The 443,694-nt window shown below is 71.7% G+C and carries 481 protein-coding genes, 2 tRNA genes, 9 pseudogenes and 1 riboswitch (2 of these 493 running past the window's edge); of the genes and pseudogenes, 229 read left to right on the forward strand and 263 right to left on the reverse strand.

Translation table 11 applies throughout. The features are described 5' to 3' along the window. Positions 1–12: the 3' end of a PPOX class F420-dependent oxidoreductase gene (locus OG352_RS03765; RefSeq protein ID WP_329214288.1), read on the forward strand. It extends 417 nt beyond the left edge of the window; only the last 12 of its 429 coding nucleotides appear in the window; its start codon lies beyond the left edge, outside the window; the stop codon is at positions 10–12. A gap of 21 nt (positions 13–33) precedes the next feature. Here OG352_RS03765 and OG352_RS03770 read toward each other — a convergent pair whose 3' ends face one another. From OG352_RS03770 to OG352_RS03790, 5 genes are all read right to left on the reverse strand, one after another. Beyond that, positions 34–639, reverse strand: a complete 606-nt coding sequence (locus OG352_RS03770; RefSeq protein WP_329214290.1) for a GTP-binding protein — start codon at positions 637–639, stop codon at positions 34–36. 144 nt (positions 640–783) lie between these two features. Continuing rightward, on the reverse strand, positions 784–1,194 hold the full coding sequence (locus OG352_RS03775) for a DUF742 domain-containing protein (RefSeq protein ID WP_329223700.1): 411 nt from the start codon (positions 1,192–1,194) through the stop codon (positions 784–786). 33 nt (positions 1,195–1,227) lie between these two features. After that, positions 1,228–1,665, reverse strand: a complete 438-nt coding sequence (locus OG352_RS03780) for a roadblock/LC7 domain-containing protein (RefSeq protein ID WP_329214292.1) — start codon at positions 1,663–1,665, stop codon at positions 1,228–1,230. Further along, positions 1,662–4,247 carry a sensor histidine kinase gene (locus OG352_RS03785; RefSeq protein ID WP_329214294.1) on the reverse strand — a complete coding sequence of 862 codons (2,586 nt, stop codon included), beginning with the start codon at positions 4,245–4,247 and terminating at the stop codon, positions 1,662–1,664. Before OG352_RS03785 ends, OG352_RS03780 begins: the two co-directional genes overlap by 4 nt. A gap of 48 nt (positions 4,248–4,295) precedes the next feature. Continuing rightward, on the reverse strand, positions 4,296–5,090 hold the full coding sequence (locus OG352_RS03790; RefSeq protein ID WP_329214296.1) for an MHYT domain-containing protein: 795 nt from the start codon (positions 5,088–5,090) through the stop codon (positions 4,296–4,298). Positions 5,091–5,242: 152 nt separating this feature from the next. Between OG352_RS03790 and OG352_RS03795 the strand changes: the two genes are divergently transcribed. Continuing rightward, positions 5,243–5,842: a class I SAM-dependent methyltransferase gene (locus OG352_RS03795; protein ID WP_329214298.1), complete on the forward strand. Its 600-nt coding sequence runs from the start codon at positions 5,243–5,245 to the stop codon at positions 5,840–5,842. A gap of 99 nt (positions 5,843–5,941) precedes the next feature. On the opposite strand, the gene OG352_RS03800 is transcribed toward OG352_RS03795, so the two are convergent. Next, on the reverse strand, positions 5,942–6,838 hold the full coding sequence (locus OG352_RS03800) for an oxygenase MpaB family protein (RefSeq protein WP_329214299.1): 897 nt from the start codon (positions 6,836–6,838) through the stop codon (positions 5,942–5,944). A 98-nt stretch (positions 6,839–6,936) separates the two neighbouring features. On the opposite strand from OG352_RS03800, the gene OG352_RS03805 reads away from it, so the two are divergent. Further along, a complete protein-coding gene (locus OG352_RS03805) occupies positions 6,937–7,275 on the forward strand; it encodes a hypothetical protein (RefSeq protein WP_329214302.1) in 339 nt (112 codons plus the stop codon). A gap of 137 nt (positions 7,276–7,412) precedes the next feature. Next, positions 7,413–8,387, forward strand: coding sequence for a hypothetical protein (locus tag OG352_RS03810; protein WP_329214304.1), 975 nt, complete (start codon positions 7,413–7,415; stop codon positions 8,385–8,387). A 148-nt stretch (positions 8,388–8,535) separates the two neighbouring features. Here OG352_RS03810 and OG352_RS03815 read toward each other — a convergent pair whose 3' ends face one another. Continuing rightward, a complete protein-coding gene (locus OG352_RS03815) occupies positions 8,536–8,718 on the reverse strand; it encodes a hypothetical protein (RefSeq protein WP_329214306.1) in 183 nt (60 codons plus the stop codon). A 265-nt stretch (positions 8,719–8,983) separates the two neighbouring features. Here OG352_RS03815 and OG352_RS03820 point away from each other — a divergent pair, with 265 nt between their 5' ends. Both OG352_RS03820 and OG352_RS03825 read left to right on the forward strand, forming a co-directional pair. Further along, the gene (locus OG352_RS03820) at positions 8,984–11,896 is read left to right on the forward strand and encodes a DEAD/DEAH box helicase (protein WP_329214308.1); all 2,913 of its coding nucleotides are present in this window, start codon (positions 8,984–8,986) and stop codon (positions 11,894–11,896) included. Next, entirely contained in the window at positions 11,893–13,227 is a 1,335-nt protein-coding gene (locus OG352_RS03825; RefSeq protein WP_329214310.1) for an SWF or SNF family helicase, read from the forward strand. Before OG352_RS03820 ends, OG352_RS03825 begins: the two co-directional genes overlap by 4 nt. Positions 13,228–13,434: 207 nt before the next feature. On the opposite strand, the gene OG352_RS03830 is transcribed toward OG352_RS03825, so the two are convergent. Beyond that, a complete protein-coding gene (locus OG352_RS03830) occupies positions 13,435–13,896 on the reverse strand; it encodes a hypothetical protein (protein ID WP_329214312.1) in 462 nt (153 codons plus the stop codon). A 277-nt stretch (positions 13,897–14,173) separates the two neighbouring features. Beyond that, positions 14,174–15,340 (reverse strand): xylose isomerase, encoded by a 1,167-nt coding sequence (gene xylA / locus OG352_RS03835; RefSeq protein ID WP_329214314.1) that lies wholly within the window; start codon positions 15,338–15,340, stop codon positions 14,174–14,176. Positions 15,341–15,479: 139 nt separating this feature from the next. On the opposite strand from xylA, the gene xylB reads away from it, so the two are divergent. The 4 genes from xylB (at position 15,480) to exaC (ending at position 21,777) form a co-directional block, all read left to right on the forward strand. Next, positions 15,480–16,925: a xylulokinase gene (xylB, locus tag OG352_RS03840; RefSeq protein ID WP_329214316.1), complete on the forward strand. Its 1,446-nt coding sequence runs from the start codon at positions 15,480–15,482 to the stop codon at positions 16,923–16,925. A gap of 22 nt (positions 16,926–16,947) precedes the next feature. Further along, positions 16,948–18,156 (forward strand): ROK family transcriptional regulator, encoded by a 1,209-nt coding sequence (locus tag OG352_RS03845; protein WP_329214318.1) that lies wholly within the window; start codon positions 16,948–16,950, stop codon positions 18,154–18,156. Between the two features lie 472 nt (positions 18,157–18,628). Beyond that, on the forward strand, positions 18,629–19,897 hold the full coding sequence (locus OG352_RS03850; protein ID WP_329223701.1) for a GAF domain-containing protein: 1,269 nt from the start codon (positions 18,629–18,631) through the stop codon (positions 19,895–19,897). A 356-nt stretch (positions 19,898–20,253) separates the two neighbouring features. After that, positions 20,254–21,777 (forward strand): acetaldehyde dehydrogenase ExaC, encoded by a 1,524-nt coding sequence (exaC, locus tag OG352_RS03855; protein WP_329214320.1) that lies wholly within the window; start codon positions 20,254–20,256, stop codon positions 21,775–21,777. Between the two features lie 172 nt (positions 21,778–21,949). Here exaC and OG352_RS03860 read toward each other — a convergent pair whose 3' ends face one another. The 3 genes from OG352_RS03860 to OG352_RS03870 form a co-directional block, all read right to left on the reverse strand. Next, the gene (locus OG352_RS03860) at positions 21,950–22,465 is read right to left on the reverse strand and encodes a putative immunity protein (protein WP_329214322.1); all 516 of its coding nucleotides are present in this window, start codon (positions 22,463–22,465) and stop codon (positions 21,950–21,952) included. A 581-nt stretch (positions 22,466–23,046) separates the two neighbouring features. Beyond that, entirely contained in the window at positions 23,047–23,238 is a 192-nt protein-coding gene (locus tag OG352_RS03865) for a hypothetical protein (RefSeq protein ID WP_329214324.1), read from the reverse strand. A gap of 89 nt (positions 23,239–23,327) precedes the next feature. After that, positions 23,328–28,283 carry a LamG-like jellyroll fold domain-containing protein gene (locus OG352_RS03870; protein ID WP_329214326.1) on the reverse strand — a complete coding sequence of 1,652 codons (4,956 nt, stop codon included), beginning with the start codon at positions 28,281–28,283 and terminating at the stop codon, positions 23,328–23,330. 264 nt (positions 28,284–28,547) lie between these two features. Between OG352_RS03870 and OG352_RS03875 the strand changes: the two genes are divergently transcribed. From OG352_RS03875 to OG352_RS39905, 4 genes are all read left to right on the forward strand, one after another. Continuing rightward, complete coding sequence (locus OG352_RS03875) at positions 28,548–35,030, forward strand: RHS repeat domain-containing protein (RefSeq protein WP_329214328.1); 6,483 nt, start codon at positions 28,548–28,550, stop codon at positions 35,028–35,030. 122 nt (positions 35,031–35,152) lie between these two features. Then, positions 35,153–35,809: a hypothetical protein gene (locus OG352_RS03880; RefSeq protein WP_329214330.1), complete on the forward strand. Its 657-nt coding sequence runs from the start codon at positions 35,153–35,155 to the stop codon at positions 35,807–35,809. Between the two features lie 133 nt (positions 35,810–35,942). Continuing rightward, entirely contained in the window at positions 35,943–36,524 is a 582-nt protein-coding gene (locus OG352_RS03885) for a condensation domain-containing protein (RefSeq protein WP_329214333.1), read from the forward strand. After that, entirely contained in the window at positions 36,521–36,826 is a 306-nt protein-coding gene (locus tag OG352_RS39905; RefSeq protein WP_443072149.1) for a Rieske 2Fe-2S domain-containing protein, read from the forward strand. Before OG352_RS03885 ends, OG352_RS39905 begins: the two co-directional genes overlap by 4 nt. 474 nt (positions 36,827–37,300) lie before the next feature. Here the strand turns inward: OG352_RS39905 and OG352_RS03890 are convergent, their stop codons facing one another. Both OG352_RS03890 and OG352_RS03895 read right to left on the reverse strand, forming a co-directional pair. After that, the gene (locus tag OG352_RS03890) at positions 37,301–37,816 is read right to left on the reverse strand and encodes a putative immunity protein (RefSeq protein ID WP_329214322.1); all 516 of its coding nucleotides are present in this window, start codon (positions 37,814–37,816) and stop codon (positions 37,301–37,303) included. Then, entirely contained in the window at positions 37,813–38,433 is a 621-nt protein-coding gene (locus OG352_RS03895; RefSeq protein ID WP_329214335.1) for a putative immunity protein, read from the reverse strand. The genes OG352_RS03890 and OG352_RS03895 overlap by 4 nt, the downstream gene beginning before the upstream one ends. Positions 38,434–38,461: 28 nt before the next feature. Here OG352_RS03895 and OG352_RS03900 point away from each other — a divergent pair, with 28 nt between their 5' ends. Continuing rightward, positions 38,462–38,842 carry a hypothetical protein gene (locus tag OG352_RS03900; protein WP_329214337.1) on the forward strand — a complete coding sequence of 127 codons (381 nt, stop codon included), beginning with the start codon at positions 38,462–38,464 and terminating at the stop codon, positions 38,840–38,842. Positions 38,843–38,854: 12 nt separating this feature from the next. On the opposite strand, the gene OG352_RS03905 is transcribed toward OG352_RS03900, so the two are convergent. After that, positions 38,855–39,412: a TetR/AcrR family transcriptional regulator gene (locus OG352_RS03905; RefSeq protein ID WP_329214339.1), complete on the reverse strand. Its 558-nt coding sequence runs from the start codon at positions 39,410–39,412 to the stop codon at positions 38,855–38,857. On the opposite strand from OG352_RS03905, the gene OG352_RS03910 reads away from it, so the two are divergent. Continuing rightward, positions 39,387–39,608, forward strand: a complete 222-nt coding sequence (locus OG352_RS03910; RefSeq protein ID WP_329214342.1) for an alpha/beta fold hydrolase — start codon at positions 39,387–39,389, stop codon at positions 39,606–39,608. The two genes, OG352_RS03905 and OG352_RS03910, sit on opposite strands and share 26 nt — an antisense overlap. A gap of 835 nt (positions 39,609–40,443) precedes the next feature. On the opposite strand, the gene OG352_RS03915 is transcribed toward OG352_RS03910, so the two are convergent. After that, positions 40,444–40,665, reverse strand: coding sequence for a helix-turn-helix domain-containing protein (locus OG352_RS03915; RefSeq protein WP_329214344.1), 222 nt, complete (start codon positions 40,663–40,665; stop codon positions 40,444–40,446). Further along, positions 40,665–41,156: a DUF2975 domain-containing protein gene (locus tag OG352_RS03920; RefSeq protein ID WP_329214346.1), complete on the reverse strand. Its 492-nt coding sequence runs from the start codon at positions 41,154–41,156 to the stop codon at positions 40,665–40,667. The genes OG352_RS03915 and OG352_RS03920 overlap by 1 nt, the downstream gene beginning before the upstream one ends. Positions 41,157–41,687: 531 nt before the next feature. Between OG352_RS03920 and OG352_RS03925 the strand changes: the two genes are divergently transcribed. Both OG352_RS03925 and OG352_RS03930 read left to right on the forward strand, forming a co-directional pair. Then, positions 41,688–42,518: an MFS transporter gene (locus tag OG352_RS03925; protein WP_329214349.1), complete on the forward strand. Its 831-nt coding sequence runs from the start codon at positions 41,688–41,690 to the stop codon at positions 42,516–42,518. Between the two features lie 137 nt (positions 42,519–42,655). Continuing rightward, the gene (locus OG352_RS03930) at positions 42,656–42,880 is read left to right on the forward strand and encodes a hypothetical protein (RefSeq protein ID WP_329214351.1); all 225 of its coding nucleotides are present in this window, start codon (positions 42,656–42,658) and stop codon (positions 42,878–42,880) included. A 96-nt stretch (positions 42,881–42,976) separates the two neighbouring features. Here the strand turns inward: OG352_RS03930 and OG352_RS03935 are convergent, their stop codons facing one another. Together OG352_RS03935 and OG352_RS03940 are read right to left on the reverse strand one after the other, a co-directional pair. Further along, the gene (locus tag OG352_RS03935) at positions 42,977–43,489 is read right to left on the reverse strand and encodes a hypothetical protein (protein ID WP_329214353.1); all 513 of its coding nucleotides are present in this window, start codon (positions 43,487–43,489) and stop codon (positions 42,977–42,979) included. Between the two features lie 230 nt (positions 43,490–43,719). Next, entirely contained in the window at positions 43,720–44,736 is a 1,017-nt protein-coding gene (locus OG352_RS03940) for a helix-turn-helix transcriptional regulator (protein WP_329214355.1), read from the reverse strand. Positions 44,737–45,008: 272 nt separating this feature from the next. Here OG352_RS03940 and OG352_RS03945 point away from each other — a divergent pair, with 272 nt between their 5' ends. Then, positions 45,009–45,242 (forward strand): response regulator transcription factor, encoded by a 234-nt coding sequence (locus tag OG352_RS03945; protein ID WP_329214357.1) that lies wholly within the window; start codon positions 45,009–45,011, stop codon positions 45,240–45,242. Here OG352_RS03945 and OG352_RS03950 read toward each other — a convergent pair. The 12 genes from OG352_RS03950 to OG352_RS04005 form a co-directional block, all read right to left on the reverse strand. Next, complete coding sequence (locus tag OG352_RS03950; protein ID WP_329214359.1) at positions 45,236–46,543, reverse strand: MFS transporter; 1,308 nt, start codon at positions 46,541–46,543, stop codon at positions 45,236–45,238. The genes OG352_RS03945 and OG352_RS03950 overlap by 7 nt on opposite strands. Positions 46,544–46,642: 99 nt before the next feature. Next, positions 46,643–48,214, reverse strand: a complete 1,572-nt coding sequence (locus OG352_RS03955; protein WP_329214361.1) for an amino acid adenylation domain-containing protein — start codon at positions 48,212–48,214, stop codon at positions 46,643–46,645. Between the two features lie 37 nt (positions 48,215–48,251). Then, positions 48,252–51,524, reverse strand: a complete 3,273-nt coding sequence (locus tag OG352_RS03960; protein WP_329214363.1) for a non-ribosomal peptide synthetase — start codon at positions 51,522–51,524, stop codon at positions 48,252–48,254. A gap of 37 nt (positions 51,525–51,561) precedes the next feature. Further along, on the reverse strand, positions 51,562–54,777 hold the full coding sequence (locus OG352_RS03965) for a non-ribosomal peptide synthetase (RefSeq protein WP_329214365.1): 3,216 nt from the start codon (positions 54,775–54,777) through the stop codon (positions 51,562–51,564). Beyond that, complete coding sequence (locus OG352_RS03970) at positions 54,774–56,603, reverse strand: condensation domain-containing protein (protein ID WP_329214367.1); 1,830 nt, start codon at positions 56,601–56,603, stop codon at positions 54,774–54,776. The genes OG352_RS03965 and OG352_RS03970 overlap by 4 nt, the downstream gene beginning before the upstream one ends. Continuing rightward, a complete protein-coding gene (locus tag OG352_RS03975; RefSeq protein WP_329214369.1) occupies positions 56,596–56,820 on the reverse strand; it encodes an MbtH family protein in 225 nt (74 codons plus the stop codon). The genes OG352_RS03970 and OG352_RS03975 overlap by 8 nt, the downstream gene beginning before the upstream one ends. A gap of 93 nt (positions 56,821–56,913) precedes the next feature. After that, positions 56,914–59,187: a pyridoxal-phosphate dependent enzyme gene (locus tag OG352_RS03980; protein WP_329214371.1), complete on the reverse strand. Its 2,274-nt coding sequence runs from the start codon at positions 59,185–59,187 to the stop codon at positions 56,914–56,916. A 2-nt stretch (positions 59,188–59,189) separates the two neighbouring features. After that, positions 59,190–60,176 carry a GHMP family kinase ATP-binding protein gene (locus OG352_RS03985; RefSeq protein WP_329214373.1) on the reverse strand — a complete coding sequence of 329 codons (987 nt, stop codon included), beginning with the start codon at positions 60,174–60,176 and terminating at the stop codon, positions 59,190–59,192. Further along, positions 60,176–61,735: an argininosuccinate lyase gene (locus tag OG352_RS03990; RefSeq protein WP_329214375.1), complete on the reverse strand. Its 1,560-nt coding sequence runs from the start codon at positions 61,733–61,735 to the stop codon at positions 60,176–60,178. Before OG352_RS03990 ends, OG352_RS03985 begins: the two co-directional genes overlap by 1 nt. Before the next feature lie 73 nt (positions 61,736–61,808). Next, positions 61,809–69,239: a non-ribosomal peptide synthetase gene (locus tag OG352_RS03995; protein ID WP_329214377.1), complete on the reverse strand. Its 7,431-nt coding sequence runs from the start codon at positions 69,237–69,239 to the stop codon at positions 61,809–61,811. A 441-nt stretch (positions 69,240–69,680) separates the two neighbouring features. Further along, positions 69,681–71,138: an NADP-dependent phosphogluconate dehydrogenase gene (gene gndA, locus OG352_RS04000; protein ID WP_329214379.1), complete on the reverse strand. Its 1,458-nt coding sequence runs from the start codon at positions 71,136–71,138 to the stop codon at positions 69,681–69,683. A 79-nt stretch (positions 71,139–71,217) separates the two neighbouring features. Next, complete coding sequence (locus OG352_RS04005) at positions 71,218–71,700, reverse strand: zinc-binding dehydrogenase (protein WP_329223703.1); 483 nt, start codon at positions 71,698–71,700, stop codon at positions 71,218–71,220. Between the two features lie 185 nt (positions 71,701–71,885). On the opposite strand from OG352_RS04005, the gene OG352_RS04010 reads away from it, so the two are divergent. The 3 genes from OG352_RS04010 to OG352_RS04020 all read left to right on the forward strand — a co-directional run bounded on the left by OG352_RS04010 (position 71,886) and on the right by OG352_RS04020 (position 75,498). Continuing rightward, the gene (locus tag OG352_RS04010; protein WP_329214381.1) at positions 71,886–72,212 is read left to right on the forward strand and encodes a carboxymuconolactone decarboxylase family protein; all 327 of its coding nucleotides are present in this window, start codon (positions 71,886–71,888) and stop codon (positions 72,210–72,212) included. 125 nt (positions 72,213–72,337) lie between these two features. After that, positions 72,338–73,774: a DUF2252 domain-containing protein gene (locus OG352_RS04015; RefSeq protein ID WP_329214383.1), complete on the forward strand. Its 1,437-nt coding sequence runs from the start codon at positions 72,338–72,340 to the stop codon at positions 73,772–73,774. A gap of 92 nt (positions 73,775–73,866) precedes the next feature. Beyond that, the gene (locus OG352_RS04020) at positions 73,867–75,498 is read left to right on the forward strand and encodes an MFS transporter (RefSeq protein WP_329214385.1); all 1,632 of its coding nucleotides are present in this window, start codon (positions 73,867–73,869) and stop codon (positions 75,496–75,498) included. A 35-nt stretch (positions 75,499–75,533) separates the two neighbouring features. Here the strand turns inward: OG352_RS04020 and OG352_RS04025 are convergent, their stop codons facing one another. Continuing rightward, positions 75,534–75,788, reverse strand: a complete 255-nt coding sequence (locus OG352_RS04025) for a leucine-rich repeat domain-containing protein (protein ID WP_329223704.1) — start codon at positions 75,786–75,788, stop codon at positions 75,534–75,536. A 33-nt stretch (positions 75,789–75,821) separates the two neighbouring features. Next, the gene (locus OG352_RS04030; RefSeq protein ID WP_329214387.1) at positions 75,822–76,604 is read right to left on the reverse strand and encodes an AfsR/SARP family transcriptional regulator; all 783 of its coding nucleotides are present in this window, start codon (positions 76,602–76,604) and stop codon (positions 75,822–75,824) included. Between the two features lie 251 nt (positions 76,605–76,855). On the opposite strand from OG352_RS04030, the gene OG352_RS04035 reads away from it, so the two are divergent. The 18 genes from OG352_RS04035 (at position 76,856) to OG352_RS04120 (ending at position 101,125) form a co-directional block, all read left to right on the forward strand. Continuing rightward, positions 76,856–78,406 (forward strand): alpha/beta fold hydrolase, encoded by a 1,551-nt coding sequence (locus tag OG352_RS04035; protein WP_329214389.1) that lies wholly within the window; start codon positions 76,856–76,858, stop codon positions 78,404–78,406. Between the two features lie 143 nt (positions 78,407–78,549). Then, positions 78,550–80,616 carry a SpoIIE family protein phosphatase gene (locus OG352_RS04040; protein ID WP_329214391.1) on the forward strand — a complete coding sequence of 689 codons (2,067 nt, stop codon included), beginning with the start codon at positions 78,550–78,552 and terminating at the stop codon, positions 80,614–80,616. 6 nt (positions 80,617–80,622) lie between these two features. Further along, on the forward strand, positions 80,623–80,907 hold the full coding sequence (locus OG352_RS04045; RefSeq protein ID WP_329224181.1) for a hypothetical protein: 285 nt from the start codon (positions 80,623–80,625) through the stop codon (positions 80,905–80,907). Between the two features lie 200 nt (positions 80,908–81,107). Next, the gene (locus tag OG352_RS04050; RefSeq protein ID WP_329214393.1) at positions 81,108–82,979 is read left to right on the forward strand and encodes a phage tail sheath family protein; all 1,872 of its coding nucleotides are present in this window, start codon (positions 81,108–81,110) and stop codon (positions 82,977–82,979) included. A 14-nt stretch (positions 82,980–82,993) separates the two neighbouring features. After that, on the forward strand, positions 82,994–83,515 hold the full coding sequence (locus tag OG352_RS04055) for a phage tail protein (protein WP_329214396.1): 522 nt from the start codon (positions 82,994–82,996) through the stop codon (positions 83,513–83,515). A gap of 4 nt (positions 83,516–83,519) precedes the next feature. Further along, entirely contained in the window at positions 83,520–84,284 is a 765-nt protein-coding gene (locus OG352_RS04060; RefSeq protein ID WP_329214398.1) for a hypothetical protein, read from the forward strand. Between the two features lie 2,236 nt (positions 84,285–86,520). After that, positions 86,521–87,771 (forward strand): DUF4255 domain-containing protein, encoded by a 1,251-nt coding sequence (locus tag OG352_RS04065; RefSeq protein ID WP_329214400.1) that lies wholly within the window; start codon positions 86,521–86,523, stop codon positions 87,769–87,771. Then, complete coding sequence (locus tag OG352_RS04070; RefSeq protein ID WP_329214402.1) at positions 87,768–88,046, forward strand: hypothetical protein; 279 nt, start codon at positions 87,768–87,770, stop codon at positions 88,044–88,046. Before OG352_RS04065 ends, OG352_RS04070 begins: the two co-directional genes overlap by 4 nt. Then, positions 88,043–88,684 (forward strand): hypothetical protein, encoded by a 642-nt coding sequence (locus OG352_RS04075; RefSeq protein WP_329214403.1) that lies wholly within the window; start codon positions 88,043–88,045, stop codon positions 88,682–88,684. The genes OG352_RS04070 and OG352_RS04075 overlap by 4 nt, the downstream gene beginning before the upstream one ends. Before the next feature lie 64 nt (positions 88,685–88,748). Continuing rightward, on the forward strand, positions 88,749–89,075 hold the full coding sequence (locus OG352_RS04080; RefSeq protein ID WP_329214405.1) for a LysM peptidoglycan-binding domain-containing protein: 327 nt from the start codon (positions 88,749–88,751) through the stop codon (positions 89,073–89,075). 11 nt (positions 89,076–89,086) lie between these two features. Further along, positions 89,087–90,205: a hypothetical protein gene (locus OG352_RS04085; protein WP_329214407.1), complete on the forward strand. Its 1,119-nt coding sequence runs from the start codon at positions 89,087–89,089 to the stop codon at positions 90,203–90,205. A 47-nt stretch (positions 90,206–90,252) separates the two neighbouring features. Then, positions 90,253–90,804: a phage baseplate assembly protein V gene (locus tag OG352_RS04090; protein WP_329214409.1), complete on the forward strand. Its 552-nt coding sequence runs from the start codon at positions 90,253–90,255 to the stop codon at positions 90,802–90,804. A 7-nt stretch (positions 90,805–90,811) separates the two neighbouring features. Beyond that, positions 90,812–91,162 (forward strand): hypothetical protein, encoded by a 351-nt coding sequence (locus OG352_RS04095; protein WP_329214411.1) that lies wholly within the window; start codon positions 90,812–90,814, stop codon positions 91,160–91,162. Positions 91,163–91,167: 5 nt separating this feature from the next. Beyond that, the gene (locus tag OG352_RS04100; protein WP_329214413.1) at positions 91,168–91,533 is read left to right on the forward strand and encodes a GPW/gp25 family protein; all 366 of its coding nucleotides are present in this window, start codon (positions 91,168–91,170) and stop codon (positions 91,531–91,533) included. Then, positions 91,530–94,382, forward strand: coding sequence for a putative baseplate assembly protein (locus OG352_RS04105; RefSeq protein WP_329214415.1), 2,853 nt, complete (start codon positions 91,530–91,532; stop codon positions 94,380–94,382). The genes OG352_RS04100 and OG352_RS04105 overlap by 4 nt, the downstream gene beginning before the upstream one ends. Further along, complete coding sequence (locus OG352_RS04110; RefSeq protein WP_329214417.1) at positions 94,379–97,561, forward strand: putative baseplate assembly protein; 3,183 nt, start codon at positions 94,379–94,381, stop codon at positions 97,559–97,561. The genes OG352_RS04105 and OG352_RS04110 overlap by 4 nt, the downstream gene beginning before the upstream one ends. Continuing rightward, positions 97,558–99,687: a hypothetical protein gene (locus tag OG352_RS04115; protein WP_329214419.1), complete on the forward strand. Its 2,130-nt coding sequence runs from the start codon at positions 97,558–97,560 to the stop codon at positions 99,685–99,687. Before OG352_RS04110 ends, OG352_RS04115 begins: the two co-directional genes overlap by 4 nt. A 49-nt stretch (positions 99,688–99,736) precedes the next feature. Next, entirely contained in the window at positions 99,737–101,125 is a 1,389-nt protein-coding gene (locus OG352_RS04120) for a DUF6519 domain-containing protein (RefSeq protein ID WP_329214421.1), read from the forward strand. Between the two features lie 21 nt (positions 101,126–101,146). On the opposite strand, the gene OG352_RS04125 is transcribed toward OG352_RS04120, so the two are convergent. After that, positions 101,147–101,794, reverse strand: coding sequence for a hypothetical protein (locus OG352_RS04125; RefSeq protein WP_329214423.1), 648 nt, complete (start codon positions 101,792–101,794; stop codon positions 101,147–101,149). A gap of 203 nt (positions 101,795–101,997) precedes the next feature. On the opposite strand from OG352_RS04125, the gene OG352_RS04130 reads away from it, so the two are divergent. Next, a complete protein-coding gene (locus tag OG352_RS04130; RefSeq protein WP_329214426.1) occupies positions 101,998–102,519 on the forward strand; it encodes a peptidoglycan DD-metalloendopeptidase family protein in 522 nt (173 codons plus the stop codon). Here OG352_RS04130 and OG352_RS04135 read toward each other — a convergent pair. Together OG352_RS04135 and OG352_RS04140 are read right to left on the reverse strand one after the other, a co-directional pair. Next, positions 102,488–103,114: a TetR/AcrR family transcriptional regulator gene (locus tag OG352_RS04135; RefSeq protein ID WP_329214428.1), complete on the reverse strand. Its 627-nt coding sequence runs from the start codon at positions 103,112–103,114 to the stop codon at positions 102,488–102,490. The genes OG352_RS04130 and OG352_RS04135 overlap by 32 nt on opposite strands. 34 nt (positions 103,115–103,148) lie before the next feature. Then, entirely contained in the window at positions 103,149–105,203 is a 2,055-nt protein-coding gene (locus tag OG352_RS04140) for a galactose-binding domain-containing protein (RefSeq protein WP_329214430.1), read from the reverse strand. A 292-nt stretch (positions 105,204–105,495) separates the two neighbouring features. On the opposite strand from OG352_RS04140, the gene OG352_RS04145 reads away from it, so the two are divergent. Beyond that, positions 105,496–107,535 (forward strand): flavin monoamine oxidase family protein, encoded by a 2,040-nt coding sequence (locus tag OG352_RS04145; protein ID WP_443072150.1) that lies wholly within the window; start codon positions 105,496–105,498, stop codon positions 107,533–107,535. Between the two features lie 110 nt (positions 107,536–107,645). Continuing rightward, positions 107,646–107,855: pseudogene (locus OG352_RS04150) on the forward strand (NAD-dependent epimerase/dehydratase family protein); the annotation flags it as partial. An 87-nt stretch (positions 107,856–107,942) separates the two neighbouring features. On the opposite strand, the gene OG352_RS04155 reads toward OG352_RS04150, so the two are convergent. Beyond that, entirely contained in the window at positions 107,943–108,113 is a 171-nt protein-coding gene (locus tag OG352_RS04155; RefSeq protein WP_329214433.1) for a hypothetical protein, read from the reverse strand. 36 nt (positions 108,114–108,149) lie between these two features. Between OG352_RS04155 and OG352_RS04160 the strand changes: the two genes are divergently transcribed. Further along, positions 108,150–108,755 (forward strand): alpha/beta hydrolase, encoded by a 606-nt coding sequence (locus OG352_RS04160; protein WP_329214435.1) that lies wholly within the window; start codon positions 108,150–108,152, stop codon positions 108,753–108,755. A 124-nt stretch (positions 108,756–108,879) separates the two neighbouring features. Here the strand turns inward: OG352_RS04160 and OG352_RS04165 are convergent, their stop codons facing one another. Then, positions 108,880–109,173, reverse strand: coding sequence for a DUF6355 family natural product biosynthesis protein (locus tag OG352_RS04165; protein ID WP_329214437.1), 294 nt, complete (start codon positions 109,171–109,173; stop codon positions 108,880–108,882). A gap of 301 nt (positions 109,174–109,474) precedes the next feature. On the opposite strand from OG352_RS04165, the gene OG352_RS04170 reads away from it, so the two are divergent. The 3 genes from OG352_RS04170 (at position 109,475) to dacB (ending at position 113,348) form a co-directional block, all read left to right on the forward strand. Continuing rightward, positions 109,475–110,074: a hypothetical protein gene (locus tag OG352_RS04170; protein ID WP_329214438.1), complete on the forward strand. Its 600-nt coding sequence runs from the start codon at positions 109,475–109,477 to the stop codon at positions 110,072–110,074. 154 nt (positions 110,075–110,228) lie between these two features. Further along, a complete protein-coding gene (locus tag OG352_RS04175) occupies positions 110,229–111,827 on the forward strand; it encodes a hypothetical protein (protein WP_329214440.1) in 1,599 nt (532 codons plus the stop codon). 147 nt (positions 111,828–111,974) lie between these two features. Then, positions 111,975–113,348, forward strand: coding sequence for a D-alanyl-D-alanine carboxypeptidase/D-alanyl-D-alanine endopeptidase (gene dacB, locus OG352_RS04180; protein WP_329214442.1), 1,374 nt, complete (start codon positions 111,975–111,977; stop codon positions 113,346–113,348). Between the two features lie 76 nt (positions 113,349–113,424). Here the strand turns inward: dacB and OG352_RS04185 are convergent, their stop codons facing one another. Then, complete coding sequence (locus OG352_RS04185; RefSeq protein WP_329214444.1) at positions 113,425–114,459, reverse strand: LacI family DNA-binding transcriptional regulator; 1,035 nt, start codon at positions 114,457–114,459, stop codon at positions 113,425–113,427. A 275-nt stretch (positions 114,460–114,734) separates the two neighbouring features. Here OG352_RS04185 and OG352_RS04190 point away from each other — a divergent pair, with 275 nt between their 5' ends. From OG352_RS04190 to OG352_RS04240, 11 genes are all read left to right on the forward strand, one after another. Further along, positions 114,735–115,754: a sugar ABC transporter substrate-binding protein gene (locus OG352_RS04190; RefSeq protein ID WP_329214446.1), complete on the forward strand. Its 1,020-nt coding sequence runs from the start codon at positions 114,735–114,737 to the stop codon at positions 115,752–115,754. Further along, positions 115,754–116,830 carry an ABC transporter permease gene (locus OG352_RS04195; protein ID WP_329214448.1) on the forward strand — a complete coding sequence of 359 codons (1,077 nt, stop codon included), beginning with the start codon at positions 115,754–115,756 and terminating at the stop codon, positions 116,828–116,830. Before OG352_RS04190 ends, OG352_RS04195 begins: the two co-directional genes overlap by 1 nt. A gap of 8 nt (positions 116,831–116,838) precedes the next feature. After that, positions 116,839–117,705: an ATP-binding cassette domain-containing protein gene (locus OG352_RS04200; RefSeq protein ID WP_329214450.1), complete on the forward strand. Its 867-nt coding sequence runs from the start codon at positions 116,839–116,841 to the stop codon at positions 117,703–117,705. Positions 117,706–117,731: 26 nt separating this feature from the next. Beyond that, on the forward strand, positions 117,732–118,589 hold the full coding sequence (locus OG352_RS04205; protein WP_329214452.1) for a sugar phosphate isomerase/epimerase family protein: 858 nt from the start codon (positions 117,732–117,734) through the stop codon (positions 118,587–118,589). A gap of 107 nt (positions 118,590–118,696) precedes the next feature. Then, positions 118,697–119,665 carry a 5-dehydro-2-deoxygluconokinase gene (iolC, locus tag OG352_RS04210; RefSeq protein WP_329214454.1) on the forward strand — a complete coding sequence of 323 codons (969 nt, stop codon included), beginning with the start codon at positions 118,697–118,699 and terminating at the stop codon, positions 119,663–119,665. Between the two features lie 4 nt (positions 119,666–119,669). Further along, the gene (locus tag OG352_RS04215; protein ID WP_329214456.1) at positions 119,670–120,542 is read left to right on the forward strand and encodes a Cgl0159 family (beta/alpha)8-fold protein; all 873 of its coding nucleotides are present in this window, start codon (positions 119,670–119,672) and stop codon (positions 120,540–120,542) included. Next, positions 120,539–121,417 (forward strand): 5-deoxy-glucuronate isomerase, encoded by an 879-nt coding sequence (gene iolB, locus OG352_RS04220; protein WP_329214458.1) that lies wholly within the window; start codon positions 120,539–120,541, stop codon positions 121,415–121,417. The genes OG352_RS04215 and iolB overlap by 4 nt, the downstream gene beginning before the upstream one ends. Next, complete coding sequence (gene iolD, locus OG352_RS04225; RefSeq protein WP_329214460.1) at positions 121,414–123,291, forward strand: 3D-(3,5/4)-trihydroxycyclohexane-1,2-dione acylhydrolase (decyclizing); 1,878 nt, start codon at positions 121,414–121,416, stop codon at positions 123,289–123,291. Before iolB ends, iolD begins: the two co-directional genes overlap by 4 nt. Before the next feature lie 13 nt (positions 123,292–123,304). Next, positions 123,305–124,795 carry a CoA-acylating methylmalonate-semialdehyde dehydrogenase gene (locus OG352_RS04230; protein WP_329214462.1) on the forward strand — a complete coding sequence of 497 codons (1,491 nt, stop codon included), beginning with the start codon at positions 123,305–123,307 and terminating at the stop codon, positions 124,793–124,795. Positions 124,796–124,829: 34 nt separating this feature from the next. Next, on the forward strand, positions 124,830–126,026 hold the full coding sequence (locus OG352_RS04235; RefSeq protein ID WP_329214464.1) for a Gfo/Idh/MocA family protein: 1,197 nt from the start codon (positions 124,830–124,832) through the stop codon (positions 126,024–126,026). Between the two features lie 29 nt (positions 126,027–126,055). Further along, a complete protein-coding gene (locus tag OG352_RS04240) occupies positions 126,056–127,054 on the forward strand; it encodes a sugar phosphate isomerase/epimerase family protein (RefSeq protein WP_329214466.1) in 999 nt (332 codons plus the stop codon). A gap of 85 nt (positions 127,055–127,139) precedes the next feature. Here OG352_RS04240 and OG352_RS04245 read toward each other — a convergent pair whose 3' ends face one another. Then, positions 127,140–128,129: an SMP-30/gluconolactonase/LRE family protein gene (locus tag OG352_RS04245; RefSeq protein WP_329214468.1), complete on the reverse strand. Its 990-nt coding sequence runs from the start codon at positions 128,127–128,129 to the stop codon at positions 127,140–127,142. A gap of 214 nt (positions 128,130–128,343) precedes the next feature. Here OG352_RS04245 and OG352_RS04250 point away from each other — a divergent pair, with 214 nt between their 5' ends. Then, on the forward strand, positions 128,344–128,634 hold the full coding sequence (locus tag OG352_RS04250; RefSeq protein WP_329214470.1) for a zinc-ribbon domain-containing protein: 291 nt from the start codon (positions 128,344–128,346) through the stop codon (positions 128,632–128,634). A gap of 28 nt (positions 128,635–128,662) precedes the next feature. Here OG352_RS04250 and OG352_RS04255 read toward each other — a convergent pair whose 3' ends face one another. Both OG352_RS04255 and OG352_RS04260 read right to left on the reverse strand, forming a co-directional pair. After that, on the reverse strand, positions 128,663–129,745 hold the full coding sequence (locus OG352_RS04255; RefSeq protein WP_329214472.1) for a sugar ABC transporter substrate-binding protein: 1,083 nt from the start codon (positions 129,743–129,745) through the stop codon (positions 128,663–128,665). Beyond that, positions 129,742–132,108 (reverse strand): SpoIIE family protein phosphatase, encoded by a 2,367-nt coding sequence (locus OG352_RS04260; RefSeq protein ID WP_329214474.1) that lies wholly within the window; start codon positions 132,106–132,108, stop codon positions 129,742–129,744. Before OG352_RS04260 ends, OG352_RS04255 begins: the two co-directional genes overlap by 4 nt. Positions 132,109–132,240: 132 nt before the next feature. Here OG352_RS04260 and OG352_RS04265 point away from each other — a divergent pair, with 132 nt between their 5' ends. From OG352_RS04265 to OG352_RS04290, 6 genes are all read left to right on the forward strand, one after another. Continuing rightward, entirely contained in the window at positions 132,241–133,344 is a 1,104-nt protein-coding gene (locus OG352_RS04265; protein WP_329214475.1) for a sugar ABC transporter substrate-binding protein, read from the forward strand. 20 nt (positions 133,345–133,364) lie between these two features. After that, entirely contained in the window at positions 133,365–134,138 is a 774-nt protein-coding gene (locus OG352_RS04270; protein ID WP_329214477.1) for an ATP-binding cassette domain-containing protein, read from the forward strand. Next, the gene (locus OG352_RS04275; RefSeq protein ID WP_329214479.1) at positions 134,132–135,343 is read left to right on the forward strand and encodes a sugar ABC transporter permease; all 1,212 of its coding nucleotides are present in this window, start codon (positions 134,132–134,134) and stop codon (positions 135,341–135,343) included. Before OG352_RS04270 ends, OG352_RS04275 begins: the two co-directional genes overlap by 7 nt. Before the next feature lie 240 nt (positions 135,344–135,583). After that, the gene (locus OG352_RS04280; RefSeq protein ID WP_329214481.1) at positions 135,584–137,818 is read left to right on the forward strand and encodes a sensor histidine kinase; all 2,235 of its coding nucleotides are present in this window, start codon (positions 135,584–135,586) and stop codon (positions 137,816–137,818) included. Positions 137,819–137,891: 73 nt separating this feature from the next. Continuing rightward, positions 137,892–138,968 (forward strand): right-handed parallel beta-helix repeat-containing protein, encoded by a 1,077-nt coding sequence (locus OG352_RS04285; protein WP_329214483.1) that lies wholly within the window; start codon positions 137,892–137,894, stop codon positions 138,966–138,968. A gap of 35 nt (positions 138,969–139,003) precedes the next feature. Further along, on the forward strand, positions 139,004–140,050 hold the full coding sequence (locus OG352_RS04290) for a methyltransferase (RefSeq protein WP_329214485.1): 1,047 nt from the start codon (positions 139,004–139,006) through the stop codon (positions 140,048–140,050). An 88-nt stretch (positions 140,051–140,138) separates the two neighbouring features. On the opposite strand, the gene OG352_RS04295 is transcribed toward OG352_RS04290, so the two are convergent. The 9 genes from OG352_RS04295 to OG352_RS04335 form a co-directional block, all read right to left on the reverse strand. Further along, a complete protein-coding gene (locus OG352_RS04295; RefSeq protein WP_329214487.1) occupies positions 140,139–140,471 on the reverse strand; it encodes a TcmI family type II polyketide cyclase in 333 nt (110 codons plus the stop codon). Between the two features lie 21 nt (positions 140,472–140,492). Next, complete coding sequence (locus OG352_RS04300; RefSeq protein ID WP_329214489.1) at positions 140,493–140,972, reverse strand: SRPBCC family protein; 480 nt, start codon at positions 140,970–140,972, stop codon at positions 140,493–140,495. A gap of 1 nt (position 140,973) precedes the next feature. After that, positions 140,974–141,231 (reverse strand): acyl carrier protein, encoded by a 258-nt coding sequence (locus tag OG352_RS04305; protein WP_329214491.1) that lies wholly within the window; start codon positions 141,229–141,231, stop codon positions 140,974–140,976. A 57-nt stretch (positions 141,232–141,288) separates the two neighbouring features. Beyond that, positions 141,289–142,527: a ketosynthase chain-length factor gene (locus OG352_RS04310; protein WP_329214493.1), complete on the reverse strand. Its 1,239-nt coding sequence runs from the start codon at positions 142,525–142,527 to the stop codon at positions 141,289–141,291. Then, positions 142,524–143,792, reverse strand: a complete 1,269-nt coding sequence (locus OG352_RS04315; protein ID WP_329214495.1) for a beta-ketoacyl-[acyl-carrier-protein] synthase family protein — start codon at positions 143,790–143,792, stop codon at positions 142,524–142,526. Before OG352_RS04315 ends, OG352_RS04310 begins: the two co-directional genes overlap by 4 nt. Further along, positions 143,789–144,232, reverse strand: coding sequence for a cupin domain-containing protein (locus OG352_RS04320; protein WP_329214497.1), 444 nt, complete (start codon positions 144,230–144,232; stop codon positions 143,789–143,791). The genes OG352_RS04315 and OG352_RS04320 overlap by 4 nt, the downstream gene beginning before the upstream one ends. A gap of 72 nt (positions 144,233–144,304) precedes the next feature. Further along, positions 144,305–145,459 carry a SchA/CurD-like domain-containing protein gene (locus OG352_RS04325; protein ID WP_329214499.1) on the reverse strand — a complete coding sequence of 385 codons (1,155 nt, stop codon included), beginning with the start codon at positions 145,457–145,459 and terminating at the stop codon, positions 144,305–144,307. Between the two features lie 137 nt (positions 145,460–145,596). Beyond that, on the reverse strand, positions 145,597–146,310 hold the full coding sequence (locus OG352_RS04330) for a class F sortase (protein ID WP_329214501.1): 714 nt from the start codon (positions 146,308–146,310) through the stop codon (positions 145,597–145,599). Between the two features lie 303 nt (positions 146,311–146,613). Then, the gene (locus OG352_RS04335) at positions 146,614–148,299 is read right to left on the reverse strand and encodes an FAD-dependent oxidoreductase (RefSeq protein WP_329223707.1); all 1,686 of its coding nucleotides are present in this window, start codon (positions 148,297–148,299) and stop codon (positions 146,614–146,616) included. Between the two features lie 321 nt (positions 148,300–148,620). On the opposite strand from OG352_RS04335, the gene OG352_RS04340 reads away from it, so the two are divergent. Continuing rightward, complete coding sequence (locus OG352_RS04340) at positions 148,621–150,420, forward strand: serine/threonine-protein kinase (protein ID WP_329214503.1); 1,800 nt, start codon at positions 148,621–148,623, stop codon at positions 150,418–150,420. A 73-nt stretch (positions 150,421–150,493) separates the two neighbouring features. Here the strand turns inward: OG352_RS04340 and OG352_RS04345 are convergent, their stop codons facing one another. Then, positions 150,494–151,423, reverse strand: a complete 930-nt coding sequence (locus OG352_RS04345; RefSeq protein WP_329214505.1) for an anti-sigma factor RsbA family regulatory protein — start codon at positions 151,421–151,423, stop codon at positions 150,494–150,496. Next, the gene (locus tag OG352_RS04350; RefSeq protein WP_329214507.1) at positions 151,420–151,776 is read right to left on the reverse strand and encodes an STAS domain-containing protein; all 357 of its coding nucleotides are present in this window, start codon (positions 151,774–151,776) and stop codon (positions 151,420–151,422) included. The genes OG352_RS04345 and OG352_RS04350 overlap by 4 nt, the downstream gene beginning before the upstream one ends. Positions 151,777–151,870: 94 nt before the next feature. Between OG352_RS04350 and OG352_RS04355 the strand changes: the two genes are divergently transcribed. Continuing rightward, complete coding sequence (locus OG352_RS04355; protein ID WP_329214509.1) at positions 151,871–151,993, forward strand: hypothetical protein; 123 nt, start codon at positions 151,871–151,873, stop codon at positions 151,991–151,993. Here OG352_RS04355 and argJ read toward each other — a convergent pair. Next, on the reverse strand, positions 151,981–153,135 hold the full coding sequence (gene argJ / locus OG352_RS04360) for a bifunctional glutamate N-acetyltransferase/amino-acid acetyltransferase ArgJ (protein ID WP_329214511.1): 1,155 nt from the start codon (positions 153,133–153,135) through the stop codon (positions 151,981–151,983). The two genes, OG352_RS04355 and argJ, sit on opposite strands and share 13 nt — an antisense overlap. 135 nt (positions 153,136–153,270) lie before the next feature. After that, a pseudogene (locus tag OG352_RS04365) lies at positions 153,271–153,426 on the reverse strand (TauD/TfdA family dioxygenase); the annotation flags it as partial. A 146-nt stretch (positions 153,427–153,572) separates the two neighbouring features. Here OG352_RS04365 and OG352_RS04370 point away from each other — a divergent pair. Next, positions 153,573–155,096 (forward strand): sigma factor, encoded by a 1,524-nt coding sequence (locus OG352_RS04370; RefSeq protein WP_329214513.1) that lies wholly within the window; start codon positions 153,573–153,575, stop codon positions 155,094–155,096. A 134-nt stretch (positions 155,097–155,230) separates the two neighbouring features. Here OG352_RS04370 and OG352_RS04375 read toward each other — a convergent pair whose 3' ends face one another. Beyond that, a complete protein-coding gene (locus OG352_RS04375) occupies positions 155,231–156,478 on the reverse strand; it encodes an MFS transporter (protein ID WP_329214515.1) in 1,248 nt (415 codons plus the stop codon). A gap of 349 nt (positions 156,479–156,827) precedes the next feature. Here OG352_RS04375 and OG352_RS04380 point away from each other — a divergent pair, with 349 nt between their 5' ends. Continuing rightward, positions 156,828–158,105 (forward strand): acyltransferase family protein, encoded by a 1,278-nt coding sequence (locus tag OG352_RS04380; RefSeq protein ID WP_329214517.1) that lies wholly within the window; start codon positions 156,828–156,830, stop codon positions 158,103–158,105. Positions 158,106–158,184: 79 nt separating this feature from the next. Here OG352_RS04380 and OG352_RS04385 read toward each other — a convergent pair whose 3' ends face one another. The 4 genes from OG352_RS04385 to OG352_RS04400 all read right to left on the reverse strand — a co-directional run bounded on the left by OG352_RS04385 (position 158,185) and on the right by OG352_RS04400 (position 162,083). Beyond that, complete coding sequence (locus OG352_RS04385) at positions 158,185–158,838, reverse strand: NADPH-dependent F420 reductase (protein WP_329214519.1); 654 nt, start codon at positions 158,836–158,838, stop codon at positions 158,185–158,187. 55 nt (positions 158,839–158,893) lie between these two features. Next, positions 158,894–159,937: a beta-ketoacyl-ACP synthase III gene (locus tag OG352_RS04390; RefSeq protein WP_329214521.1), complete on the reverse strand. Its 1,044-nt coding sequence runs from the start codon at positions 159,935–159,937 to the stop codon at positions 158,894–158,896. A 377-nt stretch (positions 159,938–160,314) separates the two neighbouring features. Beyond that, complete coding sequence (locus OG352_RS04395; protein ID WP_329214523.1) at positions 160,315–161,133, reverse strand: helix-turn-helix transcriptional regulator; 819 nt, start codon at positions 161,131–161,133, stop codon at positions 160,315–160,317. A 155-nt stretch (positions 161,134–161,288) separates the two neighbouring features. After that, the gene (locus tag OG352_RS04400) at positions 161,289–162,083 is read right to left on the reverse strand and encodes a thioesterase II family protein (protein WP_329214525.1); all 795 of its coding nucleotides are present in this window, start codon (positions 162,081–162,083) and stop codon (positions 161,289–161,291) included. A 266-nt stretch (positions 162,084–162,349) separates the two neighbouring features. Here OG352_RS04400 and OG352_RS04405 point away from each other — a divergent pair, with 266 nt between their 5' ends. From OG352_RS04405 to OG352_RS04490, 18 genes are all read left to right on the forward strand, one after another. Next, positions 162,350–163,207: a helix-turn-helix transcriptional regulator gene (locus OG352_RS04405; RefSeq protein ID WP_329223709.1), complete on the forward strand. Its 858-nt coding sequence runs from the start codon at positions 162,350–162,352 to the stop codon at positions 163,205–163,207. A gap of 324 nt (positions 163,208–163,531) precedes the next feature. Beyond that, positions 163,532–163,774 (forward strand): acyl carrier protein, encoded by a 243-nt coding sequence (locus OG352_RS04410; RefSeq protein ID WP_093771457.1) that lies wholly within the window; start codon positions 163,532–163,534, stop codon positions 163,772–163,774. 245 nt (positions 163,775–164,019) lie between these two features. Continuing rightward, a complete protein-coding gene (locus tag OG352_RS04415; RefSeq protein ID WP_329214527.1) occupies positions 164,020–164,640 on the forward strand; it encodes a hypothetical protein in 621 nt (206 codons plus the stop codon). After that, positions 164,633–165,532: a hypothetical protein gene (locus OG352_RS04420; protein WP_329214529.1), complete on the forward strand. Its 900-nt coding sequence runs from the start codon at positions 164,633–164,635 to the stop codon at positions 165,530–165,532. The genes OG352_RS04415 and OG352_RS04420 overlap by 8 nt, the downstream gene beginning before the upstream one ends. Before the next feature lie 82 nt (positions 165,533–165,614). Further along, positions 165,615–165,833 (forward strand): tautomerase family protein, encoded by a 219-nt coding sequence (locus tag OG352_RS04425; RefSeq protein WP_093771453.1) that lies wholly within the window; start codon positions 165,615–165,617, stop codon positions 165,831–165,833. A 56-nt stretch (positions 165,834–165,889) separates the two neighbouring features. Beyond that, complete coding sequence (locus OG352_RS04430; RefSeq protein ID WP_329214532.1) at positions 165,890–166,714, forward strand: AfsA-related hotdog domain-containing protein; 825 nt, start codon at positions 165,890–165,892, stop codon at positions 166,712–166,714. Positions 166,715–166,791: 77 nt separating this feature from the next. Then, the gene (locus tag OG352_RS04435) at positions 166,792–167,472 is read left to right on the forward strand and encodes an HAD family hydrolase (protein ID WP_329214534.1); all 681 of its coding nucleotides are present in this window, start codon (positions 166,792–166,794) and stop codon (positions 167,470–167,472) included. After that, positions 167,469–168,098, forward strand: a complete 630-nt coding sequence (locus OG352_RS04440) for a hypothetical protein (RefSeq protein ID WP_329214536.1) — start codon at positions 167,469–167,471, stop codon at positions 168,096–168,098. Before OG352_RS04435 ends, OG352_RS04440 begins: the two co-directional genes overlap by 4 nt. A gap of 128 nt (positions 168,099–168,226) precedes the next feature. Then, the gene (locus OG352_RS04445) at positions 168,227–169,855 is read left to right on the forward strand and encodes a GH3 family domain-containing protein (RefSeq protein ID WP_329223710.1); all 1,629 of its coding nucleotides are present in this window, start codon (positions 168,227–168,229) and stop codon (positions 169,853–169,855) included. A gap of 96 nt (positions 169,856–169,951) precedes the next feature. Continuing rightward, positions 169,952–170,806 carry a class I SAM-dependent methyltransferase gene (locus OG352_RS04450; protein ID WP_329214538.1) on the forward strand — a complete coding sequence of 285 codons (855 nt, stop codon included), beginning with the start codon at positions 169,952–169,954 and terminating at the stop codon, positions 170,804–170,806. A gap of 2 nt (positions 170,807–170,808) precedes the next feature. Next, positions 170,809–172,269, forward strand: coding sequence for an NAD(P)/FAD-dependent oxidoreductase (locus OG352_RS04455; protein ID WP_329214540.1), 1,461 nt, complete (start codon positions 170,809–170,811; stop codon positions 172,267–172,269). Further along, on the forward strand, positions 172,266–173,438 hold the full coding sequence (locus OG352_RS04460; protein ID WP_443072152.1) for a hypothetical protein: 1,173 nt from the start codon (positions 172,266–172,268) through the stop codon (positions 173,436–173,438). The genes OG352_RS04455 and OG352_RS04460 overlap by 4 nt, the downstream gene beginning before the upstream one ends. Then, positions 173,435–174,244 (forward strand): DUF6182 family protein, encoded by an 810-nt coding sequence (locus tag OG352_RS04465; protein ID WP_329214544.1) that lies wholly within the window; start codon positions 173,435–173,437, stop codon positions 174,242–174,244. Before OG352_RS04460 ends, OG352_RS04465 begins: the two co-directional genes overlap by 4 nt. Before the next feature lies 1 nt (position 174,245). Then, a complete protein-coding gene (locus tag OG352_RS04470) occupies positions 174,246–174,896 on the forward strand; it encodes a LysR substrate-binding domain-containing protein (RefSeq protein ID WP_329214546.1) in 651 nt (216 codons plus the stop codon). Then, the gene (locus OG352_RS04475) at positions 174,893–175,678 is read left to right on the forward strand and encodes an alpha/beta fold hydrolase (RefSeq protein WP_329214548.1); all 786 of its coding nucleotides are present in this window, start codon (positions 174,893–174,895) and stop codon (positions 175,676–175,678) included. The genes OG352_RS04470 and OG352_RS04475 overlap by 4 nt, the downstream gene beginning before the upstream one ends. Next, positions 175,672–176,577 (forward strand): methyltransferase domain-containing protein, encoded by a 906-nt coding sequence (locus OG352_RS04480; RefSeq protein WP_329214549.1) that lies wholly within the window; start codon positions 175,672–175,674, stop codon positions 176,575–176,577. Before OG352_RS04475 ends, OG352_RS04480 begins: the two co-directional genes overlap by 7 nt. A 70-nt stretch (positions 176,578–176,647) precedes the next feature. Then, positions 176,648–177,544, forward strand: coding sequence for a carboxymuconolactone decarboxylase family protein (locus tag OG352_RS04485; RefSeq protein ID WP_329214551.1), 897 nt, complete (start codon positions 176,648–176,650; stop codon positions 177,542–177,544). A 17-nt stretch (positions 177,545–177,561) separates the two neighbouring features. Next, positions 177,562–178,770 carry a cytochrome P450 family protein gene (locus OG352_RS04490; RefSeq protein ID WP_329223712.1) on the forward strand — a complete coding sequence of 403 codons (1,209 nt, stop codon included), beginning with the start codon at positions 177,562–177,564 and terminating at the stop codon, positions 178,768–178,770. A 31-nt stretch (positions 178,771–178,801) separates the two neighbouring features. Here OG352_RS04490 and OG352_RS04495 read toward each other — a convergent pair whose 3' ends face one another. Beyond that, entirely contained in the window at positions 178,802–179,461 is a 660-nt protein-coding gene (locus OG352_RS04495) for a polysaccharide lyase family 7 protein (protein WP_329214553.1), read from the reverse strand. Positions 179,462–180,003: 542 nt separating this feature from the next. Between OG352_RS04495 and OG352_RS04500 the strand changes: the two genes are divergently transcribed. From OG352_RS04500 to OG352_RS04510, 3 genes are all read left to right on the forward strand, one after another. Further along, the gene (locus OG352_RS04500; protein ID WP_329214555.1) at positions 180,004–180,453 is read left to right on the forward strand and encodes a carboxymuconolactone decarboxylase family protein; all 450 of its coding nucleotides are present in this window, start codon (positions 180,004–180,006) and stop codon (positions 180,451–180,453) included. A 52-nt stretch (positions 180,454–180,505) separates the two neighbouring features. Next, positions 180,506–181,729 (forward strand): bifunctional class I SAM-dependent methyltransferase/NUDIX hydrolase, encoded by a 1,224-nt coding sequence (locus OG352_RS04505; RefSeq protein WP_443072153.1) that lies wholly within the window; start codon positions 180,506–180,508, stop codon positions 181,727–181,729. 235 nt (positions 181,730–181,964) lie between these two features. Further along, positions 181,965–183,167 carry a phosphodiester glycosidase family protein gene (locus tag OG352_RS04510; protein ID WP_329214557.1) on the forward strand — a complete coding sequence of 401 codons (1,203 nt, stop codon included), beginning with the start codon at positions 181,965–181,967 and terminating at the stop codon, positions 183,165–183,167. Positions 183,168–183,284: 117 nt separating this feature from the next. On the opposite strand, the gene OG352_RS04515 is transcribed toward OG352_RS04510, so the two are convergent. From OG352_RS04515 to OG352_RS04535, 5 genes are all read right to left on the reverse strand, one after another. Further along, positions 183,285–184,145, reverse strand: coding sequence for a phosphatidylinositol-specific phospholipase C/glycerophosphodiester phosphodiesterase family protein (locus OG352_RS04515; RefSeq protein ID WP_329214559.1), 861 nt, complete (start codon positions 184,143–184,145; stop codon positions 183,285–183,287). A gap of 191 nt (positions 184,146–184,336) precedes the next feature. Further along, positions 184,337–185,419, reverse strand: a complete 1,083-nt coding sequence (locus tag OG352_RS04520) for an acyl-CoA dehydrogenase family protein (protein WP_329214561.1) — start codon at positions 185,417–185,419, stop codon at positions 184,337–184,339. Next, positions 185,416–186,600 carry an acyl-CoA dehydrogenase family protein gene (locus tag OG352_RS04525; RefSeq protein WP_329214563.1) on the reverse strand — a complete coding sequence of 395 codons (1,185 nt, stop codon included), beginning with the start codon at positions 186,598–186,600 and terminating at the stop codon, positions 185,416–185,418. Before OG352_RS04525 ends, OG352_RS04520 begins: the two co-directional genes overlap by 4 nt. Beyond that, positions 186,597–187,574 (reverse strand): NADPH:quinone oxidoreductase family protein, encoded by a 978-nt coding sequence (locus tag OG352_RS04530; RefSeq protein ID WP_329214565.1) that lies wholly within the window; start codon positions 187,572–187,574, stop codon positions 186,597–186,599. The genes OG352_RS04525 and OG352_RS04530 overlap by 4 nt, the downstream gene beginning before the upstream one ends. 147 nt (positions 187,575–187,721) lie before the next feature. Beyond that, positions 187,722–188,294, reverse strand: coding sequence for a helix-turn-helix domain-containing protein (locus OG352_RS04535; RefSeq protein WP_329214567.1), 573 nt, complete (start codon positions 188,292–188,294; stop codon positions 187,722–187,724). Positions 188,295–188,472: 178 nt separating this feature from the next. Here OG352_RS04535 and OG352_RS04540 point away from each other — a divergent pair, with 178 nt between their 5' ends. The 4 genes from OG352_RS04540 to OG352_RS04555 all read left to right on the forward strand — a co-directional run bounded on the left by OG352_RS04540 (position 188,473) and on the right by OG352_RS04555 (position 192,205). Next, entirely contained in the window at positions 188,473–190,011 is a 1,539-nt protein-coding gene (locus tag OG352_RS04540; protein ID WP_329214569.1) for an ATP-dependent DNA ligase, read from the forward strand. Further along, on the forward strand, positions 190,008–190,481 hold the full coding sequence (locus OG352_RS04545) for an NUDIX domain-containing protein (protein WP_329214571.1): 474 nt from the start codon (positions 190,008–190,010) through the stop codon (positions 190,479–190,481). Before OG352_RS04540 ends, OG352_RS04545 begins: the two co-directional genes overlap by 4 nt. A 76-nt stretch (positions 190,482–190,557) precedes the next feature. After that, positions 190,558–191,943 (forward strand): NADP-dependent succinic semialdehyde dehydrogenase, encoded by a 1,386-nt coding sequence (locus tag OG352_RS04550; RefSeq protein ID WP_329214573.1) that lies wholly within the window; start codon positions 190,558–190,560, stop codon positions 191,941–191,943. A 25-nt stretch (positions 191,944–191,968) separates the two neighbouring features. Continuing rightward, complete coding sequence (locus OG352_RS04555; RefSeq protein ID WP_329214575.1) at positions 191,969–192,205, forward strand: DUF6213 family protein; 237 nt, start codon at positions 191,969–191,971, stop codon at positions 192,203–192,205. A gap of 79 nt (positions 192,206–192,284) precedes the next feature. On the opposite strand, the gene OG352_RS04560 is transcribed toward OG352_RS04555, so the two are convergent. Continuing rightward, positions 192,285–192,974: a hypothetical protein gene (locus OG352_RS04560; protein ID WP_329214577.1), complete on the reverse strand. Its 690-nt coding sequence runs from the start codon at positions 192,972–192,974 to the stop codon at positions 192,285–192,287. An 85-nt stretch (positions 192,975–193,059) separates the two neighbouring features. After that, a complete protein-coding gene (locus OG352_RS04565) occupies positions 193,060–194,289 on the reverse strand; it encodes an acyl-CoA dehydrogenase family protein (protein ID WP_329214579.1) in 1,230 nt (409 codons plus the stop codon). A gap of 178 nt (positions 194,290–194,467) precedes the next feature. On the opposite strand from OG352_RS04565, the gene OG352_RS04570 reads away from it, so the two are divergent. Beyond that, positions 194,468–195,109, forward strand: a complete 642-nt coding sequence (locus OG352_RS04570; protein ID WP_329214581.1) for a TetR family transcriptional regulator — start codon at positions 194,468–194,470, stop codon at positions 195,107–195,109. A 95-nt stretch (positions 195,110–195,204) separates the two neighbouring features. Here the strand turns inward: OG352_RS04570 and def are convergent, their stop codons facing one another. After that, positions 195,205–195,744: a peptide deformylase gene (gene def / locus OG352_RS04575; RefSeq protein ID WP_329214583.1), complete on the reverse strand. Its 540-nt coding sequence runs from the start codon at positions 195,742–195,744 to the stop codon at positions 195,205–195,207. Between the two features lie 158 nt (positions 195,745–195,902). On the opposite strand from def, the gene OG352_RS04580 reads away from it, so the two are divergent. From OG352_RS04580 to OG352_RS04595, 4 genes are all read left to right on the forward strand, one after another. After that, positions 195,903–197,141 (forward strand): MurT ligase domain-containing protein, encoded by a 1,239-nt coding sequence (locus tag OG352_RS04580; RefSeq protein WP_329214585.1) that lies wholly within the window; start codon positions 195,903–195,905, stop codon positions 197,139–197,141. Positions 197,142–197,158: 17 nt separating this feature from the next. After that, positions 197,159–197,887, forward strand: a complete 729-nt coding sequence (locus tag OG352_RS04585) for a type 1 glutamine amidotransferase (RefSeq protein WP_329214587.1) — start codon at positions 197,159–197,161, stop codon at positions 197,885–197,887. A 190-nt stretch (positions 197,888–198,077) separates the two neighbouring features. Then, complete coding sequence (locus tag OG352_RS04590; protein WP_329214589.1) at positions 198,078–199,103, forward strand: 6-phosphofructokinase; 1,026 nt, start codon at positions 198,078–198,080, stop codon at positions 199,101–199,103. A gap of 190 nt (positions 199,104–199,293) precedes the next feature. After that, positions 199,294–200,727, forward strand: a complete 1,434-nt coding sequence (locus OG352_RS04595; RefSeq protein ID WP_329214591.1) for a hypothetical protein — start codon at positions 199,294–199,296, stop codon at positions 200,725–200,727. Positions 200,728–200,754: 27 nt separating this feature from the next. Here OG352_RS04595 and OG352_RS04600 read toward each other — a convergent pair whose 3' ends face one another. Then, complete coding sequence (locus OG352_RS04600) at positions 200,755–200,925, reverse strand: hypothetical protein (RefSeq protein ID WP_329214593.1); 171 nt, start codon at positions 200,923–200,925, stop codon at positions 200,755–200,757. A 79-nt stretch (positions 200,926–201,004) separates the two neighbouring features. Beyond that, a complete protein-coding gene (locus tag OG352_RS04605) occupies positions 201,005–201,643 on the reverse strand; it encodes an HAD family hydrolase (protein ID WP_329214594.1) in 639 nt (212 codons plus the stop codon). A 202-nt stretch (positions 201,644–201,845) separates the two neighbouring features. Here OG352_RS04605 and OG352_RS04610 point away from each other — a divergent pair, with 202 nt between their 5' ends. Beyond that, positions 201,846–202,796, forward strand: a complete 951-nt coding sequence (locus tag OG352_RS04610) for a cytochrome c oxidase assembly protein (protein ID WP_329214596.1) — start codon at positions 201,846–201,848, stop codon at positions 202,794–202,796. Between the two features lie 61 nt (positions 202,797–202,857). Further along, positions 202,858–203,028, forward strand: coding sequence for a hypothetical protein (locus tag OG352_RS04615; RefSeq protein ID WP_107487630.1), 171 nt, complete (start codon positions 202,858–202,860; stop codon positions 203,026–203,028). A gap of 42 nt (positions 203,029–203,070) precedes the next feature. Here the strand turns inward: OG352_RS04615 and OG352_RS04620 are convergent, their stop codons facing one another. Genes OG352_RS04620 through OG352_RS04635 form a run of 4 tightly spaced genes read right to left on the reverse strand, consistent with a single transcriptional unit; the run spans position 203,071 to position 207,182 of the window. Beyond that, positions 203,071–204,276: a sensor histidine kinase gene (locus OG352_RS04620; protein WP_329214601.1), complete on the reverse strand. Its 1,206-nt coding sequence runs from the start codon at positions 204,274–204,276 to the stop codon at positions 203,071–203,073. Beyond that, complete coding sequence (locus OG352_RS04625) at positions 204,273–206,057, reverse strand: sodium/solute symporter (protein WP_329214603.1); 1,785 nt, start codon at positions 206,055–206,057, stop codon at positions 204,273–204,275. Before OG352_RS04625 ends, OG352_RS04620 begins: the two co-directional genes overlap by 4 nt. A 13-nt stretch (positions 206,058–206,070) precedes the next feature. Then, complete coding sequence (locus OG352_RS04630) at positions 206,071–206,430, reverse strand: hypothetical protein (RefSeq protein WP_329214605.1); 360 nt, start codon at positions 206,428–206,430, stop codon at positions 206,071–206,073. A 2-nt stretch (positions 206,431–206,432) separates the two neighbouring features. Further along, complete coding sequence (locus OG352_RS04635; protein WP_329214607.1) at positions 206,433–207,182, reverse strand: LytR/AlgR family response regulator transcription factor; 750 nt, start codon at positions 207,180–207,182, stop codon at positions 206,433–206,435. A gap of 78 nt (positions 207,183–207,260) precedes the next feature. Between OG352_RS04635 and OG352_RS04640 the strand changes: the two genes are divergently transcribed. The 6 genes from OG352_RS04640 to OG352_RS04665 all read left to right on the forward strand — a co-directional run bounded on the left by OG352_RS04640 (position 207,261) and on the right by OG352_RS04665 (position 214,852). Further along, positions 207,261–207,746: an Lrp/AsnC family transcriptional regulator gene (locus OG352_RS04640; protein ID WP_329214609.1), complete on the forward strand. Its 486-nt coding sequence runs from the start codon at positions 207,261–207,263 to the stop codon at positions 207,744–207,746. Positions 207,747–207,943: 197 nt separating this feature from the next. Next, positions 207,944–208,756: a dimethylargininase gene (ddaH, locus tag OG352_RS04645; protein ID WP_329223714.1), complete on the forward strand. Its 813-nt coding sequence runs from the start codon at positions 207,944–207,946 to the stop codon at positions 208,754–208,756. Then, positions 208,753–210,003, forward strand: coding sequence for an ornithine--oxo-acid transaminase (gene rocD / locus OG352_RS04650; RefSeq protein ID WP_329214611.1), 1,251 nt, complete (start codon positions 208,753–208,755; stop codon positions 210,001–210,003). The genes ddaH and rocD overlap by 4 nt, the downstream gene beginning before the upstream one ends. Before the next feature lie 144 nt (positions 210,004–210,147). Beyond that, entirely contained in the window at positions 210,148–212,592 is a 2,445-nt protein-coding gene (locus OG352_RS04655) for a SpoIIE family protein phosphatase (protein WP_329214613.1), read from the forward strand. An 80-nt stretch (positions 212,593–212,672) separates the two neighbouring features. Next, a complete protein-coding gene (locus tag OG352_RS04660; RefSeq protein WP_329214615.1) occupies positions 212,673–213,977 on the forward strand; it encodes a PP2C family protein-serine/threonine phosphatase in 1,305 nt (434 codons plus the stop codon). 140 nt (positions 213,978–214,117) lie between these two features. Beyond that, complete coding sequence (locus tag OG352_RS04665; RefSeq protein WP_329223715.1) at positions 214,118–214,852, forward strand: lysophospholipid acyltransferase family protein; 735 nt, start codon at positions 214,118–214,120, stop codon at positions 214,850–214,852. A gap of 90 nt (positions 214,853–214,942) precedes the next feature. Here OG352_RS04665 and OG352_RS04670 read toward each other — a convergent pair whose 3' ends face one another. From OG352_RS04670 to OG352_RS04705, 8 genes are all read right to left on the reverse strand, one after another. Continuing rightward, positions 214,943–216,544, reverse strand: a complete 1,602-nt coding sequence (locus OG352_RS04670) for an alpha/beta hydrolase (RefSeq protein WP_329214618.1) — start codon at positions 216,542–216,544, stop codon at positions 214,943–214,945. A 120-nt stretch (positions 216,545–216,664) separates the two neighbouring features. Next, positions 216,665–217,423, reverse strand: coding sequence for an urease accessory protein UreD (locus OG352_RS04675; RefSeq protein WP_329214620.1), 759 nt, complete (start codon positions 217,421–217,423; stop codon positions 216,665–216,667). Between the two features lies 1 nt (position 217,424). Next, positions 217,425–218,102 carry an urease accessory protein UreG gene (ureG, locus tag OG352_RS04680; RefSeq protein ID WP_329214622.1) on the reverse strand — a complete coding sequence of 226 codons (678 nt, stop codon included), beginning with the start codon at positions 218,100–218,102 and terminating at the stop codon, positions 217,425–217,427. Positions 218,103–218,162: 60 nt separating this feature from the next. Beyond that, positions 218,163–218,837, reverse strand: a complete 675-nt coding sequence (locus OG352_RS04685; RefSeq protein ID WP_329214624.1) for an urease accessory protein UreF — start codon at positions 218,835–218,837, stop codon at positions 218,163–218,165. Between the two features lie 43 nt (positions 218,838–218,880). After that, positions 218,881–220,602 (reverse strand): urease subunit alpha, encoded by a 1,722-nt coding sequence (locus tag OG352_RS04690; protein WP_329214626.1) that lies wholly within the window; start codon positions 220,600–220,602, stop codon positions 218,881–218,883. After that, positions 220,595–220,906 (reverse strand): urease subunit beta, encoded by a 312-nt coding sequence (locus OG352_RS04695; RefSeq protein ID WP_329214628.1) that lies wholly within the window; start codon positions 220,904–220,906, stop codon positions 220,595–220,597. Before OG352_RS04695 ends, OG352_RS04690 begins: the two co-directional genes overlap by 8 nt. A 10-nt stretch (positions 220,907–220,916) precedes the next feature. Further along, positions 220,917–221,219, reverse strand: a complete 303-nt coding sequence (locus tag OG352_RS04700; protein WP_010988499.1) for an urease subunit gamma — start codon at positions 221,217–221,219, stop codon at positions 220,917–220,919. A 601-nt stretch (positions 221,220–221,820) separates the two neighbouring features. After that, positions 221,821–222,099: a type II toxin-antitoxin system Phd/YefM family antitoxin gene (locus tag OG352_RS04705; protein ID WP_329214630.1), complete on the reverse strand. Its 279-nt coding sequence runs from the start codon at positions 222,097–222,099 to the stop codon at positions 221,821–221,823. Between the two features lie 81 nt (positions 222,100–222,180). Between OG352_RS04705 and OG352_RS04710 the strand changes: the two genes are divergently transcribed. The 3 genes from OG352_RS04710 to OG352_RS04720 all read left to right on the forward strand — a co-directional run bounded on the left by OG352_RS04710 (position 222,181) and on the right by OG352_RS04720 (position 224,170). Beyond that, positions 222,181–222,819 carry an ATP-dependent Clp protease proteolytic subunit gene (locus OG352_RS04710; protein WP_329214632.1) on the forward strand — a complete coding sequence of 213 codons (639 nt, stop codon included), beginning with the start codon at positions 222,181–222,183 and terminating at the stop codon, positions 222,817–222,819. Between the two features lie 7 nt (positions 222,820–222,826). After that, positions 222,827–223,132: a hypothetical protein gene (locus OG352_RS04715; RefSeq protein WP_329214634.1), complete on the forward strand. Its 306-nt coding sequence runs from the start codon at positions 222,827–222,829 to the stop codon at positions 223,130–223,132. Between the two features lie 390 nt (positions 223,133–223,522). Then, positions 223,523–223,693: riboswitch (cyclic di-AMP (ydaO/yuaA leader) on the forward strand. 3 nt (positions 223,694–223,696) lie between these two features. Continuing rightward, the gene (locus OG352_RS04720) at positions 223,697–224,170 is read left to right on the forward strand and encodes a C40 family peptidase (RefSeq protein ID WP_329214636.1); all 474 of its coding nucleotides are present in this window, start codon (positions 223,697–223,699) and stop codon (positions 224,168–224,170) included. Positions 224,171–224,215: 45 nt separating this feature from the next. Here OG352_RS04720 and OG352_RS04725 read toward each other — a convergent pair whose 3' ends face one another. Next, entirely contained in the window at positions 224,216–224,731 is a 516-nt protein-coding gene (locus tag OG352_RS04725; RefSeq protein ID WP_329214638.1) for an ATP-binding protein, read from the reverse strand. Positions 224,732–224,945: 214 nt separating this feature from the next. Here OG352_RS04725 and OG352_RS04730 point away from each other — a divergent pair, with 214 nt between their 5' ends. After that, complete coding sequence (locus tag OG352_RS04730) at positions 224,946–225,806, forward strand: helix-turn-helix domain-containing protein (protein ID WP_329214640.1); 861 nt, start codon at positions 224,946–224,948, stop codon at positions 225,804–225,806. A 9-nt stretch (positions 225,807–225,815) separates the two neighbouring features. Next, the gene (locus tag OG352_RS04735) at positions 225,816–226,049 is read left to right on the forward strand and encodes a DUF397 domain-containing protein (protein WP_329214642.1); all 234 of its coding nucleotides are present in this window, start codon (positions 225,816–225,818) and stop codon (positions 226,047–226,049) included. A gap of 77 nt (positions 226,050–226,126) precedes the next feature. Here the strand turns inward: OG352_RS04735 and OG352_RS04740 are convergent, their stop codons facing one another. Further along, entirely contained in the window at positions 226,127–227,254 is a 1,128-nt protein-coding gene (locus tag OG352_RS04740; protein ID WP_329214644.1) for an 8-amino-7-oxononanoate synthase, read from the reverse strand. A gap of 154 nt (positions 227,255–227,408) precedes the next feature. On the opposite strand from OG352_RS04740, the gene bioB reads away from it, so the two are divergent. The 3 genes from bioB to bioD are packed head-to-tail and all read left to right on the forward strand — an operon-like array spanning position 227,409 to position 230,708. Next, the gene (bioB, locus tag OG352_RS04745) at positions 227,409–228,704 is read left to right on the forward strand and encodes a biotin synthase BioB (RefSeq protein ID WP_329214646.1); all 1,296 of its coding nucleotides are present in this window, start codon (positions 227,409–227,411) and stop codon (positions 228,702–228,704) included. Then, a complete protein-coding gene (locus OG352_RS04750; protein ID WP_329214648.1) occupies positions 228,697–229,983 on the forward strand; it encodes an adenosylmethionine--8-amino-7-oxononanoate transaminase in 1,287 nt (428 codons plus the stop codon). Before bioB ends, OG352_RS04750 begins: the two co-directional genes overlap by 8 nt. 2 nt (positions 229,984–229,985) lie before the next feature. After that, on the forward strand, positions 229,986–230,708 hold the full coding sequence (gene bioD / locus OG352_RS04755; RefSeq protein ID WP_329223717.1) for a dethiobiotin synthase: 723 nt from the start codon (positions 229,986–229,988) through the stop codon (positions 230,706–230,708). Here the strand turns inward: bioD and OG352_RS04760 are convergent. Next, a complete protein-coding gene (locus tag OG352_RS04760) occupies positions 230,705–232,930 on the reverse strand; it encodes a helix-turn-helix transcriptional regulator (RefSeq protein WP_443072156.1) in 2,226 nt (741 codons plus the stop codon). The two genes, bioD and OG352_RS04760, sit on opposite strands and share 4 nt — an antisense overlap. Positions 232,931–233,146: 216 nt before the next feature. Here OG352_RS04760 and OG352_RS04765 point away from each other — a divergent pair, with 216 nt between their 5' ends. Further along, positions 233,147–233,833, forward strand: a complete 687-nt coding sequence (locus OG352_RS04765) for an esterase/lipase family protein (RefSeq protein ID WP_329214652.1) — start codon at positions 233,147–233,149, stop codon at positions 233,831–233,833. Between the two features lie 119 nt (positions 233,834–233,952). Here the strand turns inward: OG352_RS04765 and OG352_RS04770 are convergent, their stop codons facing one another. Further along, the gene (locus tag OG352_RS04770) at positions 233,953–234,327 is read right to left on the reverse strand and encodes a fic family toxin-antitoxin system, toxin component (RefSeq protein ID WP_329214654.1); all 375 of its coding nucleotides are present in this window, start codon (positions 234,325–234,327) and stop codon (positions 233,953–233,955) included. 4 nt (positions 234,328–234,331) lie between these two features. Next, positions 234,332–234,634 carry an antitoxin gene (locus OG352_RS04775; RefSeq protein WP_329214656.1) on the reverse strand — a complete coding sequence of 101 codons (303 nt, stop codon included), beginning with the start codon at positions 234,632–234,634 and terminating at the stop codon, positions 234,332–234,334. 170 nt (positions 234,635–234,804) lie between these two features. Between OG352_RS04775 and OG352_RS04780 the strand changes: the two genes are divergently transcribed. The 10 genes from OG352_RS04780 to OG352_RS04825 all read left to right on the forward strand — a co-directional run bounded on the left by OG352_RS04780 (position 234,805) and on the right by OG352_RS04825 (position 245,593). Further along, complete coding sequence (locus OG352_RS04780; RefSeq protein ID WP_329214658.1) at positions 234,805–235,650, forward strand: ABC transporter ATP-binding protein; 846 nt, start codon at positions 234,805–234,807, stop codon at positions 235,648–235,650. 4 nt (positions 235,651–235,654) lie between these two features. Further along, positions 235,655–238,222 (forward strand): ABC transporter permease, encoded by a 2,568-nt coding sequence (locus OG352_RS04785; RefSeq protein ID WP_329214661.1) that lies wholly within the window; start codon positions 235,655–235,657, stop codon positions 238,220–238,222. A gap of 159 nt (positions 238,223–238,381) precedes the next feature. Beyond that, on the forward strand, positions 238,382–238,807 hold the full coding sequence (locus OG352_RS04790) for a GNAT family N-acetyltransferase (protein ID WP_329214663.1): 426 nt from the start codon (positions 238,382–238,384) through the stop codon (positions 238,805–238,807). A gap of 250 nt (positions 238,808–239,057) precedes the next feature. Continuing rightward, positions 239,058–240,401, forward strand: coding sequence for a hemolysin family protein (locus OG352_RS04795; protein ID WP_329214665.1), 1,344 nt, complete (start codon positions 239,058–239,060; stop codon positions 240,399–240,401). Next, a complete protein-coding gene (locus OG352_RS04800) occupies positions 240,398–241,411 on the forward strand; it encodes a hemolysin family protein (protein ID WP_329214667.1) in 1,014 nt (337 codons plus the stop codon). Before OG352_RS04795 ends, OG352_RS04800 begins: the two co-directional genes overlap by 4 nt. A gap of 128 nt (positions 241,412–241,539) precedes the next feature. Continuing rightward, positions 241,540–242,394 (forward strand): SGNH/GDSL hydrolase family protein, encoded by an 855-nt coding sequence (locus OG352_RS04805; RefSeq protein WP_329214669.1) that lies wholly within the window; start codon positions 241,540–241,542, stop codon positions 242,392–242,394. A 96-nt stretch (positions 242,395–242,490) separates the two neighbouring features. Beyond that, positions 242,491–242,715, forward strand: a complete 225-nt coding sequence (locus tag OG352_RS04810) for a hypothetical protein (protein WP_329214671.1) — start codon at positions 242,491–242,493, stop codon at positions 242,713–242,715. Continuing rightward, positions 242,712–243,107, forward strand: coding sequence for a DUF5958 family protein (locus OG352_RS04815; RefSeq protein ID WP_329214673.1), 396 nt, complete (start codon positions 242,712–242,714; stop codon positions 243,105–243,107). The genes OG352_RS04810 and OG352_RS04815 overlap by 4 nt, the downstream gene beginning before the upstream one ends. 132 nt (positions 243,108–243,239) lie before the next feature. Further along, entirely contained in the window at positions 243,240–244,580 is a 1,341-nt protein-coding gene (locus tag OG352_RS04820) for a radical SAM protein (RefSeq protein WP_329214675.1), read from the forward strand. Further along, positions 244,577–245,593 (forward strand): aminotransferase class I/II-fold pyridoxal phosphate-dependent enzyme, encoded by a 1,017-nt coding sequence (locus OG352_RS04825; RefSeq protein WP_329214677.1) that lies wholly within the window; start codon positions 244,577–244,579, stop codon positions 245,591–245,593. Before OG352_RS04820 ends, OG352_RS04825 begins: the two co-directional genes overlap by 4 nt. Before the next feature lie 24 nt (positions 245,594–245,617). Here OG352_RS04825 and OG352_RS39910 read toward each other — a convergent pair. Together OG352_RS39910 and OG352_RS04835 are read right to left on the reverse strand one after the other, a co-directional pair. Next, positions 245,618–245,719: pseudogene (locus tag OG352_RS39910) on the reverse strand (helix-turn-helix domain-containing protein); the annotation flags it as partial. Positions 245,720–246,723: 1,004 nt separating this feature from the next. After that, complete coding sequence (locus OG352_RS04835; protein ID WP_329214679.1) at positions 246,724–246,870, reverse strand: hypothetical protein; 147 nt, start codon at positions 246,868–246,870, stop codon at positions 246,724–246,726. 197 nt (positions 246,871–247,067) lie between these two features. Between OG352_RS04835 and OG352_RS04840 the strand changes: the two genes are divergently transcribed. The 4 genes from OG352_RS04840 to mug all read left to right on the forward strand — a co-directional run bounded on the left by OG352_RS04840 (position 247,068) and on the right by mug (position 250,251). Then, a complete protein-coding gene (locus OG352_RS04840) occupies positions 247,068–247,481 on the forward strand; it encodes an excalibur calcium-binding protein (protein ID WP_329214681.1) in 414 nt (137 codons plus the stop codon). 31 nt (positions 247,482–247,512) lie between these two features. Then, positions 247,513–247,662, forward strand: coding sequence for a transposase (locus OG352_RS04845; RefSeq protein WP_443072158.1), 150 nt, complete (start codon positions 247,513–247,515; stop codon positions 247,660–247,662). Between the two features lie 598 nt (positions 247,663–248,260). Further along, entirely contained in the window at positions 248,261–249,703 is a 1,443-nt protein-coding gene (gene purB, locus OG352_RS04850; protein ID WP_329214683.1) for an adenylosuccinate lyase, read from the forward strand. Continuing rightward, complete coding sequence (mug, locus tag OG352_RS04855) at positions 249,700–250,251, forward strand: G/U mismatch-specific DNA glycosylase (protein ID WP_329223719.1); 552 nt, start codon at positions 249,700–249,702, stop codon at positions 250,249–250,251. The genes purB and mug overlap by 4 nt, the downstream gene beginning before the upstream one ends. Positions 250,252–250,309: 58 nt before the next feature. On the opposite strand, the gene OG352_RS04860 is transcribed toward mug, so the two are convergent. Genes OG352_RS04860 through OG352_RS04870 form a run of 3 tightly spaced genes read right to left on the reverse strand, consistent with a single transcriptional unit; the run spans position 250,310 to position 252,421 of the window. Continuing rightward, on the reverse strand, positions 250,310–250,684 hold the full coding sequence (locus OG352_RS04860; protein WP_329214685.1) for a hypothetical protein: 375 nt from the start codon (positions 250,682–250,684) through the stop codon (positions 250,310–250,312). A gap of 58 nt (positions 250,685–250,742) precedes the next feature. Then, positions 250,743–251,495: an ABC transporter permease gene (locus tag OG352_RS04865; RefSeq protein ID WP_329214687.1), complete on the reverse strand. Its 753-nt coding sequence runs from the start codon at positions 251,493–251,495 to the stop codon at positions 250,743–250,745. Between the two features lie 2 nt (positions 251,496–251,497). Then, positions 251,498–252,421, reverse strand: a complete 924-nt coding sequence (locus OG352_RS04870; RefSeq protein WP_329214689.1) for an ABC transporter ATP-binding protein — start codon at positions 252,419–252,421, stop codon at positions 251,498–251,500. Between the two features lie 109 nt (positions 252,422–252,530). On the opposite strand from OG352_RS04870, the gene OG352_RS04875 reads away from it, so the two are divergent. The 3 genes from OG352_RS04875 to OG352_RS04885 all read left to right on the forward strand — a co-directional run bounded on the left by OG352_RS04875 (position 252,531) and on the right by OG352_RS04885 (position 255,656). Next, on the forward strand, positions 252,531–253,697 hold the full coding sequence (locus OG352_RS04875) for a sensor histidine kinase (protein ID WP_329223721.1): 1,167 nt from the start codon (positions 252,531–252,533) through the stop codon (positions 253,695–253,697). Between the two features lie 14 nt (positions 253,698–253,711). Continuing rightward, positions 253,712–254,374: a response regulator transcription factor gene (locus OG352_RS04880; RefSeq protein ID WP_329214691.1), complete on the forward strand. Its 663-nt coding sequence runs from the start codon at positions 253,712–253,714 to the stop codon at positions 254,372–254,374. Positions 254,375–254,498: 124 nt separating this feature from the next. Then, entirely contained in the window at positions 254,499–255,656 is a 1,158-nt protein-coding gene (locus tag OG352_RS04885) for an ROK family transcriptional regulator (protein WP_329214693.1), read from the forward strand. Between the two features lie 176 nt (positions 255,657–255,832). Here the strand turns inward: OG352_RS04885 and OG352_RS04890 are convergent, their stop codons facing one another. Further along, positions 255,833–256,594 (reverse strand): GntR family transcriptional regulator, encoded by a 762-nt coding sequence (locus OG352_RS04890; protein ID WP_329214695.1) that lies wholly within the window; start codon positions 256,592–256,594, stop codon positions 255,833–255,835. A 284-nt stretch (positions 256,595–256,878) separates the two neighbouring features. Here OG352_RS04890 and OG352_RS04895 point away from each other — a divergent pair, with 284 nt between their 5' ends. The 4 genes from OG352_RS04895 (at position 256,879) to OG352_RS04910 (ending at position 262,215) form a co-directional block, all read left to right on the forward strand. Beyond that, positions 256,879–257,532 (forward strand): NADPH-dependent F420 reductase, encoded by a 654-nt coding sequence (locus OG352_RS04895; protein WP_329214697.1) that lies wholly within the window; start codon positions 256,879–256,881, stop codon positions 257,530–257,532. Positions 257,533–257,699: 167 nt separating this feature from the next. Then, the gene (locus OG352_RS04900; protein WP_329214699.1) at positions 257,700–258,530 is read left to right on the forward strand and encodes an alpha/beta fold hydrolase; all 831 of its coding nucleotides are present in this window, start codon (positions 257,700–257,702) and stop codon (positions 258,528–258,530) included. Between the two features lie 430 nt (positions 258,531–258,960). Continuing rightward, on the forward strand, positions 258,961–260,547 hold the full coding sequence (locus OG352_RS04905; RefSeq protein ID WP_329214701.1) for an alkaline phosphatase D family protein: 1,587 nt from the start codon (positions 258,961–258,963) through the stop codon (positions 260,545–260,547). 297 nt (positions 260,548–260,844) lie between these two features. Beyond that, a complete protein-coding gene (locus OG352_RS04910) occupies positions 260,845–262,215 on the forward strand; it encodes a GNAT family N-acetyltransferase (RefSeq protein WP_329223722.1) in 1,371 nt (456 codons plus the stop codon). A 95-nt stretch (positions 262,216–262,310) separates the two neighbouring features. Here OG352_RS04910 and OG352_RS04915 read toward each other — a convergent pair whose 3' ends face one another. After that, a complete protein-coding gene (locus OG352_RS04915) occupies positions 262,311–263,540 on the reverse strand; it encodes a trans-sulfuration enzyme family protein (RefSeq protein WP_329214703.1) in 1,230 nt (409 codons plus the stop codon). Positions 263,541–263,600: 60 nt separating this feature from the next. Here OG352_RS04915 and OG352_RS04920 point away from each other — a divergent pair, with 60 nt between their 5' ends. The 4 genes and pseudogenes from OG352_RS04920 to OG352_RS04935 form a co-directional block, all read left to right on the forward strand. Further along, the gene (locus OG352_RS04920; protein ID WP_329214705.1) at positions 263,601–264,092 is read left to right on the forward strand and encodes an Lrp/AsnC family transcriptional regulator; all 492 of its coding nucleotides are present in this window, start codon (positions 263,601–263,603) and stop codon (positions 264,090–264,092) included. Between the two features lie 33 nt (positions 264,093–264,125). After that, positions 264,126–265,841: a DUF885 domain-containing protein gene (locus OG352_RS04925; RefSeq protein ID WP_329214707.1), complete on the forward strand. Its 1,716-nt coding sequence runs from the start codon at positions 264,126–264,128 to the stop codon at positions 265,839–265,841. A 113-nt stretch (positions 265,842–265,954) separates the two neighbouring features. Further along, complete coding sequence (locus OG352_RS04930; protein WP_329214709.1) at positions 265,955–266,749, forward strand: ATP-grasp domain-containing protein; 795 nt, start codon at positions 265,955–265,957, stop codon at positions 266,747–266,749. 26 nt (positions 266,750–266,775) lie between these two features. After that, positions 266,776–266,856 (forward strand): annotated as a pseudogene (locus OG352_RS04935) (Lrp/AsnC family transcriptional regulator); the annotation flags it as partial. Between the two features lie 31 nt (positions 266,857–266,887). Here the strand turns inward: OG352_RS04935 and OG352_RS04940 are convergent. The 3 genes from OG352_RS04940 to OG352_RS04950 form a co-directional block, all read right to left on the reverse strand. After that, on the reverse strand, positions 266,888–269,878 hold the full coding sequence (locus OG352_RS04940; protein WP_329214711.1) for an SMC family ATPase: 2,991 nt from the start codon (positions 269,876–269,878) through the stop codon (positions 266,888–266,890). Next, positions 269,875–271,038: an exonuclease SbcCD subunit D gene (locus OG352_RS04945; RefSeq protein WP_329214713.1), complete on the reverse strand. Its 1,164-nt coding sequence runs from the start codon at positions 271,036–271,038 to the stop codon at positions 269,875–269,877. The genes OG352_RS04940 and OG352_RS04945 overlap by 4 nt, the downstream gene beginning before the upstream one ends. A 128-nt stretch (positions 271,039–271,166) precedes the next feature. Then, on the reverse strand, positions 271,167–271,793 hold the full coding sequence (locus OG352_RS04950) for a YigZ family protein (RefSeq protein WP_329214715.1): 627 nt from the start codon (positions 271,791–271,793) through the stop codon (positions 271,167–271,169). 54 nt (positions 271,794–271,847) lie between these two features. On the opposite strand from OG352_RS04950, the gene OG352_RS04955 reads away from it, so the two are divergent. Beyond that, positions 271,848–273,800, forward strand: coding sequence for an amino acid transporter (locus OG352_RS04955; protein ID WP_329214717.1), 1,953 nt, complete (start codon positions 271,848–271,850; stop codon positions 273,798–273,800). Between the two features lie 7 nt (positions 273,801–273,807). Here the strand turns inward: OG352_RS04955 and OG352_RS04960 are convergent, their stop codons facing one another. Together OG352_RS04960 and OG352_RS04965 are read right to left on the reverse strand one after the other, a co-directional pair. Continuing rightward, on the reverse strand, positions 273,808–274,365 hold the full coding sequence (locus tag OG352_RS04960) for a SixA phosphatase family protein (protein WP_329214719.1): 558 nt from the start codon (positions 274,363–274,365) through the stop codon (positions 273,808–273,810). After that, positions 274,362–275,114, reverse strand: coding sequence for a hypothetical protein (locus tag OG352_RS04965; protein ID WP_329214721.1), 753 nt, complete (start codon positions 275,112–275,114; stop codon positions 274,362–274,364). Before OG352_RS04965 ends, OG352_RS04960 begins: the two co-directional genes overlap by 4 nt. A 184-nt stretch (positions 275,115–275,298) precedes the next feature. On the opposite strand from OG352_RS04965, the gene OG352_RS04970 reads away from it, so the two are divergent. Then, the gene (locus OG352_RS04970; RefSeq protein ID WP_329214723.1) at positions 275,299–275,715 is read left to right on the forward strand and encodes a CoA-binding protein; all 417 of its coding nucleotides are present in this window, start codon (positions 275,299–275,301) and stop codon (positions 275,713–275,715) included. Positions 275,716–275,760: 45 nt separating this feature from the next. Continuing rightward, positions 275,761–276,972: a 4-hydroxybenzoate 3-monooxygenase gene (locus OG352_RS04975; RefSeq protein ID WP_329214725.1), complete on the forward strand. Its 1,212-nt coding sequence runs from the start codon at positions 275,761–275,763 to the stop codon at positions 276,970–276,972. A gap of 44 nt (positions 276,973–277,016) precedes the next feature. On the opposite strand, the gene OG352_RS04980 is transcribed toward OG352_RS04975, so the two are convergent. Beyond that, positions 277,017–277,376, reverse strand: coding sequence for an ArsR/SmtB family transcription factor (locus OG352_RS04980; RefSeq protein ID WP_329214727.1), 360 nt, complete (start codon positions 277,374–277,376; stop codon positions 277,017–277,019). Between the two features lie 61 nt (positions 277,377–277,437). Here OG352_RS04980 and OG352_RS04985 point away from each other — a divergent pair, with 61 nt between their 5' ends. Continuing rightward, positions 277,438–278,535, forward strand: coding sequence for a cation diffusion facilitator family transporter (locus OG352_RS04985; RefSeq protein WP_329214729.1), 1,098 nt, complete (start codon positions 277,438–277,440; stop codon positions 278,533–278,535). 49 nt (positions 278,536–278,584) lie between these two features. On the opposite strand, the gene OG352_RS04990 is transcribed toward OG352_RS04985, so the two are convergent. Then, positions 278,585–279,160 (reverse strand): XRE family transcriptional regulator, encoded by a 576-nt coding sequence (locus tag OG352_RS04990; RefSeq protein WP_329214731.1) that lies wholly within the window; start codon positions 279,158–279,160, stop codon positions 278,585–278,587. A 149-nt stretch (positions 279,161–279,309) separates the two neighbouring features. Here OG352_RS04990 and OG352_RS04995 point away from each other — a divergent pair, with 149 nt between their 5' ends. Then, positions 279,310–280,167 carry a DMT family transporter gene (locus OG352_RS04995; RefSeq protein ID WP_329214733.1) on the forward strand — a complete coding sequence of 286 codons (858 nt, stop codon included), beginning with the start codon at positions 279,310–279,312 and terminating at the stop codon, positions 280,165–280,167. A gap of 71 nt (positions 280,168–280,238) precedes the next feature. On the opposite strand, the gene OG352_RS05000 is transcribed toward OG352_RS04995, so the two are convergent. Continuing rightward, the gene (locus OG352_RS05000) at positions 280,239–281,003 is read right to left on the reverse strand and encodes an acyltransferase (RefSeq protein ID WP_329223724.1); all 765 of its coding nucleotides are present in this window, start codon (positions 281,001–281,003) and stop codon (positions 280,239–280,241) included. A 145-nt stretch (positions 281,004–281,148) separates the two neighbouring features. Here OG352_RS05000 and OG352_RS05005 point away from each other — a divergent pair, with 145 nt between their 5' ends. Then, entirely contained in the window at positions 281,149–281,682 is a 534-nt protein-coding gene (locus tag OG352_RS05005; protein WP_329223725.1) for a gamma carbonic anhydrase family protein, read from the forward strand. Between the two features lie 37 nt (positions 281,683–281,719). Here the strand turns inward: OG352_RS05005 and OG352_RS05010 are convergent, their stop codons facing one another. Then, positions 281,720–282,376, reverse strand: coding sequence for a DedA family protein (locus OG352_RS05010; protein ID WP_329214735.1), 657 nt, complete (start codon positions 282,374–282,376; stop codon positions 281,720–281,722). A gap of 198 nt (positions 282,377–282,574) precedes the next feature. Beyond that, positions 282,575–284,512 (reverse strand): RICIN domain-containing protein, encoded by a 1,938-nt coding sequence (locus tag OG352_RS05015; protein WP_329214737.1) that lies wholly within the window; start codon positions 284,510–284,512, stop codon positions 282,575–282,577. A gap of 457 nt (positions 284,513–284,969) precedes the next feature. Between OG352_RS05015 and galU the strand changes: the two genes are divergently transcribed. Further along, a complete protein-coding gene (gene galU, locus OG352_RS05020; protein ID WP_329214739.1) occupies positions 284,970–285,902 on the forward strand; it encodes a UTP--glucose-1-phosphate uridylyltransferase GalU in 933 nt (310 codons plus the stop codon). A gap of 47 nt (positions 285,903–285,949) precedes the next feature. Here galU and OG352_RS05025 read toward each other — a convergent pair. Further along, positions 285,950–286,051, reverse strand: a pseudogene (locus OG352_RS05025) (DUF4442 domain-containing protein); the annotation flags it as partial. Positions 286,052–286,134: 83 nt separating this feature from the next. On the opposite strand from OG352_RS05025, the gene OG352_RS05030 reads away from it, so the two are divergent. The 6 genes and pseudogenes from OG352_RS05030 to OG352_RS05050 all read left to right on the forward strand — a co-directional run. Continuing rightward, a complete protein-coding gene (locus tag OG352_RS05030; protein ID WP_329214741.1) occupies positions 286,135–287,220 on the forward strand; it encodes a hypothetical protein in 1,086 nt (361 codons plus the stop codon). Between the two features lie 203 nt (positions 287,221–287,423). Continuing rightward, positions 287,424–287,732, forward strand: a complete 309-nt coding sequence (locus tag OG352_RS39915) for a hypothetical protein (RefSeq protein ID WP_443072159.1) — start codon at positions 287,424–287,426, stop codon at positions 287,730–287,732. A 273-nt stretch (positions 287,733–288,005) separates the two neighbouring features. After that, positions 288,006–288,269: a helix-turn-helix domain-containing protein gene (locus tag OG352_RS39920; protein WP_443072161.1), complete on the forward strand. Its 264-nt coding sequence runs from the start codon at positions 288,006–288,008 to the stop codon at positions 288,267–288,269. Between the two features lie 9 nt (positions 288,270–288,278). Next, the gene (locus tag OG352_RS05040; protein WP_329214744.1) at positions 288,279–288,872 is read left to right on the forward strand and encodes a hypothetical protein; all 594 of its coding nucleotides are present in this window, start codon (positions 288,279–288,281) and stop codon (positions 288,870–288,872) included. A gap of 34 nt (positions 288,873–288,906) precedes the next feature. Continuing rightward, positions 288,907–289,581, forward strand: a complete 675-nt coding sequence (locus tag OG352_RS05045; RefSeq protein WP_329214746.1) for a hypothetical protein — start codon at positions 288,907–288,909, stop codon at positions 289,579–289,581. A gap of 218 nt (positions 289,582–289,799) precedes the next feature. Then, a pseudogene (locus OG352_RS05050) lies at positions 289,800–290,081 on the forward strand (MFS transporter); the annotation flags it as partial. A gap of 39 nt (positions 290,082–290,120) precedes the next feature. On the opposite strand, the gene OG352_RS05055 reads toward OG352_RS05050, so the two are convergent. Further along, on the reverse strand, positions 290,121–290,912 hold the full coding sequence (locus OG352_RS05055) for a spermidine synthase (RefSeq protein WP_329223727.1): 792 nt from the start codon (positions 290,910–290,912) through the stop codon (positions 290,121–290,123). A 98-nt stretch (positions 290,913–291,010) separates the two neighbouring features. After that, positions 291,011–292,180: an elongation factor Tu gene (tuf, locus tag OG352_RS05060; protein ID WP_329214748.1), complete on the reverse strand. Its 1,170-nt coding sequence runs from the start codon at positions 292,178–292,180 to the stop codon at positions 291,011–291,013. A gap of 807 nt (positions 292,181–292,987) precedes the next feature. On the opposite strand from tuf, the gene OG352_RS05065 reads away from it, so the two are divergent. Next, the gene (locus OG352_RS05065; protein ID WP_329214750.1) at positions 292,988–293,239 is read left to right on the forward strand and encodes a helix-turn-helix domain-containing protein; all 252 of its coding nucleotides are present in this window, start codon (positions 292,988–292,990) and stop codon (positions 293,237–293,239) included. Positions 293,240–293,294: 55 nt separating this feature from the next. Here the strand turns inward: OG352_RS05065 and OG352_RS05070 are convergent, their stop codons facing one another. From OG352_RS05070 to OG352_RS05100, 7 genes are all read right to left on the reverse strand, one after another. Next, a complete protein-coding gene (locus OG352_RS05070) occupies positions 293,295–293,513 on the reverse strand; it encodes a hypothetical protein (RefSeq protein ID WP_329214752.1) in 219 nt (72 codons plus the stop codon). A 71-nt stretch (positions 293,514–293,584) separates the two neighbouring features. Next, the gene (locus OG352_RS05075; protein ID WP_329214754.1) at positions 293,585–294,070 is read right to left on the reverse strand and encodes a glycine-rich domain-containing protein; all 486 of its coding nucleotides are present in this window, start codon (positions 294,068–294,070) and stop codon (positions 293,585–293,587) included. Positions 294,071–294,181: 111 nt separating this feature from the next. After that, positions 294,182–294,487 (reverse strand): hypothetical protein, encoded by a 306-nt coding sequence (locus OG352_RS05080; RefSeq protein ID WP_329214756.1) that lies wholly within the window; start codon positions 294,485–294,487, stop codon positions 294,182–294,184. A 228-nt stretch (positions 294,488–294,715) separates the two neighbouring features. Beyond that, positions 294,716–294,898 carry a hypothetical protein gene (locus OG352_RS05085; protein WP_329214758.1) on the reverse strand — a complete coding sequence of 61 codons (183 nt, stop codon included), beginning with the start codon at positions 294,896–294,898 and terminating at the stop codon, positions 294,716–294,718. Further along, the gene (locus OG352_RS05090; protein WP_329214760.1) at positions 294,895–295,287 is read right to left on the reverse strand and encodes a DUF6415 family natural product biosynthesis protein; all 393 of its coding nucleotides are present in this window, start codon (positions 295,285–295,287) and stop codon (positions 294,895–294,897) included. Before OG352_RS05090 ends, OG352_RS05085 begins: the two co-directional genes overlap by 4 nt. 141 nt (positions 295,288–295,428) lie before the next feature. Continuing rightward, positions 295,429–296,613 carry a helix-turn-helix domain-containing protein gene (locus tag OG352_RS05095; RefSeq protein ID WP_329214762.1) on the reverse strand — a complete coding sequence of 395 codons (1,185 nt, stop codon included), beginning with the start codon at positions 296,611–296,613 and terminating at the stop codon, positions 295,429–295,431. Between the two features lie 79 nt (positions 296,614–296,692). Then, a complete protein-coding gene (locus OG352_RS05100; RefSeq protein WP_329214764.1) occupies positions 296,693–296,908 on the reverse strand; it encodes a hypothetical protein in 216 nt (71 codons plus the stop codon). A 154-nt stretch (positions 296,909–297,062) separates the two neighbouring features. Here OG352_RS05100 and OG352_RS05105 point away from each other — a divergent pair, with 154 nt between their 5' ends. Next, entirely contained in the window at positions 297,063–297,278 is a 216-nt protein-coding gene (locus OG352_RS05105) for a hypothetical protein (protein ID WP_329214766.1), read from the forward strand. A 53-nt stretch (positions 297,279–297,331) separates the two neighbouring features. Here OG352_RS05105 and OG352_RS05110 read toward each other — a convergent pair whose 3' ends face one another. The 17 genes from OG352_RS05110 to OG352_RS05190 all read right to left on the reverse strand — a co-directional run bounded on the left by OG352_RS05110 (position 297,332) and on the right by OG352_RS05190 (position 311,802). After that, positions 297,332–297,976, reverse strand: a complete 645-nt coding sequence (locus tag OG352_RS05110) for a collagen-like protein (protein ID WP_329214768.1) — start codon at positions 297,974–297,976, stop codon at positions 297,332–297,334. After that, positions 297,973–298,266: a hypothetical protein gene (locus OG352_RS05115; RefSeq protein WP_329214770.1), complete on the reverse strand. Its 294-nt coding sequence runs from the start codon at positions 298,264–298,266 to the stop codon at positions 297,973–297,975. The genes OG352_RS05110 and OG352_RS05115 overlap by 4 nt, the downstream gene beginning before the upstream one ends. A 60-nt stretch (positions 298,267–298,326) precedes the next feature. Continuing rightward, the gene (locus tag OG352_RS05120) at positions 298,327–298,629 is read right to left on the reverse strand and encodes a hypothetical protein (RefSeq protein ID WP_329214772.1); all 303 of its coding nucleotides are present in this window, start codon (positions 298,627–298,629) and stop codon (positions 298,327–298,329) included. Beyond that, the gene (locus OG352_RS05125) at positions 298,626–299,663 is read right to left on the reverse strand and encodes a hypothetical protein (protein WP_329214774.1); all 1,038 of its coding nucleotides are present in this window, start codon (positions 299,661–299,663) and stop codon (positions 298,626–298,628) included. The genes OG352_RS05120 and OG352_RS05125 overlap by 4 nt, the downstream gene beginning before the upstream one ends. Beyond that, entirely contained in the window at positions 299,660–299,860 is a 201-nt protein-coding gene (locus tag OG352_RS05130; RefSeq protein WP_329214776.1) for a hypothetical protein, read from the reverse strand. Before OG352_RS05130 ends, OG352_RS05125 begins: the two co-directional genes overlap by 4 nt. Next, positions 299,860–300,132: a hypothetical protein gene (locus OG352_RS05135; protein WP_329214778.1), complete on the reverse strand. Its 273-nt coding sequence runs from the start codon at positions 300,130–300,132 to the stop codon at positions 299,860–299,862. Before OG352_RS05135 ends, OG352_RS05130 begins: the two co-directional genes overlap by 1 nt. A gap of 1 nt (position 300,133) precedes the next feature. Next, complete coding sequence (locus OG352_RS05140) at positions 300,134–300,550, reverse strand: hypothetical protein (protein ID WP_329214780.1); 417 nt, start codon at positions 300,548–300,550, stop codon at positions 300,134–300,136. 1 nt (position 300,551) lies between these two features. After that, positions 300,552–301,313 carry a glycine-rich domain-containing protein gene (locus tag OG352_RS05145; protein ID WP_329214782.1) on the reverse strand — a complete coding sequence of 254 codons (762 nt, stop codon included), beginning with the start codon at positions 301,311–301,313 and terminating at the stop codon, positions 300,552–300,554. Next, positions 301,310–302,122: a hypothetical protein gene (locus OG352_RS05150; protein WP_329214784.1), complete on the reverse strand. Its 813-nt coding sequence runs from the start codon at positions 302,120–302,122 to the stop codon at positions 301,310–301,312. The genes OG352_RS05145 and OG352_RS05150 overlap by 4 nt, the downstream gene beginning before the upstream one ends. Positions 302,123–302,124: 2 nt before the next feature. Further along, positions 302,125–303,201 (reverse strand): DUF5047 domain-containing protein, encoded by a 1,077-nt coding sequence (locus OG352_RS05155; protein WP_329214786.1) that lies wholly within the window; start codon positions 303,199–303,201, stop codon positions 302,125–302,127. Next, the gene (locus tag OG352_RS05160; RefSeq protein ID WP_329214788.1) at positions 303,201–304,658 is read right to left on the reverse strand and encodes a hypothetical protein; all 1,458 of its coding nucleotides are present in this window, start codon (positions 304,656–304,658) and stop codon (positions 303,201–303,203) included. Before OG352_RS05160 ends, OG352_RS05155 begins: the two co-directional genes overlap by 1 nt. Then, positions 304,655–309,451 carry a phage tail tape measure protein gene (locus OG352_RS05165; protein WP_329214789.1) on the reverse strand — a complete coding sequence of 1,599 codons (4,797 nt, stop codon included), beginning with the start codon at positions 309,449–309,451 and terminating at the stop codon, positions 304,655–304,657. Before OG352_RS05165 ends, OG352_RS05160 begins: the two co-directional genes overlap by 4 nt. Positions 309,452–309,633: 182 nt before the next feature. Beyond that, entirely contained in the window at positions 309,634–310,077 is a 444-nt protein-coding gene (locus OG352_RS05170; protein ID WP_329214791.1) for a hypothetical protein, read from the reverse strand. Positions 310,078–310,189: 112 nt separating this feature from the next. Beyond that, the gene (locus OG352_RS05175) at positions 310,190–310,666 is read right to left on the reverse strand and encodes a hypothetical protein (protein ID WP_329214793.1); all 477 of its coding nucleotides are present in this window, start codon (positions 310,664–310,666) and stop codon (positions 310,190–310,192) included. A 9-nt stretch (positions 310,667–310,675) separates the two neighbouring features. Beyond that, positions 310,676–311,158, reverse strand: a complete 483-nt coding sequence (locus OG352_RS05180; protein ID WP_329214795.1) for a phage tail tube protein — start codon at positions 311,156–311,158, stop codon at positions 310,676–310,678. 3 nt (positions 311,159–311,161) lie between these two features. Continuing rightward, complete coding sequence (locus OG352_RS05185; RefSeq protein ID WP_329214797.1) at positions 311,162–311,467, reverse strand: hypothetical protein; 306 nt, start codon at positions 311,465–311,467, stop codon at positions 311,162–311,164. Then, positions 311,467–311,802: a hypothetical protein gene (locus OG352_RS05190; protein ID WP_329214798.1), complete on the reverse strand. Its 336-nt coding sequence runs from the start codon at positions 311,800–311,802 to the stop codon at positions 311,467–311,469. Before OG352_RS05190 ends, OG352_RS05185 begins: the two co-directional genes overlap by 1 nt. A 56-nt stretch (positions 311,803–311,858) precedes the next feature. On the opposite strand from OG352_RS05190, the gene OG352_RS05195 reads away from it, so the two are divergent. Then, positions 311,859–312,059 (forward strand): hypothetical protein, encoded by a 201-nt coding sequence (locus OG352_RS05195; RefSeq protein ID WP_329214799.1) that lies wholly within the window; start codon positions 311,859–311,861, stop codon positions 312,057–312,059. On the opposite strand, the gene OG352_RS05200 is transcribed toward OG352_RS05195, so the two are convergent. The 12 genes from OG352_RS05200 to OG352_RS05255 form a co-directional block, all read right to left on the reverse strand. Then, complete coding sequence (locus OG352_RS05200) at positions 312,046–312,489, reverse strand: hypothetical protein (protein ID WP_329214800.1); 444 nt, start codon at positions 312,487–312,489, stop codon at positions 312,046–312,048. The genes OG352_RS05195 and OG352_RS05200 overlap by 14 nt on opposite strands. A gap of 18 nt (positions 312,490–312,507) precedes the next feature. Next, positions 312,508–313,317 carry a hypothetical protein gene (locus OG352_RS05205; RefSeq protein WP_329214802.1) on the reverse strand — a complete coding sequence of 270 codons (810 nt, stop codon included), beginning with the start codon at positions 313,315–313,317 and terminating at the stop codon, positions 312,508–312,510. Positions 313,318–313,321: 4 nt separating this feature from the next. Further along, positions 313,322–313,636, reverse strand: coding sequence for a hypothetical protein (locus OG352_RS05210; RefSeq protein WP_329214804.1), 315 nt, complete (start codon positions 313,634–313,636; stop codon positions 313,322–313,324). Then, entirely contained in the window at positions 313,633–314,328 is a 696-nt protein-coding gene (locus OG352_RS05215; protein ID WP_329214806.1) for a hypothetical protein, read from the reverse strand. The genes OG352_RS05210 and OG352_RS05215 overlap by 4 nt, the downstream gene beginning before the upstream one ends. Continuing rightward, positions 314,319–315,023 carry a hypothetical protein gene (locus tag OG352_RS05220; RefSeq protein ID WP_329214808.1) on the reverse strand — a complete coding sequence of 235 codons (705 nt, stop codon included), beginning with the start codon at positions 315,021–315,023 and terminating at the stop codon, positions 314,319–314,321. Before OG352_RS05220 ends, OG352_RS05215 begins: the two co-directional genes overlap by 10 nt. A 105-nt stretch (positions 315,024–315,128) precedes the next feature. Next, positions 315,129–316,523, reverse strand: a complete 1,395-nt coding sequence (locus tag OG352_RS05225; RefSeq protein ID WP_329214810.1) for a phage major capsid protein — start codon at positions 316,521–316,523, stop codon at positions 315,129–315,131. Between the two features lie 139 nt (positions 316,524–316,662). Beyond that, positions 316,663–317,706, reverse strand: a complete 1,044-nt coding sequence (locus OG352_RS05230) for an HK97 family phage prohead protease (protein ID WP_329214812.1) — start codon at positions 317,704–317,706, stop codon at positions 316,663–316,665. After that, a complete protein-coding gene (locus OG352_RS05235) occupies positions 317,699–318,979 on the reverse strand; it encodes a phage portal protein (protein ID WP_329214814.1) in 1,281 nt (426 codons plus the stop codon). The genes OG352_RS05230 and OG352_RS05235 overlap by 8 nt, the downstream gene beginning before the upstream one ends. 48 nt (positions 318,980–319,027) lie before the next feature. Further along, the gene (locus OG352_RS05240) at positions 319,028–320,563 is read right to left on the reverse strand and encodes a hypothetical protein (protein ID WP_329214816.1); all 1,536 of its coding nucleotides are present in this window, start codon (positions 320,561–320,563) and stop codon (positions 319,028–319,030) included. Positions 320,564–321,162: 599 nt separating this feature from the next. Then, positions 321,163–321,492, reverse strand: coding sequence for an HNH endonuclease (locus OG352_RS05245; RefSeq protein WP_329214818.1), 330 nt, complete (start codon positions 321,490–321,492; stop codon positions 321,163–321,165). Positions 321,493–321,651: 159 nt separating this feature from the next. Continuing rightward, entirely contained in the window at positions 321,652–321,870 is a 219-nt protein-coding gene (locus tag OG352_RS05250) for a hypothetical protein (RefSeq protein WP_329214820.1), read from the reverse strand. A 104-nt stretch (positions 321,871–321,974) separates the two neighbouring features. Continuing rightward, complete coding sequence (locus tag OG352_RS05255; RefSeq protein ID WP_329223728.1) at positions 321,975–323,021, reverse strand: YaaC family protein; 1,047 nt, start codon at positions 323,019–323,021, stop codon at positions 321,975–321,977. 173 nt (positions 323,022–323,194) lie between these two features. Between OG352_RS05255 and OG352_RS05260 the strand changes: the two genes are divergently transcribed. After that, entirely contained in the window at positions 323,195–323,749 is a 555-nt protein-coding gene (locus OG352_RS05260; RefSeq protein ID WP_329214822.1) for a hypothetical protein, read from the forward strand. A gap of 43 nt (positions 323,750–323,792) precedes the next feature. On the opposite strand, the gene OG352_RS05265 is transcribed toward OG352_RS05260, so the two are convergent. The 77 genes from OG352_RS05265 to OG352_RS05645 all read right to left on the reverse strand — a co-directional run bounded on the left by OG352_RS05265 (position 323,793) and on the right by OG352_RS05645 (position 359,582). Further along, a complete protein-coding gene (locus OG352_RS05265) occupies positions 323,793–324,134 on the reverse strand; it encodes a hypothetical protein (protein WP_329214824.1) in 342 nt (113 codons plus the stop codon). A gap of 194 nt (positions 324,135–324,328) precedes the next feature. Continuing rightward, positions 324,329–324,754: a hypothetical protein gene (locus OG352_RS05270; protein WP_329214825.1), complete on the reverse strand. Its 426-nt coding sequence runs from the start codon at positions 324,752–324,754 to the stop codon at positions 324,329–324,331. 40 nt (positions 324,755–324,794) lie between these two features. Next, on the reverse strand, positions 324,795–325,232 hold the full coding sequence (locus OG352_RS05275; RefSeq protein ID WP_329214827.1) for a hypothetical protein: 438 nt from the start codon (positions 325,230–325,232) through the stop codon (positions 324,795–324,797). Next, positions 325,229–325,546, reverse strand: a complete 318-nt coding sequence (locus OG352_RS05280; RefSeq protein WP_329214829.1) for a hypothetical protein — start codon at positions 325,544–325,546, stop codon at positions 325,229–325,231. The genes OG352_RS05275 and OG352_RS05280 overlap by 4 nt, the downstream gene beginning before the upstream one ends. A 31-nt stretch (positions 325,547–325,577) precedes the next feature. After that, on the reverse strand, positions 325,578–326,894 hold the full coding sequence (locus tag OG352_RS05285; protein ID WP_329214831.1) for a hypothetical protein: 1,317 nt from the start codon (positions 326,892–326,894) through the stop codon (positions 325,578–325,580). Then, positions 326,891–327,598: a nucleotidyltransferase domain-containing protein gene (locus OG352_RS05290; protein ID WP_329214833.1), complete on the reverse strand. Its 708-nt coding sequence runs from the start codon at positions 327,596–327,598 to the stop codon at positions 326,891–326,893. The genes OG352_RS05285 and OG352_RS05290 overlap by 4 nt, the downstream gene beginning before the upstream one ends. Next, positions 327,595–327,816, reverse strand: coding sequence for a hypothetical protein (locus OG352_RS05295; RefSeq protein WP_329214835.1), 222 nt, complete (start codon positions 327,814–327,816; stop codon positions 327,595–327,597). The genes OG352_RS05290 and OG352_RS05295 overlap by 4 nt, the downstream gene beginning before the upstream one ends. Next, on the reverse strand, positions 327,816–328,292 hold the full coding sequence (locus OG352_RS05300; RefSeq protein ID WP_329214837.1) for a hypothetical protein: 477 nt from the start codon (positions 328,290–328,292) through the stop codon (positions 327,816–327,818). The genes OG352_RS05295 and OG352_RS05300 overlap by 1 nt, the downstream gene beginning before the upstream one ends. Before the next feature lie 17 nt (positions 328,293–328,309). After that, positions 328,310–328,864: a DUF6248 family natural product biosynthesis protein gene (locus OG352_RS05305; RefSeq protein WP_329214839.1), complete on the reverse strand. Its 555-nt coding sequence runs from the start codon at positions 328,862–328,864 to the stop codon at positions 328,310–328,312. Beyond that, positions 328,861–329,040, reverse strand: coding sequence for a hypothetical protein (locus OG352_RS05310; RefSeq protein WP_329214841.1), 180 nt, complete (start codon positions 329,038–329,040; stop codon positions 328,861–328,863). Before OG352_RS05310 ends, OG352_RS05305 begins: the two co-directional genes overlap by 4 nt. Further along, on the reverse strand, positions 329,037–329,513 hold the full coding sequence (locus OG352_RS05315) for a hypothetical protein (protein ID WP_329214842.1): 477 nt from the start codon (positions 329,511–329,513) through the stop codon (positions 329,037–329,039). Before OG352_RS05315 ends, OG352_RS05310 begins: the two co-directional genes overlap by 4 nt. Then, entirely contained in the window at positions 329,510–330,148 is a 639-nt protein-coding gene (locus OG352_RS05320; RefSeq protein WP_329214844.1) for a hypothetical protein, read from the reverse strand. The genes OG352_RS05315 and OG352_RS05320 overlap by 4 nt, the downstream gene beginning before the upstream one ends. Before the next feature lies 1 nt (position 330,149). Further along, complete coding sequence (locus tag OG352_RS05325; RefSeq protein WP_329214846.1) at positions 330,150–330,500, reverse strand: DUF6085 family protein; 351 nt, start codon at positions 330,498–330,500, stop codon at positions 330,150–330,152. Beyond that, on the reverse strand, positions 330,497–330,844 hold the full coding sequence (locus OG352_RS05330) for a hypothetical protein (protein ID WP_329214848.1): 348 nt from the start codon (positions 330,842–330,844) through the stop codon (positions 330,497–330,499). The genes OG352_RS05325 and OG352_RS05330 overlap by 4 nt, the downstream gene beginning before the upstream one ends. Continuing rightward, positions 330,841–331,665, reverse strand: a complete 825-nt coding sequence (locus tag OG352_RS05335) for a hypothetical protein (protein WP_329214850.1) — start codon at positions 331,663–331,665, stop codon at positions 330,841–330,843. The genes OG352_RS05330 and OG352_RS05335 overlap by 4 nt, the downstream gene beginning before the upstream one ends. Continuing rightward, positions 331,662–332,123 carry a helix-turn-helix domain-containing protein gene (locus tag OG352_RS05340; protein ID WP_329214852.1) on the reverse strand — a complete coding sequence of 154 codons (462 nt, stop codon included), beginning with the start codon at positions 332,121–332,123 and terminating at the stop codon, positions 331,662–331,664. The genes OG352_RS05335 and OG352_RS05340 overlap by 4 nt, the downstream gene beginning before the upstream one ends. After that, positions 332,120–332,539, reverse strand: coding sequence for an HTH domain-containing protein (locus OG352_RS05345; RefSeq protein WP_329214854.1), 420 nt, complete (start codon positions 332,537–332,539; stop codon positions 332,120–332,122). Before OG352_RS05345 ends, OG352_RS05340 begins: the two co-directional genes overlap by 4 nt. Before the next feature lie 2 nt (positions 332,540–332,541). After that, positions 332,542–333,246, reverse strand: a complete 705-nt coding sequence (locus OG352_RS05350) for a hypothetical protein (RefSeq protein WP_329214856.1) — start codon at positions 333,244–333,246, stop codon at positions 332,542–332,544. After that, positions 333,243–333,863: a hypothetical protein gene (locus OG352_RS05355; protein ID WP_329214858.1), complete on the reverse strand. Its 621-nt coding sequence runs from the start codon at positions 333,861–333,863 to the stop codon at positions 333,243–333,245. Before OG352_RS05355 ends, OG352_RS05350 begins: the two co-directional genes overlap by 4 nt. Beyond that, the gene (locus OG352_RS05360) at positions 333,860–334,195 is read right to left on the reverse strand and encodes a hypothetical protein (RefSeq protein ID WP_329214860.1); all 336 of its coding nucleotides are present in this window, start codon (positions 334,193–334,195) and stop codon (positions 333,860–333,862) included. Before OG352_RS05360 ends, OG352_RS05355 begins: the two co-directional genes overlap by 4 nt. Positions 334,196–334,227: 32 nt before the next feature. Continuing rightward, entirely contained in the window at positions 334,228–334,518 is a 291-nt protein-coding gene (locus OG352_RS05365; protein ID WP_329214862.1) for a hypothetical protein, read from the reverse strand. Beyond that, the gene (locus OG352_RS05370; RefSeq protein WP_329214864.1) at positions 334,518–335,078 is read right to left on the reverse strand and encodes a hypothetical protein; all 561 of its coding nucleotides are present in this window, start codon (positions 335,076–335,078) and stop codon (positions 334,518–334,520) included. Before OG352_RS05370 ends, OG352_RS05365 begins: the two co-directional genes overlap by 1 nt. Beyond that, positions 335,075–335,308: a hypothetical protein gene (locus OG352_RS05375; protein WP_329214866.1), complete on the reverse strand. Its 234-nt coding sequence runs from the start codon at positions 335,306–335,308 to the stop codon at positions 335,075–335,077. Before OG352_RS05375 ends, OG352_RS05370 begins: the two co-directional genes overlap by 4 nt. Positions 335,309–335,310: 2 nt before the next feature. Beyond that, on the reverse strand, positions 335,311–335,685 hold the full coding sequence (locus OG352_RS05380; RefSeq protein WP_329214868.1) for a hypothetical protein: 375 nt from the start codon (positions 335,683–335,685) through the stop codon (positions 335,311–335,313). Positions 335,686–335,765: 80 nt separating this feature from the next. Next, the gene (locus OG352_RS05385; protein ID WP_329214869.1) at positions 335,766–336,197 is read right to left on the reverse strand and encodes a hypothetical protein; all 432 of its coding nucleotides are present in this window, start codon (positions 336,195–336,197) and stop codon (positions 335,766–335,768) included. 32 nt (positions 336,198–336,229) lie between these two features. Beyond that, positions 336,230–336,303: transfer RNA gene (locus OG352_RS05390), tRNA-OTHER, on the reverse strand. A 110-nt stretch (positions 336,304–336,413) separates the two neighbouring features. Then, positions 336,414–336,668 carry a hypothetical protein gene (locus OG352_RS05395; RefSeq protein WP_329214871.1) on the reverse strand — a complete coding sequence of 85 codons (255 nt, stop codon included), beginning with the start codon at positions 336,666–336,668 and terminating at the stop codon, positions 336,414–336,416. A 35-nt stretch (positions 336,669–336,703) separates the two neighbouring features. Next, positions 336,704–336,779, reverse strand: a tRNA-Tyr gene (locus OG352_RS05400). Positions 336,780–336,823: 44 nt separating this feature from the next. Beyond that, a complete protein-coding gene (locus OG352_RS05405) occupies positions 336,824–337,942 on the reverse strand; it encodes a DUF932 domain-containing protein (protein WP_329214873.1) in 1,119 nt (372 codons plus the stop codon). A 31-nt stretch (positions 337,943–337,973) separates the two neighbouring features. Then, positions 337,974–338,219 carry a hypothetical protein gene (locus OG352_RS05410; RefSeq protein ID WP_329214875.1) on the reverse strand — a complete coding sequence of 82 codons (246 nt, stop codon included), beginning with the start codon at positions 338,217–338,219 and terminating at the stop codon, positions 337,974–337,976. A 32-nt stretch (positions 338,220–338,251) separates the two neighbouring features. Beyond that, positions 338,252–338,611 carry a hypothetical protein gene (locus OG352_RS05415; RefSeq protein WP_329214877.1) on the reverse strand — a complete coding sequence of 120 codons (360 nt, stop codon included), beginning with the start codon at positions 338,609–338,611 and terminating at the stop codon, positions 338,252–338,254. A 154-nt stretch (positions 338,612–338,765) separates the two neighbouring features. Then, positions 338,766–339,332 carry a hypothetical protein gene (locus tag OG352_RS05420; RefSeq protein ID WP_329214879.1) on the reverse strand — a complete coding sequence of 189 codons (567 nt, stop codon included), beginning with the start codon at positions 339,330–339,332 and terminating at the stop codon, positions 338,766–338,768. Between the two features lie 407 nt (positions 339,333–339,739). After that, complete coding sequence (locus tag OG352_RS05425) at positions 339,740–340,210, reverse strand: hypothetical protein (protein WP_329214880.1); 471 nt, start codon at positions 340,208–340,210, stop codon at positions 339,740–339,742. Then, on the reverse strand, positions 340,200–340,514 hold the full coding sequence (locus OG352_RS05430; RefSeq protein ID WP_329214882.1) for a hypothetical protein: 315 nt from the start codon (positions 340,512–340,514) through the stop codon (positions 340,200–340,202). Before OG352_RS05430 ends, OG352_RS05425 begins: the two co-directional genes overlap by 11 nt. Beyond that, the gene (locus OG352_RS05435) at positions 340,507–340,671 is read right to left on the reverse strand and encodes a hypothetical protein (RefSeq protein WP_329214884.1); all 165 of its coding nucleotides are present in this window, start codon (positions 340,669–340,671) and stop codon (positions 340,507–340,509) included. The genes OG352_RS05430 and OG352_RS05435 overlap by 8 nt, the downstream gene beginning before the upstream one ends. Next, positions 340,664–340,930, reverse strand: coding sequence for a hypothetical protein (locus OG352_RS05440; RefSeq protein ID WP_329214887.1), 267 nt, complete (start codon positions 340,928–340,930; stop codon positions 340,664–340,666). The genes OG352_RS05435 and OG352_RS05440 overlap by 8 nt, the downstream gene beginning before the upstream one ends. Then, positions 340,920–341,231, reverse strand: coding sequence for a hypothetical protein (locus OG352_RS05445; protein WP_329214889.1), 312 nt, complete (start codon positions 341,229–341,231; stop codon positions 340,920–340,922). Before OG352_RS05445 ends, OG352_RS05440 begins: the two co-directional genes overlap by 11 nt. Next, positions 341,228–341,608: a hypothetical protein gene (locus OG352_RS05450; protein ID WP_329214891.1), complete on the reverse strand. Its 381-nt coding sequence runs from the start codon at positions 341,606–341,608 to the stop codon at positions 341,228–341,230. Before OG352_RS05450 ends, OG352_RS05445 begins: the two co-directional genes overlap by 4 nt. A gap of 23 nt (positions 341,609–341,631) precedes the next feature. Continuing rightward, the gene (locus OG352_RS05455) at positions 341,632–341,841 is read right to left on the reverse strand and encodes a hypothetical protein (protein ID WP_329214894.1); all 210 of its coding nucleotides are present in this window, start codon (positions 341,839–341,841) and stop codon (positions 341,632–341,634) included. Beyond that, positions 341,838–342,206 (reverse strand): hypothetical protein, encoded by a 369-nt coding sequence (locus OG352_RS05460; RefSeq protein WP_329214896.1) that lies wholly within the window; start codon positions 342,204–342,206, stop codon positions 341,838–341,840. The genes OG352_RS05455 and OG352_RS05460 overlap by 4 nt, the downstream gene beginning before the upstream one ends. Then, positions 342,190–342,504 carry a hypothetical protein gene (locus OG352_RS05465; protein WP_329214898.1) on the reverse strand — a complete coding sequence of 105 codons (315 nt, stop codon included), beginning with the start codon at positions 342,502–342,504 and terminating at the stop codon, positions 342,190–342,192. Before OG352_RS05465 ends, OG352_RS05460 begins: the two co-directional genes overlap by 17 nt. An 11-nt stretch (positions 342,505–342,515) precedes the next feature. After that, a complete protein-coding gene (locus OG352_RS05470) occupies positions 342,516–342,770 on the reverse strand; it encodes a hypothetical protein (RefSeq protein WP_329214900.1) in 255 nt (84 codons plus the stop codon). Continuing rightward, the gene (locus OG352_RS05475) at positions 342,767–343,033 is read right to left on the reverse strand and encodes a hypothetical protein (protein ID WP_329214902.1); all 267 of its coding nucleotides are present in this window, start codon (positions 343,031–343,033) and stop codon (positions 342,767–342,769) included. The genes OG352_RS05470 and OG352_RS05475 overlap by 4 nt, the downstream gene beginning before the upstream one ends. Before the next feature lie 2 nt (positions 343,034–343,035). Next, a complete protein-coding gene (locus tag OG352_RS05480; protein ID WP_329214904.1) occupies positions 343,036–343,284 on the reverse strand; it encodes a hypothetical protein in 249 nt (82 codons plus the stop codon). 3 nt (positions 343,285–343,287) lie between these two features. After that, on the reverse strand, positions 343,288–343,641 hold the full coding sequence (locus OG352_RS05485; RefSeq protein WP_329214906.1) for a hypothetical protein: 354 nt from the start codon (positions 343,639–343,641) through the stop codon (positions 343,288–343,290). Between the two features lie 6 nt (positions 343,642–343,647). After that, positions 343,648–343,896: a hypothetical protein gene (locus tag OG352_RS05490; protein WP_329214908.1), complete on the reverse strand. Its 249-nt coding sequence runs from the start codon at positions 343,894–343,896 to the stop codon at positions 343,648–343,650. Continuing rightward, positions 343,893–344,264, reverse strand: a complete 372-nt coding sequence (locus OG352_RS05495) for a hypothetical protein (protein WP_329214910.1) — start codon at positions 344,262–344,264, stop codon at positions 343,893–343,895. Before OG352_RS05495 ends, OG352_RS05490 begins: the two co-directional genes overlap by 4 nt. Further along, positions 344,257–344,619 carry a hypothetical protein gene (locus tag OG352_RS05500; RefSeq protein ID WP_329214912.1) on the reverse strand — a complete coding sequence of 121 codons (363 nt, stop codon included), beginning with the start codon at positions 344,617–344,619 and terminating at the stop codon, positions 344,257–344,259. The genes OG352_RS05495 and OG352_RS05500 overlap by 8 nt, the downstream gene beginning before the upstream one ends. A gap of 2 nt (positions 344,620–344,621) precedes the next feature. Continuing rightward, complete coding sequence (locus tag OG352_RS05505) at positions 344,622–346,346, reverse strand: hypothetical protein (RefSeq protein WP_329214914.1); 1,725 nt, start codon at positions 346,344–346,346, stop codon at positions 344,622–344,624. Beyond that, on the reverse strand, positions 346,343–346,702 hold the full coding sequence (locus OG352_RS05510; RefSeq protein ID WP_329214916.1) for a hypothetical protein: 360 nt from the start codon (positions 346,700–346,702) through the stop codon (positions 346,343–346,345). Before OG352_RS05510 ends, OG352_RS05505 begins: the two co-directional genes overlap by 4 nt. After that, positions 346,699–348,198, reverse strand: a complete 1,500-nt coding sequence (locus tag OG352_RS05515; RefSeq protein ID WP_329214918.1) for a glycosyltransferase family 2 protein — start codon at positions 348,196–348,198, stop codon at positions 346,699–346,701. Before OG352_RS05515 ends, OG352_RS05510 begins: the two co-directional genes overlap by 4 nt. Then, positions 348,195–348,362 carry a hypothetical protein gene (locus OG352_RS05520; RefSeq protein WP_329214919.1) on the reverse strand — a complete coding sequence of 56 codons (168 nt, stop codon included), beginning with the start codon at positions 348,360–348,362 and terminating at the stop codon, positions 348,195–348,197. The genes OG352_RS05515 and OG352_RS05520 overlap by 4 nt, the downstream gene beginning before the upstream one ends. Before the next feature lie 3 nt (positions 348,363–348,365). Next, positions 348,366–348,593, reverse strand: coding sequence for a hypothetical protein (locus OG352_RS05525; RefSeq protein WP_329214920.1), 228 nt, complete (start codon positions 348,591–348,593; stop codon positions 348,366–348,368). Next, complete coding sequence (locus OG352_RS05530; protein WP_329214922.1) at positions 348,590–348,835, reverse strand: hypothetical protein; 246 nt, start codon at positions 348,833–348,835, stop codon at positions 348,590–348,592. Before OG352_RS05530 ends, OG352_RS05525 begins: the two co-directional genes overlap by 4 nt. Then, complete coding sequence (locus OG352_RS05535) at positions 348,835–349,038, reverse strand: hypothetical protein (RefSeq protein WP_329214924.1); 204 nt, start codon at positions 349,036–349,038, stop codon at positions 348,835–348,837. Before OG352_RS05535 ends, OG352_RS05530 begins: the two co-directional genes overlap by 1 nt. Next, positions 349,035–349,454 carry a hypothetical protein gene (locus tag OG352_RS05540; protein WP_329214926.1) on the reverse strand — a complete coding sequence of 140 codons (420 nt, stop codon included), beginning with the start codon at positions 349,452–349,454 and terminating at the stop codon, positions 349,035–349,037. Before OG352_RS05540 ends, OG352_RS05535 begins: the two co-directional genes overlap by 4 nt. Beyond that, positions 349,451–350,116: a WhiB family transcriptional regulator gene (locus OG352_RS05545; RefSeq protein WP_329214928.1), complete on the reverse strand. Its 666-nt coding sequence runs from the start codon at positions 350,114–350,116 to the stop codon at positions 349,451–349,453. Before OG352_RS05545 ends, OG352_RS05540 begins: the two co-directional genes overlap by 4 nt. Positions 350,117–350,137: 21 nt before the next feature. Then, positions 350,138–350,503 carry an HU family DNA-binding protein gene (locus OG352_RS05550; protein ID WP_329214930.1) on the reverse strand — a complete coding sequence of 122 codons (366 nt, stop codon included), beginning with the start codon at positions 350,501–350,503 and terminating at the stop codon, positions 350,138–350,140. Between the two features lie 52 nt (positions 350,504–350,555). Then, complete coding sequence (locus OG352_RS05555; protein ID WP_329214932.1) at positions 350,556–350,831, reverse strand: hypothetical protein; 276 nt, start codon at positions 350,829–350,831, stop codon at positions 350,556–350,558. After that, the gene (locus tag OG352_RS05560) at positions 350,828–351,571 is read right to left on the reverse strand and encodes a VWA domain-containing protein (RefSeq protein ID WP_329214934.1); all 744 of its coding nucleotides are present in this window, start codon (positions 351,569–351,571) and stop codon (positions 350,828–350,830) included. The genes OG352_RS05555 and OG352_RS05560 overlap by 4 nt, the downstream gene beginning before the upstream one ends. Positions 351,572–351,647: 76 nt before the next feature. Further along, positions 351,648–352,097: a hypothetical protein gene (locus OG352_RS05565; RefSeq protein ID WP_329214936.1), complete on the reverse strand. Its 450-nt coding sequence runs from the start codon at positions 352,095–352,097 to the stop codon at positions 351,648–351,650. Continuing rightward, a complete protein-coding gene (locus OG352_RS05570; protein ID WP_329214938.1) occupies positions 352,094–352,333 on the reverse strand; it encodes a hypothetical protein in 240 nt (79 codons plus the stop codon). Before OG352_RS05570 ends, OG352_RS05565 begins: the two co-directional genes overlap by 4 nt. Continuing rightward, a complete protein-coding gene (locus tag OG352_RS05575) occupies positions 352,330–352,695 on the reverse strand; it encodes a VVA0879 family protein (protein WP_329214940.1) in 366 nt (121 codons plus the stop codon). The genes OG352_RS05570 and OG352_RS05575 overlap by 4 nt, the downstream gene beginning before the upstream one ends. Before the next feature lies 1 nt (position 352,696). Next, positions 352,697–353,038 carry a hypothetical protein gene (locus OG352_RS05580; protein WP_329214942.1) on the reverse strand — a complete coding sequence of 114 codons (342 nt, stop codon included), beginning with the start codon at positions 353,036–353,038 and terminating at the stop codon, positions 352,697–352,699. After that, complete coding sequence (locus OG352_RS05585; protein ID WP_329214944.1) at positions 353,035–353,370, reverse strand: hypothetical protein; 336 nt, start codon at positions 353,368–353,370, stop codon at positions 353,035–353,037. The genes OG352_RS05580 and OG352_RS05585 overlap by 4 nt, the downstream gene beginning before the upstream one ends. Beyond that, positions 353,367–353,786, reverse strand: a complete 420-nt coding sequence (locus OG352_RS05590) for a hypothetical protein (RefSeq protein WP_329214946.1) — start codon at positions 353,784–353,786, stop codon at positions 353,367–353,369. The genes OG352_RS05585 and OG352_RS05590 overlap by 4 nt, the downstream gene beginning before the upstream one ends. 22 nt (positions 353,787–353,808) lie before the next feature. Continuing rightward, the gene (locus tag OG352_RS05595; RefSeq protein WP_329214948.1) at positions 353,809–354,120 is read right to left on the reverse strand and encodes a hypothetical protein; all 312 of its coding nucleotides are present in this window, start codon (positions 354,118–354,120) and stop codon (positions 353,809–353,811) included. Next, on the reverse strand, positions 354,117–355,400 hold the full coding sequence (locus OG352_RS05600) for a hypothetical protein (RefSeq protein WP_329214950.1): 1,284 nt from the start codon (positions 355,398–355,400) through the stop codon (positions 354,117–354,119). The genes OG352_RS05595 and OG352_RS05600 overlap by 4 nt, the downstream gene beginning before the upstream one ends. 57 nt (positions 355,401–355,457) lie before the next feature. Continuing rightward, entirely contained in the window at positions 355,458–355,973 is a 516-nt protein-coding gene (locus tag OG352_RS05605) for a hypothetical protein (protein WP_329214952.1), read from the reverse strand. Beyond that, positions 355,961–356,455, reverse strand: a complete 495-nt coding sequence (locus OG352_RS05610; protein WP_329214953.1) for a RusA family crossover junction endodeoxyribonuclease — start codon at positions 356,453–356,455, stop codon at positions 355,961–355,963. The genes OG352_RS05605 and OG352_RS05610 overlap by 13 nt, the downstream gene beginning before the upstream one ends. Continuing rightward, entirely contained in the window at positions 356,452–356,652 is a 201-nt protein-coding gene (locus tag OG352_RS05615; RefSeq protein ID WP_329214955.1) for a hypothetical protein, read from the reverse strand. The genes OG352_RS05610 and OG352_RS05615 overlap by 4 nt, the downstream gene beginning before the upstream one ends. Further along, a complete protein-coding gene (locus OG352_RS05620; protein WP_329214957.1) occupies positions 356,649–357,011 on the reverse strand; it encodes a hypothetical protein in 363 nt (120 codons plus the stop codon). The genes OG352_RS05615 and OG352_RS05620 overlap by 4 nt, the downstream gene beginning before the upstream one ends. A gap of 298 nt (positions 357,012–357,309) precedes the next feature. Beyond that, positions 357,310–357,777, reverse strand: coding sequence for a hypothetical protein (locus tag OG352_RS05625; protein WP_329214959.1), 468 nt, complete (start codon positions 357,775–357,777; stop codon positions 357,310–357,312). Further along, positions 357,774–358,454, reverse strand: coding sequence for a response regulator transcription factor (locus OG352_RS05630; RefSeq protein WP_329214961.1), 681 nt, complete (start codon positions 358,452–358,454; stop codon positions 357,774–357,776). The genes OG352_RS05625 and OG352_RS05630 overlap by 4 nt, the downstream gene beginning before the upstream one ends. Beyond that, positions 358,444–358,746 (reverse strand): hypothetical protein, encoded by a 303-nt coding sequence (locus OG352_RS05635; protein ID WP_329214963.1) that lies wholly within the window; start codon positions 358,744–358,746, stop codon positions 358,444–358,446. The genes OG352_RS05630 and OG352_RS05635 overlap by 11 nt, the downstream gene beginning before the upstream one ends. Beyond that, positions 358,739–358,966, reverse strand: a complete 228-nt coding sequence (locus OG352_RS05640) for a hypothetical protein (protein WP_329214965.1) — start codon at positions 358,964–358,966, stop codon at positions 358,739–358,741. The genes OG352_RS05635 and OG352_RS05640 overlap by 8 nt, the downstream gene beginning before the upstream one ends. Before the next feature lie 370 nt (positions 358,967–359,336). Next, positions 359,337–359,582 (reverse strand): helix-turn-helix transcriptional regulator, encoded by a 246-nt coding sequence (locus OG352_RS05645; protein ID WP_329214967.1) that lies wholly within the window; start codon positions 359,580–359,582, stop codon positions 359,337–359,339. Positions 359,583–359,783: 201 nt separating this feature from the next. On the opposite strand from OG352_RS05645, the gene OG352_RS05650 reads away from it, so the two are divergent. Continuing rightward, positions 359,784–360,290: a helix-turn-helix domain-containing protein gene (locus tag OG352_RS05650; RefSeq protein WP_329214969.1), complete on the forward strand. Its 507-nt coding sequence runs from the start codon at positions 359,784–359,786 to the stop codon at positions 360,288–360,290. An 838-nt stretch (positions 360,291–361,128) separates the two neighbouring features. Here OG352_RS05650 and OG352_RS05655 read toward each other — a convergent pair. Further along, the gene (locus OG352_RS05655) at positions 361,129–362,706 is read right to left on the reverse strand and encodes a recombinase family protein (protein WP_329214972.1); all 1,578 of its coding nucleotides are present in this window, start codon (positions 362,704–362,706) and stop codon (positions 361,129–361,131) included. A gap of 61 nt (positions 362,707–362,767) precedes the next feature. On the opposite strand from OG352_RS05655, the gene OG352_RS05660 reads away from it, so the two are divergent. Next, positions 362,768–363,565, forward strand: coding sequence for a TVP38/TMEM64 family protein (locus tag OG352_RS05660; protein WP_329214974.1), 798 nt, complete (start codon positions 362,768–362,770; stop codon positions 363,563–363,565). 63 nt (positions 363,566–363,628) lie between these two features. Here OG352_RS05660 and OG352_RS05665 read toward each other — a convergent pair whose 3' ends face one another. Next, entirely contained in the window at positions 363,629–364,798 is a 1,170-nt protein-coding gene (locus OG352_RS05665) for a thiolase family protein (protein ID WP_329214976.1), read from the reverse strand. Between the two features lie 122 nt (positions 364,799–364,920). Here OG352_RS05665 and OG352_RS05670 point away from each other — a divergent pair, with 122 nt between their 5' ends. Continuing rightward, positions 364,921–365,403 (forward strand): winged helix-turn-helix transcriptional regulator, encoded by a 483-nt coding sequence (locus tag OG352_RS05670; RefSeq protein ID WP_329214977.1) that lies wholly within the window; start codon positions 364,921–364,923, stop codon positions 365,401–365,403. A gap of 29 nt (positions 365,404–365,432) precedes the next feature. Here the strand turns inward: OG352_RS05670 and OG352_RS05675 are convergent, their stop codons facing one another. From OG352_RS05675 to OG352_RS05695, 5 genes and pseudogenes are all read right to left on the reverse strand, one after another. Then, a complete protein-coding gene (locus OG352_RS05675; protein ID WP_329214979.1) occupies positions 365,433–366,020 on the reverse strand; it encodes a hypothetical protein in 588 nt (195 codons plus the stop codon). 247 nt (positions 366,021–366,267) lie between these two features. Continuing rightward, complete coding sequence (locus OG352_RS05680; protein ID WP_443072163.1) at positions 366,268–366,987, reverse strand: cupin domain-containing protein; 720 nt, start codon at positions 366,985–366,987, stop codon at positions 366,268–366,270. Continuing rightward, positions 366,984–367,913: a PmoA family protein gene (locus tag OG352_RS05685; protein ID WP_329214983.1), complete on the reverse strand. Its 930-nt coding sequence runs from the start codon at positions 367,911–367,913 to the stop codon at positions 366,984–366,986. Before OG352_RS05685 ends, OG352_RS05680 begins: the two co-directional genes overlap by 4 nt. After that, complete coding sequence (locus tag OG352_RS05690; RefSeq protein WP_329214985.1) at positions 367,910–369,121, reverse strand: Gfo/Idh/MocA family protein; 1,212 nt, start codon at positions 369,119–369,121, stop codon at positions 367,910–367,912. The genes OG352_RS05685 and OG352_RS05690 overlap by 4 nt, the downstream gene beginning before the upstream one ends. Positions 369,122–369,314: 193 nt before the next feature. Beyond that, a pseudogene (locus OG352_RS05695) lies at positions 369,315–370,241 on the reverse strand (IS200/IS605 family accessory protein TnpB-related protein); the annotation flags it as partial. Between the two features lie 328 nt (positions 370,242–370,569). Between OG352_RS05695 and OG352_RS05700 the strand changes: the two are divergent. Beyond that, the gene (locus OG352_RS05700) at positions 370,570–371,445 is read left to right on the forward strand and encodes an undecaprenyl-diphosphate phosphatase (RefSeq protein WP_329214987.1); all 876 of its coding nucleotides are present in this window, start codon (positions 370,570–370,572) and stop codon (positions 371,443–371,445) included. 602 nt (positions 371,446–372,047) lie between these two features. Here the strand turns inward: OG352_RS05700 and OG352_RS05705 are convergent. Together OG352_RS05705 and OG352_RS05710 are read right to left on the reverse strand one after the other, a co-directional pair. Then, entirely contained in the window at positions 372,048–372,338 is a 291-nt protein-coding gene (locus OG352_RS05705) for a hypothetical protein (RefSeq protein ID WP_329214988.1), read from the reverse strand. Between the two features lie 95 nt (positions 372,339–372,433). Further along, entirely contained in the window at positions 372,434–373,684 is a 1,251-nt protein-coding gene (locus OG352_RS05710) for a helix-turn-helix domain-containing protein (protein ID WP_329214990.1), read from the reverse strand. 729 nt (positions 373,685–374,413) lie between these two features. Here OG352_RS05710 and OG352_RS05715 point away from each other — a divergent pair. The 4 genes from OG352_RS05715 (at position 374,414) to OG352_RS05730 (ending at position 378,938) form a co-directional block, all read left to right on the forward strand. Beyond that, positions 374,414–376,519, forward strand: a complete 2,106-nt coding sequence (locus OG352_RS05715) for a zinc ribbon domain-containing protein (protein ID WP_329214992.1) — start codon at positions 374,414–374,416, stop codon at positions 376,517–376,519. Positions 376,520–376,532: 13 nt separating this feature from the next. Next, positions 376,533–376,712: a hypothetical protein gene (locus OG352_RS05720; protein ID WP_329214994.1), complete on the forward strand. Its 180-nt coding sequence runs from the start codon at positions 376,533–376,535 to the stop codon at positions 376,710–376,712. A gap of 370 nt (positions 376,713–377,082) precedes the next feature. After that, positions 377,083–377,925: a YhjD/YihY/BrkB family envelope integrity protein gene (locus OG352_RS05725; RefSeq protein ID WP_329214996.1), complete on the forward strand. Its 843-nt coding sequence runs from the start codon at positions 377,083–377,085 to the stop codon at positions 377,923–377,925. A 182-nt stretch (positions 377,926–378,107) separates the two neighbouring features. After that, on the forward strand, positions 378,108–378,938 hold the full coding sequence (locus OG352_RS05730) for a DUF6585 family protein (RefSeq protein WP_329214998.1): 831 nt from the start codon (positions 378,108–378,110) through the stop codon (positions 378,936–378,938). A gap of 58 nt (positions 378,939–378,996) precedes the next feature. Here the strand turns inward: OG352_RS05730 and OG352_RS05735 are convergent, their stop codons facing one another. Continuing rightward, positions 378,997–379,626, reverse strand: a complete 630-nt coding sequence (locus OG352_RS05735) for a DUF4291 domain-containing protein (RefSeq protein ID WP_329215000.1) — start codon at positions 379,624–379,626, stop codon at positions 378,997–378,999. A gap of 184 nt (positions 379,627–379,810) precedes the next feature. On the opposite strand from OG352_RS05735, the gene OG352_RS05740 reads away from it, so the two are divergent. Together OG352_RS05740 and lnt are read left to right on the forward strand one after the other, a co-directional pair. Further along, positions 379,811–380,311, forward strand: coding sequence for a nuclear transport factor 2 family protein (locus tag OG352_RS05740; protein WP_329215001.1), 501 nt, complete (start codon positions 379,811–379,813; stop codon positions 380,309–380,311). Positions 380,312–380,385: 74 nt separating this feature from the next. After that, entirely contained in the window at positions 380,386–381,996 is a 1,611-nt protein-coding gene (lnt, locus tag OG352_RS05745; RefSeq protein WP_329215003.1) for an apolipoprotein N-acyltransferase, read from the forward strand. On the opposite strand, the gene OG352_RS05750 is transcribed toward lnt, so the two are convergent. Then, positions 381,914–382,825, reverse strand: a complete 912-nt coding sequence (locus OG352_RS05750; RefSeq protein ID WP_329215005.1) for a Gfo/Idh/MocA family protein — start codon at positions 382,823–382,825, stop codon at positions 381,914–381,916. The two genes, lnt and OG352_RS05750, sit on opposite strands and share 83 nt — an antisense overlap. A gap of 374 nt (positions 382,826–383,199) precedes the next feature. Between OG352_RS05750 and OG352_RS05755 the strand changes: the two genes are divergently transcribed. Further along, positions 383,200–383,544, forward strand: coding sequence for a hypothetical protein (locus tag OG352_RS05755; protein WP_329215007.1), 345 nt, complete (start codon positions 383,200–383,202; stop codon positions 383,542–383,544). Positions 383,545–383,578: 34 nt separating this feature from the next. Here the strand turns inward: OG352_RS05755 and OG352_RS05760 are convergent, their stop codons facing one another. From OG352_RS05760 to OG352_RS05790, 7 genes are all read right to left on the reverse strand, one after another. Further along, positions 383,579–384,046, reverse strand: coding sequence for a hypothetical protein (locus OG352_RS05760; RefSeq protein ID WP_329215009.1), 468 nt, complete (start codon positions 384,044–384,046; stop codon positions 383,579–383,581). A gap of 161 nt (positions 384,047–384,207) precedes the next feature. Continuing rightward, entirely contained in the window at positions 384,208–384,891 is a 684-nt protein-coding gene (gene ung / locus OG352_RS05765) for a uracil-DNA glycosylase (RefSeq protein WP_329215011.1), read from the reverse strand. 79 nt (positions 384,892–384,970) lie between these two features. After that, positions 384,971–386,521, reverse strand: coding sequence for an ABC transporter substrate-binding protein (locus OG352_RS05770; RefSeq protein WP_329215013.1), 1,551 nt, complete (start codon positions 386,519–386,521; stop codon positions 384,971–384,973). A 249-nt stretch (positions 386,522–386,770) separates the two neighbouring features. Further along, positions 386,771–387,532 carry an SDR family oxidoreductase gene (locus OG352_RS05775; protein WP_329215015.1) on the reverse strand — a complete coding sequence of 254 codons (762 nt, stop codon included), beginning with the start codon at positions 387,530–387,532 and terminating at the stop codon, positions 386,771–386,773. A gap of 50 nt (positions 387,533–387,582) precedes the next feature. Beyond that, complete coding sequence (gene fabG, locus OG352_RS05780; protein ID WP_329215017.1) at positions 387,583–388,344, reverse strand: 3-oxoacyl-ACP reductase FabG; 762 nt, start codon at positions 388,342–388,344, stop codon at positions 387,583–387,585. 155 nt (positions 388,345–388,499) lie between these two features. Further along, complete coding sequence (locus OG352_RS05785; protein WP_329215018.1) at positions 388,500–388,916, reverse strand: DUF3037 domain-containing protein; 417 nt, start codon at positions 388,914–388,916, stop codon at positions 388,500–388,502. Then, on the reverse strand, positions 388,913–389,668 hold the full coding sequence (locus OG352_RS05790; RefSeq protein ID WP_329215020.1) for a HipA family kinase: 756 nt from the start codon (positions 389,666–389,668) through the stop codon (positions 388,913–388,915). Before OG352_RS05790 ends, OG352_RS05785 begins: the two co-directional genes overlap by 4 nt. Positions 389,669–389,860: 192 nt before the next feature. Between OG352_RS05790 and OG352_RS05795 the strand changes: the two genes are divergently transcribed. Then, positions 389,861–390,370 carry a Rieske (2Fe-2S) protein gene (locus OG352_RS05795; RefSeq protein WP_329215022.1) on the forward strand — a complete coding sequence of 170 codons (510 nt, stop codon included), beginning with the start codon at positions 389,861–389,863 and terminating at the stop codon, positions 390,368–390,370. 21 nt (positions 390,371–390,391) lie between these two features. On the opposite strand, the gene OG352_RS05800 is transcribed toward OG352_RS05795, so the two are convergent. Continuing rightward, positions 390,392–391,036 carry a cysteine hydrolase gene (locus tag OG352_RS05800; protein ID WP_329215024.1) on the reverse strand — a complete coding sequence of 215 codons (645 nt, stop codon included), beginning with the start codon at positions 391,034–391,036 and terminating at the stop codon, positions 390,392–390,394. A gap of 135 nt (positions 391,037–391,171) precedes the next feature. Here OG352_RS05800 and OG352_RS05805 point away from each other — a divergent pair, with 135 nt between their 5' ends. Beyond that, entirely contained in the window at positions 391,172–391,639 is a 468-nt protein-coding gene (locus tag OG352_RS05805; RefSeq protein WP_329215026.1) for a pyridoxamine 5'-phosphate oxidase family protein, read from the forward strand. 60 nt (positions 391,640–391,699) lie between these two features. On the opposite strand, the gene OG352_RS05810 is transcribed toward OG352_RS05805, so the two are convergent. Continuing rightward, positions 391,700–393,031 (reverse strand): aminotransferase class I/II-fold pyridoxal phosphate-dependent enzyme, encoded by a 1,332-nt coding sequence (locus tag OG352_RS05810; protein ID WP_329215028.1) that lies wholly within the window; start codon positions 393,029–393,031, stop codon positions 391,700–391,702. A 35-nt stretch (positions 393,032–393,066) separates the two neighbouring features. Here OG352_RS05810 and OG352_RS05815 point away from each other — a divergent pair, with 35 nt between their 5' ends. Then, positions 393,067–393,750, forward strand: a complete 684-nt coding sequence (locus OG352_RS05815) for a pyridoxamine 5'-phosphate oxidase family protein (RefSeq protein ID WP_329215030.1) — start codon at positions 393,067–393,069, stop codon at positions 393,748–393,750. 119 nt (positions 393,751–393,869) lie between these two features. Here OG352_RS05815 and OG352_RS05820 read toward each other — a convergent pair whose 3' ends face one another. The 3 genes from OG352_RS05820 to OG352_RS05830 form a co-directional block, all read right to left on the reverse strand. Further along, positions 393,870–394,064, reverse strand: a complete 195-nt coding sequence (locus OG352_RS05820; protein ID WP_329215032.1) for a hypothetical protein — start codon at positions 394,062–394,064, stop codon at positions 393,870–393,872. Positions 394,065–394,129: 65 nt separating this feature from the next. Then, the gene (locus tag OG352_RS05825) at positions 394,130–395,134 is read right to left on the reverse strand and encodes an EamA family transporter (protein ID WP_329215034.1); all 1,005 of its coding nucleotides are present in this window, start codon (positions 395,132–395,134) and stop codon (positions 394,130–394,132) included. A gap of 86 nt (positions 395,135–395,220) precedes the next feature. Beyond that, entirely contained in the window at positions 395,221–395,784 is a 564-nt protein-coding gene (locus OG352_RS05830) for a Clp protease N-terminal domain-containing protein (RefSeq protein WP_329215036.1), read from the reverse strand. 211 nt (positions 395,785–395,995) lie between these two features. Between OG352_RS05830 and OG352_RS05835 the strand changes: the two genes are divergently transcribed. Further along, a complete protein-coding gene (locus tag OG352_RS05835) occupies positions 395,996–396,184 on the forward strand; it encodes a hypothetical protein (protein ID WP_329215038.1) in 189 nt (62 codons plus the stop codon). 123 nt (positions 396,185–396,307) lie between these two features. Continuing rightward, on the forward strand, positions 396,308–396,736 hold the full coding sequence (locus OG352_RS05840; RefSeq protein ID WP_329215040.1) for a type II toxin-antitoxin system Rv0910 family toxin: 429 nt from the start codon (positions 396,308–396,310) through the stop codon (positions 396,734–396,736). Between the two features lie 124 nt (positions 396,737–396,860). Here OG352_RS05840 and OG352_RS05845 read toward each other — a convergent pair whose 3' ends face one another. Then, the gene (locus OG352_RS05845; protein ID WP_329215041.1) at positions 396,861–397,457 is read right to left on the reverse strand and encodes a PadR family transcriptional regulator; all 597 of its coding nucleotides are present in this window, start codon (positions 397,455–397,457) and stop codon (positions 396,861–396,863) included. A gap of 103 nt (positions 397,458–397,560) precedes the next feature. On the opposite strand from OG352_RS05845, the gene OG352_RS05850 reads away from it, so the two are divergent. Then, positions 397,561–398,352, forward strand: a complete 792-nt coding sequence (locus OG352_RS05850) for an SDR family NAD(P)-dependent oxidoreductase (RefSeq protein WP_329215043.1) — start codon at positions 397,561–397,563, stop codon at positions 398,350–398,352. 41 nt (positions 398,353–398,393) lie between these two features. On the opposite strand, the gene OG352_RS05855 is transcribed toward OG352_RS05850, so the two are convergent. The 7 genes from OG352_RS05855 to OG352_RS05885 all read right to left on the reverse strand — a co-directional run bounded on the left by OG352_RS05855 (position 398,394) and on the right by OG352_RS05885 (position 404,916). Beyond that, positions 398,394–399,227: a class II glutamine amidotransferase gene (locus OG352_RS05855; RefSeq protein WP_329215045.1), complete on the reverse strand. Its 834-nt coding sequence runs from the start codon at positions 399,225–399,227 to the stop codon at positions 398,394–398,396. A gap of 63 nt (positions 399,228–399,290) precedes the next feature. Continuing rightward, complete coding sequence (locus OG352_RS05860) at positions 399,291–399,725, reverse strand: DUF7144 family membrane protein (RefSeq protein ID WP_329215048.1); 435 nt, start codon at positions 399,723–399,725, stop codon at positions 399,291–399,293. Positions 399,726–399,814: 89 nt separating this feature from the next. Beyond that, entirely contained in the window at positions 399,815–400,252 is a 438-nt protein-coding gene (locus tag OG352_RS05865; RefSeq protein WP_329215050.1) for an SHOCT domain-containing protein, read from the reverse strand. Between the two features lie 192 nt (positions 400,253–400,444). Beyond that, positions 400,445–401,149 (reverse strand): HdeD family acid-resistance protein, encoded by a 705-nt coding sequence (locus tag OG352_RS05870; protein WP_329215052.1) that lies wholly within the window; start codon positions 401,147–401,149, stop codon positions 400,445–400,447. Between the two features lie 107 nt (positions 401,150–401,256). Then, entirely contained in the window at positions 401,257–401,454 is a 198-nt protein-coding gene (locus tag OG352_RS05875) for a hypothetical protein (protein ID WP_329215054.1), read from the reverse strand. 175 nt (positions 401,455–401,629) lie between these two features. Beyond that, entirely contained in the window at positions 401,630–402,061 is a 432-nt protein-coding gene (locus tag OG352_RS05880; RefSeq protein ID WP_443072165.1) for a hypothetical protein, read from the reverse strand. A 107-nt stretch (positions 402,062–402,168) separates the two neighbouring features. After that, positions 402,169–404,916: a LuxR C-terminal-related transcriptional regulator gene (locus OG352_RS05885; protein WP_329215056.1), complete on the reverse strand. Its 2,748-nt coding sequence runs from the start codon at positions 404,914–404,916 to the stop codon at positions 402,169–402,171. A 241-nt stretch (positions 404,917–405,157) separates the two neighbouring features. On the opposite strand from OG352_RS05885, the gene OG352_RS05890 reads away from it, so the two are divergent. Next, positions 405,158–405,967 carry a PhzF family phenazine biosynthesis protein gene (locus OG352_RS05890; RefSeq protein WP_329215057.1) on the forward strand — a complete coding sequence of 270 codons (810 nt, stop codon included), beginning with the start codon at positions 405,158–405,160 and terminating at the stop codon, positions 405,965–405,967. A 64-nt stretch (positions 405,968–406,031) separates the two neighbouring features. On the opposite strand, the gene OG352_RS05895 is transcribed toward OG352_RS05890, so the two are convergent. Then, positions 406,032–406,832, reverse strand: a complete 801-nt coding sequence (locus OG352_RS05895) for a CPBP family intramembrane glutamic endopeptidase (RefSeq protein ID WP_329215059.1) — start codon at positions 406,830–406,832, stop codon at positions 406,032–406,034. Positions 406,833–407,469: 637 nt separating this feature from the next. Next, positions 407,470–408,987, reverse strand: a complete 1,518-nt coding sequence (locus OG352_RS05900; protein ID WP_329215061.1) for a glutamate--cysteine ligase — start codon at positions 408,985–408,987, stop codon at positions 407,470–407,472. A gap of 630 nt (positions 408,988–409,617) precedes the next feature. On the opposite strand from OG352_RS05900, the gene OG352_RS05905 reads away from it, so the two are divergent. The 3 genes from OG352_RS05905 (at position 409,618) to OG352_RS05915 (ending at position 412,051) form a co-directional block, all read left to right on the forward strand. After that, positions 409,618–410,208 carry a hypothetical protein gene (locus OG352_RS05905; protein WP_329215063.1) on the forward strand — a complete coding sequence of 197 codons (591 nt, stop codon included), beginning with the start codon at positions 409,618–409,620 and terminating at the stop codon, positions 410,206–410,208. A 366-nt stretch (positions 410,209–410,574) separates the two neighbouring features. Continuing rightward, the gene (locus OG352_RS05910; RefSeq protein WP_329215065.1) at positions 410,575–410,763 is read left to right on the forward strand and encodes a DUF5999 family protein; all 189 of its coding nucleotides are present in this window, start codon (positions 410,575–410,577) and stop codon (positions 410,761–410,763) included. Between the two features lie 235 nt (positions 410,764–410,998). Next, positions 410,999–412,051, forward strand: a complete 1,053-nt coding sequence (locus tag OG352_RS05915) for a LacI family DNA-binding transcriptional regulator (protein WP_329215067.1) — start codon at positions 410,999–411,001, stop codon at positions 412,049–412,051. 4 nt (positions 412,052–412,055) lie between these two features. Here OG352_RS05915 and OG352_RS05920 read toward each other — a convergent pair. Continuing rightward, positions 412,056–412,184, reverse strand: a pseudogene (locus OG352_RS05920) (endo-1,4-beta-xylanase); the annotation flags it as partial. A gap of 38 nt (positions 412,185–412,222) precedes the next feature. Between OG352_RS05920 and OG352_RS05925 the strand changes: the two are divergent. Continuing rightward, positions 412,223–413,863: a recombinase family protein gene (locus OG352_RS05925; protein WP_329215069.1), complete on the forward strand. Its 1,641-nt coding sequence runs from the start codon at positions 412,223–412,225 to the stop codon at positions 413,861–413,863. Here the strand turns inward: OG352_RS05925 and OG352_RS05930 are convergent. Together OG352_RS05930 and OG352_RS05935 are read right to left on the reverse strand one after the other, a co-directional pair. Beyond that, positions 413,790–414,335, reverse strand: coding sequence for a hypothetical protein (locus OG352_RS05930; RefSeq protein WP_329215071.1), 546 nt, complete (start codon positions 414,333–414,335; stop codon positions 413,790–413,792). The two genes, OG352_RS05925 and OG352_RS05930, sit on opposite strands and share 74 nt — an antisense overlap. A 13-nt stretch (positions 414,336–414,348) precedes the next feature. After that, on the reverse strand, positions 414,349–414,798 hold the full coding sequence (locus tag OG352_RS05935) for a helix-turn-helix domain-containing protein (protein ID WP_329215073.1): 450 nt from the start codon (positions 414,796–414,798) through the stop codon (positions 414,349–414,351). Positions 414,799–414,990: 192 nt separating this feature from the next. Between OG352_RS05935 and OG352_RS05940 the strand changes: the two genes are divergently transcribed. From OG352_RS05940 to OG352_RS06065, 26 genes and pseudogenes are all read left to right on the forward strand, one after another. After that, positions 414,991–415,281 carry a helix-turn-helix domain-containing protein gene (locus OG352_RS05940; protein ID WP_329215075.1) on the forward strand — a complete coding sequence of 97 codons (291 nt, stop codon included), beginning with the start codon at positions 414,991–414,993 and terminating at the stop codon, positions 415,279–415,281. Further along, positions 415,278–415,454 (forward strand): hypothetical protein, encoded by a 177-nt coding sequence (locus OG352_RS05945; protein ID WP_329215077.1) that lies wholly within the window; start codon positions 415,278–415,280, stop codon positions 415,452–415,454. Before OG352_RS05940 ends, OG352_RS05945 begins: the two co-directional genes overlap by 4 nt. 91 nt (positions 415,455–415,545) lie before the next feature. After that, entirely contained in the window at positions 415,546–415,908 is a 363-nt protein-coding gene (locus OG352_RS05950; protein ID WP_329215079.1) for a hypothetical protein, read from the forward strand. Further along, entirely contained in the window at positions 415,905–416,411 is a 507-nt protein-coding gene (locus OG352_RS05955; RefSeq protein ID WP_329215081.1) for a hypothetical protein, read from the forward strand. The genes OG352_RS05950 and OG352_RS05955 overlap by 4 nt, the downstream gene beginning before the upstream one ends. Next, the gene (locus OG352_RS05960) at positions 416,408–416,929 is read left to right on the forward strand and encodes a hypothetical protein (protein ID WP_329215083.1); all 522 of its coding nucleotides are present in this window, start codon (positions 416,408–416,410) and stop codon (positions 416,927–416,929) included. The genes OG352_RS05955 and OG352_RS05960 overlap by 4 nt, the downstream gene beginning before the upstream one ends. After that, positions 416,929–417,228, forward strand: a complete 300-nt coding sequence (locus OG352_RS05965) for a hypothetical protein (RefSeq protein WP_329215085.1) — start codon at positions 416,929–416,931, stop codon at positions 417,226–417,228. Before OG352_RS05960 ends, OG352_RS05965 begins: the two co-directional genes overlap by 1 nt. Then, positions 417,225–417,596 (forward strand): hypothetical protein, encoded by a 372-nt coding sequence (locus tag OG352_RS05970; protein WP_329215087.1) that lies wholly within the window; start codon positions 417,225–417,227, stop codon positions 417,594–417,596. Before OG352_RS05965 ends, OG352_RS05970 begins: the two co-directional genes overlap by 4 nt. Beyond that, complete coding sequence (locus OG352_RS05975; RefSeq protein WP_329215089.1) at positions 417,593–418,054, forward strand: hypothetical protein; 462 nt, start codon at positions 417,593–417,595, stop codon at positions 418,052–418,054. The genes OG352_RS05970 and OG352_RS05975 overlap by 4 nt, the downstream gene beginning before the upstream one ends. Next, positions 418,051–418,515 (forward strand): hypothetical protein, encoded by a 465-nt coding sequence (locus OG352_RS05980; RefSeq protein ID WP_329215091.1) that lies wholly within the window; start codon positions 418,051–418,053, stop codon positions 418,513–418,515. The genes OG352_RS05975 and OG352_RS05980 overlap by 4 nt, the downstream gene beginning before the upstream one ends. Next, positions 418,512–418,754, forward strand: a complete 243-nt coding sequence (locus OG352_RS05985) for a hypothetical protein (RefSeq protein ID WP_329215093.1) — start codon at positions 418,512–418,514, stop codon at positions 418,752–418,754. The genes OG352_RS05980 and OG352_RS05985 overlap by 4 nt, the downstream gene beginning before the upstream one ends. Then, entirely contained in the window at positions 418,751–418,957 is a 207-nt protein-coding gene (locus OG352_RS05990) for a hypothetical protein (RefSeq protein ID WP_329215095.1), read from the forward strand. The genes OG352_RS05985 and OG352_RS05990 overlap by 4 nt, the downstream gene beginning before the upstream one ends. After that, complete coding sequence (locus OG352_RS05995) at positions 418,954–419,796, forward strand: hypothetical protein (protein ID WP_329215096.1); 843 nt, start codon at positions 418,954–418,956, stop codon at positions 419,794–419,796. The genes OG352_RS05990 and OG352_RS05995 overlap by 4 nt, the downstream gene beginning before the upstream one ends. 2 nt (positions 419,797–419,798) lie before the next feature. Then, positions 419,799–420,839 carry a recombination directionality factor gene (locus OG352_RS06000; protein WP_329215097.1) on the forward strand — a complete coding sequence of 347 codons (1,041 nt, stop codon included), beginning with the start codon at positions 419,799–419,801 and terminating at the stop codon, positions 420,837–420,839. An 86-nt stretch (positions 420,840–420,925) separates the two neighbouring features. Continuing rightward, positions 420,926–421,642, forward strand: coding sequence for a 3'-5' exonuclease (locus tag OG352_RS06005; RefSeq protein WP_329215099.1), 717 nt, complete (start codon positions 420,926–420,928; stop codon positions 421,640–421,642). Next, on the forward strand, positions 421,639–422,049 hold the full coding sequence (locus OG352_RS06010; RefSeq protein ID WP_329215101.1) for a hypothetical protein: 411 nt from the start codon (positions 421,639–421,641) through the stop codon (positions 422,047–422,049). Before OG352_RS06005 ends, OG352_RS06010 begins: the two co-directional genes overlap by 4 nt. After that, entirely contained in the window at positions 422,046–422,357 is a 312-nt protein-coding gene (locus OG352_RS06015) for a hypothetical protein (RefSeq protein WP_329215103.1), read from the forward strand. The genes OG352_RS06010 and OG352_RS06015 overlap by 4 nt, the downstream gene beginning before the upstream one ends. Beyond that, complete coding sequence (locus tag OG352_RS06020) at positions 422,354–423,628, forward strand: DNA cytosine methyltransferase (RefSeq protein WP_329215105.1); 1,275 nt, start codon at positions 422,354–422,356, stop codon at positions 423,626–423,628. Before OG352_RS06015 ends, OG352_RS06020 begins: the two co-directional genes overlap by 4 nt. Next, positions 423,625–424,497 (forward strand): hypothetical protein, encoded by an 873-nt coding sequence (locus OG352_RS06025; RefSeq protein WP_329215107.1) that lies wholly within the window; start codon positions 423,625–423,627, stop codon positions 424,495–424,497. The genes OG352_RS06020 and OG352_RS06025 overlap by 4 nt, the downstream gene beginning before the upstream one ends. A gap of 29 nt (positions 424,498–424,526) precedes the next feature. Then, positions 424,527–424,748: pseudogene (locus tag OG352_RS06030) on the forward strand (WhiB family transcriptional regulator); the annotation flags it as partial. A 595-nt stretch (positions 424,749–425,343) separates the two neighbouring features. Continuing rightward, entirely contained in the window at positions 425,344–425,520 is a 177-nt protein-coding gene (locus OG352_RS06035) for a helix-turn-helix domain-containing protein (RefSeq protein WP_329215108.1), read from the forward strand. Between the two features lie 71 nt (positions 425,521–425,591). Next, on the forward strand, positions 425,592–425,858 hold the full coding sequence (locus OG352_RS06040; RefSeq protein WP_329215110.1) for a hypothetical protein: 267 nt from the start codon (positions 425,592–425,594) through the stop codon (positions 425,856–425,858). After that, a complete protein-coding gene (locus tag OG352_RS06045) occupies positions 425,858–426,187 on the forward strand; it encodes a hypothetical protein (RefSeq protein WP_329215112.1) in 330 nt (109 codons plus the stop codon). Before OG352_RS06040 ends, OG352_RS06045 begins: the two co-directional genes overlap by 1 nt. Before the next feature lie 104 nt (positions 426,188–426,291). Then, a complete protein-coding gene (locus OG352_RS06050) occupies positions 426,292–426,981 on the forward strand; it encodes a BRO-N domain-containing protein (protein ID WP_329215114.1) in 690 nt (229 codons plus the stop codon). Continuing rightward, positions 426,981–427,229 (forward strand): hypothetical protein, encoded by a 249-nt coding sequence (locus OG352_RS06055; protein WP_329215116.1) that lies wholly within the window; start codon positions 426,981–426,983, stop codon positions 427,227–427,229. The genes OG352_RS06050 and OG352_RS06055 overlap by 1 nt, the downstream gene beginning before the upstream one ends. Before the next feature lie 107 nt (positions 427,230–427,336). Continuing rightward, positions 427,337–427,885, forward strand: a complete 549-nt coding sequence (locus tag OG352_RS06060; RefSeq protein ID WP_329215118.1) for a hypothetical protein — start codon at positions 427,337–427,339, stop codon at positions 427,883–427,885. A 695-nt stretch (positions 427,886–428,580) separates the two neighbouring features. Next, positions 428,581–429,252 carry a hypothetical protein gene (locus OG352_RS06065; RefSeq protein WP_329215120.1) on the forward strand — a complete coding sequence of 224 codons (672 nt, stop codon included), beginning with the start codon at positions 428,581–428,583 and terminating at the stop codon, positions 429,250–429,252. 67 nt (positions 429,253–429,319) lie between these two features. Here the strand turns inward: OG352_RS06065 and OG352_RS06070 are convergent, their stop codons facing one another. Further along, positions 429,320–429,535 carry a hypothetical protein gene (locus tag OG352_RS06070; RefSeq protein ID WP_329215122.1) on the reverse strand — a complete coding sequence of 72 codons (216 nt, stop codon included), beginning with the start codon at positions 429,533–429,535 and terminating at the stop codon, positions 429,320–429,322. A gap of 81 nt (positions 429,536–429,616) precedes the next feature. Here OG352_RS06070 and OG352_RS06075 point away from each other — a divergent pair, with 81 nt between their 5' ends. The 23 genes from OG352_RS06075 to OG352_RS06185 all read left to right on the forward strand — a co-directional run bounded on the left by OG352_RS06075 (position 429,617) and on the right by OG352_RS06185 (position 441,832). Beyond that, positions 429,617–430,198: a GIY-YIG nuclease family protein gene (locus OG352_RS06075; protein ID WP_329215124.1), complete on the forward strand. Its 582-nt coding sequence runs from the start codon at positions 429,617–429,619 to the stop codon at positions 430,196–430,198. 60 nt (positions 430,199–430,258) lie between these two features. Continuing rightward, entirely contained in the window at positions 430,259–431,188 is a 930-nt protein-coding gene (locus tag OG352_RS06080; RefSeq protein ID WP_329215126.1) for a hypothetical protein, read from the forward strand. Between the two features lie 10 nt (positions 431,189–431,198). Further along, entirely contained in the window at positions 431,199–431,936 is a 738-nt protein-coding gene (locus OG352_RS06085) for an ATP-binding protein (RefSeq protein ID WP_329215128.1), read from the forward strand. Beyond that, the gene (locus OG352_RS06090) at positions 431,933–432,349 is read left to right on the forward strand and encodes a hypothetical protein (RefSeq protein ID WP_329215130.1); all 417 of its coding nucleotides are present in this window, start codon (positions 431,933–431,935) and stop codon (positions 432,347–432,349) included. The genes OG352_RS06085 and OG352_RS06090 overlap by 4 nt, the downstream gene beginning before the upstream one ends. Continuing rightward, positions 432,330–432,623: a zinc finger domain-containing protein gene (locus OG352_RS39925; protein ID WP_443072473.1), complete on the forward strand. Its 294-nt coding sequence runs from the start codon at positions 432,330–432,332 to the stop codon at positions 432,621–432,623. Before OG352_RS06090 ends, OG352_RS39925 begins: the two co-directional genes overlap by 20 nt. Positions 432,624–432,687: 64 nt before the next feature. Next, positions 432,688–433,143: a hypothetical protein gene (locus OG352_RS06100; protein ID WP_329215132.1), complete on the forward strand. Its 456-nt coding sequence runs from the start codon at positions 432,688–432,690 to the stop codon at positions 433,141–433,143. Between the two features lie 214 nt (positions 433,144–433,357). Then, the gene (locus OG352_RS06105; protein WP_329215134.1) at positions 433,358–433,759 is read left to right on the forward strand and encodes a DUF4326 domain-containing protein; all 402 of its coding nucleotides are present in this window, start codon (positions 433,358–433,360) and stop codon (positions 433,757–433,759) included. After that, positions 433,756–433,971 (forward strand): hypothetical protein, encoded by a 216-nt coding sequence (locus OG352_RS06110; RefSeq protein WP_329215136.1) that lies wholly within the window; start codon positions 433,756–433,758, stop codon positions 433,969–433,971. The genes OG352_RS06105 and OG352_RS06110 overlap by 4 nt, the downstream gene beginning before the upstream one ends. A 10-nt stretch (positions 433,972–433,981) precedes the next feature. Further along, the gene (locus tag OG352_RS06115) at positions 433,982–434,281 is read left to right on the forward strand and encodes a hypothetical protein (protein WP_329215138.1); all 300 of its coding nucleotides are present in this window, start codon (positions 433,982–433,984) and stop codon (positions 434,279–434,281) included. 32 nt (positions 434,282–434,313) lie between these two features. Continuing rightward, positions 434,314–434,874 carry a hypothetical protein gene (locus OG352_RS06120; protein ID WP_329215140.1) on the forward strand — a complete coding sequence of 187 codons (561 nt, stop codon included), beginning with the start codon at positions 434,314–434,316 and terminating at the stop codon, positions 434,872–434,874. Then, positions 434,871–435,848 carry a DNA-methyltransferase gene (locus OG352_RS06125; RefSeq protein WP_329215142.1) on the forward strand — a complete coding sequence of 326 codons (978 nt, stop codon included), beginning with the start codon at positions 434,871–434,873 and terminating at the stop codon, positions 435,846–435,848. Before OG352_RS06120 ends, OG352_RS06125 begins: the two co-directional genes overlap by 4 nt. A 126-nt stretch (positions 435,849–435,974) precedes the next feature. Continuing rightward, positions 435,975–436,859 (forward strand): hypothetical protein, encoded by an 885-nt coding sequence (locus OG352_RS06130; protein ID WP_329215144.1) that lies wholly within the window; start codon positions 435,975–435,977, stop codon positions 436,857–436,859. Next, complete coding sequence (locus OG352_RS06135) at positions 436,852–437,052, forward strand: hypothetical protein (RefSeq protein WP_329215146.1); 201 nt, start codon at positions 436,852–436,854, stop codon at positions 437,050–437,052. Before OG352_RS06130 ends, OG352_RS06135 begins: the two co-directional genes overlap by 8 nt. A 287-nt stretch (positions 437,053–437,339) precedes the next feature. Beyond that, positions 437,340–437,771 carry a hypothetical protein gene (locus OG352_RS06140; protein WP_329215148.1) on the forward strand — a complete coding sequence of 144 codons (432 nt, stop codon included), beginning with the start codon at positions 437,340–437,342 and terminating at the stop codon, positions 437,769–437,771. Positions 437,772–437,844: 73 nt separating this feature from the next. After that, positions 437,845–438,072, forward strand: a complete 228-nt coding sequence (locus OG352_RS06145) for a hypothetical protein (RefSeq protein ID WP_329215150.1) — start codon at positions 437,845–437,847, stop codon at positions 438,070–438,072. Between the two features lie 59 nt (positions 438,073–438,131). Next, the gene (locus tag OG352_RS06150; protein WP_329215152.1) at positions 438,132–438,371 is read left to right on the forward strand and encodes a hypothetical protein; all 240 of its coding nucleotides are present in this window, start codon (positions 438,132–438,134) and stop codon (positions 438,369–438,371) included. Beyond that, positions 438,368–438,790: a hypothetical protein gene (locus OG352_RS06155; protein WP_329215154.1), complete on the forward strand. Its 423-nt coding sequence runs from the start codon at positions 438,368–438,370 to the stop codon at positions 438,788–438,790. Before OG352_RS06150 ends, OG352_RS06155 begins: the two co-directional genes overlap by 4 nt. Further along, a complete protein-coding gene (locus tag OG352_RS06160; RefSeq protein ID WP_329215156.1) occupies positions 438,787–438,993 on the forward strand; it encodes a hypothetical protein in 207 nt (68 codons plus the stop codon). The genes OG352_RS06155 and OG352_RS06160 overlap by 4 nt, the downstream gene beginning before the upstream one ends. Beyond that, a complete protein-coding gene (locus tag OG352_RS06165) occupies positions 438,990–439,283 on the forward strand; it encodes a hypothetical protein (RefSeq protein WP_329215158.1) in 294 nt (97 codons plus the stop codon). Before OG352_RS06160 ends, OG352_RS06165 begins: the two co-directional genes overlap by 4 nt. After that, positions 439,280–439,495, forward strand: a complete 216-nt coding sequence (locus OG352_RS06170) for a hypothetical protein (RefSeq protein WP_329215159.1) — start codon at positions 439,280–439,282, stop codon at positions 439,493–439,495. Before OG352_RS06165 ends, OG352_RS06170 begins: the two co-directional genes overlap by 4 nt. Next, complete coding sequence (locus OG352_RS06175; RefSeq protein WP_329215161.1) at positions 439,492–440,037, forward strand: hypothetical protein; 546 nt, start codon at positions 439,492–439,494, stop codon at positions 440,035–440,037. Before OG352_RS06170 ends, OG352_RS06175 begins: the two co-directional genes overlap by 4 nt. Next, positions 440,034–440,966 carry a hypothetical protein gene (locus OG352_RS06180; RefSeq protein ID WP_329215163.1) on the forward strand — a complete coding sequence of 311 codons (933 nt, stop codon included), beginning with the start codon at positions 440,034–440,036 and terminating at the stop codon, positions 440,964–440,966. The genes OG352_RS06175 and OG352_RS06180 overlap by 4 nt, the downstream gene beginning before the upstream one ends. A 311-nt stretch (positions 440,967–441,277) precedes the next feature. Further along, positions 441,278–441,832 carry a hypothetical protein gene (locus OG352_RS06185; protein WP_329215165.1) on the forward strand — a complete coding sequence of 185 codons (555 nt, stop codon included), beginning with the start codon at positions 441,278–441,280 and terminating at the stop codon, positions 441,830–441,832. Between the two features lie 147 nt (positions 441,833–441,979). Here the strand turns inward: OG352_RS06185 and OG352_RS06190 are convergent, their stop codons facing one another. The 5 genes from OG352_RS06190 to OG352_RS06210 form a co-directional block, all read right to left on the reverse strand. Next, the gene (locus tag OG352_RS06190; RefSeq protein WP_329215167.1) at positions 441,980–442,420 is read right to left on the reverse strand and encodes a DUF6221 family protein; all 441 of its coding nucleotides are present in this window, start codon (positions 442,418–442,420) and stop codon (positions 441,980–441,982) included. Next, positions 442,413–442,673, reverse strand: a complete 261-nt coding sequence (locus OG352_RS06195) for a hypothetical protein (RefSeq protein WP_329215169.1) — start codon at positions 442,671–442,673, stop codon at positions 442,413–442,415. The genes OG352_RS06190 and OG352_RS06195 overlap by 8 nt, the downstream gene beginning before the upstream one ends. Further along, the gene (locus tag OG352_RS06200; RefSeq protein ID WP_329215171.1) at positions 442,670–442,894 is read right to left on the reverse strand and encodes a hypothetical protein; all 225 of its coding nucleotides are present in this window, start codon (positions 442,892–442,894) and stop codon (positions 442,670–442,672) included. The genes OG352_RS06195 and OG352_RS06200 overlap by 4 nt, the downstream gene beginning before the upstream one ends. Positions 442,895–442,999: 105 nt before the next feature. Further along, positions 443,000–443,551 (reverse strand): GIY-YIG nuclease family protein, encoded by a 552-nt coding sequence (locus OG352_RS06205; RefSeq protein WP_329215173.1) that lies wholly within the window; start codon positions 443,549–443,551, stop codon positions 443,000–443,002. A 70-nt stretch (positions 443,552–443,621) separates the two neighbouring features. After that, positions 443,622–443,694, reverse strand: partial view of a hypothetical protein gene (locus tag OG352_RS06210; protein WP_329215175.1) — the end only. Its footprint extends 245 nt past the window's final position; only the last 73 of its 318 coding nucleotides appear in the window; its start codon lies off the right edge, out of view; the stop codon is at positions 443,622–443,624.

Raw genomic sequence — 443,694 nt, forward strand, 5'->3', positions numbered from 1 at the left:
ATCGCCAACTGACCTGGGCCTACGGCGGCGCGGTCAGCCCACGGAGTCGAGCAGCCGGGCGGTGTGCATCCGCCCGGCATACTCGACCAGCCGGATCAGCACCTCCTTCCCCGAGTCGCGGTCACGGGCGTCGCACAGGACGACGGGGGTGCCCGGGTCGAGGTCGAGGGCGCGCGAGACGTCCTGGGCGCCGTATGTCCGCGTGCCCGTGAAGCAGTTGACGGCCACCACGAACGGGATGTGCCGGTGCTCGAAGTAGTCGACGGCGGGAAAGCAGTCCTCCAGGCGCCGGGTGTCGGCCAGGACCACCGCGCCGAGAGCCCCCTGCGACAGTTCGTCCCACAGGAACCAGAAGCGGTCCTGGCCCGGCGTCCCGAACAGGTAGAGGGAGAGGCCGGAACGGATGGTGATCCGGCCGAAGTCCATGGCGACGGTCGTCGTGACCTTCTGGTCCACGCCGTCGGTGTCGTCCACCAACTGGCCGGCTTCGCTCAGCAGTTCCTCGGTGCGCAGCGGCTTGATCTCGCTGACCGCGCCCACCATCGTGGTCTTGCCCACGCCGAACCCGCCGGCGACCAGAATCTTCAACGCCAGCGGGGCCGTCTCGCCGTCCGTGGCGTCGGAGTGCTCGGAGACCATGGATCACTTCTCTCGGGAGAGTTACGGGAGCGTACGGCTTCGGCATGTGCGCGAAGCCGGCAACATGACAACGGGGGCCGTCTTCCGCCGGATTCGACCGATTTCAGCCGGGTTCGATCACGATCTGACCGATGGAGCGTTCGTCTACAGCGCTCGCAGCCCCTCGATCACCTCGCGCAGAATCCGTTCGTCGGGCAACTGCGCGGGCGGGACCGGACGGCTTACGGTGACGCAGCCGAGTTCCAGCAGGTCGCCGAGGAGCACCCTGACGACGCCCACGGGAAGGTCCGCGCCCGCCGCGAGTTCGGCGACGGACTGGGTCTCGGTACGGCAGAGATCGATGAGGGTGCGGTGTTCCGGTCCGAGCGCCATGCCGTCCGTGCCGGGCGCACCCGGGTCCAGGGTGACCAGGGCGATCAGGTCGAAGCGCACTCCGGTGGGGCCCGGCCTCGTGCGTCCGCCCGTCATGGCGTAGGGGCGGACGAGCGGGCCGGCCTCGTTGTCGTACCACTGGCTGCCGAGCCCGCGCGGGGCGCCGGTTCTGTCCTCGATCATGTCCTCGGTCATCTGCGCGGGTCGCTCCTCGGCTCATCCGGCGGTGGGCGGCCGCGCGGCGAGGCGGGTCGGCGTGTAGAGGTGCTCGCCGACCCGCTTGACCAGCCGCGCCATCTCGTAGGCGACCAGGCCGATGTCGGCGGTCACGGCGGTGAGGACGGCCAGGCAGGAGCCGTCGCCCGCGGCGGCCACGAACAGGAAGCCGTCGTCCATCTCCACCATGGTCTGGCGCACACCGCCGGCGCCGAAGTGCCTGCCGGCGCCCTTGGCGAGGCTGTGGAAGCCGGAGGCGACGGCGGCGAGGTGCTCGGCGTCCTCACGCCTGAGGTCGCTCGAGGCGCCGACGGCGAGGCCGTCGTTGGACAGCACCACGGCGTGCCGTACCTCGCTCACGCGCATCACCAAGTCGTCCAGCAGCCAGTCGAGTTCGCCGGACCGCTGGGCCGACCTCGTGCTCGGGTCCTGGATCATGCGGGGTCTCCTTCACTGCTGTCGCTGCCCGGTGGATCCGGGGCGGCTGCGCGGCCGGGTTCCCTGCCGCCGCCTCGGGTCCAGCCAGCCCGGTACGCGGCCATCCGGTCCCGTACGACTTCGGGGGTACGTCCTTCGTCGCCGCGCGGACCGGGTGCCCGGGCCGGTTCTTCCTGGAGCGGGCGGCGCAGTTGCGGGGCGAGACTGGCCTGCCGCACCCGGCGCGGGAGGCCGTCCGAGCCTTCGGAGTCGTCCGGGAGGCGGTGCAGGCGCAAGGTGGTGACTCCGGGAGGCGGGGGGTCGGCTGCCGCCGGTTCGGCGGCGGCCCGTACGGGGGCCACCAGCGCGGGGCGGGCGGCGGGCGCGGGGACGGCTTCCTGCTGCCGGTCGGGGGCCGGGCGTTCGGGCCGGTCGGGGCGGTTTGGGCGGTCGGAGGCATGCCGGTCGGCTGCTGCCACGCGCGCGTACTCGCGTTCCGCGGACTGCTGCGCCTGAGCCTGTGCCTGAGCCACCTCGCGGGCGGAACGTTCCGGCTTGCCGCTGTGCAGGAGGGGCGTCGGCAGCAGGACGACCGCCGTGGTGCCGCCGTAGGGCGAGGTCCGCAGGTGCACCTTGATGCCGTGCCGGGCGGCGAGCCTGCTGACCACGAACAGACCGAGCCGGTCGCTGTCGAAGAGGTCGAGCGCCTCGGACTGCGCGATGCGCCGGTTGGCCTCGGTGAGGGTCTCCTTGCCCATGCCGAGGCCCCGGTCCTCGACCTCGACGGCGTATCCGTTGCCGACGGGTTCGCCGGTGACGCGCACACGCGTGTGCGGGGGCGAGAACTGGGCGGCGTTCTCGACGAGTTCGGCCAGCAGGTGGGTGAGGTCGGCGACGGCGGTGCCGATGACGCCCGCTTCCGGGAGCTGACGTACCTCCACGCGCGCGTAGTCCTCGACTTCGGAGACGGCCGCGCGGACCACGTTGGTGAGGGACACCGGCATGCGCCAGGCCCGGCCCGGCGCCGCCCCGGAGAGGATGATCAGGCTCTCCGCGTGGCGCCGCATACGGGTGGTGAGGTGGTCGAGCCGGAAGAGGTCGCTCAGCTCGTTCGGGTCGTCGGAGCGGCGCTCCATGCTGTCCAGGAGGCTCAACTGACGGTGTACGAGGACCTGGCTGCGGCGCGCGAGGTTGACGAACACCCCGGAGATGCCGCTGGCGAGTTCGGCGCGCTCCACGGCGGCGCGCAGCGCGGCGCGGTGCACGGTGCCCAGCGCCTCGGCGACCTGGCCGGTCTCGTCCTCGGCGGGAGGTCCGGGCGGGGCCTCCGCGCGGACGTCGATCTCCTCCCCGGCGCGCAGCTTCCGCATGGCGTCCGGGAGGCTGCGCCGGGCGATCTCCAGGGCGCTGTTGCGCAGGCTGACCAACTCGATGACGAGTCCGCGGCCGATGCGCACGGAGATGACGAGCGAGGCGACGACGGCGGCGAGGCCCAGCAGGACCGCGGCGCCGGCCGCGGTGAGCAGACCGCGGGTGAACGGGTCGGCGCGGTCGGCGACACCGCGTCCGGCGTCCGCCTCGATGGTCCGCATCGCGTTCTGCACGCGCGCGTGGGCCTTGTCCCAGGTGCCGGCCGAAGCAGCGGCGATCGCCTTCGCGCCGGGCCCGTCGGCCAGCACCCTGTCCTCCGCGGCGACCAGGGCGGCGTAGGCGCTGCCGGCGGCGAGGCGCTGCCAGGCGGTGCGTTCGGGGCCGCGCAGGTCCGCGACGGCCGATTCCGTCAGGGTGCGGCGCGTGGCGACGGCGCCGGTGAACCGGCGCAGTCGCTCTGCGTCGAGTCCCCCGGCCTGGCGCGCGCCGGCGAGCACGACGTCCTCCTGGGACAGGGCCTCTCCCGCGCGGGAGAACTCGAGCAGCACGCGCGCGTCGGAGCCGAGTTCGGCGTCCTGGATGCCGGAGAGGGCGCCGCCGACCGAGAAGGCCGCGGAGATCGTGCTCGTGTACCGGCCGTAGGCGTCCTCCCAGCCGGTCTTGCCGTCGAGCACTGCGGTCCGCAGCGAGGTGAGTCCCTCGGCCCCGGAGACGAAGGTCTCGAGCCGCTGGGCCACTCCTGTGGGCAGTTCCTGGCCGTCGGCGACGGTGCTGTGGTCGCCGAGCCGCAGCTTGGCCACCGCGAGGTCCGTGCGTTCCGCGAGCTCCTTCAGGTCACCGTCCTGCCCGGGGGCGGGGGCGGTCGCGTACCGTACGGCGGCCGCCCGTTCGGTCTGCAGGGCGGCCACCGCGGCTGCGACGGGGGCGCGGACCTGGGAGTCCACGCGCTGCAACTGGCGCAGTCCGGAGACGTCCTGGGCGGTGCTGACGGTGGCGTACGCCCACAGCGCCAGCAGGGAGACGACCGGCACCATCAGCAGGCAGACGATCTTGGCGCGCACGGTGCGCGGCCGGATGCGCCAGCCTTCCGCGCGCGGGGGTATCGCGTCCGCCGGTCTGTCCGTGTGTTCGTCCGGCCCTTCGTCGGCCGGGGGTCCGGCGTGGGCGCGTCGCCCGCGCGCGGGGGGCGGCGCGTCGGCGCCTGCCGTGGGGGTCCTACGGGGTGTACGCATGGCCTCCTCGCTCGGAAGCAGGTCGGGGCGTGCCGTGTGCCGGTCGCGTCAGACGGTCCGGGTCTGCTGTCGGCCTACGAGGTTCTCCACCGGTTGTTGTGCCGAGGCGGAGGCCGCGCGCTCCCCCGTGGTGGGTGACAGCGCTACGAAGGCCGAGGTCAGGAAGAGGTAGGACCCGAGGCCGACGGCGAGGGGGAAGATGAACTGCATCGCCGTGGCCCCGGGCAGTGCCTCCCCGGAGGGCGTGACGTGGACGCTCACCGCGAACATCGCGGTGTAGTGCATGCTGCTCACCGCCGCGCCCATGACGAGGGAGGCGACGGCGACCGCGATCGGCGACTTGATGTTGAGTCCCGCCCAGAGGGCCGCGGTGGCCGCGACGACGGCGATCAGGACGGAGACGCCGACGCGCACCGGGTCGTAGGTCACGTCGCCGTGCAGCCGGACCGCGGCCATGCCCAGGTAGTGCATGCTCGCCACACCCAGGCCGGTGGTGAGCCCACCGATCAGCAACGCGCGCGTGCGGTCGCGGCTGTAGCCGACGGCGAAGACGCCGGCGCAGACGACGACCATGGCAACGAGGAGGCTGAACACGGTCAGCGGAACGTCGTAGCGGATGTCGGTGCCGCTGACGCCGAAGCCGAGCATGGCCACGAAGTGCATGGTCCAGATGCCGGTGCCGATCGCCGACGCCGCGGTGATCAGCCAGTTGCGGCGCGAGCGTCCGGTGGCGCCGAGGGCACGCACGGTGCAGCGCAGCCCGAGGGCGGCGCCGATGCAGGCCATCACGTACGACAGCACGGGGGTCAGCCAGCCGAAGGCGGCGTGGTCCAGGTGTCCCATGGCCACGGGACGCTAGCCGGGGCACGGGAGCACAAAGGGGGCGCATTTCGAAAGGTGTTGGAATATGACGCGGAAGTGCGCCGGATCGATCGGGTCACGCTCGAACATGTGCACCGAGGCGTCGTCCATGTCAGTGAGGGATCATGCGGAACATGAGCGACGACCACACACACGTTCAGGAGTTCTTCACCGCCCGCGCCGCGGACTGGGACCGCAAGTTCCCCGACGACGGTCCCGCCTACGCGGCCGCGGTCGGCGAACTCGGTCTGCGCGAGGGGAACCACGTGCTGGACGCGGGCTGCGGCACCGGGCGGGCCCTGACGCCGCTGCGTGCGGCCGTGGGGCCCTCGGGAGTGGTCGTCGGGGCCGATCTGACCCCGGCCATGCTGGAGGCCGCCGTACGGGCCGGACGCGACCGCGACGGGCGACTGCTGCTCGCCGACGTCGCCGCGCTCCCCCTGCGCTCCGAGTCCCTGGACGCCGTGTTCGGAGCGGGCCTCATCGCCCACCTGCCCCGTCCGCAGGAGAACCTGCGGGAGTTGGCACGGGTGGTGCGCCCCGGCGGCACGCTGGCGCTGTTCCACCCGATCGGCAGGGCGGCGCTCGCGGCCCGGCAGGGCCGGCAGATCACCCCGGAGGACCTGCGCGCGGAGCCCAACCTCCGCCCGCTGCTGACCGGTTCGGGGTGGCGCATGACGTCGTACGTCGACGAGGACGACCGTTTCCTGGCCCTGGCCGTCCGCGAGGCCTGAGGGCTCACACGCCTCTGGCGACCGCCTGCGGTGCGGTGCAGGGGGCGGGTCGGGGCCATGTCCCGGGCCGAGCCCAGTTGGCTGCGCGACACGCTCGGCTCACTGGGTGGCTGATCCGTCCGCGTGCCGTACGGGGCAGCCGCCTGCGCCGGGCACGGGGCGGGTGCCCAGGTCGCCCAGCAGGAAGCCGTTCGGGTAGCCCTTGATCTCCCAGTTCTGTCGCGCGTAGTGGGGTGCGCGGCGCGGCGGCAGCAGCCGCACCGCGCGTCCACGCGCGCGTACCCCTCCGCGTACCAGGGCGCGGGTGACGGGGCCCGGAGCGGCGTAGCGGAAGGCCTTCAGGAGCGGTTCGTCGAGGAGGGCGAGCGTGACGCGGCGCAGGACGGGGGCCAGCGGCCTCGGATACCAGGAGGCCATCAGGGTGAGCGTGGCGTCCGAGACCCTTCGCGCACCCTCGTCCCATGCGAAGTGGGCTTCTTCGTAGGCGTCGAGGCAGGCCTCGAACTCCTCGTAGGTCTCGGGGATGTCCTTGATGCCCATGCGGTGCCCCAGGGTTCGGTAGTGCACCGTGCAGGCGACGATCTCGTGGCGGGACAGCCTGCGCCATCCGTAGGCGTCGATCCATCGCTTGGGCATCACGACGAACGTGCAGAGCACGTACCGCATGTCGTCGTTGCTGATGTCGTAGCTGCGATGCATCTGGTTGATGCGACGGACGGCCGTACGCCCCTTCTCGCTGTCGAAGCCGTGCTCGACGACGGCGTCGAGCAGGAGGGAGGTGTCGTCGTAGCGCTTCTGGGAGCGATCGGTGAGTTCCGCCGTTTCCGCGAGCAGTCGCCCGATGCTCGGCACCGCGTAGGTGCGGTACAGGGCCAGTTCCAGGGCGCGGGTGATGTCCCAGGGGAACTCGTAGGCCGCAGTGAGTCGGTAGATCTCGAACGCGTCCTCGTACGGGTCCATCCGCCGGATCTGTTCGAGCCGTTCGAAGCGCTGCACGGTTTCGCTCCCCCTCTGTCGCGGAAACTCCAACTCTAGGTTGAACAGCAGGAGACCCACGATCAGTTGGGGCAACCAGCAGGGGGAAGGCGGCCAGCATGTCAGGCAGGTTCCGCAGAACCTACGAGAGATTCCTCGACGCGACGCGCGCACGGTCGCGTCCGGACGGGGAGGGACGTCCGGACGGGGCACCGCCGCGTGCGGGCGGGAGCGGGAAACGCCCGCACAATCTGTTCGAGGCTGCCGCGGTGTACGTCTCGGCCTGCGCGGAGGACGATCAGGACGGGATCGACGAGGCGGCGGGATGGGTGTCGCCGGAAGCGTTGTCCTTCGGGGTCAACGAACTGGCCTGTCGCGCCGTCATCGCACTCGCCCGAGAGCGCGACGAGTCGCCACAGACCGTGGCCCGCGCGCTCCTCGGACTGCCCACGGCATGACGCATCCCATGGTCGGAAGTGGTCGATTCGCCCCGTCCGGCCGGAAAGCTGCAGCTCCGGGTGTCGGGGAGTCGTGACAAGCGCCTTCCCGCCGCACTAGGGTGCGCGCCGATGGACAAACCGATGGGGAGGCTGGGATGGCCGGGACGGACGAGGACGCCGTCGCCGACGGGGACGACGCGCTCTATGTGCTCACGGCGGTGCTGCTGACGCCGGCGAAGTTCCCGAGCGCGCTGGGCGACGACTACCCGGAGGCCTGTGCGACGCTCGGCCTCCCGCCGCTCGCCGACGGGTACGGGCTGGTGCTGGGGCAGGACGGCCAGGGCGCGCGGTGGACCGTCGTCATCGACGACGTGTCACTGGTGGCCGTCGCCATCGCGTCGTGGGACTGCGGCATGGAGTACGACCTGTCGCCCAGCGAGCGGACGGTCGTCGCCGCGCTGCCCGGCTGGCCGCTGGCGGTCGCCGTCGCGGCTCCGGGCGTACCCGCGCCGCACGACCCCGCCCCCGAGATCGCGGACAGCCCTGCGCTGTCCCCTCCGGACACGGCTACCTGGGGTCCGGCCCAGCGACGGCTCGGGGCCGACGAGATCGCGCTCCGGTGGGCCCTGTGGCGCGAGCAGATCGACGACACCGAGTTCGCACCTCCGCGGGACGGCACCGGGGCGGACTCGGGCACCGAGGTGGGAGACCGAGCCGAAGGGGCCGACGAGGCCGGCGGGTCCGACAAGGCCGACGTGACCGAAGTGGCCCACGGAGCCGACCGGGCCGATGAAGCCGACACGGCCGACAGGTCCGAGGGGGCGGACAGGTCGGGCAGGTCCGAGAAGGACGCACCGAAGGGAAACAGCGGTATCCGGCGTGTCCTGGCCGAGGTGCGCGCCTACGTGGATACCCCGCCTCCCCTCGGCCGCGTGCGCTCTTCGTTCGCTCCCGGTGACGCGCGCACCCTGCGCGCCGACGGCCCGGGCTGGTCGCTGGTGGCCAGGACCGACGACATCGCCTTCGTGCTGCTCGACGAACAACCCGGCGAGGTGGTGCCCGTCGGCCGTGGACCCGAACTGCCCGGCCTCCTGGAGGCGCTCGACAAGATGGCCGTACGACCTCTCTGACCTCCCGGGGCGGTATGGCTCCTCTCTGGCTCCTCTCTCGGGCGGTATGGAGCCTTCAGGTCACGTGACGTCCGCGTGCCCGACGGCTTGGATGCGCCCAACGGCTGGGTGTGCCGGACGACGGGGACCGCGGCGCGGTCCCCGTCACTCAGCGGCCGAGCTCTTTGCGTGTGACACGGCGCAGCCTGCGCCGTTGTGCGGGATCCAGGGTGAGGTAGGCCGCCGCCGGAACTCCCAGCATGATCAACAGCGCCGCCCACCAGGGCAGCCAGATCAGCAAGAGGAGCCCAACCGCCACACCTCCTGCGGCGATCTTCGCGTTCCTCGACATGTGCGTCGCCTCCTTCGCGGCCACTGCCGCTCTCTGCCATGAAAACGGGTCCGCGCCGCCCGCGGTTCCGGACGCGACCCTGAGACCTCCCTGAGGTACACCCCCGAGACGCCCCTGAGACGCCCCCGAGGCCACCGCCCCAGGTTCGCAGACAACCGGATCCGATGACGGCGCGCGTTCCCCGCCAGAGTGCTGTACCCTCGGCGACTCCGCCCCCCAGTAGTCAAATTTGAGGAGTAGGCTCATCGCCGTACAGAGGGTTCCCGTGGAAGCTTTGCCCGAGATCTCCGAACTGGCCCGTTGCTGCGCCGTGTTCGTGCCCGGCAGCCCGGCCCGTACCGGCAGCGTCGCCTTCTGGCGCCCCGACGGGGACGCACCTCCCGTCGTCGTGTCGAGGGCCGTGCAGGATCTGCCCGTCGTCCTGCCTGCCGGCGCCGGTGTGGCACTCGCGCGCGTGCCCGCCGTGCTGCTGCCCGTGCGGGACGCCCTGCCCGTGCTCGCACACGCGCGCGTCACGCCCGACGCGCACCGGGCCGCCGCTTTCTGGGATGCGGCCGCCCTGCTGGCCCTGCACTGCGTGGCACGTGGACTGCTGTTGCCCGGCCTGTCCCCGCAAGACCACGACGCCTGGCGGATCGGCCCCCTGAGTCCGGAGGACGTCGAGCAGGTGCGCCGCCTGGCCGCCTCGATGCCGCCCGAGGCGCACGCCGTACCGGTGGACGAAACGCTGCCCCTGCGGCTCCCCGCCTCCGAACGACTGCTGCGCGCCTTCCTGGACGCCGTCGCGGACACCCTCCCCCGCACCCCCGCAGCGCCCCTCGTGACGGGCGGGCCGGCCTACGCGGTACCGCAGCCCCGGCACGTCCCCGAGCTGCGCGCGTGGGCGACCGACGTCGCCGCGGGCCACGACGCCGGCGTACGGATCTCGCTGCGGATCGAGGTGTCGGGGATCGACGACGTGTCAGGGCCCGATGGGTACGGGGCGGACGTCCACGGCCCCGATGCCGTCAGGAGCACCGGCTCTCCGGGCGGCCGAACGGAGCCACGGTTCCGGGCCGTCCCGCAGGTGCACAGTGTGAGCGATCCCGCGCTCCTCGCGGACGCCGCCGAGATCTGGGGAGACTCCGGTGCCGCGCGCGGGGCGTTCGGCCCGCGCGCGCGGATGGACGCGCTGCTCGCCCTGCGCCGTGCGGCCCGGGCCTGGCCCGCGCTCACCCCCCTGTTGTCGGCGACCGTCCCGGACGCCGTCGATCTCCTGGACGAGGAGGTCACCGAGCTGCTGGGCGAGGGTTCGCGAGCGCTCGCGAGTGCGGGGGTCGAGGTGCACTGGCCGAGGGAGCTGGCCCGCACCCTGACCGCCCGCGCGGTCGTGGGGCCGCCGGAGGAGGGAACGGGACCGGACCGCACCGGCTCGGACACGCCGTCGTTCCTGTCCGCGGACGCGCTCCTGACGTTCACCTGGTGGTTCGGGTTGGGCGACCGGCAGCTCACGCGCGAGGAGCTGGATCGTCTGGCCGAGTCCAACCGGCCGCTGGTGCGGCTGCGCGACCAGTGGGTCCTGATCGACCCACGAGAACTGCGCCGTGCGCGTGCTCAGCAGGACCGCAAGATGACACCCGTGGACGCGCTGGGCGCCGCTCTGACGGGCTCCGCGGAGGTGAACGGCCGCAGGGTCGACGTGCGGCCCACCGGGTGGCTGGCGGGCCTGCGGGAGCGGCTGACGCGGCCCGAGGAGCAGGAGCCGGTGGAGCAGCCTGCCGCGCTCGACGCCACGCTGCGCGACTACCAGCGGCGCGGCTTGGACTGGCTGGCCCGGACCACGTCCCTGGGGCTGGGCTGTTGCCTGGCGGACGACATGGGGCTCGGCAAGACCGTCACGCTGATCGCCCTGCACCTGCACCGCCAGACGGACGCCTCGGCGGCCGGTCCGACTCTCGTGGTCTGTCCGACGTCTCTGATGGGCAACTGGCAGCGGGAGGTCGAGCGGTTCGCGCCGGGCACCCCGGTGCGCCGCTTCCACGGGCCGCGTCGTGACCTGGACGCGCTGGCCGACGGGGAGTTCGTGCTCACCACCTATGGCACGCTGCGGCTCGACCCGGGCCGGCTCCGCGAGGCGCCGTGGGGCCTGGTCGTGGCGGACGAGGCGCAGCACGTGAAGAACCCGTACTCGGCGACCGCGCGGGCGCTGCGCACCGTCGGCGCACGCGCGCGTGTGGCGCTCACCGGTACCCCGGTGGAGAACAACCTGTCGGAGCTGTGGGCGATCCTCGACTGGACGACGCCGGGCCTGCTGGGCTCGCTCGGCGCCTTCCGCAGGCGGTACGCGCGCGCCATCGAAGGCGGCGGGGATCCGGCCGCGGCGGAGCGGCTCGCGCGGCTTGCGGGACCGTTCCTGCTCCGCCGCCGCAAGTCGGACCCGGGGATTGCCCCCGAACTGCCGCCCAAGACCGAGACCGATCACCCCGTGTCCCTCACCAAGGAGCAGGCGGGCCTGTACGAGGCCGTGGTGCGCGAGACGCTCGCGGCGATCGCCGAGGCGGACGACATGGCGCGGCGCGGGCTGATCGTGAAGCTCCTGACCGGCCTCAAACAGATCTGCAACCATCCGGCGCAGTACCTCAAGGAGGAACGGCCGGAGACCGCCGGGCGCTCCGGGAAACTGGAGCTTCTGGACGAGCTGCTCGACGCCCTCCTCGCCGAGGGGGCGAGCGTGCTGATCTTCACGCAGTACGTGCGCTTGGCGCGTCTCCTGGAACAGCATCTGGCTGTGCGTGGGGTGCCCACGCAGTTCCTGCACGGCGGCACGCCCGTCGCCGGGCGCGAGGCCATGGTCCGGCGCTTCCAGGACGGTGAGGTGCCCGTGTTCCTGCTGTCGCTCAGGGCGGCCGGCACCGGCCTCAACCTCACGCGCGCGGAGCACGTCGTGCACTACGACCGCTGGTGGAACCCGGCCGTCGAGGCGCAGGCCACCGACCGCGCGTACCGCATCGGCCAGACCCGGCCCGTGCAGGTGCACCGGCTGATCGCCGAAGGCACGATCGAGGATCGCATCGCGGACATGCTGCGCCGCAAACGAGACCTCGCCGACGCCGTTCTCGGGGGCGGCGAGGCGGCGCTCACGGAGCTGACGGACGCCGAGTTGGCCGACCTGGTGGAGCTGCGAGGGGGCACGCGATGAACCGGTACGACTACGACAGCGTCGAGGAACGTCAGGAACGAACCTTTGGCGCGTTGCCTCCCGCGCGCGGGAAGGGGTTCGCGCTGACGTGGTGGGGCCGGGCGTGGCTGGCAGCGCTGGAGGACGGAGCGCTGGACAGGGAGCAGGTGCGGTCGGGCCGCCGGCTCGCGCGCGCGGGCGCCGTGGGCACGGTGTCGGTGCGGCCGGGGCGCATCACGGCCGTCGTCGAGGACCTCGATCGCACGCCGCACCGGGCCGACGTGCTGCTCGAGCGGCTTTCGGACGCGCAGTGGGACCGTTTCCTGGACCTGGCGGTCGAGCGGGCCGGACACGTCGCCGCGCTGCTCGACCGCGAGATGCCGCCGCATCTGGTCGAGGACGCCGAGACGGCCGGCATCGACCTGTTGCCCGGTCTCGGAGACCTGGAGGCGGAGTGCGACTGCGGTGCCTGGGACCACTGTGGTCACACGGCGGCGGTCTGCTACCAGGTGGCGAGTCTGCTCGACCAGGATCCGTTCGTCCTGCTGCTGCTTCGGGGACGCGCCGAACAGACCCTGCTGGACGACCTCCAGGCGCGTGCCACCGCCCCTGAGGCCGGATCGGAACCGCCCCGGGCCGAAGGCGTGGACGCGGCGGAGGCGTACGCGGCCGGGAGCATCCTGCCTCCGTTGCCCGCCGCGCCCGGACTCCCGGAGGAACCAGGTGTTCCGCCCTCGTTGGACGCGGAGGCCCCTCCCCCGCCCGGAGTGGATCCGGCAGCTCTGGAGATCCTGGCCGCCCGAACGGCCGCCATGGCGCACCTGCTGCTCGCGGAGGCGCTCCACGAGTGGTCCGGACGGCGAGCGCCCATGGCCGAGTTGACGGTCGGCCGGGAGTTGACGGTCGGCCAGGACGCGGCACGGCTGGCGGCAGGCGTTCTCGAAGGCCCTCAGGCAGCGGATGGACCCGCCACGGCCGTCGCCGGCCGACTCGCCGCCGGGTCGGGGCGCGGCCGGGAGCAACTGGCGTCGGCCGCACGTGCCTGGCGACACGGAGGAGCGGCCTCCCTGTCGGTGTGCGAGGAGGAGTGGACCGTGGCGGGCGGGGCGCTCGCACGCGCGCGTGCCGCGCTGGACGCGGCCTGGGAGGAGGACGAGCGGCCGGTGCTGCGGGCGCGGGGGAACCGCTGGACGGTCGTCGGAGCGGGCTGCCAACTGCGGTTGGGGCGGGATGGTCGCTGGTGGCCGTACCGCAAGGAGGGTGACCGTTGGATGCCGGCCGGGGACGCGGCCCACGACCCGGCGACGGCACTGGCCGTTGCCCGACCCGAGGGCGAGGAAACGCTTCCTTAGACGCGAGTTCGCTTTCCGTGGCACGGGGCGTCGGCCTGTCGGGCTGCCGCCGCCCCGTGTTCACCCTGGGGTCGTGCGGCGTTCGGCGCGTGCCCAACTCTGATCGAGACGACGGTCACGTACGTACGGCTGCCGCGGGACGTTTGAGGGACACGGTGCCGCGGGCACGCGCGCGTGGCTGTGGTGGTGCCCACGCGCGCGTACCGGCTAGGGCAGCAGCTCGCTCAAGGACGGCAGCAGTGACTCGAGGCCGCTCGGAATCTCGGTCGGGATCTCGGTCGGCAGCTCAGTGGGGAACTGGGACGGCAGCTCGGTCGGCAGGCCGCTGGGCAGTTCCACCGGAAGGCTGAAGGACGGGGCCGGGGTGGAGCCGCTTCCGGTGCTGCTCCCGGCGGTCGGCTCGCCGTCCGGTGAATCGCCGTCTCCGGAGGCCATCAGCACGACGGCGAGGACGGCTCCGGCGACGACGAGCAGCGCGAGGACGACGTAGAGAGGGTTCCTGCGCCTTCCGGAGCCGCCTGGCGGCTGCGGGGGCGGAGGCGGCGACCAGCCGCCCCCTCCCGTCCCGTCATCGGGTCCGAAGCCGGTGTGGGGCGGTCCGAAGCCGCCCGGAGGCGGCGTGTCACCCGGCGGTCCGGGCGGGTGGGGCGGTACGGGCGGCATGGCCATACGGTCCAGCGTCGCGGCGGAACGCCCACAGCGCGACCCTCGCAGGGAAGTTGATACGGACCCATGTCATGGACCGCATCATTCCGGCGTACTCCGTACGGAGACCGCGCGAACATCGACCGTTCGGCGGCACGCGTGTGTGCACCGCGTGTGTGCAACGCGCGTGTGCAACGCGCGTGTGCAACGCGCGTGTGCAACGCGCGTGTGCAACGCGCGTGTGCAACGCGCGTGTGCAACGCGCGTGTGCACGCTCATCGGTGCACACGCGCGTGCGGCTTCAGCCCCGGGCGCCCAGCAGGTGGTCCATGGCGAGCTGGTCGAGCTGCTCGAAGGCCATACCGCGGGCGGCGGCCGCCTCGGCGTCGAAGTCCTCGAACGCGGTGCGGTCGGCGAGCAGGCTCTGCAGGCCGTCGGCGGCGGTGGCCTGGGCGAGCTCGTCCAGGCGGGAGGCGCGCAGGGCCTCCTGGACCTCCGGGTCGCCCCGGAACGCGGCCGCACGCTCCTTGAGGATGAGGTAGTTGCGCATGCAGCCCGCGGCCGACGCCCACACACCGTCGAGGTCCTCGGTGCGCGGCGGCTTGAAGTCGAAGTGCTTCGGACCCGCGTAGCCGGCGCTCTCCAGCAGGTCGACCAGCCAGAAGGCGGAGCGCAGGTCGCCGGCGCCGAAGCGCAGGTCCTGGTCGTACTTGATGCCGGACTGACCGTTGAGGTCGATATGGAAGAGCTTGCCCGCCCACAGCGCCTGCGCGATGCCGTGCGGGAAGTTCAGCCCGGCCATCTGCTCGTGGCCGACCTCGGGGTTCACGCCGTACAGCTCCGGGCGCTCCAGGCGCTCGATGAAGGCCAGGGCGTGGCCGACGGTGGGCAGCAGGATGTCGCCGCGCGGCTCGTTCGGCTTGGGCTCGATGGCGAACTTCAGGTCGTAGCCCTGGGAGGTCACGTACTCGCCGAGGAGGTCGAAGGCCTCCTTCATGCGGTCGAGGGCCACGCGTACGTCCTTGGCGGCGCCGGACTCCGCGCCCTCGCGCCCGCCCCAGGCGACGTAGATCTTCGCGCCGAGCTCGACGGCCAGGTCGATGTTGCGGATCGTCTTGCGCAGGGCGTAACGGCGCACGTCGCGGTCGTTCGCGGTGAAAGCGCCGTCCTTGAAGACGGGGTGCGTGAAGAGGTTGGTGGTGGCCATCGGCACGGTCATGCCGGTGGTGTCCAGGGCCTGGCGGAAGCGCTTGATGTGCGACTCGCGCTCGCTGTCGGAGGACCCGAAGGGGATCAGGTCGTCATCGTGGAAGGTCACGCCGTAGGCGCCCAGCTCGGCCAGGCGCTGCACCGTCTCGACCGGGTCCAGGGCACGCCGCGTGGCGTCGCCGAACGGGTCCCTTCCCTGCCAGCCGACGGTCCACAGGCCGAAGGTGAACCTGTCATCGGGGGTGGGCTGGTAGCTCATGCCGCGGCTCCTTGCTTTGCAGACTGTTGTGCGGGCGGTGGCGAACTATTTCGTCATGGCCGTTTACAAATTAGTATGCGAACGCATCTCTGGGAAGACAGATCCCGCAGAGCCGCGGAAAAACTTGAGGGAGAACCCGATGTCAGCAGCCGAGGGTCCGCTCGTCGTCGGCGTGGACACGTCCACCCAGTCCACCAAGGCGCTGGTCGTCGACGCGGCCACCGGCGAGGTCGTCGCGAGCGGCCAGGCGCCGCACACCGTGTCCTCCGGGGCCGGCCGCGAGAGCGACCCGCGCCAGTGGTGGGACGCCCTGCGTGAGGCGTTGCACCAGTGCGGTGACGCGGCGCGCGAGGCCGCCGCGGTATCGATCGGTGGGCAGCAGCACGGGCTCGTCACGCTGGACGAGCGCGGGGAGCCGGTGCGCCCGGCGCTGCTGTGGAACGACGTGCGTTCGGCTCCGCAGGCCCGTCGGCTGACCGAGGAACTGGGCGGCGCGAAGTTCTGGGCCGAGCGCACCGGGTCCGTCCCGGCCGCGTCCTTCACCGTCACGAAGTGGGCGTGGCTGGCCGAGCACGAGCCGGAGGCCCTGCGCGCCACGAAGGCCGTGCGTCTGCCCCACGACTACCTCACCGAGCGCCTCACGGGCGAGGGCACCACCGACCGCGGCGACGTCTCCGGCACCGGCTGGTGGGCGTCCGGGACGGAGACGTACGACGAGGAGATCCTCGCCCACGTCGGGCTCGACCCCGCGCTGCTGCCCCGTGTGGTGCGGCCCGGGGAAGTGGCGGGCACCGTGCGCGACAGCCATGACCTGCCGTTCGCCAAGGGCACCCTGGTCGCCCCCGGCACCGGTGACAACGCCGCGGCAGCACTGGGGCTCGGGCTGCGCCCCGGCACGCCCGTGCTGAGCCTCGGCACTTCGGGGACGGTGTACGCGGTGGCGAAGCGCCGCCCCACCGACCCCACCGGCACCGTGGCCGGCTTCGCCGACGCCCATGGCGACTGGCTGCCGCTGGCCTGCACCCTGAACTGCACGCTCGCCGTCGACCGCATCGCCGCCCTGCTGGGTCTGGACCGCGAGGCCGTGGAGCCCACCACGGAGCTGACGCTCCTGCCCTACCTGGACGGCGAGCGCACCCCGAACCTGCCGAACGCCTCGGGCCTGCTGCACGGCCTGCGCCACGACACGACCGCCGGTCAGCTGCTGCAGGCCGCCTACGACGGTGCCGTGCACTCGCTGCTCGGCGCACTCGACCTGGTCCTCGACGAGGACGCGGACCGCTCGGCTCCGCTGCTGCTGATCGGCGGCGGCGCCCGGGGCACGGCCTGGCAGCAGACCGTGCGCCGGCTGTCCGGGCGGCCGGTGCAGGTGCCCGAGGCCAAGGAACTCGTCGCGCTGGGCGCCGCGGCACAGGCGGCGGGCCTGCTGACCGGGGAGGACCCGGCCGCCGTCGCCCGCCGCTGGAACACCACGCGGGGTCCCGTGCTCGACGCCGTCGAGCGGGACGACAGGACGCTGACCAGGATCGCCGGGGTACTCTCCGACGCGGCCCCGCTGCTCGAACGGAGCACGGACGCCCACTGAGCATCGACGAATCGACGGAGGCATGACCGCACCGCTGCACGAGGCCCGGCCGACCGGCCCGGGGCGTGCGCTGCCCGACACCCAGCAGGGCATGCGCCGCCGCAACCTGGCCCGGGTGATGCACGCCGTCAGCGCCGAGGGACCGCTCTCGCGGGCGGCGGTCGCCTCACGTATCGGCCTGACCCGGGCAGCGGTGTCGACCCTCGTCGACGAACTCATACGCACCGGCCTGCTCGAGGAGCTGGGCCCCGAGCGGCCCGGCCGGGTGGGCCGGCCCGGTTCGGCGCTCGCGGTCAGCGGGCGCGGCCCGGCCGGGATAGGCGCCGAGATCGGCGTCGACCACCTCGCGGCCTGCGCCGTCGACCTGCGCGGCGAGGTACGCGCGCGTGCCGTGCGGCACGGCACGAACCGGGGCCGCTCCCCCGGGCCGGTGGTCGAGGAGCTGACCGGGCTCGTGCGCCAGGTCGTCGCCGAGGCGGAGCGCGAGGGGCTGTGGCCGGCCGGGCTCGCCGTGGCCGTCCCCGGTCTGGTCGCCCGGGACGCCCGTACGGTCGTCCGCGCGCCGAACCTCGACTGGCAGGACGTCGACCTCGGCGCGCTGCTGCCCGGGGAGTTCCCGCTGACCGTCGACAACGAGGCCAACTTCGGCGGACTGGCGGAACTCTGGCTCGGCGCGGACACCCCGGGGGACTTCCTGCACGTGTCTGCCGAGATCGGCATCGGCGCCGCGCTGGTCGTGGACGGCAGCCTGCTGCGCGGCACCCGCGGCTTCGCGGGCGAGCTGGGCCATGTGCCGGTCCACCCCGACGGGCCGGAGTGCGTGTGCGGCGGACGCGGATGTCTGGAGCAGTACGCCGGTGAGGAGGCGGTACTGCGAGCGGCCGGGCTGGAGCCGGGCGAGGACCGCGTCGGACTCCTCGCGGGACGCGCCGCGGACGGCGATCCGGACGTACGGCGCGCTCTGCACGAGGCGGGAACGGCCCTCGGTATCGCCCTGACCGGGGCGCTCAATCTGCTGGACCCCGAGGGCGTGGTGCTCGGTGGCGCCCTGGCCGGGCTCGCGCCGTGGCTGCTGCCGTCTCTCGAGTCCGAACTCTCCCGGCGTACGGCGGGCCCGGCCTGCCCTGTGTCCGTCTCTCGGCTGGGTCCCGAGGGGCCGTTGCTCGGGGCCGCGCATTCGGTGGTGCGGGCCGTGCTGGACGATCCGGCGGCGGTGGCGGAACGCGCCTGAACGGCCACCCCGCACAGCCTGATCGAGCCGGAACTCCCCGTTCGGGTGAGCGAGTTATCCACATTCCCCTACTCGTCCACCGAACCCCGGCATGCCCTCCTGCCGGACCGGCCTGCGCCGTAACGTAGTGCGTGCGGGGTGCAACCGTCGAGGTCGTGACGGCTGACGCATCGACACGTGAGAGGGGATCCGAACCGTCGACTATCCGCTCGCCGAGTGGCGGCCCGCGACCCCTGCCAACTACACGGCGTCATGTGGCGCAGTGCGTGCCCGAGTCCGACGTCGCCGGGCACGCGGGGAACTGGGACGGGGAGCCGTTACCTGCGGCTCGTCGACTTCGCCTGGCCGGTGGCGGACCGAAAGGGGATGGCCGGCTGTCGGGGCACCGCCGTCCAAATGGTTGTCGGTCCGCGCACCCGGCGTGACGATGTCCCCAGCCGTACCGAGCCGTATCGCCTTCCGGGAGGACGAGTTGACCGATCCATGGGTGGCCCTGGAACCAGGAGCCGACCCTGCCGAGCGGGTACGGATCCTGCGACGGGCGCACGAGACGTTCACGGAGGCGGGCACCGTGCCGCGGCCGGTGCGTGCCGTCGTGGCCGACTCGTGGCGGCGTTCCGCGCGGGCCGGCGTCGGTCCCGACGGCACTGCGAGCGTGGAATTGACCGACGGCGAGCTCGGCGTTTACCGGTCCGAGCATCCGCTGGCGCGGGTGATGCCGCTGATCCGCGAGCTGATGGGCACGTTCGCCGCCGACGGGGAGCATCTGCTGGCGGTGTGCGACGCGCGCGGCAGGCTGCTGTGGGTCGAGGGCCACGCGGCAACACGGCGGCAGGCGGGGCGGATGAACTTCGTGCCGGGTGCGCACTGGGCGGAGAGCGCGGTCGGCACGAACGCGCCGGGCACGGCGGTCGCCCTGGACCGGCCGGTGCAGGTGTTCGCGGCCGAGCACTTCATACGTCGGGTGCAGCCGTGGACGTGCGCGGCAGCCCCCGTGCACGATCCGCGGACCGGTCAGGTGCTGGGTGCCGTCGACATCACGGGCGGGGACGGACTGGCGCATCCGCACAGCCTGGGCTTCGTACAGGCGGTCGCACGGGCGGCCGAGGCCCATCTGGCGCTGCTCGCCCCCGCGCAGCCTGCCGCCGAGACGCCTCGGCTGACGGTGCTGGGCCGGGACGAGGCACGTCTGGTCGTCGGCGGCCGGGCGATCAGGCTGAGCCGTCGGCACAGCGAGATACTGGTGTTACTGGCCCGTCACCCCGAGGGCCTGACGGGCGACGAGTTGCTGTGCGCGCTGTACAGGGACGAGTCGGTGACGCCGGTGACGCTGCGGGCCGAACTCGCCCGGCTGCGCGGGGTACTCGGCCCCGGGCTGCTGGTCTCGCGCCCCTACCGGCTCACCGTTTCCTTCGAGTCGGACGTGGCGGTCGTCGAACGGCGGCTGGCGGCCGGCGCGGTCACGGCGGCCGTGACCGCGTACGCCGGGCCGCCGTTGCCGGCGTCTCAGGCACCGGCCGTGGTGCTGCTCCGGCGCCGTCTCGCCGACGGCCTGCGCGCCGCGCTGATCGCCTGCGGCGACCCGGACCTGCTGGCGGACTGGGCGCACGCGCCGTGGGGCGAGGACGACCTCGACGTGTGGCGAGCGCTCGCGGCAGCCCAGCCGACGGCCGCGATACGAGCACGCCTCACCTCACTGGAAACGGAACTGACGGCACCGGCCGGGTGGCCCCACGCATAGCCCCTCCCCATAGGGGGTCTTCGAGGTTGAGCGGTGCGCGGGTGGCGGTGGGCGTTCGGGGACGGGGGTGGACGTGGCGCGAGAATGTGACACTCCGGAGCAGAAGTGTCACGTTTCTACGGGGAAGCCCCTGGTCTCTGCGGCACGTCGAAGGGTGCGCCGCTCAACTTCGAAGACCCCGATAGACCGTTGGCACCGGAACGCGCCCATGGCCGGAGCAGCACGACGAACCTGCCGACCCGGAGAGGGTCACATCCCCCGACCAGCACCGCAACGTGACTGCAACGTCCGGTTGCCTAGCGTTTCGCGGAGAGCTGTCCAATGGCGGGCAGTGCTGCTGAGGGAGGCAGAACAGGATGACCCGTTACGCGGCGCCCGGAACCGAGGGCGCGATCGTCTCCTACCAGACGCGCTACGACCACTTCATCGGCGGCGAGTACGTGCCCCCGGCTCAGGGGCGGTACTTCGAGAACCGGTCGCCGGTGAACGGGGAGACGTTCACCGAGGTGGCGCGCGGCACGGCGGAGGACGTGGAGCGGGCGCTGGACGCGGCGCACGCGGCCGCGCCGAGTTGGGGCCGCACCTCGGCGACCGAGCGCTCCGACATCCTGCTGAAGATCGCCGACCGCATGGAGGCGTACCTGGAGCCCCTCGCCGTCGCGGAGAGCTGGGAGAACGGCAAGCCGGTCCGCGAGACGCTGGCGGCGGACATCCCGCTGGCCATCGACCACTTCCGTTACTTCGCCGGCGCGGTCCGCGCCCAGGAGGGTTCGCTCAGCGAGATCGACGACGACACGGTGGCGTACCACTTCCACGAGCCGCTCGGTGTCGTCGCGCAGATCATCCCGTGGAACTTCCCGATCCTGATGGCCACTTGGAAGCTCGCGCCGGCCCTCGCCGCGGGCAACACGGTGGTCATCAAGCCCGCCGAGCAGACCCCGGTCTCGCTGCACTACTGGATGAGCCTGGTCTCGGACCTGCTGCCGCCGGGTGTGCTGAACATCGTCAACGGCTTCGGCGAGGAGGCGGGCAAGCCGCTGGCGTCCAGTCCGCGGGTGGCGAAGGTGGCGTTCACCGGCGAGACGGCGACCGGGCGGCTGATCATGCAGTACGCCGCGGAGAACCTGAAGCCGGTCACCCTCGAACTGGGCGGCAAGTCGCCGAACCTCTTCTTCGACGACGTGTGGGACAAGGACGACGAGCTGCGCGACAAGGCCCTCGAGGGCTTCACCATGTTCGCACTGAACCAGGGCGAGGTGTGCACCTGCCCGTCGCGCGGTCTGATCCAGCGCGGCAACTACGGCGAGTTCCTCGAGGCGGCCGTCGCCCGCACCGAGCTCATCAAGCCCGGCCACCCCCTCGACACGGAAACGATGATCGGCGCGCAGGCGTCCGGCGAGCAGCTCGCGAAGATCCTCTCCTACATCGACATCGGCCGGAAGGAGGGCGCCAAGATCCTCACGGGTGGCGAACGTGCCGAGTACGACGGCGAGTTGAAGGGCGGTTACTACGTCCGGCCGACGATCTTCGAGGGTGACAACCGTATGCGGATCTTCCAGGAGGAGATCTTCGGTCCGGTCGTCTCGGTGGCCTCGTTCGACGACTTCGATGACGCCATCAAGATCGCCAACGACACGTCGTACGGTCTCGGGGCTGGGGTGTGGACACGGGACATCAACACGGCGTACCGCGCGGGGCGGGCGATCCAGGCGGGCCGTGTCTGGACGAACTGCTACCACGCGTACCCGGCACACGCCGCCTTCGGCGGCTACAAGCAGTCCGGGATCGGGCGCGAGACGCACAAGATGATGCTGGAGCACTACCAGCAGACCAAGAACATTCTTTGTTCCTACAGCCCGAAGAAACTTGGGTTCTTCTAGAACCCGAAGTCGGTTGCCTGGAGATTTCGTCGCGCTCCAGGCAACCCGACCCAGGAGCTACCTACTCTCCGTGATCAGCGTGGTGCCTCCATCGGCCACATCCTGCGCCGCGCAGGAGGGCGGGGAACTCTGACCGATTGGTCAACCATGAGGGGCCGTGCACGGTTCGGTTTCAGCAGTCGAACACCGACCAGCAGATGTCGTTGCGCAGCCGCTGGTCATCAATTACGAGTTCGCGAATCGCGTCCGGGAGCTGATCGCGCTGCCACTGGCACTCGCGTCGTCCAGCGGTCTCGCTCTCGCCTTCCGGCGCTGCCGCACGTGCGGCCTTGATCGCGTAGGCGGCCGCGCCGAGCTCGTGCGCGGCGACGTGGGCGACGGCTCCGGCCTGGCCGGCGGCGTACGCGGCATGCCGTGCTGCCCCGCGCAGGTCCCTGGCTGCCCCCATCGCATGGCCGCCCGCCGCGCGCGCCTGCATCATCTTGACCTCGCCACGCACCCACGCCCGGGCATGCTCGATCGCCTGGCGCGGTCTCGGGTCCCCGGGCTGGGCCGACTCGAAGAGGCCAAGAACGTGCTCCGCACAGGCGGCAGCCCATAGAGCCAGGAGACGGTGATCCGCATCCGTGAGAGTCCCACCACGGCGGCTCGTCACGAAGCGAGGGTCACGCACCATCGGAAGGATCATGACGTGCGCTCCCTCCCGCGCACATCGGCGCCATTCGCTGCGGTGGGCCCTGGCGGCCCGTCAGCCACCCGGCGCAGGGAATGTGAGCGGAGAACTGGATACGGAGAAAGCAGAAACGGATCCTCCCCGCTTGTCCACCTCAGCCTTGCCGAGATCAGACGCCCGACCACCCGCCTCGCCAACCGCCGCCCCACCCGATCGACCACATCCTGCACTGGTCGGCATGGCACCGCAGAAGACAACGCCGAACCCGCGTCAACCACTACACACGACGAGGCGGCCACAGCCCCTGAAAACCGCCCAGCAATCAGAAGAAGGGCGGCCCATCGCGGCTGGCCGACAGCGGCAGCAGCCGGGAGCCGACGTCGAACAAGTCGTCCACAGCGGCTAGTGACCGCGGGTCTCGGCCGGGTGCCGCGGTCCCGAGGAGCCACGCGGGCAGGCCACCGGGGCCCGACTCGAGGCAGATGTAGGGCCGGGCCGGACGATGACGTCGAGCCCCAACTCGCCCGCCAGGCGAACCGGACCACGTTGCGGTCGCAGCCGAAGCGGTACCCGCCTGGGCGCGACTCGTGGAAATCTCAGGTGACGTAGGTCTCGGCGGTGTTCACGCTCATCGCCCACAGGCGGGTGAGGCGGTCGGACCGCAGGTCGGGGTGGACCCGGAAGTAGTGGATGGCCGCGGAGGCGATCCAGTGGGCCGTCCGTCCCGCAGGAAGCCGTGGGCGCCGACGGACAGGAGGAGGGGTGGCTCCGAAGTGCGCAGAGCTCATGGCCCTTGACGCCTCCGCTGTCACCCTCAAGGTCACGGGGCGGCCCGCATGCGCGGACCGCCCCCAGCGGTGCTGTCAGGCCGTCAGGTTCAGGGGATGCTCTGGTACGACGCGGCGATCTGATTGGCCGTCAGGGCATAGTCGTACGCCTGGACGCCGCTCACGGAACCGTTCACCCAGTCGTCCTGGCTGCCGTTGTACAACCCCCGGCCGAGGACCAGGTTTCCGGTGGCCGCCCACGGGGTGACGCCGGTGGCGGTGCCGGCCAGGGCACCGTTCACGTACAGCTGGGCGGTCCTGGTGGCGGCGTTGTAGACGCCGACCAGGTGGGTCCAGGAGTTGGCCGAGGCGCCCGCGGCGTAGGCGTAGGAGAAGGCCGGGTTCGACGTATCGGCGCTGGTGAAGCCCAGGGCCCAGCCGGGGCTGCCGGTGTGGGAGTGGTTGTATTGCAGGTAGAAGGGACTGTTCTGGGTTCCTTCCTCCGCGAGGACGGTCTGGTTGACGGCGCCGACGACGTTGAGCTTCACCCATGCGGAGAGGGTGAAACTGCCGGTGCTGTCCACCACTTGGGGGGTGGGGCTGACGGCGTAGCCGGTGCTGCCGTTCAGGCTCAGCACGGGGCCCCGGGTCGCGTCGGTGGCCCAGGTCGCGCCGCCGGTCAGGGTGAGCGGGCTGTTGCCGAGGTTCGGGTTGGCGCCCGCCGCCGCGTTGAGGGTGTTGAGGGTGTCGGTCGCGGCGGTGTCGGTGGCCACCGGCATGTCGTCGCCGTCGTCCAGGTTCCAGGTGTCGATGGGGGAGAGCAGGGCCGTGGTGAGCGCGCCGAAGGCGGGGTTGGACAGGTTGACGTGGTCGCCGCTGTCGGCTGCCGCCGCCAGCTTCTCCTCGCCGGTGGTCGAGTCCGTCACGGCCACGGCCGCGTCGAGGTCCGCGAAGTAGACGGCGGGGGTGGCCCAGGGGTTGCCCAGGTTCATGCCGCCGAGGAAGGCGTTGACGTCCGTTCGGTTGGTGTCCGTGGTGCTGGTGCAGGGGTCGTTGGGCGTGGCGCCGTCGCCGGTGAAGCCTTCGCAGGGTGTCAGCGAGGTGAGCACCACGTTGATGCCCCAGCCCTGGAGCTGCTCCACGAGCGCGGTGTAGCCGTTGGCGTCCACGTCGTCGCTGGTGGCCCCGGCCAGCAGGTCTTCGAGGCCGTCGTCCACGATGACGGTGGAGATGCCGGGCTGGTCGAGGATGTCGCGGTCGAGGCGGGAGAGCACCGAAGGCCCTCCGATGGCACTGCCGTTGTAGGTCTCCGGGTTGTCGGTCATGAGCTGGTTGGATTCGATGCCCTCGGCGATGACGCCGTAGGGGGTGGGCGTCGAGGGTTCGGCGGCGGTCAGCCCGTCGGCCACCCGGTATCCGTTCGAGTTGGGCAGCGTGGTGCCGGGCTGGAACGGGTCGACCAGGTGGTCGCCCAGCACGGCCTCGGTGGGCACACTCGCCGACTGCACGTCCAGGTCGGTGACCAGATCGGTGAAGTTGCCGTAGGCGGCCGCGTTGGTGGTGAACGGTGTGGCGCTGGTGCTGGTGGTCAGGTCACCGGTGCCGCTCGCTGTGATGTATTCGTAGGAGCCGCCCGCGTAGGAGTGCTGCACCAAGTAGGGGACCGCGTTGCTGAGTTGGTAGGAGACCAGCAGGTACTGGCCCGCGGTGACGGTGAACGCCAGCGGGTCGCTGTAGACCATTCCGCCGACGGGGACGGTGACCGACTGGCTGCCGCCGAACTTGAGCGTCGTCGGGGTGCCGGCCGGGACCGAGCCGATCGCGCTCGGGGTGGAGCTGAGGGCGACGGTGGCGTGGCCGATGGCGAGCTTGTTGGTCCCGAGCGCGTTGTCGAGCTTGACGCGGACGGTGCCGCCGGACACCGAGGGCTTCAGGGCCAGGCGGATGGTCTGGTTGGAGAAGGTGCCGCCGCCCGGCAGCCCGTAGCTGCCCTCGGTGGCACTGGACCAGGCGCCGGTCCAGGACTGCCCGGCCGGAGCGGAGGCGTAGCTGCCGTTGGCCTCGGTGGTGCCCGCGGTGGTGTTACGGGTACCCAGGGCGAAGATGTGCAGGGTCGACTCGCTCGGTCCGGCCGTGCCGGTCAGGTCGGGCAGGGTGACCGAGGCGATGGTGCGGGTGGGGTCGACCGGCACCGAGAAGGCGTAGAGCTGGCGGTTGGCCGTGCTCTGGGTGGCGCCGTTGGCGTGCGGGAAGACCGCGGCGGCGATGGAGCTGTCCGTGTTGGACCAGTCGGGCACGGTCAGCATGTAGCCGGCGCTGGTGCCGTCGGTGTAGGTGATCTCGCCGGTGGCCGGGCAGAAGGCGTCGGCGTTCTCGCCGGAGAAGCAGTACGTGGCGCTGACTCGGGTGCCGGCCGGCACGTAGGGGGCGGTGGTGTCACCGGCGATGGCGCCGGGGGAGGCCAGGTTGGTGAAGGTGGAGGAGGTCAGAAAGACCAGCGCGCTGCCGTGGCCGGAGTAACTGACGGTCTGGTTGGCCGCCAGCAGGTTGTCCTTCTGGCCGGAGCCGAAGGCGGGCAGGGTCATGGGGGCGCCGTCGACGGTCACCTTGCCGCCGCTGGTCCAGCCGGCGTTGGCCCAGTCGGTGGCGGAGAAGCTGTGTCCGTTGCCGTCGAAGTCGGCCGCGGTCATGTTGTTGTCGGCGCTGACGCCCACGTTGTCGAAACAGGCGGCCAGGCTGGCGCAGGCGGTGCCCGGGTGGCCCGCGGCCAGGAACGGGTAGGCGGAGGTGCCGGAGACGTCGCCGGCCCCGTCCACGGCGTAGACGTAGAGCGTGTGCGGGCCGGGCGAGGGCGGGGCGACGGTGACCGTCGCCTTGTTGCTGCTCGCGGTCACGGTTTCGCTCGCCGGCGGGTTGCTGGTCGGCGGCGGAACGTCGAGGTGGTACACGAACTTGGCCGCGGTGGTGCCGGAGCCGGTGATGTCGAACTTGCCCGCGGTGCCGGCGGCCGCGCCGACGGCACCGTCGGTGACGTCCGTGTTCGGGAAGAGGTTGCTCTCGGAAGTGAGTGACGGCTCGTCAGGAGCGCTGGGCTCGGCGGTGAAGTGGCAGGTGGGCGACTGGCTGTAGCTGGTGGACGCCATGCCGTCGGTGACCGTGACGTCCCAGTCGACGGTCTTGCCGTCGGTCAGCCCGGAGACGAAGGACGCCGGAAGCGAGGTCGTGGCGTAGGTGCCGCTGGAGAGGTTGTCGCCGCTCTTGAGCGTGGACTTGGTGGTGGTGCCGTCGATCCAGTACTGGAAGGTGGCTTGAAGCTTGTCGCCGTTCGGGTCGTTGACCTTGGCGCGCAGCACCGGCGGGGTGGAGGCGATGGTCTTGCCCATGTACGGGTACGGCGAGGTGGTGTCGCAGGCCGCGTCGGCGGCGCCGGACACGGCGGCCATGGTGGCGGCGGTGGGCGCGTTCGGGGGGTTGTCGTAGAAGATCTGCAGCGGCGGGTTGTGCGAGAACCGCTTGAACCCGAGGTCGTTGCGGCTGGACTCCATGGAGTCCTCGCTCAGGGTGGCGGTGAAGCTGGTGGCGTGCCCGCTGGCCGCGGTCTTGATCGGGCTCAGCACGTTGAAGCCGTTGGTCGTGCTGCCGTTGCCCGAACAGAGGGTGGGGTTGTACGCCGGCCCGAAGCTCGCCGAGGTCGAGTAGCTGTTGTAGCCGGGGCGGTTGCTCCAGTCCGTGCCGGAGCCGATGCCCTTGGACCAGTGCAGGTTGACCGTCGCGGTGGTGGAGCAGGAGGCCGAGTAGACGTCGGTCGCGTCGACCTCGGCGCTGTGGATGACGGCGCCGAAGATGGTCTTGGACAGGGTCCACTGGTAGACGGCGTGCTCGTCGCCGGTGTTGCAGGAGCCTTCGGGCCAGCCGTTGTAGCCGACGCCGAGGTAGCCGTTGTCGGCCAGTGAGCCGGTCTTGTTGTAGAAGGAGGTGCCCGGGCAGCCCTGCTTGACCTCGTCGAAGGCCGGGTTGGTGTAGTCGACCGGGTGCCAGTTGACCGAGGGGTCGACGAAGACCGGGAAGACGGTCGAGGCGCGGGTGAGCATCGCCCGGTCCGGGACGAGCGACAGCGCACCGGAGCCGACTCGCGCTCGGACCTTGGCGACGTGTGCGGCCAGACCCGGGTGCGCGGCGTCGGAGGCGTCGGCCGCCACCTTGACCCCGGGGGGCTGCCCGCCGGCGGGCAGGGTCTGGTTGGAGTCCCACTGCAGCGGTGTGGGTGCGTCCGCCAGGACCGCTCCGTGCGCGTTCGTGACGGCGAGCCCGCCGTCGGCGGCGGTGGTCAGGTGCCCGCCGCTCACCTGAGTGCCCAGGCGCAGCGAGGCCAGCGCGGGGTTCCGCGCCGCCGCGGCGTCGTGGACGACCAGGGTCTCGCTGGGGCCGCCGGCCGCGGTGGCGGAGACCTGGAGATCCACGCCGGGAAGCACGGAGGGGTAGGTCGCGGTGGAGCCCGAGACATGAGGGGCCGGCAGGGTGGTGGGCCAGGTGAGGGTGAGCGAGGTGTTCCCGGAGCGGGTGACCGCGAGGGGGGCGGTGCCGCCGCCGGAGAAGGACACGGTGCCGTAGGCGGTGGCCTTCGGAGCCCAACTGCCGTCGGCCCGGTGCACCAGCATCAGATCCACCGGCACCCAGCGGCCGCTCTGCCGGGTGCGCACCGGCAGCGGGTTGGAGACCGAGCGGAATCCGCCGCCGGGCTCCGCCTCCACCTGTACGGTCGGGCTGGTCAGCGAGGAGACCGCCACCGGCTTGCCGGTGGCGTACGCCTGCGTGGCGGCGGCCCGCATGGCGTCGGCGTCGGCGGCGGTGGGTCCGAAGCCGTTCGGCAGGACCGGCGAACCACCGGACCCCGCAGGGGACTTGGCGACGGCAGCACTCTTGCCGGTGATCTGGAGGCCCGCCGTCGGCTGCGCCGCGGCCGCCGGTGCCCAGGCCAGTCCGGCAGCGCTGACCGCCAGCACCGCGGCGGCCGCCAGCACCGCTCGCGGTCTGTCGTTCCGCGCGCGGGCGCGAGGTATGTGCATCGGATTCCTGTCTGTCGATCTCGATCGAAGATCCGACCCGGAGCGAACACAAGTGGTCGTCCGGGACCCCGCAAAGATCAACCGCGCAGGTGAGAGCCGTACGTGTCCGCATCAAGAATCAGGCAAGAGGTTCTCGTCCGACGGTGCGCGTCGACTCTGCGGACGCGTAGCCTCCGTTGCGTCTCCAAGATCGACTTCATCGCGGTGCGAAGGAGCAAGTCCGTGCCAAGGACGACAGGTTCACGCGAGCGGGAGGGCGGACGCGTGAGACCCAAGGGCCGCCTGATACGCGCACTGACCGCCCTGACTGCGGCGATCTCCGTGATCGCGGGCGTCACCGGTACGGCCGAAGCGGCCCCGAGTCGCCCGCAACCCGGCTTCACCCAGGTCAAGCCGATCCCGGTGACCGCCGTGCGCTCGCACTACGGCGCCGTCCGGCATCTGGCCAACTCGCCCTCGCCCAAGGTGACGTGGCCCAGCGGCACCGCCGCCTTCGCCGCCCTCGCGACGAACGGTGCGGCCCCGAAGGCAGCGGGCCGCACTGGCGCGCAGACGCCCGCGGCATCCGGCGCCCGGCTCCGAGCGGGCAGCCTCCCGGTCTGGCTGGCCCCCTCCTCCGGCCTCGCCCTCGACCACTCCGCGGTGCGCGTCCTGCCGCAGCGGACTGGACAGTCGGCCGGAGTCGACGGAGTGCTGCTCCAGTTGTCCGGGCTGCCGAGCGGCAGCCACGGCAAGGTCCGAGTCGGCCTGGACTACCGGGACTTCACCGCGGCGTTCGGCGCCGACTGGGGCTCGCGGCTGCGGCTCGTGCAGCTGCCCGACTGTGCCCTGACCACGCCGCGACTCGGCTCCTGCCGCACCCAGACCTCCGTGGCCTCCGCCAACAGCACCACGGCGCAGACCCTTTCGGCCCCGCTCGCCCTCGCGAAGAACAGCGTGGTCCTGGCGGCCACCGCCGCGCCGAGCGGAGGCGGCGGGGACTTCACCGCCACCTCGCTCAAACCCTCCGGATCCTGGCAGGCCGGCGGCAGCACCGACGCGTTCACCTGGTCCTACCCGATCACCGGGCCCAGCGTCCCCGGCGGGCTGACGCCCAACCTCTCGCTGGGCTACGACTCGCAGAGCGTGGACGGCCTGACCTCGTCCACCAACAACCAGGCCTCGGTCGTCGGCGACGGCTTCTCGCTGCCGAGCAACTACATCGAGCGTTCCTACGCCTCCTGCCACGACAATCCCAGTGGCACCACCAAGACCTGGGACACCTGCTGGTCGGCCGACAACCAGCTCACCGTCTCGCTCAACGGCACCACCACCACCCTGATCAAGAACGACACCACAGGGGTCTACCGGGCCCAGGGCGACTCCGACGAGCGCGTCGAGCGGCTGACCGGCGCGACCAACGGCGCCCAGAGCGGCGAGTACTTCCGGGTGACGACGTCGAACGGCACCCAGTACACGTTCGGCCTGAACAAGCTGCCAGGGTGGGCGTCGGGGAACGCGACCACCAACTCGGTGCTCACCGAGCCCGTCTACGCCACCGCCTCGGGCCAACCCTGCTACAACGCCACCTGGGCCAACTCCTGGTGCCAGCAGGGCTACCGCTGGATGCTCGACTACGTCAAGGACACCCACGGCGACGTGATGTCCTACTTCTACACGCCTACCACCGCCTACTACGCGCGCAACCTCGGCAAGACCGCCGACACCTCCTACGTGCGCGACGCGGTGCTCGCCAAGATCCAGTACGGCCAGCGCGACGGCTCGGTGTACTCCACCAGCCCCGCCGCCCAGGTCGCCTTCACCTACAACGGCCGCTGCAACACCTCCGCCACCGGGTGCACCACCTCCACGCTGACCAGTTCCACCGCGTCCAAGTGGCCAGACGTGCCGTTCGACCTGAACTGCGCCAGCGGCGCCTCCTGCTCATCCAACTCCCCGACGTTCTGGAGCGAGAACGAGCTGACGGGCATCCAGACCCAGGCGCTGGTCGGCTCCACCGAGACGAACGTCGACTCCTGGGCGTTCACCTACTCCTTCCCCACCACCGGAGACGCCACCACGCCCTCGCTGTGGCTGAACTCCGTGACCCGCACCGGCCAGGACACCTCCGCCGGCGGCTCCACCTCGGCGCTGACCATGCCCCAGGTGACCTTCTCCGGCACGCCGCTGTCGAACCGGGTGAACCTGACCGACGGCTACCCGCCGATCACCCGCTACCGGCTCAACACCATCACCACCGAGTCCGGCGGCATCATCAGCGTCGGCTACTCGGCCCCTGCCTGCGGCGGCGGCACCCCGAGCGACGCCGGCCAGAACACCTCCCTGTGCTACCCCGGTTACTGGACTCCCACCGGGCAGACCAGCCCGATGCTGGACTGGTTCAACAAGTACATCGTCACCACCGTCACCCAGCAGGACCCGACCGGCGGCGGCGTCAACGACACCATCGTCACGCGCTACGTCCCGGTGGGCACCCCCGCCTGGCACCACGACGACAGCCCGCTGGCCCCCACCGCCCAACGCACGTGGGACCAGTGGCGCGGCTACGGCGGCATGAAGGTCACCACGGGCACCGCGCCCGACCCGGCCACCGAGACCGACTACACCTACTTCCGCGGCATGGACGGGGACACCCTGCCCGGCGGCGGCACCCGCTCGGTGACCGTCACCGACTCCCGCGGCGATCCGCCGGTGACCGACTCTGCCCAGTACGCCGGCCTGACCTACGAGGCGATCCTCTACAACGGGCTGAACAGCGGAAAGGCCGTCAACGACACGATCACCGCCCCCTGGAGCAGCAGCGCCACCGCCGTCCACGCGCTGTCCGGCGGGCTGCCGGCGCAGAAGGCGTTCCTGAGCGGCCAGAGCGGAGTCAAGGTCTTCACGCCGCTGGCTTCCGGGGCCACCCGGGAGACCGAGACCGACTACACCCACGACTCCTACGGCCGGGTCACCAGGGTCGACGACAAGGGCGACGTCTCCACCGCGAGCGACGACCTGTGCACCACGGCGAGCTACGCGGACAACACCTCCGCATGGATCCTCGGCCTGGTGGACGAGACGAAGACGGTGTCCGTCAACTGCTCGGCCACACCGGTGCTTCCGGCCGACGCCGTCAGCGACAAGCGGGTCTTCTACGACGCCTCCGGCACCCTGGGCGCCGCACCCGCCGTCGGTGACCCCACCTCGACCCAGCAGGCCACCTCGTACACCGGGTCCACCCCGGTCTACTCGACCATGTCGTCGCTCACGACGGACGTCTACGGCCGTCCGCTGACCAGCACCGACGCCGACCAGCGGACCACCACGACCGCCTACACCCCGACCACCGGCGCCGCACCCACCGCCATCGTCTCCACCGACCCGCTGGGCCAGACGCTCGGTCAGACCTACGACGCACTGCGCGGGTCGATGCTGACGCAGACCACCGCGGCCGGCTACGTCACCAAGGCGCAGTACGACGCGCTGGGGCGGATCACCGCCGTCTTCCGGCCCGGTATCACCGCGGCCACGACCAAGTACAGCTACGCGCTCGCCGCCGACAAGCCGAGCACCGTCACCACCCAGACCCTCAACGACGACGGCAGCTACCGCAGCAGCGAACTGCTGATGGACGCGCTGCTGCGGCCCCGCGAGACGCAGATCGCCACCGTCGACGGCGGCCGGGACGTCACCGACACCGTCTACGACACCAACGGATGGGTCGCCAAGACCACCGCCCCCTACTACGCGGGCGGCACCCCCACCGCAACCCTGGTGCAGGCCCAGGACGGTGACATCCCGTCGGAGACGGGCTTCACCTACGACGGCGCCGGACGCAAGACCGTGTCCACCGCCTACGCGCTGGGCACCGCCACCTGGAACACCACGACGGTCTTCGGCGGCAACTTCACCACCACGATCCCCCCGAACGGCGGAGTGGCCGAGACCACGCTCACCGACGCCCGGGGACGCGACACCGACCTGTACCAGTACCACGCGGGCGCACAGGCCGACCCGGTCCACGACGCCGCCTCGGACTACTCCGATACGCACTACACGTACTACCCGGACGGCCACCAGGCGGGCCAGACCGACCCGGCCGGCAACACCTGGACCTGGAACTACAACCTCCTGGGCGATCAGGTCGCGGCGACCGACCCCGACGCCGGCGGCTCCTCCGCGACCTATGACAACGCCGGCCAGCTGCTGACCACGACCGACGCCCGGGGCGACCAGGCCGGCTACAACTACGACAAGGACGGCCGCAGGACGGCGGTCTACGACACCACCGGCAACGCCACCCCGTCCACCGCCAACCAGGTCGCGGCCTGGACGTACGACACGCTGAAGAAGGGGTACCTCACCTCTTCCACCTCGTACGTGCTGGGCACCGGCAGCGCCTCGGTCACCAACGCGGTGCTCGCCTACACCAACATGGGCGAGGTCGCCGCCTCGAAGACCACGCTGGCCAACCTGCCGAGCAACCTGGCGCCGCTGGCACCGTCCGCCGGCTACACGGAGTCCTACACGTACAAGACCACCGGAACGCTGGCGAGCCGGCAGGACCCGGCGGGCGGCGGACTGCCCGTGGAAACCGTCGACTACGGCTACGACCAGTACGGTCAGGCCACCAGCGTCGCCAGCACCGGCACCACCGCCTGGGCGTACGTCTCCGCCATCGGCTACGACGAATACGGCGACCCTCTCCAGTACTCCATGGGCCCGACCACCAACTGGGTCGACCTGACCCTGAAGTACGATCCGCAGACCGGCCAGCCCACCGACGCCAAGACCACCGACTCCACCAGCGGCACGGTCGTCGACGACACCAGCTACACCTGGGGGAACTCGGCCGTCTCCAAAGGCGCCGGACTGCTCACCTCGACCGCCGACAGCCAGAACGGCGGCTCGGTCGTGGACACCCAGTGCTTCGGCCACGACTGGGCAGCCCGCCTGACCGCGGCCTGGACCGCCACCGACAACTGCGCTGCCACGCCCACCACCGGCAGCAGCGCTGCCGTCGGCGGCGCCAACCCCTACTGGCAGACGTGGACCTACGCCGCCGACGGCCAGCGCCAGACGCAGACCGATCACGACACCACTGGTAACAGCACCAACGACACCACCACGACCTACCACTACCCGACCGCGGGCTCCGCGACCGACCAGCCGCACACGCTCGGCAGCACCACCGCCACCGGCCCGGCGGCCACCGCGAACACGGCGTCCTACGGCTACGACGCCTCCGGCAACACCACCTCGATCCAGGGCGGAGCACCGGGCGACCAGACCCTGACCTGGAACCACGAGAACCGGGTGGACACCGACACCACGGCGGCCGGCTCCACCAGCTACCTCTACGGCCTCGACGGCGGCCTGGTGCTGCGCACCGACCCGACCCAGGCCACGCTCTACCTGGGCGACGAGGAACTGGTGGAGAACACCGCCACCAAGGCGGTGACCAGCACCCGCTACTACTCCGTCAACGGCACCACCGTGGCCGCCCGCTCCAGCAGCGGCGACATCCAGTACTTGATCCCCAACCGGCAGGGCACCGACTACCTGTCCGTCGACTACCAGACCCAGGCGGTGACACGGCGTCAGTACCTGCCCTTCGGCGGTACCCGCGGCGCGGCCCCGGCCTCCTGGCTCGGCGACAAGGGCTACGTCGGCGGCACCACCGACACCGCCACCAGCCTGGTCAATCTGGGCATGCGCGAGTACGACGCGCAGACCGGCCGCTTCATGAACCGCGACCCGGAACTGGAGGCCGCCGACCCCTCGCAGCTGACGGGCTACGACTATGCCGCCAACAATCCGGTGACCGGCAGCGACCCGACCGGGCAGAGCTGGTTCAGCTCCTTGTCCAACGCGGTCTCCAGCCTGGCGGACACCGCCCAGCAGGTCATCGACCGCACCAACGCCCCCATGGCCGCACTCGGCTTCGGGCAGCTGCTGCTCGGCGCAGCCGCGGACGGCCTGGGCGGCGCACTCATGGCGACCGGCATCGGGGCACTCGGGCCGGGCGAGGCGCTGATCGTCGCGGGCTCCGCGCTCGCCGTCTCCGGCACCGCAACGGTGGCGTCGTCGGTCGCCGCGCCGAATATCGCGTATGCCGTGCAGAACGGTGATGGCGGCGGGGGCGGCGACGACGGGGGTGGGTCCGACAACTCGTCCTCCGAGGATTCGAGTCGGGACAAGGACGCGCAGTCTCTGGTCAAGGAGCACGGGGATGGCAAGGGCGGTCCGCAGCTCACTCTGGACAATGCCTACCGCGCGTTGGACGGCGCTCCGGAGGGGACTCGTGCCCGGGTGATGCCCAAGGAGAACGAGCTCACGAGCAAGCCAGGAGCCAAGGGGAAAGACAGGGTCAAGAACGCTGACCTCGAATACCTCGACCAGCAGGGTGACATCGTCGGCTACGGCGAGGTCAAGACCATCGGAGAGGCCGACGAGGGGAGGTTCACCGGGCAACTTGACAGTGCCGTCAAGCAGTTGCGCTGGCGGCAGGACTGGAAGGGCGGCACGGACGTCAACGAGATCTTCATCCAGGTCCCCGACCTGGCCGATCCTCCGGCGGTCAAGCAGTGGGTTCACAGCTATCAGGACGCCCGCAGGGGCGGAGTGAAGTCGATCAGCGGGTTCCGTCTGCGGGTCTTCAGCGAAAGCGGCAACAGTCTGGGGACCTTCGACTTGGGCGCCAATGCCGACGAAGGCTATGTCGAGGACCACACCTACCATTCGTCGAACGGGTACTCCTACTGAACCGCCCGGCGCTGAATGACCTCAGACCGTAATCCGGGGCAGGGGCGGACGCATACCGTAAAGGCGCGTCCGCCCCTGGCCCTGTCCGAAAGGCACGTTCCTTGTCCTCGACGCTCTACCGAGTGCGCGAATCCTTTCTCGACGCCCCGAGTGCCCTGACGCGGGCGCGGGCGATCATGCACGACCTGGCTGACTGGACCGCCCTCCCCTGGCCCCAACTGAAGCCGGTCACCACGGCCGAGCAGTACGCACACGCCCTCCAAGCTTTCGACACGGCCCGCATCTACGGGAACCAGGGACGGCCCGGCGTTGGTGCTGCCCTGGACGAACTGCGGCGCCAAAGCGTCATCACGTTCGACAACGAAGAGCCGAATTCCTCGTTCGCGGGGTACCTAAGGCTCCGCCCCGACTTGGCCGAACTCTGGCCGCTGCCAGAGGGGCTGACCCTCACGCTGGACTCGGCCCTGCCCTTCGGCGATCCCTACAGCGAGCCCGACGAGAACTGCACCGAGGAGGAACTGGACCAGATGATCTCGGTGCTCGGGCCGTTGACCCTGAACGCCAGATGGGACTGTGGCTGGCGCGGCCTCCCCGAGTTCAAGGACTGCGGCGTGCAACTCTGCCTGAACAGCGTCTGGCTGGAGCAGATCGCCAAGCCGTCCCCCGGCGAGTTCGGCGTCTGGATCTCCCTCGGCCCCCGCGTCGCCTGGACACCCGAGGGCCAAACCTGGCTCCGCGACTCGGGACTCTCGCTGGGTGAACCCCAGCAGGGCTGGTGACCTGGACGCCCAGCGCCCCTGCTCCCCGGGGGAGGCGAGGCGTGGGCGGCGCGGAACCCGCGGGCGAAGCCATTTGGGGTCGGGTAGGCCGCCCGGCGGTCGACCTCGGCGACGGCAGACCCGGCAGCTGCTGGTGCGCACGGGACCCGAGTCGTTCTGCTGGATGCAGGGCTACCACCACATCGTCACCGACGGCGTGAGCGGCACCCTCATCGCCCGCCGGGTCGCGGCGCACTACTCCGCGCTGGTGGCCGGCGGCACCGTGCCGCCGTCCGACGCGGCGCCGTGGCGGGAGATCGTGGCGGAGGAGGAGGCGTACCTCGGCTCCGGGGCGCGGGAGGCCGACCGGGCGTTCTGGCGGGACGTACTGGCGGACGCACCCGAGCCCGTCGGGTTCGCGGGAAGGCCCGCCGGGAACGGTCCCGCCGCGCCGAAGAGCACGGTCGTACGGGTCAGGGGCGAGGTGCCCGCCGACGACGCGCTGCTGCTGCGCGAGGCCGCCCGGGCGTACGGGACCCGCTGGCCGGCCATGGTCACCGCGGCGGCCCCGGCCTGGGCGAGGCCATGTCGTGGGACAACCTCGGTAACGCCGTGCGGGAGGCGGGCCGCGCGACGGAGGCGGTCGGCAACCTCGGTAATTCGCTCGGTGAGTTCACCGACCGGGCTGGGCGGGCTGAATGCAGTGTGTTTCCCTGTGTTTGGCTGCCGATCATGACGACGAGGGACGAACTGCCCAGGTCTCGTAGTCCCCACCCCGCTGGCGACGAGCCGGGGCAGCAGGTGCCCTACCCCCATGCCAGGTTCCGCCTGGCGCGTTCACGAGAACTGGCTCCCGGCAACGCCCTGACCCGCCGTTTCATGGACGAGGACATCGTCATCTACCGCACCCTCGACGGCCGGCCCCGCGCGGTGCATCCCTGCTGCCCGCGCCTGGGCGCTCATCTGGGGGCGGGCGGCACCATGGAGGGCCAGAACCTGGTATGCCCCTTTCGACGCCGCCCATCCTCTACGCCCTGACCTGGACTTTCGTGGACCCGCGTGCTCTCACTGGATCGGCATGGACGGCGTTTCCAACCTGTGCCATGTGGTACCGCACACGCGGGCGACTCCCGTGGCGTCGCCCTTGCGGCTGCCCGCAGTCACCTCCGCGCACACGAAGCCACGGGACAGGCAAGATCCGGACCATGCGCGGACCAACCGAGCCGCGAAGGCCACCTATTGCACCATCGCCGCGGTTCAGGGGCTCGCAAGCCCTGTACCACCAGCAGACCAAGAACATTCTTTGTTCCTACAGCCCGAAGAAACTTGGGTTCTTCTAGAACCCGAAGTCGGTTGCCTGGAGATTTCGTCGCGCTCCAGGCAACCCGACCCAGGAGCTACCTACTCTCCGTGATCAGCGTGGTGCCTCCATCGGCCACATCCTGCGCCGCGCAGGAGGGCGGGGAACTCTGACCGATTGGTCAACCATGAGGGGCCGTGCACGGTTCGGTTTCAGCAGTCGAACACCGACCAGCAGATGTCGTTGCGCAGCCGCTGGTCATCAATTACGAGTTCGCGAATCGCGTCCGGGAGCTGATCTCGCTGCCACTGGCACTCGCGTCGTCCAGCGGTCTCGCTCTCGCCTTCCGGCGCTGCCGCACGTGCGGCCTTGATCGCGTAGGCGGCCGCGCCGAGCTCGTGCGCGGCGACGTGGGCGACGGCCCCGGCCTGGCCGGCGGCGTACGCGGCATGCCGTGCTGCCCCGCGCAGGTCCCTGGCTGCCCCCATCGCATGGCCGCCCGCCGCGCGCGCCTGCATCATCTTGACCTCGCCACGCACCCACGCCCGGGCATGCTCGATCGCCTGGCGCGGTCTCGGGTCCCCGGGCTGGGCCGACTCGAAGAGGCCAAGAACGTGCTCCGCACAGGCGGCAGCCCATAGAGCCAGGAGACGGTGATCCGCATCCGTGAGAGTCCCACCACGGCGGCTCGTCACGAAGCGAGGGTCACGCACCATCGGAAGGATCATGACGTGCGCTCCCTCCCGCACACATCGGCGCCATTCGCTGCGGTGGGCCCTGGCGGCCCGTCAGCCGCCGGGCGCAGGGAATGATCCAGAGTGCTCATCAGCCGGGCGACACGACTGCTGCCGCCTGTCGCTGTCGCGAGCGGGTAGCGGCAGAGCACGTCGATGAGCACCGGCGTCGCACGCCGCCGTGACCGTTCCAGCAGGGCATCCCCGATCGCGGGATCACCGCCTGCCTCCAGCTCCCCGATGCGCGCAGCGCTCGCACAGGCCCGCAGGACGTGGCCGACCTGGCCGGCTTGGGCGATGGGGTGCAGGTATGCGGCCGATGCGGCGTCACCGGCGGACCGCGCGGCCAGCCGCGCGGCTTCGGAAGGCGCGGACCGGGCGGCTCGATGAGCGTCGAGGGAAGTGACGCGCTGCAATTTCGTCCTCTTGGCACCGTTGATGAACGCCCAGGCCGCGTCGATCGCCGCACGGGGGCGCGGATCATCGGGAACAGCCTGCTCAAAGACCGACAGGACGTCCTCTGCGTGCCGAACCACGTAACGCGCCACGACGCGCAGTTCGTCCATCGTCAGGTCGAAGTCTCCGGACACGGTGTGCGTGCTCTGTGTCATGTCCCTGAATCCTATCCTTGAACGCTCGGTGGAGACTCTGCGACGAATCCTGCGCTCATCCGCGCTCGTCCCGGCCACCCTGCGCTCCAGGGAACACGCTGGAGTCCTCGCCCCACAACGTGGCCCGCGCGGGCACCGCCAGTACCTCGCGCAGGACGTGCGCGACGCCGAACTGGCGCACCTGCTGCGCCGGGGAGACCAGCTCCTGGGCACCATCGCCACTGTCCTCGGGGAACTCCGCAACGCCGGCAGCCTCGAAGCGCTGGCCAAGACCCTGGAAGAGTGGCGGCGCGACCTCAGGTGCCGCGGAATGGCCCAGCCGCACGCCGCCGGGCAGTTCTCCACCTACCTCGACGCGTTGGACCGATCCGAGAGAACCGGCCGAGCTCCAAAGCACGAACCCCACTGACATTTGGGTGCATCAGCGGCTGGGCAGGTGTTCGAGTGCGTCGAGGAAGTCGCGGAAGGCCTGGTCGGTGCGGGTGGTGTCGCCGGTGGCGTCGAGGTCCATGAGGAGGCCACGGATGACGGCGAGAACAAGCGTCGCGAGATCCGGCCGGCCGATGCTGCGCAGACCGTCCTCGAGCGGCCCGAGCCAGTCGGTCGTCGCGGTGCGCCGAAAGTCCGGCCACAGCTGTTGCCCTGCGCTCTCGCGCAGCTGACCGAACATCTGCAGGTACGGCCGCCCGTCCGCGCCGGTGATCGAGGTCCAGGCGCGATCCAGGGTGGCGGTGTAGTGCTCGTCGGGTCGCGCCCGCAGGAGGTCGCCGAATGTGTCGAGCTGACGTTGCCGCGCGTGCCCGAGGACGGCCCGCAGCAGGACGTCGCGGGTACCGAAGTGATAGATGAGCATGCGGGCCGAGGTGCCGGTGGCGGTGGCCAGCGGCTCGAGCCGGTCGGGGAGGCCGTGCGCGAGAGCGTGATCAGCGCACGCGTCGAGCAGCCTCTCCTTGATGTGCGGTTGCGGTCGTCTGCCCACGCCGACATCTTTTCGCGTAACAGCGGTTACGTCTACCGTTGATCGAAAGGCAGTCTGCGCCCAGGACCGGGGCACTCCGCCGCGGCTGCAGCGCGAGTTCGCCCGCCGGGCCGGCAGCGTCGTCGAACTCGACGCCGGCCACCACCCGTTCCTGTCCCGGCCCGCCGTGGTCCGGGACCTGCTGCTGAGCCTGTGACGGCAGCCGCGCACGAGCCGGGCCGGGCCGGCGATCCGCCGAGTCGGTCGCCCCGGCCGATCCAGCCACCCCGTCAGCGGGTGGCGCCTGGTGGACGCGGACCTCACCGGAGGCGACTTCAGGGAGTGCTGACCTTGCCGGTCTTGCGGTCCACTCGGTGGCGCTCGACCTGGACGGCCTGGCGGGCGCCGGGAAAGAGCAGGCTGTTCACCGTGCACACCCTGATGCGGCGGATCTCGCCGCGGCCGTGGCCGGTGTCGCGGGTGCGGCCCTGCAGCGGGATCTGCAGCGGGATCTGCAGCGGGATCTGCAGCGGGATCTGCTTCCAGGGAAGGGACTTGAGCTGCTTGTGGAGCTTCCTCTGGTTTCCTTCACGGTCACGACGCAGTGCGCGCCTCGGCCGGGCAGGTAGCGGGCGTGCTCGCGCCGGGTGTGCATGGCGTCGCTGGTCACGACCACGCCCGCCAGTTCGGCGAGGGGCTCCGGCAGAGGCTGGAAGCAGGTGATCTCGTTGGTCTTCTCGCCTGCGTCGAGTGGGGCGAGGCGGGGCGTCGGTGATCCCTCACCCACCGCCGGCAGGGAGGCCGATCCGGCCAGAACCGCGTACGCGGTCAGCGCGGGCACGACGGCCAGAGCGTGCCGTACGCCGCGCGGATCGCGAGGGCCGGGAACCTCGGCCGGTCGCTCCGGCAGGCCCGGGATCTCCTCGGGCACGGCCCCGGGATGCTCGCGGAGTCGGTCCAAGGCAGGCGGGATCGGCGATGACGCGTCGGCAGGCACGGTCTTCCACCAGGATCACGGGGCGTCGAGAACTCCATGATCCTGGAAGGGCACGTCAGTCGGCTGCGGCGTCCTCGGCCTCCCAGCGCAGCAGGTCGCCCGGCTGGCACGTGAGCACCTCGCAGAGCGCGGCGAGCGTCGCGAAGCGCACCGCTTTGGCGCGGCCGTTCTTGAGTACCGCCAGGTTGGCGGGAGTGATCCCCACGCGGTCCGCGAGCTCGCCCACGGACATCTTCCGCCTGGCCAGCATCACGTCGATGTCGACGGTGATCGGCATCAGATCACCTCGTCCAGCTCGGCCTGCATCTGCGCCGCTTCGACGTCGCGCGCGACGGCCTGGGCGAGCAGCGTCCGCAGCACGAGCACGATGAGCGCGACCCCCAGGATGGCCACGCCGACCCCGCCCATGATGACGGTGACGCCCGGGTCGTCCCGCTGGCCCGGCGCGTTGACGGCCGTGACCGCGAACCACACGAGGGCAGCCGCCACGATCGCGCCGATCACGCCGTCCACGTACCGGAAGGCGGCGTGGGAGAACACGGTTCCGCGTCGCACCATCGTCACCAGCCGCCATACGCAGACCAGGGCGACCTGGACCGACACCATGCCCGAGATCGTGATCACGCGCAGCGCGGTCAGCGGGAGCGACCCGTCCTCCGGGTCGCTCCCGCTGACCAGTGTCCACACCATCAATGCCTGCACGAACACGGTGCCGGCGAGCACCACCACGAGCAGGGCGCGCAGCGCACGCACCGTCAGCTTTCCCACGACCCATCCTTCCATCGAATCACGATGGGAATCTATCGAGATTCGATAGGTGAAGCAAGGGGTCGGGACGGAGGGCGGTCGGCAGCGTCGCACGGTGGCAGTACGTCGCCGCCTCCCATGGCATGGCGGTTGCGCGAACCGTCTTGATCTTGTCGAAGTCGGCCTCACCTGAACACAGACCTGAACCAGTCCACGCCCGGGGCGACCTACAAGGGAATCGCCGCTGACCTCGGGTAGGCCGCCCGGCGGTCGACCTCGCCGACGGTACGGCCGTTACGGCGGTGGACCACGGTCGTCAGGCGACTCGGCGTCATCCGATGCTGTCGGCGACCTGGCGCGGCGAGCGCGGCTCGGCGAAGCGCCGCTCGATCACCTCGAAGACCTCGGCGAGCGACGGTTCGTCGCCGCCCATACCGGCCGCCGTGACTTCCCCCGCAGCGGCTTCCGGCTCCGCGCGGCGCCGTTGTCCTTCCCAGGCGGCTGCGCGGTGGCGGGCGAGGCCTGCGTGCCTGCGCGCGCCGGATCGGTCTGATGGCCGGGGCGCCGCTGGCGGGTCTGCTCATCGCCGCCGTCGGGCCGGTGCGCACCCTGTGCGCGGATGTGGGCGCGGCCCTGCTGTGCTGTCTGCTGGTGGCGGCGCTGGTGCCGCCCGCACCCCGGTCGCCCGACCCCGGCGGGGCGGGGGCGTCGTACCTGGCGGACCTGCGGGCGGGCTGGGCGTACCTGAGCGGCGACCCGCCGGTGCGGGCGGTGACGGCCGTGCTGCTGGTGACCAACGCGCTGGACGGCGCGCTCAACGGGGTCCTGTACCCGGCGTACGGCACGCGGGTGCTGGACAGCAGCGCGCTGTTCGGGGCCATGGTCACCGCGATCGGGGCAGGTGCCCTGCTGGGGGCGGCCCTGTACGTCCGGGTCGGGCGCCGGCTGCCGCGCCGGGCCCTGTTCGTCGGCGCGTTCCTCCTGGTCGGCGCGGTGCGGTGCGCGACGCTCGCCGCCGGGCCGCCGCCCTGGGCGCTGCTGTCGCTGCTGGCCCTGTCGGGTCTGGGGTCGGGGGCGCTCGCTCCGCTGATGATGTCCGTCGCCTACGAGCGGGTGCCCGAGGCGGTGCGCGGCCGGGTCTTCGGCATGCTCACCGCCTGCGCTCTGGCGGCCACGCCGCTGGGCATGCTGGGTGCGGGACCGGTGCTGGACGGCTGGGGTCTGACGCCCGCGCTGCTGGCGACCGGGGTGGTCTATCTCGGGGTCACTCTGACGCCCCTGGTGTTCCGTGTGTGGCGGGAGTTGGACGTGCCGCCGCCTCGAAACGCCCCGACCGCCGACCGTTCCGCGCCGAATGCGGAGGTTCGTCACCCCTCACTTTAGAGTCAGGCAGCTTGATGAGCGGCAGGTCGGACCGCTACGGGGTGATCTTGGCGGCAGGGTTGGTCCCGCACGACACCGACCGAACGGCCCGGGACGACCATCTCCGGGCCGGCCCATCGCCCTGCTGGGGGAACAACATGACGAAGCGTCTCGTACTGGCCGTGTGCACCGTGGCCGCAGCGTTGACCGCCGTTCTGACGGGGACCGCGGCGACCGCGCCGTCCGACGGGGCCACCACCCGGATCATGGCGGACGACCCGCCCGTCGTCCGGCCCGTGGTGCACCCCCCGACGACGGGCGGCACGAGGCCGGGCGGCTCGGGCCGCCCGAAGCCCCCGACCGACACCTCCTGGGGCGGCTGACCGGTGCGCGGAGCCCGGTGAACGAACGGAAGGAGGCGCCCCCCTGGGGCGCCTCCTTCCGTTCGTTCGAGTCCGGGATCCCTGCCCGTCAGCCCGTCACGGCCGATCCGGCCCGTCCGGGGCGAGGACGACGACCGTCCAGCGGGCGTCGGCGGCGGGTTCGGCGGTACGCGACCAGCCGTCGGGGACGTACAGCACCTCGCCCACGCGCAGGCGGTAGCGGAGCGAGGCGCCCTGCCCGTCGGCGCCGGCGCCGGCGATGTTCCAGGTGGCCGCGCCCGCGATCTGATGGACCAGCAGATGGCCGGGCGGGACGCCGACGGGGGCGGGCCGGGCCGGGAGACGGGTCGCGGCGGCGATCTGGGCGGCGAGTGCGTCCAGATCGGGCGTCGCCGCCGGGTCCTCGCCGTCGTCGGCGCCGTCGCCGTCGCCGAGCAGCGGATGGTCGTGTTCCGGCCACAGGACGCCCGGGGCGCGGCCCAGGTGGAGCGCCACGAAGAGGGCGACCTCCCGCAGGTACGCCTCGGCCGGGTCTGCGGGTCGGTGGACGGCCCGGACCTGCGGACGGCCCTCCGGAGATCCCGCCGTCCCGTCGAACGGCATGTTCATCGTGCGCCCCTCAGTCTGTGCATGGCTCGCCTGCGCACCGCGTCCGCCGTGCGCGACGGGGCCGCGTGCCGCGACCCCGTCGGGGAAGCATCGTCCATCGCTCAGGGTGCGTACCAGCCACGAGAACGCGTTCCCCGAATCCCGTGACACGCGGTCCGCTCCGCCACATGACGGGGCGACGGGCGGCGGAGGGGGAAGCCGGTTCCGGGCGGCGGGGCGGGGCGACGGGGTCAGTCCGCAGCGGCCTCCGGGGCCGGCTGTGCGGCCTCCGGGTCGTCCAGCAGGCCTCGGGCCGCGGCGGCGGCTCCCGCCTGGAAGCGGCTCCCGGCGCCGAGTTCCTCCATGATGTCGGCGATGTGCCGGCGCGCGGTGCGCAGGGACATGCCGAGCCGTCGGGCGATGGCCTCGTCCTTCAGTCCGGCCGCGAGAAGCCGGATGATCGTTTCGTGGATCTCGCGGGCGACCTCCTCCAGCCCCTGGCCGACGGCGTTGGAGAAGGGGGTGGCGTGGTCCCAGGTCTGGTCGAAGATGTCACAGAGGTACGCGACGGTGGCGGGCTCCCGGATCACCACGGCGCCCCAACTGCCGTCCGGCACGGGGATGAACGCCAGCTCGCGGTCGAAGGCGATGAGCCGGCCGAAGAGTTCGTGCGCGGTGCGGTACTGCGCGCCGAGCGCCGAGGCGGCGGCCACGTAGGCCTGGCTGGGGCCGTTGAACCGGGCGGTGTGGTGGTAGAGGCTGCGCATGGAGATGCCCCTGCGCAGCATGTCCTCGTCCCGCCTGAGCGCCTCCTGCATCGCCTCGGGCACCCGGCTGCCGCCGCCGGGCTGACTGGTGAGGACCTCGCGCCGGCACCGGTCCGAGGCGAGGTTCAGCGCGCCGCGCACGTCCTCGACGTTCTCCAGCACCTCCAGCGCCTCGCCCCCGGAACGGCGCTGGAGGTAGTGGGGCAGGAAGCGCCCGAGATCCTCGCGTATCCCGCCTATCTCCCGCTGACGTGCGCGTATCTCCTCCTCCAGCGGCGCGGAGAGGCGGGAGACGGCGGTGTCCGGCGCCACCGCGAAGGCCACGGAGTCGCCCTCCGGGCTGCGATGCAGCAGCTGGGCGCCGAGCAGCCGCTCCACGCTGAGCCGGACCTCCTGCGGAGCGTGTCCGGTGCCCGCGGCGACGGTGTCCACCCCGATCGTGCGGTGCTCGAGCACCCAGCCGTAGACGTCGAGGTCCACGTCATTGAGATCCGATGACACCCTTGCCCCATTTTGCATGCCTTCACCCCGGGTCGCTTTGCTGCCAGGCACCTTGGTGAGGTGCCTGCCCCCTGGCGTCAGCATAAGCAAGCGGAAAGGCTGCTCATGAGCAGCTTCGGCGGCGAGTCGGCTTGCGCGACGCCGCTGTGGATACCTGAAGGAGCAGAGTGAACACCGGCACTTCCGCGAAGAAAATCCCGTTGAGAGCGATTTCAGCCGCAACAGTTCCCGTCGCCGCTCGGGAGCCCGTCCCCACCCCACTGGAGTCCGCCATGTCCGAGACCGCCCCGCCGGCACTCCGTCCCGCCGCGCTCTCGCCCCGCGAGGAGGAGGTCCTGGCGCATCTCGCGCAGGGGTGCACCTACCGGATCATCGCCCGCCGCATGGGGCTCAGCCCGCACACGGTCGACACCTACGTGCGCCGGCTGCGCGGCAAGACCGGCTCGGTCAACCGCATCCAACTGGCCCACCTGGCCTTCCAGTTGGGGTACGGCCCCGGCTACTGAGCCGGGGCCTCGTCGAAGTCGCGCATCCGCCGCAGCGGCGAGCACAGCAGGATCAGCGGGGTGAGCGTCAGCCCAACCGTCAGGATCCACAACGCGCCGCGCACACCCGCCAGTTCACCGAGGGCACCGGCCAGCAGACCGCTCACCGGCAGCACTCCCCACACCAGGAACCGCATGGTGGCCGTCATCCGGCCGAGCAGGTGCGGCGGGCAGACGGTCTGCCGGTAGGCGACCTGGCAGATGTTGTACGTGGTCACGCCCGCCGACTGCACCAGCGCGCCCAGGACGAACAGGCCCGTCCGCCAGCCCTCCCCGGCCAGCGGGAGCAGCAGGCCGAAGGGCATGGCGGCCAGCAGGGACAGCCACGTCAGCCGGGCCGCGCCCAGCCGGCGGGAGAGCCGCTGCGTGACGAGCGCGGCGAGGACCGAGCCGAGCGCGGCCGTGGCGAGCACCCAGCCGACCGCCGCGGGCGGCAGGCCGACGGTGCGGGTCAGGAACAGTGTCTCCAGGGCGAAGATGCCGCTGAGGAAGAGGTTCACCGATGCCGTGCTGAGCGCGATCAGGCGCAGCACGCGGTGGCCCAGGACGTGGTGGAGTCCTTCCCTGATCTCCGGCCAGAGGCCGCCGCGCCCGGACGGTGCCGGGGCGGGCCGTTCCTCCCTCGCCTCGATGCGGCCCAGCAGGACCGCGGAGATGAGGGAGGTGACGGCCTGCCCGGCCAGGGTGCCGGCCGGTCCGAGGAGTTGGACGAGGAAGCCCGCCGCGCCGGGGCCGGCCAGTTCGGCGCCCGAACGCACGGTCTCCAGACGCGAGTTGCCCTCGATCAGCGTCGACTTGCCGACCAGGGCGGGCAGATAGCTCTGGTCGGCCACGTCGCCGAACAGCCGCGCGCAGCCCAGCAGCAGGGCGACGTTGTACAGCAGCGGCATGGAGTGGGCGTCCAGCAGCCAGGCCACCGGCACCGCGGTGAGCAGCACGGCCCGCGCCAGGTCGGCGGCGATCATGACGTCGCGGCGCCGCATCCGGTCGACCCAGGCGCCGGCCGGCAGTCCGAGCAGCAGGAACGCGGCGTTCTCGGCGGCGGCGAGCAGACCGGCCTGCCACGCGGAGGCGTGCAGCGTGAGCACGGCGGTGAGCGGCAGGGCCACGTACGTGACGCTGTTGCCGAGTTCGTTGCACACGTGCGAGGCCATGAACCGGCGGAAGTCGCGCCGCTGCCGCGGGGAGGGCTCGGGGCCGTCCGGCCCGGAGGCGGAGTCCGCGCCGACGGTGGGATCGGGGGCGGCGGTGGGCTGGGACACGGGGTTCCTTGTCTGGTGGGCGGGGAGGGGTCCGGGGCCGGACCCGTCCGGGCGGTCAGGCGGTCGGGCGGTCGGGCGGTCGGGCGGTCGGGCGGTGGTTCAGACGAGCTCGGGGAGCGGCGGTTCCACGGCCGCCGCCTCCGGGGGGAACGGGTCCGGCAGGGCGCGCACGTCGAGCTTGCCGCCCGGGGTGCGCGGGAGCCGGGGCAGGACGCACACCCGGGCCGGGACGAGATGGCCCGGCACCCGCGCGGCCACGTGCCGCCGCAACTCGGCGGCGTCCAGCGGCCGTCCGGGGGCGGCGGCGACGTAGGCCGCCACCTGGGGCTCGCCCCCGTGCCGTACGGCGCGGGCGACGACGTCCACCACGTCCGGGTGAGCGGCGACGGCGGTCTCGACCTCCTTGAGCTCCACCCGGTGACCGCGGATCTTGACCTGGTCGTCGGCGCGGCCCAGGAAGCGCAGCGTGCCGTCCGGGGCGCGCGTGACCCGGTCCCCCGTCCGGTACATCCGCTCCCCCGGCCCGGCGGCGAACGGGTCGGCGACGAACCGCTCGGCGGTCAGGGCGGGCCGGTCGTGGTAGCCGCGGGCCAGACAGGACCCCGCGAGGTACAGTTCGCCGGCCTCGCCGTCCGCCGTGCGCTGCAGCGCCTCGTCCAGGACGTAGGCGCGCACCCCGGGCAGCGGCACCCCGAGCGGGATGACCTCGTCGGCGGTGCCTGCGAGCGCCCCGGCGTGCGCCTCGTGGCAGGTGGCGGTGATCGTCGACTCGGTGAGGCCGTAGGCGCTGGTGACGGGCGGCCCGCCGGCCGCGTACCAGCGGACCAGGTCGGCGGTGCGGCCCGCGTCGCTGCCGATGACCACGTGGCGCAGGGCGGCCGGCAGCGGCCGGGGCCGGCGTTCGACGTCCTTGGCCCACTGCGTCCAGTACGGGGTGGGCAGGTTGACGAGGGTGACGGCCCGTTCGGTGAGGAAGGGCTCCAGTTCGGCGGGCGAGACCACGTTGTCGTCGACGAACACGGCCGTGCCGCCCGTGCACCAGGTGGGCAGGGCCTCCTCCAGTGACACGTCGAAGGCGGGCGCGGCGAACTGGAGCACCCGGTCGGCGGCGGTCAGGCCGTAGCGCTCGGCGAGCACGCCGGTCTGCCGGGCCAGGCCCGCGTGGCCGACGGCGACCGGCTTGGGCCTGCCGGTCGAGCCGGAGGTGAACAGGACGTAGGCGAGCGACCCGGGGGCGACGGCGGCCGGTTCGGGTCCGGCGCCATGGGCGTCGCCCCGGGTCCCCGCCCAGAACAGTTCCTCGCCGCACCGGCGTTGGAGTCCGGCCGCGGTCGCGTGGCCGGTGACGACCGCGTGCCGGGTGCCGGTGGCGGCCAGCAGGGCGCGCAGCCGTTCTTCGGGGGCGGCGGGGTCGACGAGCAGCGGCGCGGCGCCGGCGTACCAGACGCCCAGGACGGCGACGGCCCAGTCGCCGCCCCGGCCCACCCCGACGAGCACGGTGTCCTCGGGGCCCGCGCCGGCGGCGCGCAGCTCCCCGGCGACGGCACGGGCCCGCCGGTCGAGCCGGCGGTAGGTCAGCTCGCCCTCGGGTGCGCTCACGGCCGTCGCGTCGGGCGTCCGGCCCGCCTGCCGCGCGATGCGCAGGGGGACGGGGATGTCGTCGGGGTTCATCAGGGTCTGTCTCCTGGTCGGTGCTGCCGGGCGGGCGTCAGGCACGGTCGCGGGCGCGTGGGCGCAGCGCCGGGCGGGCCGGGGCGGGGGCGGCCGTCAGACGGGCCGCGATGCCGGCCGGGGTGGGGGTCTCGAAGAGGTCGCGGATGGTCAGGTGCGCGCCGAGTTCGGTGCGCAGCCGTCCGGTCAGCCGGGCGGCGAGGAGGGAGTGGCCGCCGTGGGCGAAGAAGTCGTCGTCGGGTCCGGCGGCGGCGAGGCCGAGTACGGCTCCGAAGTGGGCGCAGACCGTCTGTTCGACGGCGTTCGCCGGGGCGCGTCCGGCTGGCCGGGCGAGGTCCGCCGGGTCGGGCAGGGCCTTGCGGTCGATCTTGCCGTTGGTGGTCAGCGGCAGGGCGGGCAGCGGCAGCAGCAGCGAGGGCACCATGTAGTTCGGCAGACTCCGCGACAGCGCCGCGCGGATGCCGTCGGCGTCCGCCTCTCCGGTGAACCAGCCGACGAGCCGCTGCTGTCCGGCGCCGTCCCGGTCCACGGTCACCACCGCGTCCCCCACGCCCGGCACGGCCCGCAACGCGGTCTCCACCTCGCCGAGTTCGATGCGGTTGCCGCGGACCTTGACCTGGTGGTCCTGGCGTCCGAGGAAGTCCAGCTGGCCGTCGGCGCGCAGCCGGGCCAGGTCGCCGGTGCGGTACATGCGGGCGCCGGGCTCGCCGGCGAACGGGTCGGGGACGTAGCGCTCGCTGCTGCGGCGGGGCTCGCCCAGGTAGCCGGGCCCGACGCCGGTGCCCGCGATGAAGAGCTCGCCGGGGACGCCGGGCGGCACGGGCGCGAGCGACGGATCGAGGATGTAGAGCCGGTTGTTGCGCAGCGGCCTGCCGACCGGCAGCCGGCCCTGTTCGAGCAGGCCGGTCACGTCCCGGCCGATGACGGCGTGCGTGTTGTCGTCCGAGCACTCGGTGAGCCCGTAGGCGTTGACGATCGCCGCTTCGGGGTGGCGGTCGTACCAGCGGGTGCACAGTTCCGGCGGCAGGACCTCGCCGTTGACGACGAACCAGCGCAGCGCCGGGAGCGCGGGCTCGGGCACGCCTGAGTCCCACAGGTCGAGGGCGGCGCGCACGAAGGAGGGGACGGTCTCCATGACGGTGACGCCGTGGTGGGCGACGGCGGCGAACAGGGCGTCCGGGTCGCGGGCGGTGTCACGGGAGACCAGGTGGACCCGGCCGCCGGTGATCAGCGGGGCGAGCATCTGCCACACGGAGATGTCGAAGGTGAGGGGCGCGTTCATCACCACCCGGTCGTCGGGGGTGAGGCGCAGGTCGTCGAGCTTGGCGAGCAGGTGGTTGTTCATGCCCCGCCGGTGCACCATGGCGCCCTTGGGGCGGCCGGTGGATCCGGAGGTGAAGCAGACGTAGGCCAGTGCGTCGCGCCCGCCGCCGTCCCGGGACGGCTGCCCGGACGGACGGCCGGCACCGTCGTCGAGGACCAGCACCCGTACGGGATGCCCGGCGGCCGCCGCGATCTCCTCGGCGCGCGCCCGCTGTTCGGGCGCGGTGAGCAGCCACGGCACTCCCCCGGCGGTCAGCAGAGCGGCGGTGCGCGCGACCGGGCCGACGGGGTCGAGGGGGACGTAGGCGGCCCCGGCGCCGAGGACGGCGAGGAAGGCGACGGGCACCCGGGCGGTCGGCTCGCCGAGGACCGCGACGAGGGCGCCGTCGTCCACCCCTTCCGCGCGCAGCCGCCCGGCGAGGGCGTCGGCGCGGGCGACGAGTTCGGCGTAGGTGAGTTCGCGGCCCGCGTCGTCGGTCACCGCGACGGCGTCCGGCCGCAGCTCGGCCTGGCGCCGCACCCGGTCCGTCACCTCGGCGTACTCCTCGTCGCGGACGGTGTCGTTGAACTCCACGAGCACGCGCCGCCGTTCGGCCTCCGACAGCAGGTCCACCGCGCCGGCCGGGCGGGCCGGGTCGTCGGCGACGGCTTCGAGGAGGCGGACGAGACAGTCCAGCAGGGCCTGCGCGTCGGCGGTGTCGAAGGCGTCCGGCCGGTGGTCGATCTGCAGGCGCAGCCGCTCGCCGGGGATCGCGGTCAGGGTGAGCGGATAGTGCGCCGCGTCGTGCGGGTCGACGGCGCTCACGCGCAGCTCGCCCGTGGACAGCGCGGCGAGGCCGGCGGCGTCCACCGGATAGTTCTGGTAGGCCACACAGGAGTCGAACAGCTCACCGGCCCCGGCGGTGCGCTGGATCTCGGGAAGGCCGAGGTGGTGGTGTTCGATCAGCCGTGCCTGCTCGTCCTGGAGCCGGGTGAACAGGCCGACGAGCGGCTCGGTGCGGTCGACGCGGACCCGGACCGGCACCGTGTTGATGCACAGACCCACGATGTCGGCGACGCCGGGCAGTTCGGCGGGGCGTCCGCTGACGACGGCGCCGAAGACCACGTCGTCGGAGCGGAGCCGGTTCGCGAGCAGCAGCGCCCAGGAGCCCTGGAGCAGGGTGCCCGGGGTGATCCGGTGGGCGCGGGCGACGGCGGTGAGCCGCTCGGTGAGGTCGGGCGTGAGGACGGTCTCGACGCGGTGCGGCAGCAGCGCGGAGGGGCCGGTCGAGACGGGCGCGGTGCGACTGCCGCCGGCCAGCCCGGCCAGGGCCCGGCCCCAGGCGTCGCGGGCCGCGCCGGTGTCGCGGGTGCCGAGCCAGTCCAGGAACGACGCGTACGGCGTGACCGGGGGCAGCGGCGCGCCGTCCGGCCCTGCGTCGTGCAGGGCCAGCAGATCGCGGACCAGCACGGGCCAGGACCAGCCGTCCAGCAGTATGTGGTGGTAGGTCAGCAGCAGCCGGTGGCTCAGCGGTCCGGTGCGCAGGAGGGTGAGGCGGAGCAGCGGCGGCCGTGCCAGGTCGAAGCGCCGGGCCCGGTCCTGCGCCAGCAGCGTCCGCACGGCGGCGGCCTGTCCGTCCTCGTCCAGCGCGGAGAGGTCCCGTTCCTCCCACGGCACCCGCGCGTCGCGCCGTACGACCTGCGCGGGCTCGCCGGAGGCGCGGCGCAGGAACCCGGCGCGGAGGTTGGCGTGCCGCGCCAGCACGGCGTCGGCGGCCACGCGCAGTCGTACGGCGTCCAGCGGCCCCGACAGGTCGAGCAGGAGCTGCGCCACGTAGACGTCACGCTCCCGCTCGTCGAACGACGCGTGGAAGAGGATGCCCTCTTGCAGCGGCGAGAGCGGCAGCACGTCCTCGACCTTGGACACGGCCGGGGGGACGGGCGCGGCGGAGTGGGCGGGCGGCGCGGCGGCGGGCTCGCAGGAGGCGGCGGAAGGGGTACGGCTCACGGTGGTTCCCTGTGGTCGGTGGGCTGGGTGGTGGTCGTCAGGCGAGGCTGGGGCGGCGGGCCCGGCGGGCGACCGGGGGCTCGTCGGCGGGGGTGGTCGCGGCGGCCGTCGCCGCGGCCTCGGCGAGCTGGGCCACCGTGGGTCCCGCGAAGAACCGGCGGACGGTGACGGCGGCACCGAGCAGGGACCGCACCTCCGCGAGGAGGCGGGTCGCGAGCAGGGAGTGCCCGCCCAGGGCGAAGAAGTCGTCGTGGACGCCGACCCGTTCCGCACCGAGCATCCGCTCCCACAGGGCGGTGAGCGCCCGCTCGGCGTCGTTCCTCGGTGCCTGGTGGAGCCGCTCCCCGGCGGCGGGGCCCGGGGCGGGCAGTGCGGCCAGGTCGGTCTTGCCGTTGGCAGTCACCGGGAAGCGGTCGAGCACGGTGACCGTCAGGGGGACCATCCAGTCCGGCAGCTCGGTCCGCAGGTGCTCGCGCAGGGCCACCGGGTCGGGCCGCCTCCCGCCGGCGGGCACCGCGTAGCCGGCGAGGACGGGTCCGGCGGGGGTCGGGACGACGGTGACCGCGGCCCGGCCCACGTCCGGGTGGCCCGCGAGGACGTTCTCGATCTCGGCCGGTTCGATGCGCAGGCCGCGGATCTTGATCTGCCGGTCGGCGCGGCCGAGGTACTCGATCTGGCCGTCCGCCGTCCAGCGGGCCAGGTCGCCGGTGCGGTACATCCGGGTGCCGGGCGGGCCGGACGGGCAGGCGGTGAAGCGTTCGGCGGTGAGTCCGGGGCGTCCCAGGTAGCCCTGGGCGAGACCGGCCCCGGCGATGTACAGCTCGCCGGTGACGCCGGGTGGGACGGGGGCGAGACGGTCGTCGAGGACGTGCAGGCGGGTGCCGTCCAGGGGGCGTCCGATCGGCACCTGTCCGGCCGGGGCCTCGCGCCCGGGGGCGAGGGGGAAGACCGCGGCGAACGTGGTGGTCTCCGTCGGCCCGTACGCGTTGGTCACGGTGGTGCCCGGGCAGTGCTCCCGGACCCGGCGGACGGCGGCGGGGGAGGCGGCCTCGCCGCCGGTCATCACCTCGCGCAGCGTGCCGAGCCGCTGCGGGCAGCGGTCGGCCAGTTCGTTGAAGAGCGTGGCCGTCAGGAAGGTGCCGGTGACCCGCTGTTCGCCGATGAGCCGGGCGAGGCCGGGCACGTCCAGGTCGCCGGGCGGAGCGACGACCACGAGCCCGCCGTTCAGCAGCGGGACCCACAGCTCGTAGGTGGAGGCGTCGAAGGCGTGCGGGGAGCGGAACAGGACACGGTCGTGGGCGCCGTCGCGCCAGTGCCGGTCCAGGGCGAGGGCGACGACCTCGCGGTGGGCGACGGCGACGCCCTTGGGCGTGCCGGTCGAGCCGGAGGTGTACAGCACGTAGGCGAGGTCGTCGGGACGCCCGTCGGCGCGGGCCGGCCGCACGGTGCCCGTCGGCACGACACCGCCGTCCCCGTCGTGCCCGCCGTCGCCGGCTCCGAGGCGGAGGGTGTGGCGGACGCCGAGGCCGTCGGTGTCCGTACCCGGGTCGGTGACGAGGACCGATGCCCCGGCGCCGGAGACGACCGCCGCCGAACGGGCGCGCGGCGCACGGGCGTCCAGCGGCAGGTACGCCGCCCCGGCCTTCAGCACGCCCAGGCAGGCGGCGATCAGCTCCACGGACCGGTCCATGAGGACGGCCACCCTCTCGCCGGGGCGCACCCCGAGCGCGCCGAGCCGGGCCGCCACCCGGTCGGAGAGGGCGTCGAGTGCGCCGTAGCTCGCCTCCCGGTCGCCGCAGACGGCCGCGGTCCGGTCCGGGTGGGCGGCGGCCCGTTCGGCGAAGAGGGCGTGCACGGTGGTGTCGTGGGGGACGGCCGGCGGGCCCTGCCAGCCGTCCGTGACGGCGGCGCGCTCCTCGGGCGTCAGCAGGTCGTGGGCGGCGATCGGGGCGGCGGGGGCGGCGGCGACCGCGTCGAGGAGGAGGGCCAGCCGGTCCAGGAGCCGCTGGGCGGTGGCGGCGTCGAACAGGTCGGCGGCGTATTCGAGGGCGAGGCCGATCCCGGCCGGCCGGCCGCCGTCGGTGTCGTGGCGCTCTTCGACCTCCAGGGTCAGGTCGAACTTGGCCGTGGCGGTGCGCACGGGTTCCGTCCGGGCCCGCAGGCCCGGGAGGACCGGTGCGCCGCCCGTGTCCCGGCGGCCGGCGACCGCGATCTGGAACAGGGGGTGACGGCCGGGCGAGCGGAGCGGGTTGAGCCGTTCCACCAGGGCGTCGAAGGGCACGTCCCGGCAGGCGTGGGCGTCCAGGGCTGCGTCGCGGACCCGGTCGAGGACGTCGGTGAACGCGGGGTCGCCCGAGGTGTCGGCCCGCACCACGACGGTGTCGACGAAGAGGCCCACGAGGTGTTCCAGCGCCTCGTCCTCGCGGCCGTCGACGGGGCAGCCCAGGGCGAGGTCGGTGCCCGCGCCCAGGCGGGTGAGCAGGGTGGCGAACGCCGCCTGGACGGCCATGAAGACGGTGGCGCGCCGGTCGCGGGCGAGGCCGGCGAGACCGGCGTGCGCGGCGGCGCCGGCCTCGGCGGTGACGACCGCGCCGCGGTGGGAGGCGACGGCGGGGCGGGGCCGGTCGGTGGGGAGGGTGTGCTCCTCGGGCAGACCGGCGAGCGCGCGGGCCCGGTGGTCGAGCTGTCGGGAGTGCTCGGAGTCCGGGTCGTCCGGATCGCCGAGGACGTCGTGCCGCCACAGGGCGTAGTCCGGGTACTGGACGGGGAGTTCGGGCCAGTCCGGCTCTCCGCCGAGGAGCCGGGCGGTGTAGGCGGCGGACAGGTCGCGCAGGAGGACGTCGAGGGAGGCGCCGTCGCCCGCGATGTGATGCAGGACGAGCAGCAGGTAGTGGTCCTGCGCGCGGTCGGTGAACAGGTGGGCGCGCAGCGGCGGTTCGGTGGCCGGATCAAAGGAGGGCACCGCGGCCTCCCGCGCACGGCGCGGGTGCTCGTCGGCCGGGGCGGCCGTGACCGCGCAGGGCGGGGCGGTGCCCGGGTCGAGGACGCGCTGGTGGGGGACGCCGTCCTCGTGGGGGAAGACCGTGCGCAGGGCTTCGTGCCGGTCGGTCACGTCCGCGAGGGCGGCCGTGAGGGCGGCGCGGTCGAGATCCCCGCGCAGGCGCAGCCCCACCGGGATGTTGTGCAGGCCTCCGGAGTCGCCGTCGCGGGACAGGAACCACAGGCGGCGCTGGGCATGGGACAGGGGGATCACAGCAGTTCTCCGAACTGGGCTTCGAAGGCGTCGAGGTCGGCCTGGCCGAGGCCGGGCAGGGACACGTCGGACGGGGTCAGTCCGGCGGCGCCGGGCGCGGACGCGTGCCGGACGAGAGCGCGCAGCACGGCGAACCACTCGTGGGCCAGGGCGTGCGCCCGGTCGGCCGGACAGGCGTTGCCCGCCCAGGTCCAGGTGGCGCTCAGGGTGGGGCCGTCGGGGCCCTCGTGGGCGGCGGCGTTGACCTCCACGGCGTGGGCCATGGCCAGGCCGTCGTCGGCCTCGTCCAGGGCGAAGTCGTGCCCGGGGGCTGCGGCCCAGTCGGCGGTGTCGCCCATGGGGAAGCGGCCGAGGTAGTTGAAGCCGATCTCGGGGACGCCGCGGGCCGCGAGGACGGGGCGGGTGCGGCTGTTGCCGTGGCGCAGCAGGCCGTGGCCGATGCCGTGGTCGGGGACCGCCCGCAGGGTCTCCTTGACCGTGCGCAGGACCGACCCGGCGGCGGGGCCGCCCGCGCGGGCGTCGTCGAGGTCGGGCCGGCCGAGGTCGAAGCGGACCGGGTACACGGTGGTGAACCAGCCGACGGTCCGGGACAGGTCGGGGGCGCCCGCGACGTCCTCGCGGCCGTGTCCCTCGACGTCGACCAGGACCGTGCCGCCGTCCGCCGGGCCCGTCACCGGGCGCCGCCAGGCGAGGATCGCGAGGGCCAGCCCGGTGAGCAGGACGTCGTTGACGGTGCCGTTGACGACCCCGGGCACGACGGTGAGCAGCGGCCCGGCCACCTCCGGGGGCAGGGTGAGGGTGAGGCGGTGGTCCGCGGTCTCGGCGTCGAGCCGGTCCAGCGGGCAGACGCCGCCCAGGGGCTCGGGGGCGGGGCGGAGGGTCTCGGTCCAGCGCGCCGCCTCGCCCATGCGGCGGCCGGAGGTGGCGTCGGCGCGCAGCAGGTCCGCCCAGTGCGCGAACGGTGTCGGCGCGGGTTCGAGGACGGGGTCCTCGCCCACGGCGAGCCGCGCCCAGCAGGTGCGCAGGTCGTCCTGGAGGATGCGCCAGGACACGCCGTCGACGGCCAGGTGGTGCACGACCAGAGCGAGCCGGCCCTGACGGCCGGGGCCGCGGTCGACGAGTACGGCGCGCAGCATGACGCCGTCCGCCGGGGACAGCAGCCGCCGGGCGGCCCGGATCCGGTCGGTGGTGAGGGCGGGCAGCTCGGTGTCGGCGGCGTCGGGCGCGCGGACGTGCTCGACCAGGGCGCGCGCGTCGACGGTGTCCGGCGGCGGCACGGAGCACCCGGCGGCGGCGTCGCCCGCCCCGCCGGGCACCGTGAGCCGCAGGACGTCGTGCGTGTCGAGCAGGGCCCGCACCACGCGTACGGCGTGCTCGGCGGTGAACCCGGCGGGGGTGCGGACCACGAGCGACTGGTGGTAGGTGTCGACGGGGCCGGCGAGGCCGCCGAGCCACGCCATGATCGGGGTCGCGGCCAACGGGCCGGTGCGGCGCGGGGGTTCGGTGGGTCCCTCGCCCGCTCCGGGGCCGTCCGTCGCGCGGGCGGCGGCGGCGAGCGCGGCGACGCTCTCACTGCGCAGGACGTCGCGGGTGGTGAGCAGCAGCCCGGCCGCCCGGGCACGGCTGACGACCTGGATGGCCTGAATGCTGTCGCCGCCGAGTTCGGTGAAGCCGTGGCCCGGGCCGACGGCGTCGGCGGCCAGCCCCAGCACCTGGGCGACCAGGCGCCGCAGGGTGTCCACGGGGCCGTTCGCGGCCGGGGCCGCCCCGGCCGGCGGCGGGGGCGGCGGGCCGGGGTCGGGCAGGGGGCGTACGGGCTCAGGCACGGGCCGTGTCCTGGGCGAGGGCCGCGACCAGGGACGCGGGCCGCATGTCCGTCCAGTGCCGCTCGACGTAGTCGAGGCAGTCCTGCCGGGCGTCCGGGCCGTGGACCGTGGCCCAGCCGGCCGGGACGGGGAGGTCGGCCGGCCACAGCGAGTGCTGGAGTTCGTCGTTGCGGACGACGAGGTGGACGGTGTCGTCGTTCTCGAAGGGGTTGCTCATGGCGGGTCTCCTGGAGGGGTGGGTGGGGTCGCCGTACGGGTCCGTACGGGTCCGTACGGCGCACGGTGGGAAGGGGTCCGGGGTCGGGGTCGTTCAGCGGGCGGGGCGGTGGTCGTCGACGGTGAGCCGGATCAGGGCCCGTGCCTCGTCCAGCGCCGCCGTCACCTCCTCGGGGCCCGGACGGCACGCGATGACGTGCCCGATCCGGTCGCCCGCGCTGCGCGCGCGCCGGATCACGGCGCCGGGCGCGGCGGTGACGGTGACCGCCTCGACGCCGTCCACGGCCGCCGCCTGCGGTACGCCGTCCACGGCGTCGAGGACCCCGTCGGCGTCGGCGAGCAGGAACTGGATGCCCGCGTGGGCCCCGTGGAGGGGTTTGAGGTCGGGCGCCAGGCCGATCGCGGCCTTGAGCTGCTGTTCGAGCAGGTCGACGCCGCAGGCCAGCCGGACGAGTTCGGGGATCATGCCGCCCGCGGGGCGCGGGTTGATCTCGACCACGGCCGGTCCCCCGGCGGTCAGCTTCACCTCGGTGTGGGTGGCGCCGAGCCGGATGCCGGCCGCGTCCAGGGCGGCCGTCACCGTCTCGGTGACGTGCTGCGCCGTACCGGCCGGGAGCGGTGCGGGGAAGAGGTGGCGGTGCTCCACGAAGTGGGGTGAGCCGGTCACGGACTTGGCGGTGATGCCGACGCATTCCACCTGGTCGTCCCGGCTGAACATCTCCACGCTGTACTCGGGGCCGTCCAGGTACTCCTCGACGAGGACGGTCCGCGCGGTCGGCATCCCCCGGGCGTTGGTGGTGACGGCGAGGATCCGCTCGGTCTGGGCGACGGCCTCCGCCTCGTCGGCGCAGAGCAGGACGTTGACCGAGCCCGAGTCGTCGGCGGGCTTGACCACGCACGGCAGCCCGGTCCGGGCGACGGCCGCGGCGACCTCGCCGGGCGCGCGCACCACCGCGTACCGGGGCTGGGGCACGCCGGCGCGGTCCAGCAGCGCGCGCAGGGCCGCCTTGTCGCGGCAGGCGGTCACCGCCTCGGGCGGGTTGCCGGGCAGGCCGAGCCAGCGGGCCAGCCTTGCGGCGGCGGGGACGTAGAAGTCGCTGGTGGTGGTGATCCCGGCGATCTCCTCGCGGCGGAAGCGGTCCTGGACCGCGGCCCGCAGCGCGGCGTCGGAGTTGGTGTCGCAGCGGATCACCTCGGCTCCGGTGGCCTCCAGTCCCCGGTAGCGGCCGGGGTCGCCGGTCAGCAGGACGGGCGCGGCCCCGAGCCGGTCTCGCGCGAGGTCGAGGGCGAGCATGCCGGTGCCGGTGGTGTTGGACTCGACGAAGACGAGGTGGCGGCGCAGGTCGGCGGGGGTGCGGTAGGACTGCCGGGACCAGGTCGCGACGGCGGTCCCGGCGGGTACGACGGCCGGCCGGCCGGCGGCCGGCAGCGCGCGCAGGCCGTGGTCGTCCCAGTGCTCGTCGCTGTAGACGGTGTCGGCGTAGCGGTCGCCCCGGTCGGGCAGGATGCCGACGATGCGGGAGCCGCGCTCGGCCCGCCGGGCCAGGTCGCCGAGGACGCGGTACACGGAGCCGGAGGTGTTGCCGCCGAAGATCTGCTGTTCGCGGGCGAGTTCGCGGGTGGCGGCGAACGCCTCGTGGTCGTTGAGCCAGTGGACCTCGTCCACGAGGGAGCGGTCGAGGTTCTTCGGCAGCAGGCTGTTGCCGAGGCCGCTCTGCAGCCGCTGCGGCACGTCGGGCTGACCGAACAGGGCGCTGCCGACGCAGTCGACGCCGACGACGCGCACGGCGGGCAGGGTCTCGCGCAGCGCCCGGCCGGTCCCGCACAGCGAGCCGCCGCTGCCGACGGCGCCGACGAGGGCGTCGATGTGGCCGAGGTCGTCGAGGAGTTCACGCGCGAGGTCGCGGTAGGCGCCGGGGTTGTCGGGGTTGGTGTACTGCTGGGGCCAGAAGGCGCCGGGCAGTTCTTCCATCAGTTCCGCGAGGCGTTCCAGCCGGGCGGACTGCCAGCCGTGGCTGGTCATCGCGTCGACGACGTGCACACGGCAGCCCAGGGCGCGCAGTTTGGCCAGTGTGACGGGGTCGATGCGCGGGTCGGTGACGATGTGCACCTCGTGACCGAGGGAGCGGCCGACGAGGGCGACGCCGAGCGCCATGGTGCCGGAGGAGCTCTCCACCACGGGGGCGTCGGGGCGCAGGATGCCGAGCCGTCTGGCCTCCAGGACGATGTTGCGGGCGACCCGGTCCTTCATCGCGAACAGGTTCTGGAGCTCCAGCTTGGCGTAGACCTCCACCCCGCGTTCCGCGCCGAGGCGCAGCCGGACGAGCGGCGTGCGGCCGATCGCGTCGGTCAGCGTGTCGAACAGCATGCTCAGATCTCCAGTCGGTGGGTGGTGGGGGCGGCGGCCTGTGTCGCCGGGTGCGGGCCGGGGGCCCAGTCGTCCCCGGCGCCCAGGGCGCGGTGGACGGACACCTCGCCGCCGAGCGGGGCGCAGCCGGCCCGGATGTGCTCCGCCTTGCCGTCGAGTTCGGGGTCCTGGGCGTCGAGGAGGACGCCGAGCAGGGTGCCGCTGTGGGCGAGGACCAGGCCGTGGCCGTCGACCTCGCGGCACAGCGCGCGCAGTTCGGCGAACCCGGCGCGGGCGCGCCTGCGGCCGTTGAGTTCCGCGCTGCGGGTGGCGGCCTCGCCGACGGCGGGCAGGTCGCCCGTGGCGACGGCGCCGGTCAGCCGGTCCAGGAGCCGGGCGTACTCGTGCCGTTCGGCGGTCCCGATGGCCTTCGCGGTCCGGTTGTGGGCGACGGTGTCGACCTGTCCGCCCTCGTCGTGGGCCACGAGGGCGAGCGGGGGCAGCGTGCCGAGTCTGCGGCGGAGCCGTACGGCCCGGTGGTGGAAGCAGACGATCTCGTCGTACATCACGCCGTCGGCCGGTTCGACGCCGCGCAGGAACGCCTCGGTCTGCGCCGGGGTGAACGTCCGCCCGAAGGCGGCGCCGACGGCCCGCACGGTGGCGACGAGGTCGGCGGAGGAGCTGGCCATGCCTTTGCCCTCGGGCAGGTCGCCGCCGAGTTCCAGCAGTCCGCCGCCGGTCTCGCCGAGCGCGGCCAGGACGGCTTCGGCGACGCGCCGGGACTTGCCCTTGTGCCCGGGCACGACCCGCACCGCCCTCTCCTCGGGGGCGGGACGGAAGACGGCGGTGGCCCAGCGGGCGAGCGGGAAGGTGACCAGGAAGTCGCTGTCGGGGGCGGGCAGGGCGCCCTGGAGCAGCTCGCCGAAGGTGCCGAAGGCGTGCCCGGTCCCGGTGCGCGGCGCCACGGCGGGGGCGGGGGCGGCCAGGCCGCTCAGCGAGGCCGGAGGCATCAGCGCTCCCCCGCCCGCGGCCGGCGGCCGGATCCCGCGCCGACCGGTTCCCGGGGTGCCGGTTCCAGTGCGCGGGCCGTCTCGGCCGTACCCGCGCGAACGGCCTCGGACCGCCGCTCCCAGGCGGCGCGCAGCTCCTCGTGGGCGTCCCGCTGGGCGCGCAGCGCCTCCCGTACGGCGTCGGGGCGGGCCGAGCCGTCGGAGACCAGGCGGTCGAGGCCGCGGTCCACGTCGAAGGCGTCGGCGAGCAGTCCCGCCGGGTCGGCGAGGGTCAGCGCGTGCTCGGCGGCGGCCCGGGTCAGCAGGTCCGGCTCGCCGGGGTGGGGCGGCGCCCCGGCCCCGGCGGCGCTCACGATGTACTTCCCGGCGACGACCTGCGCGGTCCGCCACGGCACGCCCTCGGTGAGGGTGAGGGCGTTGGCGAGGCTGAAGCCGCCCAGGTACTCGCGCTCGCACACCGCGCGCATGCGGTCGGCGCGGAAGCCGACGCGGCGCATCACCTCGGTGAGCAGCCGGACCGTGCCGTGCGCCGAGTCGAACGCGGCCAGGACGTGCGTGCCGGCCTCCTTGGAGACCTCCACCAGGTTGCAGAAGGGGGTGTTGCGCTGGCCGAGCAGGACGTCGGCGTGGAAGGCGGTCAGGTGGGCGGTGCGGCCCCGGATCCGTTCCAGGACGGGGTAGTTCTTCTTCTGCGGCATCGCCGAGGAGATGCCGGACAGCTCGTCGGGCAGTTCGATGAAGCCGTACTCGCTGCCGCCCCAGGTGAGCAGGTCGGTGGCGAAGCGGCTCAGGGCGGCGCCGAGCAGGCTGAGTTCGGCGGTGGCCTCGGCGCTCCAGCGGCGGGAGGCGACCGCGGTGAGGGCGTTGGGCTGCGGGCGGTCGAAGCCCAGCATGCGGGCCATCCGGGTGCGGTTCCAGGGCAGTTCCTGTCCGGCCATCGCCCCGGCGCCGAGCGGGCAGGCGTTCATCCCGTCGTAGGTGTGCAGCAGCCGCCGCTGGGTGTGCAGCAACTGCTCGGCGAGGGCGGCGAGGTGGAAGCCGGGGGTGATGATCTGCGCGGCCTGGAAGTGCGTGTAGCCGGGCATGGGCAGCTCGCGGTTCTCCTCGGCGCGTTCGAGGACGACGGAGCACAGGTCCAGCAGGGCGGTGGCGAGCCGTGCGACCTGGTCGCGGCCGAACATCGCCTGCGCGCAGGCCTGGAGGTCGTTGCGGCTGCGGTCGACGTGCCAGCGCGCGACCGGTGCCGGCAGCCCGGCCTCGACGTGGCGTTCGAGGGCGAAGGCTATGTCCGACATGTTGGCGTCGGGCCGGGCGGTGAGGGTCTCGGGGCCCGCCTCGTCCAGGAGGTCGGCGACGGAGCGGGCCTCGGCCGCGCTGAGCAGGCCCATGCGGGCGTACTCGGCCGCCAGGGTCTTCTCGATGGCGAGGTAGTGGCCCAGCAGGTGGCGGACCTCGAACCGGAACTGCGGGGCGAGCACTTCGTCGTGCAGCAGGTCGCTCGGCCCGCCGCGGATGCGGCCGCTGAGTTCGGCGGCGGGCGCCGGGGGCTGGCTCGTCACTGTGATGGTGTCCGTTCCGTGGTGTGGGGTGGTCGTGGTGCGCGGGAAGGGGCGGCCGGTGCGGCGTCCGGGATCACCGAGGGCGGTTCCCGGACACCGGGGCGGCCGGGTCGAGGGCGGCGTCGAGGGCGGCGGCGACGGCCGTCACCCGGGGGGCCCGCACCAGTGCGTAGTGATCGGCGTCGCTGTCGTGCCGCACGAGGCCGTCCGGCACCCGGCGGGCCCACCGGTCGGCGGCGTGCAGGACGGCGCCGGTGGTGCTCTGGTGGAAGTGCACGGGGCCGGTGGCCACGGGCGGCCGGTATCGGGCGGCGGCCAGCAGTCCGGTGCGGAAGACGGCGTAGTGGCGGGCCAGTTCGCTGTCCTCGAAGGCCGGTGCGGAGCCGTCCGCGGCGAGCCCGGCGGCGACGGCCCGCAGCCGGGCGGGGGTGTCAGCGGCCACGAGCAGCGCGGCGCGCAGGGCGCCTCGCGCGATGTCGTCGGGGTCCGCCCCGGCCGACCGGGCCAGGTCGTCGTGGAACCACTCCAGCAGGGCGGTCTCGTCGGCGGGCACGTCCGTGGTTCCGGGGTAGGCGCTGTCGAGCAGGGTGAGGGTCGCCACCTCCTCGCCGTCGGCCCGCAGTTGGTGGGCCATCTCGTAGGCGAGCAGCCCGCCGAGGGACCAGCCGGCCAGGTGGTACGGGCCGTGGGGCCGGGCCCCGCGCAGGGCGGCGACGTGGGCGGCGGCGAGTTCCGGCACGGAAGCGGGGGCGGTGTCGTCCGGGGCTGTCATGCCCGCGGCCGTCAGACCCGGGGCTGTCAGACCGTAGACCGGCCGCCCCGGTCGCAGCGCCGTCGCGAGCGCGCGGTAGCAGAGGACGTTGCCGCCGACGGGGTGGACGAGGAAGAGCGGGTCCCGGTCGCCGTCCGGCCGGATGCGCACGACGGTGTCCGGCAGCTCGGGCCCTCGCCCGGCGTGCAGGGCCCGAGCCTGCCGGGCCACGGTGGGATGCTCCATCACGGTGGACACCGACAGGCGTTCGCCGAAGGCGTCGTTGATCCGGCCGATGAGGCGCAGGGCGTCGATCGAGTGCCCGCCCGCGGCGAAGAAGTCGTCGTGGGCGCCGACCGGTCCGGTGCCGAGGAGGCGCTCCCAGATGCGGGCGAGACGGGTCTCGGTCGCGCCGCGGGGCGGCCGGGACGGGTTCGGGCGGAGCGTGTGCGCCGGGTCCGGGGCGGGCAGCGCCGCCCGGTCGAGCTTGCCGTTGCGGGTGAGGGGCAGCGCGTCGAGCAGCACCCACGCCGAGGGCACCATGTGGCCCGGGAGCCGGGTACGGGCGTAGGTGTCCAGTTCCGCACCGGTCGCGGCCTCGTCCGCCGCGCCGTCGCCGGTGGCGACCAGGTAGGCGGTCAGGCGTTCGCCGCGCAGCAGGACCGCGCAGGCGCCGACCGAGGGGTGCTCGGCGAGGACGGCCTCGATCTCTCCGGGCTCGACCCTGAAGCCGCGGATCTTCATCTGGTGGTCGGTGCGCCCCGCGTACTCGAGGGCGCCGTCCGCCCGGTGCCGGGCGAGGTCGCCGGTGCGGTAGAGGCGGCGGGTGACGCCGTCGGGGCCGGTGTGCTCGACGAACCGCTCGGCGGTCAGGTCCGGGCGCCCGTGGTAGCCGAGGGCCAGTCCGACGCCTTCGAGGAACAGCTCGCCGGTGACGCCCGTCGGCACCTCGGACAGGCGCGTGTCCAGGACGTGGGTGCGCATGTTGGCGATGGGCCGGCCGATCGGCACGGTGTCCCCGGCGTCGGGCCGGCACCGCCACACGGTGACGTCGACGGCCGCCTCGGTCGGGCCGTACAGGTTGTGCAGTTCGACGTCCGGCAGCAGGTCGAAGAAGCGGGTCTGCACGTCGTGGGGCAGGGCCTCGCCGCTGCACACGACGCGGGTGAGACCGGCGGCGAGCCGTACCGCGAGGGGGTCGTCGAGGAAGACGCCGAGCATCGACGGCACGAAGTGCACGGTGCTGACGCCCTCCTCCTCGACGAGAGCGGCCAGGTAGGCGGGGTCGCGCTGGCCGCCGGGCCGGGCGAGGACGAGCGTGGCGCCGGTGAGCAGGGGCCAGAACAGCTCCCACACCGACACGTCGAACGTGTAGGGCGTCTTGTGCAGGACGCGTTCGCCGGGGGCGAGCCCGTAGGCGTCCTGCATCCACAGCAGCCGGTTGGCGATGGCGCGGTGGGAGACCACCACGCCCTTGGGCGTGCCCGTCGAGCCCGAGGTGAAGATCATGTAGGCGGGGTCGTCGGGACCGGCTACGGGGGCGGGGGCGGGGGCGGGGGCGGACTCGGCTCCCGTGTCCGGCCACGGCTCGTCCACGACGACGACGGTGACGCCGGGGGCGTCGGCGGCGTCGGCGGCGTCGGCGGGGCTGTCCGGTCCGGTCTCCCGCAGGGCTCCCGCCCGGTGGCCGTCCGCGACGACCAGGCGGATGCCGGCCTCCGCGAGCAGCCCCCGGGTGCGCGCCTCAGGGTGCTCGGGGTCCAGCGGCACGTACGCGGCACCGGACTTGAGCACCGCGAGCAGGACCACCGGCAGCATGAGGGACCGGTCCATCAGCAGGCCCACGAAGGTGCCCGGGCGTGCCCCGAGGGCCCGCAGACGGGCGGCGAGGCGTTCGGCCTTCTCGTCGAGCTGCCGGTAGCCGAGCCCCGCGCCGTCGAAGCGGACCGCCGTCGCGTCCGGCGTCCGGCGTATCTGACGGTCGATCAACTCGGTCAGCATGTGCGGTGCTTCGTAGTGCTTCGCGGTGTCGTTCCACGCGGCGTGGCGACGGCGGTCCTCCGGCGGGACCAGGTCGGACACGGAGCAGTCCTGGTCGGGCGCGTCGGCGAGGGCCCGCAGCGCCGCCGTGTAGGAGGCGTGCACCGCGGCGATCCGCTCGGCGGTGAACCGCGCCGCGTCGTAGCGCAGGCCGAGTTCGAGGAGGCGGCCGTCGGGGGTACGGGAGAACTCCGCGCCGAACGCGACGTCCGTGGCGGCCTCCCCGGTCTCCTCCAGGACGGTGAACGCCTCGCCGGACGGCCTGCCCCGCTCGACGTGGAAGTGGGTGTAGTTGAAGAAGGTCTCGAACGGCGGGGCCCCGCCGTTGCGGCGCACGACCTCGGCGAGCGGGTAGCGCCGGTGGTCGTGCACGCGCAGGTCGAGGTCGGCGACGCGGCGCACGAGGTCCCGCCAGCTCTCCCGGGTGAGGGCGAGGCGGAAGGGCAGGGTGTTGAGGAACGCGCCGACGACCTTGTCGCCGTCGGCCTCCTCCGTACGGCCGTTGAGCACCACGCCGGTGGTGATCTCGTCGCCGCCGCCCATCAGGGCCATGACCCGCGCGTGGGCGGCGAGCAGGACGATGCGCAACGGCACGCCGAGTTCGGCGGCGAGCGCGGACAGCCGCTGGTGGAGCCCGGCGGGCAGCGGTGCGTGGTGCCAGGTCATCCGGGGCGGTCCGCCGGCCGTGGCGCTGCGCGGCAGACGGGTCACGGGGGCGCCCTCGGTCACCGCGTTCCAGAAGTCCCGCTGGGCGGGGTCGGCGAGCGCGGCGCGCTCCAGTGCGACGAAGGAGGCGAAACGGGACCGGGGCGCGGGGGCGGGCGGCGTGGCGTCGTCCTCGCCGGCGCAGAGCCGGACGTAGCGGGAGGCGAGTTCGGTGAGGAGGGAGCGCTCGCTCCAGCCGTCCATGACCGCGTGGTGCTCGGCGACGAACAGCTGGAAGGCCGTGTCGGTGCGGCGCTGCACGTGGAAGCGGATCAGCGGCGCCTCGTCCCACGCGAACGGGCGGGCGCGCTCGGCCTCGTAGCGTGCGGCGACGGCCGCTTCCCGCGCGGTCTCGTCCAACCCGCGCAGGTCCTCGAAGGTGATGTGGGGGCGGGCGTCGCGGTGGACGAGCTGGAGGGGCTCGCCGAATCCGTGCGGGTCGAAGGAGGTGCGCAGCATCTCGTGCCGGGCCCCGGCCTCGGCGACCGTCCGCCGCCAGGCCCGCTCGGACCAGGGCGCCTCGACGTGGTAGGAGGCGACGTTGTGGTACGCCCGGCCGGCCCCCGCGGGCAGGTCGCTGTGGAAGAGCATCCCGGCCTGGAGCCGTGTCATCGGGTAGGCGTCCTCCAGACCGGCGGGCAGCGCCGCTCGGTCCGCGTCGCCCAGCAGCGAGAAGGGCCGGTACGACGGCGCGTCGGACGGCGTGTCCGCGTCCGTGTCCCGGACGACCGCCCCGGCGAGACCCCGGACGGTCTGGTGCCGCATCAGGTCGGCGACGGCGAAGCGCAGTCCGCGGTCGCGGGCGCGGGCGAGCACCTGGAGCGAGCGGATGGAGTCGCCGCCGAGGGCGAAGTAGTTGTCGAGCGCGCCGATCCGCTCGTGCCCGAGCACCTCCTGCCAGATCTCGGCGAGCGCCGTCTCGACCGGCCCGCACGCCGGCTCGTGGGCGGCGACGGACCCCAGGACCGCCGCCCCCTCGGCGCCGGGGGCCGGCAGGGCGCGCCGGTCGACCTTGCCGTTGGCGGTGAGGGGGAACGCCGGCAGGGTGACGAACGCGCCGGGGATCATGTAGCCGGGCAGCCGGGCGGCGAGGTGCGCGCGCAGCACGTCGACGGAGAGGGGGGCCGCGCCGTCCGGGGCGGCCTCCGCGGCCGGCACGACGTACCCGGTCAGGAGCGGGTTCCCGGCGGCGTCCGGGACCACGCGGGCGACGGCGGCGCCGATCCCGGCGTGGGCGGTGAGGGCCGCCTCGATCTCACCCAGCTCGATGCGGAAGCCCCGCAGTTTGACCTGGTCGTCGATGCGGCCGAGGTACTCTAATTCGCCGTCCGCGCGCAGCCGGGCGAGGTCGCCGGTCCGGTACAGCCGCTCCCCCGAGGCGAGCGTGGGGAAGCGTTCGGCGGTCAGCTCCGGGCGGTTGAGGTAGCCGCGCGCCAGACCGGCCCCGGCGACGTACAGCTCGCCCACGGCGCCCTGCGGCACCGCCCTGCCCCGGCCGTCCAGCAGGTGCAGCCGCAGGTCGGGGATGGGCACGCCGATGACGCTGCCGCGTCCTTCCTCGGCGTCGCGAGCGGTCAGCGGACGGTAGGTGACGTGCACGGTGGTCTCGGTGATGCCGTACATGTTCACCAGGCGGGGCGACGCGTCGCCGTGCCGCCGGAACCAGCCGCGCAGCGCGCCGACGTCCAGCGCCTCGCCGCCGAACACCACCTGGCGCAGAGCGAGTCCACCACGGTCGGGGAACTGTTCGTCCACGCGGTCGAGTTGGTGGAAGGCCGACGGCGTCTGGTTGAGAACGGTCACCCCCTCGTCGCGCAGCAGCCGGTGGAACTCCTCCGGGGACCGGCTGGTGGCGTACGGCACGACGACGAGCCTGCCGCCGTGCAGCAGGGCGCCCCACAGCTCCCACACGGAGAAGTCGAAGGCGATGGAGTGGAAGAGGGTCCAGACGTCGTCGGCGCCGAAGCCGAACCAGTGGTCCGTCGCGGAGAACAGCCGGGTGATGTTGCGGTGCGGCACCAGAGTGCCCTTGGGGCGTCCCGTGGAGCCGGAGGTGTAGATGGCGTAGGCGAGGTCGTCGGGGGTGACACCGCTGTCGGGGGCGGTGCCCGGCAGCCCGTCCAGCTCGGCCGCGTCGGCCTCCAGGTCGACGGCGCACAGGTCCGGGGCGTCCCACAGCGGGCGGGTCGCGGTGGTGCCGACGACGTGGCCGAGGCCGGCGTCGCCGACGATGTGGCGCAGGCGCTCCGGCGGGTTGTCGGGGTCGAGGGGCAGATACGCGCCGCCCGCCTTGAGGATGCCCAGCAGGCCGACGACCAGTTCGGCGGAGCGGGGGACGCACAGGCCGACGAGGGTGCCGGGACCGACACCGAGGACGCGCAGCCGGTGGGCGACCTGGTTGGCACGGCGGTCGAGCTCGCCGTAGCCGAGACGGCGCTCGCCGTCGGTGACGGCGACGGCGTCGGGTGTGCGGGCGGCGTGCTCGGCGAACACCTCGTGGGCGCAGGGCGCGGGGCCGGCGACGGCCGCGGCGGGCACGGGCGCGGACGTCAGGGGCAGTTGCTCGTCGTCCGAGAGCATCGGCAGCGCGGACAGCGGCAGGTGCGGCCCGCTGACGGCGGCGTCGAGCAGCCGCAGATAGTGCCGGGTGAACCGCTCGATCGTGGCGGCCTGGTAGAGGTCGGCCCGGTACTCCAGACGGAGGCGCACGCCACCCCCGGACTGCACGATGTCGAAGGTCAGGTCGAACTTGGCGGTGTCGGCGGGTCCTTCGAGCAGCCGGATGCGGGGGCCGGGCAGCTCCGTCGTGGTGGCGTCCTCGTCGTGGAAGCCGACGAGTACGTCGAAGAACGGGGCCCGCTCGGTGGTGCGCCCGGGGTTGAGGTGCTCGACGATCCGCTCGAACGGCAGGTCCTGGTGGTCCTGGGCGTCCGCGACGGTGTCCCGCACCCCGGTCACGTGTTCGCGGAACCGGGGGTCCGCGGCGAGGTCCGAACGGATCACGAGGGTGTTGACGAACAGGCCGACCGTGTCCGCGAACTCCTTGCGGTTCCGGCCGGCCACGGGGGTGCCGATGAGGACGTCCTCGCTGCCGGAGTAGCGGCCGAGCACGACCTGGAGGGCGGCGAGCATCGCCATGAAGCGGGTGCTGCCGGTGTCCCGGCAGACCTGGTCGAGCCGCCCGAGCACGGCGTCCGGCAGAGAGACCTCGTACGTGGCGGCAGCACGCGGCGCGGGGCCTGCGGGGGCTGCGGGTCCGGGCGTGGCCGCCGGCCGGTGGTCGGCGGGGATCGCGCAGGGGGGCAGCTCACCACCCAACTGCCGGGCCCAGTAGGCGAGCTGCCGCTCGGCGGCCGGACCGCGCAGCCATTCCTCCTGCCATTCGGAGAAATCGGCGTAATGGAATTCCGGTTCCTCGACGCGAACACGCTCCCCATCACCCGCTCCGGCGGCGTATTCACCGAGGAGTTCCCGCAGCAGAATCCCCGCGGACCATCCGTCGCCGACGATGTGATGCATCCCGAGCGCCAGCACGGCGCCTTGCGGGCGGCGCAGCAGGGCGGCCCGGAACAGGGGCCCGGCGGCGAGGTCGAAGGGCCGCCGGTACTGCGCGTCCATCCACCGCCGCACGCCCTCGGCGCCGTCGTCGTCCGCCGTCTCCGCCGTCTCCGCCGTCTTCACCGACCAGTCGAGCGGCGCGGAGGCGTCCACGTACTGCGTCAACTCCCCGTCAGCCAGGGCGAACCGGGTGCGCAGCGCCTCGTGCCGGTCGAGCAGTCGCTGCGCGCAGACCCGCATCAGGTCGGCGTCCACGTCGGCGTCGAACGCGCAGAAGACCGGCATGTGGTAGGTGGGCCTGCTCCCCTCCATCTCCTGGAGGAAATACATCCGCTGCTGCGCTCGCGAGGCCCGGAAAAGGGCGACGGCAGGCTCCGCGGACAATTCTGTGGACGGTTCTCCCGGAACGACCGGAACGTGAGTGGCCAAGACGACTCCCTCGACCGTCACGCCTTTTCTGACGCGCGGCTCCAATTCACCTGCTGGGTGAATCCCACGCTAGGCGCGCACCGCGTTTCGAATAAGTCCCGACCTGCCGGTCCCCGGAACCCGTGACACCGAGCCCCACCCCACCGCTGACGGACCAGCACCACGAAGATCAGGCCAGGCGCAGCAGGTTGGCGGTCGTCTCGACGACCGGGGTGTAGCGGCCGGTCTCGACCTCGCACCGGACGAGGCGGCCTCAGCGAGCTGAACCCAGAGAGTTCAGCGGCTCCCGGTCCGACAACAAGGGCCACCCGGAGTCTCCCCGGGTGGCCCTGGCGGTCGTGGTGTTCCTGGTGGCCCTGGTGTTCCTGGTTGCGGCGGGTCAGGCCTCGCGCAGTCGGCTGGAGGCCGACACTGCGAGGGGGCAGTGGCCGGTCTCTTCAGTCAGTGGCCGTTTCTCTTCGGTCAGTGGCTGGAGCCCTCCGTCTCGGTCTCGGTGCGGTCGCCGGACCACAGGGTGTGGAACGTGCCCTCCTTGTCCGTGCGCCGGTAGGTGTGGGCGCCGAAGAAGTCGCGTTGCCCCTGGATGAGCGCGGCGGGGAGCCGCTCGGCGGCCAGCGAGTCGTAGTAGCTCAGTGCGGAGCTGAAGCCCGGGACCGGCACCCCGGAGAGTGCGGCGGTGGCGACGATGCGACGCCAGGCGGCCTCTCCCTCGGCGACGGCCTGCGCGAAGTACGGGGCTTCGAGCAGCGTCGCGATGTCCGGATTCTCGGTGTACGCCTCCGCGATGCGGTTGAGGAAGCGGGCGCGGATGATGCAGCCGCCGCGCCAGATCTTGGCGATGGCGTCCTTGTGGATGTCCCAGCCGTACTTCTCGGCGCCGGCGATGATGGCGTCGAAGCCCTGCGCGTAGGCGACGACCTTCGAGGCGTAGAGGGCCTTGGCGACGTCCTCCGCGAAGCCGGAGGCGGAGTCCACCTTCTGTACGTCCGGGCGGGACGTGACCAGCCGTCGCACCGCCGCCCGCTGCGCCGGCTTCGAGGAGACGGCGCGGGCGAACACCGCTTCGGCGATGCCGCCCACCGGGATGCCGAGGTCGAGGGCGTTCTGCACGGTCCACACGCCGGTGCCCTTGGAGCCGGCCTGGTCCAGGACGACGTCCACGAACGGCTGTCCGGTCGTGGCGTCGACCTGGCGCAGGATCTCCGCGGTGATCTCGATGAGGTAGGACTCGAGCGGGCCCTTGTTCCACTCGGCGAAGGTGTCGGCGATGGCCTGCGGCTGGAGCCCGCCCACCGTCCGCAGCAGGTCGTAGGCCTCGCCGATCAACTGCATGTCGGCGTACTCGATGCCGTTGTGGATCATCTTGACGAAGTGGCCGGCGCCGTCGGTGCCCACGTGCGTGACGCAGGGCTCGCCCTCGGCGACCGCGGCGATCGACGCGAGGATCGGCCCGAGGGTCTCGTAGGACTCGGCGGAGCCGCCCGGCATGATCGACGGGCCGTTGAGCGCTCCCTCCTCGCCGCCGGAGATGCCGACGCCGGCGAAGTGGATGCCGGTGGGGGCCATCCGCTGCTCACGGGCGATGGTGTCCTGGAAGTTCGCGTTGCCGCCGTCGACGATGATGTCGCCGGGCTCGAAGCGCTCGGCGAGCTGGTCGATGACCGCGTCCGTGCCCGCTCCCGCCTGCACCATGATGATCGCGGTACGCGGCCTGGCCAGTGACGCGACGAACTCGTCGATCGACGCGGCGGCGACGAAGCCCGCCTCGGGGTGCCCGTCGACGAGTTCTTCGGTACGGGCGTGGGTGCGGTTGTAGACGGCGACGGTGTTGCCCTCGCGGGAGGCGAGGTTGCGCGCCAGGTTCGACCCCATCACCGCCAGCCCGACGACGCCGATGTTCGCCACTGCGCTGGTGTTCATCCAGGGACCTCTTTCGATCAGTTCAGTCGGTCGGTCAGTCGCTCAGTCTGTATCAGTGACTTGTATCAGTGACTCTGTATCAGAACGTGAGGAGTACTTTGCCCGAGACCGAGGCGTCGGCGGCGACGGTGAAGGCCTTCAGTGCGTCGTCGAGTTCGAAGGTGTGGGTGACGACCGGGCCGACGGCCAGGGTTCCGTCGGCCATGGCCGCGATGACGTGGTCGATCTCGTCGTTGAACCGGAACGAGCCGACCAGGCGCAGTTCCCGGGTGATGGCGTGCGCGATCGGCACGGGCTGGTCGCCGCCCGGCAGCAGTCCGACCATGACCACGGTTGCGCCCCGGGTGGCGCCGGCGATGGCGGAGGCGAGACCGCGGTGGTTGCCGGAGGACTCGATCACCACGTCGGCGTCCACGGCGGCGATGCCTTCGGCGTCACCGGCGTGCAGCGTGCGCGTCGCGCCGACGGCGGTGGCGATCTCGAGCGGCTTCGCGTGCAGGTCGACGGCCACGATCTCGGCGGCGCCGGCGCGCGCGGCCACCGCGACGGCGAGCGCGCCGATGGGCCCGGGCGGGCAGTCCGGCCCGGCCGTACGGCGCTCCGCCGGAGGGCACGGGCCTCGTACCTCACCCCTCGGCCTTGCTCCCCGTACCTCGCGCCTCGGGCCTCCTCATGCGCGAGGTACGGATGCGTTCTAGGGTTGAGGGACATCCCCGGGCCCGGAAACTCCCAGGGAAGGCACGCATCATGTCCACCGCATCGGAAACCCCTGTCCTGGACACCCTCGCCGCCATGACGGTCGACTCCGTCGAGCGCTGCGGGCTGGCCCCGGATCTGCTCATCCTCACGCGTATCGCGGCGCTCGCCGCCTCGGACGCCCCGCCCGTCTCCTACCTGGCGCATATCGACCCCGCGCTCAGGAGCGGCCTGACCGCCGAGCAGTTGCAGGACGTCCTGGTCGCCGTAGCGCCGATCGTGGGCACCGCCCGCGTCATGACGGCGGCGGGCAACATCGCCACGGCACTGGGCATCGCCATCGCCGTCGCCGATGCCGAGGTCCAGGCTCAGGGCTGACGGCAGCCACCCACCCGCCACGGAGCCGCCCTTCTGTCCGAGGCGCCCTGTGCCGGGCGTCCCCACGGCCGCCGGACCAGGCCGACCAGGCCCTATGGCCGCCGGACCAGGCAGGAGGGTCTTCGATGTCCCAGTCCCAGAACGCGACCACGGCGCTGCGCGCCGCGCCCCACACCACGCCCGAGGAACGCACGGCTCTCGGCAAGGCGGCGCGGCGCGCATCGCCGCGCTCGGGCCACGCCGTGTACCGGCCGGCTGCCGACCGGCCGGACCCGCTGGGGATCCTCGAGGCGCAGTCGGCGGCGCGGGTGCCCGAGCTCGTGCCGATCCGCTACGGCCGGATGATGGAGTCCCCGTTCCGTTTCTACCGGGGCGCCGCCGCGATCATGGCGTCCGACCTGGCCGGCACCCCGCGCTCGGGACTCACGGCCCAACTGTGCGGGGACGCGCACCTGCTGAACTTCCGGCTGCTCGCCTCGCCGGAGCGGCAGTTGATGTTCGACATCAACGACTTCGACGAGACGCTGCCGGGCCCCTGGGAGTGGGACGTCAAGCGGCTGACGACGAGTCTCGTGATCGCGGGCCGGGCGAACGGCTTCGACGACGCCGAGCGCGCCCGCATCGTCAGCGGCACGGGCCGCGCCTACCGCGAGGCGATGATCCGCTTCGCGGGGATGCGCAGCCTCGACGTCTGGTACGCGAAGATCGACGCGGATCTCCTGCAGTCCCTGGCCGAGGGCCGGCTGCACCACCGCGGTCAGAAGAACCTGGCCCGCACCATGGCCAAGGCCCGCACCCGCGACAGTCTGCAGGCCTTCGACAAGCTCACCGAGACGGTCGACGGCCAGCCCAGGATCGCGGCGGACCCCCCGCTGCTCGTCCCGGCCGGCGACCTGCTGCCGGACCTCGAACGCAGCGCCCTGGAGCGCCAGTTCCGCGGTCTCGTCGACCGGTACCGCACCACGCTCACCTCCGACCGGCGCACCCTCCTGGAGGACTACCGCCTGGCGGACGTCGCCCGCAAGGTGGTCGGCGTCGGCAGCGTCGGCACCCGGTGCTGGATCTTCCTCCTGCTCGGCCGGGACGACCAGGACCCCCTGTTCCTCCAGGCCAAGGAGGCCGACACCTCCGTACTCGCCGCACACGTCGGCGCGAGCCGCTACCGCAACCAGGGCGAGCGGGTGGTGTCGGGCCAGCGGCTGATGCAGGCCACGAGCGACATCTTCCTCGGCTGGGAGCGGGTGGACGGCTTCGACGGCAAGCAACGCGACTTCTACGTCCGCCAGTTGCGCGACTGGAAGGGCATCGCCGAGCCGGAGAACATGCGGCCTGTGGGCATGCGGGCCTTCGGTGAACTGTGCGGGGTCACGCTGGCCCGTGCGCACGCGCGGTCCGGCGACCGCATCGCGATCGCCTCGTACCTGGGCCGGGGCGACTCGTTCGACCGGGCGCTGGCCACCTTCGCCGAGGCGTACGCCGACCAGAACGAGCGTGACCACCAGGCCCTGGTCGACGCCGTACGCGCGGGCCGCCTGCCCGCGGAGGAACTGCCGGCGGACTGACCCGGAAACCTACGGCCTCGGTCCACCAACCGGTCGACCTCCGTGGCGGGTCGCGGATCGTACCGTCCCGGGCGGCTGGGACGATTCGCCGCATGACACCCAAAGCAGGCACCGGCGAGAGTTCGGCGACGACGCGCGTCGTGCTGCTGGCACTCGCGGCCGGTCAGTTCCTGATGGCGCTCGACAGCTCGGTCATGAACGTCTCGATCGCGACGGTGGCCGAGGACGTGGGCACGACCGTCACGGGCATCCAGGGCGCCATCACGGCCTACACCCTGGTGATGGCCATGTTCATGATCCCCGGCGGCAAGGTCGGGGCGCTGATCGGCCGCAGACGCGCGTTCATGATCGGCTGCGTCATCTACGGCTGCGGCTCCCTCACCACGGCGCTCGCGCCGAACCTCCCCGTGCTGCTGCTCGGCTGGGCGTTCCTCGAGGGCATCGGGGCGGCCCTCATCCTGCCCGCGATCGTGGCGCTCGTGGCGAGCAACTTCGCCACTGAACGCCGTCCCGCCGCCTACGGCCTCGTCGCGGCCGCGGGGGCCGTGGCGATCGCCGTCGGGCCGCTCATCGGGGGTGTCGCGACGACGTACTTCTCCTGGCGGTGGGTGTTCGCCGGTGAGGTCGTGATGGTGGCCGGCATCCTGGTGCTCGCCGGCCGCATCGCCGACGCGCCGATCGGGGCCCGCCCGCGCATCGATCTCGTCGGCGCCGCGCTGTCCGCGCTGGGGCTCGGGATCTTCGTCTACGGAGTGCTCCGCTCGGACGAATGGGGCTGGTTCAAGCCGAAGCCCGACGCGCCCTCGTGGCTCGGGATCTCGCTGGTCGTATGGCTGATGCTGGCCGGTCTGCTACTGGTCTGGCTCTTCCTGCGCTGGGAGGCCCGCATGGTGAAGCGGCGCGCGGAGCCGCTCGTCGACCCGGCCATGCTGCACAACAAGCAGCTCACCGGCGGACTGACGATGTTCTTCTTCCAGTACCTCGTCCAGATGGGCGTGTTCTTCGTCGTGCCGCTCTATCTGTCGGTGGCCCTGGGCCTGTCCGCGCTCAAGACGGGTGCCCGCATCCTGCCGCTCTCCGTGACGCTGCTGGCGGCCGCCGTCCTGATCCCCCGCTTCTTCCCGGACGTCTCGCCGCGGCGGGTGGTGCGGCTCGGTGTCCTCGCGCTGCTCGCGGGCGCGGTGGTCCTGATGGCCGCGCTCGACGCGGACGCCGGCGCGGAGATCGTCACGATCCCGCTCCTGCTGATCGGGCTCGGCATGGGCGCGCTGGCGTCCCAGCTCGGGTCGGTCACCGTGTCCGCGGTGCCGGAAGCACAGAGCGCGGAGGTCGGCGGCGTCCAGAACGCCGTGACCAACCTCGGGGCCTCGATCGGTACGGCACTCGCCGGGTCGATCATGATCGCCGCGCTGACGACGTCCTTCCTCACCGGCGTGGACCAGAACCCGGCGATCCCGGCCGAGGTCAAGAGCCGGGCGAGCGTCGAACTCCAAAGCGGCGTGCCGTTCTTGTCGGACGCCCAGCTCAAGTCCGCCCTCGCCGAAGCGGGCACGAGCGACGAGGTGACCGAGGCGGCGCTCGACGCGAACGCCGACGCCAGGATCGACGGTCTGCGCGCCGCACTCGCCATCCTCGCCTTCGCCGCCCTCCTCGCACTGTTCTTCACGAACCGGATCCCGAAGACCCAGCCCCGTTCGACAGAGCCGTATTCGACAGAGCCGTAGCCGCGTTGCACGTCTCAGGAAGGGTCGCGCAGATTCTACTCGCCCGGTTGCAGGTTCGACAGATCCAGTTCGCGCAGGGTGCTCAGCCGGGCGACGGCGTCGGGGAGGGCGCAGGACAGTCCGGCCGCGCGGAGGGTCTCCAGGCGGGGCAGGTCGCCGAGTTGCTCGGGCAGCGCCGTGAACTCGTTGCCGGAGATGTTCAGCACGCGCAGCTCGCGCAGCCGTCCGATGGCCTCCGGCAGGCCGGTCAGCCCCGTCCCGGAGAGGTCGAACTCTTCCAGGGCGGTCAGTTCGTCTCGGCGCGGATGGCGTGCCGGGGAGCGTCACCCCGGCCAGGCCCGGAGGTCGTCCCGGCCCGTGCCCCAGCCCGGTGGCGTCGTCCTTGCCGGTAGCCGCTCGGGGAGCATGCGGGCGAACCGGGGTGAGGGCTCGACGCCCAGTTCCTCGTTCAGCAACCGGCGGAACGCGTCGTAGTGGCGCACCGCTTCGCTGACGTTGCCCTCGGCGAGATGCGCCGCCACGACGGCCCGGTGCGCGCTCTCCCGCAGGGGCTCGGCGCGTACGCCCGCCCACGCCGCCTCCATCGCGAGAGCCGGTCGCCCCTGCCGGACCAGGGCCTCGGCCAGTGCGTCGAGCGCGTGCAGCCGCAGTTGCCGCAGGCGTTCACGCTCCATCAGGATCCAGTCCTCGTCCCAGCCCGGCAGCAGGTCCTCGCCGACCAGAAGTCCCAGCGGCGGCCTGGCGTGGAGCGGCGGGCCGCAGCCCTGGACTACGCCGAGCGCCGTCCGTGTGAGGGTGTGGACGTCCACCCGCAGGGCCGGAGCGACCAGCAGTGAGTCTCCGCAGGCCCCGATCAACGGCGTATCCCCGCGCGGCAGTTTCCACAGGGTGGTGCGCAGGCTGCCCCTGGCGTGCTCCTCGGTGACCTCGGGCCACAGCGTGCCGGCGAGGACCGTTCGGCACACCCGGCCGCGCAGTCCCAGGAACGCCAGGAGCCGCTGGCCGTTGCGGCACAGTTCGACGGTCTCGGTACCGATCTCCAGCCGGAACTGGCCGAGCAACCGCAACCGGGGAGGAGAGGACACCAACGCGATCGCCTCGCTCACAGTGTGGTGCTACGCCGGGGCGTGCCGTCCGTCGAGGAGGCCTCCCTCTTCCCTCAGTTTCGGCCCCCTGCGCACGCCCTGCAACTCCGTCGGCCCGGGGCCGGTGACGACGCGATGACGACGGAATGACGCCGCGCTGACGGCGGTTGCGTACCTTGGGCCGCGGCGACCACGACACCACGACTCCATCCCGTTCACCCCGTTCGCCTGGCTTCCGGACGTCGGTGAATGCTGACCCGGGCGGGACCCCCATGGCCAATTCCCCGAAACTCCCCATCATTTACGTCCGAGGATTCGCCGGTGGCCAGTCGGCCGTCAACAACGCCGTGTCGGATCCGTTCTACGGATTCAACGAGGGCTCCACGCACATCCGTGTCGGACCGGACGACGAACCGGACTTCTACCAGTTCGAAAGCCCGCTGCTGCGCCTGCACATGGACGAGGAATACCAGATCCTCGTCGAGGGCAGCCAGGAAGTCTACTTGGACACCCAGTCCAATATTCCGGCGAACACCATCTGGATACACCGTTTCTACGATCCGTCGGCGAGTACCTGGGGAGGAAATCCCAAGGAATTCCGTATGGAGGACGCCGCGGCCGACCTGCTCACGCTCATCGAAAAGGTCACGAAGAAGTCGGGGGCCGATCGCGTCTATCTGGTCGCTCATTCCATGGGTGGCCTGATCTGCCGTTGTCTGCTCCAGAAAATCCTTCCGGAGGCCGGGCGCAAGCCCACCGACGTCGTCGCCAAGCTCTTCACCTACGGCACCCCGCACGGGGGCATCACGTTCGACTTCGGCTTCGGCATGCTGGAGAGGCTGCGGGACGCGATCGGCATCAACGGCGCCGAGATCTTCGGCCAGGAGCGGATGTTCCAGTACCTGACGCCGGGCGCGACCGCCAAGCAGAAGCCGAAGAAGGACTGGGATCCACGCTCGATGACCTCCGGCGACCCGTCGTCCGCCTTCCCCCTCGACCAGGTGTTCTGCCTGGTCGGCACGGATCCGGCCGACTACGACGTGGCGTTCGGGCTCTCGTCCGCCGTGGTCGGGCCGCGCAGTGACGGCCTGGTGCAGATCGACAACGCGTACGTCCCCGGCGCCCATCGGGCCTATGTGCACCGCAGCCACAGCGGACGCTACGGGCTCGTCAACTCCGAGGAGGGCTACCAGAATCTGCGGCGCTTCCTGTTCGGCGACCTCGAGGTGGTGGCCGACCTCGTCGACCACCAGATTCCGCTGCGCAAGGACACGGCCTGGCAGGCGGAGGTCGGACTGTCGGTGCGCGGTCTGCAGATCGTGATGCATGAGCGCAAGAGCGCCCAGTGGTGTCCGATCCAACTGCAGAACGGGACCGAGCGCGTTCCCACGGAGAGCGTTTCCGGGGAGGACGGCGCGGACTCCGACGGGGCGGTCCCGCTGGCGCACACGTTCCTGTGCGAGAAACTGGCCAGTGCCAACGGCTCCGGCTCCATGCGGTACGCGCTTCATCTGCGGATCCTGTCCCTGCACAAACAGGACAACGGTTTCCTGGATTTCCACGACCACATCGAGCAGACGGCGGACTTCGACGACATTCTCGTCGTCGACGTCGGCAACGAGAACGGATCTCCCGCCCTCCGGGCCACCTGGAACTCCGCCATCAAGGGCCCCATCAGCGATTACGTGCAGACCGGCTCGGTCCTCGCCGACGAGGACCCCGAGGCCGGCACATGGGTCGCCGGCATCAGGCTGCCCGCCACCACCAAGAAGATCCTCGGTGACGACGCGCGGATCCGGCTCACCGTGACCGACTGGAACTGACGGGCGCGACCGAGCCCGTCGAGCGAGGCCGCTCCGGAGTCGGGGTCGAGCGCGGCCACCCGCAGCCACGGCCACCACGGCCTGCTCCGCTTCCGTGTGCGCCTGGGGGGAGGGAGCATGGAAGGGCAGGAGGAGGATCCGCGATGACAGCCGAACCCGTCCGGTCCGCCGGTGACGCGTACCAGCCCGAGGCGTCCGCACCCACCGGTCTGCTGGACGTGCTGAGCGTGTCCGCGATGGTCCTGGACGCCGACGGGCGCATCGTGTTCTGGACCCCGCAGGCGGAGGATCTGTTCGGGTACACCGCCGACGAGGCGCTCGGCAAGTACGCGGCGCGGCTCCTCATCCACTCCGAACACCTGAAAGCCGTGGTGCGGCTGTTCACCGAGGTGCTGGAGACGGGCCGGAGCTGGGCGGGCACCTTCCCCATCCGGCACCGGGACGGCAGCAGCCGGCTGATGGAGTTCCGCAACATGCGGCTCCAGGACGATCACGGGGACGTGTACGCGCTGGGCATCGCCGCCGACCACACCCTCCTCCAGCGCGTCGAGACCGATCTCGCCCTGTGCGAGCGGCTGATCACCCAGTCCCCGATCGGGCTCGCCCTCCTCGACCCCGACCTGCGCTACCTCCTGGTCAACCCGGCGCTGGAGCGCATCGACGGCATCCCCGCCGAGGACCATGTGGGCCGGCGGCTGCGGGAGACCCTGCCGCTGCCCGACGTCGACACCATCGAGTCCGCGCTGCGTCAGGTGCTCACCACCGGCACCCCGCTGCTCGACCAGTACCACGTGGGCAGGCCGCCCACCGACCCCGACCACGAGCACGCCTGGTCCCTCTCCTTCTACCGGCTGGAGGACCCCGGCGGGCGGGTCCTGGGCGCGGCCATCTCGGTCGTCGACGTCACCGAACGGCACCGCGCGGCCGCGGAGGCCGACCGGGCCCGGCGCCGCCTCGCCCTCATCGCCGAGGCCTCCACCCACGTCGGCACCACGCTGGAGGTGGACCAGACCGCCCGTGAGCTGGCCGAGATCGCCGTCCCGCAGCTCGCCGACGTGGTCGCCGTCGACGTCCTCGACTCCGCCCTGGCCTGCCGCCGCTCGCGCAGACCGGACGACGGCCCGGAGCTGTTCCGCGCCCTCGCGCTCAAGGCGGCCCACCCCACGGTGGCGCTGCGCGCCGCCGACCCGCCCGGCGACCTCGCGGCCTACGACGGCGACCGGCTGGTCACCCTGTGCGTGCACACCGGCCGGCCGGTGCTGGTGCGGCACGTCGGCGACGACGACCTGCCCCGCATCGCCCGGGACGCGGAGGGCGGTTCGCTGCTGGCCCGCGCCGGGGTCCACTCGTATCTCGCCGTGCCGCTGATCGCCCACGGCGAGGTGCTCGGCGCGCTCGACCTCAAGCGGACCCGCAACCCGCTGCCGTTCGACGAGGACGACGTCGTCCTCGCCGGCGAGCTGGCCGGCCGGGCGGCCGTGGCCATCGACAACGCCCGCTGGTTCCAGAGCGTGCGCAACACCGCCCTCACCCTCCAGCGGAGTCTGCTGCCCGACCACGCGCCGCATCAGACCGGCCTCGACCTCGCCTCCCGCTACCAGCCCGCGCAGGCCACCAGCGAGGTCGGCGGCGACTGGTACGACGTCATCCCGCTGACCGACGACAAGACCGCGCTGGTCGTCGGGGACGTCATGGGCAACGGCATCGACGCCGCCGCCACCATGGGCCGGCTGCGCACCGCCACCTGCGCCTACGCGGACCTGGACCTCGATCCCGGCGCCGTGCTCCAGCACCTGGACAAGATCACCTGCGATCTGGAGCACTACATCGTCACGTGCCTGTACGCCGTGTACGACCCCCGTACCCGGCGGTGCCGCATGGCCAACGCGGGGCACATGCCGCCCGCGCTGGCCGGCCCCGGCCACCCGCCCAGGCTGCTCGACCTGCCCTCGGGCGCCCCGCTCGGCGTCGGCGGCGTCCCCTTCGAGACCACCACCACCGACCTCGCCCCCGGCGACCTGCTGGTCCTCTACACGGACGGCCTCGTCGAGACCCGGCACCACTCCATCGACGACCGCCTGGACGTCCTCCTCAACTTCCTGGACGAACCCGAACGGCCCCTGGAGGAGATCTGCGACCTCCTGCTCTACGGGCTGCGCCACCCCGACGACCACGACGACGTCGCCCTGCTCGTAGCCCGCGCCCTGTAACCCCTCATGACCCTCGTCGTCAGCACCCCGTCCGACCTGAACGCCTTCTTCAAGGCGCTGGCGACGGGGAGGCTGCTGCCGGCCCAGCAGTGGCGGCAGATGCGCGAGACCGTCCCGTACGACGACCGGGCAATGCGGCGACTCACCCGCTGCCAGAAGCAGGGCCAGCGGGTCGAGGTGCCGCCGTACGTCAACGACTGGTGGGCCTACCTGCCGCTGTACGGCGGCTACATCACCAACATCTACGTCCGGTCGCCCGACAAACAACTGCCGGGCGTGCCTCTCTGCTGACAGGACAGGCAGAAGGTCGTCTCATCACCTGGTCGATGCAGCCCGTGCCCGCTCGGAGCGCCGTGTCACGACATGTGTGTATACGGTGATCGAGGATCACGACCAGCGTCCTCCCAGGTCGGCGCCCGCGGCCCCGGTCCGCCCGCACATTGCCCGGCCCGGCCGGGACAGGCGCGTCCAGGATGGAGAAAGGGGCCGGCATGCCGGTGAACGCCACCTACCCGGGCGTGTACATCGACGAGGTCAAGAGTTCCGTCAGGACGATCACGGGGGTGGCGACCTCGGTCGCCGCCTTCGTCGGCTACGCGCCGCGCGGCCCGGCCGACCGGCCCGTGCACATCACCGGCTGGGCCGACTACGAGGCCGTCTTCGGCGGGCTGCAGTCGAACTGCCCGATGAGCTACGCGGTCTACCAGTTCTATCTGAACGGTGGCAGCGAGGCGGAGATCGTCAGGGTGGTGAAGGACGCGGACGATCTGGTCCGCCTGCCACTCGGGACGAGTCCGTCCTCGAAGGAGCCCACCGCCCGACCGTCGCCTCCGACCGCTCCGGCGGCCGGCAGCGAGGGAGGCGAAGCCTCCGAGGGATCGGGGGAGGGCGCCGCCTCCGCCTCCGCCTCCGCCTCCGCCTCCGACGACAAGAAGAAGGCGTCACGGAGCGGACCCGAAGCGAGCGGCGGCGGCAAGGCGACTGCGGCCTCCACACCTTCGGGCGGGGCTGCCACCACCAGCGTCCCCAGCCTCGTCGCCGCATACCCGGGACGGTGGGGGCGGAACCTCCGTGCCCGGGTCGACTACGACACGCAGCCCATTCCGAAGGGTGAGGACCGCAAGCTGTTCAACCTGACGGTCCGTGACATGGAGACCGGCGCCGAGGAGAGATACCTCAACGTCAGCGTCGAGCACGAGAGCCCGCGCAGCCTGCAGCACGTCCTGGAGTCCTCGCGGCTCGTGCGTGTCGGCCCTGACTCGCCCATCACGGCGGTGCCGCCGACAAGCCTGACGCCGAAGGAGGAGGGTGCCGATCCGTTCACGGCCAAGTCGGAGGACGGGCAACCGTGCTGCTACGCCCCGGCCGAGGGCGGCAACCCTGGAACCGCTCAGGACGAACGTCCCACGGATCCGAACGCCTACCTGGGAGACCCGGCGGCCAAGACGGGCCTGCAGCAGTTGTTGAAGACGGACATCTTCAACATCCTGTGCCTGCCCGATACCCATTGGCTCGACGAGCAGTTGCAGGCCAAGGGCGGCAGCACGAAGCTGCTACGGGACGCGGCACTCAAACTGTGCGTCGAACGGCGGGCCATCCTCCTGGTCGACCCGCCCCCGACGTGGACCGGCCAGCAGCCGAACGGTGGCTCCAATGCCAACGCCGTCGGCACCGTTCTGGACCATCTGACGGACATCGACACAGGCGACTCCGGCAAGAACGCCGCCGTCTACTACCCCCGCGTCCTCTCGCCCGACCCCCTGCGCGAAGGCGCCGTCCGTGCCTTCCCCCCGTGCGGTGTCATGGCCGGTGTGCTGGCGCGGACCGACGTCCAGCGGGGGGTCTGGAAGGCGCCGGCCGGTACGGACGCCTCGTTGAGCGGGGTCAGTGATCTCGAAGTGCCGCTGACCGACCTGGAGATCGGACGGCTGAACCCGGTCGGGGTGAACTGCCTGCGGCGTCTGCCGGCCGCCGGACCGGTCGCCTGGGGAGCCCGCACCCTGCGCGGCTCCGACCGGCTCGCGGACGAGTGGAAGTACCTCCCGGTGCGCCGGCTGGCCCTCTTCATCGAGGAGAGCCTGTTCCGGGGCACGCAGTGGGTGGTGTTCGAGCCGAACGACGAACCGCTGTGGGCGTCGGTCCGGCTGAACGTCGGTGCCTTCATGAACTCGCTGTTTCGCGCGGGAGCGTTCCAGGGCCGGACTCCCCAGGAGGCCTACCTGGTCAAGTGCGACAAGGACACCAACCCGCAGAACGACATCGACCGCGGCATCGTGAACATCCACGTGGGCTTCGCCCCGCTGAAACCCGCGGAGTTCGTGATCGTGCACATCCAGCAACTCGCCGGACAGATCCAGGTCTAGGAGGAGGACGACCGATGCCGGAAGTCACGCGCCGGGACCCCTTCAAGAACTTCCGCTTCCGGGTGAAGTTCAGCGGGGAGACCGCCTATATCGCCGGAATCAGCAAGGTCAGCGGCCTCAAACGCACCACCGAGGTCATCCGGCACCGCGACGGCGGCGACCCGGGCACCAGCCGCAAGCTCCCCGGCCGCACCGAGTACGAGGCCATCACCCTGGAGCGCGGCTGCACCATCGACACCGCCTTCGAGGAGTGGGCCAACCGGGTCTGGAGCCTGAAGAACTCGGCGGGCGGCCTGGAGACCTCCCTGAAGGACTTCAGACGGGACCTCGTCATCGACGTCTTCGACGAGGGCGGCCAGCAGGTGCTGTCCTACTCCGTCCACGAGGCCTGGGTCTCCGAGTACCAGGGGCTTCCCGAACTCGACGCCGGGTCCAACGCCGTCGCCTTCGAGCACATCAAGGTGGAGCACCACGGCTGGGTGCGGGAGCACACCAACGCGCCGCAGGACTCGCAGTTCAGCGACACCGCCGGGTGACCGCGTGCCGCATCGACTGACGGAGGCGAACGTCCTCGAGGTGTGGGAGGGCGGGCTCGGCGGTACACCGGCGGCCCGCTCCCTCCTGCTCGCCTCGGTGGCGGCGCCGACCGGTCAGGACGTCGCGGACCTGCCGTTGAGCGCCGTCAACGCCCTTCTGCTGGAGCTGCGTTGCGGCGCGTTCGGCGACGCGCTGCCCTGCGCTGCGGACTGCCCGCAGTGCGGTGACAGTCTCGATGTCACCGTCGCCGCCGGGGAGTTGCGGCCCTGCGCGGTGAGCTCGGACGCCGATGCGGGTCCAAGTGCGGGTCCAAGTGCGGGTGCGGGCGGTCGCGTTCCCGCTACGGCGACGCTGACGACGGACGGCATGACGGTCACGTTCCGTGCCCTCACCGGCCGCGACGTGCGGGCCGTCGACGCCACCGCGCCCCGGGCGCGCCGCAGCCTGCTGCGCCGGTGCGTCGTGCACGTCAGTCCGCCGCCTGTCGACGACCTGCCCGACGAGGTTCTCGAGCAGGTGGCCCGGCTGCTCCCGGAACTCGACCCGGGGGCCGACACGGTCCTGGTCCTGAACTGCCCGCAGTGCGAGCACCGTTGGGAGGCCGCGCTCGACATCGGAGACCACCTGTGGACCGAAGTCTCCGGCTACGCACGCAAGTTGCTGCACGAGGTGCACTCCCTGGCGCGGGCCTACGGCTGGTCGGAGGCAGACGTCCTGTCGATCAGTCCGGCGCGGCGGCAGTTCTATCTGGAGGCGAGCGCCGGATGAACGACTTCGTGGACCGGGTACTGGGGGCACCGGGCCCCCGGCTCAGACCGCTCACCCCGAACATCTTCGACCCGGGCGCGCCACGCCTGCCGAACGGTGACGTGCTGATGGGGGAAGCGGGTACGGGTGGGGCGGGCGCGGGTGGGGCGGGCACGGGTGAGGTGAGCGCGGGCGGGTCGGACACCGGTGCGGCGGTGAGTATCGGCGGGGCGGGCATCGGTGCGGCCGGCATCAGTGCGGCGGGCATCAGTGCGGTTCAAGAGGTCGGTGTGGCCGGTGAGTTGGCTGCGCGGGCAGGCGGACCGTCCGCCGTGTCCTCGTCCGTGCACTCTTCCTCGCCGCTCCTTCCGGAACACCGGCCCCGGGCCGTCGACGGCGACACGGCATCGCCGCCTGGACCGCCTCCCGAACGGAAGCCTCGGACGCGGTCAGGTGCGGGCACGCCCCCGGCCTGTGCCCGTCCCGTTCCCACGGCCGACGAGAGCCCCACGCCCCGTCCGGACCCCCCGGGGCACACACCCCAGAGCGCAGAACGGACGCGGCCGACTCCCAGCGAAGCGGACACTCCCCGCGCCACCCCGGTGACACCGCACCGCGCGCCGGGCCGACGCGACGAGGCGATCCCCGAGAACTCCGCCGTCTCGCCACAGACACCGAGCCGGAGCCGGCACCCGAAGGCCAAGAGCACGCACCCACACGGCGCTCCGACGACGCCGTCCAAGACCGAGGCCCCCTCACCGCACGCCCCGGCCGAGTCCCCGTCCCCGTCCCAGCACGCCTCTCCCCGAGCCTCAGCGGCGTCCACCGGACCCCGGAACGCGTCAGCGCACAGCCCGGCCACGCCTCCGTCGGCCGAGGGCAGCACACCGCTCCCACCGCACGGCACGGCTCCGTCCCCCCAGCCCAAGGGCACCTCGCCGTCCGGCCCCACCGCGTCTCCCAAGGCCCTGCACACCTCACCGGGCGACCCGGCCACGCCTCGCACCACCGAGGCCACCGCACGCCGCAAGCCGAGCCCCTCCCCCCACGCCAAGGACGCCTCACCGCGTGACCCAGCCGCGTCCACCGGGCACCCGGCCACACCAGAGGCACCAGGCTCACCCCGCAAGGGCCGGAGCGCACCACCGCACGTCACAGTCGCAGCCTCGCCGCCCCACACCCCGGACGCGCCACCACTCAGCCCGAGCACCCGGCCCAAGCCCCCGGGCATGGCACCGCCCCACAGCCCGACAACCGGCGACAAACGCGTCGCAGGATTCGCCGAGCACCCCGTCCAGCCCAGCCCCGTGACGATCGCCGAGCGGGCACACGACAAGATGCCCTCGGTCGAGGCCGCCACGAGGCCGACGGCACCCGACTCGACGCCCGTCACCTCCGACCCACCACCGCCCAGGACCACCGCATCCCCGGCCCTCGCCGCACCGTCCCTGTCCGAGGCCACCTCATGTCCGCCCGCCTCCCAACCCATCCCGCCCGGGACCACCACACCCCCACCCCTCTCCGAACCGTCCCCGTCCCGGACCACCTCACCTCCAGCCCCCTCCCGACCGTCCCAGCCCGACGCCACCACGCCCCCGCACCTCCTCGAGCCATCCCGGTCGCAGGCCCCTTCACCTGTGGCCCCCTCCGGACAACCTCCGTCCCGGGCCCCTTCACCTGTGGCCCTCTCCGAACCACCCCCGCCCGAGGCCACCTCACCCCTGCACCTCTCCCCACCGTCCCCGTCCAGGACCACCACACCCCCGTCCGCCTCCCAACCATCCAGGTCCCACGCGGCTTCACCAATGCCCCGCTCCGCGCCACTCCCGTCCCTGACCGCCCCACCCCCGCACCTCCCCGAACCGTCCCCGTTCCCGCCCCGCGCCTCGTCCCCATCCGCGTCCGCCTCTCAAGCTGCCCCCGCCCCCATCCCGCTCACCCCCTCGGTCGAGGCCCCGTCGAGCCCCCCGCCGCACGCCCCGCACCCTCACCTCACCGTCCGCGCCACAAGGCCCACCTCCCCCACGCCACCAGAACACCCCACCCGCCCCACACCGCCCCGAACACCCCCCACCCCCAAAGCAGCACCCCCCGCAGCACCCCCCAGAGAACCCAGAGAACCCAGAGAAACCGTCCTGCACATCACCATCGATCGCCTCGTCGTCCACACTTCCCGGCGGTCTCAGCCGGTCGTCGACGCCCCGGCTCCCCCACGCCGGTCGCGGATGTCGCTCGAGGAGTATCTCGGGAGGCGGTCGTGAGTGACGCGCTGGCTGTTGCCGCGGTGACGGAGACTTTGCGGGCCGTGTTGCAGGAGGCTGTGCATCGCACGGTGCCCGACGCGAGGGTGACGGTGCGTCATCCCGGCCGTATGGACGACGACGTCGCCGACGAGGGCGACGGCGACGGACGGGCGCCGACGCTCAACCTCTTCCTCTACCGCACCGCCATCGACGCGGCCTGGCGCAACACCGACCCCCTGGGCACACACCCCGGTGAGACCCACCACCCCGCGCTGCCCCTCGTCCTGCACTACCTGTTCACCGGGTACGCGCCCCGGGACCAGGACTCCACCCTCCCCGAACGGCTGCTCGGCGCGGCGATGTCGGCGTTGCACGACCGGCCCGAGCTGCCCGCCGCAGCACTCAAGGCCGCTGCGGACTTCAGTGATCTGCATCTGCAGCCCGAGCCGGTGAAGGTCACCCCGGCGGTGCTGCCGGCCGACGAGATGTGGCGGCTGTGGGCGGCGCTCGGCCACGGCTACCGGCTGTCCGTGCCGTACGAGGCCCGGGTCGTGCTCATCGACAGTTCCGTGCCGGGCCGTACGCCTCTGCCGGTCCTGCGGCGCGGGGCCGCCGGGTCCGGTCCGGAGGCCGCGCCGACGGCGGCCGAACCGTGGCCGGTGCTGCACGCCGTACTGCCCGCGATCGCGCCGCCGGGCGCCGACGTCGTACTCAGCGGCAGCGGGTTCGGGGCGGGGGTGGGAGCGGGCGTGGGAGCGGCCAGCGTCCGCCTCACGCATCCGTTGCTCGGCGGCCCCGTCGTGCTGCCGGCCCGGTCCGACGGGGCCGCCGCCGTGCGGGTCACCCTGGACGAGGAACTCGGCGCGGGCCACTGGTCGGTGGTCGTCGTCCTCACCGCTCCCGACGGCAGCGAACGGACGACCGCGCCCCGCACCCTCCAGGTCGCGCCGCGCATCACCAGCGCCCTGCCGCTGACCGTCACGCGCACCGCGAAGGCCGCGAAGGACGCGAAGGGGGCGGTGGTGCTGTCCTTGGAGTGTGCTCCCGCCGTGCACCCCGGGCAGCGGGCCGAGCTGCTCGTGGCGGACTTGCCCGTGCTCGCCGAGCCCTTCGCGCGGGCCACGCGCAAGCTGCGGTTCCGGCTGGCCGCGGGCGGGCTGCCGGGGCGGTATCCGTTGCGGCTGCGCGTCGACGGCGTGGACAGCCCGCTGGCCGCCCCGGACGCGGGACGCTTCGACGCCGACACGGCGGTGGTGATCACATGACCGAGACCACGACCACGACCCGGGTCGAACTGCGCATCCGCCGGCTGGTGCTGGACTCGGCGGTCGGCGGCGTGTCACGAGCGGAGCTCTGCGCGGCCGTCGAGACGGAACTCGCCGTACTCCTCGGCCTCACCCCCGCCGCCGTGTCCGCCGTATCCGCCGTACCCGCACGCGTACCCGTGGATTCCGACGTAGCCGTCCTCGGCCGGCACATCGCCCGTGCCGTCCACCGGGCGATGGCCGCCGAAGAGCCGGAAGGTGAGGGAGCGTCATGACCGGAGCTGTGCCGCGGCGGGGCGGTTTCGTCTTCCTCGATCCCGAGCAGGGGCGGGTGCTGCGGGTCGTGCCCTTCCAGTACAACCCCGACAGCATCACCCGTACGCTCCAGCCGCGCGGCATCGGCGCCGACGCCGGTGACCGGCTGGAGGCGCTGCGGTTGCAGGGGCCGCCCCGGGAGACGTTCCGGATCGACGCGGAGTTCGACGCGACGGACCAGGTGGCCCCGGCGGGCGGTCCGGCGCCGCCCGCCGGGTCCGGGCTGTTCGGGATGCTGTCCGCGCTGGAGACGGCGGTCGCGCCCACGGCCGCGCAGTTGACCCGGCAGAACGACCTGGCCTCCCAGGGAATCCTGGAGATCGCCCCCGTCCAGGCCCCGCTGCCCGTGCTGGTGCTCGGGGCGCACCGGGTGCTGCCCGTGCGGATGCTGGACCTCGACGTGACGGAGGAGGCGTACGACGGGGAGCTGAGTCCGATCAGGGCGCGGGTGACGCTCACCGTGCGTGTCCTCACCGTCGACGACGTGGGCTTCGACCACAAGGCCGGCGGGCTGTACCTCCAGTACCAGCAGGGCAGGGAACGCTTCGCCGCACTCGTGGGCTACGGCCCGGGAACGGTCGGCTATACGAGCGGATGAGGGCGATGAGAGCGGATGAGCAGCGAAAAGAAGACTGACGCGTGCCGATGAGAGGAGAGCAGCCGTGTTCGAGCCCAGCAGCAGGTATCACGCGGTCCCCACGACGACCCGCACCCTCGCGGACGGCAGGACCGTCACCCATCTGCGACGCCGGTTCCTGCCGCAGCCGGAGGAACTGACGGGCGTCGGCGAACACGTCGTCGCGGCCGGTGACCGCCTCGACCGGATCGCGGCCCGGCGCTACGGCGATCCCGAGCAGTCGTGGCGGATCGCCGACGCCAACCGGGCGATGCGGCCTGACGAGTTGACGGCCGTGGCCGGCCGCCGGCTGCGGATCACCCTGCCGGCCGAGGCGTCGGCAGCGGCCGGCGGCGGCGCACCGGCCGCGTGATGACACACCGGATGACACACCACCTGCACCTCATGCTGCTCGTCGGGGACACCGTGCCCGCGCCGGCCCCGGCGGCGCTGGTCGACGCCCTGCACGGGGTGCGGATCACCTCGGCCAGCGGCCGGACCAACGGCTTCCAGCTCACGTTCGCCGTCAGCGCCCGCTCACCGCTGGCCGGGGCAGCCGGGCCGGGCGGGGCCCTCTACGCCAAGAAGCGGGTCGTGGTCGCCGTCGTTCTGGCGGGCCGGTGTCATGTGCTGATGGACGGCGTGGTGACCCATCAGGAGCTGCACGCGGGGCGGGCGCCGGGCGCGTCGTTCCTCGTCGTCACCGGCGAGGACCTGACCGTGCTGATGGACCTGCGGCACGTCCGGCGGGCGTACCCGGGGCTGCCGCCGCAGCTTCGGGCGACGGCCGTGTGCGCCGGGTACGCGCAGTACGGCATCACACCGCGGGCCGTGGCGCCGGTCCTCACCGACCAGCCGAACCCGGTGATCGACATTCCCGTGCAGTCGGCGACCGATCTGGCGTATCTGCGGGCGATGGCCGCGGACGTCGGGCACGTCTTCCATCTCGAACCGGGGCCCGCGCCGGGCGTCAGCACCGCCTACTGGGGGCCGCAGAACCGCGACGGAGCCCTCCAGCCGGCCCTCACCACGGGCTGCGGGGCGGCCGACAACGTCGAGGAACTCACCTTCTCCTTCGACGCGCTGGCCCCCTCCGGCTATGCCGTCGACCGGCTGGAGCCGCCGTCGACGACCGCCTCCGAGGTCACCGCGCCCGAGCCGGGCGTGCTGCGCAAGAGCCTGGCGGCGAGTCCGGCCGAGGTACTGCGCACGGGGGCGCTGACCGGGCAGACCGGCCGCTCCCTGACCCGGACCCTGCTGGCGGGGCTCGGCCGCGAGGTCGCCGCCGACGCCGTCACGGGCCGCGGCACCGTCGACGTCCTGCGCTACGGCCATGTCCTCGGCGCCCACGGTCTGGTGGGCGTGCGAGGGGCGGGACGGGCGTACGACGGGCGGTACTTCGTGGCCGCCGTGACCCACGACCTCACCCGGGACACGTACAGGCAGCACTTCACGCTGGTCCGCGACGGGCTCGGCGCCGACACCCAGGCGGTGACCGCATGACGACATCTCACCCGGCAACACACCCGACGGCACAGCCGGGAGCACACGTGACGGCACAAGCTGCTGCACACGCGACAGCACAGGTGAACCAGTGGCACGGGTTGTACGAGGGGGTCGTGGTGTCCGCCGTCGATCCGACCGGCGTCGGCAGGTTCCTGGTCCGGGTCCCCGAGGTGCTGGGCGACGACGCCCCGGTGTGGGCCGTGCCGCTCACCCCGCTGGCCGGCTCGGACTGCGGGATGTACGTGGTGCCGCCGCCGGACTCCGGGGTGTGGGTGCGGTTCCTGGACGGGGATCCCGAGCGGGCGGTGTGGGTCGGGTTCCGGCGGGGCGGTTCGGGGGACGTGCCGTCGGCCGCCAGGTCCGCCCCGCCGGGCGTCCCGCAGATCGTGCTGGCCACGCCGACCGGGAACGGCCTCGTCATCAGCGACGTGCCGGGGCCGACGGGCGGGATCAAGCTGCAACTCCACGGCGAGAACGGGCCGTTCATCAAGATCAACGAGGCGTCGATCGAGATCTCCTGCGGACCGGGACTCGCCACCATCCAACTCGTCGGACCCCAGGTCACCGTCAACAACGGCGCGCTGACGGTGTTGTGAGGAGACCATGCCCGGACTGCTGCTCCACTACGGCGCGATGATGATGTGCGCGCACCCGCCCGGCCTCGTGACCGTCCCCGCGCCGGTCCAGCAGCGTGTCCTGGTGGGAGCCCAGCCGGTCCTGACCGGCGCCGACATGTTCCTCGTGGCCGGCTGCAGTTTCCCCGCCGCCAGCATGGGGGCGCCGCCGTGCACGAGTGTCACCTGGCTGCAGACGTCCACCAGGGTGCTGGTGAACGGCCTGCCCGTGCTGTTGCAGCCGACGCCGGCCGGCGTCGCCCCGGCGATCGGCGTGGGCACCCCGCCGCCGAACCCTCCGATGGTGCTGGCCATGCAGTTCCGGGTCCAGGGGATGTGAGCGCGATGGACATCGACTTCCCGTACCGGGTGGACGCCCGTGGCCGCACGGCGGGCGCCGACCACGCCGGCCATGTCCGGGACATGGTGGAACTGGTCCTCTTCACCAGCCCGGGAGAGCGGGTGAACCGGCCCGACTTCGGCTGCAACCTGCTCGACCTGGTCTTCGCCGGGAACAGTCCCGAGCTCGCCGCGACCCTGGAGATGACCGCCCAGGCGGCCCTGCAGCGCTGGCTGGGCGACCTGCTCACGGTGGAGTCCGTCACGGTGACCTCGCAGGAGGCGACGCTGCGGGTGCACGTGGCGTACGTACTGACGGCGACCGGCGAGAGCCTCACCGCCACGGTCCTGGGCGGGGGGACCTCGTCATGAGCGTGTCGGCCGGGCCGTACGAGGGCCTGCGCGAGGACGGGCCGGCCGGTATCCGGGAGGTGCGGGCGCATCCGGACCGGCGCACGCTGACCGTCACCTTCTTCGGGGTGCTCCCGCCGGACGTGGACCGCACCCGGTTCGTCGTCGAGGGCGGCCGGCGGATCGTCGGCATCCGCGTCCTGCGCGTCCACCCCGGCCCGGGGCAGGAGGCGGGGGACGGCGCGGCGAACCGGCTGCGGCTGACCCTGGACCGGCCGGGCGACGACTCCACGTACCGGCTGCGGGCGCTGGGGCGGGGCTTCCACGGCGGCCACGACCACGCCGACTTCACCTTCCACCCGACCCTCCGCCACCCCCCGCGCCCCGCGCCGAAGGCTCCGCACCCGGTCGCGCCGCCCGCCGGTCCCGCCCCGGCGATCGACTACCTGGCCAAGGACTACGCGAGTTTCCGCCGGCTGCTCCTGGAGCGGCTCTCGCTCACCCTGCCGCGGTGGACCGAGCGGCACGCCCCCGATCTCTGGGTCACCCTGGTGGAGCTGCTGGCCCATGTCGGGGACCGGCTCAGCTACCAGCAGGACGCGGTGGCCACCGAGGCGTACCTGGACACGGCGCGGCTGCGTACCTCGGTGCGGCGGCACGCGCGGCTGGTCGGCTACCCGATGCACGACGGCTGCGCGGCCCGCACCGTCGTCTGCGTCGAGACGGCGACCGAACTGACCCTGGACACCGGCGACTTGGCGTTCACGGCGCTGCCGGAGGACGACCTCGCCCAGCCGTCGGACCGGCCGGACGGCCCGGTGATCTCCCCGGAGGCCCTGGTCTCGGCCCCGCATCCGGCCTACCAGCCGCTGGAGCGACGGCGGATGCGGCTGCTGCCCGCGCACAACGGCGTACCGCTGTGGGCCTGGGGGCAGGACGGCTTCGCGCTGCCCGCCGGCGCCACCCGGGCCGCCCTCCTCGACGACGACGGCAACGGCAACGGTGGCGGCAACGGCAGCGGCGGCGGACGCCGGGTGCTGGATCTGAAGATCGGCGACCTGCTCGTCCTGGAGGAGACGCACTCACCCGGCGGCGGACCGCCCGACCCCGGGCACCGGCAGGCCGTCCGGCTCACCCGCGCGACCCGGGACGTCGACGCGAACACCGGCACGGCGGTCGTGAAGATCGCCTGGGCCGACGAGGACGCCCTCGCCTTCCCGCTGTGCGTGCGCAACCCGCGTGGCCCCGACGGGCGGCCGGGCGCGACCGTCGTGGCCCGCGGCAACGCCCTGCTCGTCCAACACGGCCTGGACATCATCTGGTTCCCCGGCGGCGAGTCCGGCGAGCTGGTCCAGGTGCCGGGGCGGGCGACGGACGGGACGGTGGACGCCTCGCCGGCCCGGCCCCGGCCGGTGACGTTGCGCGGCGGGCCCGTCACCTGGTCGCCGCCGTATCCGCGCCCGGCCGATCTGGCCGCGGCGCAGGGGCGGCGGCTCCTGGGCCTCGCGGCCAGGGCACGGGACGGGCTGCGGGATCTGCACCACGGGGTGGCCGAGCTCCAGCCGGAGAGCCGTGAGCTGCTGACGGCCCTGTTCGGGGCGTCGTTCCTCGACGACTTCGCCGGGCTCGCCGACGACGCCGAACGGCGCGGCAGGGCAGCCCGTTTCCTCTCCGTCTTCGAGGACTTCTTCGAGCCGAGGCTGCGCCGCCTGGAGACGCTCGCCCTGCGCGCCCGGGCCGGTTACGTGCTCGACCACACCGACGCGGGCTGGGAGCTGGCGCAGACCTGGGGCGAGGGGGCCGCGGCCGGGCTGGATCCCGCCGACCCGGCCCTGCACGGCCCGGCGAGCAGTGCCCTGCGCCCCGATCCCCGCGAGGCGCTGCCCGCGCTGTACCTCACGGAGGATCCGAAGACGGGACCGGACTGGGCCCCGCGCCGGGACCTGCTGGCGAGCGGTCCCCGGGACCGGCACCTGGTGGCCGAGACCGACGACGAGGGGGTGCTCGCCCTCCGCTTCGGCGACGACCGGTGCGGCCGGGCGCCACGCCCGGGGGCCTGGATGCAGGCCTACTACCGGGTGGGCAACGGCCGTTCGGGCAACGCGGGCGGCGAGGCCGTCAACCGGATCGCCCACCGCACCGTCCAGCGGCTGGAGGGCATCACGCGGGTGCGCAACCCGGTGCCGGTGAGCGGCGGCACCGACCCGGAGCCGCTGGCGCAGGTGCGGCTGGCCGCCCCGCGCGCCCCGTTCCGTACGCTGCTGCGGGCCGTCACCGCCGAGGACTACGCCACCCTCGCCATGGGCCGTCCCGACGTGCAGCGCGCCGCCGCCTCCCTGCGCTGGACCGGCAGTTGGTACGAGGCGGACGTGGCGCTCGACCCGGCCGGCGCGGCCGTGCCCTCGCCGGCGCTGCTGGCGGAGGTACGGGCCGCGCTGCACCGCTACCGGCGCATCGGCCACGACGTCGTCACCCGGCCCGCGCTGCTGGTGCCGCTCGCCGTGGCCCTGAACGTGCTCGTCGACCCGCACTACGTCACCGCCGACGTGCGGGAGGCCCTGATGCGCCGCCTCCTGCCGGGACGCCGGACCGACGGTGAGCCGGGGTTCTTCGACCCGGCGGCGCTGACCTTCGGCACCCCGGTGCGGTCCAGTGCCCTGGTGGCGCTGTGCATGGGCGTGCCCGGCGTACGGCACGCCGAGGTCACCGTGCTGCGCCGGATCCACGGCCCCGGCCCGGAGCGGGAGGGGCCGGACGTGCCGCCGTCCGGGGAGTTGCGGCTGCGTCCGCTGGAGGTGCCGCGGCTCGACGGCGACGTCACCCGGCAGGAGAACGGGTGGCTGACGCTGCGACTGCGAGGTGGACGATGACCGACTGCCCCGCCGGCCGACCGGGTCCGGCACCCGTGTGGAACCGTCCCGGGCTGCCCGCGCTGTCCTACCGGGTGGGCGACCACCGGCAGTTCCTCGACGCGATGCTGGCCCGGCTGCCCGCCGCCGGCGACGACGAGCACGCGCCGCTGGCGGGGCTGACGACGCGGGAGCCGGACGACCCCTCGATCGCCCTGCTCGACGCCTGGGCCGTCGTCGCCGACGTGCTGACCTTCTATCAGGAGCGGATCGCCGACGAGGGGTTCCTGCGCACCGCGGCGGAGCCGGAGTCGCTGGTCCGGCTCGGGCGGCTGGTCGGGCACCGGCCGCGCCCCGCGCTCGCGGCCGCCGCCCACCTCGCCTACACGCTGGATCCGGGCACGTCCTGTGTCGTGCCGGCCGGGTCGCAGGTCAAGAGCGAGCCCGAGCCCGGCGCGCTGCCCGTGGTCTTCGAGACCGCCGGGGACCTCGCCGCGCGAGCGGAGTGGAACCGGCTGCCGGTGCGCGCCACCCGGCCGCCCGCCCTCACGGCCGACGTCGCGACCAGCGTCCGGTCCCTCGACGTCGAGGGGGTCCAGCCCGCCCTGCGCCCCGGTGACCGGCTGCTGTTCGCCTATCCCGACGCCCGGCTGAACCTGACGCGGGTGGTGGAGAGCGCGCAGCCCGATCCCGCGCGGGGGCGGACCACGGTGCTGCTGCGGGTGCCGGACGCGACCGGGCAGTTGGACAACGCGGTGGACGCGCTGCGGGAGGACCTGGAGGAGGCGGCGCGCCGCGCGTCGTCCGAGGGGCCGTTCGAGGAGCTGCTGACGTTGCTGCGCGAGGTCCGGCAGCGCGCCGAGGAGCTGCGCGACCCGGACACCTTCGCGGCCCGGCTCGACCGCAGGCTGCGGCGGCTGCACGACCGTCTCGCCGGGCTCGGCGGCGACCTGGACGTGGACGGGCTGGCCGAGCGGGCGGCCGTACGGCTGGCGACCGTCCAGGACGCCGTGCGGCGGCTGGCCGGGGCGCCGGAGCGGGCGGCGTCGGCGGGTGGGCGGGCGCTGCTGCGGGACCTCGCCGACCCGGCCGGGCGGGTGCAGCACGCGGTCGACCCCCTGCTGGACGCGCTCGGCCTGGGCAAGCCTCCGCGCCACACATCGCCCGCGGTCACCGACGCCCTCGGCGCCGGGTCCGACGCGCTGCCCCGGCTCCTCGCGGGCAACGGGCCCGGCGTGACCGCGTCCCTCTACGAGGCGCTGTCCGCCGTCGCGCCCCCGGTCACCGCGCCGGGCGTGCACCGGTTCCGGGTGGTCGCCGCCCCGCTGGGCGCCTCGATCCCGGACGACGCCCGGGTCCTGCGGCTGCTGCGCGGGGCGGCCGCGTCGCGGGCGGAGGGCGGGGGTCCGCTGCCGGGCGACGTGCTGCTCCTGGACGCGGTGCACGAGGAGATCCAGCCGGGGAGCTGGCTCGCGGTGCGGGTGGCGGGCCGCTCGCGCACCCGGGTCGTCCGGGTCGTCGAGGCCGGCCAGTTGTCCGTCGCCAACGACGTGGACGCCGTACGGGTGACGCGGCTGCGGCTGGCCGGGCCGTGGACCGAGGACTGCGAGGACGTGGCCGTGCGGCGGGCCACCACCGTGTGGGCGGCGGGCGAGCCGCTCACGCCGGCCGCCTCGCCGGATCCCGCCGACGTGGCGGGCGCGGCCGTCGCCCTGGACGGCACGTTCGAGGGGCTGGCCGCCGGGCGGCTGGTCGTCGTCTCCGGGGAGCGGACGGACGTCGTGCCCGGGGGCGGTGCGGGGGTTGCGGGCGCTGAGCTCGCCGTCCTGGCGGGCGTGCGCCATGCCTTCGACGGGACGTCCTTCGACGACCGGGTGCGCACCACGCTGCTGCTGACCGCCCCGCTCGCGCACCGCTACCGGCGGGGCAGCGTCGTCGTGCACGGCAACGTGGTCACGGCGACGGCGGGCGAGACCGTCACCGAGGTGCTGGGCAGCGGTGACGCCGGGCGGGCCGGGCAGGTGTTCGGGCTGCGGCGCGGCCCGCTGGTCTGGCTGCCGTCGGCGAGCGCCGACGGCGGCGAGGAGGAGCTCACCGTCCGGGTCGACGGCGTGGCGTGGCGGCGGACCGCGGACCTGGGCGAGGAGGGGCCGCTCGACCAGGCGTTCCGGCTGCGCGCGGGCATCGACGGGCGGGCGGCGGTGGAGTTCGGCGACGGCCGGCACGCCGCCCGCCCGCCGACCGGCACGGAGAACGTCACCGCCCGCTACCGGGTCGGCGGCGGGCGTGCGGGCAATGTCGCGGCCGGGCGGATCAACCAGGTCGTGAGCAGGCCGTTCGGCGTCAGCGGGGTCACCAACCCGCTGCCCGCGACGGGCGGGGCGGACGCCGACGGCCCGGCGCGCACCCGGCAGGCGATCCCGCTGCGGCTGGCCGCGTTCGACCGGCTGGTGTCGGTGAGCGACTACCAGTCCTTCGCCCGCGCCTTCGCGGGCGTCGGCCAGGCCGTGGCCCGCCGTTGCGTGGACGGCGGCCGGCCGGTCCTGCACCTCACCGTCGTCGCCGCCGACGACGCCCCGCTGGACACCGCCTCCCCGCTCCTGGCCGCCCTGCGCTCGGCGCTGCGCCGGTACGGCGACCCGGCGCTGCCGGTGCGGGTGGAGCCCTGCGAGCGGGTCCGGCTGGTGGTGGTGCTCGGCGTGCGCACGGCCGCCGGTCACCTCCCGGAGCAGGTCGAGCGGCGGGTGCGCGAGGCGCTCGCCGCCCGGCTGGGCTTCTGGGGCGCGTACCTGGGGCATCCCGTGTACCAGAGCGCGGTGATCGCCGCCGCGCAGGCGGTGCCCGGCGTCGACTTCGTGGACCTGGACGCCTTCGGCGGGGTGCCGGAGGGCGCCGCCGCGGCCGACGTCGTCCGGTTCGCCGAGCACCCGTCCGTCGCCGCCTTCGTCCCGGCCCTGCCGGCCGGCCCGCGCGCGGTGCGCGACCGCGCGCCGTCCGGCGCCGCCCCGGGAGGCGGGCCGCCGGACCCGGCCGCCGTCGTCGACGCCTCGCAGGCGCCCACGGTCCTGCTCCCCGTCGGGACCACCCCCGCCGAACCGGCGGCCCCGACCACCCTGCCCCGGCTGGTGCTGCGCCCGGCCCAACTGGTGCTGCTGGACCCGGCCGTGCCCGGAACGCTGATCCTGCGGAGGATTCCATGACCCCGGACGAGCTGTACGCGCTGCTGCCGGCCGTGCACCGCAGGCGCGACGCGGAACAGGGCGGCCCGCTGCGGGCGCTGCTGACGGTCGTCGCCGAACAGGCGGCGGTGGTGCAGGGGGACATCGAGCAGCTCTACGACAACTGGTTCATCGAGACCTGCGACGACTGGGTGGTGCCCTACCTCGGCGACCTCGTCGGCTACGAGCTCCTGCCCCGGATCGCCGCCGCCCTGTCCGACGACACCGCGCGGGCGAGCGGTCTGCCGGCCGCCGCCGTGCCGCGCCGGGACGTCGCCGACACCGTCGTCAACCGGCGCCGCAAGGGCACCCTGGCGCTGCTGGAGGATCTCGCGTCGGCGGTGGCCGGGTGGCCCGCCCGGGTGGTGGAGTACCGGCGCCTGCTGTCCGTCACCCAGCCCGTGCGCCGCTACACCTCCGACGGCGCCGACGCGCGCCGCAGACTGGCGCGCGGCACGCTGGTCGACGTGCGGGACGCGGGGGCGCTGGACCGGCTGGGCGGACCGTTCGACACCCTGGCCCGCACCATGGAGGTGCCGCGCGCCGGGTCGGCCCGCCGGGTCGGCCGGTACGGCGTCCAGTCCGTCGGCCTGCACCTGTGGCGGCTGCGCACCTACCCGGTGACCCGGGCCCCCGCGTACTGCCTGGACCGCGACCGGGCCTGCTACACGTTCAACGTGCTCGCCGTCGACACGCCCCTGTTCACCGCGCCGGTGCCCGAGCCGTCGAGCTTCCACATCGCGGACGAGACGAACGTCCCGGAGCCCATCGGCCGCCGGGCGCTGAAGGACCGGCTGTACGACCACTACGGGCCGGGCCGAAGCCTGTGCGTGTGGACCGGCCCCGACAAGGAGGACGACGTCGTACGGCTGGACCGGATCGTCGTCGCAGACCTCTCCGGCTGGCGGTTCCGGCTCGCCGCCGGGGAGGTCGCCGTCGACCCGGTGCTCGGCCGGCTCATGCTCGCGCCGGGCACGGCCCCCGCGCACGGAGTGCGGGTGACGTACCACCACGCGTTCTCCGGCGACCTCGGCGGCGGCGAGTACCCGCGCCCCGAGCCCGCGGCGGCCGGCGCGGCGGAGCGCTACCGGGTGGGTCCCGGCGAGGACCACCACAGCGTCGCCGACGCGATCGGCCGCTGGCGTGCGGAGAAGCGCTCGCACGAGCACAAGGCGGAGGCGATCGTGGAGATCACCGCCAACGAGGTGTACGAGGACCTGACCGAGCTGCGCCTCGACCCCGGGGACCGGCTCACGGTGCGCGCCGCGGACGGCGTCCGCCCGGTCGTCCGGCTGACCGGCCGGCGCGACGACGACCGCCCCCGCGCCCTGACGATCACCGGCAGCGGCGCCGATACGGCGGTGCTCGTCCTCGACGGGCTGCTGGTGACGGGCGGCGCTGTGCGGGTGCGGGGCGGCGTGGGCCGTCTCGTCGTCCGGCACTGCACGTTCGTGCCGGGCTGGGAACTGGAGTCCCGGGGCACACCCCTGGCGCCCGGGGCGCCGAGTCTGGAGATCGCCGGCGGCCCGGTCCGCACCGAGATCCACCGCAGCGTCCTCGGCCCCGTGACGGTCGCCGCGCGCGGCGACGGGCGCGAGCCCGCACGGCTGGAGGTGTACGACAGCGTGCTGGACGCGACCGTGGACGAGGCGACGGCGCTCGGCGACCCGGACGGCGGCCCCGCCCACGTCCTCCTCACCGCCCGCAGCTCCACGGTCATCGGCGCCGTGCGCGCCCGGGCCGTGGAGCTGCTGGAGAACTGCCTGCTGGCCGGCGAGGTGCGGATCGACCGGCACGACCAGGGCTCCGTACGGTTCTGCTGGCTGCCGTCCGAGGACAGCTCGACGCCGGCCCGCTTCCACTGCGAGCCCGACCACTCCGGCGCCCGGGCGCGCGAACTGCGCTTCGCCGGCACCCGGTACGGCTCCCCCGACTACGTCCGACTCGCCGACGACTGCGCCGAGGTGATCCGCCGCGGGGGCGACAACGGCTCGGAACCCGGCGCGCTGCACCACCTGTTCCAGCCGCAGCGGGAGGACAATCTCCGCACCCGGCTGGCCGAGTACACACCGGCCGGATGCGACCCGGGGCTGTTCTTCGTCACCTGAGGAGCCGCCCCGACACCGTCCGCCCCCGGCCCAGGCAGGAAGCACACGCATGCACGGCGACTTCTCCCGCGTCATCTTCGATCCCGCTCGGCGGTTCTCCGCCGTACTGTCCCAGCAGGGCCGGGTCCAGCTCGATGCCGAGATCAACGAGCAGACGGCGATCCTCCTGCACTACGTGCGCACGCTGGCCACCGACCTGATGGGGCCGGCCGCCTACCCGCCCGAGCCGGACGGCCTCGGCGGCTTCGGCGTCGACGCCTTCGACGGCGACACCTTCACCGTGGCCCCGGGCCGCATGTACGTCGACGGCATCCTCTGCGAGTGCGACGGCACCGACTACTGGGAGCAGCCCGACGGCCACCTCGACCCCGAGCACGAGGACGACCGGCTGCCTTCGGGGCCGTTCCTGGTGTACCTGCGGGTGTGGGAGCGGCTGGTCACGGCGTGGGAGGCGCCCTGGATCCGTGAGGTGGCGCTCGGCGCGAACGGCCCGGACACGACGGCGCGCAGCCGGGTGGTGTGGCAGGTGTGCGCGCTCCCGCTGGAGCGGGACGCGCCGGTGCCCGACATGCGCAGCGCCACGCGCTTCCTGCGGGACCGCGTCCGCGGCGCGTTCGAGCCGCGCGGCCTGCTCTCCGCGGCGACCGGCCGGCCGAAGCACGACGGGCCGGGCGGCGCCCCTGCCGCGTCCCCCGCGGCCCCTGTGTCATCGGGGTACCGGGGTCCCGAGAACCAGTTGTACCGGGTGGAGGTGCACCGGGGCGGCGGCGAGGGCTGGGCGACGTACAAGTGGTCCCGGGAGAACGGCTGCGTGGTCCTGCCGGTCCGGTCCGTCGACGGTGCGTCGGTGGAGCTGGAGACCCTGGGCCGGGACGACAAGCTCGGCGTGGACACGGGCGACGTGGTGGAGCTCCTGGACGACGCCTCGGTGTGCCGCGGCGCGTCGGACCGCTACGACGAGGGCTGCGGCCGCCTGTACACGGTCACGAAGGTCGACCACGCCGGGTTCCGGGTCGAACTGGACGGCGAGCCCCGCGAGGACCCGCGCCACCGGACCGTCGGTCAGGTCCCGCGCCGCCGCCCGTTCCTGCGCCGCTGGGACCACGGCACGAGCGGCCGGGACGACGGGTACACGGGCGACGAGATGGGCCTGCTCCTGCGGGAGGGCGAGTGGCTGACCCTGGAGGACGGCGTCCAGGTCCGGTTCCACCCCGGAGAGGACGAGCCCCGCAACTACCGCCACGGCGACTACTGGCTCGTCCCGGCCCGGGTCCTGACCGGCGACGTCGAATGGCCGCGCAGCCGCCAGGGCCAGCCCCTGCGCCGACGCCCCCACGGAGTCCCGTACCACTACGCCCCGCTCGCGTACATCGACCCCCGGGGCGGCGACGACTTCCGGCTGGTGGACCTGCGGGTGCCGTTGGCGCACCGACGGTAGAGGCCGTAGCGGTCGTAGGGGTCAGCGCCCGGTGATCGCGAAGATGACCACCAGCCACGCGACGAAGAGCAGGATGACGACGGCGACGACGATCGCGGGGGTGCTGCGGGCCGAGACCTCGGCGCCCGTCGTCAGGTTGCGCAGCCGCTTGACGTGCAGCGTGCCGTTCCTGGCCCGGCCCGTCGCCCGCACCCGGTCCCCGTCGTTGACGGCGCCCTCGAACAGGTCGCCGCGCATCTCGACGGGCACCAGCCCGACCGGACGGCCCGCGCGATCGCGCATCTCCAGGCTGAAGTTGCACACGACGGTCGTGCCGACGTCCCCGTCGCTGCCGCTCACCTCGGTCCGCATCCGCACGCTGCGCGCCACGCCGTAGACGGTGCCGCTGCCGTCCAGGGTTCCGTCCGGGACGGGGCGGTGACGGCTCTCGTCCCTGGGGTGCTCGCGCCGGGGTTCCTGGTAGCGGGGTTCCTCGTGCCGGACGGGGGTCGTGGGCCGGTGCACCTCCTGGGTCTGGAGGTGGATCCGTGGCCGCCACGGGCGTCGCGGCCGCGGATCCTCGTCCTCGCCGTACGCCGGGAGCCAGGCGCCGCAGTCACGGTTACGGCACCGCTGCGCGTCGGGCGGCGCCTCGGCACCGCACTTCTCGCACATCCAGGCGCCGTCCACGGTCTAGGTGTCCTCCCTGCGACACGACATCGGCCACTTCCATCGTGACGCCGATCCCGCGCCCACGCCACACGCGCATGGTGGTTTCGCATTCCACATTCGCCGTCCCCCAAAGGTAATTGCACGCCCCATCGACCCGGAAAAGTCGAATACTGGGACGAGAAGAAGAACGAAGAAGAGAGAAAAAAGGAAAGGGGAAAAAGATGTCCGCATTCACCATCGACGTGTCGAACCCGTTCCCCGCCGGGTTCACCAGCGCCATGGGCGGCCCCGGCGAGGGGGGCCACCAGTCCGAGAACTGGTACATCCAGTACGGCATGGACCTCGGCGCGGGCGCCGGCACCACGGTGCGCGCCGCATTCGACGCCCACATCACCAAGTACAGCCCGCACGACACCTCGGCCGACACCGCCAAGGTCTACGGCGCCCAGTTGTTCATGCGCGCCCCCAACGACGAGATGGGCGGCTTCTACACGCACGTCACGAACGTCCCGGCCGGGCTGACCGTCGGCTCTCAGGTGTCCCGCGGGGATGTGCTCGGCGAGGTGTACGAAATCGCCGGCACCGCGTCACATCTGCACCTGGCGCTGGTCGAGATCATCGGCGGCGCGCCCGGCGGCCAGTACCAGGGCGTGGACCTGTACCAGATGTTCCTGAACACGGTGAACTCCGAGGCGGTCACCCCGGTCACCTTCAACCAGGACGGCTCTCCTCCCGCCCTGTGACGTCGGTGACGACCAGGCCCGCGATGTGCGCGGTGACCGTGTCGAGGACGGCGGTCCAGACGGCGGCGTCGCCGAGCACGAGGTAGTTGAGGGTCAGGCCGTCGGTCATGGCGGCCAGATAGCGGGCCAGTACGGGGACGGGGACGCTGAGCCGGAAGTCCATGCTGTCGCCGAGCTGCTCGATGAGTTCGGTGTAGGCGTCGCCGTACATCTCGTACTGCCGTCGGGCCAGGTGCTCGAACCCCGGCTGGCGCAGGGCGTACTGGGTGAGTTCGTAGGTCAGCATGTGCGCGTCGGGGTGGGCGCGGACGTGCTCCCAGTACGCCTGGAAGCCGGCCCGGACGGTCTCCTCGAGAGTGGCCCGGGGCCGCAGGGCCTCCTTCACCACGGTCACGTAGTCGTCGGTGATGGTCGTGATGACCGACTCGACCAGTGCCTGCTTGGAGTCGAAGCAGTAGTGGAAGACGCTGAGGGACACGCCCGCCTCGGCGGCGATGGACCGGGTCGTCGTCCTTGCGACGCCGTCCCGGGCCATCGCCCTGATCGCCGCCGCCGTCAGCTGTCGGCGTCGCTCGGCCGACGGCATCCGTGTCATCTGCGTGTCCCTCGCGTTCGTCCCCCGGCGCCGGTCAACTGCTGTAGACGCCCACCTCGTACAGCGAGTATCCCCAGTCCGTGCCGCGGCCTTGGCCATGCACCCGGACATAGCGGGCGGGCGTGCCGGTGAAGGAGGCGGTGTCCAGGCCGCCGTCACCGGAGGTGGTGGACCAGGCGGTCTGCCAGTTCACGCCGTCCGTGGACAGCTCGACGCGGTACGACTTCCCGTACGCGCGCTCCCAGTCGAGCGTGACCCGCTTGACCAGGTTGGTGTCGCCCAGGTCGATGCTCAGCCACTGGTCGTCCTTCCAGTCGCTGGCCCAGCGGGTGTCGGTGTCGCCGTCCACGGCCCGGCCCGGCGCGTAGCTGGTCACCGGGTTCGTCTCCGAGAAACTGGCCGTGGCCGCCGCGCCCTTGGCGAGGTTGACGCCGGCCTGGTGCCGCTCGGCGGCGCCCCAGGTGTCGAGGTAGGACTCGGCGCCCCGGAACAGGTCGTCCACCACGTCCTGGCCGCCGACGAGCCGGATGTCCTCGATCCAGTCCGGGATCATGCCGACGTGCGCGGCGCCGTCGGTGTTGAAGTCGAACGTGCGCTGCCCGGTGGTCAGTCTGTCGATGACGGAGCCGCCGTCGACGCTCTTGAAGGGGTACGTGACCTTGTTGGCGGCGTTCGCGCCACGCGGGGCGGGGTGGTCGCCGATGCCGTTGAAGTCGGTGCCGTAGCCGTAGCCCACGCCGTACTTGTCCCGCAGCGCGTTCGTGCGCTTGGCCTCGGCGGCGAACGCCTCGGACCCGTGCATGTACTGGGCGACGAAACCGCCGAGGGCGTAGACCCGCTCGGTCCAGTTCAGGTCCATCCAGCTGTGCGAGGACAGGACGCCGGGGTAGTTCGCCGCCTCGAACATGTCGAGCACCCGGCCGGTGGCCTTGACGCTCATGTGGTCGATCTCCAGCATCATCTTGCGCTGCATCATGCCGCGCACGGCGTACTCACCGAGCGAGGTGAGCCCGCGCTTGTTGCACTGCGCGTTCGCGTCGTACGAGGGGACGTCCGTGCCGGCCGGCAGGTCGGCCTCCGCCTTGGAGGCGGCGCTGCCGATCGGGTTGTCGTGCTGCGGGCCGATGCACTTCTCGGTCTGCCAGAAGGTGCCCGTCGACAGGAACTGGCCGACGTTGATGGCCGTTCCGAGGCCGCCCTCGTCGAAGCGGACGCCGCACAGCGCGTTGTCGAACTTGTGGCACAGGAACATGCTGCGCACGCCCAGCCCGTACAGCTCGTCCAGGCCCTTGTCGATGTCGGACTTGCTGCACTGCGCGATGTCCAGGATCTGCTTGCAGCCGAACGGCTCGGAGGTCTCGACGCCGAGCACGACCGCGAGCTTGCCCTGCTTGACGACCTCACGCGCCTGCGAGCTGTCCAGGACGATCCGGAACCAGCCCTTGCCGGTGCCGCCGTACATCTTGTCGACGTAGGCCTGCAGGTCGTACGCCAGCTTCGCCTGGAGGCGGATCGACGTCATCTCGTCACAACTGCGGTCCTTGAACGGGTAGATCGAGCAGATCATGCCGTTGGTGACGAGGTCGTTGACGAGCACCCGCTGCCCGCCGCGCCAGGCCCGCTCCACCCACGCGTAGTAGTTCGCCTGGTGGGTCATCGAGTCGTAGGCCGGCCAGTCCTTGAACGTCGGCCAGCCGATCGGGTCGTGCTTCCCGTCGCCGCCGTGGGTGATGTAGTCGAAGAGCGCGAGCGATCCGTCCGGGTAGTGCTCGGGACAGTCCTTCAGCGCGTCGGCGACGCCCGCCTCGGAGAACACCTTGCCGCAGATCAGCCGCCCGCCGAACGCCTCGTTGGAGAGCAGGTGGTTGTGCGCGTCGACGAACCCGCGCACCTCGCCCGCCGAGTTGGTGCCGGTGAACGGCGCACCGGTCACGTCGATCTGCGAGTCGGGGTTGGGCCGGCCGGTCGGTGTCCACCACTCCGCGCCGGCCGCCGAACTCGGCGTGGGGCCGAGGATCGTGGCGAGCACAAGGAGAAGCAGCGAGACGACGGTGGTGTCTCTGCGTCTGCGGTACGGGCGTCCGGTCATGGTCACAGCCCAGGTCCCTAGGTCGACGGGAAGGCGCGGTCGACTAGGGCGTTTTGACTGCCCATGGGATTGTCATGACCGACGCAAGATTGGTGGGATGAGGATCGCGACAGACTCGGTCCGAGTCAATAGTCCGGGACGCTTGACCTGATAAGTGCGGGGCGCCCTGCCTAAACCACCTTGGCCCGCCTGCCGGTTGCACGGAGGCAGTCGATGCGCTTACACGTTCAGGTGATGTTCCGCCGGAGCGGCCCACCGCCCTCAACCAGGCCCGTATCCAGGGCATATGGACATGTCGCGCACATCTGTAGACCCGTCGTCCGTAGCCCCGGCATCCGGAGACCTCACGCCCGGCGCGCTCTCGCGTCGGCGGTTCACCGCGGCCACGGCGATGACCGCCTCCGCCGCCTCCGCCGCCGCCGCACTCACGGTCGCCGCCCCGGCCGCGGCACTCCCCCAACAGCCCGTCTGCCCGCCGAAGTCCACCGCCGACTGGGCGACCTGCCTGGCCGTCGCCCGAGCACTGCTGGTGGTCGACGAGGACGACCGGCCGCTCGTGCCGGGATACGAGAAGGTTCTCGCCGGCGGTCTGCCGCGGGCGAGGACGAAGACCGCGAAGAAGGTGCTCGTGGTCGGCGCCGGGCCTGCCGGACTGGTGGCCGCCTGGCTGCTGAAGCGGGCCGGACACCACGTCACCCTCGTGGAGGCCAACGGCAACCGGGTCGGCGGCCGCGTCAAGACGTTCCGCACCGGCGGCCACGAGCACGCGGCGCAGGCGTTCGCCGACGCGCGCCAGTACGCGGAGGCGGGCGCCATGCGGATCCCGGGCAGCCACCCGCTGGTGATGGGCCTGATCAGCCAACTCGGCGTCAAGAAGCGCCGGTTCTACCTCACGGACGTCGACGCGGACGGCAAGCCCGTCAACAACGCCTGGCTGCACGTCAACGGCGTCCGCGTGCGCCGCTCCGAGTACGCGAAGTCGCCGCGCAAGGTCAACCGGTCCTTCGGTGTGCCCCGAAAGTACTGGGACACGCCGTCCGGGACCATCCTGCGCGCGGCCCTGGATCCCGTACGCGACGAGTTCAGCACCGCCGGCTCCGACGGCAAGCGGGTCGACAAGCCACTGCCGGAGCGGGTGCGGGGGTGGGCGCGGGTGGTGCAGCGGTTCGGGGACTGGTCGATGTACCGGTTCCTGACCGAGGAGGCGGGCCTCGACGAACGGACCGTCGACCTGGTCGGCACGCTGGAGAACCTCACCTCCCGGCTGCCGCTGTCGTTCATCCACAGTTTCATCAGCGCCTCGCTGATCAGCGCGGACACCGAGTTCTGGGAGCTGGTCGGCGGTACGGCCACGCTCCCGGACGCGCTGCTCAAGGAGGTCGCCGACGTGCTGCGGCTCGACCGGCGCGCGACGCACATCGAGTACTGGTCGCCGGACCGGCAGGGGAACGACGACGCCGGTCACGTCCATGCCGACGGACCGCACGTGTGGATCGACACGGTCTCCGAAGGGCGCGGCGGAAAGGTGGTGCGCGAGGAGTTCACCGCCGACCTCGCGATCGTCACGGTGCCGTTCTCGGGGCTGCGGCAGGTGCAGGTCAGCCCGCTGATGTCGTACAAGAAGCGGCGCGCCGTGGCGGAGCTGCACTACGACAGCGCGACCAAGGTGCTGCTGGAGTTCGGGCGCCGCTGGTGGGAGTTCACCGAGGCGGACTGGAAGCGTGAACTGAACGCCGTACGACCGGGGTTGTACGAGGACTACCGGTCGGGGAAGGCGCCGGCCGACGGGAGTCTGCTGGGCGTGCACCCGTCGGTGCCGTCCGGCCACATCACGCCGGGGCAGCGGGTGCACTACGCCGCCAACCGGTGGGCCGCCCGTGACCAGCCCGAGGCGGCGCACATCGTCGGCGGGGGCTCGGTCTCCGACAACTCCAACCGGTTCATGATCAACCCGTCCCATCCGGTCGACGGCAGCCAGGGCGGTGTCGTCCTCGCCTCCTACAGCTGGGCCGACGACGCCTCCCGCTGGGACTCCCTGGACGACGACGCGCGCTATCCGCACGCCCTGCGCGGACTGCAGCAGGTCTACGGCCAGCGCGTCGAGGTGTTCTACACGGGCGCGGGCCGCACCCAGAGCTGGCTGCGCGACCCGTACGCCTACGGGGAGGCGTCCGTCCTGCTCCCCGGCCAGCACACGGAGCTGCTGACCGCCATCCGCACCCCCGAGGGACCGCTGCACTTCGCGGGCGACCACACCTCGGTCAAGCCGTCGTGGATCGAGGGCGCGCTGGAGTCGGGGGTGCGGGCCGCGCTGGAGGCGCACCTGAGCTGAGCGACCCCCGCCCCCGACCCCCACTAGATTCTGAACGCGTTCAAATCAAGGGTAGGGTCCTCTTCGGAAGATGATCGGACGACGGTCGGAAGACGAAGGGGGCCTTACCGATGAAGATCGTGCTGCCCGGCGGAACCGGGCAGGTGGGGACCGTGCTGCGCCGTGCGCTGACCGCCGCCGGACATGAGGTCGTGGTGCTGAGCAGGCGGCCCACCGGCCGGGGCGAGGTCCGGTGGGACGGCAGGACGCCCGGCCCCTGGACGGAGGTGATCGACGGCGGCGACGTCGTGGTCAACTTGGCCGGCCGCAGCGTCAGTTGCCATCCCGTGCGGGCGAGGCGTCCGTGATCCGGCAACCTTCCTCACGTAGCGCAGCGAAACCGCAGGAGATCGGAGGAGTGGCGTCGGTCACCAGGCGGTATCCACCCGCGCCCCACACCAGCCGGCCAGCCGGCCCTCCGCGCGGCCCGCGAAGCCTGGCTCCAGCAGCCGGCGCAGCGAACCGACGTGCCGCCGGACGACGTTGACCGCACCGCGCGGCCTGTCCCGCAGCCCGCTGGACGGCGCTGCCGACGGCACCGCCGACGCACCGCGCGCCGACGAAGAGGTACAGGTATGGAGCGACGACGCCCGCCGCCTGCTCGATCTGCTGACCCCGACGACGAGGCGGTCGTCCTCGGTTGCAGCTCCGGTGCCGTCGTCGCGGTCGATCTGCTGGCCCGGCACCCGGGACGGCTGCGTCGGGTGGTCGCGCACGAACCGCCGCTGCTGGAACTCCTGTCGGATCCCGCCCCGCATCGCGCACTGTTCGCCGAGGTGCGCGAGACCCTCCGCTCGGCGGGAGCCGACGCCGCCATGACCCTGCTCGGCGAGGGGCTGGCGGACGGAGCGGTGCGGCAGGCGCCCGCGCAGCCGACGCAACTGCCGCCCGACATCCAGGAGATGGCCGTCCGGATGCACGCCAACCTTCCCGTCTTCCTGGGGCACATGCTCGTCCCGTTCTCCTCGTCCGTGCCCGACCTCGCCGCGCTCCAGCCCGTGGCCGACAAACTGGTGCCCTCCGCCGGGCGCGACTCCCGCCGCCAACTCCCCCTGTACGGACCGGCCGCGCGCCTCGCGGAACTCCTCGGCTGCGCATTCGTCGAATTCCCCGGCGGCCACCTCGGAGCCGTCGAGTCCCCGAAGCAGTTCGCCGCCCACCTGCTGACCGTCCTGGAGTGAGCGGCCCCCCGAACACGCCGCCGGGGTCCGGGACGACTCCGCCCCGAACCCCGGCAACCACAGACCACAGACCACAGACCGCAGACCGCAGACCGCAGACCGCAGACCGCAGACCGACCGCCTGTCAGCAGGTGCGGCCGACGTAGTGGGCGCCCTGGATCTTGCCGGCCGAGCCCAGCCAGGTCGTGCCGGGTCCGACGCACCGCTCGTAGTCGGGCGCCAGGGCGACCTCGACCTTGATGACCACGCGCGAGCCGTCGGACGTGCAGTGGTTGTAGAAGGCGTCGGAACCGGTCTCGTAGAAGCCGCACGGGTCCGCGGCCGCGGGGCCCGCGGTGGCGGCGGTCACCGCGCCCAGCGAGGTGAGCACGAGAGCGACGGAAGCGAGGGTGCTGAGCACCGTACGACGAACACGCACAGCGGGACTCCTTTGATCGGATCTGCCGGATGCCTGGCTCAGGATCGTGGCGTTCGCCTCGGAGTTGACCGGGTGCCGCGCCCCTTCACCCCACGAATCGTTTTTCCGCTACGCCGTTGGAGTGAATCTTCCGGGAAGGACGCATCGACGGCGGAGATCTCGGGGCGGACGGGCCCGTTCACCCGGGTGAGCGCCCCGAGTGGTGGCGGACGGTCGGCTGGCTGACGGTGGATCACGTCGGGCCGGGTTCTGTCAGCTGACGAGGTGTCGGCTGCCCGGTCGGGACGGAAGGAACCATCAGATGCGTTCTGCTCGCATGATCCTGGCCACCGCGGCGGCTTCGGCCGCCCTCGCCATCGGCGCCCCGGGTGCCCACGCCGCCGACGGGGACTGGGAGCACGACTCCTCCTCCTACAGCAAGGAGGACGGCTCCTCCACCACGAAGGAGGAGGACTCCTCGCACGCCAAGGAGGAGGGCAAGGAGCACGGCAAGGAGGAGGACTCCTCGCACGGCAAGGAAGAAGGCAAGGAGCACGGCAAGGACGAGGGCCACGACTCCCCGCACGGCGGCGTGCACACCGGTGGCGGCGCGCTGGCCTCGGTGAACGACACCAGCGACCACGGTACGGCCGCCAAGGACCCCAAGTACGACCCGGAGACCTACAAGGACAAGGACACCGAGAAGGACAGCGAGCACGGCAAGAACGACTCCTGGAGCGGCGACAAGGAGGAGTCGGGCGGCTGGAGCGGTGAGCACGACAAGCCCAGCGGTGGCATGCACACCGGCGGCGGAGCCCTCGCCGCGCCCTCGATGACCGCTGCCGGACTCGGCGTCCTCGCGGTCGCCGGCACCGGCCTGTACGCCCTGCGCCGCAAGAAGACGGTGGGGGGTGTGGCGTGACCCATGCCTGACGCGATAGCAGCCGCGGCCGCCACCCCTGCCCCCGGTGGCGGCCCGGCCGGCTGCCCGTCGGCCACCCCTGTCGGCACCCCCGCCTCGCCCGTACACTGACAAATCGCAGATGTACGGGCGCAGTTGACCGGGGGGAGCCGCCATGTCGGGGGACCAGTACGGCAGATACGACGACACGGGCAGTCACGACAGCAGTTTCTACGCCCCGCCGCCCATGCCCGCGGCCCCGCCGCCGGCTCCACCGGCCCCTGCGGACGGTGTGCGGGCCGTCGCGGTGGCCGTGCTCAATCTCAGCGGTCTGGGCCTGGGTTACGCGCTGGTGCGCCGCTGGGCGCTCGTGGCGCTGTGCTGGATCGCGACCGCCGTCCTGCTGTTCGCGGCCCTGCCGGCGGACCCGGACGGCGTCCCGGGCCCGGCGCTCGGCCTGTACGTCGTGTTCCTCGTCGCGGCGGCCGCGCACGGTGCGCGTGTGGGCCTGCGCACCCCGCTGGCCGGACTCCGGCAGGCGCCGCTCGCGCTCGGGCTCGGACTGCTCCTGCTCGTCGCGCCCGCCGGGGGCGTCGTCCTGTACGACGGCGCCCGGGACGAGGCGACGCAGCAGATGCTGCTCGACCGCCTCGACAAGGCCGACCGGCTCGTGCAGGCCGCCGGTGAGCAGCCCTTCACCACGGCCCAGGCCGACTACCGCACGGCGCTGAAGGCCTACGCGGACCTGCGGGCCGACCACCCCGGCTCCCGGGCGGCGCAGCGGGTGCCCGCGCGGATGAAGACCTTCTACACGACGGTCGGCGTCACCTACGAGCAGGGCGACTACTGCCAGGCGGTAGCGCCGCTGACCTATCTGCGCACGGTCCCCAAGAGCCTGCCCGACACGGACCTCGGCGAGCTGAAGTCCTGGCCGGACGACCGCCTGGCCACGTCGCTCTACGAGTGCGCGTCGACGGCGCTCTCGGCCGGTGAGGCCACCTGGGCCACGCAGTTCGGCGAACTGCTGACCACCTTCCCCGAGTCGGACCAGGCCGCGAAGGCCGAACCGGCGGTGGCCGCCGCCGTCGTCCGGACGGAGAAGGACCTGCGCGGGGCCGAACCCTGCGCGGCGGTCGAGCGGCTGCGCACGCTCAGCTCCCAGATCGACGGTGTGCGGGCCGATCAGGCCGAGGTCGACGCCGCTCTCGACAAGGACTCGCTGCGGGCCACCGGCAGCGCCGACGCGGGCACGTACACCTGTGGCGTGGACCAGTACCGGGACGGCGACTTCGACTCGGCGCAGACGACCATGACCGACTACGCCTCCGCCCACAAGACCGCCAAGAACGCGGCCCTGGCGAAGAAGATCTCGATAGCGGCGGAGATCGCCCAGACGGTGCCGGCCGCCGGCAAGACCCTGCCGACGGCCCGAAAGGGCGGCAGCATCTCGGTCACGGTGCAGAACGACAGCCCCGACGAAATCACCGTCCTCTATACGGGGCCGGTCACCGGCAGCTTCGTCCTCAAGGGGTGCGGCAGTTGCAAGGCGTATTCCATGGTGAGCACCATCACGCCGGGTTTCGAACCGTGCAGCGACAGCGGCAGGAACTATCCGCAGCGCACCATCAGCCTGCCGGTCGGCACCACGTACTTCCTGCACAAGCCGATGAACGACAGCCTCGACACGCCCGCGTCGGACACGGCCAAGCTCGAGTCGGGCTACATCTACACCGAGTGCGCCTACACGACGCAGAGCCTGGGGACGATCTCCTGAACGGAAGGTGAAAAAGGGGTGTGAATTCCGCCCCTGAATAACCGACAGTCAGTCAATTCGTTACCTGTGGGTCGCATGTGACGGGTGATATGGTGCGCCCGAATTCTCTTGTTGCTGGGCCCCCACACGAAAGCCTTGAGACGATCCATGAACGACATAACGGCAGAAACCCCCGCAAGCGCCTTTGTCCCGGGCGGTCGACGCCGACACCGTAAGGCCAAGCAGAGCGGCATGGGCGTCCGGCGGGCGCTCGTCATCGCGCTGGCCCTTCCCGTCACATCGGCGGCCCTGGCCGGCCCCTCGGCGTTCGCCGCCGACAAGGGCATCGGCACGACGGCCAAGGACACCGCGCCGAGCCAGGGGCTCGACGCGGACGACCAGCAGATGGTCACGAACCTCGAGACCCGGGTGCTCGACCAGCGCCTGGGCAACGACGTCAGCGGCGTGGTCCTCGACTCCGAGTCGGACGCCACGCTGTGGGACCACAACGCGGCGACGGCGCTGATGCCGGCGTCCAACGTCAAGCTCGCCACGTCGACCGCGGCCCTCACGGTGCTCGGCCCCGACCACCGGTTCACCACGAAGGTCTCCTACGGCAACGGCACCCTCACCCTCATCGGGGGCGGCGACCGGACGCTGACCACCGCCGACCTCGCCGAGCTGGCGAAGGACGCGGTGGCCGGGCTGAAGGCCGCGGGGCTGACGTCGGTGAAGGTCGCCGTGGACGACAGCCTCTTCCCCGAGCCGACGCTGGCCAACGGCTGGAACACCGGCTACTACCCCGACTCGGTCGCCCCGGTGCGGGCGCTCGTCGTCGACGGGCACGGGGTGCAGGACACGTCCCTCGACGCCGGGCAGGTCTTCGCCAAGCAGCTCACCGCGGCGGGCGTCACCGTCGACGGCACGGTCGCCCGCGCCACGGCGAGCCTGACCGACGTGCCGGTCGCCCGGCACAGGTCGGCGCCGCTGTCGGCCATCGTCCACACGATGCTCAAGACCAGCGACAACAACATGGCCGAGACCCTGCTGCGGATGACCGCCCTGGGCGCGGGCCGCCCGGCGACGTTCGACGGCGGCACGGAGGTCGTGCGCGAGGTCCTGAGCAAGAAGTACGGCGTCTCGCTCACCAACTTCGAGATGTACGACGGCAGCGGCCTGTCACGGGCCGACCGGATCCCGGCCGCCACCCTCGCGGAGATCCTGGAGCTGCTGACGGAGCCCCGCTACGCCGACACCCTCGGTTCCATCCGCGACGGTCTGCCCGTCGCCGGTGAGGCCGGCAGCACGCTCGGTCCGGAGTGGGGCCGCTTCGACGACGTGAACTCCAAGTGCGCGGTCGGCAAGGTGCAGGCGAAGACCGGCACCCTCACCGGGGCAATCGCCCTGAGCGGTCTGACGCAGGGCAAGGACGGCAAGTGGAAGGTGTTCTCCTTCATCGAGAACGGCTCCACGGCCAACCCGAACGACATCAAGGACGCGATGGACGGCCTCGCGGCGACGGTGAACGGCTGCTGGGCGTGACGCGGTAGGGCATGAAGAAGAGAGGGCCGGCGCCCGGCGCCGGCCCTCTCTCATCGCGTCAGGCCGCCTCACCGTGTCAGGCGGCCGGCTCCGATGTGGTGGTGCGCAGGACCAGGCGGGGGGTGAGGACGACCTCCCGGGGGTCCGTGCGGCCCTGGTCCAGGCGTTCCACGGCGGCGGTGACCGCGTAGTGGGCCTGCTCCCGGGCGCCCTGGCTGACCGTCGTGAGGTTGAAGCAGCTCAGGCGGGAGGTCGTGTCGTCGTCGTAGCCGGCCACGGAGACCTGTCCCGGGACGGCGACGCCCGCGCGGAACAGGGCGGCGAGGACGCCGATGGCGGACTGGTCGTTGAACGCGACGACCGCCGTGGGCAGGTCGCCGCCGTCGAGTATCTGGTGCGCCGCGCGCTCACCCGCCGCCTCGGTGTGGTCGCCGTGCAGCACCCGGATGTGGGCGTCGAGGCCGCGGCGGCGCATGGCCGTGCGGTAGCCGCGGCGCCGGTCGGTGGCGATGACGCCCTTGCCGCCGTCGACGTAGACGATCTCGCGGTGTCCGAGATCCACCAGGTGGTCGACGATCTGGCCGACACCGTCCTCGTCCGCGGTGCGGACGACGTCCAGGCCGGCGTCGGCTATCCGGCGGCCCACGGTGATGACGGGCGACTTGCGGTCGAGGATGGCGAGCGCGTCCGCGGAGGCGGTCGGACCGAGCAGGATCAGCGCCTCGCTGCGGAAGGCCAGCAGCGTCTCCACGGCGGTGTGTTCGTCGCGGGTGCGGGTGAGGGTGCTCAGAACGAGGTCATAGCCGACGTCCTCGGCGGCCGTGTGCAGATGCTCGACGAGTTCGGCGTGGAACGGGCTGTGAATATCCACCATGACGCCTAGGAGGCGGGTGCGCCTGCTGGCCAGCATACTGGCCGTGCGATCGACCTGATAGCCGAGGTCGGCAGCCGCCCTCAGCACCCGCTCCCGGGTCCGTTCACTCGGCCCGGGCACCCCCCGGAGCACCAGTGACACCGACGCCGTGGACACGCCCACCCGTGCGGCCACGTCCTCCAGCCTGGGGCGCTTGTGCGTGCCGTTCCGCTGACGTGCGGAATCACCCTCGTCCACTCGTGCCTCCCCGCCGGAAATCTCCTTGCGCAACACCCTTGACACGCTCGCGAAACAAGGATGATAGTACCAGGACTTAAAGCGCTTTAAATTGTCCTGATGTTCCAACCAAGTCCGGCCCGACGCCCACAAGGCGCTCGCCCTCGACTCGGCCGCACCACGAACCTCCCGCGACCCACCGTGAAGCGCGAGCACAGCGGCCACCCTTAGCCATAGATTCAGCCTTAGAGCAGCCATCGGTCCACCCCCCTCCTGCACAGTGAGGTGCACGAAGCATGAATCGCTTGTCCCTTCCCCGTTCCCGCAGAATCGTCCCCGTCGTGGCCGTGGCCGCAGCGGCCGCACTGACCGTCGCGGGCTGTTCCAGCAGCTCGGGCGGCAAGAAGGCCGAGGACAGCGCGGCCGGAGTCTCGGCCGGCAAAGCGGACACGCCCCGTATGACCATCGCGATGGTCACGCACGCGCCCTCGGGTGACACCTTCTGGGACACCATCCGCAAGGGCGCCGAGGCCGCCGCCGCCAAGGACAACGTCAAGCTGATCTACTCCAACGACGAGACGGCCGGCGACCAGGCCAACCTGGTGCAGAACGCGATCGACCAGAAGGTCGACGGCATCGCGGTCACCCTCGCCAAGCCGGACGCCCTCAAGGACGTCGTCGCCAAGGCGGAGAAGGCCGGCATCCCGGTCGTCGGCCTCAACGCGGGCCTCAGCGTCTGGAAGCAGCAGGGCCTGCTGTCGTTCTTCGGCCAGGACGAGGCCGTGTCGGGCCAGGCGCTCGGCACCAAGATCAACGGCACCGGCGCCAAGCACGCCCTGTGCGTCATCCAGGCCCAGGGCGACGTGAACCTCGAAGAGCGCTGCGCCGGCGTGAAGAAGACGTTCAGCGGCAAGACCGACATCCTTTACGTCAACGGCACCGACATGCCGTCCGTGAAGTCGACGATCACCGCGAAGCTCAAGCAGGACAGCTCCATCGACGAGGTCGTCACCCTCGGCGCCCCCGTCGCGCTGACCGCCACGCAGTCGGTGTCCGAGGCGGGCAGCAAGGCGAAGATCGCGACCTTCGACCTCAACAAGGACATGGTCTCCGCCATCGAGAAGGGGACCATCCAGTTCGCCGTCGACCAGCAGCCCTTCCTCCAGGGCTACCTCGCGGTCGACTCCCTGTGGCTGTACAAGACCAACGGCAACTTCAGCGGCGGCGGCGAGCAGCCGGTGCTGACCGGCCCGGCCTTCGTCGACAAGACCAACGTCGAGGCCGTCGCCAAGTTCGCCGCGAAGGGCACGAGGTGATGAGTGTGACTCAGCAGGCTGCGCCGGCGGTGACCACACCGCCGGCCTCCGGCCCGAAGCAGACCGACGGCCGGACGGCACAGCGTCCGCTGGCCCTCCGGTTGTTGGCCCGGCCCGAGGTGGGTGTCTTCCTCGGCGCCGTAGCGGTGTACGTGTTCTTCCTGATAACCGCCGCGCCGGTGCGCGACGGCAGCTCGATGGCCAACATCCTGTATCAGTCGTCGACGATCGGGATCATGGCCCTTCCGGTGGCGCTGCTGATGATCGGCGGCGAGTTCGACCTCTCGGCCGGTGTCGCCGTCATCACCTCGGCGCTCACCGCGAGCATGCTCAGCTTCCAGCTCACGGCGAACATCTGGGTCGGCGTGTTCGTCGCCCTGGCGGTGTCGCTGGGGGTCGGCTTCTTCAACGGCTGGGTGATGGTACGGACCGGGCTGCCGAGCTTCCTCGTCACCCTGGGCACCTTCCTGATCCTCCAGGGCGTCAACCTCGCGGTGACCAAGCTGATCACCACCAACGTGGCGACCGACGACATCAGCGACATGGACGGCTTCGGCCAGGCCAAGGCGCTCTTCGCCTCGTCCTTCGACATCGGCGACGTCCAGGTCAAGATCACCGTGGTGTGGTGGCTGGTCTTCGCCGCCATCGCCACCTGGGTCCTGCTGCGTACCAAGTACGGCAACTGGATCTTCGCTGTCGGCGGGAACAAGGAGAGCGCGCGGGCCGTCGGCGTGCCCGTGACGTTCACCAAGATCTCGCTGTTCATGCTGGTCGGTTTCGGCGCCTGGTTCGTCGGCATGCACCAGCTGTTCACGTTCAACACCGTGCAGTCCGGCGAGGGCGTCGGCCAGGAGCTGATCTACATCGCGGCGGCCGTCATCGGCGGCTGCCTGCTGACCGGCGGCTACGGCTCGGCGATCGGCCCGGTCTTCGGCGCGTTCATGTTCGGCATGGTGCAGCAGGGCATCGTCTACGCCGGCTGGAACCCCGACTGGTTCAAGGCCTTCCTCGGCGTCATGCTCCTCGGCGCCACCCTGATCAACCTGTGGGTCCAGCGCACGGCCACCCGGAGGTGACCACTCTTATGACCATCACGAACGACACCACGACCGACGACACCTCGACCGAAGAGGCCGCTGTCGTCGAGCTGAAGGCCACGGGCAAGTCCTACGGCAACATCCGTGCCCTGCACGGTGTGAGCCTCGCCGTGCACCCCGGCAAGGTGACCTGCGTCCTCGGTGACAACGGCGCCGGCAAGTCCACCCTCATCAAGATCATCTCCGGGCTGCACCAGCACACCGAGGGCGAGTTCCTCGTCGACGGCGAACCGGTGCACTTCACCACCCCGCGCCAGGCCCTCGACCGCGGCATCGCCACCGTCTACCAGGACCTCGCCACCGTCCCGCTGATGCCCGTCTGGCGGAACTTCTTTCTCGGCTCCGAGCTCACCAAGGGCCCCTGGCCCGTACGGCGTCTCGACATCGAGAAGATGAAGAAGACCGCCGACGAGGAGCTCCGCAACATGGGCATCGTCCTCGACGACCTGGACCAGCCCATCGGCACGCTGTCCGGCGGCCAGCGCCAGTGCGTGGCCATCGCCCGCGCCGTCCACTTCGGCGCCCGCGTCCTCATCCTGGACGAGCCCACCGCCGCCCTCGGCGTCAAGCAGTCCGGCGTGGTCCTGAAGTACATCGCCGCCGCCCGCGACCGCGGCCTCGGCGTCATCTTCATCACCCACAACCCCCACCACGCCTACATGGTCGGCGACCACTTCAGCGTCCTGCGCCTCGGCACCATGGAACTCTCCGCCGACCGCAGCGAAGTCAGCCTCGAAGAACTCACCAACCACATGGCCGGCGGCGCCGAACTCGCGGCCCTGAAGCACGAGTTGGCCCAAGTGCGCGGCGTGGACGTCGAGGAGCTCCCCGACGCCGCCACCGTCTCCTCCTGACCGACACATCCGGAAGGCAACCCGTCGTGAAGATCGCCCTCGACCCGTACATGATCCGCAACGTGCCGTTGCTCGAACTGCCCGCAGTGGTGGCCGAGTTGGGCTACGAGTGGATCGAGCTGTCTCCTCGGGAGGACTTCATCCCGTTCTTCCGGCACCCCCGCGTGGACGACGCCACCGTGCGTAAGTTCCGCAAGGCGCTGGACACGGCGGGTGTCGGTATCTCCTCGCTGCTGCCGCTGTTCCGCTGGTCGGGTCCGGACGAGGACGCCCGGCAGGCGGCCGTACGGTACTGGAAGCGTTCGATCCAGATCGCCGCGGACCTCGGTGTGGACAGCATGATCTCGGAGTTCAACGGGCGGCCCGAGGACTCCGACCGCAGCGAGGCGCAGTTCTGGAAGTCGCTGGAGGAGCTGCTGCCGGTGTTCGAGCGGGAGGGCGTCCGGCTCGCCCTGGAGCCGCACCCGGACGACTTCATCGAGAACGGGTACGACGCGGTCAACCTGATCCGGGGCATCAACAACCCCAACGTCAGCTTCCTGTACTGCGCCCCGCACACGTTCCACATCGGCAACGACGCCCCGGGCATCATCAAGTACGCCGGTGACCTGCTGACCCACGTGCACCTGGCCGACGTCTTCGACCACAACGCGTCCTCCGGGAACCGGTACATCCTCAACCCGCCCGGCACCACGGCACGTGTCCACCAGCACCTCGACATGGGCGAGGGCGAGGTCGACTTCGACGAGCTGTTCCGCGAGCTGAAGGCGAACGGTTTCGACGGCACCCTCACCGCGTGTGTCTTCGCGTGGGAGGAACGGGCCAAGGAGTCCTCGGTGTTCATGCGCGAGAAGATCACCGAGTACCTGTCCGCGGCGCAGTAGCCACTCCCCCCTGTGCCGGCAGGTGAGCAGGGGCGTCGTCCGCGCTTTTCTTAAAGCGCTTTAACAGTCACCACCGAAACAGTCACCACCGAGAGGAAACCAGCGAGATGCCGTTCGAAGTGCTGACCATGGGTCGCGTGGGGGTGGACGTGTATCCACTCCAGACAGGCGTGGGACTTGCGGAGGTCACTTCGTTCGGCAAGTACCTCGGCGGCAGCCCGACCAACGTCGCCGTCGCCGCCGCCCGGTACGGCCGCTCGGCCGCCGTGATCACGAAGACGGGCCGGGACCCGTTCGGCGAGTACGTCCGTACGGCCCTCACCGGCTACGGCGTCGACAGCCGCTACGTGGGGACGTCGGACATCGCGCCGACGCCGGTGACGTTCTGCGAGATCTTCCCGCCGGACGACTTCCCGCTGTACTTCTACCGGCTGCCGAAGGCTCCCGACCTGGACATCGAACCCGGTGAGCTGGACCTGGACGCGGTGCGGGACGCGCGGATCTTCTGGGTGACCGGGACCGGGCTGAGCGAGGAGCCGAGCCGTTCGGCCACCCTCGCCGCGCTCGCGCACCGGGCCAAGTCGGGCTCCACCGTCTTCGACCTCGACTGGCGGCCGATGTTCTGGTCGGACCCGTCCGAGGCGCGGGCGTACTACAAGGAGGCCCTGCGGCACACGACGGTCGCGGTCGGCAACCTCGACGAGTGCGAGGTCGCCACCGGTGAGCGGGAGCCGTACGCCGCCGCCAAGGCGCTGCTGGCGGCCGGTGTGGAGCTGGCGGTCGTGAAGCAGGGGCCGAAGGGCGTGCTCGCGATGGACCGGGACGGCTCGGCCGTCGAGATCCCGCCGGTCCCGGTCGACGTGGTCAACGGCCTGGGCGCCGGTGACGCCTTCGGCGGCGCCCTCTGCCACGGCCTGCTGGCCGGCTGGGACACCCGCCGCACCGTCTCCTTCGCCAACGCGGCGGGCGCCATCGTCGCGGGCCGGCTGGCCTGCTCCGAGGCGATGCCGACCGAGGCCGAGGTCGACACCAAGCTCCACGAGGCGTCCCTCGCCTCCACCGAACGAAAGGCGTGACGACGTGCTGTCCGACAACGTGAGCCGGATCGTGGCCGCCCGGGTGAACGATCCCGGCGCCATCGCGGCCGCCGCCGCACGCCGGGTGAAGGCCACCTCGCTGCTGGGCGAGCACGGCAAGGCCATGATCGTCGCGGCGGACCATCCGGCGCGCGGCGCCAACGGCGTCGGCGGCGACCCGAACGCCATGGCCGACCGCTTCGAGCTGCTGGACCGCCTGTGCACCGCGCTGGAGCGGCCGGGTGTGACGGGCGTGCTGGGCACGGCCGACATACTCGAGGACCTGCTGCTGCTCGGCGTCCTGGACGGCAAGAGCGTCTTCGGCTCGATGAACCGGGCCGGGCTCGCGGGTTCGGTCTTCGAGATCGACGACCGCTTCACCGGCTACGACGCCGAGGCGCTCGCCGACATGGGCTTCGACGGCGGCAAGATGCTCACCCGCATCGCCCTCGACGACCCGGCGACGCCGTCCGTGCTGTTCGACACGGCGAAGGCGGTCAACGAGCTGAACGACCGTGAGCTCATCGCCATGGTCGAGCCGTTCCTGTCCTCCTGGCAGGACGGCAGGATCCGCAACGATCTCTCCACCGACGCCGTCATCAAGTCGATCACCATCGCCTCGGGACTGGGCCGGCGCACCGCCTACACCTGGCTGAAGCTGCCGGTGGTGGAGAACATGGAGCGCGTCCTGGCCTCCTCCACCCTGCCGGCGCTGCTGCTGGGCGGCGAGGTCACCGACCCGGAGGCGGCCTTCACGTCCTGGGGCAAGGCGCTCAAGCAGCCCACCGCACAGGGCCTGGTCGTCGGCCGCTCCCTGCTCTACCCGGCAGGCGGCGACGTGGCCGGTGCGGTGGACAAGGCGGTGAGCCTGCTGTGAACGACACGAGCAAGTACCACCTGCGCAGCGGGACGGCGGCCGACGGCCCCTACGACCTCCTGGTCACGCCCGAGTCGGCGGGCTGGGGATACTCCGGGCTCAGGATCCTGACCCTGGGACCGGGTGAGGCGCACTCCCTGTCCACACACGACTCCGAGTTCCTGGTCCTGCCGCTGACGGGCTCCTGCTCCGTCACCACGGACGGCAAGGCCTTCGAACTCGAGGGACGGACGGGCGTGTTCGCCTCGGTCACCGACTTCGCGTACGTACCGCGCGAGTCGGAGGCACTCATCAGCAGCGCGCAGGGAGGCCTGTTCGCGCTGCCCTCCGCCCGTACCGAGCGGAGCGGTCTGACCGCTCGGTACGGGCGCAAGGAGGACGTGCCGGTGGAGCTGCGCGGCGCGGGCGCGTGCTCACGGCAGGTCAACAACTACTGCCTGCCCGGCACGTTCGAGGCCGACCAGCTGCTGGTGTGCGAGGTGCTCACACCGGGCGGCAACTGGTCCTCGTACCCGCCGCACAAGCACGACGAGGCCCGGCCGGGTCTGGAGTCCGAGCTGGAGGAGATCTACTACTTCCAGGTCTCGGGCGAGAACGGCTTCGGCTACCAGCGGGTCTACGGCACGCCGGACCGCCCGCTCGACGTGCTCGCCGAGGTCCGCTCCGGCGACACCGTGCTGATCCCGCACGGCTGGCACGGGCCGTCGATCGCCGCCCCCGGCTACGACCTCTACTACCTCAACGTCATGGCCGGTCCCGGTCAGGACCGCGCCTGGCTGATCTGCGACGACCCCGCACACGGGTGGGTGCGCACGACGTGGGCGGCGCAGGACATCGACGACCGGCTCCCGTTCGAAGGACCCAACGAGCAATGAACACCGTCCGACTCACCACCGCACAGGCCCTCGTGCGCTTCCTGGCCAACCAGTACAGCGAGCGCGACGGCCAGGAACAGCGCCTGATCCCCGGTGTCTGGGGCATCTTCGGGCACGGCAACGTGGCCGGGATCGGGCAGGCGCTGCTGCAGGCCGCCACGACCGGCGAGGCCGACCTGCCCTACTACCTGGCGCGCAACGAGCAGGGCATGGTGCACGCCTCGGTGGCCTACGCGAAGATGCGTGACCGCCTGGCGGCGTTCGCCTGCTCGGCGTCGACCGGCCCCGGCTCGACGAACATGATCACCGGTGCGGCGCTGGCCACCACCAACCGGCTGCCGGTGCTCCTGCTGCCCAGCGACATGTTCGCGACCCGTGCCGCCGACCCGGTGCTCCAGCAGTTGGAGGACAGCCGGGGCGGGGACGTCACGGTCAACGACGCCTTCCGCGCCGTGTCGAAGTACTTCGACCGCGTCTCGCGTCCCGAGCAGCTGATCCCGGCCGCGCTGGCGGCGATGCGGGTGCTGACCGACCCGGTGGAGACCGGCGCGGTCACTCTCGCCCTGCCGCAGGACGTGCAGGCGGAAGGCTACGACTGGCCGGTCGCGTTCTTCCGGCGGCGGGTGTGGCACGTGGGCCGGCCGGTGCCCGAGCCGGCCGCGATCGAGCGGGCCGTGCGGCTGCTGCGCGGCGCGAAGAAGCCGCTGATCGTGGCGGGCGGCGGGGCGGTGTACTCCGGCGCCGAGACCGCGCTGCGGGCCTTCGCCGAGGGCACCGGCATCCCGGTCGCGGACACGCACGCGGGCAAGGGCGCGGTGCCGTGGGACCACCCGTGCGCGGTCGGCGGCATCGGCTCGACGGGTTCGTACGCGGCGAACGCGCTGGCGAAGGAGGCCGACGTCGTCGTCGGCATCGGCACCCGGTACTCCGACTTCACCACCGCCAGCCACACCGTGTTCGGCAACCCGGACGTCACGTTCGTCAACCTCAACGTGGCCCGTCTGGACGCCGTCAAGCACTCGGCGGAGCCGCTGGTCGCGGACGCCCGGCTCGGCGTCCAGGCGCTCGCGGCGGCGCTGACGGACTGGGAGGTCGCGCCGGAGTACCGGGCGCACACCCGTCAACTCATCGCCCGTACGCGGGAGATCGAGGACAAGTGCTTCAACGTCGGGCACACCCCGCTGCCCGCGCAGACGGAGATCCTGGGCGCCCTGAACGACGTCCTCGACGACCGGGCGGTCGTGATCAACGCGGCCGGGTCGATGCCGGGTGACCTGCAGCAGTTGTGGCGGGCGCGGGATCCGAAGGCCTACCACGTGGAGTACGCGTACTCCTGCATGGGCTACGAGGTCGCCGCCGGCGTCGGGGCGAAGATGGCCGATCCGTCGCGCGAGGTCGTCGTCCTGGTCGGCGACGGCTCGTATCTGATGATGGCCCAGGAGATCGTGACCATGGTCTCCGAGGGCCTGAAGGTCATCATCGTGCTCGTCCAGAACCACGGCTTCGCGTCCATCGGCGCGCTGTCGGAGTCCCTCGGCTCGCAGCGGTTCGGTACCAAGTACCGCTACCGGGACGGGGATTCGGGTCTGCTCGACGGCGAGGTGCTGCCCGTCGACCTGGCGGCCAACGCCTCCTCGCTCGGCGCGGACGTCCTGCACGCCACCTCCGTCGAGGAGTTCCGGGTCGCGATGGAGAAGGCCAAGGCCGCCACCCGCACCACGGTCGTCCACGTCGAGACCGACCTCTACGGGCCGAACCCGCCCGGGCACGGCTGGTGGGACGTCCCCGTCAGCGAGGTCTCCGCCCTGGACACCACCAAAGCGGCCCACGACACCTACGCCACCCACAAGCGCGCCCAGCGGCACTACCTCTGAGAAGGAACGTCTCGTGACTACCATCGCCCACTGGATCAACGGTTCACCGGTCCCGAGCGCGGACACCGCGCCGGTGTTCAACCCGGCCACCGGTCAGGAGCAGGCCCGGGTCGTCCTGGGCTCGGCCGCCGACGTGGACGCCGCTGTCAGCGCCGCCGCGAAGGCCTTCGAGACCTGGTCGGAGTCCTCGCTCAGCCAGCGCACGCAGGTCATGTTCGCCTTCCGTCAGCTCCTCGTCGAGCACGAGGAGGAGCTGGGCCGGATCATCTCCGCCGAGCACGGCAAGACCGTCGACGACGCGCGCGGTGAGATCACCCGCGGCCGGGAGGTCGTGGAGTTCGTCTGCGGGCTCGGCGACGTGCTGAAGGGGTCCTTCTCCGACCAGGTGTCGCGCGGCGTCGACGTGCACAACTTCCGTCAGCCGCTGGGCGTCGTCGCGGGCATCACCCCGTTCAACTTCCCCGCCATGGTGCCGCTGTGGATGCACCCGATGGCCATAGCGACCGGCAACACGTTCATCCTGAAGCCGAGCGAGCGCGACCCGTCCGCCGCGAACTTCGTCGCCGAGCTGTACAAGCGGGCCGGTCTGCCCGACGGCGTCTTCAACGTCGTGCACGGCGGCAAGCCGGCCGTGGACGCGATCCTGACCCACCCCGGCATCGAGGCCGTCTCCTTCGTCGGGTCGACGCCGATCGCCAAGTACGTGCACGAGCAGGCCACCGCGCACGGCAAGCGCGTCCAGGCCCTCGGCGGCGCCAAGAACCACGCCGTCGTCCTGCCCGACGCCGACCTGGAGTTCGCCGCCAACCACATCACCGCCGGCGCCTACGGCTCGGCCGGCGAGCGCTGCATGGCCGTCTCGGTGGCCGTCGCGGTCGGCGGCGCCGCCGACGCCCTGGTCGAGGTGCTGGAGCGCAAGGCCCGCGAGATCAAGGTCGGCCCCGGTGACGTCGCCGGCACCGACATGGGCCCGCTGGTCACCAAGGTCGCCCAGGAGCGCGTCGAGAACGCCGTCGGCGTCGCCGCCACGCAGGGCGCCACCGTCGTCGTCGACGGCCGCGGCCTGAAGGTCGACGGCCACGAGGAAGGCTTCTTCACCGGCCCCTCCCTCCTCGACCACGTCACGACCGAGATGGACGCCTACAAGGAGGAGCTGTTCGGCCCGGTGCTGGCGATCGTCCGCGCCGAGTCCCTCGACGAGGCGATCGACCTGATCAACGCCAACCCCTACGGCAACGGAACGGCCCTGTTCACCGCCTCCGGTGAGGCCGCCCGTCGCTTCCAGCGCAACATCAAGGTCGGCATGATCGGCATCAACGTGCCGGTGCCCGTCCCGATGTCGTACTACTCCTTCGGCGGCTGGAAGGACTCGCTGATCGGCGACTCCCCCATCCACGGTCCCGAGGGCATCCGCTTCTACACCCGCCCCAAGGTGGTCACCACCCGCTGGCCGCAGCCCGCCCAGCAGGTCACCGCCGGTTTCAACTTCCCCACCTCCAACTGAGATTCCCCACCGGGACTTTTCGAAAGGCACCACCATGACCACCTCGGGCAAGCCCCTTTCCGTCGCGGTGATCGGAGCCGGCATGGCCGGCCGCAGCCACGCCGCCGGTTACCGCAACGTCAACACGGTCTTCGGCGCCGGTCTGCCGCCGGTGCGGCTGGCCGCGATCGCCGACGCCAACGTCGCGCTCGGCGAGGACGCCGCCCGCCGCTACGGCTTCGAGAAGGCGCTCCCGAGCTGGGAGGCCGTCGCCGAGGACCCGACGATCGACGCCGTCAGCATCGTCGTGGGCAACGCCCTGCACCGCCCGATCGCGGAGGCGCTGGTCGCCGCGGGCAAGCACGTGCTGTGCGAGAAGCCGCTGGCCGGTTCGCTGGAAGACGCGCGCGCGATGGCCGAGCTGGAGCGCTCCGCCGACGTCGTGACGGCCGTCGGCTACACCTTCCGCCGCTCCCCCGGCATCGCCGGCATCCGTGACCACGTGCAGCGCGGTGAGCTGGGTGACCTCACCCTGTTCAGCGGGCGCTACTGGTGCGACTACGCGACCGACCCGCGCGGTCCGCTGAGCTGGCGCTTCAAGGGCGGCGCGGGTTCGGGCGCGCTCGGTGACATCGGCTCGCACGTCATCGACGCCGCCGAGTACGTCGCCGGTCCCATCGTGTCCGTCTCGGGCGCCGTCCTCTCGACGCAGATCACCAAGCGTCCGCTGCCGCTGGGCGCGGTCGTCGGGCACAACGCCGCTCCGGTCTCCGACGAGGTCGGCGAGGTGGAGAACGAGGACACCGCGTCCTTCACCGCCACCTTCGCGTCGGGCCTGGTCGGCACCTTCTCGGTGACGCGCACCGGCTTCGGCCTGCCCAACGGGCTCGCCTTCGACGTCCTGGGCGTGGGCGGGCGTGCCGCGTTCGACCAGCACCGCCCGGCCGAGTACCTCTTCGACGACGCCCAGCCCGACGCCCGCACCCAGGGCGCCCGGCAGGTCATCGTCGGACCGCACCTGCCGTACTTCGCCGGCGGTGTCCCGATGGAGGCCGCGGGCGTGGGCGCCAACAACGCCGACAACTTCACGTACCAGACCCGGGCCTTCCTGGACCAGGTCGCGGGCGTCGCCGAGCCGCTGCCGGCCTGCGCCACCTTCGCCGACGCGCTGCGCACCATGGAGATCATCCAGGCCGTCGTCGACTCCTCCCGCAACGGCGGCGTCGCCGTCGCCGTTCCGCCCGTCGCCTGACGTCCCGCACGCATCCAAGGAGCACCCACATGGCCCTCAAGCTCGGCGCCTACACCGCCTGTCTGCACGACCGCCCCCTCACCGAGGCCCTCGACATCCTCAAGGAGAACGGTCTGACCTCGGTGGAGGTCAACACCGGCGGCTTCATCCCCTCCCCGCACTGCCCGGTCGACCTGCTGCTGTCGTCGGCCAAGGCCCGCGAGGAGTACCTGGCGACCTTCGCCGAGCGCGGGATGGAGCTCACCGGCCTCAACTGCAACGGCAACCCGCTCAACCCGCTCCCCGGCGTCGGCCCGAAGCACGCCGACGACCTGCGGCGCACCATCCGCCTCGCCGGTCTGCTGGGCGTCAAGCACGTGGTCACCATGTCCGGCACCCCCGGCTCCGACCCCGACGCCAAGTACCCGTCCTGGGTCGTCAACCCGTGGGACGGCGTCTACATGGACGTCCTGGACTACCAGTGGGGCGTGGCCGTCGAGTTCTGGAAGGAGATCGACGCGCTGGCCCGGGAGAACGACGTCCGGGTCGCCATCGAGATGCACCCGCACAACGTCGTCTTCTCCCCCGTCACGCTCAAGCGTCTCGTCGACGCGGGCGGCCTGACGAACGTCGGCGCGGAGATGGACCCGTCCCACCTGATGTGGCAGGGCATGGACATCATCGCGTCCATCAAGTGGCTGGGCCCGCTGGTGTTCCACGCCGCCGCGAAGGACGCGACGCTCTGCCCGGGCGCCGACATCCGCGGCGTCCTGGACACGTCGTTCGCCCGTGTGCCCGCCGACGACCCGGGCAAGGTCCCGACCGGCTACGGCTTCTGGTGCAACTCCTGGCCCGAGAACCCGGCGTGGAAGTTCGTCGCCGTCGGCAACGGCAACGGGATCCCGTTCTGGACCGAGTTCCTGCGCGCCCTCGCCGAGATCGACCCGCAGATGGCCGTGAACATCGAGCACGAGGACGCCGCCTACTCGCAGACCGAGGGTCTCGCTCTGGCGGCGAAGAACCTGCACAGCGCCGCCTCCGAGCTGTGACCTGACCCGTCCCGTACACCCACGTGGCCCCCCTACCCGCTCGCCGGGTACGGGGGCCGCGTCGTGCGGTGACCGGTCCGGTCCGCTAGCCGCGGTCGCGCTGGTGGACGCGGGCCAGGAGCAGGTTCGGGTCCTGGCCGGTGAAGTACGCGGCGCTGGTGACGTAGGCGGTGCGGCCGCGTACGGCCACGGAGGTGGGGTTGGACAGCCCGTCCTGCCGGGTGAGGACGATCTTGTGGGTGCCGTCGGGGCGGACCAGGGCGATCCGGTTGCCGACGAGCAGGGCGGCGAGGACGGTGTCCCGGTGCCGCTCGACGAAACCGAAGTCGTCGATCCCGGCCAGGCCGCTGGCCCGGGTCCGGATCGCTCCGGCGGAGCCGTTCTCGCGCACGGGGATGCGCAGCAGGGTCGCGGCGTCGCTGTTGGAGACCCACACGGCGTCGTGGTGGACCCGCAGGCCGTTGGCTCCGATGCCGGACGCGGGGGGCGCGGTGCCGGGTTCGAGTTCGGCTCCGGTGGCCCAGAGCGTGGGCTCGCCGCCCGCGCGCGGGACGCGCCAGACGGCGCCCAGGACGGAGTCCGCGGCGTAGAGCACGCCCCGGCGCTCGTCGAGGGCGAGGCCGTTGGGGAAGCCCTTCGGCGGGAGCTTGGCGATCTGCCGGGGTGCGCTGCCGTCGGGGGCGATGCGCCAGATGCCGGTCTTGGCGGTGCCGGTGGCGTAGGTGACGTAGAGGGTGCCGTCCTCGGCGCGGGCGATGCCGAGGACGACGGCCGCGCCGACGACGGGGGTGCTCGGGTTCGCGACGGCGGGCAGGGTGGCGAGGATCCGCGTCCGGCCCTCCCGGGTGACGTTGGCGACCTGCCGGGCGCCCGCGAACGTCAGGTCGGCGGAACCGTCGGGTTCGAGCGCGATGTTCTCCGGTGTCTGTCCCTCGGCGAAGTCGAAGTGGGCGACGACGCGCGGGGCGGAGACGGCCGGCTCGCCGCCCGCGGCGGGAGCCGTGGCGAGCAGGCCGAGGGCGAGAGCGGCGGCGGCGGTGCCCGCCAGGCGTGGGAGTCGGGGCAGTCGGGGCATGGGCCTGTGGACCTCTTCGGGAGGGGGGCGGGGGTGCGCCGCCGGGCGGCGGCCAGACGACCATGGCGGTGCCTGGGCGGTGGCCGCCGCCGTCGCGGCCGGGCGTTCGCCCACGTGGCCCAGGGCATGGACCCGGCTGCCGCTCACGCGGGTGACCCGGCATGCCGCAGACTGTCCCGTGCGGACCGACACTCGACCGGTAAGGAAGCACAGCGTGATCATCTTCGGCACCAAGGGATACCTCTACCAACTGGCGATACTGACGCTGCTGTGCGGGAGCTGCGGCAACCCCGCCGCGCACACGCTCAGGAAGCGGGTCACGAAGTTCACGCTGTTCTTCGTGCCGCTGTTCCCGTTCTCGACGAAGTACGGGACGCAGTGCACGTTCTGCGGCGCCGAGCAGAAGGCGACGAAGGAGCAGGCGGACCAGTTGCTGGCGCAGAGCGCGGGCGCCGGCGGGGGCCAGCAGTACGGGCAGCCTCAGCAGCAGCCGTACCAGAACTGACGGCCGGCCCGCCTCGTCCGCCTCGGCCTCACGGTGTGAGTCCGGCCCGGTCGCAGGCGGCCCGGAGTTCACGGGTGCAGATCTGGCCGGCGGTGTAGACGCCGGCCTTGATCAGCGTCCGCCGGATGTCCTGGGCCGTGACCGCGGTCGGGGTGAGCAGGACGGCCGGGATGTCCTTGGTGGTGGGGCTGTCGATGGTCGTCGTGGCGCTGTCGCCGGGGTCCTCGCCGCGTCCGACGGCGACGGCCATGGCGGCGACGGCGGCGGTCTCCTTCGCGAACGACTTGTACACCGTCATGTACTGCTCGCCCTTGACGATGCGCCGTACGGCGTCGAGGTCGGCGTCCTGGCCGGTGACGGGCGGGAACGTGGTGACGCCGGCTCTCTTGAGGGCGGCGACGACGCCCGCGGCGATGGAGTCGTTGGCGGCGAGGACGCCGTCGATGCGGTCCGGGCCCAGGGCCGCGATGGCGGCGGACATGTTGACGTGGGCGTTCTGCGTGCTCCAGTCCAGGGTGTTGTAGGACCGGCCGATCCTCACCTCGCCGGTGAGGGCGGACAGCGCGCCCTCGCGGTACAGGGCCGCGTTGGCGCTGGTCGGGTCGCCGTTCACCATGACGACCGTCGGGCGCCCGGACTTGTTCTCCGTGGCCTTCAGGAGCGCCTCGCCCTGGAGCCGGCCGACCTGGAGGCCGTCGAAGCCGACGAAGCCTGCGATCGGGCCTTCGGCGAGGCGGTCGTAGGCGATCACCGGGACGCCCGCCCGGCGTGCCTCCTGGATCGAGGAGCGCATGGCCCGGGTGTCGGCGGCGTCCAGGATCAGGACCTTGGCGCCCTTGGTGACCATGGAGATCAACTGACCGCGCTGGCGGGTCACGTCGTTCTCGGCGTTGGCGTACTCCACCGTGCAGGCGGGGCACAGCTTCTTCACCTGGGCCACGATCAGCGGCCGGTCCGAGTGTTCCCAGCGCGGGACGGCGCGGCTCGGCAGCAGCAGGCCGACGGTGAAGCCCTCGCCCCCCGTGTCGTTGTCTCCGCCGCAGGCGGCCAGGGGCATCGTCATCAGTGCCGCGGCGAACAGCGCGGCGATGTGCCGGCGTCGGTTTCTCATGGCGCTCTCTCCGGTTCGGCGATCCCGCCCGGTACGGTGATCTCGCTCCACACCTGTTTGCCGCCGGCCACCGGGACCGAGCCGAAGGACTCCGACATCGCCTCGACCAGGAGCAGGCCTCGGCCGCCGGTCGACTCCCAGTCGACGATCACCGGTTTGGCGGGCGCGCGCGGCGAGGAGTCGCTCACGCTGACGCGCACCCGGTCCCCGCGCAGGACGAGGTCGACGCGGACCGGGCCCTGGGTGTGCACCAGGGCGTTGGTGACGAGTTCGGAGACGACCAGCAGCACCGCGTCGGCGGCCTCCTGGACCTGCCAGCGGCGCAGGGTGCGCGCGGTGAAGCGGCGGGCGTGCATGACGGCGTCGGGCAGCCGCCACACCATCCAGCCGGCCCGGATCGGGCGGGTCTCCATGCCGTCGTAGCGCAGGAGCAGCAGCGCCACGTCGTCCTCCCGGCGGCCGAGGTCGCCGAGGAGGGCGTCGGCCATGATCCCCGGGTCTGCGGGGTCGGCGGCGGCGAGGGCGACGCGGGTGCGGCGCATGCCCTCGTCCAGGGGCAGGTCGGCTGCCTCGACCAGGCCGTCGGTGACCAGGGCGATGACCGTGCCGGGGGTCAGTGCGACGGCCGTCATGGGGAAGTCCGCCTCCGCGAGGATGCCCAGCGGGGGCCCGCCGGCGACCTCGACCTCCTCGGTGGATCCGTCGGGGTGGCGCAGCAGGGGCGAGAGGTGGCCGGCCCGGACGAAGAGGGTGTTGCCCTCCTCCATGTCCAGTTCGGCGTAGCAGCAGGTGGCGAACAGGTCGGTCTCCATGGCGACGAGGAGCCGGTTGGCGTGGGAGACGACCACGTCGGGCGGGTGGCCCTCCATGGCGTAGGCGCGGACCGCCGTACGCATCTGGCCCATGATCGTCGCGGCTCCGGCGCTGTGTCCCTGGACGTCGCCGATGACGAGGGCCACCCGGTCCTCGGAGAGGGCGATGACGTCGTACCAGTCGCCGCCCACCTGGAGGCCGCGGCGGGCGGGCAGGTAGCGGGCGACGGCGGTGCCGCCGGGGAGTTCGGGCAGCCGCCGGGGCAGCAGGCTGCGCTGGAGCATCGTCGCGAGTTCCTGCTCGGCGTCGTGGGCGTGGGCGCGTTTGAGGGCCTGGCCGACGAGGGCGGCGGTGGCGGTGAGCAGGGACCGCTCCACGGGGACGAACTCGTGCGGCTGGTCCCAGCCGACCAGGCACACGCCGGCGACCCGGCCCTTGGCGGGGAGCGGCAGGACGGCGAGGCCGCCGGCGCCGATGCCGGCCAGGCCGGGTTCGAGGACGGTGCCGGCGGGCCACAGGTCCATCCGGCCGTCCCGCAGGGCCGCCTGGAGGGTGGGCAGGGCGCGCAGCGGGGCGTCGGGCCATTCGGTGCGCCACTCGGTGCCCCAGACCTGCGGCCAGGCGGTGGCCTGGGGCGGGTCGAGGACGGTGACCATGAGCCGGTCGTCCTGGAGCGCGGCGAGGGCCACCCGGTCGGCGGCCAGCGGCTCGCGCAGGGCGGAGACCACGACGCGGCCGACGTCGCGGACGGTCGCGGCGTCGTCGAGGGCGGCGGTCAGCCACTGGATGCGGGCGACGTCGTCGTCGCCGCGGCGCAGGACCGGGGTCGCCGTCACCACGCCGAGCACCTGTTCCGGCCCGTCGGCGGTGGCGGCCTCCACCCGGCAGCTCAGGCTGAGCCAGCGCATCTCGCCGGTGGGGCCGCGGACCCGGAACTCCAGGTCGCGGCGGCCGGAGGCCTGCCCGGACGGCTCCAGGACCGACATCAGGGCGTGCATGTCCTCCGGGAGGGCGTGGGCGAGCAGGGTGTCGGCCTTGCCGTCGAAGTCGTCCGGTGTGATACCGACCAGGTCGAGCAGGATGTCGTCGGCCTCGATCAGGCCGGTGTCCGGGAAGAGGACGAAGAAGCCGATGCGCAGGCTGCGCAGGGCGGGCGCCAGCAGCGGCGTCGGCCGCGGCGGGTCCGCGCCCGGCGGGAGGAGTGCGGCGACCGCGTCGGCGAAGCGCTCCAGGAACCGGCGTTGCTCGGTCTCGAAGCCGTCCGCCGAGGCGCTCATGACCAGGAGGCAGCCCAGTCGTCCGCCCTCCGGGCCGAGGGGCAGCGCGGCCAGCGGGGTGCCGGCGGTGAGCCAGACGGGGCGGTCGGTGCGCAGGGCGCGGGCGGCGGGCGAGTCGCCGGACAGCGGCAGGTGCTCCGGGGGCGCCGATCCGGAAGGGGTACCTCCGGACGTGTCAACCAACCGAAGCTCTTTGTCGCCGGCGCCGGACGCGTAGACCGCTGCCAGTGTCGCTCCGGCGATGGTCAGGGCCCGATCGAGGCAGGTCCGCACCGTACCTCCCGTCCTGTCTCAGGTGCCGACAGGTTGAGATCGGGGCACCCACCCACCAGAATCGCATACAAGGATCAACCGAACATATCGACCACATGTCCACCTTATTGTCATCGACGGCAGGTACCACTGATGAAGGCCCGCATCCGGGACACGGCCGCCACCCCGACCGCCGTCGCCACGGCGGTCGTGCTGACGCTCGTGCTGGCGGCCTGCGGCGGTGCGGGCACCGGCGACGATCCCGACGGGGGCAACGGACCGCGCATCGGCGTGCTCCTGCCGGACGCCACCACGGCGCGCTGGGAGGCGCAGGACCGGCCCCTGCTGGAGAAGAGGATCAAGGAGCTGTGCGACACCTGCACGGTCGAGCACGCCAACGCCAAGGGCGACGTGGCCCTCCAGCAGGAGCAGATGGACTCGATGATCACCAAGGGCGTCGACGCGATCGTGCTGGTGGCCGTGGACGCCCGGTCGCTCGGCGCGACGGTCACCAAGGCGCACGCGGCGGACATCCCCGTCATCGCCTACGACCGGCTCGCCGAGGGCCCGATCTCGGGGTACGTCTCCTTCGACGGCGTGGAGGTCGGCCGGCTCCAGGGCCGGGCGCTGCTGAAGGCGATGGGCGACAAGGTGCCCGGCGCGCAGATCGTCATGATGAACGGCGACCCCAGCGACCCGAACGCGAAGTCGTTCAAGGAGGGCGCGCTGTCCGTGCTCGACGGGAAGGTGAAGATCGGCAAGGCCTACGACACCCCGCAGTGGCGGGCCGAGACCGCGCACATGAACATGTCCGGCGCCCTCGCGGCGCTCGGCGCCGACTCCATCGACGGGGTCTACGCGGCCAACGACGGCCTGGCCGGCGGGAGCATCGCCGCCCTGAAGGCCAACAAGGTCGCCCCGCTGCCCCCGGTCACCGGGCAGGACGCCGAACTCGCGGCCCTGCGGCGCATCGTCCTCGGCGAGCAGTACATGACCGTCTTCAAGCCGTTCAAGCCCGAGGCCGCCGCCGCCGGCGCCATGGCGGTGGCCGCGGCGCGTGGGCAGAGCCTGGGGAAGGTGGCCACCGGCCGGGTGCCGGCGCGCGGCGGGGAGGCGGTCGCGTCCGTCCTCCTCACCCCCGTGTCGGTGACCGCCGGCACCATCCGGGACACGGTGGTGAAGGACGGCCTGCACACGGTCCGGCAGATCTGCACCCCCCAACTCCGCGCCGCCTGTGAGAGGGCCGGACTGACCTGACACCCGAGGAGTTGGTTTGTGTGCCGGATCCCCCCTTGCTGGCGCTGCGCGGCGTGTGCAAACGCTTCGGCGTCGTCGACGTCCTCACGGACATCGAGCTGGAGATCCACTCCGGGCAGGTCGTCGCGCTCCTCGGGGACAACGGAGCCGGCAAGTCCACCCTGGTCAAGGTGATCTCCGGGGTCACGCCCGCCGAGAAGGGCGTCATCGAGTGGCAGGGGAGGCCGGTCCAGATCAGACGCCCGCACGACGCCCGGGACCTGGGCATCGCCACCGTCTACCAGGATCTCGCGCTGTGCGGGAACCTCGACGTCGTCGGGAACCTGTTCCTCGGCCGGGAGATCCGCAGGTCGGGGTTTCTCGACGAGGTGGAGATGGAGCGCCGCACCAGACGGCTGCTGGAGCGCCTGACCAGGCGGCTGCCCGAGCTGCGCGGCCCCGTCGTCGCCCTCTCCAGCGGCCAGCGGCAGACGGTGGCCATCGCCCGCTCGCTCCTCGGCGACCCGCGGGTCCTCCTGCTGGACGAGCCCACCGCGGCGCTGGGCATCGAGCAGACCGGCGAGATCCTGGACCTGATCGACGAGTTGCGCGAACGCGGTCTGGGCGTGCTGCTCATCAGCCACAACATGGGCGACGTGAAGGCCCTCGCGGACCGCGCCGCGGTGCTGCGCCTGGGCCGCAACAACGGCTTCTTCGACGTGAACACGGCGTCGCAGGAGCAGATCATCTCGTCCATCACCGGCGCCACGGAGAACGTGCCCCGCCGGCCGGCCGGCCGGGAGACGGGGTGGTGACGCGGGTGCGGGCCGTCGTGCGGGCCGCGGAGGGCGGGGTCGCGGTCGTCCGGCGCAAGCTCAGCGCCGGTGAGCTGGGTTCGCTCCCCGTCGTGCTGGTCCTGGCCGTCGTCTGGATCACCTTCCAGTCCCTCAACGAGAACTTCCTCTCGCCCCGCAACCTCTCCAACCTCAGCGTGGACATCGTGGGCACCGGGATGATCGCGGTCGGCATCGTCTTCGTACTGCTGCTCGGCGAACTCGACCTGTCCGTCGGCTCGATCAGCGGTCTGGCGGCGGCTGTCTTCGCCGTGCTGAACGTGAACAACGGGGTGCCGGAGTGGCTCGCGCTGATCGTCGCGGTGCTCGCGGGCACCGTCGCGGGCACCGTCCAGGGCTACTCCATCGGCCGCACCCGGGTGCCGGCGTTCGTCGTCACGCTCGCCGGGCTGCTCACCTGGAACGGCCTCATGCTGGCCATCCTCGGCGAGAGCGGCACCGTCAACCTCGACGAGAACGGGCTGATCGCCAAGCTGACCAGCTACTACTTCACCGACGACGCCGTCGCCTACGGCCTGGCGGCGCTCGCCGCGGGCGCGGTCTTCCTCGTCTCCGACCGCGACCGGCGCCGCCGCCGGGCCGTCGGCATGCCGCACCGCTCGCTGCGCCTCATCGTGGTGCGCGCCGGGGGGCTCGCGGTGCTCGCGTTCACCATCGCGTATCTGCTCAACCGGTTCCAGGGCCTGCCCCTCGCCCTGCTGATCTTCCTCGTGGTGGTGGCCGGCCTCGACGTCGTGCTCCGCCGCACCCACTACGGACGGCAGGTCTACGCCCTCGGCGGCAGCGTCGAGGCGGCCCGCCGCGCCAGCCTCAACGTGACGGCGGTGCAGACCGCGGTGCTCGCGGCCTCGGGCACGATGGCCGCGATCGGCGGCCTGTTCCTGGCCTCGCGCATCACCTCGGTGAGCCAGAGCTCGGGCTCCGGGGTCCTGCTGGTCAACGCCATCGCGGCGGCCGTCATCGGCGGCACCAGTCTGTTCGGCGGGCGCGGCACGACCTGGTCGGCGGTGCTGGGCATGCTGGTCATCCAGTCGATCGCCTCCGGTATGGCGATCACGGACACTCCCCCGGCCGTCCAGTTCGTGATCACGGGCGGGGTGCTGTTCGCCGCGGTGGTCATCGACTCGCTGTCGCGACGTTCCCAGGAGGCGCACGGCCGGGCCTGACGGCGCACGCCAGGTCTGCCCACGTCCGGTCGGCACACGACTGCTCAGCACACGACTGGCCAGGGCGCGACCATCTTGGTTAAATGTTGCACCACTTTTGAACGCGGCACCGTCGACCCTTCGTAGTGAGGGGTACCCGGCGCGTCACGCACGAGGCGCTCCAGCGGCGATAGGACGACTTTGCCGAACAACTCACCGACGACGGAGCGGCCGAGGAAGTCCCTCCGCCGCAACCGGCCCGTGGGCAGACGGCTCCGGGCCGTTCTGCTGATCCCGGTGCTCGTCGCCCTCGCGCTCGGGGGCATTCGGGTGCAACGTTCGGTGGACATCTGGCAGGACGCCGACGACACGGTCCGCGTGGCCGAACTGGTGCGGGCGGCGAACACCTACGCGAGTGACGCGATCAACGAGCGCGATGTGTCGGTGATCCCGCTGCTCAGGGACGGGAAGCCATCGGACGCGGTCGTCCAGGCCCGGAGGACCACCGACGCGGACGCGCGGGCGTTCGACGCGGCGGTCGCCCGTATGCCGAAGACCGCGGGCCTGCTGCGGCGCGTGCAACTGGTGCGCGACGGTGAGCGGCAGCTCGCCGGCGTGCGGGCCGCCGCCTTCACGCCCCGCATGTCCGGGGTGGAGTCGGAGGAGAGCTACCACGCCGTCCAGCACCCCCTGATGGAGCTCTCCAACGAACTGGGCTTCGGCCGCGGCAACCGGACGAGCCTCGGCCGCAGCCTCTACGCCGTGTCCCTGACGCAGGCGGCCGAGTCCCTGATCCGGTCCATCGGCACACACCTGCTGGTACAGGACCGCGACAGCCTCGCCCGGGGCGAGTTCCAGGCCCAGCTCGCCTCCTTCCGCTCGTACGCCTATCTCGAACAGGTGGGGCTCCAGGAGTTCGCGGGCGCCGGCACCACCGAGGACATGGCGAGGCTGACGAAGGCGCTGGCCGACGCGGAGGCGCGCGGCAGGGAGCAGACCGGGCGGGCGGAGGAGCAGGCCGAGGCGGCGGGGCGGACGTTCGTCACCCCGCCCGGCATCGACGACATGGTCGCCGAGATCTCCGCCGGGAAGCCGGCCGCGGAACTCGCCGCGCGGGGCATCACCCCCGAGTCGTTCTTCGCCGCGTCCACACTGAGCTTCGACGCCTACCGGAGCGTCCAGGTGAACCTGACCGACGCCGCCCTCGCGAGCGCCGACACCATCGCCGACGACGCGCGCCGCGACGCCATCACCCACGCCGCGCTCGTCCTCGCCTCGGTGCTCGCCGCGTTCCTGCTCGCCTCCTGGATGGCCCGCACGATGAGCACCGACATGCGCCGGCTCAGCGGCTTCGCCATCGAGATCGCCGGACAGCGGCTGCCGACGATGATCGACCGGTTGTCCCAGGCCGACCCCGGCCAGGTCGACACCCGGGTCACCCCGATCCCGATCGACACCACCGAGGAGATCGGCGAGGTCGCCCGGGCCTTCGACCACGTCCACCGCGAGGCCGTCCGGCTCGCCGCGGAACAGGCCCGGCTGCGGGGCAACATCAACACGATCTTCACCAACCTCTCGCGCCGCAACCAGTCCCTGATCGAACGTCAACTGGCGCTGATCACCCGCCTGGAGGACAACGAGACCGACCCGGACCAGTTGGCGAACCTGTTCCGGCTCGACCATCTCGCCACCCGGGTCCGCCGCAACGGCGAGAACCTGCTCGTACTGGGCGGCGAGAGGCCCGCCCAGCAGTGGGACCGGCCGCTCGCGCTGGTCGACGTGATCCGCGCGGCCTCGTCGGAGGTGGAGCAGTACGAGCGCATCCGGTTCGCCGGCCTCCCGGAGGCCCAGATCGACGGCCCGGCCGTGACCGACCTGGTGCGGCTGCTCGCCGAACTGCTGGAGAACGCCACCGCGTTCTCCTCCCCGCAGTCGGAGGTGCGGGTGACCGCGGTCCGGCTGCCCGACGGACGGATCATGGTCGAGATCCACGACGAGGGCATCGGGCTGCGGGCCGACGACTTCGCGACGATCAACCACAAGCTGGCCAACCCGCCCACCGTCGACGTCGGCGTCTCCCAGCACATGGGACTGTTCGTGGTCGGCAGACTCGCCGAACGGCACGGCATCCGCGTCCAGTTGCGCCCGTCCGGCGAGCGGTCCGGCACCACGTCCCTGGTCATGCTGCCCGACACGGTCGCCCAGCGCTCACCGGACGCCCTGCCCGACTCCGACACCCTGGCCCTGACCCTCCTCAAGGGCATCCCGGCGCCCCGCCACACGGCCTTCCCGGACTCCGGCGACGCCTTCACGGACTACGAGGCCTGGCAGGACGACGCGACCCGCCTTCCCCCCACCCCGACCCCACCGGCCCCAATCCCACCGGCCCTGGACCTTCCGGACCTTCCGGACCTTCCGACTCCGGACCCCGCCCCCCGCCGCACACGCCGCCGCCCCCGCCGCGCTCCCGGCGGCCACAGCCGCCGCGCCCGGTAGGCGTCACGCGCGACGCGCCGCCGGATGGCCGATCCCGCCGGTTCGGGGCCTTTCGGGTCATAACGTGCACAATATGAAGAAATGCCATATCGCATATCTGGCGTGCGCGGCAGCGCTCCTCGGGACGGGGCTCGGGGCCGCTCCGTCGGTCGCCGGTCACTCGGGCGCCGGGCACACGGTTCATCGGGTCCAGCCGGGGGAGTCGATCCAGAAGGTGGTGGACGCCGCCCAGCCGGGTGACACCGTGCTGCTGGCCTCCGGCACCTACCACGAGAGCGTCACGGTGAGCACGTCCGGGCTGACCCTGCGCGGCATGGGCCGCGACACGGTGATCGAGCCGGACCCGGGCGTGAAGGCCGTCGGCGCCTGCGCCGAGGCCGGCAACGGCATCTGTGTCCAGGGCACCAAGGACCGCGCCGTCGCGGACGTCACCGTCGCCGCCCTGACGGTGACCGGCTTCACCAAGTCCGGCGTCTCCGCCACGTCGACCGACGGGCTGACCGTGCGGAGGGTCGCCGCGCTGAAGAACGGGGTGTGGGGCATCGCCGCCGAGCGCTCGGTCCACAGCCTGTTCCGGGACAACACCGCCCGGGACAACGGCGACGCGGGTCTGTTCCTCGCCAACTCGATCAGCGAGGAGCAGGGCGCCACGGACACCGAGGGAACGCTGGTCGAGCACAACCGGCTGGAGGGCAACCGGATCGGCGTCACGGTCCGCCGCCTGCGCGACCTCACCGTCGCGCGCAACCGCCTCACCGGCAACTGCGCGGCCGTGTTCGTCGTCGGCGACGAGAACAAGCCGAAGGCCGGGTTCGTGACCGTGCGCGCGAACCGCATCGAGCGCAACAACAAGTCGTGCCCGAAGACCGCCCGGCTGGACGCGCTCCAGGGTTCCGGCATCGTCCTGACCGGCGCCGAGGACAGCCTCATCACCGGCAACGTCATCAAGGACAACGCCGGCACGTCCCCGCTGTCGGGCGGCATCGTCCTGTTCAAGAGCTTCGTGGGCACCACCAGCGACCGCAACCGGATCACCGGCAACGTGCTGCGGGGCAACTCCCCCGCGGACCTGATCAACGCGGACACCGGCGTCGGCAACACCTTCCAGGGCAACTCCTGCCGGGCGTCGCAGCCCGCCGGCCTGTGCTGAACAACCCCCACCCCCAGAAGGAAGGAAGGCGGGACATGACGACCGTTCAGACCGTTCCCACCGCTCAGGCCGCCCCACCGCCGTCCATGCGGCTGCGGGAGCTCGCGTTCGGGGCGGCGTGCGCCGCCGCCCTGCGCGCGGCGGCCCGGCTCGGCGTCGCCGACGCCCTCGGCGACAGCCCCATGGCCGTGGAGGACCTCGCGGCCGCGGTGAAGGCCGAACCCCGGCCGCTGCGCCGGCTGCTGCGCGCCCTGTCCTGCTACGGCGTCTTCGCCGAGCGGCCGGACGGGACGTTCGCGCACACCGACGTCTCCCGGCTGCTGCGCGAGGACGACCCGAACAGCCTGCGCGCCATCTCCCTGTGGTGCACCGAGCCGTGGACCTGGGACGCCTGGCCGCTGCTGGACGAGGCGGTGCGCACCGGCCGCAACGTCGTGGAGGACCTCTACGGCAAGGAGTTCTTCCCCTACCTGAACGAGGACGCCCCGGAGTCCGCCGACGTCTTCAACCGCGCCATGACGACGTCCAGCGTGCAGTCGGCGCGGGACGTCGCGGACTTCCTCGACCTGTCGGGGAGTTCGTCGGTCGCCGACCTCGGCGGCGGCCAGGGGCACGTGGTGGCGAGCCTGCTGGACAAGTACCCCGCGATGCACGGCACCCTGGTCGACCTGCCCCGGGTGGTGGAGAACGCGGTGCCGAGGCTGCGCGCGGGCGGCGACCTCGCGGACCGGGCGCGCGTCGTGCCCGGCGACGTCCGTACGGCCGTACCGGTGAAGGCCGACGTCTACGTCATCAAGAACATCCTGGAGTGGGACGACGAGAGCACCGCCCGCACCCTGCGCAACGTCCGCGAGACGGGCGGCCCCGGGACACGCGTCGTGGTCATCGAGAACCTGGTCGACGACACGCCGTCGATGCGGTTCAGCACCGCGATGGACCTGATGCTGCTCCTCAACGTCGGCGGGGCGAAGCACACCACCGAGAGCATGATCGGCCGGCTGACCGAAGCGGGCCTGGTCATCGACCGGATCAGCCCGGTCAACCCGTATCTGCACGCGTTCGACTGCCACATCCCCGCCTGACCCGACCGCATACCCGCACACCCCCAAAACCACCGGTCGCCGGGCCCGCAGCGTCGCGGGTCCGGCGACCGGTGACGGCCGGCGCGGGTCAGCCGGCCGGCTGGCGCTCCCAGAGGTAGAAGCGCTGCGCCATGGCGTCCTTCGGGGAACGCCAGGTCTGCGGGTCGTACGCGCTGACGTACGCGGAGAGGCGCTCGCTGACGTCCCGGAACTCGGGATGCCCGGTGATCTTGGCGATGGCGGGTCCGGGATCACGGTCGGACTCGATCATGTGCATGTACACGTCGCCGAACTGGAAGAGGCTGCGCCGGACGACGCCGACCAGGTGCGGCAGCTCTCCCCGGTCGGACTCCTCGAACACCTTGGCGATGTCAGGGGCCGTTCCCGGGGCCATACGGGCGACGATCAGGGCTTGGTGCATGGGGACTGTTCTCCGTCCGGCTCAGTCGGTGAGACCCGCGGTGGCCCCGCGTTCGGCGGCGGCCTTCTCGATGCGGTCGCGGATCAGGCCCATCTGGACCTTGGAGTTGCGGTTGATGTTGTCGGTCATCCACTCGTCGTCGACCGGCGCCTCGGGCTTCATCGCGAAGTCCTGCGTCCAGACCATCCGGGTGCCGGCCGGTGTCTCCTCGTAGCGCCAGTGGATGTTCATGTGGTCGAAGGGGCCCGTCTCGACCCGGCGGGCCCTGACGGTGAGCTTCTCGCGGTCCGGCTCGCGCTCCGAGACCCAGCTCCACACGGTGCCGTTCTCGTCCGGGTGCATGGTCAGCCGGAACGTCGTCTTGCGGCCCTCCCGGGAGAGGATCTCGACGGACGCGTACTCGGTGAACAGCCGCGGCCAGTTCTCCAGGTCGTTGGTGATGTCCCAGACCAGGTCCAGCGGCGCCGCGATGGTGATCTCGTTCTGCGTGTGTCCGGTCATCTCACGCTCCTGTCGTCATGAGGGCACTGTTGACGAGGTCGAGGAACTGCCGGGGCGTCTTGGAGCGTTCGGCGTCGACGGGCATCGGCGTCCCGTACCGGTTCTCCAGCTCGCCCACGATGCCCAGCAGACCGAGCGAGTCGACTCCCAGGTGGGCGAAGCCGGCGTCGGCCTGAAGGAGCTCCTCCGGGGCGACGGTGACGCCGGCGGACTTCTTCATGAGTTCGGCCAGCTCTTCCACGGTGATGCGGTCAGACATGCGGTTCCTCTCCTTCGTTGCTCCTACTGCTCCACGGCGCCTCGCTGCGAGACGTCGTCAGGCGCCGTGCCGCAGCACCAGCGCCGAGTTCGACCCCATGAGTCCCCGGCTCAGGACCAGCGCCGTGCGCACCTCGGCGGTACGGGCCCGGCCGGTCACGAGGTCCAGGTCATGGCAGATGTCGAACACGTTGGGGGTCGGGGGGATCAGGCCGTGCTCCATCGCGAGCACCGCCGCCGCGGTGTCCATCAGCGGCGCCGCGCAGTAGCCCCTGCCGATGCCGGTCTTCGGCGCCGTGACGGGCACCCGGGTGCCGTGCGTGCCGAGGGCGTCGGCGATCGCCAGCGCCTCGGCGCGGTCCGCCGCCGGTACGCCGAGGGCGTCGGCGAAGACCACGTCGATCTCCTCGGGGGCGCACTCGGCCTCCGCCAGGGCGCCCCGGATGGCCTGGGCGAGCCCTTCCCGGGAGTCCTCCCAGCGGGAGGCGCCGGTGAAGGTCGCCGCGTGTCCGGCGAGGTAGGCCCGCACCCGCGCGCCGCGCTCCCGGGCCACGCCCGCCTCCTCCACCACGGCCATGGCGCCGCCCTCCGCGGGTACGAACCCGCAGGCGGCGGCGGTGAACGGGCGGTAGGCGCGGGTCGGGTCGTCGACGGTGCTGAGCTCCTCGTAACCGAGCTGGCAGACCACCGAGTACGGCGCGATGGGCGCCTCGGTGGCCCCGGCGACGATCACGTCGGTGCCGCGCCGCACGGCCCGCGCCGCGTGGGCGAGGGCGTCCAGGCCGCCGGCCTCGTCGGCGGCGACCACCGAGCAGGGGCCCTTGAAGCCGCGGCGGATGGAGATCTGGCCGGTGCTGGCGGCGTAGAACCAGGCGATGGACTGGTAGGGGCCGACGTAGCGGCTGCCCTTGTCCCACAGCCGTTGCAGTTCCCGCTGGCCGAACTCGCCGCCGCCGGAGCCGGCCGCGGTGACTACGCCGATGGAGAACGGGGCCTCGTCGGTGTCGGACCGGGCGAGGCGGGCGTCGTCCAGCGCGAGGTCGGCCGCGGCCATCGCGAAGTGGGTGAACCGGTCGGTCTGGACGAGGTAGCGCTCCTCGATCGCGGCCGACGGGTCGAAGTCGCGGACCTGGCCCGCCACCCGCAGCGGCAGGTGTTCGCAGCCTTCGCGGGTGATCTGGTCCAGGACGCTGATGCCCTCGCTGGTGGCCTTCCAGAAGGTCTCGGTGCTGGCTCCGTTGGGCGCGACCACACCGATTCCCGTGACGGCCGCGAGCCGTGGACGGGGTTCGCTCATCGTGTCTTCTCCCTCGGCCGGTTCATGACCACCGCGGACTGGAAGCCGCCGAACCCGCTGCCCACCGAGAGCACCCCGGCCAGCTTGCGCTCGCGGGCCACGCGCGGGACGTAGTCCAGGTCGCATTCGGGGTCGGGCGTCTCGTAGTTCGCGGTCGGCGGTACCACCTGGTGGGTCAGGGCCAGCACACAGGCGACGAGTTCGATCGCCCCGATCGCGCCGAGGGAGTGCCCCACCATGGATTTGATGGAGCTCATGGGCGTGTCGTAGGCGTGTGCGCCCAGGACCCGTTTCACCGCCGCGGTCTCGTGGCGGTCGTTCTGCTTGGTGCCGGACCCGTGCGCGTTGACGTAGTCGATCGCCGTGGCGTCGAGCCGGGCGTGGCCGAGGGCGTCCTCGATGGCCCGGCCCATCTCCAGGCCCTCGCTGGTCAGGCCGGTCATGTGGTAGGCGTTGCCGAAGGTGGCGTACCCGCCGAGCTCGCAGTACACATGGGCGCCGCGGGCCCGGGCGTGCTCCAGCTCCTCCAGGACGAGGACGGCGCCGCCCTCCCCCATCACGAACCCGTCCCGGTCGGCGTCGAAGGGACGCGAGGCGTGGGCGGGGTCGTCGTTGTTCGGGGAGGTGGCCTTGATCGCGTCGAAGCAGGCCATGGTGATCGGGGAGATCGGCGAGTCCGAGGCGCCGGCTATGCAGATGTCGGCCCGGCCCTCCTCGACGGTGTGGAAGGCGTAGCCGACCGCGTCGAGTCCCGAGGTGCAGCCCGTGGAGACGGTCTGCACCGGCCCGCGCGCCCCGAACCGCTCCGCCACCGTGGAGGCGAGCGTGCTGGGCGAGAACGCCCGGTGCAGTTCCGGGACCGCCTTGCGGTGGTCCACGTCCCAGCGCTGCCCGCGGTCGCTGACGAGGACGTAGTCGTTCTCCAGCCGGGTGGTGCCGCCGACCGCGGTGCCCAGGGAGACGCCGACCCGCCAGGGGTTCTCGGCGGCGAGGTCGAGACCGGAGTCCCGTACCGCCTCGTCGCCGGCGACCATGGCGAACTGGATGTAGCGGTCGCAGCGTTCGACGTCCCGCGCGTCCAGGCCGTGGGCCGCCGGGTCGAAGTCGCACTCGGCGGCGATCCGCGAACGCAGGCCGCTCGGGTCGAAGAAGGTGATGCCGCGCGTCGCCGTACGCCCCTCGACCAGGAGCTTCCAGAACGCGGGGGTGCCTATGCCGCCCGGGGCGACGATGCCTATGCCGGTGACCGCCACCCGTCTCGTCATGACCGGACCTGACGTCGCCCGGCGGCCTCGGCGCCGATCACCACGGGCTCGGCGTCGGCCTCCTCGGTGTCGACGTGGCCGAGCGGCGGGCTCGGGGCCAGCGGGCCGAGGTGGAAGACCATCCGGGCCTCGACCTTGCCGACGTTGCGGAAGCGGTGGCGCATGTGGGCCGGGATCATCAGGCCCTGCTCGGGCTGCAGCGGCACCGGCTCGCCGTCCAGGTCCACCTCCAGCTGCCCGCACACGACGTAGATGAACTCCTCGGAGTAGGGGTGGTAGTGCTCGGCGATGCGGTCGCCGGGCTTGATGAGGGCCACGCCCATGAAACCGCTGGTAGAGCCGACCGTGACGGGGGTGAGCATGGCGCGCAGATCGCCGCCGCGCCGGGTGTTGGGCTCGACCTCGCTGAGATCCACGACTCTGGGACGGGAAGTGATCACGACGTTCCTCCGTTGATGTACTGCGCCGACGCGGGTGGGGCATGACGCCGCCCCGGCCCGCGTGATGACGAATCAGGCGTCGGGCGACCGGCGGTCGGTGACGAGATCCATGCGCGCGCGTTCGAGGAAGCGCGCGAGCCGGGCGTCGTCCGGCGCGGAGGCGTCCGCGTCGGCGGCGTCCAGGAGCGTCGTCAGCTCGGCCACCTGCCCGGGGTCGGCCAGGCCGAGGGCCGCTGCGGGGTCGGCGGCGTCGAGTCCGCCGCGCACGTCGATCAGACGGACGACGACGTCGTCGCGCTGGAAGATCGTGCTGCGCAGGACCGGGGTGCGCGGGTCGTCGGCAGCCGCCTCGTCCTGGCGGGCCAGCAGTTCGGCCAGCTTCATGCCGCGGTCGGGCCTGGCCGGGTAGTACAGGGCGTACCGCTCGGCCTGCGCGTCCTGCCGTTCCGCCGTCACGTGGTGGACGGCCGGCAGCGCGGCGCGGGTGAAGAACACCCGGGCGGACTCGGGGTCGTCGAGGTCCCGGTCCTGCTCCAGATGGGGGTTGATGGCCTCCTCGACGGCCCGTACCCCGGGCTGCCGGGACACGTGGCGCAGCGCGGCGAGCAGGTCGCCTCGGACCTCGATGGCCCGCACCACCCGGTTGCCGTGCATGAACAGCGAGGTGCGGCAGAGCCGGGTGGTGGCGTCGACCTGCGGCTCGGGCGAGGCGTAGTCGGCGAGGATCTTGGCGACGATCTCCTCACTGCCCGGCTTGACGGTGAAGGTGAGCGCGTGGCGGATCACGCCGTCGCCGATCCTGGGCGACGTCTGGAGCCGGCGCTTGCCCCGCTCGGCGCCGGCCGCCGGGCCGCCGGTCTCGCGGACGACGTGGAAGCGCAGCGACCGGGTGTCGCGGACGCAACTGTGCAGCGGCTCCACCATCGCCACGTGTTCCTCGCTGTTGACCCAGGCGAGGAACGGCGGGGCGCTCTCCCATTCGCTGGTGATGAGCCACTGGGAGGGGTTCTCGATGGACTGGCACAACTGGTCGCTGACATGCCCGGGGACGGACGCGACCTGGTTGCAGAGCTGCTCGTAGGCCTCGAGGAACTGCTGCTGGGCCCCGTCGTAGACGTCGACCAGGAGGACGACGCGGAGCCGGGAGCCGTCGAAGACGGACTGGGAGACTCGTTGCGACGCCTGTCGCGACCGCGAACCTGCAACACGTTCGGACGTGGTGGTCATCCTGCGCACATCTCCTTCGCGGAGGGGGAAGTGAACGTCGGCCGCGTGATGCGACGTCAGCGTTCCTCGATCGTGTGCCCGTCCCCGCGAGTGCGCGACTCGGATGAACTACGTGGGTGACTGGGCGGGGGCGGCCGTCAGAGGAGATGGGCGAAGACGACCAGGTTGTCGGTGTAGTCCCTGACCGTGCGGTTGTAGTCCCCCGCGCAGGTGATGAGCCGTACCTGCGCCTGGTCGGTGTCGCCGTACACGCGTTCGTCGGGGAAGTCGTCCTTGGCGAAGGTCTCCACGCTGTCGACCACGAAGGACGCCTTGCGGCCGTCGGCCCGCAGGACGTTGAAGGTGTCGCCCTTCACGAGTTCGCCGAGTCCGGCGAAGACGGCGGGGGACGTCTTCGTGTCGACGTGCCCGGCGATGATCGAGGTGCCCGTCTCCCCGGGGGAGGCGCCCGCCGCGTGCCAGCCGACGAGGTTGGTGTCGTCCGCGGGCGGCGGCTCCAGCCGGCCGTCGGAGCCGATGGCCAGGGCGGTGAAGGGGGCGTCGACCGAGATCTTCGGGATGAACAGGCGCACCGGCCGGGAGCGCGGCAGGTGCTTGCCCGCCGGGGCCGGGTCCCCGTCGGCCGGGGCCGACGTGGGCAGGCCCGGCGCCGGGTTCGCCGGGACGGACGCGGCGGCGGGCGGGGCGTGCGGGGGGCTGGCGGTGCCGGACGACGTGCCGTTGCCGCCGAACAGGTTCAGTGCCAGGACCACGGCGGCCCCGGCGCACAGCATCATCAGGCCGGTACGGGAGGTTCCCTGCTCGGAGGGAGACGGGGAAGGGGAAGGGGAGGAAGACGGGGGGACTGCCATCGGGGACCACCTCACTCGGGCGCGGCAGCGGTGCGGACAGGGCGCGAAGAGCGAGCCGGGCCGCCACTCGGGGTACGGGTGGCGGCCACGGCTTCGCTGTCGCGTCCGGCAGGGGTAGGGCCACGCATCTGATGGTCCTTCCGGCCCGACCGGGCGGCCGACGTCTCGTCAGCTCTGGTGACCCGACCGGTATGTGATCCACCGTCAGCCCCCGGCCGCCTCGGCACCACTCGGGGCGTTCACACGGGTGAAGCCCGGTGAGGTGGTGGGTGAGGCCGGGTGAGGTCCGTCGGGCCCGTGGGGTCAGGCGCGGGCCAGTCCGGTGCGCAGGACCTGGCGCAGCGTCGACTCGGCGTCCGGGTCCGGGCCGGGCGACCGCCAGGCGACGAACCCGTCGGGCCTGACGAGTACGGCGCCGCCGCGTGCCGTGCCGTGGCGCTCCGCCCAGTCGGCGTCGTCCTCCGGCTCCAGGTCGGCCTCGGGGCCGCTGCCCACCCGGTAGGACCGGAGCGGGAGGGACAGCTCCGCGGCGAGGCGGGTCGCGGCCTCGTGCCATCCGCCGCGTCCGGCGCCTTCGCCGCCTCCGCCGGGCTCACCGGCGTCGCTGAGCAGCACCAGGGACCGTTCGTAGAGGTCGAGGGTGGAGATCCGCTCGCCCGCCCGCCGTACCCACAGGTGGGGCGCCCGGCTGCCGGGCCGGCCGGTCAGGTCGAGGCCTTCGGGGACGACCGGCTCGGCGGGGTCGGCGCCGACGACGGCGCCCTGCGGGTAGCGGTAGCCGAGGGCCACGTTGAGGATGCCCCGCTGGGGGCCGCCGCCGCCCGCGCCGGGCGGCGGGGCGAAGCCGGGGTGACTGTGCTCGGCGGACCGGGCGGCGGCCCGGGCGCTGGTGGCCTCCGCCACCGGGCGGCGCTCGGCGTCGTAGCTGTCCAGCAGCCCCTCCCCCGCCCAGCCGTCGAGCACCGCGGCCAGTTTCCAGGCGAGGTTGTGCGCGTCCTGGATGCCGGTGTTGGAGCCGAAGGCCCCGGTCGGGGACATCTCGTGGGCCGAGTCGCCGGCCAGGAACACGCGGCCCGACCGGTAGCTGCGGGCGACGCGCTGGGCGGCGTGCCAGGGGGCCTTGCCGGTGACCGTCACGTCGAGGTCGGCGACCCCGACGGCCCGGCGGATGTGCTCCACGCACCGCTCGTCGGTGAACTCCTCCAGGGTTTCCCCCTGTTCGGGGTGCCAGGGGGCGTGGAACACCCAGTTCTCGACGTTGTCCACCGGCAGCAGGGCGCCGTCGGCGTCCGGGCTGGTCAGGTAGCAGACGATGAAGCGGCGGTCGCCCACCACGTCGGCGAGGCGGCGGGAGCGGAAGGTGAGGCTGACGTTGTGGAACAGGTCGCCCGGCCCGCTCTGCCCGATGCCGAGCTGTTCGCGGGCGGGGCTGCGGGGGCCGTCGGCGGCGACGAGGTAGTCCGCGCGGATGGTGGTGTGCTCACCCGTCTCGCGGCTCTTGACCACCGCGGTGACGCCGGCGGGGTCGCTGTCGAACGACATGAGTTCGGTGGAGAAGCGCAGGTCGCCGCCGTGCCGGACGGCGTGGTCGAGCAGCACCGGCTCCAGGTCGTTCTGACTGCACAGGCACCAGCCGCTGGGGCTGAAACGGGCCAGTCCGCCGCCCGGGTCGATGTCCCGGAACAGCCACTCGCCGGCGTCGCCGACCAGGGTGGGGGCCTGCAGGATGCCGTGGTTGCCGGCCAGGGTGGCGGCGGCCTCCTGGATCGCCCGCTCCACGCCCGCCACCCGGAACAGCTCCATCGTGCGGACGTTGTTGCCGCGGCCTCGTGGGTGGATGGAGGTGCCGGAATGGCGCTCCACCAGCACGTGCGGCACCCCGAGCCGGCCCAGGAACAACGAGGTCGCCAGCCCGACCAGGGAGCCGCCGACGATGAGGACCGGGACCCTGAGGATGTCGGGACCGATCCGTTCGGCTCGTTCGTTCATCACACTCGCCTCCAGCGCGTCGTGTCCGCCGACCCGGCCGGATACGGCGGAGATCCTCATGCATGCCCCGTGGGGCTGACGGCGGCTCAGGCTTCACCCGGCTGCGTCGCGGGGCCGGCCGGCCGGTCCGCGCCGTTCCGTACCGTTGCGGTCGGACAGAAGTACTTGAAACCCTGATCAGGGGCTGTGGCTGGGCTAGCCTCGATCTTTGATCGAAAAGAATCGATCGAAACGCACCGACTGACGAACGTAGCTGCACTGACGAACGTACTTACACCGGCTGACGAACCTACTTGCGACGCACATCACTTCAGGAGTTCCGTGTCCGACCAGCTGCCGCACTCACCGAACTCCGCCGTGAACGAGGCCGCCGCGCTCCGCCAGACCGGCGCCGCGCCCCTGCGGGTCGGCGACCCGCCCCGGGTCGGTCCCTTCGTCCCGGTGGCGCTGCTCGGCAGCGGCGGGATGGGCCGCGTCTATCTGGCGCGGGCCGCCGACGACCGTCCCGGACTGTTCGCCGTGAAGGTGATCCGGCCCGAGTACGCCGAGGACGTCCAGTTCCAGCACCGGTTCGAACGCGAGGCGGCGGTGCACTCCCGGCTCGGCCCGCCGCACGCCCCGAGATTAAGCGGCACCGGCTGGGACGGCCAACTGCTGTGGATGGCCACCGAGTACGTCCCCGGACTCGACCTGGCGGAAGCCGTACGCGAGGGCGGAGCCCTGCCGTCGGCCACCGTCTGGTATCTGATCGCCGAGCTGGGGCGGGCGCTCGCCGCACTCGCCGCCGCGGACGTCGTGCACCGGGACCTGAAGCCGTCCAACGTGCTGCTGTCGCTCCAGGGCGCGTGGGTGATCGACTTCGGGATCTCGAAGGCCGCGGACGCCAGCGCGATCACCAGCACCGGCAACCGGGTCGGCACCCCGGCCTACATGTCGCCGGAGTATCTGCGCACCGGCCAGTGCGACGCTTCGTCCGACGTGTTCTCGCTGGCCGGCACCCTGCTCTACGCGGCCACCGGGCGGGCCCCGTTCGGCGACGGCACGGGCGTCGACGTGATGCACCGGGTGGCGTTCGAGGAGCCGAACCCGGAGGTGCTCGGCGCGGTGACGGCGGCCGACCCCGAGCTGGGGGACCTGCTCGCCGCCTGCCTGGCCAAGGAGCCCGAGCGACGCCCGATCCCGCGGGAGTTGATCGACGCGGCGCTGCCCCGGGCCGGGAGACCCGGCTGGCCGGAGCCGCTGCGCGGCAGGATCCTGGCCCGGCAGCGGGCGTACGAGACGCTGCGCAGCCTTCCGGTCGAGCGGGCGGCCGGTCTGCGGCCGTCGGACCACCGGGTGAAGTCGGTGCCGCCGCCCGTGCGGGCGAGCCCGCCGGCCGCGCAGGAATCCGCCGAGGTGCCCGCACCGGACTCCGCGGAGGCGGTCTCGTCGACGCCGCCGCCGCCGTCACCGACGCCGGCCCGGCCCGGAAAGCACCGGAAACGGATCCTGGCCGCCGCCGCGGGCACGGCCCTGTGCGCCGTCGCCGCGGGCACCTTCGTGCTGATGCGCGAGGGCGGTGACGCGAGCGCCACCGCACCGGGGGGCGTCGTGTCGGCGACCGTCACGGTGCCCGGCGGCGGCGCGACGCCGACGGTGTCCGGCACACCTGACGGGGCGTCCGCCACGGGAGCGTCCAGCAAACGCACCGACGACACGGACGACACCGGTGCCGCAGGCGGCGACTCCGACGAGGACGCGCCGCCGCCCGGGGCCGCCGCGCCCCCCGGCGACGACCGGCCGGACACCCCCGTCACGGCCCCGGCCGACGGCCCCGCGACCTCCGCCCCGGCGGCGACCCCGACCGCCGGCACCGTGCCGAGCGAACCCGCGGCCCCGGCCTGGATCACCGACTGCACGTACTACGCCGGCAGCCGCCGCACCGTCCCGGGAGACACCGGCAAGCGGGTGCGGCAGGTGCAGTGCATGCTCGGCAAGCGCGGTTACAGCGTGGGCGGTGTGAACGGCGACTACGGACCCGACACGGAGGCGGCCGTCAGCAGCTTCCAGGGCGACAAGGGGCTGAAGGTCAACGGCATCATGAACAAGGCCACTTGGACCGCCCTGCGCGCCACCGACTGACGGCTGAGCGGACCCGCTGCCGTCGCCGTCGTCAGCGGGCGTCAGTCAGCGGGCGTCGTTCAGCGGGTGCCGGTCAGCGGGTGAGGTAGAAGCGGACGGTCGTACCGTCGTCGGCGGTGTGCAGGCGTACCAGGTCGGCCACGTAGTGGACCAGCATCAGGCCGCGGCCGCCGATCTGACCGCGCACGGGCGGTCTGCGGCCGGCCAGCGGATCGGCCAGCCGGCCCGCGTCCCGGACCTCGCACACGACCTGCCCCGCCTCGGCCCAGACCGCGAGGGTGCCCCGCCCGCCGCCGTGCACCACGCTGTTGGTCGTCAGCTCCGCCACCGCCAGTTCGGCGTCCGCCAGCCGCTGCCCGGCGAGGCCCAGCCGGCCGGCCGCTCCGACGGCGAAGGCGCGGGCGGCGGACAGGTCGTCGGGGCCGAAGGAGCGCACGGAGGCGTCCGGCGCGGGCACCAGCGGCTGGTTGTAGCGGGCGACGACGGAGCGCCAGTCGTAGGCGTCGCTGGCCCGCTCCGTGCCGCCGGCCATGACGGTCGGGTGGGTGATCCTCGCGTCGGCCAGGATCTCCTGGTCCAGGCGGGCCGCGTCGTACGGGCACAGGATGGTCACCGGCCGGCCCTCGAAGGCCGCGTTGATCAGCGCCTCGTGCTGCGCGCACGCCGGGTACTCCGCCGCGCTGCGGCCCGCCCAGATCGGCTCGCCGATGATCCGCACCCGTTCTTGCGGGTGGGCGTCGGCGAACGCGCGGAGCACGCCGGGGATGATCCGGCCCGGGTTGCGGCCCGCCTCGGTCATGTCCAGCAGACGGACGCCCTCGGCGTCCGCGCCCAGGGCGGTCCTGATCAGCTCCAGGCTGGGGCCGGGCACCGCCACCGCGACCGGCTCGCCGGCGTCCAGACCGTCCCGCACGAACGACACCGTCCGCGCCACGTACTCCCGCTCGGTGCGGTAGAACATCGCGGGGTGCTCGAACGCCTCGTGCGTTGCCGCCGGGTTCATCGCGGCGCCACCTCGATCCGGTGCAGGCCCGGCCAGAACAGGCCCAGCACACGCGGCACCTGCGGCGGCGGATGCTCGACTACCACCCGGCCACCGCGCAGGGACAGCGCCGTGACGGCGAGCGCCGCGACCCCGGCCACGTCGACGAACCCGACCTCGGACAGCTCCACATAGGACACGTCGGCATGCTCCCGTGCCAGCCCCGCCAGGGCCTGTTCCCACGGCGAACGAGTGACCTCGCTGATCTCGCCTCTGGCCCGGATGCCGGGCCGGCCGGCCAACGGGCCCACCTCCAGCACGGCCCCGCCGCGCAGCGGCCCGAACCGGTCGGCTCCCCACGAGGCGTCCACCACCCGCGGCCCCCTTCGCTCATCGGCGGTCACTCCACCACCGTCCCACACGCAACGCCTACCCACCGCAAGCGGCCTGACGCCGTACCTGAGGCGCATGTGCGAACCGGCGGCGCTGACCGGCGAGGTGGTCTGCCTCAGCGCCCTGCCGCTCCATCTGACGCCCTGGAGGGGGATCCCCCAGGTCGCCCGACGGACCGGCACCCGTCAGGTCGAGTAGTCCGCGTTCAGGCGGACGTACCCCTCCGTCAGGTCGCAGCCGTACACCCGGAAGGCGCCGTCGGCGATGCCCAGACCGACCCGGATGAGCACCTCGTCGCCCTTGAGGTGGGCGGCCACCCGGGACAGGCGGGCCTCGTCCGGCGGCGCCGGGTACACCTCGACGTCCCCGAAGCCGATCGTGACGCGGCCGGGGTCGATGTCGGTGTCGTCCTCGCACTTGCCGACGGCCATGGCCACCCGCCCCCAGTTGGGGTCGGCGCCGTGCACGGCGGTCTTCACGAGCGGCGAGTTGACGACGACCTTGCCGACCCGTCTGGCCTGCTCGGCGTCGCGCGCCCCGGTGACCTCCACCTCGATCAGCCTGGTGGCGCCCTCGCCGTCCCGGGCGATGTCCTTGACCAGGTCCAGGGCGAGTTCGCCGAGGGTCTTCTCGAACTCGGCCAGGTCCACCGGCCCGGCGACACCGTTGGCGAGGACCGCCGCGGTGTCACTGGTGGAGGTGTCGGTGTCGATGCTCAGGGCGTTGAAGGTGCGGTCCACCACGCGCCGGAAGAGCGCGTCGAGGTCCGCGGACTCGACCTGTGCGTCGGTGAAGAAGAACGTGAGCAGGGTCGCCATGTTCGGCTCCATCATGCCGACGCCCTTGGCGACGCCCACCAGGGTCGCCGCTCCGCACCGGGCCGAGCGGGTCTTCGGCCGGGTGTCGGTGGTCATGATGGCCCGTGCGGCGGCGGTGAAGTCCGCTCCGTCGAACGGCGCCCGCAGCGCGTCGAGATGGGCTTGCACGGAGGTCATCGGGTAGCGCTGTCCGATGAGGCCGGTGGAGGCGATGAGCACCTCCTGCTCGGCGGCGCCGAGGACGCCGGCCACCGCCGCGCGGACGGCTCGCGCGTCACGCAGGCCGTCCTCGCCCGTCGCGACGTTGGCGTTGCCGGACAGGGCGACGATCGCCCGGCCGGTGCCGGCCGCGGCCGTCTCCCGGCTGAGCACGACGCTCGGGCCGGCGAAGCGGGATCGGGTGAACACCGCGCTCAGTGTCGCCGGCACGTCCGAGGCGACCACGAGGAAGTCGTCGCGGTCGGCACGGATCCCGCAGTTCCCGGTGTGTGTGCGAAACCCTTGCGGTAAAGACACGGTCATCCTCGTTCCGGTCCTCTCTGATCAGGTCTGAACTGGGAAAACGATGCTACGCCGACGGGACCGACCGCGAACGCGACCGGTCCCGTCGGGGCTCGGCGCTGCCCGTCATGCGCTCCGGCACCCGGATGTTCATGCGTGCAGCCACCGGTCCTTGCCGTCCCACCGAGGGGTGAACGGCGTCCGTGTGTGCGTGGTCCGGTAGTTGTCGACGTTGAGCAGGTCGCCGGGCTTGAGGACCACCGGCTCTGTCACCTCGTCGGAGCGGGCGTGAGCAAGGGCCTGCGCAGCGTCTATCACGCCGTCCTGGACTGATTCCCGAAGAAGATGATCTTGTGATGCGAGTCACATCCTCTAGCGACTGCAACTCTGGTCGACGTATTTGTCATCTAGGCTGACAAATACGTCCGCCCCTCAGCAGGCAACTGGAGCGTTCCTCCATGACCGACAGGTCCACTGCCGTGCCCGCCCCATCCGCTCCGTCCGCCGCCACCGCCGCGTACGCCCGCGTCTACGAGGAGCAGCAACCGCGTCTCGTCGCCTACGCCCGCTCGCTCACCCGGAACGCGTGGACCGCCGAAGACCTCGTCGCCGAGGCGCACTTCCGCGTCTGGCGGCGGCTGTCCGAAGGGCACGAGATCGACAACGTGCCGGCGTATCTCAAGACGACGGTGCGGCATCTCGCGATGGCGCCGGGGGGCGCGGCGCGCGAGACGCCGCGGGATCCGCAGACCGAGGACCGGGCCGAGCCGGCCGGGCACGGAGCGGACCCGGCCGAGCAGGTGTCCAGCGTCGACCTGGTGGTGCGGGTGCTCGGCCAGCTGCCCGAACGCTGGGTGAAGGCGCTGTGGTTGGCGGAGGCGGAGGGCCAGCCGCTGGCGGCGATCGGGCCGCAGCTCGGCACCAAGGACGGCGCGACGGCCGTCCTGCTGCACCGGGCGCGGGAGGGCATGCGGCAGGCGTTCCTGCGCGCTCAGACCGGCGCCCCGCAGGACCCGGCGTGCCAGGTCCACTGGGCCCGGATGCCCGCGTACGTCCGGGGCGGGGCGACCGCGCGGCAGAGCGAGCGGCTGCTCGGCCACGTGGACGCGTGTGACGACTGCCGCAAGCTGCTCGCCTCGCTGATGCAGGCCAACGACCGGCTTCCCGCGCTGGTCGGCCCGGCGCTGCTGGTCCTCGCGGTGGGCGGCACGGGCAAGTTCCTCCTGGCCTTCGCCGCCGGGTCCACCGGTGCGGCGACGACCGCTGCCGGCGCGGCGGGCTGGCACGGCGCCGGGCTGCTGCACGGGGTGCGGCAGGCCGCGGTCGGCGGCGCGAAGGCGCCCGTGGCGGTGACGGCCGGCACGCTCGTGGCGGGCGCCGCCGCGGTCGTCCTCGTCCTCGGCTGGTCCGACTCCGCTCCGGTACCGGTGCAGCGGGTGCCGGTGGCCGAGGCGCCCGCGGCCCAAGTCCCGCTGTCCGAGGCCCCGGTGGCCACGACGGCCGAGGCACCGCCTTCGCCGGCCGCCGTCCCGGCCGTGGCCCCCGGGGACGACGGCCCGTCCACCCGGGTGACCGACGCCCGGGCGACGACCCCCCGGCCGGACGCCACCCCTCCGCTCCCCTCCCCCTCGAACACCCCTGGCGCAGCCGAACCGGCCCAGCCGCAGCCCACCCCGGCCGGCAGCCCCACGGCGACTCCTGGTGGCACGACACCCGAAGAACCCCCGTACGGCGAAGGCACACCGGAAACACCGGACCCCTCTACGTCATCCCCCGCCCCGGTGCCCGCCCCCGCCCCCTCCTCCGTGACGCCGCAGACCGATGGGGGCAGCGCCCCGGACCCCAGTGGAGCCGACGGACCGGACTGCACGCCCGGTGCCCCGCACACCGGGCACGGAGGCTCTTCGAGCCACAACCACGGCAACGGCAACGGCCACAAGGGGAAGGGCGACCGAACCGGTTCCGGTCACACCGGGCACTGACGACAGGGCCGCCGCGGCCGGGGCGGCGGGGGCGTCTCCGATGTCGGGGGTGCCCCAACCGCCCGGCCCAACCGCCCGGCCCGACGGCCTTCTTGCTTGCCGTCGGCTCGGCGGGCCCAGGGCACCCGCGTCGGTCACGCCTCGCGGCGGCCGAAGAGTGCGGTCAGCAGCATGGCCGCGACGGCGAAGGCGCCGGCCGCGAGCATCACGGGGCGTGGGCCGGACGAGTCGACGATCAGGCCGCCGACGAACGAGCCCACGCCGATGGCCCCGTTGAAGGCCGCCACGTACAGCGAGGACGCGGCCTCGCTCTCCTCGGGGACGAGCCGCATCACCCAGGTCTGCAGCGCGACGGGCAGCGCGGCGTAGAGCAGGCCCCAGCAGACCAGCATGGCGACGGCCGTCGGAACACCGGCGCCGCCCAGGTACATCACGAGCATGACCACGGCCAGCAGCCCCGTGCTGCCGATCAGGCTGGCGCGCAGGGCCCGGCCGACCACGGCGCCCGCCGCGAAGTTGCCCACCAGCCCGGCCACGCCGAAGACCAGCAGCAACACGCCGATGAGGGACGACCGGACGCCGGTGATGTCCTCCAGGTACGGGGCCACGTAGGTGAAGGCGAGGAAGTGGCCGCTCATGATCAGCGCGGTGACGCCGACCGCGACGCGCAGCGCCCGGTGCCGCAGCACGTGCCGCAGAGCGCTCAGGCTGCCGCTGCCCCGGGCCGGCAGCGCGGGCATGCACAGCAGCACCGTCGCCAGGACGAGGAAGCCGAGGACCCCGACGCAGACGAAGGCCACCTGCCAGCCCGCGGACTGACCCACCGCCGTGCCGAGCGGGGTGCCCGCGACGGAGGCGAGCGAGATGCCGCCCAGGACGACGGAGGTGGCACGGACGGCATGCCGCTCCGGAACCAGCCGTACGGCGATCGACACGGCGATCGACCAGAACACCCCGTGCGCCAGGGCCACCACGATGCGCGCGGTCAGCAGCAGCCCGTAGCCGGAGGCGACGGCGGCCATGAAGTTGCCGGCCGTGTAGACCACCATGAGGGCGACGAGCAGCCACTTGCGGTCCAGGCGCCCGGTGAGCGCGGTCAGCGGTGCGGCGGTCACCGCCGCCATCGCCGCGAACCCGCTGACGAGGAACCCCGCGGTGCCCACCGACACCGACGTGCCGTCGGCGATGGCCGGGAGCAGCCCGATGGGCAGGGTCTCGGTGGTGACGAAGGAGAAGACGCCGAGCGCCAGCCCCACCACGGCCAGCCAGCCGCGCAGCGCCGAGTGCCGGGCCGTCTCGACGGACGCACCACCGTCCTCGCCGGTCGAGACGTCGTCGTCTCCGGTCCGCCTGTCGTTCTGGTCGGTCGCGCTCTGGGACATCATCGCTCCGGGTGGAATGAATGGTGGGCTGCGGACCGAAATTCGAGCGGCCTGCCGTCCGTCGGGCACCACGGCGCGCAGAAATATCCGCGGAAGAATTGTCGCGTGTGCATCGGGCCGGGCGGAAGGGTCTTCCGATCATGGTGGTGGGACCACCAGTCGCCGCAGGGAACCCTGCCACGAGCTGGGGGAACCTGCTCAGGCTGGTGGAGTCCGGGGTGGTGCTGACGCCAACCGGATAAATTCACCCCGGCAATTGAGCGACTCCTTGGGTAGCTTTCAGTCGGCCCGACGAATGAATTTTCTCGGCCTTGTCAAATGCCCGCCCTTTGCCTGAAGGAGCAGAAACTTGTCGACGGACAAATTGCGTGCGTCGGGGCACGAGAAAGCGGGCAGCGTGCCGCCGCCCGCCGGCTCGACGACACCGGCACGTTCCCGCGTGACCCGCCTCGACACGCTGACCGGACTGCGCTTCCCCGCCGCGTTCGTGGTGTTCCTGTACCACGCGTCGCTGCTCGCCTTCCTGGGCGTCCCGTGGCTGAACAGCAGCTCGGCCGTGACCACCTACTACGACGCCGTCGCGCACGCCGGCGCCCTGGGCGTGACGTTCTTCTTCGTGCTCAGCGGTTTCGTGCTGACCTGGTCGGCCCGTGACACCGACACCGCCCCGCGCTTCTGGCGGCGCCGCTTCCTCAAGATCGTCCCGAACTACGTCCTGGTCTGGGCGCTGGCGATGGCGGTGTTCGCGGCCCCGATCACCGACTTCAAGACCGGCACGCTCAACCTCTTCATGGTCCAGGTCTACTACCCGGACTTCGCGGTCAACTTCGGTGTGAACCCGGCCGGTTGGTCCCTCGCCGTCGAGGCGGTCTTCTACCTGTCCTTCCCGGTCCTGTTCCACTGGATCAAGAAGATCCCGGCGCACCGGCTGAACCTCTGGGTCGCGGCCGCCGCCGCCGGCATCATCGCGACACCGCTGCTCTCGACGCTGCTGGTGCCGGCCGGCTCGCTGATGATGGCAACGGAGCCCGACACCTCCGTCAACCAGTACTTCTTCGCCTACATCCTGCCGTTCCCCCGGGTGCTGGACTTCGCCCTGGGCATCCTCGTGGCCCGCTCGGTGATGGCGGGACGGTGGCGCAACATCGGCATGATCTGGTCGGGTGTGCTGCTCGCCGCCAGCTATGCCGTGGGCTACTTCACGCCGCCCATCTACTCGACGCGGGCGGTCTGCGTCATCCCCGCCGCGCTGCTCATCGCCGCCGGCGCGATGGCGGACAACGAGGGCAGGTTCACGTTCTGCCGCAACCGGGTGATGGTCTGGCTCGGCGACATCTCGTTCGCCTTCTACCTGGTGCACTACACGGTGATGGTCGCCGTGTGGAAGCTGCTCGGCAGCAAGTCGTACTCGCCCCTGGAGGCCGTCGGCCTGATGGCGCTGTGCATGGGCGTCGCGATCCTGGCCTCGTGGGCGATGTTCGCCCTGATCGAGCGGCCGATCACCCAGCGCTGGTCGAACCCGAAGAAGAAGCTGGTGGCGGCGGCTCCCCCGGCCGAGCCCGAGCCCCGGCCGCTCGCCGCCCGGCGCGCGGGCGAGGACCGTGCGGACGACGGTGTGAGCGCCTGACCGTACGCGGCTGAGGACCGTCTGCCCCACCTGGCCGGAGCCGGGTGGGGCAGACGGTCCTTTGTGTCGCAGGGGTGGTTCAGGCGGTGCGGCCGGCCGCGGCGCGCAGGCCCGCGGCGGTGGAGAACAGGCCGAAGAGCGGGCCGCCGGGATCCACGGCGGCCGATTCGTCCAGGCCGCCGAGATGGACCGGGACGAAGCCGGCGTCATGCACCAGGGTCTCCGTGACCCGCTGGGCGCCGGCGTCGTCTGACGCGATGGCCATGCCCCAGAAGTGCCGCTGCTGGGTGCCGCGCGACCACAGCAGTTCGTCCGGGAAGTGGGTGAACGCACGGGTGACGGCACTCTCGGGCAACCGCTTGGCGGTCCAGCTCCCCTGGGTGATGCCCGCGCCGAGCTGGGAGGCGAAGAGTCCGTCCTCCGCCACGCCGAACGGGCTGGTGGCGTCGACCACGGTCTTTCCGGCGAGCCGGTCCGCGAACCGGTCCAGCAGGTCGTCGAGGGCCGGGTGCGGGACGGCCAGCAGGACGACGTCGCTCGACTCCACCGCCTCGGCGTACGTCGCGGCCCGGGCCCGGTCGCCCAACGGCTCGACGAACGAGGCGAGTCGGCCGGGGGTCCGGGAGCCGAACGTCACCGTGTGTCCGGCCGCCAGCCAGTGCCGGCCGAGCGGGCGGCCGATGTTTCCCGCGCCGAGGATGCCTATGGTCAGGGGGGTCGCCGAAGCGGTCATCTGGAACTCCTCCGGGGTCGTGCGTGGATGAGCGGGCATGGGTGTCGGCCGTCGGTCATCCCTGACCGACGGCCGACGTGGACGGGTCTCGGTGCGGCACGATGTCGGGCCAGACCAGAGCGGTCGAACCCCAGGTCACACCGCCGCCGAAGGCGCTCATCAGCACCCGGTCGCCGGGGGTGATCAGGCCTCCGGCCACGGAGTCGGCGAGCGCCAGCGGGATGGACGCGGCGGAGGTGTTGCCCACCCGGTCGAGATTGACGACCGTCCGCTCCCTGGCCATCCCGAGCTGGTCGGCCACGGCGTGCAGGATCCGTACGTTCGCCTGGTGGCCGACGAACCAGTCCACCGACTCCGGGGCCCACCCGGCGCGGTCGAGCATGGCCTGCGAGGAGGCCGCCATCCGGGTCACGGCGTGCCGGAACACCGGCTGGCCCTGCATGGTGAAGTACGAGTCGGCAGGACGCGGCCCGGGCTCGTCGGCGCCGGTGGCCGGATGCCGGGAACCGCCGCGCGGAACGACGATGAGGTCCTTCAGCGAGCCGTCGCTGCCGAGGTCGTGCCCGAGCAGCGCGCCCGGTTCCGTGGGGTCGCCGGCCCGCAGCACGACGGCCCCGGCGCCGTCGCCGAAGATGACCGAGGTGGTGCGGTCCTGCGGGTTGAGGATCGTGGAGTACGTCTCCGCGCCGATGACCAGCACGCGTTCGGCGACACCGCAGGCGATGGCGCCCGCGGCGGAGGCCAGCGCGTAGACGAACCCGCTGCACACGGCGGCGATGTCATAGGCGGCGACGGCCTCCAGGCCCAGCCGGGAGGCGACTTCGGGAGCCGTCGCCGGACAGGGGTGGTCCGGGGTGGTCGTGGCGAGGACCACCAGGTCGACGTCGCCGGAGCCCGCCGACTTCAGTGCCCGTGCGCCCGCCTCCACGGCCAGGTCGCCGGTTGCGGTCCCGGGGTCGGCCCAGTGCCGCTGGGTGATGCCGGTCCTGGTGCGGATCCATTCGTCCGAGGTGTCCAGGGTCCGGGAGATCTCCTCGTTGGTCACGACGCGGGGCGGGAGATACGTCCCGAGCCCGGCGAGGACCGCTGCTCCACTCATGCCCCGGCCTCCCGCACCGGCCGGCGGGCGTGCCGTAGATGTCGGTGGGACAACACATACGTCAAGGGGGCCTCCATAGGCGCCGGTTCGGGAAGCCGCTCCCGGGCATGGCGGATGGGCCGGCCTCCGCTCGGCGGAGGGCGACGGACGCGGCAGGGGCGTCACCGGCAGGCCTGGTACACGGTCACCGGACGCGGCTTGTTACGAACGGCGCGGATGTTCGCGCCGTCTCGAAGACGTACGACGATTATCCGGCTGCCGACAGGTGCCTGCCAGACCGTACGGACGCTGTGGGCGCCCGCGGTGGTGGCGGGACCACCACCCTGCACGACGTGCGAGGCCCCGGCCCCGGCCACTCGACGGGCCGGGGCGGCCGGTCACGGCCGGGGATCGGCGACGCCCGGCGGCAGGTAGACCAGCAGCCGGGTGCAGGCGGCCTCGTCCAGGTCCATGGTGAACAGCACGAAGGGGAGGCGGCCGGCGGCCGGCGAGTCCACCTCGGCGGTCGTCGGCACGAACTCCTCGACTTCGTGGCGGGCCCACAGTTCGGCGAAACGGGGGTCGTTCTGGGCGAGTTGGTCCGCCGTCTGCTCGTACCGGGGATCGTCGGCGACGTACGAGGCCTGGAGCCGGAACCGGGCGGTCATCGCCCGTGCCACCTGGGGCCAGTTCAGATACCGCCTGCCGTGGGATCCGGTGAACAGGCTGGTCAGGTAGTTGTGGTTGCCGTCGCGGCCCAGGCGCAGCATGTCGGCCGCCGGGCGGTTGACCGCGAGGACGTCCCAGTAGCGGTCGATGACGCACGCCGGCCCCGACAACTGGGTGTCCACCACCCGTTGGAACACCTCGGGGTCCGGGAGGCCGCCGCCCGACACGGGCAGCGGAGGGTTGGCGTCCGCGAGGCGGTACAGGTGGACCCGTTCGAGTTCGCTGAGCCGCAGGGCGCGGCTGATCGCGTCCAGTATCCCGTCCGAGACCCGGATGGGGCGGCCCTGCTCCAGCCACGCGTACCAGGACGCGCTCACCCCGGCGAGGACAGCCACCTCCTCACGCCGCAGCCCCACCCGGGCGCGCCGGCCCGCGGTGACCAGCCCGACGTCCGCAGGGGAGAGCCCGGCGCGGCGGCTGCGCAGGAAGTGCGTCAGTTGGCTGCGTCGCTTGTTCTTGGGGTGGGTCCGGGAAGGCATGGCGTCCATGTGAACCGAATGTAGGTCGCGCGAACACGGACTGTCAGCGGTGAGAATCACATCTCAGGCGGTTTGGAAGAGCGCCGCCCGGTGTATCGGACGCGCGAGGCGCTCTTCGGCGGATCGTCCCAAGTGACGTACGGCAGACGAAAATTGACGGACCTTCAGTTCATGTCCATCTCGAGTACACGTGTCAACTCCGCGAAGAACAGGTCCTTGTGCTCCCGATGGAAGAAGTGGCCGCCGGGAAAGGCGTGGAGCGAGAACCGCCCCCCGGCGTGGGTGCGCCACGCGTCGGCCTGCGCCGCGGAGACCAGCGGATCGCCGGTGCCGTACAGAACGTGCACCGGGCAGGGCAACGGACGCTGCCCCGCCGCCGGATACCTGTAGGTGCCACACACGTGGAGGTCTGCCCGGAGCCGGTCCGCGACGGCTCGCATGCGCCGGGGGTCCTCCCGCACCAGCCGGCCGACTCCGTCGAGGCCCAGCAGCAGTTCGAGCGTCGCGGCGTCCGACAGCTCCCCGGTCAGGTGCGCTTCGGACGGCAGATGCGGCGCGCGGTGGGCCCCGGCCACGAAGCGGGCGGGCGGGCGGCATCCCGCGGCGAGCTGCCGCTGCGCCACGCCGTAGGCGACCAGCGAACCCATGCTGTGGCCGTAGAACGCGTAGGGCTCGTCGAGAGCGGGAGCCAGTCGCCGGGTCACCTCGCCCACCAGCGCGTCCATCGTGCCGACGGCGCCGGGGTCGTCGCTCCGGGCGGACGGGCGCGGCGGCAGGGACACCGGCACCACCTCCACGCCGCGCCCGAGCCGCTGCCCCCAGCCCGCGAAGGACCAGGCGCTGCCGCCCGCGTGATGGAAGCAGAACAGGCGGAGCCGGGCGGCCTCGCTCTTCGTGGGGGTACTCGTCGCCGTGCCCGCCGCTGTGTCCGCCGGGATGTTCGCCGCTGTGTGGACCATGGTCGCCAGTCTGACGCGGACGAGCGGCGGGAGGCAGTGCGTGCCGAACCGGGTACTGCCAACACCATCAGTCGAGACCGGCATCGATCACCGGAAATCACCGGAGTTACGCTTATCGACATTCTTCGTTACTTGAAAGTTCTACTTGCGAGTTGGATGTAGCGTCCAATACACTGCCGCAGTCGATTTCCGAAATCCTTGAAACTCGCACAATGGCAGGAATTTCGACGCCGAGAGATCAAAGGGAAAGAGGCCGATACATGCAGATGACCGCATCCCCCCCGGTATCCGGACTGTTACGACGAACAAAACTCCGTCACTTTCTGCGGGCCCGTCGGGCGCAGATATCACCGGAAGAAGTCGGGCTGGTGAACATGGAGCGGCGACGGACCCCCGGACTGCGCCGCGAGGAGGTGGCGGCCCTGGCCGGAGTCGGTGTGTCCTGGTACACCTGGCTCGAGCAGGGACGGGACATCAACGTCTCCGAAGAGATCGTCAACGCCGTCGGCAACGCCCTCCGGCTCGAAGGCTGCGAGCGCGAGTATTTCTACCGGCTGGCCGGACACAATCCCCCACCGCGCACGGGGGGCAGCAGCCGGGACATCGTGTACGAACGGATGTGCGCGCTCGTCGAAGGGTGGGCGTCCAATCCGGCCTACATCACCGACCGGTACGGCAGCATCGAAATGGCCAGCCGTTCTGCGCGCTTCCTGTTCCGGGTCAACGCGCGGGGCGACAACTGCGTGGTCAAGTTCTTCACCGATCCACCCACCCGCGAGAAGTATCCGGACGCGGCGGAGGTGGGGCGCGGGCTGGTGGCCCAGTTCCGGGCGCAGTCGGCCCGCTTCCCGGACGACCCGGAGTTCGACCGCATCGCCGAGTCGCTCTGTGAGCGCAGCCCGCACTTCGCCGAGCTGTGGGACTGCCACGAGGTCGACGATCGTCACCAGTACGTGCGCAAGATCGCGCATCCGCAGGCCGGGGTCATGGTCTTCGACCGTCTGGTGATGCGTGTGCCGGAGTGTCCCGACTCACTCCTGACGCTGTACGTCGCCCAGCCCGGGACGGGCCTGGCGGCCGAGCAGTCGCGCGGGTTGGTCGGCGCGCGTGCCGAGGCCGCCTGAGCCGTACCCCGCTCCCCCACGGAACGCCGGCTCGGGACGCCGGCGTTTCGGCTCTTCCCGCACGTCTTCCCACGCGTCCTCCCGCACGTCTTCCCACGCGTCCTCCCGCGCGAATACGCGTACGCGGGATCCGGTTCTCCGCGGAGGTGGTGTTCGTACCACCATGATCAGGAGACACTTCCTCTTCCAGTGCCGCGACTCCCAGGATGAATGTGGGACGCGGCGGAATTGAAGCCGCTGAATTCCCCGGTCTTCAAGAACTGTCGTGCGCACAGTGCGGTGCGGTGCTGAAACAGTTCTTCCCAGGAATCTGCGGAGGAAGAAATGGGTAACTCGATCGTCAGCCGCATCGTGGTGGTACTGGCGGATCTGGACGTTCCGACAGCGAATGTCACGCCGGACACCACTTTCGAGGCCATGGAGATCGACTCGCTGCTGCTGGAAGAACTGGCACTGCGTCTTCAGAAGAGCTTCGGTATCGAGATCGAGATGGGCGAACTCGTCCCCGAGCAGACCGTCGCCGAAGCGGCCACGGTGCTCGCGTCCAAGGGCGTCGCCGTAGCCTGACCCGCCCCACGCGGCGTCCGCGAAGCGAATTCTCGCCATTCTTGCGCGGATCCAGGGCGAATCCCGGACGGATCCCGGACGGATCCCTGACGGATCCCTGACGGATTCCGGACGGGTCCAGGGACTCAGGCGGCGACTCGGGCAGGGCGCGCACATCTCGCGTTCACCTCATTCGTCACCCACGTTCCCTCACGTTCAACCATTCTCAACCGCGTTCAACCACGTTCCCCATGAGAGGAATACCGATGTCTTCCACCCTGCTCGTGCTCAACGAAGTCGCCGTGGCCCCCGGGAAGGTGGACCAGGTGCTGGCCGAGTGGAGCGAACTGAACCAGAAGGAGCCGGTGGCCGGCCGCGCCCTGCTGCGCAGCCTGGACGACGACAACGTCCTGGAGATCACCCCCGTCGCGGACCTCGCGGAGCTGGGCGCGCTGAACACCGTCTGGCAGCGGCTCTGGGAGAGCGTGTCGGCGGACCTCGTCACGGACTTCCGGCGCCAGCTCCTGGACTTCGTCGAGGCGCCGAAGGACGTCGCCGACCCGCTGCCGCAGACCCCGTACGTGCAGCTTCGGCACATCGAGGTGAAGCCGCGGGAGTACGCGGCCTACCGCGAGTGGCGGGAGAACACCATCTTCGACGTCGTCCGGCGCGCGGACCAGGTCAAGGCGTTCCTGGCCTACCACTCGCTGCTCAGCTCCGAGCCGGGCGTGATGTTCGTGTCCGGTTTCGAGTGCGAGCCGGCGGAGTACCAGAAGGTCTTCACGTCGCCCGCGTACCAGCAGATCGTCCAGCAGGCGGGCGACCGCTACATCGTGGGCGGCGAGAGCGGCCTGTACACCCGCGTCTACAAGCGCGTCGATGTCTGAGACCGCCACGGTGACCGGCCCGGCCGGGCTCGCCACCCCGAACCGCCAAGAGACCCACGAGCTCAGCCTCACGACCCAGGGCCCGCTGTACCCGCCGAGTGAGGTCATGGACGGCGACGGCAACTTCGTGGTGGTGGGCCTGGTCAACCGGCCCGGCGGGGCGGGGGCCGTCCCCGAGTGGGGCGCGGCCGTGGTCTCCCCGGGCAGTCCGGTCCCCGAGTTCGGCCGCCTCGCCCCGTACACGGTGCTGCGCGAGCTGGACACCGACCCCGACGGGGCGGACCGGGACGTCGTGCTGCACACGCTGCCGCTACCGCTGCCGTGCAACAACTACCCGATGGTGTTCGCGCCCGACCAACTGCCCGACGCCGACCGGGTCGAGCGGCCGAGTCACGCCTTCCACGAGGTGCCGATCCCGGACCTGCGCCCGGAGGACGGCCCCAAGGTCGTCGAGCCGGTGACGTTCGGCGACTGGATGCGGGCGAGCGGCACCCTGGAGGTCGGGGTCACTCCGGACGGCCACAGCGGGACGTTCGACTTCGTGTTCTCCCGGCTCGTCCCCGACAGCGTGTACACGATCATGTCGCTGCGCGCCCACGACCTGGATCCGGCCGGGCCGACCCGACCGGGCCCGCTCGGCGTGCCCAACGTGTTCGTCACGGACGCGGACGGCGCCGGCCGCTACCACGCCACGATGCCGAACCCGTTCCCCGACCCGGAGCTGCCGGGCGCCAACCGGATCATCAACGTGGTCGTGCTGTGGATGAGCTACCAGCGCAGCTACGGCGGCGCCATCGGGGAGTTCGGGCTCGGCGGTGACATCCACGCCCACCTCAAGCTGCGCGGCCCGTCCTTCCAGGACCTGCGCACCACCGAGGCCCCACGGCCCTGACGGCACCACGCCGTCACAGAAACACAGAGACACAGAGACAACAGAAACGCCGCAAAGCACCAGAGAGCACAGGAGAGGCCTCATGCCCATCATCTCCGTCACCACCTGGGACGGTCAGGACGACGCCCAGAGCCAGGAACTCCTGGAGGAGCTGACCCGGACCGTCAGGCGCGTCACGGGAGCACCGCTGGACAAGATCACCGTCTACATCCAGGAGGTGCCGCGCAACCGCTGGGCGGAGGGGGGAGCCCTCGGCAGCGACCCGAAGTTCCCGGAACTGAGCCGGCGTCTCTCCGAGTAGCGGGCCGGGACGACCATCAGGGGAAACCATCAGGAGAACGGGAGAGGCGAAGACCCATGCCCCATGAGACATCCCAGGTCACCGATGCCACACCGGACACGCTGTTCCTCGTGGGCGACGTGTTCGCCGAGTTCGCCCACCACCCGGGCGTGCTGACGGTCTCTCAGCTGACCCGCCGGATCAGGAGCGGGACGTTCCCCGAGGACGCCGACGTGGTCCGGGTGACGCCGGGGCAGGGCGTCTCCCTGTTCGACGTCCAGTTCGTGCACGACACCCTGGCCCGGCGCGGCCTCACGCACCGGGTCGTCATCGACGACCAGGCGCTGCACGCCCGCGCCGGCCGGGAGATCGCGCACAAACACCGCCCAGAGAACGTGCTGATCTCCTGGCCTCGGCCGGTCCGCGCCGACCTGTTCGAGGCGGACCTGCTGGTGGACGCCGACAACGAGGTGATGTCCGACCACGTCACCGGACAGCACATTCAGGGCATGCTGGCCATGGAGGCCGGGCGGCAGATGTTCATCGCGGTGGCCGAGCAGTTCTACCTGGCGCCCGAGGCGGTCGGCGACAGCTACTTCGTCATCGACTCCTTCGCCACGCGGTACCGCAACTTCCTCTTCCCGCTCCCCGCGGTGGTGCGGTGCGAGGTCCTCGCCCACCGCTCCCCGCACCGCACCCGCACGTCGTTCCACTGCGAACTCTCCGTGAGCCAGGGCGGATCGGCCACCGCGGAGATGGAGGTCCGGTTCACCGCCTTCGAGACCGGCGTCTCCCACACCAAGGAGACCCGGGCGGCGGGCCGGTCCCTCCAGGACTGCGCGACGCTGGAGGCCGCGGCAGCGGCGGCGAACCCGGCGCGGACCGAGATCCGTACGCCATGACCATGACGGAAAGCCACCCCTGAAACGGCGGCCCGTGTGCGGCGGGCCGCCGACCGTCATGACAAGGAGCCCAGCAGATGACAGACACGGACCGGCCCTACCTCGTCTTCAGCGACGTCGACGAGACGCTGATCACCGTCAAGAGCATGTTCGACTTCCTGCACTACCAGTTGGTGCGCCGTCAGGGGACGGCCGGGGAGGAGGAGTACGAGCGGATCATGGCCGTGATCCGCCGGCGCTCCGCCGACGGGACGCCCCGCGCCGACATCAACCGCTTCTACTACAGCCACTACACGGACGAGTCCGTGGAGACGATCACAACTCTGGCGGACGACTGGTTCGCCGAGCGCTCCTCGTCCACCCGGGGTTTCTACATCGACTCCACGCGCAGCGCCCTGCGCGCCCACCGGGCCGCGGGCGCGGGCCTCGTCCTGGTCTCCGGCTCGTTCCCGCCCCTCCTGGAGCCGCTGGCCCGTGAGGTGGGGGCCGACGCGGTCCTGTGCACCCGCCCGCGGATCGTGGACGGCCGCTACACCGGCGAGGTCGACACCCCGGTCATCGGCGAAGGCAAACGGGCCGCGGTACTGCGGCAGTTGGCGGCCCGGCCCGACGTCGACCCGCTCGACTGCCACGCCTACGGGGACCACGTCTCCGACCTGCCGATGCTGGAGCTCGTGGGGCATCCCGTCGTCGTCGGAGACGACAGCGAGCTGCGCGAGGCCCTGGCACGGCACTCCACGAGCGTGCGTACGGCATGAGCGAGCGTCGGTTCTCCGTGCTGCTGGGGCCCGACGGGGCCGGAAAGTCGTCGGTCATGGGCCGGCTGGCCGAGGCGCTGCCCGAGTGGCGGATGGTGTCGACGGACAGCGCGTTCGTCGCACCCGAGCACGCGCTCGTCACCCGGCTCCGGCGCGACCTGCACGACCATCTGCTGCCGGGCCTCGGCACCGCCTACTCCGTGGACTTCCTGGCCAGCGTGCTGCAGACGGCCGTCGTGCACGTCCGGGACCAGGTGTGCGGCGGCGATCCACGGGTGCCGGTGCTCGTGGACTCCTACTACTACAAGATCCTGGCGAAGTGCCGGCTGGCGGGCGTCCGGGACAGCCGCCTGTACTCCTGGTGGCGCGAGTTCCCGCAGCCGAGCCAGGTGGTCTTCCTCGACGTCTCGCCCGAGTCGGCCTGGCGCCGCAGGGGCGACGGAACGCAGCTCAACGTCCTCGAGCACGACGGCGCCGACGGCGACTGGCCCGGCTTCGAGCGGTACCAGAAGAACCTGCGCAAGCTGCTGCTGGAGGAGACCCGGGACCTGCCGGTGACGATGGTGCAGGAACAGCCCGACGCCGACCGCACCGCCGAAGCCGTACGGGAGGTGCTGACCCCGTGACCACGCCTCCGGCCCCCGTGAACATTCATCCGGCCCCCGTGGCCGGCCCTTCGGCCCCCGTGAGCACCCCGTCGGCCCCCGCCTCCGTCTGGCACACGCCGGGTCACACCGGCCGCTACCGCGAGCGGGTGTTCGCCGCGCGTGAGCGGCTGGCCGGTGAGCACGCCGACCTGCGCGGCGCGCAGCGGCAAGTCCTCGCGGACCTCCTGGAGTTCAACGCCGGCACCGAGTTCGGCAGGCGGCACGGCTTCGGCCGTATCCGCACGATCGACGACTTCCGGCGGGCCGTCCCGGTGCAGGACTACGCGGCCCACGCCCCGCTCATCGAACGGACGGCCGCGGGAGAACGCAACCTGCTGTCGGCCGACACCCCGGTCGTCTACTTCACCAGCAGCGGCAGCACCGGGGCGCACAAGAAGGTGCCCGTCACCCCGCGCTTCATGAGCACGACGTTCATGCCGTTCTACTTCGCCGCCTGGGCGCCGCTGATCGAGCACTTCCCGGAGGTGCTGGAGCGGCCGGACGCCGTCCTCAACCTCAAGCACGATCCGCTGTCGGCCCCGCCCACCACCACCGACGGCCGGCCCCATGTGGGCGCCAGCCAGGTCGACTTCGGCGCACGGTTCGGCGAACCCCTCTCTGCCGAGCCCGGCACGGGCGCGCCGTGGGCGACGCTTCCGGTGCCGACCGAACCCGGCGACCACCTCGAACGGGCGTATCTGCGGCTCAGGTTGGCGGTGCAGAGCGATCTGCGTTGTCTGATCGGCATCAACCCGGCGATGATCGCCGCCGTCCCCCACCAGCTCAACCTGTGGTGGCCGCGCATCGTCAAGGAGGTGCGCGACGGCACCCTCGGCGGGCTTCCGTACGGTTCGCCGGACCCCGGCCGCGCCGCCGAACTCGAGCGGCTGGCCGACTACTTCGGGACCGTGCGCCCCGCCCATGTGTGGCCCCGGCTGCGTGCGCTGTTCTGCTGGACCACGGGTGTGGCGTCGCTGTATCTGCCCGCGCTGCGCGAGGAGTTCGGCGTCGGCGTCACCGCGCTGCCCGCGCCGGTGGCCGCCTCGGAAGGGCCGGTCGGGGTGGCGCTGGACCGGCATCCCTCGGCCGGCGGGCTCGTCGCGTCGGCCTCCGCGTACGAGTTCGTGCCGGCCGACGAGGATCTCGCCCCCGACTCCGCGACCCTGCTGCCGCACGAACTGGAGGCGGGCCAGGACTACCACGTGGTGTTCAGCCATGTCGGCGGGCTGTACCGCTACGCGGTCGGCGACGTGGTCCGGGTCGTGGACCGGGTCGGCGGCGCGCCCCGGGTGGAGTACGCGGGCCGGGGCGGCCGGTGCGACGCGGCGGGGGAACGGCTGCGGGACGCCCAGGTCGTCCGGGCCCTGCGTACGGCGCTGGACTCCGGCGGGCTCGCGCTGCGCAACGTGGCGTGCCGGGTCGAACCGACGGCGGACGGCACCCCGCACCACCTCTTCGCCATCGCTCCCCACACGCCCTGGAGCGCGGCCGAGACCGACCGTTTCGCCCACGCGCTGGACCGCGCCCTGACGGCGGAGTCCGACGGGTACGCGAAGGCCCGGTCGGCAGGCCGGCTCGGGGCGCCCGCCGTACGCCTGCTGGACGCCGGGGCGTTCGTCCGCGACTGGCACGCGGCGGTCGGCACCGGGATCCGCCCGACCCAGGTCAAGGACCGCCTCTTCCGACAGGACGACGCCCTCTGGCAGCGCCTGACCGGTACGCCGGGCGACGTCTGACCGCCCATCCCCCCGACCGCCCGCCCGCTCGCCCATCTCCCATCTCCCATCTCCCATCTCCCATCTCCCATCTCCCACGACGAGGAGCCACCCCCGATGCCCGTGCTCAACCCCGTCGAACGGACCGCCCTGCTCACCGCCGCCCTGCGCGCCGCCGAGACCCGCCGTCCGGACCGGCTGTACGAGGACCCGTACGCCGCCGGCCTGGTCGGAGACGCCGGTGCGGGACTGCTGGCCGAGATCCGCGCCGCGACCTTCCCGCCCGACCGGCCCCGGACCCTGCCCAGCACCCCCGACTACAACGCCATCCGTACCCGGTTCTTCGACGACCTGCTCCAACAGGCCGCCCACGAGCCGGAGACGACCCAGATCGTGCTGGCCCCGGCGGGCATGGACTCACGCGCCTACCGGCTGCCGTGGCCCGCACACATCCGCTACTTCGAGGTCGACCGCCCCGCCGTGCTCGAGTTCAAGGCCGGGCGGCTCGACGGCGTCCAGCCACGGGTGGACCACCGCACGGTCGCCGTCGACCTCACCGCCGACGACTGGGAGGCCCGTCTCGTCGCGGCCGGCTACGACCCCTCCGTACCCTCCACCTGGCTGCTGGAAGGGCTGCTCTACTACATCCCCGAGGCCGACGCGCACCGGATGCTGCGGCGGGTCGCCGCCATCTCCGCGCCCGGCAGCCGGATCGCCGCCGACATCGTCAACCAGGCCGCCCTGACGCTCCCTCACATGCGGGGCCTGCTCGACGTCTTCGCGGGCTGGGGCTGCCCCTGGGTGTTCGGCACCGACGAGCCCGAGGCACTGTTCGAGAGCTACGGGTTCGACGTCCGCGCCGTCCAGCCGGGCGAGCCCGACGCCGACTTCGGGCGGTGGCCGGACCCGGTGCCGCCGCGCGAGGTGAAGGACGTCCGGCGGGTGTTCTTCGTGCACGGCAGGCGTCGCTGACCATGGCGGCCATCGTGATCGCGGGCGGCGGCGTCGCCGGCCTCGCCCTGGCGCTGGCGCTCGGCGGGCGCGGCCACCGGGTGCGGGTGCTGGAGCGGAGCGAGCCGCCGCCGGACGGGCCGGTCGTCAAGAGCGCGGAGCTGTGGCGGCGGCCCATGGTCGCGCAGGCCGCCCACGACCACATCCTCAACGCGCTCGGCGTACGGACGCTGCGCCGCCACGCGCCGGCCGTCCTGGACGCGGCGCTGGAGGAGGGGGCCAGGCTCCTCGACCTCACCGCCGTCGCGCCCGCCGGCCCCCGGGAGCCCGGCGACGACGACCTGGTCACGCTGGTCGTCCGGCGTCCCGTCCTGGACGTCGTACTGCACCGGGCCGTGCGGGCGCTGCCCGGCGTGACCGTCAGTCACCGCAGCACGGTCGCCGGGCTGCTGCCGGCGCCGGACGGGCCGTCGGGGCGCCGGGTGACGGGGGTCGTGACGCGGGCCGGTGAGACGATCCCGGCCGACCTGGTCGTGGACGCCTCCGGCCGCGCGTCGGCGTCGCGGTCCTGGCTCGCCGCGGCGGGCCTCCCGGTGCCGGACGACCTGACCGGCCCCTCCCGGCTGCGCGCTTTCGGCCGCTTCTACCGGCTGCGCGACCCCGACGGCCCGCCGCCCGGCGCGCTCAACCGGGGCAACGCGGCGGGCGGCGTCTGGGACCACTACTCCGCCGTCCTGCACCCGGCCGACAACGACGTCTTCGCGATCACCTTCGGGACGCTGCCCGGCGACCGCGCGACCACGGCCCTGCGCACCCCCGAGGCCTTCACCGCCGCCTGCCGTCTCTCGCCGTACCTGGCGGACTGGGTCGACGAGGACGTCGCCCGGCCGCTCGGCCCGGTACGGGTCATCGGCATGCCGCCGAACATCCTGCGCGGCACGGCCGCCGGCCACCGGCCCCCGGTCACCGGACTCCTCCAGGCGGGCGACGCCGCCTGCGTCACCGACCCGATGTTCGGCCGCGGCATGTCCCTGGCCCTCGCACACGCCTTCGCCCTCGCCGAACTGCTCGACGAGCACCCGACGGCGGACGAACGGCTGAGCCTCGCGGCCACGGCCCTCGTCGGACGGCTGCTGCGCCCCTGGTACGAGCAGGGCGTGCACGACTCCTGGGCGCGGGTCGCCCGGTGGCGGACGGCGGCCGGGGCTCCCCCGGGTCCCACGGCCGGCCGGCCCGTACCGACCGTGTCCGGGCAGCTCACGGCGACCGCGATGACGGCGGCGGCCACCGACCCCACCGTATGGCGAGGGATCACCCGCATGCAGACGAGCCTGCGCACGCCCGCCGAGGTCTTCGCCGACGAGGACTTCCAGGCCCGGCTACGAGCCGCCGCGGACACCCCCGCGCAGTCCGCCCCACCCGGCCCCCGGCCGCCGACCCACGCCGAACTGAGCCACGCCATCGCCGCCGCGAAAGGAGGATGACGGTGCCGCCTCGCAAGAACGTCCTGCTGGCGCCGGTCACGGTCACCCCCACCAAACCGCTGACCCCCAGCCACCTCAAAGGCCTGCTGTGGACCGACGTGATGTTCCGGGCCACCGCACCGCTCGCCGAGGTCACCTACCGCTACAGCCACACCACCTATCACGTCACCGAACAGACGGTCGGCTTCTGGGAGTACCTCGACCGCACCCATGGGGAGACCGACTACACGCGGCTCTCCGAGGAGGACATCGGCGACCTCTACGTCCGCTACCGGTCCGAGGCCGAGCGCCAGGACGCCGACGTCCTGCGGCCCTACCGGGACGCCGTCGAGCACGGCGGCTGGGTCCATCCGGCCAGCGAGCGGATGCTGCGGCTGTGGGCCGGGCACTACGCGCGGCTGGGGATGCACGACCCCGGTCTCCAGGAGCACCAGCCGCCCGGCCTGCGCCTCGACGAGATGATCGAGCGGCTCGCCGCCGTGGGCCTGGTCCTCGACCAGCGGCACTGCGGCGGCCCCGTCTACCTGGACGCCACCCGGTACGGAATGCCGCTGCGCCGGATCGTCACCTCGGACGGCCGCCCCAACTACCTCGCCTGCGCACTGCGTGAACTGGTCCCGCTCGTGCCCTGGTACGACGAGGTCGTCCTGCTCCACGACCCCGAACTCGACGCGGACTACCAGCTGTTGAACCGCGTGCTGGGCACACTGGGGCCGACGGTGCGCCGGGTGCCGATCGGCCGGGTGCCGATCGACGGCAAGATCACCTCGGCCCGGCACGGCGGCTGGCGCGACCACACGGCCGGCGCGCTGCTGCGGGCCGCGACCGACGTGTTCGACGGAGACGTCGACGGAGACGGATACGGATACGACGACACGGGCGCGGGCGCGCTGCGGCTCGGCATGCGCCTGTACTTCATCGCGACCCTCGGCCCCGGGCAGCGCCAGTCGTTCCGCCACGACCTGCTGCGGCACTGCATGACCGTGGCCGCGCGGCTCCTGGAGCGCTCCAGGGCGGCCGTCGCGGCCGGCGCGGGCGAACTGTCCGACGCCCTCGACCGGACCCGGCGCGGCCACACCTACGTCGACCCCTACCGGCTGACCTGCTCGCTCCTGGGCAAGGGCCGGCCCGCTCCCGATCCCGGACTCCTGTCGGCGGTGTTCCTGTGACCAGTTCCCTCGACCCCCTCTCCGCCGCGCTGCTCGCGCCGCCGCCCCCGCCTTTGCCCTACCCGCTGTCCTCGGAGGCCCTGCTCAGGTCGGCCGTGGACCGGGTGCGGACCGCCCGCCCGGAGCTGGCGGACCGGCTCGACCTGTCCAGCCCGCAGGCCCTGCGCGCCGCCCGGGCCGGATTCCACGACGCCGGCACGGTGCGGCACGACGAGGTGCTGGCCGTGGTCGTCATCGGCCGGCTCGACCTGCCGTCGTGGGTGCGCGAGACATGCGCCTTCGCCCTCGGCCTGACACCCGAGACGCAGGCCGTCTGGCGGCGCTCCTTCACCCGCACCGTCTACCTGGCCGGCAGCCCGCCCAACCTCCGCGAGCGGTTCGCCTTCGAACACGTCGCCGCCGACGGATCGGTGGCCTGGGCCGGACCCGCGGCGGGCTCGGCGACGGCCACGCTGCGCCGGCTGCTCAAGGCCTTCGAGGCGTCGCACGAGCTGTCCGGCCGCCCGTCGGCCACCGTGACCGTGCCCGGCCGGCCGCGGCTTCCCGCCGGGTCCCGCCCCGCGGTCCACCGCGAGCTGTACATCGCCACCGCCAAGGTGGGCGTCACCGACGCACTCGTGCACGTCAACCATCTCGTCGCCGAAGCCGTCCTGGACCGGCTGATCGGTCCCGGAGACCGGCTGACGCTGCGCTTCGTGCCCCGCCTGACCGGCCTGGGCTCGCGCTTCGCGATGCTGCGCGTCGACACCGACGTCCACCGCCCGGACGAACTCCAGGCATACGCCGGACTGACCACGGAGGTCTGAGTTGCCATCCCCCCGCACCGCGCCGTCATCCCCCCGCACCGCGCCGCGCCCCATCCGCCTCGGCGTCCACGGCAGCCCCCACCTGGCGTCCCGCATCGTCGCCGCCGCCGGTCATCCGCCGGAGTCGGTGGAGTACGTGCCCTACGAGGTCACCGAGCCGTTCGAGCCGCTGCGCGCCGGACGCGCGGACGTCATGATCGTCAAGTACGACCCGCTGGAGCCGGACATCGCCATGAGCGCACCCGTCGCGCACGACGGGCGGGCCGTTCTCGTCGGCGCCCACCACCCGCTGGCCGGCCGTGCGTCGGTGTCCGTGGAGGAGGCCGCCGCGTACGAGGGTTTCCAGTGCCCCGGTGACTTCCCGCCGCACGTCTGGGACCTGGTGGTGCCGCCCCGGACCCCCGGCGGCCGGGTGATCCGCCGGGTCCACCCCATGACGACGATGGCCGCGCTGGCGGACCGGCTCAGGAACACCGCGGCGATCCATGTGTCGTTCCAGTCCCTGGACGCCGTCGTCCCGCCGGACGTCAAGGTCGTCCCGGTGCACGACCTGCCGCCCGCCGCCGTGACCCTGGGCCGGCTGCGGGCGGCCGAACCGCCCGAGCACGTCCGGCGGTTCGTGGCCGACGCGGAACAGGCGGCGGGCCGGTGAACGGCGCATTCGACGGCCTCCCGGTCGTCCTGCTGCACGCGCTGCCCCTCGACTCGTCCATGTGGGAGGCGACGGCACAGGGGCTGCGCGCCCGCGCCCACCACGTCATCACCCCCGACCAGCGCGGTTTCGGCGCCGCCCCGCTGACGGACGAGTCGCCCTCGCTCGCCCTCGTGGCCGACGACCTGGCCCGCGAACTCGACCGGCAGGGCATCGACAGCGTCGCCCTCGCCGGCTGCTCCATGGGCGGCTACGTGGCGATGGCCTTCCTGCGCCGCCATCCGGGCCGGGTGCGCGCCCTGGCCCTGCTGGCCGCCAGGGGCACGGCCGACACGGCGGAGGCGGCCGAGCGGCGGCGGCTCTTCGCCGACCTGGTCCTCGACGACGCGGCGCGCGGCGCGGTCGTCGCCCGGACCACACCGGCCCTGCTGGGCGCCACCACGCGCGCCCGGCAGCCCGGCCTCCTGACCCGGGTGACGGACCTGGCGCAGGCGGCCGGTCCCCGTTCCGTCGCCTGGGCGCAACGGGCCGTCGCGGCACGGGCGGACTCCATCGCCACCCTGCGCACGGCCGACGTACCGGCCGTGGTCGCCATCGGCGACGAGGACGAACTCGTCTCCCTCGACGAGGCCCGCGAGACGGCGACCGCCCTGCCGCAGGGCCGGCTCGTCACCCTCCCCGGCGTCGGCCACCTCGCACCGCTGGAGGCGCCGGAGGCGACCGCGGAGATCCTCACGGACCTGCTCGCCCGGGCGAACACCGAGGAGGTGAAGGCATGCTGACGGCTGATCAGAAAGCGGCGAATCAAAACGCGGCGGACCAGAACGCACGGGAGGACACGCAGGAAGCCGCACAGGGGAACGCCTGGGGATACGAGACGTCCACCGGACTGGCGTTCACCCACGAGGACATCGTGGACCCGCACTTCCAGGCCTGTGCCCCGTACTACCTGGACGCCCTGGACAGTGTGGGCGTCCAGCCGGGCTGGCACGTGCTGGACGCGGGATGCGGCAGCGGCGCGTTCCTGCCCCGGCTCGCGGACCTCGTCGGGCCCGAGGGGCGGGTCTCGGCCCTCGACCTGGCCGAGGAGAACGCCGCACTCGCCGCCGAGCGGATGCGGGACCGTCCGGCCCGCGCACGGCTGACGGTCCGGCAGGGCAGTCTCCTCCAACTGCCCTACGCGGACGGCACGTTCGACGCCGTCTGGTGCGCGAACACGACGCAGTACCTGGACGACGCGGAACTGACGCGCGTGCTGGCGGAACTGCGCCGGGTCACCAGGCCCGGCGGCCGCGTCGCCGTCAAGGACGTCGACGGCACCCTGAGCACCGTACGCCCGGCGGACCCCTTCCTGATCACCGACTTCTTCCGCAAGGGCGCGGAGTCCCCGGGCTACGCCCGCCAACTGCTGCGGGGCCGCGATCTGTACCGCTGGCTGCGTGCCGCCGGGTTCACATCGGTACGCCAGCGGACGATCCTCATGGAGTTCCACGCCCCCCTGTCCCCGGCCGCCCTGCGGTTCTACGGCAACGCGTGCGCGCGGTTCGCCCGGCAGGCGACGCGTGCGGGGATGCCGGGCGACTGGGCCCCGTTCCTCGACCCCGACGACCCGGCGGGCCCGTTGCGCGACCCGAACGGCTACATCAGCGAGGGGAACGTCATCGCGATCGGCACGGCTTGAACTCGGCGCAGCCTGAACCAGGAAACTCTCGAATCACCAGCCAGCTATCGAATCACCGGCTTGGAGCACCATGAGTGAATCACGTAAGAACGCCGCCGCCCTCACCCGTCGCGCCACACTGGCCACCGGCGCCCTCGTCGGTGTCGACGGCCTGCTGAACGCGACGCCGGCGGCCGCCGCGCCCCGCGAGAGCGCCCGCTACACGCGCGGGTGGGCGGTCCTGCGCGAGGCGTCCGGCGAACGCGGGGCGGCCGTCGTCGAGTCGCTGAAGGACATCGCCCCGGACCTGGGCCGCTACGTCGTCGAGTTCGCCTACGGCGACGTCTTCTCGCGGGCCGGACTCGACCTGCGCCAACGGGAGTTGGTGACGGTCGCGGCGCTGGCCGCCGCGGGGGACACCGCGTCGCAGCTCAACTTCCACATGGACGCCGCGCTGAACGTCGGCGTGCGCCCCGCGGAGATCATCGAGGCCCTGATCCACCTGGTGCCGTTCGTGGGATTCCCCCGGGCGCTCAACGCGGTCGGCGTGGCCAGGACGGTCTTCGCCGACCGCGACGTCACGTTCGAGCCGCCCGTCATGGAGGACTCCAGCGACCGTTACGAGCGCGGCAAGGAGAAACTGCTGGAGATCGACGGCGCGCACGGCCTGGAGGTCATCGAGTCGCTGAAGGACATCGCCCCGGACCTGGGCCGCTACATCGTCGAGTTCACCTTCGGCGACGTCTACCACCGCCCGTGGCTGACCGCGCGGTCACGGCAGCTCGTCACCGTCGGCGCGCTGACGGCCTTCGGCGACACCGCTCCCCAACTGCGCGTGCACATCGGCGCCGCGCTGAACGTCGGCCTGAGCCCGCGGCAGGTGGTGGAGACGCTGATCCACGTCGTCCCGTACGCCGGATTCCCGCGCACGCTGAACGCCGTCGGGGTCGCCAGGGACGTGTTCGAGGAACGGAACACATCGCTGTGACGACGGAACACGTCGGCATGACGACGGACGTCGCGGCGGACTTCGGGGCGCTCGGCGAGGAGTTCCTCAGGAATCCCCATCCGGTGTACGCCGGACTCCGCGCCCGGGGCCCGGTGCACCGGGTCCGGGTGCCCGAGGGCGCGGAGGCCTGGCTCGTGGTCGGCCACGAGGCGTGCCGGGCCGCGCTCACCGACCCCACGCTGTCCAAGTCCTGGAAGGACGCCTCCCCCGCACTGCCGCTGGCCCGGCTCTCCGCGGGCGAGAACCTGCTGAGCTCGAACCCGCCGGACCACTCCCGGCTGCGCAGGCTCGTGGCGAAGGAGTTCACCCCACGCCGGGTCGAGGAACTCGCCCCGAGGGTGCGGGCGCTGACCGGCGAACTCCTCGACGCCATGCTGGCCCGGCAGAGCGGACGCGCCGACCTCGTCGAGGCGCTGTCCTTCCCCCTGGCCATGGGCATCATCTGCGAACTGCTCGGCGTGCCCTCCCTCGACCGCTCCGCCTTCCGGGAGTGGGCCGAACAGACGCTGAGCAGCCCGGACCGGGACACCAGGACGGCCGCCACCGCCTCGATGACGGACTACCTGGTCGCCATGGTGGACGAGATGCGGCGGCGGCCCGGCGACGATCTGATGAGCGCCCTGATCCGGACCACGGACGAGGACGGCGACCGGCTCTCCTCCGAGGAACTCATCGGCATGGCCTGGCTGTTGCTGGTCACCGGCTTCGAGACGACCGTGCACCTCATCGCCGCCGGCGTCCTCGCGCTGCTCCGCCACCCCGACCAGCTCACCGCGCTGCGCGCCGACCCCGCGCTCGTCGACAACGCCGTGGAGGAGATGCTGCGCTACGACGGCCCCGTGGAGACCACCACCTACCGCTTCACCACCGAGCCCCTCGAGATCGGCGGCACGGCGGTGCCGGGCGGCGGCGAACTCGTGCTGATCGCGCTCGCCGACGCGGACCGGGACCCGGCGCGCTTCCCGGACCCGGACCGCTTCGACATACGCCGCCCGACCGGCGGTCACATCGCCTTCGGCCACGGCATCCACTACTGCCTGGGCGCCCCCCTGGCCCGCCTCCAGGCCCGCACCGCCGTCACGGCACTCCTGGACCGCTGCCCCGCCCTCTTCCTGGACGCCGACCCCGCCGCCCTGCCGTGGCGCACCGGCCTCCTCATCCGGGGCCCCCGCCACCTCCCGGTCCGCTGGCTTCCCGGGACGTGAGCCGCCCGCGTACCGGCCGAGGACAGACCGGTCACCGCGTCCAGTAGGCGATGTTGCGGAAGCGGGCCTCGACGCGCCCGGAACCGTGGTTGTAGACGCCGTTCTTGAAATAGCGGGTGGCGGGGCCGCGATCGTCGACCGTCAGGACGAGGGAGTCGTCGAAGTAGACCTTGACGGTCCCGGTCCCGCTGCTCGCCCGGTGGGCGATCTTCACGTTGAACCAGGTGTCGTACGCGTCGGTCTTCAGCACCGTGCCGTCGTAGCGCCGCACGGTGCCGCCGCCGGTGTCGTAGACGTTGAGCATGATGTCGGTGGCCGGGGTGCCCGAGGGGTGGACGCTGCGCAGGATCTGGACGAAGGACGCGCCGTCGGTGCCGGACGGCAGGTAGACGTCGGCGTCCCACATGCGGTCGCCGGTCTTGTAGTCGACCTTCCAGCGCATCTCGGTGCGCGGGTCGGTGGAACTGCCCTCCTCGAACGGCTCGTCGGTTGCGTACACCCACATGCGGTGGACGCCGCCGCTGTAGCTGTGCCGGTCGCCGAGGTCGAGGTTCCAGGGCTTCTGCCAGCCGAACGTGAACGAGGTCTGCGTCCAGCCGTCGGTCGGGTCGGCGGCCGGTGCGGGCGCCGCGGCCACGGCGCCACCGGCCAGCAGGCCCGCCCCGGCTCGTAGGACGGATCTCCGGTTCATCTCGTGTCTGTCCTTTCCGTCGCACGGAGGGTGTCAGGAGCACGCCAGAAGGCAACTCCAATACATCGGATGCGTCAAGGGACTTGACCCATTGACAGGCCCAGGAGGCGGACTCACGTTCCCCGATACAACCGATGTATCCCTCGCATCCCTCGCATCCCTCGTACTGATGACCCGTCAGACCTGGAGGACGACGATGACCTCGCGTTCGGGAAGGCACTCACCGGTCCCCCGCAGAACCGTGCTCGGCACCACACTGGGCGGAGCGACGGCCGCGGCCCTGCCCCGCTACGCGGGAGCGGACATTCACCCCGGCCCTGAAGGGCAGGGCAGCCTGCCCAAAAGCAAGGTGGTACGACGTCATCCCCCCGGAGACCGCCGCACACCACCTCATGGTCGACTTCCACGGCTCCACGATCCCCGGGGTGGACGTCGGCAACGGCGGCTTCGCGGCCTCGCCTGTCCCTGGCGGCCGGGCGTCACCACGTGCCATCGCTGAACACCCCCGTTTCGCGGGCGCACGAATGGTTTGATGTTCGACTGTGACTCGACGGATCTTCATAGACAAGCAGAGCCCCAAGGCGTACCACGCGCTGGTCCAGACGTCCGAGGCGGTACGGGCGACCGCCGCCGACGCCGGTCTGGAGCGCGCCCTCGTGGAACTGGTCAACCTGCGCGTCTCCCAGCTCAACGGCTGCGCGTTCTGCCTGGACGTGCACACCAAGGCCGCCGTACGGGCGGGCGAGGACACCCGGCGGCTCGGTGTCCTCGCCGCCTGGCGGGACACCGCCCTCTTCACTCCCGTGGAACGCGCGGCGCTCGCGCTGGCGGAGGCGACGACCATGCCGTCCGACGCCACCGCGCAGGAGGCCGCTTACGCGGACGCCCGACAGGTGCTCACCGAGGACCAGATCTCCGCGGTGATCTGGGTGGCGGTCACCATCAACGCCTTCAACCGGGTGTCCATCCTCAGCAAGCATCCCGTGCACTGACCCCTGGTCCATCCCTGGCCCACCCCTGGTCCATCGTTCGGAGGCCCCGCTCATGCCCGGCATGACTCACCCCCTCTCGCCCGACGACGACGCCGACGGGCCGGAGTCCGTCAACGCCGACGCCTGGCAGGCCTACGCCGCGCACCACCTGCGGCGCGGGACCGTCCTGCCGGAGGCGGAACGAATCGACTGGGGGTTCCCGGACGCGGGCCCGGACGAGTCGTTCCTCGGGGAGCTGAAAGGCAGGCGCGTCCTGGACCTCGGCTGCGGCACGGCCCGGCACGCCGCCCGGCTCGTGCGCGCGTACGACGCCACCGTCGACGCGGTCGACTCCGCGCCGGGCCAGATCGAGCGCGCCCGCGCCCGGTACGGCTCCCTGCCCGGGCTGCGGCTCGTCCACGCCGACGCCGTCGCGCACCTGCGGGCCGCGCGGCCGTACGACGTCGTCTACTCCGTCGGCGCCGTCCCGTTCGTCGACCCACGGCGGCTGCTGCCCGCCCTGGCGACCGCGCTCACCCCGGGCGGGACGCTGTGCTTCTCCGTGCTGCACACCAACTCCCAGGGCGACGGGCCCACTTCGGACCTCGTGGCCCGGCCGGAGACCCTGCGGTTCGCGGACGGCGGCGAGACGACGGTCCGCATGTGGGTGCCCGCCCCCGAGGTGTGGGAGGAGTTGCTCACCGAGCACGGGCTGCGTGTCGAGGACGTCGTGACGGTGACGTCGCCCGACCCCGCGAACCTCGCCGCCTACCGCGTCTTCCGGGCCCGGCGCCCGGCGCGCGTCTCCGCCCGCCCCCGCACGAACTTCCCGCCCGTCGCGCACGCGGCGATCGGTGTCGGCGCCATCCTGCACGGCCCCCGGGGACTGCTCCTGGGCCGCCACCGCCGGGGCACCTGGGAGCTGCCCGGCGGCACGGTGGAGCCCGGTGAGTCGCTCCAGGAGACGGTCGTACGGGAGTTGCGGGAGGAGACCGGGGTGCGGGCGGACCCGTCGGACGTGCGGCTGCTGGGCACACTCCTCGACCACGTCGACGGCGTCGTACGGCTGACGGTCGGCGCCGTCGTCACCGACTGGGAGGGCGAACCGGCCGACCAGCCCGGCGAGAGCGTCGGCGACTGGCGCTGGTACTCCCTGGACCACCTGCCGCCGTCCCTGTTCGTCTGCAGCGCCCAGTCCCTCACCGCCTGGCGCCCCGACCTGCCGATCGACCACGCCCCGGCCCACTTCACCCCGTACGACGACCGGGCGGACGGCGACGCCGGACGGGAACGATGACGGCCGACACCGCCGGATCCACGCACGACTGCGCCCGCCCCCGGGCGGGTCCATAGCACATACGGCCGGGCGGCGGGGCCGAAGGGGGGAGCAAGGCACCCGGAATCGTGTGTTTCGTCACCCGTTCCCGTGGCTTTCCAGCCACCCTCTTGGCGGGTATTCCCGCAGGTCGTGAGAGAGTTGCGGCCCAAACTACGCAGGGGGGTCTGTGACACGACATCAGAAACGGTCCGGGGTGCGCAAAAAGTCGCTCACCGCGCTCATCGCACTCGGCACGGTGGCCGGTGCGGCGTTCGCGGGGGCGGCCTCGGCCGACGCCGCGACCTGGACCACCGTGGCGGCAGGCGTGTCGTACCGGCAGTACGACCTGAAGGGGGCCGCCGGGACGACGCATGCGCACGTGCTCAACGTCGACCTCACCAACACCCACGTGCGGCTCGGGCTGTTGTACCCGGGGGCGGTCGCGTCCCGCGCGGCCGTCTCCTCGCTGGCGAACAGCCAGAAGGCGGTCGCCGGCATCAACGGCGACTTCTTCAACATCTCCGAGACGCAGCACCCGGGCGTCGCGGCGACCGGGGCGAGCGTGGGCCCGGCGATCGCGAACGGGAGGGCGCTCAAGGGCGCGGTCCCGGACGGGCAGCGGTTCGGGCCGGCGCTGCCGCCGGGCACGAACACCAAGGCCGTGGTCGGTGTCGGCACCGACGGCAGGGCCCGGTTGGACAGCCTGTCTCTGAACGGCACGTTCGCCACCGTGGGACGGCGGCTGCCGTTGGGCGGCGTCAACCAGTACGCGCTGGCGGAGAACTCCGTCGGCGCGTTCACCTCGGACTGGGGCGGCGTCTCGCGCAAGCGGGCCACCTGCGGCACGGACACCGAACGGGCCGCGGCGTGCGGCACCAGCACCTACGAGGTGACGCTGAGGAAGGGCAAGGTCGTGTCGACGTCGGCCACGCCCGGCAGCGGCGTCATCGCCGCCGGCACCACGGTCCTCGTCGGGCGGGAGGCCGGCGCGCAGCGCCTGAAGAAGCTCGTCAAGGGCCAGCCGGTGGTGGTGCGGTACGGGCTGACGTCCGCGTCGAAGTCGGCGTACGGATTCGCCGTCGGCGGCTACCCGCTCCTGACGGGCGGGAAGTCGCTGTCCGGCCTGAACGACTCGGTCTCGGCCGTGCGGACAGCGGTGGGCATCGGCAACGGCGGGAAGCGGGTGTTCCTGTTCGCGCTGGACGGCGCCGCCGCCTACCGCAAGGGCCTGACCGTCGCCGAGGTCGCCACCGCGCTGAAGAGCCTCGGCGCGACCGAGGGCTTCAGCCTGGACGGCGGCGGCTCGTCGACCCTGGTGGCCCGCCCGTCGGGCGCGACCAGGGTGACGGTCCGCAACCACCCGTCCGACGGGTACGAGCGCCCGGTGCCGAACGGCATCGGGGTCTTCACCAAGTAGTCGCCCCGGTCAGGGGCGACCCCGCAGCGGCGTCACGGTCCAAGGCTGCCGACGATCTCGGCGGCCGCCGTGATGCCGCTGACGTGCCGCCGAACGAGTGGCGTTGGCCGAGTGGTGCTACGCCGTCCGGCGGGCGTCGAGGAACGCCTCCAGGCCGGCCAGGTCGTCGGTGTTGAGGTAGTCGACGCCGGCGGCGAGGAGCTGCGTCCACAGCGCGTCCCGGTCGGGACCGGCGATGTCGGGCGTGGCCCAGAACCGGACCTGCTGCCCGCGCGCGTGGGCCGCGTCGACGATCGCGCGCAGCTTCCGCCGTTCCGCCTCGGGGAAGGTCCCGACGCCGAGCCAGGTGAAGTTGAGCGTCCAGTTGTCGCTGATGAGGGTGGCGAACGACGCCTCGGAGGTGCCGAGGTCGGCGAGCCGGCCGTCGTAGAAGGCGCGGCGGACGGTCTGCGCCTCCATCGGCGTACGGGCCGCGCGGTCGCCGGAGATGACGGCGGTGACCGGGCCGGAGTGGATACGGCCGTGCGCGTAGGTCGTGAACAGGCCCTTGTAGCGCTTGAGTCGGCGGTCGAGTTCGAGGTACGTCGAGGAGCCTTCGGTCTTGATGTCGATGAGCAGGTGCAGCGGCTGCCGGTGACCCCGGTACACCGATCCGTGGTTGGCCTTCACGCGGGCGGCGAGCGGGGCGAGGTAGAGGGACTCCAGGGTGCGGGTGGGGTCGAGTTCGTCCGCCGAGTGGGCGATCAGCAGTTCGCCGTCGACGAGGAAGATGTCGGCCTCGACGCTGCCGAAGCGGTGGTCGAGCGCGTCGAGGAGGGGGCGGGGGTGCTCGTAGTCGTTGTGGGCGTGGGCGCGCCACAACGGGCGGGCGCCGGGGTGCCGTTCGGCGGCCAGCGCGCTGACACTGGGCAGGGCGACCGCGCCGGCGAAGGCGGCGCCGAGGGTGCTGAGGGCTCTGCGGCGAGTGGTGAGGGCCATGGCTCTGCCTCCCGTGGACGGCGTGGGGACCTCCGCGAGTATCACGCCCCACAGCACCCGATGGGCCTGTACATGGCAGGAGTTGGCCGGACCGCCGCTGCCCGTTCACTCCGTCGGGCCCGCACCCGAAAAAAGCCCGCCCCAGGTGGGGCGGGCTTTCCCGCAGGTTCCTCGGCCGTACGCGCCGTATGTCAGGGGGCGCGCAGGTCGACCAGTTCGGCCAGGGCCTCCCGGTGGGCGCCCGCCGTGCCGTAGGCGATCGAGTCGGCCTTGGCCCGCTTGAGGTTGAGGTGGACCGGGTGCTCCCACGTCATGCCGAGGCCGCCGTGCAGTTGCAGGGCCTCCTCGGCGGCGCGGACGGCGACGGCCGCCGCGTAGGCCTGGGCGACGGCGACCGCCACGTCGACGTCCGCCCCGGTGGCGAGCGCGTCGGCCGCGCCCCGGGCGGCGGCGCGGAGGCTGACGACCTCCAGCCACAACCGGGCCAGCCGGTGCTTGATCGCCTGGAAGCCGCCGACCGGCCGGTTGAACTGCTTGCGCTCCTTCAGGTAGCGCACGGTCTCGGTCAACGCCCAGTCGGCGAGCCCGAGTTGCTCGGAGGCGAGCAGTCCGGCCCCGGCCCGCAGGGCGCGGCGTACGGCGGGTTCGGCGTCGCCGAGCCGGCGGCCGGGGGCGCCGCCCAAGGTGACCGTCCCGAGGGGACGGGTGAGGTCGAGGGAGACCTGCGGGGTGACGGTCACGGCCGCCGCGTCCACGGCGTACAGTCCGCCGTCGTCGGCCGGCACGAGCAGCACGTCGGCCGCGACGGCGTCCGCGATGCCGGTCAACTCGCCCTGGAGAGCGCCTCCTTCGACGTGCGCGGTCTTGAAGGCGACGCCCGGCGCGGTGTGCAGCGCGACCGCCAGTGCGCCGATGGTCCGCCCGGACGCCAGCCGGCCGAGCAGCTCCTCGTCCCCGGCGGCGAGCAGCGCCTCCGTGGCGACCACGGCACTGGTGAGATACGGCACGGGGGCGACCGCGCGCCCCAACTCCTCCATCACGACGGCGACTTCGCGATGCGTGGCGCCCTGGCCGCCCAGTTCCTCGGGCACCAGCAGGCCGGCGAGGCCCATGCCGTCGGAGAGCGCCTTCCAGGCGGCGAGGTCGTGCGGGGTGTCCGACTCGGTGCGGGCGATGACGCCCGGCGCGTCGCAGTGATCGGCGAGCAGGTCCCGTACCGCGGCCCGCAGCGCCTCTTCCTCCTCGGAGTAGAGAAGATCCGGCTGTGTGCTCATCGGGACAGGTCCTTCCAGGCGACGTCCTTGTCGGTGCGCGGCTCGGACGGCAGGCCCAGGACGCGTTCGGCGACGATGTTCAGCAGGACCTCGCTGGTCCCGCCCTCGATGCTGTTGCCCTTGGAGCGGAGGTAGCGGTATCCGGCGTCCCGGCCGGTGAAGTCCACGAGTTCCGGGCGGCGCATCGTCCAGTCGTCGTACAACAGGCCTTCCTCGCCGCGGAGTTCCACCTCCAGGCCGCTGATCTCCTGGTTGAGGCCGGCGAAGGCGAGCTTCATGCCGGCGCCCTCGGGGCCGGGCTGGCCCAGGGCGAGCTGCTGACGCAGGCGTTCGCCGGTGAGGCGGGCGACCTCGGCCTCCACCCACAGCTTCAGCAGCCGCTGGTGCAGGTCGTGGGTGCGCAGTCCGGGCCGCTCGCGCCAGGTCTTCGCTACGGGGCCGATCATGCCGCCCTCGCGGGGCAGCCGCATGCCGCCGATGGCGACGCGTTCGTTGTTCAGCGTGGTCTGCGCGACCCGCCAGCCGTCGCCGACCTCGCCGAGGCGGCGCGTGTCGGGGATGCGGACGTCGGTCAGGAAGACCTCGTTGAACTCCGCCTCGCCGGTGATCTGGCGCAGCGGCCGGACCTCTACGCCCGGGTCGGTCATGTCGCAGAGGAAGTAGGTGATGCCCGCGTGCTTGGGCACGTCCGGGTCGGTGCGGGCGATGAGGATGGCCCAGCGGGCGAGGTGGGCGCTGGACGTCCACACCTTCTGCCCGTTGACGACCCACCCGTCGCCTTCACGGACGGCCCGGGTGCCGAGCGCGGCCAGGTCGGAGCCGGCGCCGGGCTCGCTGAAGAGCTGACACCACACCTCCTCGCCCACCCACAACGGCCGCAGGAACCGCTGCTTCTGCTCCGCGGTGCCGTACTTCAGGATCGTCGGCGCGGCCATGCCGAGGCCGATGCCGATGCGCCGCGGGTCGTTGTCGGGGGCGTTCGCGGCCTCCAACTCGGCGTCCACGACGGCCTGGAGGGAGCGGGGCGCGCCGAGGCCGCCGAGACCCTGCGGGTAGTGGACCCAGGCGAGCCCCGCGTCGAAGCGGGCCTTCAGGAAGTCGAGCCGGTCCGTGTCGGCGGGCGGGTGCGCGGCCAGCAACTCCGCTGTCCGGCGCTGGAGTCCGGCTGCGTCGACGCTCATGCGGTGGCTCCGTTCTCCAGCGTGGGCAGCACGGCGACGCGGCCGGTGGTGACGCCGTCGGCGACCCGCTGCACGGCGGCCGCGGCCTGGTCGAGCGGTACGCGCTCGCTCACCAGCGGCCGGATCGCGCCCCGGGCGGCCAGCTCGGTGAGCTGTTCGTGGCAGTGCTGGACCAGCTTCGGGTTCTTGGTGTTGTACAGGCCCCAGTGCAGGCCGAGGATCGCGTAGTTCTTCACGAGGGCGTGGTTGAGCGCGGGGCTCGGGATGGTCCCGCTCGCGAAGCCGACGACCACGATCCGGCCCTCGAAGGCGACGACCTTCGTGGACTGGGTGTAGGCGGCGCCGCCGACGGGGTCGTAGATCACGTCGGCGCCCCGGCCGCCGGTGGCCTCCTTCACCGCGCCGATGACGTCCTCGACCCGCCGGTCGATGACGACGTCACAGCCCAACTCCCGTGCCACGGCCGCCTTGTCGGCGCCGCCGACGACACCGATGACGGTCGCGCCGGCCGCCTTCCCGAGCTGTACGGCCGCGCTGCCGACGCCTCCTGCGGCGGCGTGCACGAGCAGCGTCTCGCCGGCCTCCAGGTGAGCCCTGCGGTGCAGGCCGAACCAGCCCGTCTGGTAGCCGATGTGCAGCGCGGCGGCCTCGGCGTCGTCCAGCGACTCGGGCGCGGGCAGCACGGCGGCGGCGTCGGCGACGGCGTACTCGGCGAAACCGCCGTACGGCAGGGCCGGGTTGGCGATCACGCGGCGGCCGTCCTCGGTCTCGCCGCAGATCTCCAGGCCCGGCGTGAACGGCAGCGGGGGCCGCACCTGGTAGTGGCCCCGGACCATCAGCGCGTCAGGGAAGTTGATGTTCGCGGCACGCACCCTGAGCAGGACCTGGCCCTCGCCGGGCGTGGGCCGCTCCACCTCCGCCAGCCGCATCACCTCGCTCGGCTCGCCGTTCTCGTGCACCTGCCATGCCTGCATGCGGAGCCTCCACGGGACTGCGTCGTCCGACCGGCGTTCCGACCGGGTTCCGACCGGGGTTCCGACCGGGGTTCCGACCGGGATCGAACGCATACTAAGCGGTCGCTTGCAGTGAGGGAACAGCCGACGACCCAAGAGTCGCCTCCATCACCCCTGCCTGGGCTTGGCCCGCACGTGCATGCGCTCCCCCTGCGGCCCGAACAGGCTCAGGAACTCGGCCGGACCCTCCCCCGTCGACCCGAACCAGTGCGGCACGCGCGTGTCGAACTCGGCGGCCTCTCCCGCCGCCATCACCACGTCGTGCTCGCCGAGCACCACCCGCAGCCGCCCGGACATCACGTACAGCCACTCGTAGCCCTCGTGGGTGCGCGGCTCCGGCTCCTCCTCGCTCTGGGGCACCAGCACCTTGAAGGCCTGGAGCCCGCCGGGCTGGCGGGACAGCGGCCAGAAGGTCCGCCCGTGCCGCACGATCGGCTTGGCCCGCACCCGGGGATCGCCCACCGGCGGCGCCCCGACCAGCTCGTCCAACGGCACCTGGTGGGCCTGCGCGATCGGCAGCAGCAGCTCCAGGCTGGGCTTGCGCAGCCCCGACTCCAGCCGCGACAGGGTGCTGACGGAGATCCCGGTCGACTCGGACAGCGCCGCGAGCGTCACCTCCCGCTCCTTCCGGATCCGCCGCAGCCTCGGCCCGACCTCCGCGAGAACCTCATCCGTAGCCATGCCCCCATCTTGCCGAACCGGCAAAGATGTTTGTCAATCCCGCACCCGCCCGGCGACCGTGGGCAGCGGAGGCGGAGGCGGCCACCATGACCGAGACACATGAAACGTGCAGGCGTAGGCGGTGCGGATGCAGGGCGCAGCGGATGTAAGCCGGGCCCAGGCGTTGCACCATGGCTCCATGCTGCTGACCCGGCTCGCCGACGTGTCCCGGGAGGTCGCCGCCGCCTCGGCGCGCTCCCGCAAGATCGCCCTGCTCGCCGAACTCTTCCGGGACGCGGCGGCGGACGACGCGCCGATCGTCATCCCCTACCTGGCCGGACGGCTCCCCCAGGGCCGTCTGGGCGTCGGCTGGAAGGCGCTGAGCCGCCCGGTCGCCCCGGCCGGGGCGCCGACCCTGACCGTGCGCGAGGTGGACGCCCTCCTCACCGAACTCGGCACGGTGTCCGGCCCCGGCTCGCAGGCCGAACGGGCCCGGCTGGTCGGGGAGTTGATGGGCGCGGCCACCGCCGGCGAGCAGCGCTTCCTGCTGGGCCTGATCACCGGCGAGGTCCGGCAGGGCGCGCTGGACGCCGTAGCCGTGGAGGGTCTGGCGCAGGCGACCGGGGCGCCCCCGCCGGACGTACGGCGGGCGGTGATGCTGGCCGGGTCGCTGCAGGCGGTGGCCCGGGCGCTGCTCGCGGACGGGCCCCCGGCCCTTGAGACGTTCCGGCTCACCGTCGGCCGCCCGGTGCTGCCGATGCTCGCGCACACCGCGTCCTCCGTCACCGAGGCGGTCGGCCAGCTCGGCGGGTGCGCGGTGGAGGAGAAGCTCGACGGCATCCGCGTCCAGGTGCACCGTGACGGCGACGAGATCCGCCTCTACACCCGCACGCTCGACGACATCACCGACCGCCTGCCCGAAGTGACGGACGCGGCAAGGGAGTTGGCGGGGTCGCGGTTCATCCTGGACGGCGAGGTCATCGCCCTCGACGCGACCGGGCGCCCCCGTTCCTTCCAGGAGACGGCCGGCCGCGTCGGCTCCCGCGTGGACGTGGCGACGGCCGCCGAGGCGGTCCCCGTCTCCCCGGTCTTCTTCGACGCGCTGTCCGTGGACGGCCGGGACCTGCTCGACCTGCCCTTCGCGCAGCGGCACGCGGAGCTGGCCCGGCTGGTGCCCGAGCCGATGCGGGTGCGCCGGACGGTCGTGTCCGGCCCCGAGGACGCCGGAGCGGCGGAGGAGTTCTCGCGGCAGACGCTGCTGCGCGGCCACGAGGGAGTCGTCGTCAAGGCCCTCGACGCGCCCTACAGCGCGGGCCGGCGCGGTGCGTCCTGGCTGAAGGTGAAGCCCGTGCACACGCTCGACCTGGTGGTCCTGGCCGCCGAGTGGGGCCACGGACGGCGCACCGGCAAGCTCTCCAACCTGCACCTCGGCGCCCGCACCGCCGACGGCGGCTTCGCCATGCTCGGCAAGACCTTCAAGGGCCTGACCGACGCGCTGCTCACCTGGCAGACGGAGCGCCTGACCGGCCTGGCCGTCGAGGACGACGGCCACGTGGTGACCGTACGCCCCGAACTCGTCGTCGAGATCGCCTACGACGGCCTCCAGCGCTCCACCCGCTACCCGGCCGGCGTCACCCTGCGCTTCGCCCGCGTCGTCGGCTACCGCGAGGACAAACGCCCGCAGGACGCGGACACGGTGGAGACCCTGCTCGCCGCCCACCCGGAGGTGCACCCGTGACACCCGCGACGCCGAAGCGCAGCGCCGGCCTGCTGCTGTTCCGGCACGGCGACGACGGCCCGGAGGTGCTGCTCGGCCATATGGGCGGCCCGTACTTCGCGAAGAAGGACGCCGGGGCGTGGACCGTCCCGAAGGGCGAGTACGAGCCCGGCGAGACTGCCTGGGAGGCGGCCCGCCGCGAGTTCCGGGAGGAGCTCGGACTGCCGCCGCCCGACGGCGAGGCGATCCCGCTCGGCGAGGTCCGCCAGACGAACGGCAAGATCGTCACCGCCTGGGCCGTCGAGGCGGACCTCGACCCGACGACGATCGACCCCGGCACCTTCACCATGGAGTGGCCGCCGAGATCGGGGCGCGTCCAGGAGTTCCCCGAGCTGGACCGGGTCGCCTGGTTCGGCCTCGCCCGGGCCCGTGAGCTGATCGTCACGGCACAGGCCACGTTTCTCGACCGCCTCACCGAGCACTCGTCCTGAGCGGACGCGCACGCGTTGCGGTACCTACCGCCGCGCGGGAAGGTCGAAGCACAGCCAGCTCTTCAGGAGGTCGGTCATGCCCATCGCGACGGTGAACCCGGCGAACGGCGAGACGCTTCGCACGTACGAGGCCATGGACGACGAGGAGCTGGAGCGCCGGCTCCTCCTCGCGGAGGCCACGTTCCGTACGTACCGGACGACACGCTTCGCCGACCGGGGGCGCCTCATGATCCAGGCCGCGCGGCTCCTGGACGAGGACCAGCAGGAGATCGCCCGGATCATGACCACCGAGATGGGCAAGCCGCTGAAGCAGGCGCGCGCGGAGGCCGCGAAGTGCGCCAAGGCGATGCGCTGGTACGCCGAGCACGCGGAGGAACTGCTCGCCGACGAGGAGCCGGCCGCCGCCGACGTCAAGGACTCCGGCGCCTCGCGCGCCCTGGTCCGCTACCGGCCGCTGGGCCCGGTCCTCGCGGTGATGCCGTGGAACTTCCCGCTGTGGCAGGTGATCCGGTTCGCCGCACCGGCGCTGATGGCGGGCAACGTGGGCCTGCTCAAGCATGCGTCGAACGTCCCGCAGACCGCCCTGTACCTGGAAGACCTGTTCCACCGCGCGGGCTTCTCCGAGGGCTGCTTCCAGACGCTGCTCATCGGGTCGGGCGCGGTGGACGGGATCCTGCGCGACGACCGGGTCAAGGCGGCGACCCTTACCGGCAGCGAGCCGGCCGGGCGGGCGGTCGCCTCGACCGCCGGGGAGATGGTCAAGAAGACGGTGCTGGAGCTGGGCGGCAGCGACCCGTACGTCGTCATGCCGTCGGCGGACGTCGACCGGGCCGCGCGGGTCGCGGTGACCGCGCGGGTGCAGAACAACGGGCAGTCGTGCATCGCCGCCAAGCGGTTCATCGTTCACACGGACGTGTACGACGCGTTCGCCGAGCGGTTCGTGGCGGGCATGGCGGCGCTGAAGGTCGGCGACCCGCTGGCGGAGGAGACGGACGTCGGCCCGCTGGCGACCGAACAGGGCCGGTCCGACCTGGAGGAACTGGTGGACGACGCACGGCGCGGCGGCGCCACCGTGCTGTGCGGGGGCGAGCGGCCGGGCGGCCCCGGCTGGTACTACCCGCCGACCGTCCTCGCCGGAATCACCCGCGAGCTGCGCATCCACCGCGAGGAGGCGTTCGGGCCGGTCGCGACGCTGTACCGGGCGGCCGACGTCGACGAGGCGGTCCTCATCGCCAACGACTCACCGTTCGGCCTGAGTTCCAACGTGTGGACGCGGGACGAGGCCGAGGTCGACCGTTTCGTACGGGATCTGGAGGCCGGCGGGGTGTACGTCAACGGGATGACCGCGTCTCATCCGGGGTTGCCGTTCGGCGGGGTGAAGCGGTCCGGATACGGCCGTGAGCTGTCCGGGCACGGAATCCGGGAGTTCTGCAACATCACCACGGTTTGGCACGGTGCGTGAGCGCGGCGCGGCTACGATCCCCGGTGTGAACCGCGAAGTGACTCTGCCTCTGATCGTCGACGACCGCGGTGCCTTGCAGGTGTCCGCGGCCGACGTGAGCAAGCTGCTCCGCACGCTGGGTGGTCGGTGGCTGCATCTTGTGGAGGCTGGGGCTGAGGGGCTCGACGAGGACACGGTCGCCGCACTGACCATCGAGCTCGCGAAGCTCGCCGACCGTATCGACGTGGCGTGCATCGCTCACAGCAGCGGGGGCGCGCCGTAGGCGAAGCCCTACGTCCGGCGCGCTCCGGCGCGTCACTTCACCGTGCTCGCTTCACGCGGCTCGCTTCAAACGGCTCGCTTCACACGGCTCGCTTCACACTGCCCGCGTAGATGGCCGTCTCGGAGTCGAAGTCGGGAGACACCTCGATCTGGAGGTACTTCTCGGTCTTGGGGAGTTCGCAGCCCCAGGTGAACGAGAGCGAGCGGCCGGCCAGGATGCTGGTGTCGGGGGTGCCGTCGAGGCCGTCGTCGAAGATGGCCTCGCCCTCCTTGCCCTCGTCGCCGTGGGCGCAGTTGACGGTCATGCTGGTGGCGTCGAAGGTGCTCGTCGCGCCGTTGACGACCTTGATCGTGAACTTGACGTAGGGCGTGTTCTCGGGGGACGCGTAGTCGTGGGAGACGCCCCGGGAGAACTTGGACAGGCTGATGTCCACGTCGTTCTCGTAGGAGACGGTGTCCGAAAGGGTGTAGGCGCCGTCGCCGGTCTCCTCCGGCGTGGGCTCGTCGCCCGTGTCCGCCTCCGTCTCGGCGTCGGCTCCGGTGCCGTCCGCGAGCTCCGTCTCGGTGACGGTGACCGTGGGCGCGGCCTCGGCCCCTCCGTCGCCGCCCCCGGTGACGGTCACCGTGACGAGGGACGCCAGGACCGCGGCGACCACGGCCGCGGCCCCCGCGACGAGGACCGTGTTGGCCTTCTTCGGCGGCGGGGGCGGGGGCGGCGGGAACTGCGGCCCGTAGCCGGGCATCGGCGGCGGCGTGAAGTCGTGGCTCATGGCGTCCCCCCAGGACTTTTCCGTTGAAGGATGAATCATCCCTTACTGAAGTGCCGGGGGGAACCTGGTGAGGCGGGACCGCTTCCTAACGGATCGGCATCCCCGACAGCGTGCGGGCGATCACCAGGCGCTGGATCTCGCTCGTGCCCTCGAAGATCGTGTAGATGGCCGCGTCACGGTGCATCCGCTCGACCGGGTACTCCCGGGTGTAGCCGTTGCCGCCGAGGATCTGGATCGCCTGCCCGGTGACCTTCTTCGCGGTCTCGCTGGCGTACAGCTTCGACATCGAGCCCTCGGCGGCGGTGAACGGCTTCCCGTTGACCGCCATCCAGGACGCGCGCCAGACCAGCAGCCGCGCGGCGTCGATCTGCGTGCGCATGTCCGCGAGCTGGAAGGCGACGCCCTGGTTGTCGATGATCGGGCGGCCGAACTGCTCACGCGTCTTCGCGTAGTCGAGGGCCACCTCGTACGCGGCGCGGGCCGTGCCGACGGCCATCGCGCCGACGGCGGGGCGCGAGGCCTCGAACGTCGCCATCGCCGCGTTCTTCACGCGCTCACCGCCGCCCGCCTTGGCGCGCTCACGGGCGCGGGCCAGCCGCTCGTCCAGCTTCTCCTTGCCGCCGAGGAGGCAGGAGCCGGGGACGCGCACGTTGTCGAGGATCACCTCGGCGGTGTGCGAGGCGCGGATGCCGTGCTTCTTGAACTTCTGGCCCTGGGCGAGCCCGGGGGTGCCCGCCGGGACGATGAAGGAGGCGTGCCCCTTGGAGCCCAGCTCGGCGTCCACGACGGCGACGACCACGTGCACGTTGGCGATGCCGCCGTTGGTCGCCCAGGTCTTCGTGCCGTTGATCACCCACTCGTCCTTGGCCTCGTCGTACACGGCACGGGTGCGCATGGAGGCGACGTCGGAGCCGGCGTCGGGCTCGGAGGAGCAGAAGGCGGCGACCTTCACGTCGTTGGCGTCGCCGTACATCTGCGGGATCCAGGTGCCGATCTGCTCCTCGGTCCCGTTAGCGAGGACGCCCACGGCGGCGAGGCCGGTGCCCACGATCGACAGGGCGATGCCCGCGTCGCCCCAGAACAGCTCCTCCATGGCCGTCGGGATGCCGAGGCCGGTGGGGTCGAAGTACTGCTGGGCGTAGAAGTCGAGGGAGTAGATGCCGACCTTCGCGGCCTCCTGGATGACCGGCCAGGGAGTCTCCTCACGCTCGTCCCATTCGGCGGCCGCGGGGCGTATGACGTCGGCCGCGAAGCCGTGCAGCCAGTCCCGGACCTCCTTCTGTTCGTCGTTGAGCTCCATGGTGAACTCGGCCATGTCCCCTCCAGAGGCGGAACGTGTGTGTTACTAGCGGTAACAGGAGTCTGTTACCGATCGGTAGGGAAAGTCAACTCCCGCTGACGGGCCCGGAGCCCGTCGGCGCGTTCGATGTCAGGCTTGTGTCAGGTGTTAGTTTGCGCAGGCGTCACGGAATCAGCACGGGTGGGGAGAGCACATGGACACCACGCAGCGGACCGAGCAACAACGGTCCGCCGACCGCCGAAGGCGCGAGCTGCTGGAGGCCGCCGACCGGGTGGTGCTGCGCGACGGGCCGCGGGCCTCGATGAACGCCATCGCGGCCGAGGCGGGCATCACGAAGCCGATCCTTTATCGCCACTTCGGTGACAAGGGCGGACTCTACGCCGCCCTCGCCAAGCGGCACACGGACGCGCTGCTGAACTCGCTGCGGGCGGCGCTGGACGCTCCCGCCGAGCGCCGGGAACGGGTCGAGGCGACCCTCGACACCTATCTCGCGGCCATCGAGGCCCGGCCTCAGGTGTACCGGTTCCTGATGCATCCGGCTGACGGGTCGTCCAGTGAGCAGGGGTTCGACGTAGGCAAGCATTCGGCTCCACTGCTTCGTCGGATGGGCGAGGAGTTGGCCCAGGTCATCGAGGAGCGGTTGGATCTCGGGCCCGGGAGTCAGCAGCTCGCTCGTGTGTGGGGGCATGGGATCGTCGGCATGATGCATGCCGCCGGGGACTGGTGGCTGGGTGAACGGCCCTGTTCCCGGGCCGAGTTGGTGCGGAGTCTGGCTGATCTGTTGTGGGGTCGCCTTGCGGCGGCCGGGGACAAGGTCGGGGGGCCGGGGTTCTGACGGTGGTGTGTCGGGTGACGGCCCGCCGTGGCCGGTCGCGCCCACGCGGCGGAGCCGCACATCGATACAGCCCCGCGCCCCTCAAGTACGTGCACTCACCCGGACCAAGAAGCCCGCGCCACCTGGCGCATCAGCCTCCTCTTGCGCCAGCCGCCCACTCGGTCCGCGTACACCGTGCCGTCCAAGTGGTCGCACTCGTGTTGCAGGCATCTGGCGAAGAAGCCCGTGCCGTGCACGGTGATCGGCTCGCCCGTCATCGTGAAGCCCTCGACGACCGCGTGATCGTAGCGTTCCGTTCCCGCTTCCAGGTCCGGCAGGGACAGGCAGCCCTCCGGGCCCCGCAGCACGATGCCGTCCGCCTCGACCAGCCTCGGGTTCACGATGTGGCCCAGGTGGCGGACGTCCTCGTCGTCGGGGCAGTCGTAGACGAAGACGCGCAGCGGCTCGCCGACCTGGTTCGCGGCGAGGCCCACGCCGGGGGCCGCGTACATCGTGGCGAACATGTCCTCGACGAGGCGGGCGAGTTCGGGGCCGAAGTCGGTGACGTCCTCGCAGCGGGTGTGCAGGACGGGGTCGCCGAGCAGGGTGAGGGGCCGGACGCGCCCGTGGGCGCCCGGGATGGAGCCGTGTCGCATGGCGGCAAGGGTACGGTCCTTTCTGACACGCGCATGCCGTCAACGGGCGTGAGGCGGTCCCGGGATTCGGGAGTGCGAATGGATCTCGATAGGCTGACCACCTACCACGTTGCCGTACGGCAGAGGCGCGGCGCGTACGCAAGGAGGATCGAGAACTGATGGCAGGCAACTCGGACCCGCTCACGCCGCGGGCCAAGATCGCCGTGACCGCGGGCAAGGCGGTCGCGGCGGCATCGCGCGCCGCGGGGCGCGGCAGCGGTTCGGTGATCGGCGGCCGCGTGGCGCTCAAACTCGACCCCGACCTCCTCGCCCGGCTCGCCCAGAACCTGGACGTGATCCTGGTCTCGGCGACCAACGGCAAGACCACCACCACGCGGCTGATCGCCGAAGCGCTGCACGCCGCCGGGCCGGTCGTGTCCAACGCGCTCGGCGCGAACATGCCGGCCGGCATCACCTCGGCCCTCGCGGGCGGCTCCGACGCGAGATACGGCGTGATCGAGGTCGACGAGAAGTACCTCGCGGGCGTCGCCCGGGACACCGCCCCCAAGTGCATCGCGCTGCTCAACCTCTCCCGCGACCAACTGGACCGCGCCGCCGAGACCCGCATGCTCGCGGAGAACTGGCGTGAGGGGCTTGCCGGTTCCAAGGCCGTCGTCATCGCGAACGCCGACGACCCGCTGGTGGTGTGGGCGGCGTCCTCCTCCCCCAACGTGATCTGGGTCGCCGCCGGCCAGATGTGGAAGGACGACGCCTGGTCGTGCCCGTCCTGCGGCGGTGTCATGCAGCGGCCGGGCGACGACTGGTTCTGCGGTGAGTGCGGGTTCCGCCGGCCCACGCCGAGCTGGGCGCTGTCCGGGGACCACGTCATCGATCCGCACGGCTCCGCGTGGCCGATCCACCTCCAGTTGCCGGGCCGCGCCAACAAGGCCAACGCCGCCTCCTCGGCCGCGGTGGCCGCCGTGTTCGGGGTGCCGCCGCAGGTCGCGCTGGAGCGGATGTACCAGGTGCAGGCCGTCGCCGGACGCTACGACGTCGTCCAGTTCCAGGGCCGTGACCTGCGGCTGCTGCTCGCGAAGAACCCGGCGGGCTGGCTCGAGACGTTCAGCCTGATCGATCCGCCGCCGACCCCGGTGATCCTCTCGGTGAACGCGCGCGGCGCCGACGGCACCGACACCTCCTGGCTGTGGGACGTCGACTACACGCGCCTGAGCGGCCACCCGATCTTCGTCGTCGGTGACCGCAAGCTGGACCTCGCGGTGCGTCTTGAGGTCGCCAACCAGCACTTCCAGGTGTGCGAGAACCTCGACCAGGCCGTGCAGTCGGCGCCGCCGGGCCGGATCGAGGTCATCGCGAACTACACCGCGTTCCAGGACCTGCGCCGCCGCGTCGGCAACTGACCACGAAGGGCGTTTCCATGAGCGACAACCAACTGCGGCTGGTGTGGATCTACCCGGACCTGCTGAGCACCTACGGCGACCAGGGCAACGCCCTCGTCGTCGAGCGCCGGGCACGGCAGCGCGGCCTCGACGTGGCGCGGCTCGACGTGCGCAGCGACCAGCCCATCCCGACCTCCGGCGACATCTACCTGATCGGCGGCGGCGAGGACCGGCCGCAGCGGCTCGCGGCGGAGCGGCTGCGCCGTGACGCGCATCTGTACCAGGCGGTGAACAACGGCGCGATCGTGTTCGCGGTCTGCGCCGGCTACCAGATCCTGGGCCACGAGTTCGTCAACGACCTCGGGCAGCGCGAGCCCGGTCTGGGCCTGCTGGACGTGACGACGACGCGCGGCGAGGGCGAGCGGTGCGTCGGCGACGTCCTCGCGGACATCGACCCGCGGCTCGGCCTGCCGCAACTGACCGGCTTCGAGAACCACCAGGGCATCACCCACCTCGGCCCCACCGCCCGCCCGCTCGCCCGCGTTCACCTCGGCCGGGGCAACGGCACCGGGGACGGCACCGAGGGCGCGTACAACGACACCGTGTTCGGTACGTACATGCACGGCCCGGTGCTCGCCCGCAACCCGCTGATCGCGGACCTGCTGCTGAAGCTGGCGCTCGACGTGAACGCGCTGCCGCCGATCGACGACCGCTGGTACGAGGCCCTGCGGGGCGAGCGCATCGCGTCCGCGCAGCAGCCTGCGTGACCTGGCTGTTCACCTGATTGTCAGCGTGCCGTCAGCAGCCCGTCTGACGGTGCGTCCGCACAGGTGAGCAGGCACGTCCAGCAGGCGGACGCGGGCTACGGCCCCGCCCCCTCGTGCCGTTAGGGTGGCGGGGACTCGAGCCGGACAGTGCGGTCCGGACCGGCCCACGTGGAGAAGGTTGTTTCGGGCTATGCGCATTGGTGTCCTCACGTCCGGCGGCGACTGCCCCGGCCTGAACGCCGTCATCCGGTCCGTCGTGCACCGCGCCGTGGCTGACCACGGCGACGAGGTCATCGGCTTCCGGGACGGCTGGAAGGGCCTCCTGGAGTGCGACTACCTCAAGCTCGACCTGGACGCGGTGGGCGGCATCCTCGCCCGCGGCGGCACGATCCTCGGCTCCTCCCGCGTCCAGCCCTCACACCTGCGGGACGGTGTGGAGCGGGCCCGGGGCCATGTCGCGGAGCTCGGTCTCGACGCGATCATCCCGATCGGCGGTGAGGGCACGCTCAAGGCGGCCCGGCTCATGTCGGACAGCGGGCTGCCGATCCTGGGCGTGCCGAAGACCATCGACAACGACATCGCCGGCACCGACGTCACCTTCGGGTTCGACACGGCGGTCGGGGTCGCGACCGAGGCCCTCGACCGGCTGAAGACCACCGCCGAGTCCCATCAGCGGGTGCTCGTCGTCGAGGTCATGGGGCGGCACACCGGCTGGATAGCGCTGCACTCCGGCATGGCCGCCGGCGCCCACGCCATCGTCGTACCGGAACGGCCCTTCGACATCGAGGAGCTGGCCCGCCGGGTCGGCGAGCGGTTCGAGGCGGGCAAGCGGTTCGCGATCGTCGTCGCGGCGGAGGGGGCCAAGCCGGCGCCCGGCTCCATGGCCTTCGACGAGGGCGCCAAGGACATCTACGGGCATGAGCGGTTCGCGGGGATCGCCCGGCAGCTGTCCATCGAGCTGGAGTCGCGGCTCGGCAAGGAGGCGCGGCCGGTGATCCTCGGGCATGTGCAGCGGGGTGGAACCCCTACCGCCTATGACCGGGTGCTGGCCACCCGGTTCGGGTGGCACGCGGTGGAGGCCGTGCACCGGGGGGAGTTCGGGAAGATGACCGCTCTGCGGGGGACGGACATCGTGATGGTGCCGCTCGCCGAGGCCGTCGAGACACTGAAGACCGTTCCGGACGAGCGGTACGCGGAAGCGGAGTGCGTGCTCTAGCCGTCCGGCGCGCTCACCGTCACCTGGCCGGCCGTAGACCCGTCACCGCTTCGATGGCCCGTGTCCACTGGGCGCGGGCCACCTCGGGCGTCCCCGCCCGCTTCTGTTCGAATTGACACCCGTCTCGTGGGGCCCCGTACTGAACAGGAAGGACCGACCCCCCATCCCCCTCCCCTCTAAGGGAGCCCCCATGACGTTGCAGCAACAGCAGGTCACGATCCCGACGGTTCTGGTGTACGAGGACGACCCCGGATTTCCTCCGCAGGTCAACATGCCCGTACCGCATCCCGTACCGCAGCTCGACACACATCCCTTCCCGACGGCCATCGCGGGAAACGCGCCGCAGCCGGACAGTGCCGGGCCCGGTACCGAGGCCTTCCGCTACTGGGTGGCGGCCGACGCGCTCAGCAGGGCCGGCCAGACCTGGGGGCCGCTGGTCCCGACCGGAACGCAGTGGCATCCGCAGGTCGGACGCGCCCTGACCGCGCATCTCGACGCGGGAAACGACCTCAACGCCTTCTACGACCGCAGAGGCCTGTGGTTCTTCCGCCGCACGGTGGCCGGCGTCACCGTCGCCACGTGCGAGAGCAACGAGATCGTCGAGCACGAGACGGGGCACGCGATCCTCGACGCCCTGCGCCCTCAGTTGTTCGACGCGGCGAGCGCGGAGGCGGCCGCCCTGCACGAGGCGTTCGGCGACATCAGCGCCCTGCTGAGCTCACTTCAGCTCGAGTCGCTGCGGATCGCCGTACTGGCCGAGACCCAGGGCGACCTCGAACAGTCCTCGCGGATCTCGAGGATGGCCGAGCAGTTGGGCTGGGCGATCCGCCAGAGCCGGCCCAGCAAGGTCGACCCGGACTGCCTGCGCAACATGTCGAACAGCTTCTTCTACCGCGACCCGGTGCTCCTGGATCCGAACGGACCCGCGAGCATGCTCACCAGCGAGCCGCACTCGTTCTCCCGGGTGTTCAGCGGCGCGTTCCTGAAGATCGTCGCCGGGATCTTCCGGCAGCAGGACCTCCAGGACCAGGCCGGTCTGGCCCTGTCGGCCGAGATCGCGGGACAGCTCATGGTGGACGCCGTCGTGGCCGCGCCCGTGGTGTCCGCCTACTACGCGCAGGTCGCGGGTCACATGATCGCCGCGGACCAGCGCCGCAACGGCGGCAAGTACGGTCAGTCCCTGCGCTCGGCGTTCATCCGGCACGGCATCCTCTCCCTGGAGGCCGCCACGTCCCTCACCGAGCCGGAGGTGACCCGCCGGGGCGCCGCGATCGCCGAGATGGCGCCCGGCGGTGACGACGTCCAGGGTCTGACGGCCGTGACGATCCAGGGGGCTATGTACGGCGTCACCCAGCCGCTCACCCTCTCCGCCCCGGCGCAGGAGCGCCGCTTCGGCATCGCGGGCTCCGACCCCGCCGGCGGCTCGGTGCGGCCCGCCGACCCCGAGCGGGTCGCCACGTCGTTCCTCGAGGACCTCTTCCGCCGCGGCCGGGTCGAGGTGCCCGAAGAGCACCGCTCCGCCACGGCGTTCGTCGACGACAACGCCTCCCGGCTCAAGACCCACGAGTTCTCGCGGAGCGCGACCGGCGAGGGCCTTGCCCTGGTCCGGCGGTGCTTCGACTGAACAGCCGCTGACCCGGGACGTCAGCGGTCAGTGCAGAAAGCGCAGACGACGGACGGAGAGCCGTCCGTCGTCCGCGCGCTCGATCACATGAGTCGTCCGGGAGGTCGGCTCCTCGCCCTCGAAGACGGCCTCGCCGCGCGCCAGCAGGTCGCTGATGAACTTCTCGACCACCCGGCGCTCTGCGTCATCACGCTCCACGGCATCGCGCTCTCCGCTCTGTCCGCCTTCGCCGGCGCTCTTCGGACCTTCATCATCATGTGCACCCATATGGTGTACTTTATTCCGTCGGTGAGTCATGCCGAACCGGGGAGGCCACCGTGTCCTCCGCCGGCCCCCGCACGTCCACGGTAAAACCGGCGCGCTCCAGCATGGCGACGCCCCGTGCGGTCACCATGGCGAGCACCAGCCGCTCGGAGACGATCTCGGCGGGAACGGCCTCGGTCTCGTCCATGGCCGCGGTCAACGAGCGCGGGTCCTGGCCGTCCCGCAGCTCGATCCGCGCCCGCAGCACGGAACGGTTCTCCGTCGCCGCGAGGGCGAAAACCGGGTGGGCCGCGGTACGCATCCCCGCCTCCCGTGCGAAGCCGCGCTCCTGCGCGTCCTCGCCCACGAAGACACAGTCGTCGGCCGCCGCTCCCCCGGTGCCGGCTACCGCCCGGTCGAAGATCCCGCGGCTGTTCTTCACTCCCCAGTGCACCAGGGCCGCGTCCGTGAAACGGCCGGGAAACGCCTCCGCCAGCGCCCGTGCCACGGCGGCCTCGGCCGACCCGGGGTTGGAGATGACGCCCTTGCGCACCTCGCTCAGGGCATCGAGCGTGGCGAGGACACGCGGCAGGGGCCGCAGTGTCAGCGAGCCGTCGGGTTCCGTGTGGGGATCCGCCAGGGTCGCCCCGATGTCGAAGAAGATGACAGCCATGGCACATGCCTGCCCGCGGTGAACGCTTCCGAGTCGGGACCGCCCGAGTGAACCCGCGCGAACCAGGGTAAAAGGGGCGCGGGCCGTGCCGTGCCCTGCCGGAAGTGCCCGGCGGCCCCCGGTGCCGGAGGCCGCACGGGACCTCTCTACTCTTGTGGGCGGCAGGAACCGTACAACCCCCCACGAATCAGGAGCCGGCGTCATGGAGCACAGCGGGCACGGCATGACCATGGATCTGCCGCCGTTCACGCTGGGGCGGGGTCTTCAGTGGTCGGCGGACCCGTTCTTCCTGGTCGCCTGTCTGGTGGGGCTCGGTCTGTACGCCTGGGGGGTCGTGCGGCTGCGGCGGCGCGGGGACGCCTGGTCGGCCGGGCGGACCGTGTCGTTCGTCGTCGGTGTGCTGACCATCATGCTCGTGATGTGCACCGCGCTGAACGACTACGGGATGGTCATGTTCAGCGTGCACATGGTGCAGCACATGGTGATCAGCATGCTGTCGCCGATCCTGATCCTGCTCGGCGCCCCGATGACGCTCGCGCTGCGCGCGCTGCCGGCCGCCGGCCGGGATCGCAAGGGGCCGCGTGAGCTGCTGCTGATGCTGCTGCACAGCCGCTACATGCGGATCATCACGCATGCCGCGTTCACCATCCCGCTGTTCATCGCGAGCCTGTACGCGCTGTACTTCACGCCGCTGTTCGACTTCCTGATGGGCTCCAAGGCCGGGCACCTCGCGATGATGGTGCACTTCCTCGCCGTCGGCGTGGTGTTCTTCTGGCCGATCATCGGTGTCGACCCGGGTCCGAACCGGCCCGGGTATCTGATGCGGATGCTGGAGCTGTTCGCGGGCATGCCGTTCCACGCGTTCTTCGGCATCGCGTTGATGATGGCGTCGCAGCCGATGGTGAAGACGTTCGAGAACCCGCCCGCCTCGCTCGGCATCGACGCGCTCTCCGACCAGAACTGGGCCGGCGGCATCGCCTGGGCGTTCAGCGAGGTCCCGTCCGTGCTGGTGCTGATCGCGCTGCTGTTCCAGTGGTACGGGTCCGAGCAGCGGCAGGCCCAGCGCACGGACCGGGCCGCCGACCGCGACGGGGACCAGGAGCTGGCGGCGTACAACGCCTATCTTGCGTCGCTCGACGCACGCGGGCGCTGATCCCGGGGCACCATGGAGGGGGACACGCCCTGCCTGGGGCGGCCCTGAGGAGGGTGTCGCGATGCCCGGTACGACGGACGGTTCCACGAAGACCATGGGGGTGCTCACCGTCGGCGGACTCGTCGTGGTGACCGCCTACACGGTGGCGCTCGGCAGCAACGGCTGGCTGTGGTTCGGCTGGGTCGTGCTCGGGCTGATCACCCTGGCGCTGATCGTGACGAAGACCTCGTGACGGGGACCTCGTGACGAAGACCTCGTGACGGGGACCGGCTGATCACCCGGGGGTGAGCCGGGCCGCCGAGTGCACGCCCGGCTGGTACTTCGGCAGCCGGGCGGTGATCTTCATGCCCGCTCCGGGGGCGGTCTCGATGACGAGGCCGTGGTCGTCGCCGTAGACCTGGCGGAGCCGGTCGTCGACGTTGGACAGGCCGATGCCGCCGGACGGGCTCACCTCGCCGGCCAGAATGCGGTGCAGCGCGACCGGGTCCATGCCGGCGCCGTCGTCCTCGATGACGACCAGGGCCTCGGCGCCGGCGTCCCGCGCGGTGATCTGGATGTGGCAGGTGCCGGCCTTGCCCTCCAGCCCGTGCTTGACGGCGTTCTCCACGAGCGGCTGGAGACAGAGGAAGGGCAGGGCGACGGGGAGGACCTCGGGCGCTATCTGGAGGGTGACGGCGAGGCGGTCGCCGAAGCGGGCCCGGACCAGTGCCAGGTAGTGGTCGATGGCGTGGAGTTCGTCGGCGAGGGTGGTGAAGTCGCCGTGCCTGCGGAACGAGTAGCGGGTGAAGTCGGCGAACTCCAGGAGCAGTTCACGGGCGCGCTCGGGGTCGGTGCGGACGAACGACGCGATCACCGCGAGCGAGTTGAAGATGAAGTGCGGGGAGATCTGCGCGCGCAGGGCCTTGATCTCGGCCTCGATGAGTTTCGTCCGGGACTGGTCGAGGTCCGCCAGCTCCAGCTGGACGCTCACCCAGCGGGCGACCTCGCCGGCCGCCCGGACCAGGACGGCGGACTCGCGGGGCGCGCAGGCCACGAGGACGCCGTGCACCCGGTCGTCGACGGTGAGCGGGGCGAGGACGGCCCAGCGGACGGGACAGTCGGCGTGCTCGCAGGTCAGGGCGAACGCCTCGCCCCGGCCGCTCTCCAGGGGGCCGGCGAGCCGTTCCATGATCTCGGCGCGGTGGTGTGCCCCCACTCCGTCCCAGGCCAGCACCTCCTTCTCGTCGGTCAGGCACAGGGCGTCCGTGCCGAGCAGGGTGCGCAGCCTGCGCGCCGATCTGCGGGCCGTCTCCTCCGTGAGGCCCGCCCGGAGCGGGGGCGCGGCGAGGGAGGCGGTGTGCAGGGTCTGGAAGGTGGCGTGCTCGACGGGCGTGCCGAGGCCGCCGAGGCTCTCGGGGCGGGCGGTGCGGCGGCCCAGCCAGAAGCCCGCGGCGAGGAAGGGGAGGATCGCGATGCACACGCCCGCGAGGAAGCCGCTCATGCTGTCGCCTCCGCCGCCCGCTCTTCCGGGCGCGGGTCTTCCGGGCGCGGGTCTTCGGGGCGCGGGTCTTCCGTCCGCAGTTCCTCGCGCAGCTCCTCCGGGAGATGGAAGCGGGCCAGGATCGCCGCCGTGCCGGCCGGGACCCGGCCGGGGGTGGCCAGGGACACCAGGATCATGGTGAGGAAGCCGAGCGGTACGGACCACAGGGCGGGCCAGGCGAGCAGCGCGTGCAGGCCGCCCGTGCCGGGAAAGCCGGCCATGGTGGCGGCGACGGCGGCGAACGCCGACCCGCCGCCCACCAGCATCCCGGCGGCGGCGCCCGGCGGGGTCAGCCGGCGCCACCAGATGCCGAGGACGAGCAGCGGGCAGAAGGAGGACGCCGACACCGCGAAGGCCAGCCCGACCGCGTCGGCCACCGGCAGCCCGCCCACCAGCAGACTCGCGGCGAGCGGTACGGCCATGGCGAGCCCGGTGCCCAGCCGGAAGTGCCGTACGCCGCGCGTCGGCAGGACGTCCTGCGCGAGCACGCCCGCCACGGCCATCGTCAGCCCGGACGCCGTGGACAGGAACGCGGCGAAGGCGCCCCCGGCGACCAGGGCGCCCAGCAGGTCGCCGCCGAGGCCGCCGATCACCCGGTCGGGCAGCAGCAGGACGGCCGCGTCGGCGTCGCCGCTGAGGGCGAGTTCGGGGGCGTAGAGGCGGCCCAGGGCGCCGTAGACGGGCGGCAGCAGGTAGAAGGCGCCGACCAGGGCGAGGACGGCGACCGTGGTGCGGCGGGCGGCGACTCCGTGCGGGCTGGTGTAGAAGCGGACGACGACGTGGGGCAGGCCCATGGTGCCGAGGAAGGTGGCGAGGATCAGGCCGTAGGTCGCGTACAGGGGGCGCTCCTCGCGGCCGGCGGCCAGGGAGGTGGACATGCCGCCGTTGCTGCCGCGTTCTGCGGTGGGGACGGCGGTGCCGGCGGCGAACGCGAGGCGGGTGCCGCGCTCGATGTGGTGGGTGCCGGCGGGGAGGCGCAGTACGGCGTCCTCGTGCGGGTGGCCGTCGACGGTGCCGTCCACCGTGACGGTCAGCGGGCGGTCCAGCCTGAGGTCGAGGGTGTCCTCGACGCGGACGGCCCGCTGCTCGCGGAAGGTCGCCGGTTCGTCGAAGGCGCTGCGGGGTGCGCCGTCGCCCTGCCAGGCGAGGACCAGGAAGAAGGCGGGGACGAGGAGGGCGGTGAGCTTCAGCCAGTACTGGAAGGCCTGTACGAAGGTGATGCTGCGCATGCCGCCCGCGGCGACGGTCGCGGTGACGACGACGGCGACGATCAGCCCGCCGAGCGAGTCGGGGGCACCGGTCAGGACGGTCAACGTCAGCCCCGCGCCCTGGAGTTGGGGCAGCAGGTAGAGCCAGCCCACGCCGACGACGAAGGCGCCCGCGAGCCGTCTGACCGCCTGGGAGGCGAGCCGGGCCTCGGCGAAGTCGGGCAGCGTGTAGGCGCCGGAGCGGCGCAGCGGGGCGGCCACGAAGAGGAGCAGGACCAGGTGGCCGGCCGTGTAGCCGACCGGGTACCAGAGCATGTCCGGGCCCTGTACGAGGACCAGTCCGGCGACGCCGAGGAAGGAGGCGGCGGAGAGGTACTCGCCGCTGATGGCGGCCGCGTTGAGGCGGGGGCCGACGGTGCGGGAGGCGACGTAGAAGTCGGAGGTGGTGCGGGAGATGCGCAGGCCGAAGGCGCCGACGAGGACGGTGGCGACGACGACGAGGGCGACGGCGGGGACGGCGAAGGTCGAGTTCATCGCGCCGCGGCCGTCATCTGTCCTCGACGAGGCGTATGAAGTCCCGTTCGTTGCGTTCGGCCCGCCGTACGTACCAGCGGGCGAGCAGGACCAGCGGGGCGTAGAGGCAGAAGCCGAGGACCGCCCACTCCAGGCGGTGGGCGTCGGGCAGTGCGGCGAAGAGGAGGGGCAGCGGGCCGACGAGGAGCATGAGGACGGCGAACACCGTGAGGGCGGCGCGCAGTTGGGAGCGCATGAGGGAGCGGACGTAGGTGTGGCCGAGGGTGGTCTGCTCGTCGATCTCGGTGCGCGGTCGGTAGTAGCCGGAGGCGCGGCCGGTGCGGCGGGCGGGGCCGGTGACGACGACGCGGCGCTCGGCGGGGTCCTGCGGCACGGCTACGGCCTCCTCATCAGCAGGTCCCGCAGTTCGCGGGCGTGGCGGCGGCTGACCTGGAGTTCCTCGCCGCCGACCAGGACGCTCACCGTGCCCGCGTCCAGGCGGAGTTCGCCTATGTGGCGCAGGGCGACGAGGTGGCGGCGGTGGATGCGGACGAAGCCGCGGGCGCGCCAGCGCTCCTCCAGGGTGGACAGCGGGATCCGTACGAGGTGGCTGCCGCGGTCGGTGTGCAGTCGGGCGTAGTCGCCCCGGGCCTCGACGTGGGTGATGGCGTCGACGGCGACGAAGCGGGTCACGCCGCCGAGCTCGACGGGCAGGTGGTCCGGGTCGGGTTCGTGCACGGGGACGCGCGGGGCGCTGCCGCGCAGTTCGGCGGCCCGGCGGACGGCCTCGGCGAGGCGTTCCTTGCGGACGGGTTTGAGGACGTAGTCGACGGCCTTGAGGTCGAAGGCCTGGACGGCGAAGTCCTCGTGGGCGGTGACGAAGACGACCAGGGGCGGCCGGGCGAAGCCGGTGAGGAGGCGGGCCAGGTCGAGGCCGTCGAGGCCGGGCATCTGGATGTCGAGGAAGACGACGTCGATGGCCTCGGGGCCGTGCGGGCCGGACTCAAGGGCGCGGTTGATGCGGCGCAGCGCCTCGGTCGCGTCGCCGGCGCCCTCCGCGCTGCCGATCCGGGGATCCGCGGTGAGCAGGTAGAGCAGCTCCTCCAGCGAGGGGCGTTCGTCGTCGACGGCAAGGGCGCGCAGCATGAAGGTGGAGTGTAGGGGCGATCCGCGCCACTGGACATGTGCCGGGGTGTGGACGTGAGCGCTGGATACAGTGCCCCCATGAACAGCGGCCCCGCCTCTTTCGACGATCTCGACCGGAAGATCATCACGGCTCTGATGGCGAACGCCCGGACGAGCTTCGCCGAGATCGGTATGGCCGTCGGTCTGTCGTCGACGGCGGTGAAGCGCCGGGTGGACCGGCTGCGGGACACCGGGGTGATCACCGGGTTCACGGCCACCGTGCAGCCGTCGGCGCTGGGCTGGCGTACGGAGGCGTACGTGGAGGTGTACTGCGAGGGGGCCGCACCGCCCAGGCGCCTCACGGAGGTGGTGCGCAACCATCCGGAGATCACCGCGGCGATGACGGTGACGGGCGGGGCGGACGCGCTGCTGCATGTGCGGGCGCGGGACGTGGAGCACTTCGAGAACGTGCTGGAGCGCATCCGGGCCGAGCCGTTCATCCGGAAGACGATCAGCGTGATGGTGCTGTCGCATCTGCTGCCGGAGAGCCCGGAGGCGGGCGCGACCCAGCACGCTCCCGAATAAACGCGCGAAGACGCAGCAAACCTGCGTTGAGCTGGGAAAGCACGCAGCATTCCTGCGCAGACACGCAATGCTCATTCCTTGTCGTGCGTCGGGGTCAGTTCCTACCTTGGTGTCAACCCTCAGTCGACACCGTAGGAAAAGCGGAGGAACCCTCTGTGCCCGAGCGTGTGACCGATGTGCTCGACCCGCCCGCGGGCGTGTCCGGCAGCCGTGTGCGGCGCCCACGGCGCTTCCTCGTCTGTGAACCCAGACACTTCGCCGTGCAGTACGCGATCAACCCCTGGATGCGTCCCGACGCCCCCGTGGACGTCGACCTGGCCCAGGCCCAGTGGCGGACGCTGATCAGCGCCTACCGTGCCCACGGCCACACCGTGGACGTCGTGGAGCCGGCCCCCGGCCTGCCCGACATGGTCTTCGCCGCGAACTCGGCGGTCGTCGTGGCGGGCCGGGTCTTCGGGTCGCTCTACCACGCGCCCCAGCGGCGGCCCGAGTCCGTCCACTACGACACCTGGTTCAAGGCGGCCGGGTACGACGTCCACCGGCCCGAGTCGGTCTGTGAGGGCGAGGGCGACCTCGTGTGGACGGGCCGGTACGTGCTGGCCGGCACGGGTTTCCGCACGACCCGGGAGGCGCACCGGGAGGTGCAGGAGTTCTTCGGGCACCCGGTGATCAGCCTGACGCTGGTGGACCCGCACTTCTACCACCTGGACACGGCGTTGTTCGTCCTGGACGACGACAACGTCTCCTACTACCCCGAGGCGTTCTCGGCCGGCAGCCGGGAGGTGCTGGCCCGGCTGTATCCGGACGCGGTGCTCGCCACCCGCGACGACGCGATGGCGCTGGGCCTGAACTCGGTCTCCGACGGCCGTCACGTCTTCATCGCCCCCCGGGCCGAGGCCCTCGCCTCGCGGCTCGCCGAGCGCGGTTATGTCCCCGTCCCCGTCGACCTCTCCGAGTTCCTGAAGGCCGGTGGTGGCATCAAGTGCTGCACGCAGGAGATCCGTTCATGACCGCACCCGTCGTCCCCGCGCCGTCCGTCCCCGCCCTCACGCGTTCCTCCGCCGACCTGATCCGTGCCGAGGAGCCCGTCCTCGCGCACAACTACCATCCGCTGCCCGTGGTCGTCGCGCGCGCCGAGGGCACCTGGGTGGAGGACGTCGAGGGCCGCCGCTACCTCGATCTGCTGGCCGGCTACTCGGCCCTCAACTTCGGCCACCGGCACCCCCTGCTGGTCGCGGCCGCCCACCGCCAGCTCGACCGCCTCACCCTCACCTCCCGCGCCTTCCACAACGACCGCCTGGCCGAATTCGCCGAGCGGCTCGCGGAGTTGACCGGCCTGGACATGGTCCTGCCGATGAACACGGGCGCGGAGGCGGTCGAGACGGGCATCAAGGTGGCCCGCAAGTGGGCGTACGACGTGAAGGGCGTCCCGGCCGACCGGGCGACGATCGTGGTCGCCGCCGAGAACTTCCACGGCCGTACGACGACGATCGTGAGCTTCTCCACGGACGAGACGGCCCGGGCGGGCTTCGGCCCGTTCACACCGGGGTTCAGGATCGTCCCGTACAACGACCTGGCCGCACTGGAGGCCGCCGTAGACGAGACGACGGCGGCGGTGCTGATCGAGCCGATCCAGGGCGAGGCCGGCGTCGTCATCCCCGACGACGGCTATCTGGCCGGGGTGCGGGAGCTGACCCGGCGGCGGAACTGTCTGTTCGTCGCGGACGAGATCCAGTCCGGGCTGGGGCGGACCGGACGGACGCTGGCCGTGGAGCACGAAGGGGTCGTCCCCGACGTCCTGCTGCTGGGCAAGGCGCTCGGCGGCGGGATCGTGCCCGTCTCGGCGGTGGTGGCGCGGCGCGAGGTGCTGTCGGTGCTGCGGCCTGGCGAGCACGGGTCGACGTTCGGCGGCAATCCGCTGGCCGCGGCGGTCGGCACGGCGGTGGTGGAGCTGCTGGAGACGGGCGAGTTCCAGCGCCGGGCGGCCGAGCTGGGCCTCGTCCTGCGGGACGGGCTGACCGGGCTGGTCGGCAAGGGCGTCGTCGGTTTCCGGGCGCGCGGGCTGTGGGCGGGCGTCGACGTCGACCCGGCGCTCGGCACGGGCCGCGAGGTGAGCGAGCGCCTCATGCGGGAAGGGGTCCTGGTCAAGGACACCCACGGCTCGACCATCCGGCTGGCCCCACCCCTGACGATCACCGCCGAGGAACTGACGTCGGCCCTGGCGACGTTGGAGCGGGTGCTGACGCGCGGGGCCTGAGGGGCCTGAGGGACCCGCCCTCGTCGGGGAGCCGTCCGGGAACCGCCGCTGAGGTTCCCGGGTGGCTCAGGGCACAGTTGTGCAGGCGGGGTGAAGATTGTGTCGGGAGGTGGTAGACCACTCTCAGCGACAGAGAGGCCGACCGTGGGCACACACGACGAGGACGACGTTGCCCGCCGGCGGTTCGACGTGGCGGACGCCGCCCCGCTGCTGCTCGACGCGGGCGGTGCGGTCAGGGGCTGGACCCGGGACGCCGCACGGCTGCTGGGGTATCCGACCGGCGAGGCGGTGGGCAAGGGGCTGGCCGGGCTGCTGACCCGGGCGGACGCCGGGCGCGTGCCGGACGTCCTGGAGCGGTGCCGTCGGGACGGCGGCTGGGCCGGACTGCTGTCGGCCCGCCGCGGCGACGGCCGGCCGATCCCGGTCATGGCCCGGATCACCTCGGCCGACGAACCCGGCGGCCCGGCCCGCTGGCTGGTCCTGCTGAACGAGATGGGCGACGCCCCCGGCTGGAGCATGAGCCGCCCCGTGCTGGAGAAGATGGTGGGCGGCTCGCCGATCGGCATCGCCATCGTGGACACCGGCCTGCGCTTCGTGTGGTCGAACGAGGCACTCGCCCGCTTCGGCGGCGGCCCGCCGAAGCAGCGGCTGGGCCTGCGGCTCGCGGACGTCCAGCCGGGTCTGGACTCCGAGGCGATCGAGGCGCAGATGCGGCGGGTGCTGGCGAGCGGGGAGCCCGTCGTCGGGTACGAGCACGTGGGGCACCTGCGGACCTCGCCGTACCGGGAGACGGCGCACATGCTGTCGTTCACCCGGCTCGACGACGACCACGGCCATCCGATCGGCGTCTACTACACCGTCGTGGACATGACCGACCGGCACCGCGCCCGGCAGCGGCTCGCGCTGCTGGACCGGGCCGGCCGCACCATCGGCCGCACCCTGGACATCGGCCGGACCGCGCAGGAGCTGGCCGACGTGGCCGTGCCGGGGTTCGCCGACGTCGTCACCGTGGACCTGCTGGAGCCGGTGCTGCGGGGCGCGGAGCCCGCGCCGGGGCGGGCGGCGGACGGGCCCGAGGACACCGTCACCCTGCGCCGGGCGGGCCGGCGGAGGGCCGGGGCCGACGGTCCCGACGACGTCACCGGCGCCCCCGAGGTCGTGTACCGGGCCGACTCGCCCCCGGCGCGCTGTCTGGTCACCGGGCGGCCCTGGCGGGCCGAGCGGCGCACCGAGGAGTGGGGCCCGCTGCCGGCCGCCGAGCCGGAGCCGCCCAGCGTCCTGGTGGTGCCGGTGCGGGCGCGGGGCACCACCCTGGGCGTCACCACGTTCCTGCGGTGCCACCGGCGCGAGCCCTTCGGCGAGGACGACCTGGCCCTCGCCGAGGACCTCGTCTCGCGGGCGGCCGTCTGCGTGGACAACGCCCGCCGCTACACCCGCGAGCGCGACGCGGCCCTGGTCCTCCAGCGCAACCTGCTCCCCCGCCGGCTGCCCGGACAGGACGCGGTCGAGGTGGCCGCCTGCTACCGGCCGGCCGACGAGCTGACCGGCCTCGGCGGGGACTGGTACGACCTGATCCCGCTGTCGGGCGCGCGGGTGGCGCTGGTCGTCGGCGAGGTGCCCGGGCACGGCATCGACGCCGCCGCGGCCATGGGGCGGGTACGGACCGCGGTGCGCACCCTCGCCGCCCTGGACCTGCCGCCCGCCGAGATCCTCGCGCACCTCGACGACCTGGTCGCCCGCATGGACCACGAGGAGGGCGTGGCAGCGGCGACGGAGGCGGAGGACGGGCCCGGTAATGAGACGCAGGCCGTGGGGTCGGCGTGCGTGTACGTCGTCTACGACCCCGTCGACGGGCGGTGCGCGATGGCCGCCGCCGGGCACCCCGCCCCGGCCGTGGTGCTGCCCGACGGCACGGTCTCGTTCGTCGAGCTGCCCCAGGGGCCGCCGCTCGGCGTGGGCGGGCCGCCGTTCGAGGCGGCCGAGGTGACCCTGCCGGAGGGCAGCACGCTCGCGCTGCACACGGACGGGCTGCTGGCCCAGGGCGAGGACTGGGCGCTGGACACCGGCCGGGAGCGGCTGCGGCTGGCCCTGGAGCGGCCGTCGGACACCCTCGACCTGCGCTGCCTGGCGGTGATCGACGCGCTCGTCCCGGCCCGGCCGCACGACGACGTGGCCCTGCTGATGGCCCGCACCCGCCGCCTGCCGGCCGACCGGGTCGCCGACTGGGAGCTGCCCGCCGACCCGGCGGCGGTCGCCGAGGCCCGTAAGACCGCGAGCCGCCGGCTGGCGGAGTGGGGGCTCTCCGACCTGTCGTTCACCACCGAGCTGATCGTGAGCGAGCTGGTCACCAACGCCATCCGGTACGCCACCGGGCCGATCCGACTGCGGCTGATCCGTGAGCGCACCCTCGTCTGCGAGGTCTTCGACGGCGGCGCCACCGCACCCCACCTGCGCCATCCGCGCACCACCGACGAGGGCGGCCGCGGACTGCTGCTGGTCTCCCAGGTCAGCCAGCGGTGGGGCACCCGCTTCCTCCCCGAAGGGAAGATCATCTGGGCCGAGCAGTCGCTCACGGATCCCGGCGTCTGACCCTGCGCTCGCCCTACACCCGCCCCATTCATCGCATCACATGAGAAAATGACGCAAGACCGGCGGATGGGGCGCGAGCCATGAACGACACGGCGATCGACTACGCGGCGGTGTTCCAGGCCCTGCCGGGCATGGTGGCGCTGCTGACGCCCGAGCTGGTGTACGCGGACGCCAACCAGGAGTTCCTGCGCGTGACGGGCCGCAAGCGCGAGCAGATGATCGGCCGGCATCTCTTCGACGTCTTCCCCGACAACCCCAACGACCAGACGGCGAGCGGCATGCGCAACCTGGAGGCCTCGCTGCGCCGGGTGCTGGCCACCGGCGAGCGGGACACCATGGCGCTCCAGCGCTACGACGTCGAGTCGGTCGAGCGCCCCGGCGAGTGGGACGAGCGCTACTGGAGCCCGGTGAACGCGCCGGTGCACGGCCCGGACGGGTCGGTGGTGCTGCTGGTGCACCGGGTGGAAGAGGTCACCGAGCTGATCCGGGCCCGCGGCCGACGCGGGCCGGGCGGAGCGGGCGGGAGCGGGGCCGGCGGGAGCGGGGGTGGAGCAGGCGGGAGCGGGGATGGAGCGCGGGCCGGCAGCCGGGGCCGCGTGCTGGAGGCCGAGCTGTACACCCGCGCGCGTGAGCTGCAGGAGCTCAACGAGCGGCTGCGGCTGGCGCACGCCCGGGAGCGCGAGGTCGCGCTCGCCCTTCAGGAGGCGATGCTGCCGGCCCGCCGCCAGGCCGGACACCACCGGGCGGCCGTGCGCTACCGGCCGGCGGTCGGCGCGCTCAACGTGTGCGGGGACTGGTACGACCTGGTCGACCTCGTCGGCGGCAACCGGATGGGCGTGTCGGTGGGCGACGTTGTCGGGCACGGCCTGGAGGCGGCCGGGGTGATGGGCCAGTTGCGCAGCGCGCTCAGCGCGGCCTCCCGGGTCGCCGAGGGCCCGGCCGAGGCGCTGAACGTCCTCGGGCGGTACGCGAACGTCGTGGACGGCGCCGAGTCGGCCACCGCGGTGACCACGTTCATCGACTTCGACCACCACACCATCACCTACAGCAGCGCCGGGCACCCGCCGCCGGTGCTCGTCCACGCCGACGGCCGCGTGGAGTTCCTCGACCGCGCCACCGACCCCCCGCTGGACGCCCGCCCCACCCCGGTCCCCCGCCCCGAGGCCCGCACCACCTACGACGACGGCGCCACCCTCGCCCTCTACACCGACGGGCTGGTGGAACGCCGCCACGAGGACATCGACACCGGCGTCAACCGCCTCGCCGAAGCCCTCGCCCGCCACCGCGAAGCCGACCCCGAGACCCTCGCCGACGCCGTCCTCCTGGAACTCCTGCCCCCCGGCGGCGCAACCGACGACACGGCCCTGGTCGTCGTACGGCTGTGACGACGGGGACGCGGCGCGGGGCCGGTTCGGCGCTGTTTCGGGTGCGGGTGGCTGCCCCTACACTGACAGCCCACACCATGCCGGTTGACCTGCTGGAACACGGCCGCGAGCCGATCCGCCGGACACGAGGAGCGACTCCTTTGTTCTACTACCTCCTGAAATACGTGGTGTTGGGGCCGCTGCTGCGCCTGCTCTTCCGCCCTCGTATAGAAGGCCTGGAGCATGTGCCGGACTCGGGAGCCGCCATCGTCGCGGGCAACCATCTGTCGTTCGCGGACCACTTCCTGATGCCGGCGATCCTCAAGCGCCGCATCACCTTCCTCGCGAAGGCCGAGTACTTCACGGGCCCCGGCATCAAGGGCCGGCTGACGGCGACCTTCTTCCGCAGCGCGGGGCAGATCCCGGTCGACCGCTCCGGCAAGGACGCGGGGCAGGCCGCGATCCGCGAGGCCCTCGGGGTGCTCGGCGAGGACGAGTTGCTCGGCATCTACCCGGAGGGCACCCGCTCGCACGACGGCCGCCTCTACAAGGGCAAGGTCGGCGTCGCGGTGATGGCGCTGAAGGCCCAGGTGCCGGTGATCCCCTGCGCGATGATCGGCACCTTCGAGGCACAGCCGCCCGGCAAGGTGATCCCGACCCTGCACCCCGTGAAGATCCGCTTCGGCGAGCCCCTCGACTTCTCGCGCTACCTCGGCATGGAGAACGAGAAGGCGGTGCTGCGCGCGATCACCGACGAGATCATGTACGCGATCCTGATGCTGTCCGAGCAGGAGTACGTGGACCAGTACGCGGCCGTCGCCAAGGCGGAGGAGGCCGCGGCCAAGGCGGCGAAGGCGGAGAAGGAACGCAAGTTCCCCCGGTTACCACTGCGTTGACGCCGGAAGAGTTGACAGTCCGTCAAAAAACTTGAGGGGCGGCCGGATTGCTCCGGTCGCCCCTCTCTGCTGTCGCCCTGCGGGCGACGGTTACGGCTTGGGTATGGCGTGCGGCGCGCAGGTCACGTCCGCGGTGTCCAGCTTGCCGGTGAGGAGGTAGGCGTCCACCCGCGTGTTGATGCAGGTGTTGACCAGGCCGGTGACCCCGTGGGAGCCGGCGCCCTTCTCGGTGATCAGGCGCGAGCCCTTGAACCGCTTGTGCAGTTCGACGGCGCCGTCGTACGGGGTGGCCGCGTCATTCGTGGACTGCACGATCATCACCGGCGGCAGGCCCTTGTGGGTCTTGACCTCCACCGGGGTCTGCTGCTTGACCGGCCAGGTGGCGCACGGCAGGTTCATCCAGGCGTTGGCCCAGGTCATGAACGGGTGGCTCTTGTGGAGCGCCGTGTTGTCCCGGTCCCACTTCGTCCAGCTGGTGGGCCACTTGGCGTCGGTGCACTCGACGGCCGTGTAGACGGCGTTGCCGTTCTCCGAGGCGATGTTGCCGGCCTTGTCCGTCAGATCGGGGGCGGCGGCGTCGACGAGGGCCTTGGTGTCCCCGGCGAAGTACTTGCTGAAGACCGTGGCGACCGGGACCCACGAGGAGTCGTAGTACGGGGCGCTCTGGAAGAAGGAGATCAGCTCGGCCGGGCCGACGACCCCGCCGAGGGGCTTCTTCTTCGCGGCGGCACGCAGGGTGAGCCACTTGGCCTGGACGGCGGCGCGGGTCTTGCCGAGGTGGAAGGTCGCGTCGTTGGCGGCGACCCAGTCCTGCCAGTTGTTCCAGCGGCCCTCGAAGGCGACGTCCTGGTCGAGGTTGGCCTCGTACCAGATCTTCTCGCGGGAGGGGTTGACCACGCTGTCGACGATCATGCGGCGCACGTGGCCCGGGAACATGGACCCGTAGACGGCGCCGAGGTAGGTGCCGTAGGAGACGCCCAGGAAGTTGAGCTTCTTCTCGCCGAGGGCGGCCCGGATGACGTCCAGGTCGCGGACGGTGTTCCGCGTGGTCATCTGCGCGAGCACGGCCTTGCCGGTGCGCTCGGCGCACCCCTGCGCGTACGCGCGGGCGAGCTTGCGCTGGGCGCGCTTGTCGGCCGCGTTGCTCGGGACCGGGTCGGCCTTGGGCGCCTTGACGAACTCCTGCGGGTCGGCGCAGGAGATGGGCGCGGAGTGGCCGACGCCGCGCGGGTCGAAGCCCACGAAGTCGTAGGCCTTGGCCACGTTGGTCCACAGGGGGGCCTTGGTGGTCACGCGGCGCGGGAAGCGCATCCCGGAGCCGCCGGGGCCGCCGGGGTTGTAGACGAGCGCGCCCTGGCGCTGCTTGGCCGTGCCCGTGTTGCCGATGCGGTCGACGGCGATCTTGATCTTCTTGCCGTTGGGCCTGGCGTAGTCGAGCGGCACGGTGACCCAGCCGCACTGGATCGGCTTCTCGAGACCCCAGTCGGCGGGGCAGTCCTGCCAGTTGATGCCGGCCTTGGCGGCCAGCTCCGCGGCGAGCGCGGCGCCGCGCGTCTCGCGGTCCTGCCCCGAACGGCCGCTGGTCGCGCTCGCGGTGGGCGCCGCGACGGCACCTGCGAGCAGCGTCGCGGCGACGAGCACGCCGGCCGATCCGAGCGCGGCGGTCCGCTTGTTCGGTCGTATGTCCCTCAAGTGGGCACTCCCCCTACATGGTTAACGGTCAGTAGGGGGATCTTCGCGGCTGTGAGGTGCCTGAGAACAGGTGTCGTTGACCTTCTTTGCCAATCCGATAACCGGAGAGGAACATACCGCTCACCGGATGCCGAGCACGGCGAGCGCCTCGTCCAGCGCGCGGCGCAGCCGCAGCCCGTCGGGCGCGACGGCGGTGACGAGGGCGGCGGGCCCGGCCAGCGGCATGACACAGGCGTACTCCCCGACCATCCGGGACGCCACCGCCTGCGCGGCGAACTCCGGCCGCACGAGGACGAGTTGCCCCACGGCGCGGTGTCCCGCGAGTACGGCGGGCCCGTCCCAGCCGCCGGGCGCACCGGGCCCGCAGGCCAGTTCCTGGTCGAGGACGACCCGTCCCGCGACCCGCACGGCCAGCCGGCTGGTGAGCCGGCCGGGTTCCTCCCCGACCCGCCCGAGCACCTGCTCCTCGCGCAGCACGAGCCGGGCCCCGGCGTCGAGGCCGACCCGGGTGGTGACGTACAGGTCGCTGCCCCTGGCGGAGATCAACTGCTCGGGCAGCCAGTGCAGTTCGCCGTCGCCCTCGACGGTGAGGCGGACGTCGTAGTGGGCCTCGTCCTTCACCTGTCCGGGCAGCGCGATGGTGGCGGCGGCCGATCCGACGTGCAGCCGGGCGCCGTGTTCGACGGCCGCCTCCACGGCGAAGCGGTCGCCGCCGAGGGGTCCGCTCATCGCCCCGACGAGCACGACACGCGCCTCGCCGCCATGGGCCCGGGTGCGGCGCAGCGCGAGCGGCCCGTCGCTCTCCAGCACGGGCAGGGAGGTGCCTCCGCGGCCGTCGTCCCGTGCCCGGATCCGCGCGGTGGCGTGCACACCGCCCACGTCACGCCGTCCAGGCGGCGAGCTGCGCCCGCACCCACGCGGCGACGTCCGTCACGCCGCTGTCGCCGCGCAACGACTGGAAGACGACGGGGAGTTCGGCGCGCTGGGCCTTGGCGTCGGCGGCCATCCGGGCGAGGTCGGAGCCGACGTACGGCGCGAGGTCGGTCTTGTTGACGACGAGCAGGTCGGCGGTGGTGACGCCGGGCCCGCCCTTGCGCGGGATGTCGTCCCCGCCGGCGACGTCGATCACGAAGATCTGCGCGTCGACGAGCCCCTTGGAGAAGGTGGCGGTGAGGTTGTCCCCGCCGGACTCGACCAGGACGAGATCGAGCGGCCCGACGGCGTCCTCCAGATCCTCCACGGCCTCGAGGTTGGCGGAGATGTCGTCCCGGATCGCGGTGTGCGGGCAGGCGCCCGTCTCGACGGCGGTGATCCGCTCGGGCGGCAGCACGGCCTCCCGCAGCAGGAACTCGGCGTCCTCGCGCGTGTAGATGTCGTTCGTGACGACGGCCAGCGCCAATGTGTCCCGCAGCTCCCGGCAGAGCGCGGCCACGGTCGCGGTCTTCCCGGACCCGACGGGCCCACCGAGCCCGATCCGCATCGCCCGCCGCGAACCGTCGGCGCGTCGAGCGTCGGCGCCGACCGCGGCCGGGCCGTCGTGGGAGTGGTCAAGATGCATGCTGCGGCTCCTGTTCCAACATGTCTCGCGGAAGGGGTTCTTGAGGGGCTGGGACAGGTCCTAGGAGGCGAACAGGCGTACCGGCCATGCCGCATGCACCTCCGCCCCGATCTCCAGCAGCGGCGCGGACGCCGCGGGCAGCGCGTCGACGCCGGCCGTCGACACGGCGGCCCCCGCCGTCACCGCCCGGTCGACCACCCGGTCCAGCTCCGGTGCCAGCCGGGCCAGTGCCGCCGTCGCCTCGAACGGGTCCAGGCTCAGCAACCGCACCACGGCCGTCGCCGGTCCGCTCACGCTCTCGTAGACCGCGCAGTACGCCGCGTCCTCCGCCCCGAGACCGGCCGCCCGCGCGGTCAGGCCCAACACCACCGGCTGGTGGGCGCCCTTGGGGAACTCCCGTGCCAGGGCCTCCAGTTCGGGACTCGGCCAGGTCGACCGGGCGGCCCGCACGAGTTGCCGGCCCAGTCTGCGGGCGGCCACCCGCAACGCCGGGGACGGCGTGCGGGCGTCCGCCGCCGCGTCCAGTTCCACCGGGTCCGCCCCGGCGGCCGCCGCCGCGGCCAGCGCCGCGGCGACCAGTCCCGCCGTGTACAGCCGACCCCGGCAGAAGGCCTCCAGGCTCGCCGCACCGGTGATCCGTCCGGCCTTGACGGCCTCCTCCGCCCCGCCGGAGTGCGCGTGCCCGCCTGCGGGGAAGCGGCCGTCGGCCAGGACCAGGAGCGCCGCCCTGCCCATCACCGACCGCCCATCGAGAACGTATCCACCGAGAACGTGCCCATCAGAACAGGAAGTAGCGCTGGGCCATGGGCAGTTCGGCGGCCGGAGTCGCCTCGACGAGCTCCCCGTCGATGTGCACGGCGAAGCTGTCCGGGTCGACCTGGACGCGCGGCCGGGCGTCGTTCTCCCGCATGTCCGCCTTGGTCACCCCCCGCGTGGACTCGATGGCGACGAACCGTTTCCCCAACTGCAGCCGCTCCGGGAGCCCGTCCTCGATCGCGAGGGGCGCCACGAAGTTGAACGAGTTCGAGGCGGGCGCCCGGCCGATCGCGCCGAACATCGGGCGCGGCAGGATCGGCTGCGGGGTCGGGATCGAGGCGTTGGCGTCGCCCATCTGCGCGTACGCGATCTGCCCGCCCTTGATGACGAGGTGCGGCTTGACGCCGAAGAACGCCGGCTCCCACAGCACCAGGTCGGCGAGCTTGCCGCCCTCGACCGAGCCGATCTCGCGGGCCAGGCCCTGCGCGAGCGCCGGGTTGATCGTGTACTTGGCGACGTAGCGCCGTACGCGGTGGTTGTCCGCCCGGCCGTCGCCGGGCAGCGCGCCCCTGCGTCGCTTCATCACGTGCGCCGTCTGCCAGGTCCGCATGATGACCTCGCCGACCCGGCCCATGGCCTGCGCGTCGGAGGAGATGATCGAGATCGCGCCCAGGTCGTGCAGGACGTCCTCGGCCCCGATCGTCGACGGCCGGATCCGGGACTCGGCGAACGCCAGGTCCTCCGGGACCGCCGCGTTGAGGTGGTGGCACACCATCAGCATGTCGAGGTGTTCCTCGGCGGTGTTCACCGTGTACGGCCGCGTCGGGTTCGTCGAACTCGGCAGCACGTGCGGCTCCGATACGACGGTCATGATGTCCGGCGCGTGCCCGCCGCCCGCACCCTCGGTGTGGTACGCGTGAATCCCCCGGCCCGCGATCGCGGCGAGGGTGTCGCCCACGAATCCGGCCTCGTTGAGGGTGTCCGTGTGGATCGCGACCTGGATGCCCGTCCGGTCGGCGACGGTCAGCGAGGCGTCGATGACGGCCGGGGTCGAGCCCCAGTCCTCGTGCAGCTTCAGGCCGAGCGCCCCGCCCCGGATCTGCGACAGCATCGCGCCCTGCGAGACGGTGTTGCCCTTGCCGAGGAACCCGATGTTCAGCGGGTACTGCTCCATCGCCTCCAGCATGCGCGCGAGGTGCCAGGGGCCCGGCGTCACGGTGGTCGCCTTCGAGCCCTCGGCCGGTCCGGTGCCGCCGCCGACCAGCGTCGTGACGCCCGCGGACAGCGCCTCGTCGGCGATCTGCGGGCAGATGAAGTGGACGTGCGCGTCGACCGCGCCGGCCGTCAGGATCCGCCCGTTGCCGGCGATGATCTCGGTCTCCGGGCCGATGACCAGGTCCGGGTGGACGCCGTCCATCGTGTCGGGATTGCCCGCCTTGCCGATGCCGGTGATCCGCCCGTCGCGGATGCCGACGTCGGCCTTCACCACACCCCAGTGGTCGACGATGACCGCGCCGGTGATGACGGTGTCGGGCGTGCCGTCCGCGCGCGTGGCGCGCGACTGCCCCATGGACTCACGGATGACCTTGCCGCCGCCGAAGACCGCCTCCTCACCGGCGAGACCGGGGCCGCCGCAGCGATCCTCCTCGATCTCGATCAGCAGGTCGGTGTCGGCGAGCCGGATGCGGTCGCCGGTCGTCGGGCCGAACAGGTCGGCGTACGCGGCACGGGAGATCTCAGGCATCGAGGGCACCTCCGGTCTCCCCGCGCAGACCCGGCACGACACGGGCGCCGGCGAGGGGGACGAGTTCGACGTCGACGGGGATCCCGGGCTCGAACCGCACGGCGGTGCCGGCGGAGACGTTCAGCCGCTTGCCGCGCGCGGCGGCGCGGTCGAAGTCCAGGCCCGGGTTGGCCTCGGCGAAGTGGTAGTGGGAGCCGACCTGGACGGGCCGGTCGGCGGCGTTGAGGACGGTGAGCCGGGTGACCTCGCGGCCCTCGTTGTACACGACAGGCTCGTCCGCGAAGAGGATCTCGCCGGGAATCATCGAGGCCCCCTCAGACGATCGGGTCGTGGACGGTGACGAGCTTGGTGCCGTCCGGGAAGGTGGCCTCGACCTGGACGTCGTGGATCATCTCGGGGATGCCCTCCATGACGTCGTCGCGGGTGAGCAGCTTGCGGCCGGAGGACATGAGCTCGGCGACCGTACGGCCGTCACGCGCGCCTTCGAGGATGTGCGACGTGATGAGGGCCACGGCCTCCGGGTGGTTGAGCTTGAGCCCACGGGCCCGACGCTTCTCGGCGACGTCGGCCGCCACGTGGATCAGCAGCCTCTCCTGCTCGTGCGGAGTCAGTTGCACGTCCCACCTCACATCCTCGCTCCGGACCGTGCGGGGCCCGGTTGCCGCGGCCACGAGGAAAAGCCCCTGGTGGCATGGACCGGCAGGCTAGTTGGGCCGCATTTCAGGCAAGTTAACCGAGCTGTGATCGATTCAGACCCCCCGACACCGGACCGACCCGGCCGGAAGAGCGACTACGGGGCGACGAGGCCCGGCACGACGGCGATCACCGTTCAGCGTGCGGCGCGCCGTCGAGGATCCGGCGGCGGCCGGTGTCGAGGCGGGCCCGGGATACGCCCGGCTCGCCCCCGCCCGCACCGCGGCGACGTGGAGCAGTGGAGCGGCAGGCCGGGGGCGACCACCGTGCCGTATACGGTCCAGTCCTCGGCGATCCCCTCACGCGGCAGGCAACGGCACCCGGCACAGACGGTGGACGTCGCCGCGCCCGTCCCATCGACCGACCCAGCGGCGCGGCCCTCAGCGCGAGCGTGCTCCCGCCGGGCCTCGCCGGGGTCGCGGGCCGGCTCAGCGGTGAGCCGCCCCGCTCGAGCCGCGTTCGGCCGACGCGCCCAGGCCGACCGCCGAGGCACAGGAGCCGCCCCGGCCCGCGTCACCTCCGTGCCTACGACGGGCTCGCCCCCCGGTGTTCTGCCGTGATCCCGAACCGGTGTTGTTCGCGGGGAGCGGACGCGACCTCGCGGACCGCGGCGACCGCGCTGATCACCGGCTGCTCCGCGGGCCGGTCCAGTTCGTCGAGTCGCTCCAGGTCGGCGGCGGAGACGAGGGCGACGAGGGGCTTGCCGTGCCGGGTCACGACGACGCGCTCACCGCCGTACACCACGCGGTTGATCAGGTCGGCGAGCTCAGCCCTGGCTTGCGTCACCGGAATCTCGTAGGCCATACCCCCATTCTAACGTCACGTACATCCTGTACATTTTTTACAGATGCGCCAGACGCAGCAGGCGCAGAAGGAGGGGCTCCCATGAACCGATCACCGTCCGCCCGCCATGTCCTGCCCGAGTTCACCGAACGCACGAGCTTCGGGCACCGGACGATGGATCCGTACTCGAAGCTGCTGGAGGAGCGGATCGTCTTTCTGGGGACGCCGGTCGACGACATCGCGGCGAACAACGTGATGGCCCAGTTCATGTACCTGGAGCACAAGGACCCGGACCGGGACATCGCGCTGTACATCAACTCCCCGGGCGGCTCGTTCAGCGCGATGACGGCCCTGTACGACACGATCCGGTACGTCACCTGCGACGTGGCGACGACCTGCCTGGGCCGGGCGGACTCGTCCGCCGCGGTGCTGCTGGCGGCGGGTGCGCCGGGCAAGCGGTTCGCGCTGCCGGGCGCGCGGATGACGATCCGCCAGCCGTCGCTGCCCGAGCCCGTCGAGGGGCAGGCCAGCGATCTCGTCATCGAGGCGGACGAGCTGTTGCGCACCCGGGCCACCCTGGAGGAGATGCTCGTACGGCACACCGGGCGCACTCCGGAGCAGGTGACCGCGGACATGGAGCGGGACAAAGTCCTCACCGCCCAGGAGGCCGTGGAGTACGGCCTGGTGGACGAGATCATCTCCAGCCGCAAGACCTCGGCCGGCGCGCCGGACGGGAGGTGAGCCGCCGATGGTGCCCGAACTGCCGCCGCTGCCCGCGCTGACCCGGGCCGAGGCCGAGCTGATCGACGGCTACCTCGACGTCGTCGACCTGCTGGGCCGGATCAACCCCGCCCACCACGGGGACACGTACCGCGGACTGCGCGCCGCCCAGGCGCTGGTGAGCAAGGCGACCGCGCTGCGCGACGCGCTGACGCTGATGCACCAGCGGGGCGAGAGCGAGCTGCACGCGCCGACGCTCGCGCGGGCGCTGCGCGTCCTCGACGGGGAGCGTCGCACGGCGCGCGTCACGGTCCCTCCGCTCTCCGACAGTTGACACGGCCCGCCTCCGGGCCGGACGGCCCGCGCCCCGCGCGTGTCGTGCGGCCCGGAGTTGAAACGGACCAGTCGAGGTACCCCCGTACGGCGTAGCGTGCGCTGCCTCCGCAGGCCGGTCGAGGTTGCGCAAAAGAGAACGATTCGGGCGGAATTATAGGCTCCGCCGCTGGTCCGGGGCCCTTTGGCGACCTTTGACGACCTTGACACCTGATCGGCCATCAGGGTGTCCACCCGAACGGGTGAGTGGTGAGTAACCCCACAAATCCCCGGTTCCATTGGGTTTTTCGGACATCGGTGAGTCAAGATCCCTGACTGACGACAAGCCCCCGCCACAAGAGGCGGGGCGGTCCGGGCGGACGCCGAGTCCTGCCGCCTCCCGGATGACCGGTCGACAGAAGTGCATCGGCAGGAGTGGAGGACCCAAGCACGACGGGTCGCCGGAACGGTCACGCCATGACCGGGCCGAGCAGCCCTTGGGGTGAAGCCGCGTCAGCGGCCGGGCAACTTCGCCAGCCCGAATCCGACAGGTCATCCTTCACAGGCGGCTGACGAAGGGTTGCGCATGACTGCGCTCAATCGTGTCCCGTCGCTCATGGTCCGGGCCGGTACGGCCTCGGCTTTCGCCATCGCCGCCGTGGGCGGCTCGGTCGTGGTCCCGGGGCTCGCCACCGACGCCGCGGCCGCCACACCGGCGACGAAGGCGCTCCAGATCGCGGCATCGAAGAAGGGTGCCCCGTACAAGTACGGAGCCACAGGGCCGAAGAGGTTCGACTGCTCAGGGCTCACGCTGTACTCGTACAAGAAGGCGGGCAAGAGCCTGCCTCGGACGGCGGCCCAGCAGTACAACAAGACGAAGCACATCTCGGCGTCCGGCCGTAAGGCGGGCGACCTGGTGTTCTTCCACTCGGGTTCGAACGTGTACCACGTCGGGATCTACGCGGGCAGCGGCAAGATCTGGCACTCGCCGAAGACCGGAGACGTGGTGAAGCTGCAGAAGATCTGGACCAAGAGCGTCTGGTACGGCCGGGTCCGCTAGGCCCGCCGAACCTCTCGCGGCGGTGCCGGCGTCCCTGACGCGCCGTCACCGCCCCGGGATCTCGCCCTCCGCGGGGGCCGCCGGGGCAGTCAGGGCTCCGGTCACCGGCTCCACGGTGGGGACCGACGTCGGAACCGCCGTCGGGACGGTCCACGGGAGTTCCACGGTGACCGTCTTGCCGCCCTCCCGGGTGGGCCGCACTCTCAGCTTGCCGCCGCACTCCGCGGTCAGCCAGCGAATGATCACCATGCCTCGGCCGTTGTCCTGCTGGACGGCGGCCGGCAGTCGTTGCGGGAAGCGCGGGTGGCTGTCGGTGACGCCGATGCGCAGATGCTCGTCACGCTCGAGGACGAGGCCCACCGTGAAGGTGGGCGACTGCCCGAAGGTGTGCTGTACGGCGTTGGTGGCGAGTTCCGAGACGATCAGCCGGACGGTGTCGGCCACCTCCGCGTCCGCCGGCAGACCCCATTCCCCGAGGGTGCCGGCCACGAAGCCGCGGGCCGTGGAGACCGAGGCGGGATCGCTCGGCAGAGTGACGGATGCTTCCAGGTGATCTGCCATGGCGACGTCGTCCCTTTCCCACGGGACCGAGGTCCGACACGGTGCGTGTGGTTCGAGTACGGTCCCGGACTGGCTGCTTCTTCGCCAGACTGCCATCACCGCACCGGTCACGGGTGGCGATCCACCAAGATATGCATATATCTGTCGCTCAATGCGGTGAACTCTGCGACGACAGAGCGTATTCGGACGGCCCGGGAGGAGTAAGGAGGAGTCCATGCAACACGGTCCCGCGGTACGCCGCCGAAAGCTGGGCGCCGAACTGCGCACGCTGCGCTCCCGGGCGGGCCTCACGAGCGGTGAGGCGGCCCGGCTGGTGGGCTGGCACCAGTCCAAGGTGAGCCGTATCGAGACCGGCACCAGTGGATCGAAACCGGCCGATGTGCGGTTACTCCTCGACGCCTACGGAGTGGCCGATCCGCATCTGCGGGAACTGATGCTGGCGCTGGCGGGCGCCGAGGGCAGCGGCGGCCGGGACCACTGGTGGCACGCCTACCGCGGGGTGCTGCCGCCCGCCTACCGGGACTTCATCAGCCTGGAGTCGCAGGCGAGCGCGATGCGCACCCTGGAGACGACCGTGGTCCCGGGCCTGTTGCAGACGCCCGAGTACGCGCGCGCGGTGACCAGGGCGGCCGTGGAGGGCATCGACGAGGCGCAGCTCGACACCCTGGTGGAGGTGCGGATGGCCCGCCAGGACGTGCTGCGCGGCCGGCCGCCGCTGGAGCTGTGCGCGGTGCTGGACGAGGCGGTGCTGCGGCGGGAGGTGGGCGGGCCCGAGGTGATGGCGCGGCAGCTCGGCCGGCTCGTGGAGGCCGCCCGGCTGCCCCAAGTGCGGCTCCAGGTGCTGCCGTTCGCCGCCGGGGCACATATCGGGATGACCGGCCCTTTCGTTATCTTCTCGTTTTCGCGCACTTCTGATCTGGACGTGGTTGTTCTAGACCACTTGATGAGTAGCCTCTATCTCGAACGGAAAGAAGACCTCCAGGCCTACACCGAGGCCTTCAACGCCCTTCGGGCGCAAGCCCTTTCGCCCGGGGACTCATCGGAATACATCGCCGCGCTGGCAGGCGGCGCATAAGGAGGCACCATGTCCGCAGCACCGCGGAACGTACCTTCCCGTACCGATCCCGACGCTCTCCCGCCGATGCGGTGGCTGCGCAGCAGCTACAGCACGGGAGCGAACAACTGCGTCGAGACCGCCCGGCCGGCCGCCGGCCCCTGGGCCGGTCTGCTCGCCGTACGCGACTCCAAGGACCCGGCCGGACCCGCCCTGCTCTTCTCCCCCGAGAGCTGGACGGGCTTCACGACCGCGTTCCACTGAGCACACCGCGCAACTGAGCACACCGCAGCAGTCGGCACGCAGTGCTCAGCGGCGACCCACGGCCGTGTCACGCCGACTCATGGTCGGGTCTCGTCGATCACCCGTACAGCGCGTTCCAGCTCGGCCCCGGAGAGGTCCGCGCGGGCGGTCAGCCTGAGGCGTGAGATGCCGTCGGGCACGGAGGGAGGACGGAAGCAGCCCACGGCCAGGCCTGCCGACCGGCAGTCCGCCGCCCACCGCACGGCCGTCTCCGGGGACGGCGCCCGCACGGAGACGACCGCGGCGTCCGGACGCACCGCTTCCAGACCCGCGGCCGTCAGCCGTGCGTACAGCTCGCCCGCCACCGCACGCGCGCGCGGCGCGCGCTGCGGCTCCGCGCGCAGCAGCCTGAGGGCGGCCAGCGCCGCGCCCGCCGCCGCCGGGGCCAGACCGGTGTCGAAGATGAACGTCCGCGCCGCGTTGACCAGGTGGTCGATCACGCGCGCGGGGCCCAGCACGGCGCCGCCCTGGCTGCCGAGCGACTTCGACAGCGTGACCGTGACGACGACGTCGTCGGCGCCCGCGAGACCCGCCGCGTACGGCGCGCCCTGTCCGCCGTCCCCGAGCACGCCGAGCCCGTGGGCGTCGTCGACGACCAGTCCGGCGCCGTACGCCCGGCAGGCGGCCGCGAGGGCGGCCAGCGGGGCGGCGTCGCCGTCGACCGAGAAGACCGTGTCGGAGACGGCCACGGCCGGGCCGTCGTGCGTGCCGAGCGCCTTGCGCACGGCGTCCGGGTCGGCGTGCCCGACGACCTGGGTGGTGCCGCGGGCCAGCCGGCAGCCGTCGATGAGCGAGGCGTGGTTGCCCGCGTCGGAGACGATCAGCGAGCCGTGCGGGGCGAGCGCGGTGACCGCGGCGAGGTTGGCCGCGTACCCGGAGGAGAAGACGAGGGCCGCCTCGAACCCGCAGCGCTCCGCGAGTTCCCGCTCCAGTTCGGCGTGCAGCTCGGTGGTGCCGGTGACGAGCCGGGAGCCGGTCGCGCCCCCGCCCCAGGTCCGGGCCGCCGCCGCGGCGCCCGCCACGACCTCGGGATGCCGGGCCAGGCCCAGGTAGTCGTTGCTCGCGAGGTCGAGGAGCGGCGAGTCGGCCGGGCGGGGCCGCAGCGTCCGTACGAGTCCGGCCCGGCGGCGCAGCTCCGCCTGCTCGTCGATCCAGCCGAACGCCATGGGTCCTCCGGGGCTTTTGGCTTTGTAGGTAGCGGACAGACACTAGCGGCCCGGCCCGCTACCCACGGTGTGGCAATACCCACACGTCGAAGCGGGTGTGTTGTGCGATCCCTACCTTGGCCCGAAGCGGGTGTGTAGGACAGGATCGGCTCTCATGGACCTGCTGAACACGCTGGTGGACAAGGGGCTTCGGCGCGAGCTGCCGACCCGCGAGGAAGCTCTGGCCGTCCTGGCCACCTCCGACGACGACGTGCTGGACGTGGTGGCCGCGGCCGGGAAGGTGCGCCGGCACTGGTTCGGGCGACGGGTGAAACTCAACTACCTCGTCAACCTCAAGTCGGGGCTGTGCCCCGAGGACTGCTCCTACTGCTCCCAGCGGCTCGGCTCCACCGCCGGGATCCTCAAGTACACCTGGCTCAAGCCCGACGAGGCCTCCCAGGCCGCCGCGGCGGGGCTCGCGGGCGGGGCCAAGCGGGTGTGCCTGGTGGCGTCCGGGCGCGGTCCGACGGACCGGGACGTGGACCGGGTCGCGGGCACCATCAAGGCGATCAAGGAGCAGAACGAGGGCGTCGAGGTCTGCGCCTGTCTGGGCCTGCTCTCCGACGGCCAGGCCGAGCGGCTGCGCGAGGCGGGCGCGGACGCCTACAACCACAACCTGAACACGTCCGAGTCGACGTACGGGGAGATCACGACCACGCACACGTACGCCGACCGGGTGGACACGGTGCAGAAGGCGCACGCGGCGGGTCTGTCGGCGTGCTCGGGTCTGATCGCCGGCATGGGCGAGACGGACGAGGACCTCGTCGACGTGGTCTTCTCGCTGCGCGCGCTGGACCCCGACTCGGTTCCGGTCAACTTCCTCATCCCGGTCGAGGGCACCCCGCTGGCCAAGGAGTGGAACCTCACCCCGCAGCGCTGTCTGCGGATCCTGGCGATGGTCCGGTTCGTCTGCCCGGACGTCGAGGTGCGCATCGCGGGCGGCCGTGAGGTCCATCTGCGCAGCATGCAGCCGCTCGCCCTGAACCTGGCCAACTCGATCTTCCTCGGCGACTACCTCACGACCGAGGGCCAGGCGGGCAAGGCCGACCTGGAGATGATCGCGGACGCCGGGTTCGAGGTGGAGGGCGCGGGCGAGATCACGCTGCCGCAGCACCGGGTGACGGCGGGCGGGGGCTGCGGGTCCCACGGGGCCGGCGGGTGCGGGTCCCAGGAGGCGGGGGGCGAGGCCGGGGGCTGCGGCTCGCACGAGGGCGGCGGGTGCGGCTCGCACGAGGGCGGCGGGTGCGGCTCGCACGAGGGCGGCGGTGTGTGCGGTTCCGCGCCGACGGCGGCGCCGGCCGGCGCGCCGACGGCCGTGCCCACGGCCGTTCCGGCGGTCAACGAGGCCCGGACCGACCTGGTCGCCGTGCGCCGCCGTGGCGCCGGTACCGATCTCGCGCCCAATGCCTGAACCGGGGCTGCCGGTTCCCGAGCTGCTGGAGCTCGACCGGCGGCATGTGTGGCATCCGTACGGGCCGATGCCCGGCCGGGCGGACCCGCTCGTCGTGGAGTCGGCGAGCGGGGTGCGGCTGCGGCTCGCGGACGGCTCGGGCGAGCTGGTCGACGGGATGGCGTCCTGGTGGTCGGCGATCCACGGCTACAACCACCCGGTGCTGAACGAGGCCGCGCGGGAGCAGTTGGGCCGGATGAGCCACGTCATGTTCGGCGGGCTCACGCACGAGCCCGCCGTACGCCTGGCGAAGCTCCTTGTCGACATGTCGCCCGACGGCCTGGAGCACGTCTTCCTCGCCGACTCGGGTTCGGTGTCGGTCGAGGTCGCGGTGAAGATGTGCCTGCAGTACTGGCGTTCGCTGGGCCGGCCGGCCAAGCAGCGGCTGCTGACCTGGCGCGGGGGCTACCACGGGGACACCTGGCAGCCTATGTCCGTGTGCGACCCCGAGGGCGGGATGCACGACCTGTGGACCGGGGTGCTGCCCCGGCAGGTCTTCGTCGACGCGCCGCCGGCCGAGTACGAGGAGGCGTACGCCGACGAACTGCGCGCGGCGATCGAGCGGCACGCGGACGAACTGGCCGCGGTGATCGTGGAGCCGGTGGTGCAGGGCGCGGGCGGGATGCGGTTCCACTCCCCCGCGTATCTGCGGGTGCTGCGCGAGGCGTGCGACGCGCACGACGTGCTGCTGGTGTTCGACGAGATCGCGACCGGGTTCGGGCGTACGGGCGCGCTGTTCGCGGCGGAGCACGCGGCGGTGACGCCGGACGTGATGTGCGTCGGCAAGGCGCTGACCGGCGGCTATCTCACGATGGCGGCGGCCCTGTGCACCTCCCGGGTGGCCGACGGGATCTCGCGCGGCGAGGTGCCGGTGCTGGCACACGGCCCGACGTTCATGGGCAACCCGCTCGCCGCCGCCGTCGCCTGCGCCTCGATCGAGCTGCTGCTCGGGCAGGACTGGCTCGCGGAGGTCAAGCGGATCGAGGCGGGTCTGCGGGACGGGCTGGCCGCCGCTGCCGAGATCCCGGGCGTCAAGGACGTCCGTGTCCTGGGCGCCATCGGAGTCGTGCAGCTCGACCACGCCGTCGACATGAGGGCGGCCACCGAGGCGGCCGTGCGGGAGGGCGTCTGGCTGCGGCCGTTCCGCGATCTGGTGTACACGATGCCGCCGTACGTCACCGGTGACCTGGACGTGGCACGGATCGCGCGCGCGGTGTGCGCGGCGGCCCGGGAGGGATGAGCATGCCGATCCTGGTGATCACGGGGACGGGCACGGAGGTCGGCAAGACCGTCACGACGGCCGCGGTCGCGGCGTCGGCGCTGGCGGCGGGCCGCTCGGTGGCCGTGCTGAAGCCCGCGCAGACCGGCGTACGGCCCGGCGAGCCCGGCGACGCCGACGAGGTGGCGCGGCTCGCGGGCCCGCTGACCACGGCCGAACTCGCCCGCTACCCGGAGCCGTTGGCCCCGGCTACGGCGGCGCGCAGGGCGGGCCTCGCACCGGTTCGGCCGTACGAGGTGGTCGAGGCGGCCCGGAAACTGGCGACGGACCACGACCTGGTGCTCGTCGAGGGCGCGGGCGGTCTGCTCGTACGGTTCGACGAGGCGGGCGGGACGCTGGCCGACGCGGCGCAGTCGCTGCGGGCGCCGGTGCTGGTCGTGGCGTCGGCGGGACTCGGCACCCTGAACACGACGGAACTGACGACCCGTGAACTCCGTTCCCGGAACGTCGAGTTGCTCGGTGTCGTCATCGGAAGCTGGCCCGACTCCCCCGACCTGGCGTCCCGTTGCAACGTGGTGGACCTGCCGACGGTGTCCGGGGCACCCCTGCTGGGGGCCCTGCCCTCGGGCGCGGGCACGCTCGCACCCGCCGACTTCCGTACGGCGGCCCCCAGTTGGCTGGCTCCGCGGCTGGACGGGACGTGGGAGGCGGAGGCGTTCCGGGAGCGGGCCGGGTCGGGCGGCTAACCGTCTTCGGCGTCCGCGAGCAGGCGTACGAGTTCGATCCGGGAGCGGATGTCGAGGCGGGTGAAGACGCCTCGTAGGTGATGGTCGATGGTGCGGGGGCTGAGGGCGAGGCGGGCGGCGATCTCACGGTTCGTGGCGCCGTCGGCGGCCATGCGGGCGACCAGGAGTTGCTGGGCGGTCAGCTCGGTCGTCGGGCGTCGGCCCGCGTGGGCCGGGGTGGCGGGGGCGCCGAGCGCGCGGAGTTCGGCGCGGGCCGCCTCGGCGCAGTGCGGGGCGCCGAAGGAGTCGAACGCCTCCAGGGCGCTGTGCAGCCGGTCGCGGGCCTCGGCGCGCAGGCGCAGTCTGCGCAGGGCGCTGCCGAACAGCAGCTCCGTGCGGGCGCGTTCGAAGGCGCGGGTGCCTTCGGCGTGCAGGTCGAGGGCCGTGCGGTAGTGGTCGAGGGCGTCGGCCCCCGGGGTGAGCAGGCCCCGGCAGCGGGCGCTGAGGGCGAGCTCGTCGGGGCTGCGCACGGCGCGGGCCCAGCGCTCGTAGTCGGCGTGCGCGGCGCGGGCGATCCGGGTGTCGCCGGTGCGGGCGGCCGCCTCGACGTAGTGCGGGGTGGCGAGGTGGCGGATGGCCCGGTGGCCGTGGCCGGGGCCGGAGGCGGCGAGGGCGCGCAGCCGGGTCGCGGCGGCGGCGTAGCGGCCGTGGCCGAGGTCGAGGAAGGCGAGGGCCCACTGCGCGAGGGCGGCGGGCAGGCCCAGTCCGTGGGCGAGAGCGTACGAGCGGGCGGCCGCGGCCCGCTCCCGGCACAGGTCGTCGTCGCCGGTGAGCGCGGCGAACATCGCGAGGGCTGCCTGCAGATGGCAGGCGCCGTTGTCCTGGCCGGTGGCGTACGCCTGTCGCTGGGCGTCCAGCGCGGCGGCCTCGGCGGCGCGCGGGCGGCCGGTCCAGAAGTCGGTGTAGGCATGGAACTCCATGGCCTGGGACACGGCGGCGACGTGGCCCCGGGCGCGGGCGGCGGCGGCCGCGCGGACGGTGGCGGTCGCGGCGCGGTGGTGGTCGCCGAGCAGCAGGGCGGCGATGCCCGCGTGCACGAGCAGGGTGGGGTCACCACCCGGCCCGCACCGCCCGGCGGTCGCCTCCAGCAGGTCGCGCGCGTCCTCGTACCGCCCCTCGACAGCGGCGACGATCCCACCCGACACCCCCGGCGGATCGACCCCCGACCGCCGTGCGACCCACACCACTTCACGACACAGCGGCAGGTCACCGGTGTAGACGGCGGCTTCGGCGGCGCGGGCCAGGAGATGGGTGGAGGGGTCGTCCGTCGAGACGAAGGGCACGGCGCCGCCCGTCCCGTCGGGGTCGCGGTCGGCGTCGGGGTCGGGGGCCATGGCCGGGACGAGAACGGCCAGGCTGTCGACACCGCCGTCCTGCGCCTGTGCCCGCGTGCCAGGCGTGGCCCCCTGTCCGGGACCCCGCGCCGCGCCTGCCAGCAAGGCGTCGAAGGCCTCCGTCGCGTTGCCCGTGCGCAGGGCGAGGATGCCGGTGAGGGCGTCGGTGTTCGTGCGGGCGGCGAGGGTGCGGGAACGGTCGCCGTCGCCTGAGTGCCAGGCGTCGGTCGCCGCGTGGGCGAGGAGCCGGGACTGTTCGCGCGGGTCGGTGCAGAGCGCGGCGGCGCGTTCGGCGAGGGCGCCCGAGAGGGCCGGGTCACCGGCGGCGCGGGCCTGAGTGGCCGCCGCCGTCAGTTCCGCGGCGAGCCGCCCGCTGGGGCCGAGCGCGCCCGCGCCCCGGTGCCAGGACCGCCGGGGCGTCTCCGCCGGGCCGTGCAGGACGCGGGCGAGGAGTCGGTGGACGTCGCGCCGGTCGGCCGGGGCGGCCGTCTCGTACGCGGCGATCCGGGTCCAGGCGTCGCGGAAGCCGACCCCGCCGGCCGTGGCGTAGGCGAGGCCGGCCGCCTCGGCCGCGTCCAGGGGCCGGGTGTCGAGACGGGCGGCGGCCACCGCGCGCAGGAACGCGTGGGTGGCCACCGGGTACTGGTCGGCGGCAGCCAGCAGGAGCAGCAGCCGGGTGTCCTCCGGCAGGGCGCGGATCTCCCTACGGCAGCCGCGCAGCAGGGCGGGGGCGAGGTCGGCGGGTTCGGTCGGCAGCGGGTCGAGGCCGGCCGCCTGCCGTCCGGTCAGCCGTGCCGCGAGTTCGGCGGCGGCGCGCGGGTCGCCGTATACGAGACGCAGCACGCGCACGCCGACGCCGTCCGGCAGCTCCGCGGCCGGGCGCGGCCCTGTGTCCGGGGGCGTCGGTGGCGAAGTGCGGTCAAGAGGTGGGGGGTTCACCGGTGTCACCACACAACTGACGTTACTGGCGAGTTACTTGAACCGTAAAGACCGGCGATATCACCGATGCGGCGCGCGTAGACCCGCCGGACACTCCTGGCAACCCCACACGTTTCAGGAGGCATCATGCAGCGCCACAAGCGTCGCATCGCCGCGACCCTCTCGGCCGCGGTCTCTTCGATCCTGCTGTCACTGTCCTTCGCCGCCCCCGCAGCCCACGCGGCGACCCACGACCCGATCGTCTTCGTGCACGGCATCAGCAGCTCGTCGAGCAGTTGGGACGACTGGGTCGCCGACTTCAAGGCCGACGGCTACACCGCCGCCGAGCTCGACGCGTGGACGTACACCTGGACCCAGTCGAACGCCACCACCGCCACCCAACTGGCCACCGAGATCCAGAAAGTGCTGGCGAGAACCGGCGCGAGCAAGGTCGACATCGTCGTCCACTCCATGGGCGCGCTGAGCTCCCGCTACTACCTCAAGAACCTCGGCGGGACGGCGTACGTCGACGACTTCGTCTCCGTCGCGGGCACCAACCACGGTACGGGGATCGCCTCGTTGTGCAGTTGGCTGTACACCTCCTGCGCCCAGATGGTCACCGGCAGCTCGTTCGTCACCGCGCTCAACGCCGGTGACGAGACCCCGGGCAGCGTGAACTACGCCGCCTACTGGTCGAACTGCGACGCCGCCATCGACCCCGACTCCTCGGCACTGCTGAGCGGAGCCACCAACGTCGGCGTCGGATGCATCTCGCACGACGAGATGAACAACGACCACGGCGTGTACCAACAGGTGCGCGACTTCATCCAGTAACCCGCACGGCTGCCCCGCACGAGGGGAACAGCGAGGGTGGGTGCGACGGGCCCGTACGGGGAGAATCCCGGCAGGCCCGTCCTGCCCGAGAGGTCACGAGTTCACGAGGTCACGTCGCCTCACCGGCTCCACTGGCGCAGTTCCCGCGCGATGTCGGACACCGACGCCTCGCCGTTCTTCACCAACCGGGCCAGGTCGCGGACCTGTTCGGGTGAGGTGGCGACCTTCAGGCCGCTGGCGACGAGGTAGGCGTACGCGACGGCGCAGGCGAACAGGGCGTTGGAGCGCTCCAACGCGGGGACGTGGATGAGGAGTTGGAGGAGGGCCGCGGCGCGGGCCGGCGCGTCGTCGTAGACGGGGACGTCGAATATCTCGGCCCCGTGACGCGCAACGGCCGCGACGAGCGCTCCCCAGTCGGTGACCTGGGGGTCCCCCGGAGTCTTCTGTTCGGCGAGCATGAGCAGCCAGGCGAGGTCGATGCGAAGGTCGCTCAAGGGATCAGCGGCGACCTTCGCTCGTACCGACCCCAGGAGTACCGGCCTCACGCGTACCGGCCTCACGGCTGTCCGCCTCGCGGACGCCGCCCTCGCGTTCCGCGCCGAACTCCTCCACGAAGACGGCCTCGTACTGCTTCATGAAATCGCTGGCGGCCTCGACGAACGTATGGCCGATTTCCCCGGCGTCCTGTCTGACCAGCTCTTCTATGTAGCGGTTGACACTCATGCCGCGGGCCGTGGCGCGCTCGCGGGCGGCCCGGGCCGTGCCCTCGTCGACGCGTACGTTCAGCTGGGTCTTCGCCATACCTCGACGCTAGCGCCGGGATGCTAGCAGCGGCAAGGGCGGACGGGAATCGAAAAGGGATGCGCGGTGTGCGCCCGGTCACACTACGCTCGGCCGGGCAGGGTCATCGGAACGTGGCCGGCAAGTCGTCGGTACGTGGTCGGCCCATCCGCTCGAGCGAGGAGGCAGCCTTGTCCACACCTGCTGCGGAGCACGCCCCCGGCCTGGCCTCGGCCGACGGGAGCGCGGCCCGCGCCCGCGGTCTGACCAAGGCGTACGGCTCGGGCGAGACCACGGTGCTCGCCCTGGACTCGGTGGACGTGAACATCGCGCGCGGCCGTTTCACCGCCGTCATGGGACCGTCCGGCTCCGGGAAGTCCACCCTGATGCACTGTCTGGCCGGCCTCGACACCGTCTCGGCCGGTCAGGTGTGGCTCGGCGACACCGAGATCACCGGGCTGAAGGAGCGGGAGCTGACCCGGCTCAGACGGGACCGGATCGGGTTCATGTTCCAGTCGTTCAACCTGATCCCGACGCTCAACGCGGCCGAGAACATCACCCTGCCCATGGACATCGCAGGTCAGAAGCACGACCAGAAGTGGCTGGACCAGGTGATCGACACCCTGGGCCTGCGGGACCGGCTCAAGCACCGGCCGTCGCAGTTGTCCGGCGGCCAGCAGCAGCGCGTGGCCTGCGCCCGGGCGCTCGCCTCCCGGCCCGAGCTGATCTTCGCCGACGAGCCGACCGGCAACCTGGACTCGCGGGCCGGCCTGGAGGTGCTCTCCTTCCTGCGCCAGGCCGTCGACGATCTCGGCCAGACCGTCGTCATGGTCACCCACGACCCGGGCGCCGCCGCCCACTCCGACCTGGTGCTCTTCCTCGCGGACGGGCGCATCGTGGACGAGATGGAACGGCCCACGGCGGAGGCGGTCCTCGAGCGAATGCGCCTTTTCTCTGGGGGAAACCCCCAGACCCCCGGCGTCGACGTCGCTCGCGCCCTCTTCGACGGCACCACCGGCACCACCGAGGGGGACTGACCCGGTGCTGAAGGCGACACTGCGAAGTTTTCTCGCGCACAAGGGCCGGCTGCTGCTGTCGGCGCTCGCCGTCGTCCTGTCGGTGGCTTTCGTCGCGGGCAGCCTGATCTTCTCCGACACGGTGACGCGTACCTTCGACCGGCTCTTCGCCTCCACGGCGGCGGACGTGACCGTCGAGCCCAGGGACGACCTGAACTCCAACGTGCCGAGCGGCGCCGTCCAGACCGTGCCCGCCTCCCTCGCCGGGCGGCTGGCCGACGTGGACGGCGTCGCGTCGGCCCATCCGGACGTCGGCGTGGAGAACATCACGATCGTCGACAGCGCGAACAGGTCCGTCGGACCGACCACCGGCGCGCCCACCATCGCCACCGACTGGTACCTCACCGACCGCAGCCCCGTGAAACTGACCTCCGGCCACGCCCCGCACGGCGCCGGACAGGCCATGCTCGACGCCGACACCGCCGACAAGAAACACGTGAAGATCGGCGACACCCTCACCGTGATGGCCCAACCGGGCACGTTCAAGGTGGAGATCGTCGGCATCGCCACCTTCACCACCACCAACCCCGGCGCGGCCCTGGTCTTCCTCGACCCCGAGACGGCCGCCGCGAAGCTCCTGGGCTCGGCGGACAGGGCCACGAGCATCTCCGTCGACGCGGCCGACGGCGTGAGCGACGCCGTCCTCAAGCAGCGCGTCGCCGCCGCGATCGGCAGCGGGCCGTACGACGTGAAGACCGCCGACGAGCAGGCGAAGTCGTCGGCGGAGTCCCTGGGCGGGTTCCTGGACGTGATCAAGTACGTGATGCTCGGCTTCGCCGGGATCTCCGTCCTGGTCGGCGTGTTCCTGATCGTCAACACGTTCTCGATGCTGATCGCCCAGCGCACCCGCGAACTGGGCCTGCTGCGCGCCCTGGGCGCCGACCGCCGTCAGGTGCGGCGCTCGGTGCTCACCGAGGCGGTGCTGCTCGGCGTCGTCGGGTCGACCCTCGGTCTCGCCGCCGGCATCGGGCTCGCGGCCGGGCTGATCAAGCTGATGAGCGCGTTCGGCATGAACCTGAAGACCACGGAGATGGTCGTCGGCTGGGCGACCCCGGTGTCGGCGTACGTCGTCGGCGTCGGCGTCACCTTCGTGGCGGCCTACCTCCCGGCCCGGCGCGCCGGAACCGTGTCGCCGATGGCGGCCCTGGCGGACGCGGACGTCGCCGGGGTGGGCCGGCCGCTGAAGGTGCGCGCGGTGGTGGGCGCGGTCGTCGGAGCACTCGGCGTGGCCGCGCTGGTGGGTTGCGTGAACTCCTCGAAGACGGCGTCGGCGGCCTCCCTGCTCGGCCTGGGCGTGGTTCTCACCCTCATCGCCACCGTCGTCGCGGGCCCGCTCCTGGTCCGCCCGGTGATCCGCGTCCTCGGCGGTGCCTTCCCCGTGCTGTTCGGCTCCGTCGGCCGGATGAGCCAGCGCAACGCCCTGCGCAACCCGCGCCGTACGGGCGCCACGGCGGCCGCGTTGATGGTGGGCCTCGCCCTGGTGGGCGGGATGTCGGTGGCGAGCGCCTCCATGTCGAAGTCCTTCGACGAGCAGATCGACAACACGCTGGGCGCCGACTTCGTCATCCAGAACGCCAACTTCACCCCGTTCTCCAAGGAGGTCACGGACGCGGTGCGGGGCACCGAGGGCGCCGGTCTCGTCGTACGGCAGCGGTTCGCGCCGATCGCCGTACGGCTGCCCGACGGCAAGCGGATCGAGACGACCGCCACCGGCTACGACGACCAGGTCGACGACGTCGCCCACATCACGTACGCCCAGGGGGACTCGGCGGCGGCGCTGGCCGACGGCGCCATCGGCATGGACGTCGACTTCGCGAAGGACCACGGCGTGCGGCTCGGCAGCGTGCTGCCGGTGGAGTTCCCCGGCGACCGGACGACGTCGCTGAAGGTCGCCGCACTCACCGACCAGGACGCCGCCGAGGGGTTCGGGACGCAGGGCGGCCTGTTCCTCGGGATCGCGACCGTCGAGAAGTACGTGCCCGGCGGGCAGGACTCCGCGCTGTACGTGAACGCGGGCTCCGGCACGACGGCCGACCAGTTGCGCCCCCGGCTGGACAAGACGCTCGACGCGTATCCGCAGGTGCAGGCCCGCGACCAGGCCGACTACAAGAAGCTGGTGCACGACCAGATCGCCGTCCTGCTGTACCTCGTGTACGCGCTGCTCGGGCTCGCGATCGTCATCGCGGTGCTCGGCGTGGTCAACACGCTGGCGCTGTCGGTGGTGGAGCGGACCCGGGAGATCGGGCTGCTGCGCGCCATCGGGCTGGGCCGACGGCAGTTGCGCCGGATGATCCGGCTGGAGTCGGTGGTGATCGCGGTGTTCGGCGCGGTGCTGGGGCTGGCGCTCGGGCTGGTGTGGGGCGTGTGCATTCAGCAGGTGCTGGAGTTGCAGGGCATGAAGGCCCTCGCCATCCCGTGGACCACGATCGTCGCGGTCGTCGTGGGCTCGGCGGTCGTCGGCGTCGTCGCGGCGCTGCTGCCGGCGCTGCGCGCCTCCCGCATGAACGTGCTGGCGGCGATCGCGCACGAGTGAGGGGGCGTGGCCGGTGAACACCCGGGATTCCCGACCGCCCGGGATTCCCGGCCGCCCGGATACTTGACCGTCCGGATACTCGTCCGTCCCGATACTTGACCGTCCGTCCGGATCCTGGAATTCCGCGCCGAGGCGCATCGCCAGTGATGGGATCGCCGCATGTCTGATCTGCGGATACGGGCCGCGACGCCCGACGACCTGGACACCGTCCTCGCCTTCTGGAAGGCCGCCGCCGAGGGTACGAGTATCAGCGACGACCGGAGCGGGGTGGAGCGGCTGGTCGCCCGGGACCCGGAGGCGTTGATCCTCGCCGAGCAGGGCGGTGAGCTGGTCGGGACGGTGATCGCCGGGTTCGACGGGTGGCGGTGTCATCTGTACCGGCTGGCGGTGCACCCGGAGCGGCGGCGTCGGGGCATCGGCTCGGCGCTGCTGACGGCCGCGGAGGAGCGGTTCGTGGGACTGGGCGGGCGCCGCGGGGACGCGATGGTGCTCACCCGCAACGACACGGCGCATCATGCCTGGAGCGCGGCGGGGTACGCGCCGGAGGAGAAGTGGCGGCGCTGGGTGAAGCCGCTCACGGACTGACCAGAGCCCGGAGCCCGGAGCCCACCAAGGGCTCCTTTGCCGATCCTTTACTATTGGGGGGCTGTGTGGATCACCCGCACAGCCCCGCCGACGCCACGCGACAACTTCACGCGGCGACTTCTTACGACGACTTCTTACGACGACTTCATGAAAGGTGTGAGCGTCCGCCCATGGGCGAGCCTCCCAGTACCCGTACGCGACATCGCGCGCTCCCTCCCTCCCTGCCCGATCATGGGACGGAGGTGACCCGATGAACGAAGTGCTGCTGCTCCTGGTGGCGATCCTGCTGTCGTTCGCGTGCGGCGCCTTCGTCGCCGCCGAGTTCTCGTTGACCACGGTCGAGCGCAGCGAACTGGAACGGGCGGTCGAGCGCGGCGAGCGCGGCGCGGCCGGGGCACTGAAGGCCGTACGGAACCTCACCTTCCAGCTCTCCGGCGCCCAGCTCGGCATCACCGTCACCAACCTGGTCGTCGGCATGCTGTCCGAGCCGTCGATCGCCAAGCTGATCGCCGGGCCGCTGGAGTCGCTCGGTCTGTCGGGCTCCACGTCGAGTTCCGTCGCCCTGGTGCTGGGTACGGCCCTGTCGACCGTGTTCCTGATGGTCGTCGGCGAACTCGTGCCCAAGAACTGGGCGATCTCCACCCCGCTGCCGGTCGCCAAGAAGGTGGGCAACGCGCAGCGCGGGTTCAGTGCCGCCTTCCGGCCCTTCATCAGCCACCTCAACAACACCGCGAACCGCATCGTGCGCCGCTTCGGCGTGGAGCCCACCGAGGAACTCGCCGCCGCGCGCGGCCCCCAGGAACTCGCCGCCCTGGCCCGGCACTCCGCCAAGCAGGGCGCCCTGGAGGCGGACACCGCGGAGCTGTTCGTGCGCACACTGAACCTCGCCGACCTGACCGCGGAGAACGTGATGACCCCGCGCGTCCAGGTCATCGCCCTGGACGCCGCGGCGACCTGCGAGGACGTGGCGAACGCGACCCGGGCGACGGGCCTGTCCCGGTTCCCGGTGTACCGCGGCAACCTCGACTCGGTGGTCGGCACCGCGCACATCAAGGACGCGCTGGCGATCCCGGCGGAGCGCCGCGCGCGCGTGCCCGTCTCGGAGGTCATGCGCGAACCCCTCCTCGTACCCGAGTCGCTGACCGTGGACCGGCTGCTGGACCGGCTGTCCGGCAAGCGGACGATGGCCGTGGTCATCGACGAGTACGGCGGCACGGCGGGCGTGGCGACGCTGGAGGACATCGTCGAGGAGGTCGTCGGCGAGGTCCGGGACGAGCACGACCCGCACGAGACGCCCGACCTGGCGCCCGCGGGCACGGACGACGACGGCCGCGCCCTGTACTCGGCCGACGGCGCCGCCCGCACCGACCGGCTCGCCCGGGTGGGCCTGCACGCCCCCGAGGGGCCGTACGAGACGCTCGCCGGTCTGGTCGCCACCGAGCTGGGCCGGATACCGGCCGAGGGCGACACCGTCGAGGTCGCCGGCTGGCGCCTGGACGTGGTGGACGCCTCCGGCCGCCGGGCCGCGCGCGTGCTGCTGCACGCGCCGCTCGCCACCCCGTCCGGGGACCAGGAACAGGAGGCCGGGAAGTGACCGCGGTCCAGTTGCTCGTCGCACTGGCGACCCTCGTCGTCAACGCGTTCTTCGTCGGCGCCGAGTTCGCGCTGATCTCCGTCCGCCGCTCCCAGATCGAGCCCTACGCCGAGCAGGGCGACCGGCGTGGCAAGAGCGTGCTGTGGGGGCTCCAGCACGTGTCCGCGCTGATGGCGGCGGCGCAGCTCGGCATCACGCTGTGCACGCTGGTCCTCGGTGTCGTCGCCGAACCGGCGATCGCGCACCTGCTGGAGCCGGTGTTCCACGCGGTGGGCGTGCCCGAGGGCGCAGGGCACGCGGTGTCGTTCGTGATCGCACTCGCCGTCGCCACCTACCTGCACATGCTGCTCGGCGAGATGGTGCCGAAGAACATCGCGCTCGCCGAGCCGGTGCGCAGCGCACTGCTGCTGGGTCCGCCGCTGGTCACCCTGGCCCGGGCGCTGCGCCCGGTGATCTTCACGGTCAACGCCTTCGCGAACGGCCTGCTGAAGCTGCTGCGGGTCGAGACGAAGGACGAGGTCGACGCGGCCTTCTCGGACGCCCAACTGGCCCAGATCGTGCGGGACGCCGGCGAGGCGGGCCTCATCGACGACCGAGCCCAGGAGCGGCTGCACGACGCCCTGGAGCTGGGCCGCCGCCCGGTGCGGGACGTCGTCCTGCCGCTGGAACGGGTCGTCTACGCGCGCGTGGGCATCACCCCGGAGGAGCTGGAGCGGCTGGCGGCCGAGTCCGGGTTCTCCCGCTTCCCGGTGGTGGACGAGGGGCGCCGGATCGTCGGCTACCTGCATGTGAAGGACGCCCTCGACGCCTCACCTCGGGACGAGCCGTTCCGGCTGCGGGACCTGCGGCCCATCGCGCGCGTGCGGGAAGCGACACCGCTGGACGACGTCCTCACCGCGATGCGGGGCAGCCGTACGCATCTGGCGGCCGCACTCGGCTCCGACGGGCGGCTGGCCGGCCTGGTGACCATGGAGGACGTGCTGCGGGAGCTGTTCGGACAGCAGGCGTGAGCCGGAGACAGGGCCAGGGCCGGGACGGGGACGGGGACGGGGACGGGGACGGGGACGGGGACGGAGCAGCGGGCGCCCGAGCGGTGACCGACCGCCGGGTATGAGACTCGGGCTACCATCTATCCGCCATGCAGACGAACCCCACACACACCAGCCCCGCGCACACCAGCCTGGTCGCGATCGGCGACTCCTTCACCGAGGGCATGTCGGACCTGCTGCCCGACGGCTCCTACCGGGGCTGGGCGGACCTCCTGGCCGCGCGGATGGCCGCGCGCACGCCAGGCTTCCGGTACGCCAACCTGGCCGTGCGCGGCAAGCTGATCAGCCAGATCGTCGACGAGCAGGTGCCGGTGGCGGCGGCGATGGGCGCCGACGTCATCACGCTGGTCGGCGGTCTCAACGACACCCTGCGCCCCAAGTGCGACATGGGCCGGGTGAAGGGCCTGCTGACGGAGGCCGTGGAGCGCCTGGCCCCGTCCTGCAAGCAGTTGGTGCTGATGCGCAGCCCGGGCCGGCAGGGGCCGGTGCTGGAACGGTTCCGGCCTCGTATGGAGGAACTGTTCGTGTGCGTGGAGGACCTGGCGGAGCGGCACGGCGCGCTCGTCGTCGACCTGTACGGCGCCCCGTCGCTCGCCGACCCGCGCCTGTGGGACGTCGACCGGCTCCACCTGTCGGCCGAGGGGCACCGCCGGGTCGCCGAGGCCGCCTGGCAGACCCTCGGCCACGCCCCCGAGGACACCGGGTGGCGCATACCGATACCGGCGACCCCGCCCCCGGACTGGACCGCCCGCCGCGTCGCGGACGCCCGCTTCGCCCGGCAGTACCTGCTCCCCTGGATCGGCCGCCGCCTCACCGGCCGCTCCTCCGGGGACGGCCGGACAGGCGCCCAGTTTAGCGCTGAGCTGGGCAAAGCCTTCTGGGTCACCCCTGTGGACCACACAGACCCCGGCCCTGTCATGGACTGGCGACGGGTTGGGCCCTGACCCGGAGCCTCGCCCGGCTGCCATGCACCGATTAAACGCGGGGTGCCGCCGCCCTCCCTGCACATGGCCCGCGGTTGTTGTTGCGGGACGTCATGGGTGAGCTCAGACCACTTGCCCCGGGAGAAGAGCCTCCAGTACGCGCGCCGCCATGCTGGCGTTGGCTTCGTCCTGGCACGCGAGGGCATCCTCCTCGACCAGATGCACCCGCTTCAGACCACCCGCTGGGCCGACGATGCCGAAGGCGCGGCCGATCTGGCGGTGCTGCTCGGCATCCCGATCACCGCGGCGGAGAGGCGTCCGTCCCACGGGAGGCAGTCATGAACGAACGCGACGTCCTGCTCAACGAGCTCGCGCAGGGGCTGCGCCCGATGTCAAGGGGCATCGAATGGTTCGACAGCCTCGGCCACGAAGAGCAGTCCGAGGTGCTGCTGTTCCTGCGCCATCACTGCGTCCAGGCGCGCCCCGTCGCAGAGGATGCACCGGAGAGCATCCGCCGTGCCGGGCTGCGCCCGACGCATACGCCCGCAGTGCTGATCTCACGAGGCCGAATGGACGAGCAACTGGGAAAGATCGCCGGTCTCGCGCCTCTCGACGAACGCCGCAAGGCGTTCAGGCTGCTGATCGCGGTGCTCACGATTGCCGACGCGCGGCGCCGCGAGCGCTTCTGCTCCGGCGGCTGCAATCACTGGTGGCACAGACTGTCCGTCGCCTGACAACCCAGCACCGCACTCCTGAAAGTCAGCGACAGGGCGGGGCATGTCGTTGACGACGGATCGGATCGGGACACCGCGTTCTGCCTGCGGTTGGGCCCATGTCGTCCGGGCCCGTTCATGCATGATGACGGGATGAACCATAGCGACCAGCGCTTCCACGTCATCGTGCTGTCGAACTTCGCGAAGGGGTTCGACAAGTACGCGTTCGCTTACGGCAAGGCGGGGATTCCCGAGAGTACCTATCCCGACCGGTTCCACCTGCTGACGCGTGCGGAGTTGGGAATCGGCATCGGCAAGGCGCGACGCCTGCTGGACCGTCTGGCCATTCCGGGTGACCGGCTGCTGGTGCTGGAAACCATGGTGGACCCCGACAAGTTGGTGCCCAACGTGTCGACCGGTCTCGGCATGGAACTGCACGAGGCTCGCATCCGGTTGTCAGCAGTCCACGAGCTCGACCAAGCGGGCGACGAGTTCACTCTGCGCCCGACAACCGTCGAGGATGCGATGGCGTCCTCCCTGCACCTGCACGGTTCGGCACTGCGTCGCTACGCCGACACGCGACCGCGCTCGGTTTCGCTTCTGCCGGTCGCCTCCGCCTGCCAGGCCCGGTGTTCGTTCTGCTTCTCCTCGGCTTCGATCTCCAGCGACCAAGCGCCGGCACGGGTTCCGTGGGACGCGGTCGCCCAGTGGCTGGAGCGCGCCCGTGCGGCGGGTGCCGAGCGTGCGGTGATCACCGGGGGCGGGGAGCCCACGCTCATACCGTTCGAACAGCAGGTGCGACTGGTGTCCGCCTGCTCGGCGGCCTTTCCGAAGGTCGTCCTGATCACCAACGCGCACACCCTGGCGAAAGGCCGGCACGCTGATCGGGCCGACCGCCTCGCAGCCCTGAGCGCCGCGGGCCTGAGCGTGCTGGCGGTCTCCCGGCACCATCAGGACGACGCCGTCAACGAGCGGCTGATGATGCTGCGCACGCCGGTGAGCTCTGTCGTCGACACCTGGCGCGTGGAACGTGACCGCTGGCCGGGGCTGCGGATGAGGTTGATCTGCGTGCTCCAGCACGGCGGCGTCGCCGACGCGGCCGAGGTCGCCGACTACCTTTCGTGGGCCGCGGCTCTCGGTGTCGAGGAAGTCTGCTTCAAAGAGCTCTACGTATCCACCAGCACTGAGTCGCTCTACTTCGACCGCGCCGCCAACGTCTGGAGCCGAGAGCACCAGGTTTCGCTGTCCATCGTCACCGGGTTCGCCGAGCAGCACGGTTTCGAACTGGCGAGCCGCCTGCCCTGGGGCGCGCCGGTCTACCACGGGAGTTGGGACGGGCGGCCGATGCGGATCGCCGCTTACACCGAGCCCAGCCTGCTCTGGGAACGCACCAGCGGGATCGCACGCAGCTGGAACGTCATGGCCGACGGACGCTGCTACGCCTCCCTGGAAGACCGGGCCAGCGAGATCGTGCCGGAAGGTGCGGCGGCATGAGGTTCGAGGAGTTCCAGGAATTCCGGCAGCGGCAACTCAGTGCCTCCTCGTCGCTTCTGGACGCCGCCGAGACCAACATGTACCGGGCGCTTGCTCCGGTGCGACCGGAACCGCCGACCGACATGAGTACGGTGCACCGGTGCGATCTCGCCCGTGCCTGGCTGCGGCGCTTCGAGCTGCTGGAAGAGTGGTCGGGCCACGCCATGGTCTGTCGAGGGGTCCGGCACGGGCTCGGTGTGGTGTTCGACTGGCTGCGCACTGTGCAGGCGCGGTTGTGGCTGCCCAGCGACGTGTACCCGGTGTACTTCGAGCTGGCCCGCGCCGCGGGCCTGGCGCCCGCGTCCTACCCGACGCTACCGGCGCCGGCCCTGCCGAGATCGCCGGCGGACGACCGGCCCGAATACCTGCTGCTCGCCAACCCCAGCAAGCCGCTCGGCCGTTACCTGTCCGATGCCGAGTGTGCCGCGGTGATTACGTGGTTGCGGGAATCACCACGCCGCCGCCTGCTGATCGACAGCGTCTACGACCTGGGAGCCCCGTTCGCTGCCGGCACCCGGCGATTGCTGGACACCGGTTGTGCGGTCCTGCTGCATTCGGTCACCAAGGGATGGCTGTGGCCACGCACGTTCGGAGTGGTCCTGCTGGGGCCGGCGCAAGCCGACTTGGCCGAAGCGTTCCGGGCGGATCCGCCGACGCCGGCTCAGCTGAGGCTCGCCGACCGCCTGCTGACCGAGCACAGCGACGTGCCCCGGCAGGTCGTCGACGAACTGGCCGCACGGGCTGAGCGGTTGTTCGAACGGTTGCCGGACGAGGTACTCGGGGCGATTCCCACGGCGAGCCGAACGTGTCCCGGCAACTATTTCTTCCCGGTTGAAATCCCGGCGGAGACGCTCCAGCGTGAGTGCGGCGTGCTCGCCATGCCGGTCAGCGTGTTCGGGGAGAGCCGTTGGCCCGGCTCCATCCTGACCAGCCTTGCTGACGCTTTCGGCCCGACGCCGACGGTGGCGCGATGAAGCCGCTGAAGGACCTGGCCGTATACGACGATGCGGACTTGTCTTGGGCCGGCCACCCTTGTACTTCGGATACAGGGACTCGAAGCCGTCGGCGTTGAAGTTGTGGATCACGTCCCGGACCCGGTCGTCGCGACTTCCGCACCAGCCCACTCCCGCCCTACTGAACGAGCGGCCCCAACTGGAGGAGACCAGCGGCAACCCCCATGACCGAATCGCCGAGTTCGAGTCGTACAGATCGACGTCGACGACGTCGTGGTCTTGGCGGTCCACCACCCCCCTCCAAGGAGCAGGCTCCGATGCGGCGGCGCCGGCGGGGGCTAGAAATTGGCCAAACGTGGGCACGCGGCTGTCCTTATTGGACTGACTCTGCTAGTTTGACGCATTCACGTCATATCGGACGTAGGGGGAGCAGATGGCATCTGTACGCATGTTGACCGCCGGCTTGGCGAGCGGCCTACTCGCACTAGCCGCCGTTGTGGTTCCAGCCAGCACAGCACAAGCCGCCCCGCTCGCTGACTCCTGCACCCAGAACTGGACCACGAGAATCAGTGAAGGACACGCCAGCGGTCAGTGGTGCAACTACAACACCAAGGTCAAGGGCACCGTGACCGACGACAGAGCCGACGGTCGCTGCCCGTTCGTCCGCGCCGGTCTGTCGGGCGGCGCGCACACCGACGGCCCATGGGTGGGTCCGAAGGGAGCTTAAAGTCCTTCACGCTCACCGCCCCGTCCGGACAGTACATCTCCTCGTTGTCCGTGAAATGGGTCTACTGCTGACCGCCCGCGTGTCAAGGCCGGTCAGCGGATCCCGGCGGGCAGCGACGCCGTCGGAGCACCCGGGACGTCTTGGCCAAGGGTGGCCAGAGCGAGCGACACGGGCAGCTGCGGCGATGACGAGTGCGCGACGGCTGCCACAAAGGCGCCGACGGCGGGCATGACGGATCTCCGTTCTTGCCTGTGCGGGCGGATATCAAGAGGGCGCACCCCAAGCTGTCCAGGCTGTGGTGGGGTACGCCCTCTTGATGTGTGCTCTTGCATCGCTCGGATTGAACTTCGGCGATCGGCCAGACCGTTCAGGGCCGGTGCAGACGATGTCCGGGTCCCGGTCACCGGTCAGCGCACCCCACGGGTCAGTGACAGGCGCCGTACATGGGCGTGGCGTAGACGCTGAACCACGCAGTCGGCGGTTTCCACAGCAGCGGCTCGGTGTCCTGCCACTGGTCGGGCGCGAGCTCCCACTCCCCCGTGGCCATCGCGTCGAACGCCTCCGTACGCACCGAGCGGTCGCCGGTCGGCCCAAGGCCGGCCCGGCCGCCAGGAGGGGAAGCAGAGCGGGAGTACCGCCCACCCTGCCGTCCCAGGTCGAGCCATCGCGACGGTCACCACCCGCATGGCCTACCGACTCGCGCCGCCGCGCCGACCGTCTCCTGACGTCGAAGCAACGGTTCCTTCAAAGGACCGGGAGGAGACGTCCATGTCACGCCGTGCCCCCATCGCAGGCATAGCCGCCGCAATCGTGTCGATCGCCCCACTGGCCGGGGTCGCCCACGCCCAGGACCTCGATTGCCGCGACTTCACCTTCCAGGAAGACGCCCAAGCTCTGTTCAACCAGGACCCCACCGACCCCAACCGGCTCGATGAGGACCAAGGCCCGGACGACGGCATCGCCTGCGAAGTGCTGCCCCACCGCACTACCGCCAACGCCACCACCGGCGTGCCCAACCCTACGGTTGTCACACCGACCCGCGGTGTACAAGGCGGCCTCGGCGGCGCGTCCGCCTCTGGCGCGTCCAGCTGGGACATCGGCCTCGGCGTCGGCCTCGCCGCCGGGGCGCTGACCGCTGCCGGCTACACGCTGCTCCGCCGCCGAAACCGACCCACCATATGACGAATAGCGGCGATTCGCCGGAGCCAGCGGGATGGTGCCCTTCCTCGGCTGCCCACCCCCGATCCGGATGACCATCTCCACCACGAACGCGATCGAGAGCTTGAGTTCCCGCTACTGGCGCTCGGTCAACGCCTGCGGGCGCTTCCCCAACGAGACGGCCGCTCTCAGGGGCGGTACGTGAGCTGATGTCGGTTTCGGTGCCGCCTGATCGTGTGGCTGTGGGAGCTCCTGGCCGGCCGACGGGTCTGTCCGTGTTGCAGTGGCAGGGTGCGCGAACGCAGGCCCTACAAGAGCGACTTGTCCAACGAACGCTGGGCACTGATCGAGCCGGTGACCACTGGATGGAAGGCCAAGCCTCCCAAGTCAAGGCGCGTCAGGCACGTCGTCCTGGCGTGGCCGGAAGGAGATCGGAGGCCGGCGCTCACCCCCGGCACGCACAGCAGTGCGGCAGGGGCTGGGCGCTTCGGCGGATACCTGCGCACCACCGCGCATGGCCTCAGGATGAACCGCCCCGGATATCGTGTCCGCTCTACGCGCTGACCACGCTGCCCTTGCCGTACGCGCCCTCTACTCCATGTACAGGGAACCTGGCCGGGTGTCGCACCGGCCACTCCTCCGGGGACGGCCCGCCGGCGAAACGACCGGATCTGCTGCCGTACGAGGTCCGGCCCGACTCCGCGGGGTGATGTCCGCCCCTTTGGGGTGACGCCCGTCTCGTAGGTTCCGCCGAACAGGACTCTGGCGCCGGCCTGCACTAAGCGCCAGTAGAATCCGTACACGTGACTTCTGCTCCCGCCAAGCCCCGCATCCCCAACGTCCTCGCCGGACGCTACGCCTCCGCCGAGCTCGCCACGCTCTGGTCGCCCGAGCAGAAGGTGAAGCTGGAGCGTCAGCTCTGGCTCGCCGTGCTGAAGGCCCAGAAGGACCTCGGGATCGAGGTGCCGGAGTCGGCGATCGCCGACTACGAGCGTGTCCTGGACACCGTCGACCTGGCTTCCATCGCCGAGCGCGAGAAGGTCACGCGGCACGACGTGAAGGCCCGGATCGAGGAGTTCAACGACCTCGCCGGGCACGAGCAGGTCCACAAGGGCATGACGTCCCGCGACCTGACGGAGAACGTCGAGCAGTTGCAGATCCGGCTCTCGCTGGAGCTCGTGCGCGACCGTACGGTGGCCGTGCTGGCGCGCCTGGGCAAGCTGGCCGGCGAGTACGGCGAGCTGGTCATGGCGGGCCGCTCGCACAACGTGGCCGCGCAGGCCACCACCCTGGGCAAACGGTTCGCGACCGCCGCCGACGAGCTGCTCGTGGCGTACGGCCGGGTCGAGGAGCTGCTCGGCCGCTACCCGTTGCGCGGCATCAAGGGCCCGGTCGGCACGGCGCAGGACATGCTGGACCTGCTGGGCGGCGATGCCGCGAAGCTGGCCGAGCTGGAGGACCGCATCGCCGGTCACCTGGGCTTCTCGCAGGCGTTCACGTCCGTCGGGCAGGTCTACCCGCGCTCGCTGGACTACGAGGTCGTGACGGCGCTGGTGCAGCTCGCGGCGGCCCCCTCCTCGCTGGCGAAGACGATCCGGCTGATGGCCGGGCACGAGCTGGTGACCGAGGGCTTCAAGCCGGGTCAGGTCGGCTCCTCGGCCATGCCACACAAGATGAACACCCGCTCCTGCGAGCGCGTCAACGGCCTGATGGTCATCCTGCGCGGCTACGCGTCGATGACCGGCGAGCTGGCGGGCGACCAGTGGAACGAGGGCGACGTGTCCTGCTCGGTGGTGCGCCGGGTCGCGCTGCCGGACGCGTTCTTCGCGCTGGACGGTCTGCTGGAGACGTTCCTGACGGTGCTCGACGAGTTCGGCGCGTTCCCGGCGGTCGTCGCCCGTGAGCTGGACCGCTACCTGCCGTTCCTCGCCACCACCAAGGTGCTGATGGGCGCGGTGCGCGCGGGAGTGGGCCGGGAGGTCGCGCACGAGGCGATCAAGGAGAACGCTGTCGCCAGTGCCCTGGCCATGCGTGAGCAGGGCGCCGAGCGCAACGAACTGCTCGACAAGCTGGCCGCCGACGAGCGCCTCCCGCTCGACCGGGCCCAGTTGGACGCGCTGATGGCCGACAAGCTGTCCTTCACGGGTGCCGCCTCCGCGCAGGTGGCCACGGTCGTCGGCCGGGTCGAGGAGATCGTGAAGCAGCGCCCGGAGGCGGCCGGCTACACCCCCGGAGCGATCCTCTGACGCGCTTCACCCAGGCGGAGCTGGAGGCCGCCCGCGACCGTCTCGTGCCGGACGTCGTCGCGGGCGGCCTCCGCGTGCTGTTCTGCGGCATCAACCCGGGCCTGATGACGGCGGCGACCGGCCACCACTTCGCCCGCCCCGGCAACCGGTTCTGGCCGGTGCTGCACCTGTCCGGTTTCACGCCGAGGCTGATGAAGCCGGCGGAGCAGCGGGAACTGCTGTCCCACGGGCTCGGCATCACGAACGTGGTGGCCCGGGCGACCGCGCGGGCCGACGAGCTGAGCGCCGAGGAGTACCGGGAGGGCGGGCGGCTGCTGGCGGAGAAGGTGACGCTGCTGAAGCCCCGCTGGCTGGCCGTGGTGGGCGTGACCGCCTACCGGGCGGCCTTCGACGACCGCAAGGCCGCCGTGGGTCCGCAGGAGCGGGTCATCGGGGACACACGCGTGTGGGTGCTGCCCAATCCCAGTGGGCTGAACGCGCATTGGACGGCGGCGACGATGGCCGAGGAGTTCGCGCGGCTGCGGGTGGCGGCGGGCGACGAGAACTGACCGGCGATCGGGGCTGACCAGCGATGGGGGCTGACCGGCCGTCAGCGCGGGTCGGCGGTCAGGGCGGGTCGGTCTCCGTGACGACGAGGAGGAGCTGTATCTCGTCGTCCGGGTCGAGATCGGCCACGCCCAGGGCCACCCACCGGCCATGCTCCGCCGCCTGCCAGAGGTAGACGTCGGCCACCCGGAGGCTCAGTTCGGCCCAGGGCTCGGGTATCTCCTCGGTGCCGGTCCGCAGCCGGACCGTCTGCAGGCCGACGTGGTGCGGCTCTCCCCATCGCTCCGTCAGCTTCCCGGCCAGCGCCTCCTTCTCCTCGTGGAACCGCTCAGCCTCGGCGAGGCGCACCGCCGCGTCCGCCACCGCGAGGCCGTGACTGGTCGCTAAGGCCGCCGTGCGGTGGCCGGCCTCGGCGAGGTAGCTGTCGATTTCCATGGCGTCCAGTAAACCCGCAGCCACTGACAATTGGCGGGCCGTCAGTCCGCTCCCGGGCTCAGGCGTCCCTGCGCCGCACGCGCCAGGCCCCGGCCGCGACGGCCGTCGCCGTCCAGAGGGCGGCCACCGTCAGGCCGCTCCATGGGCCGAGGGTGCCGTCCCACCTGCTGTGGAGCACCACTTGGCCGGCCCGGTCGGGCAGCAGGTCGGCGGCGTTGCCGGACAGGTCGCCGAGCACGAAGGACACGATGAGGAGGAACGGGACGAGGATGCTCAGCGCCCCCACGCCGCTGCGAAGGACCGTCGTCAGGCCTGCGGCCAGCAGGGCCATCAGCGTCAGATAGACGGCGCAGCCGATCACCCCGCGCAGGCCCTCCGCCGTACTCGGGCCCGCCGCCCTCTCCCCCAGCACCGCGCTGCCCACGGCCAGCGTCAGCAGGCCCGTGACCAGGCCGACGGCCAGCACCGGCAGGGCGATCGCCGTCAGCTTGGCGGCGAACCAGCGGCCCCGCTGGGGCACCGCGGCCAGCGACAGGCGCAGGGCGCCGCCCTGGAACTCGGCGGCGACGACCGACGTGCCGAAGGCGACGGCCGCGATCTGGCCGAAGCTCACACCGAAGAAGACGGAGAACAGGGGGTCGGCGTCGTCGACGTCGGTGCCGACTCCGGCCAGCGCGGAGAAGGCGACCGTGGCGAGCAGTACCGCGCACAGGCCGACGAGCTGTGAGCGCAGCGTGCGGATCTTGATCCACTCGGCGTGGAGTGCGGGCGGGAACGCTGTGGTTGTCGTGTTGATCGTGGTCGCCGCCATGGTCAGGCCTCCTGGTGCTGCTGGGCCGCGAACTCGGCGTCGGCGGCGGTCAGGTCGAGGTAGGCCTGCTCCAGCGTGCCTTCCTCCGTGGTCAGTTCGAGCAGGGGGACTCCGTCGGCGGACAGAAGGCGGCCGATGTCGTCCACGCGCGCGTGGTGCACGCTCCAGTGCCCGTCGGGGTGTTCCACAGCGTGGTGGCCGTGGCGGGCGAGGACGTTCTGCAGCGCGGTCGGGTCGGTCGTACGGATGCGTACGCGTGGCTGCACGCGCGCGTCGATGAAGTCCCGCATCGGGGTGTCGGCCAGCAGGCGGCCCCGGCCAAGGACGACGAGGTGGTCGGCGAGGGACGCGGTCTCGTTCATGAGGTGGCTGGAGACGAACACGGTGCGGCCTTCCGCGGCCAGCCGCCTGAGCAACCCGCGGAGCCAGACGATGCCTTCGGGGTCGAGCCCGTTGGACGGCTCGTCGAGGAGCACCACCGCCGGGTCGCCGAGCAGGGCGGCGGCGATGCCGAGGCGTTGGCGCATGCCCAGGGAGTAGGTCTTCACCCGGCGGCGCGCGGCCGGGGCGAGCCCGGTCTCCGCCAGCACCTCGTCGGCCCGGCGGACGGGGATGCGGTTGCTCGCTGCCAGGGCGCGGAGGTGGTCGCGGCCGGTCCGGGAGCCGTGCGCGGCCTGTGCGTCGAGCAGGGCGCCGACGTGCCGCAGGGGTTCGCGGAGGGTGGGGTAGGCCTGCCCGCCGATGCGGGCGGTGCCCGAGGTGGGACGGTCGAGGCCGAGGACAAGACGCAGGGTGCTGGACTTGCCCGCGCCGTTCGGGCCGAGGAAACCGGTGACGCGGCCGGCCCGCACGCTGAAGGTGAGGCGGTCCACGGCCCGCCGGGGGCCGTACACCTTGGTGAGGTCGTGGACGTCGATGCTGGTCATGACCACGACTCTGGCCTCCGGCAGGGGTGTCGGGCCTCCCCCGTCCGGGGCAGGCCGCTCCCTCGCTCGGGGGAGGCCATTGTCAGTGGGGCCTGTCACGATGGCCGGCATGGGCCGCTTCCTGCGCCCGCTGTTGCGGGGGACGACGTACACGCGACTGCTGCACCTGTGGGTGCCGATGCTGGTCGTGAGCGTCTGGATGTTCATCGACCCGTCGAGGCCGTGGGTGCCCGCCCTGGTGCTCGTCCCGCTCGGCCTGCTCCCGGCCGTGCGCACCGGCGAGGGGGTACAGGCGCGGCTGCTGCTCCTGCCCGGCGACCGCGACCCCGGCCTCTCCGTGGCGCCGTCGGCGACCTGGCGGGACCGGCTGCGTACGGTGCTGTGGCTGGAGGCCAGGATGGCCCTCGGCGCGGTGGCGCTGTTCGCGTGCGTGTGGCTGCCCTCCCTGGTCTACGACCTGGCCGTCGGCGCGGGCGGGCAGGCGTCGGACGACCTGCCTCTCCCCGGCGACCCGGTGCCCGGCTGGTGGCTCGCGCTGCTGATCCCCGTCCCCCTGCTCGTCCTGTACGGCGTCGTCGTCGGCCTGGGCGAGTTGGTCACCGCCGTCGCGCGGGGGCTGCTCGGCCCGTCGGCGGCCGAGCGGCTCGCCGCCCTGGAGGAGCGCACCGAGCAGTTGCTGGAGCGCAACCGGATCGCCCGGGAGCTGCACGACTCCATCGGGCACGCGCTGACGGTGGCGGTCGTGCAGGCGGGCGCGGCGCGGGCGGCGGGCGACGCGGACTTCACCGACCGGGCACTGGCGGCGATCGAGGACAGCGGCCGGTCGGCTCTCACGGACCTGGAGCGGGTCCTCGGCGTGCTGCGCGAGTCGGGGCGGCCGGTGAGCGAGAGGCCGACACTGACCGAGGCCGGCCGCCTGCTGGAGTCGGCGCGCGCGTCGGGCGCCGAGGTCGACGCCGAGCTGACCGGGCCTCTGGAGACGGTGCCGGGGCCGGTGTCGCGGGAGGGCTACCGCATCCTCCAGGAAGCGCTGACCAACGTGCTGCGGCATGCGGGAGCCGTCCCGGTGCGGGTCCGGGTGGGCGTCACGGACGACCTGCTGCACCTGGAGGTGCGCAATCCGCTGACCGCCCGCATACCCGGCCCCAGCTCCGTTCGCGGGCGCGGCAGCGGGCTGCGCGGCATACGCGAGCGGGCGGCGCTGCTCGGCGGACGGGCGTCGACGGGGCCGGACGAGGGCGACTGGCAGGTGCGGGCGGAGCTTCCGCTGCGCTGACCTAGGGTGAGTGGATGCCGGTCACCGTTCTTCTCGTCGATGACGAACCCCTCGTCCGCGCGGGTCTGCGGGCCGTGTTGGAGGCGCAGCCCGACATCGAGGTCGTCGGGGAGGCGGCGGACGGGGCGGCGGTGATCCCGCTGGTGCGGCGGCTGCGGCCGGACGTGGTCGCCATGGACGTCCGTATGCCGCTGATGGACGGCATCGAGGCCACGCGCGCGGTGCTGCGGACGGTGGACGCGCCGCCGAAGATCCTGGTCGTGACGACCTTCGAGAACGACGAGTACGTGTACGAGGCGCTGCGCGCGGGCGCGGACGGGTTCCTCCTGAAGCGGGCCCGGCCCGCCGAGATCGTGCACGCGGTGCGGCTGGTCGCCGAGGGCGAGTCGCTGCTGTTCCCGGCGTCGGTGCGGCGGCTGGCCGCCGAGTACGGCGAAGGGGGCGGCAACCGGGCGGCCCGGGACACCATGGAGCGGGCCCGGCTGACCGAGCGGGAGGCCGAGGTGCTGCGGCTGGTGGCGCGCGGGCTGTCGAACGCGGAGATCGCCGCGCGGCTCGTCGTCGGCACGGAGACGGTCAAGTCCCATGTCAGCGCAGTCCTGGCCAAGCTCGGGGCGCGGGACCGGACCCAGGCGGTGATCACGGCGTACGAGTCGGGGTTCGTCGCGCCGGGTTGAGCGGCGAGGGTCGAGCAGTGGGGTCGAGCGGCGCGTGACGGCATCGGTACGGATTCGTCACTCGCCGGGGTCCCTCCCGCCGAGTACGATCCGCCCACACGCGCACGAGCTGGGAGGACGGACGTTGGGGCAGCTGACCGGCGGGGATCCCTCGCTGTTGCGAAGGATCAATTCCGCGGTGGTGCTGCACGCGCTGCGTGCCGCGGACTGCGCGACGCTCACGGAGATCACCCGGGTGACGGGGCTGTCCCGGCCGACCGTCGAGGGGGTCGTCGAGGACCTCACGGCGGCGGGGCTCGTCGTCGAGCAGGCGGCCGAGGAGGGCGCCGCGCGGCGGCAGGGGCGGCCCGCGCGGCGGTACCGGTTCCGGGCGGAGGCCGGGCATCTGCTGGGTCTGGAGATCGGGTCGCACCGGGTGGCCGCCCTGCTGTCCGACCTGGACGGCCGGCTGCTGGGCGCGCAGGCCAAGGACGTCGACGAGCGGGCCCCGGCGGACGAGCGGCTGGAGCGGCTGCGCACGGCGGTCGCCGAACTGCTGCGCCGGTCCGGTGTGCCGCGCAGCTCGCTGCGGGCGGTGGGGGTCGCCACGCCCGGCATCGTCGAGGCGGACGGGACCATACGGCTGGGCACGGCGCTGCCGGAGTGGACGGGGCTGCGGCTGGGCGAGCGGCTGAGCCGTTCCTTCAAGTGTCCGGTGCTGGTGGAGAACGACGCCAACGCGGCGGCCGTGGCCGAGCACTGGAAGGGGTCGGCCACCGAGTCCGACGACGTCGTGTTCGTGCTGGCCGGGCTCAGCCCGGGCGCCGGCTCGCTGATCGGGGGGCGGCTGCACCGGGGGTACGGCGGGGCGGCCGGGGAGATCGGCGCGCTGCATCTGCTGGGCCGGGAGGTGACCCCGGAGACGCTGCTGTCCACGACGGACGAGCCGCTGCATCCGCTGGACGAGCAGGCCGTCGCGACGGTGTTCGCGCGGGCGCGCGAGGGCGACCAGGGGGCCCGGGCGGCCGTGGACCGCTTCATCCAGCGGCTGGTCCACGACGTGGCCGCGCTGGTCCTGGCGCTCGACCCTGAGCTGGTCGTGGTCGGCGGCTGGGCGGTCGGTCTCGACGGCGTGCTGGAGCCGCTGCGGCAGGAGTTGGCGCGCTACTGTCTGCGGCCGCCGAAGGTGGCCCTGTCGCTGCTCGGCGAGGCGGCGGTGGCGACGGGGGCGCTGCGGCTCGCCCTCGACCATGTGGAGGAGCAGTTGTTCGCGGTGGACAGGACGGTGACGGCCCGGCGGTGACGGCCCGGCGTGACCGGCCGTCACAGGTGGAACGCGCCGCGCCCCGGAGGAGTTCCGGGGCGCGGGGACGTGTCACCTGTCACGTGTCTTCGTACGGGCCGGGTGCAGGCCGTTCAGGAAGCCTGCCGTGTCCGGCCCGGGGCGGACGGGGTGGTCCGGGTAGTTGGGGTGGTCGGTCAGGACGCCTGCTGCGCCGGGCCGTGATGTATCTCCACGCCGCCGGACGCGCCGAACGTCAACCGGCAGGTGTCCGCGCGGTACGTCGCGACGGAGAGCGCCGCTGTGCGGCCCTCGGCGAAGAACCGGGTGGTGACGACGAGGACGGGCGCGCCGGGGAGCCGGTCGAGTTCCCTGGCGTCGGCCGCGCGGGCCGAGCCCAGCTCCACGGCGCGGTCCTGGCCCTGGAGTTCCAGGCGCTGCAGTTCGCGCAGCACCGCACGCGCGCGTGCCGTCTCGGACGGGGCGTCGATCGCGGGCAGGTCGGGCACCGACGTCCGGGGGACGTAGAGCAGTTCCGCGGCGACGGGCTGGCCGTGCGAGACCCGCGAGCGGCGCACGATGTGCACGGCGTGGTCGCGTGGGGTCTCCAGGGCGGTGGCGACGGCCGCGGGCGGTGCCGCGAGCGTGCAGTCCACTGCCTGCCAGGTGTCGTCGCCGGTGCCCGGCCAGACCTGCTGCTCGCTGCCGACGGCGACGCCCATCCGCGGCGGCGCGACGGTGGTGCCGACGCCCCGGCGGCGGTGCAGCCGGCCCTCCAGTTCGAGCTGCTCCAGCGCCTGACGGAGCGTCGCGCGGGCGACGCCGAAACGGGCGGCCAGCTCGCGCTCGTTGGGCAGGATCTCGCCCACCGTGAATTCGGAGTCGAGTGCCTCGCTGAGCACGGTCTTGAGATGCCAGTACTTCGGTTCCGGTACCGATTCCAGTTGCGTGGTCCCCACCCTGTCCTCCGCAATCGCCGTGGTCCGGCGGCGTTTTTCGCGCCCTTGTTTATTAAAGGTTGTTGTACTTCTCTGCGACCATAGGGCGGCCCCCACCCTTGGTCAAGACCAATTCTCGAACCCTCTGGGCGCCGACGGCATTCCGGAGGGAAAGCGTTTACGGGGCGTTCGCACCGGCGGGTTTTCGTGACACTCCGGCAATGTCCCCGTCGTGAAAGGCGGGCTCCGGGGCCGGTCGGGAATTACCGTGACGGAGGGTCTGGTCCGACGAACGGGAGGTCGCAGTGCGGTACGCGGTGCTGGGTACGGGCGAGGTCGGTCGCACACTGGGCGGAAAGCTGGTGGAGCTGGGGCACACGGTGGTCCTGGGTTCGCGCACGAAGGACAATCCGGCGGCTCTGGAATGGGCGCGGGGAGCCGGTTCGGGGGCGAGCGCCGGTACGTTCGCGGAGGCGGCCGGGGCCGCCGAGGTGGTCGTGAACGCGGTGGCCGGGCGGGCGTCGCTGGCCGCGCTGGAGGCCGCCGGGGCGTCCCGCCTCGACGGGAAGGTCGTGCTGGACGTCTCCAACCCGCTGGCGTTCGAGGACGGGGAGGCGCGGCTGTCGCCCGTGGAGTCGGACAGCGTGGGCGAGCAGATCCAGCGGGTGTTTCCGCACGCGCGCGTGGTGAAGTCCCTCAACACCGTCAACTGCCAGGTGATGGTGGATCCCGCGCGCGTGCCGGGCGAGCACCAGGTCTTCGTGTGCGGGGAGGACGCGGCCGCCAAGCAACAGGTCACGGCGCTGCTCGGGGAGTTCGGCTGGCCGGCGGACCGGGTGCTCGACCTGGGCGGCATCCGGGCGGCGCGGAGCGTGGAGATGTGGCTGCCGCTGTGGCTGGACGTCATGCGCGGCTTCGGCCACGCGGACTTCAACCTGGAGCTGCGCAGGGCACGCTGAGCGGGGGCTACCCGCCGGTAGCAATTGCTGACAAGCTGTCTAAGCCGCCGTATCCGAAGCGTCGTGTCCGAGGCGTCGTGTCCAGGCACCCCGCTTCAGGCGTCGCGTCTCACACGCCATGTCCAAGTCCAAGGCGTCCGCCGACCAGTCCGGACGAGGAGCTGCCCATGTCCCACACCGTCTCCTTCACGGTCCCCTCCCCCAGTGGCCCGCTGCCCGTCACCGTCTCCTACGCGCGCGTGGGGGCGGGCGAGCCGCTGCTCCTGCTGCACGGCATCGGTCACCACCGGCAGGCCTGGGACCCGGTGCTGGACATCCTGGCCGCCGAGCGCGACGTGATCGCCGTGGACCTGCCCGGCTTCGGCGTCTCCCCGGCCCTGCCGGACGGGCTCGCCTACGACCTACCCACGACGGCCGGCGTGTTCGGCGCCTTCTGCGAGGCGCTGGAGCTGGACCGCCCGCACGTGGCCGGCAACTCCCTCGGCGGTCTGCTCGCCCTGGAACTCGGCCGGGAGAAGCTCGTGCGGTCCGTCACCGCGCTGTCCCCGGCCGGGTTCTGGTCGGAGGCCGAACGGCGCTACGCGTTCGGCGTCCTGATGACGATGCGGCAGGTCTCCCGCCGGCTGCCGCTGCCTCTCGTCGAGCGGATGGCGAGCACGGCGGCCGGCCGTACGGCCCTCACCAGCACCATCTACGCCCGCCCGAGCCGCCGTTCACCCGAGGCCGTGGTCGCCGAGACGCTGGCCCTGGCCCAGGCCACCGGGTTCGACCAGACCCTGCGGGCCGGCACCACCATCCGGTTCACCGACGACCTCCCCGGAATCCCGGTCACGGTCGGCTGGGGCACCCGCGACTGGCTCCTCGTGCGCCGCCAGGGCGTCCGCGCCAAGCAGACCATCCCGGCCGCGCGCCTGGTACGGCTGCCCGGCTGCGGTCACTGCCCGATGAACGACGACCCGGCGCTCGTCGCCCGGGTGATCCTCGACGGCAGCCGCTGAGCCCCTGGGCGCACGGCCCAACGCCCCCGCCCCCAGGGCGACCCCGCCCCCGACAAGGGCACTGCCGACGGCCTGGGCGGGGCCGTAGGAGCCTGTGCCGACGAGCGGGAGGCCTCAGAGGCGGTTTCTGGAACGGATGGCCTCGGCCGGTGTCGAGGTGCGTGCGCTCGCCGCGTACGCACACGCGCGTGCCGAAGAAGAAGAGAACGACACAGGGGAAGTGCGTCTCGTGCTCGGGTATGCGCATGTGTCGCCCGCTCGGATCCGGGGCGGGGTACGGGCGATGAGGGAGGCCGCCGGGCGGTGAGGCGGGGCGGGAACCGTGTGGGCGCTGCCAGTTGTTCACTTGTGGTTTCCGTCAGCGCTGCGGCGCACCCGTAGTTGTGGCTGTGCACACCGGCCGGTTCCCGTCCTCCCTGGAGGCCCCTTCATGTCACACCGTCCCCTTCCCGGGCGCCGCGGCGTCCTACGCGGCTCGCTCGCCGCGTCCGCGGCCCTGGCCCTGCCCGCCGCGGCCGGCGCGGCGCCCGCCTTCGCGCTGTCCGGGCGGCCCCGGGCGGGGTGGGGTGTGCAGGCCGGGGACGTGACCTCCGACTCCGGGCTGGTGTGGGTGCGGTCCGACCGGCCTGCGCGGATGGTCGTCGAGACCGCGGCGACGGAGTCGTTCCGGGGCGCCCGCCGTTGGCACGGTCCGCTGCTCGGCGCCGGTACGGACTTCACCGGCACGACCCGGCTGCACGGGCTGCCCGCCGGTGAGCAGATCCACTACCGCGTGCTGCTCGCCGACCCGGACGACCCGCGCCGCGCCGGCGAGCCGGTGACCGGCACCTTCCGCACCGTGCCCCTCGGGCGTCGGCGCGGGGTGCGTTTCCTGTGGTCCGGGGACCTCGCGGGCCAGGGCTGGGGCATCAACCCGGACCTCGGCGGCTACCGCATCTACAACGCGATGGCGAAGCTCGACCCCGACTTCTTCCTGTGCAGCGGCGACAACATCTACGCCGACGGACCGATCACGGCGACGCAGGCGCTGCCCGACGGCAGCCTCTACCGGAACGTCACCACCGAGGAGAAGGCGAAGGTCGCCGAGACCCTCGCCGAGTTCCGCGGCAACTTCCGCTACAACCTGCTGGATCAGAACCTGCGCCGGTTCAACGCGCGGGTGCCGTCGATCATCCAGTGGGACGACCACGAGGTCCGTAACAACTGGTACCCGGGCGAGGTGATCGCCGACTCCGACGCCCGTTACACGGAGAAGAGCGTCGACGTGCTCGCGGGGCGCGCCCGACGGGCGTTCAGCGAGTACTTCCCGATCTCCAGCCTGCGGCCTGGCGCCAGGGAGGGCCGCGTCCACCGGGTCGTACGCCACGGGCCGCTGCTCGACGTGTTCGTCCTGGACATGCGGACGTACCGCAACGCCAACTCGCCCGACGACCAGACCGTGGACCCGCAGGGCATCCTCGGCACCGAGCAACTGGAGTGGCTCAAGCGGGAGTTGTCGCGCTCACGTGCGGTGTGGAAGGTGATCGCCGCCGACATGCCGCTCGGGCTCGTCGTACCGGACGCCACCGAGGGGAAGCCGAACATCGAGGCCGTGGCGCAGGGCGACCCGGGCGCGCCGCTCGGCCGTGAGCTGCAGATCGCCGAGCTGCTGCGGTACGTCAAGCACCGGCGGATCACCGGCACGGTGTGGCTGACGGCCGACGTGCACCACACCTCGGCGCAGCACTACCAGCCGTCGCGGGCCGCGTTCACCGACTTCGAACCGTTCTGGGAGTTCGTCTCCGGTCCGCTCAACGCGGGCGCCTTCCCGGCCAGCGCGCTGGACGGCACGTTCGGTCCGGAGCGGGTGTTCGTGAAGGCGCCGACGGCCTCGAACGTGTCGCCGGCCGAGGGCTACCAGTTCTTCGGCGAGGTCGATATCGACGGCGACAGCGGCGAGTTGACGGTCCGTCTGCGCGAGCAGGACGGCACCGTGCTGTTCACGCAGGTGCTGCAGCCGGGACGGGTCGGGCAGTAGCCGGGCAGCGGTCGGGCGTCCCGTACTCTCGACACCACGTGCCGCGTACCGGCGTCATCCCCCGGTGCGCGGTGCGGTCGTAGTGCCCTGGCTCGCGATGCAGCCGTAATCCCCTGGTGCGCGGTTACGACCGTTCCCCTGGTACGCGGTGCGGTCGTAGAAGAATTAACAAAACGGGCATTAGTAACCTTTACCCGTCGGTCACAGTGCGTTCGTGATCACGCAACACCGTTCCTTCACAGTGGCCGTATGACTCGAGACATGTCTGATGTGATGCGCGCGAAGCGCGGACGCCCTGTGCACCACTGGCGGCGGGACGTGGTGGAGCTCGCCGCGCTCTTCACGGCCGTCACGGTGGCCGACGGGGTGGCGAACCTGGTGGGGCACGGCCCCGGCGGTCCGGTGCTGCTGGCCGTCTCCGCCGCCGTACTCGTCGCCACGGCCGGGTTCCACACGTGGTGGGCACGCCGCCACGGTCACGCGCCGCCGACGGGCGATACCGACGCCCGGCCACGCTCCGAGGAGCCGCAGGCCGGGCCGTCCGGGTTCCCCTCCGGGGTCACCGAGGAGTGCGCGCTGTGGCGGATGCGGACGACGGTGAAGGACGCCCCGGGGTCGCTGGCCGCACTGTGCGTGGCGCTCGCCGGCCACAAGGTGGACATCCTGAGCCTGCAGACGCACCCGCTGGGCGAGGACACGGTGGACGAGTTCCTGCTGCGGGCCCCCGGGTCCCTCGCGGCGGCCGAGATCACCCGCGCCCTCGCGCTGGCGGGCGGCTCGGGCACCTGGATCGAGCGGGCGGACGCCCACGATCTGGTGGACGCGCCGACCCGGGTCCTGGGCCTGGCCACCCGCACCGCCCTCGACCCGGCCGAACTTCCCCTCGCGCTGCGGCAGTTGCTGGGCCGTTGCACGATCCGCTCGCTGCCCGCCACGGCCGGGAGCAGCGGCCGGGGGCCGGAGGGCGTGCCCGTGGAGGGCGTGCTGGAGGACACCGTGCTGCGGCTGCGGGCGCCTGAGGGCGGAGTGATCACGGTGGAGCGGCCGTACCTGCCGTTCACCCCGACCGAGTTCGCACGCGCGCGTGCCCTCGTGGAGCTCGACGCCCGGCTCGGGGCGCGGGTCCCGCGCGGCCAGGACGTGCTGACGCTGCCCGAGGGCGACGACATCACCGTGCGCCGGGCCGACGCGGATGACCTGGAGGCGGCGAAGGCGATGCACGAGCGGTGCTCGGCGCGCACGCTCGCAATGCGCTACCACGGGCCCGTCGGCGACGCCGACCGCTACCTCGGCCACCTGCTCAGCCCCCGCTTCGGCCGCACGCTGGCCGTGCAGACGCCGTCCGGCCGCGTCGTCGGCCTCGGCCACCTGCTGTGGGACGGCGACGAGACGGAGGTCGCGCTGCTGATCGAGGACCAGTGGCAGCGCCGCGGCGTCGGCGCCGAACTGCTCGGCCGGCTGGTCGCGATGGCCGTCGAGGCGGGCTGCGACAGCGTGTACGCCGTGACACAGGCCGCCAACACCGGCATGGTCGCCGCCATGCGCGGCCTCGGCCTGCCCCTCGACTACCAGATCGAGGAGGGGACGCTCGTGATCACCGCCCGCCTGGAGAAGGGCGCGGCGCGCGAGACGTCCCAGCGGCACGGGGAGCGCGTCACGCGCGACTGACGTGGAATGGAACGGACGCAGAACGGGTGAGGGAAGGCCCGGCGGCGAACCGCCGGGCCTTCCCTCACCCGCCTCACGCGCCTCGCTCACACGCCTCACACGGTGACGGACGCCTCCATCGCCCCCGACTCCCCCAACGTTCCCGACGCCCCCGACGCCCCCAACGCCCCCGCCAGATCCCCCCACAGATCCTCGACGTCCTCCAGCCCGACCGACAGTCGCAGCAGCCGGTCGCTCACGCCCGCGCCCCTGCGCTCCCGCTCGTCGACGATGCGGTGGCTGATGGACGCCGGGTGCTGGATGAGCGTGTCGACGCTGCCGAGGCTCACCGCCGGGGTGATCAGACGGACGCCCGCGATCACCTCGTGCGGGTCGCCGTCCACCTCGAAGGCGATCATCGCGCCGCCGATGCGCGGATAGTGGACGCGGGCGACGCGCGGGTCGGCGGCCAGCCGCCGGGCCAGTTCGGCGGCGGTCGCCGAGGCGGCCCGCACCCGTACCGGAAGCGTCGACAGGCCGCGCAGCAGCAGATATCCGGCCAGCGGATGCAGTACGCCGCCGGTGGCGAACCGTATCTGCCGCAGCCGCCCGGCGAACTCCTCGTCGCAGGCGACCACGCCCCCCAGCACGTCCCCGTGCCCGCCCAGGTACTTGGTGGCGCTGTGCAGGACGAGCCGCGCGCCCTGCTCGACGGGGCGTTGGAGCACGGGCGTGGCGAAGGTGTTGTCGGCGAGCAGCGGGACCGAGCCGCAGGCGTGGGCGACGGCCCGCAGGTCGACCTCGGCGAGGGTCGGATTGGCCGGCGACTCGACCATCACCAGCCCGGTGTCGGGGCGCAGCGCGTCGGCGATGCCGGCGGGGTCGGTCCAGGTGACCTCCGAGCCGAGCAGCCCGGCCGTGAGGAGATGGTCGCTGCAGCCGTAGAGGGGGCGTACGGCGACGACGTGCCGCAGCCCGATCGAGGCGCGCGCGAGCAGCACCGCGCTCAGCGCCGCCATGCCGCTGGCGAAGGCGACGGCGCTCTCGGTGCCCTCCAGACGGGCGAGGGCCGTCTCGAATCGGGCGACCGTCGGGTTGCCCAGCCGGCCGTAGACGGGCGGGCCGTCCGGCTCAGCGCCGGTCGCGGCGAACGCGTCGATGCGGGCGGCCTCGGCGCGGCTGTCGTACGAGGGGTAGGTGGTCGACAGGTCGATCGGCGGGGCGTGCAGGCCCTGCCGGGCCAGGTCCTCCCGTCCGGCGTGCACGGCCTCGGTGGCCAGTGCGCGGGGCGCTCCAGAGGTACGTACATCGTCGTACGCGTGCGTGCTCGCAGCGGTTGAGTCCATGGACCGCAGGGTGAACATCGAACGGCTCAGATTATTCGAACACCGTGTTACGTTCGGCTCATGGCCGAATCAGTCGTACTGGACCCGGTCGATCTCCAGTTGCTGCGGCTGCTGCAGAACGACGCCCGGACCACCTACCGCGACCTCGCGGCGCAGGTCGGCGTCGCGCCGTCGACCTGCCTGGACCGGGTGACGCGGCTGCGCCGCTCGGGCGTGATCCTCGGGCATCAACTGCGGCTCGATCCGGCCAAGCTGGGGCGGGGCCTCCAGGCTCTGCTGTCCGTGCAGGTCAGGCCGCACCGGCGGGAGTTGGTGGGGCCGTTCGTGGAGCGGATCCGGGCGCTGCCGGAGGCGCTGACCGTCTTTCACCTCACCGGGCCCGACAACTATCTCGTCCATGTCGCCGTCGCGGACATGGCGGATCTGCAACGGCTGGTGCTCGACGAGTTCACGGCTCATCGGGAGGTGGCCCGCGTCGAGACGCGGCTGATCTTCCAGCAGTGGGAGTGCGGACCGCTGCTCCCGACGACGGTTTCGGGACAAACGTCGTGACGTGCGGCGGCGGCGCGTACGAGGATGGTGCGCATGTCACAGACCAACAGCCCGCTGCCCCGCGAGGTCGCCGACGCGTACGTCGACGATCTCATCGCCCTCGACCCGGTGACCGGTACCTTCCTCGGTGTGCAGGAGAGTTCGAGCCGTCTGCCCGACCTCTCGCCCAAGGGACAGGAGGCGCTCGCGCGGCTCGCGCGAGGCACCCTGGCCAAGCTCGACGAAGCGGAGCGCAGGCCCGGCGCGGACAGTGACATCGAGCGCCGTTGCGCGCGCCTGCTGCGCGAGCGCCTGACCGCGGAACTCGCCGTGCACGAGGCCGACGAGGGCCTGCGCTCGGTCGGCAACATGGGCACGCCCGCCCACCACGTCCGCGAGGTGTTCACGGTGACGCCCACGCAGACCGCCGAGGACTGGGCGGCGGTCGCGGAGCGGCTGCGCGCGGTGCCGGCGGCGCTCGCGGGCTACCGGGAGTCCCTGACGCTCGGCCTGGAGCGCAAGCTGTACGCGGCGCCGCGGCCGACCGCCACGTTCGTCGAACAGCTCACGGAGTGGTCGGACACGGACGGCGCGGGCCGCGGCTGGTTCGAGGACTTCGTGGCCACCGGAACCGAGGCGCTGCCCGCCGCGCTGCCCGAGGCGCTGCGCGCCGAGCTGGACGCGGCGGCCCGCGCGGCGAACGCGGCGGTCGTGGAGCTGCGGGACTGGATGCGCGACGTGTACGCGCCGACGGCCGAGGGCGCGCCGAACACGGTCGGCCGGGAGCGGTACGCCCGCTGGTCGCGCTACTACAACGGCACCGACCTCGACCTCGACGAGGCGTACGCGTACGGCTGGGCGGAGTACCACCGGCTGCTCGCCGAGATGAAGGAGGAGGCCGAGAAGATCCTGCCGGGCGCGGACACCCCCTGGGTGGCGCTGGCCCATCTCGACGAGCACGGCCGGCACATCGAGGGCGTCGACGAGGTCCGCGACTGGCTCCAGGGCCTGATGGACCAGGCGATCGACGCGCTCGACGGTACCCACTTCGAACTCGCCGAGCGGGTACGGAAGGTGGAGTCGCGGATCGCCCCGCCCGGCAGCGCCGCCGCCCCGTACTACACGTCGCCGTCGGAGGACTTCTCGCGCCCGGGCCGCACCTGGCTGCCGACGATGGGACAGACCCGCTTCCCGGTCTACGACCTCGTCTCCACCTGGTACCACGAGGGCGTCCCCGGCCATCACCTCCAGCTCGCGCAGTGGACGCACGTCGCCGCGAGCCTCTCCCGCTACCAGGCCTCCGTCGGCATGGTCAGCGCCAACGCCGAGGGCTGGGCGCTGTACGCGGAGCGGCTGATGGACGAGCTCGGCTTCCTCACGGACGCGGAGCAGCGGCTCGGCTACCTGGACGCGCAGATGATGCGGGCGGCCCGGGTCATCGTCGACATCGGCATGCACCTGGAGCTGGAGATCCCGGCGCACTCCCCGTTCCACCCGGGTGAGCGCTGGACGCCTGAGCTGGCCCAGGAGTTCTTCGGCGCGCACAGCAGCCGCCCGGCGGACTTCGTCGAGAGCGAGCTGACCCGCTACCTGACCATTCCCGGCCAGGCGATCGGCTACAAGCTCGGCGAACGGGCCTGGCTGCTGGGCCGGGAGAAGGCCCGCGAGCGCCACGGCGACGCCTTCGACCTCAAGTCCTGGCACATGGCGGCCCTTTCACAGGGCTCCCTGGGCCTCGACGACCTGGTCGACGAACTGGCACAGCTCTGAGCCACGGCCGAGACGGCGGCGGCTGAGACGCGACTCTGAGACACGGCGCGGGCGGGTCGGAAGGCAGCGAAATCCGCTGTCCTCCGACCCGCCCGTACGCCACCCTCGACTCCATGAGCACACCCCGGACCCTCTTCCTCTCCCCTCGCGTCACCGCGACCGGCCACGCCCTCGCGGACGCGGCACGGCGGCGCGGGGCGCATGTCGAGACGCTGCGGGAGTGGCGGGTGCCCGAACAATGGCGCGGGGCCGGCGGGGCCTCCCTGTACGCCGGTCCGCTGTTCGCGGACGCCGTGGCGCGGGAGTTGGGGCTCGGTCTGCTGGAGGCACCGGAGGACTGGCTGGCCCGGCTGCCGCGCGGACTCACGCTGCGAGGCATCGAGTTCAGCACCATCGAGGAGGCGCGGCGGCTGCGTCGTCCCGCGTTCGTCAAGCCGCCCAACGACAAGAGCTTCCCGGCCCGCGTCTACCCGGACGGCAGCGGCCTGCCGGGGCCGGACGCCGTCGACGGCACGGAACCTGTGCTGGTCAGCGACATAGTGACGTTCGGCGTGGAGTTCCGGCTGTTCGTGCAGGACGGTGAGGTGCGCACCGGCAGCCGGTACGCGACCCGGGGCCGCCTGGACGTCGCCCCGCTGACGCAGGACCCGCGCCGCGCCGAGGTGCTTGCGTTCGCCGAGCGGCTGACCGGGACGGGGCTGCCGAGCGCCGTCGTGGTGGAGGTCGGCCTGGTCGACGGCTCCGGGTGGGCGGTCGTGGAGGCCAACGCCGCCTGGGCCAGCGGGCATTACGCGTGCGACGCGGACGCCGCGCTGGACGTCGTCCTGCACGCGGCCCGCCCCGAGGGCGAGTTCGGGGCGGCGGACCGCTGTTTTCTGCGTCCGGTGCCGGAGGTCGTGCGGGACTGAACGAGGTGGCGGAGTGGTGGGGCGGCGGGCGGTCCAGCGCGCTGGGTTCGGTCACGACCAGCGTCGTCTACTCCTCTCCGCTCCCCGGGCGCCCGCTCGGCCACTGAGGCAAGTCACTGACGCGGGTCACCGACGCGGTCACTGCCCGCGTTGCCGCACCGCCGACCCCGATCTCCCCTTGACGACCTCCAGTTGCGCGTGGATGCGCCGTCGCAGGTCGGCGACATGGCTGACGATGCCGACGCTGCGGTCGCGTTCCCGCAGGGAGTCGAGGACGTCGAGGACCTCGTCGAGGGTCTGGTCGTCGAGGCTGCCGAACCCCTCGTCGATGAAGAGGGTGTCGAGCCGGACCCCGCCCGCCTCGTCGGTGACGACGTCCGCGAGGCCGAGGGCGAGGGCGAGCGAGGCGAAGAAGGTCTCGCCGCCCGACAGCGTGGCCGTGTCCCGCTCGCGCCCGGTCCAGGCGTCGACGACGTGCAGCCCGAGCCCGCTGCGCCCGCGGCCGGCCCGGTCGTCGGAGTGGACGAGGGTGTAGCGGCCGGACGACATGCGTTGCAGCCGTGCGGTCGCGGCGGCGGCCACCTGTTCGAGGCGGGCCGCCAGGACGTAAGCCTCCAGGCGCATCTTTCGCTCGTTGTCGGCGGAGGTGCCCGCGGTGAGACCGGCCAGGCGGGCCACCCGGTCGTACTCCTCGCGCAGCGGGGCGAGCCGGCGCACGCCGTCGGCCGCGCGCGCGGAGAGCTGGTCGAGTTCGGTGCAGCGGCGGGCGGCGGCGTCCTGGGCGGAGGCCGCCGCGCGCAGGCGTTCGGCCGCGTCGGCCGCCGACCGTTCCGCGCCCGTGAGGTCGGCGGGCGGCTGCTGGGCGGCTGCCGCGGTGTCGGGTTCGGCGAGGACGGCCCGTACGGCGGCCTCCTCGGACTGCCAGGAGTCCAGCCGCCGTTGCAGTTCGCGGTGGGCGGTGTCGTCGAGGAGGGCGTCGGCGGCGGCACGCGGGGTGTCGAAGCCGGCCCGGAACGCGGCCTCGTCGAGGCGTCCGTCGGCCGCCTTGAGGCGCTCGGCGCTCTCCTCGGCGGCGCGGGCGGTGTCGGCCGCGTCGGTGAGCCGTGCCGCCTGCCGCTCCAGTTGCGCGGCCCGCGCGGCGACGCTCTCCGCCGTCCCCCGGGCCTGCGTCAACTCCTCCTCCAGTACGGTCCGTTCGCGCTCCAGGCGCTCGCGGTGGCCGACCCGGGACGCGGCCCGCACCGCGGTCTCGCGCTGCGCGGCCGTACGGCGTTCGTGCTCCTGCTCGGCCTGGCGCAGCTCCTCGCGCGCGGGGTGCAGCGCGGAGGCGTCGCGCCGGTGCCGGGCGTAGGCCTGCTCCAGCTCCTGGGCGTCGGCGGCGAGCCGGTCCGTGGGAGTGTCGCCCGCCTCGGCGGTGGCGGCGAGGGTCTCCCGGACCTGGCCGAGCTTCCGCTCGTCCCCGGTGTGGCGTTCCTCGGCGCGCTGGTACGCGGTGAGGGCCTGTTCCTCGGCCTCGCGGTCGACGTGCCCGGCGACCTTGCGGGCGGGCGCCGGGTGCTCGGTGGCGCCGCAGACGGCGCAGGGTTCGCCGGCGGCGAGGGTGGCGGCCAGTTCGGCGGCGATGCCGTTCAGGCGCTGTTCCTTGAGGTCGAGCCAGTGTGTGCGGGCGGTCTGCGCCTGCTCGGCGGAGGTGAGGGCGGTGCGCTGGGCCGCCTCCAGGTCGCGGGCCAGTTCGTCGCGCCGCCGGGCCGCCGTCAGACGCCGCTGCGCGGGTTCGCGTCGGCCGTCGGCCTGTTCGGCGCGGGTGGCGGCCTCCTGGGCGGACTCGATGCGGGCGTGGAGACCCGCGCGGACGGCGTCCCAGCCCGCGAGCCAGGTCTCGGTCTCGGTCAGGACGTCCTCGTCGTGCCGCTCCTGCCGGTCCAGGTCCGCCCGCTCGGCGACGAGGTCCGCGAGGCGCCGCTCGCCCCGGCGGGCCGACTCCAGGCCGCCCAGCTCCTCGGCGGCCCGGCGGGCGGCGGCGGCGAGCCCGGCGGCCCCGGCGTCCGCGTACCCCTCCGGGAGCAGGGCACGCGCGCGTGCCGCACGTGCGGAGACCCCGGAGTGCTCGGTGTCGGCGGCCTCGCGCAGCTCCAGCGCCGGCGCGACCGCCTCCGCCTTCCGCGCCCGCTCCATGCGCGCCTGCGCCTCCCGATGGGCGCCGGCCCGCTCCTGAAGCAGTGCGGCCCGCTCCCGCGCCTCGGTGAACCGGCGCTGCAGCCGGGCGCGTTCCCGTACGTCCTCCAGGGCGCGTTCGGCGGCGGCCTGTGCGGACTCGGCGGCGAGGCGGCCGCGGTGGGCGGTCGTCAGCAGTTCGCGGGAGGTGCTGCGGGCGACGGCGGCCGCGGTGAGCACCGCCTCGGCCAGCCCCGGCTCGCCCGGGGCCAGCTCGGGCAGCTCCATGGCGTCCCCGGCGACCTGCTGCATCCGGTGCGCGTCGGCGAGCAGCGCCGCGTCGCCCTCACGCACGCGTGCCTCGGTGGTGCGGCGGCGCTCGGCGAGCCGTTTCTCGACCTCGGCGAACCGCTGGGTGTCGAAGAGCCGGCCCAGCAGCCGGCCGCGTGCCTCGGCGTCGGCGCGCAGGAAGCGCGCGAAGTCGCCCTGGGGCAACAGCACGACCTGACAGAACTGCTCGCGGCTCATGCCGAGCAGTTGGGTGATCTCCTCGCCGATCTCCTGGTGGGAGCGGCTGCGATCCCGCCAGGCGGCGGCCACGGCGTCGTACTCGCGCAGCCGGCTCTGGGCCTTGTCGACCGTGGTGCCGGGCCTGTTGCCCTTCTTGGGCCGCTGCCAGGGCGGCTGCCGGGTGATCTCCAGCCGGCGGCCCGCGACGGTGAGTTCGAGGGTGACCTCGGTGCGGGTGCCGGGCGCGGCGTGGTCGCTGCGCAGGGTCAGGCCCTGGCCGCTCTGCCGGGCGCCGGGCACGGAGCCGTACAGGGCGTAGCAGACGGCGTCCAGGATCGAGGTCTTGCCTGCGCCCGTCGGCCCGTGCAGCAGGAAGAGCCCGGCGGCGGACAGCTCGTCGAAGTCGACGCTCTGGGCGCCGCCGAAGGGGCCGAAGGCCGTCAGGTCGAGCCGGTGCAGCCTCACCGCGCCACCTCCCGTACCGCGTCGTCCGCGCGCACCGCGTCGAAGGCGTCCCGCAGCACGCCCTGCTCGCGGGCGTCGGGCCCCGCCCCGCGCACGTGCGCCACGAAGTCCTCGGCGATCTCCTGGTCGTCGCGGTCGGCGAGGCGCCGGGCGTACGACACGTCCGGGTCGTCGGGGGCGCGCTCGGGGGCGAAGGCGAGGCTGAGGGTGTGCGGGAAGCGCTCGGTGAGCCGGGCCATGGGGTCGGCCGGGCGGACGGCGTCGGTGAGCGTCGCCTCGACCCACGCCTCCTCGTGCCGGGCGAGCGCGGGATCGGCGAGCAGCTCCGCCAGGGTGCCCCGGATCCGGGCCAGCGCGCGCGGCACCGGGCAGTCGATCCGCTCGGCGGTGACCTCCCCGCCGGCGCCGAGGTCCACGAGCCACATGGTCTTGCGGTGCGCGCTCTCCGAGAAGGAGTACGGCAGCGGGGAGCCGGAGTAGCGGACGCGCTCGGTGATCGTCTGGCAGCCGTGCAGGTGCCCGAGTGCCGTGTAGTCGACGCCGTCGAAGACCCCGGCGGGCACCGAGGCGACCCCGCCGACGGTGATGTCCCGCTCGCTGTCGCTGGGTTCGCCGCCGGTGACGAAGGCATGGGCGAGGACGACGGAACGCGTCCCCCGCGCGCGGGCGGCGAGGTCGGCGCGGACGCGGTCCATGGCGGCGGCGAGCACGGCCTCGTGTCCGGCCCGCTCCACGCCGAACTCGTCCTTCACCAGGGCGGGTTCGAGATAGGGCAGGCCGTAGAAGGCGACGTCGCCGAAGGCGTCCTGGAGGATCACCGGTGTCCCGGCCGCCGTCGGGTCCGTCCGCAGGTGGATGCCCGCGCGCCCGATGAGGCCCGCGCCGACGCCGAGGCGGCGGGCCGAGTCGTGGTTGCCGGAGATCATCACCGTGGGCACGCCGAGGTCGGCGAGGCGGTGCAGGGCGTCGTCGAAGAGTTCCACCGCGGCGAGCGGGGGCACCGCGCGGTCGTACACGTCTCCCGACACGAGCACCGCGTCGACCTCGCGCTCGCGCACGGTCGTGACGAGGTGACCGATGTACTCGGCCTGGGCGCCGAGCATGTTCACCCGGTGGAACGCCCGGCCGAGATGCCAGTCGGACGTGTGCAGGAGCCTCATGATCCCGAGACTAACGGCCGGGTCTGACAGCACGGGCGGTTACTCCCGTATCGCACCGTCACGACAGCCACCACAAAGGGGCGTTACGGACATTCCCCCCACTTGCCTGCTGGCTGCGGCGCGCGTCGCTACGCGTCCCCGTACGCCTCGCCGCCCAGTTCGAAGCCCGCCGTGCCCGCCGTCGCGTCCGCGAGCCAGGCGCGGAAGGCGTCGACGTCGGCGTCCGGGATGCCGATCTCGATGGTGACCGCCTCGCCGTAGCGGACGTCCCGTACCTCGCGACCGGTCGAGTGGAGGTCGTTCTGCACCTTGCCCGCGCGCTGGTGGTCCACGGTCAGCGTGGCCAGGCGGAAGCGGCGGCGGGTGAGGGTGCCGAAGGTGTCGAGGGCCTCGCCGACCGCGCCGCCGTACGCCCGGATGAGGCCGCCGGCGCCGAGTTTGACGCCGCCGTAGTAGCGGGTGACGACGGCGACGACGTACCGCATGTCGCGGCGCAGCAGCATCTGGAGCATCGGGACGCCCGCGGTGCCGCCGGGTTCGCCGTCGTCGCTCGCCTTCTGGACGGAGGCGTCGGCGCCGATGACGTACGCCCAGCAGTTGTGGGAGGCGTCGGCGTGCTCCTTGCGGACGGACGCGACGAAGTCCTGGGCCTCCCGCTCGGTGGCCGCCGGGGCGAGGGCGCACAGGAAGCGGGAGCGGTTGACCTCGGTCTCGTGCACGCGCGCGTGGGCGACCGTGCGGTACTCGTCCTGCATCCGGTCAGCCTATGCGGTGGTGCGGGGGCCGCCGTACGGGGTAGTCAAGGTCCGGTGAAGGAGCAGAGCGCGGGTGCGCGGTCGGCGCGGTGGCGGGCCTGGCTGCTGGAGGGGCTGAGCGAGCAGACCGCCCGTCATCCCGGCCCGCACGCCACCCCGGCCCCGGAGCAGGAGGGCCACCGGTGGTGGCGGGTGATGTGTCTGACCGGCGTGGACTACTTCTCCACGCTCGGCTACCAGCCCGGCATCGCCGCGCTCGCGGCCGGGCTGCTGTCGCCGCTCGCCACGCTCGTGCTGATCGCGCTGACGCTGCTGGGGGCGCTGCCGGTGTACCGGCGGGTGGCGCACGAGAGCCCGCACGGCGAGGGGTCGATCGCCATGCTGGAGCGGCTGCTGTCGTGGTGGTCGGGGAAGATCCTGGTGCTGGTGCTGCTGGGGTTCGCGGCCACCGACTTCATGATCACGATCACGCTGTCGGCCGCGGACGCCGCCGCGCACGTGGTGGAGAACCCCTTCGCCCCGGAGTGGATTCACGGCGGCAACGAGTGGATCACCCTGGTGCTGGTCGGCGCGCTCGGCGCGGTGTTCCTGAAGGGCTTCCGGGAGGCCATCGGCATCGCGGTGCCCCTGGTGGCGGTCTATCTGGCGCTCAACCTGGTCGTGCTCGCCGTCTCCGCCCAGGAGATCCTCACGCACCCCGCGCGGATCGCCGACTGGACCGACGCGCTGACCGCCGAGCACTCCTCGCCGTGGGTCATGCTCGGCGTGGCCCTGGTGGTGTTCCCGAAGCTGGCGCTCGGCATGTCCGGCTTCGAGACGGGCGTGGCGGTGATGCCGCAGGTCAAGGGCGACGCGACGGACACGTACGCGGAGCCGCGCGGGCGGATCAGGGACACCCGCAGGCTGCTCACCACGGCCGCGCTGATCATGAGCTGCTTTCTGCTGCTGTCCAGTCTGGCGACGACGATCCTCATCCCTCAGGATGACTTCGACAGCGGCGGCCCGGCGAACGGCCGGGCGCTGGCGTATCTCGCGCACGAGCACCTGGGGCAGGCCTTCGGCACGGTCTACGACGTCTCCACGATCGCCATCCTGTGGTTCGCGGGCGCCTCCGCGCTCGCCGGTCTGCTGAACCTCGTCCCGCGCTATCTGCCCCGCTACGGCATGGCCCCGGAGTGGGCCCGCGCGGTGCGCCCGCTCGTCCTGGTGTTCATGACGACCGCCGTCCTCATCACCCTGTGGTTCCACGCGAACGTCGACGCCCAGAGCGGCGCCTACGCGACCGGGGTGCTGGTGCTGATGCTGTCGGCGGCGTTCGCGTCCACGGTCGCCGTGCACCGGCGCCGCCACCGGCGGGCCACGCTCGGCTTCGGCGCGATCACGGCCGTCTTCGCCTACACGCTCGTCGCGAACGTCATCGAGCGGCCGGACGGCATCAGGATCGCGGGGATCTTCATCTTCGCCATCCTGGTCACGTCGTTCGGTTCACGGGTGCACCGGGCCTTCGAGCTGCGCGCGGCGGAGGTGACGTTCGACGAGGCGGCTGCCCGGTTCGTCGACGAGGCCGCGCACCGCGGACCCCTCCAGCTCATCGCGAACGAGCCGCGGGAACACAGCACGCGCGCGTACCGCGCCAAGGAGGGGGAGCAGCGCGAGCACACCCCGATCCCCGGCGGCGGCCCGGTGCTGTTCCTGGAGGTGCTGCTGCGGGACTCCTCCGACTTCACGGCGGACATCGCCGTGCACGGCGACAAGAAGCACGGGGTGCGCCGGCTGCGCGTCTCGGGTCCGACCGTCCCCAACGCCGTCGCCGCCGTCCTGCTGGCGCTGCGCGACCGCACGGGCGAGGTCCCGCACGCCTACTTCAGCTGGACCGAGGGCAACCCGGTGAGCCATCTGATCCGCTTCCTCGTCTTCGGCGACGGCGAGGTCGCCCCGGTCACCCGCGAGGTTCTGCGCCGCGCGGAGCCCGACCCGGCGCGGCGCCCGCGCGTGCACGTCGGCTAGCCGCGGGTCAGACGTCGCCGTCGTGCGGCTTCGCGCCTCTCGGGACGGTCATCAAGGTCAGCAGGGCCGTGCCCGGGGTCAGGGCGCGCCAGTCGGGGCCGTGCCAGGCCAGGACGGCGACGGCCGACGTCGGGAACTTCAGCCGCACCTCGTCCAGGGCGTCGCCGAGGCCCTCCCCCGCCAGGTCGAGGACCAGCTCCTCCAGGCCGGGGTTGTGCCCGACCAGCAGCAGCGTCCCGACCTCGGCGGGCGTCTCGTGCACGACGTCCAGCAGCTCGGGCACGTCGGCCCCGTACAGCCGCGGGTCGAAGCGCACCGGCGCCGGGCCGGCCCACTGGGCGGCGGCCAGTTCCCAGGTGCGGCGGGCGCGGACGGCGGTGGAGCACAGGGCGAGGTCCGGCACGCAGCCGGCCGCGGCGAGCGCGCGGCCCGCGGCCGGTGCGTCCCGGTGGCCGCGCGGGGCGAGCGGCCGGTCGTGGTCGGGGACGCCGTCCGGCCAGGCCGACTTGGCGTGCCGCAAAACCACCAGCCGGCGCGGCGCTGTCCCGCCGCCGGGCCCGGTCACGCCGGGGCTCCCAGGTCGCGGGTGAGTTCGAGGCCGAGGAGACGGTCGGCGTAGGCGTAGGTCTCGAAGCGGGCGCCGTCGGGCAGCTCGGGCCCGGCGTCCGCCACCGACCGCAGGACCCCCAGCACCGCCGGCATGTCCAGGTCGTCCTCCCAGGCGGCGCGCAGCCGCCCGCGCAGCTCGTCGGGCACCGGCCGCGAGGGACGTCGCGCCCAGTCGGCGACGGCCCGACGCCAGCGGACGAGCGTGTCGTGGGCCTCGCCCAGGACGGCCGCGTCGAGCCGGACGGGCTCGGTGCGGGGCGTGGCGAGGAGGGCGAGGCGCAGGACGGCGGGGTCGGGGGCCGGGGCGGCGTCCGTGCCCGGCGGTCCCCCGGGCACGATCCCCTCCGCCGGCGCGACGGCGACCCGTACCCCGTCGGGGGCCGGGCCGTCCTCCCCCACCACGTGCAGGATCTGTGCCTCGCCCAGTCCGGCGCCGGCGCCGAGGTCGCGGCCGTCCTCGAAGGGGTGCATGCCAAGGGCGGTGGCGCCCGCCCGGAGTTCCGCCTGTTCTCGTTCGCCGGTGAGCACGGCCCAGACGGGCGTGCCGCCGAGTTCCAGCGCGCGGAAGAGGAGGTCGGCGACGAGCAGGACACGGAGCGAGCCGGGGCCGTACCCCGAGGCATGTGCCTCGACACGGGTCAGGCCCCGCCGGACGGGGGCGGCGACGACGGGCTCGCCGGTTCGGGCGTCGATGATGCGCAGCACGAGCCCGAGCGTAGGCGGCTGGCGGACGATTCGCAGGCAAGCCGCCCGGAATCAGGGGCCGGCGCAGTCTGTTGCAGTGGAGGACAGTCCCGAGGACCGCCCCGGGAACACCCCTGGGAACAGCTCCTGCCCGACCCCATGACCTGTCCGACCACATGTCCTGTCCGACCCAAGGAGGCCGCCGGTGTACGGCGACGAGGCAACGATCCGCAAGATCCTCACCGGACTCGGTGACACCTGGGCTGTGGTGGGCCTGTCGACGAACCGCGGGCGCGCGGCGTACGGCGTCGCCGAGGTGCTGCGGCGTTTCGGCAAGCGGGTCGTCCCCGTCCACCCGAAGGCGGAGACGGTGCACGGGGAGCAGGGGTACGCCTCCCTCGCCGACATCCCCTTCGAGGTGGACGTCGTCGACGTCTTCGTCAACAGCGACCTCGCGGGCGCCGTCGCCGACGAGGCGGTCGCCAAGGGCGCGAAGGCGGTGTGGTTCCAGTTGGACGTCGTCGACGAGGCGGCCTACGACCGTACGCGCGCCGCCGGCCTGGAGATGGTCATGGACCGCTGCCCGGCGATCGAGATTCCCCGGCTGGGCCGGAACTCCTGACCGGCACCCCTAAGGGGAGATCACGGGGCCGCTCATACTGTTCGCGTGACCACCAACTCCCCTTCCCTCCCGCACACCCCGGTCGTCGTCGTGGGCGCGGGTCCCGCAGGCCTCACGGTCGGCAACATCCTGCGGGCCGCGTCCGTCGACTGTCTCGTCCTGGACACGGAGAGCCGTGAGTTCATCGAGCGGCGGCCACGCGCCGGCGTCATCGAGGAGTGGGCCGTCTGCGCGCTGCGTCAACGGGGCCTGGCCGACAACCTGTTGGAGCGGGCCGAGCGGCATTCGGCCTGCGAGTTCCGCTTCGCCGGTGAGCAGTACCGCTTCTCCTACACGGAACTGACGGGGCATCACCACTGGGTGTACCCGCAGCCGTTGCTGGTGACGGACCTCGTGCACGAGTACGTCGACGTGCGCGGCGGCGACGCCCGCTTCTCTGTGCGCGACGTCGAGCTGCACGACGTCGACACGGCGCTGCCGTCGGTGTCGTACACCGACCCGGAGACAGGTGAACGGCAGTTGCTCACCTGCGACTTCATCGTCGGCGCGGACGGGGCTCGCGGGGTCAGCCGGGCCGCGCTGGTGCCGGAGCGGGCGCGGATCGCACGGCACGACTACGGCATCGGCTGGCTGGCGCTGCTCGCCGAGGCGCCCCCGTCGTCCGACTGCGTCCTTTTCGGCGTCCATCCGAACGGCTTCGCCGGGCACATGGCCCGCAGTCCCGAGATGACCCGGTACTACCTCCAGTGTCCGCCCGGCGACGACCCGGAGAACTGGTCCGACGACCGGATCTGGTCCGAGCTGCACGAACGCCTCGCGGGCGGCCCGGACGCCACGCCGCTCACCGAGGGACGGCTGATCGAGAAGCGCGTGCTGGACATGCACGACTACGTGGTCGAGCCGATGACGTACGGGCGGCTCTTCCTGGCCGGGGACTCGGCCCACCTCGTCGCGCCCATCGCCGCGAAGGGCATGAACCTCGCCCTGCACGACGCGTTCCTGCTGGGCGACGCGCTGGTCGCCTACCTGGACGGCGGTGACGGCGACGGCCTGGACGGCTACTCGGAGGCGTGTCTGCGCCGGGTGTGGGACTACCAGGAGTTCTCGCAGTGGCTGTCGGACGTCTACCACGGGACCGCCGCCGGGGACCCGTTCCGCGCGGGCACGACCTTCGCCCGCCTGCGCCGCCTGTTCACCTCGCCCACCGCGGCGGCGGCCTTCGCGGAGCAGTACCTCGGGATGGCCGAGCACTACTGACCCGGACTACCGCCCTGGACCACTGACCTGGACCACTGGACTGGCTAGTCGTGCAGCGGCTCGTCCCCGAGGCGGTGGTCGGCCACGTTCAGCGCCTCGTCCACCAGGCGGCGCAGATGGCCGTCGGCGAGCGAGTAGACCACCCGGCGGCCCTCCTTGCGGGTGTGCACGAGCCCGGCCAGCCGCAGCCGCGCCAGGTGCTGGCTGACCGCCGGCCGGGCCGCCCCGCAGGCTTCCGTCAGCGTCGTCACATCGGCCTCGCCGGCGGCGAGCGCGTGCAGCAAGGTGAGCCGGGTGCGGTCGCCGAGCAGGGCGAGAAGTTCGGCGGCGAGGGCGAACTGCTCCTCGCCGGGCGTGCGCGGATGCGCATGGTGCGCAGGTGACAGGTGCATGCGTGCGCTCATACGCACATAATGGCTCCGTGGACGGACGCGCGTCCACCCCGGCGCAGCGGAAGGGACCGATGTGAGCGAGCAGCACGAGCACGGCCACCATCACGACCACGGTCGCGAACACCCGCATCCCCATCCTCAGGGCCACGCGCATCCCCACGCCCACACGCATGCGCGCACCCCCGGGAAACTGCGCCACCGGCTCTCCCACCTCCTCTCCCCGCACTCCCACGAGACCGCCGACAAGCTGGACCCGGCGCTGGAGTCCTCGGCCCGGGGCATGCGCGCGCTCTGGGTCTCGCTGGCGGTGCTGGGCGTGACGGCCGTCGCGCAGGCGTTCGTGGTCGCGGCGTCCGGGTCGGTGGCACTGCTCGGCGACACGGTGCACAACGCGGCGGACGCGCTGACGGCCGTACCCCTGGGGATCGCCTTCGTGCTGGGCCGACGGGCCGCCACGCGCCGCTTCACCTACGGCTACGGGCGGGCGGAGGACCTGGCGGGCATCGCGATCGTGCTGACGATCGCCGCGTCGGCGGCCTTCGCGGGGTGGACGGCCGTCGAGCGGCTGCTCGACCCGCGCCCCGTCGAGCACCTCGGCGCGGTCGCCGTGGCCGCGCTGGCCGGTTTCGCGGGCAACGAGTGGGTCGCGCGGTACCGCATCCGGGTCGGCCGTTCGATCGGCTCGGCGGCGCTGGTCGCGGACGGGCTGCACGCGCGCACGGACGGGTTCACCTCGCTGGCGGTGCTGCTGGGCGCGGGCGGCTCGGCGCTGGGGTGGCAACTCGCGGACCCGGTCGTGGGGTTGGCGATCACCGCCGCGATCGTGCTGGTGCTGCGGGACGCGGCGCGGGAGGTGTTCCGGCGGGTGCTGGACGCCGTCGACCCGGCCCTGGTCGACCGGGCCGAACGGGCGCTGCGCGAGGTCGAAGGAGTGTGCGGAGTAGGCGAGTTGCGGCTGCGCTGGATCGGCCACCGGCTGCGGGCCGAGGTGGCGGTCGTCGTGGACGGCGAGGTGACGGTACGTCAGGCGCACCGGATCACCGTGGACGCCGAACACGCCCTGCTGCACGCGGTACCCCGCCTGACGGCCGCCCTGGTCCACGCGGACCCGGCACCGTCACCGGGCGAGACCGACCCGCATCTGCCGCTGGCCCATCACGCGGTGGCCTAGACGGCGCGCCTGCCGGCCACCACCAGCGGCGGTGTCTCAGGGAAGGGTCTCAGTGGGCGGGTGGCGGTACCGACACGGTCAGCACCATCTCCATCGGGACCTCGCCCCGATTGCCGTACCTGTGCGCGGCGTTGGCCTCGAACGTGACGCTCGCGCCGGCCGGGACGCGGTACTCGGCGCCGTCGACGGTGAGGGTGAGTTCACCGGCGGTGACGTGGGCGATCTCGACCGTGCCCGTCGGGTGCGGGTCCGAGCCGCTGCTCTCGCCGGGCATGAGCCGCCAGTCCCACATCTCCAGCGGGCCCGGCGCCTCCGTGCCCGCGAGGAGCCGGCTGTAGCTGCCCTCGTCGGTGTGCCACAGCCGTACCGCCTGCTCGGCGGGGACGATGCGGACCTTCGGGCCCTGTTCGTAGTCGAGGAGGGTGGTGACGCTGATGCCGAGCGCGTCACCGATCTTGACGACCGTGCCGATGCTCGGGTTGGTGCGGGCCTGCTCGATCTGGATGAGCATCCCGCGACTGACACCCGCCCGGGCGGCGAGCACATCCAGCGTGAAGCCGCGCACCGCACGCCAGTGCTTGACGTTGCGCGCCAGGGACTGGGTCAGAAGTTCGAGGTCCGACACGTTCCGTCCACTTCGGGAGTTCGGGAGTACAAGAGAGCCAGGCCGTTCAGGGGTTCAATATTCTGGATGTCAGGATTCACTTTCCTGTACTACGGTGGAGTGCACCTGATCGTGCACAGAACTGTACCGAACCGCATTGCGAGGACCCCGTGACAGCACTCTTCGCCCTGGCCACCAGCCTTCTGTGGGGCCTGGCCGACTTCGGCGGCGGGCTGCTGACCCGGCGGACGCCGGCGCTCACGGTGGTCGTGGTCTCGCAGTCGATCGCGGCGGCCGTCCTCGGCGCGATCGTGGTCGCCACCGGCGGCTGGAGCGAGGCGGGCCCCCGGCTGTGGTTCGCGGTCGCCGCCGGGCTGGTCGGCCCGGTCGCCCTGCTCTCCTTCTACAAGGCGCTGGCGCTCGGCCCCATGGGCGTCGTCTCCCCGCTGGCCACGCTGAGCGTCGCCGTGCCGGTCTCCGTCGGGCTGGTCCTCGGCGAACGCCCGGGGCTCATGCAGGTCGCGGGCATCGCGGTCGCGGTCGTCGGGGTCGTCCTGGCGGGCGGTCCACAGCTGAAGGGCGCCGCAGTGCAGCGGCAGGCCGTGCTGCTCACGCTGGTCGCGGCGCTCGGCTTCGGCACGGTGTTCGTGCTGATCAGCGAGGCGTCCACGACCGTCACCGGCCTGTTCCTCGCCCTGTTCGTGCAGCGGGTGACCAGCGTGGCCACGGGCGGCGCGGCGCTGTACGTCGCCGTCCGGCGCGGGGCGCCCGCGCTCCCCGAGGGCGGACTGGCGTGGGCCTCGCTGCCGTCGTTCGGGTTCGTCGGGCTGGCCGACGTCGCCGCGAACGGCACCTACGCCGTCGCCGCCCAGCACGGCCCGGTCACGGTGGCCGCCGTACTCGCCTCGCTCTACCCGGTGGTGACGGCGCTGGCCGCGCGCGGTTTCCTGCGGGAGCGGCTGCGCGGCGTCCAGGCGGCGGGTGCGGGACTGGCCCTGGTGGGCACGCTGCTGCTGGCGACGGGCTGATCCCGTACGACCCCTGGGGCTCCTGGGGCTCCTGCGGCCCTTACGCCTCTTGCGGCCCTTGCAGCCGGGGGTCAGCCCTCCGGCTCCAGCCGGGCCAGGCGCTTCACCGTCTCCTCGTCCAGCCCCGACATCGCGACCAGTTGGTCCGAGGTGACCCCGTCCGGTATCGGCACCGGCGCGGGCGTGCGCAGCGGCGGCTGCCAGCCGTCGGCGGGCGTCCAGCGCCGTACGACCTTGGCGGGCGCCCCCGCGACGACGGCGTGGTCGGGCACCGCGCCGCGCACGACCGCCCCGGCCGCGACGACGACGTTCCGTCCGATCCGCGCCCCCGGCAGGATCACGGCCCCCGTGCCGATCCAGCACCCCGGGCCGATCTCCACGGGCTCCATGCGGGGCCACTGCTTGCCGATGGGCTGGTGCGGATCGTCGTAGGAGTGGTTCGTGGACGTCACGTACACGTACGGGCCGAAGTAGCAGTCGCTGCCGATGGTGACCGTCGTGTCGGCGATGACATGGCTGCCCCGGCCGAGGACCACGCCGTCGCCGAGGCGCAGGATCGGGTCGGGGCCGAGGTCGAGGTCGGGCATCAGTCCGGCGGTGAGGGTGACCTGCTCGCCGACGATGCAGTGCGCGCCGAGATGGATCCACGGCTCCCCGAAGACCGTGCCGAGCGGGAAGGCGAGCCGGGTGCCGGTGCCGATCGAGCCGAAGCGGAGCCGTCCGGGGTGCTCGGCGGTCACGGAGCCCGTGCGCTGCACCCAGGCCCAGCCCGCGTGGACGGCCCGCTGCCCCAGGCGACGCCGCCAGGATGAGAACGTGTTCTTGCGCTTCGGCACCCGCTCACCGTACTCAGCACGCACCACGGCCAGGGTCCGCGGCCCTGTGATCTTCGCCCTACCGCGTGGCGGTACGGTGCGGGAGCAGGACGGGAAAGACGGCCTGGACGGGCTGGACTTGCTGGACGGACACGAGGAGACGGTGATGACGCACAAGGCGCTGATCGTGGGCATCGGCGGCAGGGAACCCAAGGTCGCCCCAGAGGCGTTCGTGGCGCCGACGGCGTCGGTGATCGGGGACGTGACGCTGGAGGCGGGAGCGAGCGTCTGGTACGGCGCGGTCGTGCGGGGCGATGTCGAGCGGATCACCGTCCGGCGCGACGCCAACGTCCAGGACAACGTGACGCTGCATGCCGACCCCGGGTTCCCCGTCACCATCGGCGAGCGGGTGTCCGTCGGCCACAACGCCGTCGTGCACGGGGCGGCGGTCGGGGACGACTGCCTCATCGGGATGGGCGCGACCGTGCTCAACGGGGCGGTGATCGGGGCGGGTTCACTGGTCGCCGCCCAAGCGCTCGTGCCCCAGGGGATGGAAGTGCCGCCGGGGTCGCTGGTGGCGGGGGTACCGGCGAAGGTGAGGCGGGAGTTGACGGAGGAGGAGCGCCAAGGGCTCACGCTGAACGCGACGTTGTACGCGGATCTGGCGAAGGCTCACGGGGAGATCCACGACCACGGGTGAGTGCGACAACGTGCAACACCCCCCAGGGCGCGGGGAACTACTCGGCAGCCGCCACCGTCTCCGCTTCGGCCTCTCGTGAAGCACCCTGCTCCTGCGCCTGCTTGGCCTTGCGCTTGATGATCAGCATCGATGTCACGCCGATCAGTACCGCCAGCACCAGGCCCAGCCACGAGAACCGCTTCAGCCAGGACTCCGCCACGACGCCCACGTAGTAGATGACGGCCGTCGTGCCGCCCGCCCACACGATGCCGCCCAGGATGTTGGCGGTGAGGAACTTCCAGTACGGCATGTGCAGGACGCCCGCGAGCGGGCCGGCGAAGATGCGCAGGAGGGCGACGAAGCGGCCGAAGAAGACGGCCCACATGCCCCACTTCTCGAAGGACCGCTCGGCGGTGGCGATGTGCCCCTCGCTGAAGTGCCTGGGGAACTTCGCGCCGAGCCAGGCCAGCAGCGGGCGTCCGCCCCTGCGGCCGATGGCGTAGCCGATGGAGTCGCCGATCACCGCGCCCGCGGTGGCGCACGCGCCGAGGACGACGGGGTTGATGCCGCCGTGCTGGGAGGACAGCAGCGCGGCCGAGACCAGGATGATCTCGCCAGGCAGCGGGATGCCGAGGCTCTCGAGTCCGATGACCAGGCCGACCACGGCGTAGACGGCTGCCGCGGGCACCGTGTCGAGCCATTCCTGCACGTGCACCGCGGGTTCCTCCCGTTTGACGTCTGCCGTCCTTGGCAGCCTTGCGTATCGGGGAAGCCTACCGGGTCGGCCGGACCCGGCCCGGATCGGAACGAGAAGGAGGGGCCGCTCCCCTCGGGCGGCCCCTCCTTCGGTCCTGCGGTCGTTCGGCCCTTCGGTCGCTCGGTGCTTCGGTCGCTCGGTGCTTCGGCCGGTGGCTCAGGTGCCGAGGGGCTTGGTCACGTTCGCGACGGCCTCGCCGAGTGCGCCGAGTACGCGCGGCACCTCGGCCGGGGCGGGGACGGCGTCGAGGAGGACGGCGGGGACCGCCGGTCCGGCCGGGACGGCCGAGGAGGCGCAGCAGTCCACCTGGGCGAACCGCGTCCCGAACTCCGGCCCGGACGGGGCGGGTTCGGCCGGAGCCGGGGCCACATCGGGGGCGAGAGGCCGGGCGCCGGGCGCTCCCGGGCGCGCCGGGAGGTCCGGGCTTCCCGGGGCACCCTGGGCACCCGGGATTCCCTGAGCGCCCGGGGCGGGCGGCTCCGGCGCCTTCCGTACCTCCGGGCCGGGTGCCCCGGCCGTCGTGGCGGCCGTGTCGAACACCCACCGCTGCTCGGCGGACCCGTCCCGCGCGGCGACGACGACCGTCCTCGCCCCGTCGGCGCCGCGTGCGACGACCAGGTCGCCGTCCCTGCGCAGCAGGATTTCACCACGCACGGTCAGGTCGAAGAACGTCTCACCGGAGTGCACCAGGCACGAGGCCAGGGCGGTCGTGCGGCGGCCGGGGTCGGCGGCCAGGCAGAGCGCCGGGGCGGCGGCGCTGCGCAGCACCCCGTCGTCCTGGTACGACCACTGCTGGGACGCGGCCGGCGAGCACCCCGCCAGGACGATGCCCACTCCGGCCTCGGTCCGCCCGCCCGCGGCGTCGAGGCAGAGCCCCGTGCCCGGGCTGCGCAGGCTGCCCTGAGCGACGTCGGCGGACCCGGAGGCGGACCCGGAGGCGGAAGCGGCCGACGGGAAACCGGCGGGCGGGGTGTCGGCGGACGGGGTGTTGGGCCCGCCGACCGGCGCGCCCCAGGTGGCGCCGGGTGCGGGGGCGCCGTCACCGTCGGACCAGCCCTGGGCCACGAAGGCGGTCGCGACCAGCGCGAGGGAGGTCAGGCCCACGCCCACGAGCACGGCCTTGGGCCGCCTGACCGGCAGATCGAGCACGCCCGCGGAGGTGGTGCGGTGCCGGCCTCCCCCGACGGGCTGACGTGCCCCGGCGGGCTCACGCGCCGCGACGGGCCGGACCGGCGCGTCGGCGGCGGCTTCGGCGGCGGCCGTGCGTCCGGGGCGCGAGTCGAGGTAGCGGCGGGCGCCCCAGCCGAGCACGGTCTCGGCGAGCAGCACGTCCAGCCCGCCGTCGAAATGACTGAGTTGTTCGGCGGCGTGCCGGCAGAAGCGGCAGTGCGCGAGATGCTCCCGGACGTCGGGCAGCAGGGTTCCGCCACGACGCAGCGGAACGTCGAGAAGACGGTTGTGGAAACGGCATTCAGTCGTCGGCGCGAGTTCCCGGTGGGCGCGTACACAGCCCACCCGGAATTGCTCCCGCGCCTGTTCCAGGACGGCCGCCGCGGTGACACCGTCCACGCCCGACAGACCAGCCGGTACGGATATGGGTTCCGCCTCCACCTCCGTGTGCCACAAGAGGCATTGGGAGGCGGCCGGGAGCAACTGAAAAGCGCGCTCGGCGAGTTGCCGCCTTTCGGACGTCACCGGCCGCGCCGCGCGCAGTCCACGGCCGCCGGTGGTTTTCCGCAGCTCCGGCAGCACGGCTGAAACTCCGTCGGCGCCGGCCCATTTCCGGACCGTCTCCCGTACGGCGACGAGGAGTTGGGGACGCAGAGCACCGCCGCCGGTGTGCCCGTCCGCCAGCCGGCCGAGCACCTCGTGGAACGCGGCGGCGGCCACGAGCCGCCCCGTGTCCTCGGTGCCGGCCAGGCAGACCGTCGCGTAGTCGTGGGCCGCCCGCCAGTGACGGGCGAACAGCAGGGCGACCGCGCCGGCCCGCCCGTCGGCGTCGGCCAGCCGGGCGGCGAGTTGGGGGTCGGAATCCCCGGGGGTCCACCCGGGGCGGGGCGGGTAGGGCGGGCGTGGGGGTGTGGGGGAATGCACGGAACCCTTTCCTTCCAAGTCGACGAACGGCACGGAAAGCACGTCGTCGGAAAGCAGGTGCCTGATGGGTGCGTACCTTCAGCCTGACCAGGCATGTTGGCCTGATCCAGCCCATTCGTAAGGGGAGGCTCACCTTCGCACACACGCCTCACAGGAAACAAGGAGTTCGAGTGACCCAAATTCAAAGCACAGTAATTTCAGGCGAGTTACCGGCGGTATCCGCACCGGCATTCGAAAAGCACCCGGAGGGCGGGATTCAACTTGTGTACATGGAAAGCCGGATGACACACGGAATCTCCAACTTCCGGCCTCGACGAGCTCGCCCTCTTCGCCCGACCTCTTCGACCCCACAGCGGAGGCGGGACGCGGCACGGCACTGCCCGACCCGACCCGGCCCACAGGAATCTCAGAGGTGACTCCCGGTGTACTCCCATCCCGGTGGGCCACCGTGATCGGCATGAGCGCCCCCCACTCCGCACCCAGTGTCCGCAAAGCAGTCGTCCCGGCCGCCGGCCTCGGCACCCGTTTCCTGCCGGCCACCAAGGCGACCCCGAAGGAGATGCTGCCGGTCGTCGACAAGCCGGCCATCCAGTACGTCGTGGAGGAGGCTGCCGCCGCCGGTCTGGACGACGTCCTGATGGTCACCGGCCGGCACAAGCGGGCCATCGAGGACCACTTCGACCACGCCTTCGAGCTGGAGCAGGCGCTCGCCGCCAAGGGCGACACCGTGCGGCTGGACGCGGTGCGCGACCCGGCCCGGCTCGCCGACATCCACCACATCCGTCAGGGCGACCCGCTCGGCCTCGGGCACGCGGTGCTGTGCGCCCGCCACCACGTGGGCGACCAGCCGTTCGCCGTGCTCCTCGGCGACGACCTCATCGACCCTCGCGAGACCCTGCTCAGCAGGATGCTCGAGGTCCGCGACCGGTACGCCGGCAGCGTGGTCGCACTGATGGAGGTCCCGCCCGAACAGGTCCACCTCTACGGCTGCGCGGCCGTGGAGCCGTCCGGCGAGGACGGGGTCGTACGCGTCACCGGGCTGGTGGAGAAGCCCGCGCGCGAGGACGCGCCGAGCCGGTACGCGGTCATCGGGCGCTACGTCCTCGACCCGGCCGTCTTCGACGTCCTGGAGCGCACCGCGCCAGGACGCGGCGGCGAGATCCAGCTCACGGACGCCCTCCAGGAACTCGCCGCAGGCGGCACGGTCCACGGCGTGATCTTCTCCGGCCGCCGCTACGACACCGGCGACAAGGCCGAGTACCTGCGCACGGTCGTCCGCCTGGCCTGCGAACGCGCCGACCTGGGCCCGGAGTTCGTGGCCTGGCTCAAGGAGTTCGTGGCAGGCCTGGAGGACGGCGACGACGCGCAGCGGGAGCGGCTGGCGGCCTGACGGCGGGACGCCGAGGGCCCTGGTGGCGGCACACACGCCGGGGCCGGGGCCTTGTCCGGACCGGCCTCGAGGAACTCGAGGTGCAGGGTCCGGGCCATGGGCACCGTGGCGGCGAGCATCTCACCGATGGACATCCGGTCTGCGCTCATGACCACGATGTCACCTGCGAGTAGCTTCGGCCGGCCAGACCGGTGTAGTGACCGTGTCCCCGGCGGCATTAGGGTTTCTGGCCATGTGGCCAGGACAGCAGCCGCCCGGGGGAGAGCAGAACCCGCAGGCGCAGAACAATCCGTACCAGCAGCCCGGATACCAGCAGCCGGGATACCAGCAGCCGAACCCTTATCAGCAGCCCGGCTACCAGCAGCAGCCCAACCCCTATGCGCAGCAGCCCGCGCAGCCGCCGCAGTGGGGCGCCCCGTTGCCCGCGGGGGCGCCCACGCCTCCGCCCGGCGGCGGCAGCAGCGGGGACGGGGGCAACCGGACGAGGCTGGTCGCGATCGTCGCGGCCTCGGCCGTCGTGGTGACCGCCGGTGTCACCGGGTTCCTGGTGCTGGGCGGCGGCGATGACGACCCGGCCGACGTGAGCAAGAGCAGCGCGAGCCCCACGGTCTCGACGTCCGCCTCCCCTTCGGCGTCCGCCTCCCCTTCGGCGTCCGCCTCTTCCTCATCCGGCACGGACGACAACCCGCGCGGCAACGAGACCCAGAAGCCGACCGTCGCCGGCTGGAAGGTCGTCGTCAACCCCAAGTGGGGCATCGCCTTCGACGTGCCGGCCGACTGGGAGGTCCAGTCGCCGGGGCTCAGCCAGGGCTTCGAGTGGGAGGACAAGACGAAGTCCGACGGCTACGACCGGATCCTGCAGTCGGGCACGGCCGACTTCAAGTCGAAGTGGTGCTCCACGGACGCCGACAAGGACGGCAAGACCGACGACACCGCGCTGGCCAAGGTGGGCACCAAGGGCGCCGACGGGGCCAAGACCACCGACGAGATCGCGATCAACACGCCCGCCTGGTGGGTCTTCGGCGGCTACACCGAGCCGGACAAGAAGAGCATCACGTTCGACAAGAAGGCCACCGCCTTCACCACCGCCTCCGGCATCCAGGGCAGTTACGCCTGGGCGCAGTCGGCGAACACGCCCCAGAAGGGCAAGTGCGACAGCGACGGCAAGGCGATCACGTTCGGCTTCAAGAACTCCAACGGCGACTACGTGTCGTGGAACCTGTACGGCGCGAAGGGCGTGAAGGACGAGGTCCCGAAGGCCACGATCATGCAGATCCTCAGCACCGTAAGGCTGAACGGGACTCCGACGGAGAACTAGCCGTGGGCGGCGGGTAATTGGTCTGGCACCTCGGGGGCCCGGCGGGGACAGTCGGCCGGTGACCCCATCCGCCGAGCCCGCCAAGCCTGCCGAGCCCGCCGAAGCCGAAGCCGAAGCCGCCAAGACCAGCGGCCCGCGCCGCCGTCCGCGCAGACCCGCCTGGGCGGGGCCACGACTACAGCCTGCTGACCGCCGCCGCGTTCGTGACGAGCCTCGGCAGTCAGGGTGTGCTCATCGCCGCCGCGTTCGCCGTCCTGAAGTCGGGCGGCGACGGCGGCGACGTGGGTCTGGTGGCGGCGGCCCGCCCGCTGCCGCTGGTGCTGTTCCTTCTGATTGACCAACTCGCGCGCATACCCGTACTCCGATGCCGACTACCTCCACGAGCCACCCGCAACGGCCTCCAGTACGTCACCAAGCAGCTCGAAGGCCGTATGGCGCTCCGCCGGCACCGAGAACTACTCGTTGACACCCACGCGAGGCCGCCTCACGCGACTTCCACGAGCGGGTCATGACCATCAAACGAGGCGCCGCCAGAGGGGGCGGGGCCAGACGCAGAGCACGTATCCCGCGATCAGCCATTCTGCCCGTCAAGAGCACATCATCCCTTATGTGACCAGGCTCTCTTCGACGCAGAGAGGCCCAGGTCAGACGACCCAAACACACATAATCAACAAGATCGACAAACGCCACAAAATTGACACGGACGGCATGCGGCACGGAGTCTGCGTTCAGTCAGGGGCGCCCGAGGACGTGTGCTTAGCAATCAATGCAGTTCAGGTAGGGCAATGAGTGAGCCTTGTATCACGTTCCGTGAAGCTGCACAGCGACTGGGCGTACATGAGAACACGATCCGCAACTGGGCCAACCGGGGTATCTTGGCCACCGTGACGCTGCCAACCGGTCGGCGGAAGGTGAATTCGGCAGATGTCGAGCGGCTTGAGCAGCAAATGTTCGACGTCCCACGCAGGATGGAAAATCCAAACTCTATACCCGTCCTGCCGACCGCGCACTTGCGGCGGCCAGATGCGGATGTGTACCCCCAGGTCTAACCTGAGGATATGAGTTTTCGCCTCACCTCGAATGAGTACTTCGAGACTTGCGGCCCGCGTACAGCTCAAGGGGATATTTACCAAGGCATTCCTTGTACCTACGCAGCCGCACGTTCGAAGATTCTTTTGGCTGAGCATGAGGCACACGAAGGCCATCAGGACGAGCATCCTCCAGACTGGTCCGAGTGGACTAATCCAGTTCACTCGGTGGCAGTGGTGTGCAATTACACCGAAACCTTCGCAGACAAGCAGGGCTACAGGCATCCATACCGGCTCATCGCACCGGTCATGCCACTCGATTTGCTTGTCAGTAGAAAGTTGAGCAAAGAAGAAGCGCGAAGAATCATTGATCAGGGTTCGTCCAGTGGTCTTTTCTATCTTCCCGAGCCTCCCGGTCAGGGCTCTACCAAAAGCGGTGGCGAGTTCGAGAGTCATTGGGTCGCCTGCTTGTTCCGGATGACTGCGGTATTGCAGGATGTTCTGGATCAGAGGGAGCGCGTTGTGCGGCTAACCGCAGCGGCGAGAAGGGATCTGGTAGCGAACCTGATCAATGTCGTGAGTCCTTACTACCCCGACACCTCCGATCTCACAGATCTCCTATAGGTAGCTCTCAAGCCTTTGAGAGGAGATAGATCCGATGGCCGTCGAACCTGAGAAAGAAGAGCGTGGGCGACAGACCGAAGCCGATTCCAGCCTTCCCCCCTTATCTCGCGGAGTTTCTGGGGCAGTAGCGTTGAGTGCGCTTGTAATCGCCTGCTTCGCAACCTTCAAATCCGATAACGATATCGGTACCGCAGCATTGTTCCTTGTTGCAATCGCTTTTGGTGTAGCGGCAATAGGGGGCACCCTCCCCGCTTCTCTCAAAGTAGGCAACGTCGACTTGGTGATGAAGGCCAAGGAGCAGGGAGTAATCGAAGGTGCCGCTCAAGGCGTAAGTGCGATAACGCGACAGCTGGAAACAGGCGACCTAGATGCAGCAAGGTTTGCACAGCTTCTGCCACCGTCCGTTCGCGAAACGGTTAGGCCGATGGTCGAAACCGACCTTGCCGATCTTCGGAAATCTCAGGATACGAAGCGAGCCGAAGAAATAAGAAAGACGACAAAGGAGGCGGCTTCCTATGCCAAGGATGCTGCGGTAGGAAGGGAGGATCAGAATAAGGTTGTCGATCGCCTGACCGAGCGACTCTCTCGCGACGAGGCGCAACGGGTGGGGCCTACAATCAGGTCCTCCCTCTCAGTTGTAGGGGAAGCTGCAAAAGAGAACCCAATATTTAGGCGCAGGGTAGAAGCTGGCACCCTCCCGGACATTTAGTCCCCTGTTGCTGATTTTCTACATGATCTTAACGCGTGGGGTTACGGCAGTTGGGGGTCGAGTTCTGCCTTGATGACAGGACAGTCAATGAGTCGGGCGCCGTAGGCCCGGAGGGAAACTCGCTGGACTGCGATCAACGGTATTCGGCTGCATGGAAATAGGGCGAAAGCGGGACAGAGCCGGAGGGTTGCTGAAGGTTACATTCACCAAGGTGTTGCGCGCTGCATCAGGAGATCCCCGAGGACAAGCTCTCGCGCGTCTCCGCCTACGACTGGTTCGGCTCGGTCGCCCTGGTGCCGCTGGCGACGGCGCTGGCGGGCCCGGCGGAAGGCGCCTTCGGCCGCGCACCGGCCCTGTGGGGCTGCGCCGGGCTCGTCGTGGTGGTGACGGCGGCGGTCCTGTGCGTGCCGGAGGTACGGAACCTGACCCGGCGTACGAAGCGGGTGACGCGGGGCACGCCGGCGGAGGACGCGGATCAGGAGAAGGCGCGGGCGGTCTGACGGCGACTTCCCAAAGGGAAAAGAAGACGAGCCCCCCGTTCAGCCGATGCCGAACGCGCCCTCGGGTGGTACGGGCGACGGTACGGCGTCCTCGTCCCGTACCGGGCGCGCGTCGCCGATGAAGCGGCGCAGGCCGGGACCGTGCTCCACCCGGGCCGGGAACGCGTCGGCGGCGGTGCGGCGGGCCAGGGCGGTCACGTCGAGCGGGTGGTGCGCGGCGACGAGCACGGCGTTGCCGAACCGGCGGCCGCGCAGGACGGCCGGCTCGGCGATGAGCAGCAGCTCCTCGAACACCGCGGCGAGGTTGGCGAGTTGGGACCGCAGGAAGCCGAAGGGCGCCCCGTCGGCGAGGTTCGCCAGATAGACGCCGTCGCCGCGCAGGACACGTCCGGCCTCCTGGGCGTAGGTGAGGGACGTCAGGTGGGCGGGGACGCGGGAGCCGCCGAAGACGTCGGCGACGAGCGCGTCGGCGGAGCCGTCCGGGGCCGCCTCCAGCCAGGCCCGCGCGTCGGCGGCGTGCAGCGCGACGCCCGTCCCGGCCGGCACGGGCAGGTGCTCGGCGACCAGGTCCAGCAGACCGCGGTCGAACTCGACGACGTCCTGCCGGGAGCCCGGCCGGGTCGCGGCCAGGTACCGGGGCAGGGTGAGGGCACCGCCGCCGAGATGCAGCACGTCCAGCGGACGGCCCGGCTCGGCGACGGTGTCCAGGACGTGCCCGAGACGCCGCGTGTACTCGAACTCCAGGTACGTCGGGTCGTCCAGGTCGACGTACGACTGCGGCGCCCCGTCGACGGTCAGCAGCCAGGCCCGCTCCCGGTCGACGTCGGGCATCAGCTTGGCGGTGCCGTGGTCGACGCTTCGGGTGACAGGTATGGGCTCGTCGTTCACCGGCCCAGTTTCTCACCGTGCGGAGGCCGGCGGCTCCGCCGTCACAGCACGGCTGTCACGGTCCCCGCCCCCACGGTCCGCCCGCCCTCACGGATGGCGAACCCGAGACCGGGCTCCAACGGCACCTCGCGCCCCAGCTCGACGGTCATGACGACCCGCTCCCCCGGCCGCGCCACGGCGACCTCCCCCAGGTCCACGTCCCCGACCACGTCCGCGGTACGGATGTAGAACTGCGGCCGGTACCCGGTCGAGACGGGCGTCGTACGGCCGCCCTCCCGGGCCGACAGCACGTACACCTGCGCCGAGAACCGCCGCCGGGGCACCACGCTCCCGGGCGCCACCACCACGTGCCCCCGCCGTACCGCGTCGCGCGGCACGCCGCGCAGCAGCAGCGCGACGTTGTCCCCGGCCTGGGCCTCCGCCATGGGCTTGCCGAACGTCTCCAGGCCGGTCACCACGCTCTCCACGCCCGCGCCGAGCACGTCGACCCGCTCGCCCACGCGGACCGTGCCCCGCTCCACCGCGCCGGTGACGACGGTCCCCCGCCCGGTGATGGTGAGCACGTTCTCGACGGACAGCAGGAACGGCGCGTCCAGATACCGCTCGGGCATCGGCACGTACGTGTCCACCGCGTCGAGCAGCGCGTCGATCGACGCCGTCCACCGCGGGTCGCCGGCCAGGGCCTTGAGCCCCGACACCCGTACGACGGGCGCGGAGTCGCCGCCGTAGCCGTGCTCGGTGAGCAGGTCGCGGACCTCCAGCTCGACGAGGTCGATGAGCTCCTCATCGCCCAAGTCGGCCTTGTTCAGGGCGACCACGATGTGGTCGACCCCCACCTGCCGGGCGAGCAGGACGTGTTCGGCGGTCTGCGGCATGATCCCGTCGAGCGCGGAGACGACGAGGATCGCCCCGTCGAGCTGCGCGGCGCCGGTGACCATGTTCTTGACGTAGTCGGCATGGCCCGGCATGTCGACGTGCGCGTAGTGCCGGGTGTCGGTCTCGTACTCGACGTGCGCGATGTTGATGGTGATGCCGCGCGCGGCCTCCTCCGGGGCGCGGTCGATCCGGTCGAACGGCACGAACGTGCCGGTGCCGCGGTCGGCGAGGACCTTGGTGATGGCGGCGGTCAGGGTGGTCTTGCCGTGGTCGACGTGACCCATGGTGCCGATGTTCAGGTGCGGCTTGGTCCGCACGTAAGCGGTCTTGGGCATGGCTGTACCTCGAAGCGTGTCCGTAGGAAGTTCCGTCAGGAAGCGGGGACCCCGAGGAGCTGGCCGACCCTCCCCCTGCGGGGTCCGCCGGACGATCCGGAGAGGGTCAGCTTCGGGCGCCGTCGACAGCGGCCACGAGGAGCGGAACGGCAGCCTTCGGCACATCCGCGACGGCGGATGCTGCGTGAGGGAAGGCGTACCGGAACATGGTGCCGATCATCGCCGACGGTTCGTTCGGCGTCGAATGGTTTTCGGCGGATTGAGGAGGGGTGCGACCCTGATGCCCGGCATCAACGCCGAGGCGGTCATGAGACGACCATACGGCGATCACACATGTCCGTCCGTTACTGTCGCGGGATGGTTGTAGTGCAAGAAAACACCGATATGTAGCCTTGTGCCAAACGCGCAGCTCACAGCGGGAATTAAGAGGGGCAACAGGCCGCCGAGGTCGCCTCCTGCGACAGGCCCGGCTGCCGTGCGGCACCCGGAATACGAAGCCCCGCCGGGCGGAGGCTTCCGGACCTCGGCGCGGCGGGGCTACCGGTACGCGCACCCAGAATGCGACCGGAGCTTCTGGTTCAGCACCGTGCGCGGGACATATGCCGGTACGGATCGATCACACGCGGCGTGAATACCCCTCAGGCGCGCCTGCGGCGGCCGATCGGCTGGAGCCCGCCCCGCCGGAGTCCTTCCGGGACCTCCGACGGAGCGGGCCGCTCACAGCCCCGCAGCAATTGCTGACGAACCATCAGAAAAAGCGCCAGGGCTGGCGCTGACATCTGAACATGCAGCGTCCAAGTTTGTCGAGTGCCTCGCGACACCCCGGACTGGATCATCGAGCGGCGTCGCGACCTGGGCGAACGCATCGCTGATCTGCGGGCCGCCGCACACTACGACCAGATCTCCTTCTGCGAGGCGACCGGGCTGAGCCGTCGCCACCTCCAGCGCATCGAGTCCGGCGAGGCCGACCCCCGCTACGGCGACCTGCTGAGGATCGCCGCCGTCCTGAACCAGGAGCTCTCCGTCTTCGGCGTCACAGGGACTCCGCCAACGCGGTAAGGCCCCGCCCATCCGCCACGGGGGGAGGCAGACAGACGGGGCCGTTCGAGGGGTGCTAGCGCCCACTACGCCGGCGCGGCGGCTGAAGCCCGCTCCCACCGCACGTGGTGCAGCTGAGCTCGTGGCGTTCGCCGCCCGGGGCGATGACCAGCCGCACGCAGAATCCGAAGCACGCCCGGCAGCGCCGTGGGCTCGGCTCGGTGAGCGAGATGGTGCGCCTCGCCATCAACTCGGCGACGGCCGACGCGTACTGTGGATCGGTCCACTCCTGCATGCGTGCCTCCTCATCCGCTGGGCAGCGTAGGGCCCCGGGCCCAGACCGTCAGCCGGGTTCACCCGTACGTGTCAGTTCGGGCCGCCGTCCATGCACGAGCCACAACTCTGCGGCGTGTGCTCGCAGTCGGCGGCTACAGGGATCGACGTGTCGGTCGGCGCGAGCCACAGCAGGGCGTCGACCTCGTAGCCGGCCTTCTGGATCGAAGCCTTCGTGTGCTCCAGCTCGAAGGAGTTGTGCCGGGACGGGTCAGGTCGCTCCGGCACGTGATGGACGAACCGGCCCTGTGCCCTGCACAGTCGCTCGTACACCTTGGTGTGCAGGATGAGCGCGTGCCATCCCTCGTCGACGATCCTCGAGGGCCGCAGACCCCGGCCGGGGCGCTTGGCGCAGGCCGCGACGAACTTGAGGGCCTCCTCTGTGATGCGCTCGGCGAGAGCCTGCTCCATGCCCTTGTTGTTGTCGAGCACGGTGGCGACGACGCCCGCGAAGGCCTCGGCCGGGATGAGATCGCGTGGCGTCGTTGCGGCGATGGCCTGGGGGGTGCTTGTCTGCATGCGTCCTCCGATTGCAGTTGGTGTGGACACCTCGGCGGGCTGTGCTTGGCGGTACGCCCGCCGAGGCTCTGGCTGCCCGCCCTCCGGAGGGCGGGAGTATGGGGCCGCGGCCTACAGCAGCCGGGCGACGGCTTCCGGCAGGAACAGGTCGCGGGCGCGGTGTTCAGCCCACAGACCGCCGCGGTCGTCGGCGTAAGCCGCGTAGTGAGGGCAGCGGTCGCAGTTACGGGTGTGCGGCGGGGGAACCTCGCCGGGGTGGTCATCAACGATGTGCCGGGCGACTGCCAGCTGTTCGGTGAAGCAGCCGACATCCGCGGTGACCATCTCGCCGAACGCCCGCAGCAGCCGCACGCACTCGTCGCACCCGAACATGAACGGCGCTGGAGGCGGCAGCGGCTGGTCCTCGATGGGGTCCATCGGTCTCTCTTCGTGGAGGCCGCCCCGCCGGAGTCCTTCCGGGACCTCCGACGGAGCGGGTTCCCGCCGGGCAGAGACTTCCGGTACTCCACCCAGCGGGGCTTGGGGTGCGGCCCTGACCCGAGACGGCCGCCATGGGGGTGCGTCAGAACGGTGTCCGCGCCAGCACCAGGGCGAGGACCGGGGCAGTCACGGCCGCGACGTACAGGAGGAGGCCGGTGACCGCCTTCACGAGGTGCTCCCGGCGCGGTGGCAGGAGCAACGGCAGCGGGCCACGAGGAGGATGCCCGTGGAGTGCGGCAGCGGCACGTCCTTGGTCTGACGGCACCACGCGTGCATGTCCCCGTAACCGGGCTCCCGCGCTACCGTGCACTCCGCCGAGAGGGAATCGGTGCCGGTCGCGGCGGTCACGGGCGCCCGCCGCCGATCTTGTCGTAGTGGTCGCACAGAGCGTTCAGGACGCGGGCCAGACGCCGGGCGTGAGTGATCGCCCCGTCGGCTCTCTGGCCCGGCCCGGTACGCAGCTTGCCGCGCGCCTCCCCCACACAGGCCAGCACGCAGTAGCGGTTGACGCTCTCCCGCTCCAGCCTCTCGGCCGCCCGCTCGACGATGGGGATGAGCAGTTCCAGGTACCCGCGCACGACCCGCGTCAGCTTGCCCAGCTCGTCGCCGACCGGGGCCAGGGCGACGGCGTCGTCGTCCAGCAGGATCCCCACGGTCTCCCGCATCACGGCGATGTCGGGGGGATCGGCTGGGCCTCGCTCTGCCGCCGCTGGGGCCCGGGTTGTACTGTTCGCCACGTTGACGCTCCTAGCTAGCGTTGACCGTGCCCCGGGGCCCTGCCAGGCCGCCGGGGTTTGTCTGCCATCTCAGAGTGCCGACATGCAAAGGCCGGAACTATCAGACCTCACTGATAGCTCCGGCCATTGTTTAACTCTGCGTCACATATGCAGCCATGCACCGAAGTTGGTGAAGCTGTCGGGCATCCTCCGCTTGGCCGCCTCCAGGCCGGCGTACGTCTCTCGCACCGTCGGGTGATACCGCGTCTGCTGGGGGGCGAGCTTGCGAGCAGCGCGCAGGCTCTTGAAGGCTGCGTCCGTCTCACCCGTCCACATCTGCGCCCGGGCCACTTCAGCGTGATGGTGCGCGAGCCTGGACGGCGGCCAGCCGTCCGGGATGGCGATCTCGTCCGCCTCCTCGACCGCCTCGGCGTACATGTCGAGTTCCGCGAGCACACTCACCCGGTGGACGCCGACGTTGGTGGGCCCGAACGACAACCAGTGCACCTTCTCCGCCGGGCCCGTCCGTTTCGCGATGCGGGCCGCCTCACCGAGGTGCCCCTCCGCCGTGTCCTTGTCCTTGTCGCGTCCCGCCAGCACAGCCGCCCCTAGGTGTAGCTGCCCGGTGACGACGTCGAGAACGCGGCCCGGCTCCGCCTGTTGCAGAGTGGCAACGCCCAAGGCGACCAGACGCTTGCCGGTCTTGTAGTCGCTGGCTCGCAGGTAGGCCAAGGCACGCAGGTACTGCCGCATCCCGCCCAGCACGGGGTCGGACGCCCGCTGCGCAGCCCAGTCCATCCGATCAAGCGCCACCGTGCACAGGTCGGGGAAGCCCAACTTTGTGGTCACGTCGTAGGCAGTCCGGTAGACGTTCGCGAGCAGCCGCCAGCTGCGGTCGCCGGGGTTGTTGTGGGCTGCCGTCGTCACCTCGTAGATCAGGCCGGGCAGCTCCACGGCCACCTGCTTGATCTTCGTGGCGCGGACCATGGCGCACATCGTGTCGGCGTCATCCTCCAACTCCCCCATGGGGCGCGGCGCCACATCCGGGTCAGGTCCGAGGTCGTAGACGTTGAGCGCCTCACGGATCGGGTTGATCAGGCCGTCGAGCTGGTCGGCGCGCAGCTCCTCAAGGTAGGGCTGGCCGTTGAGTTCGGCGACCTGCACGGACAGGGCGCGGGCGACTGCTCCTACGACCGAGGGGCTCGCCGGCATGACGCCCTGCTCCACCTTGGTGAGGGTGCTGTACGAAACATTCGACAGGCGCGCCAGCTCTGTTTGAGTCAACCGACGGATTTTGCGTGCGCGCTTGATGCGTGCGCCTGTGTGTTCTTCAGCGGACGGGGGCATACTGGTCTCCGTTCTGAACTCGACACTCAGAACGGTACCCCGGAGCCGCAGCTCGGGACCCGCTCAACGGCCCTTGCCCTTACAGGCAAGGGCCGCTGTAGTGCTGGGCGCCCCCGTCAGCCCACGAGCCTCGAAGCGCGCGACCTACGGGCTCGCGGCCATCGCCGCTGGTGGAGATCTGGAACTCATCCACCGGGGGTGCGTCCTCCAGGGTGCCCACGATGTCGTCGAGGCAGCCGCACAGGCAGTTCTCGTCGTTCTCACGGTGCGGGATCAGTTCGCCCCAGCGGCTCATCAGCGCCTCCTCGCGTCGCCGTCAGGATGGCAGACGATCACGGTGTTTCCGGCCGGCTCGTCAACCCGCCGTCCGCCTCGTCGTCGGTGCGGGTGACCCGCGCGCCGCGAATGTCCCGCATGCGCCCGCGCGGAACACGCCACACCTTGGTGTCATGGCCTCGACGCAGCGCATCGTCGTTTACCCACCCGCCGACGACGGCGGCCGACGGGTCCGTGTGGACGATCAATTCCTGGGGATGGCGTACGGACTACTGGACGTTGCGGAATTCCTGCGCCGGGCCGGGATAGACGATGCCGACGAGGCATACGTGGAAGCGTCCAGGCTGATCGAGTGGCGCGGCGGCGGCTCGCGCGTATGGAAGCTGTGACGCGACAATGCCCCCCCCACCGCCCGAAGGCGGCGGGGGGGCATTGTCGGTGGTCAGGCGTACTGGCGGCGTTGCGGATCCAGGGCCAAGGGCTGGGGTGAGGCGGAGTCGCTGCCGCCAGGCTCCGGAGCTGCGTCTCGGCGACAGACCAGGGCGTCCGGGTCGTAGGCGGGGGCCTGAAGTACGTAGCCGTCCGGGCAAGTCGGTCCATCGCGGCCATCGGTCCCGTCCGTGCCATCCTTCCCGTCCTGGCCTGCGGGCCCGGCGGGGCCCGGCGCCCCTGGTGCCCCTGGTGCCCCGGTCGGTCCGGGCGGCCCACTGGGGCCGACGGCTCCAGAAGTACCGGGCGCGCCGGTGGCGCTGGCCCCGGTCTCGCCGTCCTGCCCGTTGCTTCCGGCCTTCCCAGGAGAACCAGGGGAGCCGGAAGGCCCCGGCGGTCCGGACGGTCCGACGGGCCCACGCGGCCCGGTGATGCTCTCGCCTGGGTCACCCCGGCTGCCGGGCGGCCCGGCGATCGGCGTCGCCCCCAGCTTCTGCACCTGGCCGGCCAGCAGGTCGCGGGCGTGGTTTGCCTCTCGGAGGTCGCCCGCGAGCTGCTGCACGGTGAGGAAGGCGGCCCCGGCGAGTAGCGCGCCGAGGACGACCAGCACGTCGCTCATCCATGACCAGTTCCGGGGGCGGTGCCGCGTGTGGGTCACGATCCGGCTCCTCCGACGAGGGCTCCGAGGTAGGGCAGCAGGGCGACGACGACGGTGATTACGGTGCCGACCATCCAGCGGCGGGTGGCCGTCAGTCGCTCGGCGTCCGCCGTGCGCGCTGCCTCCAGGGCGTCGATCCGTTTGGACATCTGGGTCTTCTCGATGGTGTAGACGTCGAGCGGGACGACACGGTCGAGGCGGGTGTTCAGCGCGCCCAGGTCCTCGCGCATCTCCGAGCGGAGGGCCTCGATCAGTCTTCCCAGTTCACCGTTGGTGGGCTCATCGGCCACGTCGCGCTCCGATCGGTCCGAGCGCACCGGCTGCGCTGCACCACACCTGCTGGGGTCTGCTCAAAGAGCGGTGACGTTGGTGGTCCCGCCCGTCGGCTCGGCGGGGTACTGCGGAGGTCGAGCCCAGCCGAGCAGCACGCCGGCTGCCTTGCGCAGCCAGGACCATCCGATGCGTCCGGCGCCCGCCTCCAAGAGCCGGAAGACGGCGTAGTAGGCGGCGGTGAGGCCGGACGTGACCCACATGGTGACGGTCGCGCTGTCGAAGACGTTCAGGCCCGTCCGGGCGAGCCAGGAGAGGACCAGGCCTGCGGCGATCGGGACGACCGTCCGCATGAAGCTGGTGAAGAGGGCCGGGGTCGTCACGACGTCACCTCCCAGAAGAGGCCGGAGGCGACGCGGTGCAGGAGCGGTACGTCGCTGCCGTCGGGGCTGGTGGCGCGCACCTTGAAGTGCAGCTGCTTCCCGGCCGGCACCTGCCCGTTGGCGTGGAACTGGCAGCCCTCCGGGCCCGCCGCGTCGCTGGCCAGGTAGTCGGAGGGGTTGTTGCCCGCGCTGTCGGTGAGGAAGAACTGCCCCTCGATGCGCGTGCCGTCAGGCGCGTCGAGCAGCAGGTGCACCATCGTCTGGTGGGCGACCGGCCCGGCGAGGATGACCCCGTTGGTCTGGAAGGCGAGCTCGACCCACCGGCCACTGGCCAGGGCGGTGTCGTTGGAGTTGGGCTTGTTGAGGACACTGGGCATGTCGGACTCCTTAGTGGGGGAAGCGGGTGGGGTGGGGGCGTCGCCCGTGGCGAGTTCGAGCAGCCGGTCGAAGTCGATCGAGCCCGGGTCGCCGTGGGCGTTCTCCGGGACGTGCATGTGCCCGCACACGCCCTCGAAGCCGACCCAGTCAGCGGGGGTCATGCGCGCGGACGTCGCTCCGTACGACGACGGGTACGCGGGCCACGCCGCTGGTCCCTCGAGCGGCACGCCGTGCTGCACGTGCATCCACCGCAGGAACGCAGCGATCTCGGCGAGGGCCCAGTCCGGGGCTTCGGGCCAGTAGATGTGGGTGAGCCCCGCCTTGGTCCACGCGGCGTGGGTGGCCGGGTCGCAGGTGCCGACCATTTCCACCTGGCACACGTTCAGGGTGTTCGTCTCCACGCCGCCCGGCAGATTCACCAGAGCGCGGGCCGACGTGTCGATGGGGAAGTGCTGGTACCACTTCAGCCGCCGGGCGGCGAGGTCCGGCAGGGCCGTCAGCGTGGGTGCCACCGCGCCGCTGTCGTAGTCCGGAAGCGTCCGCCCCTCCGTGGTGTGGAGGACGACGACGTTGACCTCCATCGCCGAACCGGGGTACGTCGAGCCGTACCAGTAGGCCGTACTGGCTCCGGGAAATGTCTGGGGCCCTGTGCTCATGGGGTGCCCTCCGATCGTGGCGGGGTGGTGACGTCCCGGAAGACGGCGGTGGCGGCCGCGATCCACGCCTGTTGGATGGTGTCGCCGAGGTCGTTGAAGTCGGGCATCGGCAGGCCCTGGTAGTTGAGGCCGCCGGTGGCCTCGCCGTATGCGGCGTACGCGGTCCGGGCGAGGTCTGCGGGATCGTGGCGGGCCATCACACGCGCTCCGGCCACGCCCAGGTGCCGGGCTCGTCGCCCTCGTGGCGGGAGGTCGCCCAGAAGATGTCCGGGCCGTCGAGCAGCACCTTCAGGTTGACGACGTCGTGCGGGTTGCCGGGGAAGATGCGGACGACAACGGCCGGGAAGACCTGGCCTTCGGCGGCGGCGTTGCCGCTGATGCCGTTGGTGGCTCGCTGCTGGGTGATGTGGCGGGCATCGTCGTCAGACAGCTGGTACAGGACGGTGCGGCCGACGGTGGGTTGGGGCATGTCAGCCTCCGGCTCGGGTCTGGATGGATGCGCTGGCCTGCGTGGCGGTGTCGTCGGTGGCGTCGAGGAGGTCGGAGCCGACGATGAGGCGGATGACGGCTTGCATCTGTCGTGTGAGGGCGGGCACTTGGGCGATGTGGTCGGCGTTCGTAGCGGTACCGCCCGCCACCTTCGCCAGGTAGGCGGCGTTGTTGGTGAACGCGGTGCGCGCCCGGGCCAGCAGGGCCACCGTGTTGGCCTGGCGGACGGCGTCGGCGGCCTGCTTGGCGACGGACGCGAGCTCCGCATCGGTGAAGGGACGTTCCTCGACCAAGGCGCCGCAGTCGTAGCGGCGGTAGACGCTGGTGGTAAGGTCCCACTGCTCGATGACGGATGCGTCTCTCTGCTCGACGATGAGCCCGATCGTCGGGACGCTCACGTCAGGCCTTGTAGGTGGTGACGATGACGACGCCCGCGGCTCCGGCCACGCCCGCGCTGGCCGAGGTGGACGCGCCGTTCGAGGATCCGGAAGCGCCGCCGCCGTACGCGTAGCCGACCGTGCCGGCCTGGGCGCCGGATGTGCCGGGGTTGGCGCGGGCCGACCCCGAGTGGTGGCTTGCGCCCCCGTAGTTCGTTTTCACGGCGAGGCCGGAGAGGACCAGTCCGGTGCCTCCGGCTCCTCCCTGCATGCGCATTTCGCCGCCGGTGCCGCCGGTGCCGCCGTCGCCGCCGCCCGCGAACAGGTTGCCGGACGATCCGACGCAGGCCGCGCCGCCGCTGCCGCCGACCGCGGTGATGGTCGACCCGAAGGAGGACGTGCCTCCCGTCCCTCCAACTGCGGGGGTAGTCGTACCGGCGGATCCGGCCGCGCCCACGGTGACGGCGACGCTGGCGCTGAGGGCGGACGCGGCGTAGGTGCCCTTGGCGTACTCGCCGCCTCCGCCTCCGCCCGAGCAGGAGCCCTGGCCTGCGGTGGTGACTCCCACACCGCCGGAGCCGCCGCCGGCACCGACGACCTCCACCACCGTCCACAGGGCTCCGGCCGGCTTGTTCCAGGTGCCGGAGGCCGTGAAGACCTGCACGTCGGGCGTGCCCAGGAGGAGGGCGTCCACGTCAGATGCCAGGGTCTGGAACCATTCCCACAGCCGCGAGTGGTCGGTCGATTCGGGGTAGGTGATGCCCTTCGACGTCTCGTCGCTCACCCTCGCCTCCAGGAGATGGTCATGGTCCAGGCGACGCTCCAGGAGCTGCGCCCGGCGAGACGGATGTAGGGGTTGTCGCTGCTGATGGAGATGGCGAGACCTCCGCGGGTGCCGTTGACCATGGCCTGGGCCCACGAGTTGGGGATGACGAAGGCGTTGTTCGTCGCGTTCACGGCGAGGGACGGCCCGGACGTGGACTCGTTGAGGGTGGGTGCGCCGCCGGGCCGGGTGGACTGCGAGACCAGGCGCAGGGTGGCGGTGCGGGCGGCGAAGTCGCCGGACGTCAGGCGCCGTACTTTGATCGTCGCGCGGGTGACGGTGGCCCCGGCGATGCTGCGGGGCTTGCTGCCGTAGAAGGCGCAGCCCGTCATCCGGCCGAAGGAGGATCCGGCGTATCGGCCCTGGTAGGTGTCGAAGCTGTTCACCGCGCCGCCGTCCGAGCGCCAACTGCCGTCGCGGTAGCAGGCAGTGGAGACCGGCGGGCATGTCAGGGTGCCGGTAGTGACGGTGGGCTTCGGCGCGGGCGCGGCGTCCCCTGTGTCCGGCGGGGCAGCGTCCGGCGCGGTCGGGGCCGGCGGGGGCACGGCGGGCGCGGCCGTGGCGACCGCGAACGCGTAGTAGACGGACCCGGTGCGCTGGATCAGCAGAGTGTCCCCCACCGCGACGGTGAGTCCGACGCTCGTGCGGACGTTGATCTGGATGCCGCCGACGCTCACCACGCAGGCCCCGCTGCTCACGGTGGTCAGGGCCCGTCCGCGCAGGGCACCGCGCCCGGCAAGGGACACGCGGGTGTCTGCCCAGTCGGCCACGGCTACAGCACCCTCACGGTCAGGGTCATCTCATCGGGGCTGTAGGGCAGCGACAGCACCTCGATCACGCACGGTGCGCTGGTGAGGCCGCCACCGGTCACCGAGATCACGTCGCCGATCATGAGGCCGGGGTGGGGCACCATCGTGATGGTCAGCTTCCTCGAGGAGGTGCGGCGCAGCCGTTGCAGGGTGGCCTCAGCGGCGGCCCGGCACTGGGCGACGGTGGTCAGCAGCGGCGACGAGTACGTGTAGGGCACGGGCAGCGGGTTGAAATCCCCGCCGAACCAGTACGGGTTGTTCGAGTCGTAGTCGTAGGCGACGCCCTGGACCTGCACGCCGGCTGCGGACTCGCCCTGCGCGACGACCACGTTGAAGGCACCGTCGCGGCTGGTGGTGGACTGCCAGCGCACCACGGTGCCGCCGAGACCGTCGGTGACGGACAGGACGGGATCTCCTGCGTCGGTCAGCGGCTCGATGAGCAGCAGGCCGTCCTCGGTGACGTGGCCGACGGCGGGCCAGGCGTTGAGGACTTCGTTGAGGGCGCCGAGCCGGTCGTCGTCCCATTCCATGCCGACGGGGATGGACCGGTCGGTGAGGGTGCCGTCGATCTCGACGGTGAGGGCAGGTTCGACGAGAGATCGGACGGTGCTGGCGAGGGTGCCGGACGGCTGGAATGCGGCCGCGAACTTGGCCTCGTCGACCAGGGTGAGGAGGCCCTGTGCCTGCACGTTGACGGTGTCGCCGTCCGCGGAGGACTCCGTGATGAGGAACCAACCACGGGTGATCCATTCGAAGTCGCCGCCGACTTCGACGCCGTAGGAGATGCGTAGCTGCTGCCCGTACGCGGCGAGCGGATGCCGGGGATCGATGGTGGGGTCCCAGGACACGCCGCGATCTCTCACGGGGACGGTGAGAGTGACTCGTTCGGGGACGGCGAGGGAGCTGTCGCGTTCCTCGCTGCCATCGGCGACGGGCACGTCGTCGGAGAGGAGCTCGCCGCCGAGCCACGACTCGACGCGCATCTGCATGGTGAAGGAGCGCTGCACGACCTCCAGCGCGTCATCCGACATGTCCAGCATCAGAACGACCTCTGGGCGAGGATCAGCAGGGTCGCGTTGTCGTCGGCGATGTCCTGGAGGCTGGTGTAGTTGTCGGCGATGTCCTGGAGGGTGAAGCCGCGGGCCTCGAGACTTTCCGGCCACGGCTCGACCTCGACCGCGGTGAGCGTCCACCAGCGGAAGCCGTCGTACCAGGTGGGGGCCTCCGTGTCCTCGGTGATCGCGAAGTAGCCGTCGAGGCGCGACAGGGTCGTCTGCTTACGCAGGTGGACGACGCCTTCGGTCGCGCCGTCCAGCACGGCCTCGAGGGCGTCGCCGTCGGCCTCCGTCTCCGTGCGGACCGTGATGGTGGCCTGCGCCTTCGACCGGCGGCGGCCCACGACGACGTAGCGGCCGCCGACGTTGAACACGGTGGCGTCGCGGCTGCGCTGCTTCTCCAGCGGCGCCTCCAGGCGTACGGCCGCGCCGAGCGCCTGCACGGCGTCGCTGATGACGTCCGCAGTGACGGTGCTGGTGATGCTGCCCGATGTGACGGTCCACGTCAGGCCGCCGACGTCGGTGAGCTCGGCGAGATACGACACGGCGACGCCGAAGGGCTGCTCGGCGTCCACCCGCAACAGGGCGGCGGTGCCGGTGACGTCTACGGCACTCGCCGCGCGGACCGCAGTGCGGTCGGTGCCCAGGACCCGGTACACGGTGGCGGAGACGATGTCCTCGGCGAGCATGCCGGTCACGGACGTCAGTACCCGCGGTGGGAACACGGCCTGCGCGGTCGCGGTGAGGGCCGCGCTGGCCTCACGCACGCGCAGCACTCCGGCCACGCCGGTCGTCGCCGTCGAGGCGGTGGCGGCGAGGGTGGGGGTCTGGGTGCCCGTCCCGGCGGTGACCGAACCGGTAGCGGCGCCGAGGCGGCCGGCGTTGCCGGAGGTGATCTGGTCGTCGGCCCGCTCGGTCACCGTGCCGAAGGTGATGCCGGTCGCGGTGATGGCCTCCGCGCTGAGTGCGGCCGTGCTCACCGGCAGGGCGTAGCCGATCAGCGCGAAGTCGCCGACCGCCCACGTCAGCGCGGTCGCGGCGGCGGCCGAGAATCCGGTGCCGCTGGAGGTGTCCTCGCCGCTGCTGGCAGCCCACCGCCATCCTGTGCCCGCGCTGCGCGACAGCACGTGGATGCGGCCCGCGAGTAGTTCGCCCGTGCCCGTGGGCAGGCTTGTGGCCGGCGCGGCGTCGGAGCCGATCAGGACGCGAGCGAACCAGGTGAGCCGGCGCGGCCCGGTACCCGAGCCGAAGCTTCCGCCGCCGCCGGAGAAGCTCTCGACGAGCGTCCATCCCGACGGCGTGGACGGGATCGAGTCGGTGGGGTGACCGGAAACGACCTGGAGGAGCGCGAGCCGCCCGGCCGTCGCCCCGGCCGGGTAGGCGGGCGTGATCGTGGCCGTCGACTGCGACAGTGCGCCGGCCGCGATGTAGGAGATCGTCATGTCTGCCGCCCCACCTTCGCCCGGTAGGCGGCCTTGTCGACCGCGGCCTGAGCAGCCTTCCGGGCCACCGGCTCCGCCTCGACCCGCACGATGTCCGTGATCTCCCGGTCGCCGATGAAGACACGGGCGTTGATGACGACATCGCCTGCCTCTGCGGGGCGCCGGGACACTGCTGCGGCAGGGCTCGGGATGACGACGCGGCGGGTGGAGACCCCGGCTGCGGCGTCCGCCATCCGCTGGGCGGTGGCCACGACGTGCGGGACGTGCGCGGCGATGCCTGCCGCGGTGCCGAGGGCGACCTGCTTGCCGACCTGGTCGCGGAAGACACCCGACGGCGACTTGATCTTCAGCTTCTTCTTCACCGCTGCGACCAGCGCGTCGGCGAGAGATTCCATCTGCTTCTGGAGCGCGGCCTGCTGGGCTTGGAGGCCGGTGAGGAAACCGCGCCCGGCCTGCGTGCCCGCGTCGTACATGGTGTCGGCCATCGACTTGCCGAAGTTCGTCGCGAGCCTGTTGCCGGAGGCGACCAGGTTGTTGAGCTGGGTGATGACGGTGTTGGAGACGTCGCCCTCGCCGAGGATGCCGGCGAGCTGGCTGCCCGGCCCGGCGGCTGCGAGCTGCGAGAGGAGATCCTTCGACGCCCCGCGCGCCTTCAGTGACGCGGCGAGCCCAGCGAAGTCGGAGGCCGTCTTCTGCTGGTCCTTCATCTGCTGGATCAGGGCGTCGACCGAGGTGGCCGTCGAGCCGCTGATGCCGAGGAAGTCGCTGATGTTCGCGGCCTGGTCCACCGCGAACTGCTTGGCGGCAGTGATCTGCGCCGCGACGGACGCCTTGCTGGCGGCGAGGGCCTGAAGCTTCGCGGACGTCTTCAGGTTGCCCGCGACCATCGAGTTGGCCCCGGCGTTCTGCAACCGGTTGTTCAGCGACTTGACCGCCGAGTTGATCGCTGCCGCCGTGCCGGTGGTCAGGGTCTTCTTCAGCCCGTTGGCGATGTAGTTCGCGACGTCGGTCGTCGTGCGCCGCTTCGCGTTGGCCAACTCCGCCTTGGCAGCCGCCAGTCGGGTCTTCGCGGCCTGCACGCTGTAGTGGCGTTCCTGAGCGCGCTCCAGTTCGGCCCGGCGCTGGTTGACCTTGGCCTGGGCGTTGGCGACGGTACCGGAGGCGTACCCGGGCACCTTGATGCCGTTGGTCTTGGCGTAGGCCATCGAGTCCTTGTGGGACAAGATGCGGGTCCCCTTCGGGGTGACCTGCATCAGTTCGGCGCCCTTCTCACCGACCCACGCCGTCTGGCCGATCGGCGCCAGGCCGCCCTTGGTGCCCTGGGCGTAGCCGCCGGGCCGGGTCATGACGCTGAGCCAGCCCGCGCCGTAGCGGTGCATGGCGTAGTTGACGCCGGCGTAGATGTTGGCGAGGGGGTCGGTGATGCCGCGCCCCTTGAAGGGGCCGGCGTAGGCGTTGAACGTGCCCGGGATCGTCTGCATGAGGCCCTGCGACGGGTGGCCCGCCTTGGCGTTGGAGTCCCAGAGGTTGATGGCGTTCGGGTTGCCGCCGGACTCCATCTCGATCCGTTTCAGCACGGGCCCGATCGCGGTAGCGGGCACGCCCAGCATCGACAGCACCTGCGCTACCTGAGGCGTCCACTGTGAGGCACCCTTGCCGACGCTGCCGCCGCCTCCTCCGCCGCCGAACAGGTCCTTGAAGAAGCCGCCCAGCTTGCCGCCGAGGTTCCCCAGCGCGCTCATCGCCTTGCCCGGCAGGCTCGTGATGGACAGGATGCCCTTCTTCACGATGGAGCCGAGCGCGGACGGCATGTCGCCGAAGACCTTCTTCGCGATGGCGGTGCCGGAGGTGGCGGCGAGGCCCTTGAAGAGGCCGCTGACCAGGTAGCCGCCGATCTCGGCGAACACGGTGGACGGCGAGTGGATGCCGAAGAAGTCCTTCACCGCGTTGACGACGGGGTCGATCAGGGTCGACTTGATCCATTTTCCGATGCCCTTGATCCCGGAGACGATCCCGGACTTCATGCCGGAGATCAGGGCGCCGCCCCCCTCCAGCAGCCACGTACCGGCCTTGGCGAAGGTGCTGGTGACAGGGGTGACGACGTTTCTGACGACCCAGGAGCCGATGCCCTTCGCCCCGGCGACGATGCCGGACTTGGCACCGCTGACGATCGCCCCGCCCTTGGAGACCAGCCAGGACCCGGACGACTTGAACGCGCCCACGACCGGATCGATCATCCACGTCTTGGCGAAGCCGCCGACGCCCTTCGCGCCCGCGACGATCCCGGACTTGGCCCCCGATACGACGGCCGCGCCTCGCGCATACAGCCACGACCCGGACGACTTGAACGCCCCCACGATGGGGTCGATGACCCACGTCTTGGCGAAGCCACCGACCGCCTTCGCGCCCGTGACGATGCCCGCCTTCGCACCACCGACGATCGCCGCGCCCTTGGAGATCAGCCAGGAGCCGGACGACTTGAAGGCACCGACGACCGGATCGATGATCCACGTCTTCGCCACGCCACCGACGGCCTTCGCGCCGGTGGCGATGCCGGAGCCGAATCCCTTGGCGACCGCCCAGCCCTTGGAGATCAGCCAGCCGCCAGCCTTGGCGAACGGCTTGACGGCGTACCCGATCAGCTCGCCGCTCTTCGAAGCGACCCAGCCGAAGCCCTTGGCGATGCCGGAGCCGAGGGCGTGCGCTCCGCGCAGGCCCAGGTCGCCGAGCTCGACTGCCCAGACGCCGAGGCGTGTGGGCAGGAGCGTGAGCTCGCGGGCCAGGGCCTCGCCGAGCCCGGGGAACACGCGGCGCAGGCCCGTCATGAAGGCGGAGCCGAGGAATTTGAAGCTCTTGCCGACCCAGCCGACGATCGACTTCGAGAACTTCGTGAAGGCCTCGAATCCCCAGGTCAGAAGCTTGCCGACGAAGGGGATTTTCCCGAGGAGTTTGCCGATCGCGCCCGCCCACTTCGCGGGCAGGAACGCGACGAACAGGACGGCCAGGAGCACGTCCTGCCAGTGGCTGGCGAGGCCCTTGAGCATGCCGACCATGTCGAAATTGAGAAGGCCGACGATGAAGCCGAGCAGCAGCGACGGGACGAACTTGCCCAAACTGATGCCGATGCCGACCCAGTCGATCCCGGCGAGCAGCTTCCCGAACGCGGCCGTCAGCTTGATCGCATTGTTGGCTAGCTTCTCCAGGCCGGACGCCAGGCCGCTGCCGATCGTCGAGCCGATCTTGCCCCAGTCGACGCTCTTGATGCCGCCGGTGAACGCGGACCGCACCTGCTCGCCGATCTGCGTGGCGAGGGACTTGGGCGGCTTGACCTTCGGGGTGACGAGCGGGGCGACCGACCCGGAGCCGCCGTGCGGCATCGGCTTGAGCGCCGGACCCTGTACCCCGGTGGTTGGGGCGACCTGCCCGACGCCGTAGTGCGGCTGCGGGGCCAGGGCCGGACCCTTCGGCGCCGCCGCCGTCTTGCTGGAGCCCAGGTGGGGGGAGGTGTCGAGCAGGCCCCCCATGAGGTCCTTCGCGGCCTTCGCGGGCTTCGACCCGGTCAGTCCGCTCCAGAAGTCGCCGACGAGCTGCTTGGCCTGGCCGACGCGATCCTGGATCTTCTCGACCGGGATCATGTCGGCGACGGTGCTGCCGAAGGCCTTGACCTTGGGGATACCGTCGTCGGCGACCCACCCGGCGAGGTCCCGGACTCCCGACGTGACCCCGGCGAGCGCCTTGGTCGCGCCGGTCAGCAGGCCGGTGTCGCCGACCTCGATCATCAGGCCCTCCCAGGCGTTCTTCAGCCTGGTTACCTCACCCTTCAGACCCTTCATCTGGATCTTCGAGATGCGGTCGGCGGTGCCGCCGGAGTTCTCCAGCTCCTTCGTCAGGCCGGCCAGCTTCGCCGAGCCCTGCTGGATCAGCGCGGCCATGCCGGGGCCAGCCCGCTGACCGAAGATCGTCATGATCTGGCCAGTGGTCGCGCCTTTCTTCGCGAGCTGGTCGACGATCGAGGTGAGCGGCCGCAGCTTGCCGTCGGAGGTCGCGACGCTGACGCCGAGATCGGTGAGCGTCGTCGAGATCTTCTTGGTCGGCGACAGCAGCCGCGTGATCGCACCGCGCAGCGCGGTGCCGGCCATGGACGCCTTGATGCCTGCGTTGCCCATCAGGGCAGTCGCGGCGACGGCTTCCTCGAACTGGATGCCCGCCTGGTGCGCGATCGGACCGGAGTACTTGAAGGCTTCGCCGAGGTCGTCGACGCTCGTGTTGGCCTTGACGGAGGCCTTCACCATGGCGTCGACGGCGTGCGGGATCTCCTTGATCGTCATCCCGTAGCCGGTGAGGACGTTGGTGGTGATCTCCGCAGCGCGGGTCAGGTTGAGCTGCTCCGACGACGCCAGGGACAGCACGGCCGGCATCGAGCCGTAGATCTGGTTGACGTCCAGGCCGGCCGTGGCGAGCTGCGCCATCGCGTCCGCCGACTGCGCGGCCCCATACTGCGTGGTCTTCCCGAAACCCTTGGCCTGGTCGCGGAGCTTGTCGAGCTGCTTGCCGGTCGCGCCGGACAGGGCCTCGACCCGGTTCATGTTCTTCTCGAAGTCGCCCGCGGCCTTCAGCGAGGCCGCACCGAGCGCGGCAACTCCGACCGCGCCGACCGCGAGAGACGTCTTGATGGCCGCGCCGACCTTCGACGACGTCGACGCCAGCCGGGTCGCAGACCGGCCGACCTGCCGGAACGTGGCGGACGCCCGGTCGCGGCCGATGAGCGCGTAGACGATCGCGGTCGTGGCCACGGCGCCGCTCCCCTCTCGCGCGGGTGCGCGGTCAGGGGCCGGTCGGCCGGCGGGCTACAGGTTCGGCATACGGGACTTGGAGGGGCCGCCCTGCATGGCCTTCTTCTCGTCCGCCTCACGCTCTTCCGCCTCGATGCGGTAGAGCGCCATCCACTCGCTCAGCTCGTAGGAGCTGATGGACCTCAGGAGCTCGTGGACAGGTCGTCCGAGGTCTCGGGCGAGGACGAAGAGGAATCGCCGCTCGGGGCGGCTTCGGAGTTTCCCTCGATCTCCTTCTCCACGGCGTCGCCCATGCCGGACAGCTCGGCTGCCACGTCGTACAGCCGGTCGATGACCGCGCCGGCCTTCTTGCCGAGCGCGGGTGCGTCGGTGTCCTTGAAGAGCCGGTTGCCCTGCTCGTCGATGAGGCACTTCACGAGCAGCTTCGCGCGCGCGTTGTCGCGCACGAACACCACCTCGCGGCTGCCGTCGGGCTTGGGCCGGATCTGCTGGATCCCGGCCTCGTAGGCGTCGCGCTCGATGCCGGTCAGGCCCCGCACGAGGACCTCGCCGCCCCACTCGGGAACGTCCACGGGCTTGATCTGGGTGTCCTCAGCTTCGAGGATCTGGGTGCTCGTCAGGGCCACGGTGGGGGTGCCTTTCTGGCGTTACGGATCATGACGCGGCCAGTGCCAGGCCGTGATGAGCCGTCGAGCGCCAGTGCCAGGCGGGCGACAGCAGAGGGGCGACGTCAGCGGGTCAGCGGATGTCGCGGGTGATGGAGTTGACGACCTTGGATGCGGCGCGCCGTCCGGCGACGCCGGCAGGCCGTACGACCTTGAAGAAGTAGGGGTGACCGCTCTGGGTGACCCAGACCTCGCGGTTGCCGTGGACGGGGTGCCGCCACCGCTTGGTGCCCTCCATGCCCTTGGGGAGGGCCTTCTGCTTGGCGGGCATCTTGCGGCCGTCGACACGGATCGCGACGCCCGCGTCCTTGCCGACCGTGCGCACCTCGACGCGGGTGGCCTTGGACATGCGCCCGCGCAGCCCGTCGGCGGTGTAGGGCCGCTTGGACGGGATGGACCTGATGGAGCTGCGCACGAGCGGCACGAACGGCGTGGCGACGGCCCGCAGCTCCTTGCGGAACCGCTTCTTCAGCTCCGGGTTGTCCATGCGGCGCAGCCCGGCGGAGACTCGCCGCAGGTCGTCGCCGGTGCGCATCGTGAGCCCGATCATGATGGTTCCTCAGGCCGGGACGGTGACGTTCTCTTCGGGCTCCGCCGTGATCGTGAACTGGACTTCGATCTTGGCGGGGTCCTCGACGTCCGTCATCTTCGGCGCGGACGCCACCTTCACCGGGAAGACGTCCATCGTCCGGCCCGCGATGTCTCCCTCGGGGAACTGCACGATGTACCCCGCCGTGTCGCGCGGCAGGAGCTGGCGCACGTCCTGCGAGTCCTCGGAGGCGTACATCGTGATCGAGGAGTCGTCGGCCGAGATCCGGCCGGGGATCTTCGACACGAAGCGCGAGCCGAGGTCGGGGGTGTCGGTGGACTCCGACGTGGTCTGGAAGCCGGACACGTCAGCGACTTCGCCGGTGAGGTCGGTGCCCGCGTCCAGCTCGATGCGGGTCGGCGACGCCAGGCTGGCGATCGTCGGCACGTAGTAGTACTGGCGCGTGCCCGGCGGGATGTACCGGGACGACGCGGAGATCGGGGTGGCGACCATGGGTCAGCTCTCCTCAGCCTTCGGAGTGGTCTTGCGGGGGCGCTTCGGCGCGGTGGCGGCCTCCGCATCGGGGGCCGGGTCTTCAGGAGCGTCGTCCAGGACGACGGACTCGCCGTCGGCTTCCGGCTGCGGCGCGAGCGGCACCGAGTCGGCGGACTCCGCGGCCTTGCGGGGTGCCGACTTCGGCTTGGGCGGCGCCTCGGTGACCTCCCAGCCGCCGGCCTGGTGGTGCGGGATGGACGACTCCGGCACCTGGATGAGCTGCTCGGGCGGCAGGTTGGGGTGCCGCATCCACACGGTGGCGGCCATCAGGCGGGCACCCGGAACACGCCGACGGTCACGCTGGTGACGCCGTCGTAGGTGATCGCGGCCCGCCCGGTCGAGGGGTTGCGGTACCGGTCGGTGAGCGGGATGACGAAGGTCTGGCCTGCGGCCACGGCCATCGTCCGGTCCGCGACGGCGAGACCGTCGACCGTCTCCGGCGTGGCGATGGTGACGGTGTGACTGCCGCTGTCCGCGTTCTTCACGGCGAGGAAAATCCCGGCACCGGTCTGGGCGGTGTCGCCGCCGCCTGCGGCTGCCACGAGCTTGTCGTCGAAGCGGACCCCTGTGAGGGGGACCACGGTGGTGGCGAGGGCTGCCATCGCGAACTCTCCTGTTCTGGTTGACGGCTGCGCGACAGCCCGGCACTCTCCGAGGCATGTCGATACTGCGCTGGTGGTTCGTGGACGTCCCGGAGTGGGGCTGGCAGGACGTCGCGCGCGGCGGCCACTCGCTCGCCGGCGTAGGGGTGTTCGCGGTGGGGGCGCTCGCCTACGCGGTCGTGAACCTGGCTGTGGTGGGCGGCCTGCTCGGCGGACTCGCGGCGCTCGTGCGCCGGCGGCCGGTCAGCGGGCCGTGAACGAGTCGACGTCGATGCCGAAGACGATGAGCGCCTGGGCACCGCGGTCGGTCTGCACCTGCTTGAAGGTGTGCGAGCCAAGACGGGCGCGCAGAACGAGCCCGCCGAGCTTGGGGTCGCGGGCGAGGACGGCCCCGGCGGCGGCGTACAGCTCGTAGGCGCGGCGGCGCGCTGGCCGCATGTCCGTGGCCCCCTTCAGGACGGCTGCCGCGCACCGGATGGTGAACGTCTCCCGGTCCGGCCGGCCGCCGAGACCTTCAGCTGTGCTCGTGGACTCGACGTCGGAGTCGCTGTCGTCGCCGGTGAAGGCCACGGTGAGCATCTCCTGCGGCGTCGCCTTCGACAGTTCCGGGCCGTCCCACACGGTGACGCCGTCGAACTCCGGCGCGACCTTGAAGGTGTCGACGATCCGGTCGATCGCGTCAGGCACTCGTGACGACCACGGCATCTACGCCACCCCCGGCAGGTTCGAATCGAGCAGCTCCAGGGCCCGGCGCGGGATGGCGAAGCCGCGTCCTGGCATCCAGGGCTCGTTGTCGCCGCCGAGACTCACGCCCATCGCTCCCCGCTTGGTCTCCCACAGGTGCTCGATGATGATGAGCGTCGCCAGCTGGTAGTCCTCGGGAACGATCGCGAGGCCGGCCCGGTAGGTGAAGTCGACGCCCGCGCGCAGGGCAGGCCCGGCGAGCACCTCCACCTGGCCGGTGGCCGGATCGGCCTGAAGGTCGTCGGTATCCCAGCTTTGCGAGGCGTCGGGCGTCTGCACCGTCACGAGCGAGACGACCGGGACGTTGCTGAGGAGGACGTCGCCGTACCGGTCCGGCGTGCAGCGCTCGGTGAAGGTGCGGCGGGCGACGATGAAGCCGAGATGGCGCTCGACCGCGAGGGTGGCGCCGCTGACGAAGCCGCGCAGTTCCTCATCCTTCGAGGTGTCCGACGCCGGGATCTCCAGCTGGGTCTTGGCCCGGGCCAGGGAGACGATCGCGACGGGCAGCTGCTCGCGCACGTCGAACACATCGGTGTGGGCCATGGCGTTCGCGCCGGTGGCCAGCCAGCGCACCGTGTGCCGCCCGGCCTGCACAGTGGCGTAGCCGTGGACGTACACGCCCGGCGTATCCGAGGCCACCGGGTCCACGGTGACCGTAGTGTCGTCCGGCAGCCCGATCGTCAGGGTCATGTTCCCGGCGTCCGCCGGGTCGTCTGACGCGTCGATGACCGTGACGGTCAGCTGGACGACGTCGCCGAGGTCGTACGCCACAGCGTCAGTTCTTGGTCGGCGCGGCCGCCGTCGTCTTCTTCGCCGCCGTCTTCTTCGCCGGGGCCAACTCCTGGCGGACGGTCTCGGGCTTCGGCTCGACCGCGGCCTCCGGCGGCTTCACGGCGGCGGTGTTCTCCGGCGCCGACGGGATGACCGCCTTCTCCTGCTCGGACCCGCCGGTCACGTCGTAGTCGTACTCGGCGAGCAGGACTCCGGCGACGTAGTCGGCCCGTTCGGTACGACCAGACCCCGCGTACGCCTCCCACTCGCGGATCATCGCCTGCTTGTAGTCCTCGTTGACGTTGCGGACTTCGGTCATAGCTCGCTCACCTGCTCGATCTGCGGGAGTTGGGCGTAGTACTGCTCTTTCAGGGCGCGGCGGGTCGCTGAGCGCTGCTGTGTGCGGTGCTCCAAGCGGACGTCCCACAACGGCAGGGCGGTCTCGGCCTGGTGCACGGTGTCGTTGCCGACGAGGACACGGCTGCCGCCGTCCAGGCCGGGCACGGTGACGACGTAGTGGGCCTGCTGGATGCGGATACCGGGCAGCGCCCGGAACAGCACGCGCAGCGGCTGCTGGGAGTCCTCGCCGTCGCCGCGCTCCCACAGGGCGACCTCGGCGACGTCGAGGTCCGTCTCGCCGAGCGCCTTCTTTGTGTCGATGGGCACCTGCGTGAACACCTCGTCTGCATCCACCCGCAGGAGCCAGTCGACGCCCGGCTGCGCCATCGTCATCGCGAGCCGGAACATGTAGTCGCGCTTCTCAACTTCGTTGCCCCACCAGGGCTCGCGGGGGACGTGGACCGTGCAGCCCATCCCGGCGCCGGCCGCCGCCCGGGCGATCGTGTCCGCCTGCTCGCTCCCAGACGCCGGTTTGCGGGTCGCGCCCGGGAAGAGCGCGTACGGGCCGTCGACCGCGACCAGGTGGTCGCAGATCTGGGCGAGCCCGGCCACACACTCGGCGAGCCACGGGGCGGGCTCCTCGTACCAGGACAGCAGGCCGATCACGCGCACGCCGAACCTCCCTTGTGCAGGCCGCGGGTGGCGGGGTGGCGCCGGTAGTCGGCGGGGACGTCGATGTCGTCCGTGGCGTCGTCGACCTCGACCCACCACGGGGGCTGCACGAGGTGCTCGCGCAACGGGGTGCCCTGGAGCATCCGCAGCATCGTCCAGCCGTGCTTCGTGCGGTCGGCCCGGCCGGAGTCCTGCTCGCTGCGCACGGTGTCGGTGAGGCGGCCCATCTCGGTGCTGTCCGTCCAGGACTGGGCGAAGATCTCTCCGTACGGCGTGCCGGTCAGCGTGGACGCCTGCTCGCGGCCGTAGAACCGGAAGCCGCCGCCGGCCGCGCCCGCGAACACCCTGCCGAATGCCTCCGGCGTCCACCACACGTCGCCGAGCAGCAGCACGTTCGTCCGGTCGGGAGCCCACACGGTTCGGGTCGACTCGAACTCGTTCCGGGTGCCAGGTTGGGCGACGTGCGTCCGCGCCCCGTAGAAGCGGGCGAGGCTCTCGTACGGGCGCGGCTCGTCGCCCGGGGCCACCAGCCAGACGTCCCGCGACCAGAACACGGCCTGCATGAGCGCCAGTTCGAGCAGCGGGAGGACCAGGCCGCTACCGAGGAACGCCCGGGCGGGAGCGAAGTGGGAGCGGACACCGAGGTATCCGCCCCACTTCGTCTGAGGGCCAGCCGCCGCCACGATGACCCGCACGCAACGACCCCTTGTCGATGATCGTGGCGGCCTCGTTGCAGATGAGGGCACCGGGTTGTAGATGAACGCCTGTGGGGCCGGGCCGCCGCCCGGCCCCGAGCAGGCTCAGAAGGTAGGTGCCACCAGACCGGTGCCGCCGATCTCCACGATGCTCTTCGGGTACCGACCGGCCGTGAAGGCCAGGTACCCGTAGACCTGGAGCCGGACGGTGAGCGTGCCGGAACCGACCTCCGGAAGCACCCGGGAGCGCAGGCCCGACTCGTACAGGAGCAGGTCGGACGCGCGCAGGACGTGGATGACGTCCTGGTTGGTGCCCGCGCCGAGCGTGGTCGGCATCGACGGGTCGGTGACGACCGGGAGGCCGTGCATCTGGCCGACGACCTGCTCTGCGGCGACCGCACCGAGGGTGGCGATCGCGTTCTGCGGGTTGCCCGCCTCCGGCGTCACGAGCGGCCGGCCGGTGCTGTCGGTCGCGGCGAGCAGGTACGCCCACCGCCGCGGGTGCATGACGATGACGGTCGGCGCCATGAAGCGCAGCGTGTGGATGCGCTGCACCCCGTCGGCCACCTTGCTGTACAGCTTCGCCACGGTCGGCGAGCCGTCGGTGTACGTGACGGTCTCGATGCCCGACGTCCCCCGGACACCGAGCACCTGGCCCGAGGATCCGGAGCCCGAGATGACCTGGAGGTCCGTCTTCGTGGCGTGGTCGGCCGTCAGGTCCCGGAAGATGACCTCGTCGAAGGACACCGGCGACTGGTCGAGCAGTTGGATCGCCATGTCCTGCTGACCGGCGATCGTCCTGACCGGCGCGTTGATGAAGTCGTCATCGATGTCCGTCTCGGACACGCCCGCGTTGTCGGCGGTCTGGATGGCCGTCGACGTCCCGGACGCGACCTTCGGGATGTTGATGCTGTCGGTGCCAGGCGGCAGCGGCTGCGAGTTGGCGAGGTTGGCGTACGCGCGACCGGCGCGGGCCAGCTCGATGAACTGGGACATGAGCCACAGCGGCGGGACGAAGTAGCCGCCGTTTCCGTCCGTGCGGTCCAGGTCGCGGTACTCGGGGTCGGTCTGGACGTCCTGCGCGTGGCGGCGCAGGCGCTCCTCCGCATGGCCGTCGTCCATGCGGAGCTGGACGCGGGCGAGGTCCTGGAGGTAGGAACGGCCGTTGCCGCGCTCGTAGGTGCGGGCCTCGTGGACGGTCTGCACGCGGGCCTTGGCCCGCTTCACCGCGGCAGCGCCCTCGGTGACGGTGCGGCTGCGCTCGGCCTCGTCGGACAGCTCCGCGATGCGCTCGTCGAGCTGCTTCAGCTCTCCGTCCTTGGCCTTGATCTGGCCGGTGAGCTCGCGGAACTCGGTGTCCTCTTCCGGGAGGAGGTCCTCGCGGGCCTCCTCCTCGGCGAGGTCGGTGATGGCGGTGCGCTTGGCGAGGATGTCCTCGCGCTCGCGGGCGGTCTGCTCGCGTCGTGCGACCAGCCGCCGGAAACGCTCGTCGGTGGGCATTGAGCCCTGCCTTTCTGGCGTTACGGATCATGACGGCGGCCAGTGCCAGGCCGTGATGAGCCGTCGCGCGCCAGTGCCAGGCGGTCGACAGCGACCGCGATCCGTGCCGGATCGCGGGAAAATCTGGGGTTCGCCGAGGTCAGTCGGCGTCTTCGAGGTGGCGGCGCAGGTGCCGCTCGACGGCCGCCTTCTGCTCGTCGGGCATCGCGGCCTGCGGAAGCAGGGACAGTGCGTGCCGGACGGCGGGCAGGCTCGCCGGGGAGCCGATGCGCGGCTCGTGGTGGGGGAAGCGGTAGGAGTCCGCGGCCTCCGGGTCGCCGTCCGGGTCGACCCAGGCGTGCATGTAGCGCAGCACCACCTGGTTCCCGGCCGCCGATGCTGCGGCCGAGCGCCGGTCCAGCGGGTCGTTGGTGACCGGAGTGGAGTGGGCGCCGATCTGCGCGGCCAGCTGCACGTCGACTTCGCCGTCGGCAATCGCGCGAGCCTCGGCCAGGGTCAGCCGACCGGATGCCTTCGGCTGGGGCTTCATCTGCCGGTGCAAGGCGAGGACGTTGTCCCGAGCCCGGGTGAGGCGCTCGAGGTCGACGCCGTCCGAGCGGAGTTCGGCCATCGCCGCCTCGGGGTCGAGCTTGGCGAGCAGCTCCAGGGCGTCGGAGGCGCTGTTGAGCTGCGCGCTGGTGGCCGGGTTGGCGCCGAAGTTCACGACGGACACGTCGCCCTTGTGGAGGGAGACCTCCAGGAGGCGGCGGTGGGTGTAGTCCTCGTTCCACTCGTCGTTCTTCACCCGGAAGCCGAAGGACATCTCGTCCATGTCCTTGCGGTTCATCTTCGGCATGAGCCGCTGCACGTCCGGGTCCGACGGCTCCAGGCCGGCCTCGACGTGCAGGCCCGTCGAGTCGGTCGACAGCTTCAGCGTGCCGCTCTTCGTCCTCGCGAGGGGCATGCCGTCGTGGTTGATGAGGAGGTGGACGTCCGCGCGCGCCCCCAGCGTGACGTCGAACGCGTGTGAGTCGACTTCCTCGGTCCACCCGTAGGGCGGCCCGCCGTACACGTCGTACGACTTGTTGAACACGGACGCGTAGCCGGTGAGCAGCAGCTGCCCGCCCTGGGTACGCAGCTCGAACTGTCCGGAGGCGATACCGCGGCGCTCCGGCGAGTCCCGTAGCTGTCGACGGTCAACCATGGTTCCCCCTCGGGGTCTTGACGAGGCGAAGCCCCGGGTCCTGAGGCGGCTCCTGGCCGCGGATCTGCGGGACGGTGATGTTGGAGCCGGCCTGGATGGGCAGCGGCGTGTAGTCCTGGCCCTTGCCGTCGGGCAGCGGGGCTTCGTCCTCGCGGGCGCGGAGCTCGTCGAGGTTGTTGAGGCCGATCAGGCGGGCCTTCTCGTACACCGAGTGCCGGGTGAGGATGTCGACGCGGATCAGGGCGTCGGCGTTGAACTTGATGTACTGGCCGCGCGGCAGCACAGCACCGAGGTGGTTTTCGATCTTCACCAGGTAGGGCAGCAGCGCGTCCTGGATGAACTCGATCTGTCGCTGCTCCGGCGAGCTGTAGGTGTAGGAGCCGCCGGTCTCGCCGCCGATCTTCTCCGGCGGGATGCCGTAGATCGCGGCGATCTGCGTCGCGGACAGCCGCTGCGTCTCGCAGAACTGCGCCTCCTGCACGGAGACGGTGATCGGCTTGTACTCCCAGTCCTTGCCGTACACGATCGGCTCGTGCGACCGGATCGCCGAGACCAGGCGCCGCTTGATGACGCTGGTCTGCTTCTGGTCGAGGGTCTGCTGGGTGTTGCGGAAGTGGCCGGGCGGCGTCCCGCCCGACCGGAAGTAGTCATCGACGAACCGCTGCGCGGCCAGGCCGGTCGACACGGTGACCGCGTACGCGGCGATCGGCGAGAGCCCCCACACCCGGCCCGGCATCGTCATCCAGGGGATGTGCACGATGTCGTAGGCGGGGATCTCGATCCCGCAGTACGACCACACCGGGTCCGTGAAGGAGCCGCGCGTGCCGATCGCGTTGTGGTCCTGCACGTACACGTCGGCCGGGTTCAGCCACTCGATGCGGGTCGGGAACTCCAGCCAGTCCCGCTCCATGACCAGACCGACCGCGTTGCCCCGGTAGACCAGCGACGTCATCAGCCGCCACAGCCAGTCGTCGATCGTGCCCTGCGCCGACGGCTTCTGGAACAGGCTCGTGAGCGGCAGCTTCGTCGTCGTCTCACCGACGCGCCGGTACTGCTGGATCGGGAGCGACGCCACCGACGACGCGAGCAGCCGGCCCGCGGCGAACACCGGGGTGAGCCGGAGCGCGCCGTGCTCGGACACGGCGGCCGGGGACGCGAGGTCGTCGACCGGCCAGGAGACGTCGTTGACGCCCAGGTCTCTCCGCTCGGCCGCCCTGCGTGCCGCTCCGCTGCCGCCGCGTGTCCAGCCCCATCGGCGAAGGGGGTTGCGCATGCGGCCCCCTTCCAGGCGTAGGTCGAGCGAGTGAAGGGGTGAGGTGGGTCAGCCGATGGAGTCGAGGACGTCGTACGACGCCTCGGCCAGGAGGAAAGAGCGGCTGATGTAGATCCAGCGGGCGAGGGACATGGCGACGAGGGGACTGATCTCGACGTCGGAGCTGGCGGGCGCCCAGGCGATGGTGTCGCCGGACTGTTTGGTCTTGGCCCCGGCCACCGCGGTGTCGAGGTGCTGGTTCGGCACGACGCGGAAGGCCTGCTCGCGCACGCCGTCGAGGACCTGCCCGGCGGCGGCCGCCATCTCCACCGCCCCGGTCACGGCCAGGTCGCCGGCCTCGGGGGCGTCCTTGTCCTCCGGCAGCTGGAACCCGGCCGCCTTGAGGTCGGTGTCGAGGAAGGCGTGGGTGCCGCGGCCCATCGCGAGGCCGATCGGGGTGAGGGCGTCCCGCAGTTCGACCAGACGCGGCAGCACCCACTTGGTGCCGGGCCGGTAGTCGGCGAGCTGCACGTGGCCGAGGCCGTCGTCGCGGACGCCGTACACGCAGATCGCGGCGTAGTCGCGCAGCGGGCTGATGTCGAGGCCGAGGGCGACGCCGCCGGCGGCGGTGCGCGCCGAGTGCTCGTCGGCCATCGTGACCCACAGCCGCGGGTCGATGACGATGTTGCCCTGTGTGCGGCGCGGCCAGATCCCGAGGATCTCCCTGGCGAAACCTTTCGGCGACATGCCCCGCCGGTCGCGCACCATGGCCTCCGGGGTGACGCGGCCGCCCCACGCCGGGTTGGTCGCCGCCCACAGCCGCCGGTCGTCGAGGTCGACGTCTTCCAGGTGGTCGAGGTCGCCGGCGGCGCCCCAGTCCCGGTAGCCGAGCGAGTCGTCCCCTCCTGCGTCGGCTCGCGCGCGCAGCATGAACAGCACGTCTCCGGATTCGCCGTCGAGCGGCGGGGACGACGTATAGATGATCTGCGGGTTGGGCCGGGCCCGCATGGTCGGCATCAGCGCGTCCTGCTGGATCAGCGTGTACGCGAACGCCTCGTCGATGATGACCAGGTCGCCGGAGAAACCGCGGCCGGAACCCTTCGACCTGGCGACGAACTTGATGCGGGCCTCGGTGTCGAGCCGCTCGAAGCCCTCTTCACCGTTGGTGTTCGAGATCTTGATGCGGACGCCGTCGACCTCGAAGAGGTTCTCGTTGTTCCCGACCTGCTTGCCGAGCCTCTTGATCAGCCTCCGGACGCGCCGGAAGGCCTCCATCGCGGTCTTGTACTCGTGCGCCGACCAGAGGATGACTTCCTCGCCCAGCACCAGGAACCCGAGCAAGACGCGGATCTCGAGGATGGAGCCCTTGCCGTTCTGGCGGGCGACGAGCTCGGCGTACTCGAAGCACGCCCACTTGCCGTCGTCCCGGCAGGCCAGCAGCAGGTCGATCGCGTCGCGCTGCCACGGGTCGGCGACGAGGCCTGCGGTCGCGGCGAGCTCGCATGCCTCCGCGCCCAGCGTGTACGCGTAGGGCGGGTGGACCTCAACTCTCGGCTTGGCGGCGGCGCTCAGCGATCCGCTTCGTGAGGTCGGAGACACCAGCACCCCCCGCCGGATCCTCCACAGCCGGGCCAGACGCCGTCTGACCTTGGCGAATCTCCGACAACAGCAGCTTGAGAGCGCCGGATTGAAGCCTGGACTCCGCCAACAGTCCTGAAATATCAGCGAATTGTTGGCTATCGGGGTTGACTTGTTCCGAGGGCAGGCGCAACATGGAGTTCAGAAGGTCAAGCCGGTCAGCGATCCGACAAGCCTCCTCCAGCAGCAGCAGATGAGCCGGAGTCAGAGACCAGATCGCCAGGGACTCATCCCACAGCCGCTGACCCCGCTCCCCCAGTCCGGGAGGTGCCTCCACCAAGATCACCACCTGAGGGAGACCCCTGCCGATTTCTGCGGGGGGATATTTTTTTGAGTTGGGCGCGGGGTCAGCCACCCCATGATCAAAAAAACGGGAAAGTCGGACATTCTCACATAGATGCAGGTCAGGGCTTGATCGGCGATCTCGATGGAGACCATTTGGATCACCGGGCGCCCACCCCGGACACATAACCGCAGGTCAGAGGCATTTCGCGGCGCAGCGGCGGGCGCGTTCCTGGCCAGCCGGGCGGACCGTGCAGGGGGCCTGCTGGTCGGCCGGCCGGTGGTCAGAGGGCTGCGGCGTCGACGGTGTGGCTGGGGCGCGGTCGTTGCGCGGCGCGCAGCTGGTTGTTGCGGGCGGTGTTGCACCGTCGGTGGGCGAGTCGGCAGTTGGCTCGGTCGAGCGGGTCTCCGCCGAGCCAGAGCGGGTGGACGTGGTCCACTGTGCGCGCCATGGGGTGGGTGGTGCCTGGTAGGGACTGGTCGACGTAGCAGTGGCAGAGCCAGCAGTGGGTCTCTTCGGCGAAGACCTGGGTCTGGACGCGTAGCCAGGGCCGGCCGCTGCGGGCCTGCTTGGTACGGCGGGCGATCTCCCGCTCGGAGAGCTGCACGGTCATCACCCCGGACATGCCGGAGCCCGGCGCCAGGGCCGGGCTCGGGAGTGGTGTGGGGTGGCAGTGCGGGTGGAGACCAGTGCGACAGCGGTGCCAACGTCTCACAGAATGAACGCGCGCTGATCTTCTGTCAAGCTGTTGCAGGTCACGGGCCTTGACAGATCAGACGGCAGGGGTCTTAGGGCGTACGGCCTCGGCGATGTCGGCGAGGTCCCATAGGGCGAGGGCCTGGCCGCGCACGGGGTTGGGCCGGGAGTCGGCCGGGGCCAAGGCGCGGCGGCGTGCCCAGTCCCGGAACTGGCCGGGTTGCATGCCGAGGCTGTAGGCGGCTTGGGCGGTGGTGACGAGGGGGCGGCCGTCGCGCCCCACTGGTGTGCTCATGCCTCAATGGTGCCCGCACGCCTTGGAATCGAAAGCGTGTACCCGTGCTGGCGTCTTCGGTTCTCAGGCGGCGCGGGCTGTCCGGGCGGTCGGCATGCGCCGTCTCAGCGGCTGGTCAATTCTCCGCCGGAGAGTTCGTCCAGGACGTAGGCGATGAGCGTTGGCAATGTGCTGATCGCTTTCTCCAAGAGCGACTCAAGCGGCACGGCCTGCTGGCTGGAGTCGATGTGGATGTGCTTGCTCCACTGTGCAGGCTCGTAGCGGGCCAGCATCGACAAGGTGTGCAGGACAGCCCACCATGTCATGAGTGGGTGCAGGCTCTTGGTGTTGCTGCCGACGGCCGGGACCAGGTAGCGAGCGCGCCCGTGCGGCCTCGTCATGGCGCGGATCAGCGTACGACGGTCTTCGTAGCTGCCGTTGCTTCCAGGCGGCACGTGCCAGTGCATCGTGAGCCCGCCCCAGCCGTCGAGGTCCAGGGAGAAGGCTGGTTCCTGTGCCTCCGATGGCCCATCCCACGGATACGCGAACCCCTCGGAACCGGGGAACGCCTTCATGTAGGTCTTCAGCGCGTCGGCATTTCCCGCAGACGCGACCCACGGCGGGAAGTCCCATACCTCGACGCTGGCATGTGGGTTAGGGTCGCCGCCTGGCAGAGTTCGCTCATCGACATCCAGCGGCGTGCGCCGGTCGTTCGTGACGGTCGCCAGCGACGAGAAGCGGTTCTCCGGAAGGCAGTCCCACAGAGCACCGAGTGGGACCGCGGAGTCCTCCCAGACTGGCGAGTCGAGTGCCTGGGACAGCCGCACGAAGCTGCTGCGGTTGCCCGCCTTGGACGTCGTGACGGCGACGTCGGCGAGAGGGCCGGCGAAAGTCTTGGGGTCCTGGCTGATGCCGTGACCGACGAGCCGCCACTGGTCGCCCTTTACCGGCGCAGTCGCCATGATGGCGCGGCCTGCCTGGCTCAGGCCGTAGAAGATGAGGAGTGGCTGAGTGGCGGGGCCGACGGTGGCGGCGGCACGGAACATTTGCTCTGCCTGTTCCAGGGCGAACACGTACGTTTCGCAGCGCTCCTGGTCTGCGGTCGCGGCCTTCGGCGGCTTCCAGCGCGTTCCGCGCAGCCATCTCCAAAGCTCGTCTCCGGACAAGTTCATCAGATCCACGCGAGCACCGTAACGCCAACAACGCCCCTTACCGACCAGGTTATTGAGCGCTGCAAGACGTCCAGGGCAGACAAAGGCCATGCTCCGGTCCAGGTTTGACGAACGTAGCGTCACGGGTTGGTCACCGCAGGCTCATCCGGCTGTGCGCATGCCATGGTGCCGGTGTGAGAACCCTCAGAACTCTTGGCATCACAGCACTGGTCGCCGTGGTGGTCACGGCCTGCGGCTCCAGCTCCGACAGCGATGACGAGTCGACCGCCACGCCGACGGCGGGCAGCTCCCCGAGCACGGCCGCCCCGTCGCAGTCCCTGCCGGCGAGTGCGTCGCCGTCCCCAGCCCCTTCGTCTCCGGCCCCGTCGACACCTACCGGCGACCCGGTGACGAGTGAGCCGCCGGCACCTCCCTCGCCTACGGCGGCCGCGCTGTTCCCGGGGCACAAGGTGCAGCAGCTCGAAGACAGTGTCATCGCGAACCGAGAGTCGTACGGCAAGGGTTGGCCGTGGAAGACGTCCGACGTGGTGATGGCGTGCAGCGACTCGATAGGGGGCGGCGCGTACCTGAACGCGGCGGACGGCGAGAACTACCTGCTGACGGGCACCATCACACAGCAGGGCTTCGTGAAGAGCAACGCGGGCACGGAGCTGTGGAACGGCAAGGACGGCGACGCGTACGCGGAGTGGCTGGACGCCGGCGCGAAGCTCTGCCCGGATGCTGCGTAGCGAGGGAGACCCCGCCCGTCGGCAGGGCGCGACCCGCCACGGGCTACTTCCCGATTCGGATTCTCTCGCTGTCAAGGAGAGCGGTGTGGGTTGCCGAGATGAGCAGAAGGAGTACGAGCAGGAGGCCCGTCCAGTTTTGCGGATCGTTTCCAGACACGGCAGTCGCAAAGATGAGCACCGCAACTTCGACTGCGACGTAGACGCCGGCCAGCCACGGCTTGATGACTCCCTTCACCGCCGCGGCCACAAGCGGCACCGCGGCGAGGAGGCCGAGGCTCAAGACGGGGACCAGGGTCCAAACAACTCGGGCGAGGGTCGAGCCGAACATGCGCGGCCGGGGTGGGGTGATCGGTGCGTTGACGTACGGATTCGGGCTGTAGGTCATGGGTGTCCCCAAGGTCGTTGCGTGGGACGGTCATTGTGGAGACCGAGACGGAGGCACGGCGGGGCGTATGCACGCTTCGTGTCGATTTCGTTACGCTGCACAGCCTCAAGTGGCGGAGGAGGCGAGGTGCGGCTCTGTGAAGGCCCCGCACCGGGCGTTTCGGGCGAGGCCGTCTCACGGGGGCGGATACATGGTCAGAGGCTGGTGAGGATCCCCGCGGCGACCAGCAGGACGAACACGATGGCGAGCAGCACCTTCACCGCCAGCACACCACCCACCACCCGGCCTATCCACCGGTCCATGCGCTCCCTGTGCTCCTGGTGCCTCGCCTCCAGCCGGGCAGCCAGCAGTGCCTCCGACTCCGCCGCCCGCGTCCGGGTCGGCAGCCCGGAGCCGTCGGCGCGTTCCTGCTGGCAGAACAGAGCCTCGCCGAGGCGGTCGTCGAGGATGGCGACGTCTCGGTGAAGGCGTCCGCCGCAGCGTGGACACGTCCGGACCGCTTTCCTGGGGCTGCACCCGAAGCAGGGGCCTTCGATGGTGTGGGCGCGGCTCCATCCCCAGCCGTCGTCTTGCCGGTACCGCCAGTTGAAGCACGGCGTGAGGTCCCCGTTGGCGGGCACTACGTGGCCTCCTCAACCGGACGCGTGGGCCCACCCCGCATCAGACAGAACCCGTCGTCTTCGTGGATACCCGGGCCGCCCGGAAGGTCTCGGCCTGCGCCTCGGTGATCTCTGTGCCGTCCAGCAGCCAGGCGTGGTGGCCATCGACGTAGTGGTTATGGAAGTTCGTGGCGACACCGCCCACGTTGACCTGATCGATCTCCTTGACGAGCCGTCCGTCGCAGTAGGTCTCACGCCGGACCATGCTGCTCCTCACTGTCTGTTTGGACCCGTACAGGACGCGATGGACAACGCGGTCGCGGACGTGCGGTGGCACCTGCTCGCTGTCCATGGCCTGCCTCAGGACGGTGAGCATCTGGCGGAGCCATTCGAGCTGGGCGTGGTAAAGCGGGTCCTCGAGGTGCGCCTCGCGCGCCAGCAGTCGGCGGCCGATGTAGGCGCGCAGCAGCGCGTCCACTTGGTCGGGAGTGGCGGTCATGGGCAGCCCTTCGACGGTGGGGTGATGAGCTGGAGGACTGCGCCGCCGGCGCGGACTATGCGCAGTGCGAGGGAGCGGGCCGCGCCGATCGGGTGGCGCGCGAATCCGGCGCAGATGGCGGGTGTTGGCGTGCCGATCGTGGCGTGGCAGACGATGTGTCCTTCGTCTGCCATGGCGGCCTGGGTCATCTCTTGAACGCGTCCGGGCGCCAGGTGCGCCAGGTCGCCGGGCCGGTAGATGCAGGTGTCGCACAAGACGGTGCACTGGCGCACGACGCCGGTAGGCCCGTCCGCTACGTCTGTCGCGGGGTTCATGTAGAAGCACCGTCCCGGCCGAGGGCGGTCGTCACGGGGCGGCGTCCGCGCAGCCGCAGCGGATCCCGCCGAGATGCTCGGGCGGGTTCGGCTCAACGGTGCGCAGGTTCGGGCAGCGGTCCGGGAAGCCGGGGCAGAGCTTCCGCGAGATTCCGATGCAGTCCGCAGCGATCAGGACGTCCACGCCGCAGCCCGGCATCGTGCACGTGCCGCCGTCGGGCAGGTCTTCGGACGTGACCGGGTGGAAGTCCCCGCTGTCGAGGCACCGCTGACCGGGGTGGTGGGCCGTGCAGCGCAGGAGTCGGCCGCCCTTGGACCGGTAGGCCACGACCCGGTCGGCCTCCCGTGCCTGGGTGCCGGGCTGCCCCACGACAGCGGGCCTGTGGTGCGGGCAGTCGTCGCCCAGCGTCCAGCCGCTGATCATGTCCACCGTGTCGCCAGGCTGGTCGAGGTAGCGGGCCGGGTTCGTCTGCCTGGTGAACGGGCGACAGGTGCAGCCGGGGACGCCGAACATCGGCTCCTCAGCGGGCTGCTCCCCGCCAACGGGCGCTGCGGCGACCTGGTCGGTGTCCCGGCCGTGGAAGCGGTCGAGGACCGCCAGGGCGTGACGCATATCCGCCTCCGTCGGGTGCGGCTCTCGTGGGGTGTCCTGCATCTCGGGCTGCTCCCCGACAGCGGGCGTGTCCTCGGCGTACTCGAAGATCAGGCGCGGGTCGACGGCAAGGAGGTGCTCGTGCCCCGGAACGTCGTGCATCCGACCCATCGACGCCCCGCAGTAGCAGCCGACGACCGGAGGCCAGCCCTCTATCCGCAGTTCGGCGCGCAAGCCTTCCAGTGACGGGGTGCGGCCGATCTGCATGAAGGCGGCGCGGGCCTCGGTGAACTCGGGCTCGGCCTCAGTCTCGGGCTGGGGTGCCTCGGCCAGACGGCGCAGCAGGTACGCGACGGACCGGGCACCGCGCGCCGCCCGCGCATCGTGGTTGCCGGTTTCGAGGCGGTGGGCTTCCTCGCGGGCCACGTCGGCGGCTTCCCGCAGCACGGCGGCCCGGTCCGCGGGCGCAGGCAGCACAGCCAGCACCGCATCGGCGAGGGTGCCGAACTCTGAGTCATCCAGCTCGTCGACGTTCCGACCTGCCCCAACCTCGTCGAGGAACTGCTGGGCGATGGCGAGCCGAATGCGGTCCCGCAGCGCGGCCTGTGTGGGCGGCCCGGCGGCAGACACCACGGCAGGCGCGGCGATCTCGTCCAACAGCGCACGAGCCGGACCGCACCAGTCGACGGTGCCGGAGCCAGGAATCGAGGCGATGAGTGCGAAGAACCGGTCGCGTGCCGGGATCGTGTCGGTCACTGTTCGGATCCCCTCGTGTAGAAACGGGCGCGGACTCCGAGCAGCCACGTCTCGACGACGGCTTCATCGGGCCGGTCCGGCAGCACTGAATGCTTCTCGTCGAACGCGGCCTCGCATTCGGCGAGCAGCGGCCGGGCGGCTGCGGAGTCGGCGGCGACCCGCTCGCCGAAGTCGTGGTACGCCTCGGGGTCTTCGACGCGGATCGTGAGTCGGCCGGTGGTGTACAGCTCGAGGCCCTGGTGGCACAGCCGCTTCAGGTGCCGGGCGTGCTTGGCGGTGCGCTTGCGGGTGTCGGCGGAGAACGAGCCGTCGCCGCGGGCCTCGAGCCGTCGGAACTGCTGGGTGGCGTAGCCGAGGTAGGCGTCGCGGACCTTCTTCGCGGACAGGAACGCGCTCCGCAGGCCGATCAGCTCGTCGCCCAGGGGTGTTCGTACCTCGTACAGCTCGTCGGGTATCCAGACGAGCTCCATGACGGTGGGGTTGCCGCCGAGGGCGAGCCGGCACCACTTCGCGGCCTCGTGCAAGGTGCGGTCCGGGTGGGTGGTGACGTGCGACTCGGTGTACCGGTGCAGGCCGTGCAGCTGCTCGGTGGGTGTGGCGAAGATGCCGAGTCGGTCGACGTCGGAGCCTTCGCGGGCGAGGCCGTACGCGGTCGAGCCGACGATCCCGGAGAGCAGGACGTTCACGACGTTCGGGACCGTCACAGCCGTCCTCCTTGCTTGTGCTGGGCAATGTGGGCGTGGGCGGCGGTCATGCAGGCCCGCCACCCGGCGCGGTCCAGGACCGACGACCGGGCGATGAGCATCGGGATGCCGTCGCTGCCGCAGGGCCGGCATCTGGCGCCCCACGCGCGGCCGGGCGGCGCGGTGTTGAAGCCGACGGGCGGGAAGGTCGCGGGCCGGACCTGTAGGGGCGCGCGCATCAGGCTGTCTCTCCGGCGACTGACTCGGCTGCCGCCCAGGCGTCCACGGCAGCGCGGACGCTGTCGGCGGGGTGCCAGTACGGCGCTTGGCCCTCGGGTACCTGGTCGCCGGCCAGCAGCGCTCGAACGGTGTCGACGATGGCGGCGGGGTCGGCGTAGCGGCCGAGGTTCGGCAGGAACTCGGGGTCCTGGACCAGGTGGCCGTTGTCCTTGCGGGCGGCCCACTGCCACTGCTCGGCTGGGTGATCCCATACGAGGGCGATGCCGTGCGGGTGCTTCTCGGTGTTCAGTGCGGGGTGCTCACCGTCCCACAGCAGGTAGGCGTCGAGCATGCAGGCGAGGCCGTACAGGTCGTCGTCGCGGTACCGGTCGAGCTCGGCGTCCGAGGTCCACCCGTCAGTCGGCTCCAGCCCCGCAGCGGTGAGGGCGTCCGTGACGGCGAAGATGTACGGGTCGTGCGGAAGCGGCCTGCTCATCGACTTATCAACTCCGTTCAGAAGAGAGGTGTTTGGTTCGGCCGGATGGCTGGCGCCGGGCGGCTGGGCGTCTTGGCTGGCACGGGTTCCGGCTCGGCCTGCTGGGGTTCGGGCGCGGCCGGCGGCGGGCCGGACCTATCGCACGGGCAGCGGCACCACCACACGCAGGGCTCGCCGCCCGGGCGCAGGATGAGCCTCGCGACGGTGCGACCGCGGTGGTTGTGCACCCAGTCCACGTTGTCGCAGACGTCGGGGCCGCCCTTCTGCCGGTGCATGCACCACTCGCAGCGCCCCGCGAGGCAGTTCCAGCACGTGCCCTTCTCGCAGAACGACCAGCGCCAGAACCCCCAGGCGTAGCCGTCGTCGATGAGATGGAAGGGCTTGGTCCAGACTTGCTCGCGAACCCAGGCACCCTCCTCCTCCGACATGGGCGAGGGGTTGGGCACCGGGTCGACGAGCCCGAGGTGCAACATGCGGTGGAAACACAAGGCCTGGACACCGGCCAGGACCGCCTGCTCCGCCTCCGTGAGCTTGCGCTGAGGCCGACGTGGCGGGGATATCGGCGCCGTCACCGCTTCCTCCGGGCGTACCAGCGGGCGAAGCGCAGTGCGAGCCGCCCGCGGAGGGTGGCCGACAGGGACTTCTCCAGGTCGGCGTACAGCCGGGCGACCCGCATCTCGATGCCGGCCTGGCGGAGGTCGTCCATGGTGGGGCCGAAGTCATCGTCTCGGTAGTTCCGGGCGCTCATTCGCCGATCGCCTCCGCCGCGAACCAGGCCCGCACGAAGGCACTCCATCCGTCTTCGCTGAGCTTCATGTCCGTCCGGCGGCTGCTGAGGTAGCGAGAGACGGCTTGTTGGCCGACACCGAGCACCTCGGCAAGCTGCTGCTGAACGCCCGGGCGCGGACCGCGCTTGGCAGGCTGCCAGCCCAGCGGCGGTTCGGGGACCGACCCCCGGATTGCAGGGTCCGCGGCCCGCCAAGCGTCCAGGGATCTGCCGTGCGCGGCCCGGGCATCACGCGCGCGCTCGGTGTCACGCTTCTGCTGCTCGCGGATGCATCCGTACAAGTGGGCCAACGCTTCCCTCGGCTCGCCCAGTCTGGCCAGGTCACCGATGCTGGCAGGTGCCTGGAAGTGCTGCCCGTAGGGGAAAGCAAAGTCGGCGAGCAACCATCGGCCGTCATCGTGGCCGTACAGAATCCGCACGCGGTCCTCGCTCATTCGCCGGTCACCTCCGCGTCGTCGGCCAGCTGGAGGCCGGCGCGGTCGCAGAAGTCGGCCAGGCTCATGTCGCCGCCGTATGTGTCGCCGGTGTCGAAGGTGGCGACGCGGCCGTCGGGCGGCTCCGTCCACTGCTCGCTGTCCTCGGTTTCGTAGGCGTCGACGGTGCCGATGCCGGACCGGTAGCGCAGGTACAGGTACTGGCCGTCGACAGTCCAAGCGCTCCACTGCGACGGAACGGCCAGACACGTGCGTACAGCGCGCGCGAGGATCAGCGGCGGATCCGGGCGCAGCAGCCGTAGCCCGCAGCCCTCATCTCCACCAGCGCAACGCACTCCCCTGCGGGTGGCGACGTGTACGTGTTCCCCCGCCTTCACCGCCTCCTCGGCGGCTGCCGCGATGAGCGCCGTCTTCCCGATCTGCCGGGCGTGCTGCACGGCGATCCGTTGCAGGACCTGTCCGGTGCTCTCCGAGACGGCTCGGAAGGCTCGCATCAGCCGCTCGGTGTTCGGGAAGATGTGCGTCTCGGCGATCATGCCGTTGGGCAGCTGCCGGACGTAGTGGTAGGCGCGGACGCGACCGCGCTTCACCTGGTGCAGGGCGCGGTCGGCGTCGGGGTACGGGCGGTAGTTCACGTCAGGCTCCCTCTCTGCGCTGGAACACCCAGTCCCGGGGGCCGAGGAAGATGGCCCTGTACTGGCCGGCGCCGTCGCGCGGCGGCCCGGGAAGGCGGGTGCAGTGGCGGTGCAGCTCGCAGTGCATGAGGGCGTCGTCGAGGCGCTCGCGCAGCGGGTGGCGGATGGTGAAGCCGTCCTCGTCGAACTGGACGATGTGCTCGGTCTCCTGCTCGCGCAGGATCGTGTCCACGGCGTCCGGTCGGGGGCATGCGTCTGCCGCGCACACGATGGCGCTGTCCAAATCGCGCCGTTGGAGGGTCTCGCCGCAGCCCATCGGGCAGTGGCCGGCGACCGGCAGTTCGCACGTCACTCTGGTGCCTCTTCCTCATCCGGGAGCGGTGCCTGGTCGCGGAAGACGCCCTCGGCGGCCTGCACGATCAGATCCAGGAGCGGGCCCACGGTCGGCTGCTGCTCCAGCACGGGCCAGCTCGTGGACCCGTAGCTGGAGTGCAGCCAATGCCGGGCGAGGACCTCGAAGGTGCCGCCCTGCTTCTTGGTCGTGTCCCACAGGTGGATGAGGTCACCGACCGCGGGCGCGTACAGCGTGTGCATCTTGCCGTCGTAGTGCGGGCTGCTGACGTTGACTGGCTCGTAGTGGAACTGGCCTTGTTCGGCTGGGGTGCGGATGTAGAAGCTGCACACGATGGGCTTCATCGGACAGTGCCTTCCTGGGTGGTGAGCAGATTGCTGGTAGTCGCCTTGCGGGCGCGCCGGTCGGCGTTGAAGGCGTCCCGGCAGGGCTGGCAGGCGGGCACCTTGATGTACCGGTGCGCCCAGAAGCCTTCGGGGGTGCCGCACTGTCCGGTCCAGTCGGGGTGGGCCTCGGGGTCGTCGATCCGGTCGTCGTCCCACGCTCCTGGTGGCGGCCAGGCGTGTACGGCCGCGTACCTCCGTGCGCGGGCGATGCCCCCGGTGCTGGCGCCGTGTTCGGCCGGGTCGGCTCGCCACAGGGCGTCGTACATGGCCCGTGCAGCGAGGGCGCGGCGGACCAGGACGTGGTCGCGGGCGAGCATCTGGGTGAAGTTGCTGGGGGTCATGCCGAGGTGGATGGCGAGGTGGTGCTGGGGCCAGCCGACCGCGACGAGGGCGTGGACGCGGCGGCGGGTCCCGTGCGGGCTGATCAGCGTGGACGGGGAGAGGTTCTCCAGGGTGGGTTCGACGGCCAGCACGGCGGCAGCGAGGGCCGGCCGTACCTTCTCCTGTGGCCCGGTGCCTCGTTCCGGTCGGCCGTGCAGCACGGCTTGCAGGCGCTTCCGGTCGACGCCAGCCAGGGCAGCGATGCGGCGCAGGCCCATCCCGCAGTCCGCGAGCCGTTCGAGGTGGGCTCGTACGGGGGTGGCGTCGGTCCAGGGCTGCCAGGTGCCGCGGCGCATGGCGTGCTCGCGGGCGTCGTTGTACTGGGCGACGGCCCAGCCGCAGACGTAGCAGCGGCAGCCGTCGAGCCGGTAGCGGGCGTATCCGTGCGGGCGGCTCATGACCTGGGGGCTCCCATGGAGCGTGCGGGGCCCATGACTCCGGCCTCCCAGGCACGGGCGACGACCTGGGCCAACGACTGGGCCTGGAAGCAGCGTCGGAGTTGCTCCCGGTGGCCGCGCACGGTGGCGACGGAGAGGCGCAGCTCGGCGGCTGTCGCCCGGTGGCCGAGCCCGCGGGCCGTGCAGTCGAGTACCTGGGTGAGGCGCTGCGACAGCGCACCCGCTGTTTCGCGGCTGGCCACCGGGAGGTGGCCGTGACGGTAGGCGTAGTCGACGAGCGCGGCCTGCCGCGCTCCCTTGATGTCGAGGCGCTTGCACATGGCGTGGGTCCGGCTGCGCACCGTCTCCTCGGACACGTACAGGCGCCGGGCGATGCGGGCCACCGTGTGCCCTCGCGCATACCCGGCGATGACCTCGACGTCGCGCGGAGTCAGCGTGATCGGTTGGACTGTGGTCATCGGCGGGGACCTCCCGATGTCCCGTACTGAGCGTGCTGACGGCTTTCGAGGATGGTGTCGGCGAAGGCACGGATCGCGGCGCGGGCGGCGGCCATGTTCTGCGCCGGGGTGTCGGGTGCGCCGGCCTGGGCGCGCAAGACGGCGAGGGCCTGGCGCATCGGCTCGTCCAGTTGGAGCACGACGACGTCGCCCTGTGGCGCAGCTACTGGCGCGAGTGGCTCGGCGACCTGCGCCACGGCCGCAGCCTCTGTCGCGCGCTGGCGCTGCTCCGTCTCGATCGCGTCGATGTCCCGGAGGATCGCGTCCTTGCCGACCCCGAGCCGAGCAGCGATTTTCCTGGCGCTGATGCCTGGCTCCTGGCGCTGGAGTTGCTCGACCATGGCGCGGCGCGCGGCGATGGTCAGTGGCGCGGGCATGTTCACTGGCTTGGTCCTTCGGTGTCGGTGGCGTACGACGCGTCGCGCGCCGTCGCCTCGAGGTGTGCCGCCGGGAGGACGCTGGCGTGCGCTGGCGCGAGCCACCCGGCGACCTTGCGACGCGCCTCCGGGTCGAAGAGCAGCGCCACGGGACGCCCGTCCTCGGCCACCGCCCCGACGGCCAGGACCGGCGCCTCCTCCAGCGCGGGCTCCATCGCAACGTCGTACCGGGACACGATCAGCGGCTCGTCCTGAGGGCCCGCGTCGGGAGTGGACTCGCCCTCGGTCGGCTGGCGGCCGCCGCTGGTGTCCTTCTCCCCCTCGGCAGCCATACGGCGCAGTTTGTTGGCCATGCCGCGTACGGCGGTACAGCCTCCGCAGTTGCACCCAGGCGGCAAGTCGATCGCGGCCGCGGCTTCACGCAGGACGGCGGCGCGGTCGAGCCGACGGAGTTCGGCGACGATGGTCTTGGTCGGCGGCATGCTGGTGTCGACGAACTCGACGTCGGGGTCGATGAAGGGCCCCGCCCACGTGGACCAGCCCTTCGCGGTACCGACCTCGCGGATGATCACTGCCCACTCTCGCAACACGTCGTCGCGGAAGGAGTCCAAGAGGCCTTCCGCTTCCTCGGCCGATCTCGGCACGTTGCAGATCGCGCGGCCCGTGAGGTAGTTGAAGATGCCCCGGCGCGGGGTGTGCCCGTTCATCGGCGTACCTCCGTCTCACCCTCGAAGGGCTCCAGCAGGTCGAACGCGGCGGACTGGTCCCCCGCGAGGTACCGCTGTGCGTAGTCGCCGACCCGATCGCGCCGCAGCCAGCCGCGCTGTTCGGCGATGAACCCCTTGTCGTCCCAGTGGCCGTCGCCGCAGCTGAGGTCGCTGCTGCCGTTCGCGTCTGCGCGGTCGAGGCGGGAGCGGGGGAAGCCGTACGCGAGCGCCTCCTCCCGGGTCCACATCCCGGCTGGCATCTCGCAGATGTTCGACCAGCCGACGTACAAGTCCCGGTCCCGGGCCGCCTTCACGAGCAGGCAGCGCAACCGCGGGTTCCGGCCGGCCTTCTCTTCGGCGAGTTCGTCACGCAAGCGATCGATCTCGGCCTCGGCGTCGAGCAGGCGGCGCAGCACCGGAGCCGTCCGCTCGCCTATGTAGGCGGCCAAGTTGAGGCAGTACCAGTCCTCAAGCTGCGTGGTGTGGTCGTGGTCGCGGCGGTCCTGGACCGACGTGCCGAAGGACATGACCAGCCCGGCGCTGGCGGCCTGCGCGTCCCCGAGCTGTTCGGCGAGCCTCGCCCGCTGCTCCGGCGACAGTTCGTCGCGCGCACTCACTGGCTCTCACCACCCTCGGCTTGCTCTACCAGGAGGGCGATGGCCTGCTTCGCGGACATGTGGCCGTTACGCTCCGAGATGGCCTGGAGAAGCTGTGCGGCTTCGTTCGGGTAGCCGGTGTCGGCCAGCAGCGTGGCGGCATGCTTGGCGTGCCGGATACAGGGCCCGGCTTCCGCGACGAGCTTGGCGGCGGGGATGGCTGCGAGCCGCGCCGTCTCCCAGGCAGCCGTACGGGCGCGGTGGAAGTCGTGGCGTTCGCGGGTCCCGCCGTGGCTCGTGCACGCGTGGTCGGCGGCCGACCCGCAGCCGAGCGGGGGCAGCGGGCAGTCCACAGTGCGCGGCGTACTCTCCGGGTCGGTGGCCATCAGGCGTCACCGCCCTTCTGCTTCGGCTGCCACACGGCGGCCGCCTTGACCCAGGCGTCGTAGTCCTCCAGCGGCAGGCCGCCCGCGTCGGAGGCGTTGTCGTTGAGCGCGGTCGCGGCGGCGTCGGCGAGCGTGGCATGCACCTGCGCCTCAGCAAGGTCGGCCATACGGTGCGCGATCCGCGCCTCGCTGGACAGATGCGCCTTCCAGCCCATGTCGGCGTTCGCCCACGTGTTGGCCTGTGTGATGAGGCGTTCGGCCTCCCGGTAGTGCTCGGGTCCGGTGGCCATCAGTCGTTCTCCTTCGGGGTGCAGCGGGGCGCGCCGGGGCACGGGCCGAAGCCGTCGTGCTGGGAGCACTGGAGCTGCGACGGGTACGGGCCGCTGCCCTTCGCCGGGTCGATCAGGTCGGCCGCCCACTTGGCGCCGTTGTCGAACATGTCGATGTAGTCCTGCGGCAAGTCGGTCGTGCGCGTCTCGCCCACGGCCTCAATGACCGCGCGGATGCCGATGGCCTGCTGGTAGCGCAGGTATGTGTCCTCGGCGAGGATCCGCCGGAGGTGCTGGTCGACCTCGGCCGGGGCGGCGTCGAACCGGCTCGGCAGCGCCACCGTCGGCGCGGGCTCACGGGCGGTCGCGGCGCGTGACACCCAGGAGGCGATCACGGCGACCGTCGCCCACTCCCAGCGGGACAGCCAGTCGATGATGATCCCCTCGTACGCACCGAGTTCGACGCCGGCGGCGGTCAGGGTGTCACGTAGCACGGAGGCCTGCTCGGGGAACTCACGGAAGCCAGCCGGGCGCTCGTCGACCGGCCTGTCCGGGAGACGCGGGTTCGTCTCGATGGTCATGGGCGGAGTCCTTCTGTCTCTCGTGGGTGGGGTGCGCCGTCGGCCTTGCCGGGCCAGTCGTGGTCCAGCGGTTCCAGACACCAGCACCGGGGGTCGTCGGGCGTGCCGACCATGAACGGCGGGCCGGTGGTGGACGGGTCGCGGCTGTCACGGAAGCGGACGTGCCGCCACTTCGCGGCCGCCGTACTCTCCGCCGCGGCTTGGGCGCGTACGCGCTTCGGGTCGGCCACGGTCAGCTCTCGAAACCGGGCAGGCCGCGTGTGTCCAGGCCCATGGAGGCAGTGGCCGAGTGCAGGTGGTCGACGGCCGCGCTGAGGAGTCCGGCGGCCTGGACGGCGGTGTCCAGGGCCGTACGCATGTGCGTCATGGCGTGATCCGGGTCGCCGCCGCCATCGATGAGCAGCCGGCCGTGCTCGTGGGTGCTCTTGGCGGGACTCGTGGACTGCTCGATGGCCTGCGCCAACATCCGCACCAGGTACGCGAGGTTGCCGACCGCGTTGTACGAGTGGGGCGCGTACTGCCAGTCTTCGTCCGTGGTGATGGACTCGTGGTTGAAGGCGCGGACCGCTTCCGCTGCCTGGGACAGGTGGCGGGCGGGTGAGGTCATGGGTCTCTCCGGTGGGTGGGGCCAGGCGGCGGAAAGCGAGTCGGTGCGCGGCGCGTGTCCGGCCGCCGGGGGTCGGTGCGTCAGCGTCCGGCGATCGCGCGGAGGCGGCTGAGGGCCTTCTCGGCGGGCGCGTCCCAGAAGGTCTCGGTATCGGCCAGCCGCAGTGCGTCGCGGGCCACGTCACCGATGAAGCGGCGATGGTCGCCCTTCTCCGCGAAGACGTTCGTGTAGCTGCTGTACTCGCGTCCGTCGGCGTCCCTGCCGATGACTTCCTCGTCCTGGTCCTCGGGGAGGTGGACCAGGGTCCAGCCGGTCAGATGAGCGACCCATCCGGCGGCACAGAGGGTGGTGCCGCAGGCCGGCTCGGCGTCCGGGTCGAGCTGGCGGCTCTCGGGCAGATGCGCCCAGTAGTACATGTTGAAGGCGGCCTGGTTGGCCTCGATGCGGTCGAGGACGGCGGCCGCAATCTCGGCGGGAGCCTCGGGATACGGGGTGACCGCGGTTTCGGTCATCGCAACTCCAGTCACATGAAACGGTGTTGGAGTAGTGCTGACGCGACTCGAACGCGCGACACGACCCTTATAAGTGGGCCTGCTCTGCCAACTGAGCTACAGCACTTCGGTGTTGAGTTGTCGTCTGTGCGGGCCGCGCCCCGCTGGGCGGGGGCGGCGCGGGGCGCGGCCCTGGGTGGCGGCCGGTAGGGGGGAGTACGGCCGCCGGTCTGGGGGTCAGGTGAAGCAGAGGAAGTCGAAGGTGACGTCGTTGCCGTCCTTGTCGGTGACCGCGATGTCCCACACCTCGTGGCGGTCTGCGCAGCGGCTGATGACGCGGCCCACGGTCTCGATGCCGCGTGCGGGCAGCGTGCGGACGTGGGTGCCGCTCGGGGCGGCGTAGGTGAGCGTGTAGACCTTCACGAACCGGCCCGTGCGCAGGTCGCGGCGGAGGACTCCGTGGTGGTGGACGGGGAGCGACTTGGCGGCCATTGGTTGTTCCTTCGGGTAGAGGTCTCGTGGGTGGTTGGTGGGCCCGGCCGGGGTCGAACCGGCGCGCTGTGGGGTTTACATCCCTCGCTCTGCCTCCTGAGCTACGGGCCCGGGTGGCGGCCGGAGGGGGGAGGCTCCGGCCGCCGGTCTGGGGGTCAGGCCTTGCGGAGCAGCAGGAGCCGCTGGTGGGCCTTGGTCTTCGTGTCGTCGTCCGTGCCTTCGAGGAGGGCGGTGGCGCGGGCGATCTCTTCGGTCATCGTCTTGCCGGGGCGGCGGGGGGCGATGTGGTCGAGGTAGTCGGTGATGGTGCGTTCGGCGGCGTAGGCGGTGCGTCCGGCGCGCTCGGTCTCGGTGCGGAACATCGCGTCGAGGCGTTCGGTGCGCTTCGCGGCGACGGTGCGGGTCCGGTCGGTGGCGTCGTCATCGAGGGGCCACAGGTCGGTGATCACCTGGTGGAAGTCGCGGAGGGCGATCTCGGTGCGGGCGAGTGCGGTCTCCTCGGCTGCGAAGACGTCGGCGTAGCGGAGGGTGAGTCCGAGGGTGCGGCGGGCTTCGGCGAGGTTCTCCAGGCCGCTGGTGGTGTGCCGGATGGCCCAGCGGGAGGCAGCGTCGGCGAGGGCGAGGCGCTCGGTGTTGGCGCAGACGACGCGCCAAGGGGTGACGGCGACTTCGGCCTGTGAGGTGCCGTCGTGGGAGTTGATCGCGACGATGTACAGGCGGATCTCGTCGTTCAGGCCGCCTCGGTCGATGATGACGGTGTCGGGGATCTGCATGGTGACGAAGACCCGTCGGCCGCCGCGCAGTGCCCCGGCGGATTCCCACAGCACGCCGTGCAGGTCGGCGAGGTCTTCGAGGAAGTTGAAGATCTGCCGCTGCTGGAAGATCTGGTAGCGGTCGCCGACGGTGCCGAGGGCGGCTCCGGTGTCGGAGCGGACGGTGACCCAGCGGCTGTCCATCTGCCGGTTGCTGCCGTTGTACGAGTAGCGGACGGGGACCTTGTCGACGTGGAAGTCGATCTGGCCGACCCGGAGGACGGTGTCGATGTTGGAGATTCCGCCGGGGACGACGGTGCCGAGGCCGTGCCAGGCCGGGGTGGACGTGTAGAGGGCGGCGGTGCCCCGGGAGGTGTCGAGGCCGTCGCGGCCGATGACCTCGCCCCGGTCGTAGCCGACGGTCGCGGCATACGTGCCGTTGTCTCGGCGGCGGGCACCGGCCGACTGCATGAGGGCGCGGCGGTCGCGGTTGAACTTCTCGTTGACGTCGGTGGTGCTCACTGTGTCCCCCTTCCGGGGCGGTTGGCAGATCTCAGGTGCAGGCGATGGAGCGGGTGATGGACTGGCGGCGGGCGTGGAACGGACCGGGCCGCTCGCGCCAGGGGTCGACCAGGGCGAACCGGATGTCCGGGATGCCGAAGTCGTCCAGCGCGTGGCAGATCTGGCACGGGCACGGGACAGCCAGCCACAGGCCGTGCATGTCCTCGATGGAGCCGTGGTAGATCACCAGGTCGCCCGGGGCGATCAAGTCGAGTGCGCGAAGCAACGTGTCGGACATGGCTCCCCCTTTCGCGCGGTCGGGATGGACGGTTACGGGTGGCTGCGGAGGGGCCCCGGGCTCGGGGTCCACCGCATCGCGTCGCCGCTGCCCGCCCACGCCGTCGTGGGACGGGAGGTGCGGACGACCGGGGCGCGGCGTCGACCGGCGATGCAGCCGTACCGCTCCCATGCGGTCGTGAGGATGTGCGTCTCGGACGGCTGGTAGGTCATGACGGTGCGGAAGCGGCCGTTGATCCACCGGAAGGCTTTGCCGGGTTCGCGCCGGTAGGTCTGCCGGTAGATCTCGGCGGCGACCCGGCCGAGCGGGGAGCCGTAGCGCCAGTCAGCCGGAAGACCGCGCTGCACGAGGTACTCGGCGACGGTGATCCTTCGGATGATCGGCGCGTTCATGGCAGCCCCCTCACGGACGGTTGATGGGGTGTGCGTTCCTGCCCCATGTCAAAAATTGTACGAGAAAGTACGAGCTGCCACAACCCTGGAGTCGCACTTTCTTTGACAACTCCACACTCTCCCACACCCGTTGTTGATCAACCTGGGCGGCTGCTCACGACGCCCGGTTCTCCGTGAGCAGATACAAACGGCCGCCCTCGTAGCGGGCGGGGGCTCCGGTGTCGCCGTCCAAGCAGGCGTCGTTGATGCACCAGCCGCGCGGCCGGTCGTCATCAGCCCGGCCGTACACCGTGCGCAACCCGCAGGCCAGGCACAGGGCGTGCCGGAAGTGCACGGATGCGCCGCGCAGTCCGAGGACGGTGAGGACGGTGCCGTGCCAACGGGCCACGATCCGCCGCACCTCTGGCACCCGGTCCGAGTTCTCCGCGCCGGGCGGGAGCGCCTTCAGCGCCCGCGCCCACGTCTGCGTGCGGTCCGAGCCGCGCAGGTCGGCGTCGAGCTGCACGGCCTCCGTCTTGATGCGCTGCGACCAGGACACGGCCTCGAGCGACGTCGGCGGCCGGGAGCCGGGCGGGGCGTGGCCGCCGTCCGGGGCCGGCCTGGTGCGCAGGGGAAGGTGGTCGAGGCGGTCGATGAGGCCGGGGCCGCCGTCGCCGGGGTGCTCCTCGTCGCCGCGGTAGCGGTCGAGGATGTCGGCGACCAGTTCGTCAAGCGTCTGCATCGGCAGCCCTCCGAGTAGTCCTGAGTGCGGCGCGCTTGGTTGCCACCGCCTGATAGGAACGGCCGACCCGGCGGGCGATCTCTCCGACCGGCAGGTCGTCGCGAGCTGCGAGTTCGAGTTCCTGCTGAGTCCACCGTCGTCGACCGCCGTCGCCCGTCGACGCGTACTTCGCCAGCAGCCGCTCTCGCGCCGGTCGGCACGCAGCGCTGTGCGCCTTCGTGCATGTCTCGCAGCGGCAGCCCCAGTTGCCGTAGCCGCTGGCACCGTGCTGGAAATCGGCAGTTGCCGCCCGCTGGCGGCGCCGCTCGTACCCCGCTTTGTACATGCGGGTATTGGCGGCGCGGCACTCGTCGCAGCGGCAGCCCCGCTTGTACCCCATCCAGCCGTGGCGGACCGGGGCGGAAGGATCAGAGACTGTCACCGGTGTCCCCCTCCAAGTCCCATCGGACGTTCCGGATGCCGTGGGCGAGGTACGCCTGACCGAACTGGTCGTGCGGAAGCTGCACCCGGGCGCGCGGGTAGGTGCGGTAGCGCTCCAGGTCGAAGGTGCACACCGCGGTGGTGCCGCGGCCGTCCGGATCCGGCTCGTAGCGCACCGGCCAGCGGGCGACGAGTCGGCGGGCGTACCAGCGGTTGGCGTGACGTTTCTTCCATGCCTGCCAGGTCGACGCCGGCACCTCGTACGGGACTCGGGTGCAATGGGTGAGCTGCACGGGCGGCAGGTCGTCGGCGAGGATCTGCGTCCGGAACCGGAACAGGTACTGCCCGAAGAAGTGCTGCTGCACTGACACGTCGACGTGGAGGAACAGATCCTGGTTGGCCGCGAAGTCCATGGCGTACCGCTTGAAGGTGAGCTCGATGCTGTTCTCATCGATCACGAGGCGTCTCCCGGGACTTCGGGCCATCCAAGAGGATGGTGGGAAGGCTCTGCTCGCAGTCGGAGCACTTCCTACTCGCCACCGGTGTGCCGTCGCCCAGCCGGAACGGGGTCTCCTCCCACGAGGTGTGCGGGCACCCCGGGTCCGGCTCCGCCTCGTCGGAGACCTCGTAGCCGTGCCAGTGCGCGCCGATCAGGTTCGCTGGGACCTCAGCCACGACGATCTCCACAACCCGGGCGCCGACGCTGGCGGGATCGCTGTCGGTGGCGAACGTGAGCGTGAGGCTCACCTGCTTCTCAGGCATCGGATCCTCCTGTTGGGTTCGCGAGGATGACCGTCTTCAGGAGCTCCAGGGCCTGGTGCTCAGTGAAGCCAGCGGAGACCCACGCCGTGTACAGCTCGTGATGCTGAGCGGCGAGCGCCGCGAGTTCGGCGATGGGCTCCGGCATGTCGTCAGCCACGGGCCATCTCCTCTTCGTTCACGGTGAAGGCGGCTCCGGACCGCTTGGCGTTCTTCGGCCGCTCCGCTTCGAAGGAGATGACCAACTCCTGGTCGTCGCCGCCGATGTGGACGTCGCCGGTACGGATGCCCTTCGAGGCGAGATCGGCCCGCACCCGCTCAGCAACGGTGACGGCCTTCTCGACCTCGGTGTGGTGCACGGGGGACTTCAGCGCCCACTCGTGGCGGTCGATCGTGATGACGCGGTGGTTAGCGTCCATCGGTGTTCTCCTTGCTTCGTCGTGCGTGCCAGACGCGGCGGCACCAGCCGCACACGTCGCCGGCGTCGGGGTACAGGGCACCGCTGCCTTCGGCCGGTTCCTCGCCGGGCGCCAGGGAGCGGCGGAGGCCGGGGCAGTTGGGGTAGAGGTGGTCGGTTGGGCCCATCGGGGCGAGGTACCAGGGCTGGACGCTGTTCTCGGGTCCGTGGCGGTCGCGGAGGTCGGCGTCCGCGATTGCGAGCGCGACCTCCAGGACGGTCGGGTGATCGGCGATTACGTCGCCGGGATGCGGCGGTCTCACAGGTGCGTCTCGCCGCGCGCGAGCGCCCGGTTGGCTTCCTGCTCCGCAGCACGCTCGGCGACGTCGTAGCCCAGGTACTTCGTCATCTGGGCGACGACGGCCTGGGCTGCGGTCTCGGGGAATGGCCGGTCCCGCCGGGCGTTCGCCACGATGTGCACCAGGTCGAGCAGCAGCGCGGTGGGCACGAGCTGGTCGCCGGCCCATTCGACGCGAGCACCGTGGTAGCCGCTCAGCAGGTGCTCCATCGATGTCGCAGCCGTGGCGAGCCCGTACTCGGGGTCGTCGATGACGTATACGCGGCCTGACGGGAACTCCGCGCCGTCGTAGATCCGACGGTTGTGGTGGAGGCGGAAGCCGCGGGTGAAGGCGGGTTGCATGGTGGTTCCTTCGTTCTGGTGGGTCACTGGCCGCACTTCGGGCAGGGCTCGTCCTCGAGGTCCAGGCAGACGACACAGCAGGTCACGTCGTCGTCCTCGTCGGCCCACTCCGCCCCGGCCATGTCGGTGCCGCACAGGGCGATGTCCGGAGTGCACTCACACACCGAATGCGTGAGGTCGTCGTCTGCGTCCCCCACGGTGGCGGGCGCTCGTTCGGGCGCGAGGGTGGTCACGAGCCGTCTCCTGCGATGCGCTTCAGCTGCTCGTACAGGAAGCTCCCGCTGAGCTTGTCTTCGATGCGACCGTCCTGGCCGGGGCCGGGCTCGGTGACGCCGTTGATGGCGCGCGCCGCCGCCAGCGCCGGGCACGGCAGCTTGAGCGGGTTGCGCCGCCCGTCGCAGTAGCCGCACTCGCTGACCGGCAAGTGGAGGGTCGCGGCGTCCTCCAGCCAACGGAGGAGAGGCTCGCGGGCGGCCAGCAGGATTCGGAGCATCTCCAGCAGCTCGCGGCTATTGCAGTCGACGAGGTGGCCGTCGCAGTTCGTGTTGTTGCGCAGCCGTGCGGCGGCGGTGCGGAGTTCTTCAGTGGGCGTGCTCATCGCTCTCTTCTTCGGTGGTGAACCACTCGGCGGGCGGGGCGAGTTGGAGCAGGACGGTGCGGTTCTCCCTGGCGGCCCGGTCACGGTCGGCGGGGTCGACGTACCTGTGGCCGGCGGCGTTGCGCAGATACGCCTCGTACCGGATGACAAGCCCGAACGCGCCGTCCTCGACCGCCAGCTCCGAGGGCACGGGCACGTCGCCCGGGTCGATGCCGTTGATGCGCAGCCAGCGGTGCACGGCGCGGAACAGGTGCGGGCTGCGAGTCATCTGGTTCCGCAGGGCCTCGGTGTCGATCACGCGACGTCCTCTCACGGCCCGGTCACCTCCTCCGGCTGTACGTCGGACTGCGGGCGCGGCGTCGGGCGCAGGTACACGAAGCCGGGCGGCAGGGTCACGTCAGCGACCAGGGGCCAGCCGAAGACGCTGCCGAGCTGGCTCGTGGGAACCGGCTGTTCGAGGCGCTCGCTGAGCTGCGCGCGCAGGCTGGCGGTGAGCTGGTCGAGGGTTTCCGGCTCGGCCGCGACCTGCTGCACGGGGGCGATGGTGACCACGATCAGTCTCACGGGCGGGTCACCTCCAGTCGGCGTCGGCCACCGCGGTCCTGCTGGGTGGGGACGACGTGGTAGTCGGCGGCGCGCAGCTCGACGGTGATGACCTCGAGCTGGTCGGACTCGCCGGGGCCGTCCCAGAACACGTGGGCTTGGCGGCGGCCGGCCTGGGCGACGCGGATCCCGGGGTCCCAGTTCCCGTCGATGAACTCGGAGCGGTGGTGGCCCTTTTCGGTGAGGATTCTGTCGATGCTGTCGGCTCTGATCAGGCGTGCCATCGTCAGTCCTCCTTCGGGCCGAGGGCGTGATGACGTGCCATGACCGAGGCGTTGGGTGTGCACTCACCCGTGCACCCGGGCGGGCACCAGCCGAGGCACTGCGGTTGGGCGTCCAGGGCCCGGAGCACGAGGGACGGGTCTGCGGCGATCTGGTCCGCGTGGTGGGCGACGAGCCAGAGCATGCGTTGGAGGGCGCGACCCCGGCCGGCGTAGGCGTCGAGCAGGGCGTCGATGGTCTGCTGGTTGGCCACGGTTCAGCCCTCCCCTGACCGCTCGCGGTCCGCGATGAGTTCGGGGATCGATGGCCTTCCGGCATGCCGTGTTGCATGGTCCTGTCCGGTGATCGCACGAAACAGATCGTCGAACTTCCTGATGACGCGGGCCGCGCTGTCGTCCATGGCCTTCTTGGTGTGTACGCCCAGCACCTCTATCTGCCGGGTGACTTCAGCGGTGAGGATGTCGGTGACAAGTCGAGGAGCGACTTCACGCGCCTCCTTGATCGCGGCGCGGAGATCCTTGAGGGTCTCGCGGCCTTCCCGGATCGCGGCGCGGAGTTGGTCGCGTGCCTGCTCCAACTGCTCGGTGCTGGGCTGCGTCTTGGCTGGCATGGTCGATCAGCCCTCCTGCATGAGGTCGCGGGCAGCGGCGAGCAGGACCTCGCGTGGGACGATGACGGCCTGCTCGCCCGGGCCGATGCTCGCGCCGTGCTCGCTCATCTCGGCCGGCCTGATGTTGGGAACTCCAGGGGCATTGCCGATGACCATGAAGTCGCCCGAGTGGAGTTCGAGGACGTCGGGGCAGTTGGCGCCGCTCACGCTGCCCCGGGATGCGGGGCTGGTGCCGACGCGTCGGACGATGGTCATGTGGTCGGGCCTTTCTGCTGTTCGAGGACGGCGCGGATGCGGCGCGCGGCCTCTTGGTTGCTGTCCCAGGCCCCGCCGTGTGCTTCTTTCGCTTCGAGCTGGTCGGCGAGTTGGGTGAGCGCGGCTTCGGTGGCCCTGGCGCGGGTGGCCCACCGGCGGGCTTGTTCGACGGCGCGTTCGCGGGCTCGGGCCTCACTCATGGCTTCGTCGAGGTGGTCGAGGCCTTGGCGGTCGTGGCCAGACAGCCAGCTCATGGACCGGGTCATGTGCCGGATCGTCGAGCGCGCGCCAGCCAGCTCGCTGCGGTACCACTCCATCTGGTTCTGCAACTGCTCTGCGGTGGCGTCCGGCTGAAGCCCTTCACGCACGGTCGGCCTCCTGCGGGAGGTCTCGTTGTGCGAGCAGTTCGGGGATCGAGGCCTTCCCGGCCCGGCGCGATTCGGGGTCTTGGCCGGTGATCACTCGGAAGAGTTCGTCGAACTTGGCGATGACCCGGGCAGCGCTGTCGTCCATCGCCTTCTTCGTGTGGTCGCTCAGCTTCTCCAGTTGCTTGGCGACCTCCGCCGTCAGCAGGTCGGTGACGATGCGCGGCGCGACTGCACGCGCCTCCTTGATGGCGGCCTGGAGGTCCTTGAGCGTCTCGCGGCCCTCACGGATCTCAGCGCGCAGTTCGTCGCGTACGTGCTCAAGGTCCTGTGTGGTGGGCTCCTTCTTAAGCGTCACGATCAGCCCTCCATCTCGTGAGGAAGGCGGCAGCGCGTCTCCGGGTCGGCCAAGTGCTCGTCAAGACTTCCGCCGCTGGCGAGCATGGCCAGAACGCGGGCGTGCTTCTCCTGGACGTGCGCGCCGAGTTCGCTACGGAGGAACTGCGGGGCGCCGGTGCAGTAGGGGCAGGCCTGCCGGTCATTGCTGCCCAGTGCGTGGCGGCGCCAGCGGCTGTTGAGGATGAGGCGCTGGCGAAGCTGTTCTATGTGCCGGTCGCGGACGCTCATCACCACGTCGGCCATCGCGGCGCTGTGCTCCTCGGGGGACGCGACGATGCGTTCGCGAGAGCGCCGGTAGTGCTCGGAAGTGATGGCGTCCGCGTACTGCCTGCAAAGCCACGCCGGATCGGTGACGGTGATGGTGACCGAGTCGTTGTCCGGCCACTCACCCTCGTTGACCAGGTAGTTCGGGATTGTAGGCCCGATTTTGTCCACTCGGATGTCCGAACCCTTGTCCCCGCATCCGCCCTCTCCCGGGTGCTCGTAGACGCAGTCGCCGCAGGTCCCGCAGACGTGATCCGGGTTCGAGCAGTCGCTCTCGGCCTGGGCGTACTCGGGCTCCGGCTCGGCAGTGCCACGCCCTTGAGCGCGCTCCTCACCCCACCGGGCGTTCCAGTACGGCCGCGTCTGGTCGACCTCAGCGCAGGTAAAGCCGGGGTGCTCCTGGTGCCCAGCGTTGGCGCACACCGGGTACACAGCCACGGTGTCCGACCAGTGGAAGCCGTGTTCATCGATGTGGTCGCCACAATGCTGCGCGGCACGGATGCACTGCCGGGCGGGTGTGAAGCGGGTGTGCAGCGCGAAGCACTCGACAGCGGCTATGCGGTCCGCCCCAACCAGGCACGCGCGAATCGAGCGGCACCATGGCGGTCGGCCCGGGATCAGCGCGTGCGGCATCTGGCACTCGGGGCAGCGCGGCCGGGCACTGGCGCAGGACGTGTCCGAGCCGGGCGAATGGATCCACCCAGGGGCGTCGGGGTGAGCCATCCACTGCACGCGATCGCCGCACACGCACTCCAGCCCGGATTCGTCCACCCCTGCCCGGCTGCTGGCCTGGGGCTTCAGCCCCGACTGGACGACGTCGCTCGCCACGCCCTCGGAATCGCCCAGGACATCGAGCAGCTCGGCGCCGGCGGTCCGCACGAGGAACATCGACGAGCCGTGCGCGCCCTGCCAGCGGTAGGCGAGCGCGTGGGCCCGGCCGACCGCGTGCCGCCACCGGTCGCGCTGCTTCAGGAGCTGCTCGACGACCGGCATGACCGCGGCGACAATCCGTTCGTCGCCGATTTCGACTGAGGCGGCCTGCCCGTCTTGCACAGCCTGGACGGCGCGCTCGATCTGCCGGTGCAGGTGCGCCCGTTCCTGCTCGGGGCCGAGGATGGACGCGGGGACGTCGAACGCATTGATGACGTCGCCGACGAGTTCGCTGCGGGCGGCGGCCACTTCGTCGGCCCACTGGATGCGCGTGCGACCGCCGTGCCCGTGGACGCGCTCGAACGGTGCCGCGCCCTTGTTGTGCCAGACGTCGGTCTTCGGTTCGTGCATGGGTGCCTGGTCGAGCCAGTGGGTGGCCACCCAACCGTCGGAGAACTGCACGCCTTCGGCGACGACGCCCTCGCCGGAGATGCCGCTTACGTCCTCGTCCCGCTGGACAACGAAGGCCCTTGGGAATGTCGGATGGCTCATCGCGCGGCTCCCTCGGTCAGGGATGCTGTGTTGCGCCGGTCGATGGCCTCGATCCAGGCGACGGCGAAGGCTGCGACGTGCACCAGCTTGGCGCGCAGCACGGCCGGGTCGGACTCGGCGAATGTCTCCCGCACCTGCGTGTTCAGGATGTCCCGCCACGCGAGCAGTCCCCTCCCCGCCATCACCGTTTGCTGGTGGCGGGCAAAGTCGGCTCGATCGCGGTCTCCGCGATCCGCTGTGCCATCGGGGTGGTTGCGGCCACCCCATTGGCCGTCCTGCACAGGGCCGTCCTGTAGTGCGCGTTCGCTGAGCACCTCGCGCAGGACGCGGTAGGTGGTGTTCGGATTGCCGGTCATCGGACGGTTCCTTCGTGCACGGGCGCGGCGGTGCGCTGGCGCGGGATGGGCAGGGTGAGGGTGGTCTCGGTTTCGGGGTCGAGCAGCTTCGCGACCGGGATCCTGGGGATCTTCACGGTGTCGTCGTCCGGCAGCGCCCCGGCGGCCGGGGAGGCGAGGGCGACTTCGGCGCCGTTCTGGCGAGTGCCCCAGCCGGTGCGGGCGCAGGTGGCCATGCCGTACCAGCGCATCGCACGAAGCACCGTCCAGGACGAGATGACGGCGAGCGGCATCAGCAGCCAGGTGGCGACCCGGCCGGGGAGGGTCTCGTCGCTGCGGGCGATGGACAGGAACCGCAGGGCCTGTGCCCAGCCGATCAGGAACGGTACGACCAGGAACGAGGCCGGCGGTGTGCGGTCGTAGGCCAGCGGTTCGATGACGACGAGCCAGCCGAGGACGGCCGTGGACAGGGCGACTTGGAACCAGCGCAGGAGGTGTGCCCAGTACGCCCAGCCGGACAGCGGCAGGTAGCGGAAGCGCCACACGGAGCGGATCGTGGACCCGCGCATCCACCGCATGTACATGCGCAGGAAGTGCGAGGGCCGCTCCGGGAGCGCCGTGAACACGACCGCGGTGGGCTGCTGCACGGCCCGACCACGCAGCAGCGCGTACAGGGTGAGGAGGGAGTCGTCGGAGAACATCACGGGCCGGCCAAGGAACGTCTCGGTGAGGTAGCCGTCGAGGTTGTCGCGGACGACGTCGGCCCGGTAGGCGGCCAGGGGGCCGGAGTTGACGAGGACGCTGCCCGTGGCGGACAGGGCGGAGCGGTCGGTGAGCTGGCCCGTGACGAACCACAGGTCGGTGATTCGGGTGAGGAGGTTGGCCCGGTGGTTGGTGGCGAGGACGATCCCGGCAACGGACTGCACGGTGCGGCGCGTGAACGGGAGGAGGAGTTCCTCAAGCGCGTTCGGTGCGAGGCAGGAGTCCGAGTCGACGGTGACGTAGATGTCCGCGTCGGGGCCGGCGGTGACGGCGGCGGCCTGGGCATGGCGTTTGCCCTGGTTGGGGGTGCGTTGCCAGGTGCTGGTGATCCCGGCGACCTTCGCGGCCTGTGTCCACCAGGTGCGAACGGTCGCGTAGTCGCCGCTGGTGGATCCGTCGTCGACGACGTGAACCGCGTTGGGGCGCCGGGTCTGCGCGAGCAGGGATTCCAGGCCGAGTCGCAGATAGCCGGGGTCCTCGTTGTAGACGGGCAGGAGCACGGCGACGTGCAGCGCTTCGAGTTGGCGGCGGGCGCGCGGGGTGGGCCGGTGGGGGCGCTCCCAGTGGTACATGAGGGTCTGTGCGAGCAGCAGGACGAAGGTGACCGCCCAGACGGCGGCGAGGCGGGAGCCGGTGGCGTCGCCTGCGGCCTCGAGGCCGTGGTGGACGGCCCAGGCGGCGGCCAGCGTCAGGCAGATCGCGCCGGTGAGGAGGATGCCCGACCGGTGCCGGTGGGCGGTGAGGGGTCTGGTCATCGCTGGCCTGCCTTGCGGCCCGGGCGGAAGCCGACGCGTATGCAGATCGCGCCGAGGGCGACGATGGCGAGCGCGGCGGCGAGCAGCCACCAGCCGGTGATGACGGTGGTGCCGATGACGATGGCTCCGGCTGCGGTGCCGGTGCGGGCGAGCTGGTCGGACATGGGTTACTCCGTGGGGTGGTTGATGGTGCCGAGTCCTTCGATGGCCCGGCAGGTGGAGAGGTCCGCGGCCGACCGGGCGGCGTGGCGGCGCTCCCGAAGGGCCTGGCGTGCCTCGATGAGGCGAGTGACGGCGGCGTGCACGGCGAGCGCCAGGCCGACGAAGACGATCAGACCGAGCACTACGGACAGGCCGCCGAGCGCGGCGACGGCGTACACCTGGCGGGTGGTCATCGCTGCCTCCGCTGTTCCCGGCCGGCGGCGAGGATCGCGTGGAGGGCGCCCCCGGAGAGCATCGCCCCGCAGATCAGCAGGCCGAAGGCGTAGCCGTTCTGCTCGCGGTAGGCGCAGTCGGCTGCGCCCAGCACGCAGGCGAGGGCCAGCAGGCCGCAGAACCACGAGTCGGACAGGCCGAGCACGCCACCGATCAGGGCGAGTGTTCCTACGGCGGCGGCCGCAATCATGAGCGTGGACATCAGGGGGTCGCTTCCGAGGGTTCGTACGTGTCGATCGGCGGGAGGGTGTCGATCGGACGGGCCGCCAGGTGCCTGACCAGTTCGCCGTTCAGGGCCGCTTCCTCCAGGTTTGCGGCTTCGGCGTCGTTCTCGGCGCACAGGCAGTAGCCGTAGGCGTCGCAGCCTCCGTACGGGCAGAGGGACAGCGCGAGTTGGGCGGTCATGACGCCCCCACGAACAAGTCGAGCTGGACGGGCGCGGCCACGGCTGCGGGCGTCATGGTGTCGGGCCGGTGGCAGACGCAGGCGCAGATCTCACGGCACAGCGCACCGGCGACCCACACCCATGCCAGGTCGTTGATGCCGTTTGCGATCCGGCGCCCGCGCCGACCGGCCGGCGGTCGGTGCTCGTACGGGTCAGGCAGATGCGCGGGCCGCAGGCTGCTCGTCTGGATGACGGTCTCGCGGACCGGGTGCCCGTCGTGCTGGCACGCCGAGTGCTGGTCCCGTTGGCATTCCACTGACGGCGGCTTCTGGCAGGCGCAATCCAGGAACGTCCCGGGGATGTGCTCGTAGCCGCGCAGCCACGATGGCGGCCACACGTGCTCGCGGACCCACGCTGCGGCTGTCGGTGTCATCATGACGCCTTCCTCGTGTGCAGGTTCGGCAGGAGACCGAGCCGCTCCCGGACCCTCTGGACTTGGGGCACGCTGACGGCCATACGCCGGGCGATCTGGAGGTCGCTGCGCCCTGCCGTCCACAGCCGGTAGACCCGCCGCTCGTGCGGCGTGTCCCCCTTCGCCGGCGGCTCCTTGGCCTGCGGCACGGTGGTCTCGGCTGTGGGCGGCACGGGTGCGGCAGCGGCCTCATGCTTCGTCTCGGCCTGTCCGGCTTCCGTGGTCGCACGGTTGAGACGGTCACGGCGGACTTCGGCGCTCCAGCACCCTGGGTCGATGCGCTCGCCGAGCCACAGATGGCGCAGGAGCGCGGTGTACGTGCCGCACTTCGGCGGTACGCCGGTGAAGACGAGTGCCGGATGGGTGCTGTGACCGACTGCTGTGGCGTCCAGACGCCACCGCTCGTGCCCGGTCAGCCCGGCGACGACGCCGTCTCGGCGGTCCTTGGAGAGGCCGTGCTCGATGCTCTGGACGTGGGCGAGGCATTGGGCGCGCACAGGGCAGCGCACCACGCAGATGATGCGGGCCTGGTGCTCGTGGCTGCTCTCGGAGAAGGTCTCGGGCTTCTCGTTTCGGCACGCCATGCGCTCCATCCAGTCGTGGCGGTGGGCGCGCGTGTCGGGCACTGATCCGGTGTAGGTCATGGCTCACCGACCGGCGGCCTTGGAGCCCTTGGGCGCCTTGCGGATGCTGGCCTTCCGGTCGCGGCGCCGCACGGCGTCGGCGAGGTGCGGGGAGATCCGGAATCGGACGGCCTGGTGTGCGGGCACGAGGACTGCCTCTCCCGTCTGGGGGTTGCGGGCCGTGCGCTTCTTGGCCCGGTAGGACATCCACGTGCCGAAGTTGGTGACCGCGACGTCGTGGCCGGACGCGGTGGCGCGGGCGATGGCGCTGAACGTGGCCATAACAGTGGCGCGGACCGCGTCCGGGGTGCTGTCGACGTCGGCGGCCACGATCTCGAGCAGCCGCGTGGTGGTCACGCGGGCTTCGATGGGGGTGGGCTTCTTCTTCAACGGGTGCTCCAGAGGGAGGGGCGCGGGGCGGGTCAGCCCCGCGCCGGGCTGATCAGTTGCAGGTGGGGTCGGCCGGGACGACGGCGATCGCGGCGTACGGGGAGTCGCCGTGGTAGGCGATGTAGAGCCGATTGCCGTGATCACATTTGGTCGAGGCGTTGGAGAAGCCGTCGGGCATGCGAATCAGGTCGGCGGGGGTCCCGTTGTCCTTGCCGGAGCGAGGCGCGTCCTTGAAGGGCTCGCTGTACTTGGAGCTGCATCCGGCGAGCAGCAGGAGGAGCACCGCGGTGAGGGCTGCTGCGATGGCGCGCGGGAGACGGTGCTTCACGGCGTGAGGCCCTTCGCGCGGGCCGCTGCGAGCCAGGTGCCGAACTCCTTGGTGATGCCGTCGTACAGCTCGGCGTCGGGCAGGTTGAGTGGCCGGGCTCCGGCGTGGAAGTAGCTGGCGTTGTCGACGAGCCGGCCGCCCATCTTGTCCAGCTGCTTCAGGAAGCCGACCTGGCTGTGGCCGTAGCCGACGAAGGACCAGAAGATCGGAAGCTTGGAGGCCTGGGCAAGCTGGAGCCGGGCGGCGTCCTTGTCCTGGGGGTCGCCGTCGGTCTGGAAGATGACGAGAGCGGGGTCGGTGGCCTCCGCGTTCAGGTAGTGCTCGATGACCGCGCGCATCGCGATCGTGTACTGAGTGCCGCCCATCGTGCGCTCGCCGCCATGCAACTGGTGCTGCTGATCGACGACGCCTTCGTACTGGTCGAGGCTGACGTCGACGAGCGGGTACGGCCGCGAGTCGAACAGCACGAGGGGCACGGTGCCGTCGTCGCCCAGGTTCACGGACAGGCCCAGGGCTTGGTCGGCGAGGTGCTGGACGCTGCCGTCGCGGAAGTAGTCGCGCATCGAGCCGGAGCGGTCGACGACGAGGTACACCGCGGCACGCTGCCCGGCCAGACCGTTCTTCGCCAGGGAGACGGTGGCAGTCTTGGCGAGGGAGACGAGGCCGGCGGGGACCTTGTCGAGGCTGATCGCCGGAGTGTGGCTGGCGGCCGGGGCCGCAGGGGTGTTGTGTTTGAACACGGTGGGTTTCTCTTCTCGGTGGTTGCCGCGCCCGCCGCCGGGCCGGTGTCATCCGGGCGGCGGGCGCGGGGCTGGGTTAGCTCGGCTCGGCGGCCGAGCTGTGGGCGAGGGAGGCCTTGCGGAGTGGCACGGCCACGGAGGACGGCACGGGGGTCGGTGGGGGTGTGAGGGCCTTCACCGCCATCAGCGGTCTGATGGCGGTGGCGTTGGACAGCGCGGCCCTCAGGCTCGTGTTCGTCTCACGGAGCTGACCAGCCTCAACCTCGGCGTCCAAGACGAGTCGCTCGGCCTTGCCGAGGTTCGCCCTCAGGCCGTTGCGGTCGGCTGTGACGGCGTCGAGTTCGGACGTCACTGCGGTCAGCTTGCAGGTGAGTTCCTCGGCTTCCGCGTCGGCGCGGGCGAGGTCGGCGCGCAGCTTCGAGCGGGGCGCGACGTACCGGTGCAGGCCCCGGCCGGCGGGTGCCACGAAGTACACGGCCGCCACGGTGCCGGACGCCCCGACGGCGAGGGAGAGGTAGGCGATCACGTGGCAGATCCCTTCACCGGGATCGCGCCGAACGGCTGCTTCTGGTCGAACAGCGGGCCGCCGGTGGCCTCGCGCAGCTCCTTGTAGGCAGCCTCGTTGGCGGTCTGAAGGTCGGCGAGTCTCTGCTCCAGGCACCGGTTGCGGTCCTGCGCTTCGGAGAGTTGGACACGCAGTCGGCGGATCTGGACGTTGCTGGTGTAGGCGCGCAGACGGCGCACGAGGTTCGGGGTGATCATGAGGCACCGTCCTTCGGCGCGAGGGGGAAGCCGTGAACGCTGCGGCCGTCCGGCAAGACGATCTCCCAGGGGCCGGGCAAGAGGCCGTAGGCAGCCCAGGTGCAGCCCCGGCCGGTGTAGCTCTTGGCCAGGGCACCGAGGGTGCGGCCGATGCACTCCTGCCCGAGCAGATCGGAGGCGATGACCGACTCGTTTGTCCTTGCGTGCGTGCGGGGGTGCTTCTCCAGGGCTTCGTGGAAGTCCTGTCCGGTGGCGATGTCCTTGCACGACGGGCACTGGAAGCCCCACGCCATCGGGTCGTCGCCAAACCGTTCGCGGGCCTCATTGACCAGTTCGGCCTGAGTCAGCTTGCGATGATCCATGTCAGGTGTCCTTGCTGGTGGTGGCCGCGTCGAGACGGGTGGAGAAGGCGGCGACGTCCTCGGTGAGGCCGGAGGCGACGGACGAGCGGAAGTCGCGGGCGGCCTGGTCGAGGTAGCGGACCCACAGGTCGGCGCCGTCCTGGGTGACTTCGGTGCGAGCGTCGAAGGACCCGGCGGGCAGGTACGCGGGGGCCCGGTCGCCGGTGCGGACCTGGAGTGCGGCCGACTGGGCGCTCGCACGGCCGCCGTACGTCCCGGCGAGCACCCACTGGCCGGGCATCTGCCGGGCCTGGTCGGCGGCGTGCCGGTGGTCGGCCCTCGGCTTGGCGGTCGGTCGGCTCACCGGTCGTCACCCCGCAGGCTGGCGGGCGTACGGACGACGTGCTCGCGCAGGACGCCGGCGGCGACGTCGTAGTCCTGCGCGCGGGCCCAGTTGGCGTGGGGGAAGGCGTCACGCAGGAGGTGCGCGGCCTGCTGGTGGAGGCCGCCGTCGAAGACGGGCACCTCCCTGCCGTGGGTGCCGATGACCATGGCCACCCACTTCTTGCCCTCCGGCCAGGTGACGCGGGTGATGCGGAGTTCCTTCACGGGACGGCCGAACAGCGTGTAGAGCTGCTCGCTCAGTGCACGGCGCGCCTTGGTGCTCGCTGTGGTTTCCGTGTCCTGCCCGCTCATGGGGTGCCGCCGGGGTGGAAGCATTCACGGACGTCGTCCATGAGCCTCTGGTGGGCGGCGATGGTCATCGGCGGCCACCGGTGCTCCGGGCCGGCGTGGGCCTCGCGGAACCAGCGGTCGCAGACGGCCAGCAGCATGACTTCGCGGTCTGCGTCGCGTACGGCGTGCTCTCCGTCGGCCGGGGTGACTGCCTCGGGGTGGTCGGCGGCGAGCAGGGCGAAGGCTTCCTCGAGGGCCGGGGAGTCCAGGGCGTGCCGGTCCGGGCTGGTGAGGGGCAGCGCGTCGTGCAGTCGGGTGAAGTAGATGGTCTGGGCGCGGCGGGAGTGCCGGAGCCGGAACGAGTCCCAGCGTTCGCGGAGGCCGACGTGCGGGTGGTGCGGGGTGGTGCGACGGCTGATGTGCAGCGGTGCGGTCATCGCCATCGCCTCCCTTCGGGTGTCAGTCGGATTCGGTGTGGTGCAGGGCTGCGCGTGCTGCGGCGGCCCCGCGGTGTGCGGTGTCGGGTGCTGGCGGCTGGCGGCGGTGTCGCCATGGCTCCGGCATCCCTGCGACGAGGTCTGGGGGTTCGGCGTCGGGGTCGGCGATCAGCTGGGCGATCGCGACGACGAGGCGGCCGAACGACATGTCTTCGCGGCAGCGGATCTGTGCGAGGACGTCACGGAGTTGGTCGGGGGACCAGTCCGGGCGGGCGGCTGCGGCGAGGGCGAGCAGCTGGGGTGTCGCCGGGCGGGGGACGTCTTTGTCGGTCATCGGTTCCTCCCTGGCGAGTCCTCAAGCCGGCCTCGGCTGGCGGGCAGCCGGTAGGGGGTGCGGATGCCGAGCTGGCGCTCCCGCTCGTCGAGTTCGCGTTCGAGTCGGCGTAGCGCGGCTGTGGCGGCTCGGGTGCCGGCGCAGGCGCCGCACTCCCGTCCGGTGTGCCAGATCCGGCCTGACTCGCATGCGGTGTCCCCACAGCCACGTCGTACGACGGCCGCGCCGAGCAGCCACCGGCCCGGGTCGCGGATCGTGTCCGTGGTGGCGAAGCGGAACTCCAGCCGCCTGCGGAGCCTCTGGGGTTCCTGGCCCTCGTCGAGTTGGCGGCCGATCTCCCGCGCCAGCGCACGGACCACGTACGGCGGCAGGCCCGGCAGCAGGCTCTTCACCGGTTCGAGGACTCGCCAGATCCGCGGAGCGAGACTCAGCTGCGGCCCGGAGTACGCCTTCAGGCCCAGTTGAACCTTCGGCTCGGCATTCAAGCTTTCGGCCGGAACCTTGAATTCGGCGGGAAGCGGAGGGTTTTCCACAGGCCCTCGCGCTACTACCTGCACTCGCCTACGGCGGATGTCCAAGACGGCAGTGGGCGGTTGATCATCCGGTGAGTCAGTCTGGTGGTGTTCCTCTTGTAGCGATCCCTCACCAAGATCCGCAGCCGATCCCTCTCCAGAGTCCGCAGTCAGCGCGGCCTGCATCGGCTCGTCGTGCACGGTGTAGAGGTGCCGGCCGCGGTACCCGGCGCGCCGGTCGACGCTGATCCAGCCGAGGCGCTCCAGCTCCCGCAGGATGCGGCGCACAGACCGCGGGTCCAGGGGCTGGCCGGCCTTCTGCCCGGAGCGGTGGTGCAGGACGCGCGCCAGCTCGGCGAGGGTGATGTGGACACCGGTCGCCGTGGCGTACGACAGCGCGGCGTAGCAGCGCAGTTGGCGCGGGCTGAGTGACTCACTGGCGCGCGTCGGCACCCAGCCGCCATGCTCCACAAGCCAGTTGGTGGCCCGGATCCTACGGACCGCGGTCTCGCCGTCGCCGCCGGGGAGCGTGCGCCGCTGGCTCGTCAGTTCAACGATGTCGTCGGACGGGTCGGGCCGCATGAGCTGCGTCAAGGCCCGTTCGACGGTGGAACGCGCCAGACCGAGCAGCCCGGAGAGGTAGGCGACCCCCGCCTCGCAGCCGGTCGTGCGTCGCTCCAGGGCCGCGATCTTCACGTACACGCTGACGGCGGCGTCGCTGTACGAGCCGACGATCACACGCAGCGGCACGCGGACCTTCTGGGGCATGGGGGTCACCTCCTTCGAGGCGTAGACGGGCTGGGCTGGGAGGGTGTTAGGAGGTCGTCAGGTGTCGTCGCCGGTGTCCTGGGCGGTGTTGAGGACAGCGGTGAGGCCCTCGGCAAGGGCCTGCATCTCGTGCCGGACCTCGCTGAGTGTCAGATCGGGCCCGTGGACGAGGCGCTGGGCGTACTCCCGCCAGTGGGCGAGACCGGCCCGCAGACGCGCGACCTCGATGTTCGCGAGCAGGCCGGCGGTCAGCCGCAGTGTGGACTCGCTCAGCTCCAACTGCCCGGTCTCGTCGTCGAACGTGCCCTTCGCGGTCCGCTGGAGGTGCAGGTACCGCTGGGCTTCGCGGATGGCTCCCTCCTGGTCGCGGTTGGGGACCTCCAGCCCGGTGATGCGCACCCTCACCGAGGGCTTGCCCTCGGTGTTCGGGGCGGGCTCGGTCCTCTCGATGTGCGCGAACTCGATGATCGCCATGCGGCGGCCACCGGGCTGGTCGTACATGGGCCGGACGTGCGGCTCCAGGGCCTCCTGTGCGGATGCCGACACCTTCGCGTCGAACTTCAGGATGGGCATGACGTGGGCTCCTTGAGGAAGTCGTTCAGGCGCCAGAGCTTGATGACGGCACCGGGAGTGCGGAGGGAGTCGCCCCAGAGCACGTAGACCTTGGTCGCGGAGAGGCTGGCTACGACGCTGTCGTCGGAGACCACGCCCGCGTCCTTCAGGGCGTCCTGGGTCGAGCGGACCAGCTTGTCCAGGTCTGGGGTGGTGGTCGGATACGGCGGCGCTGACGCCTTCAACCGGCCCGCGTTCTTCCCCGTGCCGTAGTGGCTCTTGGGCCTGCGCAGGCTGAACTGCACGTCCAGCCACACCGGTCCGTCCAAGGCCACCCATCCGTCGTCGTGGTGAAGTGCGTCCAGGGCGGCCGTCTTCACGGCTTCGCGCCACGGCTTCACCGCGGCCGACGACTCGTAGAGCGCCCCGTGGGCGTTGCGGTTCTTCGAGCCCTGCGGGGCCGGCGTGCCGTACACGGTGAGCAGGAGAGCGGGTGCGGTCATCGGGTCTCACCCCGCATCCGCTCGTTGTGCCAGCGCTGCCCGCACTTCACGGGCCGGTGGTGAAGAGCCGGGAACATGGCGCGGGCGGCGTGCTTGGCGTCCCGGCGAGAGAGGTAGCTGGCCTTCCCGCAGTCGGGGCACTTGCCGACGCTCAGGTTCTTCGGCGAACCGTTGAAGTCGCGGATGGCCGTCTTCACGACCCCTCACCGCCGTTCGCCCGCTCGTCCAACTCGACGGCCGTGGCCTGGATGATCTCGGTGAGCATGACGGCGGGGAGTTGGTGCGTGATGGCGAGCGCGCCGACGGACGCGCTGGCCACCAGCAGAACCGCGACGCTGTCGTTCAGCGACACGTCCGTGTACTGGGTGAGCCGGTCGGCGAGGACGGACGCGAGCTTCTCGATCGCCTCAAAGCGCGCATCCGTGCCGTAACGGCGGCGCTGCTCACGCAGCGCGTCCAACGCGACCTGACACGACCACGTCTCGCTGGTCATCGCGCGGAAGCCCTGCGCGGTCAGATACTGCGCCGCAGCGTCCTCTGACTGGTACTCGCTCACTTCTGGTCACCGCCTTCGGCCGCCTCGCGGTGCCCGGAACCGGCTCCGGTGGTGTGGGCCCTGCCCGGCGCAGGCGAGATCCCTGAAGCGCAAGCAACGTGACGCTCCTCCCCCGCCTTGGCTTCCGTGCCGATCCTTTCGGCGGCGGATGACGTTGACGCCGGACAGGGGGTCGGGAAGCCGCCCGCCGCAGGCAGAGTCACTGGGGCGGGACGGTTTTGCCCCTCCACTGCCTTCGCTTCCGCGGCGGCCCGTCTGCCAGAGGCGGCGGCGGATGACGTGAACGGCGGGCGGCTGGTCATAGCTTCACCGTCCGGATCGTGATGCCGGGGGTGGAGGCGGTGCGGGCATGCTCGGCGATCTCACGGATCTGCTCGGCCCAGCTGGGCGAGAAATCGCGCGGCGTCTGCCCGGCGATGGCCTTCAGGACGTTGCCGTGCACCATGTCGAGGGTGGTGACGGGCTGGGGCAGCGATTCGATCTCGAGCAGGCCCAGCGCAGCGTTTTCCAGGTTCCAGCCGGTGAAGACGACCGCCCCCGCGTACGGCTGGATCGGGGCGCCGAGCGCGGCGAGCACGCACGAGCCAGTGATGTTGCGCGGGTAGCGCTCGGGGAAGCACAAGCCGACGTCGTTGACCCACCCGGCAACGGCGAGGTGCGGGAGGTGCACGCGTGCCTTACCCTCTGGCCCGATGACCGCGTCCCAGTCCAACTTGTCATCGGCGTGGGTGAGTTCGCCGTCGTCGGTGATGATCGCGTACCTCATGAGGCGGTCCTCTCCGGGAGCGGGGCGGTGGGGGCGGTGGGTTCGCCGTGGAAGACGGCGCGGACGATCCAGGCACCGATGTCGTTGCGGAGCGCCTCTGCGGTGAAGGCTCTGGCGGGTTTGTATTCGCCGGTGATTCCTTCGCGGATACGCCAGACGGCCCCGTGTGCTCCCTGGCGTGTCGTGTAGGGGCCGATGTCCACCGGCGTGCCGGGGTTGGCGCGCATGGCCGCGGCGGCCTTCTTGTGTGCTGCGCGCCATTTGTCCACCGTGCGCGGGCGTACGAGGCGGATGCGGTCGGGGATGTGCAGGCTGGGCAGCCAGCCGTGGCTCACTGCGATGGCGACGGCCTGCACGGCGTTCTCGACGCCCATCCGGTCGTACAGGGTGGAACAGCGGGACCGAACGGTTTCCGAGGGCAGACCGAGATTGCGCGCGGCGCTCTCGCGGCTCTCTCCGTTGGCGAGCTGGGTGAGCAGGTCGATCTGCCGCTTCGTGAGCGGGCAGCGGTAGGACTGGCCCTGGGGGCGGTGTTCAGCGATGACCTTCTCGATCGCGGCGAGCGCGTCGAGGTCGCTGTCGCCGGAGGCGGCGCCCCACAGGTCCTCGATGAACGCGGCAAGCCGGTCAGGGGCGAGCCCGGCTGCCCAGGGGAAGGCGCGGGTGTCAGCAGTCATCGCGCTCGACCCCCGTGGTGACCGATTGCAGGGCGTCGACCTCCAGTTCCCTCACCCGGTCCTTGAGCCGGGCGACTTCACCGACGTAGCGGGGCAGCGCTTCGCGGGCGAAGGCGATGAACTCGACGACGGGGATCCGCTGGGTGTCGGCCCAGGTCTCCAGGTAGCAGATCGGGCCGACCTGGTCGGGCAGGCCGTACTCGTTCGGTTCGACCGCCCACGGGCCCGTCGGGGCCGCCGCGACGATCCGCTGCGTCTCCTTGAGGTACTCGTCGGTCAGCGGCTCAGGCATGACGGCCGCCGTCCTCGGCGTCGAGGGCGTCCAGAACTTGGCGCAGGGACTCGCACATGGCACCGAACTGGCCTGCGAGGCGGAACGAGTTGGCGACGTCCAGGTCGAGGGCGTTGGACTCGTCGAGGATGCGGCGCGCGTGTTCGCGGGCGATGTCGAGTGGGGGGACGTACGTCGGCAGGGCCGGCGGTCGGTCGGTGTGTGCGATGCTGGTCTGCATCGGGCCCACCTCGTTCCTCTCAGGTGATGGGTGGTTGGGCCGAGGGTCCGCCGGGTGCACGGCGGGCCCTCAGTACGTTCAGGGCCGTGGGGTCCGGCAGCGGCGGCACTCGAACCGGAAGACCGGATTTCGGTGTCCGCACGTCTCGCACACCCAGCGGCAGACGATGTGGATCGGTGAGCGCATCAGGCCGCTGCACGTCCTGCCGGCACCGGGATGGCCAGGTGGCCGAGTAGGACGACGAGCCGTGTGACCTCCGTATCGGTCAGCCCACACACGCGGCACTTCCCGGGGTCGGCGTTGTGTTCGCAGGTCTCGTCCCACCCGGCTTGGAAGGCCTCCTCTGCCGTGCGGCATATCCGCCCCGGCATCAGGAGGCCGGCCTTTGAGTGAGGGCGTGGAACTCGTCGTCGCTGGCGGGGAGCAGGTCAGCTATCTCGCAGTTCAGGACGTCTGCCACCTGCGCCAGCTTCTCGGGGGAGAAGTTGGCCTTGCCGAGGGACACCGCGCTCACGAGCTGCTTGCTGACCCCGATGGCCTGGGCCAGTGCGTTCTGGCTGAGGCCCGCTTCCACCCTGCGGCGCGTAAGTCGCTGGGGATCCACTGGGGTTCTCATGTCAAGGACTGTATGTGACTGGATCGGACAGTACAAGGATGTACCGATCGGTAACTGTGACTTTCTTTGACATTGCCCTTCGGGTCCGTACTTGGATCTTCCGACTGTGGAGGTTGTGTGTGGAGCCCTAGGCGGGGGTTACCCAGGGTCCGGTACAGTCCAAGAAAGTCCAATACAGGGAGAGGGGCAGGGAAAACGGCCATGGGATCACCGGCGACACCCCCACCGCCGGCGGAGGCCACACTGATCCGCCTCGTCCGAGAGGCCGCCGGACTCAGCCCGGAGGCCGCGGCAGCAAAGATGGAGATCAAGTTCTCAGGCAGCCGCTGGCGCCAGATCGAACGCGGCTTCCGAGCGGACACTCAGACCGAGGTGATCGCACCGGCCGGCACATTGGCCCACATGGCGTGGGTCCTCGGCATCTCGGCCGACCGGCTTGCAGAGACCGGCCGCGAGGACGCGGTGAGAATCCTGCGTGAGTTGGAGCGCGCCGAGGCGGCCGCGACCCCACCCGCCGAGGCGGCCCCACTCGGACAACTGGAGGAGTGGCAGCAGAAGGTCATTCTCAACGCGTTGGACGAGAAGCCCCGCAGCCCACAGGAGAAAGCCCTTCTGCTGCGTACGCTCGCCTCGCAGATCGAGAGGGCAGGGAACGAAGAAAGCGGCGAGACACCCGACGGCAAACCCGCAGGTCGTAGCGCTTCGTAAGCCCCTACCCAAAGCTTTGTTACGACCGGATCACGATCCGCATTTATGCGCCCACCCCAGTCAAAAATTGACGCATTCTCAACACCTGCACTGCACAGCCAGTTGATCCGTGTGCTGCTCGTAGGGGATGGGAATGATCAGATTCATTCTCGCGGGCGCACTTGGCGCAATCGCTCTGATCGTGTATCTGCTCTTCCGGCGGCTGAGGCAACTCAGCTGGCAGCTCACACAGCTACGCGTCGAGCGCGACAGCGAAAGGATTCTGCGCGAGATCGGCATTCGCACAGGATCTAGACACATAGAGGCCATACCGACAGACGCCCCCGCCCGAAGGAAGGGGCACCTCAGCCTGTACATCGGCGGCGGCCTGGCATCCGCCGTGATGAGACTGCGCGACACCTGCCACGCGCACCGGCCGGCGCTCGTCACCAGCGGGGCCGCCGCCACCGTCGCCATCGGGGCCGCAGCGCTCCTCCTGTCAACGAACCTCAACCAGCCACCGCCCGGCGTCACAGGCCCTGCGGAACCACCGACCCAAGCCGCCTCACACGCGCCGAGCACGCCGGGGAAACAGCCCTCGCGGGGGTCTGCTCCCCCATCACAGCCCCCAGGCCCCAGCTCCAGCCTCAGGACGCCCACGGGTGACACAGAGGACAGCCCGGAGGCGGTAGCGAATATCGTGACGCCGTTACAGCCTCCGCGCGCCCCAGAGGATTCCAGTACCAGTCCGCCTGCCCGCAGTTCACCAAGCGGAGGCAGGCCAGCATCCACGATGCCGCAACCGACGGAGCCCTCCGCACCGGATCCGTCGGGGTTATCATCGCCGACGTCCGTCCCGCTACTGTGCGTCGACGCGCGTGGGCTGCTGAAGCTGCGGCTCTGCCTCAGAGACTGAATGAACGGCCGGCGCGCTCCGGAGCGACTTCCTGTGCACCATCACACTGTCAGGACTGAATCCGGAGCCGCGCCGCCCATTCGGGAGCACCTCGATCACGAACAATGCAGCGACCACCTCGTGGCGTACATCGATCGGTTCGGCCTTCCACGCATCCCAGCTGATACCCGTCACCCGTGTGAGGAGTCGCTGCCTGGACGTCATGGCCAGCTGACTCCGAAGCTCGCTGATCTTCTTGTCGAAGCTGGCCAGCGAGAGCATCGCCAGCGCCGGGTCAATGTCCGGGTGTTCGGCGAGCTGTTCCAGCTGCCTTCGGGTCTGCGCCTTGCGCGTTTCGAGCGCCGTGATCTGGGTCGCGATGTCGGAATGCCCGTCCAACGCTGCCGCATGCAGCTCCTGCTGGAATCTCTTCACGCTGAGCAGCCGCAGTGTCCGGCCGACGACATAGGCCTCAAGGTGCTCAACGTTGCGGGACAGATAGCACTCGGCGCAGTCGTAGACGCGTCGGGGATCGGCCGCGCGGATCGGCTTCGTACGCCATTTCTCAGACCGGCATCGTCCGCACAACAGCGCACCGGTCAGCAGGTACTTACGCGCGGGTCCCGGGTTCGGCTTCTCCCTTCGGCGCTGGTCTCGGATAGCGATCAGCGCCTCTCGTTCCTCGTTGGAGATGACCGCGTCCCAGCTCGCTTTGTGCAGGACGCCTTCGTGCTCGATGAGGCCGGCGATGCGCGGCGCAGTGAGGACGGACCACAACACCCGGGAGGACCACGGGCCGCCTCTTGTCGTGGTACTCACCGAGTCCATGTACCGGATGCTTCCATTCACCGACAGACCGGCCAGCATGCGCCGGGCGACTGCGGCGAGGTGTTTGGTCTCCTCCGGCACCGGCTTGTTGAAGTCGAGGATCTCGACCTCGTGCTCTTCCTGGGTCTCGGGGTCCACCTTGATGCGCGTTCGTCCGGTGGGCGCGCCCCAGCCGAAGGGGCGGTTGCCGCCTTGCTGGCATCTGCCCTTCTTCGCCACCTGCGCCGTGTAGCCGCGTTTGCGGCGGCGAGAGAGGTTGTCGACCTCGCGGCAGGCCTGGGCTGCCTCGATGCGCAGGACGAAGCGGTCGTCGGGGTTGGACAGGTCCCGCACGCCGCTCACGGAGGCCAGGGGGATGTGCCGTGTGTCGGCGATGTTGAGGAGCAGCTCCAGGTCGTACGGCTGCCGGATCAGGCGGTCGCCATGGTAGGTCATGATCCCGTCGTGGTGGTGGTTGGCCTTAGGGTCGCTTTGGACAAGCCGTCCGCTGTCCCGGTCCATGGTCAGCAGCATGCGATCCCAGTCGGGGCGCTTACGGTTGTGCTGCCAGGCCGAGCGCGAGTTGTCGACGTACACGCAGCAGAACTCGGGCCAGCCGAGGCGGGCGCCCGTGGCTCGGCCGTCTTCCTCCTGACGCTCGACTTTCTCCAGTGAACCGTCGGGCGCGTAGGACAGTCGGGTGTAGAGGCAGGGCCGCCGCGGGATCGTGAGCACAGGTTCTCCTTCCGAGGCATCGACTACGATACCCGGGAGTCGGTGTTTTCTAGGGGGTCAAGTGCTCGATGCCACCACCCGCTCTGGGGGCACCGCCACGGCCTCACCCCGGGCCATCGCCACGGAGCTCGTCGTCCCCGCACTCGCTCCGGTGCCTGTCGCCACGACCGTCGCCGTACCCGGTGGCCTCGCCGCGCGCTGCACGAGAGTGCTTCTGTCGCCCTGGGCCCGGTTCGCGCTGCTGGTCGTGCTGCTCGCGGCGGCCGCGTCGAGCGTGCTGCTCTTCGAGCCGCAGAAGCTCCTCGCGGACGGCTGGCCACCGCAGTTGGGCGGTGTCTCGGCGGCCGCGGTGTTCGCGCTGGCGTACGGCCTGTGCACCGTGGCGTTCGTGCCGAGGCCGCTGCTGAACCTGGCCGCGGGCGCGCTGTTCGGCACCCAGTGGGGCACCGCCGCGTCGCTGGCGGGCACGGTGCTGGGGGCCGGGATCGCCTTCGGCCTCGGCCGCCTCCTCGGCCAGGACGCGCTACGACCCCTGCTGCGTGGCCGGCTGCTCAAGGCTGCGGACGGCCAGTTGAGCCGGCACGGCATGCGCTCGATGCTGGTCGCCCGGCTGTTCCCGGGGGTGCCGTTCTGGGCCGCGAACTACTGCGCCGCCGTCTCCCGCATGGGCTGGCTGTCCTTCCTGGTCGCGACCGCGCTGGGCTCGATCCCGAACACCGCCGCGTACGTCGTCGCCGGGGCCCGCGCCTCCTCCCCGACCTCGCCGGCCTTCCTCATCGCCATGGCCTGCATCGCCCTGCCGGCGGTCGGCGGCGCGGCGGTGGCCTGGCGCAAACGCCACCACCTGCGCCGCCCCTGAAGCCTGCCTGCCACATCACACGGTGTCGCGGTCACACGGTGTCGCGGTCAGAGGATGAAGCGGTCAGACGGTTTCCAGCACCATCGCGTTGGCCAGCCCGCCCGCCTCGCACATCGTCTGGAGGGCGTACCGGGCGCCGCGTTCGCGCATCGCGTGGACGAGCGTCGTCGTCAGCCGGGTACCGCTCGCGCCGAGCGGGTGCCCGAGCGCGATCGCGCCGCCGTGCACGTTGACCTTGGCGAGGTCGGCCCCGGTCTCCTGCCGCCAGGCCAGGACAACACTGGCGAAGGCCTCGTTGACCTCGAAGAGGTCGATGTCGTCGAGCCGCAGCCCGGCCCGCCGCAGGACCTTCTCGGTCGCCGGGATCACGCCGGTCAGCATCAGCAGCGGATCCGAGCCGGTGACGGCGAAGCTGTGCAGCCGGGCCAGCGGGCGCAGGCCGAGCCGGGCGGCCGTCTCACCGGAGGTGATCAGCACGGCCGACGCGCCGTCGTTGACGGGGCTCGCGTTGCCCGCGGTGACGTTCCACTCGATCTGCGGGAAGCGCTCGGCGAAGGCCGGGTCGTAGTAGGCGGGCCTGAGACCGGCGAGGATCTCGGAGGTGCTCCCGGGCCGTACGCACTCGTCGCGCGACACACCGTCCAGGGGCGCGACCTCGGCGTCGAACAGGCCCTGTTCCCAGGCCGCAGCGGCCTTGCGGTGCGAGGAGACGGCGAAGGCGTCCATCTGCTCCCGCGTGATCGACCACTTGGCGGCGATGAGCTCGGAGCTGATGCCCTGTGGGACGAGGCCCTCGGGGTAGCGGGCGGCGACGCCGGGGCCGAAGGGGTCCTTGCCGGGCGGCACGTTGGACCACATCGGCACCCGGCTCATCGACTCGACACCGCAGGCGACGACGAGGTCGTAGGCACCGGACATGACGCCCTGGGCGGCGAAGTGCACCGCCTGCTGGGAGGAACCGCACTGCCGGTCGACCGTGGTCGCGGGGACCGTCTCCGGGAAGCCCGCCGAGAGCAGCGCGTAGCGGGTGGTGTTCATGGCCTGCTCGCCGACCTGGTCGACGGTGCCGCCGATGACGTCGTCGATCAGCGCGGGGTCGACGCCGGACCGCTCGACGAGGGTGCGCAGGGTGTGGGCGAGGAGTTCGACGGGGTGGACGTGGGCGAGGGACCCGCTCGGCTTGCCCTTGCCGATCGGGGTGCGTACGGCTTCGACGATGACGGCGTCACGCATGTACGGGCCTCCGCGACTACTGGTGAAGGTGAGTAGGAAATTCAAACCCACCCTAATCCAGAGGGTTGGAAAATCAAACTCGCCCGGGTTTGTTTTTCCAACGCTCCCCTAGACTGATCCGCATGGCCGCCACCAAGGACTCCAAAGACCCGCGCCCCTGCTCGATCGCCGACGCCCTCGCCCTCGTCGGTGAGAAGTACTCCCTGCTCGTCCTGCGGGAGGTGTGCCTGGGCAACGGCCGCTTCGACCAGCTGGTGCGCAACATCGGCGCCCCGCGCGACATCCTGGCCACCCGGCTGCGCCGCCTCGTCGACGCCGGGATCCTGACCAAGCGCGCCTACAGCGAGCGCCCGCAGCGCTTCGAGTACCGGCCCACGCAGGCGGGGCTCGAACTGGAGCCGGTCCTGATGACGCTCATGGCATGGGGCGACCGCCATCTCCGTAAGGAGGACGACCGCCCCATGGTGATCGAGCACATCTGCGGCAACGAACTGGTCCCGGCGGTCACCTGCTCGGCCTGCGGCGAGGAGGTCCGGCACGAGGACATGAACGCCCACCCGCAGGCGCCGGGGTGGACGGTGGCGGGTCCGGCGGCCGCCGCCTAGGACCGACAGGCCGACGGGCCGACGGGTCCTCAGGCCTCCAGCTTCCGGATCTGCGCGGAGACCAGCGCCTCGGGCACCGCCGCCGCGGAGCCGGTGCCGCTCGCGGTGAAGAACAGGACGACCGTGGCACCGCTGCGCACGACGACGAACGCGTCCGCGCTGTCCCGCTCGGTCCGCAGGGAGTAGGCGACGGCGTCGTCGCCGACATCGGGCGCGGTGGCGGACCTGACGGTGGTGCGGGCGGGGACACCGCCCTCGTAGGCCGTGCACGTCTTCAGGGCGGTGCGCAGTCCGTCGAGGACGCCCTCGGCGGCGGCGGACCCGTCGTAGGCCATGAGGCCGATGGTGGTGGCCGAGCCGGCCGCGGGGCCCGCGCCGGAGTAGGCGAGCAGGCCGGTGAACGCCTTGGGGCCCGGATCGGGCAAGCCGGTGCGCATGTCCTCCAGCGGCTGGCAGTCCGCGGGCCGGGCGGTCGAGTCGCCGCCGGGCTTCACGGGGAATTCGGTGATCTGGAAGCCGTCCACATCGCCGCCGGTCAGCGCGGCCGACTTCAACTGAGCCTCGCCGAGCGGTTCGGCGGGCGCCTCCGCCGCAGACCCCGAGGCCGACGCCGACACGGAAGCAGACCCCGGCGCGTTCGCGGACGCGGAGCCCTTCGCGTCGGAATCGCCTCCGCCGCCCCCACCGCTCCCGCATCCGCCCACCAGTACTGCCGTACAGAGGACCGCTGCTGTCACCCTGATCCGCCTGATCCGCACGTGCTCACTCCCCGTACTCGACGCCAGCCGATGTTCTCGACGTCGGTCGATTGGATCACTCCGCCGGGGAAGCCGCAGCGATACCACGGAAACTACGTCAGCGGAACTACGTAGGCGGCCACTCATACACATCAAGCCGCCCGCACATCCCGAACTTGCCGTACGCCGAAGGCTGTTCGGTGCGTACGGCGGCCTCGGCGAGGTGGGAGACGTCCCCGTCCGCGAGCCGGTCGAGCTGCGCACCCGTGGCCTCCGCGGCCGCCCGCGCACCGCTCAGCCAGCGCTCACGCCACTCGGGCAGCCGGTGCCGTACGAGCGCGGCGGCGGCGCGATGGAAGGCGGCCAGCCCCTCGGGGGCCTCGCGCAGCGCGCGGTAGCCCGCCAGCGCGAGGTCGCGCCGGGCGCGGGCGATCCGGGCCTGTTCCGCCTCCGGGGCGTCGGCCGGGATCGCGGTCGCGGCGGCGTACGTCTCGGGGTCGGTGAGGTACTCCGGGGGCAGGGTCAGCACCGCGTCGCCCGCCTCCGGCAGCCCGCTGTTCTGCATCAGCACGGTGATGCGCAGGTCGTCCTCGTTGACCAGCCGGTGGATGGTGCCCGGCGTGAACCAGGCGACCGTGCCGGGCGCGAGGGGCGTGACCTCGTACCCGGACGTCGTCAGGGTCTGCACCGCGCCGCGCCCGCCCGTGACGACGTACCCCTCCGAACAGGTCAGGTGCAGATGGGGAGTTCCACCGTGCAGGCCGTCGGCGGCGGGCCAGTCGTACACGCACAGGTGCGAGACGGCGACCCCGCCGGGCAGCCCCCCGTACGCAGGGAACGCGTTCACCACGGGTGCGCCTCCAGGTACCCGGCGATCTCCTCCCGCTCCCAGGCGCCGTCGGCCACGACCACGCGGTACCGGCGGGTGAGCGTGTCGCCGGGAGCGAGTTCGAGCTCCTCGAAGAAGGCCCACGAGGGGGCGATGCCCGCGAAGGGCTCGTTACGGACGAACCAGTGGGCGGGGTGGGCCCCTTGGGCGCCGGAGTGGTCGTTCTCGGGGGCGTGCGCGAAGACGACGGTGGCGTGGCCGTCGGCGCCGTCGTGCTCGCCGGAGAGCGCGAGCCAGGGGCTCTGCGAGGCCATCAGCCCGGGGCCCTCGCCGTCGGGTCCGATGATCCGGCCGTCCCGGAAGGCGCGCGGACCGCGCCAGAACAGGCCCGTGTAGCCGGCCAGCTCCCGCCCCGCGGTGGTCGGGCTGCCGAAGCGGAGCGGCTCGTCTCGGCGGTTGGTGACGGCGCTGGTCCAGGTCAGCGCCCAGGAACCGGAGTCCGGGTCGACGTCGTGCACCTCGATCCGGCGCGCCTCCCGCGCCCACAGCTCGCCGCCGTACGGGTGCCAGGTCAGCCGCTCGGCGATGACGACCCGCCCGCCGTCGACGGAGACCTCGTCGAAGCCGGCGTGCGCCATCGACCCGACCCGCTCGGGGAGTTCGAGATATCCCTCGCCGTGGACGTACGAGTTCCCGCCCCACAGGTTGGCGCCCGAGAGGTGGGAGGCGGTCAGCGACAGCCCCTTGTGCCAGCGGTGGTCGTTGGGCCGGTAGTCGGTGACGAGGTCGCCCTTGAGCGTCCGCAGCGGGTGGAGGTACGGCTTCGGCGCCTCCCAGGCCGCCTCGGGCCGGTAGACGTAGGCGAGCAGCTCGACGCCGGTGGCCGGATCGGTCACCGTGATGCGGTCGCCGTGGGCGTGGACGAGACGCAGGTCGCCGGTCATGCGGGCACCTCCTCCACGTTCACGGTAGCCGCAGCCGTGTCTGTGGGCGTGGGCGTGCCCGTGGCCGGCGCCCAGCCGGGGGCGCCGCCGTGCAGGGCCGTGTAGTACGGGTCACCGGGCCCGACCTCGCCCCGCCGCACGGTCGTGTCCGTGAACGCCGACTTGTACAGCGCGGTGATCAGCTCCAGGCTGGTGCGCCCGTCCGCGCCGCTGCTGCGCGGCCGTCGGCCGGCCCGCATGCTCGCGACCAGCTCGCGCAACTGCGCCAGGTGCGAGCTCGGGACGTCCGCGCCGAAGTCCTGCCAGGCCGCCGCCTGCTCGCCCGGGACGTCCGGGGCGGGGGTGATGCGCCAGTTGGCGTTGGAGTGGCCGTAGAGGTGGGTGAGTTCGACGGTGGCGCGCTCGCAGTCGATACGGATGCGGCTGACCTCGTCGGGGCTCAGGACGCTGTTGACGACCGTGGCCATGGCCCCGCTCTCGAAGCGGACCAGGGCGGTGGAGACGTCCTCCGTCTCCACGTCGTGCACGAGCCGGCCGGCCATGGCCCGCACCTCGCTCCACGGTCCGAGGAGGTCCAGCAGGAGGTCCATCTGGTGGATCCCGTGGCCCATGGCGGGGCCGCCGCCCTCGGTCTGCCAGCGACCGCGCCAGGGCACCGCGTAGTAGGCGGTGTCGCGGTACCAGGTGGTCTGGCAGTGCGCGACGAGCGGCCGCCCGAGCTCCTGCTCGGCGAGCAGCCGCCGCACGTGCCGCGACCCGGATCCGAAGCGGTGCTGGAAGACGATCGAGGAGTACGGGCCGCTCTCCGCCCCCTCCTGCGCCTCCACGGCGTCGTAGTCGGCGAGGGTCGGCACCGGCGGCTTCTCGCACCACACCCAGGCGCCGGCCCGCAGTGCGGCCACGCTCTGCTCGCGGTGCAGGGTCGGCGGGGTGCAGATGGTCACCAGGTCGGGGCGCTGCTCCGCCAGCATCCGCGCCAGATCGGTGTAGCCGTGTGGAACGCCACCTTCCGCACAGAACCTCTCGACGGCGGTGGCATCGATGTCAACGGCCGCCACGACCTCGGTCTCACCCTCGGCGGCGAGCTGCCTGAGGGCCGGCAGATGAGAGCCGCGACCGATGGCGCCGGTGCCGATGACGGCGGCCCGGATACTGCGCCCGGCGAGCGGAACGGGCAGCGGAGCGGCCGGCCGACTGGATGGGGACATGGGCGGAATCAGCACTCCTCCGACGGACGGCCGAATGACCGCACGGACCAGCAACCAAGCGGAAAGCACCCAGCCCGGACACACAGCAAGCGCTTTCCCCTCGGCAGCAACGTATGCGGCGGCCGGGCGGCCGGTCAACCATGCGGCCGACTGCCGGACGCAGGGGCACCGGTGCGGCGGCCGGGCGGCCGGCGCCGGCGATCGCATGGGAGGTAGGTGTGGGCGGGGGAAGACGCGGGTGCTGCTCCGGAGCGAACGATTCTGTGAGATACCAGCGGTCCCGCTGCACGTCGTAGTGGATGCGGTAGGCGACCGCGCGGTTGGCTTCCACCCGGTCCGCCCACTCCTGCCCCCGGTGCGGGAAGCCGGCCCGGCCGGCGAGGACGTACCGGCCGTGCGGGGCGTTCGCGTGCTCCTTCAGCGGGGCGGGGAGTCTGATGCTCACCTCGCCGTCCGGGCTGACGCGGACGGTCTCGTTGCCGTACCGCTTCCCGGACTCGCCGTCGGCCTGCAAAAACCGGCGTTCGGCCTCCCACCGCTGCCGCCACCCGGCCTCGCTGAGCTGCGCGTCCACCAGATGGTGCCGGGTACGGGCCAGGCGCCTGCCGCCCCGCACGACATGCACGATCCCGGCCTCACGGTCCGCGCGCACCTGCTCCAGCCGGTCTTCAAGGATGCGCAGGCGGCGGGTCTTGGCATGCCACTCCCGCCGGGAGCGGTAGCCGCCCGGCGCCCGCCTGCTCCCCTTCTCCCCGACCGGCAGGGACAGCCGGTGCCCGATGGTCCGGATACCGGCTTCCAGGCTCTGGATGTGGGCGAGCTGGCACCGGCGGGACAGGGCCCACTGGTCGTGGCTGGCCTTCGTGATCGCTCCCGCCCAGCGCGAGGAGGACACGGGTGTCAGTTCCCGCTTGCGCGCCGCCCACCTCTCGCCATCGTGCGCCAGAGCATCCGCGCAGCGGGCCTTCAGCTCACGCGAGGCCAGCGAGCCGAGATGCGCGCCCACCAGCCGCAACACCTCCTCATCAGCGGGCGCGAGGTGCTTGAGCCGGGTACGGACCGCCACCCCCGAAGGACCGGACACGACGAACGACGCCGCAAGCTTCCGCAGCCCACTCACCCCGCACCCCCCGTACAGCCCTCGACAACCCGGTCATCACACCCAACGAGCACCACCCGTAAAGGTCACACATTCGACAGACGAACTCCCCTTCCCCTCCCGAAGGACAGCGCAGAGCACCTGGCCACGACCGTCAGCACCCACCATCCACGCCGGAACACACTCGTACGCAGTCAGTCCATCCCCAGCAGTTCCCAACCCCTGTGGCGGGGCTGTCGCCCCGGACCGCTACGCTTCCCACGGCACATACCTGATCACCTGATCACCGCGCGCGGCGGGCCTGCCGTCGCGGTCGCCTCTCCGATCGGCACTTGGACTCCGTAACCTCATGTCTTGGTTTGAATCCCTCATCCTCGGACTCGTCCAGGGGCTGACCGAGTTCCTGCCCGTCTCCTCCAGCGCGCATCTGCGGCTGACCGCGGCGTTCTCCGGCTGGAAGGACCCCGGCGCCGCCTTCACGGCGATCACCCAGATCGGCACGGAGGCGGCGGTGCTGATCTACTTCCGCAAGGACATCGCCCGGATCATCTCGGCGTGGAGCCGGTCACTGTTCAACAAGGAGCTGCGCAAGGACCACGACGCCCAGATGGGCTGGCTGGTGATCGTCGGCTCGATCCCCATCGGCGTGCTGGGCGTGACGCTGAAGGACCAGATCGAGGGCCCGTTCCGCGACCTGCGGATCACGGCCACCATGCTCATCGTCGTCGGCATCGTGATCGGCATCGCCGACCGGCTCGCGGCCCGCGACGAGACGGGCGGGAAGCACCGCGCGCCCAAGCAGCGCAAGACCCTGGAGAACCTGGGCGTCAAGGACGGCCTGATCTTCGGCCTCTGCCAGGCCTGCGCCCTCATCCCCGGCGTCTCCCGCTCCGGCGCCACCATCAGCGGCGGCCTGTTCATGGGCTACAAGCGCGAGGCCGCGGCCCGTTACTCCTTCCTGCTGGCCATTCCCGCCGTACTCGCCTCCGGGGTCTTCGAGTTGAAGGACGCCGTCGAGGGCGGTCACGTGGCGTGGGGGCCGACGATGTTCGCGACGGTCATCGCCTTCGTGACCGGATACGCGGTCATCGCCTGGTTCATGAAGTTCATCAGCACGAAGTCGTTCATGCCGTTCGTCTACTACCGCGTCGTTCTTGGCATCGTGGTGATTGCGCTGGTCAGCACGGGTTTCCTAAGTCCTCATGCGGCGGAATCCGCGGGGTGACGGGGCGGCCGGGCCGTGGTTACCGCTACCGGGATCTCTCGGTAACTCTCGGAAACTTCAGGTTGTTCCGACTCAACTTCCTTGATCATCTCCCGGTCGTCTCCCACCCTCCGGCCCCAGACAGCACGAAGGCCCCCGGGGTCAGCGCCCAGGCTCGCCGCCGAGCGCTACCCCGCACGCCGGCGGCGGACCCCCTCAGTCGAGGTCGCCGAGGCGGCCGCGTGCGGGTTGCGGCGGCCGGGAGTCAGCGGGACATCGGCCTGTGCATCCCGTGCTCGCGCATGCGGACGTTGCAGTCCGACACCCGCGAATAGTCGCCCTCGGCATTCGCCGCAGCCCGCTCACGGTCCAGGTCGGCGCAGATCACACATTCAGGCGCGGGCTCGGGCGGCCGGGGCGGGAACAGTCGATCGACGGGGCTCCTCATGACTGCGGTCCTTTCGAATGCCGGTGGCACAAGCAGCGGCAGCGGGGCATGAGCACCACGCCGCTGGAATACGGGAGGGGGATGTCTCGGGTCTGCCGACACTGGTCATGCAGGTCCTCGTAGCCGCGCGTGTGTGCCACCGCGCATTCGGCCGACATGCTGTCGGCGGTCGTGGTCATGTGCACTCGCCTCGTGAGCGGGCGTTGGCGACTGCCACGCCAGCGCTGAGCGCCTCGGTCGTGGTGGCCGGCCGCAGGTCTTCCGGTCTGGCATCCCATTCGAGGCCGCCGCCGACCGGCCGGAGTTGGGCGTAGGGGCCGACGAGGCCCATGATCCTGCCGACCTTCTTCGATCCCGTGTCCACGACAGTGCCGTGGACACGGGGCTCGTACCTGCCGGGGTCGGCGTCCGCGTCGGGCGCCTCGTGGACGGGTACGCCGCTCGTCACGGCGGGTTCCGGTGCCATCGTCACGCCTCCACAGTCACGGTGATCCGTTTCACACGCATGACCGTAGAAGCGGGAGTGCGCGATCGCCGACCGGAATCCGGTCGGCACTACGGTCAGGCCGTCAGAATCCCCACCTTCACCGCCAGTTCCGACGCCCGCCGCCGCCGGGCCGCCTGCGTCGACTCCATCTCCTCGAGGAGGATCGACCTGGCGTAGCCGTTGTAGCGGATCGTCTCCGGCGCGGCCTCGAACGCCTTCTCCAGCGAGGCGACTGCCACGTCCCGCTGTCCGTCCAACCGGTAGCCGCGCGCCTCCTCGATCCGGTGCCGCGCGCGCCGCGGCTTCGACTTGATGACCGTGCGATCCGCTCGAGCAACCTGCCGCACGGACTCGCCGCCCTGGTGCAGCTCGACGGCCACGGTGACGGCGTGGGCGCCCATGATGGCCCTGGAGAAGCTCGTGATCGGGTGGTAGTAGTCGCCCGGCAGCCGGGCCGCCATGTCGTTGGCCTTGTCCCAGTGCCGCCACGCCGTGGCCGTGTCCTGCCTGCGGGCGGCGGTGTAGCCGAGTTCGAACTCGAGTGCTCCGGCGATGGCGAGGACGTCGTCGCTCGCGTCGGGCAACAGCGGCTCGAGGAAGCGGACGGCCTCCAGGTTGACGGCGTCCGCAGTCTCGAGATGCCGGGGCCCGGAGTCACGGTGCGCTTGCGCGAGGAGCCAGGCGGCGACGCCGATCGCATGCGGATCCCCCGAATCCTGGGCGGCGATCATCCCGCGTTCCGCGACACGCCACAGCAGACTCGAGTCGGGCTGGTAGGCGATAAAGAACTGCGACAGCGAGTACGTCTGCGCGAGGAGGGCCTGCGCGCGGCGGCGGTCGTTACCCGAGTCGGCCTGCCGCGCCAGTGCCTGCGCGTCCCGCACCAGATCCGGCAGCAGCGCCCCGATGGTTTCCCGGTGATTCTTCGCCGCGTGCCGGGCCTTCCACGCCGCATGCAGGCGGGCCTCGAGGTGCGCAACCGGCGGTGGCTCGACACGTGAGCCCAGCGCGAAGGAGTCGATGGCGGCCTTCACCGCGGCGAGCCGGGGGTGGCCGGGGCCGATGAAGAGGTCGACGTGCGCGTCGGGCCGGCCGGTGAGGTCGGCGAGGTCTCGGACGCGGAGGGCTTCGGCGATCCGCATCACCATCTCGAGCCCCGGCGCTTTCTGCTGGCCGTTCTCGAGCTTGCGGAGGGTGTGCGGTGAGACTCCGATGAGGCCGGCCAGTTGTGTCTGGGTCATGCCGCGGCGTTCGCGGAGGATCTGCACTCGCTGCCCGAACCTGAGCGGGTCGGCGTACGGGTCCGGGGTGGCATCAACTGGCATGGTCTCGCCCCTCTCTGTACAGCTTCGCCACTGTCAGGGTATGGGGCGGTCCCTTTTCGTGTGCGGGTCTCGAGGTTGCTCGGACAGCCATGAGTGAACGGGCGCGTCGATCGCTACGCCGATCGCATGCCGTCCCCCCTCTCCCCTCCCCGCTCGGCGCTGTACGGGCTGCTGCTGGAGGAGTGGCTGACGGCGGAGCAGCAAACGTACGGGGCGACGTCGTTGAGGCGGCTCAGGGGTACGCAGATTGTGCTGACCCGTCTTGCCGGATCTGAGGAAAGGCCTGGCCAGGGCCTTTTACGGAGATGCGCAACGTGGTCCGAGAGGTCACGGCACGGGCGGAGGAGAACACCACCGCATGCCCCCGCCGCCCGAAGGCAGCAGAGGTCACAACTACACGTACCGCATACGCCGAGGATCCAACGCCAACGCCAACACTGCAACGCGCAGGCCAACGCCGGGCTCCTCGGCGGCTGAGGCTGATCGGCGACTCGGTGCGCGCCAACGCTTCCTGACGCCTCCACAATCCGGCCCGGCCCGTGCCCGTAGATGACGAAGCGTCCCGCCCTCAGTGAGGGCGGGACGCTGTCGTGCGACTTCAGTCGGTTAAAGCGCGGGGCCGTATGGAGCAGCCTGGCCTCGGAGCCGGAGCCGGGGCCGGAGCCGGGGTTGCGGGTGATGACCGTGGCTAGGTTGATGGCGACGGCGACGTGCAGCGCCTTCCGTGGTGTGCTCGAGAGCACTGGTGAGCGGGTCGGGCAGCGGGTCCTGCTGGAACGAGTGGGTTTTCTGGCCCGGTTGAGCCAGACCCTGACCGGTGCTCTGGTGGCCGCCCGGTGGGACGAGGACTGTCTGGACGTGCTGGCCGCCGGGGTGGATGAGCGGGGTGAGGCGCTGCCGTCCAAGGGGTGGATGGCGCTGCGCCGCCTGAACTGGCCGCAGACCGTCACGCCCCCGGCGGGGCTGTATGTCTCCGATCGGGTGCGGCGGGGCGTGGAGGAGTACGCCGCGCGCACGCTGCGGCTGGCCCTGCACCGGCGCAGCATCGTGGCCGCGGTCCTGGCCACCTGGCCGGCCGATCCCCGACGCCGCACCGACGTGGAGTGGACGGCACTGCGAAGACTGCTGCCCGCCGCAGTGAGCGGCGCTGAAGTCCGCAACCGTACCCGGCAGATCCGCGTCTTCGTGGCCGAGCACGGGCAGTTGCCCGCCGGGCTGTGTGTCCTGGAAGGCCCGCCGCAGGTGGCACCACAGGTGCTCCTGGCCGCGATGGACCGCCAGCAGGTCACCCTGGCCCGGGTGGATGAGACCACCGCCCGGCTGCGGGTCAAACTCCCCCTGCGCGCGGCCCCCGCCACGGGCTGTGACTGGGCCTGGCACATGATCGACATCCGGCTGCCCGCCACCATCGCGCCGGACGCGGTGCTGCACACCCCGACCCTGCGCCCCGCCCCGGCCGGGAGAATCGCAGTCGACCTGCCGCACTCCCGGCCCGCCCCGGTCACCAAGGCCAGCGGGCACACGGTGGCCCTCGGCCTCGACTGGGGCGTCAACACCCTGCTCACCGGCACCCTCGGCCGCCTGACCGGGAAAGGACAGACCCGCCGGGTCCTCACCGACGGCCGCCCCCTGGTCTTCGACGCCACCACCGTCAGCGCCTCCCTGCACCGGCTGCGCGGCGCGCGCGAGCACCTCGCCGCCAAGCACGATCACTACCGGGCGCTGGCGGACGGGCTCGGCGCCCCGCACCGGGCCTGGGGCGAACACCTCGACCGGGCGCGTTCGCTGGAGGTCGAGCACGAGCGGGTGTGTGCGCGGATCCGGCATCTGAACGGCGCACTGGCCTGGGCGGCGGCCCGCTGGGCCGTCGACCAGGCGGTAGCACTCGGCGCGAGCGTCATCTACCTGGAAGACCTCGCCACCCTGGAAGCCCGCGGCCACCGGCGAGGCAACGCCCGGCTGTCCGGGCAGGTCCGCGGCACCGTCGCCGAGGCGATGCGGCACCTGGCGGCGAAGGCGGGAGTCGCGGTCGTCACCGTCCCGGCCCGGGGTACCTCCAAACTCTGCCCCGGCTGCCTGAGCGCGCTCACCCACCACCCGGCCCCCGACCGACTCGGTGAGCGGGGCTGGAAGTGGGCGCACTGCGCGCACTGCGGGCTGTCCATGGACCGCGATCATGCCGCCGCCCGCCGGATCGTCTCCCGCGGCCTGCTCGCCCAGACCCACACCACCACGGAACGCGCCACCAACGCCCGGACCATCCGCACCACGGTGGACGGCCCCGTGGCCCTGGTCCGGCGTCCGAAGAAGACCACCCGCCGCCTGCGCCGCCGGCGCCGCACCGAACAGGCCCCGCCCCGGCCGCACGGGCCGAAAACCGCCCTGGGTAAGGGGGACCCAACCCCCAGCAGGCCCGCCGGCCCTCGCGACCGAGGTACTCGGCGCGCCGCCGAACAGGCCCCGGGCCAGGAGACTTCCCGCCGTATGCCCGATGTGCGTACGGTCCCCGCCACCGCCACCGCCCCCGCCTCGGGGGCAGTCCAGCGTCCGGCGGGGCATGACACCACGACACCAGCCGCATCCAGGCCGGTGCCAGGTCATGGAGTACCCACACCCCACCGGACCGGAGAAGACCCTCCCCGATCCGGCCGGATGCGGCTCTCACGCAGAACCCGTCGGCGGCGCACCCGCGCCGCCGAGCGGACCGGCTTCCACCACCTGCACGCCACCGAAGTCCACCCCCTCACTCCGAGGTTCGGACCACCCGATGGCAACCGCACACGGCCACGCCGCGCCCGAAAAGCCTCGAAACCACAGGCACACACAGAGTTCTAGAGACGCTTACCGCATGTCCCCCAATTCTGTGATCTCTGGTTCCGTGCGGTCCGCTGCCGAGTTGAACGAGCGGATCCGTGCGCTCTGGCTGCGCGCGAACGGCTCGTTGTCGACCCAGGAGCGGGCGGAGTACGAGCTGTTGGTGGTGGAGTGGGCCACGGCGATACGCGCAGACATGGTCACGGCGGCCTGAGCCCCACATCGAGTCGCCGCGTCGAGCCCCCGGTCCCACATCCGGCCCTGCGTCCGTGAGTCACCGCCGCAGGTGCCCACAGAGCCTCCTCGGCCACCAGATTGGGCCGCCCCTCCGGCAACAGCGCCGCCGCACGGCCGAGTTCACCCGCACACACCGCGCAGTGCGGTCCCCTCCGGCAGCCGTGCTGCCTTCTTGTGTCGCTCTCAGCGGTCCGGCGACTGTCCGTTAGGCTCGCTTCGCCACAAAGGCGACGATTTTCACGGAGGACAGAACGGCGAGGATCAATCGCGAGCGCATCATCAGAACGCTGACGTTCTGGCTGCGTCCTGCCTTCGCGTTGCGGGTCGTCAACCGGTTTCAGAAGATCGTGGGTTTCGACCGGTCGATGGCCCTGGCGTCCAGCGCCTTGACGGCACTGGTCCCGCTCTCGATCCTCATGAGCGCCGCCTTGAGCAGCTTCGTGCACTACGACCTCGCAGAGCTCATCATCCGGCGCTACCACCTCACCGGAGCAGGCGCCACGGCGGTCAGCACCCTGTTCTCTCCCGCCGAAGACGCCAGTGCGAGCATGGGCGTCTTCGGGGTCGTGTTTCTGACGATCTCGGTGCTGAGTTTCGCGCGAGCAGCGCAGCGGCTCTTCGAACAGACCTGGGAGCTCAAGCCCCTCAGTGTGCGCAACACGCGCAACGCCCTGTGGTGGATCCTCACGCTCGGTGGCTACGCGGTGGTCACCGTTCTGCTCTCCGCGCTCCTTGGCGGAACCGGGCTGGGTCTGGCCGCCGCGGTGTGCAAGGCGGCGGTGACCACCGCATTCCTCGTCTGGAGCGGCTGGATCCTGTCAGCGAAGCGGATCAACTGGCCGGACCTGCTCCCTTTCGGCGTCACCGGCGCCGTTCTGACGGCGGCCTATTCAGTGGGCGCGGCCCTCTACATGCCGCGCCTGTTCAACTCCTACGCCTCACGCTACGGGGTGGTCGGTGCCGTCTTCGCGATGATCTCCGCACTCTTCGCAGCCATGCTCGTCATGGTGGGATCGGCGGCACTCGGGCGAGAAGTACAGGACCAGCTCAGCCGGATCCGCCAGGGACACCGCCCCTCCGACCACGAGGTCCGCCGGCAGTGGGACAGCATGGTCGAGCAGACCCGGTCACGGTGGCGAACCGCGCGGGAACAGGTCTCCCGCCATCAGCCCAAGGACCCGAACGGCTGATGGCCGGCCCGCCGTCTCCGACATCCACGGCCGCGGGCATCGGCGGACGGGATGCCCCGAGGGAAGACGACCGTCTACCGTTTTCCAGCCAGACGCCGTAGCATCGCGGCGACGTTTCGGATCGTCAACTCGACTTGTCACTAGGCCTGTTGTGGTACAGCGGCGCGTAATGGAGAGTGGCGATGGGGGCCCGAAACCTATGGGACGAGATCCCGGCGACCGTGCCGGCAGCGGCGGCGGAGCGAGAGCTCGGCGCCGGTCGGTACGCCTTTCGCGCAAGGACCAGGTCGGTGTCCTGGTGGGGCGCGTTCATGCTCCTGCTGGTCACGGCGTTCTGCGTGATGATGGCCTTCATCATCAGCGGTGAGAGCGAGTGGACGAACGCGATCCTCTTCATCGTCCTCGGTGGATGCACTTTCCTCGGGGCGATAGCCGTTCCGCTGGTCGGACTGTTCAGGCCGGCCGAATGGTGCGCCGTCTTCGAGGGCGGTGTCGTCTACCAGTACGGGTCACGTCCACCGATCGCCGGCGCCTGGAACGAGATCACCGGCTGCCAGCGACACGCGACGGACCTCGTACGAGGCGGGGTCACCATGTCCACCACGCATGCGGTGTACGTCCAGATGCCGGCCGGTAACTTCACGCTGTCGGGCGACACCTCCGACGCGCAGGAGATCGGCGCCCTGATCGCGAACAGCTGGGTCGCGGTCCAGACCCTCATCGCGGAGGAGCACGCCACCGCCCAGTTGGCCGAGCTCGGCGAGTTGCTGCAGACCGGTGGACGAGTGGAGTTCGGACCGTTCACGGTGAGCCTGGCCGGACTCGAGCACGGGGGCACCGTCCTGGACTGGAAGAAGATCAGCGAGGTCGAGCTGATGGGATCGACCATCTACGTGCTGATCACCGGTGAGCGCAAGCCGGCGGTGAAGGAGCCGGTCTCCGCTGTGCCGGAGAGCGTGCTGTTCCTCACCCTGTCGGACGCCCTGCGACGGACGGCGCGGCAGGCCACGTAAGGGAAAGGCCCCCTTCACGACCGGTACCCGTCAGGACTCGGCGCGGTCCACGAGTGACCTACCGCCGCAGGTGCCGCAGAGCCTCCTCCGCGACCGGATAAGGCCGCTCCTCGGGCAACAGCGCCGCCGCACGGTCGAGTTCACCCGCCCGCACCCGCGCGTGAACCTCCCTCGCCAACGGCGTCACGTCCTCGATCCCGACGATCCACTCGTCCGCGTACCGCACGGTCGCCTCCCCCGTGAGCCCCAACTGCAGGGAGCGGTGGGGCAGGGGGCTGAGGTGCAGGTCGCGTTCCGGGTCCCACTGGACACGCGCGGGGGATCGCCTCAACTGCCGCTTCCAGTCGGCCTGGTCGCTGTGCAGGTCCGGGACGTAGTGCGAGAGGCACGCGTTGCGCAGCGCCCACTCGAAGCCTTCGCGGCTGATCTCGACGGCGAGAACCGTCTCCTGGCCCTCCTTCGTGCCCCAGCCGCAGCGGTACATCATCCACAGGAAGCTCGGCTTGATCCATGTCATGCGCTCGCGGCTCCACGCCGACGGGAAGCGGCCGGTGCGGGCCGCCGCGGCGCCGATCTCCGGGCGATACGCCTGGTAGACGGTGAGCGTGGACTCGGTGTGATGGGCGCGGATGCGGAACCTGGGCTCCGGCTCAACGGGTCGGCCGTTCAAGTCGTTCAAGTCGTTCAAACCGCTCGGGATACTCAAGTCGCTCGGGTGGTTCAGGTCATTCGGGTTACTCAGGTCATTCGGGTCGTTCACGGGGAGCAGCCTGGCCGCCGGTTCGTCGCGGGGCCACCGAATTTGCGTATCGATCTCCGACCGATGCCGTAAAGACCTTGGCTGAGCAGCTCGCATGCCCAACACTCAGGCCATGACGCAGCGTGTGGAACTCGCCGCCGTGCTGGACCGGTTCGCCGTCGACGGTTTGATCACCGACTACGCGGTGGCGGTCGACGACGGCGACTGGACGGCGTACCGGGAACTGTTCACCTCCGACGGGCGGGCGGACTACCGTTCGGCCGGCGGGATCGAGGGGGACGCGGGGAACGTCGCCTCGTGGCTCGCGGAGAGTATGCGGCTGTTCGCGATGCGGCAACACCTCATCGTCAACCGCCGACTGCGCTTCGGGACGCTGGAGCAGGACACCGGCGACACGGCCCAGGTACAGGCCGACTACATCAACCCGATGCGGTTCACCACGAACGACGGCGAAGGCCGGAGCCAGGCCTCGGGCGACAGCGGCGGTCTCCCGGCCGGGGCGCCCGACTTCGTCTGTGGCGGCCGGTACTCCTTCGGCCTGCTGCGGACACCCGACGGCTGGCGGGTGCGCGAGGTGGTCGTACGGGAGAAGTGGCGGCGGTTGCCCGGTTGAGCCGAAACACGCCCTGTCGTAGATCGTCCGCGGCGCGCACACTGGAGGCACCCGACCGGGTAGGGAGGCGCCTCATGGAGATCCGGCAGACGCTCGGCCACTGGCTCACCTCCCCCTGGCGGCGTACGGCCGTCGCGGCTGTCGCGGGCGCGCTGCCCGTGCTCGCGTTCCCGGCGCCGGCGCTGTGGTGGTGGGCCTACGTCGCGCTCGTCCCCTGGATCCTGCTGGTCCGCGGCGCACCGACGGGGCGGCGGGCGGCGTACGACGGCTGGAGCGGCGGGTTCGGTTTCATGCTGGCCATGCATCACTGGCTGCTGCCGAGCCTGCATGTGTTCACGATCGTCCTGGCCGCGCTGCTGGGCGTGCTGTGGGCGCCCTGGGCGTGGCTGGTGCGCAGGTTTCTCGCCATGGACATGCACACTGACGGGGATATGGGCGTGGACGTGGCTCCGTCGCGTGGGCGGTTGTTCGCCGCGCTGCTCGTTCTGCCCTCGGGCTGGCTGATGGTGGAGCTCGTCCGCTCCTGGCAGGGGCTCGGCGGGCCGTGGGGGATGCTCGGGGCCAGTCAGTGGCAGGTGGAGCCCGCGTTGCGGCTGGCCTCCGTCGGCGGGGTGTGGCTGCTCAGCTTCCTGGTGGTGACGGTGAACGTCGCGGTCGCCGTCGTCGTCTCCGTTCCGCAGGCGCGGGTGCCGGCCGTCGCCGGTCTCGTCGCGACCGCGGCCACCGCGTCGGCCGCGTGGGTGTGGGCGCCGCGCCCGGACGCCGACGGGCAGGCCCGGATCGCCGTCGTGCAGCCGGGCGTGATCGACGGCCCCGACCGGCGCTTCGACCGCGAGGAGCAGTTGACCCGGCGGCTGGCCGGGCAGGACGTCGACCTGATCGTCTGGGGCGAGAGCAGTGTCGGGTACGACCTCGCCGAGCGCCCGGATCTGGCCGGGCGGATCACGGCGTTGGCGCGGTCGACCGGCGCCGACATCCTCGTCAACGTCGACGCCCGCCGCTCCGACCGGCCCGGTATCTACAAGAGCTCGATCCTCGTCGGCCCGGACGGCCCGACCGGCGACCGGTACGACAAGATGCGGCTGGTGCCGTTCGGCGAGTACGTACCGGCCCGCTCGCTGCTCGGCTGGGCCACCTCCGTCGGCAAGGCGGCCGGCGAGGACCGGCGGCGTGGCACCGGGCAGGTCGTGATGGACGCCGGGCCCGGTCTGCGCGCGGGGCCGATGGTGTGCTTCGAGACGGCCTTCCCCGACATGAGCCGGCATCTCGCCGAGGACGGCGCGGACCTGCTGGTCGCCCAGTCCTCGACCTCCACCTTCCAGCAGAGCTGGGCGCCCGGACAGCACGCCTCGCTGGGCGCGCTGCGCGCCGCGGAGACCGGGCGGCCGTTCGTGCACGCCACCCTCACCGGCGACTCCGCCGTGTACGACGCGAGCGGCCGGCGCATCGGCTCGTGGCTGGGCACGGACGCGAGCACGGCGGCCGTCTACGACGTCCCGCTCGCCGACGGCGTCACCCCGTACGTCCGCTACGGCGACTGGCCGGTCCATGTGGCCCTGCTGGTGCTCATGGCCCTGGGGCTCACGGAGGGGGCGCGGGCGGTCAGGCTGCGGCGGAGCGGTCCCGCACGGCTCGGACCACCCGCTCGCACAGTTCGTGAGTCGCCAGCGCGTCCCGGGCGCTGAGCACCTTGCCGGCGCGGACGGCGTCCAGGAAGGCGAGGACCGCCTGCTCGATGCCGCGCTGCCGGGCCACCGGCACCCAGTCGCCGCGCCGTCGCACGGTCGGCTGCCCCTTGTGGTCGATCACCTCGGCGAGGTTGACGACCTGGCGCTTGGTGTCCTGACCGGACACCTCCAGGATCTCCTCGTTCGAACCGCTGAGCCGGTTCATCACACCGAGCGCGGTGAAGCCGTCCCCGGCGAGCTGGAGGACGACGTGGTGCAGCAGCCCGTCCTTGACGCGGGCGCGGACGGTCACGTCGTCGACCGGGCCGGGCGCCAGGAAGCGCAGGGTGTCTACGACGTGGATGAAGTCGTCGAGGATCATCGTGCGGGGTTCCTCGGGCAGCCCGATCCGGTTCTTCTGCAGAAGGATCAGCTCGCGCGGATGGTCTGCGCACTGCGCGTAGCCGGGCGCGAGCCGCCGGTTGAAGCCGACGGCGAGGGACGTGCCCCGCGCCTCCGCGAGTGTCACGAGCCGCTCGGAGTCGGCGAGTTCGTAGGCGAGGGGCTTGTCGACGTACGTCGGGACGCCCGCCTCCAGCAGCCGGGTGACGATCTCGGGGTGGACGGCGGTGGGCGCGTGCACGAAGGCCGCGTCCAGGCCGGTGCCGAGGAGCGCGTCGAGGTCGCGGTGCCGCTGTTCACGGGGCACCCGAAGGGTGTCGGCGACCCGCTCCAGGGTGGCCGGCGTGCGGGTCTGCAGGTGAAGCTCGACCCCGGGCAGCCCACCGAGCACCGGCAGATACGCCTTCTGCGCGATATCACCAAGCCCGACACAGCCAACCTTCACGACCACTCCCTCACTACCTGCCCATGGCCTGCCACAGCTGCCTGCCCCACGGCCTGCCCCACCTGCGGCGTGCCTGCACGGCAGCATACGGCCCCACCCGGACACCACGACGAGCGACCGAAAGCCCTGGCCGACCCGCCGTCAGCCTCACCGGCCCCGTTCCCTCCGTACGAGGTACGAGATCACTCGTGCGGGGCAACCTCCCGTTGTCCGGTGCTGCTCGGGCGGGCGGAACCATCAGAGTTGGGCGGGTGCATCGAACGACGACTACCGCGACGCTCCTGGTCACCGTGGCCCTCTCGGCCCTCTCCGGGTGTGTGACCGTTCAGCGTCCGCCCGCGCCCGGGCCGGCTGTGGCACCGGTGCAGCCGCCTGTGCCGCGGCCTGACGGGCCGGTCGCGACGCAGGTCGTGCAGGCGCCGGCCCGGGAGGCGCTGGAGATGGTCGGGGCGGCCCCGAAGCCGCAGCCGACGGCGCCGGTGCAGCGGCGGCGGACGGTGGCGGTTCCGGCCGAACCGCCGCCCTCGTCGCGTTCCCGTCCGTACGCCCGGCCGACCCACTCCGAGCCGCGGCGGCACGCCCTGCCGCGTGTGGAGATCCCGGACGTGGAGGAGGAGGTGCGCAGGAACACCGACGTGTGCGCGCTCGGCAGGAAGTACGGCGGCTGGCAGGGGGACAGCCCGGAAGCGGTGATCTGCGAGCAGGCCTATGGGCGGTGAGCGTCGGCGGCCGGTCGGCCCCGTGGTCTCGCGACTACCCCCACTCCGCCGCCCCCTCCCCCAGCCGCAGTTCCATCCGGCTGATCGCCGCCCGTACCCCGTCCCCGTAGCTGTCGTCGCGCAGGGCCACGGCCGCTGTGCGGGCCCGGCGCACGTGGGTGCGGGCGGCTTCGGCGCGGCCGAGTTTCACGTAGTCCGCCGCCAGGTTGAGGTGCAGCGACGGATAGAGCGCCCGTACCTCGACCGACCCCTCGTGCTCCTTCGCCGCCGTCAGCGCGCGCAGGTCCCACGCCAGCTCGTCCGTGGGGTCGTCGTGGGTGTCGGCCAGGTAGTGGGCGAGGGTGCAGCGGTGCAGCGGGTCGCCGTCCTCGCCGAGCTCCGTCCACAGGTCGAGGAGGCGGTGCCGGGCCTCCTCGCGGTCTCCCCCGTGGTGCAGCATCACGACCTGCCCGATCCGCGTGAGCAGGGCGTCCGGTGTCGTCTGCCCCTGTCGCTCCGCCACCGCGTCCTCCTTGCGTCCCGGGACGACGCCGCGTCCTCGGGACGACGCTAACGGCAGCCACCGGCAATCCCGGTCAGGCGGCACCGCACCGGCCCCCGGAGGAACCGGCCCGGCGGCAGCGGCCCAGTGGTCCAGTTGTCTCGGACCAGGTTCGCGTGGTCTCAGACCAGGTTCGGGATCGTCCAGTCGATCGGCTGGTGGCCCTGCTGCGCGACCGCCGCGTCGATCTGCGTGAACGGACGGGAGCCGAAGAACTTCTTCGCCGACAGCGGGGAGGGGTGCGCCTCCTTGACCACGATGTGCCGGCTCTCGTCGATGAGCGGGAGCTTCTTCTGCGCGTAGTTGCCCCACAGGACGAACACGGCCGGGTCGGGCCGGTCGGCCACTGCGCGGATCACGGCGTCCGTGAACTTCTCCCAGCCCTTGCCCTTGTGCGAGTTCGCCTCCCCGGAGCGGACCGTGAGGACCGCGTTGAGCAGCAGGACGCCCTGCCGCGCCCACGGCATCAGGTAGCCGTTGTCCGGGATCGGCGTGCCCAGCTCCTCGTGCATCTCCTTGTAGATGTTCCGCAGGGACGGCGGGATCTTCACCCCGGGCCGCACCGAGAAGCACAGGCCGTGCCCCTGGCCCTCGCCGTGGTAGGGGTCCTGGCCGAGGACGAGCACCTTCACCTGGTCGTACGGCGTCGCGTCGAGCGCGGCGAACACCTCCTCGCGCGGAGGGTAGACAGGGCCCCTCGCCCGCTCCTCCTCGACGAACTCCGTCAGCTCCTTGAAGTAGGGCTGCTGCAGCTCGTCGCCCAGAACCCCGCGCCAGGACTCGGGCAGCATGGCGATGTCGGTCACGTCAACGTCCTCCGTTGTGCGGTCACTTGCTCACCACAGAACCTACAGGCGACCACTGACAACCGACGCGGCCGACCGCTCACCAGCTGGTCTTGCGGGACAGCTCCCACACCATCATGATCGTCGACGGGTCCATCGCACGCTCCCCGCCCGAGATGTCCTCGCTCGCGGCGATGTACTGCTTGCCCTGCCACAGCGGCAGCAGCCGGGCGTCGTCGACGAGGATCTGCTGCGCCTGCTCGAAGTCCTTCGCCACGTTGGCGCGGTCGCTCTCCTGGCGGGAGCGCGGCAGCAGCACCTGGGTGATCTCCTTCGCCGGGTAGGGCGTGCCGAGCGCGTTCTGCTCGCCGACGAAGGGGGCGATGAAGTTGTCGGCGTCCGGGAAGTCCGGGGCCCAGCCGCGCCCGAACACCGGGTACTCGCCCTTCTGGTAGCCGACCACGTAGGTGTTCCACGGGCGGCTCTTCAGGGTGACGGAGAACAGGCCCGAGGCGTCGAGCTGGCTCTTGATCTCGTTGAACTCGAGGCCGGTGTCGGAGCCGTAGCGGTCGCTGGTGTACCAGAGGGTGAGCGGGACGGGCGTACTGATGCCGGCGTCGTCGAGGATGCTGCGGGCCTTGCCGGTGTCGGGCTCGCCGAAGGAGTCGAAGAAGCCGGTGGTGTGGCCGGTCAGGCCGCTCGGGACCATCGAGTAGAGCGGGTCGACGGTGTCCTTGTAGACCTTGTGGGCGATCGCGGCCCGGTCGATGACCTGGGCGACGGCCCGGCGCACGGGCAGCTTGTTGGACAGCGGGTCCTTGGGGTTGAACACCAGGTAGTTGATGTTGCTGCCGGCGACCTCGATGAGCTGCAGGCCCTCGTTGGCGTCGCCCTTGCCCTCCAGGTCGACGATGTCGTCGGCGGCGAGCCCCTGGTAGGTGATGTCGATGTCCTTGGCGTGCAGGGCCTTGACCATCTCGCCGGAGTCCTGGAAGTAGCGGATGGTCACCGCGTGGTTCTTGGGCTCGGCGAAGCCCTTGTACTTGTCGTTGCGCAGCAGCACGGACTGCTTGCCCTCTTCGTAGGACTCCAGCCGGTACGGTCCGGAGCCGACGATGCCGTCGCCCTTGCGCAGGGACTTCGCGGGGTAGTCGTCGGGGTCGACGATGGACATGCCGGGGGTGGCGAGCACGAACGGGAAGGTGGCGTCGGCCTTGTTCAGCCGGAAAAGCACCTCGCGATCGCCGTTGGCCTCGACGCTGTCCAGGCTGCCCAGCAGGCCGTTGGGACCGGTGGACGCGTTGATCGTCCTGACCCGGTCGATCGAGTACTTGACGGCCTTGGCGTCCAGCTTGTCGCCGTTGGAGAACTTCAGGCCGTCGCGCAGTTCGCACTTGTAGACGCGGTTCGAGCTGTCCGTGAACACACAGGTGGCGGCGTCCGGCTGGGGCGCCGACGCGCCGGTGGGGTAACTCACCAGCGTCTGGTAGACGTTGCGGAACAGCTCCCATGAGCCGTCCCAGGCGGCGGCAGGGTCCAGCGTGCTGGGAGCACTGGTGGTGCCCACGACGATCGGCCCCGCGTCGTCGGAGCTCTCCTCCCCCAGGAGGCTGCACCCGGCCACCAGGGATATGGACACGATCGCAGCCATCTGCTGCAAGGATCGGTTCCGGTTGAACACGTGCACGCTCCTCGATCTGCCATGCCAAGGGTCGGCCGACCATACCGCAGCGCCCGGCGGCGTGAACCGGTGCCTGTGGCGCGTTCCTGATCACTCTCGGCATGACGACGTTGTCATCACTGTGAGCGACGTGTTCATGACGACACGGGTGCCGTTTCCGTCAAGGAAACGGCACCCATGTCACTGTCAGTGCCGGGGCAGGCGCGGCCCGGACCGGTTTCAGGCCACGCCGGCGTTGAGGAAGATGCCGCCGTCGACGACGAGGGTCTGGCCGGTGATCCAGTCCGACTGCTCCGAGGTGAGGAACGCGGCGGTGCCGCCGATGTCGGAGGGCACGCCGAGCCGGGCCAGCGGGTAGGCGGCGGCCGCCTCCGCCTCGCGGCCCTCGTACAGGGCCTCGGCGAACTTCGTCTTCACCACGGCCGGGGCGATCGCGTTGACCCGCACGCGCGGCGCGAACTCGTGCGCCAGTTGCTGGGTCAGGTTGATCATCGCGGCCTTGCTGATGCCGTACGCGCCGATGAAGGGCGAGGCCGTGAGGCCCGCGACGGAGGCGATGTTGACGATCGCGCCGCCGTTGTCCTTCTGCCAGGCGTGCCAGGTCTTCTGCGCGAAGCCGAGCGCGGAGATCACGTTGGTCTCGAAGACCTTGCGGGCCACCTCCAGGTCGAGGTCGGCGATCGGCCCGAACACCGGGTTCGTGCCGGCGTTGTTGACCAGGAAGTCGACGCGGCCGAAGGCCTCCATGGTGCGCTCGACGGCGGCGGCCTGGTGCGCCACGTCGTGCGCCTTGCCGGCGACGCCGATGACCCGGTCGGCGCCGAGCTGCTCGACGGCCTCCTTGAGGGCGTCCTCGTTGCGGCCGGTGATGCAGACCCGGTCGCCACGGGCGACGAGGGCCTCGGCGACGCCGTGGCCGATGCCGCGGCTGGCGCCCGTGACGAGGGCGACCTTGCCGGAGAGTGCGGGCAGTTCAGTCATGTTCGTGATCCTCAGTGATGCCTGATGGTCCCTGTGGTCCCTGGTCGCCGTCAGTCGAGCGGTCCGCCGGCCACGTACAGCACCTGGCCGGAGACGAAGCCGGCGGCCTCGTTCGTGAAGAAGGCGATCGCGTTGGCGATGTCGTCGGGCTCGCCGACGCGCGCGACGGGGATCTGGGTGGCGGCCGCGGCCTTGAACTCCTCGAAGCCCATGCCGACCCGGGCGGCGGTCGCGGCCGTCATGTCGGTGGCGATGAAGCCGGGGGCGACGGCGTTCGCGGTGATGCCGAACTTGCCGAGCTCGATGGCGAGGGTCTTGGTGAAGCCCTGCAGACCGGCCTTCGCGGCGGAGTAGTTGGCCTGGCCGCGGTTGCCGAGCGCCGAGGAGGACGACAGGTTGACGACGCGGCCGAAGCCGGCGTCGACCATGTGCTTCTGGACGGCCTTGGTCATCAGGAACGAGCCGCGCAGGTGCACGTTCAGGACCATGTCCCAGTCCGAGGCGCTCATCTTGAACAGCAGGTTGTCGCGGAGCACGCCCGCGTTGTTGACGAGGATCGTCGGCGCGCCGAGCTCCGCGACGACGCGGGCGATCGCCGCCTCGACCTGGGCCTCGTCGGAGACGTCGGCGCCGATCGCGACGGCCTTGCCGCCCGCCGCGGTGATCTTCTCGACGGTGTCCTTGCAGGCGGCCTCGTCGAGGTCGATGACCGCGACCGCGCGGCCCTCCGCGGCCAGGCGTACGGCGGTGGCGGCTCCGATGCCGCGCGCCGCGCCCGTGACCACGGCGACCCGCTGCTCAGTGGTGGACATTGCTGGTTCTCCTCGCCCTTGAGAAAGACTGTCGCGCCCGGGTGCCGGACGCTGGATGCGCCCGGCTGGTGAGCGACCGCTTAGTACCTTCGACAGACGTGACGCTAGAAGCCCTGGCACCCGGTGTCAACGCCACACGGGCACGGTGTGACCCATCACCGCACCAGCAGTTCGAGCAGCCGCTCCGTCTCGGCGGCCGGATCGGCGGTCAGCCCCGTGTGCACCGGGCCGGGCTGGACGACCGTCGAGCGGGGCGCGATCAGCCAGCGGAAGCGGCGTCCGGCGGCGTCGCGGGCCGCCTGCCCGGCCGACGCGCCGCCCGCGCACACGCCCTCGACCGCCCGCAGGGCGGCCCGTACGCCGGCCACGTCCGCCGCCGGGTCCAGCGCGAGCAGCCTGGCCTCGTCGAGGTGGGTGCGGGCGCCGACGTAGTCCTGGCCGCGGCAGTACACCAGCACCCCCGCGTTGATGCACTCGCCGCGCTCGATCCGCGGTACGACGCGCAGCAGGGCGTACTCGAAGACGTCCCGGTCGCCGCCCTGGCCCGGCCTGATGATGTGGCGCTCGTTCACTCGGTCCCCTTGATGCGGTCGTGGATGACGGCGGCGCGCGCGAGGAGGGGTGCCGCGTAGGCGCGCCGGAGCGCGTCCGGGGTGTCGAAGCCGGGCTCGTCCGCCAGCCAGACGTCGGGGATCTCGGCGGTGACCTCGGCGAGGAGGTCGGCGGTGACCAGCGGAGCCAGTTCCGCCGCCGCGGCCACGACGTCCGGGCCGAAGGGGGCGAGGGCGTGGTCGCCGGCGTCGTAGGGGCGGGCCGCGGAGGTCTCGGCGGTGGGCCAGTTGTGCTGCCAGATCATGGTGGCGCCGTGATCGATGAGCCACAACTCCCCGCGGTGCACCAGGAGGTTGGGGTTGCGCCAGGACCGGTCGACGTTGTTCACCAGCGCGTCGAACCAGACGATCCGGCCGGCCTCCTCGGGGCTCACCGGGAAGGCGAGCGGGTCGAAGCCGAGGGCTCCGGAGAGGAAGTCCATGCCGAGATTGGTGCCGCCGCTGGACTTCAGCAGCCCCTGCACCTGCTGGTCGGGTTCGCCGAGGCCGAGCAGGACGTCCAGCTCGACGGTGACCAGACGGGGCACCCGGAAGCCGAGCCTACGGGCGAGCTCGCCGCAGACGACCTCCGCGACGAGCGTCTTGCGGCCCTGTCCGGCGCCGGTGAACTTCAGGACGTACAGACCGAGGTCGTCGGCCTCGACGAGTCCCGGCAGGGAACCGCCCTCACGCAGGGGCGTGACATAGCGGGTCGCGGTGACTTCCTTGAGCATCGCCCCAGGTTACTGGGCCTGGGAGGACGCGCGGCCGACAGCTCCGTGACAGCTCTTGCTTACGCCGCGCTCATCTCGGACGGGTCAGTATCTCGAGACTGTCCGGACCGGGCGGGGCGCTGAACAAGCGGTGCCCGCGGCTCGTACCTCTCGGCAGATTCCACGCGACCCCCCTCGAAGGGAACCCCCAGCATGACCAGCGCATCGTTCCAGTCCTCATCGGGGCCCGCCCGCCGTACCGTCGTGGCAGCCGCCGGAGCCGCGGGGCTCTCCGTCGCGCTGACCGCGTGCGGAGGATCCGACGACGACGCGTCGAGTTCGTCGTCGTCGGCCGGCACGTCGGGTTCCACCGGTTCCACCGGCAGCACGGAGGCGGCGAGCACCGGTGGCACGGGCGGCGGGGACGCCGCGGCCGGCGCCGCGCTCGCCAAGACGGCCGACATACCCGAGGGCGGCGGCAAGGTCTTCGATTCCGAGAAGGTGGTCGTCACCCAGCCGACGGCGGGCACGTACAAGGCGTTCTCCGCCGTGTGCACCCACCAGGGCTGCGCGGTGAAGTCGATCGCCGACGGGGTGATCAACTGCCCGTGTCACAACAGCAACTTCTCGATCACGGACGGCAGCGTGAAGAGCGGTCCCGCACAGAAGCCGCTGCCCGAGGTGAAGATCGCCGTCAGCGGCGACTCGATCACCCTGGCCTGACGCCCGGTTCGTTCGGGCTGTTCAGCCAGCTCGGCCGGTTCGTCGGAGGCAGGCCAGCACCTCGTCCGTGGTCGCGACCGTAGCGACCAATGCGAGGGTGTGGCGGATCATCGCGGGGGTGTAGTCGGCAGGCACTCCCGCGATGGCGTCCGACGGCACGACGGCGGTGTAGCCGCGGTTGACGGCGTCGAAGACGGTGTTGGGGATCGCCACGTTGGCCGAGACCCCGGCGACGACGAGCGTGCGGCAGCCCAGGTTGCGCAGCAGGGAGTCCACGTCGGTGCCCTGGATCGGGGACAGTCCGTGCAGCCGCCGTACGACGAGGTCGTCCTCGGTGACAACGATCGGGGGCGCGACGCGGACGGCGGCGGAGCCGGTGAGCTGCTGGACGGGCAGCCGTTCGGCGGCGCGGAACAGGCGGGCGTTGCGGCTCGCGCCCCGGCCGTCGGGGCGGCGTTCGGCGACGGCGTGGATCACCTGGATCCCGCTCTCGTGCGCGGCGTCCACCAGCCGGGCGACCCGTGCGAGGACGCCCGACTCCCGTGCCTCGCGGGCGAGTTCGGGCAGGGCGGCGTCCGGTCCGACGACTCCCTGCTGGCACTCCACCGTGAGCAGGACGGTGCGCGCGGGATCGAGGAGCTCGCTGAGCGCTTCGTACGAGGGCACGGCTCCTCCTGAAGTCACTGTGGGCGGGCGAGACTAGTCACCGTTGCGTGGAGAAGGAAGAACACACATCCTTTTCTGACGCAGCGTCAAATTCCAACGCAGGAACAAGAAGCAGGACAAGGAATGGGGGGCCGCATGACTGTCACACAGCGTCGGGGCCGGAAGATCATGATGACGCCGGGCGAGCTGGACGCGTTCCTCACCGTCCAGCGCACCTGCCGGGTCGCGACCGTGTCCACCGACGGCGCCCCGCACGTCAGCGCCCTGTGGTTCCTCTGGGACGGCACCGCGCTGTGGCTGTACTCGGTCGTGCGCAGCAAGCGCTGGACGGATCTGCGCCGCGATCCCCGGGTCGCGATCGTCATCGACACGGGCGAGGAGTACGACGCGCTGCGGGGCGTGGAGCTGTCCGGCGCCGTGGAGTTCGTGGGCGAGATCCCGCGCACCGGGGAGCTGTGCGCCGAACTCGACGCCGTGGAAACCCTGTTCGCGCGCAAGAACTTCGGCCTGGACGCGATGCCGCACGACGGACGGCACGCGTGGGCGCGCCTGACGCCGGAGAAGATCGTGTCCTGGGACTTCCGCAAGCTGGGCGGCGCGTAGAGCCACCCGGCCGGTTCGCGCCCGCACGCGCACCCGCGAACTGGCCACGCCCCCACGGCGCTAGACGTAGTTCCGCATCGGTGACGGCCCCACCGCCGAGGCGACCACATCGGCCAACGCCTCGATCTCGCCCTCCGCCAACGTCGACACGGTGATCCGGATCCCGGGCGGCGACCCGATGCGGAACCGCGCCCCGGGCGCGACCGCCCACCCCCCGTGCAGCAGTCGGGCGACGGCCCCCGTCTCGTCCGGCACGGGAACCCACACGTTCATCCCGCTGCGCCCGCGCGCCTCGACCCCCCGCCCGGCCAGCGCGGCGATCAGCGCGTCCCGCCGCCCGCCGTACGCCTCCGCCACCGCCCGCGCGTCCACCGCCCCGTCGGCCATCAGCCGCAGCACCGCCCGCTGGGTGATCCGGCTGACCCAGCCGGGCCCGAGCCGCTGCCGCCCGCGGACCCGGTCGAGGGTGAGGTCGTCCCCGGTGAGGACGGCGAACCGCAGGTCGGGCCCGTACGCCTTGGCGGCCGAGCGCACGAAGGCCCAGTGCCGGGTGACGCCCGCGAGGGGATGCAGGGGGAGGTCGACGATCCGGTGCCCGTGGTCGTCCTCGACGAGCAGGGTGTGCGGGTGTGCCCGCAGCACGGCGCGCAGGGCACGCGCGCGCGGGGCGCTCACCGCCGCGCCGGTCGGGTTCTGCGCCCGGTCGGTGACGATCAGGGCGCGCGCCCCGGCCTCCAGGGCGCGGCGTACGTCCTCGGGCAGCGGTCCCTCGTCGTCGAGGCCGACCGGCACCGTGCGCAGCCCCAGGGCCGGCACGAGGTCGAGCAGGGAGCCCCACCCCGGGTCCTCGACGGCGACGGTGTCGCCCGGCCTCAGATGGGCGGCGAGGACGCGCTCGATCGCGTCCAGGGACCCGGACGCGACGGCCACCGGCCCGGCCGGCACGCCGTCCGCGTCCAGTTCGGCCCGGGCCAGACGCGCCAGTTCGGGTTCCACCGGCTCGTGCCCGTACAGGACGGGCTCCCGGTCGCCCTGCGCGGCGGCCCAGGCGAACGCCGGCGCCAGCGGTGGCAGCAGCGCCGTGTCCGGGTTGCCGGCGGCCGCGTCCCGCACGCCCTCCGGCACCTCCACCTGGATGAACTCGCGCCCGGTCGTGGCCGGTTTCGCCCGCACCCGGCTGCCCCGGCGGCCGTCGGTCTCGATCACCCCGCGCTCCCGCAGGGTGCGGTAGGCGGCCGCGACGGTGTTCGGGTTCACCTCCAGCGCGGTCGCCAACTCCCGCATGGGAGGCAGCAGTTGCCCCGGCTTCAGCTCGCCCGCACCCACCGCCGCCTCGATGCTCGCGGAAATGTCTGCTGCGCGCCGACCTTGGATCGGATACTCTCCTAGCACAAACCACAGTATGCACTAGTGCAATGGAGAACGCCATGCAGGGGACCCCGGAGACGACGCCACGGGCCGCCGCCTACACCCCGACCGACCGCACGATCCCCACCCGGTCCGCGCAGAAGGCCTCCTACGACAGGGATCTGGTGCACGCGATACTCGACGAGGGCTACGTCTGCCACCTCGGCTTCGTCCGGGACGGCGCGCCGGTCGTGCTGCCGACGCTGTACGCCCGGGCCGGCGAGACGCTCTACGTGCACGGTTCGACGGGCTCGCGCCCGCTGCGGATGACGGGACGGGCGGATCCGGGGCTAGCGGTGTGTCTGACGGTGACGCATGTCGACGGTCTGGTCCTGGCCCGCTCGGCGTTCCACCACTCGATCAACTACCGCTCGGTCGTGGTGCACGGCGTCGCCCACGACGTGACGGACCCGCGGGAGAAGCTCGCCGCGCTCGACGCCCTCGTCGACCACGTCGTCCCGGGGCGGGCCGCCGACTCGCGGCCCGCCAACAGGAAGGAACTGGCGGCGACCGCGGTGATCCGCCTCGACCTGAACGAGGTCTCGGCCAAGACCCGCACGGGCGGGGTCAACGACGAACCGGAGGATCTCGCCCTCCCCCACTGGGCCGGCGTGCTCCCCCTGCGCAAGGGCTACGGCCCGCCGGTCCCGGAGGCCGACCTCGCGCCCGGCACCGAACTCCCCGGCTACCTTGCGGTGTTGTGATGCTCATCCACCCGTGGGACGCGCCTCACGAGGACGCCGAGCGACCGCCGTACGGGCCAAGTTCAAAGCGACGTCGGGCTTGACGACGGAGGGTGGGGCAGGCGGACCGCCGCTCCCCGTCAGACCGGCGTCGGGCCGCCCCGGGCCTCCGCGAGGGCCAGGCCGGTGACCGAGGCCAGCATGAGCAGCGTGCCGGTGAGGGTCGTCGTCGTGAGGTGTTCGTCGAGGAGGGCGACGGCCAGCACCGCCGCGCTCACCGCTTCTTCTGCAGGCAGCACCGTTGCGCCCGGCAGCGTGTGCCGGGCGTACTTCACCGGAGGGCCCGCCTCAGGCGGCCGGAGGCGGAAGAACGAGTGCGTCCGAAGGCATGATCGTCACCCTAGGCGGCCGTACCGCGGGTCGACAACTCCCGTTCGGGGCCGCCGGCGGCCACCGGCTCCGGGGAGCCCTTGGCGGGAGCGGACGACTGCGCGATGAACGCGCCGAGCAGCACCACCGCCCCGCCGATGATCTGCGGCGCCGAGAGATGCTCACCGAGGAGCACCCAGGCGAGGACGGTCGCGATGACCGCCTCCAGACAGGCGACCACGCCCGCCACCTGCGGCGAGAGCCGGCGCACTGACACCACGCCGGTGACGTACGCGACGACCGTCGCGATCAGCACGATCCAGGCGAGCAGCAGCCAGGCGGGCACCTCGGTGCCGTTCATGCCGGCGGTGTGCGCGAGCAGGGACCAGTCCATGCCCCACGGGCGGGCGACGACGGTCAGCACGACGGAACCCACGAGAAGGCCGTACGCGATCACGCCGAGCGGATCGGGGACGTCGTCGCCGGAGTCGCTGCCCTGGTCGGACAGGACGAAGTAGCCGACCTGGCAGCAGGCGGCGGCCAGCGCGAGCAGCAGTCCGACGGCGTCGAAGCTCAGCCCCGACCAGGCCTCGACGACACAGGCCAGCCCGCCCACCGCGAGGACCACGCCGAGCGCGGCGGCACGCGTCACCGGCCGCCCCTGCACGAACCGCACCCAGCCCAGCACGAGGGCGGGCGCGAGGTACTCGACGAGCAGTGCGACGCCGACGGGGATGCGGGATATCGAGGCGAAGTAGAACGCCTGCACGCCGGCCACGCCGAGCAGACCGAACCCGGCGAGCAGCGCGGGCCGGGTGCGCAGCAGCGCGCGATGGCGCACCGCGAGCGGCAGCATGACGAGGGCCGCGCCGGTCACCCGCAGCCACACCACGTGCAGCGGGTCGAGGCCCGCCTCGATCAACGGCTTGGCCGCGACCCCGGATCCGCCGAAGGCGATGGCCGACCCGACCGCCAGACCGAGCCCGATGCCCTTCGCGCGGTTGCCCTGACTGCTCACAGACGTATGCACCGGCACATGATGACAGGCGATGACATGAGCGTCATCCCCGTTGACACCTGTCTCATCGGCTAGACGGGCGCGGCGGGGCACGGGAGGACGGCTCAGGAGGCGGTTTCGCCGCCCCCGACGTACTCCTCGAGATCGCCCTCCAGACTGCCCTCCGGACCGTCCTCGATGCGGGCACGCAGTCCGTGCACGTCGATGCCGGCGTGGGTCAGGACCTCGACGGCCCGTGCCTGCGGGTCCGCGACGATCGCCGTGAGCAGGTCGATGCCGTGGGCCGGCGCGCCGTCGCGCCGGGCGGCCCGCGCGCACGCCTGCTCCAGCGCGGCCGCGGCCAGCGGAGAGAGACCCTCGACGACGGTCACGACGGGCAGCGCTCCGGAGTCCTCGACGCCGCTCTGCCAGCGCAGGCCGTAGCCGATGCTGCGTTGGACGAGGTAGCCGAGCAGCCGGGCGAGCTGCGGTCCGCCGTCGAAGGCCGCGCGGACCTCGGGGTCGTGTTCCAGGAGCGAGTGCAGCAGGTGGGCGGTGTCGATCTGCCGGTCTCCGTCCCGGACGGCGCGTCGGCGGGCGGCGGCGAGCGCCGCCGTGGGCTCGGCGCCGAGCCGGGGATCGTCGTGCGTGGCCTGCGCCGCCTGATCGCGGGGCGACTGCCGGGGCATACGGTGTTGCACATGCCCACCCCATCACCCCCGTCCGGGTGCCGTCATCCCCGGCGGGAAGCATCTTCGCGTCCCACGCAGAGTGGACCACGGCCCCCGGAATCTCCTCCCTACGGATGAGATCAGGCCGATTCCCCCGCAAGGGCGCGCGCCGCCTTGCCGCACGCCCCTCACGCAACCGCCGAGCTCCGTCGGCACGTCCCCCACGGACATGGAGAACGGGTGCTGGCTGGTGGCCCTGGGGGGTGTCGACGGCCGACAGTACGTCTACCGGGTGTACGCCCCGGCGGACGCGCTGCCCGCCGATCTGTTCTGGCAGGCGTGGCACTGCCATGACGAGGGGCCGTTCCCGCGCGCGTGGGACGTGTTCGACGCGGCGGTGATACGCCGGGTGGGATGAGCGCGGGGCGACCTCCACACTTCCTGACGGTTCGTCAGTATTGAATGTTCGAGGCCCGCGGGCTACGTTCCGCGACACCGCAGCCCGAGTTGCCCGAGTTGCCCGACACGAAGAGGTGGTCGTATGGCCGAAGTCAGCGCGGAGGCGCGTATCGAGGCGCCGACCGAGAAGGTGTGGACCCAGCTCACCGACTGGCCGGCGTACGGGGAGTGGAACGCGACCCACACCAACTTCCCCCAGGGCGGCCCCGAGACCCTCGAGGTGGGCGCCACGTTCGCGGAGAACATGAAGCTGATGGGCTTCCCGGCCGAGGTCGAGTGGACGGTCTCCGAACTGGAACCGGCCCGGGTGCTGGTCATCCGCGGGAAGGGTCCGATGGCGGTGTCCGTCGCCACGCGCTACACCCTCACCCCCGACGGCGACGCCACGACGGTCCGCATCGACGGCGAGTTCACGGGCGCGGCCGTGTCGCTGATGGCGGGCAGGCTGAAGGACTCGGGGACGGCCGCGCTGAACGAGTCGCTGCGCAAGCTGGGCGGCCTGGTGTCCTGACCTGACGCCGTCGGCGGATCGGCGGGCGACGGGGTCCCAGTTCCGCGAATGTGACACTCCCGGCAGGAAGTGTCACATTCGCGGCGACGGCACCCCGGGCCTCCGGCACGGACGCCCTCGACCGTCAGTCCTCGTCGGCGAGGATCAGGTACAGCTTCTTGCGGGCGTCGTTGATGACCGTGAGGGCCTTCTGACGCTGCTCCTTGCTGCCGGTCTTCCAGACCTGCCCGAAGGCCTCCATCAGACCGAAGCCGGCCTGGCGGATCTCACCGAGAGCCTCCCAGTCGACCCCGCGTCCGGCCTCCTCCCAGGGAGCCTCCGGGCCCTCCTCGGACGCCGCGCGGCCCTCGTCGGTGAGCGAGAACAGCTTCTTACCGCCTTCGCTCGCGCTGATGATCAGCCCCTCGTCCTCCAGGAGCTGGAGGGTCGGGTACACCGAACCCGGACTGGGCTTCCACGCCCCGCCGCTGCGCTCAGCGATCTCCTGGATCATCTCGTAGCCGTGCATGGGCCGGTCCTTCAGCAGGGCCAGGATCGAGGCCCGTACATCACCGCGCCGCGCCCTCCCCCTGGGTCCGCCACGCCCTCGCCCGCCCCACGGGCCGGGACCGCCGGGGCCGCCGGGACCGAACCCCGGACCACCCGGGCCGAAGGGCCCGAAAGCCGCGCGCCGTCCGTCGCCGCGCCGCCGGTGTCCACCGTCGAATCCGTGGTTGTGCATGGTCATCACTCCGTTCCGGCATTCCATCGTTGATCAGTCGCGATGCGTCAACGATATATCGGAACAGTTCGCTGGACAAGACCCCGCCCTCTAGGGTGCGGACATGACACGTGACGGCACTTCGCGCGGCTACCTCTCCGAACTGTTCTCGCTGGACGGACGGGTCGCCGTCGTGACAGGTGGCAGTTCCGGTATCGGACGGGCCGTCGCCGGGGCTCTCGCGCGGGCGGGGGCGAGCGTGGTCGTCGTGGCGCGCAAGGAGGCTGAGCTGTCCGCCACGGTCGACGAACTGGCGGCGGACGGCTGCCGCGCGGCCTGGGTGAGCGGCGACCTGAGCACCCGCGACGGGGTGCGCGCGGCGGCGGAGCGGGCGGTCGAGGCGTTCGGCGAGCCCGACATCCTCGTCAACAGCGCCGGGATCAACCTGCGGCCGCCGATGGGCGAACTGGACGAGGAGGTGTGGGACGCCACGATGGCGGTGAACCTGGAGGCGCCCTACCTGCTGGGCCGGCGGTTCGGACCCGGCATGGCCGAGCGGGGCTTCGGACGGATCATCCACATCAGCTCCCAGCAGGCGCACCGGGCGTTCGTCCAGAGCGGCGCCTACGGGGTCTCCAAGGGGGCGCTGGAGTCGCTGGCCCGCTCACAGGCCGAGGCGTGGTCGCCGTACGGCGTCACCTGCAACACGCTGGTGCCCGGCTTCGTCATGACGCCGCTCAACGCCCGCCTGTCGTCCGACCCGGAGCGGGTGGCGGCGCTGGCCGCGCGCACGATGGTCGGGCGTAACGGCCTCGCCGAGGACTTCGCCGGAGCCGCCGTGTTCCTGGCCGGACGCGGCTCCGGCTACGTCACCGGGCAGGCGATCTTCGTCGACGGCGGGTTCTCCGTGCACTGAGCTCGTCCTGCGCATGCATTCAGGCGTGCGTAGTCCTCGTCCTACGCGGCCTGCGGGGCGAAGTGGACGATTTCGTCCACTCCGGGCTGGACCACGCCGTAGGTGCTCTCGGGGACCCTGTTCCAGGCGCCGGGCAGGTCGCCCAGGGGCTCGGAGACGATGAGGCGGGTCTCGTCGGAGACCTCGCGGAGGAACTCCATGTCGGGGTGGAGCGACCGGAGCGTCTCCACTTGGGTGCTGTAGAAGAGCGAGCGTGACGTGCCCTGGCTGGAGTAGCGGAAGGCCCACAGCCGTTCCCCGTCGGTCACGGCGATCGTCATCTGGAGCGGGAACTCCACCCCGTGGCTGTGACCGGTACGTTCCACCAGGCCCGCCATCCGTGCGACGGCGCCCGGCGGATCCTCCTCCAGGCCCAGGGTGAGCGCCAGGAAGAACATCGTCTCGGAGTCCGTCGACCCCTCGATGTCGGGGAAGAGTTCCGGGTCGACGGCGAGGGCGAGGTCCCGGCGGATCAGGTGGAAGTCGGTGATGGCGCCGTTGTGCATCCACATCCAGCGGCCGTGCCGGAACGGGTGGGAGTTGGTCTGCTGAACCGCCGTACCGGTCGAGGCCCGGATGTGGGCGAAGAACAGCGGTGAGCGGACGTGTCCGGCGATCTCCCGCAGATTGCGGTTGCTCCAGGCCGGGCCGATCTCCCGGACGACCGCGGGAGTATCCGTGCCCGGCCCGTACCAGCCGACGCCGAAGCCGTCACCGTTGGTCGTCTCGACGCCCATCTTGGAGTGCAGGCTCTGGTCGATCAGCGAGTGCTCCGGCCGGTAGAGAATCGTTTCGAGCAGCACGGGGGTGCCCGAGTAGGCGAGCCAACGGCACATGGTCCAACGCCTTTCTGTCTGTCATCCCTGTCATCGGCGATCGGTCAGCGGCGATCCGATCGGTCAGCGGTCTTCGGCCCGGTCCGGCTTCACCACGCACAGCGCCCAGATGACGAACGCGGAGAAGGCGATCATCACGACGGACCAGACCGGGTACTGCGGCAGCGAGAGGAAGTTGGCGATGACGATCAGCCCGGCGATGGCCACGCCCGCGACCCGCGCCCACATCGCCGACTGGAACAGTCCCAGGCTGACGATCACGGCGACCGCGCCGAGGGCGAGGTGGATCCAGCCCCAGCCGGTGAGGTCGAACTCGAAGACGTAGTTGCGGGTCGCGACGAAGATGTCGTCCTCGGCGATCCCCATGATGCCGCGGAAGATGTCGAGCACTCCGGAGAGCATGAGCGTGACGGCGGCGAAGATCATCAGGCCCCCGGCCCAGTGCTGCTGGGCCGTGTGCCGCTTGACCGACGACGTTCCGGTGGTGTGTGTCGTCATCCCGATGCCTCGATTCGGTTCGTTCGGGGGCGGTCTCGTTCGGGTCAGTCCTGTTCGGTTTCGTTCGGGGTCGGTCTAGTTCGGTGTGCTCAGTGACCGCCGCCGCTGCCGCCGCTCAGGACCAGTTGCTTGGCCTTGGCGAACTCCTCGTCCGTGATGTCGCCGCGGGCGCGGATCTCGGAGAGCCGGGCCAGTTCGTCGACGCTGCTGGAGGGGGTGCCGCCCTTGGCGGTCTCGCGGATGTAGCTGTCGAAGGCCTTCTGCTGGTCACGCGCCTGCGCGGTCTCCCTGCGCCCCATGTTCCTGCCACGGGCGATCACGTAGACGAACACGCCCACGAAGGGCAGGACGATGCAGAACACCAGCCAGCCGGTCTTGGCCCAGCCGCTGAGGTCGTCGTCGCGGAAAATGTCGAGGACGACCCGGAACAGCAGGACGAACCACATGATCCACAGGAAGAACACCAGCATGGTCCAGAAGGCGCTCAGCAGCGGATAGTCGTACGCGAGGTACGTGTCCCCACTCATATCTCTCCTCCGTCCCGGGCCTTCGCCCGCCTTCCCCCGTCGTCCCCCGCTGTCCCTGCGTCCCGGCATCCCGCCTGCCGCCGTATGCGGCTCTCGTCGCGTGCCGTTCTCAGCGTGCCCACGGCAAGAACCCGGCGGCCTCACCCGAGACGGGTGAGTGACTGCGCGCGGGCCGGCCCGGAGCATCCCTGCTCAGACCGTCCCGGCGGGAGCCCTTGGCCCCGGCGGCCCTACCGGACCCGCCGGTCCCTCCGGCCCCATCGGCCCCGCCGGTCGCGTCCTGCGGACCGCGGCGCGCCACGCGAAGGCGACCGCCGCCTCGGCCAGGCCGAGCAGGACGAGCCACAGGCCGAGCAGCCGGGTCAGCGCCCGGGCCGACTCGGTGGGCAGCGCCAGCACCACGATCCCCGCCACGATGGCGAACACCGCCGCGCCGAGGACGACGCCCCGGTGGGGCAGGTCCTTGGTGGCGAGGGCCGTGTAGAGGGTGAGCATGCCGGACACCAGCCAGAGGACGCCGACGATCAGCGAGAGCGCCGCGATGGTCTGGAGCGGGTTTCTCAGGCACAGCACGCCGGCCACCACGTACAGCACCGCCAGGAGGAGCCCGGGCAGCCGTTCGCCGTGCTCCTCCCGGGCGAAGGCCGCGACGAACCGGAACACGCCGGTGACCAGCAGGTACAGGCCGACGAGGACCGCAAGGACGTGCAGTGTCCCGTCCGGCCAGACCAGGATCAGGATGCCCGGCACGAACGTGGCGACCGCCGAGCCGAGGATCCACGTCCAGGAGCGCCCGAGTACGCCCAGGGCCTCGGCGGGATCACCGCCCGCCGGGCCCGCCGGCCCTGGGTGTGGTGCGGAACCAGCGGAACCAGCGGAACCAGGCGACACGCTCATGACTCCTCCTCACGCCCGTCCGGAGACGTCGGGCCCCGGATTCAAGTCCCGGCCTCAAGCCCCTGCTCAGGCCCCGGGCACGGGCACCCGCCCGTCACTCCGGCACGTCACTCCGGCAGTTGGCGCATCTCCAGGACCCGCAGCCCCAGCGACTGGCAGCGGGCCAGCAGCCCGAACAGGTGCGCCTCGTCGACGACGGGTCCGAACAGGACCGTCTGACCGGACATGACCACATGGTCCAGCTCCGGGAAAGCCCTGGTCAGCGCCTCCGTCATCTGTCCGTCGACGCGGATCTCGTAGCGCATGAGCTGCTCCCGGGATGGCCTGGGACAGGCGGACCGCGCCCTTTCCCCGCGATCCTCCACCCCGAGAGGGACGGACGGCCTCACCCCGCAGAGGTGATAGACCGCCCGGCACGCACACCCACTCGCACCACCCGCACCACCCGTACCCCCCACACAATCCTCACCACCCGCCGCGTCAGTGCGTCACGAAGAGCTTGAAGAAGATGATCAGCAGACCGAGCACGAGGTTCACCGAGGCGGTGACGGCGACCAGGCGCCACGAGGCCCCGGCCCGCCGTGCCGCTGCCGCCGACCAGCCCACCTGACCCGCGACGGCGACCGCCAGCGCGAACCAGAGTGCGCCCTGCAGGTCTAGCCCGAGCAGCGGGCTGACGGCCACGGCGACGGCCGGCGGAACCGCGGCCTTGACGATCGGCCACTCGTCGCGGCACACCGCCAGCACGACCCGCCGGTCCAGGCCCCGCTGTGCCATGCGCGCCCCGAACAACTGGGCGTGCACATGCGCGATCCAGAACACGACGCTGGTGAGCATCAGCAGCAGCACGAGCTCCACGCGCGGGAACGAGCCCAGGGTTCCCACGCCGACGACCACCGAGGCGGCGAGCATGGAACCGTAGACGCCGCCGGTGTAGTCGGCGGTGGTCCGGCGCCGCGCCCACGACAGCCGAGCCGGAAAGCCCGTATGTCCTCCCCCTCGCCCTCGCCCTCGGCCGGTCACAGCAGTTTCAGCTCGCGGGCGCGGCGCACCGCGTCGTTGCGGCGGTTGACGGCCAGTTTCCGGTAGGCGCCCTTGAGGTGGGTCTTGACCGTGTTCACCGACAGGTACAGATCGGCGGCGATCTCCTCCGTCGACATCATCAGGGCCAGCCTGCGCACCACATCGCGTTCGCGTCCGCTCAGCTCCTCGACGACCGGGGGCGGCGGTCCGTCGGACGGCGGCGCAGCGGGGGTGAGCCAGTCCGCGGCCGGCTCTCGCCGGGGCGACGCCGTGCCCAGGAAGGGGCGGATCCACGGTCCGGCTTCGAGGAAGGGGCGGCGCAGCCCGTCGCGCCGTGCCTCGCGCAGCGCCAGGGCGACGAGCCGACGCGAGCCGGCCGTGTCCCCCGTCTCCTCCGCCGCCTGCGCGCGCACCAGCGTGGCCCGGACGGTCACGGCGGGTCCGGCGCGGCCCTCGGCGCGCACGCCGTCGAGCAGGTCGACCGCCGCCCCGGGCCTGCCTGCGGCGAGCTGGGCCCGCGCCGCCGCCACCGCGTACTCCGGCTGCTCGCCGGGCAGCGCCCGAAGCGCCTCGACGGCGCTCTCCGGTCGGCCCTCGGCCAGATGCGCGGCGGAGACGACGAGCGCCGTCTGCCCCTCCGCCCAGGGGGAGACCACGGCGGCGCGGACGGCCCGTTCCGCCGCGGCGAGCGCGGCGTGCGGGTCGCCGCGGGCCAGACACAGGCGGGCGGTGGCGATGGCGCGGCCCGCCTCCATGACCGGGTCCCGCAGCGCGGGGTGCGACCTGACCGCCTCGTCGAGGAGGACCTGCGCCCGGCCCAGCTCGTCGCGGTCCACGGCGACGGCGGCCAGCACCAGCCGTGCCATACCGGAACCGGAGGGCTGGGCCAGGCCGTAGCGCTCCGTCTCGGTCAGCGCGGCCCGCGCCTTGCGCTCCGCGCGGCCGGGCCAGCCGTTCAGATGGTCGATCAGCGCCAGCCGGCCGAGCGAGTCCTCGCGGGCGAGCGCCGTCGACGCTCCCGCCGAGGCCTTCGCCACCCTCGACAGGGCGGCACTCGCCTCGTCGAACCGCCCGGCCCACAGCCGCGCCGAGCCCAGGTGGGCCATCAGGAGGGCGGTGAGTTCGGGATGCCGCTCCAGCAGCATGGCGGGAACCTGGCCGTACAGCGTCTCGGCCGCCGCCGCGGCCAGCTCCGCCCGGCCGGGCGCACCGGTCAGCCGACCGGCCAGCGCCTCCAGCAGCGCACAGCTCAACCGGGCCGCCACACGACCGGCCGCCTCGCCCTCCGCGGTCAAAGCCAACTCCCCTGCCGTGAAAGCCACTTCGCCCGCCGACAGACCCGGTTCGGCCGTCAGGCCCAGCTCTGCCGTCAGGCTCTGCTCCGCGTGGCGCAGATGGGTCAGGCCGCGGTCGAGGTCGTGCCGGGACAGCTCGCGGGCGGCGCGGACGAGGTCCGTGGCGGGGCTCGTGGCCTCCGGACCCATCCGGGAGAAGAGGTCGGCGAGTTCGTCGGAGCGCAGGCCGGTGAAGAGCCAGCCGATGGCGAGGTCGTCGACCAGGGCGTCGGCCGTGAACTCCCAGTCACCGGCGGCGGCCCCGTGCCCCAGCGTCTCCGTGAGGGATCCGGAGCCCCGCAGCCACTGCGCGGCCCGCCGGTTCAGTTCGGGTTCCAGGCCCGGCGTGCGCACCCGCAGAAGGGCCCGGAGGATCTCGCCGAACAGCGGGTGGAGGCGGTACCAGTCCTGCTCGAGGTGCTCGACGAACGCGTTGTCGCGGTGCAGTCCGGCCAGAATGGGCCCGGCGTCGGCGCGCCCGGTGAGCGCGTCCACCAGCCCGGGGCAGAACCGGTCGAGGACACTGACCCGCAGCAGGACGTCCTGCGTCTCGGGAGGCTGCCGCCTGAGCACCTCCGCGAGCAGGAAGTCGGCGACCGTGGTGCGGTCGGCCTCGAACTCCTTCAGGTACGTCTCCGGATCCGGGCTCTCCCGCGCGGCGAGGGCGCACAGCCGCAGGCCGGCGGCCCAGCCCCGGGTGCGTTCCACGAGCCCCCGCGTCGCGTGCGCCGGGAGCCGCAGGCCGTGCAGGTCCAGCAGCTCGGCCGCTTCCTCGCAGGTGAAGGCCAGTTCCGCGGCCCGGATCTCCGTGAGGTCGCCGGCCGCCCGGTACCGGTGCAGCGGCAGCAGCGGTTCGGTACGGCTGACGAGGATCAGGCGCAGGCCCGCACCGGCGTGGTGCAGGACGAACTCCAGTTGCTCCGCGATCGCCGGGTCGGTCACCCGGTCGTACTCGTCGAGCACCACGGTCACGGGCCGGTCCCGGGCGCACAGCGCGGCGGCGAGCCGCGCCAGCAGCGTCGGAGGCACACGGCTCGCGTCCGCGGGGCAGCCGATCTCCGCGGGCAGGGACACCCCGGCGGCACGCAGGGCCTGGAGCAGGTACGCCCACAGCATGCCGGGGCCCTGGCCCGCCGCGTCGGTGGTGAGCCAGGCGACGGGCCCCTCGCGTCCTGCGGCCCAGTCGGCGACCAGCAGCGTCTTGCCCGCGCCCGCCGAGCCGTTGACCATGGTCAGCGGCGTGCGCAGCGCCTGGTCGAGGTGCCTGACCAGCCGCTCACGGCGCAGGAAGGTCACCGGTCGGGCCGGTACGGCGAACCGGGTGCGCAGAAACGGATCGCCCTGGGGATCGGCGTACGCGGCCGGCGCTGCCGCCGTCGGCTGCGAGCCGTTCTCCTCAAGGTCGGGCATGGCGCTCACCGCCCCTGGTCGTCAGGTCATGGGTAGCGCTCCCTCCTGGGATCAGGATCCCAGGGTTGCGCTTCGGGCGCGCTGCGAGCGGGCCGCCCACCGTGGTCCAGCCCGCCCACCACGGTTCGGCCCGCCCTCACCGGCCTGGCCCGCCCACCGTGGTGCGGCCCGGCGGAAACGGGGCCAGGACTCCCGGATCGGCCTTGGCCGACGACTCCGCCCACCCCCTACCGTCACCGGCATGCGCATTCGAATCGTCGACGCCTTCACCGACCGCCCGTTCGCCGGCAACCCGGCCGGGGTCCTGCTCCTGGACGCCTTCCCGGACGACGGCCGGCTCCAGAACGTCGCCCTGGAGGTCAACCACGCCGAGACGGCGTTCGCCCACCCGCTCCCCGAAGGCGGCACGGCGGACTGGGCGCTGCGCTGGTTCACGCCGGTCGCCGAGGTCGACATGTGCGGCCACGCCACGCTCGCCACGGCCCACGTCCTGCACACCACGGGCGCCCACGAGGGCCCGGTGCGTTTCGCCACCCGCAGCGGTGTCCTCGTCGCGACGCCCGCCGAAGACGGCTCGATCACCCTGGACTTCCCGACCGCCCCGCTGACCAGGGTCGAGATCCCGGCCGGGGTCGCCGAGGCCCTGGGCGCCGAGCCGCTCGGCTGCTTCGACACCGGCCCGCACGTCGGCGACCTGCTGGTCGAGCTCGCCGACGAGCGGACCGTCCACGCCCTGCGGCCGGACCACAGGGCCCTGGGCGCCTACTCCCGCCGCGGCGTCATCGCCACCGCCCGCGCCGAGAACCCGGACCTGGGCCACGACTTCGTCTCCCGCTGCTTCTTCCCGAACGTCGGCATCGACGAGGACCCGGTGACGGGCAGCGCCCACACCGCCCTGGCGCCCTACTGGTCCGAGCGTCTCGGCCGCACCACCCTGACCGGCCTGCAGGCCTCACCGCGCGCCGGCCGCGTCCGCACCGAACTGCGCGGCGACCGCACCCTGCTGACCGGCCGCGCGGTCACCGTCATCGAGGGCGAGCTGCTCGCCTAGCCAATGCCTGGCCACGCGCACCGGCAGGTACGCGCACCGGCGAAGGTGGGGTGGCTGGGGCGGCTCACGCCGTCGGCAGCCACCCCACCTTCCCCGCCAGCAGCGCGTATCCCACGAAGGCCCCGATGTCGAGCAGGGAGTGCGCCACCACCAGGGGGCCCACCCGGCCCCAGCGCCGGTAGAGGTAGACGAACACCACGCCCATCACCATGTTGCCGATGAAGCCGCCGACGCCCTGGTAGAGGTGGTACGAGCCGCGCAGCACCGAACTGGCGACCAGCGCGGTGCCCGGCGTCCAGCCCAACTGGCCGAGCCGGCGCAGCAGATAGCCGACGACGATGACCTCTTCGAGGATCGCGTTCTGCAGCGCGGACATGACCAGCACCGGGTACTTCCAGCACACGTCGGGCAGCGCCTCCGGCACCACCGTGAGGTTGAAGCCGAGGCCTCGGGCCGCCAGGTAGAAGGCGATGCCGGTGCTGCCGATCACCGCCGCGATCGCCGCGCCGCGGCCGAGGTCAGGCCAGGGCCGGGTGCGGTCGAAGCCCAGCGTCCGCAGGCCCTGTCCCTCGCGCAGCAGGAAGTGCGCGACGAGGGCGACCGGGACGAGGGCCGCGGTGATCCCGAAGAGCTGCCAGGCGAGATCGAGCCACGGACGGCCGGGCGCGGCCGAGGCGTTGAGGGTCGCCGCCTGGTCCTTCAGGCCTCCCGGCTTGGTGACCGATCCGACAAAACTGATCAGCGCGGACACACCGCTCGCACCGAGCGAAAGCCCCAGAACGAGCAGTGTCTCGTCCCGGAAAATCCGCCGCGAGAGCCGTTCCCGCGGAAATGAATCAGCCACGTACCCCGCCTCCACCTGCACACATGCCTCCAGTTGCGTAAACCCGCCGCATCCCCACCCCTGCCTCGCCAAAATCATGCGTGACAAGCCGTCGGGGGGACGGGCGCCGTACGGGACGTACCTCCCCCTTCGCCCGCCGCGCGGCTGCCGTGCGGCGGAATTCCGCCATGGAGGACGACGAGACCACAGGACGACAGGTCGACAGGGAGGGCACCACCGCCATGGGACGTCACAGCTTGCCCGATCAGTACGGGGCTGGCGGCAGCGACCCCCGCCCTCACGGGCGAGGACCCGGACGCGCAGGTGTGGGTGCCGGACTCCGCTGGGCCGAGGCTTCAGGGGACGAGCGCCGACCTTTCAGGGCCGCGGGAAACTATGCAGGCCGCAAACCGCCCCGCACCCCAACCCACCCAGGGCACAGGAGCAACGCCGACTGAAATCCGACCCGCCCCCAACCCACCCGGACGCGCCGGGAGCAACGCCGACTCAAACCCAACCCCCGCCCCAACCCACCCAGGGCACGGGGACCACCGCCGACTCAAAACCGACGGACACCCCAACCCACCCAGGGGCGCGGGGAACTGCGCGACCAGCCCCCACGCACCCGCACACACCCACACCCCAAGGCCCCCCAAACCGAACCGCGCCCCATCACCCCTCACCCCAAAGGCACCACCTCAGGCACCCCCACCGGCCACGTATGCACCGCATCCCCCGCATGCATCAGCTCCGCATACCGCCGAGTGGTCGCGGCCAGCGCCGCCTCCCGCGACAACCCCGCCTCCACCGCCCGGTGAAACGTCGCCACCTGCCACGTCGCCCCGTTGACCCGCCGCCGGCACCGCTCCTCGATGACCCCCAGATACAGATCACGATCGGCCGGCTCCACCCCCCACCCGTCCAGCCCCGCCGCGGCCAACGGCAACAGCTCGTCCCGTACGAGACTCACCGCGTCCACCTCGACCAAGCCCCCCAGCCGCCCCCGCCGCGGCCACTGCAACCGCGCGTCGATCCCGTACCTGCACGCCGCGTCGAAGTTGGCGGCCGCCGCCTCGAACGGCAGCCGCGTCCACACCGGCCGCGACTCGTCGGCCAGCGCCCGCACGACGCCGTAGTAGAACGCCGCGTTGGCGATCACGTCCGTCACCGTCGGCCCGGCGGGCAGCACACGGTTCTCCACCCGCAGGTGCGGGACACCGTCGGCGATGCCGTAGACGGGCCGGTTCCAGCGGTAGACCGTGCCGTTGTGCAGGACGAGCTCGGCGAGCGAGGGCACCCCGCCCGCCTCCAGGACCTCCAACGGGTCCTCCTCGTCGCAGATGGGCAGCAGCGGCGGGAAGTAGCGCAGGTTCTCCTCGAACAGCTCGTACGCCGAGCTGATCCACCGCTCCCCGAACCACGTCCGCGGCCGTACGCCCTGCGCCTGCAGTTCCGGCGGCCGGGTGTCGGTGGCCTGCTGGAACAGCGGCGGCCGCGACTCCCGCCACAGCTCGTGACCGAACAGGAACGGCGAGTTGGCGCCGACGGCGATCTGCGCCGCGGTGACCGCCTGCGCCGCGTTCCACACCGCGGGGAAGCGGCCCGGCGTGACCTGGAGGTGCAGTTGCACGGAGGTGCAGGCCGCCTCGGGCACGATCGACTTCGAGGTGCACGACAGCCGCTCCACCCCGTCGATCTCGAGCGCGAAGTCCTCTCCCCGCGCGGCCACGATCTGGTCGTTGAGGAGGGTGTAGCGGTCGACGTCGGAAAGATTGGACGAGACCAGGTCGTCCCGGTCGAGAGTCGGCAGAATACCGATCATCACGATTCCGGCATCGACCTCGCCCGCCTTTCGGTGGGCATATGCCAGTGACGTACGGAGTTCCTCCGCGAGCCGGTCGAATACCCGACCCCCCAATCGGTGTGGGGCAATGTTGACTTCCAGGTTGAACATGGCGAGTTCTGTTTGGAAATCTCGGCTCGCGATCCGCTCCAGTACTTGCCCATTCAGCATTTTCGGCAGGCCGTCGGCGCCCGCGAGATTCAGCTCGATCTCGAGCCCCATGAGGTTCTTGGGGCGGTCGAAGCGCTTCTGGTCCAGGAGCCGCTCAAGCCCCGTCAGGCACCGCCGCAGCTTGGCGCGGTAGTGCTGACGATCGGACAGGTCGAACGCGCCTGCCACGACCTTCTCCCCCATGGAAGCGTCCCTCCTCGCATGGGCGGGCCGGCGATCCCGGCCGCCGGTTGTCCCGGGTCAGGTGGGATGATGCCCAGCCGGGCCGATCGATAACGTCTCTCGTCGGCCGTGCACCCGTTACGCTGACCGAAAGCCACCGGGCGGTGACCGTTGGCACATTCGCCGGGCATGCGACCGGGTGCCCTTTCACGGAGTCGTTCCGCGAACTCGTTCCGCGAACTCGTTCCACGAGGTCGCTCGCGAACTCGGAACTCGTGAAAAACGCCGACGAGAATGGGCCGACCACTCCGCGCGAACAACCCGAGGTCATCGCGGCGCGGCCCGCTCCGAATCGGGATGTTTCACACCTATCACCGACCGAATGAACCCTTGCCGAGTGACCCGGAATCGACTAGACGAAACACAGTCCGAACACGTCTCGTATAAACTCTGCGAACAAGGCAGAGAAGGTTGGCGCCCACGGTCGAAGGAGCCTGTCGTCGAGGTGACGGCAGGCCGCTCGCGCACCCCCGCAACCCCTTGAACCCCCAGACCCCGGTCCCTGCCTCTCCGACCTCCGAGAGCTAGCTGACAGCGCCGTCCGCCCATGCCCTCGCGCCACCGTGCCTGTCGAACGAGAGGCGACCCACCATGCCTTTGCATGTCCCCCCGGCTCCAGCGCCCGCCCTGCGCTCGGTCCTCATGGCACTCGGTTCCCCCACCGCGGTCCGCGAGGCTCGTACCCCCTCCCTGCGCACCGCGCAGGGCGACCCCACCCCCGAACTGCCGCTGCCGCTGCACGTCCTGGAGCGGATCAGCCCCGAAGGCGTGGCCGCGACCCGGCTGGCCGGCTGGCGCTTCCTGATCCGCTGCGGCGACCGCGCCGTGGCCGCGGCCGAGACCCGGCTCACCCCGGACGGCTGGGCGTTCTCGCACTTCTTCGAGGGCCCCTACATCGCCTCCACCGAACACGCCCTGCGCCAGGCCGAGTCGACCACCCGGCCGTACCAGGCGCGCCTGCTGTCGATCCCCGGGCTCTACATGCTCACCCTCTGGCTGCACGGCGACAGCGCCTCGGACGGCACCACCGGCGTGCCCGACCCGGCCGACCTGCTGGTTCCGCTGGCCCCCGCGCCGCCCGGCATCGCCGCCCACCGACCGCACCTCGTCGCCGAGTTGCTCCCGGTGCTGACCCTCCGGGTGTCACCGGCCCCGCCCCCGCTGCTCGGCTCACCGGCCTGACCGACCCGACCGGCCGGCCCCACACCCTCGTACCCCGTCACCGCGGCCCCGGTGGCGGGGTACGGTGCTCTCCCACGGCCCGGAACCGGCCGCGTCCCCTGCGGGCTGTCACGCCCGGACTAGCCCTATCCGACCACCAGGAACCACCCGAAGTGACAGTGCGGTTGAGATGAACCGCCCGCGCGGGTGATGCGTCATCAACCTGTAAGGGGCGGTGCCGCCAAATACCTGCGGATCGACCTCCGTAGGGCAACACTGGGTCCGACCGACTTATCACAACGGGGGGCGGCCATGAACGACGCTTCAAGCCGCGGGACAGACACCACAGCCATCTCACTCATCACGCCAGAGCGGAAGTTCCCATCCATGTGCCAGCACCAGCCAGCGTGCCCGACAGCGACGTCAGCCGACCGGGAGTCCGCCCGTCTCGTGGCACACCATCCGGAACAGGGCTGGAGCCTGCTGTGCAACGGCGTCCTGCTCTTCGAGGACACCGGTGAGCTCCTGCCCGACGGCCAGGTCATCGCCCCCCACCGGGTCGTGACCGCCGCCTGAGCTCGACCCGGACGGCGCGGGACCGCCGTCCGAGACATGAGGGGCCGGCCCGCAGACACCCTGCGAACCGGCCCCGACGCGTGTCCGGGGTCGATCACTCCCCGTAGTCCCCCGGCTCCCGCACGGCACGCCCTCCCGCATCTCCCCCGGTACGTCTTCCCACGGCCCCGCGCTTTCCGGAAGACTTCTGGAAGTTTCGGCGCAGCGCCCGAAGCGAAGCGACGGAGGTGGGGAAGTGACAGCGGACGATACGGTGCCGGCGTCCCGGGGCAGGGTCACGATCACGGAGATCGCCCGCCAGGCCGGCGTGTCGGTGCCGACCGTGTCCCGGGTGGTCAACGGCCGCTCCGACGTCTCGCCGTCGACCCGGGCCCGGGTCGAGGACCTGCTGCGGCTGCACGGCTACCGCAAGCGCCGCTCCACCGCCTCCGCCGCCTCCCCCGCCCGCGCCTCCCTGCTCGACCTGGTCTTCAACGACCTCGACAGCCCCTGGGCGGTGGAGATCATCCGAGGCGTCGAGGAGGTCGCCCACGCGGCCGGGGCGGGCACGGTGGTGTCGGCGATACACGGCCGCTCGGGCGACGCCCGCGAGTGGATGCGCAACCTGCGCTCCCGGGCCTCCGACGGCGTCATCCTCGTCACGTCGGCCCTGGAACCCACCCTGCACGAGCAGTTGCGCATCCTGGGCGTCCCGCTGGTCGTCGTCGACCCGATGGGATCCCCGGCCGTCGACACCCCGACCATCGGCGCCGCCAACTGGTCCGGCGGCCTGGCGGCCACCGAGCACCTGCTGTCGCTGGGCCACCGCAGGATCGGCCTGATCGCCGGCCCGCCCCGGCTGCTGTGCTCCCGGGCCCGCTTCGACGGCTACCGGGCCGCCCTGGAGGCCGCCGGTCTCACCGTCGACGACTCCCTCGTCGTCCCCGGCGACTTCCGCCCCGAATCGGGCTTCACCGGCTGCACCGCCCTCCTCGACCTGCCGCGACCGCCGACCGCCGTGTTCGCGGCCAGCGACCAGATGGCGCTCGGCGCGATCGAGGCGCTGCGCCGGCGCGGCCTGCGGGCGCCGGAGGACATGAGCGTGGTCGGTTTCGACGACCTTCCGGAAGTCCGCTGGTCTGCCCCGCCGTTGACCACCGTCCGCCAGCCCCTCGCCGACATGGGCAAACTCGCCGCCCGCACGGTCCTCAGCCTGGCCCGCGGCGAGCGCCCCGACTCGCCGCGGGTGGAACTGGGCACGGAACTGGTGGTGCGGTCCAGCACGGCCGCACCCAGAACAGCCGGTTAGTCAGTCAGCTCAAGGCCTCCCGGATCGCGTAGTACGCCGGCTTCGGCGCGAACTGTTCGTCCCAGGGCAGCGCCGCGCCCTGCCCGGGAAAGAAGGCCGGAATCCACGAATATTTGTCGGTGTAATCCCATAAAGCATCTAAGGCACGACACTCTTCACTAGACTCGCCCCATGCCGTTCGCACCTGAGTACCTGCACATGGTCTTCCCCGGAGTCACGTTCCACGCATGGCTCTACGGCCGCAACAGCGACGACGTCATGAAGACCGGCGACTCCGTCGAAGACCAACTCGCCACCGGACGAACCCTCTGCGACCGCCACAACTGGCCCATCGTCCGCGAGTTCAAAGACACCGGCATCTCCGCCAGCCGCCACGGCCGCAAGACCCGCGACGACTTCGAAGACCTACTCGCCACCATCACGAGCACACCGCCGGCGCCGACCGTGCGCCGCATCGTGGTCGCCTATGAAGCATCCCGCTATTACCGCGACCTCGAGGCGTACGTCCGGCTGCGGAACGCCTGCCTCGCTGGCAACGCCCTGCTCTGCTACAACGGCCAGGTCTACGACTTGAGTAGGCGGGACGACCGCAAAGCCACCGCCATGCACGCCGTGGATGCCGAAGACGAAGCTGAAGGCATCCGCGACCGTAACCTGCGCACAGCGACCCTTCAGGCCGAAGAGGGTCTGCCACACGGGAAGCTGCCCTACGGCTACTTGCGTGACTACGCGGTGGTCGGTGGCCGCAAGCGCTGCGTCCGCCAGTACGAACACCCAGTCCAGGGCCCCGTTGTGGTCAAAGCACTGGAGCTCATCGACGCCGGCGACTCGATGCTGTCCGTCGTCCGTTGGCTGAACTCCCGGCCCGAAGCCGCGCGACCTAATGGCAAGCCGTGGAGCGGCATCGCTGCGCGCCGTGTGCTCCTCAACCGCCGCTACCTCGGCGAGCGCCTGCACCTGGGTGAATACCGCAAGGGCTCCTGGGATCCGCTGAAGGGCCTCGAAACCCCCGATGGACGGGCCATGTTCAACCGGGTCACAGCCAAGCTCACCGACCCCGCCCGCCGGACGCAGCGCGGCACGGAGGTCGCACACCTGCTGTCGTTCATCGGGCTGTGCGGCGCGTGCGGAGACCACGCTCTCCTCACCACCTACCCGCACGGGAGCGGCAGCCACATCGTGCTCGGCTGCAAGGACGCCCGCAATGTGGGCATCAGGGAAGACGTGGCGGACGCCTACGTCGAAGAGGCGGTCCTCGCCTGGTTCAGCCACAAGGACGTCTCACGAGCTGCCCTTGTACCGGACAGCAGCGACATGGAGAGGAAGACAGCCACAGCGCAGCGGCTCATCAACGGATACGAGGAACAGTTGTGCGAGGCGCGCCAGTTGGCGAAGACCTTCGACATGGAAACCGGCCGGCCCAAGCTGACGGCTGCGGCACTGGCGGACATGGAGCAGGCGATCGGGCCGCTGCTAGATGCGGAGCGGAAGAAGCTCACAGATTTCACGGGAGTGTCGCCGCTGTTGCTGCGCCTGTTGACTGCCGATGACCCGGACTTGGTGTGGAACGGGCGGCCAGAAACGGATGGCGGGGCGGAGATTCTTGGCCTGTCGCTGGAGCAGAAGCGCGAAGTGATCAGGAAGGTGGTGACGGTGCGGATCAACCGGGCCAGCCGGATGGGTGTTCGCCGCCTAGAGCCGGGCCGGATCACGCTGTCGTTCGTGGGGACACCGGGATTCAGGGACCGCCCACTTCGTGCCCCCGTGAGCGTTCCCGTTGACGGGCAGGCTCCTGCTGGGGGAACGGGATGAGTTGACCCGCGACGGCCGTGTCGGGGGCGAACTTGCCGTTGTGGAACATACGGACGGTGGCTTCCATCGTCTCGGAGATGAGGGTGGCGCGCCCCTCCTCGAAGTCGGCTTCCATTTTGCGGCGTTCAGCCTTGAGCCGCTCGTTGAGGGCAGCATGCTCGGCGCTGATGTCCTGACGCAGGCGGCCCTGTTCGTTCTCCAGGGCCGCCTTCAAGGCGATGTAGCTGGCGTGTTCGTCCTGCGCTCTGCGCTCGCTGTCGGCGAGGCGGCTGCGTTCGTGGCCGGTTTCGATGATCCATCGGCGGATGACGGCGAGGGCGATGAAGATGAGTGCGGTGACGGCAAGAAACGCGCCACCGACGGAGCGGGCCAGATCATCATGGTGGACGCCGTAGAGGCTGGTCGACAGCCCTCCGAGCAATATCGTTCCCGCCGCCGTGACTGTAGCTCGCATGCCGCCCGTGAGATCCATGCACACCCCCGCATCACATCTGAGCTGCTGTCCCTCCCCGGCTGGCGCGGCGTTCGGCGTCCTCGGCTTCGTAGCGCTTGAGGCGCTCGACGGTGGCGTAGAAGAACTCGCGATCCACGTCGCCTTGGATGCCGAGGCCGTCAGCCGCCTCTTCCGGAGTGAGTGCTGACCCTACCTGCGATCGGTCAGTTTCGGACAGTGACTGAAGAGATTCGCGTGACATGAGACCGCTCTCCACGAAGAGGACGGTCGGGTGGATGCCTGCGGCGTCAGCGATGGGTTCGAAAAAGCCGGGGTCGGGGATGGCCTGTCCGTTGAACATGCGACTAACGCTGCTCTCGGTCATGCCGGTGGCTCGCGCGAACTTGGCATTGCGGCCGTGGCCGGTATAGCCGGCACGCTCGGCGGCTGCCAGGACGACAGCACCGAATCGCTGCCGCAGTGGGGGGGTCGCATCGGTCATGTCCCGTGACTCTACCTCCCTAGTTAGGGAGGTAGCCAGAAAATCCCTCTCCCGCAAGAGTCGCAAATACGCCAGTGACCTGCATTGACGCAGCTTAACCCATGAATAGAACGCACGTTCGAGCGAACATTAGACCAAACGCCTCCATAACCTCCCTTGCGCGCAAGCAAGGAACATGGCAGAGTCTCCCTCGTGAGCAAGGAATCGCCTTCCACCAGCGACAACCCCTGCCAACCCCCCAGAGAAGGAGGTGACTACGTGTTCCGCCTTGACGTCTCCAAGCTCCTCGAAGCCACCAAGACCCGCGGCGACACCAGCAACGCAGCGATCCACCGCCGTACCGGAATCGCTGAATCGTCCGTATCCCGCATCCTGCGCGGCGAAGCCCAACCTGACCTGAACTCGGCCATGCGCCTCGCCGAGGAATATGACATCGACCTGCGCCACGTCATCAAGCGCGTGCCCATCGAGGCCGCCGCATGACCCGCGAAGAGCGCCACGCGCTCCTCGGCCCGGAGATCGTCGCCCACATCCACAAGGTCGTCGACGCCGCACCCGACCCGAGCCCCGAGCTGGTCGCGGAACTCCGCCGCATCATGACGCGCCCTGCTGGCAACCGCCGCCCGGCCGCTCGGCCGGCCCGCGCCGCCGCCTGATTCACCCCAGTACACGCCGAAGGGCCGCCCGCTTTGACCGGCCTGGCGACCCTCGACTCGGCTTCCTCACCATCCAGAAAGTGAGGCCCAAGTGGCCACATCATCTCAGACCCCGACCGTGCTGCCCCTGTCGGAGGCCCTGTCCCCGCAGCGCAAGAGCTACATGGCTGCCCTGTCGCTCGCCGAGACCATCATGAGCGAGGCTCTGGCGCTGCCGTCCAGCTTCGACGTCAACGTGCACCCGTGGACGCCGAACTCCCCGGAGCTCCGCTTCTACTTCCACCACGACGTCCCTGGTCTGCGGCAGTTCCGTGACGACCAGATGCTGACCGAGTCGATGACGGAGCGGGAGGACGGCTCGGTTTACATCGAGGCGGTGCGGGACGACGTCAACGGCGTGCGGGTCGTCGCGTGGACGCTGTCGGACGCGAAGTCCTCGGCGGTGGCGGCGTGACCGCCCGGCTGTCGGATCCGCTGGTGGTTACGACGCGGGATGCGGGTTCGTGGTGGAAGCGGGCGGTGGACTCGGATGGGCATGGCCTGTACGCGAAGGCGGACTGCACGGACATGTGTCCGGAGCTGCGGTCGATTCGTGAGCTGGCCGTGTATGGCCTGACGGGGATGCTCGACGCGGTGCCGGTGCCGGTTGGTTCCGTGCCGCAGCCGTCGGAGCTGGAGACGCTGCGGGCCCGGGTTGCCGAGTTGGAGGCGTTGACGCCTGCTGCGATCCAGACGTGCCGGAAGTGCGGTGCGGGTTACACGTACGGCGAGCCGTGTCAGTCGTGCGTGTTCAAGGCGCGGATGGCTGCCGAGGTTGCGGCTCGTGGGGAGCGGCCGGTGAACCGGTTGACGGAGACGTTCATGCCGGTGGGGTCGCTGCGGGATGAGGACGAGTTCCACCTGCGTCACGACTACCGCGTGGGTCACGACCTGCCCGAGACGGGCGGTGCACTGTGACTGCCGACCCGACGAAGCACCTGCTCGGCTACGGCCGCCGCGACGCGACCACGGGCATGCTGCACGGCCACATCCGCTACCCGGACGGCACCGCGCCGACGCCGTTCGGTTGTCGTTGGTGCGGCACGGAGCGGGGCGGGCATGGCCGCCGGTGGATGCCCGGTAAGGGCATGCACGGCTGGGAGCGGCCGACCGAGGTGCAGGTCAAGGCGCGGATGCTGGCTCGCCGGAACGCACGGAAAGACGTGTGCCGGTGCCCGCTGGACGACGAGTGGCGTCCATTCGCCCCGGTCTTCGACCCGTACATGTGCGAGGCGTCCGACTGTCACGGCTACCGCTCGGAGGAGGACCCGTTCGGCGGGGGCTCGTACTGGCGGTCGGTGCACACCCCGAGCGCCGAGGTCTCCCGCAAGTGCGGCCAGTGCGGCTACCGCACGTCGGTCTGGCACGTGGATGACGGGTCGGCCGAGGAAGAACTGCACGGTCACGTCACCCGCGTTCACGGCGGTGGTGCGTGATGCATACGACGACTGCTTCCGAGTGGGCGCAGATGACGTCTCTCGCGGTCGCCTTGTACGCGTCCGTGTCGGTGCCGTACTTCCTCCTCGTCGACGCGGACCTGAAGGACTTCGACCCGCGTCCTGCTGTGCGCTGCGTGCTGGTCTCGGCCGCCGCTGACTGGCTGCTGGCTACGACGCCCGGCACCCGTCTCGTCGTGGCCGTCTCCAACGCCCCCACGGCCGCCCGTGACTTCTACCGGGATGCGGCTGCTCTCGCTCTCCTCCTCACCACCTCCCCGAAAGGGGCCATGGCATGAAGTACCAGATTGAGGGCCCGTTCCCTCTCACCCTCAACGTCACCGAAGGCGGCGCCGAGTTGGGCGTGGCCCGGTTCCTCAAGGCCGTGTTCCTCGACCTGTTCAACGCCGCCGACTCCGACCCTGAGGGCTTCGGCGAGGAACTCGCTGAGATGCACGCCCTTGCGCAGTCTGCGCAGTGCCGGGGCCGTGACTCGCATGCCCGGCACGACTTCGACGAGCGCATGGGCCGGATGCTCGACAAGTTCACGGGCGACGGCCAGATCGAGTTGTACGCGACCGGGCTGACGCAGTTGCGGGACGCGCTGAACGAGGTGCTGAAGCCCCGCGAGATCCCGGCGCAGCGCGAAAGCGGTACCGCCGCGTGAGCGCCCGTCGTCAGATCGTCGCCGCCCTGTCCGAGGACAGCTACGGCGGGATCGCCACCCTGCAAGACGTCGACCGAGCCGAAGCCCTGGTCAACGCATACCGCGCGGAAGTCCTCGCCGAGGAGAAGGCCACCACTTCGCCGACGGCCACCACCTACGCCGTCCGCTCGTGCGTCTGCGACGAGATCCCGCACCCCACGTGGTGCCCCGCGTCGGTGCCGACGGACGAGCGGATCGCAGAGATCCGCAAGGGGCTCGGAGGCCCGCTCACCCGGCGCGAGCTGGACTGGCTGACCGGTGCCGCTGCCAGGCATGAGCTGCACGTCACCGGGGCGCGTGGCCTGCACTGGCCACTGACCGAGGACCTGCCGGGCGCTCTGCTCCTCGTGTCGCAGTACCTGGCTGCAGCGGTTGCCGTGATCGAGCGGGCGGGCCTCGTCGAGGAGGTGGCCCCGTGAGGGCCGCCGAGCAGACCGAGTTGATTGTCCTCGCGCTCCGCGATCACGCGGCGATGGTCGAGGCGGATGCCCGCGCATTCCTCGCCGAACACGACGCAGGTGTTCGCGCCGAAAGCCTCGCCGAGGGTGCCGGACTCCTCCGTGAGCACGCCGCCCGCAAGGTCGGACGGCCTGTCTTCAACGCGGGCCTCCGGGCTGGCGCAGTCATCCTCGAACACGCCGCCGACCGACCCGCATCCGAGGGCGACCCGGACTTCTTCCAGCGTGGCCACACCTACGCCCGCGAGCATCACGCCGCCACCATCCGCTTCCTCGTCAAGTACATCGATGAGTCTCCGGACGGGATCCCCTACCGGGTTGCGTTCGGCTGGAAAACAGAAGACGGCGACGTCTGCACGTCTCCGTTCGACTCCGACAACATGGACGGCTGGACCGACATCACCGGCGAGGTGACGCCGTGACCACCACCATCTCCAGCCGTGAAGCACGCCTCGCCACGCTCCTCAACCAAATCCGATCCCAGCCCGGCCAGTGGACTGCTGGCCGCCTCCACCGCCGCCGCAGAGCATCGGGCGGCCCGGTCCAACGCGGCACCGCCCGCCGAGACCTGGTCGAACTGGAGCGGCGCGGACACCTCATCGGATGCGGCCCGACAGACGGCCGGTACTACGTGCTCCGCGACGAGGTGGCCGCCCGGTGATGCGCCGTCTCGCCTACCCGGCGTACCTGCTCGCCGTCCTCGGCATCGCCTGCGCCGCGACCTGGACCGCCGACCACATCCCCACCCCCAACCCGATCACCGCCTGGGCTGTCGACGCCTTCGCCGGGTGTGTCGCCGGACTCACCGCACTCAACCGGATCCCCTGCCCCTGCACCTGCCACCGAAAGGACCGCAGCCGGTGACCAACCCGAAGCACGCCCGCGACACCGACAACGGCCGCTACTACCAAGACCCCGCCGGCGGGCCCGACCTGGTCTCCGTCACCAACGTCCTGAACACCAGCGTCCACAAGCATGCCCTGATCCCGTGGGCCGTCAAGCTCACCGTCGAGTGGATCCTCGACAACCGCATGGAGGTCGCCCGCCGAGCGATCACCGACCGAGCGGCGCTCGTCAAGGAACTCAAGCAGATCCACATCGACGTCCGCGACACGGCATCCGACCTCGGCACCCGCATCCACCGGGCCGCCGAGCAGCGCCTCCTCGGAGCGCCGTTCGCAGTCGACCGCGAAGTCGGCCCCTACCTCAACCAGTTGGAGGCGTTCCTCGGCTTCTGGGGCGTCGACATCGACAAGCATGTCGAAGCCGCCGAGATCACCTGCCTGCACCGGCGCCTCGGCTACGCGGGCACCGCAGACCTCATGATCTGGCTGCCCACCGGTGAGGGCCGCGCGCTTGAACTGTGGCTGATCGACTTCAAGACGTCGGCCACCCGCTCCGCCAAAGAGGTCTACCCGGAGAACACCCAGCAGCTCGCCGCCCTCCGCTACTGCGAGACGGTCCTGCTGCCGGACGACACCGAGCAGCCCATGCCGAAAATCCAGCGGGCCGGCGTCCTCAACCTGCGGGCCAAGTCCCACGCCCTCGTCGAGATGCCCGCCGGACGGGACGCCCACAAGGCCTTCCGCGGGGCTCTCGCCAACGCGCTGTGGCACCACGCCGCGCCTTCCTCCTACCCGGCCCTCCTCGCCCCGGACCAGCCCGTACCGGCCCGGTGGCGCAACTACCGAAAGGTGGCCTGACCATGGGCTCCCGAATCCGCACCGCGCAGAAGCAAGCCCGCGAACTGGGCCGCCTGCGCACCGGCTACAGCATCCCCAACCAGGACCCGAAGAAGCGGCCCCGGCCGGTCAAGTCGAAGACGTGGGTAATCAGCAGCCACGCCGAGCACTACGTGACCGCCGCGGCCGACGCCTGGGGCGGCAAGGTCGAGCGCTGGCAGCCGCAGGGCAACGGCGCCCCTCAGTTCCGTGTGATCACTGAGGCCGAACTGATTGAGGCAATCCTCCCGCCCGGCGACCCGCTGTCGCAGGCCAACGAGATGTGGAACAAGGGCGGCTGCGTCCGCCGCTGCGACGGCGAGACCGAGCAGATCAGTCGCCACCCGTGCCTGTGCCTCGCCGAGCACGGCCCGGAATGGCACCTGCTGCGCCAGGACCTGTACACGAAAGACAAGGTGTGCGCCGCCACCTCCCGGCTGAACGTCGTCCTGCCGGACATGCCCGACGTCGGTGTATGGCGGGTGGAGACGCACTCCTGGTATGCGGCGAACGAACTCGCGGGCACCGTCGACATGGTGCTGTCCGGCACTGGCGGCAAGGGCCTGGTCCCGGTGACCCTGCGGATTGAGCCGCGGACTCGGGTGGCGGGCGGGCTGACGAAGCAGTTCCCGGTGGTCGTCGTCGAGATCAGGGGTGTCACCACGCGGCAGGCCCTGACCGGGCCGCTGCCCACTGCGGTCGCGCTGGACCCGACCGGCACGCGGGCGGTCGCCGCGATCGAAGCTCCGCGGCCGGACTACCTCGCTGATGCGGCGGCCGCGCTGACGGTCGACGACGTGCAGGACGTGTACCGGGCCGCGCACGCGGCCGGGCATCTCACGGACGACCTGATCGCGGCGCTGAAGGTGCGCGCGGACGAGGTCAAGGCGGAGGAGAGCAAGCGCGTCAACGGCACCGACGAGGACGGTCCGGACGACGAGGGCGTGTACCCCGCCGAGGTCGTCGACGACGGCCCCCGCGAGCCGGCCACTTGGCCCGCTGCCGCCCTGCCCGGCAGCAAGTAACCCGCACACGAGTGGCCGCCCCGCCCGCCGAAATCAGGCGGGGCGGCCGTCCTCAGCACACCACACCACCCGAACGGAGAACCACCATGTGGCACACAGGCCGACTGGCCGGCTTCGATACGGAGTCGACTGGCGTCAACGTCGAGGCGGACCGCATCGTCACCGCCTGCATCGTCGAGGTCGGCGGTAGCACGCCGCCGCTACCCGCGAACTGGATGATCAACCCGGGCGTCGACATCCCGGAGCAAGCCACCGCCGTACACGGCATCACCACCGAGCGCGCTCGGGCGGAAGGCCAGGACCCCGCCGAGGGCGTCGCGCAGATCGTGGCCGGACTGACGCAGATCGTCCTCGCCGGAACGCCCGTCGTCATCATGAACGCCCCCTACGACCTGACCCTGTTGGACCGGGAGGCCCGCAGGTACGGCATCAAGACCCTGTCCGACACGGTCGGCGGCGACCTGCGGGTCGTAGACCCCCGCGTCATCGACAAGGCCGTCGACACCTACCGGCCTGGGAAGCGGACGCTGACCCACCTCTGCGCCCACTACGGGGTCAAACTCGACGGCGCGCACTCGGCGGACGCCGACGCCGTGGCCGCCTGCCGGGTCGCGTGGCGGTTGGGCCAGCAGTATCCGAAGCTCGCCGCGCTCAGCCTGGACGAACTCCACAAGACGCAGGTCGAGTGGCATGCGGCCTGGGCTGCGGACTTCCAGGCGCATCTACGGGGCAAGGGCAAGACGGACGTCATCGACGGTTCGTGGCCGCTGATCCCGCAGCAGCGTGACGGCGGTGCGGCATGAAGCGCCCGTTCGTCACCCGCGCCCGTCACGCCGCCGCGCTCGCCGAGACCGAGCGGATCCGTAGCGAACGCGACCAGTTCAAGACGGACCGGAACGCGGCCCAGGCTGCCGCGCGGACTGCGGCCCGCCAGTTCGCTGAGGCCGACGAGGAGCGGACCGCGCTCACCCTCGTCAACGCCCGCCTCACCGACGACCTCACCACCGCCCGCGAGCAGTTGGCCGAGGCCCGAGCCCTGCTCTCCGACGGTGCGATCGCCGAAGTACGGGCGCAGGCGCGGCGGGATAAGCGGCGCGCCGACCGGCTTCAGAAGGAACTCGACGACGCCACGTTCCTCCCGGTCGGCGGGATCGAGCAATCCCAACGCTGGCAGCCCGGCTACGTCGACCCGAAGGCGGGGACGTCGTGAGCCTTTTCCACGCCTTCCACGCCGCCATCGCCACCATGCTCCTCGGCCTCGGGGTCGGCATGACGATGATCGGCCGTAGCTGGCCGACCCGTTCGAAGCACCGCGGCCCGCGTGCCCCGCGCCGGATCGAGGTCGAAGTCCCCGGCCACCACCTGATCCCCGCGCTCGCTGGCGGCTGGCCTGCGACCGCGTTCCGGCACTGCATCGGCTGCCACGCCACCGTGCCGGTCGTCGTCCACGACGGCGTACACCGATGCGACCAGCACGGGCACGTCACCATCCACGCTCCGGCAGGGGGCACCCAGTGACGCGGCGTATCGGCTCCCTCTGTACCGGCTACGGCGGCCTCGACGACGCCGTACAGCACACCTTCGGCGGCGAACTCGCCTGGGTCGCCGACAACGACCCCGGGGCCTCCGCCATCCTCGCCCACCACTACCCGAACGTCCCCAACCTCGGCGACATCACCGCCGTCGACTGGGCTGATGTTCCGCCCGTCGACGTCCTGACCATGGGCTTCCCCTGCCAGGACGTGTCCGTCGCCGGCCAGCGCGCCGGACTCCTCGAAGGCAACCGCTCCGGTGTGTGGCGCCACTGCGCCCGCGCCATCCAAATCCTCCAACCCTCCCTGGTGGTGATCGAGAATGTTCCCGGACTCCTCTCCTCCCGAGCCGATGGCTACGTGGAACCCTGCCCGTGGTGTTTGGGAGACCCCGGAGATGAACCTCCTCTGCGGGCACTCGGAGCCGTACTCGCAGACCTGGCCAGCCTCGGGTTCGATGCGGAGTGGACGAGTCTGGACGCGTCCGCAGTCGGGGCCTGCCACAAGCGGCGCCGTGTCTTCATCCTCGCCTGGCCCGTGGCGTGGGCTGCCCACGCCACGGGCCAGGGACTGGAAGACGGGCGGCAAGGACGGCCTGCACGAGGCGCTGAAGCTGCTGCCCACGCCCACGGCGACGCCCTACGGGAACAACCAGTCGCCGTCCCCGAACGCTGCGGTGCGGCCGTCGCTGGACTCGCTGCTGCCGAACCTCCTGCCGACTCCGCGAGCATCGGACACCGGCACCCCGGGCCGGCGCGCGAGCGAGGGATGGCGGCCCCCGCTGTCACAGATCGTCTTGCAACTCCTGCCGACCCCGCGCACCTCGGACTCCAACGGGGGGGGCAGCACGGTGACGGAGGACTCGACCTCCGCACCACCATCGGCGCCCTCACTGCTGCCGACGCCGACCGCGAACCTCGCGGTGAACGGCGGGACCCAGCATCCGGCGAAACGTCGGGCTGGGGGGCATCAGCCGTCGATTGCGGATGTGATCGAGCACCTTGGGGCAAGTACGCCGCCGCCATCCACCAGTGGGAGCAGGTGATGGGGCGCGCCGCGCCGGCTCCGGTCGACGAACGCGGCCGTCTGGCGGTGCCGTTCGTCGAGTGGATGCAGGGCTGCGACGAAGGCCATGTCACCGCCGTGCCGGATCTGTCCCGCAGGGCGATGCTGAAGGCGCTCGGCAACGGCGTCATCTCCCTCCAGGCCGCGGCGGCTCTCCCGCTGCTGGCCGTGCGGGCGGGGGTGGCGGCATGACCGTCCGCGCCGACGTCGCCGAACTCCTCGCCGCCGGATACGGAGACCGCACCATCGCCCGCCGGCTCGGTGTCACCGCCATTTCGGTCACCACAGCCCGCACTGAGCTGGGTCTGCCCAAGGCTCGCGGAGGAAACAAGCCCTCCGCGTCAGTCGAAGACCTGTTCTGGAGGCGCGCCCGCCCCGTCGACGGCGGCCACTACGAATGGACCGGCGGCCGATCCAGCAAGGGCACACCACAAGTCCAGTGGGGCGGCAGGGTCCGTGAAACCCACACCGCATACAGGGTCGCCTACCGCATCCGCCACGGCGTGGACCCGGTCAGCTACTGCTTCCCGTCCTGCGGATTCCCGCGCTGCGTAGCGCCCGAGCACATCGCCGACTCGGGAGCGGCGCGCAGGCCTGCGCACCACGACGGCGGTCGCGGCCGAACGTCTGACTCCCGCCGCGACGAGATCGTGAAGCTTCTGCGGGAGGGCCGTTCCAACAAGGACATCGCCCGGACCCTGCACGTCGATCCGAAGCGTGTCGGTCGGATCCGCGCCGAGGTTGGACAGGCCGCGTTCATTGCGGTGCGCCCGGCGGGGACGTCGCTTGAGGAGAAGTGGGCGCAAGCAGTGAGGCCGACCATGGGCGGCCACGTCCGCTGGGCGGGGCATGTGCGGGGCACGACACCGAACCTCGTCCACGGCCAGCGCAACCATTCCGGCCGGGCCGTCGGCTTCGCGATCGCTCACGGCCGTCAGCCTGTCGGCCGGGTCCTGCCCGGTTGCGGGACGGCGTGGTGCGTGGCCGGCGAGCACGCCACGGACGGGCCGATGCGCCGCGCGGACGCCCTGTACACCGAGCTGTTCGGGAGGGCGGCGTGAACGCGTACACGGGCCAGGCGCCCGACACCATCCGCTCCGCCGACTGGCGTGCGAGCGCCCCATGCAAGGCGGATCCGGACGCCATGTACCCGGGCAGCTTCGGTGCGGACATCGACTACGCCAAATCGTTCTGCCGCTCCTGCCCCTCCGTCGAACGCTGCCTTCAGTGGGCGCTGGAGACCGGCGAGGAGTGGGGCGTGTGGGGTGGCCTCAGCGAGGGTGAGCGCCGCAAGCTCCGCCGCCGCAAGGCCGCCAAGCTGCCCGTGGACGAAGCCGAGGACACGCCCCGGCCCGCAACCCTCGCCGAAGCGTGGAAGGCCCGCACACGCCCGCTGGACGACGAGCACCTCGCCTGGACCGGCGCCCGCTGCCTCTACTTCCAAGGCGCCACCTACACCCCCAACCGGGCCACGTTCATCGTCAGCCGCGGACGCACCCCGGACGGCCAAGTCCTGGCGTTCTGCGGGATCGCCGACTGTGTCCGCCCGGACCATCTGACGGACGCCCGGGAGCGTGACGCCCGTTCGCGTGCGGGCCGGCCGGTCCCGAACCCGCGGCACGCACCGTGCGGGACCCGGTCGGCGTACGCGCGGCATGTGGAGAAGCGGGAGCCGGTCGACGACGCGTGTCGGCGGGCGCACAACCGGGGGCAGGCGGCGTACTCGCGGACCGGCACCACGAAGGTCTCCGCGTGAGCGCCCGGGTTCCGGAGCCGTGCGACGTACCCCGCAGCGAGCACGGGGCCCCGGTCCGCTTCTACATCACCGGATGGAAGTGCGCCGTACACGCCCCCAGGCCGCAGACCCGCGAGCCCCAGCCCGCCGCCGGCTCCGGAGAGGACGCCTCATGACCGCCTCCCGTGCCCGTGACGCTGCTCTGGCCCGCGACTTGTACGAGTCGGGTCACACGATCCACTACGTCGCCGGACTCCTCGGCCGCTCGTACGGCGGGACCCGTGACCTGCTGATTCTCGCCGGAACGACGCTCCGATCCCAAGGCGCACGCCGCCGACAGCCCGCCTGACCGCCTGACCGCCCACCAGCAAGCGGCCCGCCGGGCGGAAACCGGCGGGCCACCCGACCCAGGAGAACACGATGACCAGCCCCACGCCCCCGCCCCTCACCCCGGAGATCGTGACCGCGATCGTCCTCGACCCCGACAGCCCGCTGTACCCGGATCAGATCACCGTGTTCTGCGACCACTGCGGCGTCGAGAACACCGGCGAGTACATGGTCAGCGAGGACATGACCCGCACGGAGCGGCTTGCTGTCGCCCGCCAGCACCTCGTACAGAACGAGGGCTGGGAGCACACCGGCGACGGCGACGACTTCTGCCCCACACACGCCGGGAGCGCCGCCTGATGGGCCTCTACCACTCCGTCTCCCTGGCCTACGGCTTCGAGATCCCCGCCGACACCGACCTCGACACGCTCGACCAGGTCATCGGCGACGGACCCGACCTCCTCAAGGACAGCGTCGGGCACCACGTCGTCGGCGACTACGACCGGCTGCTGCTCGTCACCCGGTTCACCCCGGTCAAGGAGAACCAGGTCGTCCCGGTCATCCCCGACGAGCTCGCGTCGGTCGCCGAGTTGGCCGCCTGGGATTCGGCGCTCGACTACACCGCGGTCCGCCTCGGCTACGCCGACCACCCGGAACCCCGGTGGCTGGTCATCCACAACTACCGCTGACCACCCCTCCGGCGCGCCGTCCCCCACGGCCCGCCACCGGGCGCAGGAGGCGACTTCCCCCAACGCCTCCCGCGCCCGGCCCCTCAACCCCACAAAGGAAACCCATGAACATCGAACGCTTCACCCACGGCGAGTTCGACATCGAAGTCCTCCCACGCGACGGCTCGTTCATCGTCCTCGCACCCGGCCTCGCAAGGGGACTGGCATACAAGGACGCCCGAGACATGCTCCGCTCCGTCCCCGACGACGAGAAGGGGTCCGCAACAGTGCGGACCCCTGGCGGCGACCAACGCGTCTGGCACCTCACCGAACCCGGCTTCTACCGCGTCGTCAGCCAGCGCAAGACCGCCCGGATCAGCAACGACTACGTCCGCGACCAGGTCAACCGCTTCCAACGCTGGGTCTTCCACGACGTCCTCCCCTCGCTGCGCCACACCGGCCAGTACACGGCACCCGTCCCCGGCAACCTCCCAGAGCCCGTCGTCCTCAACTGGGACACCGCAGCCGCCCACCTCCGCCAGCGCTACGGCCTCCCCATCGACGACGCCATCGGGATGCGCGAACGCCTCACCGACGCCGGAGTCCTGCGACAGTCCGGCGTCCCCTGCAAGGAGTACCGCGACCTGTTCTGGCCGGTCGGCCGCCGCTTCGAAATCCACGCCCACGCCCTGCCCATCCTCGCCGGCCGTGTGACGCGGGAGCTGTACCGGCTCGCGGAGGCGCAGGCCGGGGTGCAGACGGCGTTGGAGTTGGACGCGATCGGCCGGGCGGCGCTGGGCGGAGGTGCCCGCTGATGGCCCGCTCGATCGGCATGGCGGCTGACGCCACCGTCTACCGCGCCGTCATCACCAAACAACTCCGCGACGGCACCACGGTCACCGAGTCCGAGGGCCCCTACGGCGGTATCGGAGCCGCCCGCGCCCGCGTCTCGTTCTGGACCAACCACCTCGCCGTACTCGACGAAGACACCTGCGAGCCCACCGGGGAAAGCCGGGCGTCCGGCTACGTCGAACAAGGCTCCGTCACCTGGGAGCGCGCCTGATGACCTGCCCCAAGTGCCTCGCCCCGACGCCACCCGGCGCCGGGTTCTGCAAAGCCTGCTCGGCACCCATCGGCCAGTAACCGCACACGACACAGGAAGGAATTCCCATGGACCGTGACTGCCTCACCGACATGAGCACCGCCATCGAGGACGCCATCCCCAACGGCGACTACACCGCGCCGCTCGTCGCCGCCGATCTCGTCGACCGGCTCCGCGCCGAAGACCCGGATCTCCTCGCCGGCTGGCTCGACCTGCGCGCGGCCGTTTTCCTCGCCGACGCGATCGCCCGGAAGTCGAACAGCAAGCGGCAGGCCACAAGGGTCGGGGCTCCACGTCGGGCGTTCGCAGAGGCGGCGCGCTCGTTCGCCGACACCGGGGACGCCGCCGCTCTCAGCCCGTTCGCGGCGGAGTACGTGGTCGACGAGGACAACACGCGCCGGACCGTGGCCCGGATGACGGCGGCGGACTGCCTGTTCGTCGCGGGCCGGTACGACGAGACCGCGCGGCAGGCGAAGTTGGAAGCGTCGTTCCACCGGGCCGTGGCCAAGAAGGTCGGCAAGGGCACCGTCGGGGACGCCTTCACGGAGGAGCAGTACCTGACGATGTACCGCTCACTGACGGGGCGTTCGCAGGCTCCGACGATTGCGGCTGCGTGATCTGAGATGACGTCTGCTGGCCGACACACCGCGCCCCACACCAAGACGACGCTTCTACCCACCTCCGCCCACAGCACTCACACCGGGCCAACCCGCCACGACTACCCGTCCCACTTCCAGCCTGCCCGGCTCGGCTCCGGCCTGCCCTACCCCCACCGACGACCCTGCGCTTCGCAATTCGGCCCGTCGACCTCCGTACCGACTCCTCGTCCCAGGGCACCGCATGCCCAACCTTGCCGACATCCCTGCCCCAGCCTTCGCCAGCCGAGCCCACCCAGGCGACAGCCCCACGCGGATCTCTTCAGCGCCACCCTCCCGACCTCCCGATCCCGTCGCCGCGCGCCGCCTTCCCGCCCGTGCCGACTACCCGTTTCGTCACGCCACGCTACGTCGCCAGTCCCCCCACCCCGACCGACTACCCATCCCGCCTCGACGCGTCCCAAGACGGACCGGCCCGACACGACCCTGCCCCCGCCGACTACTCCTCGCGAGGCCGCCCAAGCCGATTCGGACCGACTTCCCCTCCCTACACCGCCCTGACCAGCCCTCACCGACAACCCAACCCATGCCGTCGCCTACCGGATCACTCCGGCCTGCACCGACATTTCGGCCCCCTACGTCCCCGCTCGACCCGGCCCCGACCGACAACCCAGCCCGGCCCGACCCACCAAACGATCAACCACCAGGAGAACCCCATGACCAGCGCATTCGCCACCTACACCAACACCGCATGGCCCCACCGCTACAACGCCACCATCACCGTCACCAACCTCGCCGGCGGCGTCCCCACCGACCCCCGCGTCGCCGAAGGCTGGCTCAAGACCAAACTCGCCGACAAAGACGACCTCATCCGCGACCTCGTCGCACAGACCATGGCCGAACGCGGCGTCACCGCCGACGAAGCCGCCACCGAAGTCGACAAGCTCAAGCACCTCAACGGCTTCAAGCGCAACCAGCACGGCCTCTACATCGAAGGCCGACAGCTCAAGGCCGCCATCAAGGAAGCCGCCGGCGTCGCCCGCGCCACCGACAAGCTCAAGGCCAAGTGGGGCACCACCAACAAGGGCGTCCTCGGCTTCGTCGCCGAACACATCATGGTCGTCGAGGACACCCTCCAGCTCGGCGTCACCGAAGCCTCCCGCGTACTCCAGTCCTTCCCGAAGAACCCGCGCACCGGGCAGACCGGCATCCAGTACACCGAGGTCATCGACGAGGCGACGTTCGACTTCACCGTGATCGCCGACCACAAGTTCGCAGATCAGGAGTGGGCCATGTTGTGGCTCACCGGCGAGCAGCAGGGCATCGGCGCCTCCCGCTCACAGGGCTTCGGCCGGTACGAGGTCGTCCGCTGGGAGTCCGCCGCGTAACGCAGCCTTCCCCATCGCACACGACGAAGGCCCCGCCGTGGCGGGGCCAGGAGAGGAGGAGACGGTGTCAGGACTCGGCGATGTTGCGGGCCGCGCCGGCGTCACGGGCTTCGGGTCGCTTCGGCAGCGCAGCCTTGGGGCGGCGCAGATACCAGGCGATGAACTCGCGCAGAAGGTGCGCACGGTTGCGCTCACCCACCAGCACACCGAAGTCCTCCCAGTCCTGATCGGGGACTCGGAAGACGCGGTTCGTGGTGTGGGTGTCCTTCGCTCGGCTGACCATGCGCTCACCGTAAGGGCTGCATATGCATCATGTCCAGCTATCCGCTTGACCTTGCATATGCACGCAGATAGGGTCTTGCATATGCACACCGAGGATCTTCCGGAGGCGCTGCACGCCTCTCTCGCTGCCACTCTCCAGCACGTCAGCCTGATCCAGGACAAGGAAAACCGCCTGGCTGAAGCCAGGAAACAGGCCATGGAACAGGCCATCCATCGCATCGCCACCGAGTACAGGACTGGCGCCCTCACCTACGCGCAACTGTGCATCGCAATGGCCGCCGTCCGGGCCACTCGGCATCAAGGGGCCATGCGCCTCTGGGACGACGTGGTCGGCGTGCCGTGGAAGCGACTCGCCCAGTACGCCAAGCGGCTCCCGAACGGCCCCGAAGGCAGCTGGGTTGGCGAATACCCAATCCCCGCCAACGCGCCCATCCCGATCTACGGCGTCCCTGTCGTCTATGTCCTCTTCGACGAGAGCAACACGCCTTGCTACGTGGGCTCCACCGACAAGCTCAGCCCACGGCTGACCGCCCACGAGAAGGACGGCAAGCAGTTCGTCCGCTGGCAGGCGCACCCGTGCGACGACCGCGCCCATGCGTACCGCCTCGAAGACCGGCTCCTTCGCCAGCACAAGCCCTACCTCAACCGGAAGGCCAGCCGATGACCGGCCGCCCGGCAAGCACCGCTCAACACGTCTGATCAGCACAAACGAGAGAAGCGCCTGATGACCTGGGTGAAGCTGGACGACCGGTTCCCATCGCACCGCAAGATCGCCTTGCTGTCCGATCGGGCGTTCCGGCTGCACATCTCCGCGATCTGCTGGTGCGCCGAGAACCTCACCGACGGCCGCATCACCGACCGCGAGCTACCGCTCGTCGCCCACGTGCGGAACATCAAGGCGACCGCCAAGCAGCTCGAAGACGCCGGCGTGTGGGACCGCACCGCCGACGGCTGGGCCATCCACGACTACCTCGACTACAACCCGTCCCGCGGGCAGGTGCAGGCGGAGCGGAAGAAGAACGCCGAGCGGCAGGAGAAGTTCCGCCGCCGCAAGAACGGCAAGCCGGTCCCGCCGGACGGATCCGACGCCTCGCGTAACGGCAGCAGTAACGGCGTTACGCGAACCGAAGAAGCGCACGACGGCGACACGACGGCGACACGACGGAAGCACGACGGCGACACGACGGCGACCGGAACCCGTTCAGTTGTAGAGACAGAGTCCCAGGTCACGGCGATCCGTAACGGCGTTACTAACGCTGCCCCGTCCCGTCCCGTCCCGACCCCAACCCCTTCTATGGCTGATGTAGGTGGGGAAAGCGCGGGAAGCGGGGCGCCTGATCTTGACGCTTACGCGCCCTCCCCGATCGACAACGACGGCTTCGCTCTCAACGACGGACTCCGCCGCTGGGCCCTCAGCACCTTCGGCCCGAACCTCGACCTCGACTACGAAACCGCCCAGTTCGTCGACCACTTCCGCGCCAACGGCCAGCACCGCAAGAACTGGAACACCGAGTGGCAGAAGTGGATCCGCCGCTCCGCGAAGTTCGCGTCCGAGCGCGCCACCCGCCCCCCGCTGCGCGCGGTCTCCGGCGGCTACCAGCCCTATAAGCAGCCCACCCCCGAGGACTACGCCAACGACCTCGGCTACTTCTAAGGACCCCGCCGTGCCCGAACCCCAGAGTTTCGCCGAGAACCGGCCTTCTGCCCTCGCACGCCTCATGGCCGGAATCGCTCAGCACGTCCCCGACGTCACCGGCGGCGCGATCGACGACGAGCCCACCCCCGACGAGCCCGGCCACCCCGAGTACCACCGCCGCCAACGCGCCGAGTTCGCCCTCAGCCGCTGGCAGACCGCCGTGCCATACCGCTACCGGCAGGCCACCGCAGAACACCCGGCCGTCCAAGCCTGGGCCGACCGGGCGGCGGCCGACTACCGGGATGCCGGCTTCCTCGTCCTCCACGGTGCGATCGGCAGCGGCAAAACCCACCAGGCGTACGGCGCACTGCGGAGGATCGCGGAGGCCGGACCGAAGCGCTTCGAGATGATCGCCACCACCGCCCCCGATCTGTACGGACTGCTGCGGCCGGGCGGCTCCGAGAAGGGCAGCGAGCACGAACTGAAGCGGCTGTGCCGGATCCCGCTGCTCCTGCTCGACGACCTCGGCACCGAGAAGCTGTCTGAGTTCACGGAGGAGACCACCACCCGCATCGTCAACCACCGCTACAACGAATCCCTCCCGCTGCTCATCACCACCAACCTCCCCGTCCGCACCGGCGGCACCGCAGCCTCAGACCTGGTGACCCGTCTCGGTGACCGGCTCGCGTCCCGGCTTTCACAGACGGCGACCATCGTCAGCTTCGACGGCCCCGACCTCCGCCGCGGACTTCGGAGCGTCTCGTGAACGGCCTCGTCACGCCGCCCACCCACAGCGAACCCGCCGACTACCGCGGCCCCTTCGAACCCGTCCGCGCAGTCGTCGGCCACCGCTCCACGGACTGGTGCCACCGCTGCGAAGACATCGCACACCCCCAACTCGTGCACCTCGTCAACGCCGAGAACCTCCCGCTCTGCCGCACCTGCCTGCGCTACCTCAACCCGCCACTGCGCCGCGGCCTCGAAACGTTGAACCGGCTCTCGCAAGTCCTCGACCAGCCGCACGCCTACCGGGCCGTCGACCTCGTCGGCGAGTGGCGCGCAGACCTCGAACTCTCCCGCCCCGAAGAGGAGCACCTGCTGATGAGCGCCGCCCAGCTCCTCGCCCGCCACGTCGGCTACCGGCCGCCCGGCTTCCGACCTGCGGAGATCCCGTCATGACCAGCCGCCCGCGTTACACCGCGCCGGCCAGCATCCGGCCCGGTCGGTGCCGTGTACGCACTGCGGGGCCCGCGCCCACCAACCGTGCGTGCTCCGCAAGTCCGGCCGACGCCTGCCCGAGTCGCACCCTCAGCGGATCACCGACTGGGCGCGCATCACGGCCTGCTGCCCCGCCTGCCAGGTCGAGCCCGGCATCACCTGCCACGACGACGGCATCCCGCGTGCTGGTGTCCACGCCCGCCGCTACCAGGAAGCCGAAGACACCTGCGCATGACGGCCGCACCTCATGCCGCCCGCCACACCACCCGGAACCAGACCAACCGGAAGGACAACCAGCCGTGAAGAACCCGCAGACCAAAGCCGACAGCCGTCAGATCCTCGAAGCCCTCAGCCACGGAATCGCGGGCGACGACGACACCGCCTGGAAGCTCCTGAGGCCCATCGTCCGCCGCAGCGACATCGCCATGTACGCCACGTTCTGCGCCCTCGCCGAATCCGCCGCCTTCGACGCCCTCCAAAACCAGCAGCCCGGCGAGCACTTCGGGATCGAGGTGGAGAACATCCACACCGGCGAGGAGGGCAGCGTCGACGCCTTCCCGCCCGGCATCCGCTTCGCCGCGCAGTTCGTCACCGCCCGAGCCAACCGCGACGAGGACACCGCCGCCGCCCTCTACCGGGCGCTGTACACCGCGGAGTCCGACGACCTCGGTGTAGGGCTCCGGGCGATCTACGAGATGGCCGTCGTCTCGCTGCGCGCCTACTGCGAGCGCAAGCGTCAGGAGCGCACGCCGTGACCGCCGTCCCGCGTTGTGCGGGTTGCCGTCGCCGACTCAAGCGCCCCACGCCCTCCGGCTTCGGCCCCACATGCGCCAGGAAGCTGCGTGAGGCGTCACAGGAGGCCCGTACAGGGCCTGGAGGCCCCGGACTGCCACCCAGCCCCTGGCAGCGCCTCAGAAGCGCGCCTGTGACCCCGCAGCCCGGACAAGACGAACTCCCGATGGAGGACCAGTGACCACCGAACCCCGCCGGATCCAGCGCCGCCGCACCCCTGGCTGGACCCTCGCCAACGCCACCGCCAACCCCAACGGGGCCGTCATCGTCAGCCGCCCCTCCCGCTTCGGGAACCCGTTCACCATCGCCGACGCCATCGAGGCCGAGATGGGCGAGCCCCGCAGCGCCTGCGCCGCGAACTACGCCGAGTGGCTCCGCGTCGGCACCGAAGGCGGCTGGTACGAGGAGACCTACCGCATCGGCAGGCAGGTCTTCGACCGCCGTCGGATCCTCGCCGACCTCCACACCCTGCGCGGCAAAGACCTCGCCTGCACCTGCCCGCTCCCGGAGCCCGGCCAGCCCGACCACTGCCACGCCGCCGTGCTGCTGGAGCTCGCCCGCAAGGAGCCCACCCCGTGACCCCGCTGGAGCGCCTCATGCAGGAGGCCATCCCGGTCCGGCCGCCCGCGAAGCCGCCCACCGAACCGTGGACCCCCGAAGAACAAGCCCAACACCGCGCCGACCTCGACGCCGCCGTCCGCGACTGGCACTCCAACGACCCCCGCGACACCCGCAAACGCAAGCCCCACCTCCGACTCGTCACTGACCAGCAACAGCCCGACGCCGCCTGAAAGGCCCGCCATGACCACCACCCACATCTGCGACCTCACCCCCGACGCGCCGCCCGCCCTCGGAGAACTCGGCGGCGACTGCGACTGCGGACGCGGCCAGACGATCGGCACCTGCTCATTCACCAGCAGTCGCATGTGGTTCCGCGTCTTCCACGACGGATCCACCGCCTTCCACTTGGAGCACGCCGCCGACTGGGTGTGCGTCGACTGCATTGCCGACATCGCCATCGCGGTCGCCACCGGCGAAGTCCGCGCAACCCTCCGCCGCATCGCCGCCGAACGCCGCGCCACCCCCACCCTCGCCCGGTGATCTCCACCGCGCGCGACCCGAAAGGACCCCACATGACCCACACCACGCAGCCCCTCACCCAGCAGCAGCTCGGCGACATCGCAGCCATCGCCACCCGGGTCGCAGATGACCCGTTCTACGTGTCCGACTGTGAAGGCAGCCTCCAGGTCTGGCGCGAGAAGGCACTCACCCACGTGCGGCGCGACGAGTCCGGAGAGATCGAGATGTACTCGTTCCCTTCGACGTACAAGGTCACGGACCAGATCGTCGAACTCGACCTGAGCACCTGGGATCCAGGCGAGGACGAGATCGACGACAAGCAGCGGCAGGACATCCACGACCTCGTGGAAGCACGCGCCGTACTGCCCGCTCTCGTCGCCGAAGTCCGCCGCCTCCAGCGGCAGCGCAAGTACCTGATCGCCCAGCTCGCCAAGCGGGACGCCGAGCCGGGGCGCGGTGACACGGCGCTGCGGGAGTTCCTGGCTGGCGAGGAGACGCACGTCGTCGCCGACGACAGCGACGGCCCGGAGCACGTCGACGACTGCCCCGGCTGCGAGGCCTTCACTCTCACCGGCCACCGCGCCGTTGTGGCTGGCGACGGGCAGCAGCAATGACCGGGCGCGAGGAGTACTACCGCGACGACCAGGTGACGCTCCTGCTCGGGGACGCCCTGGAAGTCCTGAGCACGCTGCCGGACGGCTCCATCGACTGCATCGTCACCAGCCCGCCGTACTACTCGCTGCGCGACTATGGCGTCGACGGGCAGTACGGGCGGGAGGCGACACCCGCGGCCTACGTCGAGACCATGCGCGCACTGTTCGCCGAGGCCCGCCGCGTGCTCGCCGACGACGGGACGCTGTGGCTCAACCTCGGCGACAGCTACGCCTACCCGCCCGGCAGCGCCGGACGACAGGGCAACGGGCGGAGGAAGGGCCGCACGTTCACAGCCGACGGACTCCGCGGGACCGACGCGCTGCCGCCGAAGAACCTCCTCGGTATCCCGTGGCGTACCGCGTTCGCGCTGCAAGACGACGGCTGGATCCTCCGCAACGAGATCATCTGGTCGAAGCCCAACGCCATGCCCGAGTCCGTCCGTGACCGGCTGTCGTCCAGGCATGAACACCTGTTCCTGTTCGCCAAACAGGCCCACTACACGTTCGACCTCGACCCCATCCGCGAACCCGTCAGCGAGGACAACAAGCGCCGCCCCGTTCTCGACTGGGAGACCCGCAAGAGCCGCGGGGAGAGCGTCCGCCAGGGAACAGGCGGCGCGTCCGTGGCAGGCGTTCAGCGGGTTGCCGCGAACCCGCTAGGCCGGAACCCCGGCGACGTGTGGTCGATCCCGACCCGGCCCTACCCGGCCGCGCACTTCGCGACGTTCCCGATCGACCTGCCGCTCCGCTGCATCAAGGCGGGCTGCCGACCGGGCGGGACCGTCCTCGACCCGTTCTCTGGGAGTGGCACCACCGGCGACGCGGCACGGCGGCTCGGACGGAAGTACGTCGGCATCGACCTCAACCCGGCCTACCACGACCTCGCGAAGGAGCGGTTCGCGCAGGGCGTGTTCGACCTCGACTTGCCTGCCTGACATCCGCCCATTCCATCCCGGCCGAACACCAACCCGCCCAAAACGCCACGGGGCAGAAGACCGGCCGCCGCGTTCGAGTCGCGGCGGCCGGCCACCCCGATCACACCACACCCGACAGGAGCCACCATGACCGACCAGACCATCGACCGCCGCGAGCAGATCCGTCGGGCGCTTGCTGAGGCCGACGGCTTCGGCTTCGACAGCCTGGAGCCCCACGACTACCAGCGGCACGCGGACGCGATCCTCGCCCTGCCTGCCGTCCCGTCTGCCGCCGCGCCGCCCACACAGGCCGCGCTGCTCCGGGCTGCCGACTTCTTCCGCGGGCTCCACGCGACCGGCACGGCCATCACCCCGCAGGAGGCCGAGGCCGAGCTGCGCCGGATGGCTGACGAGTCCGCCGTCACGCCTCCGCCCGCCCTCACCGAGGAAGGCCGTCTCCGCGCGCAGGTTGAGATGCTTCAGCAGGACGCCGCGCGCGACCGGGGCTTGGCCAAGGTCGGGGCGAGGTGCATGCGTGAAGGTCACCAGGGGCTGATCGAGGGAGGTCGTGCGGTCATCGGGGGGTGGCGCTTCGCCCTGTCGACTGCGCTCGACCTTGGCACGGGCGCGCCATGGGAGGCGATTCACGAGCGGGTCAAGGAGCTGGCCGCCGAGCTGGCCGTCCTGCCCGTGCCCGTGGACCGGGCCGCCGTGCTGGCCGAGGCGATCGCCGCCATCGAGGCCGAGCAGGAGGCCACGGACGTCAACGTCGCCGTCTACCCGCGCTACGACGCGAAGGAGCGGGCGGCGCTGGGCTCAGCGATGCGCGTGCTGCGCCGTCTGGCCGAGGCACCCCAGCCCGAGACGCAGGACGCGCACGTCTGCAAGCCCGGCGCCAGCACCTACTACTGCCCGACCAGCGGTCAGACGGAGTCCGACTGTCACGGCGGGTTCGACGTCTGCTGCGACCGGCCTGAGCTCCACGCGCCCGCTGTCGTGGCCCAGCCCGGCAAGGAGAACGACCGTGGCTGAGCCCGTGGACTTCCTGACCGTGCCCCTGGCCGATGGCGGGACCCGGACACGCCTCGACCGACTCACCGACGGCCGGGTCATGTGCTGCCTCTGCTTCGGCTACTTCGCTCGCGATCGGCTCAACCCGGTTGAGGGTGGCGTCGAGGACGTGTGCGTTCCGTGCGCCCGCTCGGAAGCCGAGGGCACCCCGTGATGGCGGAGGCGGTGCAGGTGCTGGTCGCCCTCGGTTGGGCGTTGGCCGGGTGGGTGGTGGTCCTGTCGGCCGTGGGGACGGTGGGCGTGCTCGCGGTCGTGGCCGCCGTCTGGTGGATGGGGCGGGCGGTGTGGCGGGCGATACGAGCCCGGATGCCCCGTCGCGGGCCTACAGCAGCCCCAGGAACGCCCGACAGCCCCTCGCGCGGCTCACGCGACACCGAGACCCCTCCCAAGCCCGCAGAGAGGTGTACAGCGCCTCACGTCCGCACCTGAAAGGACCCCGCCATGGGATGGAACAGCGCCAACCGCATCTTCGACCCCGTCGCCAAAGCACTCGTCGACACCGGAGCCGCCGCCGACGTCACACGGAAAGTCCTCGCCGACCTCATCCGCGAACTCCGCGACGGCGACTGGGACACCTGCGACGAAAGCCTCGAAGACTTCCTCGACCAACCCGCCGTCATCGCCGCCTTCCACGACCACAACATCCACACCCAGGACCGCCGCTGCTGCCTCGTAGGCGGCGACGCCCGCGACGCCCTCCAAGCCATGCGCGGCGACGAGTTCACCAAGGACGAGATGAGCGTCGCCCTCAACGCGTTCGCCCACCAGCTCGCCCAGAAGATCCGCGAGACCGAGCTGCCGCAGGACTACGTCGACATGTTCGGCAACGGCACGCGATGGGCCGCCGACCTCATCGACCCACAGAAGCCCTGACCCAACCGCGCCGGGCCTTCACCGGCCCGGCCCCCACCCGCCCTTCGTGGGCCCGACCGACACAGGACACCCCGTGACAGAGCGCATCCAGGAGGACCCGAACCTCTGCGGCTGGGGCGACTGCGACGAGCCCGCCACCACAGCGCTCCGCTTCCGCAGCCAGCCCGGCCACGTCCACAACTGCGACCCGCACGCTGCGATCAACCGCGAATGGTCCGACGTCATCGAGTCCGCTCCCATGCCGAACTGCCCTTTTACGCACGGCGGAACGTGGATCGACATGCCCCGAGACCTGGCCTGACCGTGCCCGCCCCTCGTGCCCGGTACCCCGCCGGGCACACCCACCACCAGGAGTCGCAGATGACCGACACCCCGACCCCCGCCACCGGCCAGATCTGGCAGGACAACGACCCCCGCGCCGACGAACGGCTGATCTGGATCCAGCGGATCGACGACACCCACGCCCACGTCCGGCAAGTCGCCCTCACCCAGGACGGCGAGCCCGTGCCGCTCCCCAGCGTCCGCCGTACCCGCATCCGTCTCGACCGCTTCAAGCCCACCAGCACCGGCTACCGCTACGTCGGGGAGGCGCAGCGATGACCACACCCGCCGACCAGATGCGAACCGCCGCCGCACGACTTCGTGAACTCGCCAACACCGCATCCACCGACCCCTACGGCCGCGACACCAGCACCTGGACCAGCCACCACGTCAACGACCACGACGCCCGGCTCTACGGACCAGACCGCGTCCGCATCATCCGCGGCGGCTCCAGCGGCCCACACGGGCGCGGCACGCACCCGCACCTCGCACCCGCACACGCCGACTACATCGCCGCCCTGCACCCCGGCGTCGGCAAGGCCCTCGCCGACTTGCTGGTCGCCGTCGCCAACGACCCCGACGACGAAACCCTGAACAACCCGGGCTCCGCGCGGCATGGCGGCTGCGACCGCACTGTCTGCCCAGCAGCCGCCGCCCTCGCCGTGGCCCGAGCCCTCCTCGGCGGTGGCCAGCCGTGACCATCGCCGCCGCCGTCATCCTCGCCCTCGCCGCCGGCTGGTGCATCGGCCACCGCACCGGCCGCACCCTCCGCCGCACCTCAGCCCAAGTCGAAGCCATGATCCGGCCCGACAGCCGGCCCCTCGCCCCGCAGGAACTCGCCGCCCTCGACCAGTTGGCCGCCAGCCTCCGCCGACCCGACCAACCACGGAGCAGTCGGTGACTTCCCACCCCATCGCCGAGAACTTCGGCCGGTGGTGGTTGTGCTGCGGGAAGTGGCGCGTCTTGCACGCAGTGCCCGGTACGGCGGTCACCGTCGAGGGGATGCGGGAGGCGATCGACAGCAACATGCCGATCCGCGCCCGCGCTGCCTGTGGGCTTCGGCGCGGCTGGTGGATGCCTGGCATCGCCTCCCGGCTGGGCCGCCGCCGCTGCACCGCCTGCTGTGTGGCGCTCGGCATCCCGCCCGGACAGGGCACGCCCGCCAACGACACCACGAGGAGCAGCACGTGATCCAGCCCGGCCAGATCTACCAGTCCTGCGATCCGCGCGGCGGCCCCCGCATCCGCGTCGAGCGGTACACGCCCGGTCACAACCGGGCCTGGGTCGTCGACGCGGACACAGGGAAACGCGGCCGGTGGATCCTCGTCAGCGCCCTGCACGACAGCCCGACCACCGGCGACGGCCAGCCCCGCCGCACCGCATACGCCCTGGAGACGCCGTGACCGACCACCTCAGCGACCGCATCGCCGCCGCCGTCGGCAAGACCATCGACGACGACCCGATGGACAACCTCACCGACCTGGCCGAACACCTCACCGCCAGAGTGCTGGCCGCGCTCCTCGCCACTGGTGCCGACCGTGAGGAGCGGATCCCCCTCGACCACCTCACCAGCGACCAACTCGACCGACTGTACGACGACCTCGACCGGTATGCGGAAGTCGTCGGCGAGATGAACGACAACGCCGTCCGGCAGGCCAAGGAACTCGCGGAGATGCGGGCCAAGGCGGCCACGCCGCGAGAACTCGAACTCCGCCAACGCCACACCTGGAGTGCGGCAGGCCAGTGCCCGATGTGCGGATACGACGACTGCAGCGGACGCCTCTGCAGCGACTGCGCCACCACAGTCCGTCGCATGCCCGCGAGCGACAGACGGCAGTGGCGGCGCTACGAGTCGATCACCGAAAGCGCGCCGATCCAAGGCCACGGCTACACGCCCGCTGGTCTCCTCGGGGCCGCCCTCGACAGCACGGAGCCCACCCCATGACCGACCTGCTACGCACCCGTATCGCCGCCGCGATCCACCGCTACGACAACCACCACGCCCTGTCCGGCAACGACATCCCCAGCCAGCATCACCTCGGGGAAGCCGACTTCGTCCTTGCCGAACTCCGGCACGAGCTGGACGCGCCCGCCGAACCCCGGGCGGAAGCCGAGGAACTCGCCGAGGCCCGCCAGCATCTGGCCAACGCCTACGCCCAACGCGACCGGTTGCGCATCCGCATGAACGCGCTCGCCGACCGGTGGGACGCGGCGCTCGCCCCCGACAAGGCCTACGCCCGCACCCTTCGCGCAGAGATCAGCGTCGCGCCGTTCCATGCGGCGCCCGGCGCAGAAGACGCAGCGGTCGACGAGGCGCCCGCGCCGGGCTGCACGATCGGCGGCGTGCCCGCCATGCCCATCCCGGTCGCCGAATACAACCGCCTCGCCGCCGCCGAGGCTGAGGTGGAGCGCCTGCGCGCCGACATTGCCGGCTGCCGGACGCAGCAGTGGCCACAGCGCCTCGCGCGCGCCGAACGCGAACTCCGCCGGTACGCCGCCGCCGACAGTGCCGATGCTGCGGCAGGCTCCTACGCCGGACGCGCCGAAGCCGTGGAGGACAAGCTCGCCAAGGTGGCCGTGCTCCGTGACGACCTACGCGGTATCACCGGGGCGCGGTGGATCGCGGACGCCCTCGCCCACATCCTCGCCGAGCCGACCGGCCCGACAGCGACCCAAGCGACCGACGGCCGGGTGCCCTCGCCGACGGCCCGCATCCGCCAGTTGATGGATCTCCTCGGTGAGATCCTCGACGACGCGTTCCACGGCATGCGTGGGGGTGATGGCACTGGGCCCATCGAGCACTACCAAGCCCGTGTCCTGGACTACGAGTTCGACAAGTGGGTTGCGGTCCGCGACGGGAAGACGCGGCCGTGACATCCTGGGCTTGGGCGGCATGATCTCGGGGACGCTCCCCAAACACCCGGCGGTGACGGCCGCCGCCCACACGCGGAAAGGGCCGAGCCCATCGGAGGGAGCCACCCCCCAGGCCCGGCCCATCTGCGAGTTCCCGTTTCCATCGCGGTCTCGGCGCTACCCAGTCATTGCAGCACGCACCCGTGACAGTGCCAAACCTTGATCCCTCCGGGGAGGGATTCCAGCACCGCCCCGAGCGCCCGCCCTCGTGAGCAGCAGACATGGGCGGGCGCTCACGCATACCGCAGACAGCAGCGAACCCGGCTCCTACGATGGGTGACCGACCCGTCACCGCCCGGGAGGCCGCCATCGACGCCATCAAACCCCGCTCCGACCACCCCAACTACCCGCCCAGCTACCCGCCGAAGACGCCCCCGCCGCCGAAGAAACCACCATCCCCGCCCCCGCCGCAGACCCTCCACCCGAGCGCCCCGGCGAGGCTGCAAGCCGTTCGGGGCCGGACCGTGATGGCCAACCGGCAGGGCGCGACCTGGGCGCTCGAACCGCAGCCCTGGGCAGGGAAGAAAGCCGTTGGTGAGGTCACGGCCCGGCTCGCCAAGTGGGGGCACCGGACGCCCGCCACCCTCGACTGCCTGGTCCGCCACCTGATCGCTACCGTCATCCCCGATGGCGGCCGGCACGTCAGCCTCCACCTCGCCGAACAGGATCGGCAGGTGTTGGTCCTCGCGTTCAGCCACCAGGCCGCGCCGGACAACCTCGACGACACGGTTCTGCCCCGGCTGCACGAGCTGGGCGCGGTGTCCTGCGGGACTGAGGTCACTGCGGACGGCCGTCAGGTGTGGGCTGTTCTCGACCTCGCCCCGTAGCTGCCCCGGATTGCCGGTGGCCGGGCGTACCATCAGACCGCTGCCCGTCGTTCCCGCTGGCACGGTCGGGTGGCGCGTGTGGTTCCGGTGATGCACAGCGCAGTGGCCCCCGCCGAGCAATCGGCGGGGGCCACGCTGCGTTTGAGGTCAGGGCCGCCACGACTCCTGATAGCCGGGCCGGTCCGCGTAGGCCAGCGCGAACAGTCGGAGTGCCTGCTCCATCGCTGCGGCGAAGCCGTTCATGAACGTCTCGTGGTAGTCGTGGGCCCGCTCGGCGAGGCGCACCACCTCCCGCTTCGCGTCGATCTCCCGCAGCACCCGAGCCGGATCATGCGCCGCGATGAACGCCGCGTCCTTCATCCCCTGCACGTTGCTCGCAGGACCGGTCGACGCGACAGCCCCGGTGAAGGGGTGCGGGCCGCCGTAGCCGACGAACTCCTCGCCCTGCCGTAGGTCGTACTTCTCGAACGCCTCCGGGCCAAGCCACTGCTTGCCCGGGTTGTGCCACCACGGACCGGGCGTCGCAGCCCGCGCGATCCGCTCGTCCTCGTCGAGCTGGGCGCGCAGCCACTGCACCAGATCATCCATCCGACGCCTCCTCCGCGAGTCGCTCCCGCCATGCCTCAGGTACATCCCGGAACACCACGGCGGGACTGTCGTCCCGGTCGGTCAGCCCGTCGCGCATCCAGTCGGTGGCGATGGAGCGCAGCTCGGAGTCCTGGTAGTAGTTCCGGTCGTGCTCGTCGCGGGGCTCGGCTTCCCGGTCGGCGAAGGTCACCTCCGCGATCACATAGAAGCGGCGCACGGGCTCGCCGTCGATCCGCAAGCGGTCGATCTTCATTCGCTCTCCTCCGTCGCGCTCAGCAGCTCCTCCCACTCGGGGTTCTCCTCCACCAACTTCGCCGCGACATCGTGCCCAGAGGACATCTCCAGCCGCCACAGGACATCGCGGAGTACGGACGCACGGTAGGCGTCGATCTTCTCGCTCGCCCACTCCGAGACCGCAGGCGAGTGCTCCTTGCCCTGCATCGCGAAGGCGTACAAATCCTTACGGGCGTCCATTGGTGCTCCTTTGGAAGAGGGCCCGGCAACGCTACCGGGCGCGGGTGGTGGTCGGTCAGAACCACTGAAGTACGGGGTGACAGCCCGAGCAGTAGGTCAGGGACTTCAGCCCGTCGCGGGAGCCTTGCGGTTGTCCCGGTTGCGGAAGTAGTCGGCGACCGGTGCCCACGGGAAGAGCCACATGTGTGCGAGGAAGCGCCACTCGCTGCGCGGCACGGGCCATGCCGGGTCCCGCTCGGCCAGCTGCATCACGCGCTGGCGGCTCATGCTCTTCTCGATCCCCTCTGCGACCAGACGTCGGGCGATCTGGGAGACGTTGAGCCATTCGTCTTCGTGCACCTCTTCCGCCCCAAGGTGCCTGGCTCCGCTCGCCGACACGAGCATGGGGGAAGGGGTACGGGAGCGGTTGTGCAGCGGGGCCTCACCCTTGATGGCCTTGACCTCCGCGTCCGCAGCCTCGGGGCGGCTGTCGAACCACTCAAGGGTGTGACGGTCTACCTCGGGCCACCAGGTGAGCGCCTTGTCCCGGGAGTGGTCGCCGAAGCGGATCTTCGGGTTCTTCGTGATGCCGACGTACAGCAGGCGGTCGCTGGCGTCGTAGAACCGGTAGAGCACTGTGCGCTGCGCGGTCGGGTCGGTCTCGTTCGGTACAGTCACCGAAGCGCCTTTCTCTTGCTTGGGTCGGGCTGCTTCGGCCGGGCGGTCTCTACACCGCTCGGCCGCTTCCTTACTCGGTCGGCTTGGCCTTCTCGGCCTCGGCCTTGTTCTTCTTGCGCTGCGCCCCGCTCAGCCCCTTGCTG

This window comes from Streptomyces sp. NBC_01485 (assembly GCF_036227125.1).
Lineage (GTDB): Bacteria > Actinomycetota > Actinomycetes > Streptomycetales > Streptomycetaceae > Streptomyces.

Excerpts from the sequence above, each read along its gene's own strand:
- OG352_RS03770 (WP_329214290.1), bottom strand. The coding sequence starts at position 639 with ATGGTCTCCGAGCACTCCGACGCCACGGACGGCGAGACGGCCCCGCTG.
- OG352_RS03775 (WP_329223700.1), bottom strand. The coding sequence starts at position 1,194 with ATGATCGAGGACAGAACCGGCGCCCCGCGCGGGCTCGGCAGCCAGTGG.
- OG352_RS03780 (WP_329214292.1), bottom strand. The coding sequence starts at position 1,665 with ATGATCCAGGACCCGAGCACGAGGTCGGCCCAGCGGTCCGGCGAACTC.
- OG352_RS03785 (WP_329214294.1), bottom strand. The coding sequence starts at position 4,247 with ATGCGTACACCCCGTAGGACCCCCACGGCAGGCGCCGACGCGCCGCCC.
- OG352_RS03790 (WP_329214296.1), bottom strand. The coding sequence starts at position 5,090 with ATGGGACACCTGGACCACGCCGCCTTCGGCTGGCTGACCCCCGTGCTG.
- OG352_RS03795 (WP_329214298.1), top strand. The coding sequence starts at position 5,243 with ATGAGCGACGACCACACACACGTTCAGGAGTTCTTCACCGCCCGCGCC.
- OG352_RS03805 (WP_329214302.1), top strand. The coding sequence starts at position 6,937 with ATGTCAGGCAGGTTCCGCAGAACCTACGAGAGATTCCTCGACGCGACG.
- OG352_RS03810 (WP_329214304.1), top strand. The coding sequence starts at position 7,413 with ATGGCCGGGACGGACGAGGACGCCGTCGCCGACGGGGACGACGCGCTC.
- OG352_RS03815 (WP_329214306.1), bottom strand. The coding sequence starts at position 8,718 with ATGTCGAGGAACGCGAAGATCGCCGCAGGAGGTGTGGCGGTTGGGCTC.
- OG352_RS03825 (WP_329214310.1), top strand. The coding sequence starts at position 11,893 with ATGAACCGGTACGACTACGACAGCGTCGAGGAACGTCAGGAACGAACC.
- OG352_RS03830 (WP_329214312.1), bottom strand. The coding sequence starts at position 13,896 with ATGGCCATGCCGCCCGTACCGCCCCACCCGCCCGGACCGCCGGGTGAC.
- xylA (WP_329214314.1), bottom strand. The coding sequence starts at position 15,340 with ATGAGCTACCAGCCCACCCCCGATGACAGGTTCACCTTCGGCCTGTGG.
- xylB (WP_329214316.1), top strand. The coding sequence starts at position 15,480 with ATGTCAGCAGCCGAGGGTCCGCTCGTCGTCGGCGTGGACACGTCCACC.
- OG352_RS03845 (WP_329214318.1), top strand. The coding sequence starts at position 16,948 with ATGACCGCACCGCTGCACGAGGCCCGGCCGACCGGCCCGGGGCGTGCG.
- exaC (WP_329214320.1), top strand. The coding sequence starts at position 20,254 with ATGACCCGTTACGCGGCGCCCGGAACCGAGGGCGCGATCGTCTCCTAC.
- OG352_RS03860 (WP_329214322.1), bottom strand. The coding sequence starts at position 22,465 with ATGATCCTTCCGATGGTGCGTGACCCTCGCTTCGTGACGAGCCGCCGT.
- OG352_RS03865 (WP_329214324.1), bottom strand. The coding sequence starts at position 23,238 with ATGAGCTCTGCGCACTTCGGAGCCACCCCTCCTCCTGTCCGTCGGCGC.
- OG352_RS03870 (WP_329214326.1), bottom strand. The coding sequence starts at position 28,283 with ATGCACATACCTCGCGCCCGCGCGCGGAACGACAGACCGCGAGCGGTG.
- OG352_RS39905 (WP_443072149.1), top strand. The coding sequence starts at position 36,521 with ATGACGACGAGGGACGAACTGCCCAGGTCTCGTAGTCCCCACCCCGCT.
- OG352_RS03890 (WP_329214322.1), bottom strand. The coding sequence starts at position 37,816 with ATGATCCTTCCGATGGTGCGTGACCCTCGCTTCGTGACGAGCCGCCGT.
- OG352_RS03895 (WP_329214335.1), bottom strand. The coding sequence starts at position 38,433 with ATGACACAGAGCACGCACACCGTGTCCGGAGACTTCGACCTGACGATG.
- OG352_RS03910 (WP_329214342.1), top strand. The coding sequence starts at position 39,387 with ATGTGCGGTTGCGGTCGTCTGCCCACGCCGACATCTTTTCGCGTAACA.
- OG352_RS03915 (WP_329214344.1), bottom strand. The coding sequence starts at position 40,665 with ATGCCGATCACCGTCGACATCGACGTGATGCTGGCCAGGCGGAAGATG.
- OG352_RS03925 (WP_329214349.1), top strand. The coding sequence starts at position 41,688 with ATGGCCGGGGCGCCGCTGGCGGGTCTGCTCATCGCCGCCGTCGGGCCG.
- OG352_RS03930 (WP_329214351.1), top strand. The coding sequence starts at position 42,656 with ATGACGAAGCGTCTCGTACTGGCCGTGTGCACCGTGGCCGCAGCGTTG.
- OG352_RS03935 (WP_329214353.1), bottom strand. The coding sequence starts at position 43,489 with ATGAACATGCCGTTCGACGGGACGGCGGGATCTCCGGAGGGCCGTCCG.
- OG352_RS03945 (WP_329214357.1), top strand. The coding sequence starts at position 45,009 with ATGTCCGAGACCGCCCCGCCGGCACTCCGTCCCGCCGCGCTCTCGCCC.
- OG352_RS03955 (WP_329214361.1), bottom strand. The coding sequence starts at position 48,214 with ATGAACCCCGACGACATCCCCGTCCCCCTGCGCATCGCGCGGCAGGCG.
- OG352_RS03975 (WP_329214369.1), bottom strand. The coding sequence starts at position 56,820 with ATGAGCAACCCCTTCGAGAACGACGACACCGTCCACCTCGTCGTCCGC.
- OG352_RS03980 (WP_329214371.1), bottom strand. The coding sequence starts at position 59,187 with ATGCTGTTCGACACGCTGACCGACGCGATCGGCCGCACGCCGCTCGTC.
- OG352_RS03985 (WP_329214373.1), bottom strand. The coding sequence starts at position 60,176 with ATGCCTCCGGCCTCGCTGAGCGGCCTGGCCGCCCCCGCCCCCGCCGTG.
- gndA (WP_329214379.1), bottom strand. The coding sequence starts at position 71,138 with ATGAACACCAGCGCAGTGGCGAACATCGGCGTCGTCGGGCTGGCGGTG.
- OG352_RS04010 (WP_329214381.1), top strand. The coding sequence starts at position 71,886 with ATGTCCACCGCATCGGAAACCCCTGTCCTGGACACCCTCGCCGCCATG.
- OG352_RS04015 (WP_329214383.1), top strand. The coding sequence starts at position 72,338 with ATGTCCCAGTCCCAGAACGCGACCACGGCGCTGCGCGCCGCGCCCCAC.
- OG352_RS04020 (WP_329214385.1), top strand. The coding sequence starts at position 73,867 with ATGACACCCAAAGCAGGCACCGGCGAGAGTTCGGCGACGACGCGCGTC.
- OG352_RS04035 (WP_329214389.1), top strand. The coding sequence starts at position 76,856 with ATGGCCAATTCCCCGAAACTCCCCATCATTTACGTCCGAGGATTCGCC.
- OG352_RS04040 (WP_329214391.1), top strand. The coding sequence starts at position 78,550 with ATGACAGCCGAACCCGTCCGGTCCGCCGGTGACGCGTACCAGCCCGAG.
- OG352_RS04045 (WP_329224181.1), top strand. The coding sequence starts at position 80,623 with ATGACCCTCGTCGTCAGCACCCCGTCCGACCTGAACGCCTTCTTCAAG.
- OG352_RS04050 (WP_329214393.1), top strand. The coding sequence starts at position 81,108 with ATGCCGGTGAACGCCACCTACCCGGGCGTGTACATCGACGAGGTCAAG.
- OG352_RS04055 (WP_329214396.1), top strand. The coding sequence starts at position 82,994 with ATGCCGGAAGTCACGCGCCGGGACCCCTTCAAGAACTTCCGCTTCCGG.
- OG352_RS04070 (WP_329214402.1), top strand. The coding sequence starts at position 87,768 with ATGACCGAGACCACGACCACGACCCGGGTCGAACTGCGCATCCGCCGG.
- OG352_RS04075 (WP_329214403.1), top strand. The coding sequence starts at position 88,043 with ATGACCGGAGCTGTGCCGCGGCGGGGCGGTTTCGTCTTCCTCGATCCC.
- OG352_RS04085 (WP_329214407.1), top strand. The coding sequence starts at position 89,087 with ATGACACACCACCTGCACCTCATGCTGCTCGTCGGGGACACCGTGCCC.
- OG352_RS04095 (WP_329214411.1), top strand. The coding sequence starts at position 90,812 with ATGCCCGGACTGCTGCTCCACTACGGCGCGATGATGATGTGCGCGCAC.
- OG352_RS04100 (WP_329214413.1), top strand. The coding sequence starts at position 91,168 with ATGGACATCGACTTCCCGTACCGGGTGGACGCCCGTGGCCGCACGGCG.
- OG352_RS04105 (WP_329214415.1), top strand. The coding sequence starts at position 91,530 with ATGAGCGTGTCGGCCGGGCCGTACGAGGGCCTGCGCGAGGACGGGCCG.
- OG352_RS04110 (WP_329214417.1), top strand. The coding sequence starts at position 94,379 with ATGACCGACTGCCCCGCCGGCCGACCGGGTCCGGCACCCGTGTGGAAC.
- OG352_RS04115 (WP_329214419.1), top strand. The coding sequence starts at position 97,558 with ATGACCCCGGACGAGCTGTACGCGCTGCTGCCGGCCGTGCACCGCAGG.
- OG352_RS04120 (WP_329214421.1), top strand. The coding sequence starts at position 99,737 with ATGCACGGCGACTTCTCCCGCGTCATCTTCGATCCCGCTCGGCGGTTC.
- OG352_RS04130 (WP_329214426.1), top strand. The coding sequence starts at position 101,998 with ATGTCCGCATTCACCATCGACGTGTCGAACCCGTTCCCCGCCGGGTTC.
- OG352_RS04135 (WP_329214428.1), bottom strand. The coding sequence starts at position 103,114 with ATGACACGGATGCCGTCGGCCGAGCGACGCCGACAGCTGACGGCGGCG.
- OG352_RS04140 (WP_329214430.1), bottom strand. The coding sequence starts at position 105,203 with ATGACCGGACGCCCGTACCGCAGACGCAGAGACACCACCGTCGTCTCG.
- OG352_RS04145 (WP_443072150.1), top strand. The coding sequence starts at position 105,496 with ATGTCGCGCACATCTGTAGACCCGTCGTCCGTAGCCCCGGCATCCGGA.
- OG352_RS04160 (WP_329214435.1), top strand. The coding sequence starts at position 108,150 with ATGGAGCGACGACGCCCGCCGCCTGCTCGATCTGCTGACCCCGACGAC.
- OG352_RS04170 (WP_329214438.1), top strand. The coding sequence starts at position 109,475 with ATGCGTTCTGCTCGCATGATCCTGGCCACCGCGGCGGCTTCGGCCGCC.
- OG352_RS04175 (WP_329214440.1), top strand. The coding sequence starts at position 110,229 with ATGTCGGGGGACCAGTACGGCAGATACGACGACACGGGCAGTCACGAC.
- dacB (WP_329214442.1), top strand. The coding sequence starts at position 111,975 with ATGAACGACATAACGGCAGAAACCCCCGCAAGCGCCTTTGTCCCGGGC.
- OG352_RS04190 (WP_329214446.1), top strand. The coding sequence starts at position 114,735 with ATGAATCGCTTGTCCCTTCCCCGTTCCCGCAGAATCGTCCCCGTCGTG.
- OG352_RS04195 (WP_329214448.1), top strand. The coding sequence starts at position 115,754 with ATGAGTGTGACTCAGCAGGCTGCGCCGGCGGTGACCACACCGCCGGCC.
- OG352_RS04200 (WP_329214450.1), top strand. The coding sequence starts at position 116,839 with ATGACCATCACGAACGACACCACGACCGACGACACCTCGACCGAAGAG.
- iolC (WP_329214454.1), top strand. The coding sequence starts at position 118,697 with ATGCCGTTCGAAGTGCTGACCATGGGTCGCGTGGGGGTGGACGTGTAT.
- iolD (WP_329214460.1), top strand. The coding sequence starts at position 121,414 with ATGAACACCGTCCGACTCACCACCGCACAGGCCCTCGTGCGCTTCCTG.
- OG352_RS04235 (WP_329214464.1), top strand. The coding sequence starts at position 124,830 with ATGACCACCTCGGGCAAGCCCCTTTCCGTCGCGGTGATCGGAGCCGGC.
- OG352_RS04240 (WP_329214466.1), top strand. The coding sequence starts at position 126,056 with ATGGCCCTCAAGCTCGGCGCCTACACCGCCTGTCTGCACGACCGCCCC.
- OG352_RS04245 (WP_329214468.1), bottom strand. The coding sequence starts at position 128,129 with ATGCCCCGACTGCCCCGACTCCCACGCCTGGCGGGCACCGCCGCCGCC.
- OG352_RS04255 (WP_329214472.1), bottom strand. The coding sequence starts at position 129,745 with ATGAGAAACCGACGCCGGCACATCGCCGCGCTGTTCGCCGCGGCACTG.
- OG352_RS04265 (WP_329214475.1), top strand. The coding sequence starts at position 132,241 with ATGAAGGCCCGCATCCGGGACACGGCCGCCACCCCGACCGCCGTCGCC.
- OG352_RS04285 (WP_329214483.1), top strand. The coding sequence starts at position 137,892 with ATGAAGAAATGCCATATCGCATATCTGGCGTGCGCGGCAGCGCTCCTC.
- OG352_RS04290 (WP_329214485.1), top strand. The coding sequence starts at position 139,004 with ATGACGACCGTTCAGACCGTTCCCACCGCTCAGGCCGCCCCACCGCCG.
- OG352_RS04295 (WP_329214487.1), bottom strand. The coding sequence starts at position 140,471 with ATGCACCAAGCCCTGATCGTCGCCCGTATGGCCCCGGGAACGGCCCCT.
- OG352_RS04300 (WP_329214489.1), bottom strand. The coding sequence starts at position 140,972 with ATGACCGGACACACGCAGAACGAGATCACCATCGCGGCGCCGCTGGAC.
- OG352_RS04305 (WP_329214491.1), bottom strand. The coding sequence starts at position 141,231 with ATGTCTGACCGCATCACCGTGGAAGAGCTGGCCGAACTCATGAAGAAG.
- OG352_RS04310 (WP_329214493.1), bottom strand. The coding sequence starts at position 142,527 with ATGAGCGAACCCCGTCCACGGCTCGCGGCCGTCACGGGAATCGGTGTG.
- OG352_RS04315 (WP_329214495.1), bottom strand. The coding sequence starts at position 143,792 with ATGACGAGACGGGTGGCGGTCACCGGCATAGGCATCGTCGCCCCGGGC.
- OG352_RS04325 (WP_329214499.1), bottom strand. The coding sequence starts at position 145,459 with ATGACCACCACGTCCGAACGTGTTGCAGGTTCGCGGTCGCGACAGGCG.
- OG352_RS04330 (WP_329214501.1), bottom strand. The coding sequence starts at position 146,310 with ATGGCAGTCCCCCCGTCTTCCTCCCCTTCCCCTTCCCCGTCTCCCTCC.
- OG352_RS04335 (WP_329223707.1), bottom strand. The coding sequence starts at position 148,299 with ATGAACGAACGAGCCGAACGGATCGGTCCCGACATCCTCAGGGTCCCG.
- OG352_RS04345 (WP_329214505.1), bottom strand. The coding sequence starts at position 151,423 with ATGAACCCGGCGGCAACGCACGAGGCGTTCGAGCACCCCGCGATGTTC.
- OG352_RS04355 (WP_329214509.1), top strand. The coding sequence starts at position 151,871 with ATGTGCGAACCGGCGGCGCTGACCGGCGAGGTGGTCTGCCTCAGCGCC.
- argJ (WP_329214511.1), bottom strand. The coding sequence starts at position 153,135 with ATGACCGTGTCTTTACCGCAAGGGTTTCGCACACACACCGGGAACTGC.
- OG352_RS04370 (WP_329214513.1), top strand. The coding sequence starts at position 153,573 with ATGACCGACAGGTCCACTGCCGTGCCCGCCCCATCCGCTCCGTCCGCC.
- OG352_RS04375 (WP_329214515.1), bottom strand. The coding sequence starts at position 156,478 with ATGTCCCAGAGCGCGACCGACCAGAACGACAGGCGGACCGGAGACGAC.
- OG352_RS04385 (WP_329214519.1), bottom strand. The coding sequence starts at position 158,838 with ATGACCGCTTCGGCGACCCCCCTGACCATAGGCATCCTCGGCGCGGGA.
- OG352_RS04390 (WP_329214521.1), bottom strand. The coding sequence starts at position 159,937 with ATGAGTGGAGCAGCGGTCCTCGCCGGGCTCGGGACGTATCTCCCGCCC.
- OG352_RS04395 (WP_329214523.1), bottom strand. The coding sequence starts at position 161,133 with ATGGACGCCATGCCTTCCCGGACCCACCCCAAGAACAAGCGACGCAGC.
- OG352_RS04400 (WP_329214525.1), bottom strand. The coding sequence starts at position 162,083 with ATGGTCCACACAGCGGCGAACATCCCGGCGGACACAGCGGCGGGCACG.
- OG352_RS04405 (WP_329223709.1), top strand. The coding sequence starts at position 162,350 with ATGACCGCATCCCCCCCGGTATCCGGACTGTTACGACGAACAAAACTC.
- OG352_RS04410 (WP_093771457.1), top strand. The coding sequence starts at position 163,532 with ATGGGTAACTCGATCGTCAGCCGCATCGTGGTGGTACTGGCGGATCTG.
- OG352_RS04415 (WP_329214527.1), top strand. The coding sequence starts at position 164,020 with ATGTCTTCCACCCTGCTCGTGCTCAACGAAGTCGCCGTGGCCCCCGGG.
- OG352_RS04420 (WP_329214529.1), top strand. The coding sequence starts at position 164,633 with ATGTCTGAGACCGCCACGGTGACCGGCCCGGCCGGGCTCGCCACCCCG.
- OG352_RS04425 (WP_093771453.1), top strand. The coding sequence starts at position 165,615 with ATGCCCATCATCTCCGTCACCACCTGGGACGGTCAGGACGACGCCCAG.
- OG352_RS04430 (WP_329214532.1), top strand. The coding sequence starts at position 165,890 with ATGCCCCATGAGACATCCCAGGTCACCGATGCCACACCGGACACGCTG.
- OG352_RS04435 (WP_329214534.1), top strand. The coding sequence starts at position 166,792 with ATGACAGACACGGACCGGCCCTACCTCGTCTTCAGCGACGTCGACGAG.
- OG352_RS04440 (WP_329214536.1), top strand. The coding sequence starts at position 167,469 with ATGAGCGAGCGTCGGTTCTCCGTGCTGCTGGGGCCCGACGGGGCCGGA.
- OG352_RS04450 (WP_329214538.1), top strand. The coding sequence starts at position 169,952 with ATGCCCGTGCTCAACCCCGTCGAACGGACCGCCCTGCTCACCGCCGCC.
- OG352_RS04455 (WP_329214540.1), top strand. The coding sequence starts at position 170,809 with ATGGCGGCCATCGTGATCGCGGGCGGCGGCGTCGCCGGCCTCGCCCTG.
- OG352_RS04460 (WP_443072152.1), top strand. The coding sequence starts at position 172,266 with ATGACGGTGCCGCCTCGCAAGAACGTCCTGCTGGCGCCGGTCACGGTC.
- OG352_RS04480 (WP_329214549.1), top strand. The coding sequence starts at position 175,672 with ATGCTGACGGCTGATCAGAAAGCGGCGAATCAAAACGCGGCGGACCAG.
- OG352_RS04485 (WP_329214551.1), top strand. The coding sequence starts at position 176,648 with ATGAGTGAATCACGTAAGAACGCCGCCGCCCTCACCCGTCGCGCCACA.
- OG352_RS04490 (WP_329223712.1), top strand. The coding sequence starts at position 177,562 with ATGACGACGGACGTCGCGGCGGACTTCGGGGCGCTCGGCGAGGAGTTC.
- OG352_RS04495 (WP_329214553.1), bottom strand. The coding sequence starts at position 179,461 with ATGAACCGGAGATCCGTCCTACGAGCCGGGGCGGGCCTGCTGGCCGGT.
- OG352_RS04505 (WP_443072153.1), top strand. The coding sequence starts at position 180,506 with ATGCCCGGCATGACTCACCCCCTCTCGCCCGACGACGACGCCGACGGG.
- OG352_RS04515 (WP_329214559.1), bottom strand. The coding sequence starts at position 184,145 with ATGGCCCTCACCACTCGCCGCAGAGCCCTCAGCACCCTCGGCGCCGCC.
- OG352_RS04520 (WP_329214561.1), bottom strand. The coding sequence starts at position 185,419 with ATGAGCACACAGCCGGATCTTCTCTACTCCGAGGAGGAAGAGGCGCTG.
- OG352_RS04525 (WP_329214563.1), bottom strand. The coding sequence starts at position 186,600 with ATGAGCGTCGACGCAGCCGGACTCCAGCGCCGGACAGCGGAGTTGCTG.
- OG352_RS04530 (WP_329214565.1), bottom strand. The coding sequence starts at position 187,574 with ATGCAGGCATGGCAGGTGCACGAGAACGGCGAGCCGAGCGAGGTGATG.
- OG352_RS04535 (WP_329214567.1), bottom strand. The coding sequence starts at position 188,294 with ATGGCTACGGATGAGGTTCTCGCGGAGGTCGGGCCGAGGCTGCGGCGG.
- OG352_RS04540 (WP_329214569.1), top strand. The coding sequence starts at position 188,473 with ATGCTGCTGACCCGGCTCGCCGACGTGTCCCGGGAGGTCGCCGCCGCC.
- OG352_RS04550 (WP_329214573.1), top strand. The coding sequence starts at position 190,558 with ATGCCCATCGCGACGGTGAACCCGGCGAACGGCGAGACGCTTCGCACG.
- OG352_RS04560 (WP_329214577.1), bottom strand. The coding sequence starts at position 192,974 with ATGAGCCACGACTTCACGCCGCCGCCGATGCCCGGCTACGGGCCGCAG.
- OG352_RS04565 (WP_329214579.1), bottom strand. The coding sequence starts at position 194,289 with ATGGCCGAGTTCACCATGGAGCTCAACGACGAACAGAAGGAGGTCCGG.
- OG352_RS04570 (WP_329214581.1), top strand. The coding sequence starts at position 194,468 with ATGGACACCACGCAGCGGACCGAGCAACAACGGTCCGCCGACCGCCGA.
- def (WP_329214583.1), bottom strand. The coding sequence starts at position 195,744 with ATGCGACACGGCTCCATCCCGGGCGCCCACGGGCGCGTCCGGCCCCTC.
- OG352_RS04580 (WP_329214585.1), top strand. The coding sequence starts at position 195,903 with ATGGCAGGCAACTCGGACCCGCTCACGCCGCGGGCCAAGATCGCCGTG.
- OG352_RS04585 (WP_329214587.1), top strand. The coding sequence starts at position 197,159 with ATGAGCGACAACCAACTGCGGCTGGTGTGGATCTACCCGGACCTGCTG.
- OG352_RS04590 (WP_329214589.1), top strand. The coding sequence starts at position 198,078 with ATGCGCATTGGTGTCCTCACGTCCGGCGGCGACTGCCCCGGCCTGAAC.
- OG352_RS04595 (WP_329214591.1), top strand. The coding sequence starts at position 199,294 with ATGACGTTGCAGCAACAGCAGGTCACGATCCCGACGGTTCTGGTGTAC.
- OG352_RS04605 (WP_329214594.1), bottom strand. The coding sequence starts at position 201,643 with ATGGCTGTCATCTTCTTCGACATCGGGGCGACCCTGGCGGATCCCCAC.
- OG352_RS04610 (WP_329214596.1), top strand. The coding sequence starts at position 201,846 with ATGGAGCACAGCGGGCACGGCATGACCATGGATCTGCCGCCGTTCACG.
- OG352_RS04615 (WP_107487630.1), top strand. The coding sequence starts at position 202,858 with ATGCCCGGTACGACGGACGGTTCCACGAAGACCATGGGGGTGCTCACC.
- OG352_RS04620 (WP_329214601.1), bottom strand. The coding sequence starts at position 204,276 with ATGAGCGGCTTCCTCGCGGGCGTGTGCATCGCGATCCTCCCCTTCCTC.
- OG352_RS04625 (WP_329214603.1), bottom strand. The coding sequence starts at position 206,057 with ATGAACTCGACCTTCGCCGTCCCCGCCGTCGCCCTCGTCGTCGTCGCC.
- OG352_RS04635 (WP_329214607.1), bottom strand. The coding sequence starts at position 207,182 with ATGCTGCGCGCCCTTGCCGTCGACGACGAACGCCCCTCGCTGGAGGAG.
- OG352_RS04640 (WP_329214609.1), top strand. The coding sequence starts at position 207,261 with ATGAACAGCGGCCCCGCCTCTTTCGACGATCTCGACCGGAAGATCATC.
- rocD (WP_329214611.1), top strand. The coding sequence starts at position 208,753 with ATGACCGCACCCGTCGTCCCCGCGCCGTCCGTCCCCGCCCTCACGCGT.
- OG352_RS04660 (WP_329214615.1), top strand. The coding sequence starts at position 212,673 with ATGAACGACACGGCGATCGACTACGCGGCGGTGTTCCAGGCCCTGCCG.
- ureG (WP_329214622.1), bottom strand. The coding sequence starts at position 218,102 with ATGCATCTTGACCACTCCCACGACGGCCCGGCCGCGGTCGGCGCCGAC.
- OG352_RS04685 (WP_329214624.1), bottom strand. The coding sequence starts at position 218,837 with ATGGGCAGGGCGGCGCTCCTGGTCCTGGCCGACGGCCGCTTCCCCGCA.
- OG352_RS04690 (WP_329214626.1), bottom strand. The coding sequence starts at position 220,602 with ATGCCTGAGATCTCCCGTGCCGCGTACGCCGACCTGTTCGGCCCGACG.
- OG352_RS04695 (WP_329214628.1), bottom strand. The coding sequence starts at position 220,906 with ATGATTCCCGGCGAGATCCTCTTCGCGGACGAGCCTGTCGTGTACAAC.
- OG352_RS04705 (WP_329214630.1), bottom strand. The coding sequence starts at position 222,099 with ATGGCCTACGAGATTCCGGTGACGCAAGCCAGGGCTGAGCTCGCCGAC.
- OG352_RS04710 (WP_329214632.1), top strand. The coding sequence starts at position 222,181 with ATGAACCGATCACCGTCCGCCCGCCATGTCCTGCCCGAGTTCACCGAA.
- OG352_RS04715 (WP_329214634.1), top strand. The coding sequence starts at position 222,827 with ATGGTGCCCGAACTGCCGCCGCTGCCCGCGCTGACCCGGGCCGAGGCC.
- OG352_RS04720 (WP_329214636.1), top strand. The coding sequence starts at position 223,697 with ATGACTGCGCTCAATCGTGTCCCGTCGCTCATGGTCCGGGCCGGTACG.
- OG352_RS04725 (WP_329214638.1), bottom strand. The coding sequence starts at position 224,731 with ATGGCAGATCACCTGGAAGCATCCGTCACTCTGCCGAGCGATCCCGCC.
- OG352_RS04730 (WP_329214640.1), top strand. The coding sequence starts at position 224,946 with ATGCAACACGGTCCCGCGGTACGCCGCCGAAAGCTGGGCGCCGAACTG.
- OG352_RS04735 (WP_329214642.1), top strand. The coding sequence starts at position 225,816 with ATGTCCGCAGCACCGCGGAACGTACCTTCCCGTACCGATCCCGACGCT.
- OG352_RS04740 (WP_329214644.1), bottom strand. The coding sequence starts at position 227,254 with ATGGCGTTCGGCTGGATCGACGAGCAGGCGGAGCTGCGCCGCCGGGCC.
- bioB (WP_329214646.1), top strand. The coding sequence starts at position 227,409 with ATGGACCTGCTGAACACGCTGGTGGACAAGGGGCTTCGGCGCGAGCTG.
- OG352_RS04750 (WP_329214648.1), top strand. The coding sequence starts at position 228,697 with ATGCCTGAACCGGGGCTGCCGGTTCCCGAGCTGCTGGAGCTCGACCGG.
- bioD (WP_329223717.1), top strand. The coding sequence starts at position 229,986 with ATGCCGATCCTGGTGATCACGGGGACGGGCACGGAGGTCGGCAAGACC.
- OG352_RS04765 (WP_329214652.1), top strand. The coding sequence starts at position 233,147 with ATGCAGCGCCACAAGCGTCGCATCGCCGCGACCCTCTCGGCCGCGGTC.
- OG352_RS04775 (WP_329214656.1), bottom strand. The coding sequence starts at position 234,634 with ATGGCGAAGACCCAGCTGAACGTACGCGTCGACGAGGGCACGGCCCGG.
- OG352_RS04790 (WP_329214663.1), top strand. The coding sequence starts at position 238,382 with ATGTCTGATCTGCGGATACGGGCCGCGACGCCCGACGACCTGGACACC.
- OG352_RS04795 (WP_329214665.1), top strand. The coding sequence starts at position 239,058 with ATGAACGAAGTGCTGCTGCTCCTGGTGGCGATCCTGCTGTCGTTCGCG.
- OG352_RS04805 (WP_329214669.1), top strand. The coding sequence starts at position 241,540 with ATGCAGACGAACCCCACACACACCAGCCCCGCGCACACCAGCCTGGTC.
- OG352_RS04815 (WP_329214673.1), top strand. The coding sequence starts at position 242,712 with ATGAACGAACGCGACGTCCTGCTCAACGAGCTCGCGCAGGGGCTGCGC.
- OG352_RS04820 (WP_329214675.1), top strand. The coding sequence starts at position 243,240 with ATGAACCATAGCGACCAGCGCTTCCACGTCATCGTGCTGTCGAACTTC.
- OG352_RS04825 (WP_329214677.1), top strand. The coding sequence starts at position 244,577 with ATGAGGTTCGAGGAGTTCCAGGAATTCCGGCAGCGGCAACTCAGTGCC.
- OG352_RS04840 (WP_329214681.1), top strand. The coding sequence starts at position 247,068 with ATGTCACGCCGTGCCCCCATCGCAGGCATAGCCGCCGCAATCGTGTCG.
- OG352_RS04845 (WP_443072158.1), top strand. The coding sequence starts at position 247,513 with ATGGTGCCCTTCCTCGGCTGCCCACCCCCGATCCGGATGACCATCTCC.
- OG352_RS04860 (WP_329214685.1), bottom strand. The coding sequence starts at position 250,684 with ATGGAAATCGACAGCTACCTCGCCGAGGCCGGCCACCGCACGGCGGCC.
- OG352_RS04865 (WP_329214687.1), bottom strand. The coding sequence starts at position 251,495 with ATGGCGGCGACCACGATCAACACGACAACCACAGCGTTCCCGCCCGCA.
- OG352_RS04870 (WP_329214689.1), bottom strand. The coding sequence starts at position 252,421 with ATGACCAGCATCGACGTCCACGACCTCACCAAGGTGTACGGCCCCCGG.
- OG352_RS04875 (WP_329223721.1), top strand. The coding sequence starts at position 252,531 with ATGGGCCGCTTCCTGCGCCCGCTGTTGCGGGGGACGACGTACACGCGA.
- OG352_RS04880 (WP_329214691.1), top strand. The coding sequence starts at position 253,712 with ATGCCGGTCACCGTTCTTCTCGTCGATGACGAACCCCTCGTCCGCGCG.
- OG352_RS04900 (WP_329214699.1), top strand. The coding sequence starts at position 257,700 with ATGTCCCACACCGTCTCCTTCACGGTCCCCTCCCCCAGTGGCCCGCTG.
- OG352_RS04905 (WP_329214701.1), top strand. The coding sequence starts at position 258,961 with ATGTCACACCGTCCCCTTCCCGGGCGCCGCGGCGTCCTACGCGGCTCG.
- OG352_RS04915 (WP_329214703.1), bottom strand. The coding sequence starts at position 263,540 with ATGGACTCAACCGCTGCGAGCACGCACGCGTACGACGATGTACGTACC.
- OG352_RS04920 (WP_329214705.1), top strand. The coding sequence starts at position 263,601 with ATGGCCGAATCAGTCGTACTGGACCCGGTCGATCTCCAGTTGCTGCGG.
- OG352_RS04925 (WP_329214707.1), top strand. The coding sequence starts at position 264,126 with ATGTCACAGACCAACAGCCCGCTGCCCCGCGAGGTCGCCGACGCGTAC.
- OG352_RS04930 (WP_329214709.1), top strand. The coding sequence starts at position 265,955 with ATGAGCACACCCCGGACCCTCTTCCTCTCCCCTCGCGTCACCGCGACC.
- OG352_RS04945 (WP_329214713.1), bottom strand. The coding sequence starts at position 271,038 with ATGAGGCTCCTGCACACGTCCGACTGGCATCTCGGCCGGGCGTTCCAC.
- OG352_RS04950 (WP_329214715.1), bottom strand. The coding sequence starts at position 271,793 with ATGCAGGACGAGTACCGCACGGTCGCCCACGCGCGCGTGCACGAGACC.
- OG352_RS04980 (WP_329214727.1), bottom strand. The coding sequence starts at position 277,376 with ATGAGCGCACGCATGCACCTGTCACCTGCGCACCATGCGCATCCGCGC.
- OG352_RS05005 (WP_329223725.1), top strand. The coding sequence starts at position 281,149 with ATGACGCACAAGGCGCTGATCGTGGGCATCGGCGGCAGGGAACCCAAG.
- galU (WP_329214739.1), top strand. The coding sequence starts at position 284,970 with ATGAGCGCCCCCCACTCCGCACCCAGTGTCCGCAAAGCAGTCGTCCCG.
- OG352_RS05030 (WP_329214741.1), top strand. The coding sequence starts at position 286,135 with ATGTGGCCAGGACAGCAGCCGCCCGGGGGAGAGCAGAACCCGCAGGCG.
- OG352_RS39920 (WP_443072161.1), top strand. The coding sequence starts at position 288,006 with ATGAGTGAGCCTTGTATCACGTTCCGTGAAGCTGCACAGCGACTGGGC.
- OG352_RS05040 (WP_329214744.1), top strand. The coding sequence starts at position 288,279 with ATGAGTTTTCGCCTCACCTCGAATGAGTACTTCGAGACTTGCGGCCCG.
- OG352_RS05045 (WP_329214746.1), top strand. The coding sequence starts at position 288,907 with ATGGCCGTCGAACCTGAGAAAGAAGAGCGTGGGCGACAGACCGAAGCC.
- OG352_RS05055 (WP_329223727.1), bottom strand. The coding sequence starts at position 290,912 with ATGCCCGACGTCGACCGGGAGCGGGCCTGGCTGCTGACCGTCGACGGG.
- tuf (WP_329214748.1), bottom strand. The coding sequence starts at position 292,180 with ATGCCCAAGACCGCTTACGTGCGGACCAAGCCGCACCTGAACATCGGC.
- OG352_RS05070 (WP_329214752.1), bottom strand. The coding sequence starts at position 293,513 with ATGCAGGAGTGGACCGATCCACAGTACGCGTCGGCCGTCGCCGAGTTG.
- OG352_RS05075 (WP_329214754.1), bottom strand. The coding sequence starts at position 294,070 with ATGCAGACAAGCACCCCCCAGGCCATCGCCGCAACGACGCCACGCGAT.
- OG352_RS05080 (WP_329214756.1), bottom strand. The coding sequence starts at position 294,487 with ATGGACCCCATCGAGGACCAGCCGCTGCCGCCTCCAGCGCCGTTCATG.
- OG352_RS05095 (WP_329214762.1), bottom strand. The coding sequence starts at position 296,613 with ATGCCCCCGTCCGCTGAAGAACACACAGGCGCACGCATCAAGCGCGCA.
- OG352_RS05100 (WP_329214764.1), bottom strand. The coding sequence starts at position 296,908 with ATGAGCCGCTGGGGCGAACTGATCCCGCACCGTGAGAACGACGAGAAC.
- OG352_RS05105 (WP_329214766.1), top strand. The coding sequence starts at position 297,063 with ATGGCCTCGACGCAGCGCATCGTCGTTTACCCACCCGCCGACGACGGC.
- OG352_RS05125 (WP_329214774.1), bottom strand. The coding sequence starts at position 299,663 with ATGAGCACAGGGCCCCAGACATTTCCCGGAGCCAGTACGGCCTACTGG.
- OG352_RS05130 (WP_329214776.1), bottom strand. The coding sequence starts at position 299,860 with ATGGCCCGCCACGATCCCGCAGACCTCGCCCGGACCGCGTACGCCGCA.
- OG352_RS05135 (WP_329214778.1), bottom strand. The coding sequence starts at position 300,132 with ATGCCCCAACCCACCGTCGGCCGCACCGTCCTGTACCAGCTGTCTGAC.
- OG352_RS05155 (WP_329214786.1), bottom strand. The coding sequence starts at position 303,201 with ATGCTGGACATGTCGGATGACGCGCTGGAGGTCGTGCAGCGCTCCTTC.
- OG352_RS05160 (WP_329214788.1), bottom strand. The coding sequence starts at position 304,658 with ATGACGATCTCCTACATCGCGGCCGGCGCACTGTCGCAGTCGACGGCC.
- OG352_RS05175 (WP_329214793.1), bottom strand. The coding sequence starts at position 310,666 with ATGATCGGGCTCACGATGCGCACCGGCGACGACCTGCGGCGAGTCTCC.
- OG352_RS05180 (WP_329214795.1), bottom strand. The coding sequence starts at position 311,158 with ATGGTCGCCACCCCGATCTCCGCGTCGTCCCGGTACATCCCGCCGGGC.
- OG352_RS05185 (WP_329214797.1), bottom strand. The coding sequence starts at position 311,467 with ATGGCCGCCACCGTGTGGATGCGGCACCCCAACCTGCCGCCCGAGCAG.
- OG352_RS05190 (WP_329214798.1), bottom strand. The coding sequence starts at position 311,802 with ATGGCAGCCCTCGCCACCACCGTGGTCCCCCTCACAGGGGTCCGCTTC.
- OG352_RS05195 (WP_329214799.1), top strand. The coding sequence starts at position 311,859 with ATGTCGATACTGCGCTGGTGGTTCGTGGACGTCCCGGAGTGGGGCTGG.
- OG352_RS05210 (WP_329214804.1), bottom strand. The coding sequence starts at position 313,636 with ATGACCGAAGTCCGCAACGTCAACGAGGACTACAAGCAGGCGATGATC.
- OG352_RS05225 (WP_329214810.1), bottom strand. The coding sequence starts at position 316,523 with ATGCCCACCGACGAGCGTTTCCGGCGGCTGGTCGCACGACGCGAGCAG.
- OG352_RS05230 (WP_329214812.1), bottom strand. The coding sequence starts at position 317,706 with ATGGTTGACCGTCGACAGCTACGGGACTCGCCGGAGCGCCGCGGTATC.
- OG352_RS05235 (WP_329214814.1), bottom strand. The coding sequence starts at position 318,979 with ATGCGCAACCCCCTTCGCCGATGGGGCTGGACACGCGGCGGCAGCGGA.
- OG352_RS05245 (WP_329214818.1), bottom strand. The coding sequence starts at position 321,492 with ATGACCGTGCAGCTCTCCGAGCGGGAGATCGCCCGCCGTACCAAGCAG.
- OG352_RS05250 (WP_329214820.1), bottom strand. The coding sequence starts at position 321,870 with ATGAGCACACCAGTGGGGCGCGACGGCCGCCCCCTCGTCACCACCGCC.
- OG352_RS05255 (WP_329223728.1), bottom strand. The coding sequence starts at position 323,021 with ATGAACTTGTCCGGAGACGAGCTTTGGAGATGGCTGCGCGGAACGCGC.
- OG352_RS05265 (WP_329214824.1), bottom strand. The coding sequence starts at position 324,134 with ATGACCTACAGCCCGAATCCGTACGTCAACGCACCGATCACCCCACCC.
- OG352_RS05275 (WP_329214827.1), bottom strand. The coding sequence starts at position 325,232 with ATGACCGCCACTCCCGACCAAGTGGACGCGCTGCTGCGCGCCTACATC.
- OG352_RS05280 (WP_329214829.1), bottom strand. The coding sequence starts at position 325,546 with ATGAACCCCGCGACAGACGTAGCGGACGGGCCTACCGGCGTCGTGCGC.
- OG352_RS05295 (WP_329214835.1), bottom strand. The coding sequence starts at position 327,816 with ATGCGCGCGCCCCTACAGGTCCGGCCCGCGACCTTCCCGCCCGTCGGC.
- OG352_RS05300 (WP_329214837.1), bottom strand. The coding sequence starts at position 328,292 with ATGAGCAGGCCGCTTCCGCACGACCCGTACATCTTCGCCGTCACGGAC.
- OG352_RS05310 (WP_329214841.1), bottom strand. The coding sequence starts at position 329,040 with ATGAGCGCCCGGAACTACCGAGACGATGACTTCGGCCCCACCATGGAC.
- OG352_RS05315 (WP_329214842.1), bottom strand. The coding sequence starts at position 329,513 with ATGAGCGAGGACCGCGTGCGGATTCTGTACGGCCACGATGACGGCCGA.
- OG352_RS05330 (WP_329214848.1), bottom strand. The coding sequence starts at position 330,844 with ATGAAGCCCATCGTGTGCAGCTTCTACATCCGCACCCCAGCCGAACAA.
- OG352_RS05335 (WP_329214850.1), bottom strand. The coding sequence starts at position 331,665 with ATGAGCCGCCCGCACGGATACGCCCGCTACCGGCTCGACGGCTGCCGC.
- OG352_RS05340 (WP_329214852.1), bottom strand. The coding sequence starts at position 332,123 with ATGACCACAGTCCAACCGATCACGCTGACTCCGCGCGACGTCGAGGTC.
- OG352_RS05345 (WP_329214854.1), bottom strand. The coding sequence starts at position 332,539 with ATGCCCGCGCCACTGACCATCGCCGCGCGCCGCGCCATGGTCGAGCAA.
- OG352_RS05350 (WP_329214856.1), bottom strand. The coding sequence starts at position 333,246 with ATGAACGGGCACACCCCGCGCCGGGGCATCTTCAACTACCTCACGGGC.
- OG352_RS05365 (WP_329214862.1), bottom strand. The coding sequence starts at position 334,518 with ATGGCCACCGGACCCGAGCACTACCGGGAGGCCGAACGCCTCATCACA.
- OG352_RS05370 (WP_329214864.1), bottom strand. The coding sequence starts at position 335,078 with ATGACCATCGAGACGAACCCGCGTCTCCCGGACAGGCCGGTCGACGAG.
- OG352_RS05380 (WP_329214868.1), bottom strand. The coding sequence starts at position 335,685 with ATGACCTCACCCGCCCGCCACCTGTCCCAGGCAGCGGAAGCGGTCCGC.
- OG352_RS05385 (WP_329214869.1), bottom strand. The coding sequence starts at position 336,197 with ATGACCGAAACCGCGGTCACCCCGTATCCCGAGGCTCCCGCCGAGATT.
- OG352_RS05395 (WP_329214871.1), bottom strand. The coding sequence starts at position 336,668 with ATGGCCGCCAAGTCGCTCCCCGTCCACCACCACGGAGTCCTCCGCCGC.
- OG352_RS05410 (WP_329214875.1), bottom strand. The coding sequence starts at position 338,219 with ATGTCCGACACGTTGCTTCGCGCACTCGACTTGATCGCCCCGGGCGAC.
- OG352_RS05415 (WP_329214877.1), bottom strand. The coding sequence starts at position 338,611 with ATGAACGCGCCGATCATCCGAAGGATCACCGTCGCCGAGTACCTCGTG.
- OG352_RS05420 (WP_329214879.1), bottom strand. The coding sequence starts at position 339,332 with ATGCAGACGCTTGACGAACTGGTCGCCGACATCCTCGACCGCTACCGC.
- OG352_RS05430 (WP_329214882.1), bottom strand. The coding sequence starts at position 340,514 with ATGCCTGAGAAGCAGGTGAGCCTCACGCTCACGTTCGCCACCGACAGC.
- OG352_RS05440 (WP_329214887.1), bottom strand. The coding sequence starts at position 340,930 with ATGGACGCTAACCACCGCGTCATCACGATCGACCGCCACGAGTGGGCG.
- OG352_RS05450 (WP_329214891.1), bottom strand. The coding sequence starts at position 341,608 with ATGCAACCCGCCTTCACCCGCGGCTTCCGCCTCCACCACAACCGTCGG.
- OG352_RS05460 (WP_329214896.1), bottom strand. The coding sequence starts at position 342,206 with ATGAGCACGCCCACTGAAGAACTCCGCACCGCCGCCGCACGGCTGCGC.
- OG352_RS05475 (WP_329214902.1), bottom strand. The coding sequence starts at position 343,033 with ATGGCACGCCTGATCAGAGCCGACAGCATCGACAGAATCCTCACCGAA.
- OG352_RS05485 (WP_329214906.1), bottom strand. The coding sequence starts at position 343,641 with ATGCCAGCCAAGACGCAGCCCAGCACCGAGCAGTTGGAGCAGGCACGC.
- OG352_RS05490 (WP_329214908.1), bottom strand. The coding sequence starts at position 343,896 with ATGACCATCGTCCGACGCGTCGGCACCAGCCCCGCATCCCGGGGCAGC.
- OG352_RS05505 (WP_329214914.1), bottom strand. The coding sequence starts at position 346,346 with ATGAGCCATCCGACATTCCCAAGGGCCTTCGTTGTCCAGCGGGACGAG.
- OG352_RS05510 (WP_329214916.1), bottom strand. The coding sequence starts at position 346,702 with ATGACCGGCAATCCGAACACCACCTACCGCGTCCTGCGCGAGGTGCTC.
- OG352_RS05515 (WP_329214918.1), bottom strand. The coding sequence starts at position 348,198 with ATGACCAGACCCCTCACCGCCCACCGGCACCGGTCGGGCATCCTCCTC.
- OG352_RS05520 (WP_329214919.1), bottom strand. The coding sequence starts at position 348,362 with ATGTCCGACCAGCTCGCCCGCACCGGCACCGCAGCCGGAGCCATCGTC.
- OG352_RS05525 (WP_329214920.1), bottom strand. The coding sequence starts at position 348,593 with ATGACCACCCGCCAGGTGTACGCCGTCGCCGCGCTCGGCGGCCTGTCC.
- OG352_RS05530 (WP_329214922.1), bottom strand. The coding sequence starts at position 348,835 with ATGTCCACGCTCATGATTGCGGCCGCCGCCGTAGGAACACTCGCCCTG.
- OG352_RS05535 (WP_329214924.1), bottom strand. The coding sequence starts at position 349,038 with ATGACCGCCCAACTCGCGCTGTCCCTCTGCCCGTACGGAGGCTGCGAC.
- OG352_RS05540 (WP_329214926.1), bottom strand. The coding sequence starts at position 349,454 with ATGATGACACCGACAGCCGCAGCGTGGGTCCGCGAGCACGTGTGGCCG.
- OG352_RS05570 (WP_329214938.1), bottom strand. The coding sequence starts at position 352,333 with ATGATCACCCCGAACCTCGTGCGCCGTCTGCGCGCCTACACCAGCAAC.
- OG352_RS05575 (WP_329214940.1), bottom strand. The coding sequence starts at position 352,695 with ATGGATCATCGCAAGCTGACTCAGGCCGAACTGGTCAATGAGGCCCGC.
- OG352_RS05585 (WP_329214944.1), bottom strand. The coding sequence starts at position 353,370 with ATGAGCGGGCAGGACACGGAAACCACAGCGAGCACCAAGGCGCGCCGT.
- OG352_RS05590 (WP_329214946.1), bottom strand. The coding sequence starts at position 353,786 with ATGACCGCACCGCTGCACATCAGCCGTCGCACCACCCCGCACCACCCG.
- OG352_RS05595 (WP_329214948.1), bottom strand. The coding sequence starts at position 354,120 with ATGACCGACAAAGACGTCCCCCGCCCGGCGACACCCCAGCTGCTCGCC.
- OG352_RS05600 (WP_329214950.1), bottom strand. The coding sequence starts at position 355,400 with ATGCCCCAGAAGGTCCGCGTGCCGCTGCGTGTGATCGTCGGCTCGTAC.
- OG352_RS05605 (WP_329214952.1), bottom strand. The coding sequence starts at position 355,973 with ATGCCCATCCTGAAGTTCGACGCGAAGGTGTCGGCATCCGCACAGGAG.
- OG352_RS05610 (WP_329214953.1), bottom strand. The coding sequence starts at position 356,455 with ATGACCGCACCCGCTCTCCTGCTCACCGTGTACGGCACGCCGGCCCCG.
- OG352_RS05625 (WP_329214959.1), bottom strand. The coding sequence starts at position 357,777 with ATGAGGTACGCGATCATCACCGACGACGGCGAACTCACCCACGCCGAT.
- OG352_RS05630 (WP_329214961.1), bottom strand. The coding sequence starts at position 358,454 with ATGACTGCTGACACCCGCGCCTTCCCCTGGGCAGCCGGGCTCGCCCCT.
- OG352_RS05635 (WP_329214963.1), bottom strand. The coding sequence starts at position 358,746 with ATGCCTGAGCCGCTGACCGACGAGTACCTCAAGGAGACGCAGCGGATC.
- OG352_RS05640 (WP_329214965.1), bottom strand. The coding sequence starts at position 358,966 with ATGCAGACCAGCATCGCACACACCGACCGACCGCCGGCCCTGCCGACG.
- OG352_RS05645 (WP_329214967.1), bottom strand. The coding sequence starts at position 359,582 with ATGAGAACCCCAGTGGATCCCCAGCGACTTACGCGCCGCAGGGTGGAA.
- OG352_RS05650 (WP_329214969.1), top strand. The coding sequence starts at position 359,784 with ATGGGATCACCGGCGACACCCCCACCGCCGGCGGAGGCCACACTGATC.
- OG352_RS05665 (WP_329214976.1), bottom strand. The coding sequence starts at position 364,798 with ATGCGTGACGCCGTCATCGTCGAAGCCGTACGCACCCCGATCGGCAAG.
- OG352_RS05670 (WP_329214977.1), top strand. The coding sequence starts at position 364,921 with ATGGCCGCCACCAAGGACTCCAAAGACCCGCGCCCCTGCTCGATCGCC.
- OG352_RS05685 (WP_329214983.1), bottom strand. The coding sequence starts at position 367,913 with ATGACCGGCGACCTGCGTCTCGTCCACGCCCACGGCGACCGCATCACG.
- OG352_RS05690 (WP_329214985.1), bottom strand. The coding sequence starts at position 369,121 with ATGTCCCCATCCAGTCGGCCGGCCGCTCCGCTGCCCGTTCCGCTCGCC.
- OG352_RS05700 (WP_329214987.1), top strand. The coding sequence starts at position 370,570 with ATGTCTTGGTTTGAATCCCTCATCCTCGGACTCGTCCAGGGGCTGACC.
- OG352_RS05705 (WP_329214988.1), bottom strand. The coding sequence starts at position 372,338 with ATGGCACCGGAACCCGCCGTGACGAGCGGCGTACCCGTCCACGAGGCG.
- OG352_RS05710 (WP_329214990.1), bottom strand. The coding sequence starts at position 373,684 with ATGCCAGTTGATGCCACCCCGGACCCGTACGCCGACCCGCTCAGGTTC.
- OG352_RS05720 (WP_329214994.1), top strand. The coding sequence starts at position 376,533 with ATGTCCCCCAATTCTGTGATCTCTGGTTCCGTGCGGTCCGCTGCCGAG.
- OG352_RS05730 (WP_329214998.1), top strand. The coding sequence starts at position 378,108 with ATGGGGGCCCGAAACCTATGGGACGAGATCCCGGCGACCGTGCCGGCA.
- OG352_RS05740 (WP_329215001.1), top strand. The coding sequence starts at position 379,811 with ATGACGCAGCGTGTGGAACTCGCCGCCGTGCTGGACCGGTTCGCCGTC.
- lnt (WP_329215003.1), top strand. The coding sequence starts at position 380,386 with ATGGAGATCCGGCAGACGCTCGGCCACTGGCTCACCTCCCCCTGGCGG.
- OG352_RS05770 (WP_329215013.1), bottom strand. The coding sequence starts at position 386,521 with ATGGCTGCGATCGTGTCCATATCCCTGGTGGCCGGGTGCAGCCTCCTG.
- OG352_RS05775 (WP_329215015.1), bottom strand. The coding sequence starts at position 387,532 with ATGACTGAACTGCCCGCACTCTCCGGCAAGGTCGCCCTCGTCACGGGC.
- fabG (WP_329215017.1), bottom strand. The coding sequence starts at position 388,344 with ATGTCCACCACTGAGCAGCGGGTCGCCGTGGTCACGGGCGCGGCGCGC.
- OG352_RS05790 (WP_329215020.1), bottom strand. The coding sequence starts at position 389,668 with ATGCTCAAGGAAGTCACCGCGACCCGCTATGTCACGCCCCTGCGTGAG.
- OG352_RS05795 (WP_329215022.1), top strand. The coding sequence starts at position 389,861 with ATGACCAGCGCATCGTTCCAGTCCTCATCGGGGCCCGCCCGCCGTACC.
- OG352_RS05805 (WP_329215026.1), top strand. The coding sequence starts at position 391,172 with ATGACTGTCACACAGCGTCGGGGCCGGAAGATCATGATGACGCCGGGC.
- OG352_RS05815 (WP_329215030.1), top strand. The coding sequence starts at position 393,067 with ATGCAGGGGACCCCGGAGACGACGCCACGGGCCGCCGCCTACACCCCG.
- OG352_RS05830 (WP_329215036.1), bottom strand. The coding sequence starts at position 395,784 with ATGCCCCGGCAGTCGCCCCGCGATCAGGCGGCGCAGGCCACGCACGAC.
- OG352_RS05835 (WP_329215038.1), top strand. The coding sequence starts at position 395,996 with ATGGAGAACGGGTGCTGGCTGGTGGCCCTGGGGGGTGTCGACGGCCGA.
- OG352_RS05840 (WP_329215040.1), top strand. The coding sequence starts at position 396,308 with ATGGCCGAAGTCAGCGCGGAGGCGCGTATCGAGGCGCCGACCGAGAAG.
- OG352_RS05845 (WP_329215041.1), bottom strand. The coding sequence starts at position 397,457 with ATGCACAACCACGGATTCGACGGTGGACACCGGCGGCGCGGCGACGGA.
- OG352_RS05850 (WP_329215043.1), top strand. The coding sequence starts at position 397,561 with ATGACACGTGACGGCACTTCGCGCGGCTACCTCTCCGAACTGTTCTCG.
- OG352_RS05855 (WP_329215045.1), bottom strand. The coding sequence starts at position 399,227 with ATGTGCCGTTGGCTCGCCTACTCGGGCACCCCCGTGCTGCTCGAAACG.
- OG352_RS05860 (WP_329215048.1), bottom strand. The coding sequence starts at position 399,725 with ATGACGACACACACCACCGGAACGTCGTCGGTCAAGCGGCACACGGCC.
- OG352_RS05865 (WP_329215050.1), bottom strand. The coding sequence starts at position 400,252 with ATGAGTGGGGACACGTACCTCGCGTACGACTATCCGCTGCTGAGCGCC.
- OG352_RS05870 (WP_329215052.1), bottom strand. The coding sequence starts at position 401,149 with ATGAGCGTGTCGCCTGGTTCCGCTGGTTCCGCTGGTTCCGCACCACAC.
- OG352_RS05875 (WP_329215054.1), bottom strand. The coding sequence starts at position 401,454 with ATGCGCTACGAGATCCGCGTCGACGGACAGATGACGGAGGCGCTGACC.
- OG352_RS05880 (WP_443072165.1), bottom strand. The coding sequence starts at position 402,061 with ATGCTCGCCGCCTCGGTGGTCGTCGGCGTGGGAACCCTGGGCTCGTTC.
- OG352_RS05885 (WP_329215056.1), bottom strand. The coding sequence starts at position 404,916 with ATGCCCGACCTTGAGGAGAACGGCTCGCAGCCGACGGCGGCAGCGCCG.
- OG352_RS05890 (WP_329215057.1), top strand. The coding sequence starts at position 405,158 with ATGCGCATTCGAATCGTCGACGCCTTCACCGACCGCCCGTTCGCCGGC.
- OG352_RS05900 (WP_329215061.1), bottom strand. The coding sequence starts at position 408,987 with ATGGGGGAGAAGGTCGTGGCAGGCGCGTTCGACCTGTCCGATCGTCAG.
- OG352_RS05905 (WP_329215063.1), top strand. The coding sequence starts at position 409,618 with ATGCCTTTGCATGTCCCCCCGGCTCCAGCGCCCGCCCTGCGCTCGGTC.
- OG352_RS05910 (WP_329215065.1), top strand. The coding sequence starts at position 410,575 with ATGTGCCAGCACCAGCCAGCGTGCCCGACAGCGACGTCAGCCGACCGG.
- OG352_RS05925 (WP_329215069.1), top strand. The coding sequence starts at position 412,223 with ATGCCGTTCGCACCTGAGTACCTGCACATGGTCTTCCCCGGAGTCACG.
- OG352_RS05930 (WP_329215071.1), bottom strand. The coding sequence starts at position 414,335 with ATGGATCTCACGGGCGGCATGCGAGCTACAGTCACGGCGGCGGGAACG.
- OG352_RS05935 (WP_329215073.1), bottom strand. The coding sequence starts at position 414,798 with ATGACCGATGCGACCCCCCCACTGCGGCAGCGATTCGGTGCTGTCGTC.
- OG352_RS05945 (WP_329215077.1), top strand. The coding sequence starts at position 415,278 with ATGACCCGCGAAGAGCGCCACGCGCTCCTCGGCCCGGAGATCGTCGCC.
- OG352_RS05965 (WP_329215085.1), top strand. The coding sequence starts at position 416,929 with ATGCATACGACGACTGCTTCCGAGTGGGCGCAGATGACGTCTCTCGCG.
- OG352_RS05970 (WP_329215087.1), top strand. The coding sequence starts at position 417,225 with ATGAAGTACCAGATTGAGGGCCCGTTCCCTCTCACCCTCAACGTCACC.
- OG352_RS06000 (WP_329215097.1), top strand. The coding sequence starts at position 419,799 with ATGGGCTCCCGAATCCGCACCGCGCAGAAGCAAGCCCGCGAACTGGGC.
- OG352_RS06005 (WP_329215099.1), top strand. The coding sequence starts at position 420,926 with ATGTGGCACACAGGCCGACTGGCCGGCTTCGATACGGAGTCGACTGGC.
- OG352_RS06010 (WP_329215101.1), top strand. The coding sequence starts at position 421,639 with ATGAAGCGCCCGTTCGTCACCCGCGCCCGTCACGCCGCCGCGCTCGCC.
- OG352_RS06025 (WP_329215107.1), top strand. The coding sequence starts at position 423,625 with ATGACCGTCCGCGCCGACGTCGCCGAACTCCTCGCCGCCGGATACGGA.
- OG352_RS06035 (WP_329215108.1), top strand. The coding sequence starts at position 425,344 with ATGACCGCCTCCCGTGCCCGTGACGCTGCTCTGGCCCGCGACTTGTAC.
- OG352_RS06040 (WP_329215110.1), top strand. The coding sequence starts at position 425,592 with ATGACCAGCCCCACGCCCCCGCCCCTCACCCCGGAGATCGTGACCGCG.
- OG352_RS06045 (WP_329215112.1), top strand. The coding sequence starts at position 425,858 with ATGGGCCTCTACCACTCCGTCTCCCTGGCCTACGGCTTCGAGATCCCC.
- OG352_RS06050 (WP_329215114.1), top strand. The coding sequence starts at position 426,292 with ATGAACATCGAACGCTTCACCCACGGCGAGTTCGACATCGAAGTCCTC.
- OG352_RS06055 (WP_329215116.1), top strand. The coding sequence starts at position 426,981 with ATGGCCCGCTCGATCGGCATGGCGGCTGACGCCACCGTCTACCGCGCC.
- OG352_RS06060 (WP_329215118.1), top strand. The coding sequence starts at position 427,337 with ATGGACCGTGACTGCCTCACCGACATGAGCACCGCCATCGAGGACGCC.
- OG352_RS06065 (WP_329215120.1), top strand. The coding sequence starts at position 428,581 with ATGACCAGCGCATTCGCCACCTACACCAACACCGCATGGCCCCACCGC.
- OG352_RS06070 (WP_329215122.1), bottom strand. The coding sequence starts at position 429,535 with ATGGTCAGCCGAGCGAAGGACACCCACACCACGAACCGCGTCTTCCGA.
- OG352_RS06075 (WP_329215124.1), top strand. The coding sequence starts at position 429,617 with ATGCACACCGAGGATCTTCCGGAGGCGCTGCACGCCTCTCTCGCTGCC.
- OG352_RS06080 (WP_329215126.1), top strand. The coding sequence starts at position 430,259 with ATGACCTGGGTGAAGCTGGACGACCGGTTCCCATCGCACCGCAAGATC.
- OG352_RS06115 (WP_329215138.1), top strand. The coding sequence starts at position 433,982 with ATGACCACCACCCACATCTGCGACCTCACCCCCGACGCGCCGCCCGCC.
- OG352_RS06120 (WP_329215140.1), top strand. The coding sequence starts at position 434,314 with ATGACCCACACCACGCAGCCCCTCACCCAGCAGCAGCTCGGCGACATC.
- OG352_RS06125 (WP_329215142.1), top strand. The coding sequence starts at position 434,871 with ATGACCGGGCGCGAGGAGTACTACCGCGACGACCAGGTGACGCTCCTG.
- OG352_RS06130 (WP_329215144.1), top strand. The coding sequence starts at position 435,975 with ATGACCGACCAGACCATCGACCGCCGCGAGCAGATCCGTCGGGCGCTT.
- OG352_RS06140 (WP_329215148.1), top strand. The coding sequence starts at position 437,340 with ATGGGATGGAACAGCGCCAACCGCATCTTCGACCCCGTCGCCAAAGCA.
- OG352_RS06150 (WP_329215152.1), top strand. The coding sequence starts at position 438,132 with ATGACCGACACCCCGACCCCCGCCACCGGCCAGATCTGGCAGGACAAC.
- OG352_RS06155 (WP_329215154.1), top strand. The coding sequence starts at position 438,368 with ATGACCACACCCGCCGACCAGATGCGAACCGCCGCCGCACGACTTCGT.
- OG352_RS06180 (WP_329215163.1), top strand. The coding sequence starts at position 440,034 with ATGACCGACCTGCTACGCACCCGTATCGCCGCCGCGATCCACCGCTAC.
- OG352_RS06185 (WP_329215165.1), top strand. The coding sequence starts at position 441,278 with ATGGGTGACCGACCCGTCACCGCCCGGGAGGCCGCCATCGACGCCATC.
- OG352_RS06190 (WP_329215167.1), bottom strand. The coding sequence starts at position 442,420 with ATGGATGATCTGGTGCAGTGGCTGCGCGCCCAGCTCGACGAGGACGAG.
- OG352_RS06195 (WP_329215169.1), bottom strand. The coding sequence starts at position 442,673 with ATGAAGATCGACCGCTTGCGGATCGACGGCGAGCCCGTGCGCCGCTTC.
- OG352_RS06200 (WP_329215171.1), bottom strand. The coding sequence starts at position 442,894 with ATGGACGCCCGTAAGGATTTGTACGCCTTCGCGATGCAGGGCAAGGAG.